Source organism: Parasphingorhabdus sp. SCSIO 66989 (assembly GCF_032852305.1).
Taxonomy (GTDB): domain Bacteria; phylum Pseudomonadota; class Alphaproteobacteria; order Sphingomonadales; family Sphingomonadaceae; genus Alterisphingorhabdus; species Alterisphingorhabdus coralli.
On the sequence record NZ_CP136594.1, the window covers coordinates 772844 to 1234216 of the forward strand.

Consider the following 461373-nt stretch of genomic DNA (forward strand, 5'->3'; position numbering starts at 1 on the left):
TGGGCTTTGGGTCTGGAGGTACAGCCGGGTGGCTGGATCGGCCATTCGGGCAATGCCTATGGATTGCGCGCCGGGCTTTGGGCCAACCGTCTCATCGGGGAAGTGCGGGTGCGGATCGTCACCATGGTTGATGAGGCCGTGCCTGAAGGACCCTGCCTTCATAGCTGCCCGTGAGCGACGATGATGCAGAACTGTGCTGGCTATGCGGTCGGCCTTTGGGCAGGCGCGTGGAATATCATCACCCCGTGCCCAAAAGCCGTGGCGGGCGCGAGACGCTGGCAGTGCACCCCATCTGCCACCGCACCATCCATGCGACCTTTACCAATGCCGAACTGGCGCGCAGCTATGCCACCGCCGAGGCGCTGTGCGGCCATCCCGATATAGCGCGCTTTATCGACTGGATTGCTGACAAACCGCCAGACTTCCATGCACCCACGCGGCGGGCCAAGCGCTAGATCTGTATGCTCATTCCCTGATGGTGGGCTAGGGACAAGCGTTTCATAAAAGCCAAAAAGGGAAGAAGCTTAAAAGGGTAATGGTTTCTGGGAATCTGCCAAAAATCCAGTATCGTGATTAAGTAGTCCTTCCGCCGCGTCGCGGCGGAAATGTTGAAGTGAAATCTGCGCGCTGAATTAGCCATTTGCGCCCTTTTTCTCTTTTTCCCTTTTTGGCTTTTATGAAACAAGGCATCTTGGTCCTATACCATCCACATGACTCCGTCGGTTATGGAGCAGCAGCGCAGCATGCGAAAATGTCAGCTACCGGCTTGCGGAGAAATTGAAATCCACCTGCACCGCATCGGCAATATCGCCATAGCTGCCATTGGCGATGCCAAAGGCGGCGCGATTGACGCTGGCATTGCCATTGGCGCTGGCGGTGGTTCCATCAATATCCAGGGTGAAGCGCAGCGTGACCGGCTGGCTTGACCCACGCAGGCTAAGGTTGCCGCGTGCCTCATAGCGGTTGCCGCCCAGAGAACGGATGTCATTGGAGCGAAAGCGCGCCCGTGGGTTGGCCGCGATGGCGAAAAAGTCCGCACCTGGTAGCGCCTCATCGACTTGCGCATTACCGGTGCGCGCAGAGGCAAGGCCGATGCTGACATCAATATTCGATTGGTCCAGCGCCTGCTCGCCAAAGCGAATGGTTGCGTTCCAGTCAGAGAATGACCCGCGCACCGTCTCGCCATTCCAGACAAAGGCAAAGCCGATGGGCTGTTTATTGGTGACACGCCAATCATAGGCGGTTGTTGCTGGCTCTTCCGGTTCCTCTTCCTGCTCTGCATTGTCTTCCGCTTCGTCTTCCGCGGCATCATCCTCTTCTTCGGCGTCTTCGGTTGCCTCAGTGGCCTCGGGCTCTTCGTCCTCTACGGCATCGGCCTGTAACTCATTTAGCTTCAAGGTCTGGGTCGCGGGCATGTCCTCCGCCGCCAATGGCGCTGGTGTCTCTGCCTTTCCGCCGCCCCAATTCTGCGCCCATAGGGTGAGGCTGACCGATGCAAGAGCGAATAGGCCAATCACCATGGCGCCACGATTGGGGCGCAGTCCAAAAGCACCAGGCAATATACGCCCCAATAGCGGCTCTCCGCGCAGCAGATGATGCCGCAGCGCGCCGACAACATGCAACGCAAACAGCGCGACACCAACCCAGCCGAGCGCACCATGGACCCATTCGGCTGCGCCGTTGAGCGCTTCTTTTGCCGACGCTTCCAGACCGCCCACCCATGGGATATCGGGCCAGGGAATGGTGCTAAAAAGCAGTGTGTCGATATCCAGCTTGGACGTAGACACCATCAACCAACCGCTCAGCGGTGCGCCAATCATAAAAGCGTAAAGGCCGATATGCACCGTCTTGGCAAGCACATGGTTGAGTGCGCTGTCGGGCAATGGCGCGGGTGGTGGATTGAGCAGACGCCAGCCAAGCCGCGCGATGGAGAGCAGCAGGATCGTGATACCGATGGACTTATGTAACTGAGTGACATCAAACAATCCGGTCGCAAGGGTCAGATGTTCAAGGCCGCGGCCGAGGCCAAGCTCGAATGCCAGCAGCGCTGCGATGATCCAGTGCAACAATATCGCAATAGCAGAGTAGCGCTGTTGCCGGTCGCTCAAGGCGTGCCTCCGGCAAACACATTGATCGCCTTGCCAAAGGGAAGCCTGTTTTCCGGATCATAGCCCGATTGCGCCGGAGTGTCTTCGCACCACAATATCTCTGCTTCAGGATAAGGCAGAAGATCGCGAACGGCTTGCTGATCATCCGATGATAGCGCCGCAAAGGCCTTGTGCAGTTTTTCCAGGCACCAGACGCGATAGCGCGATGTCGCAATGTCCTGATAGTTGCAGCCCTGAACCGTCATGGCAAAGCGGTCCTGACCGGCTGCATAGCCCTCAGCATTAGCAGCAAGCTGCACCAAGTGAGTCTCGCATATCTCTTTCAACATAGGTTCGGCGTCATCGGGTACGGTATCGACGAAGTTCTGCTGGGCCGCCGGTTTGGCATTCCACATGCGTGCGACCCATTCAAACACGGTGGGCGCGGTGGTGCGCATAATCTCCACCGGTGTCGGGTCTTGGCCAAAATGCCGGAACATTGGTCCCATCATGCCATAATCCGCCAGTGATGGTGCATCGCCCAGCAGGAAAGAACGTGTAGCCAGCATCTGGGTCATATTGGCGAGGGCGCGGTGATAGCCTTGCTCGACATGCGGGCGTGTCGAGGCGGTCACGCCATCGCGTTCAACATAGCTCTTTACCTGTCGCCGCTCTATTCTGCGTCGCTTCAGGAAACGCGGCGCAGGGACATCTTGTGTCACTTCATCGACCAGCACATTGGAAATAAGCATCCGGTCATAGGGATAGCTCCAGCGAAAATGCATCGCGGAACGCCACAGCCATTCATCGCCATAATCCTCGATCAATCGAGCGATGAAATTCACCACAGGATTGCCGGGCATGATCGTCGATCCGGGATGCTCTTTCTCCAACTGGAGCAATATCGGTGTCGTGTCGGACATCCAGCGCCCATCGCCGCATTCGACAATCGGCATCTGGATAACGCCGACATTGTCGATCAGCCGCTGCGGTTTGCCATAGGGCGTGGGCGCGGATTGATAGGCTATACCCTTATAGCGCAAATAGGCTTCGAGCTTGCCGGTATAATAGGAGACGCGGGAGCCATAGACGATCATATGGAGAGTTGTAACATCGCCCGCCAAATAAGCTAGGGCCGGAAGCTGTATGACAGCGTCCGGCCTTGGCCAGTGTTTCACATCTCAAATGTGCTCGAGATTAGAATTCGAACTGAATCTCTGCACCAAGCTGGCGACCACGTGCCAGCGGCGAGAATGTACCACCGGTCGGATTTTGCGCGAACGGCTGCGCTACGCCGGTAGATAGCGGTCCACCGAACAAGCCTTGGCTAAGCTGGGTATCGCCACCGGCTTGGACCTCGTCGAGCAAGTTCCGCCCATAGATTGAAAGGCTTAAGCCTTCGATTGGTGTATTCCAGGTAACATTGGCTTCAAGATTGGTGATGTCCTGAATCCAGCCCAGATTGTTATCGGTGTAAGCAAATTCATCACGATATTGCAGGTTGAATCGGCTGGTTATGGAGCTGCTACCAAGATCAAGCTCATGGATCGCGCCAACGCCCCAGGTATATGTCGGCACACGCGGAATACTGAGGGCAAAGTCCTCTTCATCAACCACACCGTTGACGCCTGTGACGCCCGAGATATCGAACAGAATCTCGTCATACTCATCATCAATCAGGCCGATATTGGCGGTGAACAACAGGTTATCGGAAACGCGCATCCGCGCTTCAGCTTCAAACCCCATAATGGTAGCATCTGCGGAGTTCAGGATGAATTGCGACACCCCGGCTGCGCCAGGCTGATTGATTTCGCGCTGCATATTGTTGATCTTGGTGACATAGGCTGCGGCATTCAGCGTAAAAGCACCATCTTCGGTTTGGAATTTACCGCCGATTTCAAACGTATCGACGCGCTCTTCATCAAAAAGGAATGAACCTGTCGCCGGGACGATTTGTGTAAGAAATGCAGCCGGATCAGTGATACGGAAATTGAAACCGCCCGAGCGGAAACCGCGGGTCCAGTGGCCATAGATTTGGCTATTGGCAAATTCATATTGGAAACCCAGCTTTGGTGACCAGTTGGTCCAGGTTTCGTTATCCGTAAACCCATCAGTACCCGTGGTTGGGCAGGTGCCAGCTACGACCGAGCATTCTTCTGCCCGTGGAATGATGTAGCTTACACTACCGTCTTTTTCTTCGCGTGACCAGCGGATGCCGCCAATCAGGCTGAGAGAATCGGTTACGTAAAACTGGCCTTGTGCAAACAGTCCGAGAACCTGGTGGTCCTGCTGGCCGCCGCCAGAAAATGTCGGTAAGCCGGTTGGTGGGAGGTCACGCAATTCATCATAGGCGATGGATTGATCAAAGAAGAAACTGCCGACCGTCAGTTCGATACCGTCAAAACTCATCGCATAGCGCAACTCGTTGGAAATTTGTTCCTGCTCGGTTAACGTATTTGAGTGGAAAATGAATTCTGGAAGCGCGTCGATGTCGCCCAATGTTGTGCCAGAAAACTCGCGATAGCCGAAGATGTTGGTCAAAACGCCTGGCCCAATCTCCCAATCGAGCTTGACGCTACCGGTGATAACCTCGGTGTCATAAAAGCCCGGCTCATCAATCGAGAAGTCAAAGCTATTGCGGTCAAAAGTGCCGCGGTTCTGGCCCGCCGGACCATCGCCCTCACTGTCAAAATAATCGAACTTGCCGAGGATGGTAAGATTGCTGGTTGGACGGAACTCCAAAGCCCCGCGCAAAATATAGGTTTCTGCCGCGCCAAAGTCCGAGCCGTCGAACAGGTTGCGGAAATAGCCTTCATCATTGTTGTAATAGGCACCCAATTTGAACAACAACACATCTTCGATGATTGGGCCGGAGACTACGCCGCTGACAAAATAGTTCTGGCCGCCGCGACCACTATCAACCGGCGTTTCCACCGCTGCACGGAACTTGCCCTGAAATTCTTCGGTTGGATTGCCGGTGTTGACCAGCACTGCACCGCCGGTGGTGTTGCGGCCAAAGAGAATGCCCTGAGGGCCGCGCAGAACCTCGACACTGTCAAGGTCGAACAAGTCAAACACTACGCCGCCATTAAAGCCGAGATAGACGCCGTCGACAAAAACGCCGACTGTCGGGTCAATAGACGGGATCGAGCTGTTGATACCGAGGCCGCGAATAGAGAAGTTGGCTGTGCCGCGGCTGGTGCCGATCTGGTCAAGCGATACGCTGGGTGCCTGAAAGCTAAGGCCCTGAATGTCGCGTATCTTGAGCGCTTCCAGCGTCTGGTCGTTAAACGCAGTAACCGCAACCGGAACATCCTGCACATCTTCCGGGTTGCGGGTTTTGGTCCCAGTTACGACGATCACGTCGTTGAAAATATCGACCGCATTGCCATCCTGTTGTGCAGTGTCGTCTTGTGCCTGCGGGGCTGTTGCACCGGTTTCTTGTGCGTCCGCTTCGGCGGCCGCTGCATCTTCTGCCTCCAATGCCATGGCCTGGGCGGGCGCCAGAGCGAGGCCAGCACCGCAAATAGCAAGCGCGCGCAAGGATACTGTAGAAAATTTCATGATTGTCCCTCTCTTTATGCTGTTGTAACAGCAGATTGTAATTATCTTCTAACACATTGAAAGGCCCTGCCGTCCTGGGGAGGGAATTGGCAATAATTTGCCAATGAACAGCCCTCATCCTTCGATGAGTTGCATTTTTTGCAGGTTAAGCCTCTCAACTATCACTATTTTATCGTTTGGCCACCAAAATGACCTCGTATTCATGAACGCCAGATGAACAAGTTGCGAATTGCTACCCATTGTGCTTTTGTGACAACAGATACGGAAAGCGGCCTATTGCGCTTATCGCATCAGCCCGCCCATAAGGTTGCGGGCAAAGCGGCCGAGCCCGGGCACTCCGATGGCCTTGCCGATCTCTGTGGCGATAGTGCCCGCGGCGGCGCTCGCGGCCCGAGCGGTCGGGTCTGAGCGTGATTTGCGGCCGCTGAGTTTGCCGGCCAATATCGTCCCTGCCGATGCCGCAGCAGCGCCCGCTGCGGCTTTGGCGGCCTTGCCCCAGATCGATGTGGTTCTGCGTGGGCGTTTGGCGACCTCTTCCTTGCCTTTGGCCTCGACTTCTGCAGCGGTTTCAGCCGCGTCCTCAATCTTCTTCAGCAGAACTTCCTCGGCGGACTCCCGGTCCACTTCCTCATCATATTTGCCTTCGACCGGCGATATGGAGCGGATGATCGCGCGTTCTTTCTTGGTTACCGGGCCAAGGCGCGAGCGGGGTGGTTTGATAAGGGTGCGTTGCACCACCGTCGGTGCGCCCTCTTCATCAAGGGTTGAGACCAGTGCTTCGCCGACGCGCAATTCGGTGATCGCCGCTTCGACATCGAGATCAGGGTTGATGCGAAAAGTCTCAGCCGCCGCCTTAATCGCGCGCTGGTCGCGCTTGGTGAAAGCACGTAAGGCATGTTGCACCCGGTTACCCAATTGCCCGGCGACCTCTTCGGGAATGTCCATCGGGTTCTGGGTGACGAAAAAGACGCCGACGCCTTTGGACCGGATCAGGCGGACTACTTGCTCAATCTTTTCCTGCAACGCCTTGGGCGCATCGTCGAACAGCAGATGCGCCTCATCAAAGAAGAACACCAATGTCGGTTTTTCCGGATCGCCCACCTCGGGCAGCGTCTCGAACAGTTCGGCCAGCAGCCATAACAGGAAGGTGGCATAAAGCTTGGGGCTGCGCATCAGCTTGTCAGCGGCGAGTACATTGATATAGCCGCGTCCCTGCTCATCGGTCTGCATAAAGTCGTCAATCTCTAGCGCCGGTTCGCCGAAAAACTGGTCTGCGCCCTCATTTTCCAATTGCAGCAATTGCCGCTGGATCGCGCCGACGCTTTGGCGCGAGACATTGCCATATTTGGCTGACAGCTCCTTGGCATGCTCGGCGGTATAGGCGAGCATCGATTGCAGGTCTTCCAGGTTAAGCAGCAACAGCCCTTCTTCATCGGCAAAGCGGAAGACGATATTGAGCACGCCCTCTTGCGTTTCATTGAGGTCCATCAGCCGTGCCAGAAGCATCGGCCCCATTTCGCTGATGGTGGTGCGGATCGGGTGCCCCTGTTCGCCATAGAGATCCCAGAAGATCGCCGGATTATCGGAATAGCCATAATCCTCCATGCCCAATTCTTTGGCGCGCTCTTCCAGCTTGTCGGCATGTTTGAAGGTCGAGGAACCGGCCATGGAGATGCCCGACAGATCGCCCTTCACATCGGCAACAAAGACCGGGACGCCATTGGCGGAAAAACTCTCGGCCAGACCCTGTAGCGTGACCGTCTTGCCGGTGCCAGTCGCGCCTGCGATCAGGCCGTGGCGATTGGCCTTTTCCAGCAACAACGCCTGCCGCTCGTCACCGCCGAGCCCAAGAAAAATATCGCTCACTTGATCCGTCCCCTGTGTTTGCAATCGACTTATCCCTGTCGGGCTGAGCGAACATGGTCAAGGGGGCGTGGCTGTTTTTCACGCAAAGAGCGTGAAGATTATTAAGCGGTTGTGGATGGTTGCTTTTCTTTCCTGACCTTGCGGTGTTTGTTGAGAGGTTGTCGGTTTCATAAAAGCCACAAAGGGAAAAAGAGAAAAAGGGCGCAACTAGACAAGAAAGTGCATGATTCTCGGAATTGTTTCCCACCCCTTTGGGGTGGGAGGAAAATGTTGGCACTGGGGTTAGCGATCCGCGGCGGCGGCGCATCAGGCAGTCTTTTATACTTTTTCCCTTTGTGGCTTTTATGAAACGCTAAAAACCACAACCTCTGTCAGAAAAGCGCAACCGTCCGCCCAAGACCAAAGCTCTTAAAAATCTTAGCGCTCTTTGCGCGAAAAAATCAGTCGAGCCATCCTGCCAGCTCTTGCCGCACCAGCTTTTCCAGCATGGTGATCGAGCGTTCGCTGTCATTGAGGCAGGGGATATAGGCAAATCGTTCGCCGCCTGCTTCGCGGAACTGTTCCTCGCCCTCAATTGCGATTTCTTCCAGCGTCTCGACACAATCCACGGCAAAGCCCGGCGCGACAACCGCGACTTTCTTGATGCCCTTTTGCGGTATCTGTTCCAGCGTGTCTTCTGTCGCCGGATCAAGCCACTTTGCTCGACCGAAACGCGATTGAAAGGAAACGATCAGCGGCTCGCTGATAACATCGCGCAACTTCTCCGAGACCAGCCGCGCCGTTTTGCGGCATTGGCAATGATAGGGATCACCATCATACAGCGTCTGCAACGGCATGCCGTGGAAACTGGTGATCACCGCATCGGGGGTGAAATCGATGCCCGTCAGTCCCTCGCGCACACTATCGGCGACCGCCTCAATATGCGCGTCATGGTCATAATAGGGTGCCAGATAACGCACTGTCGGCTGATGCCGCATCCGCTCAAGCGTTTCGCCGACCTTGTCGACCACTGTCGCCGTGGTCGCCCCGGAATATTGCGGATAGAGTGGCGCGATCAGGATTTTGTCGCAGCCGCTCAGTTTCAGATGGCGCAGGCGATCGGGAATATTGGGGTTGCCATAGCGCATGGCGAAATCGACCAGCACCTTACTGCCCATGCGTTTGCCAAGAGCCTCGGCCTGGCGCTTGGTATAGACCATCAGCGGCGAGCCTTCATCCATCCACACCTTGGCATAGGCTTTGGCGGATTGTTTCGGGCGGGTGTTGAGGATCACGCCGCGTAGCAGCGGCTGCCAGATCAGTTGCGGGATTTCCACCACACGGGGGTCGGAGAGAAATTCCCCGAGATAGCGCTTCAGCGCTGGTACATCGGGTGCTTCCGGTGTTCCAAGATTAACCAGCAACACCCCAATGCGCGGTTCAGTGACAGAAGGGTGGTCGGGCGGCGGTGCCATATCGGCAAATGACGGAATTGCGATATCTTCAGCCATAAATCCCCGTTAAAACTCGCAATTCCTGTAACCGGCCCCAGCCGGTAAATATCAGATCAGCGGCAACTGCCGAAAGCGCACGTTAGTAGCGGAAAACAGCGCATTGGCAATGGCCGGAGCAACAACAGGCACGGCAAGCGCATCTGCGTCTGTCGATGGCTGGTCATTGTCGACAAAGGATATGGTGATTTCAGGCGTATCGGCAAGGCGCGGCAGGGAAAGATCGGAAAGCCGCCGGGCATTGGCCAGTCCCTTGGCATGGCCGCTGCTTGCACCCAGCGCCTGTGCCATGCCGAAGATGATACCGCTTTCTATCTGTTGCCGGACAATATCTTCATTGATGATATGACCGATATCGACCGCAGCACTGATCTCGCGCACGCGCACGCCCTCAGCACCGCGTTGTACCCGCACGATCATGGCGATCATCGCGCCGTCCATGACATGACAGGCCAGACCCTGCCCGCTCCCGGCTGTGCCGCCGTCCCAGCCTGAGAGTGTCGCGACCATTGTGAGGCAGGCGGCGAGGCGCGGCGCATTGCCTAGCATCTGCATGCGATAGGATAGCGGTTCACGCTCGGCACGGTGCGCCAGCTCATCGATAAAGCTCTCGCGGAAAAAAGCATTGAGCGTATCGGCATGGCCGCGCAGCAGGCCGGTGGGATAGCCGATATCGGCGGGGTGATGGTCTACCGCAAAGGCCGGAATGCGATAAGGTGGTATCGCACCCGCTACCATTGATCGATCATGCATCGCTGCATTGTCCTGCCGCGCTTTATGGGCCGGGCTTTGCCACAATAACCGCGCCATCGCCTCGCGCCCGGTTGCTGGCGCGGCAATCTTGTGCTGCCAAGCCAATATGGTGCCATTCCTGTCGGTAGCAGCGCTCAATTGCGCCAGCGCTGCGGGGCGGGGATAGGTTTGGATCTGATCCTCACCGCGCGACCAGATGACCTGAACCGGCCGCTTGCTATGCCGCGCCAGAAGTGCCGCCTGCACCGCCGCCCGACTGTCAAACCGTGCGCCAAAGGAGCCGCCCGATGTCGGGGCATAAATGGTAACCGCGCTGGTGCTGATATCCAGTGCCCGGGCCACATCCTCAGCCACCTGATGCGGTGCTTGGGCGGCATACCAGATTTCCACCCGCTCGCCGCTCTCGTCTCCGGCCGCGCTCCATCGTGCAGTGGCCGATGTCGTCTCTATCGGCGCATGCAGCGCGGCGGCGGCACTATAGTCGGCGCGATAGACCTCGCCCTGTTCCAGTACTTCTTCAACGTCGCCCTGCTTTTCCAACCGAAAACCCGAAGTGTCGCGCAACGCCTTTTCCAGCGCTGCCTCGCTATCGGCATCATCCGCCATCGGGCCATAAGTGGCAAAGCGCGGGCGTATTGCCGCCAGCGCCTTGTTGGCGGCCCACCAATTGCTCGCTAATGTCGCGACCCATCTTTTATGCTTCACCACATCGACCAGCCCGGTGATGCCATTGGCACGTTTGCGCTGGATGCCGAGCAAACGGCTGTCGCCCGGCGGACCATGACGGACCGCGGCAAAGAGCATATCGGGCAGCCGAATATCTCCGGCGAAATTGGCTGAGCCGTCGACCTTGGTAGGCAGATCAAGGCGAGGGAAAGCTGTACGCGTGCCTTCCGCAATCATTGTATCATTTTCGCCCGGTGGTTCGGGACGCAGGGGCAATATATCAAGGGGAGCAATTGCAGCCGCTTCGCTCGCCAGCTCGGCAAAGCTAAGCCTTTGCTCCATGTCATTGACGGTTGCACCAAGATAGCGCACAAAGCCTTTGTCCACCGCGCATAGTTCCCAATCGGTCTCCCATCGCGCCGCTGCCGCCTGTGCCAGCATCACCCGCGCGGCGGCTCCAGCTTCGCGGCAGGGCTGGAGATAGCCAGCTAGAGCGCTGTTATCACCGGAGATCATAAATGGTGTGTTTTCTGCATAGCGCTGCACCAGATACTCGCTATCGGCCAGTGTTGCGCCGCTATCCATCGGCGCGATCACCGGGGCCCAGCGTCTGATCAGCGCCTTATTTCCATAAATGGCACCTGGCCGCGCCGGTTCGATGGCAACAGCGCGCCAGTCCGCGCCCAGTTCCTGAGCAACAATCTGTGCCAGAAGGGTGGAGACGCCATGGCCCATTTCAAGCTGCGGTATCGCGATGATCACTGCACCTGATGGGGCAATGCGCAGATAGGCGTTGAAAAGGCTTTCATCGCCATCGGCTTGCATTGGATTCGCTAGCTGAGTCGGCAGAGCGGCCCAGCCGACAACCAGCCCGGCAGCCACCCCGCCGCCAATCAATATCTGTCTGCGCGTAATTGAGGGCATAGGGGTCGCGCTTCTGACCTAGCCCTTGCCCAATAGCTTGGAAAAGGGCGAACCTTTCTTTTTCGCTTCTGGTACTGGCGGCGCGGCACTCGGATTGCTTGCATCCATCCAATCAATAATCTTCTGGGCAATCGCCATAAACGCCTGTGCCTGCGGGCTGTCCCCCGCCGCAATAGGCGTTCCCGCATCGCTGGTCTTGCGGATTTCCATATCCAGCGGCACCCGCCCGAGAAATGGAAGGTGCATTGTCTTGGCGGCCTCTTCGGCACCGCCAGCGCCAAAGGGGTCGCTGACCTCGCCACAATGCGGGCAGACATAGCCCGACATATTCTCTACCAAGCCGAGAACCGGGATTTTGCCCTGATCGAACAGATTGATAGCACGGGTGGCATCGAGCAGCGCAAGGTCCTGCGGCGTCGAGACGATCACCGCGCCATCGGGCTTGAAATGCTGCATCAGCGACATTTGCACATCGCCTGTACCCGGCGGCAAGTCGACGATCAGGTCGCTGGTCTCGCCCCATTGCGCATCGATCAACTGCGCCAGCGCCTTGCCCGCCATCGGCCCGCGCCAGGCAATGGCCTGTCCGGGCTTGGCAAGCTGGCCCATCGAAAGCAGCTTGATGCCCGCTCCGGTCATCATCGGGATCAGCTTCTGGTCAGAGACTTCAGGCTTGGTTTCCGGGCAATCGAGAAGGCGTGTCTGCGACGGGCCATATATATCGGCATCGACCATGCCGACCTTGCGGCCCAGTCGGTGCATGGCAATGGCGATATTGGTGGAAACGGTGGATTTGCCGACGCCACCCTTGCCGCTGCCAATGGCGATCATGCGGCGATTGACCTTCTCGCTTGTCATCGCAACGCGCACGTCGCTGACGCCGTCAATCTGGCGCAGCGTATCGCGCAGCGCGATGTCCATCTTGTCGCGTTGCAAGGGCTCCATGCCGGACACATCAAGCACGAGCGACACCGCACCCTCCTTGACTTTTATATTGCTGGCGCGATCCGAGGCTATTGTCTCCACCGCCTTGCTGACGGCTTGCATATCTGGCGACTGGTCGGTCATGGTTGAGAAGCGGCCTCCCTTACCCCGGAATTTTGATATTCTGACAGCTTCTGCCCTAAAGACACTATTTTTCTCAAAATCCAATACCTATAAAGACTCTATGACGATTTTCTCGAGCGCTTTTTCACGCATTGGTTCACTTATGGCAGCAGGCAATCCCTGGGGTGGCGGTTCTTCAGATGGGGGCAAACCCTCAGGCGGCGGCTCAAATGGAGGCGGCCCCAGCAATCCTTGGCAACCCTCTGGCAGCGGCGGTTCTGATGGCCGCAAGTCCGGATCTATAGAAGATTTGTTCCGCAAGGGTGGTAGCGGAGGCCCAGGCGGCGGTTTTTCCGGCTTGCCCAAGCGGCCCAATGGCAAAAGCTATATACCGTGGATCCTTGTTCTTGTGGTGCTGATCTGGATCGGAATGACGAGCATCTGGCGCGTGGATGCGCGCGAACAGGGTGTGGTCAAATTCCTTGGCAGTTATTCACGTACCGTTGGACCCGGGATCAACTTCACCTTGCCCTCGCCGATTGAGACAATGGAAAAGGTCGATACTCAGGCGATACGCGAAATGCCTATCGGGACACCGAGCGCGGACGATGAGAATTTCGTTCTGACCAGCGACCAGAATATCATCGATATGGCCTATGAGGTACGCTGGCAAATCCGTGATCCGGAGCAATATCTGTTTCAGCTCGACAGCCCGGAAGATGCCATCCGCGACGCCGCCGAGAGCGCCATGCGCGCGGTGATCGCCAACTTCTCGCTCGATGATGCTATTGGCCCCGGCCGTTCGGACATTGAGGCACAGGTGCGCACACGGATGCAGACTATCCTTGATGATTATGGCGCAGGCATCACGGTTCAGGGCATCGCTATCCGCCAGTCTGACCCGCCACAGGCGGTGAATGAAGCTTTCAAGGAAGTGAACGTGGCGCAGCAGGATGCGGAGACCGCCAAGAACAATGCGCGTGCCTATGCGCGTCAGATTATCGAGACCGCTGAAGGTCAAACATCGCGCTTTGATCAGGTCTATGAGCAGTATCGTCTCGCTCCCGAAGTGACGCGCCAGCGACTCTATTATGAGACGATGGAACGCGTGCTTGGCAAGGTGGACAAGACCATTGTCGAAACCGGCAATGTGACACCATATCTGCCGCTGCCTGAATTGCGCCGTCGTGCAGAGACCGCACCGGAGATAGTTGCGGACGAACCGCAGGTTGTGACAGGAGCCAGCCGATGAACGGTCGTTTAGCCAACCCCATGTTCCTTGGCGTCGCTGCCGTGGTGACGCTTATCTTGGTAGCGCTGTCGGTATCGGTGGTGCAGGAAACCGAACAGGCGCTGATCCTGCGCTATGGTGAGCCGGTGCGCAAAGTGAATGTCTATGAACCCAATGAGGCGTTCGGCACTACCGGGGCCGGCATTGCTTTCCGCATACCTTTTGTGGAGCAGATCCAGTATATCGACAAGCGGGTGTTGAATGTGCAGATGGAGCGGCAGGAAGTGCTTTCCACCGACAAGCTGCGTCTGCAGGTCGATGCTTTTGCCCGCTTCCGCATCACCAATCCGCTGCAAATGTATCGCTCGATCCGCACCGAGGATGCGCTGCGCACCCAGCTTCGCACCATTCTCGGTTCTTCGCTGCGTAACGAGCTTGGCAAGCGCTCTTTTGCCACTTTGCTTAGCCCGGAGCGTGGGCAGGTGATGGAGAATATCCAGACCGCACTGAATGTGCAGGCGCGCAAATATGGCGCGGAGATTATAGATGTGCGGATCAAGCGTGCTGACTTGCCCGAAGGCACGCCGCTGGAATCGGCCTTCTCGCGGATGCGTTCCGAGCGCCAGCAGGAAGCCACCGCCATTCGCGCCGAGGGTAACAAGGATGCCCAAGTGATCCGTGGTCAGGCCGAAGCTGAATCGGCGCGCATCTATGCCGAAAGCTATGGCAAGGATCCGGGCTTTTACGATTTCTACCGGGCGATGCAGAGCTATGAGCAGACATTTAATCGCGGCGATGGCGAGGCCTCGGTCGTTCTGTCACCCGATAGCGAATATCTGCGCCAATTCCGGGGGCGCTAGCGACTGACGCCAAGGCAAAGGTGCATTTTGTCGATGCATTTGCGCCTTTGGCGGAAAACCCCGGCCCGCCGATAAAGCTGAGCGTTGGTTTATTCAAACCGCGTTCAGCAAACCGGCGCAAAAGAAGTGATGACATTTGTAAACCATGCGCTTTTGCTGAACGCTTTTTGACAGGTTGGCCGGGCGCTGAAGAGAGGAAAACATATTGTGCGTTATGCTTATGGAGTGACAGCAGCCCTGCTCTTGACCGGGAGCACCGTGGTTCTGGCGACCGGGCAGCCTTTGGGAGCGCAGGTTGCGCAGAATGATGAACAGTCGATGCGGGCCATCGTCCCGGCGGCAGGTGCCCCGGGCAGTTTTGCCGACCTGACCGAGCAGCTACAGCCTGCGGTGGTCAATATCTCGACCAAGCAAAGCATCCGCGTGCGCAGCCGTAACCCCTTTGCCGGCACGCCTTTTGCCGATTTCTTCGGCAATCGTCGCGGTCGTGAAGGTGGCGGAGAACAGGTTCGTCCGGCTCAGTCACTGGGCTCCGGCTTTATTGTCTCGGCGGACGGCTATGTCGTTACCAACAACCATGTTGTTTCCAATGACCGGCGCAATGCCACGGTGGATTCGATCACTGTGACCATGCCCGACGGCACCGAATATGATGCCGAGCTGGTAGGTCGCGATCAGGAATCCGATCTCGCCGTTCTCAAGATTGAAGGCGATGATCCATTTCCGTTTGTGCAATTTGGTGACTCGACCCAGACGCGTGTTGGCGATTGGGTGATTGCCATTGGCAACCCCTTTGGCTTGGGCGGCACAGTCACTTCGGGGATTATCTCTGCGGTCTATCGCAACACCGGGCAGGGCGGTGCCTATGACCGCTATCTGCAGACTGATGCGTCGATTAACAGCGGTAACTCGGGTGGTCCGATGTTTGACCTTCAGGGCAATGTCATCGGCATCAACAATGCGATCATCTCACCCACCGGCGGCAATGTCGGCATTGGTTTTGCTATACCCGCGGAAGTGGCCAAGCCGATTGTCGATACGCTGAAGCGCGGCGAGGCCGTCGAGCGCGGCTTTATCGGGGTGCAGATCGCCCAGTTGAATGAGGACTTTGCCGATTCGCTTGGCCTGCCGAAGAATCGCGGCGAGTTTATCCAGAGCGTTCAGGAAGATGGCCCCGCGGACAAAGCGGGAATTGAGGCAGGCGATGTGGTGGTCAGCGTCGACGGCAAGGAAGTCAGCCCAGAGCAGACTTTGTCCTTCATTGTCGCCAATATCACTCCGGGAACAACCGTACCGATCGAGCTGATCCGCAATGGTAGCCGCAAGACAGTGCGCGCAACAGTGGGCGAGCGCCCGGCACCGGAAGATATGGCCGCTGCCTTTGGTGTCCCCGATGAGGATTTCACCGAGGAAGACCCGGAACAGGATGAAGCTGCAGCCGATGAGGCGCTGGGCATCGCTGTTGTCGAGCTGACACCGGGTATCAAGCGGCAAATTGGTGTCGCGCAGGACGTTGATGGCGTAGTGATCGCTGCGGTTGATCGTAACAGCGATGCAGCGCGCAAACGTCTGCGGCGCGGTGATGTGATCCTGTCGGCCAATGGCGCTGATACCAGATCACCAGAGGCCTTTACAGCAGCAGTAGACTCCGCGCGTTCAGAGGGACGCGACGCAGTTCTGTTGCGCGTGCAACGTCGTGGCGGGCAGCCTGCCTTTATCCCGGTGCGCTTCAGCGACAACTAAGTCAGCAGGCATTTAGTACCTAAGAGCAAAAAGGGTGGTCCCATGGGCCGCCCTTCTTGTTGTCTAATGCTTGGCCATGAATTGGTATAAAACTGCATCAACTTCCGTTCACGTCAACTTGTGACTCGGCGGCAGGATTTATAGTCTCCAGCAAAATTATCGGCAGCCCCCAAGGCAGCCATGCAGGAGAGAGAATTAATGAGCAGAGTAGCAATTGTAACCGGCGGCACACGCGGTATTGGCGAGGCGATCAGCGTCGCGCTGAAGAATCAGGGGCGCACGGTTGTCGCCAGCTATGGCGGCAATGATGCGGCTGCCGAGGCGTTTACTGATCGTACCGGCATTGCGACCCAGAAATGGGATGTCGGCGATTTTGACAGCTGCATGGACGCGGTGGAGAAAATCAACGCTGACCATGGTGACATTGATATTCTCGTCAACAATGCGGGTATCACCCGCGATGCAACGATGATGAAAATGTCATGGGAGCAATGGGACGAGGTGATCCGCGTTGACCTCACCGGTTGTTTCAACATGGCCAAGGGCGTGTTCCCCGGCATGCGCACCCGGGGCTGGGGCCGGATCGTCAATATCGGTTCGGTCAATGGCCAGGGTGGCCAGATCGGGCAGGTCAACTATGCCGCCGCCAAATCGGGCATTCACGGCTTCACCAAATCGCTGGCGATGGAAGGCGCACGCTATGGCGTCACCGCCAATGCGATTGCGCCCGGCTATATCGCCACCGAGATGCTCTCCAGCATCCCGGAAAAGGTGATGGAGAAGATTGTGGCGCAGATTCCTGTCGGGCGTCTCGGGCAGGCGGAAGAGATTGCCCGCGGGGTGACCTTCCTGACCTCGGATGATGCGGATTTTGTCACCGGATCGACCCTGTCGATCAATGGTGGCCAGCATATGTATTGACCCATAATTTCCGTTCGCCTCGAGCGAAGTCGAGAGGCCGGGGCTAGTGGCGAGCCGTGTCTCGACTACGCTCGACACAAATGGCATTAGGGAAAATGACTCAGACCCCCTATCACCCGCCAATCAAGCGCAGCATCACGCTTTCCGGCCATGCCACCTCGATCAGTCTGGAACCTATGTTCTGGGATAAGCTCAAAGCAGCGGCAGCGGCGCGTAAGGTTCCAGTCGCCGCACTGGTCGGAGAAATTGACCTGGAGCGGATGCAGGCCGAGACTCCGCCGGGGCTGGCGAGTGCCATTCGTATCTGGCTGATGGCCCAGGGAGATACCGCTATGTCGGGATCAGCGATCCAGTTCCGCATTGCCGGGCCAAAGGACTATGCCGCGCTCGGCCAGCTTGTATATGATGCGGTGCATGCGGAACCCAGCCCCTATAGTCCAGCGCAGCGGTTTGCCTGGATGCCTGAACCACGCAAGGGCAGCGACTGGGATGCGCGTCTCGCAAAGCAGCATATCGTCACTGCCGAGGATGAGACTGGTACGATCATCGGCTTTGTGAGCCTTGAGCCGCAGGACGACCCGCGGCACGGCTATATCGACTTTGCCTATATCCGCGGTGAAGCGCGTGGCATGGGACTTTTCCGCAGGCTCTACGATCGCATTGCCGCCTACGCTCTCGGCGCTGGGCAGACGCGGCTCACTGTCCATGCCAGCCTCGCCGCTCAACCCGCTTTCGCCGCTATGGGCTTTACGGTCACGGCTGAGGAAGAGGTGGCTATCGGCAGCGAAGCACTGCGGCGCTTCGCCATGGAGATGGAGTTAGCCTAATCGTGCACGCTATAGTACCCGCGCCTTTTGCTCGGGCGTTGGCAGCCAACAGCTATCCCGCTGGCCAAATAGACGATAACGGTTGCGGGCGATCAGGCGATATACAGGATCGCGTAATGCTCTCGGCACCAGACGGAAGAGTCCCATTATCTTCCATGGCCAACCAATCCGGGTATAGATTTCCAGAACCGCATCGCTGTTCCGCAGCACCTTATCGCCATCGACGACAATCAGCGTTTCCGGGTTATTCGGATCAATGCCATTGCGCCGGTACAGCGCCTCGCCCACGGCTTCCTGCATCGATGCCAGAAAGAAATACTGCTTCCTGTCATATTTCAGGATGAACTGCGCATTGGAGCTGCACAGCACACACATCGCATCAAACACGATTATCGGCGCATCGGGAATAACCGGTGTTTCGGGCTGTGCATTCATACCGCCATTATGACGCGGCCAGAACCGTCTGCCAATGGCGCTGTCGAAAGGCGTTCTGCTTATGCCTCCAGCTCAACATCCCAATAGAGCCAGTCGCGCCATGTTTCGTGGAGATAGTTGGGCGGGAAGGCGCGGCCGCGTTCCTGTAACTGCCAATTGGTTGGGCGGATCGGCGGCGACATCAGCCGCATATGCGCTTGTTCCGGGGTGCGTCCGCCCTTTTTCATATTGCAGGGCGAGCAGGCGGTGGCGACATTCTGCCAGGTTGTCTTGCCGCCGAGACGGCGTGGGACGACATGGTCAAAGGTGAGATTTTCCGTCGCGCCGCAATATTGGCAGGTAAATTTGTCGCGCAGGAACAGGTTGAACCGGGTAAAGGCCGGATATTCGGACGGCTTCACATATTGCTTCAGCGCAATCACCGACGGGATTTTCATGTCGAGATTGGGGCTGTGCACCTCGCGCTCATAGCTCGAAACGATGTCCACCCGGTCGAGAAACACCGCCTTGATCGCGGTTTGCCATGGCCACAGGCTGAGCGGATAATAGCTTAGCGGTGTATAATCCGCATTGAGCACCAGCGCCGGGCAACTGTCCGGGTGACGCGCAGCATCGCTGTGCTTCTCGGCAATGGCGCGGTCAATCAGGTCGCTGTAATACATAAATCTCTTATCCTCTGATGGTCGTTGTAAGGGGCAAAAAAAATGCCCGCAAGGCGGACATCATGGCGCGTTTCTTTACGCGGTATATAGGCTTGCGCTTGGCCATAGGCTCCATGCTGTGCTCGGGCCGTGGCAGCGCGGGACTACTGGGCGCAAGGCGATAGTCGAACGATATTCGCTCGGCTGATCTTACCCTGTTTTCAATCCGCTCCAGCATCATGGCTGCACTCTTAACCTCAAAATGATGACATGCTTATGACGTTGATATGGCCCAATGAATCGTGTTGCCGCGTTCAGGTCAACCCCTTATGTCACAAAATATGGGGACAAGACGGCGCATGACATACCGCAGGTTGAATCGCGAGCGATGACCATGCGCACCCGTTTTGCCCCCAGTCCAACCGGCCATCTGCATATTGGCCATGCCTATGCGGCGCTTGCGGTTGAGGCCGAGGCCAAGCGTCTTGGCGCGAGGGTTACGCTACGGATCGAGGATATTGATGCGACCCGGTGCAAGCCGGAGTTCACCGAAGCGATGCTCGATGATCTGCGCTGGCTCGGCTTTCATTGGGATAATCTGGTGGTGCAGTCGGATCGACTGGATCGCTATGCAGAGGTAATTGCGCAATTGGCGGCGGAGGGTCTGGCCTATCGCTGTTTCTGTACCCGCAAAGAGGTACAGGCGGCGGCTACCAAGATGGGACCGGAAGGGCCGATCTATCCAGGAACCTGCCGCGATCTTGACCCTGAAAAGGCGACGGCGCGCGCCGAGACCGAGCCTTTTGGCTGGCGCCTCAACCATCATGCAGCGATGGACCGCGTCGGACCTTTGACATGGCGGGATTTTTCCGGCGCTGAGTATCAGGCACAGCCGGAACTGCTTGGTGATATACTGCTTGCCAGCCGCGACCGTCCCGCAAGCTATCATCTCGCCGTGGTGGTCGACGATGCCGATGGCCACATCAGCCATATTGTACGCGGACAGGATTTGTGGCTGGCGACCCATGTGCACCGGCTGTTGCAGGCAGCTCTGGATTTGCCTGAACCGGTTTACCATCACCATGTGTTGTTGATCGATGAAACTGGGCGCAAGCTCTCCAAATCGCACGGCTCGCTAACGCTGCAAGCGCTACGGCAGGGCGGGATGAGCGCCGAGCAACTGCGCGATGATCTCACAAATCACCGTTTTCCCGCTGGCATTCGGCTGCAAAGTGCCTAAATAGTTCGGCATGACCTATGTGTTTATCATCGCTTTCATCATTCTGGCCGGTTTTGTCGTTTTCTCGCTGATCCGCGGCCTTGTCGCGTTTCTGCAGATGACCAAGGAAGATCTGGAAAATCCCGGCATCACCCGCAGCCATGAGATGCAGAATAAGATGATGTTTGCCCGCGTCAAATATCAGGCGATGGCGATTGGCGCGCTTGTGCTGTTGATGCTGTTCGCGCAATAAGCCATATCACGCGTTTCCCCTCCCCAAAGAAAGACGCGCAACATGGTCAAACTCAACAAAATTTATACCCGCACCGGCGATGATGGCACCACTGGTCTGGCCGATGGATCGCGCATCGGCAAATCCGAAGTGCGGGTGGAAGCGATTGGCGATGTCGACGAACTCAACAGCCTGATCGGGGTAGCATTGGTCGAGATCGGGCAAGCGGAAAGCTTTGATCCCGAGACGCTTAAAGCATTGCGGCGCATCCAGAATGACCTTTTTGACCTGGGTGCCGACATCGCCACGCCGGGCGACGATTTCGAGCCATCGGATATGGCGCTGCGCATGGTTTCGGCGCAGGTGCAATGGCTGGAGCAGGAGATTGACCGGATCAATGACCAGCTTGAGCCGCTGACCAGCTTCATCCTGCCGGGTGGCAGCCATGCGGCAGCGGCAAGCCATGTGGCTCGAGCAACCGCGCGACGGGCGGAGCGGAAGATCGTTGCGCTTGCCGATGAGCAGGCGGTGAATCCATTCGCCGCACAATATATCAACCGGCTTTCAGACTTTCTTTTCGTTCTGGCCCGCTATATCAATAAGGCCAGTGGCGGCGATCCGCTCTGGGTTCCCGGGGCATCGCGCTGACAATCGGGCGCTGACACAGATGGGCCAAAAGGCGTAAACAGCCTGGCCACGAAAGGGAAAGACCATGCCGGCGCAGAGTACGAAGCTGAAACTGGTGGCCGATAATGCGGCGCAGCAGACTGACCCTGTTGCCCAGTATCAGCGGGTCCGTCGTCTTACCAATGCCCTGACCGAACCGCTGAGCGATGCCGATGCCACGGTGCAGTCAATGGAAGATGCCTCGCCTGCCAAATGGCATTTGGCGCATACGAGCTGGTTCTTCGAGACCTTTTTGCTGCGCGATCATCTGCCCGGCTATCGTGCTTTTGATGATGATTTCGCCTTTCTGTTCAACAGCTATTATGAGGCTGAGGGGGCACGCCACGCCCGGCCCCAGCGTGGCATGATTACACGTCCGACGCTGGATCAGGTGCGCGACTATCGCGCGCATGTCGATACCGCGATGGAGACGGTGTTGGCATCGGATGATCCCGCGGTGCGCGATCTGGTGACGCTGGGCCTCAACCATGAGCAGCAGCATCAGGAGCTGCTGATCACCGATATCAAACATATGTTTGCGCAAAACCCGTGCTTCCCGGCAATGTGGGAAAATGACGGGCAAACCAGTATCCCGGCGCCGCTGCAGTGGTGCGAAGAGCAGGGCGGTCGCGTCGCTATCGGCCATGATGCCGAGCAGGATGGTTTCGCCTTTGATTGCGAAGGGCCGCAACATGGCCAGTTGCTTGCACCTTTTGCCATTGCCTCGCGCCCGGTTACTAATGGCGAATGGCGCGCCTTTATCGCCGATGGCGGCTATAGCGATCATCGCCACTGGCTCTCTGATGGCTGGGCCTGGGTAAAAGAGAATGAAATCGAAGCACCGCTTTATTGGCAGCACGCCGACAAGGATTGGCAGCATTTTACCCTGACCGGGCTTCAGCCTTTGGATGACGATGCGCCTGTTACCCATATCAGCCTGTATGAAGCCGATGCCTTTGCCAGCTGGGCGGCTGGTCAATGGGAAGGCGCGCGGCTGCCGACCGAGGGCGAGTGGGAATATGCCATGCGCGATCAGGATAGGAATGCGGGCCAGCAACTCGATGCTGCGGGACCAGTGCATGCCATCATGCCGGATAGCGACACCGAGATGACCGCGCCTTTCGGTTCGGTCTGGGAATGGACCGGCAGCGCCTATCGCCCCTATCCACGCTTCCGTTCGGCTGAAGGTGCGGTCGGCGAATATAATGGCAAGTTTATGAGCGGTCAGTTCGTACTCAAAGGCGGCAGTTGCGCCACGCCGCGTGGCCATATGCGGGCCAGCTATCGCAACTTCTTCTACCCGCATCAGCGCTGGCAATTTACCGGCCTCAGGCTCGCCCGCGATATCTGAGGTCGTTTTTCTCCCGCACGAATAATCCCCATATTCAGGAGCATTATGTCCATATCTTCCAGCGCTAGCGAAACCGCATCCTATGCTCTGCCTGACAATGTCGATCCGGGCTTTTACGAGGCGGTTATGGCCTGTTTCCGCACGCCCGAACGCCGCGCTATTCCGGCGCGCTGGCTTTATGATCAGGCAGGCTCAGAGCTGTTCGAGGCGATTACCGAACTGCCCGAATATTACCCCACCCGCACCGAGACCGCGCTGCTTGAACAACGCTGCCCCGATGTGGCGGAGATAACCGGCAAGGGCGGCTGTGTCGTCGAATTTGGTTCCGGCTCCTCCACCAAAACGCCGCATCTGCTGCGCGCGGTCGCGCCTGTGAGCTATGTGCCGATTGATATCAGCGGCGACTTTCTGCGCCAGTCTGCCGAGGCGCTGGCCAGCGATTTCCCTGCTATCAATGTGCTGCCGCTCGAAGGCGATTTTATGGGCGATCTGGTGCTGCCTGAAGGTGCTGCCGGGCAAAGACGGCTGGGCTTTTTCCCCGGCTCGACCATCGGCAATATGGTGCCACGCACCTCGGTCGATCTGCTGCGTTCGATGCGCAATACGCTGGGCACCGGGGCCTATCTGCTCATCGGTATTGATCGTATCAAGTCACCCGACGTTCTGGTCCCCGCTTATGACGACAGCGCTGGGGTGACGGCCGAATTCAACTATAATCTGCTGCGCCGGATCAATAGCGAGTTGGACGGCACTATTCCGGTGCAAAGCTTCCGCCATGAGGCGCGGTGGAATGATAATTATGCGCGGATCGAGATGCATCTTGAAGCGCTGAACGATATCGCATTTGAAGTCGCAGGTGAAGGGTTCACCATGGCCAAAGGCGAGACGATCCACACCGAGAACAGCCATAAATACGGCCCGCGCGATGCCCGGCTAATGCTACGCGCCGGTGGCTGGGTGACGGTGGCTGAATGGACTGATCCAAAGGACTGGTTTGCACTGATACTGGCCGAAGCCAAACCCTATCAAAGCGCGCCTTAGGACATAGTTATATAATGTCGGCCCCGCGCAGGCCGGGCCAAGGCTATAGTTTCGCACAAAGCCACAAAGGCACGAAGAGCTTCCGCAAGCGGAGACGCTTTGCGTCTTTGCGTGAGTCTTCAAAAGCCCTGGCCCCGTCTACGCGGGGCCGACGAAAAACGGGCAGGGCTTATAGTAAGGCTTCCGATAAGAATGGATCTCATCGCCGCTGCACATAGGCGCGCCAGATGGTGGGCCATTCCCAGACGCCGCGACATTCATCCATAGCGCTGGCCTCGAACAGACGGAACATCTGCCCGTCCCAGACATAGCTTTCGCCACTGCCGCAATCGCCTAGGCCCCGGCCTTTGGCAAAGCTTCCCAAAATCCCGTCTTCAGCGGCATAATAGCTGTTGACCAACAATGTGCGCTCCGGATTCTCGCTCCAGGCCGGATGATAGTCAAATTTCGCCAGTGCGAACCGCCACAAGTCATCGTCATCAGCATCCTTGGCGCGGCGGGCGATAAACGGCTTCTCGCTGGTATTATAGGCGCCATAGCCGCATGGCACGGTGACCAGCGCAATATATTCCGCATCGGTTTCCTGCAGGGGATGGGCTTGTTCGGTAAAGCCGGTATTCTCATTGCGCTGTTCAGTGCATCCAGACTCTTCGGCGAGGCGCGCCATTGCCTTTTTACTGGGCAGGTCTTCAAAATCCGCCGGGGCCATTTGTGGCACAATCGGCAGGCGCTCGGCTGTGCCGCGATAGCTACGCCGACCGCGTTCGGCAATCGCATCGCTGGTCCAGCTGCGGCCATGCTGCTTGTCCATCGCGCGCATTGCGGCGAAAGAGCCCTTCAGCGAAATCTCGGCAATCACCTTTTGCGGCGTTACCAGCGTCGTATCAATCACGCTGGCTCGCTTGCCTCTGGCCAATGCGCGGGCAATGGTCATGCTTTGGCCCGGTGGGACCACAAAGCGCCCGTCCTTGTCGACCTCCCCCTCAATGCGCTGGCGACCATCGACCAGCAGCGCGACGCGTTTTACCTCCGGGTCGCGCGCCAGCACCATGACGCGAAAATAGCCAACCTGTCCGGCCTGACGCTGGATGCGCAGGGTAGCGCCTTGTTCGAGTTGAAAGTCTGATGCGAGGCTGTTGGCCTCACAACTATAGACATTGTCACAGGCCAGATGCCAGTCACCATAGCCACGATGGAGACCCGGCTTGGGCGCGTCCGCCTCTTCCTGCGCTGCGGCCATATGCAGCGGCGCAAACAGGGCGCAAATCGCGGTCACAGCAAGAAAAGCCATCCTCATCATAGAGTCGTTCTAGCGCGGGGCAGAACAATCGGCTAGTCCCTGCGAAACAATTGTAACACTGGCCGTGACTCGCTTCCCCACACGGCAATAATGGAGACAGATATGAGCAGTATTGCGGTGATTGGTGCCGGGCAAATGGGCGCGGGCATAGCACAGGTAAGTGCCCAGGCAGGCTATCAGGTGCTGCTGTCTGATCGTGAGATCAGCATCGCCGAATGCGCCAAGGCCTATATTGGCAAAATGCTCGCGCGCGCGGTGGAAAAAGGCAAAATGGAAGAGCAGGCGGCGAGCGTTGCGATGGATCGTATCACGCCCGTTGGCAGCTATGAGCCGATGGCCTCTGCCGAGCTGATCATCGAAGCCGCCACAGAGCGCGAAGATGTAAAGCGCGCTATCTTTGATGAAGTTGGGAAGGTCCTCGGCCATAAGGCGGTGCTGGCGAGCAATACCTCCTCTATCCCGATCACCCGCATGGCGCAGGCAACACCCGATGCGGCGCGTTTTGTCGGGGTGCATTTCTTCAATCCGGTACCGGTCATGGGACTGATCGAGGTTATCCGTGGTCTTGCGACCTCGGACGAGACGGTGGAGAAAGTGGAAAGCTATGCCGCCGCCATCGGCAAAAAGGTGGTGCACGCCAATGATGCACCGGGCTTTATCGTCAACCGTATATTGCTGCCGATGCTCAATGAAGCGTGTTTCGCGCTGGGCGAGGGCGTCGCCAGCATCCCCGATATTGATGCCGCCATCACCATGGGCCTTAATCACCCTATGGGCCCATTGACGCTGGCGGACTTTATCGGGCTGGATACCTGTCTGCACATCACCAATGTGCTCTATTCCAGCACCGGCGACCCCAAATATCGCGCCGCGCCGCTGTTGGTGAAATATGTCGAGGCCGGCTGGCTCGGCCGCAAGACCAAGCGCGGCTTTTACGATTATTCCGGCGATGCTCCGGTGCCGACGCGCTAATTTTTTGATGCGGTGAGACGACAATCAGGCTGATATGGCGGATGAAGGATAATCCCACAGACAAGGCGCAAGGCCACGCCATTTCCGATATGCTCGATCAGGCGCTGAGTGCTGGCGGGGATAATGAGAAAATCTCTATTGGCGACCTGCTGGCTGTGTTTTCCAGTCGTGGTTTTGGGCCTTTGCTGCTATTATTTGCGCTGGTGGCTTTGCTGCCGCCTTTGGGGGGAGTGCCCTTGATCCCAACCACAATGGGGGCGCTGATCGGCCTCACCTCCGCGCAGATGCTATTCGGGGCGAAACATCCCTGGGTGCCGAAATGGCTGAAGAATAAGGGGGTGTCGCGCAAGCTGGTCGCGGCGACGCGTGAGCGTGGCGGCTCATGGCTGCGCAAGATTGACGCGCTGATCGGCCAGCGCTGGGACTGGGCGACGGGACCGGCCGGACGCAGGATCGCTGCGGGTATCTGCCTGCTGCTCGCTTTGTTGATGCCTCCGCTGGAATTGCTTCCTTTTGCCGTCGCTGTGCCTGCATCAGCGGTGGCGCTATTCGGTCTGGCGGTAATGGCGCGCGATGGCGTTTTGATGGTTATCGCGACATTGGCCTCAGGCGTGATCTTCTTCTTTCTGATGCCCGGCGCGCTGCGGGTTATTGTCGGCTTTTTCAGCTAGAGCCCGTTTGCGAAGCAGCAATGTCTGGGGTTTCTGTCTGTGTTGTCAGATTGAGGCCGATCGCGCCAATGGCGATCAGGGCGATGCACAGAATCTGCATCCCGCCGAGGTTCTGCTTAAAGGCGACAAAGCCAATCAGCGTGATTGCCAAAATCCCAACCCCGGACCAGATGGCATAGGAAATAGCGACAGGAATCTGGGTTAAGGTGATCGATAGCATCCAGGTGGAAACGCCGTACATCGCCACGGCGATGATCCCGATAAAGACACGGGTGAAACCATCGGACAGTTTGAGCAGGCTGGTGCCAATAATCTCAAACACAATAGCGATACCGAGCAACAGCCAGGGATTGATTTTCATGAGGTGTTTCTCCTTGTGATCTGCGCTGTACAGATTTTTTGCGTGACCTCACCTCAACCCTATTGCATCACTCCATCATGCTCCGCCTGATTGTCAATCGTGCTCTCACCGCTATCCCGACGCTGCTAAGTATTTTGTTGGTGTCGTTCCTGCTGATGCGTTTTGCGCCGGGTGGCCCATTTGATGGTGAGCGGCCGCTGGATGAGGCAACGCGCGCGGCGCTAGAGGCGAGCTATGGCCTCGATCAACCGCTCTGGCAGCAAATGACCGGCTGGTTTGGCCGGGTGTTGCAGGGCGATTTCGGTCCGAGCCTCGTCTATCGCGATTTCACCGTCACCGAGCTGGTGGCACAGGGGTTGCCGGTGTCGCTGATGCTTGGCGGCGCGGCGATCGTATTGGCGCTGGCATTGGGGCTCGCCATGGGGCTGCGCGCGGCGCTTAATCCCGGTGGCTGGGTGGATAATGTACTGATGCTCAGCGCTACTTTGCTGACAGCGCTGCCGACGTTCGTCACCGGGCCGCTGCTGGCTCTGATCTTCGGCGTCTGGCTGGCGCTGTTGCCCGTGGGCGGCAGTGGTGGCCTGACCCATTGGATATTGCCCGTCATTGCGCTGGCCTTACCCGTTGCCGGTGTCATAGCGCGTCTTGTGCGGGCCGCGCTCGCGGATATCTGGCAGCAGGACCATATCCGCACCGCCCGCGCCCGCGGCCTATCGCGCCTGCAGATGCTCACCCGCCATGCCCTACGCCCGGCGCTGATCCCGGTGGTCAGCTATCTTGGCCCCGCCGCTGCGGGCCTGCTCACCGGCGCGGTGGTGATCGAGACGGTGTTCGGCCTGCCCGGGCTGGGCCGATATTTCGTCCAGGGCGCGCTCAACCGTGACTATCCGCTGATAATGGCGGTGGTTCTGATCTATGCGGTGCTGATTATCGTGTTCAATCTGATTGCGGATATTCTGTACGCGGTGCTCGATCCGAGGGCTCGGGGATGAATTCTGTTTCATAAAAGCCACAAAGAGAAAAAGCATAAAAGGGTATATAGATGAGAGATCCTGAAGCACTTGCCGCCGTCGTGATTGATCAGGCGTATCATCTGCATCGCGATATTGGGCCCGGGCTTCTTGAACATGTTTATGAAGCGGTCCTAGCGGACCGCTTGAGGGCACAGAATCTTAAGGTGGAAACACAAAAACCAATCGCCGTCCTTCTGGACGGCAAGAAATATGACAACGCTTTCCGCGCCGATCTGATTGTCAATGATGCGTTATTGGTTGAGATCAAGTCACTTGAGAAATGGTCTCCCGTGCATATCAAGCAATGCCTGACCTATATACGACTGCTGAACATGCCTCTTGGCCTACTTATCAATTTCGGTGCTGCTACTTTCAAGGAAGGCATAAAGCGTATTATGAATGAAAGGGTGAGCCGCTAATGCGCCTCTTTTTTCCTTTTTCCCTTTGTGGCTTTTATGAAACGATGGAACGCGCAAACTGATGCGTATCGCGATCATCCTTGTTGCAATGATCGTCGTGTTCGCCGTTCTCGCGCCGATGCTTTCGCCATGGGACCATGCCAGTATTGACTGGGACCATGTCAGCGCCGTTGCCGGGGTGAACAGCCATATTCTTGGTACAGATGATGTCGGGCGCGATGTGTTGGCGCGGTTGGCGGTGGCGACGCGGATTACGCTCGCGGTAGCACTGACAGCCGCTCTGGTATCGCTGGTCATCGGCGTGGTCTGGGGTGCGCTGGCTGGATGGATTGGCGGGCGCACTGATGAGCTGATGATGCGGATAGTCGATGGCCTGTTTGCTTTACCGTTCATGTTTGTCGTCATCATTCTCATGGTTGTTTTTGGGCGCTCGATCATCCTTGTTTTTGTCGGCATCGGGCTGGTCGAGTGGCTGACCATGGCGCGGATTGTGCGTGGGCAGGTGCTGGCGCTCAAAAACCGACCCTATGTCCTCGCCGCACGTGCCGCCGGTGCTCCGGCGATCACTATATTGGCGCGGCACATATTGCCGAATATTGCCGGTATTGCCTTTGCCTATCTCGTGCTGACCCTGCCACAACTGGTGATGATAGAGAGCTTTCTGTCGTTCCTTGGCCTTGGGGTGCAGGAGCCGCTGGTGTCGCTCGGTATGTTGATCAAGGACGGTGCCGAGGTGATGGATATCCAGCCCATGGCGCTGTTGCTGCCCGGCGGCATCATGGTGACGCTGCTGGTGGCGCTGACCCTGATCGGCGACCGGCTGCGGGACCGGTTTGCATGACGCATCTGGTCTATGACAATTTCGGTGCGGATATTGGCGGTCACCGCTTTGTTGACGGCCTGAGTCTTTCGGTCGCACGCGGTGAATGTGTAGCGCTGATCGGAGAATCCGGCTCCGGCAAGACGCTGAGCGCGCTTACGCCTTTTGGTCTTGGTCCGGCTGAGATGACGGGCACGGTGAATTTGGACGGGCAGTCTTTGGCTGCACTGTCCGATAAGGAGCAGACAAAGCTGCGTGCCGAGCAGGTTGGCTTTGTATTTCAACAACCGCTAACAGCGCTGACCGCGCATCTCACGGTGCGGGCACATCTGGTTGAGTGCTTTTTGCAACGTCCCGGTGCAACGCCGCCCGATGATGCCACCATGCTGGAGCTGCTCGCAGAGGTTGGACTGGACGATGCCGCGCTTCTGGGGCGCTATCCGCATCAGCTTTCGGGTGGCCAGCGCCAGCGGCTGATGATCGCCTGTGCACTGGCGCATCGCCCGTCTTTGCTGGTCGCTGATGAGCCGACCTCTGCGCTGGATGCGCCATTGCGCGCTTCGATATTGTCGCTGCTCACTGCCCGCTGCCGCGAGCGCGATATGGCCTTGTTGCTGGTGACGCATGATCTGGCGATGCTCGAGGACCATGCGGACCGGATTGTGGTGCTGCAACATGGGCAGTGTGTCGAACAGGGCGAAGCAAGTGCTATATTGCATGCGCCAGAGCAGCCCTATGCGCAAAAGCTGATAGCCGCTGTGCCCCGGATCGGGGAGACCCAGCCGCCGCGCCCGGAGACAGGTGCACCGCTGCTGGAGGTGCGCGATCTGGATGTTCGTTTTCCAACACCCGGTCTTTTCAGCAAACCTTTTGACGCGGTCAAAGGTGCTAGCTTCACGCTTGCGCGCGGCGAAGCGCTGGCGCTGGTGGGTGGTTCGGGCTCGGGCAAATCGACCATTGCCCGCGCTGTGGCGGGCTTAGGACCAGTTCCGGGAGGCACGATGATATTGGAGGGCGCTGTGCTTAGTGCGAAGCGCAGCAAGGAACGGCGCCGCATTATCCAGCCAGTGTTTCAGGACCCGCTCGCCAGTCTCGATCCACGCTGGCCGATCAGCCGTACTATCGCCGAGCCGCTAACCCATTTGCGTCCAGATATCGAATATTGGGAGCGTATGGGCAGGGTGAAAAAAGCGATGCAAGCAGTGGAGCTAGACCCGGCACTCGTGGACCGGAAACCGCGTGAGCTGTCCGGCGGTCAGGCGCAGCGCGTCGGTATTGCCCGCGCTTTGGTGAGCGAGCCGGCCCTACTGGTGCTGGACGAAGCGACCTCGGCGCTCGATCCGGTGATTGCCGACCAGATTATGACCTTATTGGCAAAACTGCGCGATGAGCAGCAATTGGCGATGCTGTTTATTACCCATGATATCGCGCTGGCATGGCGGCTTTGCCATCGCATCGCGGTGCTCGATCAGGGGCGCATTGTCGAAAATGCCGCATCTGATGATCTGGTACGCCGCCCTTTGAGCGAGGCGGCGAAAGCGCTGGTTACGGCCAGCGCCTGACACCATTTGCCGCTTGCTATGTTCGATATTTGTTCTATTGTCGATTAATGACTGCTGTTCACTCGCTCGCTGATTCTGTTTCGCATAGTGGTGCTGCCGCTGTAGCGCGGGGAACGACCCGTTTCTTCGCCCGCAATGATATCTGGCTGGTGCCGGAAATTACTTTGCCCAATGGCCGCCGCTGCGATCTGATCGGGCTTGATCCCAAGGGTGCGGTGATCATTATCGAGATTAAAACCGCGCGCACCGATTTGCTGGGCGATAGCAAATGGCCGGAATATCTCGACTATAGCGACCGCTTCTACTGGGCATTGCCGCCTGAGTTCGAACATGCGCTCGTCGAACGCGAGGTCTTCCTTCCCGAACGCACCGGGCTGATCGTGGCCGACAGCTATGATGGCGAACTGGTGCGCGCCGCCGCACGTCATTCACTGGCAGCGGCGCGCAGAAGTGTGTTGGCGCGCGAAGTGGCGCGGATCACAATGCGACGACTGGCGCAAAATGGCGATCCGGAACTGGTCTCGGCCGGCTATGAGGCGGGGCGAGCAGGATAGGTTTGCGGCCCCTTGCCGCGTTACTGCCTGATGGTTGGGCCAAAAACTGCCGGTTTTTCTGCCTGATTAGCTCTGTCTTCGTCCGATTTTTCAATCGCGCTGAGTATTGGGGCTAACCGCACATTGTTGCTGGCATAATCGCGTGCGGACTGTCCTGCCAGACTATCAACCCGATCAGGGTCCGCACCATTTTTGAGCAACAGTCTGACCATTGCCAAATCGCCCAACTGCACGGCGCGGATCAATGGGGTCTCACCGGAACGGTTGGCCTTATCAACCGCCGCATTGCGCTTCAGCAGCGCCTCGGCACCGTCAACGAAACGCAAATTGGTGGCCAGCATAAGCGGGGTCAGTCCCTCTCGCGTTTCAATATTGGGATTGGCGCCTTTTTGCAGCATGAAGCGGGTCCACAACAGGTCGCGGCGCGCAATCGTAATATGGAGCGCGGTCTCACCACTTTTGATATCGCGTGAATTGATAACGGTGTTGCCTGGCCGGTCCAGCAGCTCATTGGCTTCGGTACCATCGCGGTCGCGCACGGCCTTTAGGAAGTTGTAGCTCTCAGAAAACTGCGCCGTTGCAGGTGTTATCAGAGACAGGACCGCGAAAGTGGCGATCAACGCTACAGCAAAATGGCGGAGCGATATTCGGGAAACTACTGAGGATATGGCCATCATGAGAGCTGTAATACCTTTTTCTCTAGTCTAAGCCTCGGATAAGCTGGACAGAGGCAATATAGCGCCAATATAGGACAGGGAAACCCCATGCGCCAGCTATGCGATATGCTATCGCTATTGGCACGGCTTTTATGGCAGTAATCTGAACGGACCCTATTTTATGCGATATCTCCTGCTTTCTGTCCTAGCCGCGACAGTGCTTGGCCTGTCGGCCTGTGGCGAAAATACAGGTGCCCCAGTGAATGCAGAGGCGCCCCTTGCCGGTGCCGATATTGGCGGCAGTTTCACGCTGACCAACCAGGATGGCGAGACAGTATCCGACAGCGATTTTGCCGGGCAGTATCGCATCATGTATTTTGGTTATACCTATTGTCCCGATGTCTGCCCGGTTGATCTGCAGAAAATGGTCAAGGGTTTTGCCGAGTTTGAAAAGGCGCACCCCGAACGTGCGGCGAAAATCCAGCCGATCTTCGTCACTATCGATCCGGCGCGTGATACGCCCGAGGTGTTGAAGAGCTATGTCAATGCTTTCCATCCGCGGCTAATCGGCCTGACCGGCAGCGAAACCGATATTGATGCAGTTCGCGAGAAATTTGCGGTTCATGCCGAGAAGGTCGAGGATGAAAGCGCGACCGAATATCTGGTTGATCATAGTCGGCAGGCCTATCTGCTTGATGCCGCTGGCAAGCCGCTGGCGCTGCTCTCGGTTGACAAGACGCCCGATGGTCAGGCCTCGGTACCGTCTGATATTGCTGCCGAGATTGACCGCTGGGGTCCGGCTGCGAGCTGATGACGGGCGAAGCGCCTTTCTGGGAAAAGCCGCTGCACAGCCTTGATCGTGCCGAATGGGAAGCCTTGTGCGATGGTTGCGGTAAATGCTGTCTGCACAAGGTGGAAGATGCCGATAGCGGCGAGATTTATCCGACCAATGTTGCCTGTCGCCTGCTCGATGTGACGACAGCACGCTGTTCCGATTATCGCCATCGCCGCGCCTTTGTGCCCGATTGCTTGCGGCTGACCAAAGGCAATGTTGATGATATCAACTGGCTGCCGTCGAGCTGTGCCTATAAGTTGCGCGCTGCGGGCCAACCGTTGCCGGAATGGCATTATCTGTTGACCGGCAGCTATCAGGCGATGATTGACGGCGGGCATAGCGTGGCTGGGCGGGTAGTCTCTGAAACTGAGGCAGGGCCGTTGGAGCATCACATATTGGAAGAGCCATTATGAGCCGCGCCGCGCTGACATTGGAGAGGCTATTGTCGCGCTCGGCAAGGGCGCAGGGTGGAGCGGGTAACGGTACCAGCGTCATCCTCGATGGCCTTGAGGTTCCGGTACGGATCAAACGGCATCCGCGCTCGCGCTCGCTGTCTATGCGGATTGATCCGAAAAACCGCGGTGTATCGCTGACCATTGCCCATGGTGTTCCGGTGTCCGAGGCGCTGGCCTTTGTGCATGAGCGCAAGGATTGGGTGACCGAACGGCTGGAGCGGCTCAGCGAGCAGCCAGTGGTGGGCGACGGGGCCGAACTGGCTTTTCGCGGTGAGCCCTATCAGGTGCAATGGCGCGCGGATGAAGGGCGCCAGCCGTGCATCATAGGCGACCAGATCATATTGGGTGGTGACAAGGACTTGATCGGGCGGCGGCTGGAACGCTGGCTACGCAATGAAGCGCTGGAAACGATCAAGGCCGATGCCGCGCTCTATTTTGATCGGGCCGGGATTGCCGACCCTCCGCGCGTCGGCCTTACCAATGCCCGGCGACGCTGGGGCAGTTGTTCGACCAATAGCGGGCTGCGTATCCATTGGCGGCTGATCATGGCACCGGATATGGTGCGGCAATCAGTGGTGGCGCATGAAGTCGCGCATTTGCGTCATATGGACCATAGCGCCGATTTTTATGCCTGGATGGATGCGATCTATCAGGATAATCGCATCGCTGCCGACCGCTGGCTAAAGCGCCATGGGCATGCGCTCAACCAATTGGATTTTGGCGAGGCTTAACCGCCATCCTGACGGACGGCATTGGGCAGCAGCGACTCCGGTTGACCACGATTGGGTGCATTATTGTCATTATCGCCGTCATTGTCTTGCGGCTCTGATGCGCTGGCACTGTCCTCACCATCTGTATCATTGCGCCGCCCGGTCGCGCGATCAATCCAGCGTTCATCCAGCGTCTGCGGCTGCGGGCGCGGTTCGTCCTCGACATATTCCGGCTCATCCAGATCGTAGAAATCGCCTTCGCCCAACGCGATTGGATTGCCATTTTCATCGACAAAATAGGTGTCCGAGGCATCTCCGAAATAGGCTTCTTCATCCGGCTCCAACTGCCAGTCGGGTAGTACCACCTCAGTATCGAATTCCTCCACCGGGCGACGCGCGACAGCCACGCGCATAAAGTCAGCAAAGGCGCGTGCCGGGGCACGGCCGCCTTGCAGCCCGCCAACCGCTTTGGCGTCATCGCGGCCCATCCACACGCCAGTGGTGAGACCACTCGAAAAGCCGAGGAACCAGCCATCCTTGTTGCTGTTGGTGGTGCCGGTCTTGCCCGCGACCGGGCGGCCAATCTGCGCTGCGCGACCGGTGCCGGTGTTGACGGCGGTCTGCAGCAGATCGGTGATCCCTGCGGCAACATATGGCGGGACCAGAACGGTCGGGTCGCTGCGCTTGCGCTGATATAAGACTTCACCATCAATGGTGGTAACTTTGGAGATGCCATAAGGCTCGATAGCAACCCCGCCCTGACTTACGCCGGCAAAGGCGCGGGTCATATCAATCACTCTGACTTCGGATGCGCCGAGCACCATGGAAGGCGTGGTCTTGATCGGCGTGGTGATGCCGAAGCGGCGGGCCATATTGGCGATGGTGCCATAGCCGACATCATCACCAAGCTGCGCTGCAACCGTGTTTTTGGAATAGGCGAAGGCGGTGCGCAGCGTGATGTCCCCGGCATAGCGTCCGCCGCTGTTGCGCGGGGTCCATCCGGCGATGGTCACCGGCTCATCGGTAACAATATCGCTATTGGTATAGCCCGCTTCCAGCGCCGCCATATAGACAAACAGCTTCCAGGCTGATCCCGGCTGGCGCATCGCCGTAGTGGCGCGGTTATAGTTTGAGGTGACATAGTCGGTGCCACCAACCATCGCACGCACCGCGCCGTCACGGTCTATCGAGACCAGTGCGCCCTGTGCTCCTCCCGGAGCGTGCGCTTTAATTGCATTGGTGCCCGCGCGCTGCATGGTAAGGTCAAGCGTGGTCCATACCTCAATCGGCGCATTGCCTTCATCAATCAGCATATCCAGCTGAGGCAGCGCCCAATCGGTGAAATAGCGCGCACTGTTCTGCCCACCTTCAGGGGCCAATGTGACTTCCGCCGGACGGGTTTCGGCGGCCTGTGCCGCGGTGATGGCCCCGGCGTCCTGCATCACCTCCAGCACCACCGAGGCGCGGTCAACCGCCGCCTGCGCATCAGCGGTGGGGGAATAGCGCGACGGGGCTTTCACAAGTCCTGCAATAATCGCCGCTTCGGCGAGCGAGATTTCATTGGCGCTGTGGTTAAAGAATTTGCGGCTGGCGGAATCAATGCCATAGGCACCGCCACCAAAATAGACCTTGTTGAGATAAAGCTCGAGGATCTGGTCTTTGGAGAATTTCGATTCCAGCGCCATCGCCAAGATCGCCTCGCGACCCTTGCGCGCGAGGGTATAGCTGTTGGAGAGGAAGATATTGCGCGCCAGCTGTTGAGTGATGGTCGAGGCACCCTGCATCCGTTTGCCGGTGCCGTAATTCTGGATCGCGACATAGCCGGCGCGGGTGAGACCCACCGGATCAATACCGAAATGGCTTTCAAAGCGCCGATCCTCAACCGCAATCATCGCATCTTTCATCACCTGCGGGATTTCATCATGCTCCAGCCAGTCGCCAAAGCTGGGGCCGATAGAGACGATCTCGGTGCCATCGGCGGCGAGGACACGGATCATCTGGCCATTGGGTGAGGCTTTGAGCTCTTCAAAGCTGGGCAGGTTGGAGGCGGCAGTCCACACCGCAACGCCAATCGCCACCGTGCCGACAAACATGGTGACCAGACCGACACGGAACAACCGCCAGAACCACCGGCTAAATGCTCCCTGTTTCTTGCTGTCTTTGCGCTTCTTCCTGCGCTTTTTGGCTTCTGCCATAAATTCGATCCCCTGACGGCCCGTCAGGCCACCCCCAAGCTAAGCCCATATCGGGTGTATGCGGGCTGAATAGATGGTTCAGCCAGCGCCTTAGCAATGGCATTCTAGCCGCTTCGCGACTCGGAGGGAATCCCCCAAAGATGTAAAGTCAGTCGCTGCTGTCTTTGGCGCGTGGCGCAAAGTCGAGCGCGGCAGAGTTCATGCAATAGCGCAGACCTTCCGGGCCTGGACCATCGGGGAAGACATGGCCAAGATGGCTGCCGCAATTGGCGCATTTCACCTCGGTTCGGATCATGCCATGGCTGTAATCGTTTTCTTCGTCGACCGCCTCGCCGCTTTCTGGCCGGGTGAAGCTGGGCCAACCCGAGCCGCTGTCATATTTGTCCTGCGAGTCAAACAAAGGCGCGCCACAGGCTCCGCAATGGAATATGCCGTCTTCCTTGAAGACGTTATACTTGCCGGTAAAGGCGCGTTCGGTCCCGGCCTGGCGCAGCACATGATATTGCTCAGGGGTCAGCTGCTCGCGCCATTCGGCATCGCTTTTCTCGATTTTGCTCATGGGTCAAAGATGGGTTGTCCAACCGCTGCGGTCAAGCACGACCTCTTGCCGGGCATGATTTCATCGCCCATGGTGGTGCGGATAACGGGCTGGTTCAGAAAGGCCGCGACATGAGCATCGTCACGCTTTCGGGCCGCAATGTGCAGCTGGTTGTTAATGCCAGATCGGGCCAGCCGCCCTTGATCCTTCATTGGGGCGCGCCGGTTGCTGGCGATGCTTTCCCGGAGATGCTGCGTCACCCGGTCCCGGGACGCGAAGATGTTGTGCTGCGCCCATCACTGGCGATGGAGCCGGGGCTCGGCCTCTCGGCGCAACCTGGTTTGCTGATCAGCCGCAACCGGCGCGACTGGGATGTGCTTTTGGGCGTTGAAGTGGTCGAGCGGCAGCCGAACAAAATACGACTGATTTGCGCGGATCAACATGCCGAAGTGCGACTGATCTATGATTTTATCAGCAGCGAGGGGCATAACGTCATCACCGCATCGGCACGGCTGGAGAATATCGGGCAATCATCTTTGGCGGTGCACCGGGCCCTAACCATGACCTTGCCCCTGCCGCCGCATATCAGCGATATCATCGGCTTTTCCGGGCTGTGGGCCGGCGAGTTCCAAACTGAACGGATAAAGCGCTTCGCCGGTGCCTGGGTTCGCGAAAATCGCCGAGGACGCGGCGGACATAATGACTGGCCAAGCATGATGCTGGCTGACGCTTCAACTGATGAGCATCAAGGCGATGCTTACGGACTGCATCTTGGCTGGAGTGGCAATAGCCGCCTTTCTGTGGAAACGCTCCCGGAAAACCGCATATTGGCATCAGCCGGTGCACTGTTCTTTCCGGGTGAAATCGTGCTTCAGGCTGGTGCCCATATCGATCTTCCGGCGCTGCATCTGGGATGGTCGAATATGGGACTGAATGGCCTCAGCCAGAGTTATCACGAGCATATCCGGCAAGATGTCATGCCGCAAAGATCCCTGCAGCCAGAGCGACCCGAACGGCCGGTGCACTATAACAGTTGGGAAGCGGTCTATTTTGATCATGACCTCGATACTCTTGCGCAATTGGCCGACCTAGCTGCCGAGGCCGGCGCAGAGCGGTTTGTTCTTGATGATGGCTGGTTCAAAGGACGACGCAGCGACCAGGCCGGGCTGGGCGATTGGCAGGTTGATACTCGGGTCTATCCTGATGGTCTGACGCCGCTCATCGACCATGTGCACAGCCTGGGCATGGAGTTTGGTCTGTGGGTCGAGCCGGAGATGGTCAATCCCGATAGTGATCTCTATCGCGCCCATCCAGATTGGATATTGCAATCAACGGCACGCGAGCCGATCCCGTTTCGCAATCAGCATTTGCTTGACCTGACCCGATCTGAGGTTTTTGACCATATCTATGATGCGCTCGACCGGCTTCTCTGCGAGAATCCCATTGGCTATCTCAAATGGGATATGAACCGGGACATCAACCATCCGGCCAATGCACTTGGCCTTGCCGTGGCCCATGAGCAGATAAGGGCTGTCTATGCTATGGTTGATCGTCTGCGTCAGGCGCATCCAGCAGTTGCTATTGAAGGCTGCTCTTCGGGCGGTGGTCGGGCCGATCTTGGTATCTTGCAGCGCACCGAGCGCATATGGGCATCAGACAATAATGATGCACTGGAACGTTTGGGCATACAGTGGGGTGCAAGCCATATGCTCCCGCTCTGTGCCACAGGTGCGCATGTGGGCCCGCGCATATGTCATATTACCGGGCGTATCTTGCCGATGGAGTTGCGCGTAGCAGTCGCGATGTTCGGCAACATGGGAATAGAGGCTGATCTGCGGCAAGAAAGCGACAAGGATCGCATGGCCCTAGCGCGAGCGATTGCCCTTTATAAACAGCATCGCGATCTGTTGCATCAAGGCGATTTCTATCGGCTTGAGCGCGAAACCGGCCATTTAGCGGTCGGGGTCGTGTCCAAAGCACGTGATGACGCGCTGTTCATGCGCGTCAATCTCGCTGAGTCTGCCTTTGCTATCCCCTCACCATTGCGATTGAAAGGCCTGGATGCCGAACAGCGCTATCAAATCAGCTTGGTATGGCCGGATGCATGGTGTGCTCCGAACCGGCATGCAAATAAGCTGGTGCAACAACTACAGGCCGGCGAGATCATTATGACGGGTGCTGATCTGATGCATAGCGGCTTGCAGCTTCCGGTCAGCCATCCGCAAACCGCGCTGATGTTGCATCTGCAAGCTATGGGTTGAGCCCGCATCTGTGAATATCAAAGAGAGGATAGTTTATGGACATAAAAGATAAAGTCATCGTTGTGACTGGCGCTGCCAGCGGCATTGGTAAGGCCATGGTTGAGGGGTTCGCGGCGGCTGGCGCACGTCATATTGTCTGCGCCGATATTGATGCTGAGGGAGTGACATCATTGGCCAACGGCTCGGATCGCCTGTCGGCACGCGGCTGCGATGTCAGCAAGGAAGCCGATATCATCGCCCTTATCGACGAGAACGAGGCAGAGCACGGTCCGATAGACCTGTTCTGCTCTAATGCCGGTATATTGATGATTGGCGGCGCTGAAGTCAGTGATGCCGAGTGGCAGCGCATTTGGGATATCAATGTCATGGCCCATGTCTGGGCGGCGCGGCATCTGGTCCCGCGCATGCTGGAGCGTGGAGGTGGCTATCTGCTCAACACCGCATCGGCGGCCGGTCTGTTGTCGCAAATCGGCTCTGCGCCCTATTCGGTGACCAAGCACGCCGCAGTGTCCTTTGCCGAATGGCTGGCCATCACCCATGGCGATGACGGGCTGAAGGTCTCGATATTGTGCCCGCAGGCTGTGCGTTCAGCGATGACTGCTGGGCATGAGGATGGCGTCGCCAGCGTTGATGGCCTGCTCGAAGCCGATGTCGTAGCGCAAGCCTGCATTGAGGCGATCGCCGCAGAGAAGCTCTATGTCCTGCCGCATCCCAAGGTGGCGGATTATAGTCTGATGCGAGCGGAAAACCCGGATCGCTGGATCGCAGGAATGCGCAAATTGCAGAGAAATTTCATTTAGAAGTCAATTGTATGACAAAATAATTACAATAATATTTCACTTCCGCGTCTTTTTCGCTACACTGCTCCCCTGAGAAAGAGGAGAAGAACTATGGCAAAACACGCAAAAAAGTGGATTTTCGGGTCTGCTTTGACGGCTCTGGCCGGGGTGATGGCGTTGCCTACGGCTGCGTCAGCACAAAACGAAGCGGCGCTGAACGATATTGAAGCAGAGCGCGTTCCGGGCAATGACGACCTGAAACAGGGCAAAGTCACTGAGGCAATTGCCGCGCTCGAGGCCGCTCGCCGCGCCGAGGGCAATGACCCTGCTATTCTGATCAACCTTGGCCAAGCCTATGCCCGCGCCGGTGATCATGGCAAGGCGCGTAAAATGCTGATCAAGGCGCGCGACAATCGCCGTGATTATGACATGATGCTGAGCAGCGGAGAGGTTATCAGTTCGCGCGATGCGGCTGTTGCTGCACTGCGCTGGCTTGATGCTCAGGTGCAGACAGCGCAGCTTGATGTGAGGCGCTGATCTTCAGCATATACTCAAAACAAGATGAAACGGGGAAAGGGCCTTTGGAAACAAGGGCCCTTTTCTTCGTGTCCGACCCAGCATCTGGCGAAGATTCATGGGCACCGCTCGCCCCTTTGAAAAGCGCATCCCTTTATAGGCGGCTGAGTAGGCAAGCAGATGTGACCAGAAAGACACTATCGTCGATCTTTTTGATGCATTTCTCCATGTAACTCTGTTTTATTCCCTCCCGGTGATCGCTTTTGCTGCCGCCATTGGCAGGTTGTGCCCTCTTTTCATCGTCACGCATATGGCGCAGTTTTCTTGCTCAAACGTCCGCGACGCGTTCGGATTGCAATATCCGCGTAACATTTGAAATATCACAGTCACAATTTCGTCTTTCCTACGTCACCAAAATCGCAAACCAGCGTCATGACCCGCTCCTAGATGCCCTTTCTGCAAGGCGGGGGCAGGGGATCCGACTCATCACCGCGTCGTCTGCACAAGCCTTTAGTGATTTAGCAAATATGCGGAGTTTTCAGACATGATGAACGCACGTTTTCGTTCGGTCCTGCTTGCCACGGCAGCGGCTGTAACTGTTACAGCCTGTGGCGCTGATGATGTAGCTTCTCCCGGTGAGGGCGTAATTGTTCTTCCGGCACCGACCCCGGCAGCACCGGCACCGACGCCTCCGGGTCCAACGCCGACCCCGCCGACCGGCGGCGTTGTTCCGGATACTTGCCCGGATAATACGGCCAATATCGGCACCATCACGCTCGCCAATGGCACTGAAGCCCGTAACTGTCAGCTTTCCGGTCGTCTAACCGGCAATACTCTGCTGCCCAATGCTGGTAACACCATCTACTCGCTTTCTGGCCGCGTTGACGTGGGCGAGGATGCAGGTGCTGATGGCACCGTTGCCAATCCTAACCCTGCGGTTCTGACGATCGAGCCTGGCGTTGTTATTTTCGGTTCTTCCGGTGCTGACTTCCTGCTGGTCAATCGTGGTTCGCAAATCTTTGCCAACGGTACCGCGACCTCACCGATCATCTTCACCTCGGCACAGAATGTGGCCGGCACCGCTGGCGTTGACTCCATCGGTGACTGGGGTGGTCTGGTTATTCTGGGCCAGGCACCAATTTCTGAGTGTTCTGAAGGTGGACCGAATAACCCCGATGGTGACCGTACCGATTGTCAGGCGCCAATCGAAGGAACGACCGGTGCATTTTACGGCGGTAATGACCCGGTTGATAACTCGGGCAGCCTGACCTTTGTTCAGGTCCGTTATCCCGGCTTCGCTATTACCTCGGGCAATGAGCTGAACGGTATCTCTCTCGGGGGCGTCGGTTCAGGCACGCGCTTTGAGAATGTTCAGGTCCACAACAGCTCTGACGATGGCATCGAATGGTTCGGTGGCAGCGTCAATGGCCGTAACCTGGCTCTGAGCGGCAATGACGATGACTCGATCGATACCGATGTCGGCTTCCGCGCCTTCCTGCAATATGTTCTGGTGGCACAGCGCGCTGGCGGCGGTGACCAGGGCTGGGAATCAGACTCTGAAACCGGTCAGGACATCCTGCCACGTCAGTTTACCCAAATCTCCAACTTCACCTTTGTTGGCAATGGCGGTTCGGGCGACAAGGGCGTTCAGGTCCGTGGCGGCGCCGATGGTTCGCTGTTCAACGGCACTATCGCTGGCTTCGATATCTGCATCGACATTGACGAAGCAGAAACTGTTCGGGATGCTGACGATTCGATCCAGGAAGCTGGCCCTATCCGCTATGACTCGGTCTTCCTGAGCTGTACCACAGCTTTTGACGATGACAGTGATGTCGGCGCGGCCGCAACGCGTGCATCTTTCGATGCTGGCACCAACAACACTGCTGATGGCACTTCGACACTCAGCGCGATCTTCATCAACGGCGCCAATGAAACCGCTGTTCCAGTGTTCGATGTGACCGCTATCGACGATTATTTCGAAGCCGTTGACTATATCGGCGCGGTTCGTGACGCCAATGACACGCGCTTCCAGGGTTGGACCTGTGGTCTCTATTCCACCGACCAGTCCTGTACTGATCTGACCATCACCATCGCAAGCTAAGGTCAGGCTCAGCAAATAACATGTCGGGGCGGCGGCCAGAGCGTCGCTGCCCCGCTATGTTTTGAAGACTATATTTAAGGGGACTCCGGGCTATGAAGAAGCCGCTTACCTTCACCGCCATGCTGCTGATGAGCTCGGCGCTTGTTACACCATCTGCCTTTGCACAAACAGCCCAGGAAAGCGCAGAGGACGCGGCCCAGGCTGCATCCGATGCTGCGCAATCTGCTGACCCTCAAGAGGAGGAGCAGGAGGAGGTTGAGGTTCTCGGCCCCGGTGCTGGCGGCGATCAGCCGATCACGGTTATCGGCCGCTTCATTCCCAATCCGATCCGTAACGAAGGCGAAGTTGTCTCGGTCCTCAGTGCCGAAGAAATCGCCCGTACTGCCGATGGCGATATTGCCGGTTCGCTGTCGCGCGTGACCGGCCTCAGCACGGTCGGCGGTCGCTTCGTCTTTGTCCGTGGTCTGGGTGACCGCTATTCCTCGGCTCTGCTCAATGGTATGCCCCTGCCATCGCCTGAGCCGCTGCGCCGTACTGTTCCGCTCGACCTGTTCCCCAGCAGCGTGATCGGGTCGGCCAAGGTAACCAAGAGTTATTCGGCCAGCTATCCCGGCGAGTTTGGTGGTGGCGTTATCAATCTGACAACCCGCTCAATTCCCGATGAACCCTTCTTCACTATCAGCGCAGGTCTTGGCTATAATACCGAAGCCACCGGCGAAGTTGGCTATACCTTCTTTGGCAGCGACACCGATTTCCTCGGCTTTGACAATGGTGCGCGCGACCTGCCTCCGGGTCTGCAAAATGCCTTTGACAACAATATTCCAGTATTCTCTGGCCCAGGCGGTCTCACCGATAACGAGCTTCAGAATATTACCAGAGGGCTCAATGACGCTGACCTGGTTCTCACCCAGCGCAATGATGATATTCCGCCCAATGGCGACATCAGCTTCTCTGCCGGCACCAACTTTTATGTCGGTGATGCCTATGTCGGCGTGATTGCACAGGGCGGATGGCGCAATGGCTGGCGGACACGTGGTGGTCGTCAGGAGCTGGCGGGTATCCCCAATGCCGAAGGCGAACTCGGCTTGCTCAACGGCTTTGACTATCTCACCACGCAAAACCGCGTTGTATTGAATGGTCTGTTGGGCCTGGCTGCAGAAGTGGGCGAGCACAAATTCCGCTGGACCAACTTCTATGTCCGCGACACCGCCAAAGAAGCGCGTATCCGTGAAGGCTTCCGCACTAGTATCGATACCGAAGGCCGTTTGCAGGAAGCGCGTAACACCACCTTTGAGCGGCAGCTCTTTGACACCCAGTTTATTGCCGAGTTTGATTTTGGCGATCTCGATGTCAATGTTCGCGCCAGCTACGCCAACGCACAGCGTAACTCGCCATTTGAGTTTAATACCGGCTATGCCTTTGACCCCAATATTCTGGGTTCCGGTCAAGGTGGCTTCGTCAACAGCCTTGGCCAAATCGCCAATGGCGAGTTTGCGACATTGGCATTCTCGGAGCTGGATGATGACAGCATCGGCGCGGGGATTGACCTCGCCTATGAAATTCCGTTTGAAATTCCGTTCACCTTCAAGGCGGGTTATGCGTTCAGTCGTAACACACGTGAATCGCTGCGTCGTGACTTTGAATTCGCACCTGCAGGAGCTGCGTTGCCGAGCCCAGTAACACAGCAGCGCCCGGACTTCCTGCTGTCAGATTTCAATGTCTCGGCATTTGATATCCAGATACAGGAGTTCTTTGGCGCTGCCGGTGCGCAATTCTATGAAGGCGAGTTGGAAGTCCATGGCCTTTATGCAGAGATTGATGCCGAACTGACCGACGGTCTGCGCGTGCAAGCGGGTGTCCGTTTTGAAGACGGTAGTCAGGAAGTTCTGCCGGAAGATATTTTTGATCTGGGCGGTATTCCGATTATCCCGACGCAGATCAATGAAAGCGATTTCTTGCCGGCTCTGACGGTAACCTGGAACTTTGCTGAAGATATGCAATTGCGTTTCGCCAGCTCGGTCACGCTGGCGCGTCCACAGTTCCGCGAATTGGCCAACCAGCAATATCTCGATTTTGAGACTGACCGTGTGTTCTTCGGTAACGAGTTTTTGCAGAACAGCCAGTTGCTCAACCTTGAGGCACGCTATGAATGGTATACCGGTCGCGATGAACGCCTGACCGCTGCCATCTTCTATAAGGATATCACCGATCCGATCGAGCTGATCGCCTTTGCGCAAGGTGACTCTGCGCGTTTCACCACCTTCGCCAACGCGCCAAGCGCTGAGCTTTACGGTATCGAGCTGGAAGCGGTGCAGTATTTTGATCTTTACGATCTGGGTGGTTCGTTCTGGGAAGAGCGGCGCCTGTTGGTTGCGGCCAACTATACCTATACTGATTCCTCGCTGAACATTGGTGATGATGACCTGATCCTGACGCCGTTTAATCCCGGTGTTCCGTCACCGGCCGCCGGCGTGTTCGATGATGGTGACCGTCTGGTCGGCCAGTCAGAGCATCTGGTCAACCTGCAGATTGGCCTTGAGAACAACGGCGACCGCCTGTCACAGCAGACCTTCATCCTGACGTATAACAGCGACCGCGTAACCAACCGGGGTACCCAAGGCCAGCCCGACCTGTTCGAGCGCCCCGGCCTGTTGCTCGACTTCGTCTGGCGCGAAGGGTTTGAGCTGTTTGACAAGGATCTGGAACTGCGTTTCGAGGCGCGTAACATTCTCGGTGAAGACTATATTGAGCTTCAGGAAAATGATGTCTCGCGCGTCATCACCAACAGCTATGATTATGGTACAACCTTCTCGATCACCGCGGAAGTGACGTTCTAAGCACGCCCGGGAAATGATGCAAAAAGGGCGGGCCGTTGTGCCTGCCCTTTTTGTTTCGGTGCACGCCTCTACCGGTGAAAAGATTTTACTCTCTTCTTGCTACCCAATTGTCGCTGTTGCTGAAATAGAACGTAATAAAAACGAAATATAAGAGTCACTTTGCTGTAAGCGGGGCCGAATAGCGCCTTTTGCAACCGGGAGGCCGATTCATGGATGGGCGCAATACTGCTCTTTTGCGACGTGTCGCTCCCCTATGGGAGAATTGGCGACAGCATAGCCTGTTCTGGCCCCTAGCGATCATTCTCGGCCTGCTCTTGCTGGTTCAATTGGTTCGTTTGATCCTGCTCTTGATCACACCGGTATCCCCGCTCGGCGACTGGCAGCCTAATCAGGCAAAGCCCATGCCTATGGCTGCGCGTTCTGCCATTCTCACCAGTTACAACCCTTTTGACGGCAGCAGCGCCGCCGGTAGCAGTGACAATCGCACCGAAGCGGTGACCGCGCTTGATCTGCAGCTTTATGGCATCCGCATCAACAATGCTTCAGGCGGCGGTTCGGCGATTATTGCTGGATCGGACGGGGTGCAGGAAAGCTATGCCATAGGCGATGAGATTATGTCGGGCGTATCATTGGCGGCGGTGGAGTTTGATCATGTCGTGCTCGACCGCAATGGCAAACGCGAATCGCTTTTTATCGACCAGTCGGGCGACACCAAACCAGTTTCGCCTCCAATGGCGATAACCGAGACCTCGGCGGGCAAGGTCATCTCGCGGCCTGCCGAAGGGGACAGCAACGCCGCGCCAGCGCAGGCACGGGCTGCCGCACTCAATGCCGGAATTGGTTTCACGCCGCGTTCTGAGGATGGCAAAGTCACCGGCATCGCGGTTGCCTCTCAAGGCGACGGCACCGCCTTCAAGCAATTTGGTTTCCAACCAGGCGATGTCATTGTCGAATATGATGGCCGCCCGGTGCGAAGCGCCGATGATGTAACCGCGATGATCGCCAAGAGCCGCCCCGGTGGCCGCTTCTCGGTGATGGTTGAGCGTGGCGGACAAATCCTTCCCATAGCCATAATAGTACCGGAACAGTGATCTCAAGAATTGCCCTTTTGGCCGCCAGCGCGGCCCTGTGTTTCAGCGCCCCTGCGCCCGTCTATGCGCAGCATGTGCTTAATGTCCGCGATGCCGATGTGCGCGCTTTTATCGCCGATGCCGCCGAAGTCACGGGCAGGACATTTGTTGTCGATTCCCGGGTTCAGGGCACGGTCTCCGTGGTTACAGACCGGCCTTTGTCACGCTCGGAATATTTTGAGATATTCCTGTCAACGCTGCGCGCTAACGGGCTGGTCGCGGTGCCTACCAGTGGCGGCGCCTATCGCATTCAGCCTGCCGATAGCGCCGCGAGCCAGCCGGGCCGCGTCGGCAGCGAGAATGCTGCGCGCAACCAGTTCGTTACAGAGGTTTTCCGGCTGAAATCGATTGATGCAACATCGGCGGTAGAGACGCTGAAGCCGCTGGTTAGCCGTGAAGGCTCTGTTACCGCCAATATCGCCGCCAACAGTCTGGTGGTTGCAGATTTTGCCGATAATGTCCGACGTATCCGTGCACTGATTGCCCGGATCGATAAGGACAATGCGACAACCCAGCTGATCAGTCTGGAAAATGCCGGTGCACGTGAAATTGCGCTGGCGCTGCAACAACTGGTCCCGGCCAGACAGGGCCAGGCACCTGCTGTCTCGGTAGTGCCGGTCGATAGCAGCAACTCCATCGCCATGCGCGGCGACCCGGCGACTCTGGGTCGGTTGACCGCGATTGCCAATGAGCTGGATGCCAAGGCCGCCAATGGCTCGGAAATCCGGGTAATCTGGCTTGACTATGCCGATGCCGAAACACTGGTGCCGGTGCTGGAGCGATTGGTCGGGCAACAGCCCAGCCTGGCCGCAGGCGATGATGGTCCGGTTGGCGCCGCTCCGGTCGCTGCTGCAGCAGGTCAGGCCGGTGACAATCGTGCGATCACCGGAACCCCGGGCCGCGGCCCCTCGATCATCACCCGCTATCCCGGCACCAATGCGATCATCATTTCCGCTCCGGTCGATGTGCAGCGCAATCTCGCCGCGCTGGTGCGCCAGCTGGATATCCGTCAAGAACAGGTTCTGGTCGAAGCGATCATTGTCGAAGTCTCGGAAAATGTCGCGCGTGAGCTGGGTGTACAGTTCCTCGTAGGCGGCGAGGATGTGCCGTTTCTCGCCACGCCATTCTCCAATGTGTCGCCCAATATCGTCGATCTGGCCGGTGGCTTGCTGGCGGATGAATTTGACGAGACGACCACGGTTATCAATGGCGATGTCGTCACCACTACCACCAACAGCCAGGCCAGCGACATCTTGCGCGCCAATGCGGTCAATTCGGTATTGGGTGCGCGGGGCGGTTTTGCCGGCTTTGCTGCCGATCTTGGCAGTGGTTCGATTCTCGGCCTGTTGATCAACGCGGTGCAGGAAGACACCGACTCCAACATCCTTTCGACGCCGCATATCGCGCTCGACAATAATGTTGAGGGCAGCGTGCTCTTCGGTCAGGAAATTCCGATCAGCACCGGCGAAGCGCTGTCGAACAATTTCGACAATGCCTTCCGTACCATTCAGCGTGAAAATGTCGGCATCGAACTGATCGTCACGCCGCAGATTACTGCCGGTAATGAAGTGCGGTTGCAGATCAAACAGGAGGTCAGCTCGATCTCCGGCCCGGTCAGCGATGATTTTCAGGAGCTGATCATCAACAAGCGCGAGATTTCCACGACGCTGACTGTGGGCGACCGCGAGATTGTCGCCCTGGGCGGTCTGCTCGATGACAATGAGCGCAAGACGCTGCAGCGCATCCCCATCCTCAGCGATATTCCGCTGATCGGCGAGCTGTTCAAATCGCGCGCCCGTTCGCGGGTGAAGACCAATTTGCTGGTGTTTATCCGCCCGACCATTTTGCGCACCACCGATGATGCACGGCGGATCGCGGCCCGCCGCTATGGTTATGTTCGGGAACAACAGTTGCGGCGCAATCCTGAAGTTGAACCATCAATAGATTCGCTGATCCGCGATTATCTTGGCACCACGCCGCCGCGTGTTGGCGTCAAGCCGGGTGATCTGGTGATCCAGCCGACAGGTATTGCGCCGGCGACACCGGTCGACACCACGCCACTGCCGGAAAGCGAACCGGGTCGTAACGAAAATCTGCCGCCGGTGAGCGGCACCAATAGTGAAGGGGTGAACCAGACAGGCGCGACGAGCAGCGCCGGAAGCGAGAAGGCCGATGCAGATACGTAAAGGTGAAGACACAGAGAGCAATGCCAATGCGGCGCTGGTGCTGGACGCGCCTGAGCCTCTGGAGGACGCCAGTTCGGGTAATCCGGTAATCGATATTCCCTATGCTTTCGCCAAGAAACACGGGATTGTGATTGTCGGTGAAGAGGAAGGCCGCATCCAGATTGCGTTGCGCGAAAATGCCGATCCGCTGGTGCTGATCGAGGTTCGTCGCTATCTCGCCCGGCCTTTCGATGTCGAATTTGCACCCAAGGCCGATTTCGACCGGCATCTATCCGACCGCTATGCCATGGATGGCGATGCCGCCGCCATGGCGCAGTCGATTGGTGCATCGGGGGAAAGCCTTGATGATCTGGCCGATACGCTTCCAACCGCGGAAGACCTGCTCGACAGCTCTGACGATGCGCCCGCCATTCGCCTGATCAACGGCATTATCGCCGACGCGGCGCGGCAGGGTGTCTCGGATATCCATGTCGAGCCTTATGAAACCGGCCTTGTCATCCGTATGCGCGTCGATGGCGTATTGACCGAAAAGCTACGTATGCCGCCGCATGTCGCGCCGGTGATTGTCAGTCGTATCAAGGTGATGGCGCGGCTTGATATTGCCGAACGGCGCATTCCGCAGGATGGCCGTATCGGTCTCACCATTGGCGGCAAGCTGATCGATGTCCGTGTTTCGACGCTGCCCAGCCGTGTCGGTGAGCGGGTGGTGATGCGTCTGCTCGACAAGGAAAACGCCAATATCAGCCTCGATCTGCTGGGCATGAGTCCGCGCGTGCACGAGATCATGACCGAGGCGCTGACCGAACCCAACGGCATTATCCTTGTGACCGGCCCCACCGGTTCGGGTAAAACCACCACACTTTATGCTTGTCTGAAACAGCTTAATGACGGCTCGCGCAATATGCTGACCGTTGAGGATCCGGTGGAATATGCGGTCGATGGTGTCGGCCAAACACAGGTCAATTCCAAGGTCGGTCTGACCTTCGCCGCTGGCCTGCGCGCCATATTGCGGCAGGACCCCGATGTGGTGATGATCGGCGAGATTCGTGACCGCGAAACCGCTGATATCGCGGTGCAGGCTTCGCTGACCGGGCATCTGGTGATGTCCACTGTGCACACCAATGACGCGATCGGTGCGATCACTCGGCTTCGCGATATGAAGATTGAGCCGTTTCTGCTCGCCTCAACCCTGCGCGCCGTGATTGCACAGCGACTGGTGCGCCGTCTCTGCCCACATTGCCGCGAGCCGGTGCAGTCCGATGGCAGCACCGCATCACTGCTCGGCTTTGATCAAGGTACGGTGGTATTCCGTCCCAAAGGCTGCCCCGAATGCAACCACACCGGCTATCAGGGGCGGATCGGCGTGTTCGAGGCGGTCAAGATTGACGACACCATCCGCAAGCTGATCAATAGCGGCGGCGATGAGACGCTGATCGCACGCCATGCCTTCCTCAATACGCCGAACCTCGGATCGGCGGCGCGGGCGCTGGTGCGCAGCGGCGAGACCACCGCTGAAGAAGCCATCCGCATTTCGCGCCGGGAAGGCGAAGATGGCTAAGTTCGCTTACGCCGCTGTCGATCCCGATGGCCGCGACAAAAAGGGCATATTGAAAGCCAGCGATATCGCCGAAGCGCGCGAGGCGCTGAAGGCGCGGGGGCTGTTGGTGACGCAGCTTGACGAGCAGGCAGCGGCGAAACCGAAGGAAAGCGCGGGCGGGCTGAGCCTGTCGCGCAAGCCGAAGCTCAAATCCAAGCAGCTGATGCTGTTCACCCGCCAGCTTTCTTCGCTGATGCAGGTCAGCCCATTGGAGGAAAGCCTAGCCACCATCAGCCGCCAGAGCGAGCGCGCCGAGGTGCGCACCGTGCTCGGCCATGTGCATGATGGCGTCGTCGAGGGGCAGACGCTGGCCGATGCCATGCGGCGTGAACCCAAAAGTTTCCCTCCCGTGTATCGCGCGATGATTTCTGCGGGAGAAAGCTCGGGCAGCCTTCCCGGTATTACTGAGCGTCTGTCTGACCTGCTGGAAAAACAGGCTGCCATTCGCGGCAAGATCATTTCCGCGCTGGCCTATCCCGCAGCGTTGGCAGTGGTGGCGATTGCAGTTGTCATTGGCCTGATGGTCTCGGTAGTGCCGCGCATCGTCGAACAGTTTCAGAGCGCCGGCGATGACCGGCTGCCGACCATCACCAAGATCGTGATCGCCATCTCCAACTTCCTTGCCAATTGGTGGTGGCTGCTTTTGGCGCTGATCGTGCTTGCTGGCCTGGCCTTATTTCAGGCGCTCAAAAATGAAGAGTTCCGCTATCGCTTTGATGGCATGTTGCTGAAGCTGCCCTTTATCGGCCGCCTGATCCGCGATGTGCATGCGGCACGGCTGGCGCGGACATTGGCGACCATGGTGGCGAGCCGGCTGCCGCTGCTTGATGGCCTGCAGCTCACCAGCCGCACTATCCGCAATACCGTGTTGCGCCGCTCGCTGGACGAGATTGTTGAACGGATCAGGGGCGGCGGCAGTCTGTCGGGCGCGCTGCGCCATGCCGGATATTTCCCGCCGCTGCTTGTCTATCTCACCGCCAGCGGCGAGGCATCGGGCCAGCTCGACCTGATGCTGGAGCGCGCGGCCGACTATCTTGAGCGTGAATTTGAAAACTTTACCAGCACCGTCCTGTCCTTGCTCGAACCGGCGATTATCGTGATAATGGGCGGACTGGTGGCGATAATCATTTTGTCGATTCTGCTGCCAATATTGCAGCTGCAGGATCTGGCGGGAATTTAGCGAGGAACAGGAACATGGCACAGACAGTCATTGATAATTCGGCGGTTGAAATCTCCGTTCGTGTCGAGCGCAGTCGAGACACAGCTTTCCATTCTCCAGAGCCTCTCGACTTCGCTCGAGGCGAACGGGAAGCAGGGACTGTGCAAAAGAAAAAGCGCAATGGCTTTTCACTGGTCGAGCTGATGGTGGTGATCTTCATCCTCGGCCTGTTGGCCACCATTGTGGCGATCAACGTTCTGCCGGCACAGGACACCGCATCGGTAACCTCGGCGCGGGCGAATATCAAACAGCTTGAACAGGCGATTGAGCTCTACCGGCTCGACACCAATCGCTATCCCGGAACCAATGAAGGGCTGGCCGCACTGAAAACGCCGCCTGCCTCGCTCGGCGCGAATACGCGTTTTCCTCCGGGCGGCTATTTCCGTGGCGATTTGCCCAATGATCCCTGGGGCAACCCCTATCAATATGTCACTCCCGGCCCCAATGGCCTGCCCTATGCGGTCTATTCGCTCGGTGCCGACGGTGCGCCCGGCGGAACCGAGTTGAACGCGGATATCTATGCCAACGAATAAATCCGCCCTTTCTCCAAGTTTGAAGCACGTCATTGCGAGCGAAGCGAAGCAATCCAGAGCCACAGGCGCTTTATGCTCTGGATTGCCGCGTCGCTTCGCTCCTCGCAATGACGTCTCAAGCAAAAAAGAGCATCACGTGGCAAAGGGTGAGCGCGGCTTTACCCTGATCGAATTGCTGGTGGTGGTTGCCATTATCGGCCTCGGGGTAACGGCTGTAATCTTCGCGCTGCCGGGTAATGATCGCACGCTCTATGCCGATGCCGACCGCTTTGCGGCGCGGGTTGCGGCGGCGCGTGATCTGGCCGTTGTCGGTGGTCAGCCGGTGGCGCTGTGGGTCAGCCCTTCGGGCTATGGCTTTGAGCAACGGATCGAGGGCCAATGGCAACCGATGAGCGCGCGCGGCATTGACCGCGCCGACTGGCGCGATGGCACTATGGCCATGCTGGGTGATGACGGGATGCAACGGCTTGCCTTTGATAATAACGGCCTGCCCAATGAAGGGATTGTGGTCGAGCTGCGCAATGGTGAAACCGCAGCGGCGATCAGCGTCAATGATCTGGGGGAGGTCAGTGTTGACCGATGACATCGCGACCCTGATTCTGCTGCCCTTGCCGCCATCCGCAGAGGACAGCGCACGCCGCTTCGCATGGTGGAAATGTGTTGCAGGCAAATGCGTGCAACAGGGTGAGGGCGATGATGTGCGCGATGCTGCAGGCCTGTCGCCCGAGCATGATGCTCCGACCATCATATTGCTTTTGCCTGCCGATATCTGCGTCGTTCGCAGCCACCAGATGGCCGATATGACTGCGCCACAGGCTCTGGTCGCGGCGCGCATGGCGGCGCTGGACAACAGCATCACCGACAATAGTGATCTGCATGTTGGAGCGGCTCTCACCGAGCATGTTGCAGCCGATGATGCCGATGAAAGTGCATTGGACCAGCGCGCGCATCATGTCGCAACCGCCATTGTCGCTCGCGCAGAGTTGCAGGCCTTGCTGGATGATTGTCGGGCCATGGATTGCGATCCTGACCATATCGTTCCTGCCGCTTTGATCATGCCGCTACAGGGTGAAGCAGCTTTGCGTTTCGGCCTTGGTCCATATGCCTTTTTGCGTACCCCCGATCTGGCTACAGAGGATGATCCGGCGCTGCGCGATATGCTGATCGGCGAAACCGATTGCATCGACATCTCCGATGACGAAGTGGTTGCCGCGCTTGGCGGTCTTTCGGCGCGATCGCTACCCGATCTGCGTCAGGGTGATTTCGCCAAGAAAAAAGAAAGCGCGGCGATGGAACCGCGCCAGAAGCAGTTGCTTTTCGGCCTGGTTGCAGCGCTGATCATAGTCACTCTACTGATCCCGACTCTGCGCATGTGGCGCTATCAGTCCGCTACCGAGACTATGACCAGCGAAACCATAGCCAAGGCTAAACCGCTGCTTCCTACAGTTACCGACCTCAACAGCGCCGAGCAGCAGGTCGATGCCGCCTTGCTGGCGCGGGGTGCGGGCGCGCGGATATTTACCGCGCCGACGGCGGCGCTGTTTTCGCTGATGCAGAAGGTGGACAATATCACGATACGCGATCTTGGTTATCGCGCTGACGGGACGCTGACCGCTGTCGTTGCAGCGCCTGACAATGCGACGATGAACCAGCTTCTCCTGCCGCTGCAGGAGCAAGGCTATGTTATCACCGCAACCCAGCGCGCCGAGGCGGGCGGGGCCTCGGTCATTGATCTGACGGTGCGCGGATAATGGCGGGGTTGCGTGACTGGTGGGCCGGGCTGTCGCAGCGCGAGCAGATTCTGATCGGGGTATTGGCCTTTTTGCTCGCGGCGGTGGCGCTTTTCTATGGCGTGGTGCGCCCCTTATGGGTCGGCAGTTGGGATGCGGAAACGCAATATCGCCAGACGGCGCTGCGAGCCACCGGGGTGCAGGCGCGGCTCGATATGCTGGCCAAGGCACCGCCGGCCAAAGCGCCGCCGACATCCGGGCCGCTCTCCACCTTGATCGGTGCCGATGCTGCAGAGCGCGGCTTCGCGCTGGAAAGCAATGTCGCCGCTGGCAATGATATGACCACCATTGCGCTCACCGGCGCTAACCCCACCGCGTTTATGCAATGGCTGCTAGCGCTGGAGGAGCAGGGCGTGGTGGTGCAACAGCTTTCCATGCAACCGGTGGCGCAGGGCAATGTCGCCGTGCGCGCTGATCTGATGCGGGTGCAGCCGCAATAGCGGTGCTGGCTTGGATGCCCCTTCTATGATCCGCTCGCTTGTCCTCTTTGCGGTGTTGGCTGGACTTGTGTTGCTGGTCGTCTTTCTACCAATGCGACTGGCGCTTGACTGGAGCGGCCTGGGCGAACGTGGTCTGGCGGCACGACGGGTTGAGGGCAGCGTCTGGTCCGGCACGCTTTATGATGCACGTTTTGGTGCGGTGCCGCTCGGTACATTAGAGGCCGGACTGCAACCCGCGTCGCTATTGGGCACGCCGATGGTAGCGGTGCGCCGCGCCGAGGCCAGCGCGACCGGACAGGATTTCTCCGCCAGTCTCGGCGGAGGCACCGGCAAGCTGGTGGTCGAAGCGGCCAATGGCGATGTGCCACTTGATCAGATTGCCGGCGACCTGCCGATCGCGGCGGCGCGGCTCAACAATGTCGCACTGCAATTGGACGATGGCCGCTGCCAATCTGCCTCGGGCGAGGTCCAGCTTATCCTGAGCAGCTGGCTTGGTCGTTTCGCAGCCCAAAATGGCCTGCGTGGCAAGCTGCAATGCGATGGTGATGCGGTTGCTCTGACCACAGCAGGCCAGTCGGGCCTGGAAAAGCTGAGCTTTCGTGTCGAACCGGATGGCCGCTACCGTGCTGAACTGACGATCCAAGGGTTGAGTAGGGAACTCGGCCTTGGCCTGCGTGCAATGGGCTTCAAGGCATCCGGCAACAGGCTGGTGCTGAGTACTGAAGGTGTTTTGCGGTGATGGAAATTACTCCCCTCCTCCTTTAGGGGAGGGGCAGTGAGACTTAGTGAGCGTAGCGAACTTAGTCGCAGCGGGGTGGGGGATATCCACTTGCGCTGTGACTTTTGAACGCCCCCACCCCAACCCCTCCCCTGAAGGGGAGGGGCTAAAAAGAAAAGAGGATGAAACATGCCCCAGAACAGCACCCCCATCATTATCGGCGTTGGCCAGACCATGCATCGTTGGGATGGCAGCGATGTCAGCGCCGCGCCATCGCCACAGGGGTTGATGGCAGAAGCGGCGCAGCTGGCGCTGGCTGATACAGGTGCAGCGGATGCGGTGCGTGAGGCTGTCGATGTGCTCACGGCGGTGCGGATATTTCCTGACTCCATGCCGGGTGACAATCACCCCTTCGGCAAATGCGCCTCTTTGCCGCATGCCGTCGCTGCGCGATGCGGTGTTACGCTCAAGCACGCCATCTATAGCGAGGCGGGCGGTAATGTGCCGCAGGCGCTGGTCAATGAATTTGCCGACAAGCTGTTTCAGGGTGAAGCGAAGGCCGTCATCCTCACCGGCGCCGAAGCCATTGCTGCGACCAAGACGGCATTGCGCAATGGTATCACGCTGGACTGGTCCGATGACCATGATGGCGAGACCGAAGATCGCGGCTGGGGTGCCATGCTGCTCGACGGTTTTGAGATTGCCAATGGGCTGGGCTTTCCGCCGATCACCTATCCGCATTTCGAACATGCTTTGCGGCATCGCCATGGCCGCACTCGGGCGGAGCATATGCAGGCGATGTCGGAGCTTTGGGCCGGTTTCGCCAACGTCGCCGAAACGCATCCGCAAAGCCAGTTCGGGCGCGCGTTTGATGCCGAATTTCTGGCGACACAATCGGCAGAGAATTATCCGATCGCCGATCCCTATCTCAAATGGCATGTAGCGCAGGATGCGGTCAATCAGAGTGCGGCAGTGGTGATGACCACGGTCGGCGAGGCAAATCGGCTCGGCATTGATCCGGCGAAGTGGGTGTATCTTCATGGGCATGCCCAGGCGACCGATTATCTTGTCACCGAGCGACCCGATCTGTCGCGCTCGGAAGCAATGGCGGCGGCGCTCGATGTCGCGCTGGATCGTGCCGAACTGGAACCGGATGCTGTCGCCCATTATGATCTTTACAGTTGTTTCCCCTGTGCGGTGAGCATCGCCGCCGAGGCTCTGGGCCTCGATACGCAGCAACGCCAGCCCACTATTACCGGCGGCCTGCCTTTCTTTGGTGGGGCGGGGAATAACTATTCGATGCACGCCATTGTCACCATGGTGGAGAAACTGCGCGATCATCGCGACAGCTATGGTCTGGTGCTCGCCAATGGTGGTTTTCTGAGCAAAGAAGCGGTGGGCGTTTATTCGGCACAGCCGGTTGAGCAATGGACGGTCTATGAAGACAATCCTGCTCAGGAGCGGGTTAATGCCCAGCCCAAAACGGCGCGTGTCAGCGAAAGTGGAACCGCCACCATTGAAAGCTACACCATCAGCTACAAAAAGGGGCAGCCCGTGCGCGCTGTTGTGATCGCGCGCATGGCTGAGGCGCGAGTGCTGGCCTCGACACCGCGCGATGATCGCGCGGATGGCGTATTTGCAGCTCTGGCGGACCAGCAGCATGAACCTTTGGGGCGCACTGCGACCATAGAGAGCGATGGCCAGACCAACTATGTGGTTCAAGTGGATTAAGGCAAACGCGCCGGGAGTCATTGTCCCGTCGCAATCGCTGCCTAAAGCCTGTCGCGGCAGATGAATCGCATCTTGGGAGAGAATGCATATGAACGGGATAATCGATCGGCGCTTTATTCTGAAAGCGGGTACAATGGGCCTGGGCGCGCTGGCGCTCCCAGGCATTGGCTCCGGCATTGCACGTGCGTTCGAGAATATGACCGGCTTTACCCATGGCGTTGCCAGCGGTGAGCCGAGTGCCTCGTCTGTGCTTCTGTGGACGCGCTATGTTGGCACCAGTGATTCCAAGCTCGATATCGAACTGTCCACAAGCCCGGACTTCACTGAAGCGCGGCAGGCTGGCACAGCCATGGCAAGCGCCGAGCGTGACTTTACCGCAAAGTCGGTAGTCAGTGGTCTGGAGCCCAATAGCTGGTATTTTTATCGTTTTGTCGCTCCCGATGGCAGTAAATCGGTCATAGGCCGCACTCGGACACTGCCGGTCGGCGATGTCTCCCGCTTCGCACTGGGTGTTTTCTCCTGCTCCAACCTGCCTTTCGGCCATTTCAATGCCTATGCCCATGCCGCAGCGCGCAACGATCTCGATCTGATGCTGCATCTTGGCGATTATATTTATGAATATGCTATCGGCACCTATCCTTCGGTGGAGCAGGCTCTACCCGGGCGCATATTGCAGCCCGATACCGAGATATTGACGCTGGCTGATTACCGGCTACGCTATGCCGCCTATCGCACCGATCCTGACCTCCAGCGTCTGCATCAGGCTTATCCTATGCTGGCGATGTGGGATGATCACGAGATCACCAATGATAGCTGGAAAAATGGTGCGCAGAACCATCAGCCGGACGAGGGCGATTATCAGACGCGCCGCCGCATTGCCGAGCGTGTCTATCGTGAATGGATGCCAGTGCGTGACTTGAATGATGGCGGCGATCTTTGGTCGTCTTATGACATTGGCCAGCTTGCCACCATCATTATGACCGAGAGCCGACTGGCCGGGCGCGATCAGCAGGTGGAGCTGGCCAGCGCCTTTAAGGGCGAGGGCGATATTGCGGCCAGACTCAAAACCTTCCGCGACGATGTATGGATGGACCCGAACCGCTCTGTGTTGGGCGAGAAGCAAAGTAAGTGGCTAGGCAAGGAATTTGCCAGATCTAAAGGCGGTGACACTGTTTGGCAGGTCTGGGGCCAGCAATGCGTTATGGGTTCGCTCAAATCGCCGCCCGAGACGGCTAACTGGATACCCGATAATGCCCCGGATTATGTCCGCACCCGTGCCTTGGGTGGCGTGATGGCAGCACAGGCGGGGTTACCGTTCAATATGGACAGTTGGGATGGCTATCCGGTGGCCCGCGCGGCGCATCTCAGCGCCGCTATGGAAGCAGATTCAGACCTTATCGTGCTGTCGGGTGACAGCCATAATGGCTGGGCTTTTGATCTTGATGTTGAGGGCCGTCCAGCGGGTGTCGAATTTGCGACGCATAGTGTGTCGTCACCCGGTTTTGAGGCTTATACCAAGGGCGTTGCACCCAATGACGTCAGCAACGCCTTGGTGCGTGCCAATGACCAGTTGAAATGGGCCGATACCAACCATCGTGGTTATATGACAGTGACGCTGAGCCCCGAAAGTGCCGAGGCGGAATGGCTTGGGCTTGATACCATAAGAGAGCGCTCGACCAAGATGACCATGACGCAGAAGCACCGCGTCATGGCCGGAGCGAAAACAATCAGCGCCTAATGTTTGGAACCCGGCACCTAGGCGGTGCCGGGCAGCGCTGCCTCCGGGTCAAGCCCTTGCACAAGAATGCTGTTGGCGGTGCTTGCCGCCACGCGATGTTTGGCAATCTCTTGATATTCGGGTGATGTCATCCAAGCCATGGCTTGCCCCTTGGAGGGGAATTCGATCAGTACCGACCGGGTGGCGGTAAACTCTCCATCGAGCACCATGGGTTCCTCATCGACGCTGAGCATGGTGCCATCAAATTTCTCGAACACCTCCATGAAACCGTCCTGATAACGATTATAACGATCACGGTCATGGATAGTGAGATGAGCGATGACATACACACTCATGCCTAGATGTCCTTGTGCGGCAACAGGAGATACTTCGTGCCCGTTGCCTTGGCGAAATAGCGCTGGGCCACATCCGCTTGCAGCGCCTCGACCATAGAAATCTCGTCGGTATAGCTGCTGGCAAAAGTGGTGGTCAGCTCATCGGCTACCCGGCCACGCAGACGAGCGGCGACTTCCATCCCGGCTTTGGCCAGGAAATTGGGCAGCAGGAACGCACCAATGCCCCAGGCAAAGCCATAGTTGCGGCTTAGAGTCGTCGGGCTAACGTCCAGACCGCCATAGATATAGACCTGTTTGTGCGTGGTGGAGCCGTAAATGCTGTACTCGCTCGGTGTGCGCGCTGCAGCCATTTCCATTGCGGTCAAGATATCGGAAGCCAATGTGCCGCCGCCCGTGGCATCAAAGGCGAGCGTTGCCGCGGTTTCGTGTACCGCATCGGTGAGCTGCGCCATAAAGTCGTCATCCGAGGAATTGACGACATATTTCGCGCCCATGCCTTTGAGCAGATCAACCTGTTCCTGTTTGCGGACGATATTGACCAGATCAACACCATCCGCCTGACAAATGCGATTGAGCATCTGGCCAAGATTGGAGGCGGCGGCGGTATGGACGAGCGCCTTATGGCCCTCCATTTTCATAACCTCGACCATCGATAGCGCGGTCAGTGGATTGACGAAGCTGGAGGCACCATCCTTGGCACTGTGCTCGTCTTTCAACGGCAGCGCCATCATCGACGGGACACAGCGATATTGGCCATACATGCCGCCGCCCATAATCGCGACGGTCTTGCCGATCAGGCTTTGCGAATAGTCATCATCGCCTGCAGCGACAACCGTACCCGCGCCCTCATTGCCGATGGCGAGACGCTGGTCGAGCCTTGCTTTCATAACCGCCATGCCTTGAGGCGGAACCGGCATGGAAAGCACACTCGACGTGCCTTCGCCTTCGGTCGTTGCTCCGCTGATATTGGCCCAGCCGAACATCACACCCAGGTCTGACGGATTGATCGGCGTCGCTTCGACCCGCACCACAATCTCGCCGGTTTTGGGCGCTGGCATGGCTTCCTCGGACATATCCATGGTCAGCGTGCCATTGGCGTGCAAGGTGGAGTGCATTTTCAGATAGGTGGAAGGGAGTGTCATCGGCGTCCTCTCTTTGTCGATTATGTCTTGTTGATGGCCGCTACGCTGGCTGTTTTGGTTGCAATTGGCAACGGGAATCTTGCGATTGTCGCTCGGTAAAATTGCACCTCTCTGTTGCGGATCACTGGCGCAGCGCGGGGTTTCGTGGCAAACTGAAAGAAAAACGGAGGAGAGAATGCATATTGAACCCGCTTCCGGGGCCGTAGGTGCGGTGGTCCAGGATATTGATGTCCGCACCATCGACGATAATGATTTCGCCAAGCTGCATCAGGCTTTTGCCGATCATGGCGCGCTGTTTATTCGCGACCAGCATCTTGAACCAGAGGACCATATCGCCTTTGCCGAGCGCTGGGGCGCTATCAATATCAACCGCTTTTTTGCCGCAGTGCCCGAGCATCCGCAAATCGCCCAAGTGCTGAAAGAGCCCGATCAGACGGTGAATATCGGCGGCGGCTGGCATACTGATCATAGCTATGATGAAGTCCCAGCCATGGGATCGATCCTTTATGCGCTGGAAACCCCGCCCAGCGGCGGCGACACATTGTTCGCCGGTATGGCGGCTGCTTATGATGCGCTTGATGATGAGATGAAGGAAAAGCTGGACGGGCTCGAGGCATTTCACAGCAACGCACATATCTTTGGCGAGGACTCAGAGTACGCCAAGGAGATTGGCGACCGTTTCGGCAACGCGAAAAGGGCGGTGCAGGAGGCTGTGCATCCCGTTGTGCTGCCGCACCCGGTGACGGGGCGCAAAGGGCTCTATGTCAATCCCGCCTTCACCATCCGCATACTCGGCATGGATGAGCAGGAAAGCGCTGATCTGCTGATGCAGCTCTATGCGCATATCATGCAGGAGCAGTTCCACTTTCGTTTCCACTGGGAGCCGGGATCCTTGGCGATGTGGGACAATCGCTCGACCTGGCATTATGCGATGAATGACTATCATGGGCATCGGCGGCTGATGCATCGGATCACGGTAGAAGGCGTGCCGCTGCATTAAACCGTCTTTTCTCGTCATTGCGAGGAGCGAAGCGACGCGGCAATCCAGAGCCAAGTGCGTGCTGCTCTGGATTGCTTCGCTACGCTCGCAATGACGAAGTTGGTATCGCGGTCAATTGTCATCTAAGAGCTAGAGTGGCTTGATTATCCGCTGACTGCACGCAACATTGTGCGGGTGCTTGATCTCGATCCTCCCTTACCCCAAGCCATAACCCAATGGTTTTCGGAACGCGGTTGGTCGCCGCGGCGGCACCAGCTGGAGATGGTCGATGTGGCGCGGCAGGGGCGCCATGCGTTGCTGGTGGCGTCCACCGGTGCGGGCAAGACCTTGGCCGGATTTCTGCCCTCGCTGGCGGAGCTGATCGAGACGCCTGTCCATGACGGCCTACACACCCTCTACGTCTCGCCGCTCAAAGCATTGGCCCATGATATTCAGCGCAACCTTACCATGCCGGTTGAGGAAATGGGCCTTGATATCCGTGTCGAGGCACGCAGCGGGGATACGCCTTCGGATCGCAAAAAACGCCAGCGCGAAAAGCCGCCGCAGATATTGCTGACGACGCCGGAATCGCTGAGCCTTTTGCTGAGCTATCCCGAGAGTGCGACGCTGTTTGCCAGCCTCAAACGCGTGATCGTTGATGAGGTCCATGCTTTTGCCACCGGTAAGCGCGGCGATCTGCTGGCATTATCGCTGGCGCGGTTGCGTACCCTTGCGCCAGACGCACAGCGCGTCGCCCTGTCCGCTACCGTGGCCGATCCCGATGGCTATCGCGCCTGGCTTGCGCCGCATGGTGATCTGGACAGTGTGGCGCTGGTTGAAGGTGAGGCGGGCGCCGATCCCGACCTCGATATCATGCTGCCTGAGGGCCGGGTGCCCTGGTCGGGCCATAGCGGCCATTATGCCATTCCGCAGGTCTTGGAAGAAATCACCCGCAACCGCACCACCATCGTCTTTTGCAATACGCGCTTTCTCGCAGAGTTTATCTTTCAGCGGCTTTGGGAGTTGAATGAGGACGCGCTACCCATTGGCTTGCACCATGGCTCGCTCTCGGTTGAGGCGCGGCGTAAGGTGGAAGGCGCGATGGCGCGTGGCGAATTGCGCGCTCTGGTGGCGACCGCCAGCCTCGATCTTGGCGTTGATTGGGGCGATGTCGATTGCGTCATCCAGATGGGTGCGCCCAAAGGCTCCTCGCGCCTGTTGCAACGTATCGGCCGCGCCAATCACCGGCTTGATGAACCGAGCAAGGCGGTATTGGTCCCGGGGAACCGCTTCGAATATCTCGAAGCCCAAGCCGCCTATGATGCGGTGGATGCGGGTCAGCGTGATGGCGAAGGCTTTCGCCCCGGCGGGCTCGATGTGCTGGCGCAGCATGTGATGGCAGTGGCCTGTGCCGGTCCGTTTCATGAGGAGGCCTTGCGCGATGAGGTGCGCTCGGCGCTGCCTTATTCTGGCTATGATGATGACGCCTTTGCCCGGGTGCTGAGCTTTGTGGAAAATGGCGGCTATGCGCTGCGTGCCTATGACAAGTTCAAGCGGCTACGGCGCGATAAGGATGGCGTCTGGCATCTGGCGCATCCGCGTTTCGCGGCGCAGCATCGGCTCAATGCGGGCACGATTGTCGATGTGCCAATGCTGGAAGTGCGGTTCAAAAATGGCCGCAAACTGGGCAAAGTCGAAGAGATGTTCGCCGCGCAACTGTCGCCGGGCGATACGTTTTTCTTTGCCGGTATGAGCCTCGAGGTCGAGCAGATCAAAGATCTCGACCTGATCGTCCGTGCCAGCAAGAACGCGGCGCAGATCCCCAGCTATATGGGCGCGCGGATGCCGCTGACCACGCATCTTGCTGATCGGGTGCGCGGGCTGCTGACCGACCGCACCGGCTGGGTGCGCTTCCCCGATGATGTGCGCGAATGGCTGGAGATGCAGGATTGGCGCTCAACCTTGCCCGAGCCGGGACAGCTATTGGTTGAGACCTTCCCGCACCGCCAGCGCCATTATATGGTGTGCTACCCCTTTGAAGGCTGGAACGCGCATCAATCGCTCGGCATGCTTATTACCCGCCGGATGGAGGATAAGGGCCTGCAGCCTTTGGGCTTTGTTGCCAATGATTATGCGCTGGCGGTCTATGGGCTGCAGCCGATCCGCGATCCGGGGGCGCTGTTTTCCGCAGATATCCTCACAGATGAATTCATCCAATGGGTCGAGAGCAGCTATTTGCTCAAACGCGCCTTTCGTGAGGTGGCGGTGATATCCGGTCTGGTAGAGCGTCAGCATCCGGGCAAACGCAAAACCGGTAAACAGGTGACCTTCTCGACCGACCTGATCTTCGATGTATTAGCCAAATATGAGCCCGATCATGTGCTGATGCAGGCGGCATGGGCCGATGCACGCGCGAAGATGACCGATGTCGGGAGGCTGGGTGACTTGCTCGATCGGGCGCAGGAGACGATCCTGCATATCGACCTTGACCGGGTGACGCCCATGGCGGTGCCGGTGCTGACGATGATCGGGCGTGAATCTGTGGCGCAGGGCGCGGCGGATGATGCTCTGCTGCTGGAGGCGGAAACACTGGCGGCAACCGCGATGCGTGGGGATGTACCAGAATAAGCCCCTCCTCTTCAGAGGAGGGGTTGGGGTGGTGGAGTCACTGGGCGCAAAGCGTGCCGCAGCACCACCCCGCTGCGACTAAACTCGCTGACGCTCATTAAGTCTCACTGCCCCTCCTCTAAAGAGGAGGGGAGGATCAGCGTTCATTGCGGTAGCGCAAATATTGCCGTTTTGGCGTATCTGAGGTAATGTCGGGACAATAGGAGCAGGACGTGAACAATAAAATATATGCCCTCGGCATGGCTCTATTGCTTGCCGGGAATAGCGCGGCACCGGTGCAGGAACAGGTGCAGAGCAATCAATCCGAAACTTCTGTGCCGAGCGATATCGACATTGTCGAAATAGAGATCGACCCGGTCTATCGCATGACCGTGCCGGTGCAGATTGATGGTGCGGGCCCCTATGATTTTCTGATCGATACCGGTTCGGAACGCACCGTGGTCTCAACCGATCTGGCCGGGAAGCTCGAGCTGGAATTTGTCGAACAGGCATTGTTGCAGAGCATTGCGGGCAGCAAGGTAGTGGATACCGCCTATGTTCCCGATTTGACGCTGGGCGACCAGAATTATGGCGGCGTTATTGCGCCATTGCTGCTGACGGAAGATATTGGTGCTGACGGCATTTTGGGTCTTGATGGCTTGCAAAACCAGCGCATTTTGTTTGATTTTCGCCGCGAGGTTATAGAGATTGAGGACATCGCCGACGCATCCAACAAGGGCTATGAGATAGTCGTTACAGGACGGCGCAAATCGGGCCAGCTGATCCTCACCAATGCCATGATTTCGGGTATTGATGTCACCGTGGTGATCGATACCGGGGCGCAATCGAGCATTGGCAATCGCGCTTTGCAAAGACGGCTGAGCGGTAAACGTGCCAAAGGTACAGATACTCAGTCGGAGTTACATGCGGTTACCGGCCATACGATTATGGCAGATTCCGGCATCGCAAAGGATTTCCGTATCGGTCGCGCGCAGTTCTCGCATATCGGCATTGCCTTTGCTGATGCGTTGCCGTTCAAGACGCTTGGTCTGGAGAACAAGCCGGCGCTGTTTCTGGGCATGTCGGTGCTCAGGAAATTTGATCGGGTGGCGATTGATTTCCGCAAACGCAGGGTTTTGTTCGACCTCCCACGCAATGCACGGCCGACACGGGATCGTCGCTTTCGGTCTTAAGCAGCAAGCGGGAACAGCGTTACTACATCACCCGGTGCCCAGGGTTTTTCCTTTTGCATGGCCGTGGCAAACAGGTCACTGGCAAGATGGCCCGCCAGCCACGCATGTATATGGGGCAAAGGCAGGACATCAAACCAGCCACGATCATGATTGGCGAATTGCCGCACAAAGGGGAAGATGGCGATATCCGCCATGCTCCGTTTTGCGCCGAATAGCTGGCTCTCGCCCGGTTGCAACTCATGACTGGCAAGTTGCGCTTCGAGCCGCTCAATAAAGGTCATCGCTTCGGCGCGATGCTCTATAGGATCAGCATTGTCATAGCGGGTGAAATATTTGTAGCGGTCGAGATGGTGTTTGAACGGCCCGTCATTGGCAGCGATCAAAGCATTGCGGGCGTCGCCATCGCCAGCGGAGAGCCACCCCTCCGGATCATTTTGCTCCAGCGCCCAGTGCATCACTGCCAGACTTTCCTCCAGCACATTGCCGTCATCCAGCACCACCACAGGGACCGTCGCCTTGGGTGAGGCGGCAACCATCGCTTCGGGCTTGGCCTTAAGGCTGACCTCGCGCAATTCGGCAGTGATGCCCGCAATCACCAAGGCCATCCGTCCGCGCATGGCATAGGGACAGCGGCGGAAACTGTAGAGAATGGGCAGGGCCCCGCTCATTCCTCGCCCGATCCCAATACTTCCCAAAGGTCATCAACAGGCTCGTTTTTCTGCTTCTGCTCCATTTCTTGCGCCAGATGCTGCGCATTGCGCCGTTCTGCCAATTCCATCTGCTTTTGCCGCTCGCGATAGCGGGCTTTTTGTTCTTCGGTCCGGCTATGCGCGCAATATTGGCATTGCTCGCCCTCGACATAATCGGGGTGTTTCAATTCATCAGGTGTTAGCGGTCGGCGGCAAGCGCGGCAGAGCGTATGCTCTCCCTGTTTTAGGCCGTGAGTCACGCTGACCCGCTCATCAAAAACGAAGCAGGAACCGTCAAACTGGCTCTCTGCTTCAGGCACATTTTCGAGATACTTCAATATCCCGCCCTTAAGGTGCACCACATCGTCAAAGCCCTGTTGGCGGACATAGGCGGTGGCCTTTTCGCATCTTATGCCGCCGGTGCAGAACATGGCGATGCGCGGGGCGTTGTCCTGCTCGCGCAGCTTTTGGGCAAAATCGTCAAACCATTGCGGAAAATCGCGAAAGCTGTGCGTATCCGGGTTAATCGCGCCGTCAAAACTGCCAATGGCGACCTCATAGGTGTTGCGGGTATCGATCACTATAGTATCCGGGTCGGCAATCGCAGCGTTCCATTCGGTTGGTGCGATATATTCGCCCTTGTCATGTGCCGCATCTACGCCGTCGACGCCCATGGTGACAATCTCGGATTTGAGCCGTACCTTCATCCGCAGAAACGGCGCTTCCTCGGCATATGAGTATTTCACTTCTAATCCCTCAAAGCCGGGATACTCACGGATATGCGCAATAACCGTTTCTACCGCTTCGTCATCGCCAGCAATGGTTCCGTTTACGCCTTCATCGGCGATCAGCACCGTTCCCTTCACGCCTTGCTCGACGCAAACCGTCTGCAGCGCCTGCTGCATCGCCTCGCGGTCGGCGACCGGGGCAAAATGATAGAGAGCGGCAACGCAATAAGGAGCGGGAGTTTTGGACATGCGCCGCCCTATATAGGCAGATGCGGCGCATATCCAGTCATGCGATCAGCTTTCAGTCCTGACGCTGTTGCACCAGCAGCAGTTCCAGCCGCCGCATCTCGCGCAATATGCGGTTGCTCTGCATCACTGGCATCAGCGACATTTTCAGCACCGCAGCCAATATTGCCAGCGTCACCGCAGGCAGACCCCAGCGCAATTGGGTGACGGTATCTTCGGCATTGAAAAATGCGATCCCCATCCAGACTGCGATAAGGAACATGGCCGCCTGTACCACCAGAACCACCCAGTTGACCCAGCTATTCTGGCCCTGCAGCATACCAAAAGCCTGCGCAAAATAGCCCGGTTCATGCCGCAGCTCTTCCATCAGCGCTTGTTCCTCACGGGTCAGCGTCTCGCTGATCATCGTATCAAACTGATTCATTTTCAGTCTCCTTTACATTGTCATCTTGCATAAATGTCTTCAACTGGTTGCGCGCATGCATCAGCCGGGTTTTGACGGTGCCTTCTGCCAGTTCCAGCGCCACCGCGATTTCGGCAACGCGAAATCCCTCACGGTAGAACAGCGTCAGCACGGCCTGATGCTCGGGCGTAAGCCGACCAATGGCACGGCCCAGATCAATATGGGCATCGGTTGTTGCACGCGGGTCATGGGCTGTCGTTTCTTGAGCAATGTCTGCATCACTATGACGGGCTTGTTTCGCCAAGGTTTTGACACAGCGGCGATGCACAATGCGAAAAGCCCATACGGCAAAGGCGCGATCATCTTTCAGCCTGGACAGACCGCGATATATGTCGACCCAGGCGGATTGTACCGCATCGCGGGCGGTCTCGTTGTCGCCGGTGCGACGGGCAGCAAAGCCCAGAAATCGCGGTTGCCAATAGCGATAAAGCTTGTCCCAACCTTCTTTCGCGCCAAGCCGCGCGTCCGCTACCAGCAGATTCTGCATCGCATGGCGCAGATTGGGGTGCGTGCGGTCCGGCATTTTCCCTCCTTGATTGACGTTAGTATAGAGAAGAGGGTGGCGACGCGAAAAAGGTTCAATCCAAAACCGAAAAAATCGGGGCTGGCCCGCCCACCTGCCATTGCCATTGAGGCAGCTGTCGCGCATAGCGGAGTGATGGTTCCCCATTCGTTCGCACCTTTGCTCTTTGCCGGTCAGCATTTTCATGCGCTGGCTGATGACGCGCTGTACTGGCCGCGACACAAGGCCTTGCTGGTCGCTGACCTGCATCTGGAAAAGGCGAGCTGGTATGCAAAGTCAGGCCAGATGCTGCCGCCCTATGACAGCCAGGCCACGCTCGAACGGCTGGGTCGTTTGATCGATGACTATGATGTTGAGCACGTCTATTCGCTTGGTGACAATTATCATGACAGTGCAGGCGAGGCGCGACTGGATGCAGCAGCGGGCCAGATGCTGCGGGCGCTGACGGCGCGTGTCGATTGGCACTGGATCACCGGCAATCATGATGAGCAGCTTGACGGGTGTTGGGGCGGTAATGTGGTCGCGCAATCTGCGGTGGACGGGCTGCTACTCTGCCATGAGCCGGACCCGGCACGGATGATCCCCCAGATTTGCGGCCATTTTCACCCCAAATTCCGCATCCAGAATCGGGGCCGCTTGGTATCGCGCCGCTGCTATATGATGAGTGACAGTCTATTGATTATGCCGGCATTTGGCGCACTGACCGGCGGACTGGATGCCAGTGATGCGGTCTATGGCGATGTCTTTGGGGCCGAGGGATATCAGGCGGTGGTACCGGTTAATGGCAAAGCCCTCTCCTTTCCCCCCGAGTGCCGCTCGGTCAAAGCCAAGGCTGTTTCATGAGCGGCTTGATCAGTCTGACAGAAGCGCGCCAGCATATATTGCAAGCCTGCGAGACTCTCTCCGCTGAACAATGTGCTGTGACAGAAGCGCTTGGGCGGACGCTGGCGCAAGATATCGTCGCGACCCATGATCAGCCTGCTGCCGATATGTCTGCCATGGATGGCTATGCGGTGCGATTGGAGGATTGCGCAGTTGGCCAAGCGCTAGATGTCATCGGTGAGGCAAAGGCAGGAGACCCATTTCAGGGCACAATAGATGTTGGACAGGCCGTACGGATTTCCACCGGAGCCTATGTGCCTGAAGGCGCAGACCATATCCTGATTCAGGAAGAGTCGGAGCGCAAAGGTGATAAGCTCACGCCCACCGTACAGCAATCAGCCAATGGCTTTATCCGCGCCAAAGGCCGCGATTTTGCCAGCGGGGACACATTGCTGAGCGCGCGGAAAACGCTGGCACCTGCATCGATTGCCCTATGCGCAGCCGCAGGTCTGGCGCAGCTTTCCGTCATCTGCAAACCGCGTGTAGCTGTCCTCACCAATGGCAACGAATTATGCGACCCCGGCGAGCCGCTATCCCCTGGCATGCTCTATGACAGCAATGGCCCTGCCCTTGTTGCGCAGATCACGAGTTGGGGCGCGAGTCCCGGCTGGCAGGGCCGAGGCGGAGATGATCTGCGGGCGATGAAAGCCTGTCTTGAGCAGGCGCTCGGCCATGACTTGTTGATCATTGCAGGCGGCGCATCGGTGGGCCCCCATGATATTGTTCGCGATGCCTTTGCCGAATTGGGTGGCGAATTGATCTTCAGCCGGATCGCACTCAAGCCGGGCAAGCCTGCATGGTGCGGTCGCTTGGGGTCGATGCTGGTGATCGGTCTGCCGGGCAATCCGGCCTCAGCCTTTGTCACGGCCGAGCTATTGGTGAAGCCGGCGATATTGGCCATGAGTGGTCAGAGAGTGGGTGCCGAAATACCTTTGCAAACAGCGCGTATCACCGATGCACTGCCCGCTAATGGTCCCCGCGAGAGTTTTTTGCGTGCTCGCGTGAGTGATGATGGGGCGGGTGAAATACTGATCACACCATTGGGCGATCAGGACAGCAGCTTGTTGCGACCATTGGCCGAATCGGATGCATTGTTGCGTCGTGCGCAGCATGACGAAGCATGTGAAGCAGGCGCAACCGTAGCGTACATGCCTTCGCGTTAGGAGAGTTTACATGGGAATGGCGGGTGTACATCAAAATGGATGTATCCCCATGTTCCTTATGTAGACATCTACGCTCTATACTTGGCAAATATTTAAAGGGAGCATGATATGTGGAAAAAAGGCGCAAGTATTGTAACTATGGCGGCGCTGCTGGCCTCTTGTGGCAGCAGTAACAATTCGAGCACGCCCGCGCCGCCGCCCATAGCATCGCCAGCGCCGTCACCCGCTCCGGCGCCTGCACCTGCCCCCACACCAACTCCGCCAGAAACCTGCTCGCTGCGTGATCGCCAGGATTGGGCCGGAGCTCTGATCGAGGAGGCCTATCTGTTTCCTGATCTTCTTGATCTCAGTGTGGATCCGGATGATTTCGACACGGTGCAGGGCTATATCGATGCACTTGTTGCCCCAGCCAGGGCGGCTGGGCGTGATGACTTCTTCACATTCATTACTTCAATCGAAGAAGAGAATGCCTTTTTTGCATCTGGAACATCGGCGGGATATGGTTTCCGCTTGGCGCTAGGGCCTGATGACACCCTGTTTATCCTTGACGCTTATGAGGGCGCGCCAGCATTGAATGCAGGCATTGATCGCGGTGCCGAGATTCTCGCCATCGGGACTACAGTTAACAATCTGCGAGATGTTCCTGAAATACTGGAGACAGACGGGATCGAAGGACTAATTGCCGCGCTTGGTCCGGCTGAAGCCGGCATTGAGAGAGTGATGCGGTTCCGCGATGCTGATGGCGAGACCGTCACCACCATCACAACTGCTGAGTATCAGCTACCGCCTATCTCGTCGCGCTTTGGCCTGCAGATACTGAACGACGGTGGCCGACAAGTCGGCTATGTCAATCTGCGGACATTCATCGATACCTCTGATGATGCCTTGCGTGATGCCTTTGCGCAATTCCAGGCCGAGGGCGTTACCGAGGTTATCCTGGATTTCCGCTATAATGGTGGCGGCCTTGTCTCGACCGCTGAATTGTTAGGCGATCTGCTCGGTGCCAACCGCTCCCCCAATGATATTTTCTCGATCACGGCTTTCAATGAGGCGCTGTCCGAGTTCAACGAAACGCGGTTCTTCCAGTCTCGGACGCAATCAATTGCACCGATGAGAATTGCTGTTATCGGCACGTCCTCTACGGCGTCAGCGAGTGAGTTGGTGACCAACAGCTTCCTGCCTTATCTGGGTGAGAATATTGCACTTGTGGGCAGCAATACCAGCGGCAAGCCAGTTGGTCAGATTGGTCTTGACCGCGAGGAGTGTGACGACCGACTGCGTGTGGTTGCGTTCCAGTCACAGAATGCTGATGGCGAGGGCGAATACTTCAATGGGCTCGCCAGTGTTATGGACAGAACCTGCCGTGCGGACGATGATATCTTTACGGCGCTGGGTGACCCAACAGAGGCTTCTATCGCTCAGTCGCTCAGTTTCCTACGCGGGGAAACTTGCACGCCAATTCCGGGGGCCAGCGGCTTCGACTTCTTCGGCAACACGGCGACGATAAATCAGCCAGGCTTCTTCTTTGGTGGCGATCGCAATCGCCGACAATTGCTGGTGCCGCGCAACGCAACACCGGCACAGCGCGAGGTTCCGGGGACCTTCTAGGTCGCACTGCCTTCTGGCAAAATACCGCCCGGCAATGGTCGCTTACCAGTGGCCGCTGCCGGGCGTTCCTTTTATCGGACCTTTGACCCGGTCGATGACCCAGCCGCCATAGTAACGGCCGGGCTGCGGGCGTACATGCTCCCAATGGCCTGAGGCATCGGCGATGAAACAGGCGAGCTTGGCCGGATAAAAGGCGAACCACCCTGCTATGGCGGCATAGCCTTCGGCCAGATCATCAAACGGATCGGGATAGGTCCATGCGGCGTCATCGATGCGCGCACCGTTGGGCAGGGTTAGATCATGACTGACCGCGACGCCCTTCCATTCGCAGACTGAAAGATTGTCATTGGGTGACAGCCATTCGCTGCGGATATCCTCGGGCGGCAGATACGGAACTGGTGCTCCCGCGGTTTCCTTGACGATCAGTGCCTGCTTGCTCTCGGCCACCATGCTGTCGCCATGCATCACCCGGATATGAGCATCCAACCCGCCAATGTGGCGCGCCATAATCGGCGGACGCGGATAGTCCCATACCGATTCCTCGCCGGTCGCGGCCACTTCCACACCCGCCGGGCGAAACGCCCGATCCCAATGGTCACGCCCGGCTTTAACCCGTGCCAACAGTGCGGCCTTGTCGGGAAGGGCGGGTTGCGGACTCATGGCGCTTCCGGTCCGGTAAAGGGCTGGCGCTCGGTCCAGGCACAGCCGAAAATTGTGCTGTCTTCGCTGAGCTGCATTGTCGCGACAAAGGGATAACCTCGATCTGACATACCGTCAGAGCAATCCCCCGGCGTTATCACCAGGGTGAACGGGCCAGAGCTGAGTTCGCCGCTATACGACAATCCGCCACGACCCGCGAAGCGCGTCACATCGACACGCTCGCCCGGCAGTTTATCCAATAGATCGTCCGGTGTCATTAACACCAGCTTCCCCTGAACATCCGGTGTACCGCCGCTGACTTCACCGCGCCAATTGGATCCGGCAAACTGGATGACCTCATCAGCGGCTATCCCATCATAAGGCCTCTTGTCATTGGTGTTGCCGGGTACATTGTCCGTGCCATTGGCACCCGAACAGGCCACAAGCAGCAAAGACAGGAAGAGAATAAAACTATGTTTCATGTCGCTTGCTCTATCAAAAGGCCGATTGTGCAGCAATAAAAGGTGCGCGCTTCACAGTAATGGCCTATATCATGTCCCAAAATGGTATGGAGGTCGCGATAGCCAAGGCAGCAGCAGATTTCACCGTTCCTGGTGAACCGCCTATGGGCTGGCTGGCGCGGATGGTGTTCCGCCTGTTGGTGTTTATCTACCGACAGCACAAATTCACGCCCATTGGCGAGGCACCGGAATTTCGCAAATTCATCATCATCGCGGTGCCGCATACCAGCAATTGGGATTTCCCCAACTATGTCGGCCTGACCCGCGAGATGGGCCTGCGCACCCAGTTTATGGCCAAGGCATCGCTGTTCAAATGGCCGATGGGCACCTTTATGCGCCAGGTGGGCGGGGTGCCGGTCGACCGTGATGCGGCCAAGGATATGGTGCAGCAAATGGCCGAGGAATTTGCCGCACGCGACGATTTTATCCTGACCATCGCGCCGGAAGGCACACGCAGCGCCGCCACCCGCTGGCGCACCGGTTTCTACCATATCGCCATGGCCGCCAAGGTGCCGATTGTCTGCGGTTTTATGGACTACAACACCCGCCGCGCCGGCCTTGGTCCGGTCATTCATGCGACTGGCGATTATGAGGCGGACATGGCCCCGGCCTTTGCCTTTTACGAAGGCATGATCGGCCGCCGTGGCGAGGGTCTGAAGGGTGATGCCGGTAAGGACATGCCCGGATGACCGCAGAAGACATTATTACCTCTCTGAACCTATCTCCGCACCCAGAGGGCGGCTGGTATCGCGAATTGTGGCGCAGCGATATCGCGCTGGGAGGCAACACCGCCTATGCCCCCGACCGCGCCAGCGCCACCGCGATCTATTATCTGCTCGAAACCGGCCAGCGCTCCGAATGGCACCGCGTTGATGCGCATGAGCTTTGGCTCTGGCATGCTGGCGACCCGCTCACCCTGTCGATCAAGGCCGAATGGGACGATGCGCCGCACCACCCGATACTCGGCACCGACCTCGCAGCGGGCCAGCAACCACAAATCCGCATCTCCACCAATTACTGGCAAGCGGCAGAACCCGTGCCGACAGAAGGCGGCGCGGGCTATACGCTGGTCAGCTGCATCGTCTCGCCGGGGTTCGAGTTTTCCGGTTTTGAAATGCGGTCAGATTGATAAACGCCGCCTTTTACGCAAAAGCCCTCAATCATCCGGCGCGGCGGCTATGATTTTTATCTCGACCTGCGCCTCGGGCAGATAGAGCCGGTCGATACCGATCACCGTCCAGGCCGGGAAGGGCGCTTTGACATAGCGGTTCTTGACCTCGGCCATCACCGGCAGGCTGGCATCGATATCAAGGTGGAAGCTGGTGATATCGAGCACATGCTCCCAGCCTGATCCGGCGCGCTCCAGCGTCCGGCCCATGGCCTCAAACGCCTTGACGAATTCCGCCTCCATATCATCGCTTTCGACAACGATCACGCCGGAGAGATAGACCTTCTCGTCATGCACCACCGCCGAGGCATAGCCGAACTGCTCCTGGAAAGCGCGCGATTGCGGGTTTTCCGGCATGATCGAGACTTTGGCCTCAACCTCCCCGGTTTCCTCTTCTTCTTCGACTTCGTTTTCCTGCACCTCAATCGCGTCCGCCGCATCCATGGCAACGTCTTCCTGTGCCAGCGCGGTGCCTGTGCCGAGCAACAGCGCGATTCCGGCGGTATAGAACACCCCTTTTTGCATTATTGCTTCTCCCTCATCCCATTTTTGCCGATTCTGTTTGCGGGAATATGCCAGAAAAGCGGCATAATCGCAGCACTTTCGGCAACTGTCCAATTAACTTTACAGTATAAAGTGTAATATATACTGGACATTGGCACCGTCTCGGCTACATTAATCATGCAGGGCTTGCGTCTTCCGCGCGAGTCATAGGGAGAGTTTAAGCACCCAGCGAATTTAATCGGCACGGCACTGCAACCGACACAGATAGGGATGATGGCGATGGCAAAGAACTGGCTGGCGGAAGTCCGCAAATATGATCCAAATCCTAACAAGGGCGTTGTTGCCGCGATTGTGCGGTTTTGCGGCACGGCATTGCGATCGCGCGATGGCTCGCTCCTGGCTTTTGCAGACAAGGCCGAGACCGACCATGTCCGCGAGAGCTTCCTCAAAGGCAAGCTGGGCCTGACCGATCCCGACAAGACTCTGGATGAAGGCATTGCCGCTGTCGGCACCCAGATGGCCGACGACAAGAACCGCGTCACCGCCTATTATCTGCTGACCAAGCATTTCGAGAAATTCGGCGCCTTTGGCTATCCCAACTGGACCGCCAATGTCGCCGCCACCTCTGCTGTCGCGGCTGCGGCGGCGTCCTACTATCACGGCGCGGGCAAGACCAACCGGGTGTATAATATCTTCTCCGAAGAGTTTTCGCCGGGCGATGATGGCGACCTTGTCGGCGCGGGCTTCCTCGCCGCGGTTGCAACATTCGGTGCTCTGGCTTTTGGCATGGCGGTCAGTGGTTGGCTGTTCCAGAAAGATGACGCACCCGTCGCCGCGCTGCCGCCAGCCGCGGTCGAAGCTCCGGCTGAAGAGGCGATGCCCGCTGCGGATGCTGCCGCTGCAGAGATACCCGATGGTGCAGGCGTGATTGCCGCTGAGGTGGAAGCCAAACCAATGCTCACCGTCTATTTCGACACCGGAGCCGCCGAAGTCAGCCCCGAATTTGAAGCCAAGGCCGCTGATCTGCTGGCGTATCTTGAGGCCAATCCCGAGGCCAGCGTGGCGATATCGGGCTTTAACGACCCCAGCGGCGATGCCGAGCTGAACGCCGAACTCTCCAAAAACCGCGCCGAAAGCGTGCAGGCGGCATTGGTGGCGCAGGGCGTGGATGAAGGGCGGACCGATCTGGTCAAACCCGATGACACCACCATCACCGAAATGACCGCCGACGAAGCGCGCCGCGTTGAGGTGACCATCGTCGAATAGGCGGTGGGGGCGTCTGGCAAAACAGCACCGCGTGGCGCAGGAGTGTCCGGATGCCGGGGAGGGTGACAGTGCCTTCCTCAAGGCCAAGCTGGTCACCACCCGCTATTATTGCGATCATATGGTGCCTGAAGCGCTGGGGTTGAAGGCGTCAGCTATGGGCGGTGCGGATTTGCTTTATGCGCTAAGCGCTGAGGAACTGGCTGCGTAAAATCCTCCCCGGCACGGGGAGGGGACCAGCCATAGCCTTGGCGAAGGCTGGTGGAGGGGCACCCGCCAATAGTGCTGCATTTGCAGAAAACTCATCGCGCTAATTCTGTTTCACGCGAAGAAGCGAAGGGCGTGAATATCTCACGCGCAACATCTATGCAAAGATTTTCTGAATTTCCTTGCGGAATAAATCGCCCAAAAAGAACTTCGCTAAAATCAAGGCGCGTCATCAGATTGAGAACTGGCTTGTCGAGATTCAATCTCAACCAAATCGTCTATTTTGTTGCAGCCTCGTTCATCTCCAGCATCACAGGCCTGTTGGTATAGCCGGACCGCGTTTGTATAGTTTTTCTCTACGCCTCTTCCACTTAGAAAGAGATCCGCTAGATTGAAATGGCACTCTTTTGTTTCTCCATTTGCTGCTCTCTGATAGAGATTTGCCGCTATTTCATAGTCTTGTTCTACGCTTTGCCCAAGCTCATATACGAGTCCTAAGAAACAACAATCACTTGAATTGCCGTTCTCACAGCCACGATCGAATAGTTCAATCGCTTTAGCGGGGTCTTTAGTAACCCCTTTTCCGTTAAGGTAACGTGCTGCAAGTAGGGAGCAGCCGTTTGAGTGTCCAAAGTCACAGGCCCGACGATATAGTTTTGCTGCTTCTGAGTGGTTTTGCTCTACACCTTGGCCATCAGAATAGAGCATGCCTAACATGTAACAGGTTTCGTAGTCTCCACCATCACAACCCTTGCGGAACAACTCAGCTGCACGTGTGTCACTTTTTTCAACACCCATTCCTTGCAAGTAAAGAACACCAAGGGTTGAGCAGCCCTTTGCATCATGCGCATCGCATCTCTCACGCAAAACGTTTATCGTATCCTGGGACACCTCTGCTGGTGGGGTTACATCTTGGGCGAGAACTGTGGTTTCCAAAGTGCCAGTCAGTAAACCAAAGCTCAGCAAGATGCTGAGAAAGGGTCTCATTTTTATAGTAACTATGATGTTTATCATTGGTGCTGGTAGCTCTCTTGTTCTCTGCGTGTTGAGAAATTGACTACTCCTCGTCAAACAGCTCTGCCAGCTGCTCGACCATTGTGCCGCCGAGCTGCTCGGCATCCATAATAGTCACCGCGCGGCGATAGTAACGCGTCACATCATGGCCAATACCGATAGCGATAAGTTGCACCGGTGAGCGGTTTTCGATCCAGTCGATCACCTGGCGCAGATGCTGTTCCAGATAGCCGCCATGATTGACTGAGAGCGTTGAGTCATCGACAGGCGCGCCGTCGGAAATCACCATCAGGATGCGGCGCTCCTCGGGCCGCGCCAGCAGGCGGGCATGCGCCCAGAGCAGTGCCTCGCCGTCGATATTCTCTTTTAGCAATCCCTCGCGCATCATCAGGCCGAGATTTTTGCGCGCCCGGCGCCAGGGCTCATCAGCCTGTTTATAGATGATATGCCTCAGATCATTGAGCCGCCCCGGATTGGCCGGGCGGTTATCGGCAAGCCATTCCTCGCGGCACTGGCCGCCCTTCCACGCCTTGGTGGTGAAGCCCAATATCTCGGTCTTGACGCCGCAGCGCTCCAGCGTCCGCGCCATGATATCGGCGCTTATCGCGGCGATCGAGATTGGCCGTCCGCGCATCGAGCCTGAATTGTCGATCAGCAGCGTCACCACCGTATCGCGAAAATCGGTATCGCGCTCAATCTTGTAGGACAGCGATTGCCCCGGTGCGACAACGACACGCGCCAGCCGAGCTGCATCGAGCAGGCCTTCTTCCTGGTCAAAATCCCAGCTGCGATTCTGCTGCGCCATCAAGCGGCGTTGCAACCGGTTGGCGAGTTTGGTCACCGCGCCCTGCAATGTCGTCAGCTGCTGATCAAGATAGGCACGCAGCCGCAGCAGCTCCTCCTCATCGCACAATTCAGGCGCGGGGATTTCCTCGTCATGGCGCTGGGTAAAGGCCTTATAGTCAAAATCATCGGGCAGATCGGTCCATGGCCGGTTGGGCCGCACCGGCATCATGCCATCATCGCCGGCATCCCCGGGATCGCCATCGCCATCCTCGTCAAATTCGCCCTCGGTCTGCTGGTCCTCGCCCTCTTCGCCTTCGCCCTGTTGCTGCTCGCCGCGGGTATCGGCCTGACCCTGATCGCCGGCGGCTTCCTCCTCGCCCTCATCGGGGGATTCGTCCTCCTGCTCGCCGTCTTCCTGATCCTCTTCCTCGTCCTCGCCTTCCTGTTCCTCCATTTGCGGATCGGCAAGGTCGAGATGCTCGAGCAGATTTGCCATGATTTCGGCAAAACCGCGCTGATTATCCAGCACATCGGAAAGCGCCGCGAGATCCTCGCCAGCGCGTTCCTCAATCCATCCGCGCACCAGATCAACGCCCGCCTGCGCCCGCTCTGGAATAGGCCGCCCGGTCAACCGCTCACGCGCGATCAGCGATACGGCGGTGGAAAGCGGCACATCATCCCGCTGCGCCGCGCGCGAAATCGGATCGGAACGCATCCGCATATCGAGCGCGGCATCGAGATTGTCGCCGACACCGGGCATGGCATTGCTGCCCAAAGCCTCAACCCGCACCTGCTCCAGTGCATCATAAACCGCGCGCGCCACAGCTTCTTTGGGCGCATTGCGGCTGTGTGCGGCGAGATCATGATGGCGCAGCTTCAGCGCATAAAGATCGGCATAGCCGCGCGCCTCGGCCACCTGATCGGCGGGCAAAGTACGCTGCGGCATCGGAACACGCAGCTTGTTGCCCGATTGCGATGGCGGATCGGCGGTAAAGGCCAGTTCGACCTCATCCTCCAGCGAAATAGCACGCGCCGCGCCGCCAAGCACGGATTTGAGATCATCTAAGGGAGTGCGTTCGGTCATGCATCTTACATATGCAGACTAGCCCTGTTCGCATAGTGATTATTTGCGGCTGAGTGCCGCCGCATATTCTTCACCCGAACATCGCGCGGCAAGCGGCCCTTCTATAGGCCGCGCTGCCAAAGGGGTCATGCTGTAGATATCATCATAGAGCTTTTGCAGCGCAGTAGGCGGCACCGAGAAGGGCGGTCCCTGTGTTTGTTGCTGATCATAGTCATAGCCGATGACCAGTTGCGGCGCATGATCGGTGATGCCCGCAAGATGGGCGACGTAGCGGGTGCGCATCTCGTCCGGCAAGGCAACAATCGAACCCCGGTCAAAAATGCCGTCAATCTGGCCCAGCATTGCTTGGTCGAGAGCAAAGAAGTCGCCAACATAAAGGGTGAGATGGCCATTATGATAGCGCTTTAAACCATGAGTTTCGCTCTTTTCAGGGACCAGACCGAGCCGTTCAAACACTTCCTCAACCGCCTCTTGATTGAATTCGATGCCGATGACGTGAAAGCCCTGACCCAATAGCCAATCCATATCCAGCGACTTGCCGCAGAGCGGAACCAATATTGTGTCGCCTGATGTGACCCCAATCGTGCCGAAATGGCTTTCAAGAAAAGGGTGCGGCTTGGCCTCATGAAACGCGATATTGTTTTGCTGCCAACGCGATTGCCAGAATTGCTCTTCCATAACCGTTCTTACTCCTCGTCATTCCCTAGCCGCAGCCGCACATTGCGTCCGTCTATCTTGCGGGAGATAACAAGGCCGTTTTCATCAAGGCGGATGCGGGTCTTTTCATCGCCGTCCTCATTGTCATTGGCGATGGATGGCAGGTCATCATTGGCGGCGTCACCGGGCTTCGGTTTTGCGGGCGGCTCTTTCGACGGCGCAGTCTTTTTCGCAGGTGCCTGGCGCTTCCCTGCCGGTGCCGACCCCTTCAGCGCCTGCGCCATAAACCGCTTCCATATGCGCGCGGGCAGGCCGCCGCCCTGTATGCCGGCGAGCGGGCTGTTGTCATCATTGCCGACCCAGACGCCGACGACCAGCCTGTCCGCGCCCTCACCGGCATAGCCGATAAACAGCGCATCGCGATTGTCCTGGCTGGTGCCGGTCTTGCCATAATTGGGGATCGCCAGTTGCGCCGCGCGGCCGGTGCCGCGATTGACCGCGGCGCGTAGCATCTGCTGCATATCGTCGCGCATCTGCCGGTCAAAGCTCTCCGGGCCGCTGAACAGCCAGTCGAACCAGCCCTGTTCGCCCTCGGCAAAGGCAGTGGGCGTGACCGGGTATTGGTTGCCCGCCAGCGCGGCATAAGCGGCGGTCATCTCGATCAAGCTGGTCGATGCGGTACCCAGCGCCTGGCTCGGATCGCCGTCGATGAAATTGGCGGTGACGCCCAAATTGCGCGCTTCACGGCTGACCGCCTCGCTGCCCAGCCGGTTATACAGCCGCACCGCGACGACATTGCTGGATTTGACAAACGCCTCTTCCAAGGTGGTGCGACCGATATATTTCTCACCGGCATTTTTCGGGCGATAGCTGCCGCTTTCAATCGGGCTGTCATCGACCACCGTATCGGGCCGCATGCCCGAGCGCAGCGCGGCGAGCCAGACGAACAGCTTGAAGGCAGAGCCGGATTGCCGCTCGGCCTGCACCGCACGGTTGAATTGCGATGTCTTGTAATCGCGTCCACCAACCATGGCGACGACCTCGCCATTGGGGCGCATCGCCACCAGCGCGACTTGCGTATCGCCGGTGACGCCGCGCTGCACCGCGCGCTGGGCGATCCTTTGCAGACGCGAGTCCAGGGTCGTTTCCAGCTCCAGCGTGGCATAGCTGGTTTCGGTCAGCTCGCGCGCCTGGGGCATCGCCCAATCGGCAAAATGGGTGCCCACCGGCACCGCCTTGCGCTTGTTGCGCACGTCCAGCACCGGCACGGGCAGGGCATCGACCTCGGCCTGGGTCATAAAGCCCGCCGCGACCATGGCCTTGCGCACCAGCTTGTCACGCTTGGTTGCCGCATCCCAATTGCGCGTTGGCGCATAGCGTGATGGCGCCTGCACCAGTCCGGCGAGCATAAGCGCCTGTTCGGGCTTCAGATTCTCCGGCTGGCGGTAAAAATAGTGCAGCGACGCGGCGCGCAACCCGTAAACATTATCACCAAAATAGGCGTTGGAGAGATAGCGTTCGAGGATTTCATCCTTGGTCAGCCAAGCCTCCATCCAAAAGGCGATCAGTGCCTCGCGCGCCTTGCGTGACAGGCTGCGCTCGGGGGTGAGAAAGCTGATTTTGGCCAGCTGTTGGGTGATGGTGGAACCACCCTGGGTCAGGCCGCTGCCCGCAACATTGGACCAGATAGCGCGGCCAACCCCGCGTGGATCGACACCCCAATGCTCATAAAAACGCCGGTCTTCAATCGCCAGAAATGCCTGTTTGACATAATCGGGCAGGTCCTCAGCGACCACCGGATCGCGGACAATCGCGCCATTGCGCGCGATTGGACGGCCATCGCTGGTGGTGAGCGTAATCTCCGGTGCGGCTATAGGCTCAAGCGATTTGGACAGCGGCGCGGTGATCGCCAGCCAGATGATGATGGCGAGAAACAGGCCGATGCCGAGACCCAAGCCACGCAATGTCCACCAGCGCCAGCCGCGTTTCTTCGGCGCTGCAATCTCTTCTTCGGGCGGCGCATAATCAGGCGTGTCTATCGGCGCGGTGGCGGGATGCTCTTGGCTATCTTTGCCGCCGAAGAAGTTGCGCACCGCATCCCATGGCCGCTTGCGCCGCGTCCATGGCTGGCGCTCGGCCAGCTCAGCCTCTCGCGCTCGGCGATATTCTTCCAGATAGGAATCGATATCCGACATATCGGGCTGTGTTAGCCAAGTATGACGGCTTTGGCGAGGGGGTTATGTGGCACCGATACGTCTATCGGAAAGCGAGCCGTTCTAAGGGCTCATAATATTTCGCCAACAAATTATTTATAGGCTGCTCATTCTTGAAAAATGCAGCGGAATCGCAACCACTCAAAAAGTCCAAGGCTGTTTCGGCACGTATCTTTTTGATGACAGGTTTAGCAACTTGTTTTGACATGCCGTGATATCCAACATTGCATACTCTATTATTACTTTCAGTATCAATGACATCTATAGTATTCGCATGTGGGTTCTTCAACTCATATCCAAAGCGCCTAAGTATAGTATTTAACTCTCTATAGGTAACTATGTAATCCCTCTTATCGGTCTGCCTGGTGACAAGCCGAAGATAGTGTGCGATGTATCTTACGTCAGAGTCTTCATGACCCTTAAAATCTTTAATATATTTTTCCATTTTTGTGAATGAATTGTCGGCAATTTTTACTGTAAAATCTTCGAATTGCTTTTCAGTTATCTTCAAGGTCAACTTATTTTGTTCTAAGAAAAGCAAAGTTGACAAAAATGCAGTCCTTTTATTTGCATCGTGGAAGGGGTGATTGCATATGATTCCATACATTAAAGTTGCAGCTACTTCTTCAGGTCTCGTCCATTTGTCGATTCCACCAAATGATACATCCTGTCTGCTGATTGCTGAAATTAACATATCTAATGATTTTGGGCCAATACCTCCGATACCTGACTTACGACCGTAGAACATATCTACTAAAACAAAATGCACAGTTAGAACTTGTTCATAAGAAAGACCAGTAAACTCCCTTGCCTCAGGTAGTTGCGCTTTCCAACGCAGAAATTCTTGTTCAACCGCAGCGTGTTTGAAGACCTTCATTTTACGGAATTAGCATAAAGTTGATTGCTTAGATAGTTCAACTCCCCACAACACTCTCCGGCAAATCCTCACCGAACACCCGTTGATAATATTCCGCGACCAGCATCCGCTCCGCCTCATCGCATTTGTTTAAGAAGGAGAGGCGGAAGGCGAAGCCGATATTGTGGAAGATCGCGGCGTTCTGGGCCCAGCTTATCACGGTGCGCGGGCTCATGACCGTCGAGATATCGCCATTGATAAAGCCCTGACGCGACAGATCGGCGACCTTGACCATTTTTTCGACCACGCTCGGATCGGTCTCGCCGACTTTGGAGAGGATCACTTTCGCCTCGGTTTCAGCGGGGAGATAGTTGAGGGTGCAGACAATGTTCCAGCGGTCCATCTGCCCCTGGTTGATCTGGTGCGTGCCGTGATACAGCCCGCTGGTATCGCCGAGACCCACCGTGTTGGCGGTGGCGAACAGACGGAAGAAGGGATTGGGGCGGATCACCCGGTTCTGGTCGAGCAATGTCAGCTTGCCCTCGGTCTCGAGAACGCGCTGTATGACGAACATCACATCGGGGCGGCCAGCATCATATTCATCGAACACAAGCGCGGTTGGTGTTTGCAACGCCCAAGGGAGCAGGCCCTCGCGGAATTCGGTGACCTGCTTGCCATCTTTCAGCACAATGGCATCGCGGCCGACCAAGTCGATACGGCTGATATGCGCGTCGAGATTGATGCGGATGCAGGGCCAGTTCAGTCGTGCGGCAATCTGCTCGATATGGGTGGATTTACCGGTGCCGTGATAGCCCTGGATCATCACCCGGCGGTTATGGGCAAAGCCCGCCAGTACCGCCAGCGTGGTGTCATGGTCAAAGACATAGGCCGGATCAAGATCGGGCACGCGCGGATCGGCTTCGGAAAAGGCCGGGATTTCCATGTCGATATCCAGCCCGAACAGCTCGCGCGCGGACACCATCTTGTCGGGCGCAGCCATCACGGTGTCGCCGGTGCCGGGGGGAATCTCATTGGGGATATCGCTCATGCCGCTTTCTGCCTGTATTTCCTGCTGTGCATTGCACATAGTCATGCTGCGCGGGGTAGTGCAAGACTGCTATGGGTGCAGCGCGTCGGTTTTTTCTGCGTCTTCGCCGTATTGCCATGGCAGCGATAAAAACAGGCGCTAACATGCCGTAGCGACAGGCGGGTTTCGACCCGGCTTAGAGAGAGGGGGTTTTCACTATGTCTTTTATTAATGGTTTTGTTCTGGCTGTGCCGAAAGAGAATAAGCAGGCCTTTATTGACCATGCCGCACTGATCAATCCGATCTTTATGGATTTTGGGCTTATTCGGGTGGTGGAAAGCTGGCAGTCGGACGTCCCCAAAGGCAAGAAAAACGATTTCTTCACCGCGGTGGAGGCGGGCGAGGACGAAGCGGTGGTCTTCACCTTTATGGAATGGCCCGACAAGGCCACGCGTGACAATGCGATGGCGAAGCTGCAGGACCTGGTAAAGGATGACCCGCGCTTCGACCGCGAGAAACATCCGGTACCCTTTGATGGCTCACGGATGATTATGGGCGGGTTTGAACCGGTCTATACGCTGCAGAAATAAGGCTTTTTTTAGAGAAGAGGGAGGATCACCATGGCGAACAATGTGCATGGCGAATTTACATGGTATGAGCTGGTGACCAGCGATCTGGCGGCGGCTGAGGATTTTTATGGCAAGGTGGTTGGCTGGAATTTCGCTGACTCCGGTATGCCCGATACCGAATATCATTTCTTTACCGCTGGCGATGCCGGGATTGGCGGCATGATGGCATTGACTGACGAAATGAAAAGCGGCGGCGCGTCGCCTTTCTGGATGGGCTATGTTGAGGTTGATGATGTCGATGCTAGCGCCGAGGCGATCGCCAAGGCGGGCGGCATGGTCCACATGGCGCCATGGGATTTGCCCAATGTCGGCCGCATGAGCCTGATCGCGGGGCCCGATGGGGCTATGATCTATATCATGAAAGGCGAACAGCCGAGCGACAGTCCGGCCTTTTCAAAGTACGAAAAGAAAGACGGCCATTGCGCCTGGAATGAGCTGATGTGCGATGATCCGGAAGCGGCTTCCGCCTTTTATGGCGAACAGTTCGACTGGAAACACGAAAAAGCCAGCGATATGGGCGAGATGGGTACTTATCATGAGATCAAACACGGCGATTATATGATCGCCGGCATGATGCAAAAGCCTGCCGAAGCGCCGATGCCAATGTGGAACTATTATTTCCGCGTTGCCGATATCGACAAGGCGGTAGAGACGATCACAGCTGAGGGTGGTCAGGTGATGATGGGCCCGATGGAAATTCCCGGCGGTGACTTCTCAGTCAATGCTGTTGACCCGCAGGGTGCTCCCTTTGCGCTGGTGGGTGCGCGAACCTAAAAGTCTCCCTCCCCTTCAGGGGAGGGATTAAGGGAGAGGGCTGTCAGCTAGACGCAGCGCTTGTGGAAAGCCCCCTCTCCCTTCGCCGCTTCGCGGCTCTTCCCTCTCCCCTGCAGGGGAGAGGGCTATCAGACAAAAACCGCCGACTTTCTCAGCCGCTGATAGGCCTCGACCACGGCCTGCAACTGCTTCTCATACGCCCGGTTCCCGCCATTGCGGTCGGGGTGATATTTGCGCACCAGTGCCGAATAGCGCCGCCGGATCGTCTGGCGGTCGGCATCGGTGGTCAGGCCCAGCGTTTCCAGTGCTTTTTGCTCGCTGCGGTTGAACGGGTGTATGTCGTCCAGCCCTGCGGCCTCTCTGGCAGCCTGTGAGCGTGATTGCAGATTTTCCTTGAACTTCGCGCCGATGGCATCGAGCGGATCGTGGAAATCGGCCCAGCGCGGTGCATCCACCGGGGCGCTTGCAAAGGCGCGGGTTTCGCTGTCCCAGCCGCTGGCCGGACGCTGCGCTTCGTAAATCTCGTCCATGCTCATGCCCGCAAAATAATTATACCCCTGATTGAAGGCGCGGATATGGTCGAGGCAGAACCAGCGCCATTCGCCCGGGCCATCATAGCGTGAAGCCCCGGCGCGCACGTCCTCAGGCGGCGCACGGAACTCGCCCGGCTTGTTGCAGCCGGGCCAGTCGCAGCGCCGTCCGCTACCTTCATAGCGGCCATGGAAGCGGTCAGTGCGCCTGGGCATGGGAGATTGAGCGAATGGGCATGAAGCATCAATATAGGTGCTGCTTTGCCCTTGTCGATATTGCGGCTTGGTCCTAACTTGTTGAACATGGAAAAAATCAGCGTTCAGCAGGAAATCACCCAGCTTCTGACCGAGGCCTTTGCGCCGCAAAAGCTGGAAGTTATCAACGACAGCGCCAGCCATCGCGGCCATATGGGCGATGATGGCAGCGGGGAATCGCATTTCACCGTCGTGATCGAGAGCGCGGCTTTTGAAGGCGTATCCCGCCTGCAGCGGCAGCGTATGGTCAACAAGGCGCTGGGCGATCTGCCCGGTGAGCGTGTCCATGCGCTGGCTATCAAAGCCAGCGCACCGGGCGGGGCTTGAGCGTTGGCGATTGAAAAGCTCAGCCTGGATGAGGCGTTCGCCACGATAGACGGCTATTGGCAGCCGAAAATCGCCGCCGATGTCAATGATGCACAGGTTAAGCTCGCCAAGTTCAAGGGCGCGTTTGACTGGCATCATCATGAAGCTGAGGATGAGCTGTTTCTGGTTATCGCGGGTCAGATGCGCATGGGTCTGCGCGATAGTGAGGGCGAGCGCTTTACCGATCTGGACGCGGGCGAAATGATCATGGTGCCGCATGGTGTGGAGCATCGACCCGAGGCGCTCAGCGAGGAATGCCATGTGCTGATGGTCGAGCCGAACAGCACGCTTAATACCGGCAATGTCACCAATGACCGCACGGTGACCGATCTGGAGCGGCTATGAGCGTAATCAGCGAGACCATATTGCCCGTCACCCATGATCTCGGTGCCTTTGCAGTGCGGCGGATATTGCCGTCGCGCAAACGGGCGATGGTCGGCCCCTTTATCTTTGTCGATGCATTTGGTCCCGCCGAGCTTGAGGTCGGCGCTGATATGGGTGTGCGGCCGCATCCCCATATCGGGCTTGCGACTGTCACCTATCTGTTTGCCGGTGCCGTCGACCATCGCGACAGTCTGGGCACGTTTCAGACGATTTATCCGGGTGAGGTCAATCTGATGACGGCGGGCAAGGGCATTGTTCATTCTGAGCGTTCACCGGAAAGTGAAATCGGCAAGATATCCCCCATGTTCGGCATGCAGACCTGGCTGGCGCTGCCCGATGGCAAGGAAGAGATTGACCCGGCATTTGAGAATGTCGGTGCTGATGCCTTGCCGCTGATTGAGGATGCTGGCACGAGCGCAAGGGTTATTATGGGCGACCTCTGGGGCCAGTCCGCACCCACCACCTGCCACAGCCCGACCATCTATGCCGATATTATGCTGGGAGCAGGCGGCACGATCCCGATTGACAGCGATGCCGATGAACGCGCGCTGGTGCTGGTCGAGGGCGATGTCGCGATTGCCGGCATGCCGATGGAGATGTTCACCCTCTACATTCTGGCGCCGGGTGAAAAACCCAAGCTGGAAAGCATCAGCGGCGGCCGCGCCATGCTGCTCGGCGGCGCGCCCATTGGCAGCAGCCGCCATATCTGGTGGAATTTTGTCTCCTCATCAAATGAACGCATCAAACAGGCGCAGGCGGATTGGAATGCCGGGCGCTTTCCCAAGGTTCCGGGGGATGAGGAGGAGTTTATTCCCATCCCGGATGTGCCATTGACTCGTGGGCAAAGTTAGCTTCTGCCGTTCGTCTCGAGCGTAGTCGAGAGACGGCGATGCGCACGGCGTCTCGACTTCGCTCGACGCGAACGGGGACTAAGGAATCTCCTTACTCTTCTTCAGATGTCCCCAAATCCGGTTCCCTATAACCATCGGGAAAGGGCACCGGCCAGCCAAAGGCCGCATCGGCTGAGAAGCGCAGTTCATAGCCCAGCGGGCGTCCGGCCTCGCCATTGCTGAGCGTTATAAAGCCATTGCCATGGGCGGGCTGTCCTTCGATCCAGCTTTGATAATGGTCATTAGCGCCGCCATGATGAAATGCCAGCATATCACCCTCGCCATTGATCCGCGGGCCGAGGCCATGCCAGCTCAGTGGTACGCGTGTCAGCATATCGGCGCGGAGTTCAGCGGTGAGGAAAGCCTCATCCTGCATCAGCGCGAGGACAAAGCGCGCCATATCGCTGGCACTGGTCCATAGCCCGGATGCGGCTATTTCCGGGAAGGATTCATAGCCACGGGGCAGGGCCTTGGGCCTGCCCTGCTTGTCATGCGCTTTGGCGATATTGCCATGGCTTTCTGGCAACGGGCTTGCAAAAGTGCTGCGCGTCATGCCCAGTGGTTCAAACACATATGCCCGCGCCGCTTCGGCATAGGACATTCCCGTCACATCTTCTACCAGTACTTGGCTGACGGTGATCCCGCCGCCGGAATATTTCATCTTGCTGCCTGGTGTGAACAGGATGCGCACCGGCTCATGCTTGGCAGGGGCTTCGCCATTCAGCGTCTGCAAGGCTGTGGGCAGCGCTTCTTCGGGCAGAAAATCCTCAAAGCCATGCTGACTGAACCCCGAAGTGTGCGACAGCAGCATGCGCAATGTAACCTTGTGGCCGCTGCTATGTTCGTTTTCCGGCACTTTCCATGATGTCAGATAGTCGTTGATATCGGTGTCGAGATCGAGCTTCCCCTCCTGCACCAGCCGCAAGATAAGCGCCGCATTGATGACCTTGCTGACAGAACCTGCAGAAAACACGGTATTTGCATCGACCGGCTCGTCAGAGTTGGCGGATTGCGTGCCATAGCCCTTGGCAAGGATAATCTTGCCATTGTTGATGATCGCCACGCCCATGCCGGGGACACCATAATTCTCCATGCGCTGCTCTATGGTCCAGCGCTTGGCATCAGGATCGTCGCGCTCGCGCAAATTTTTGAGCTGTGTTTCAAAACGCGCAATCCGCGCCGCGTCGCTTTGGGTTGTCGCTGCATCAGGCTGCGTCTGTGAATCCTGTGCAATTGCTGCAGGCGCACATGCGCTCATCAGAGAAAGGGCGATGATGGCTTTGGGGAAGGTTTTCAGAATGAATCATCTTTCGTTTACATCTGTAGTTGAATGGGTGTCTAGTGCTGATAAAACAGTAATGACAACACTGATTAGTTGATCCGGGTTTTGTGGTTTGCTCTTGGGCTTGCAAAAGATGAGGCAAAGGCTGATGATCCGTTTATGGCCGATCATATTCCCCCCTTTGACCTTACCCGCATAGCCCTATCAACCGGCGTAGAACTGGACGTCGCTTTGGCTGGCGCAGAGGATGCGCCGCCACTGATTCTGCTCCACGGTTTTCCCGAATCGCACCGCTCCTGGCGGCATCAGATCGTGCATTTTGCCAAGACGCATCGGGTGATTGCGCCCGATCAACGCGGCTATGCCGGATCGTCCAAGCCCGAGGGCGTGAGCGAATATACGGTGCAGAAGCTGGTCGGCGATGTGGTGGCGCTGGCCGATGCGCTGGGCGTCGACACATTCGCTCTGGCGGGGCATGATTGGGGCGGGGCCGGGGCATGGGCGACGGCGCTGACGCATCCGGACCGGGTAGAGAAGCTGATTATCGCCAATGCGCCGCATCCCTATACTTATCAAAAGGCCATCTATACCGACCCGGATCAGCGTGCGGCGACGCAATATATCACCGCTTTTCGTGGGCCAGAGTTTGAGGCCTATGTCGAGCGCAAGGGCTGGGATGCCTATTATAAAGAGAATTTCGCCGACCATGTGCAGACGCCGATCCCTGAAGAGGAGCGGCAAATCTATCTGCAGCAATGGCAGACGCCCGGTGCCTTTACCGCTATGATCAACTGGTATCGCGCGAGCGCTATCACCATCCCGCCGGTCGATTATGACGGCCCGCCGCCGCCTGCGGTGCAGGCGTTTCTCGACAAGCCTTTTCCGGTGCTGAAAATGCCGGTGCTGCTGATCTGGGCGATGGATGACCATGCGTTGCGGCCGTCATTGCTCGATGGCATCCATTCGCTCATCGCCAAGCTGATGCTGGTGAAGCTGCCCGGCGGTCATTTCGTCACCTGGGAGAATCATGAGGCGGTGACGGATGCTATGGACGAGTTTCTGAATGGCGATGTCACGCCGGTGACATAGAGCGGTGCCAATTCTCGGCCAAAGGAGAATGGCCATGTCTGATGATCGCGACGTTGAAAAAAGCTATCTGAAAAAAGAGCATATCGCCAAGCTGGAGCGGCTGGTGGAGAGCCTGAAAGCGGGCAAGGCCTATACCATTCAGGTTGATGGCGAGCGGCTTTATGTCCCCGCGCGCGCCGAGCTTTCGATTGAGCATGAGCGCAATGGCGATCAGGAAGAGCTGGAGTTTCAGCTGCGCTGGACGCGCTCCTGAATTAAAAAATCCTCCCCGTTCACGGAGAGGGGGACCGCCGAAGGTGGTGGAGGGGGCGGGCCGTCTGGCGCTGCGCAAGTGGAAATCCCCCTCCGTCAGCCGCCTTCGCTAAAGCTACGGCGCCTGCCACCTCCCCGCAAGCGGGGAGGATGATGTAGTTCACGCGTCCCATTCCACCCATTTGCCATGCGCATGCGATGTACCGAGCATTGTCCAATCAGCACCGCCGGGCCAGTAGCGAGCCTTGACTTCATGGCGTATCGTTTCGCGATTGGTTTCCACCTTGATCCAGGCAAGCGGTTGCTCCGCTGTGGCCTGAGCACCAGCGGCTTCCATAGCTTCAGTAATGCGCTGTTGCGTGGTTTCGGGCAGATATTGCCAGACGATAGAGTGCATGAGCACGCGGACGGTTCCTGCTGACTGTTCTTCGGCGAGCATGGCATCGACAAAATCGGCGGCATCTGCGTGGATCAGCTTGGGCGGCTGTTTATGCGCCTCGGCTATCGCCGCTTCCATTCGCTGAAACCGGTCGCGATTTTCCGGCCATATATAGGCTGTCAGTCGCGCCGCAGCAGCCTGATCAGTCAGGTCAATCGGATTTATATCCGCGCCCTGTGTTGAGACAATCTCTATATCGCATACAGGCGGCGGCGGGCCTCGCCAGTCGGGTTGTATTCTGATTGTGGCATTGTCCGGCCCAACCGTAACCCCGGCCAGATCAAAATGAAACCGGTCCATCATCAGGTTGATCCCGGCGCTGGAGCCGAGCTCATTCAGTGTAAAGCGTGGCGGTAGGCCTTGTTTCGCCAGCCACAGCAAAGCGGCGGCGAAATTGCTCGACCGGCCTGCCTCATTGGTCTGGGGCGGGGTATCGAGCCAGGGCAGCAGAAACGCCTCATGCCGTTCGAGTGCGTTCCCGATCAGCTTTTCCGCATCGGCCAGCGCTGTGGCCTCGCCAGCATAGAGCGGCGTGAGATCGGGTTCCATGTCGGTGAGATGCAGCGCATGAAAGCCCCCGGCACAACGCAACGGCAGTGCATCCTCCAGTGCATTGCCTGCCCAGCCGAGCACCCTGCGGCCAAAGGCGCTATCGGCTGCCTGCTCCTCCTCATGCAGTAGATTGGATATCGCCGCACAGATACGTGCGGTAATCGGCGCGTCCATTGCAACCAAGAAAGCATTTTGGGTGGCAAAGGCTTTGGCCACGCTCAGAATTTCTTGTGCTTTGTCTGGTGTGCCTTCCTCCATGTCCGTTATTGCCCTTTCTGCGCCCAGCGCCTACATCGCGGCTTCTATGACACAGCCGCTTATCTTTGCCATCCCCAAAGGCCGCATCCTTGATGATGCGCTGCCCTTGCTGGCACAAGCCGGGATCGAGCCGACAGCGAATTTCTTCGACAAGGCGGATCGCTCGTTGCGCTTTGGCTCCAATCGCAATGATATGGACCTGATCCGCGTGCGCGCCTTTGATGTCGCCACTTTTGTTGCCCATGGCGCGGCACATATCGGCATTGTTGGCTCGGATGTGATCGACGAATTTGACTATGCCGATCTTTATGCACCGGTGGACCTCAATTTCGGCCATTGCCGCTTGTCGGTGGCGGAACCCAAGGAGCGCGCTCAGGCGGATACGCTCAGCCATATGAGCCATGTCCGGGTGGCGACGAAGTACCCCAATCTCACACGTCGCTATTTTGCCTCGTTGGGTGTGCAGGCCGAGTGTGTCAAACTCAATGGCGCGATGGAACTGGCGCCGTCGCTGGGGCTGGCGCATCATATTGTCGATCTGGTGGAATCGGGCCGCACGCTGAAGCAGAACGGTCTGGAAGAAACCGCCGAGATTATGCCGGTATCGGCGCGGCTGATCGTAAACCGCACGGCTTTGAAAACCCGCCATGCCGCGCTTGCGCCCCTGATTGAGCGTTTCCGTGACCTTGCCGAGGCCGGGAAGGCAGCGGCATGAGCCTGCGGCTGAACAGCAGCGACCCGGACTTCGCGGCGCAATTTGACCGGCTGGTCAATGCCCGGCGTGACGGCGATGCGGATGTCCGCCGTGATGTCAGCGCGATTATCGATGCCGTGCGCGCGCGCGGCGATGCGGCGCTGGAAGAATATACCACGCGTTTTGATGACCATAGCCTGAGCAGCAAGGGTTGGCAGATCGACGCGGCGGAGATGCAGGCCGCGTTTGGCGGACTGGATGCAGAACTGCGCGAAGCACTGGAACTCGCCGCCAGTCGCATCCGTTCCTATCATGAAGCGCAACTGCCGCAGGATCGCGACTATACTGATGAGACCGGTGTCCGCCTTGGCGCGCGCTGGAGCGCAGTAGATGCCGCCGGACTCTATGTTCCCGGTGGGCGTGCAGCCTATCCGTCTTCATTGCTGATGAACGCGATCCCTGCCAAGGTTGCTGGCGTACAACGACTGGTGGTGGTTACGCCAACGCCGAAAAGCGAAGTTAATCCGTTGGTGTTGGCAGCGGCGCATCTCGCGGGTGTCGATGAGGTCTGGCGCATCGGCGGCGCGCAAGCCATTGCCGCGCTGGCCTATGGCACGGATAAAATCTCGCCGGTGGATGTGGTTACCGGCCCCGGCAATGCCTGGGTCGCAGAGGCCAAGCGCCAGCTTTATGGCGTGGTCGGCATTGATATGGTCGCCGGACCTTCCGAGATCGTTGTGGTTGCCGATGGCGACAATGATCCCAACTGGATCGCAGCCGATTTGCTCAGCCAAGCCGAGCATGATCCGACCAGCCAGTCCATCCTGTTCACCGATGACGCGGCTTTTGCCAATCATGTTGAGGATTGCCTCAATGTGCTTGTTGGCAAGCTGGCGACGCATAAAGTCGCGCGTGAAAGTTGGGATAGCAATGGCGCGATCATCACTGTGGGCTCGCTGGATGAGGCGATGCCGCTGGTCAATCGCTTGGCGGCGGAGCATCTGGAACTGGCGGTGTCCGATCCCGATGCGCTGTTCGCCAAGGTACGCCATGCCGGATCGGTCTTTCTCGGCCGCCATACGCCCGAGGCGATTGGAGACTATGTTGCCGGCCCCAACCACGTGCTGCCAACAGGACGCCGTGCGCGTTTTTCCTCGGGGCTGTCGGTGCTCGATTTTATGAAACGCACCAGCTTTATCGGTCTGGATGAATCCAGTCTTGGCAAGCTGGGCCCCGCAACCGCCGCGCTCGCCCATGCCGAGGGTCTGCCCGCCCATGCGCTGAGTGTTGAGAAAAGGCTTGTCAAATGACCACCGCACCCCGATCCCAATCCCGCTCAGCGGCGCGCCTTGCCGCAGTGCAGGCGCTGTATCAGCGGCAGATGGAAAATACCCATTTACCCAATTTGCTGCGAGAGTTTCACGAGCATCGCCTGGGCGCGGAGATTGAGGACGCGCAATATGCCGATGCCGAGCGCGCATTCTTCGATGATCTGGTGCTGGGTGTGGAAGAAAAGCGCGATGAGATTGACGCGCTGGTGGTTGAGCGGCTGGCCGATGGCTGGACATTGGCGCGGCTCGACAAAACCATGGTGCAGATTTTGCGCGCCGGCACCTATGAACTGATCGCGCGCCCGGAAATCACCACCGGAACGGTGATCAATGAATATCTCGATATCGCCCATGCCTTTTTTGACGAGCGCGAGGCGAAGTTCGTCAACGGTCTGCTCGACGCGATTGCCAAGGCCAAGCGCGGATAGGCGAGATGGGGCAAAACACAACCGTCAGCCCCGAGCCTGTCGGAGTCGGAGACGGTGCGCAGCACCAACGGCACTTCTCGGCTTGGTGCCCAATTGAGAGGCGGACTTCGACAAGCTCAGCCCTAACGGTATTGGTGCCAGCAAGTCTGTTGCAAGCTGACGTCATATGACCGGCGAGGCGGAGTTTATCGACCATCTGCGCCACATCGCCACGCACCCGGCGGCTCGTGGGTTGAACGACGATACCGCTGTTCTCCCGCTGGCCGATCAAACACTGATCATCACCCATGATATGATGGTTGAGGGCGTGCATTGGCTGCCCAATGCCGATCCGGCGGATGTTGCCTGGAAGTTGGTAGCGGTAAATCTCTCTGATCTGGCCGCCAAAGGGGCGGTGCCTCTGGGCGTTGTGCTGGGCTTTGCATTGGCGGGAGACAACGATTGGGATGCACGCTTTGCTGCCGGACTGGAAACGGTGTTGGCAGAATACGATGTACCTCTGCTCGGTGGTGATACGGTTTCTGTGCCTGCTGATAAGACTGCGCGGGCATTGGGCCTAACTGCTTTAGGCCGCGCCACCTGCGATACTGTGCCATCGCGCAGCGGAGCCAAAGCGGGCAATAAACTCTATGTCACCGGGGCAGTGGGCGATGCGCGTGCAGGCTTTCTGCTGGCACAATCGGGTGGGGCAGGTGATCCGGCGCTGCTTACGGCATTCCATCGCCCGGCGCCGCTACTTGAACAGGGGCAGACTCTGGCCGGACAGGTTCATGCGATGATGGATGTGTCCGATGGGCTGTTGCTGGATGCGGCGCGTATGACAGAGGCGAGCGGGCTCGCGCTGACTATAGATCTGCATGCTGTGCCGCTGTCACAAGCCTATATCGCTCAACATGGCGATGATGCCGAGGCGCGACTTGCAGCCGCCAGGTGGGGCGATGATTATCAGCTGCTTTTTGCTTTGCCGCAAAATGAGAAGCCCGCAATTGCCGCAACTCCCATAGGGCAATTCACCGATGGAAGCGAGCTGTCCTTACGCTACGGCAACAAGCCTTATCCGCTGCCGGAAAAGCTGGGTTACCTTCACCGCTGATCGCTGCGTCGCTGCCACTTTGTTCAGAGCCTCCGCATAAGACTTGCTAAATCCTGTAAAGCCACCCTATACCTCTCGCCAACCCCGCCATCAGAGCGGGGCATTTATTGTCTGAAAGAAGGGGAAAGCGGGACATGACCATTGTCTTGATCGCCATTATCTGTGGCGTGCTTGCTGTTGTTTATGGAATAGTCACTAGTCGCCAGGTGCTGGCCGCCTCAGCCGGAAATGACCGGATGCAGGAAATTGCCGGCGCCGTGCAGGAAGGTGCGCAAGCCTATCTGGGTCGCCAGTATCGCACCATTGCTATTGTCGGCGTTGTGGTTGCTATCATTGTAGGGATAACGCTGGGGCTGGTATCAGCTGTCGGCTTTTTGATCGGCGCGGTGCTGTCCGGTGTTGCCGGATATATCGGCATGAATATCTCGGTGCGTGCCAATGTTCGCACCGCACAGGCCGCCAGTGAAAGCCTGCAATCGGGTCTGACTGTGGCGTTCCGTGCTGGTGCTGTGACCGGCATGCTGGTCGCGGGCCTGGCACTGTTGGCGATTGCCGTTTTCTTCTATGTGCTTGTCGGCGTAATGGGCGATGCACCCAATAGCCGTGAAGTGATTGACGCGCTGGTCGCGCTCGCTTTCGGCGCTTCGCTGATCTCTATTTTTGCGCGTCTCGGTGGCGGTATCTTCACCAAGGCTGCTGACGTCGGCGCTGACCTTGTTGGTAAGGTTGAGGCTGGTATCCCCGAGGACGATCCGCGTAACCCGGCGACCATCGCGGACAATGTTGGTGACAATGTCGGCGACTGTGCCGGCATGGCTGCTGACCTTTTTGAGACCTATGTCGTGACCGTTGGTGCCACCATGGTGCTGATCGCGCTGCTGGTGTCGGGTATCGGAGACGAGCTGCTGCTCAACCTGATGGCGTTGCCGTTGATTGTCGGCGGTGTGTGCATCATCACCTCGATCATCGGCACCTATATGGTCCGCCTTGGCAGCTCGGAAAACATCATGGGCGCGCTTTATAAGGGCTTTATCACCACCGCGGTGCTGTCCATTCCGGCGATCTACTATGTCACCATGCGTTCGCTCGGCGATATGAACACCACCATTGGCGGCGGCATTACCGGTGAGGGCGGCTTTACCGGCATGGATCTGTTCCTGTCGATGATGGTTGGTCTGGCTGTGACCGGTTTGATCATCTGGATCACGGAATATTATACCGGCACCAATTATCGTCCGGTGCGCTCGATCGCCAAATCGTCCGAAACCGGCCATGGCACCAATGTCATTCAGGGTCTGGCGATTTCGCTTGAGGCGACCGCTTTGCCGACGGTGGTGATCGTCATCGGTATCATTATTGCCTATCAGCTGGCCGGGCTGATCGGTCTGGCCTTCGCCGCGACCTCGATGCTGGCGCTGGCCGGTATGGTGGTTGCACTCGATGCCTATGGTCCGGTGACGGACAATGCCGGCGGTATCGCCGAAATGTCAGAGCTCGATGAGAGCGTACGCGACAAGACCGATGCGCTTGATGCAGTAGGCAACACCACCAAGGCCGTGACCAAGGGCTATGCCATTGGCTCAGCGGGTCTCGCGGCTCTGGTGCTGTTCTCAGCCTATACCGCTGACCTGGGGGAATTCTTCCCGAACCTTGATGTCAGCTTCAGTCTGGAAAATCCCTATGTGATTGTCGGGCTGTTGCTCGGCGCATTGCTGCCCTATCTCTTCGGCGCCATGGGCATGACCGCTGTGGGTCGTGCTGCCGGTGACGTGGTGAAGGATGTCCGTGCACAATTTGCAGCGGACAAGGGCATTATGGACGGCACCAGCCGCCCCGACTATGCCCGCACCGTTGACTTGGTAACCAAGGCGGCGATCAAGGAAATGATCGTGCCGTCCTTGCTGCCGGTGCTGGCGCCGATTGTGGTCTATTTCGTGATTACCGCCGTCGCTGGACAGGCCAATGGCTTTGCTGCCCTCGGCGCATTGCTGCTCGGCGTGATTGTCGGCGGGTTGTTTGTCGCGCTGTCAATGACCGCAGGCGGTGGTGCTTGGGATAATGCTAAGAAATATATCGAAGACGGCAATCATGGCGGCAAGGGTTCGGAAGCCCATAAGGCGGCCGTCACCGGCGATACTGTGGGTGACCCTTATAAGGACACCGCTGGTCCTGCGGTGAACCCGATGATCAAGATCACCAATATTGTTGCCCTGCTAATGCTGGCTGCGCTGGCGGCTGGGTGATCACCTAAATGACCCCTCCTCTTCAGAGGAGGGGTTGGGGTGGTGGCGAGCGAAAGCGAGCACAATAAAAGTCTGAAAGAGCATCGGGCCCTTTCAGACTAATCCCACCCCTTGCCCCTCCCTTGAAAGGGAGGGGTTTGTCTTATTTCTCCGCGCCTTCGGGTCTCCGCGTGAAATCAAAACCGCTTACGAATATCAATCTCGATAAACCGCCCGAGCGGGTCAACAAATCCCGGCTGGAACCGTAATGGCACGTTCCCCAGCGCATCTCGGACATTCTGCTGTGCATCGAACAGATTGTTGATGCGCACTGATAGCCGTGCGCCTTTGAGGAACGGCATGTTCTCGGTCCATTTGGGGCGACTGTCGAAATTGATAAAGGCACGCAGATTGACCGTGGCGATGGGGTTGAAGTCGAGACTGTCATCGCCGCCGCCAACGCCATCGACGCGGGTGCCATCTTCAAAGTCAGCGGTCACGCGCGCGCCAACGCCATTGAAGAACCAGCCACCCTCCAGCTCGACACTATGCCGCGGCACACCGCCTGCGCCGCTGATTGAGGAGCCGTTGAGCAGATCAAATTCGGCGATGCCTGGCGCGGGCAACACGGTCTCGGTGAAGCGGATGCGGTGAAATATCGAGATATTCCAGCGCCCTATGCGTGGACGGAAGCGGCGACCACCGCCGCCGGGTCTGCCGCGTGGTGGCCCGCCTGCTTGCGTTGCAGGTCCGCCATTCTGGCCAGCAGCATTGGTCGGGCCACCTTGTGGAGGTCCTCCCGCGCCTTGACCCTGCTGCCTTCCCCGACCGCGACGGCCGCCACCAAAGCCGCCCTGTGGCAGTTTGCGCCAGCGTTTGCGGTAGTTGATGCCATAGCGGACGCTGTCGCTGGTAATACGTGCAAAGTTGACCGGGCGCTGATCGACGGCGGTCAGGTTCCCTGCCGCATCGCGAAACACCCGGTCGGGGAATGCCGCTTCCACCTCAGGCGTGAGCGTTGGAAAGGCGGCGGTGGTATCAAAGCTGCGATTGCGGAAGAATTCTGCCACGATGCTCAGGCCATCAATCGTCTCAGGCCGCCAGGTCAGGCCGATTTTCACATCGCGTTGCTCCTCGGCCAACAGGTCTGCATTGCCGCCGCTAATGCTGTCGACCAGAACCGTCTGGTTATTGGTAAAGTCAAATATCGGCACATTGGGGGTAACGATTAATGGATTGCCGAGCTGACCGACGGTGGGCGCAGTTTCGGTGCGGATAAAAGAGGCTTGTAGCGTCCAGCCGGGTGTGAATTCCCAGTTCAGGCCATAGCCAAAACTGGTAAGCGTGCCGAAATCGCTCAGCTCATTAACGCCGAGATTGCCGTTGATCGAAAGCCGACCCAGCGCGCTGTTGACGCCATTGCGGTCGGCCAGCGGGATTTCCAGATTGAGCGTCCCCGCACCGATAGTACGGCCAAGGTCACTACTGCTAAAGCCAAGAGCGGTGCGATCGCTCGCGGAAAGTGAGAGATCGGTAAACTCGCCATCGGCGGTAAGCTGGACATCGCCCGTGGGCAGCGTCAGCGGTCGCATGGTGGCGGTGCCTTTCATGGTAAAGGTCTGCTGGACGCTGCGGGCAATATCCAGTTCAGGTGGTAACAGCCCAGCACCAAGAACCGGGCTGAAAGGATCGAGCGTACCTGCATCAATCGCGGTTTGCAGACCAGTCGTATCGGCCAGCCTGTCAATACGTGTTTCGGTTTCAATGCGCTCATAATCGCCGGTCAGTGACCATAAAATGCCGGGGCGGCGGCCATTAAGACTGCTCGACAGTTGAAAGGTCTCGACGTCCTGTTGCTGCAACAGCGTGCGGGGTTCATTGAGCAGACGCAGCACCTCGAGATCGGTGCCGCTGGTGTTGAACGGATTGGTGGCATCCACATCAAATATGGGCGCATTAAGCCCATTCTGACCAATCGTATCTTCGGTGCCATATACGCCATTAACGGTCAGGCTCGTGCTCGGTGACAGCTCCCAGCCAAATGTCGCACTGCTTTCAAATCGTTGGCGCGTTGGCAGCAATGTGCGAAATTCGCTGGCATCATCCGGGTCGCTGTCCACGGTGGTCAGCGAAGGATCAAATTCCGGTTGGACAATATTGCGTTCGGATTCGCGCAGCGCCGTTGCGCCCTGATACTCAATATCCAGCACGATACGATCGCCGCCATCGATATTGGTATAGGTCGCGCCAATCTCGCCCTCACCGCGTCCGCCCTGGGTCGCGATGCCATATTCGCCATCCATGGCGAAGCTGGAGAAATCATCGACAAGGATGAAGTTGATCACGCGCTGATCGGGGCGGAAGCCGTATGACAATGCCAGTTCTTCGGGGAAAATCTGCACCCGCTTGATCGCCTCGGGCGGGAATTGGGCCAGCTCGCGAAAGCCGGAGATGCGACGGCCATTGAGCAACACCGCAGGACGTCCGGAGCCGCGCCCGCGCCCGCTATTGGTTTGCGGCGAGATGACCGCGAGCAACTCACCCAGCGAGGCGACGCCATAGCTTTCAATGTCCTGCGCATCCAGCTCCTCAATCGGCGGTACTTCGGTAACCACTGCCCCGCGCACTTGGGCGCCGGTGACGACGATGTCAGCTTGCTCGTCCTCATCATCTGGTGGCAGTGGGACGTTGACTGTGCTGTCCGACGCCACGGGTTCATCGCTCTGGGCCGGGTTTTCCTGAGCCACTGCCTGATGCGACAGCAAAGCTATGGCAATAGCTATCTGCGCTGCACAGTATCGCGGCAATAACTGTTTCATTGACATGGAGCTTTCTTTGATGACGCCAGGCTGCAAGTTCAACCAACGCTTTGTATCATTCGGTATGCGTCGATATTGTTCCTCATATGCTGGGTAATCATATTGTGCGCGAGGCCTTACGGCATGAAACTCGATGAACGTCGAAAACTATCTGGCCAATGTTTATAGAAGGCTGCTCAAATCCTGCTTCAAGAGGATAATTGCCAAAATGATTACGACGAATCAGACAATTGCGTCTTGCCGGTATTGACCAAGGCGGTGTTTGCTATTGGCACATTCTCTGTGCTTCCATTTTGGGTCAGAAGCGTTTAGAGAGCCTGCAAATCTCGTATTTAACAAGGCGAATTAGAGCTGAATGGCAAAAGAAGAACTATTGGAAATGCGCGGCACGGTGGTGGAGCTTCTGCCCAATGCCATGTTTCGCGTGAAGCTGGAAAATGATCATGAAATCCTCGGCCATACCGCAGGCAAGATGCGCAAGAACCGCATCCGCGTGCTGGTGGGTGACGAGGTGCTGGTCGAACTTACCCCCTATGACCTGACCAAGGGTCGCATCACCTATCGCTTCAAATAAGCGAGCGCCGGCGTGATGACCGGACCGGAAACCCGGCAGCTGATATTGGCATCGGCCAGCCCACGGCGGCGCGATTTGCTGGCGCGCATTGGCGTAACACCTACGGCAATCATTCCCGCTGATATTGATGAAACGCCGCACAAAGGCGAGCTTCCGGCGCGCTATGTCGCGCGCATGGCGCTGGAAAAGGCGCAAGCCGTTGCTGCCCAATCGCAGGGGAGCGACGCGCAGCGCTGGATATTATCTGGAGATACCGTAGTGGCTGCTGGAAGGCGCATCCTACCCAAAACCGAAGATGAAACGGCTGCGCGTGATTGCCTTAAACTGCTCTCCGGTCGCCGCCATCGCGTCCTCTCGGCAATATGCGTGCATTGCCCTGATGGCCGACAGCTGCAGCGCACCAGTGAGACCATTGTCCGCTTCAAGCGCCTGACCACCGGCGAGATCGACGCCTATATCGCCAGCGATGAGTGGCGGGGAAAGGCAGGCGGCTACGCCATACAGGGCTGTGCCGAAGCTTTTGTCGCCTGGCTGGGTGGCAGCCATAGCGGTGTTATCGGTTTACCCTTGCTGGAAACGCGCAATGCGTTAATCTCTTCGGGCTATCTCTCATAGCAGAGGGTAAGGAGACAAGGAGGGGTCATGAGCCGCTGGCTGGTCGAGCGGGGCATTGGAGAGACACGCGCCGCGCTGATCGAGGATGACAGACTGGTCGCCGCCAGAATATGGCGCGACAGCCTTGCGCCGCATGCAGGCCAGATCCTTGACGCCACGCTGGAAACCGCCAACCCGCCTCAGGCGAGGTTAAGCGATGACAGTGTGGTTGCGCTGACCAGAGTTGCAAAAGAGACCAGCGAGGGCGGCAATTTGCGGGTGCGCGTCCGTCGAGGCCCAATAGTCGAGCGCAGCGGCTTGCATGATCGTTTCAAACGCGCGCGTGCGGTGCCGGTCAGATCAGATACAGCGCAGATCACGGATGATTGGCCCGCCTTGTTGGGGGATAGCCATCACCCGGCGGAAATGGCTCCTTTGTCACCACCTCCCGCGCCTGATCCGCTGGCCCAATGTGGTTGGGAGGAACTGATGGGCGAGGCAATAAGCGGCGTGATAGCCTTCCCACAGGGTGAATTGCTGATCACGCCGACGCCAGCGATGACGGTCATTGATGTTGACGGTTCCGGTCCAACTCCAAGCCTTGCGTGCAATGCGGCGAAAACAATAGCGCTGGCGCTGCATCGCCTCGATATTGGCGGCGTGATCGCGATTGATTTCCCGACACTGGAACGGCGCGAAGACCGCCAGCGCGCCGCAGAAGCCTTTGACGCGGCGATGATCGGCCCATTTGAGCGCACCGCGATTAACGGCTTCGGCCTGATGCAGGTGGTGCGCAAAAGACTGGGTCCATCGCTGATCGAGCTCAGCCAATTGCGCCCGCTGGAAACCTCAGTGCTACAGCTGTTGCGTAAGGCCGAACGCTGGGAACAGCCGGGCGATATTGTGCTGGTGGTCGATAATGCCGGCGCTGATATGTTGAACAGGAATAATGTCTGGCTGGAGCAGCTTTCCAGACGCACTGGCCGTTCCGTCACCATGCAGCCCGATGCCCGCAGTCGCGAGGATTATCATATCGCCTCCATCGCCAGCGGCTTGAGCCAACAGGCCTGACCGACTAACTGTCATGGCATGACCAACACCCCAGCCTCGCCGCAAAGCGCGAAGCCGCGTGCGCCCAAATGCCCGTTGTGCAAGAAACCGACCGTCAGCGACTATGCCCCTTTCTGTTCGCGTGGCTGTCGCGATCGTGATCTGCTCGACTGGTTTGGCGAGAATTATCGCCTGCCGGGCAATGACAGCGACATGCCGTCCACAGAGCAGGGCGGCGAAGATGGCGACGGATTCGGGTGAAGCCACTTTTGGGCTGGACAAGCCCATATCAGGGTGCTTATAGGCGTCGCTCCAACCGCATGGGGGCTTTGGCCTTTGCCATGCCTTCCCAAATGCCCGGGTAGCTCAGTTGGTAGAGCAAGCGACTGAAAATCGCTGTGTCGGCAGTTCGATTCTGTCCCCGGGCACCATCTCCCAGCCTTTGTCAGCCGGTTAGATCGCCTTAGAGGTTGCAAATCCTGTCCCTGTGCCTTTTCGCGACTATTCCCGTATCTCCAGCCAGTGTGTGATTGTGGGGACAACAGTTTGGACGGCTCAACTACCTAGTTTACCACTATACGGTCTAAAGTTGCCAAAAAGCCTCTTTCAGGTCAGATAGCTCTTATGCGTCTACGGCAAATAGAGATATTCTACCATGTATATAAAGCCGGTTCCGTGAGTGGGGCTGCGCGCGATCTGCATGTTTCACAGCCATCGGTCAGCAAGGTTCTGAAGCATGCGGAAGATCAGCTTGGATTTGATCTTTTTGTGCGCGAGAAGGGTAGATTGGCTCCGACTCCTGCAGCTGATGAACTGTATGATGAGATAAAGGATATCTACAGAAAGATATCTTCCTTTAACCGTACCGCAAAAAACATTCTGCATCGCAAGGGGCGACACTTACGGATTGGGGTTTTGCCATCATTGGGATTGGCGATTGCGCCCGAAGCAATTGCCCGGATGCGGGCGCTGGATACGACTTTGAGTTTTGAGTTGACGACACTGCATTCGGAACAGTTACTGCAAGCGGTTCTTGAGAAGCGATGTGACCTGTGCATTGGCTTTGAGATGCCAAGAGATGAACGGGTAATCACCCGGCATCTCATTGATGGCCATTTTCATATTGTCAGCGCCGAGCCATTGGGCGAGTCCGGAGCCAAAGTTGATCCGCATGTTCTGGACGGGCAAGATTTTATAGGGATCAAAGGTAGCGGTCCGCTTGCTTCAATATTGACAGATATCTTTGACCAAAATGACGTTCATCCCAATGAAGTGGTGACCGTCCACACCTATCATGCCGCATTGTCGCTGGTCAGAAAGGGGATAGGCATTGCCGTTACTGACGAATTTACCGCCACATCTTCCTATGCTTCTGATCTACACGGTTATCCAATCGAGGGTGCGCCTTCCTTTCCGATAACGGCTTTTGCGCTTCGCAATCATCTGGAAATAAAGAGTATCCACCGAACAATCGCGCAAATCCATAATGTACTCATGGATGAGGCGACCTGATTCTCGCGTTCCTGAAATGAGACTTTATAACCTTGGGTTATACCTCTTGATCAAGATAGTAACGCAGACGGGATTGTCAAAACTCCTCCAATTTCGCAACAATATTGCGTGTGGGCATGCACGACGTGGTGTATGCCATTAATTCGGCGCACCTGCTGGGGAGCTTCGGGGCGTTGGATAAGTGGGAATGATGGGGGGCTATATGAGAGTAAACCGTAAACTGGCTGCATTGTTATGCACTACAGCTATGGTCGCAATGGGCAGCGCTGCGCAGGCGCAGGACGCACAGCAACCGCAGGGCAGTCAGCCGGGCGGTACTGTTGCTCCGGATACTGCCGTCGCAGATGATGATGTCATCGTTGTCACCGGGACGCAGATCCGTGGAGCACAGGTTGATGATGTTCTGCCGGTCACGGTGCTTGACGAAAAGCTGATCGAAGATATTGACCCGGCTTCGGGTGACGAGATTTTCCGCGCCATTCCCCAGGCTGGATCGGTCGAGTTTAATGAACAGAACACTGTGGGCGGGGTTAATGGTGCGCGCGGCGATATCGCCTCGATCAACCTGCGTGGTCTCGGCACCGGTAACACACTGACCCTGATCAACGGTCGGCGCATGGTCCTCAATCCGGGTTTCCAGACCGAGTTGTTCGTCCCGGTCGTATCCGCCGATGTCAACACCATAGCGCCGGCGAGTGTGCGCCGCGTCGAGGTTCTGCGTGACGGTGCTTCGGCGGTCTATGGTGCCGATGCTGTGGCGGGTGTGGTCAACACCATTTTGCGAAGCAATCGTGAGGGTGGTTTCCTTCAGGGCAACTATCGTGCATCAGATGGCACCGGTCTGTTCAGCTATCAGTTGAATGGTGGACTGGGCTTTGATTTTGCCGATGGCCGCGCCAATTTCACCGTCTATGGCGGCTATTTCTACGAAAATGGTCTGTCGACAAATGCCCGGGACTATTCCCGTTCGAGCGATCTCAGGCCGTTTGTAGAGGGCACCCCGTTTGAGGGCGACAACCAGTTTGACAACCGTTCACTCAATTCACCTTTCGGGGCATTTGATATTCAAGGCTCGCGGGCAACGTCGGGCGATACCACAGTGTTGCGTGATGATGATTTTCACATTCAGCCCTGCTCGCTATTCGGTGCTACTGGGGAACCGGGCGATGGCAGGTTTATCAATCTGGGTAACGGCCTATGCGCGGACAATGGCGGTTCGCTTGATCGCGAGGTTCGCTATGATATTGCGCGGGATCGTCAGCTTTTCTCCGAAAAGCAACGCATCAACGTCCAGACGCTGTTCAACTATGAACTGAGCGATAGTGTAGAATTCTATTTTGAAGGCTCCTATTATCGCACAGAAGCTTCGCGGCAGCGAGAACAGAATACCATGCTTTCTGCGGTCCCTATCGGTGTCGAGGCAACCGCTTTCTGGAATCCATTGGGGGCCGAAACGCTGGCTGATGGTTCGCCAAACCCCAATCGTGTGGATAATGGCCTTGGTGCAGGCGTAGGTCCGGAAGGCCGTGCGCTGCTGATGGAGGATTACCGCTTCATTGATGCCGGTCCACGCCAAGGCACGATTACCAAGGACGAGTTCCGCCTTGTAGCCGGTTTGCGCGGCAATATTGGCAATTGGGATTTTGATACCGGCCTGCTCTATGCGCAAGCCAATACCGATGACTTTACCGCCAATCGTATCTCCAACACATTGCTGCAGGATGCAATAAACCGGACCGATGCCAGCGCCTATAATCCGTTCAACGGCGGATGCCTGCCAGGGCAGGGACAGGGGCCGAGTGTCGGGGATTGTACTCCCAATCCGCAAGCGGTGATTGATGGTATCACAATTGATGTGCTTCGCCGAGGGGAAACCACTCTGGCGCTTGCAGACTTCAAACTTTCGCGGCCCGATTTGTTCGAACTGCCTGCCGGTGGCGTGGGCATTGCGACCGGCATTGAGTTTCGTCGTGAGACATTCAAGGATGATCGCGATCCGCGGCTCGATGGGACGATTACCTTCACCAATGCTGTTAATGGCGATTTCTTCGGCAGCGATGTTTTAGGCTCCAGCCCATCGCCAGATACCAGTGGTAACCGGGAAGTCTATTCGGCCTTTGCTGAGGCATTGGTGCCAATCGTCTCTGAGGATATGGGCATTCCGCTTATCAACGAGTTGGAATTGCAGATCGCGGCGCGATTTGAGGATTTCTCCGATTCATCAAGCGCCTTTGTGCCACGTGCTGCTCTGGCCTGGCGTCCGATCAGCGATGTATTGCTGCGCGGTGCCTGGTCGCAGGGTTTCCGTGCGCCCAACCTCATTCAGATTAATGACGCAGGCACATCGCGTTCCAATACAACACGTCTTGCGGTGGAATGTGTCGCAGAGATTATTCAAGGCGAGTCCGAGGATGTGCCAGATTGCGGGGGCCAGGGCGTGATAGACTTCCGTACTGGTGCACGTAACCTGGATCCGGAAGAGACGGAAAGCCTCAACTTTGGGCTTGTACTGACGCCCAGCTTCATTCCGGGCCTGACGATTACCGCCGACTACTGGCGGGTCGAGCAGGAAGGTATAATCGGCATTGTCGGCAATCAGAATGCCATATTACTCGACCTTTTCGAAAGGCTTCAGGGCGGCTCTAATCCCAATGTTGTGCGCGAAGCACCAACGCAGGAACAACTGGACCTTTATGCCGGCACCGGAATCAATCCGGCGGGTGATATTATCCAGATTCTCAATCCCTATCAGAATCTCGACGGACGCACCTCTGAAGGCCTTGATTTCGGCATTTTCTATGATTTCGACACCAGCTTTGGCGCATTCCAGTTGCAGTTTAATGCTGCCCGTCTGATCGGGTTCGAGCAGCGGGCCGGACCCGAGATCGATCCTCTGTTCACCGAATTGCCCGGCTTGCTGGCGGACATTCCTGAACTGGCGCCAGGCGATATTGCCGCGCTGCAACCCATCAACTTTGGCGAATTGCTCGAGATTGATGGTCGCCCGAAATGGCGCGTGACGGGCGCTATCCGTTGGGAAAGCGGGCCGGTACGGGTCAACCTGTTTGGACGCTACATCGACAGTGTGTTTGATCCGGGGGCGCAGCAAGATGATACGGCGGAGTTTTTCCGCGTCGATGACTGGTTCACGATGAACTTTGGTATCAGCTACCGCATCGAGAACGATACTGCGTTGAATGGAACCCGGTTCCGTTTTGGCATCAACAATATCTTCAACGAGGCACCGCCCATTGCTGATGAAAGCTTCGGCTTTTATGGCAGTTTGCACAATGCACGTGGACGCCAATTCTCATTCGATATACGTAAGGAATTCTGAGCTTAGAGGGCGGCTTGTTGCAGGCCGCCCTTTGCCAGATATAGCCCAAGGGAAAATGGCTGATGCTGCGCTACCTTAGCCTTGTTATCACCGGTCTCGCCGCCGCTTTGGTGTCTGCCGGGGTTACACCGGCTTATGCCGGGCAATGTGCTACCAGTCAGTTCCGTCTGGACTCTGATTTCCCTGCAGGTGCCATGGCGCAATGCGCGGTTATTGGCGAGGACCGGATCAGGGTCACCATCGCTCCAGAGGACGATCCGCCTATCAACCCCAGCCCTTGGTACGCTTTTCGGCTCAACCCGATCGCACCCAATGATGGCGGCATGGTTGCGGTCGAGATTGACTATCCGCAATATGCGCATCGCTATTGGCCCAAGGTCAGTACCGATACGGAAATCTGGGATCGGTTATCGCCTGAATCGGTGGTGCCGCTGATCAAGGATGATGAGGGCCGGACCAAGCGGGTGCTGCTGAAAGTTCAGCTGTCGGATATTCCGGTGTTTATCGCCGGGCAGGAGCTTTTGACGCCAGAACATTATGACGAGTGGTTCGCAAAGGTGGAGCAGCATGACGATGTACGCAAATGGCAGGTTGGTTTGTCAGCCGAACAGCGCGCAATTGATGCGATCACCATCTCGGCGAGGCCGGGTACGCAAAAGGAACAGGTGGTTTTGATCGGCCGACAGCATCCGCCCGAGCTTACCGGCGCGATTGCCCATCTGGTGTTTACCGAGACACTGTTAGCAGATACCGAACTGGCAAGACGCTATCGTGAGCGGTTTGAAACCATCGTTGTACCAATGGTCAATCCCGATGGTGTGGTGCACGGCCATTGGCGGCATAATACCGGCGGGGTCGATCTAAACCGCGATTGGGGACCGTTCACCCAGCCGGAAACGCGGCTTATGCGCGATTTGCTGGTTGGTATTGAGAATGATCCGAATAAGGACTTACGCCTGTTCCTCGATTTTCATTCTACCCAGAAGGACGTTGTCTACACCATTCCCGAGGAATTCGAGACCGATCCGGCCATGCTGGTGTCCAATTGGCTCAAGCGCTATCAGGATCGGATGCCGGGCTATGAAGTGGTGATCGAAGCAGGCCACAACGCCGATCGCCCGGTATCAAAGGCCTATATCCACGAAACCTTTGGTGCGCCCGCTGCGACGTTTGAACTGGGCGATGAGACTGATCGCAAGCGCGTTGACAGAATAGGCAAGGAAGCCGCCATCGCGATGATGGAAACACTGCTGCAGACCGAAGCCCCCTGATTATGGGAGCAAAGCCATTTGCCCTGAATGTCGGGCTATGCTGTCTTTTCCTGCCTCTGGTATCAGCCTGTGCCACTACACAAGAAGTTGTCCGTGCCTCACCCATTTTTGACATTCTGATAGAGAATGGGACGGTTTATGATGGCAGCGGTGCGCCCGGTGCAGCGGCCAGCATAGCCATTATTGGCGATAAGATCGTTTCAATTGAGTCAGATAATCCAGAGAATCCGCAGGCAAAACGCCGCATTGATGCCACTGGCCTGATCGTCGCGCCGGGCTTTATTGATCCGCATACCCATCTGGTTGAAGATTTGGGCAGTGAAGACAGGAAGCGCCGAAACAATGCGCCCTATCTCACCCAGGGCGTAACGACCGTGGTTCTGGGCAATGATGGCTATGGCGATTACTACATCAAGCCAATGGCCAGACTGCTGGCCGAATTGGGAACCGGCACCAATATGGCGTTCATGGTCGGCTTTGGTCCGGTGCGGCGCGAACTTCTTGCCGATACCAACCGCGCGCCGACAGATGACGAACTGGAGCAAATGAAAGGCTTTGTCGCGCGTGGCATGTGCGATGGCGCGGTCGGCTTTTCGACAGGCCTGTATTACACGCCGCAAAACTTCGCCGAGACCGATGAGGTGGTGGCGCTGGCCTCGGTTGCGGGCGATCTGGGCGGCATTTATGACAGCCATATCCGCGATGAAAGCAGCTACAATATTGGTCTGCGCGCAGCGGTTGAAGAAGCGCTCTATATCGGCCGCGAGGCGGATATGCCGGTGCATATTGCGCATATCAAGGCGCTGGGCCCGGCTGTTTGGGGCGCGAGTAGCGACATTGTCGCGATGGTCGAGAAAGCGCAGGCTGCGGGGCAGATTGTCACTGCAGACCAATATCCCTGGCAGGCAAGCGGCACCCGGATCAGCAATGCGCTCGTCCCGCGCTGGGCGCTGGACGGTGGACTGGATGGCCTGCGCGCACGCCTGACCAACGCCGAGGAACGCGCGCGGATTGTGGAGGGCATGGCCAAAGGCCTGAAGCGACGCGGTGGGGCGGATGCTTTGCTGTTCACCGGTGCGCTGGGCGAGGCGGATGTGCCTAAAGGCATAACCCTTGCCGAATATGCACAACAGAAGAATATCGATCCGCTCGATGCGGCGCTGGAGATATTGGCGGCGGGCGATAGCCGGGTAGCCTCTTTCAATATGGATGAAGCGGATATTGCCACCTTTGCCCGCCAGCCCTGGGTTGTCACCAGCTCGGATGGCAGCACTGGCCATCCGCGCAAATATGCGAGTTTCCCCAAGGCCTATCAGCGTTTTGTCAAACGGGATAGGCTGTTTGATATGGCGCGCTATATTCACCGCTCATCAGGGATGACTGCAGAGCTTTTGGGACTAGAGCGGCGCGGCTTTGTCCGCGCCGGATATTTTGCCGATATCGTTGTGTTTGATCCCGAGAGATTTGAAGCGGTGGCGGACTATCAAGACCCTGAAGAACTCTCTCAGGGGGTGCGCTATTTGCTCGTCAACGGTGAGCTGGCCATTGATGGTGGCGCGATATCCGGTGCATTAGCCGGCCGCCCGCTGTTGAAAGACACCAGCAAATATGCGGCGCAATGCCAACAGACAGACGGGTAATCGCAATGACATTCTGGTTCAAAATCCCCTTATGGCAACGTGTTGTCGGTGCCCTGATCCTTGGCATTGCGGTCGGCCTCTTATGGGGTGAGGGCGCAGAGAGCATCAAATGGATTGGCGATCTGTTTATCCGCGCTATCAAGATGCTGGTGGTACCGCTAATCTTCTTCTCGCTGGTCAGCGGTGTAGCAGCCATTGGTGATTTGAAGAAACTCGGCAATGTCGGTAGCCGCGCGCTGCTGTTGTTCGTCAGCACCGGTGTAATTTCGGTGACGCTGGGCATGACCATGGGCACCATTTTCAAGCCCGGTGAAAACCTCAATATAACCCTGCCCGAAGGGGCAGAGATACCCAAGCCGACAATCACCTCGCCGACCGAGATGATCCTGTCGCTGATCCCGGAAAACCCGATCATGACGATGGCGCAGGGGCAGATTTTGCCGCTGATCATCTTCGCGCTGCTGTTCGGCATCGCACTGCTGCGTGCGGGCGAGGATGCCGCGCCGACCATTCGCAATGTCGATGCCGCCGCCTCGATCATGCAGCAGATGACGATGCTGGTGATGGAACTGACGCCTTTCGGGGTGTTCGCGCTGATGGCCTGGGTGGCGGGAACCTTTGGCTGGGAGGCTTTGCTGCCACTCGCGCAGATGGTGCTGCTCAATTATGCCGGCTGCTTTATCATCATATTGATCGTCTATCCGATCATCATCCGCGGTATCGCCAGACTGCCGATCATCGACTTTTTCCGTGGCGTGATTGATGCGCAGGCCATTGCCTTCTCGACCGCCTCGTCCAATGCCGCGCTGCCGGTGACGCTACGTTGTGTGCAGCGCAATCTGGGTGTCTCCAAGAGCGTGTCCAGCTTCACCGTCGCGCTTGGGGCCACTATCAATATGAACGGCACCGCAATGTATCTCGGCCTGGTGGCGCTTTTTGGCGCACAGCTTTTCGGGGTGGAGCTGACATGGACATCCTATTTCCTCATCGGCCTGACCGCGACCCTGGGCTCGGTCGGTGCGGCGGGTATTCCAGGCTCGGGCCTGATTATGATGAGCCTGGTGCTGTCGTCCATAGGCGTGCCGCTGGAGACGATTGCCTTTGTCGCCGGGATCAACCACATCATGGACATGATGCGCACGATGACCAATGTGACAGGCGATGCGACGGTAGCGGTTGCGGTGGGCCGCATGGCGGGCGAGATCGATATTGAGGAATATGAGTCCGACGACGACATCTGATCGCAGCAGGAGAAATTGCTCAGACCAGCGCCGCCAATCGATTGGCCGCACCCATGGCCAGTGTCCAGCCCAACATGCCATGCCCGGCATTGATCGCCAGATTCTGCCGTGGCCGCGAGATAATCGGCTGCGAGTTGGGTGTCATGGGCCTATGCCCTGCCCAGAAATTGTCCGCCGTTTCATAATCCCCCGCTTCTGGCAGCGACATTTTGGCCGATTGGATCAGGCATTGGATGCGGTCTGAATCAACCTTGCGCGTGTCATCGCCCAGATCAGCCAGCCCGGCTATCCGGACCCGGTCTCCCAGATTGGTGAAAACGATCCGCCGCTTGCTGTCGGTAATGCTGATCTTGGGTGAGCGATTGCCGCTTCTAATATCGAAGGAATAGCCTTTCATTGGTTGAATAGACAGCCTGATCCCATTCGGGCGTAGCAGTGTAGAGGAGCCATGCCCGGCACATATGGTAATCAGCGATGCCGGTAACTCTTCGCCGCTATCCAGGGTCAGTCGCGCAGGGCCATTGTCCAGATCAAGCGCTTCGACACTCTCGCCGAACCTGAATTTGACACCATATTCCTGTTGCAGCAACGCCATCATGCCGGTGCAGAATTTACGGGCATCGCCGACCGCATCTTCGGGTGAATAGATCGCGCCTGCCAAATTGCTTAGCTGATATTCAACTGCAGGCTCTAGCGAAACCGCTTCTTCCGGGGTCAGAATCTTTTGCACGCCGCCATTTTGCTGTTTGAGTGCAACAAGCGACTGTGCCCGGTCAAAACCCTTTTCCGTATAGTGCAGATGGATTTTGCCCGCAGCCTGGAAGCCAAATTTCAGGTCATGCTCGTCGGTCAGCGCTTCCATCGCCGCTTTGGATTCCGCTGCCAGTTTCAGCACCGCAACAGTGTTGCTGAGAAACTGCTTCTCATTGCTCTCACCATGGAATTTCAGCAGCCAATGCACATAATCCAGTGATGGCTGCAGGTGCAGGCGAAACGCATCTTCCTGTCGCAACAACAATTTGGGGAAATCACGCCAGATGGACGCACTGGCAAGTGCATCGGTATAATTATAACTGAGCTGGGCGCCATTGGCGAAGGATGCGCCCTGTGCCGGGCCGTCTTCCTTGTCGATGAGCTCGACCTGCCAGCCCTTTCTGGCTAGGGCATAGGCGGAAGTCATGCCAATCACCCCCGCGCCAATAATGATTACGCGTTGGTTTTTGCTATGCGTTCCAACGCTATGCATGGCCGGTTAAGTCTCCCCCTGACTTCGCCTCATATAATTGGGGATGAGCGAAGGTTACTCCAATTCTAATGCCATTTGAGTATATAACCTGCGGCTATCGCCGGGGAAGAAACGCTTATAAGATTGCCTTGCCTTTATGCGCTAGTTTCCCATGGTCTGACGTTGGTGCAATAGGGGGACATATGAGACAATCATGGTTTGGAAGCATTGCCTGGATATCCCTTGTAAAACTGTCCATTTTTGGCCTTATCACTATCGTCGCTTCGCATAGCGCCTATGCACTTTCCTCGGCGCAGTCCAATGTCGACATTATCGGCAAAGTCGCCATTGCGGATGCCGGTGCTTCGCCAGATAAAATACGCATCACCATAAACGGAGTGCATACGCGTACCGGTGAGGAAGGAACGTTCCACATTACGGTGGCCGAGGCTCCAATCTATCAGATTGCGTTTCAAGGCGAGGCCATTTTCTCTTCGGTGCAGACCTTCGCTGCGGTCGAGCTGCAGCAAGATACTTCCGGCACTCTGACTGTCCCTGCGATCGAATTGGTGGCCAAGACAGAGGGACGTGTTGAGATGATATTCGGCGGCGATTTCATGGTCGGGCGGCGTTATCTCGATCCGCAATGGAACGAGCCTGTGCTTGTCCGGGAAGAGACGCGCGCTGATGATATGCGGGCGCTGACGCAGCATATGAAGCCCTATTTTGAGACTGCGGACTTTGCTTCGGTCAATCTGGAATCCATATTGGCAACCGCAGAGCCGCCAGAGCATGCTCCGAAATCGGTTGTTTTCTATACCCATCCCGATGCGCTTCTGGCGTTGGAGGATATGGGCGTGGACTATGTCTCGCTGGGGAATAACCATAGCTATGATTATCTTGATGACGGCCTGAAACAGACATTTGAGGCTCTGGAGCAATCACCCATCGGCCATTCCGGTGCCGGGTTGAATGCAACACAGGCCGAAGCGCCATGGCGCATATCGATGAACAATCACGACTATGCCATGCTCGGCTATGTCGGCTGGAAAGGCCGGGTGACACCCAATCAGGTGGCGGAAGCAGACAAGGGCGGTGCAGCGTTGGGGACGCAAGAGGTCATGCAGATGGCGGCGGCAGACGCAGACCGGAAAGGCGAGATCAGCGTCATCCAATATCATGGCAGCCGCGAATATAGCGAAGGACCGACCGAGCTAACCGAAACCCGGATCAAGGCGGCGGTCGATGCGGGCGCAGACCTGGTGATCGGCCATCACCCGCATGTGACGCACGGGTTGGAGCTCTATAACGGCAAGCTGATCGCCTGGTCGCTCGGCAATTTTCTGTTCGACCAGTTCTTTTATGAGACCCACGGCGCTATGGCGCTACGCGTCTGGATGGATGGCGACCAATTCTATCGCGCCGAGGTCATTCCGCTGCATATCAAGGATTATCGGCCGGTCCCGGCTGTGGCGGATGTGCGCAACTATGTCCTGCAAAGGGTGATGAGCCTCTCCTCTGAACGCAATACCCCTTTGCGTCTGTCGGGTGGCCATGCGGTGCTGTCAGCAGCCGATGATATGGCTGACCTAGGCATATCGGCCGTCACACACACGCAGTTAGAGGGCGGAAAGATCAAACGCCTGCCAACAGTCCTGTCGAGCGGCAGTGGTGAGGACATAGCCAAGGACACAGGTATACGCTTTGGTAAAGATCTGTTCTTCCGCGGCGGTTTTGAATCTCATAATGCATTTGGCTTGAACGACCGCAGTTGGCAGATCGACAATGCGCAAGCCGCTCTCAGTGATGTGTCCAAAGGTGGCGATTATGCACTCAATTTGGTTTCGGCAGGGCAGGAAGGTACGATCACTTTTGCACCCAAAACCTTTTTGCGAGTGTTCAATAAAGACAGCTACACACTCACCACCTGGATCAAGCCAAAATTCGCTCTTGAGGTAGAAGCTTTTACCCAATCGCGTCCAAGAGGCATGGACCGTTATCAGGCTTTGGAGACTTCGCCCCTGTCCCCGATTGGCAAAGCATCGCTAAAAGCCGGCGAATGGCAGCAAATCCATTTTGACTTTAGTGCTGCACGTGATGTGCGCGGCAGAGCTCTGCCGATGCGACCTGTATTAAAGTTCCAAGTTGCGGAGACTGGGGCAAACCCCGACATGATTCTGTTGGATGAGCTCGCCATTGTCGAATGGCAATAATATGCTCGATCTTACTCCGATATTGGCGAGTTAGTGACCCGCGAAGATGCGAACATTAGGCCTACCAGATTGCCCAACCCAATATTGGCCTCAAACACCATGATTGCTTTTTGCAAAGCACGCCCATAGCCTGTTTGGCGAAATGATATGAGGGGGTCATGGGGCGTTTGTCCGCCTATCTGGAACGCTTGGGTCCGGCGATGGTCGGATTTTTTGCTCTGGCACTGGTGCTGGGGCTCATGGCGTTTGACCCTGCACCGCTTCAGCGCGTGAGTATGCAAGTCTTTGATTCGCTGCAGCGCGCGGCGCCTTGGCGACTTAGCGAAAAACCGCATGTAGTGGTTGTCGATATTGATGAGGAATCCATTGCCCGTCTTGGTCAGTGGCCATGGCCACGCACGGACTTGGCCACACTGACACAGCGTCTCGGTGCAGCTGGTGCCAGTGCCGTTGCCTATGACATTGTTTTCTCTGAAGCTGATCGCACATCGCCCGAAGCATTGGCGGCACGATATGAGGCGCAAGACCTAAACGACGCCCTGGCAGGATTGCCCAGCCATGATGCCCTTTTAGCCAAGAGCTTTACCGATGTGCCGGTGGTGGCGGGCTATTTCTTTCTCGATGCCGAAGAGGGCGGACGCGATGTCGAGCCGCGCGCCAGCTTTACGCTTTCTGGAACACTGCCAAGTCGCGATGTAACCATCTATTCCGGCGCTTTGCTACCCCTACCTGCTATTGAGCAAACAGCGGCGGGGACCGGCTTTGTTACGTTGCAAAGCGATGCAGACGGGATTGTGCGGCGGGTACCGATGGTGGCGATCCAGAATGGCAATCTGGTCCCCGGCCTTGCTTTGGAGACTGTCCGCGTCGCGCTCGATACCGGATCGCCCAATCTCCTCGCCAGCGACGGGACCGGGGAAACTTTGTCGAGCCCCGGGGCTGCTGTTTCGGTACGGCTGGGTGATACTGACATACCGGTCAATGATGCGGCGGAGATGTGGGTCCATTTTCCCGATAAGGACACACGCATGATGGTGCCGGCGTGGCAGATCATCTCGGGGGCGATGTCGGACGATGATCTGGCCAAGACCGTTGCGGGCAAGGCCGTCTTTGTCGGCGGCAGCGCCGAGGGGCTGCAAGACCTTGTATCGACACCATTGAGCGGAAGCGCCGCTGGCGTCACCGTGCATGCGGCGGCGGCGGAGCAGATATTGAGCGGTCACTTTCTGGTGCGTCCCGATTGGGCGCGCGCGCTTGAGGGGGTTCTGGTTGTATTGCTCGGCGGAGTGCTTGCATTGCTCCTGCCGCGACTTGGTGCCGCCCTTGGTGCGCTTGCGGCCCTGATCGGGATTGTCGTGGTTGGTTTGATGACCTGGTTCGCCTTCACCGAAGCGCGCTATCTGCTCAACCCAACCTGGCCGATATTGGCTATCGGAGCTGTCTATGCAGTGCAGACGGTCGCCATATTTTATCGTGAAGAACGTCAGCGCAGCTATATCCACGCCGCTTTTGACCGCTATCTGTCGCCGGAAATGGTGCGCCAGATTGCTGATGATCCCGGCAAGCTCGAACTGGGTGGCGAAGAGCGCGACATGAGCGTGCTGATGTGCGACATTCGCGGCTTCAGTCGTATCTCGGAGCGCTATTCGCCAAGCGAGGTGATCGATTTTCTGATCAGCTTCCTTACGCCGATGAGCGAGATACTGCTCGCCCATAAAGCGACGCTCGACAAATATATTGGCGATGCGGTTCTCGCATTTTGGAATGCCCCTCTCGATGATCCGGACCATCCTTCCAACGCCGCCCATGCTGCATTGGACATGGTTGAGAAGATCAAGCAACTCAATGCGACGATGGACCTGCAATCGGGCACAAGCTGGCCGGGTAATGTCAGGATCGGCATTGGCCTAAATGCCGGGCTTTGCTGTGTCGGTAATATGGGATCGCGCGAGCGGCTTTCCTATACGCTTATTGGTGACACGGTGAACATGACCGCCCGGCTCGAGGGGCTGACCAAAGTCTATGGCGTGTCTATCGCTGTGGGCGAGGTGCTGGCCGAGCGGCTGGAAGATTTTGCCTTACTCGAACTGGACCAGGTGCGGGTGATCGGGCGCGAAAAGCCGGAGCGGATTTTTGCGTTGCTGGGGGATGCAAAACTGCTGTCGAGCGAGGCATTTAAAGGCTTGAGCGCGGCACATGGTCAGATGCTTAAGGCCTATCGCGCGCAACACTGGGATCGTTCGGAAAAAGCGCTTGAAGATAGTCGTGAGCTCTATGAGGAATTCGGCATGTCAGGTCTGTATAAGCTGTTTGCCGAGCGCATTGACGGATTGCGCAAGAAACCGCCGGGCCTCGCATGGGATGGCGTTTATCAGGCTATGACCAAGTGATCAGTTGATTCCAGGCGGACAGCGCACCGGCTCTCCATTGGCATTTTCACAATTGTCGTTGCCGTTCGGATCATTGCCCGTAGTTGGATTATTCGGGTTATTCGGAATGCCACCGGTGTTCGGACCAAGGCCATCGTCATCACCACCGGTCGTCCCCAGTATAGCGCCGATTATCGCCGCCGCGGCGGCTCCGCCGATGACCTCATCAAGGATGCCACCGTTCTTTAAGCTGCGTGCCCAGCGCGGCAATATCTGGTTCTGCACCCTTGCCAGCCCTCTATTGGAGATACGGAACGGCCCAATCGGTGCGGCTCCTTCGCGCGGAATATAGGCAGCAAGGCCAGGTTCATCGAGGACAACAGTCACACCCGCACCGGTTACATCTGCAAGGCCCAGCGTAAGGCCGGACTGTGTATTGGCACCCGGACCGCGCAACACCACTAAAGTCGCTTCGTCATCATCGCTGCGCACGCTGCCGACAAAACCTTCATCCTCAGCTATGTCCTCGGCCTTTTCACCCACAAGCATGTCAATCGCCGTGCCACGAATGCCAATGCGTCCAGACGGGGTGGAAATCTCGGCGCTGTTTTCCCCTTTGCTGGAGCCGGAAAAGAATCGCAATGCGCCTTTGATAAAGGTGGTAAATAGTGACCGTCCCTTGTTCGGGTCATAGACATATCTATCGATCCGCACACGGGAACGCTGACCAATGCCGAAGCTGGAACGATCCAACAGCAGAATCTGCATCTGCGAGTTTTTCTTGGTCCTGATCACATCGCCCCAGGCGATCCGTTGACGGCGCTTGACCTTGATCGGTTTTTCGAGCCGATTGTTCTCAAGGGTGACATTGCCCGCCACGCTTGCAGCATTGCCGACTTCGACGCGTTGCTGTGCTGTGGCAGATGGGCTTATGATGCTCGACAGGGCCAGCACGGCAATGGCCAGTAAGGCAATCCTGCAGGATGGACATGTCATCGCTGATTCTCCACCATGGCCTTGGCACACTCCGCTTCGGCCTGTTTCAGCGCACCCTTGGCGTAATCGTCCTTGTCCAGTCGTTCAAATTCAACAATCGCGCCTTGTGGATCACCTATCCAGCATAATAGCGTTGCGTGATTGAAACGGGCTTCGGCGGACTTCGGGAAGAGGGTAAGTACACGCTCCAGCGTTGCCAGTGCTTCTAACAACTCCCCGCGCTCTGTCTGCTGTCGCGCGGTTTCGATGCCTGTTTCCGCATCGACAGTCTGCTCGGACAATATGTCGAGATCGTCTATCGTCTGTGCCGCTAATGGATAGCTGGCCACGAAGATCATTGCCGCAAAGGCGGCACGAAAGGATGTGTGAGTCATAAGCCCCATCTTGATGCCAAAGTCATGCCATATCTACTCACTATACCACACTACGCTGCAATGCCGCTTCCGCCGGATTACGTACCTTTGCACTCCAACCAAAAGCTTGAACCCGACAATATTGCGCTATAGGGCTGCGCATATGATTAAGATCACATGGTGGCCGTTGGCTGCGGCGCTGGTTATGATGCCCGGAATGTCGCTCGCTGAAGAACAGGAACGCAAACCGCTCACTCTGGAGGCGGTCTATGGCAGCCCCAGCCTGTCGGGGTCCACACCGCGCGCGCTCAAGCTTTCGCCGGATGGGCGCTATGCGACGCTGTTGAAACCGCGTGCAGATGATCGGCAGCGCTATGACCTTTGGGCGATTGATACCACCACCGGCGAGGAGCGGATGCTGGTAGATAGTGAGGCACTTGGCGGGCGGGAGATTTCCGAAGAGGAAAAGATGCGTCGCGAGCGCATGCGGCTGGCCGGTACGCGCGGCATTGTCAGCTATGACTGGGGACCGGATGGCAAGGCGCTGTTGGTACCGGTCGACGGTGATTTGTGGATTGCCCCTTTAGATGGTGAACCCAGGCGGTTCACCGATACCGAGGCGACCGAGTTGGACGCCCAGCTATCCGAGACCGGCCGCTATGCCAGCTTTGTGCGCGGCGGTGAGCTTTATGTTACCGAGACTGCCACTGGCGAGGAGCGGCAACTGACTGAGGGCGCGAGCGATACCATCAGCTGGGGCTCAGCCGAATTTGTCGCACAAGAAGAGCTGGATCGCTCACGCGGCCATTGGTGGAGTCCTGATGATCAGTTACTCGCGGTGGCTCGTGTCGATGAAAGCGGTGTCGGCGTAGTGCAGCGGCTTGCCATTGGTGCGGAGGGCAGCGCGCTTATTGCCCAGCGCTATCCGCGTGCCGGGACCGATAATGCCGTTGTCGAACTGTTCGTTATGCGCCCCGATGGCAGCGACCCGGTCAAGATGGATTTGGGTGAAGACCCGGATTTCTATCTCGCCCGGGTCAACTGGTCTGCCGATGGCAAGACGCTCTGGGTGCAGCGCCTCAGCCGCGACCAGAAGCGGCTTGATCTGCTCGCCTTTGATCCAGCGACCGGAAGCGCCAGCCCGGTATTGGCCGAAACGGCAGAGACCTTCGTCAATCTGCCCTCTAGCGGTTTTGGGCAGGGCGGCGAGCAGGGGCTTATCCCGCTAAAGGATGGCGGCTTTCTCTGGCTGTCCGAACGCGACGGTTTCATGCATCTCTATCGCTGGCGCGATGGTGGCCTGAGCCAGATTACCAAGGGCGAATGGGTCATCAGCAGCGTCGCCGGGATCAATGAGCCTGGCAATGTCGCCTATATTGTCGGCAATCGCGAGACGCCGCTGGAGCGGCATGTCTATGCGGTTTCGCTGGATGGCAGCGGCGAACCGAAACGGCTGACCGAGCGCGGCTATTGGCATGGTGGGACCAGCGATGGCAAAGGCACGCGCCTGTTGCTGCAGCGCCAAAGCCCGATGCAGCCGCCACAGGTCTATCTCGCGGATACCGAGGGCAAGCGCCTGCGCTGGATGGAAGAGAACAGCATCGGCGCGGACCATCCCTTCGCGCCTTACACCCATGTGCAGCGTGCGCCGGAATATGGCATGATCAACGCCGCTGATGGGCAGGTGATGCATTGGGAGGTGCTGAAGCCTGAAGGCGAGGGGCCGTTCCCGGTGATTTTCAATGTCTATGGCGGGCCGCATGCGCAGCGTGTCGCGCGCGGCTGGGTCAGCCCGGCTGATCTGTGGTGGGTAGAGCAGGGCTATGCCATTTTCAGCCTCGACAATCGCGGTTCGGGCAATCGCGGCCGCGCCTTTGAAGAGCCTATCCATCTTGCTCTTGGCGGTGTTGAGGTGGAAGATCAGCTCGCGGGCCTAGCCTGGCTGAAAGAACAGCCTTGGGCCGATGGCGACCGGATCGTCGCCAATGGCTGGTCCTATGGCGGTTATATGGTGCTCAAGCTGCTACAGGCGGCACCCGGCGATTTTGCCGGAGGCATATCCGGTGCGCCTGTTACGCAATGGGATTTGTACGATACCGCTTATACCGAGCGCTATCTCGGCGATCCCCGTGTTGCCCCGGATGTCTATAAGCGCGCCGATGTGCTGGGCCGCGTCGATGCGATCAAGGATCCGCTGCTGGTGGTGCATGGCATGAGCGACGACAATGTCATCTTCGATAACAGCGTGCGTTTATTTGCCGAGCTACAGCAGGCGCGGGTGCCTTTTGAAACCGCGGTCTATCCCGGACAGGCGCATGGCTTTCAGAGTACGGATATATTGGTCCACCGGGCGCTGACGCTGCAGCGCTTTCTCGATAAGGTCGCTCCAACGGACGACGCACGGGTTGCGGAACAATAAGCCCAAGTAAACTACGTCGATAAAAGCGTTTTGGCTGAGGCCAACCGTTACTCCGCCGCGATCAGCATGATCGTGCCGACATCCTGCTTTTCCAGCGACAGATCGACAGGCTTGGGCTGCTGGGTGCGCCAGCGAATGGCGCCATCGGGACCGCGAATAATGCCGCGCACTTCATAGCTGTCACCGGGGATTACGCGATCATGGTCGATGGTCAGGCTGAACGGAACGGGCACTTGCTGGTCGGTAATCGGCACATTGGTTCCGGCAAACAGATTGGCGAGCGGATCATCAAAGCTGGAATCGAGCAGGACAACCGAAAGCTCTGAACCGGGCTGCAGGGCAATACGCTCGCGATAGGTTGCCATGCCGGTAACAATGGTCTTGCCGCTGGGGTTCTGCGCGGCAGCGCTGGTTGCCGCTTCGGTGCCGCTTTCCGATACCGTTGCGCAGCCGGACAATAGTACGGATATGGCCAGACCAGAAATTGCTATCGCTTTGAAAGAGCATGATTTGCGCATTTGCCGTTCCCCTTTGATTTTCGTGTAGTCCGCTATTGGTTACCGCAGTTTCTATGTCGAGTGATTCCCCGTTACAACCAATATCATGCTCGACAATGACAGCTAACAACGATATTCGCCGGGCTTGGCAATTTAGGGGAACAAGAGTGGATTACAGCTTTATTGATCTGCTGATTATCTTTGGCGTCGTCGCCGGACCGGCCAAGGCGATTGCGGTTTTTGCCAATGCGGGGAAGAATATGACCCGCGCGGAGCGGCGCCAGACCGTGCTGACCGCTGTAATGACATCCTCAATCATCCTGTTCGCCTTTGCACTGTTCGGGCAGGCGATCATTGGCATTTTTCATGTCTCTGTCCCGGCCCTCGAAGTAGCTGGCGGCATCATCCTGTTTGTTTTCGCGATCAATCTGGTTCTTGGCGAAAGCCATGACCATGATGATGAGGAGGGTGCGAGCGGTTCCCCCACCAGTATCGCGCTCTATCCTCTGGCTATGCCGTTGCTGGCGACGCCGCAGGCGATTGTGGCTCTGGTCGTGGTCAATGCCCGCTTGCCCACCCTGCAAGACAAGGTGTTGGCCTTATCCGCACTGGGCACCCAGATGGTTATCAACCTTGCGATATTGATGGCCATTGCCATGGCTATGAAGCCCGGTGGTGAGGGCGCGAAAAAAAGCGGTGGTGCCAGCGAGGTGGTCTTGCGGATCGTCGCCATATTGTTCTGCGGCTTTGCGGTGGAGTTGGTATTGCTGGGATTGCGTGATCTGGGCATCGTTCCGCAAATTGATCTGCCGCATGGCTGAACCCAAGAGCCGGTAACGACAATCCACAGGCCCGATTGGCCAGAATTTCAGGGAAGCGTGCAATGAATTACAGCATTTGGGACCTGATCGTTATTTTCGTAGTGGTTTGCGGCCCGACCAAGGCTATCGCGCTGTTTGCTGCCAAAGGCCAACAGATGACGAGTGGCGAGCGGCGTCAGACCGTGATTACGGCAATCATGACCTCGTCGATCATATTGTTCACCTTTATGTTTTTCGGCGAGCGCATTCTTGGCATTTTCCATGTTTCTGTGCCTGCGCTGGAGGTTGCTGGCGGTATCATCCTCTTTGTCTTCGCGCTCGATCTGGTGCTTGGCGAAAGCCATGACCATGCAGAAGACGATGCGGCCGCTTCGTCCTCAAAGGATATTGCTCTCTACCCGTTGGCGATGCCGATGCTGGCCACACCGCAGGCGATTGTCGCCATCGTTGTCGTCAATGCGCGCTTGCCTGATCTGGCGGCCAAGGCCAATGCCCTGATCGCGCTGGGCGCTGTCATGGTGTTTAACCTTGTGGTGCTGATGGGCATGGCCTTTGCGATGGATCGCGGTGGCGAGAGCAAGAAGAACGCCCGGTCCGAGGTGATTTTGCGCATTGTCGCCATCATGTTCTGCGGCTTTGCGGTCGAACTCGTGCTGTTGGGCTTGCGTGATCTGGGTATCGCGCCGCCGGTTGATCTGCCGCACGGCTGATCCGCTAGTTTCGGGCGCGCCTTGCCCTGATCATGCGGCGCACTTCATCGAGCAATGCGACCATCAGAACGGCATAGATGGACAGGGCAATAAACAGCCCGATGCGTATCATGAAAGCGGTATTGGCATCCTGCCCAAAGGTCGAATCTGAAACGCTGGGGCCGACGACGACGATCATCGTCACCACCGCTGCCTGCCAGAAAGTGAAAGGCTGGCGCGTCTTGGTGACGCCATAGAGATTACGCCCGATGATCAGCCCGACCGTCGCCATAAGCAGCGCGAAAACGAAAAGATCAGGCATGAGCCGCAGCCCGGTCCACAGCAGAAAGGCGATCAATCCGCCCATCAGGGTCGAACCGACCAACTCGCGCGCCTGATATCGCGCCGTCGTCGCTTCGGCCTGAACTGCCAGAAAAGAGCCTTTGATCAGCAGCGGCAAAAAGCCTGAATCCGTCAGCGCCAGCATGATCGGTGGCAGCATGATCATAATCCCGCGCAGGCCGACCCAGCCTATATCCCCGGTAAAGGCAGGCGGCACGGGCGGGGCAGCACGCTCGGGGAAAAAGGCTTGGACCAGCCAGCTGATCGAAACCGCAAAGATGGTGCCGCCTGCCATGATGAAGAAAAAAAGTGGGCCCATTGCCGGCGTCGGCCCCGAAAGGACGGGCACAAAAGTCTGGCCGATGATCAGCAAGGAGGCGACCGGAGCCATGGCCGGTTTGCTCACTTGCAGCATGAAGGTTGCAGAAAGACCAATGGCAAGCAGTAGCAGCCCCAATATCGGGATGCGGAACAGCAACTGCCCCAAAATCGCGCCCCAGGCTACCGCGACCAGTGCGATGATCAATAGTTGCACCACCTGTCCTGGCTTGGGGGCGGGCACGGGCGGCATCAACAGGATCAGCGTCGTCAGCACAAACATATAGCCGAACGCAGGGAAGCCGCCATAGCCGACCAGTGTCGCCAATCCGAACCCTGCCGCCAACCGCCAGCATCGCGCTTCTGCCTGCGGCAAGGCTCGGGTTCGGCGAACCGCTTTGGCCAATAGCGATGGGGACGCAACGGCCATGTTACAGCACGTAGGAGAGCAGGGCCATAAAGCCGATATAGAGCCGCCCGAAAAAGCCCATTATGCCGGCTTCGTCGGTATAGACCAGCACGCTGGCCTGCCCGCCCAACCGCAAATTGCGCACCAGATCAGGGTCAACATCGGTAAACTCGATGACCACCGGGAAACGCTGTTCGGGGCGCAGCCAGTCGCGGCTGTTGTTGACCGTCGGCAAGGAGCCCTGTGATGAGCGCGGTCCGGCAGCAACGCCGGAGCCGACGCTGCGGACCTTACCTTTGATAATGCTGCCCGGCATCGCTTCGAGCACAATATCCACCGGCTGGCCGACTTTGACATGGCCCAGATTATTCTCGGTGAGATCAGCATCAACCCAGACATCGCGCACGCTGATCAGTGTCAATGCTGGTTGCCCAGCCCCGGCAATGCGACCGGCGTCAATGCTGAGATCGGTGACCTTGCCGTCAGCAGGTGCGCGCACCACCGAGCGTTCAATATCGAGTTGCGCTTTTTCCAGCGCACTGCGCGCGGCACGGATACGGTCATTATCGCCGCCCAGACTGCCCCGGGCGATCTCGGCCTGACGCAATTGCGCTTCGGCGGCATCAACCCGGCTGCGGGCTTCGCTCAACGAGGCGCGGCTGGCATCGAGACGGCGCACTGAAACCGTGCCTTCATCGGCCGCACGCAACGCCTCATAGCGCGCGGTTTCCTTGCGGGTTTTGTTGAGCGCAGCTCTGGCGACCCCCAGATTGGCGCGCGCGACCTCGACCGCAGCGCTGGCAGCCTGCCGGTCGCGGCCAACCGCATCGAGATCAGCTTCCGCCTTTTGCTGCGCCAACTCATAATTGGCGGTATCAATCTCGAACAGCGGATCGCCTTTTTTGACGAGCTGATTGTCGACAACGTCGAGCTTGATGATCTCGCCTGCGACTTGCGGCGCGATGGGCACGACATTGGCGCCGATACGTGCCTGGCTGGTATAAGGCGTTACCCGGTCGCCGACAAAATGCAGGAGATAGATGACCGCGATGATACCCAGCAGCACCATCGCGCCGCGCCCGGTGCGCTTGGCGGTCTTTTCCGCCTCGCTCGGCTCGCTCGCTGTCGACTCTTCGGCCTCGGTCACGGTTGCTTCCTCCGCTTCATCCTTGGGCGTGTCCTCGGCCTGTTGCTTGTCATCGCTCATGGCGTGTTTTCCCCTGCCACATTCTCGATAATATCATCGCCCCAATTGGTGCGTTGCTGCATCCGGTCCAGCGTTCTGGCCGGGATAATCTCCTCCGGTGCGCGCATATCCCAGCCACCGGCAATAACCCGGTACAGCCCAATCAACGCCACCGCCTCGCGGCCGCGTGCGGCGGTTAGGCTGTCCTCCTGGCGCAGCAACAGCGCCTGTGCGTCCAGCACCCGATCAAACGGAGACAAGCCTTCACGATAGCGTGTATTGGCAATCTCCAGCCCGCGCCGGGCAATCGCAGCGGATTCGGTGAGCAGGGCAATCTCTTCGCGGATACGCAGCAGATTGATCGCAACCTCATCGGTTTCGCGCGCAGCATCCAGCACCGTTTGCTCATAGCGCGCCACCGCCTGTTCCAGCCGCGCATCCTGCGCCCGGATCGCGTTGCGGATGCGGCCAAAGTCGAAGATCGGGAAGCTGAGGCTTGCCGCCAGCGATTCTGTCACCGCATCGGTCAGGCCGCCAGCCGTGGTGCGGGTGATGCCAAAGGCTCCGGCTAGGACAAAGGCGGGTTGAAGCTGTGCCTTGGTCAGATCAAGCTGCGCTGCCTGTACCTCAATCCCCTGCACCGCGCCGCGCACATCGGGTCGCCGCATCAGCATCTCGGCAGGAATGGCATAGAGTGGCAGGTTTGCGACCGGGAAATCCGCTCGGTCATCGAGCGCAATGTCACCCGGCAAGCGCCCGGTCAGCACCGCCAGTGCGGCGCGCTCCTGCTCCATGGTCGCCATCAGGCCGGGGATAGCAGTCTCGGTCGCCACCAATTGGGAGCGCGCCTGTTGCGCATCGAGCTCACTGTCTTCGCCATATTCATAGCGCAGATTGGCAATATCGGCGCTGCGCTGTTGCAGGGCCGCATTGCCGCGCAAAATGGCAAGGCGCGCCTCGGCGGTGCGATAATTGTAATAGCGCCGGGCGACCTCTGCCGAGATCAGTATCTCGACATCGCGGGCGCTGGCTTCAACACCGCTCAGCACCGCCTCGCCCTGTTCGATAGAGCGCCGTATCCGGCCAAAGATATCAAGCTCCCATGCTGCCGAAACCCCGGCATCGACAAACAGGAAGTCATTATCAACAATCCGACCCCCGGCGAGCGCATTGGCGGCATAGCCTCCATTCAGCGTGCCGGTAACGCTTTGCGGCAGCAAATTGGCGCGCAGCCCCTGTGCCTGCGCCCGCGCTTCGATAATCCGCAATGCGGCGATGCGGATTTCGCGGTTTTCGTTACGCGCCGCATCAATCAGATCGAGCAGCAATGGATCATCAAATTGCGACCACCATTGGCGCTCGGTGCCGGGCAGCGCGGGCGCACCGTCTCCGGACCGTCGCGCCAACTCGCTGGTCGCAGGCGTTTGCCAATCGGCAACATCCACCCCGTCAATCGGCGCTTCGGTGCGGTTGATGGTGCAGCCGGACATCACTAACGCCAGACTTAAAACCCAGGCAGGCAAAACCATCTGCCGCCCAGTGTGTGCGGTGGGGCCAGAGGTGTGCGACAGACTGTCGGGAAAAGCGCGTGAAGCCATGGAAGTCCGAATATCCCGTTACACAGGAAAAGAAAAGGATTTCGCAGCGCCGAGCAATGCCCTTTGGCCAAGGGAGATGCAGCGCGAGCGTGATAGCATGGAATCCCAATACCATGCCTATTAACGCGTCTAAAGCCTTTAAATCATTAATTATGCGTTAAGTATAATTCTGAATCACTAGCGGTTATTCATAATTAATATCAGAAAAATGCAAATAAAAAGGCGAGGCCGTGGCCTCGCCCTTATTTGGTGCAGTCAAGCTACTTGTTAACCGCTAGCCCATTTGTTTCTGAACACTTAAAGGAATATTCGTTTCGGATTTTAAGTCAATTGACATTCGCACCGATATTGGTTGCAATTTACCCTGGCTTTTTTGGGCTGCCAGTAATTTCGCAAAGTCTGACAGGGGACATGATGCCGACGCGCTTGGGTCTGGATATAGGCACACATTCCATTGGCTGGTGCCTCATCGGCTTTCAGCCGGATAAGCCGCTTGGCGATCGGATAATCGCCTCTGGTGTGCGGATTTTTGCCGATGGCCGTGACCCAAAATCCGGTGCGCCGCTTGCGGTTGAACGCCGGATCGCGCGCGCAGCGAGGCGACGGCGTGATCGCTATCTTGGCCGCCGTGATGCTTTGCTGAATATTCTTGTCCAAAATGGATTAATGTCGCCAGACAAGGATGAGGCCAAAGCGCTGGCGGACTTCGACCCCTATGTGTTGCGGCGTAGAGCGCTGGATGAGAGGCTTGAGCCTTATGAAGTCGGTCGTGCGCTGTTTCACCTCAACCAGCGACGTGGTTTTCGTTCAAACCGCAAGGCAGAACGCGCGCAGGACGATGATGGCAAGATTCATATTGGCGCAGTCAGGCTGGATGAAGCGATGGCAAAGGCCGGTGCGCGCACATTGGGCGAGTATCTGGCGATGCGCCGGGCCCTCGGCCAGCCAGTGCGCGTGCGCTTGCATGATGACAAGGATGATGGCAGCGGGCATGCGTTGAAGGGGTATGAGTTTTATCCGCAACGGCATCATATCGCCGAGGAGTTTGATGCCATCTGGTCAAGTCAGGCGCGTTACCATCCGCAAATGCGCAAAGATAGCTTGCGTGATGCGCTGCAAAGGGTGCTGCTTTTCCAGCGTCCACTCAAGTCTGAAATGGGTGGTGCATGCGAGTTTGTTGCTGAGGAGATGCGGCTCGCCAAGGCGCATCCCACCTATCAGCAACTGCAGTTATTTGCTGCCGTCAACAGGCTGCGCGTTTCAGCGCCGGGGCAATCACCGCGAAGACTATCTATACAGGAACGAGACCAGATCATTGCGAGGCTGAAGACAGTAAAGTCTTCCAGCTTTACCGCACTGGCCAAACTGATTGGTCTGGAACCGGGCCAGTCTTTTGACCGTGCGCCTGATAGTCGGTCGAAGATGGCTGGCGATGCGCTGCATGCCGCCATGAGCCATTCAAGTCTGTTTGCCGATGGGTGGATTGCATTTGATCATGATAAGCGATGGACGCTGATCGAAAGGTTGTTGCGCGAAGAAGACCCGCACAAGCTGCGCCAGTTTCTGCAGCAGCAATATGGTTTTGACGACAACCAGATTAGCCGCATTGAAAAAGCAGCGCGGCTTTTGCCTCAAGGCTATGGCCGCACTGGTCCAAGCGCAACCGCTCAGATCCTCACAGCGCTGAAGCGTGATGTTATTGGCTATGATGAGGCGGTGACACAGCTAGGCTGGGAAAGGGCGATTGATGCACAAGGCGATAGTCGACCGCATCTGCCTTATTATGGTGACATATTAGCGCATCATATACCGCCTGGAACGCATGATCATGCTGATCCGCCTGAAAAACGCTGGGGCAGGATTAACAATCCGACGATCCATATCAGCCTGCGCCAGCTTGAGAAACTGATTAACCAGATCATCGCTGTCCATGGACGGCCGGATAGCATAACCGTTGAACTGGCGCGCGAGCTCAAACTCAGCGAGCGTGAGCGCGACGCCTATCGCGGCAAGTTGCGCAACAAGAGCGTTACAGCGCGCAAGCAGGCGGCGATACTGCGGCAAAATGGCGCCGATGATACGGCCCGTAACCGCATGCTCTTGCGGCTTTGGGAGCGACTTAAACCGGGCGAAAACGGTGCCCGCTATTGTCCCTATTGCGGCAATATGATCACCATGAAGATGCTGTTCAACGGTACTGCGGTGGTGGATCATATTTTGCCCTATAGCCGAACGCTTGATGACAGCAGCGCGAATATGACGGTCGTGCATCGTGATTGTGATGACGAGAAAGCGCGGCGTAGCCCATGGGAAGCATGGGGCAATAGCGAGCGCTGGGAACGGATTACCAAGCAGATTGAGCAACTGCCCGCGGCCCAGCAATGGCGTTTCGCCCCGGATGCCATGGATCGGATCGAGGCACAGGGCGGATTTGTACGTCGCCAACTGTACGATACTCACCATCTGGCAGAGGCAGTCCGTACCTATCTCGGCAGCCTTTATGCCAAGGAGGAGAAGGATCTGGCTGCGGATACACACTCTGTTGCTAAGCAGGTAATGCCGCCGGTCAGCGTGATTCCGGGTTATCTCACCGGCACATTGCGTAAGGCATGGAAACTCTGCGACCTTCTGCCGGGTTGTAAAGAGACGGATATCGGCGACAATAGCCCGATTGAATCTACCGACCATCGGCATCATGCCATCAATGCTGCTATCGTGTCGGTAACGACCCCCGCAATGCTATATGAAATGGTCAATTGTGCGGCGGCACGGCAGACAAATGATGTGACTCAGATGTTTGATAGGCTGCCGCTGCCATGGATGGAATTCCGCGATCATCTTTCAGCAACGCTGGCGACCATGGTGATTAGCCACAAGCCCGATCATGCCGGTAAGAAGCGCGGTAATGCACGGTCAGGCTCAACCTCGGGCCAGTTGCACAATGACACCGCCTATGGCTTTACCGGGCGTCATAGCGAAGACGGCAAAACACCCATTATGGTGCACCGTATCCCACTAACGCAGCTGCGACCAGCCGATTTAGTCAATAGCCAGCGTATCGCCGATCCGATGTTGCTTGAAGCTTTACGCGATGTCGCCGGCGGCCTGGATGGCAAGGCTTTCGACGCTGCATTACAGGAATTGTCCGCCAAAGGATGGTGCCGTGATGAGCGCGAACCTTTGTTGTTCAAGGGCCTTAAGCATATCCGCGTGCATGAGCCGTTAAAGGTCATCCCTGTCTCCGACCGTCAGGGCCGGATCTATAAAGGATTTAAGGGCAACTCCAATGCGCGCTATGATGTCTGGCGATTGCCTAATGGCCGCTGGGTCACAAAATGGAAGGACCGCAAGGGCGAGCAGCAAAGCAGTATTATCAGTACCTTCAACCTGCATCAGTCTGATTATGAACCGCCGCGTCCACATCCTGCAGCAAAGAAGATGCTCAGCCTACAGCAAAATGATCTGTTGGCGATTGAGCGCGATGATGGCCCGGTCGAGATTGTTCGCGTGGTAAAATTCACCGCCAATGGCGCGATCACGTTGGCCCATCATAACGAGGCAGGGCCGCTAAAGGCGCGCGATGCCAAGCCCGAAGGTGTGGACCCATTCAAATATATCAATGCCTCGGCAATGGCGTGCAAGAAAATGCGCGCGCGTCAGGTGCGGATCGATCCTTTGGGCCGGGTGTTTGATCCCGGCCCTAGGGAAGAGGTGTGAGCAGATCGGGCAGGATTATGCGTCCGAATCTAGCTTGTTTCTCGCTATCAAGCCGCGATCTGATAAGGCTGAATTTCGCCGTTGAGATAAAGGTTGCGTGCCTTTGCTCGGCTCAGTTTGCCTGATGACGTGCGCGGCAGGGTGCGTGGTGGCACCAGTTCGACGACGCAATTCATGCCGGTGATCGAACGCACCTTTTCGCGGATTTCCTCACGCAGGCGGGCGCGCTCATTGTCGTCCGAGGTGCGGCATTGGACCAGCACCGCCGGGGTTTCTTCACCGCCCGGTGTGGTAACAGCAAAGGCTGCGATATCGCCAGCCTTGAATCCGGGAAGCTGTTCCACTGCCCATTCAATATCCTGTGGCCAGTGGTTCTTGCCGTTGATGATGATCATGTCCTTGGCGCGGCCGACAACATAGAGATATCCGTCCGACATATAGCCCATATCGCCGGTATCGAGCCAGCCATCGACGAGACAGGCGGCGGTCGCTTCCGGATCGCGGAAATAGCTGTGCATGATGCTGGGGCCAGCGCACCAGATTTTGCCAATGGCTTTTTCCGGAAGAACCGCGCCGTTCTCCTCGCGGATTTCGACGGTCATATCCTTGGCCGGTTTGCCGCAATTGACGATCGAGCGATAGCGCACCGGATTGTCGTCATTATCTGCAGGCGCGCCGGAGAGGCGGGTTTCCTCGACCAGCTCGACGACAATGCCTTCGCCTGGCGGCATCAGTGTTACCGCCAGCGTCGCTTCGGCCAGGCCATAGCTCGGCAGGAAGGCTTTTGCGTCAAACCCGGCAGGGGCAAAGGCATCGACAAAATGCTGCATCACATCGGGACGGATCATATCCGCACCATTGCCGGCAAGCCGCCAGCGTGAGAAGTCAAAGCGCTCGGCAACCTTGGACTGGCTGCCGATGCGGCGGGCGCAGATATCATATCCGAAGGTCGGTGAATAGCTGATCGTTGTGCCCTGATTGCGGCTGACCATATCGAGCCATGCCAGCGGGCGGCGGGCGAAATGCTCGGTCTTAAGATAGTCGGTCGAAACCTGATTGGCGATCGGCGACAGGAAGCAGCCGACCAGCCCCATATCATGATACCAGGGCAGCCAGGACACACAGCGGTCGGTCTCGACCAGTTCCATGCCGTTGGAATGGGCCGAAAGATTGTTGAGAAGGGCATGATGCGTCACCGCGACGCCATGCGGGAAACGGGTTGAGCCGCTGGAATATTGCAGATAGCAAATGTCCTGCGGGTCGGCCTTGGGCAGTTTTGCCTCGGGCGCTTCACGGGTGGCGAAGTCTTCCCAGCTTATGCCGGTAACATTGCACTGTTTCGCCGCTTCTCCGGCCATCTCATCCAGTTCCACCGGGAAGAACAGCATCTTCGGGTCACAGCTTTTGAGCTGCACCGCTAGCTGGTCGACATAAGATTCCTTGCCGCCAAAGCTGGTCGGCAGCGGCAGCGGTACTGGCCAGCCACCGGCATAGACCACGCCGAAGAAAAGAGCGGCAAATTCCGCACCGGTCTCGGCGATCAGGGCGATACGATCCTGCGGTTTGATACCTGCGGCGATCAGCCGGTGCGCCATGGCAAGCGCATCAGTGCGCAGCTCGGAGAAAGGATAGGGGCGCTCCAACGTGCCGCGCATATCGTGGAAATTGAGACCGCGATTGCCCCTTGCGGCATAATCCAGCGCATCACCCAGCGTATCGAATTCCGCCAGAATACGCGGAAGATCGTCCTGGGTCGGCGTTGGCAGCAATGTTTCTATGGCATCAGACATAGGGTTTTAGCTCACATCATTTCTTTGTTTGCATGACCATTATACCAACGGATTCATGCTAAAAAATCATTTGTTTGCAATATTCTGTGTACGGTCGCGCCTGATAACAGTCGTGGCAGATAGCCTCAACATTGCGTCCCCATCTCCCCTTTTTGGATCGATTGCGATCCTGCTATCAACACAGCTATACACAAAAATGTCGCATTTGAAATGTGCTGTAAACAGCAACAGCCGACAGAAATTGGACGCGACTGTGGCATAATGATGGCGAGACGGGCTTTCCGGTATCATGAGGTCCAAAGATAAACAGCGTTCGGGGTGTGGATAACCCTGTCGATTAAGGGTGGGAAAACAGGTAAAACCAGTGCACTGATAGGTATTGATGGCAGATGACCATATTGAAAATCGACGGCGCGGCGCGATGAAGAAACGCGCTCCGCGGCCGCTCAATGCGCAGAAACTGCGCGATATGGCGCTGCGTTATGTCGCCCGCTATGCCACCTCCAGCCATAAATTGCGGCAATATCTGCTGCGCAAGGTGAAAGAGCGCGGCTGGGCCGATGATATGCCTGCCGATGTTGATGCTCTGGTTGATTATTGTGTGGCGCAGCGCTTTATCAATGATGCGCTTTATGCGGAGACCAAGGCGGCCAGTCTGTCGCGGCGCGGCTATGGCAAGCGGCGGGTTGACGATAGTTTGCGGGCATCCGGCATTGATGAGGAGGATGCCCAGGGCGCCCGAGATCATGCTGAAGCAATGCGCTGGAAATCGGCATTGTTGCTGGCCAAGCGTCGGCGGATCGGGCCGTTTGCGGCCTATAGCGAGGATGCAGCCGAGCGCGAGACCGAGGCGGATGCGCAGCAGCGCCAGAAATTGCGGCAGAAGCAGATACAGATGATGGTGCGCGCAGGGCATGATTTTATGGTCGCGGCGACATTGGTGGATGCGCGCAATCTTGAGAGGTTACGGGAAATTGGCGATGAACAACTGGATATCGCGCTGGACGGTTTGATTGCGTCGGAATAGACAGCCCACGGGGAACAGGACAAAAGGCCAGTCACAAGGATCATAATATGAATCGATTTTTCACGCTGATGCTGGGCGCGCTTATCGCGCTTTCGTCCTGTGCTGCTCCGACTGATGCGCGTCAGAGTGATGCGGGAGCGGAAAGCACTGGCGAAACCGCCAGCCCAGCAAAGGCTCCGTCAGGTCTTGATCTGGTGCCGCTGACAATCACCAGCAATGGCAAGACGCATGAGTTTACCGTCGAGGTTGCCCGCACATCGCGCGAACAGGCGCGCGGCCTGATGTTCCGCACCGAGCTTGCCCCCGATGCGGGCATGATCTTCCCGTTTGACCGGGTGCGTCCGGCGAGCTTCTGGATGAAGGACACACCGACATCGCTCGACATCATCTTTGTCCGCGCCGATGGCACGATTGAGAGCATTGCCGCCAACACCACGCCCTATTCGCTGGAAAGCGTGCAATCAGGTGAGCCGGTGGCCGGGGTGCTGGAAATCTTGGCCGGGCGTTCGGCAGAGCTGGGCATAAGCCCTGGTGACAGAGTTTCCTGGACAGAATCCTGGGACCCGGCAAAACGGCGCGGGCAATAACCCGTCGCTTTTCTATTGCCTCCATGGGGCAGGTGCGGGTAAGCGAGCGCGCATGGGACTATTGAGCAAGATATTCACCTGGTGGGATGGCGCCACAATCGGCACCAGCCTGCACACTATGCGCAAGGGCGAGCGGGTCGGCGAGGACACGTTCGGCAATGTCTATTATCGCAGCAAGAAGGTGCGTGATGGCGAGCGCGAACGACGGTGGGTTATCTATAATGGTGCCAATGATGCCAGCCGGGTTCCGGCGGAATGGCACGGTTGGTTGCATCAGAGCTATGATGAAGTGCCCGAGAGCCATTTGCCGCCGCCGCGCATATGGGAGCGTGATTATGAGCCTAACCGCACAGGGACAGTCGAGGCCTATCGGCCCGGCGGTGCGCTGGAGCGTGGTGCAAAACGGGCATCGGCAACCGGAGATTATGAAGCATGGTCACCGGGCGATTGATTCGCGCGCGGCGCCATGGACTGTGTATTGCTAGCCTCAGCCTACTGGTCCTCAGCGGCTGTGGCGAGCAGGCTGGTGACAGCCCTGACAATCCTGAAGATGCTGTGCCTGAAACCGAGGCAGAAGTCTCGCAGACAGAAGCTGACGAAGAGGTAACGCCAGATATTGAGCGTCCCGACAGCTATGGCACGCCCATGGCGGAGCGGGTTGCTACGCTGGGTTTCCTCAACAAGCGTAACAACCAGACGCGCGATCTGGAAATGAAACCGGGTGAATCGCGACGCATCGGCAATGTCCTGGTGAAGATGGAAGCCTGTGAGCGCACCGCGCCTTGGGAGTCACCCGCAGAGACCGGTGCCTTTGTGCAGGTTACCGTGCAGGAACGCAAAAAGCGCGGCGAAGACCCGAAATGGCGCCGCGTATTTTCCGGCTGGCTGTTCAAGAATTCGCCTTCTGTCAGTGTTGTCGAACATCCGGTCTATGATGTCTGGGTCAAGGACTGCGCGATGAGCTTCCCCGGTGAGGAAGAACCGGTCGCCGGATCAAGCGCATCGCAATCGTCTGAATCAGCGCCTGCCCGGCGTTCATCCGCTCCGGCGGCGGAAAGCAACTCGGAAAATGCGTCCGGCAATGAAGCTTCTGCCTCCGCGCCGGCCGGGCCTGCGCCGGCAGCGCCTCCGACACCGGCGGAAACCGTGCCAGCGGAGGATCCTCCGCCGCCGGCCGTGCCATAAAGCCGGGGTCTGCGTGCTGCAGGGCGCTCATAGGCGCTGCCCTGCAAAGCTTCATCCAGTCGCTCCAGATACTCGTCTTGCGATATTTCGATCGCGCCCATGCTGGCGAGATGATCGGTCATAAACTGGCAATCGAGCAGGGTGAAACCACCGTACCGCATTGCCGCGACCAATGCACACAGTGCCACTTTGGATGCATCACGCTGACGGCTGAACATGCTTTCGCCGCAAAAGACGCGGCCCAGCGAGACGCCATAAAGCCCGCCGACTAGCGCAGCATTCTGCCAACACTCAATACTGTGTGCATGGCCCAGCTGATGCAGTAATTGGTAGCTTTCGCGGATGGTCGGGTTGATCCAGCTTTCCCGGCGATCCGGTGCTGCCTCAGCACATAGATCAACCACCTCGGCAAACGCGCTGTTGCAGCTTATGGTGAACACGTCGCGGCGCAGTGTCTTGCGCAGCGAGCGCGACAGGTGAAACCCATCAAGCGGCAAGATCGCCCGGTCTTTGGGCTCGACCCAGAACACCTCTTCGTCTTCGCGCGAATCGGCCATGGGGAACAGGCCGACAGCATAGGCACGCAGCAGGACTTCCGGGTCTATGATCATATTTATATGTCTAACGCCGTCGAAAGCCGGGTCAAAGGATGATTGTGCTCTTGCCAGTTGGCGAGCGAGCCGGTAAGGGCGTCATCCGGCCAATAAGCGCCATGCAGGGGTGTAGCTCAGTTGGTAGAGCATCGGTCTCCAAAACCGAGGGCCACGGGTTCGAATCCTGTCACCCCTGCCATTTCTTCCCGCTTGCGTTTTTGGTGACATGGGTTTATCGCCCTCGCAATTCCCTGACATCGGACATATATTACAGTCTCCGCAAGCGAAGCGGAGGGAAATCTGTGTCCCCTGACAGGGCCGTTAAAGCGAAATGCGAGTGAAGAGAAATGGCAAAAACGTCTCCCGGTGAATTTGTCCGTCAGGTGCGGGCCGAAACCTCCAAGGTGGTCTGGCCAACGCGCCAGGAAACGCTGGTCACGGCGGTGATGGTGTTCATCATGATGACCATATTGGCGCTGTTTTTCCTGGGCGTAGATACCTTCTTCAACTGGATCGTCCAGTCGCTGCTCTCGCTCGCTGCATAAGCAATTTTTGAAGCCCTCTTTGTAGATAGAAATCCCGATCTTATGGCACGCTGGTATATCATTCACGCCTATTCAGGCTTTGAAAACAAGGTCAAGGAAGCGATTCTGGCCGATGCGGAGCGTCTGGAGCTGACGCAGCTGGTTGAGGAAATCGAGGTTCCGACCGAGACTGTCACCGAAGTGCGTCGCGGCAAAAAGGTGCAGTCAGAGCGCAAATTCTTCCCCGGCTATGTCCTTGCCAAGCTGCAGATGACCGATGATGTCTATCACTTGGTCAAGGATCAGCCCAAAGTGACCGGTTTTCTCGGTTCCAGCGGCAAGCCGCAGCCGATCAGCGAAGCCGAAGCTGCGCGCATCCTCAACACCAAGGAAGAAGCCGCCAACGCACCGCGCGTCAAGGTCGATGTCGAATATGAGATCGGCGATCAGGTCAAGGTTCTTGAAGGCCCATTTGCCAGCTTTAACGGCGTGGTCGAAGAGCTTGATTTCGACAAGGGCAAGGTCAAGGTGTCGGTGTCGATCTTTGGCCGGGCTACGCCGGTTGAGCTGGACTTTGAGCAGGTTGAGCTGGCGAAATAAGTGAGCCGCATTCCGCGGAGTTTAAGTAGGCCATATAGGCTGCCCTGCCAGAGCCTGATAAAACAGGGCGAGACATAAAGCGATTTGCAGCGCCGTCACACCCAGAACTACAGGGATAGCAGGCCATCTGAAACGATTCGCCAAATAACCGGCTAGCGGCACCGTCTGCATCAGATGCAGGGCGACAAAATGCGAGGGCCGTAAATCACCATATTCGCGAGACCAGCCGAAAAAGGGGAACACTTCGCCGCCGCCGGAAAGCGGCGCGCCGACATAGCGGCTGGTGCTCGACATGGTGCTGGCGACCAACAGGGTTAGCGCAAAGCCGGTGGAAAGGCCGATAATCGAACCGAGCCAAAGCCCCTTGCGGCTGCGGTCACCCTTGCGCCAGATTTGCACCGCCAGCACCATCGCGACGAAAACCAGCAGCACCGCGCCGACGCCCATCAGCGCATAGGCCGTGGATTCAGCCGGGGTGTCATAGTTGAAATGCGAGCGGCCGCCTTGCGCTGCTTTCAGGCCAATATAAGCGAATTCATAGATCATCGAGATGGCAGCGAGATAGCCAAAGATGATCATCAAGGGACCTGTGCGGAAGTCGCGCGGCAACAGTTGCGCCAGCACCGCCAATGTCGCGAAATGCAATGCCAGCGAGATGTGGAATTTTTGCGGCTTGGTCCAGATCGCGGCGCTGTCAAGGATGCGCGTATCCAGCAGCCAGGCAGGGATGAACACGACAAAGCAGGCCAGTTGGAACAGAGCCAGCGCCAGGAATAAACGCGTCAGATGATCGTCATCCAGCGCGGGTATCAGTGGCATGTGGATAGATGGCGTAGCTGTGGCGTTGCTGCTCATGCTGCTGCCCTCTCTTTGGCGAAATAGCCTGCGCGCATGGTTAGGAACAGCGCCAGGCCAAGCGGACCCAGCATGAAGGTGGCGACCAGTATCGGTGCCTGTATCAGCCGCGCCAGCCCGAGTTTGTCCGCCTCGACCGCGATCCAGCCGCCGATGAACAGGTCAAAGGCGAGATAATGCACCCACCCAGCGAGCAGTACCTCCTTCTTGGTAAACAGCTTCGCCACCTCATCCAGCGAGCCAAAACCGCCGCCCTCGACAGTGAAGATATGCGCCAGCGCCAGCCCGGCATAGAGAAGCGACAGGCCGAAGGGGATCAGATAGCGCGGGACAAAGAGTAGCGCCGGCCAACGCCGGGGAAGAAAGATCAGGATCAGCCAACCGAGCATCGCCGAGGTGCTGGCCCAACTGAATAGCTGTTCGGGAGTTATTGCCATTATGCAGCCTGTCTCTTGCTTCGCCTTTGCTACCTTTGGCTATAGGCACAACTGTATTAGTGAAGCAATACAATAATCACCGAATCGCTTGCAAATCCTGAATTGCGCGCTATGTGCGCTTCTTCTCTCGCTTTGTGCTCCTGGCGCAGTGAAGAGAAACCCGCGCGGGAGGTGAGGGCAATCCCACCGTCTGTACCGCTTAATTTGATGGGCCGTCGCGTAAAGCTATGGCCCAGACAGAAAGAAAAGGAGGCCTTGTCATGGCCAAGAAAATTGACGGCTATATCAGCCTGCAGGTGCCCGCTGGCACTGCAAACCCCTCACCGCCCATCGGCCCGGCTCTGGGTCAGCGCGGTGTCAACATCATGGAATTCTGTAAGGCGTTTAACGCGGCGACCCAGGATATGGAAAAGGGCGCGCCCATTCCAACCAAGATCACCGTCTATGCTGATCGCAGCTTCACCTTTGAAACCAAGACGCCGCCGGCCAGCTATCTGATCAAGAAAGCGATCAAGCTGAAATCGGGTTCCAAGGCGCCGGGCAAGGAAGTTGCCGGCACCATCAAGCGCTCGCAGCTGTCACAGATTGCCGAAGCCAAGATGAAAGACCTCAACGCCAATGACATTGAGGCGGCAACCCGGATTATCGAAGGCTCGGCACGCGCCATGGGCCTCGAAGTGGTGGAGGGCTGATCTGATGACAAAACTCTCCAAGAAGCAGAAAATGCTGGCTGAAAAGCTGGACGCCGACAAGCTGTACAGCATTGATGAGGCGATCAAGACCGTTAAGGAACTGGCGACCTCGAAATTTGACGAGACCATCGAAATCGCGATGAACCTCGGCGTAGACCCGCGCCATGCTGACCAGAATGTCCGCGGCGTGGTATCGCTGCCTTCGGGCACCGGTAAGGACGTCAAGGTTGCGGTGTTCGCCCGCGGCGACAATGCCGACAAGGCGACTGCTGCCGGTGCTGACAAGGTTGGCGCTGAAGACCTGATGGAAGATATGCAGGCTGGCAATCTCGACTATGACCGCGTGATCGCAACGCCGGACATGATGGGTGTTGTCGGTCGTCTGGGTAAGGTTCTCGGTCCCAAAGGCCTGATGCCTAACCCGAAGCTGGGCACCGTGACCCCCAATGTCGAACAGGCGATCAAGGACGCCAAGGGCGGCCAGGTGGAATATCGCGCGGAAAAAGCCGGTATCATCCACAGTGGTATCGGCAAGGCAAGCTTCAGCGAAGACGCACTGCGTGCCAATTTCGACACGCTGGTCAATGCGGTCGTCAAAGCCAAGCCATCAGGCGCCAAGGGCAAATATGTCCGCAAGGTCGCGATCAGCTCGACCATGGGCCCGGGCCTGAAAATCGATCTCGGTGAAATCGAAGGCGCGTAATTTGCTCTCACGGCTATACCATTGGATTTCATCCAATGGTGCCTCCGAGGGGGCGGCCTAACGGCCGACGCGCAGTCGCGCTTGCGGATGCTCCGCATCCGTTACATCGATAATGAGAATAGAAAAGCCGGGGAGGGTGACCTCTCCGGCTTTTTCTGTGCTGTTGCGCGCTGTCCAGTAACGCACCATATTGGCGGAAATATTCCGTTACATAAGGACTGCGCCCGATGGATTCGCTTGCTGATGATCTGCGCCAGATGCGCCGTACCCCGTTGCATGAAAGCCATGTAGCAGCCTTGCGCACTATAGCGGTAGAGCGCGAATATCCGGCTGGCGAATATCTTATCCGCAACGGTGATCGCTATGATCGCTTTGTCTATGTGCTCGAAGGCGAGATTGAGGTGGTCAATGCGTTCACCGGTGAACGCCATCTGGAATCCGGGCTGGGCCCGACCCAGTTTATGGGCGAGATCTCTTTTTTGAGCGGCGGCACGGCGACCATGCCGCTGCGTACCGCCAAGCCAACGCGAACATTGGAAGCACCGCGTCAGGCCATGCTCGAGCTGATGGCCAAGACACCGGAAATGTCGGACATTATCATTTCGGTTCTCGCCGCGCGTCGTCGTCGGCAGCTGGAAGATGATGACAGCTCGCTGACCCTGATCGGGCCGGAGGCTGATCCCGATATTGCCCGCATCGCCATATTCGCAAGCCGCAACAAAATCCCGTTCAAGGCTATGCCGCTACAGACACAGGAGGCCGAAGCCGAGGCCAAAGCCTGCTCCATCGCGCATGACAGGCCTGCGGTGATCTTCGGCAAGGACCGGGTGATTGACGATCCCACTCCGCTAAAGGTCGCGCGGCTTCTCGGCATGGATGAGGATGTCGGCGATGGCGACATCTTTGATGTGTTGATCGTTGGCGGCGGCCCGGCGGGTGTAGCGGCGGCGGTTTATGCCGGGGCCGAAGGGCTGAGCGCGCTTGTGGTTGATGATGCCGCGATTGGCGGGCAGGCGGGAACGTCGAGCCGGATCGAGAATTATATGGGCTTCCCCACCGGCATATCGGGCGCTGATCTGGTGTGGCGCGGCCATATTCAGGCGCTGAAATTCGGCACCCGCTTTGCCGTGCCGCGCCGGGTCACCGGCATCGCGCGACAGGAAGACGGTCTGTTCCGTGTCCGGTTGGACTGCGACAGCTATGTATGCGCCCGCGCGGTGCTGGTCGCCACCGGGGTACAATATCGCCGGCTGCCGCTCGACCGGCTGGAAGAATTTGAGGGCGCAGGCGTTTATTATGCTGCCACCGATATGGAAGCCCGCTTCTGCGCCAATACTGAGGTTGCGATTATCGGCGGCGGCAATTCGGCCGGGCAGGCGGCGATGTTCCTCAGCCGCTATGCCAAACATGTGCATCTATTGGTACGCCGGGATTCACTCGCGGCCTCGATGTCCAACTATCTCTCCAGCCGGTTGGAGGCGGAGCCGGGTATCACTATTCACTATAATACCCAGGTGACGGCGCTGCATGGCGACGATCATCTCGACCATATCGAGGTCAAAACCGGTGGCACAGTGCGGCGCATGAATACGCCGTCACTCTTCATCATGGTCGGCGCTGCGCCCAATACCGACTGGCTCGGCGATCTTGTCAAAAAGGATGATAAGGGCTTTATGCTCTGCGGCGAAGCGGCAGGCGCGGATTCCCAATTCGCCACATCGCATCCCGGCATATTCGCCGTCGGCGATGTCCGCGCCGGATCGGTCAAACGCGTCGCCTCAGCAGTGGGCGAGGGCTCGGTGGTGATCTCGAGAATTTGGGATTATGTGAATCAGAGCGAGATGGCGTGAATAGAAACTGAGGGCATTTTGCGCTCGGTCCAGATGGCTGGTTTCGACCCTGTTGCGGAAATCCAAGCAGATACCTAGTTCTTGTTTATGGCGTACAAGATAGGCAAGAAGCGTGCACTGGGCTGCACCGTATTGGTGACAGCACTATCTATCGCTGCCGTTACGCTTACGCCAATCGGTCCACTGTTCGTTTACGGTTGGCTGGTTCCAATCATTAGTCCTGTAATCCCGAAACCCGATGACGTGCCCGCTAGAGCAAAGGCAGAATATCATTGGAAGGGGTTCGGTTTGACCTGGTATTGGGAGGATCGCGTCTCAGGCGGCTGTGCACGTTGGTGGGCTGCAGAGAGCTACGGCGGCGAACCTGTTCGTGGGCTAAGTGTTTTCGAAGGCGGAGCCAGCTGTGAGGATGGAAAGGCAACAATTTACCGCCTCTCTTTTTTGGACCACGCGGCATTTGGAAGTGGCGAAAACCGCTGGCCGTACGAAAAATGCCCCTTCGACCTTAGTGAGGTTTCCGTAAGAAGACTCCTGACTCAAATTGAGGAACTGATTGACGTTAGCTCAGGACCAATTCAGACGAAAATGCTCGAAGATACGCGATCAGAGATAAAGCAAATCGGACAATTGGGATTGCGTGCGCAACAATTCGGTTGCCGGGTCAACAGCGAATAACGGCTCGTCTGCTTTCACCCCCAAAAGCCGAAAAGCTACCTAACACATCGCTTGGAAACATCACGAGGGACTGCAAAACTTCGACGCAAAGCCCGCCATTCCTGCTTGACTCTCCGCCCCATCGCTGTATGTGCGCTCCCGGAACGGTTGCGCGAGTAACCGGTCACCGTCCGAGACAGTTGGTGAGGGGAATTGGCCTCTCTTAATTTCCAGCCTAGACGGGGATAGCATTTTCAGTGATGAACCCTGGTGTTCCTCACCTTGTCCTATTTGCGGTCACACTGCTCCGCATCACAGGCAAAGTCTTCCCCCAAACGGACATTCACTGCTGTGATCAGGCCATGGGTCTGGTTCGGCGTTTGTAATGCGGTTGCATCGTGCCAATTCATGCGGTGTGGCCAGACAAGGAGAATGGCATGGATCGTTCGCAAAAAGAACAGGCCGTTGCCGAGCTGAACGCGGTATTTGCAGGCGAGACCGGGGTTGTTGTGGTGACACGCAATCTGGGCCTCACGGTTGCTGAGTCATCCGATCTGCGTACCAAGATGCGTGAAGCTGGTGCTGCCTATAAAGTTGCGAAGAACCGTCTTGCCAAGCGCGCTGCCGAAGGCACGCCCTATGCTGGAATTTCCGATCTGCTGAGCGGCCCGACCGCTCTGGCCAGCTCGGATGACCCGGTTGCGGCGGCCAAGGTGGTCGTCGAGTTCGCCAAGGGTAACGACAAGCTCGAGATCGTTGGTGGCTCTATGGGTGAAACCGTGCTCGATGTTGCTGGCGTCAAGTCGCTGGCCTCGATGCCGTCGCTCGACGAACTGCGTGGCAAAATTGTCGGCCTCCTCAACGCACCGGCGACCAAGCTCGCCCAGGTGGCGCAGGCTCCGGCCGGCCAGCTGGCGCGCGTTTTCGGCGCCTATGCCGCGAAAGAGGACGCATAAGGTTCTTCGGAAAAAGACATCCGAAACACGAAACATCACTGAATTTTGAAGGAATATGAAAAATGGCTGATATTGAAAAACTCGTCGAACAGCTTTCCGAGCTGACCGTTCTTGAAGCTGCTGAGCTGTCCAAGGCTCTGGAAGAAAAGTGGGGCGTTTCTGCTTCTGCTGCTGTGGCTGTTGCTGCGGCTCCGGGTGCTGGCGGCGGTGACGCTGGCGGCGCTGCTGAAGAAAAGGACGAATTCGAAGTCGTTCTGACCGGCGACGGTGGCAAGAAGATCCAGGTGATCAAGGAAGTTCGTGCGATCACCGGTCTGGGTCTGGGCGAAGCCAAGGCTCTGGTCGAAGGCGCTCCGAAGACCGTCAAGGAAGGCGCGACCAAGGACGAAGCCGAAGAAATCAAGAGCAAGATCGAAGCTGCTGGCGGTACCGTCGAGCTCAAATAAGTCTTGCGATACTTTCGCTTGCAAAAAAGGCGGTGCCCCAAGGGGCGCCGCCTTTTTTCTGTTTAGCCCCCTCCTCCTTTAGGGGAGGGGCATTGAGACTTAGCGCCGTAGCTTTAGCGAAGGCGGTTAGTCGCAGCGGGGTGGGGGATAACCGCTTGCGCTGCGCCCGTGGAACGCCCCCACCCCAACCCCTCCCCTGAAGGGGAGGGGCTTTACGTCGTCAAAACCATCGCCGGACGGCGCAGCATATGTACGCCTAGCCCTGTAAACCACAGAATCTGACCTAGTCCAAATATCGCCGCCAGATCACCCATGCCTGGAATGAACGTGCAGATACCCGCGATGGCGATAAGGATGCCCGGCCAGTTAAGCCATGCTGGCAGCAGCTTGTCACGGATTGCGGCGACACAGATCAGCAGCATCCACAGCCCACCCACCAACTCTATCCCGCCACCCAGAGCGGACTGGACTATGCCAATGCTCGACCAGATGGTCGCTGCGGCTTGTGGTTCTTCCAGCGCCATCCTTGCTACACTTTGCAGCCCGACCAGGCCGGTCATGCCGCTGGCCAGCACCAGTCCGACCCAAACAAGGCCGAAGCTGGTGGCGATCTGCAGGGTAAAGTCGTTATCCGATGCCATGCGGCGATGAAGCGCGATAACGAGAACAGCCAGTGCGACACCAAAGGCGAGGTACAATATGATCATCGCCATCACCATTGCGGCCTGATTGTCGAGGGCAAAGGCGAGATCGCCCGACAGGCCATCATAACCGCTGCGGTCGAGCACGCCGAGAAACAGGCCAAAGCCGAAGATATAGCTGAGTGCACAGAACAGGGCAGCAAGACCGCCTGCGCGGTTTTCCGAAAGACTATTGCTCATCATCACCTTCCTTATAACCGAGCAGATCACCCGGCTGGCACTCGAGCACCGCACAGATTGCTTCCAGTGTTGAAAAGCGGATCGCTTTGGCTTTGCCGGTTTTGAGGATGGACAGATTGGCCATGGTGAGGCCGACTTCTTCTGACAATTCGGTCAGTGTCATGCGCTTGTCGTGCAGCAGATCGTCGAGCTTTACGGTAATCGGCATCAGACCGTTCCTTCCAGATCAGAGCGCATCGCCGCGCCGTGATCAAACACACGGGCTAGTACGATCAGCAGCAGGCCGAGCAAAATGCCCTGAAGTGGTATTTCGGCATTGATTTCAAAATCGACATCGGCCGATGCCTGCACGCCGCCATAAGCAGCAATCACGCCCGCGAAGATGAATTGGCCGAAAAAGCTGAGCGCCTGTATCGCCAATATCGCCAGCCCCATGCCGCGCAACCGCACCGCATTCACCGGGATAAACGGGTCGCCCTCGCTGACGGATTCCACGATCATTCTAAGGCGTTGAATAAAGAAGTAGGCCAGGATGAGAGTAAACACGCCGGCGGCCATGAAGCCAGCAATAGCCGAGATCAGCAGGATATCCGGCTTATTGACAAAGACTTCGGCCAAGCCCTCAAGCATGGGGCCAGAAAAAATAAACAGAAAGGGGATAGCCAGCACGATGGCGATCCCGGCGAATATGGTCACCCATTGCGCGAAAATGATAATGACGCGCGCGATCTTCAGCACCGCGTCATTCTTGATTATCTCATGTTCTGATATCGACATATCATGATTCTCCGTTCCATATTGATAATCAATAAGGATATATCGAAAAACGTCAAGATATTTATTGAAAAACAATAAACTTTGCACCCTTTCGGCTTAGATGGCCGCTGAGGGAGCGCCTGCTTATGGAGTTTACCGCCCACCTCTTGACGCGAATCCAACAGATGCCTATATCCCCGAGACTTCCGAAAATTCGAGACATGGGCAGCTTGTGCGCGGGGCTGTTCACAGGAATGAACTTCGGGAACTTTAACGACGCAAAGCTGCGATTTTCTCTCAAGCCATAGGCTTGCTGGAAACACGCGGCTTTTGTCGTTTTCACGCCGCAGAAAATCATAAAAGCCGTTCCGCCAGCATCTGCTGTCCGGTGCGGTGACACTCTTCCGGCGCGCAGATATGCGCGCCGATGCAAATAAGGGCGAATGCATCCATGGCAAGTAAGGCGAAGAATCCCGCGGAACGGCTTATCCCGACCGCGAAAAAGCGTATCCGCAAGATTTTCGGTGACATCCACGAAGTGATCCGCATGCCGAACCTGATCGAGGTTCAGCGCGAGAGCTATGAGCAGTTTCTGCGCTCCGATCCTTCAATCGGCTATGTCTCCGGCCTGGAAAAAACGCTGCGCAGCGTTTTCCCGATCCGCGATTTCGCCGGCACCGCCGAGCTCGATTTCGTGCATTATGAGCTCGAAGATCCGAAATATGACATGGAAGAATGTCGCCAGCGCGGCATCACCTATGCCGCCCCGATGAAGGTAACGTTGCGCCTTATCGTGTTCGAGGTCGACACCGAAACCGAAAGCCGCTCCGTGCTCGATATCAAGGAGCAGGACGTTTATATGGGCGACATGCCGCTGATGACGCATAATGGCACGTTCATCGTCAACGGCACCGAGCGCGTTATTGTCAGCCAGATGCACCGTTCGCCTGGCGTGCTGTTTGATCATGACCGCGGCAAGACCCATGCTTCGGGCAAGTTCTTGTTCGCCGCGCGCGTCATTCCTTATCGTGGTTCCTGGCTCGACTTTGAGTTTGATGCCAAGGATATCGTCAATGTCCGTATCGACCGTAAGCGTAAGCTGCCGGTTACCGCGCTGCTGTTCGCGCTCGGCGATGCTGTCCTCAAGCTCACCGACCAGAAGGGCAAGTTCAAGGTTGGTGACGAAGTTCGCGTTTCCGGCGTCCGCAAGCCGCTCGAAGTGGTTGCGGTTGAAGGCGATCTGCTGACCGTGAAAGACCCTGTTGGCGCCATCGAAATTGGCGGCACCGTCGATATTCCGGAAAGCAGCAACAGCGCGACCATCTCGCGCATCGTCAAGCAGGGCATGGATCAGGAGGATATCCTCCACTATTTCTATGACACTGTGACCTATGAGCGCGGCTCGAAAAAGGCAGGCGATGGCTGGAAAATCCCGTTCGCTGCCGAAGCATGGCGCGGCCAGAAGCCGACTTTCGACATTGTTGATGCCAAGTCCGGCGAAGTTGTCTTCGCGGCTGGCCAGAAGATCACCCCGCGCGCTGCCAACAAGGCGGAGAAGGACGGCCTTAAAGAGCTGTTGATCCCGACCGAAGAGATTTATGGCCGCTATTCCGCGCGTGACCTGATCAACGAAAAGACCGGCGAGATTTATATTGAGGCGGGTGACGAAGTCAGCGTCGAAAATCTCGAAAAGCTGGAAGCGGCGGGCATTGAAAGCCTCGAGCTTCTCGACATTGACCATGTCACCACCGGCGCATGGATCCGCAACACCATGAAAGCTGACAAGTCGGAAAATCGTGATATGGGCCTTGACGCGATCTACCGCGTGATGCGCCCCGGCGAACCGCCGACGCGCGAAACTGCGGAATCGCTGTTTGAAGGCCTGTTCTTCGACGGTGAGCGTTATGATCTGTCGGCTGTTGGCCGCGTCAAACTCAATATGCGCCTCGATCTTGATGCGCCGGATACCCACACTACGCTGCGTAAGGAAGATATCCTTGCCGTGGTCAAGACGCTGGTCGATCTCAAGGACGGCAAGGGTGAGGTTGACGATATCGATAACCTCGGCAACCGCCGTGTCCGCTCGGTCGGTGAGCTGCTGGAAAACCAGTATCGCGTTGGCCTGCTGCGCATGGAGCGTGCGGTCAAGGAGCGTATGAGCTCGGTTGATGTGTCCACCGTGATGCCGAACGACCTGATCAACGCCAAGCCTGCAGTTGCCGCGGTGCGTGAGTTCTTCGGCTCTTCGCAGCTGTCGCAATTTATGGACCAGACCAACCCGCTGTCGGAAGTCACGCACAAGCGCCGCGTTTCGGCCCTCGGTCCCGGCGGTCTGACGCGTGAACGTGCCGGCTTTGAAGTCCGCGACGTTCACCCGACGCACTATGGCCGTATGTGCCCGATTGAAACGCCTGAAGGCCCGAATATCGGTCTGATCAACTCGCTGGCGTCGTTCAGCCGGGTCAACAAATACGGCTTTATCGAAACGCCGTACCGCAAGGTTGTCGATGGCAAGGTCACCAGCGAGGTGGTCTATCTCTCGGCGATGGAAGAGCAGAAACACACGGTTGCGCAGGCCAATGCGGACCTGAATGATGATGGCTCTTTTGCCGATGAGTTTGTCTCGGCACGTGAAGCCGGCGAATTCCTGATCGCGCCGCGCGATGCCATCACCCTGATGGACGTTTCGCCGAAACAGCTGGTTTCGGTTGCGGCCTCGCTCATTCCGTTTCTGGAAAATGATGACGCCAACCGCGCATTGATGGGATCGAACATGCAACGTCAGGCGGTGCCGCTGGTGAAAGCCGAAGCGCCGTTCGTCGGCACCGGTATGGAAGCCACTGTCGCCAGCGACTCTGGTGCGGCGATTGCGGCCAAGCGTGCCGGTATTGTCGACCAGGTCGATGCAACGCGTATCGTGATCCGTGCCACCGGCGCGGTCGATGCCGGCAAGTCGGGCGTCGATATCTACCGTCTGCAGAAATTCCAGCGTTCCAACCAGAACACCTGCATCAACCAGCGCCCGCTGGTGAAGGTGGGTGATGTGATCGAGGAAGGCGATATTCTTGCTGACGGTCCATCCACCGATATGGGCGAACTGGCGCTCGGCAAGAACAGCCTCGTCGCGTTCATGCCGTGGAATGGCTATAACTATGAGGACTCGATCCTGATCTCCGAGCGGATTGTGAAGGATGACGTCTTCACCTCGATCCATATCGAGGAATTTGAGGTCATGGCCCGCGACACCAAGCTGGGCCCAGAAGACATCACCCGCGACATTCCGAATGTCGGCGAGGAAGCGCTGCGCAACCTCGACGAGGCGGGCATTGTCTATATCGGTGCCGAAGTGCATCCGGGTGATATTCTTGTCGGCAAGATCACGCCAAAGGGCGAAAGCCCGATGACGCCCGAAGAGAAGCTGCTGCGCGCTATCTTTGGTGAAAAGGCTTCGGACGTTCGCGATACCTCGCTGCGTCTGCCTCCGGGTGTTGCCGGTACCGTGGTTGAGGTCCGCGTGTTCAACCGTCACGGCATCGACAAGGATGACCGCGCAATGGCGATTGAGCGTGAAGAAATCGAGCGTCTCGCCAAGGACCGCGAGGACGAACGCTCGATCCTCAACCGTGCGACCTATAACCGTCTGCGCGACATGCTGGTCGGTCAGACCGCCACCGGCGCGCCAAAGGGCTTCAAGAAGGGCAGCGAGATCACCGCTGATAACCTCGAAGAAGTCGAAAAGCATGAATGGTGGAAGTTCGCGGTTGCCGATGATGCGCGTCAGGCAGACTTGGAAGCCGTCAAGCAGCAATATGACGATGCCGTCACGCTGATTAACGAGAAGTTCGAGGACCGCCGTGACAAGCTGGAGCGTGGTGACGAGCTGGCTCCGGGCGTGCTGAAAATGGTCAAGGTGTTCGTCGCGGTGAAGCGCAAGCTGCAGCCTGGCGACAAAATGGCCGGTCGTCACGGCAACAAGGGTGTGATTTCGCGCATCCTGCCACAGGAAGACATGCCGTTCCTTGAGGATGGCACGCCGGTGGACATCGTGCTCAACCCACTGGGTGTTCCGAGCCGTATGAATGTTGGTCAAATCTTCGAGACCCATCTCGGCTGGGCCGCGCGTGGTCTCGGCCAGCAGGTGACCCAGGCGCTCGAAGACTGGCGCCATGCCAACCCTGATCCAGAAGCGGCGAGCCCGCCCGATGCGGTGAAGGAGCGGCTCAAGATCGTCTATGGTGATGACTATCATGACGAGATTGAGAAGCGTTCGGACGCTGAGATTGTCGAGCTTGCCGGCTACCTCAAAAACGGTGTCCCCATGGGCACGCCGGTATTTGACGGTGCACGCGAGGGCGATGTCTCGACCATGCTGGAACGTGCCGATCTCGATGCGTCGGGACAGGTTGATCTGTTCGATGGCCGTACCGGTGATCGCTTCGATCGTAAGGTGACCGTGGGCTATATCTATATGCTCAAGCTGCACCATCTGGTTGATGACAAGATCCACGCCCGTTCGATTGGCCCCTACAGCCTCGTCACCCAGCAGCCGCTGGGCGGTAAGGCGCAATTTGGCGGCCAGCGCTTCGGTGAGATGGAAGTCTGGGCGTTGCAGGCCTATGGCGCCGCCTATACGCTGCAGGAAATGCTGACGGTGAAATCGGACGATGTTGTCGGCCGCACCAAGGTTTATGAGTCGATCGTCAAGGGTGACGACAGCTTTGAAACCGGCATTCCCGAAAGCTTTAACGTTCTGGTCAAGGAGATGCGCTCGCTCGGTCTCAATGTCGAACTCAAATCATTTGATGATGCCGAGGACGACGAAGATGGCGACAGCGCAGGCGAATTGCCCGAGGCTGCGGAATAAGGGGTCGGGCGGCGCTGGCCGCCCCGCCACCTGAACCCAAGAATTTTATGGGGCGAGAAGCCCTGATGAGGACAGCAACATGAATGACCTGACGAAATTCAATAATCCGACGCAGAAGCCCGAAACTTTTGACCAGATCCAGATCGGCCTCACCAGCCCGGAGAAAATCCGCAGCTGGTCCTATGGTGAGATCAAAAAGCCGGAAACCATCAACTACCGTACCTTCAAGCCGGAGCGTGACGGCCTGTTCTGTGCCCGTATCTTCGGCCCGGTGAAGGACTATGAGTGTCTGTGCGGCAAATATAAGCGGATGAAGTATAAAGGCGTAGTCTGTGAGAAGTGCGGCGTTGAAGTCACCGTGACCAAGGTGCGCCGTGAGCGTATGGGCCATATTGAGCTGGCCGCTCCGGTGGCGCATATCTGGTTCCTGAAATCGCTGCCATCGCGCATCGGCCTGCTGCTCGATATGCAGCTGAAACAGCTTGAGCGCGTGCTCTATTTTGAGAGCTATGTGGTCATCGAGCCGGGCCTCACCGCGCTGGAGAAATTCCAGCTGCTGACCGAGGACGAGCTGCTTGAAGCGCAAGACGAATATGGCGAAGACGCTTTCTCTGCCGGTATCGGCGCCGAAGCGGTCAAGATCATGCTGCAGGACCTGGACCTGGAGCAGGAGCGCGAAGACCTGCTGCGCGAGCTGGAAGAAACCAAGTCCACGCTGAAGCCGAAGAAGATCATCAAGCGCCTCAAGGTGGTTGAGAGCTTTATCGAATCTGGCAACAAGCCTGAATGGATGATCCTGGAAGTCATTCCGGTGATCCCGCCTGAGCTGCGCCCGCTGGTGCCGCTAGATGGTGGCCGTTTCGCGACGTCCGATCTTAACGACCTCTATCGCCGCGTGATCAACCGGAACAACCGTCTGAAGCGCCTGATGGAACTGCGCGCACCAGACATCATTGTCCGTAACGAGAAGCGCATGCTGCAGGAAGCAGTTGACGCGCTGTTCGACAATGGTCGCCGTGGCCGCACCATCACCGGTGCCAATAAGCGTCCGCTGAAGTCGCTCTCTGACATGCTCAAGGGCAAGCAGGGCCGCTTCCGTCAGAACCTGCTCGGTAAGCGTGTCGACTATTCGGGCCGTTCGGTCATCGTGACCGGTCCGGAACTGAAGCTGCACCAGTGCGGCCTGCCGAAGAAGATGGCGCTCGAACTGTTCAAGCCGTTCATCTATGCCCGTCTTGACGCCAAGGGCCTCTCCATGACGCTGAAACAGGCGAAGAAATGGGTGGAGAAAGAGCGCAAGGAAGTCTGGGATATCCTTGATGAGGTGATCCGCGAGCATCCGGTGATGCTCAACCGCGCGCCGACTTTGCACCGCTTGGGCATTCAGGCATTTGAGCCGGTTCTGATCGAAGGTAAAGCGATCCAGCTTCACCCGCTGGTCTGTTCCGCGTTCAACGCCGACTTTGACGGTGACCAAATGGCTGTCCATGTGCCGCTGAGCCTTGAGGCGCAGCTCGAAGCGCGCGTCCTGATGATGTCGACCAACAACATCCTGTCGCCCGCCAATGGTAAGCCGATCATCGTGCCGTCACAGGATATGGTTCTCGGCCTCTACTATCTCTCCATGGATCGTGAAGGCGAGCCGGGCGAGGGCATGTTGCTGTCCGATATGGCCGAAGTGCATCAGGCGCTCGAAGTAGGCGCAGTGACGCTGCACTCCAAGGTCCATACCCGCGTGCCGCAGACCGATGAGGACGGCAACACCGTCATGCAGCGGTTTGAGACCACGCCGGGCCGTATGCTGATCGGTGAGTGCCTGCCGAAATCGCACAAGGTGCCGTTCGATGTCGTCAATCGCCTTCTCACCAAGAAGGAAATCGGCGACGTTATCGACCAGGTGTATCGTCACACCGGCCAGAAGGACACGGTGCTGTTCGCTGATGCCATCATGGTTCTCGGCTTCCGCCACGCATTCAAGGCGGGCATCTCCTTCGGTAAGGATGACATGATCATTCCGGACTCGAAGGATCAGATGGTCGAGGAAACCAAGACTCTGGTCTCCGACTATGAGCAGCAATATCAGGATGGTCTGATCACCCAGCAGGAAAAATACAACAAGGTGATCGACGCCTGGAGCCGCTGTGGTGACCAGGTAGCCGCCGCCATGATGGAAGAGATCAAGGCGACGCCGAAGGACGAGAATGGCCGCGAGAAAGAGATCAACTCGATCTATATGATGAGCCATTCGGGTGCGCGTGGTTCGCCAGCGCAGATGAAGCAGCTTGCCGGTATGCGTGGCCTGATGGCCAAGCCGTCGGGCGAGATCATCGAGACCCCGATTATCTCGAACTTCAAGGAAGGTCTGACCGTTCTTGAATATTTCAACTCCACCCATGGCGCGCGTAAGGGCCTTGCCGATACCGCGCTGAAGACCGCGAACTCGGGTTATCTGACCCGCCGTCTGGTCGACGTTTCACAGGACTGCACCATTGTTGAGCAGGATTGCGGCACCGAAAATGCGCTGGAGATGAAGGCGATCGTTCAGGGCGGCAGCACCATTGCTTCGCTCGGCGAGCGTATCCTGGGCCGCACTCTGGCCGAAGATATTGTCGACAGCGCCAGCGGTGATGTCGCGTTCAAGAAGGGCACATTGCTCGACGAGGCGGCTGTGGCCAAGATCGAAGAACTGGGCATTCAGGCAGCGCGCATTCGCTCACCGCTCATCTGTGAGAGCAAGCAGGGCGTTTGCGCCAAATGCTATGGCCGTGATCTCGCTCGCGGTACGCCGGTGAATATCGGTGAGGCTGTTGGCGTTATCGCTGCCCAGTCGATCGGTGAGCCGGGCACACAGCTGACCATGCGGACCTTCCACATTGGTGGTGCTGCGCAGCTCAATGAGCAGTCCAACCTTGAAGCGGTTGCCGATGGTAAGATGGAATATCGCGATATTCCGACCATCACCGACAAGAAGGGCCGTCGCCTGTCGCTGGCCCGTAATGGTGAAATTGCTATCATCGACAAGGAAGGCCGTGAGCGTGCGGTGCACAAGCTGCCTTATGGTACCAACCTGCTGGTTGGCGATGGCGAAGAGGTGAAACAGGGCGACAAGCTGGCTGAATGGGATCCGTTCACCATGCCGTTGATCACCGAGAAGCCGGGTGTTGTGAAGTATCAGGACATTGTCGAAGGCAAGACGCTGACCGAGCAGACCGACGAAGCCACCGGCATCGCCCAGCGCGTGATCAGCGAGTATCGCGCAACGGGTCGCGGCAAGGCCAAGGAAGACTTGCGTCCACGCCTGACCCTGCTCGATGATGAGAGTGGTGAAGCAGCGAAGTATATGCTCGCTGTAGGCACCACCCTATCGGTTGAAGATGGCCAGACGGTTGAAGCCGGTGACGTGGTTGCACGTGCCAGCCGCGAAGCCGCCAAGACACGCGACATCACCGGCGGTCTGCCGCGTGTTGCCGAGCTGTTCGAGGCGCGTGTGCCGAAGGATCATTCGGTGATCGCCAAGATTTCGGGCCGGATCGAATTTGTGCGTGACTATAAAGCCAAGCGCAAAATCGCTATCCATCCGGAAGAAGGGGATTCGGTTGAATATCTCATTCCGAAGGCGAAGGTTATCGACGTTCAGGAAGGCGACTATGTCAAGAAGGGCGATGCGCTGGTCTCCGGCTCACCTGACCCGCATGACATTCTCGAAGTCATGGGCGTTGAGGCGCTGGCCGAATTCCTGGTCGCCGAGATTCAGGAAGTCTATCGTCTGCAAGGCGTGAAGATCAACGATAAGCATATCGAAGTGATCGTGCGCCAGATGCTGCAGAAAGTGGAAATCACCAATGGCGGTGATACCACGTTGCTGCCGGGCGAACAGGTCGACCATGAAGAGATGGACGAGATCAACGCCAAGCTGCCCAAGGGCAAGGAACCGGCGACCGGTAATCCGGTGCTGCTGGGCATTACCAAAGCCTCGCTGCAGACGCGTTCCTTCATTTCTGCCGCATCCTTCCAGGAAACCACCCGCGTCCTCACCCAGGCCGCAGTGGAAGGCAAGAAGGATACGCTGGTCGGCCTGAAGGAAAACGTCATCGTTGGCCGCCTGATCCCGGCGGGTACCGGTGCCGGCATGAACCGCAAACGCATCGCCGCCTCAGGCCGCGACGCTGCGCTGCGGGCACAGCAAAAGGCACTCGCCGATGCGATGGCAGCCGCCAACGCTCCCGACGAGGAAGCCGCACCAGCAACCGAAGACGCAGCGGAGTAATATCGCTGCGTCGGCGGCGGCTGGTACGCTGATACAAACGAGAAGGCCCCGCCGGAGCGATCCGGCGGGGCTTTTTGTTTGTACAGTTATTCTGCTGAGGGTTGTTCTGACCCAACCTCTGGTAAGGTGCCGGGTGGAGCATCGCCGTCCTGCTTGCCTTCAATCGAAGCGAGCAGAAGCTGGGCTGCCTCCGCGGAACCGGTCTGATGTGGATCCAGCAGCATGGGTTGCAGGACATTACGGGCATAAGCGTATTGCCCATCACTAATGAGTTGCAGGGCAACATTTGCGCGCAATGCCTTGTCATAAGGCGCAAGTCCAAGCGCTTGTATCAGAGCATCCTTGGCGAGTTTGGTTGGCTGCTTTCCGCGGCCTTCGTAACTGCGATAATAGTATATCAGCGGTATAGGGTTGTCCGGTTCCAGCTTATTGGCAGTGCTGATCGCTTTCATCGCTTTTTTCCAAAGCGCTGCCGTCTCTTCCCCTTCAGAGTTTTGAGCGATGCGGAAGGTAGCGAGTATCCTTTGCTTATGCGCGTCCATGTTTTCCGGATCGACAGCCAGGGCACGATCTGCCGCTATGAGCGCTTCTGCATCATTACCTGCGTCATATTCCGCTTCTGCTAAAGCTGCGTTGACGAAGGGGTCATCGGGATACTTTGTGGCAACTGCCCGTACTTTAGGCAGTAGTTCTGCAGCCTGTTCTGTATCAACCCCGCGTCTCGACTGAGCGAGCAATGGCATAACCTTGGAGGCGCCTTCACTTAGCCTGCGTGTTTGAATATCGCCAATTGAGAATTTGTCCGCTGAAATTTCGAAAGCATTCATGCGCCGCTTGGCAAGATATTTGTCTAGATCTTTCTCCAATATTTCCAGATCACCAAAGGCTTGGGTCGCAGCATCTATCGGTTCCTTGCCTGCAATCATGTTGTTTAGATATGCAACGAGCTGCCCCTTGCGCTTCGACTCTGGCGATAAGCCGTCCATGGTCAGATAATGGAACAGCAGCCAGCTACGACCGTAAAATGAATCCCCTCGTCTTCTACCTTTACGGCTTCTGTTATAAGCTCCGGTATCAAGTAATAACTCGACAGGAACTTCACTCATCCGAAATAGCTGATACGCACGATGCTGGGCTGGACGACCAAGCCAGACCGAACCGTCACGTTTAAACGCTGCTGAGGAATAGAATTCTGCAAAACCTTCACTATACCAACGGGGGAAGGAAAAGGAGTAATAGCTGTACATGAAGTGATGTGCATATTCATGGAGCAGCGTAATTTCGCTATAAGATAGTTCCTCGCCATTGCCCTCCCGAACTTTTGGTACGAAAGCGACAGAAGCTCCAGCGCGCGATACATAGAAACCGCCCACACGGCGAGATGAGTCTCCCAATAGGCGCTGTACGGTTTTCGTGTTGCGAACAACGAATATCGTTACCCGATTGGACGGGGAGACGGGTTCCGTACCTTTTCGCGTTAGATAGGACATCGCTCCGTGATATTTTTCAAGCTGCTCGGCAAATTCCCGGATATCGTTTTCCGATTGATCGGCATAAATCAGAAAATGCTCACTGCTCGCTTCATGCCATGCTGCATGAGCTGGAACGATTATGATCAGACTCAAAATCGCAAATAGGGCTGTACGTAGTGCCATAATTACGGAGACTGTCGTAAAGCCAGGTGATCGTCAACTGCAGTAAGTTCCAGTTTTACATCTGACACAAAGAAAAAGCCCCGCCAGATCGTCTCTGGCGGGGCTTTCTATTGTAATGGAATAAAAAGCAACGATCAGTTACTCGCCTTCTCTTCAATCGGCTTGGCAGCTGCGAGGCGCAAGGTATCGCTGCCGATCAGCTCCTTGGCGCGGATGATGGCGGCGGCAGTTTCCATTTCGCCTTTATGGATCTTGGTGCCCATTTCTAGCAGCTCGCCGGAAATCACCGTGCCGGTCGGGCCATATTCGGTGACCGCGATCTTGCCCTTGTTGCTGAGCAGCTTGTCCCATTCGGCGCGGACGACTTCCCAGTAATCGGCAGTCGATTTCCAGTAATCATCGGCTGCCGCAGTGTCGTAATCGTCGAACTTGGTATAGGTGTTCAGCACATATTCCTGCACGATCGGCTTCAGCTCGCCATCGACCATGCCCATTTTGGTATTGTCCTGAAAATGGATCCAGCCGCCGGGCATTTGCGAGTGGCGGTTGATGCCGACATAGCGGTCATAGGGGGTTTCGCGAATGGCGTCGCGACGTGCCTGGGGGCGCCAGGTCCAGTTAGAGGCCCAGCGACGGACACCGGCTTCCTCTTTCCATTCGCCAATACCGGCATAGCGCGGGCTGTCATCGACCTGATAGACAGTCTGTGACCATTTGCCCTTGCGGTCTTCTTCGCTGATCGCTTCGTTCGACCATTCGCCGGTGTCGGAATAGACCAGCATCGCTTCGGGCTGATATTCCCAATCCTGACGCCAGTGCTTGACGATGAAGTTTTCGCCATCGGGCGTTTCGACGACGAGAAGGTGTTGCAGCACGATCTTGGTGCCGGTGTCTTCAATGATGCGGACCGACTCATGGCCGCCGGAAATCTTGCGATCAAGCGGCTCATAACCTTCGACCCATGCGGTCGATTCCTGCATGTCAAAGCGCACTTTATAGTCGCCTGCCATCGCCAATATGTCGGCACGGTCGGCTTCAAAAGCGGCCATCATTGTCTCGTCAATAGCCGACATTACAGGCTCAGCGCCTTGCGCCCAAGCGACAGAAGCCGGTGCCGACGCAGCAAGCGCGGCGGCGCAGGCCAGCAGGGCTGGACGCTGGCGGAGAAGGGAAGTGAAGCTGATCATTGAAGGTCTTCCTTGGTCTGTCCTTTGCGCACCGGAATAGGCGCACAGAGTCGTTGTGAATTTCCCGAAAACCAATATCCGACAAAAATAGCTAATGCAAACAATTCTTAGTTGCAAACTGCATTTGGCGAGGTATAGGAGCTTTTGATAACGACTCTCATTATAGTTTTAGAAAGTGCCCTATGCCCCCCCATATTGCATCTGTTGATTTACCTCTACGTACATCGCTGCGGAGCTGGAAAATAGCCGCTGTTTCCGGCTTCTCGCTGGCTATCGCGCTGGCGTCTCCGGCGCAGGCTGCTGACGCGTCGGCAATGGCAGAAACTGCAAGCGAATCAACAGTCAAAGCACCTTCGGTTGCCGATGATGACCAGCGTCGCGGCATTGGTGCCCGCAATGATCCAGATGATCCTGATTCCGATGACGATATCGAGCAGCCGGAGCCGCGCACCGGACTTAACACTATCACCGTCACAGCGACGCGTAATGAGTCGACGGCATTTGATTATCCCGGCTCGGTCAGCGTTGTGGATCGCGACATTATCGATGATTTCAACCCGTCGAGTCTCGCAGAGATTTTCCAGGCAATTCCCGGTGCGCGTTTTGATGGCGGTCCGCGTCGCTCCGGTTCGGTGCCAACTGTTCGCGGCCTTGGCGGCGATGGTGTGTTGATCTTTATCGATGGCGCGCGGCAAAGCTTCACATCCGGTCATGATGGTCGCTTGTTCCTTGACCCGGAACTGTTGCAGGCGGTTGAGGTTGTCCGTGGCCCGACTTCGGCGCTTTACGGTTCGGGTGCATTGGGCGGCGTTATCTCGCTGCGCACCATCACCGCACAGGACTATCTTGGCGAGGGCGAGCAGGTTGGTGGTCGCGTTGTTGCCGGTTATCAGGGCGTCAATGACGAATGGCGCTGGGGCGGTACGGCCGCGATGCAGTCGAGCGATGGTGAATTTGACTTTGTCGGAAATGTCACCTTCCGCAATTCCTCGGATATTGAGCTCGGCAGCGGTCTCACGCTTCCGGATCGCAGTGACAGCTTCAATTCGCTCGCCAAATTCACCTGGCGACCCAGTGACTCGCTGACGCTTTCAACACAATGGGTGCATAACAGCAGCGACACGCTCGACCCGAATAACCCGCAGGGCAATAATGTCGGCGGGCCAGGCAATCTCAACGTCAACCGCAGCATCCGTAGCAACACGCTGCAGACCTCGCTCAATTTCAATCCGGTCAGTGATCTGGTCAATGCCGATGTCATCTTCTTCTATGCCAATAACCGTGTTGGCGAGCAGGAAGTAGGGACATCGCGGCGCATATCGCGTGAGGTGGAGACCTATGGCATAACGCTGGTCAATCGTTCCGAATTTGCCCTGGGCGACAATGCCAGCCTCCGCTTCACCTATGGCGGTGAATATTATCAGGATGAGCAGACCGGCACCGATAACACGACCGCAGATGGCACGCGTGGTGGTGTGCCCGATGCGACCCGTCGTTTCTATGGTGCGTTCGTTCAGGCGGAACTCGGCATTGAAACCGGTATCGGTGAATTCAACATCATCCCGGGTATCCGCTTTGACCGCTTTGAGAACGAGGCTGTCGGTGAACAGGACGTCAATGACGATGCTTTTGCACCCAAGGTGGGCGTATCATGGAAACCCGTTCCCGAACTGATCCTGTTTGCCAATTGGGCCGAAGCCTTCCGTGCGCCTTCCTATAACGAGATTTTCGCCGATGGCGTGCACTTCCAGATTCCCAATCTCGGAGGCCCTCCGGGGCCGCCGCAATTTGTCTCCAATCTGTTCGTCCCCAATCGCGATCTGCAGCCTGAAGAGTCCGAGACCATCGAATTTGGCGCCGGCGTCGATTTCAGCAATGTCATCTGGGGCAATGACCGGTTTACGCTCAAGGGCAGCTATTATGAGTCTGACGTCGATAATCTGATCGGTCTGGATGTCGATATTCCGGCTGGCTGTTTCGGCGCGCCATTCCCGCCCTGCGGCTCCGGCGCGCCCTTTGGCAATATCAGCCGTAATGTGAATTTTGCCCAGGCAGAGGTCAGCGGTTTCGAGATCGAGGGTAGCTATGACAGCGACTATTTTTATGTGCGCGCCAATTTTGCCACGATTGACGGTGTTGACCGCGCTACCGGTGAATTTGTCGGCGTCCTGACGCCGGACCTGTTGTTCGTCGATACCGGTTTCAAATTCGCGCCGTTCGATCTGCGTGTTGGTGCCCGGTTGACCGTGGCGGGTGATTTTACCGAGGTGGATGATCCGCTGCAGTTCCGCGATGGCTATGAGACCGCTGATGTCTACGCGATATGGCAGCCGCTATCCGGCGCTCTTGAAGGTTTTCGCCTCGATCTTGGTATCGACAATGTCACCGATAATGATTTTGAAGTGGTCGCCGCTGGTGTCAGCCAGCCAGGCCGCAACTACAAGGCAACGCTGAGCTGGCGGGGGGCATTTTAGGGGTAAAACGCCCAATTCCGTCAGTTCAGCTTGTGGCTCCACCCAGCGCTTACATACATATCTATGTATTCTCTCCATCGCTGCGCTGGGTGGAGCTTCTCTAATGTGAAGCACATTATCCGCTTACATTGCAGCGATATTCTCCATTGCCTGCTTCAGCGGCTCTTCGCCCAGCATCATTTGTTGCGCCGCGGTAACGATGGTGACATCCTCAATGCCGAGAAACGCCATGATGTGCTTTAGATAGCTGCTATTATAGTCAATAGCGCTACCGATTTCCGTGCCGCCTGAGGAAATGGCGATATAGGCTTTCTTGCCTTTCAACAGACCTTCTGGACCGGTCTCGGTATAGCGGAAGGTTTTGCGTGCACGTGCGATCAAGTCGATCCACGCTTTGAGCGATGCGGCGATGCCGAAATTATACATCGGGGCGCCGATGACGATGGTGTCCGCACGCTCCAGTTCATCGATCAGGCTATCGGAGAGTGCCAATACCTCTTTCTGCGCCTCGCTGCGATCTGCATCATCAGTGAAGTTGGCGCCTACCCAGTCTTCGGTAACAAAAGGCAGGCCTTTAGCAACATCGCGGTAGATCACTTCGTGATGCGCTAGTTGATCAACGATGGCGCGGGTCATTTTCCGGCTTGAGGAACCATCGGTCAGGGCGCTTGAATCGATATGTAATATGGTCATGGTTTTTCTCCTTGGGGCTTAGTCGGGGTAGTAGAAACAGTTCAGGGCCAGACTTCCGCCTGACCCTGAGCGTGGTTAGTGCATGGTAATATTGTCCGCGGTTTCGACGAGAACGATCTCGGTCTCACCTTGGGCGGTGAAGGTGACAGGGGCATTACCGCCAATGGCTATCCCATCGCGGGTATCCACCGTCACATCATTGGCCAGCAACGTGCCTTTGGACGGAACTGCATAAGCCAATTGTCCTTCGGGTGCGGCATAGGTGACGCTCTCGCCATCCTGCAATGTCGCGGCATAGAGCCGGGCATCAGCGCGGATTTCGAGCGCGCCCTCGGCAACATCGTCAGCATAGCCGCTGGCGAGCACTTCGAGCTTGCCCGATCGGTCACCGCGCGGAAATTCACGGGCGTCCCAGCGCGGTTCACCGCCGCGCTCACGCGGGATGATCCAGATCTGGAACAGACGGGTTTCCTCATCTTCCAGATTGAACTCGCTATGCTGAATACCGCTGCCGGCGCTCATTACCTGAACATCGCCGGCTTCGGTGCGGCCTTCATTGCCGACAGAATCGCGGTGGGTGATCGCGCCCTGGCGGACATAGGTGATAATCTCCATGTCCTGATGCGGATGGGTGGGGAAACCGCTTTTGGCGGCGATTTCATCATCATTCCATACGCGCAGCGCCCCCCAGTTCATGCGATCCCGGTCAAAATAGGACCCAAAGGAAAAGTGATGCCGGGCATTGAGCCAGCCATGATTGGCGTGACCAAGCGTGTCAAATGGGCGTTTCTCCAACATAATATGTCTCCTTCGGTTGGTGGGTTGATAAAAGGGGTGGGTGCCGACTGGAGGGGAAGCCGACACCCGGGGGAAAGGGGTTTATGCAGCTTGGGCTTGCAGCGAGCCCTGACCATCGCGCATGCTGTCCAGTGCGAAGGCACCTCGGCCCAGCAGAGCCTGTACGACCAGCGCGACAGCCCAGAATACCGGGAACTCCCAGCCGCCATTGGGGTTTGAGAAAACCCAGCCATTGGCAGCATGCGGGATGGTTGCACCGATCAGCAGCGGAACCAGAGCCAGCGATACCATGCGGGTCTTGAAGCCGAGGATCAGGGCCGCGCCGCCGATGACTTCTGCAGCTATGACCGGATATGCCAGGAAGCCGGCAAAGCCGATGCTCTCAAAGAAAGCGGCGGTGCCCGCAGGTGTGAAGACCAGCAGCTTGAGCAGGCCATGTGCGGCCAGCATGGTGCCGAGTGAAACACGCAGTAAAGCGGTGCCATAAGCGGTTAGGTCGGTGTCGTCTGAAATTGTCTGTGTCATTGTCTGTCTCCCTAATGCGGTGAAGCGATGCACAGGAGATAGGCCTGATTGCTAACGTATGGAATTGACGAAAATTCTATACTGACTATACGTTTTTGCATGGTCAAAGAGATGAACAGTCTGGACTGGAATGACCTGCAGACCTTTTTGGCGATTGCCGAAACGGGCAGTCTTTCCGCCGCCGCACGTCAGCTCGGCGTAACCCAGCCGACCATGGGCCGTCGCCTGAAAGCGCTGGAACAGCGCGCCGGCGCACGACTGCTGCAATCCATGCCTCGTGGTTTTGTGCTGACCCCATTGGGTGAACAGATACTGGGCCATGCACAAATCATGCGCGAACAGATGGACTCAGCCGAGCGCGCCATTAGCGGCGGCGATATGCGGCTGGAAGGAGTGGTGCGCATTACCACAGTGGAAATGCTGGCCGGTGAAATTGTTGTGCCCGCGATGGCCGCCCTGTGTCAGGAGCATCCGGGCATCAGTCTCGAACTGGTGCCGGGTTCGCGCTCTTTCAATCTCTCCAAGCGCGAAGCCGATATTGCGCTCAGGGTAGCGCCGTTTGAAGGACAGAGCCTGATCAGCCGCAGGGTCGGCTATCTGCGTCATCGCCTCTATGCGTCTGTGGATCGCGCCGCACGACAACCGAGGCTGTCAGATTGGCCGGATGATGCGCCGCTATTGACGGTGATGGAAGATCAGATGCACCTGCCACAGATACGCTGGCTGCATCAGAAACTGCCCAATGCGCAAATCTGCTTCCGCAGCAATGCCCGCCATCTGCAGGCCCAGGCGGCAGCACAGGGGCTGGGCCTGGCTTTGCTGCCTGAATTGGTCGAGCAGATCGTGCCAGGGCTGGCGCGGATTGAGAGCGATGACCTGCCCGATCACCCGCCAGTGCATCTCGGTGTCCATCGCGACCTGCGCGATACCCCCCGTATTCGCGCCGCCATGGACGCGATTATTGCGCGAGCTGCAGCGATTTTGGGTTAAGATAATACACCCGAAAGGGACTGATTTGCCTGCCACGGCGGAGTGAATATTTACGTTTTCGAGGCGGGATGCGGTAAAAACAAGCGGCGACGAAGGTTTCAGAGAAAAGTTTTTTGCACTGGCTGAGGTGCGCATAACTGACTCATTTCTGCGGGTTTCCGGGCCATTTGAGTCGTCGCGACTCGTGGAGTTAAGCGGTTTAACCCGAAATTAACCTTTAATCTTCAGAAACATTATGGTTAATACGAAGCGGAGAACAGCACGAGGCCGTATTCGCTTACCGTCGAAACAGTAGATACAAGGGGCTGCCTGATGCGCGTACTGTTGATTGAAGATGAACCGACTACGGCAAAAGCTATTGAGCTGATGCTGACCACCGAAGGCTTTAATGTCTACACCACTGATCTTGGCGAAGAAGGCCTCGATCTTGGCAAGCTTTATGATTATGACATTATTCTTCTCGATCTCAATCTGCCGGATATGCACGGCTATGATGTGCTGAAGAAACTGCGTGTCGCCAAGGTGCAGACGCCAGTACTGATCCTGTCCGGTGTGTCGGAGATGGACAGCAAGGTGCGCTCTTTCGGCTTTGGTGCTGATGATTATGTCACCAAGCCTTTCCATCGTGAAGAGCTGGTGGCGCGTATTCAGGCGGTTGTTCGGCGTTCCAAGGGCCATTCGCAATCGGTTATCCGTACTGGCAAGCTGGCGGTCAATCTCGATGCCAAGACGGTTGAGGTTGATGGCGCGCGGGTTCACCTGACCGGCAAAGAATATGCCATGTTGGAGTTGCTCAGCCTGCGCAAAGGCACGACGCTCACCAAGGAAATGTTCCTCAATCACCTCTATGGCGGCATGGACGAGCCGGAACTCAAGATTATCGACGTTTTCATCTGCAAGCTGCGCAAGAAGCTGGCACTGGCCTGTGATGGTGAAAACTATATCGAAACCGTATGGGGCCGCGGCTATGTACTGCGCGATCCGCAATCCGATGCCGAGACCCAAGCAGCCTAAACGGCGAAACCAATAACCAATTTCGGGGTATTACCCGGGGGCAAGCAATGGGCTGGCTGTTCATGCGAACGGTCAGCCCATTGTCAATCCAGCGTCTGCTTGCGGGTTACTCCGCACTGCTGGTCTGCAGGAACCAGCGTTCGCCGCCTTCCAGACCGATAGCGGTCAACTGATCGGTGATATAGGCACCTGTATCAATGCCGATTCGGTTGCGCTGCTGGTCGACACTGTCCGAAATGGTATGACCATGGATGACGAATTTCTCGTGCCGCCTTTTGTCGCCGATGAAATCCTCGCGGATCCAGCGCATGTCTTTCGCGGACTGCTCGCTCAACGGCACATCGGGCCGCACGCCGGCATGGACAAAAACATAATCACCAATGATAATCTGGTCCTGGAAATCGGACAGAAAGACGATGTGCTCAGCCGGGAATAGCTCGGAAAGCGTTTCCGCCAATTCTTCCAGATCAAGCTCGCGATACTGCTTTTCCGGCAGGCCATAGCTTAATATCGTCTCGCGTCCGCCGATACGGTTGAAGAAGCGCACCATTTTCGGATCGCCGGTCGAAGCGCCGAGCATCACTTCCTCATGGTTGCCCATCAGGAAGCTGGCTTTGTCATAGCGGCTGGATAGTGTCATTGCCCGTTCGATGACCGCGCGGCTATCGGGTCCACGATCGACCAGATCGCCCATCAAAATTACATGGTTATGGGCTTCGCCGCGCTTCGCGATATCGCCATCAATCATATCGAGCAGCTGGTCCAGCAGATCGGCGCGGCCATGAATGTCGCCAATGGCATAGATACGTTGTCCAACCGGAACGGCCAGTCCACGGGAATTGCTCTGATTGCGGCGAAAAAGGGTCTTCAACATGGCTCGTGTCAATATGATCGGTTGGCGCTCTGGCTAAAGTGGTCAGAGCAATATGGCCGATTGCGCTCCTATTTTATCCTTCTACGGCGAAGCTGAGACCCGCATTGGCCTCTAGCCGGGCTACCAGTTTGTCACCGAGCAAAGCGGCAGGGGTGTAGATACCGCCATCGCTCTCGGTCACATCGCGGACCAGACACATGGCGGTCTCGGCGATCATCTTCGAGGTCGAGCCATAGCCCGGATCCTTGTCACCCTTGACGCCATAGGTCGCGGTCGCGCCATCATTCATCTCGGCGATGAACATGATGTCGTAAAAGCCGTTTTCGCGCTCGTCCTTGCTTGGGCCTTCGCCAGGCTTGGGCGCATCATCGCCGCCCATCATATCGGTGGTGGCGAGGTGGTTGGCGATGGCTTCACCTTGCTCACCCGGGCCGGTCAGCATCATCTCGTCATAGCGGAAATCCTCGCCATAGGGATGGCCGAGCAGAGCGTTGGTGCGGTGAACATTCTTGGTGTTGATCGGCGCCATGATAAACGGCGCGGCCCAGCTTTGCAGCGCTTCATCATATTCCGGCTTGTTTCCCTTGGGCTGATCGGGCCCGGCAAAACCGCCTGCAAGGCTGAACGGATCGGTGAGATAGCCGATCACCTTCGGGTCTTTGGCAGCAGCGGCCATCGTGGCTTTCAGGCTGGCCGCAGTGCCGCCAGAGAAGGTGCCCTGCATGGCGCGGACACGGCCTTTGATGCGTGGCGCAGGCTGGCCAAAACGCTCCTTGCATTCCTGCTGCAGCTTATAGACGCCGAGATCAAAGGGGATCGAGTCAAAGCCGGTCGAAAAGACAATGCGCGCGCCGCTTTGCTTGGCGGTGTCTTCCAACGCATCAATCTTCTGGCGCATCCAGGCCGGTTCGCCAGAAAGGTCGCAATAATCGGTACCATGCTCGGCGCAGGCAGCGACCAGATCATTGCCATAAAGCTGGTAAGGACCAACGGTCGTGACAACTGCCTTAGTCCGCTGCACCATATCGGCAAGCGAGGCAGGATCATTGGCATCGGCGGTCACAAATGGCGTGTCGGCAGGTGCGCCAATCTCGTCGCGCACAGCGGCCAGCTTCTCTTCGGAACGGCCTGCCATCGCCCATTTTGGCGCATCGCCCCCCGCTCCATATTGCTTGGCGAGATACTCCGCGACCAATCGCCCGGTAAAGCCAGTTGCGCCATAGACGATGATATCAAATTCGCGCGAAGAACGGTCGGTCATGAAGATACTCCTCTCAAAAGAGATTTCTGAAGAATGGCCTATGCCGTCTGATTGCTGAACCGCGGATTTAAGGCCCTGGCTCCCCTATGGAGCAGTCGCGGCGTCTATGGACAATATTGCCGCATTTGTCACGCGCGGATTGCCGCAAATGCGTAGCTGTTACACCCCGCAATATACGCGCTTAAATGCCATATTGCCGACTGGCCAGATCGAACATGATCTCCTCTGAACCGCCGCCAATGGCCATCACCCGCACCTCGCGATAAATCCGCTCAACCCGGTTGCCGCGTACATAGCTGGCACCGCCCAGTATCTGGCACGCTTCGCGGGCGCAGAATTCCATAGTGCGCGTCGCCTGTACCTTGAGCAGCGCAAAATCGCCGGGCGCGGCATTACCCTGCTGCACCGTCCAGGCACAACGGTCGATCATCGCCTGTGTCGCCTGAATCTGGCGCAGCATATCGGCGAGCTTATGGCGGATGGTTTGCCGCTGCGACAAGGGTTTGCCAAAGGTCTCGCGCTGCTGCGCCCATTCCAGCGCGTCTTCATAGCAAATCCGCGAAAACGCCGCTGCCTGCTGCGCCATGCCCAGCCGCTCGCCATTGAAATTCTGCATAATCCCGGCAAAGCCCTGATTTTCGGGGCCGATCAGATTCTCCACTGGTACTTCAACATCATCAAAATGGATCGTCGCCGTGTCTGAAGCATGCCAGCCCATTTTAGGCAGAGCGGTACGCGAGACGCCGGGTCTCTCGGTTTCTACCAGCAACAGCGAGATGCCACCAAAGCCGGTATCGCCGGTGCGCACGGCAAGCGTGATATAATCGGCGCGCATGCCCGATGTGATCAGCGTCTTGCCGCCATTGACGCGATAGACATTGCCATCGCGCACGGCCCGGGTTTTGAGATTGGCAACATCAGAACCGCCCGACGGCTCGGTAATGCCCAATGCGATAATCGCATTACCCGCCAAGACCTTGGGTGCAATGCGCTGCTGCAATTCCGGGCTACCCAAGGCCAGTATCGGCGGCAGGCCAATGCCATGTGTCATTAAGGAGGCGACAATCCCGCCAGCGCCGGCACGGCACAGCTCTTCGCTTTGCACAAGTCCGTGAAAGATATCGAATTCGGTCCCGCTGCCGCCCAGTTCTTCTGGATAGCCAAGTCCAATGACGCCGGCATCGGCCGCCTTGCGGTGTAGGTCGCGCGGTAACTCTCCGGCTGCTTCCCAATCATCGACATGGGGGAGGATTTCGCGGGTGACAAAGGCACGTACACTATCGGCAACCGCGTCATGGGTTTCATCATAAAAGGGCGAACGGCTGCGCCACTCATCAAAAAGATAGGATGTCATGCAGCTTTGTTAGAATGCCGGAGTTTCGAAGTCACCCTTCTTTCGCGCCAAGCAAGATCACGCTTGGCAGCAATGTTCCTGTTCGTTGCTCTCTGCGGCAATCTTTTCAGCATCGATGCGCGTGCCATAATGGGTAACTTCGCCAGTGGTACTGAAGGTTTCCCAGATCACCCCATCCGGGTCTCTGGTCCAGTTCTTCTCGGATTGCGCATAGCAGCAAGTTGTCTGGCCTTCTTCATAGATATCGCCACCGGCATCACGGATCCGGCCATAGACCTCAGCAAGCTCGTCCATATTCTCGGCCTCTATGCCGATATGCTCAATGCCCCGCTCGGTGCCTTCGTGGCTGGACATCGCGAAATTGACGCGCGGATTTTCAAGCATCCACTTGGCATAATCGTCTTTTTGGACCGTTGGTGGCGAACCGAAGAGACGAGAATAATAGGCAACAGATTTTTCAATGCTGTCGACCGAGAGGTGAATATGCATCCGTTTCATGGACATGCTCCTTTGCTGTTAAGAAGATCGACTGCTGTCGCATCGCCCGCGCAGCAATTCTGCAGCATGAATGCGATCAGCCGATTCATCATGGGATAGTTGGCGCGGTAGATGAGCGTGCGTGACTGACGTTCCTGTGTCAGCAACTCTGCGCGCTTGAGATGCGCCAGATGGAAGGAAAGAGAGCTGGGCGGGACACCCAGCCTATCGGCAATGGCACCAGCCGAAAGCCCGCTTTGGCCAGCTTCGACAGCTAGGCGGAAGATCTTCAACCTGTGTTCCTGTGCCAGCGAGGCCAGCGCTTCGACCGCTTGCTTGGTATCCATAACCAGTTCCTTGATTCGATATTTCCAAATATATCGAAATAATAAGCTGCGTCAAATCATTTCGAGAATACTCGAAATGTTAGCAACGGCTGTTTTGGGAAGCTGCTTGCGGCTGGCTTTCAAAGCTTCGGGAGTGTCACCCCGCGCTGGCCCATATATTTTCCCGCCCGGTCGGCATAGCTGGTTTCGCATGGCTCATTGCCCTGAAGGAAAAGGAACTGGCACGCGCCTTCATTGGCGTAAATCTTCGCCGGAAGCGGCGTGGTGTTGGAGAATTCCAGCGTCACATGGCCTTCCCAACCCGGTTCCAGCGGCGTCACATTGACGATGATCCCGCACCGGGCATAGGTCGATTTGCCGAGGCAGATAACCAGTACGTCCTTGGGTACACGAAAATACTCAACCGTCCGTGCAAGCGCGAAGCTGTTGGGCGGGATGATGCAGACATCGGTCTCGCGATCGACAAAGCTTTTCGGATCAAACTCTTTGGGATCGACGACTGAGCTGTCGACATTGGTGAAAATTTTGAACTCGGGCGCTACCCGCGCATCATAGCCATAGGATGACAGGCCATAGCTGATACAGCCATCGCGCCGCTGCGCTTCGACAAAGGGTTCGATCATGCCCCTTTCCTGCGCCTGGGTGCGGATCCATTTGTCGGACAGAATGGCCATGGGGGTATTGCTCCGGAAAGGATTTTGGGGCGCGGATGTGCGCTGGCTATCAGGTCAGATTGGCGGGGCCGAAAGCCTCTGGCAAGAGGTGCGACAGGCGATGCTGTGTATAACCTGTTGCGTGGGCGCAATAGACAATCGGATCGGTGCCGCCCAGTTGGGCCACCTCATTCAGCGTCTGGCGACAGCGGCCACACGGCGTTACCGGCACCTGATTGCCGGTCACTGTTCCATCCTCCGCAGGGGTACCACCGACAATAGCAACCGCCACCAGCCCGGTACGGATGCCATGATTATTGGCGTCCAGCAAAGCCGCTGTCTCGGCACAGATGGACAGGCCATAGCTGGCATTCTCGAAATTCGCCCCGCGGATCACGGTGCCCTCGATGCTGCCATCATCAAACAGCAAGGCCGCACCGACATGAAAGCCTGAATACGGCGCATAAGCGCGTGTTGCGGCCTTATGGGCCTCGGCTATCAGGGCATCTGGATCAATCTGCATCGGGGACACTGTCCTTGGTCGTCTCGCTTTGTGGGTCGGTGCCGGATGCTGGCTGCACCACGTTCCAGCCTATTGGCCCGCTGGCACCATCCATGGAATAGTGATCATTGGCTGTCCATAGGGTCCATGGTCGGCTGGCATATTCCGGCGCGAAATAATTGCCGGTCAGCCATATCTCGCGGCTGATCGCGGCGCTGATCTGATACTCCGATTCAAATTCGGGCGAGATGCGCAAAACCGCGCGCTTTCCCATATGGCCCTCAATCTGGTTGAGAAAGGTAATCATCTCGCTGATCACCAGAGCCTCTGTCGGGCGGGTGGTGCAGTCTTCGCTGAAGTCCAGCGCAATGGCGGCGGGCATTGCCTTGTCATTGCGCGGCACCGTGGTGACAAAATTCTGCGCCTGATCGCTGGCAAGGCTGCACAGATCATAATGGTGCAGGGGTGCAAAGCCGATATCGCTGGTCCTGGCTTTGCGGTAATTTTCGATAAAGCGCGGGTCGCGCTGGTTCGCACCGCGCGTCGCTTCAATATAACCAAAGCCCACACCCTGCGCCGCCAGTGCACGCCAGCTTATCGTGCCGCTTTCAGCGCTCACAGTAACGCCTTGCAGTGGGTAGTCTTCGCGTGATGGCGTCCAGCTGCGTGCCATGCTGAATCCGGTCCAGATCAGGCCGGTGAGCGCCAGCAGCACAGATATAATGATGATCAGCCAGTTTCGCACCGACTTGCGTCCCTGCACCATTGTTGATTGTCCATTACCCCTGAAAGGCCAGTAACAGGCTCTGGCCCTAGCCCTTGATATGCAAGACGCAGATCAGGGTAAAGAGGCGTCTTGCGGTGGGGAAGTCGACCTCGATCTTGCCTTCGAGTCTTTCCATCAGCAATTCCGCCGCCTGATTGTGAATACCACGCCGGGCCATATCGATGGTTTCAATTTCCTGCGCGCTCGCCTGACGGATCGCCTGATAATAGCTGTCGCAAATGGCGAAATATTCGCGGATCGGCCGGCGGAAGCGGCCCAGCGCCAATATGATGGTTTCCAGCGGCGTCTCGTCCTTGCGGGCAATATCCATCACTAGCCGACCTTCCGAAACCGAAAGGCTAAGCCGATAAGGCCCCTCATAATCACCACCGCGCCCGGACAGCGGCTTGAAGCTGTTCTCTTCAATCAGATCGAAGATCGCAATGCGCCGCTCCTGCTCAATATCGGCATTGCGCCACAATATCGTCTGCTCGTCGAGCGCAATATGGCAAATACGGTGGTTGCTCATCGACTCATGGATAGCCGGGACTGACACAGGGGCAAGAGGAAACTTATCATCGCTATCCACAGTGGCTCTGTCGCCATTCCTCTTGATCGCGAGTCCGCGCCGCCGCATAGCGGACCGATGGCCACAGCATTTCCAGATAACAGCAACGGACAAAATGACGCGTCCGCACCCGACGAGGCGACCAGCCTGCCGCACAATATCGAGGCGGAGGCGGCATTTCTCGGCGCGCTTCTGATCGACAATCGGGTGTCGGAAGACATCACGATTCCGCTGACGGCGGAGCATTTTTTTGAGCCGCTACATGGCCGCATCTATGACCGGATATTGAAACTGCTCGACCGCAATCTGGTGGTGACACCGGTAACACTGAAACCGTTTTTCGAGAATGATGAAGCGCTGAAAAGCCTTGGCGGTCTGGGCTATCTGGCGCGGCTGACGGGTGATAGCGCCGGGTTAATCGGTGCGCGCGATTTTGCCCAGCAGATTTATGACCTCGCCTTGCTGCGCGAGTTGATTCGGGTTGGCCGTACTTTGGTGACCGAAGCTATGGACACCAGCGAGAGCGTTGACCCCAAAGGACAGGTCGAAAATGCCGAGGCCTCGCTCTATCAGGTGATGGAAGGCGATGCCGATAGCAGCGGCGCGATTGAGTTCGGCAAGGCGACCCTGGTTGCGGTCGAGATGGCGCAAAAGGCGTTTAACAGCGGCGGGCATTTGTCGGGCGTCACCACCGGCCTCAGCTCGGTCAATGAGAAAATCGGCGGGATGCATGATAGCGACCTGATGATTCTCGCCGGCCGCCCCGGCATGGGCAAAACCTCGCTCGCAACCAACTTCGCCTTTAACGCGGCGCAGCGTTGGCAGCAGGAAGAGTTGGACGGTATCGAGGACAATAAGCGGGTCGGCGCCAAGGTCGCCTTTTTCAGCCTGGAAATGTCCGCCGACCAGCTGGCCACGCGTATCCTGGCGCAGGAATCGGGGATTTCCTCTGAAGCGCTGCGCATGGGCAAGATCAGCCGCGATGATTTCCAGAATCTCTCACGCGCCAGTCAGGAATTACAGGAATTGCCGCTGTTTATCGACGACACGCCCGCGCTCACCATCGCCGCGCTGCGCACCCGTGCGCGGCGACTGAAACGGCGGCATGGGATCGGGCTGATTGTGGTGGACTATCTGCAACTGCTGCAGGGCACCGGCCGCGCCAATGACAACCGCGTCAACGAGATTTCCGAGATCAGCCGTGGCCTCAAAACGCTGGCCAAGGAGCTGCAAGTGCCGGTGCTGGCGCTGTCCCAGCTCAGCCGCGCGGTCGAGCAGCGCGAGGACAAGACACCGCAGCTTTCCGATCTGCGCGAATCCGGCTCGATCGAGCAGGACGCGGATATGGTGCTGTTCGTCTATCGCGAGGATTATTACGTTCAGTCAAAAGAACCGAAAACGCCGCAGGAAGGCGATGATCAGGACATCCATGACGCGCATGCCAAATGGGCCGCGGATATGGAGCGGGTCTTTGGTCTGGCGGAACTGGTGGTGGCCAAATCCCGCCATGGCTCGACCGGCAAGGTGAAGATGAAGTTTGAGTCGAAGATCACCAAATTTAGTGACCTGGCTGACGATTATTATGATGGGCCGGATTATTGATGAGATTACCCCTCCTCTTCAGAGGAGGGGCAGTGAGACTTAGGGCCGTTAGGCCCTTAGTCGCAGCGGGGTGGTGCCGCCACAGGCGCTGTGGTTTGTTTGAGTCCACCACCCCAACCCCTCCTCTGAAGAGGAGGGGCTTTATTGCTCAAAACACCGGATCATTCGCGCCGTCATCGGCGTCATTAGCGCCGCCGACCGGCGAGTGAATGCCGCACTCCGTCTTGTCCCAGCCTTTCCAGCGGCCTGAGCGTGGGTCTTCGCCGGGGGCGACTTTGCTGGTGCAGGGCGCGCAACCGATAGAGGGATAGCCTTGCTCCACCAGCGGGTGGCGCGGCAGGGCATATTCCTCGAAATAGGCTTCGATATCCTCGGCGGACATATTGGCCAGTGGGTTTATCTTGAGCCGGCCTTGCGCGTCCGAGCTATCAATCTCGAAGCGCGGCAGTCCGGCACGGGTTTCCGACTGGAAGCCTTTGCGGCCGGTGATTGAGGCATCATAGCCTGCCAGCGCTTTGGCCAGCGGCTTGACCTTGCGGATTTCGCAGCAGCCATCGGGATCATAGGACCAGCGCAATTCGGTTTCGTCCTTGGCGGCCAGCTCCTCGGCATCCGGGGTAAGGATGATCAGATTGGTCAGCCCCAGATGCGCCACCAGTTCGTCGCGATAAGCGAGCGTTTCGGGGAAATGCTTGAAAGTATCGAGGAACAGCACCGGTGTCGCCGGATCGACCTCAGCAATCATATGCAACAGCACCGCGCTTTCCGCGCCGAAGGATGACACCACCGCTAAGTCACCGACCAGATTGTCGCGGATCACCGAGGCCAGCATATCCTGTGTCTCGGTGCCACGGAAAAGCCGGTTGAGGCGGATCGCATCGCTCTCGCTAAAACGCGGGCCGATATCAAGCCGGTCGGGCGTATGCGCGCCCGTCTTTGAGGTTTTCTGTTCAGCCATGACGCAGCTCCCAAATGGGTGAACGGCCATCGACCGTCTTCTGATAGACATTATCCCAGGTAGCGAAGGCGCGTTGCGCCGCGGCTTCATTGAGCGGCTTATCGGGCGCAAAGCTGTCAAAGCCGCAGCGGCGCATATGGCTGAGCTGGTCAATCAGCACATCGCCCACTGCGCGTAGCTCGCCCGCATACCCGGCCTCGCGCAATATCCGTGCGGCGGAATAGCCGCGGCCATCGGCAAAGCTGGGGAAGTTGACCTCAATCAGCGCCAGCCGGTCGAGAAAAGGTAGCAGCACCCGGGCATCATCGCCCGGCTCAATTCGCACAGCGGTGGCGTTGGTCTGATCGCAACAGGCGTCGACCGTGACCGTGCCATGGTCGGCAGGTTCGTCATCGCGGAAACGGAATTGCACTTCGTCGGGCGAGGTGCCGAGATCATTGGTATCAGCCATAAAGCGTGTCCTTGATGTTAGCAAAGGGATCGCTGAAACGTTCGCTAGTTTCCCGGCGATTGAGATAAAGATTGGCCACTATTAGCCCCTCCTCTTCAGAGGAGGGGTTGGGGTGGTGGCGAGGCGGAGCCGAGCTCGCGCCAGCGAATTCTTTACTTGTTGCGGCACCACCCCGCTGCGACTAAATTCGCTGCGCTCATTAAGTCTCACTGCCCCTCCTCTGAAGAGGAGGGGAGAAATCATACTACCCATAAAGCGCCTCCTTGAACGGCTCCATACCGATGCGGCGATAGGTGTCGACGAAGCGCTCGCCATCTTCGCGGCGTTCGAGATAGAGGTTGGTCACCGTCTCAATCGCGTCGATAACGCCATCTTCGGTGAAGCCCGGGCCGGTGATCTTGGCGAGGCTGACATCCTCCGCGCCCGATCCGCCGAGAGAGAGCTGGTAATTTTCGACGCCTTTCTTGTCGACGCCCAAGATACCGATATGCCCAGCATGGTGATGGCCACAGGCGTTGATGCAGCCGGAGATTTTGAGCTTCAACTCGCCGAGATCACGCTGCCGGTCGAGATCGGCAAAGCGCTCGGAAATCTTTTGCGCCAGCGGGATGGAGCGCGCATTGGCAAGGCTGCAATAATCGAGACCCGGACAAGCGATCATATCACTGATCAGGTCAAGATTGGCGGGCGCGAGTCCCGCCGCATCGAGCTTCCGCCAAACGCTATAGAGATCGGCTTTGCGGATATGCGGCAACACGATGTTCTGCGCATGGGTGACGCGCAGCTCGTCAAAGCTGTATTCACGCGCCAGTTCAGCCATAAGCTCCATCTGCTCGGCTGTCGCATCGCCGGGGATGCCGCCGGTCGGCTTGAGACTGATCGTGGCGATAGCATAGCCCGGCTGTTTGTGCGGATGGGTGTTCTGCTCGACCCAGATGCGGAAATCAGGGTCGCTGAGGTCGAGATCATCGCTGGCGTCCTGGTCGAAGGCCGGATCGGCAAAATAGCCGCTGATCCGCTCCAGTTCGGCCAGAGGCGGGTTCAGCCCCAGCGTCTTCATATGGGCGAATTCTTCCTCGACCTGACGGGTATATTCGTCCGCACCAAGCTCATGGACGAGGATCTTGATCCGCGCTTTATATTTATTGTCGCGACGGCCATAGCGGTTATAGACGCGCAGGCAGGCCTCGGCATAATGCACCAGCTCATCGGCGGGTACGAAATCGCGGATTTCCGGCCCAATCATGGGCGTCCGGCCCATACCACCGCCAACGAAGAATTTCGCGCCGAGCTCACCCGCCTCATTGCGCACCAGCTGGATGCCGATGTCATGCAGGCGCATTGCCGCGCGGTCCTCGTCTGCGGCAATCACGCAGATTTTGAACTTGCGCGGCAGATAGCTGAATTCCGGGTGGAAGCTTGACCATTGGCGCAGCAATTCTGCCCAGGGGCGCGGATCGGTAATCTCATCCGCCGCGGCTCCGGCATATTGGTCGGAAGAGATATTACGGATACAATTGCCGCTGGTCTGGATGGCGTGCATCTCGACCGTCGCCAGCTCTTCGAGAATATCGGCGGCATCCTCCAGCTTGATCCAGTTATACTGGATGTTCTGGCGGGTGGTAAAATGGCCATAGCCCTTGTCATATTTGCGCGCGATATGGCCCAGCATGTTCATCTGCTTGGAATTGAGCGTGCCATAAGGGATGGCGACGCGCAGCATATAGGCATGGAGCTGGAGATAAAGCCCGTTCATCAGCCGCAGCGGCTTGAACTGATCTTCGGTCAATTCGCCCTTAAGGCGGCGCTCGCACTGGTCACGAAACTCGGCGACGCGGGCGTCCACCATGGCCTGATCATATTGGTCATACTGATACATTGGGGCGTGCTCCTAGATGATCCACTCGAGCGCTTCGGGGTCTTTGGGTTTCAATGTGAGGTCTGGCCGCACCGTGGGGCCGAGCGCGCGCACCCGATCCTTGATATGCGCCGGGCGGATGCTGCCATCCGCGTCCTGTATGGCCTCGATCAGATAGGGCACATTGACCCGGCGCGCGGCTTCCTCTCGGGCAAGGATTTCCTCGCCATGATCGCCAACATCCGCGGCATCATCGACATAGCGCGACCAGTCAGAGCCGGTCCACCAGATCACATCGCCGGTTTTGAGATCATTTCCGGTCAGGATTTTCATGCGTTTTGTTCCTTGTCTCCAACCAAAACCGTCAGGGCTGAGCTTGTCGAAGCCCGTTTCTCAGTATCGTGCAAAGTCGACAAACGTCCTTCGACAAGCTCAGGACTTACGGTGTGTTTGGTAAGCTGGGCCAAAGCATCCTCTGCATCGGATTGCTGCACCACATCGCCGATCACAATCAGCGCCGGGCTGACCACTGCATGCCGCGCAATCATATCGGGCAGATCGGTGAGCAGAGTGCGGAGCGCCCGGCTGTCATTGCGGGTGCCTTTTTCCAGCACCACGACCGGCATATCGGGCGATACGCCATCGGTGATCAGCTTCTCGGTAATGTCGCGCGCGGTGTGGACGCCCATATAGATCACCAAGGTGCGGCCTTTACCAGCAAGGCCGGACCAGTCCTGATCGCTAAGGCCTTTGCACTGACCGGCGACAAAGGTCACTGCGCTGCTATGATCGCGATGGGTCAGCGGCAGCCGGGCTTCGGCGGCGGCACCATTGGCGGCGCTGATGCCGGGGATGACTTCAACCGGCACATTGGCGGCGCGGCAGTCATCGACTTCCTCACCGCCTCGGCCGAAGATAAACGGATCACCGCCCTTCAAACGCACGACATCATGGCCCTTGCGCGCCTCGTCGATCAGCAGCTGATTGATATCGGGCTGCGGCAATGTGTGGCGGGCGCGGCGCTTGGCGACGCTGATCAGCCGCGCATCATCGCGCGCCATGGCGAGGATTGCCGGGTCGACCAGCCCGTCATGCACGATCAAGGACGCGCTGGCGATCAGCCGCGCCGCCTTGATGGTCAGGAGATCGGGATCGCCTGGACCGGCGCCGACCAGATAAACGGTTCCTGTTGTCTGCGACATATCCATCCTCGCTGACATCCGTGGGGTACGGACAGCTATGCGATGCTATGTGGGCTTTTGGGCCGTTTCAGGCAAAACAGTATCTTTATGCGTGCTTGAAGATAATCTTTGGACTTTTCAGCGGAACCCGTTGGTGCCGGCTTAGTTTGTTTCTCGCTCGGTCAGCTCGCCCTGAATGTCTTTCAGGCCGACACCGATGCTGGCGCGCGGCTGTTCGGTTTCCGCCGATGTTACCGGGAAGGCGCAATAATCGGCGGCATAATAGGCGCTGGGGCGGTGATTGCCCGAAAGGCCGATGCCGCCAAAAGGTGCTGCAGAGGAGGCACCATTGGTCGGGCGGTTCCAGTTGACGATGCCGGCGCGGCTATTGGCCCAGAACTGGTTATATTGATCCGGCGAACCGCCGAGCAAGGACGCGGAAAGGCCAAATCGCGTGGCGTTGGCCTCGACAATGGCATCCTCAAAACTCTCTACCCGTATCACCTGTAGCAATGGCCCGAATAGCTCAACATCGGGGCGCTCGGGCATATCCGTCACATCGATAATCGCAGGCGTAAGGAAGGGCAGATCAGCTTTGGGGCGCGCCATATGCTTGATCGCTTTGCCGCCATTGCTCATCAAGGTGAGGAAGCTCTCGGTCAGGCCATCAGCGGTCTCATTGTCGATCACCGGGCCCATATAGGGCGCTGGATTGGCAAAAGGTTCATCGATAATCAGTCGGTCCGTCAGTTTCTTCGTCGCAGCAATCACATTGTCATACATATCCGCCTTGATAATCAGTCGCCCCGCAGCTGTGCAGCGTTGTCCTGCCGAGGTGAAGGCCGATTGTACGATCAGTGTCGCGACATCATCATATTTGGGCGTGTCCCAGACTATCAGTGGATTATTGCCCCCCATTTCCAGTGCGACAATCTTGTCCGGCCGGGTCGCAAGCGAGCGGTTAATCGCGATGCCGGTTTGTGCTGACCCGGTGAACAAGATGCCGTTTACATCTTCGTGCGCGGTCAGCGCCTTGCCTTCATCCGGCCCACCAATAACCAGCCGCACAGCGTTTGTGGGAATACCCGCAGCGTGATAAAGCTCGACCAGCATCGCCGCCGTAGCAGGGGTTTTTTCCGATGGCTTGAATACGATCGTATTGCCGGCAATCAATGCCGGGATGATATGACCATTGGGCAGATGCGCCGGGAAGTTATAGGGGCCGAGTACGGCCATTACGCCGTGCGGCTTGTGGCGCAGTGCCATTTTGGCCCCGACCGCGCCGTCCAATGTGCGCTGCGGTGTCCTTTCGGCATAGGCTTTGACCGAGATGTCGACCTTGTTAATCACCGTGGTGACTTCAGTGCGCGCTTCCCAAAGCGGCTTGCCGGTCTCAGAAGCGATACATCTGGCAAGCTTATCCTCGCGCGCACGCACTTCATTGACGAAACGGCGGCAAAGCTCGATGCGTGTGGTTACGGGTGTGCTGGCCCATTGCGGCCAGGCTTCGCGCGCGGCAGCAACTTCTGCATCAACATCGCTGATATCGCCCCGCCAATATTCTTCACCTGTGGCCGGGGCGTAGGATATGATTTCACTCACATTCACGCTCCATAGCCGCCACGCCCCCCTCAAGGCAGCAACAGCCCATTACATCGTCTTTAATTTTCCTAGAGCGAATATGGTGCCGACTCAACCACCTGTATCCGGTCTATTCATAGTGTTATGTGACTTTATGCGCCGCAGCCATTTCACGCAGCGCCGTCACCTTGGCCATAAGCGGTTCCCAATCATCGCGCTCGGCGATATGTTCCCACAGCGCTTCGACTTCCTCAATCGCCATCCCTTGTGGAGCCTCGCCCTGCCAATATTCATGGTCACAGCCATTGGCGACAGCCTGATATGGTTCGAGACAGGCGATCCAATTCGCCAGCGCATCGTCGTGTTTTTCATCGCCATTGGGCTTGAGCATATCGGGCGCAGTGCCGGTGGAGACCATCTTGCGGCTATGGAAGAAAAACTCATCTATGGTGTGCCGTTCGGCGAGCAGTAGTTTTTCGCCTGCCTGCACCAGTTCCCTGTCCTCATCATCGCCGCGTGAGGTCACGCCGAGTCGCCAGCAAAATTGCCGCATCATCGCCTGTTGATAGCGCAGGCCAAAGCCGTCCAGCGTCTCGATCAGCGGTTCGGCCTCACACAACATGCGCAGACAGGTGGCAAGCTGGCCGAGATTCCAGTGGAATGCTTCGGGCTGGCGGGCAAAGCAATACAGACCCTGATGGTCGAAATAAGCAGCTGTAAAGCCCGGCTGCCAATATTGTGCGAAGCGCCACGGGCCATAGTCAAAGCTCTCGCCGGAGATATTCATATTGTCGGTATTGAGCACGCCATGGACAAAGCCTGCGACCATATAGCTGGCGACCAGCGTGGCCATATGCTGCGCCACCAGGTCGAACAGATGTGCCGCATTTTCTGCGTCGGAGCGGCTGCCTGTATCGCTGTCGTCATAATAGTGCGTCAGGCAATAGCGCACCAAAGCCGCCATGGTCTCGCTATCGCTCTCATAGGCAAGCCGCTGAAAGCTGCCGAAACGGATATGGCCATGGCTGAGGCGGACCATCACCGCTGAGCGTGTTGGCGATGGCTCATCGCTGCGCCACAATTCCTCATGCGTTTCGACGATCGAGAAGGTTTTGCTGGTATTGACACCGAGTGCTTCGAGCATTTCGGTCGCGAGCAGTTCGCGCGCCGCGCCTTTCATCGTCAGCCGCCCGTCGCCTGCGCGGCTCCAAGGTGTGGTGCCTGATCCCTTGGTGCCCAGATCCATCAACCGCCGGCCACCATCGCGCATCTGGGCGAAGAGAAAGCCGCGGCCATCACCGATTTCCGGGTTATAGACGCGAAACTGATGCCCATGATAGCGCAGCGCCAACGGGCTGTTCAGATTATCCGGCAAAGGCTCGAAACGACCGAAATGCTGGACCCATTGGTCATCATCCAGACCATCAAGCCCGATAGAAGCTGCGGCGCGGTCATTGCGGAAGCGCAAAGTCGCTTTGGGGAATTGCGCCGCATCCACCGGATCGCCCATTTTTGCGGCGATGGAGAGAATCGGCGTTTCGGGCTGATAGCTTGGTGCTTGCGATTGCGAGGTCATATCGGCATTAGTGGGGATATTACGGCAAGGGTGCAAGCATCATGGCAGCAACAAAATCAGCACAGGCAGATTCAGCGCAGGCGGAATGGGAAGACGGCTATTGGTGGTCCAATGACGGACTCAGGCTGCATTTCCGCGATTATGCTGGCCCCGATGACCGCCCGCCGGTGATCTGTATGCCGGGTCTGACCCGCAATGCACGCGATTTTGAAGCGGTGGCGGCGCGGCTTGCTGGCGATTGGCGGGTCATCTGCGTTGAACAGCGCGGTCGCGGTGAGAGTGCCTATGCCAAAGACCCGATGACCTATAATCCGCTCACCTATGTGCAGGATATGGAAGCCCTGCTGGCGCAGGAGAAGATTGAGCAATTCATCAGTATCGGTACCTCTCTGGGTGGCCTGATGACAATGCTTCTGGCTTCTATGCGACCGGGACGGGTTGTTGGCGCGCTGCTGAATGATGTCGGCCCCGATATTTCCCCCGAAGGTCTGGAACGGATTCGCGAATATGTCGGCCAGGGGCGTAGTTTCCCGACATGGATGCATGCGGCGCGCTGGTTGAGCGAGTTGCAGGGGCCGGTATTTCCCGATTTTGAACTGGATGACTGGCTGGTTATGGCCAAACGCACCATGAAGCTCAGCGGCAGCGGGCGTATTGTGCTAGATTATGATATGAAGATTGCCGAGCCGTTTCAGGTGCCCGGTGGTGAAGCCGGTGTCGATCTCTGGCCAACCTTGGCGGCGCTGGCCCAGACCCCGACTCTGGTCGTGCGCGGTGAGACTTCGGATATCTTTGCGCCAGAAACCGCGGATAAGATGCTGACCGTGCTGAAGCGAGGACGGTTGGTGACAGTTCCTAATCGCGGTCATGCGCCGACATTGGAGGAGCCGGAGGTAGAGCACGCGATTGATGCTCTGCTGCAAGATGCTCTCGCCGTTTCCGAGGCCGAGGCACCGCATAGCATCGATTCATAATGCCCAAAAAGGCGCGTATTCTCCATTTACACAGCACCTTTGACCATGGCGGCAAGGAAGACCGCGCCGTGCGGCTGATGAACGCCATGGGCAAAAGGGCCGATCATGTGGTGGTCAGCGCCGTTCCCGGCGCCTTGGGCGCGCGTAAGGCGATTGCCAAAAGCGTCTCTGTTGATTTTCCCGATGATTTCCCATCGCTCAGCGGACGGCCCGGTCTTGGTCGATATTACAAGTTGGCGCAGGCGATGAAGCCCTTTGATTTGGTTCTGACCTATAACTGGGGTGCCATGGACGCGGTTATGGCGCACACATTGTTCGCCGGTCATTTCAAGCTGCCGCAACTGGTGCATCATGAGGACGGCTTTAATGCGGATGAAGCGCATGGTCTGAAACGCAGCCGCAATTGGTTCCGCATGATTGCTCTCGGGCGGACCAATGCGCTGGTGGTGCCGTCTCGGCGGCTGGAGAGCATTGCCTATAACGAGTGGAGTCAGCCTTCCTCTCGGGTGCATCGCATCCCCAATGGTATTGATGTCAAAGCCTATGCCAAACGCCCCGGTGCGCGAGCGATACCTGGTCTGGTAAAAGAGAAACATGATCTTGTTATCGGGACGCTAGCGGGCTTGCGTCCTGTGAAAAACCTGCCTTTGCTGGTGCGTGTGGTGAGTCGATCAAAGCATCGGGATCGGTTGAAACTGGTCATTGTTGGCGATGGTCCAGAAAAGGACAAAATCAAAGCAGAAGCCGAAAAACAGGGTATTGCCGATCGCCTCATAATGCCTGGGTTTCTGAGCAATCCAGAGCGCTATGTCGGGCTGTTTGATATTTTCGCGCTGACGTCGGACAGCGAACAATTTCCGATATCACTGGTCGAGGCCATGGCCGCTGGCAAGCCTGCTCTGGCCACCAATGTCGGCGATGTGCGTAGTATCGTCGCCGAACCCAATCAGCATTTTCTCAGCGATGCGGGTGATGAGAAGGGGTTGGCTGTCGCGCTCGACCAGATGCTCGATGACAGCTCATTGCGCGCGGAAATCGGCGCGGCCAATATGGCGCGGGCGCGAGAGGATTATGATCGGGCCGAGATGATTGCGCGCTATGGCGAGGTCTATAACCGCGCATCGGGCCGGTCTTTGCTGCCGGTGAATGTCTAGATTCGGGACCTAGTTAAATCCGGTAAATCCCTTTTCTAAATACAGTCCCAGCTATCTCGTCGACCCCGCGCTGGCGGGGCCAGGGCTATGGTTGCACGCAAAGACGCAAAGACACGAAGAGGTCGTGCAAATAGGAACCCTCTTTGCGTCTTCGCGTCTTTGCGTGAGTCTAAACAAGCCTAGGCCCCGCCTGCGCGGGGCCGACGAGTACAGATATAGCGATTTAATAAGTTCGAATCTAAAATGAGTTCACGCTCTCAGCGAAAGAGTAGGTTTGGCTTTCTGGCTTTTATAGCGTTCAGCCTGCGCTAGCCCATATTCCTCTATACCATAGAGAAATATCTCCAGCAGATCGTTCTTCGCCGCCTGCGAAAACTCAATTACCACGGCGCATTTGTGCCCGCTCTTTTGCCTCGGCCCAAATGTCGTTTAGAGTCTTGTCGCTGACACCGCGTTCAAACGCTTCATCCACGAGTTTTTGCATTGCCGCTATCTTCGACGCGCGGTCTTGGTCATGGCGGATCAGATCGCGGACATATTCGCTAGCATTGTCATAGCGCCCGGAACTGGTCTGTGATTCAACCCAGTCTTTCATTGGACTTGGAAGCGATATGTTCATGGTTGCCATTGAGATGTCTCCTGAGAGCAAAAAATTGCATAAAATGGCAATATCTGTCAATCGCGAGCAGTGATGATCGTCCTGTATGTGTTTCAATTCTTCTTAGGGCTTTGGCTGGCAGGCAGGTCGCAACAATCCTTCATTTTACGTTCACTAGGGACCTCTAAATTCCGTCCGCTTGTTGCTCTGCGGCGCTGATCAGAAAAATTCTCATGGAAAGCTGGTCATTCGCCAGCTAAAGGACCGATTGCATGGCGAAACTGCCTTTTGGATATGAGAGCCTTTCAGGCGATTTCGCAGGGGTAATGATGGTGCTGGCAGGTGGCCGCATCAGCAGAATGAGAAGGATTTTCAGTGGCGCGTAAACCGGAGACGCCGCAGCCGGACAATGCTCCTGGCGGCGCAGCATCAGCGCAAAGCGATGTCTTTATGCGTGAAGTCGATGATGCGCTTCGCGGCGATGAGCTTGCCATGTTCTGGCAGCGCTATGGCCGCTGGCTGATTCTGGCGATTGTGTTGGGGCTGGCGGCTTTGGCGGGCTGGCTGTTTTATCAGAACAGTGTAGAAGAGGCTGCAGGCATAAAAAGCGAGCAGTTTCTTAAGGCAGTTGATGCTGCAAAGCGTAGCAATTTTGATGGCTCGCTTAATGGTCTGGATCCTGTACTGGATGCAGATCAACCTGGCTATAAGGCGGCTGCAACGCTGACTAAGGCGGGTGTCTTGGCCGAGCAGGGCAAGAAAAAAGAAGCTGCAGCGGCTTTGTCAGAACTGGCTGCGGATACTACTGCCCCCCAAACCTATCGCGATCTGGCGCTGATCCGCCAGACAGCGATTGAGTTTGATACCATAAAGCCGGAGACAGTGATCAGCCGCCTGACACCGTTGGCGAACGCTGATAGTGCCTGGTTTGGGAGTGCCGGAGAAATGGTCGCCTTGGCGCATATCAAGCTGGAACAGCCGGAAAAGGCCGGGCCGCTTTTTGCGGATATGGCCAAGAATGAGAATATTCCCGGCACCATAAGAGAGCGCGCGCGCCAGATGGCGGGTGTGCTGGGCATCGATGCGGTTGTGGAAATTGAGGAGTCCGAAACCGGACAGGCTCAAGAGGAAGAATAATGGTGATCCAATCCTTTAAGGCAGCTCTCCCGGCGGCCATGGCGCTGATTCTCGCAGGCTGTGGTGTATTGGGCGGCGAAGACAAACCAAAACAGACGCCGACGATCGGCAATCGTACGGCCATTTTGACGAATACCGAGTCAGGCGCCGAGGTGGACCCCTCGATTAGCGGCCTTTCAGTGCTGCTGCCTGCCCCGGTCCGTAATCCCAACTGGGCCCAGCCCGGTGGCAATGCCTCTAAGTCCGTTGGCCATGTTGCTTTGGGTGACAGCCTTTCCGAGGCATGGACCGCACAAGTGGCTGGTTCCAGCACCCGCGAACGTCTCGCCTCGGCTCCAGTTTCCGCCAATGGCAAAGTCTATGTCGAAGATACGGAAGGCCAGATTCACGCCTTTGATCTCGCTACCGGGAGCCGGTTGTGGCAATCCGATCTTTCGATTGAAGGTGATGGTCGGCAGTCGGTTTTTGGCGGTGGTGTCACGGTTGACGGCAACCGGGTCTATGCCACTACGGGATTTGGTGAGGTTGCTGTTCTCAATGCCGATAATGGCGAAGTGCTGTGGCGGGTAAAGCCAGCCGGTCCGCTCCGCGGGTCGCCAACTGTGGCATTTAACTCGGTCTATGTCATGACCCAGGACAATCAGCTTTATTCGCTGTCTGCGACAGACGGCTCTGTACAGTGGAGCCGTCAGGGCACGGCAGGACAGGCGGGTGTGTTTGGCGTTGCGGCACCAGCAGCAGGTCAGGGCACGGTTATCGCGGGCTATTCTTCAGGCGAATTGAACGCTTATCGCTATGAAAATGGCCGCGAACTCTGGTCAGACGCGCTGGCACGCACGCGCATGTCGACGTCAGTCGCGACACTGTCCGATATTGACGCCGACCCGATTATTGATCGCGGCCGCGTCTACGCGCTGGGTGAGGGTGGCCGGATGGCAGCCTATGAGCTGTCCATCGGCCAACGTATCTGGGAGATCAATATTGCGGGTATTTCCACACCGGCCATCGCCGGGGAATGGCTGTTCGTGATGACCGATGATGCGCGTATGCTGTGTGTTGCCCGTTCGACAGGCAAGGTCCGCTGGATTGCGCAGTTGCAGAAATGGCGCGATGAAAAGGACAAAAAGGGCGCGATTAGCTGGATTGGTCCGGTGCTCGCAGGCAATCGCCTGATTGCTGCGTCTTCCGAAGGCGAGATCGCCGCGATCTCGCCCAGCGAGGGTGCGATCAACATATTGTTCGATCTGAAAAAGCCGGTCACTGTGCCGCCGATCGTTGTCGATAATACGCTTATTCTTCTGGATGACAGCGGCCGCGTCAGCGCCTATCGCTGATTGACTTGGGCATGATGGTCATGCCCGTGCATGACTGGGAATAGACCATGTTGCCCGAGATAGTGATCATTGGCCGTCCCAATGTCGGCAAATCGACGCTGTTCAACCGGCTGGTTGGCAAGCGGCTGGCGCTGGTCGATGATCAGCCCGGGGTAACGCGCGACCGGCGCATGGGCGAAGTGGAACTGCTGGGCCTCAAATTCCAGATTGTCGATACGGCAGGCTATGAGGATGAAGACCCGGAAACATTGCCCGGAAGAATGCGTCAGCAGACCGAAGCGGCGGTTGCCGGGGCTGCCGTAACTCTATTCGTCGTTGATGCCCGCGCCGGAATCACCCCGCTGGATGAAGAAATCGCCCGCTGGCTGCGTACGGTGAAGACGCCGATTGTGCTTGTGGCCAACAAGGCGGAAGGCAAGGCAGGCGAGGGCGGCGTGTTGGAAAGCTATGCGCTGGGCTTTGGTGATCCGGTCGCGATGAGCGCGGAACATGGCGAAGGGCTGGCGGACCTTTTTGCTGCTATCCGTGAACCGGTGGAAACGGCAATGGCCGCGCAGGACGTGGATGCGGTCGATAATGCGCTTAACAAGCCCGTAATGGACGTGGCTGTTGATGAAGATGCGCCCGATGAGGAATTTGTACCGAGCGAGGAAGAACTGGGTGCGCTGCAACTGGCGATTGTCGGGCGGCCCAATGCCGGCAAATCGACGCTGATTAATCGTATGCTCGGTGAGGATCGGCTGATTACCGGCCCCGAAGCGGGGATCACCCGCGACAGCATCGCGGTGGACTGGCAATGGACCAACCGTGAAGGGCAGGAGCGCCAGGTGCGGCTGATCGATACGGCCGGAATGCGCAAACGGGCCAAAGTGACAGAAAAGCTGGAGAAAATGTCGGTCGCTGATGCCCGCCGCGCGATTGATTTTGCCGAGGTGGTGGTGCTGCTACTCGATGCCACCAAAGGACTGGAGGCGCAGGACCTGAAAATTGCGGACAATGTGCTGCAGGAAGGCCGGGCGCTGATCATCGCGATCAACAAATGGGATGTCGCAGAAAATGCCAGTTCACTGTTCAACGGCATCAGGGGGGCGCTGGACGAAGGGCTGGCACAGGTGCGCGGCGTCCCGGTGATTACCGTCTCGGCGATGACTGGCAAGGGCATTGACCAGTTAATGTCCGCAGCGTTTGAGGTGCGGCGCAGCTGGTCCCGGCGTATCCCCACCTCTTTGCTCAACCGCTGGTTTGACGATGCGCTGGAAGCCAATCCTCCACCGGCGCCTGGCGGCAAGCGGATCAAGCTGCGTTTTATCACCCAGGCGAAAATCCGCCCGCCCGGTTTTGTGCTGTTTGGCACCCGGCTTGATGCATTGCCGGAAAGCTACAAACGCTATCTGATCAATGGGATTCGACGCGATCTCGGTTTTGACGCGGTGCCGATCCGGCTGTCGTTGCGCAGCCCGAAAAACCCTTATCATGTCCGCCAACAGGACCGCTGATCGCTTCAACACTCTTTTTACCTCTCATACCTATGATTTTAGCCGATGAGCGTTTTGCGGCTCTAGGCGAGAGAGGAAAGATGGTGACTCAGCCTGAGACAGTCCTGATCAACTGGTCCAGCTATGCCGATACGCGTGCTGGTCTGGGGGCGGATTTTGCCCGCATATTGGGCTATTTCCGTGAAGACGGCACCAAATCAGTCGCGGCCATTGAAGAGGCCATGCGCGCCAGCGATGCGGCCAAGCTGGTGATTCCGGCGCATACGCTCAAGGGCGATTCGGCACAATTCGGGGCCGACCGGCTTTCGGCTTTGGCCGAGCAGATTGAGATGACCGCACGGCGATGTGTAGAGCTGCGGCAACAGCCTGATGAGTTGCTGCAATCGGTGGTGATGTTGCGTCAGGTGTTTGAACAATCGCTGGATGCGCTGGAAAAAGAAACAAATCCCCTGGTACAGCGACGCAGCTTTGGCCGCCGGAATGAGCCAGCTGATACCAGCTTCGGGCGAATTTGATCGCCAGCATATGACTAGATACCCGACATAAAAGCTTATGCCGGTTATCCTGCCTGAATGTGTTTCGCTTTTGGCTTAACCTTCTTCTTCAACCGGCTTCGATTGCAGCAGGGTATAATTCTCAATACCCGTGCGCGAGATCAGGTCGAGCTGGGTCTCGATCATGTCGATATGATCTTCCTCGCTGTTGAGAATGGCCGCGAACAGATCACGCGAGACATAATCGCGCACGCTCTCACAATATTCGACTGCGTCTTTGAGCAGGGCCACCGCTTCAAATTCCAGTGCGAGGTCTGCCTTCAAGATTTCCTCAACCGATTCTCCGATTTTGAGGCGGCCGAGCAGCTGGAAATTGGGCAGGCCTTCAAGCATCAGGATGCGCTCGGCCAGCTGGTCGGCATGCTTCATCTCGTCAATCGACTCGCCGCGTTCAAACTCGGCCAGCTTGGTGACACCCCAGTCATGGAGCAGCCGATAGTGCAGCCAGTACTGGTTGACCGCGGTCAGCTCATTCTTGAGTGCTTCGTTGAGAAATTCGATTACTTTTTCGTCGCCACGCATAGATGCAATTCCCTTATTGTTTGCGCACTATATAGCGCCAGACAGTCAGGAATAAAAGGGTGTAAACCGCAGAAAAGCGTGGTTTTTTAAGGCGATAATGCTAAGCGGTCGCAGCTTCTGTATTGATAATGCTTTGCGCAAATTTCAGGCACTGACCGCATTTGGGTCGACGGCCCATCCGGGCATAGACATCAGCAGGACGTCCGGGGCCTTCCTCAATCAGTGCGGCCTTGAGGTCTTTTTCCTTAATCGCATTGCAAACGCAGACGACCATATTTCGACTCCTTACAGCTATAGAAGTAGCGATAATGAGAATGGCTTGCAAGAGCTATTGCGAGACTTTTGCAATAAAATGTGGATATTGGAATCTCTGAGGATATCTGCGATCCTAAAGATTAGAACATCAAACAGAGTGGAAAGCCGAGATATGAGAGATGCTCTCTTAAAGATGCTTATCCTTGTTCCAGTAGCCTTGTGCTATGCCTCTGTGGCTCACGGCCAAGGCACCGATGGTGTGAGTGCTGTTAATGAGCAAAGCCCGGATGAGATCTCATCTACAAATAAAGTATCACAGTTTTGGTCAGATTATCGCGCCCAGGGCGAGGAAGCTGCAGAGACTATATTCAACATCAGCAAGCCCGATCCTGCGACGCGGTTATTGGAAACCGGTCCAGTAGACCCCGACTGGAACAGCCGTGGATTTGATATTGAGGGTTATCTAAACGGACTCCCTGGCGGGGTGGCTGCCAACGCGGTGTATGACGTCGACGAAGCTTCCCCCGGCCTCACTTTTTTTGACGGTTTGCCCGATGTACTGCTTTCTGGCTGGGAAATGCTGCAGAAAGGGCCTCTCTACGACCCAGAAGGAAACAGCGTTGCTCTGTCGCCTATATCCAAAAACCATATCGTTGCCATCTCTGGTTCCGATTCTCAGGACAATGGGACAGCGAAATGCACCAACTTTAGAATCAATAATCTCTCAAAAAGGGTCGCGGTCTTTCGTAATCAGAGTACATTGTTCGATAGTAATGACCGCGATAGCGTCATTAAAGAAACTGAGGCGATCGTGATGGCCAATTTGGTTGTCAAAACAATGCAGAGTCTTGGAAGCGTTATATGCGAAGTGCATAGACGCAAGAACGATGGAACAATATTCTCGAGAGTTTATAATCTGGAGGGAGAATTGTTTGTTAATCAAGGCGTAGATGAAAAACGCGTCATATCGGTGAGTGACATAGATGTAAGCGAGCTCCTCACTCAGAATTTTGTGTCCCCTATCGAAGGCTTTATTACTGCTAGCGCTATTACCCCTAGCCAAGACTGAGTCTCTGCACCTTTCCCCGCGCCAAGGATCGCCACAGCCATTCCAGCGGGCCATAGCGGAAGCGCATTAGCCAGGGTTGTGACCAGAGCAGCATCAGCGCCCACATGGCAAAGACGAAGAGATAGAGCGCCGCGCGGTTGATCTCGCCATAGAGGTTGAGGCCATAGCCATAGAAGACCAGCGTCATCACGATGCTGGTGCCGAGATAGTTGGTGAAGGCTGCGCGCCCGACGCAGGCAACGCGGCGGATCAGAGTGCTGTCAGGGTTGCTTTTTATCCAGATAATCAGCAGTGCCGCCCAGCCTATCGCCATGATAACATCAAAGGGCATCGATAAGACCAGCGATGAAGCAAACACGCTGACTCCCGAGAAACCCAGCGCATATTGCAGCCAGGCAATGGCGATCAGCGGCGGAATCGCGATGGCGAAACACCGCACTGCCCAGCGGCGATAGCGCGCCATTTCCCATTGTCCGGTAAGCATCCCCGACTTGTAGAGTGCCATGCCGATCAGCATCAGGCCGAGCGTTTCCAGCCCGGCGTTAAACGCAGCGATAAAGGGCACGACCGCAAGCTCTCCGGTTCGATGGCTGACTATTTCAGCATATCCGCCCTTATAGAGCTGCAGGTCTGTATTGGCGTCTTCCGGGGTATTGCCAAAGTCGGCGTTGATCTCGGCTAGTGCCTGTAGCTGTTCTGCATCGGCGGTGCCGCTATCTGCCATGCCCTGAAACAGAAAAAACATAGCCGAGAACAGGCCGAAAAGGAGGAATTGGGCGGAGAAGAGTCCAATCGCCCATTTGCGCAACGATGGAATTGACAGATTCCGGAAGAAAAAGAGCACCAGCCCGCATTGCGCATAGAGCGCCAATATGTCGCCCTCCCAGATGAAATAGAAGTGGATCATGCCGAAGACGAGTAACCACAGCATCCGTGCATAATGGACTCGCGCCGGTGATTGGCCGCTGGCCGCTGCGCGCTCGATAACCAGTGCCGCACTGGCGCCGAACAATATGGAAAAGAGCCCGCGCATCTTGGAATCGACAAACACAAAGTTGAAGAGCCACGCCGCGCCGTCCACCAGGCTTTCATAGCCATAGGCAAGCGGGTTGAAATAACTGCCGCCGGGCAGGGCCATCATGATGATATTCATCGCCAATATGCCCATCACGGCAAAGCCGCGCACCGCATCAAGCTCAAGATAGCGCGCAGATGTTTGTGCGGTTGTCGCCACTGACTCTATTCCCTCATTTTACCATAGATAAGTCTGATTAAAAGACTAAAGCCAAGAACTGATCTGGTCCAGCGGCTTTTTCAATGTTGCATGGACCGGGATGGTGGCATCGGGCGCGGGCTTACCGACGACCAGCACCATCATAGGTTTCTCGGTGGCCGGGCGATCACATAGCTCGTTGAGAAATTTCATCGGATTGGGCGTATGCGTCAGCGTCGCCAGTCCGGCATCATGCAGCGCGGTGATCAACATGCCGGTGGCGATGCCGACGCTCTCATTGACATAATAATTCTGCTTGGCATCGCCCGGTTCAATGCCGCCCTTGCGCTGGGCAAAGATGACGATGAGATAGGGCGCGATTTCAAGGAAGGGCTTGTCGGCATCGGTCCCCAGAGGATCAAGCGCGTCAAGCCATTCATCGCTGGCTTTGCCGTCATAAAAGGCGCGTTCTTCTTCCTCGGCGGCGACCCGCAGCGCGGCCTTTTTCTCGGCTGAGGTGATAACCGCGAAATGCCATGGCTGATGATTGGCACCATTTGGTGCAGTACCCGCCGCCAGCAGCGCCTGCTCAATCACCTCACGCGGTACCGGGTCAGGAGCAAAATAGCGGCAGGAGCGCCGCGTCTTTATCGTTTCGTAAAAATCATGCGCCCGGGCGATGCGCTCAGCATCACTATAATCGGGCAGTTGGGTATAGGGCAGGGTGTCATGCGGTTTCATGGCGGCATCCATTATGTCTTTACCAAACCTGCATAGCGCAGTCGCCCCAATCGGTCACCAGATGCCATAGACACCCCAGCCCGATAGCCCGCACCCACCAGCGCGGCACCAGCAACAGTGCGGCATAGACCAAGGCGGCCCAGATGGTGTGCAACGGATGAAAGCCGATGGAGCAGCGATTGGGATCGAAAATCGGATCAGCGAGCAGATGGTCGAGATCAATGGCGATGGTGGCGAGCATGATAAGCGCAGCCCACCACCAGCGGCGCGAGTCATCGGCATTGCGCCAGAGGAGCCATGCGATGAGGAAGGGCGCGAGGAAGTGACCGGAATAATGGAGGATGGGTTGGAGCATTGGGATAACGCAACCGTCTCTAAAACTCGTCATGCTGAACTTGTTTCACCTGCGGTGACTACGTTCCAGCATCTCCTGCGTCTGCGCTGAATGGCCTGAGATCCCGAAACAAGTTCGGGATGACGAAGAGGTCTAATCCTCCATCCAGTCCCTAAAAAAGCTCTCATGCGCGGCGCGAAGGTCGGCTAGAGAAATTTGTGCTAGTATGCTTTTTCCGTAGTCTTTTATTTCGATGGTATCTCCCACGACGATACCAAATCGTTCCGGATGCGCATTCATTTCATGCAGCTTGTTTTCCAGCGTATCAGCATCTTCCTGCTTGCACGTAACCAGATATCGTCCTTGGTTTTCACCGAACCAGAAGGTCGGCTTTGTGTTCCCGTAGAACTGGCAGCCTATGCCGCTAGCCAGTGCCATCTCACTGGCTGCAACCAGCACTCCGCCATCGGAAACATCGTGCACAGACGTTAAGATGCCATCTGCAATCAAGCCGGTGACGATGTCACCGAGATGCCGATCAAAATCGAGGTCGGTTTTTGGTGTTATTCCCTTACCTTGCCCTATCATTTTCTCAGTCCAGAGCGACTGATCCAATGTTACCTCTTCCTTGTGGCCGATGAGGAATATTACATCACCCTCATCCTTAAACCCCATAGTTATCATCCGGTCGAGGTCTTCAATCAATCCAATCGCACCAATCGCTGGCGTCGGCAGGATCGCGCGCGGCACGCCGTCCGGGCCGGTCGTCTCGTTATACAGCGACACATTGCCGCTCACGATCGGCATATCGAGTGCCTTGCAGGCTTCGCTCATGCCCTGCAGTGCGCCGACAAATTGGCCCATAATCTCCGGGCGTTCGGGGTTACCAAAATTGAGGCAGTTGGTCACCGCCAGCGGTTTCGCGCCGACGGCGATCAGGTTGCGATAGGCTTCGGCAATGGCTTGTTTGCCGCCCTCATAGGGGGCGGCATGCACATAGCGCGGGGTGCAGTCGGTGGTGATGGCGAGGCCGCGATTGGTACCGTGGATGCGCACCACCGCCGCGTCGCCGCCTGGTTTCTGCACCGTGTCGGCCATCACCTGATGGTCATATTGCTCCCATATCCAGCGGCGGCTGGCGAGGTTGGGGCTGGCCATCAGTTTCAACAGGTCTGCTCCGATATCGGTGCTTTCGGGGATGTCCCCGGGCTTGAGCGGCTCGGCGGGTTTGGTCGGCACATGCGGGCGATCATAAAGCGGCGCATCATCGGCCAGCGGTGCGAGCGGGATATCGCACACCACTTCGCCCAGATGCTCCAGCACCATATGGCCGGTATCGGTGACCTCACCGATAACCGCAAAATCAAGCTCCCATTTTTCAAAAATCGTCTTGGCCTCGTCCTCGCGGCCGGGCTTGAGCACCATCAGCATCCGCTCCTGCGACTCAGAGAGCATCATCTCATAGGCGGTCATATGGGTTTCGCGCTGGGGCACATGGTCGAGATTGAGGCGGATACCGACGCCGCCATTGCTCGCCATTTCAACGCTGGAGGAGGTCAGCCCCGCCGCGCCCATATCCTGAATCGCAACAATCGCATCGGTCGCCATCAGCTCGAGACAGGCCTCGATCAGCAGCTTTTCGGTGAACGGATCGCCGACCTGCACCGTCGGGCGCTTTTCCTCGCTGTCCTCGTCAAACTCGGCGCTGGCCATGGTCGCGCCATGAATGCCATCGCGGCCGGTTTTGGAGCCGACATAGACGATGGAGTTGCCAACGCCCGAGGCGGCGGAATAGAAAATCTTGTCCTGCTCGGCGATACCCACCGCCATGGCGTTGACCAGGATATTGCCGTCATAGGCCGGGTCAAAATTGGTCTCGCCGCCGACAGTCGGCACGCCGACGCAATTGCCATAGCCGCCAATGCCCGCGACCACGCCTTTGACCAGATGCTTCATCTTGGGATGATCGGGCGAGCCGAAACGCAGCGCATTCATCAGCGCCACCGGCCGCGCGCCCATGGTGAAGACATCGCGCAAAATGCCGCCCACACCGGTCGCCGCGCCCTGATAGGGCTCGATATAGCTCGGGTGGTTATGGCTCTCCATCTTGAAGATCGCCGCCAGCGGTTTGCCATCGGGCCCGGGGCCGATATCGACGACACCGGCATTTTCGCCCGGTCCGCAAATCACTTGGGGCCCTTCAGTCGGCAGTTTTTTCAGGTGAATCCGCGAGGATTTGTAAGAGCAATGCTCCGACCACATCACCGAGAAGATACCCAGTTCAACCAGATTGGGCGCGCGGCCCAATGCGTTCAATATGCGATCATATTCTTCCGGTTTCAGGCCATGTTCGGCGACAATGTCCGGGGTGATTTCAGGCGACGGTGCAGGCTGAGTCTGGGTCATGCAAAGCGCTCTAGCGAGTCACGCTGGCAAGGGCCAGAGGGGATGATCGCTGCAGGCGCGGTAATCCCCGATTATCTGACCGTTCGCCCTCGTGCAGCCCACAATGCGAGCGCAGTGAGCAGGGTATAGGCGAACAGCGAAGTAACCGCGATTGCGGGGTCATAGGCTTCAGGTTGCGGGCCGAACCAGTTGTAGAGCTGCAACGCCAGCAGCGTGACTGCCAGGACCAGTGGCGCGATCCAGGCGCTTTTCGCGCTGGCCTGATCGGGCCGTGTTGCCATGATATAATAGAGAAACGCACCAAAGCAGAGCGCCAATTCGAGCGGAATTTCAATTGCCGGGTGATTCCACAAACCCAACCCCAATGTAGGATCATGGCCATGCAGAGTGAGGTCAGGCACATGCACAACTAGGTCGAGGAACCAATGCGATACCACCACCAAGGCCGCCAATAGCGCGCCGCGACGATTTCCACCAAATAGCATGACCAACAGCCCAAAACCTGCTGCCCATAGCGACGTCCCAACCAGGCTGTGCGTATACGGATAATGGTACAGGTCCATCGCATTCATCACCGCAATACCCGGTGAAATGCGCATCTTTTCAATCCCGGCAAGCGCCAGTCCGAAGAAGCCATAATCCACAAGCTGGGCAGCGATAAACATGGTGCCGAGGCCGATGCGGCGTTTTGCTCCCTGATCTTCGCGAGCCGCAATTGCCGCTGCGACAAAAGCAGGCGCGTAATGGCCAATAAACATCCATGCTCCCCCTGCATTTGTGGTTTGATGCATTCTATGCATGCAATGCCGGTTAAGGCAAATTACATGGCGCCATTTGCCAGCCCTTGACCCGGACCCGCGCGCCCGTCAAAGCATAGGTCTATGACAGAGAATGATTTGCAGATGGATGATGCGGCGATTGCGGCGCTGAGTTTCGAGGATGCTCTGGGCAGGCTGGAGCATGTGGTGCGCCAGCTGGAAAGCGGCGAAGCGTCGCTGGACAGTTCGATCACGCTCTACACGCTGGGTGAAAAGCTGCGAACCCATTGCCAGCAGCGTTTGGATGATGCCAAAAGCCGGATCGAGAAGATCACCGTCGGTGCCGATGGCAAGTTGGGTACTGAGCCGCTGGATTAATGAAGGAAATTAATTAACACCGTTAGGGCTGAGCTTGTCGAAGCCCGTTTCTCAGGTAAAGCGCGAAACTGAGAGGCGCCCTTCGACAGGCTCAGGGCTAACGGTTTTAGGTTGCTAGAGATTTTGCGGGGTATGAGAAGCGGGGACATATGACGGATCAACCATCATCACTATCGCCTGATTCATCACCATTGCCCGACGCTTTTCGCGCTATTGCTGAAGATATTGATGCGGTTTTCGACCGGATATTGCCGGTCCCCGATGATGCCCGTGCGCCTTTGTTCGAGGCGATGCGTCATGCGGCTATTGGTGGCGGAAAGCGGGTGCGGCCCTTGCTGCTGACCGAAACCGCATCGCTTTTCGGGGTGGATCGCGATGCGGCTTTGCTGGCTTCTACTGCGGTGGAGGCAATCCATGTCTATTCGCTGATCCATGATGACTTGCCCTGCATGGATGATGATGATCTTCGCCGCGGCAAGCCGACGGTTCACAAGGCCTTTGGCGAAGATGTAGCGGTTCTGGCCGGGGATTCGCTGCATGATCTGGCGTTTGAGCTGTTGGTTTCACCCGATGTGCATAGCGACCCGTTTGTTGGTGTAGAGCTGGTCACTGCGCTGGCCACCGCCTCTGGCCCCTCAGGCATGGCGGGTGGACAGATGATGGATCTGGCTGCGGATGGGGAAGATTTTGACCTCGCCACCGTCACCCGCTTGCAGCAATTGAAGACTGGCGCATTGATCGGCGTATCGGTTGAAATGGGCGCGATACTCGGCCGTTTGCCCGATGAGGGTCGCAGTCCGTTGCGCGCTTATGCCCGTGATATCGGTCTGGCGTTTCAGATTGCCGATGATCTGCTTGATGTCGAGGGCGATGAGGAACTCGCGGGCAAGGCACTGGGTAAGGATGAGGCGGCAGGCAAGGCCACATTCCTGTCGCTGCTCGGTGTCGAACGCGCGCGCGAACAGGCATTTTTCCTGGTCGACCAGGCAGAGGGCCATTTGCAGGACTTCGGGCAAGAGGCCGATGTTCTGCGCGCGCTGGCGCGGTTTATTGTGGAGAGGGATCGCTAAGAATGACTGAACGCATAGGCGTCTATCCGGGGACTTTTGACCCGATCACCCTGGGCCATATGGATATCATCCAACGTGGCGCAAAGCTGGTCGATAAGCTGATTATCGGGGTCACCACCAATATCAGCAAATCGCCGATGTTTTCCGATGATGAACGCATGGATATGGTGCGGCGCGAAGTCGCGGCGCTGGACAATGCCAATATTGAGGTGGTCGGCTTCAACTCGCTGTTGATGGACTTTGCCGATGATCAGGGCGCATCGGTGGTTATTCGTGGCATCCGTGGCGTCACCGATTTCGAATATGAATATCAGCTTACGGGCATGAACCGCCAGTTAAATGACCGGATCGACACGGTTTTCCTGATGGCTGATGTATCACTGCAGCCCATTGCCTCGCGGCTGGTGAAGGAAATCGCGCTTTATGGCGGTGAGATCGACAAATTTGTCACCCCCGCTGTGCGCGCGCAGGTGGAAGCACGGGTTGCGGAATTGGGTCTGAAAGGCAGTTAACGCTCGCACAACTTATTCAGAGAGTTGACAGCATTGCCGCCTTATCGCATCGCGTGCGGCGATTATGCCGCCATGCTATTTGGCGCAAACAGATGATTTGGAGATAAGGGCAATGTTGCGGACGTCCGCATTAGTGCATTCTGTATGGGTTATGATTTTCGCGGTTCTGGCCGTAGCGGCGGTTCAGACAAGCCCTGCCTTGGCGCAAGATTCCGAGGCAGAAGCCGAGACGGCGGCAGAGGTTGAAGTCGCACCTGTGCTGACCCCGGAAGAACGCAAGGAAATGCGCGATAATCCTGCGAATACGCTGCATCTTGACCTATCCACAGGTGGCCGGGTGACGATCCAACTCTACCCGGATGTTGCACCTAAGCATGTTGAGCGGATTCAGACTCTGGTACAGCAGGGTTTTTATGACGGCATCGTTTTTCACCGCGTGATTGACGGCTTTATGGCACAAACCGGTGACCCAACTGGTACCGGGCAGGGCGGTTCTAGCATGCCCGATCTGGAAGAAGAGTTTAACCGCATCCCGCATCTGCGCGGCAGTGTCTCGATGGCGCGGACCAATGATCCGAACAGCGCCAACAGCCAGTTCTTTATTGTGTTCTATCCGCGTTTTTCGCTCGACAACAAATATACCAATTTCGGTCGGGTGAAGGCTGGCATGCAATATGTTGACCTGATCAATCGCGGCGAGCCGCCTGCTCAGCCTTCGCGGATTATTCAGGCGTCCCTGGCTTCACAGAACAAGCCGATGCCCAATTTTGCACAGCCTGTGGATGACGAACCGGTTATCACCGTGGATGATCTCAACGCGCCTATCGGCTAAGGCATGAACGCGAACAGCATTGGGGGCGGCATATGCGGGTTGACCTGTTTGATTTTGAGCTGCCCGAAGAACTGATCGCACTGCGCCCGGCAGAACCTCGGGAATCGGCGAACTTTCTCGTTGTCAGCCGGGATAGCACGCTGAGCGATCGCAAGGTCGTCGATCTGCCGAGCCAATTGCGCGCGGGCGATGTGTTGGTGTTTAACGATACCAAGGTTATTCAGGCGCAGCTTGAGGGCCGTCGCGGCAATGCCAAAATCGGCGCAACACTGCACAAGCGGATTGATGACCGGCGCTGGGAAGCCTTTATCCGCAACGCCAAAAGGCTGCGTATCGGTGAGCAGGTCGATTTTGGCCAAGGTGTGACCGCGACTGCCGAAGCGCGGTATGATAATGGTAGCTTTACGCTCGCCTTTGACGGTAATGAGCCGGTGGAAATTCTGCTGGAACGTGCAGGCTCGATGCCGCTGCCGCCCTATATCGCCAGCAAGCGCGCCATCGATGAGAAGGACAAGGATGATTATCAGACCATCTTTGCCGAGCGTGAAGGCGCGGTGGCGGCACCAACCGCCTCGCTGCATTTTACCCCGGGTTTGATGCAGGCGCTCAGTGACCATGATATCCAGACTGAAACGGTAACCCTGCATGTTGGTGCGGGCACATTCCTGCCGGTCAAGGCCGATGATACCGATGATCATGAGATGCACAGCGAATGGGGCGAGATTGCGCCCGATGTCGCTGAGCGCCTATCCAGAGCAAAGGCCGAAGGACGACGCATTATCGCGGTCGGCACCACCAGCCTCAGGGTTTTGGAAAGTGCGGCGGATGACAATGGTCATATCGCGGCATGGAGCGGCGACACCGATATCTTCATCACGCCGGGCTATCGCTTCCGCATGATTGATGCGCTTATGACCAACTTCCATCTGCCGCGTTCAACCCTGTTCATGCTGGTCAGCGCGGTTGCCGGGCTGGAAACAATGAAAGCGGCTTATGCCCATGCCATTGCCCAGAAATATCGCTTCTACAGCTATGGGGATTCTTCGCTGCTATGGGTGAACCCGGCGGCCAATGAAAGTTAAGCTGGTAGCAATAAAAAAAGGCGACCGATTGGGCCGCCTTTTCTTTAATCATATGGTCTGCGAATTACGCAGGAACACCCGGATCATCATTGTCCTGAGGCTCCAGCGTACCGCCTTCATCGGCACAAGTGCCGGCATCAGTATATTTCCAGGCATTGCCTTGATAGTCGACCTTAGAGGTACCAGCGCATGACGTACCCGGACCCGCTGCGCAGTCATTCTTGCCTGCGAGCGAAATGCCATAGCATTTCTCTTTTTCGGCTTTGGCCACTTCAGCGGATTCCGCTTCACCCGAAGCCGCTTCCTCTTCGCCACTTGGCGCACCGCCAGAGCAAGCGGCCAGTGATGCAGCTGCAAGCATTGAAGCTGCGATTGATCCCATATGGGTGGTCTTCGTCATTCTCGTCTCCCAGGGTGTTACTCACCATCTCATATGCAGACTCGCATTATAGCCAGAATGCTGAATGTAAATTTGCAGAATTGCGAGTTCAGGTCAATTATCGTTACGGTACCGACATCTTCTCGTTCATGTGCCGAGATTGACCCGCGGTCATGGGCGTTCTAGGGGCCTGCTCATCATGCAACCGCGATTTTCTTTTTCCATCCAAGCCCGCGATGGCAAGGCGCGTCAGGGCACGCTGACCATGCGCCGCGGTGCCATCCGCACGCCTGCCTTTATGCCGGTCGGCACCGCCGCCACGGTCAAGGCGATGACGATCGATGATGTGCGCGCCGCAGGGGCGGATATCATTCTCGGCAATACCTATCATCTGATGCTGCGCCCCGGTGCGGAGCGCATGGCGCGATTAGGCGGACTGCATAGTTTTATGAACTGGGACCGGCCAATATTGACCGATAGCGGCGGCTATCAGGTGATGAGCCTGTCCGATCTCACCAAAGTGACCGAGGAAGGCGTATCCTTTAAAAGCCATTTGGATGGCTCGCGCCATATGCTCAGCCCGGAACGGTCGATGGAGATACAACGGTTGCTGGGTTCGGATATTGTTATGGCGTTTGATGAATGCACAGCCAATGGCGCTGACCATACAGAAGCCGCGCGGTCTATGGCGATGTCGATGCGCTGGGCCAAGCGGTCGCGCGACGGCTTTGATGCGGGCGAGGAGCATGCGGAACGCGCCGCACTGTTCGGCATCCAGCAGGGCGCGCTGTTTGAGGATTTGCGCCAGCAATCGGCCGAGCAGCTTATCGAGATCGGCTTTGACGGCTATGCCATTGGCGGCCTGGCAGTAGGTGAGGGGCAGGAGGCGATGTTCGGTGTGCTCGATTATGCCCCCGAGCAATTGCCCGATGACCGTCCCCGCTATCTTATGGGCGTCGGCAAGCCTGATGACATTATCGGCGCGGTGGCGCGCGGGGTTGATATGTTTGATTGCGTATTGCCGACGCGGTCGGGCCGCAATGGACAGGCCTTTACCAGCACCGGACCGCTCAATATCCGCAATGCCCGTTATGCCGAGGATCTTGGTCCGCTGGATGCAAATTGCGATTGCCCTGTCTGCCAGAATTACAGCCGTGCCTATCTACACCATCTCATCCGTTCCAAAGAGATCTTGGGCGCGATGCTGATGACCCAGCATAATATCTGCTTCTATCAGAATATGATGCAGCAAATCCGCGATGCCATTGCCGAAGGGCGCTTTGCCGCTTTCCACAAGGCGTTTCTCGACCGCTATTTGTCAGCAGATTGACCGGCACGTGCGGCGGCAACCGAGGCAGAGATATCGCTGTGACGCTCGGTTGCCGGTGTGCCGAACAGGCGGATCGGCAGGCTGAAACGGCCTGTTTCCCGGTCCTGCTCCAGCCGGGCACGCAACTGGCGTGACAGGCCTTGGAGAATCTTCGCAACCCCGCCCTCGAGCATCGCATCAAGCATCGGGTTCTCGCCCAGCGTAGGCGAGGCAATGGTCAGATGAGCAAAGCCGTCATCCGCGCCCTCGCTGTTTACCGTGATGGTAATGTCGCCATCGGCATCGCTATTCTGGATTAGTTCGAGAATCTCGGTGAGCAAAAAGGCGATCGGCATGGCAACATCCTGATCCACCTGCGCCGGTTCAACTTTCAGGCTGGTGCGTGCATCAAGATTGTCCTTGCTGCTATGCGCCCGAAAGCTGGTGACCACCTCGCAAATCAAATCGCGCAGTGCGATGCCATGGCTAGCCTCGGTATCGGCAAAATGGTGGCGATGCACCACGCCCAGCGCATTCACCCGACGCTGGATCGAGGCATAGATGCGGGCAATCTCGTCGTTCTGCGCGCCCCGCGCATGTAGGCTGAGCAAGCTAGCGACAATCTGGAGATTGTTTTTGACCCGGTGATGCACCTCGCGGGTCAGTTTCACCTGCTCATCCAGACCATCAGCCAGCGCCTGTTTGTCGGTGCGTACTTTGGTAGCGAGGCGACTGAATACGTCGTCGAGTTCAAGGATTTCATGTGCTATCATCGATTCAGAACGCATCGGCGTAACCTCGCTGCCGGGGGCAAAGCTGCGCATCTTGTTGCGCAAGTGCCGGATCGGTCGCACCAGCATGCGGGTCACCACCAGCCAGCCGATCACAGCAGCCGCCAAAATCATCATAAACGGGATGATGCGGATAAGATATTGCGACGAACTTTTGCGCTCACGCGGCAGCCTGACGGTGAGATCAAGCCCGGCAATTTGCGGCTGTGCCTTGATATGGTCGCCGAGATGCGCCTTGTTGCGCATCGGCAGTTCGCTAAGCGTCAGGCTCTTATTATCCTGATGCAGTTCGACATGCACCAGCGGCATGGTGCCCGCCGGATCGGCAATATCGACCAGATCGTCATTGCTGTAAAAGGCAATCGCCCGGCTCTCGGCGCTGCGTCCCTGCCAGGCGACAAGTAGCCCGCCATGATCGGGCAAAAAGGTCACGCCATTGCTGTTATTGGACAGCATGGCCTGGCGAATATCGCCCTCCGGTCCGTTCAGGCCACATAGAGGCTCGCCGCTGCCATCAGCAAAGATCATGACTCTGTCGCGGGCATCGACGCTGAGTTCCTGCTTCAGATCGGCACAGATCAGGTCCGGGTCGCCATCCATGGCGATGAGATTGGCCGCACGCAGCAGAATTGCGCGCTGGCTATCGAGCGCGCTGTTAACCCGAAGCGCGCCCAGATTGGCGGCGCTGGCCGCAGCGTCACGACGTGTCGCTTCCTCGGAGCTTTCTATCTGTTCGGATGCCAGATAGGCGATAAGCGCCAACGGTGCGAGCGCGACCAGCAGGATGACAAACAGCTTCCACCCAGTCGACCGGGTGGGCGATTCATCGCTGGAAACCCATCCGGATTCGGGGGATTGTGTCATCAAAAACTATCGTCCTGTCAGGGTGTTACTCCGATATGCGGTGATGCGCTGCAGGAATATCAGTTCAGCTTGTCGAGCAAATCCTGAAACTCGCTGGGAAGTGCTTCCTCGACAGTCTGGCGATAAACGGACTTTAGTGCCTCACCGATCAATTCATCATTGTCGGAAGAATATTCGGCCTGACAGCCCATGCTGCCCATGGCGATGGCGTCATTATCCGGGGTCACGCCGCCAACGGCATCATGCGTGCCATTGTCGACGCCGGTCTTACCGTTTTTCCCTGTTTTGCGCGCCATATTATTGCTCAAATTCAACCGAAAAGGCGATATAGTCCGTGTTTCCCGTTACGCAACACTCCACCTTTTTTATATCATAAATTTCCACAGCCGGAACCGTATAGTCTCCACTATACATATTTCGCGGTAACATATGGGTTAAACACACCGTTCTACAGAAGGTTCCCTTTGCGAACAGAAGCCTCAGGGGGACTTGCAAAATCGCCTTTGGCATACCATTCAAAGGGAAGAATTGGCCCGATTGGGCATAGTGAGAGGTTTATTGTTTTATGTCCCTTGGCCAAGAGCTTGCACCGCATCTTCCCTTTCTGCGCCGCTATGCGCGGGCACTGGCCGGGGAACAGCAGGCGGGCGATGCCTATGTCAAATCGACTCTGGAAACGATTGTCGAAGCGCCCCAGCAGTTTCCGCGCGATATGGGGGTGAAGCTCGGCCTCTACCGCACATTTCAGGCGATATGGGCCTCGACCAGTGAAGACGGCGCGCAGGATAACAAGGAGCCGAGCAGCGATCTGCGCGAACATGTGACACGTAAGCGGCTGGTCGCCATTCCGTCAGAAGCCCGTCAGGCGTTGTTGCTGACGGCGATGGAGGGCTTCTCCCATGCTGATACAGCGCTGCTGATGGAACGTGATGAGACCGAGATTTCCGGTTTGGTGGATGAGGCGCTGGCCGAGATTGACAAACAGATCAGCACGCGCGTTCTGATCATTGAAGATGAGCCGATAATCGCGATGGATATTGAGACGATTGTCGAGGATATGGGCCATGATGTGACGGGCATTGCCGTAACTCGCGATGAGGCGGTTGCGCTGGCTGAAAAGGATGAGCCGGGGCTTATTTTGGCGGATATTCAACTGGCCGATAACAGTTCGGGCATTGATGCGGTGGCCGATATATTGGGCTCCACCAATGTTCCGGTGGTGTTTATCACCGCATTCCCGGAGCGGCTGCTTACCGGGGAGAAGTTGGAACCGGCCTTCCTAATCACCAAACCATTTCAGCGCGATACGGTCCGCGCCGCGATTTCGCAGGCGCTGTTCTTCCATCAGGTCTGAGTTTTTAAATGCTTAAATCGTCATTGCGATGAGCGCAGCGACGCGGCAATCCAGAGCAGCACGGGACGCTCTGGATTGCTTCGCTGTGCTCGCAATGACGCGCTAGATGATAACGATCCCCAAACAAAAAGGGCGGCCCTTGGAGCCGCCCTTTTTTGTTTGTCTGATGGAATGGATCAGCGCGAATAGAATTCGACGACCAGATTGGGTTCCATCTTCACCGGATAAGGCACCTCATCCAGCGTCGGGATGCGGTTGAAGGTCACCTTGTCGGTGCCATCGGGAACGACATAATCAGGAATGTCACGCTCGGCGAGGCCCTGTGCTTCGATAACCAGCGCCATTTCCTGTGCTTTTTTGCTCAGGCCAATAACTTCGCCGACCTTGATGCGACGCGACGGGATGTTGCACTTCTCGCCATTGACGAGGATGTGACCGTGGTTGACGATCTGGCGCGCGGCAAAGATCGTCGGTGCGAATTTGGCGCGATAGACGATCATGTCGAGACGCTGCTCAAGAATGCCGATCAGATTCTGGCTGGTATCGCCTTTCATTTTGGCAGCTTCACCATAGGCGCGGCGGAACTGCTTCTCGGTCACGTCGCCATAATAGCCTTTCAGCTTCTGCTTGGCGCGCAGCTGCAGGCCAAAGTCGGACAGCTTGCTCTTGCGACGCTGACCATGCTGGCCGGGGCCATATTCACGACGGTTAACCGGGGATTTGGGGCGACCCCAAATGTTCTCGCCCATGCGGCGATCAAGTTTATATTTAGCGGACGTGCGCTTTGACATGCTTCATGCTCCAATTTGCTACTATGTTCCCGGAACGCACCGCCAGATCAGGGCTTTTCGGGCCTATATCTGGCGCGGCTGCCGCTTCACCGGGGTGCGGAGCCAATTGCGAAGCGCGGCCTATGACCGAGAATAAGGGCAATGTCAATGTTGCTCTGGGCTAAATATAGGCTGGCCATGCCCTGCGATTATCGTTAGCGCTGCCACGCAACGGAATGACCACACTACAAGAAATCCGCCGGAAGATTTATGAGCAAAGACATCCGCGATCCCGAACAGTGCGAAACCATGGCCGATGTGCGCGCCGGGGTGGATGCGCTTGATGCCGAGCTGGTTGATTTGCTGACCCGGCGTTTTGGCTATATGTCTGCTGCAGCGCGGATCAAAACCGACCGCGAAACCGTGCGCGATGAGACGCGCAAGGCGGAGGTGATCGCCAATGCCAAGGCACGTGCATTGGAAAACGGTGTTCCGGTGGCGCTGATAGAAGATTTCTGGGAGCGGCTGGTCGAGGCGTCGATCGCCTATGAATTTGAGAAATGGGATAAACTGCGAAGCTAAATAGTCCTCCCCGCTTGCGGGGAGGTGGCAGCGCGAAGCGCTGACGGAGGGGGATATCCGCTTGCGTTTTGCCAGATGGCCCACCCCCTCCACCAGCTTCGCTGGTCCCCCTCCCCGTAAACGGGGAGGAAGGGGTCAATCCCTCGGCACACGCTCCAGATGCTTCAATACACCGCGCATGGTCCGCACCTGTCCGCTATTCCATCCGGGCTGGGTGAGCAGCGTGCGGAGCGTTCTTTGTGTTGCCGGAATACGGTCCTCCGGGAAGAAATAGCCGCGCTTGTCGAGCATTTCGAACAGATGCTCTATCATGCCTTCCAGCTCTTCTTGCGGTGCCGGTGTCATGCTCTCAGCTTCATCATCGCCGCGTGTTGGCTGTGCCAGAGTCCGGGTTCCCGGCTCAGTGCGTGACCAGGCATAGGCGACCAAGATCACCGCCTGTGCCAGATTGAGCGAGCCGAATTCGGGATTGATCGGAATGGTGATGATCGAGCGCGAGAGGGCGACATCATCGGTTTCCAGCCCCGAGCGTTCTGGTCCGAACAACACCGCACTGCGCCCCGTTTCGCTAGCCATAGCTGCGGCGGCCTGTTCCGCGTCGAGCACCGGCTTGGTAACGCCGCGCTTGCGTACCGTAGTGGCGAAGACATGCGAACAATCGGCGACCGCATCGGCGACGGTTTCATGCACCGTTGCATCGGCCAATATCTGATCCGCGCCCGAAGCCGCCGGGCCGGCGTCGGGATTGGGCCAGCCATCGCGCGGCGCGACAAGTCGCATTTCGGTCAGACCGAAGTTGAGCATGGCGCGCGCGGCCTTGCCGATATTCTCGCCCAATTGCGGCCGAACAAGCACCATGATCGGGGCATTTTTACCCGCACTCACGTCCATATCGCTCATGCCTGACCGACATCTTTCACATTGGCGGCAAATTCTTCAAAATCGCGTGCTTCATTGAAATCGCGATAGACGCTGGCAAAGCGGATATAGGCAACGCTGTCGAGCTGGCGCAGGCCGTCCATCACCATCTCGCCAATTTTCTGTGACGGGATTTCGGATTCGCCGCTGGTTTCCAACTGGCGCTGAATGCTCGAAACCAGCTGGTCAATACGCTCCGGACCGACATCGCGTTTGCGGCAGGCCAGGGTGATGGAATTCTCCAGCTTGGTGCGATCAAATGGTTCGCGCCGCTCGGCGCTTTTGACGATCATGATCTCGCGCAGCTGGATGCGCTCAAAGGTGGTAAAGCGCGCGCCGCAATTCTCGCACTGGCGGCGGCGACGCGTCGCATTGCCATCTTCTGTGGGACGGCTGTCCTTTACTTGGCTGTTTTCATGACCGCAAAAAGGACAGCGCATAGAGGCGGGCTACTTCTTCTTGGCGGTGCTTCCAGAAGTCTTGCGGGTACCGGTTGATTTTGCCGCTTTGGGCTTTTCCTCAACAGGCTTTTTCGCAGGCGCTTTGGGTGTGTCACCGCCGGATGACAATTTCTGTGCCTGCCGATAGGCGACAATGCCCGCGCCTGCAATAGCCCCGGTGGCAAGGCCGACAACTGGCAGCACCGCGCCTGCAACCGCGCCGATAGCGGCGCCGCTGGCGATCTTCTTGCCATTGGCGCTTTTGACGCCTTCCCAGGCATCCTTGCCCGCGCCGAGCAATTCATCGGCGGCTTCAGAGAAATAATGCTTGCTCTGCTCAAAAAAGCCGTCATCCGCCGCCGCGCTCATCGGTGCGCCGCAATTGGTGCAATATTTGATGCCGGCTTCCACGGTCGCACCACATGCGGTGCATTGTTCAAAATCCATCTGTCTATCCTTGTGGCTATCCCTTGCCCAAAAGATATGAAGGTGAGAAGCTTATTTTTTCTTTTTCTCTTCTTCCTCTTCCTGTTTTTTCGATATGTGGCGATAGGCGACGACGCCGGCGCCGATCGCGGCACCTGCGGCCACGCCCACCGGCGCAATCAAACCAGCCGCCGCGCCCAATGCCGCGCCGCCGGCCAGCTTCTTGGCCGAATCCATATCGGTAATGTGTTTGCCGTGCTTATAGGTTTCCTTGGCCGCATCTTTGGTTGCGCCCCAAAGTTCCTCGGCCGCTTCACCGACATAATGTTTGGTCTGCTCGACAATACTTTCGGCGTGGATCTGCTCCGGCGTCTTCGCGCCGCAATGCGGGCAGAATTTCATGCCGTCTTCCAGCTCCGCGCTGCAATTGTTGCAGGTCTGTGCCATGTTTACGCTCCTTCACTGTGTATTATCGTGATAATACGCTGAAAAGTCAACTCCGTCTGTCGAAGCGGGAAGGGGGTATGTCGTGCCAAGTCCCTTTCTCTTCGGCAGAATATTCTCGCGCAAAGGCGCTAAGGCACCAAGGTATAGCACCAAGTTCTTAACGTCTTCGTGCCTTAGCGCCTTTGTGCGAGATAATTCGCCCCTCCCGTTGAGCTTCGCTCGCCTGCGGCCCCAGGGGAGGGGTTGGGGTGGGGGCTATCCATAAACACAGCGCAAGTGGAGGACCCCCACCCCGCTGCGACTAAGCTCCCCTTCGACAAGCTCAGTGTCACTAAGTCTCACTGCCCCTCCCCTAAAGGAGGAGGGGAGCGATAGCGGACAAACCCAACAAAAGGTGACACAAGTGACAGCCTGTCACCCTGGCCAATCAGCGGATACGTTCCCGCTATAGCATTGAGAAAGAGCCATTTTGTCTCGGAAATACCTCCGCCAGCATAGGGTGACAGTTTTCATCAATCCGCGCCAAAATCGCCGCATCAGATTAACAGATAAGAAATAGCCGGAGCGAGTTTAGCAGCGATTGAGCGCGTAGGACACATTGCCGGTTATGAGGGCCGAGTAGATTGCCATCTCAATCTCACTCCATCCCCTCCAACCGCCGCTTGGCCTCGGTTAAACCCACTTGTTTCGGCCCGGTATCCAGCGGGATAACGCGCCCTTGGGTACCATTGCCGACAGGTGGTGAGTAGACCCATATAAGCCCGCCAGTATCTCTCGCCGCCTGAGAATAGAGCTTGCGCGCGGTTTTGCGGTTCTGGCGCACGCCGCGGCCCTCTTCAAAGCGTATGCCCAGATCAAGCTGCGCCTTCTTGTCGCCTGCCTTAGCTCGACTGGCGAGCGACTGGATAGTGCGCTCTTCATCGGTGAGTGTCGGGGCGGTGAGGTCTATGCCGTAATACTCCCCGGGTGCGGCGCAGGCCGTGGCGGTGATCAACGCCAGCAATGCCGTAATGCGGCTGGCCTTGGGGAAGGGATGGGCCATGGGGCGAGGACAGGGGCTGTGTGCGGGTGCGGCAATGTGGGTGGGGGTTTGTTTACATTTACTCTGAACCTTCGGCGTGACAGGCCCACCCCTAACCTCTCCCGTAAACGGGAGGGGAATATTCTCGCGCAAAGGCGCAAAGGCGCGAAGGGGGACGGCACTCGGTGCGATCTCTTTGTGCCCTAGCGTCTTTGCGCGAGTCATTATTGGCCCCTCCCCTCAAGGGGGAGGGGGAATAGTTAGCTATAAATCGGGAACCGATCGCACAATGCCTCGACGCGTGCGCGGACATCGGCTTCGACTGACGGATCGCCATCTTCGCCCTTTTCGCGCAGGCCATCGAGGACATCGGCAATCATATCGGCGATGGCGCGGAATTCTGCCGGGCCAAAGCCGCGGGTGGTGCCTGCAGGCGAACCGATGCGGATACCGCTGGTTTTGAGCGGAGGCAGGGGATCGAAAGGCACGCCATTTTTGTTGCAGGTTATGCCCGCACGCTCCAGCGCTTCATCAGCATCCTTGCCGGTGATACCCAGTGGGCGCAGGTCAACCAACGCCAGATGCGTGTCCGTGCCGCCAGCAACCAGTGCCGCGCCGCGTTCTTCCAGCCGCGCCGCCATCACCTTGGCGTTTTCGATGACGGCTGCGGAATAGCTTTTGAATTCGGGGCGTAGTGCTTCGCCAAAGGCCACGGCTTTCGCAGCGATAACATGCATAAGCGGACCGCCCTGCAGGCCGGGGAAGACGGCGCTGTTGAACTTCTTGCCCAGTGCTTCGTCATTGGTGAGGATCATGCCGCCGCGCGGGCCGCGCAGTGTTTTGTGCGTGGTGGTGGTGACGACATGCGCATGCGGCATTGGTGACGGATGATGCCCGCTGGCGACCAGACCGGCAAAGTGGGCCATATCGACCTGGAAATAGGCGTCGACCTTATCGGCGATTTCGCGGAAACGGGCAAAATCAATCTGGCGCGGATAGGCGGAACCACCGGCGATAATCAGCTGCGGCTTATGCTCCAGCGCCAGCCGCTCGACCTCGTCATAATCGATCAGATGCGTGTCCTCGCGCACGCCATATTGCACCGCGTTGAACCATTTGCCCGATTGCGCCGGTTTGGCGCCATGGGTGAGGTGGCCACCAGCATCCAGGGACATGCCGAGAATGGTATCGCCCGGCTTGATCAGCGCCAGCAGCACCGCGCCATTGGCCTGCGCGCCGGAATGCGGCTGGACATTGGCATAGGCGCAATCAAAGAGTTGCTTTGCGCGGTCGATCGCCAGCTGCTCGACACTGTCGGATGGTGCACAGCCCTGATAATAGCGGCGACCGGGATAGCCTTCGGCATATTTGTTGGTGAAGACCGAGCCTTGCGCCTCGAGGACTGCCTTGGAAACGATATTCTCCGAGGCGATCAGTTCGATCTGTTTCTGCTGGCGGGTCAGCTCTGATGCAATCGCGGCGGCGACATCCCTATCGCTGGTGCTGACACCGGATTCAAAAAATCCGTCAGGGCGGAAATCGGTTTCGGGCTGGCTGGTCATGATGGTGCTCCTTCGGGTGGTGACCCTAATTTGTCTACGCGGCGCTGGTGGCGGCCTCCGGCAAAGTCCGTGTTCAGAAAAGCGGTGAGGCAGGCCTTGGCCTGCTCTATGCCGATCAATCTTGCGCCCATGGCGATCACATTGGCGTCATTATGTTCGCGTGAGAGGCTGGCCGAGAGCGGTTCGCTCACCAATGCGCAGCGGCAGGCGGGGTTGCGGTTAACTGACATGGATATGCCAATGCCCGATCCGCACAGGGCGATGCCGAATTCCGCGTCTCCTGAAGCCACCGCATCGGCAAGTGTATAGCCATAATCGGGATAATCGACGCTGCTGTCATCGGGCGGGCCGAGATCGCTGACCTCATGCCCCTGTTCACTCAGCCAGGCGCACAATTCGGCGCGCATCGCATTGGCGGCATGGTCAGAAGAAATCGCAAGACGCATGGGGCTGGCTCCCTTGTTCAGCGGTGATGTAGTGCATCGCGCTCTGCTTCGCCAGATGCAAGCGACCGCCTGTCCACATTTATGGCGGTTAAGAGTTTGTTAGCAATTTCGCGGCTAGTTTGGGAGCATGTTAGCGATGAAGAACACGATGCTGAATGCGATAGCGCCCGAGTCTATAGCCGACGGGGTGCGGATTGCTCTGTGCATGCTGTTTTCATTAGCGCTGATTGCTGCCGGGCAAGCGCTGCCTTTCTGACCCTTGCTTAAACCAACCACGTCACCCCGGCGCAGGCCGGGGTCTAACCCGGCGTGCAAGGTAACGCGGATTTTAGATATTCTCGATAAGCGGGCTGGACCCCGGCCTGCGCCGGGGTGACGGAACCAATATTAAGCCGTGCTAGAGCGTCGCGATCTTGCGCTCGATACCCTGCCATAGTTCCCGAAATGCCAAGCTCGCCGGGTTGGATGGGGCAAAGGCACCCATGGGTGCGCGGTGTTTGGCCATTTGCTCGACCGCGCTAGTGCTGGGAATGACCGGCCAGCCGGGATGATCCTCCAGCGCTTTCAAATGCATGGCGCGGCGGCGGTCGACCATGGAATGCACCGGTAGCATCGGCGCATGTTTGCTGCCCTGCCGATCAAGATAATCGCGCACCGCCATAAAGGCGCGATAGGAGAGCGGCGAGGGAATCACCGGCACGATGATCAGATCAGCGGCGCGCAGCACCTGATCGCTGGTCTCGGTCAGGCCCGGCGGGCAATCGAGGATGATGCGGTCATAGTCTTTGGAAAGGTCGCTGATCAGTTTTTTGAGGCGCTTCTTTTTGCCGAGATCAAAAAACATCCGGTCCAGACCGCGTAGCGAGGCGTCCGCGGCCAATAAGTCGAGGCGTTTGACCGTGGATTTGCGGATCAGCTTGTCGGCATCGACGCGCTTGGAGAGGACCGCCTGCGCCTCGTCCTTAAGCTGCTTGTCCTTGCCGATCAGCCAGGTAGCCGCAGCCTGCGGATCGAGATCCCACAGCAAAGTGCGCCGTGAACTCATCTGCGCCGAGCACCAGGCAAGATTGACGGCGGTGCTGGTCTTGCCGACACCGCCTTTCAGATTATAGACCGCAATCGTGGTCATGAATGTCCTTTTCCGTGAATGTGATAAGCAAACAGCTTCTTGTAATTAATCTGTAATAATACAAAATTTGCTTAATTTCACGGCCTATTGATTGGCGGTGGTGTTTTCTATCGCATCTTCGCTCGCTGCTGCATTGTCTTCGGCATCGTCATCGGCGTTGTTTCTTCCGGTCCATGCTTCACGCGCGGTTTCTGCGGCACCGCCCATAATCCCCGCCGGTGTTCGCGATGGCGGCATGATGTCCAGACCCTTGGCGATCAGCCATTCGCGGACATCGCCAGCGGTGCGCGCCGGGTCTTCCTCCATCGGGATATGGCCAAGATCGGAATAGATGACGAGGGTGCTGTCGGGCAGCTTCTCGTCAAACCATTGCGCCGACTCCACCGGGATCAGCGTGTCCTGCGCGCCCCAAAGGACCAGCGACGGCGCGGTGATATTGGCAATCTGGTCTGAATCGCGCTTGCGTGCCGGATCGCCGGTGCCGGGGTTGAACATCGCCTCGCGGTTGCCGGGATAGCGGAGCAGGTGCCAATAGCGGTCAATCTGTTCATCGGTAATCGCGTCCGGTTCGGCGACCGATCCTTTGAGCGTTTCGGCGATAATGCTGCGCGGGGTCATCACACCCAATATCGGCTTGAGCGCATCGCTCTGTACCAGGCGGAAGCCTATGGGCAGGGTGGCATCATCCGGCTGCGGCGCGCCAGAAGGGTCAACCAAGATCAACGCGCGTACCGCTTCGGGATGATCAAGCGTGTGATGCCAAGCAATGCGGCCACCCATCGAATTCCCGGCGACAATATAGCTCTCGACACCAAGATTCTGCATCAGCATATGCACCATATCCGACTGCGCGGCGGCGCTATAGTCGTTGGCGACATGCGGGCCGGTCAGGCCATGGCCGGCATGGTCGTAACGGATAACCCGGTAATCGCCCTCCAGCGCTTCGGCCCAGCCGTCCCATGTGTGCAGCGATGCGCCCGAGCCGTGCATCAGCAGCAGCACCGGCGCGTCACGCGGCCCGGTATCGCGCACATGCACCGTCTGGCCATTGGGCAGCGCGATGAACTGCGATGGCTCACCGCCATATTCGGCGCGCAGCTCGGCCACATCGCGATCCGGCGCATAGGCCCATATGCCGACGCCGATAATTGCAACGATAAGGAGCAGGGCCAGCCATTTGAGAATTCTGAGCATGGTATTTTCTCGTTCCCCATCTTGTCGCCCCCGCGCAGGCGGGGGCAGGGCTGAATTTTTTATCGCACAAAGCCACAAAGGCACGAAGGTGGATTTTTTCTTTAAGACTCTTTGTGTCTTTGTGGCTTAGTGTGCACTAAAAAGCCGTGGCCCCGCCTTCGCTGGGCCGACGTGGTTGGTATCTCTTAGAGTATCTCGAGAACGACATCCTGTGGCCTGCACAAGCGAACACCTTTTTCGGTCTCGACCAGAGGGCGCTCTATCAGGATCGGTTCTTTGGCCATGGCGTCCAGTATCGCATCTCCCGATACACCCTCCGCAGTCAGGCCCAGCTCTTCCGCCGGAGAGCCACGCACCCGCAAGCCCTCGCGCGGTGTGATTCCGGCGTCTGTGTAAAGCTGCGCCAACTTCTCGCGTGTCGGTGGGTCTTTCAGATATTGTACGACCGTCAGCTCAACATCCGGCTGTTCCTCCAGAATAGCCAATGTCTTGCGCGATGTACCGCATTTCGGATTGTGCCAGATCGTGGCTTTCATATCTTGCTCCCCTATATCCATTCTGGGCTTTGTTTATGCTGCCACGGCAGGCCATGCAACGGGGGAATCGGTTATTCGGTCGGTTCGTTCTGTGTGGGCGCTGGTGCGGTGAGGGAAGGCACGGCTTCAGCCGCATCTGCAGGCGAGATTCCCGGCGGCGGCGCGGCGGAGATGCGCTCCTCGCGCCGTGCGACACGCGCAGCGCGCTTGATCGCCTCGCGCAGCCGCGGATAGACGCCGCAGCGGCAGATATTCTGAATCGCCTCGTCAATATCTGCGTCCGATGGCCGGTCATTGCGCCGGAGCAGCGCCGATGCAGCCATAACGATGCCAGGGGTGCAGAAGCCGCATTGAATCGCCTGTTCCGCGACCATCGCCTGCTGCACCGGATGACTGCGATCGCGGCTCAAGGCCTCAATGGTGGTAACAAACCGCCCCTCGACTTCGGCCAAAGTCACCAGACAGGAACGGATTGCGGTGCCGTCAATATCGACGATGCACGCGCCGCAATCGCCATTGCCACAGCCATATTTGGTGCCGGTCAGATTGGACGCATCGCGAAGCGCCCAGAGCAACGGCGTCTCCGGGTCCATGCGATATTCGACCGGGCGGTCATTGACGGTGAGTTTGGTCATTGATGCACTTACTTTACCGTTAGGGCTGAGCTTGTCGAAGCCCGCCTCTCAAGTGGAGAAACGCCCTTCGACAGGCTCAGGGCTAACGGTGTAGTAGCCAGTAATTGCGAAGATCAATCCCGCCAGCTGGTATCGATCTTGTCCACCAGCCGTACCATCGCCGCGAAATCGGGCGCGCCCGGGCCGCCGGGGAGCTGCACCTGGCTGAGGTCGCGTTGGTGCACGTCGATGACGTCCTGCGGCACCGTGATCGGCTTGCCCATGCTCAAAGTGGCAAGCTGGATTTCGCAGGCGCGTTGCAGCGCCCAATAGGTGATAAACGCCTCGGGCAGGGTGCGGCCCAGCACGACAGGCCCGTGGTTCTTCAGCATCAATATCCGTTTGTCGCCCAGCGCTGCGGCGAGGCGTGGTCCTTCTTCTTCGCGCACCGTCACGCCCTCAAAATCATGATAGGCAATCTGGCCAATAAAGTTGCAGGCATAGAAGTTCACCGGCTGCAATCCGCCTTCCAAAGCGCTGACCGCCATGGTCTCGGTGGTGTGGGTGTGGATGATGCAGTGCATATCGGGCAGTTCCTTGTGGAACATGCTGTGCTGGACAAAGCCCGCCTTGTTGACCGGATAGAGCGAGCCATCCAGCGTCTCACCTTCGGAATTGATCTTGACCAGATTGGAGGCACAAACTTCCGAGAAGTGCAGGCCATAGGGATTGATCAGAAAGGCATCATCCTCGCCCGGCACTTTCAGCGTGATATGGTTATAGATCATCTCCGACCACCCCATCATGTCAAAGACGCGGTAGCAGGAGGCGAGCAGTTTGCGCGCCTCGCGCTCATCGGTGGACATTTCGGTGGTGGGCTTGATTGCTGTGGCCATGGCGAACTCTCCATTATCGCGTGTGCTGGTAAATTATTGCGGCGGACTCTAGAACAAGCATCAGAGCGCGGCAACCATATCCAGCCTTACGATAGGCGCTAAATCCAGCGACTTTCCGGCACTCAGGGTGGAAAAGGCTTGAAAAATGCCTATATTGCTGTAAGCCGCGCCGCTTACGGACCGCTGCTCGTCATGCGGGCTGTTTGTGATTCGCTTAATCCAATGCCGCTTTTTGGCGATATACAGCGAATTGCGCACAAACATGATTTTGATTTTGCCATCGCCGAGGTGCATCGCCCCGGCATAAAGATATTTTGACCGGAGTTGATTGAGCTTATGCAAATTACTGTTCGCGATAACAATGTTGACCAGGCGCTGCGCGCGCTGAAAAAGAAGCTGCAGCGTGAAGGCGTGTATCGCGAGATGAAGCTCCGTCGCCATTATGAAAAACCCTCGGAAAAGCGTGCGCGCGAAAAAGCCGCCGCTGTCCGCCGCGCCCGCAAGATGGAGCGCAAGCGCATGGAGCGTGACGGTACGAAATAAGGGCGATGGCGCCTTGAAGTTTGAGAGAGGGCGGCTTTTGCCGCCCTTTTTCGTGCGCGCTGCAATCCTCCTCTGCTATTTTTGTCTTGATTGCCACGCCCGCCTGCCCGAAAAGGCGCGCGCAATATCCATCTGAGTGAAAGACATCGCCCATGTCGGTAACCCGTGTACCCCTTCAACCGATCGCCAAAGGCTCGCTGACCAAATTATGGGTCGGTGTGATTATTGTCTTGCTGCTTGGCGCTGGTCTGGCTTGGGCTGGCACGGCGTCGGTGCGCAATATGATCAACACCACCGAAAATGGCGTGAAGATCATTACCCTGGCCGATGGTGAAGCGGGCGTTTCTCCATCCAGCGGTGATATTGCCGCAGTCAGCTATGTCGGCCAGTTGCTCGATGGAACAGTGTTTGATGCCAATGAGCAGGCGGCATTCTCGCTCGCGGGCCCGAATGATCCACCGACGCCGCCAATGTTCCCGACGATTATTCCCGGCCTGCGCGAAGCTATGCTGACCATGGAAAAAGGTGGCCGCTACCGGGTGATTATCCCGTCTGATCAGGCCTATGGCGACCAGCCAAAGGGCGATATCCCGGCCAATTCTGACCTGCAGTTCGAGATTGAGCTGCGCGATTTTCGCTCGATGGCCGAGCTTGAAGCCGAGTTCCGCGCGATGCAGCAGCAACAGCAGCAATTGCCTCCGGGCGTCGGTGGCCCGCCTCCTGGTGCCGGTGGCCCGGTTCAGCCGCTTCCGGGACAGTAAGGGCTATTTTGACTGAACAAGACCGTTAGCCCTGAGCTTGTCGGAGTCGGAGACGGTGCGCAGCACCAACGGCGTTTCTCTACTTGAGAAGCGGGCTTCGACGGGCTCAGCCCTAGCGGTTTGGTTTTGATCATAATTGTGACGTGTCTTAATGCCTAACCCAAAGCGCGCTCTATCGCTTCTGCCAGCATTTCCGGTTCTGTTACGCTGGGCCAGTGCGATGCACCTTTCAGCAGGATGCGCTTCATATCGCTCTTATCAAGCCAGTCTAATGTGGCTGTTGGGCAGTTATCGGGATTGTAGACATAGGTCACATCAGCCGAAGCCATAAGCGCGTCTCCGGGATGGTTGTGTTTTGAGAATGCCTTGGCATCGCACCCCAATTGCCACAGCGCATCAGGGTCGGCTTTTGCAACCTCATCACGATAGCGCGCGATGACGGGCCGGGTTTGCGCCAAGCCGTCAAGCTTGGCTGCTATAGCGACCTGGACCTCTTCGGGAGAATCATAATCCGCAGCCAGGCCGGAGAAATAGGCATCTTCTGCGGTGAGATTGCCCTCAAGCGAGATAATATTCTCAAGCGGGCAGTCTGGTGTGCGCGCGGCGAGCGAGGCGATGATGGAGGCGACCGAATGGGCAATGATGGTATCCGCGCTGGTCTCCCGAGCCTTTTGAGCGACAAAACCGGCCAGCGCAGCCAGGCTTGTCTCTTCCGCCAATGGCGGTGCGCCAAAACCCGGCAGATCGAGCGGGATCAGCTTATGATCCTGTGCCAAGGCTGTTCCGGCAAGGCCGTCATACATGCTGGCATTATCGCCAAATCCGGCAATGGCGAGTATGGTGTGGCGCTGGCTTTTGTTGTTCACCCGGTTTCTTCCGAGCCTCTATTATAGACTCCGCGTTCAAGCGCGATTTTGATGATGGCGACAATTGGATCGGCCAGCGCCAGCCCGACAATGCCGAACAGCGCGCCGAACAGAAGCTGCGCGCCGAGCACCAGCGCCGGGGCGAGATCGACGGTCTTTTTGGCGACCATTGGCACGATGACATAGCCGTCAATCACCTGCACAAAGATATAGACGCCAACGGCAAACAGCCCGGTCTCAAATCCGGCTGAAAAACCGACGAGAATAATCAAGCCGCCCGAGACAATCGCGCCGATATTGGGCAGGAATGCGAGGAGGCCGGTGAGCAGGCCGAGCAGGCCCGCCATTGGTACGCCGCCCATCCACAGCAATATCCAGGTGCCAAAGCCTTCGACCGCCATGCCGAGCAGACGCCCGGCCAGCAGGCGGCGCATGGTAAAACCGATGGCATCGAGCGTGCCATAGAAATGGTCGCGGCTTTTCAGTGGGATCATCCATGCCAATCCGCGCTCATACAGCTTGGGCTCAATCGCAATAAAGATGCCGAGCACACACATCAGTACGAAGCTGGCGATAGCGCCAAAGACCGAGGTGACGGCGGCGGTAAACTGGCCGATGCGACTGGCAATCTCGCTGCCCAGTTCTTTCAGGTCTTCCGGCGTTGCGGTGATGCCGACACTGGTCGCCCATCTGCCCAGTTCGTCAAGCTGCTGCTCGACAATAGCCTGCAGGCTCGCCGCCTGCTGTATCAATTGCGAGCCAGTGAAATAGAATGTCCAGCCGATAAAGCCGGTAACCAGCAGCAGCACGATGGTCAGGCGCAGGCTCCTGGCAATCGGCAGAACCCGGCCCAGCAGCCGGGTGCCACCATCAAGCATGATCGCGACGATCAGGCCGCCGACAATCAGCAGCAGCGGCGAGGCAAGAATGACGATCAGCGCCAACAGCGCCGCCATTCCCAGCCAGACAGCGGCTTTCTTGACCTCATTGCGTGCGACTGGATCGCTGAAATCGGTAGGGCCGGGTTTTTCTATCCTGTCATTCTGGCTGTCTGCCATTTTCTGCTCTATCTATTTTCATCGTCGGCCCCGCGCAGGCGGGGCCAGGGCTAGTCTTAAATCTCGCACAAAGGCACGAAGGCACAAAGAACACTGTTCTATGAGACTGGAACTTTGCGCATTTGTAGCTTTGTGTGCACTAAATTTAGCCTTGGCCCCGCCTGCGCGGGGCCGACGAAATACAAGGTTCCGATTATAGATAAACGAAAAATCTTGGCAAGTTGAGCCTATTCCGCCTTGCGTTGCGGGCGCAGGCTTTTGCCGGCGCGATCACCGCGCAGCGCGCCATACCATGTTAGGGGGCTATAGGTTGCTTTGCCATCGAGCGAGTACATGATGAACTCGGCGCGGCCGCCAACATTTTCCAGCGGCACCGGACCGCCCAGCCCCTGGCCAACGATCGGGAAGCGGCTGTCAGCGCTATTGTCGCGATTGTCACCCATGAGGAAGACATGGCCTTCGGGAATGGTAACCGGACCGAAAAAGTCCGCGCCCTGATCCGGTGCGGCATCAATAATCACATATTGCGCCCCATTGGGCAGGGTTTCCTGCTTGATCGGCAGGTCGCAATATTCCTTGCCATCGGCACCGCGCATCTTGGCACCGGGATAGCTCAATTCGCTGCAGGGCAGGGTGCTATCCACCGGCAGCACCAGATTGGGCTGCACTTCCTGCGGCACAGGCACATCATTGAGGATGATCTGGCCATCGCGCACCGCCAATGTGTCGCCGGGCAGGCCGACGACGCGTTTGATATAGTCCTGCTTCACCCCCGGTGGCGCGACAATGACGATATCGCCATATTCCGGATCGCGGCCAAAAAGCTTGCCGGGAAATTCGGGTAGTATGTGGAAAGAGGCCGAGACCCAGGACCAGCCATAGGGATATTTGCTGACGATCAGCCGGTCACCGACGAGCAGATTGGGGATCATCGATCCGGTGGGGATATAGAACGGTTTGGCAATAATGCTGTGCACCGTCAGCACCGCGAGCAACAGCACCAACAGCCCGCGAATTTCCTGCCACCAGTTGATCGGCTCTTTGCTTTTCTCTTTCGCCATAGTGCTTTGCAACTGTTCCTGCATAATGTCCCGGCTCACCAGATCCTCACCTTAGGCGGCGCTGATCGGCAGCGCCTCAATAATCACAAATGCCTGTGCCCATGGGTGATCATCGGTGAGCGTGAGATGAATGGCGGCGCTATAGCCTGCGGGAATCATGCTGTCGAGCCGCTGTTTCGCGCCTCCGGTGAGCGCCAGTGTCGGCGCGCCGGAACGGGCATTGATGACCCCGATATCGCGCATATAGACGCCGCGTTTAAAGCCGGTGCCGACGGCTTTGGAAAAAGCCTCTTTGGCGGCGAAGCGCTTGGCATAAGTGCCCGCCCGCGTATAGGGCCGCCGCGCCGCCTTGGCGCGCTCGACCTCGGTGAAAACACGGGTTTCAAAGCGCTCGCCAAAACGGTCGAGTGAGCTTTGGATGCGATCGATATTGCAGAGGTCAGAGCCAAGGCCGATGATCATGAAAATATCCTCCCCGGCACGGGGAGGGGAACCGTCGAAGACGGTGGAGGGGCACAGGCCGCATATTGCGATGTTTCCTGATTGACCCCGTTACCATACTCGCCACAGCGGATTGCGCTTTGCCGCATAACCTTGCTCCATGCCGAGGGTGCCCCTCCACCATGTTGCGCATGGTCCCCCTCCCCGTGCCGGGGAGGATATTTGGGGCCAATACTCATAACGCCTTCCTCACCAAGGCAATCAATAGGAACATCACCAGCCAGTGCAGCGCAATCTGTGTCGTGACCAGCTGGTGCGAAAAGCGCCATTCTGCGGATTGTAGCATCATCCAATAGCCAACAATCTGGATCACCGGCCAGGCTATGCCAAAGGTCACCAGCACCTGATTGCTCAGCGCCAAGCCGAGTACGAATATGCTGACGAGAAACGGGATCGCCGCCAGCGCCATCATCAGCCTATCGCGTGTTGTCGGTTTGGGCGGCGTCTCGCTCACCGCGCTTCGTCCATCAAAGCGCGCATGCGGCGGATGCTTTCTTCAAGGCCGATAAATATCGCCTCGCTGACCAGATAATGGCCGATATTGAGCTCGGCGATCTGGGGAATGGCGGCGATAGGCTGGACATTGTCAAAGGTCAGGCCATGGCCGGCATGGGGTTCAATGCCGTTTTTCGCGGCCAGCGCGGCGGCATCGCTGATGCGGCGCAATTCTTCGGTTGCCAGCGCATCTTCACCATCAAGCATATGATGTGCATAACGCCCGGTATGAAACTCGACCACCGGGGCCTTGAGCTGGATGGCCGCCTCAATCTGGCGTGGATCAGGTTCGATAAACAGGCTGACCCGGATGCCCGCCTCGCTTAGACGCGAGACTATCGGAGCGAGGTGGTTATGCTGTCCGGCAGCATCCAGACCGCCTTCGGTGGTCCGCTCCTCGCGCTTTTCCGGGACTATACAGGCGGCATGCGGCTCATGGCGCAGCGCGATTTCCAGCATCTCGTCGGTGGCCGCCATCTCCAGATTGAGCGGCAGGTCGGTGGCGTCCATGATCCGCTGCAAATCACCATCGCGGATATGGCGGCGGTCCTCACGCAAATGCGCGGTAATGCCGTCACCGCCGACACGCGAAACGATTTCCGCCGCGCGCACCGGATCGGGATGATCTCCACCGCGCGCATTGCGGATGGTGGCGACATGGTCGATATTTACGCCGAGACGGAGGGGGTTAGCCATTAATTCTTCCGGCTACCCGGCTTGATCGCTTCAATTTCTGCCAGTTCGGCAGGCAATTCATCCTCGGCATAGCTGGGGAAGTTGAAGCCGATCAGCGGGAAGAACGGCACGTCAAAGCTGACTTCGCCGCCCGAACGATCCACCAGAGAGGCCGCTGCAATGGTTTCGCCGCCTTCTTCGGCAATCGCTTTCATCGCCTCGCGTGAGGATTGGCCGGTGGTCACTACATCCTCGACCATCAGCACCTTTTGTCCCGGCTCCAGCGCAAAGCCGCGGCGTAGATGGAAGGTGCCTTCCGGGCGTTCGAGAAACATCGCCACTTTGTCCAGCGCGCGCCCGGCTTCATGGCCGATAATCACGCCGCCCATGGCCGGGGACACCACCACATCAATCGCATTGCGAAGCTCGCGCGGAATTTTTGCAACCATTGCGGTGGCAAGTCTTCCGGCGCGCATCGGGTCCATCAAAACGCGCGCGCATTGCAGATAATGTGCGCTGTGCCGCCCTGATGAGAGAAGAAAATGGCCTTCCAGCAATGCTTTGCTGGCACGAAACTCGGCCAGAATTTCCTCTTCGGTCATAAAAATATCATCCTTTACGTAGCGTATTTTGGTCGTGGCGCGTCATTTGGGGAGGCGACGCAATCACGCAAGTGCAAAAATATCCCTAGATTGGCTTGAGACTGGCGGCAACCCTGCGTATAAGCCGCGCCATATTCCCGGCTGGTGTGACCCTATATTGCGCCCGCTAAGGCCGGAATCTAGTACAGAGGAATACATGCAGTTTGTCACGAACACGCTTCGCAAAGCATCGGCTCCAGCCGCTGTTGCGGGCCTCATACCGGTAACCGCTCTGGCCCAGGAGGCCGCCCCTGAAACCGCAGATGGTGTAACCCCGCCCGCAGCAGAAGCGCCTGCAGCGGCTGATTCGGCAGCACCAGTTGCCGAGGCTGGAACCGAAGCCGCGACCGAAGCGGCTGGCTCATATACCCCGATGGCCCCGACTGAGGGTGTTGGCATGCCGGTTGATGGCGGTATCGATTTCCAGCAGCAGTTCAGCGAAATTGGTGAAAGAGCCTATTTCCTTGATACCTATATCCTGTTGCCGGTGATTACGGTTATCTCGCTGTTCGTTCTCGGGCTGCTGCTCTGGGTGATTGTGCGTTACCGCGCTGCGGCCAATCCCAATCCGTCCAAAACCAGCCATAACACCACGATTGAGGTGGTGTGGACGCTGGTTCCGGCGCTGATACTGATCGGCATTGCCTTCCCGTCGCTCAGCCTGTTGGCCAAGCAATATGAGACTGCGCCTGCCGATGCCGTCACCGTCAAAGTGACCGGCTATCAATGGTATTGGGGGTACACCTATCCCGATAATGGCGGTTTTGAGGTTATCTCCAACATGATGGACGAGGACACGGCCAAAGAGCGTGGCGAGCCTTATCAGCTCGCTGTGGACAATCGCATGGTCATTCCTGCCGGTGAACCGGTCAAGGTCATCACCACCGCTGCCGATGTGATTCACAGCTTCGCCGTCCCGTCCGTCTGGTTCAAGCTCGACGCGGTTCCGGGCCGTCTCAATGAGAAGGTGATGCAGATTGACAAGCCTGGCGTATATTATGGCCAGTGTTCGGAACTTTGTGGGGCCCGGCATGGTTTCATGCCTATAGCCGTTGAGGCGCTGCCGCGTGATGAGTGGGAGCAATGGGTATTGTCGCAGGGCGGCACGGTTGGCGAAGAAGAAGTTGCCGACGCGCCCGCTGCCGAGCCGGAAGCGCCCGCTGAGGGTGAAGAAGCAGCAGAAGCGGTAGAGACCGCTGCGCTGACCAATTGAGTTTGCCAAGTTTGAGTTTGATCAAGGGTATTTGAGTTATGACAACGATTGCAGCCGATGCTGGCGTAATGGACGCGCATGATGATCATGCTGATCACAAGCCGGGCTTCTTTGCCCGCTGGTTCCTTTCGACAAACCACAAAGATATTGGCACGCTCTATCTGATCTTCGCGATTGTCGCGGGTATCATTGGCGGCGCGATTTCCGGCCTGATGCGGATGGAACTGGCGTCTCCAGGAATCGATTATCTCGGCGATTGGGCCACTGCTTTGCAAGGCGCGGAGGCCACACGCGATGAGGCTTTGCACCTGTGGAACGTGCTGATCACCGCGCACGGCCTGATCATGGTGTTCTTCATGGTGATGCCGGCGATGATTGGCGGCTTTGGTAACTGGTTCGTGCCGATCATGATCGGCGCACCGGACATGGCCTTCCCCCGCATGAACAATATCAGCTTCTGGCTGCTGATCCCTGCTTTCCTGCTGCTGCTCGGGTCAACCTTCGTTCCCGGCGGTACCGGGCTGGGCGCGGGCACGGGCTGGACGGTCTATGCACCGCTCTCGACCAGCGGCTCGGTTGGTCCGGCTGTGGATATGGCGATCCTGTCACTCCACCTTGCGGGTGCATCGTCGATCCTCGGCGCGATTAACTTTATCACCACCATCTTCAACATGCGTGCACCGGGCATGACGCTCACCAAAATGCCGCTGTTCGTATGGTCGGTGCTGATCACTGCATTCCTGCTATTGCTGGCGCTGCCGGTTCTTGCGGCGGCGATTACCATGCTGCTGACCGACCGTAACTTCGGCACCGCGTTCTTTAACGCTGCCGGTGGTGGTGATCCGGTACTGTATCAGCATCTGTTCTGGTTCTTCGGTCACCCTGAAGTGTACATCATGATCCTGCCTGGTTTCGGCATGATCAGCCACATCGTCTCGACCTTTTCCAACAAGCCGGTCTTTGGCTATCTGGGTATGGCCTATGCCATGGTCATCATCGGTGTTGTCGGCTTTATCGTCTGGGCGCACCACATGTTCACCGTTGGTCTCACCGTGAACATGAAGATGTACTTCACCGCTGCGACCATGGTGATCGCGGTGCCGACCGGCATCAAGATTTTCAGCTGGATCGCCACCATGTGGGGCGGCTCGCTGAGCTTCAAGACACCGATGGTCTGGGCGCTGGGCTTTATCTTCCTGTTCACCGTTGGCGGTGTGACCGGTGTTGTCCTCGCCAATGGCGGCGTCGATGATAACTTGCACGACACCTATTATGTTGTCGCTCACTTCCACTATGTGTTGTCGCTGGGTGCGGTGTTCGCCATCTTTGCCGGTTTCTATTACTGGTTCCCGAAGATGAGCGGTCGTCATTATAGCGAGTTGCTTGGCCACCTTCATTTCTGGGTGTTCTTTATCGGGGTGAACATCATCTTCTTCCCGCAGCACTTCCTCGGCCGTCAGGGTATGCCGCGTCGCTATCCCGATTATCCGGAAGCCTATAGCTATTGGAATGAAATCTCGTCCTATGGCTATGCGATCATGGCCGCTGGCACGCTGATCTTCTTCGTCAATATCGGCTATGCGCTGATGGCGGGTCGTCGGGCCGAAGGCAATTACTGGGGCGAAGGCGCGACCACGCTGGAATGGACACTCTCCAGCCCACCGCCTTTCCACCAGTTCGAGACTTTGCCGAAAATTAAATAAGGCAGGTCGCGATTTGAAAAACCGGCTTTTGGCTCGTCTGTCATGCAGGCGGGCCGAAAGCGTAAAATGAATGCAAAAAATTACCGTTAGGGCTGAGCTTGTCGAAGCCCGTCTATCGTAACGAGAAGCGCCCTTCGACAGGCTCAGGGCTAACGGTAAAGATGCAGGAATGAGCAAAGAGCCGTCATATTGACGGACAAACGAGAAACCGGATGAACACAACAACCGCCTCGACCGAAACCACCACCACACCGATTACGGCAGAGTGGCGCGATTTTTATGCGCTGACCAAGCCGGGCGTGATGAAGCTGGTGGTGTTCACCGGCCTATGCGGTCTGTTGGCGGCTCCGGGCAGCATCCATCCGATTCTCGGCCTTACCGCGATCCTCTGCATCGCCCTGGGTTCCGGCGGCGCGGCGGCGCTCAACCAATGGTATGAAGCCGATGTCGATGCCGCGATGAAGCGCACATCCAAACGGCCATTGCCCGCCGGACGGATGGAACGCGATTCGGCGCTGCATTTCGGCCTTGGGCTTTCCGGTCTCTCGGTGTTCCTGATGGGCGTGGGCGTCAATTGGGTCGCAGCAGCGATCCTCGCTTTCTGCATCTTCTTCTATGCCGTCATCTACACCATGTGGCTGAAACCCAGCACACCGCAAAATATCGTGATTGGCGGCGCTGCCGGGGCCTTCCCGCCGATGATCGGCTGGGCCGCCGTGACCGGCGATATCACGCTGATGCCGATCCTGCTGTTTACACTCATTTTTATCTGGACCCCGCCGCATTTCTGGGCGCTCGCGCTGTTTGTGAAGTCAGACTATGCCAATGCCGGTATCCCGATGATGCCAGTGGTTGCGGGCCGCGAATCGACCCGCAAGCAGATCCTCGCCTATTCGGTTGTGCTCGCCGCCATAGCGATTGCGCCGACGCTTCTGGGTCTGGCCGACTGGATTTATGGCGTTCCGGCAACGGCGCTGTCGCTGATGTTTGTCTGGCTGGCCTATCGCGTTTATCGCAACACGGCGACCGAGCCATCCGAAATGAAGCCGGAAAAACGGCTCTTTGCGTTCTCGATCGTCTATCTCTTCGTGCTGTTCGGCGCAGTTGTCGCTGACCGCTATCTGGTAGGCTGGATCATATGAGCCAACCGCAGGATAATATCGCTGAGAACATAGCACCCCGCCCGCCGGGCGAGGGACGCTTTACCGGCGAGAATGTCACGCTTGAGGAAACCCAGGCGATCCAGAAGCGCCAGCGCGAGCGTTCCAAGCTCATGGCCATCGGTCTGGTGGCGCTGTGCGTATTGTTCTTCCTGATCACCATCGTCAAAATCGGGGTCTGGGGATGAACGCTTCCACCGCCCTTTCCGAGGATATCCAGCGCCGCAATCTGCGCTCCGCCCTGATGGCGGGTGCTTTGGTTGCCGGCATGGTGTCGCTCGGATTTGTGGCGGTTCCGCTCTATAATCTGTTCTGCCGCGTCACCGGATTTGGCGGCACGACGCAGGTGGTTGATGCTGGTCAGGCGGCAACTGTGCAAACCGGCAGCAAGACCATCTCGGTGCGCTTTGATGCCAATATCGAGCCGGGCATGCCCTGGGAATTTCAACCGGAGCGCACCAAGGACAGCATGACCGTCGGCGCGCGCGATATGGCAATCTATACCGCCGAAAACCTGTCATCAGAACCGATTACCGGCACCGCGGGCTATAATGTGACGCCGGTGCAGGCGGGCAAATATTTCAACAAGATTCAATGCTTCTGCTTCACCGAGCAGACGCTGCAGCCGGGCGAGAAGGTGCGGATGCCCGTCATCTATTATGTCGACCCGGCGATCTTTGAAGATGAAGACACCAAACATATTGAGGAAATAACGCTGAGCTACACCTTTTATCCGGTGGACCCGGAAAATGAAGGCAGCTAAGGCATAACCAAACAGAAGGATCATCTTGGCTGCGGCTGAACCGTGGCGAGGAAATAGGGACTTAAAAATGGCTGGAACCAAAAACCACGATTATCATATTTTGCCGCCCAGCGCCTGGCCGCTGATCGGCTCCATGGCCGCTCTGGTTATGGCTGCTGGTGCAATCATGTGGATGCATGGCGCCAATGTCTCTGACGAGAATGCCAATGGCGGCGGCTGGGTGTTCTTCGCCGGTGTCGCGGGCGTGCTGTTCACCATGTTTGGCTGGTGGCGCGATGTCGTGCGTGAGGCGCATGCCGGTGACCATACCCCGGTTGTTCAGCTTCACCTGCGCTATGGCATGATCCTGTTTATCGCTTCGGAAGTGATGTTCTTTGTCGGCTGGTTCTGGGCGTGGTTTGATTTCTCGCTGTTCCCGCAGCCGCTGGAGTTTATCGAAGGCATTACCGAGAACAAGATTGGTGCAGAAGGCGCTGAGGCGCTGGTGCAATGGCCGCCAAAGGGTGTCGAGGTTCTCAACGCTTTTGAACTGCCGCTGCTCAATACGCTGATCCTGCTGCTTTCGGGCACCACCGTCACCTGGGCGCACCATTCGCTGCTCAATGGCGACCGCGATGGCCTGATCAAGGGCCTGTGGGTCACGGTTATCCTCGGCGCATTGTTCTCTTTCGTTCAGGCTTATGAGTATAGCGTTGCGCCATTCCCGTTTGCCGGCCTCAACTATAGCTCGGCCTTCTACATGGCGACCGGCTTCCACGGCTTCCACGTTCTGGTCGGAACGATCTTCCTGATCGTCTGTCTGGTCCGCGCTTATCTTGGCCACTTCACCCCTAAGCAGCATTTCGGCTTTGAAGCCGCAGCCTGGTATTGGCATTTTGTTGATGTCGTCTGGCTGTTCCTCTTCGCCGTCGTCTATGTCTGGGGCGGCTGGGGCGCACCGATCCATTGATCAGACGCGTAATGAAAACCACAAAGGGCGGCCGGACGTTGGTTTGGCTGCCCTTTTTGTTGGAGAATGTTGGATTTCACCAAGGGTCTCATAGGTGTGAACTTAGTGTGAACTTAGATTCAGGACCTATTAAATACCTATATCTGTTTTCGTCGGCCCCGCGCAGGCGGGGCCAAGGCTTTTTTAGACTCGCGCAAAGGCGCAAAGGCGCAAAGAAGGTTCCTGTTTGTACAATCTCTTCGTGTCTTAGCGTCTTTGCGTGAAACCATAGCCCTGGCCCCGCCTGCGCGGGGCCGACGAGATAGCGCGGACTGTAACTAGAGCAGAGATCTTCCGGATTTAATATGTCCCAAGTATAATCTTTCCGGAATCGCGGCTTAAGCGGATGCAATTTCCCGTCATTGCGATAGAATGACAAGATGACCCGCATTCCGATCATCCCCACCATCATTGTCGCCGCTGCGATGATTACCATGATGGCGCTCGGCATCTGGCAATGGGGCAGGGCGGATGAAAAAGCGGCCCTGATCGCGCGCTATGAAGCCGCATCAGAGCAACCCGCTTTGAACTGGCCGCAGACGCTGGATGCCGATGATCTGCCGCTCTACCGGCGCTCAGGTTTCACCTGTGCAGAGGTGCTCGGCTGGCGCTCCACCAGCGGTCGCAATAAGGCGGACAGGGCAGGCTGGAGCCATATCGCTACCTGCCGTCTCGATAATAGCGGCGAGGCCCAGCTTCAGGCGGGATGGTCTCTACAACCGGGAACGCCCGAATGGACGGGCGGCGCAGTCACCGGGATGATTGCCCCCGATGGCAAGGCGATGATCCGCCTCGTGGCCGATCCGGCAGTTGGTGGATTGGAACCTTTGGCAACTCCGACGCCCGCCGATCTGCCCAACAACCATATCTCCTATGCGGTGCAATGGTTCCTCTTCGCCCTGATCGCCGGAGTGATTTACGCACTTGCGGTGCGCCAGCGTCTCTTGCGCCGCGCCTGATCCGCCGCTAACCGCTTTCCCATGCAATATATCAGCACCAGAGGAGCCGCAGCGGCTCAGGATTTTCGAGGCGCAACGCTTGCTGGCTTGGCGAGCGATGGCGGGCTTTATCTGCCGGAAAGCTGGCCGCAATTCAGCAAAGCCGAGATCGCCGCTATGGCGGGGCTCGATTATGCTTCGCTTGCGGTGCGTATCATGCGGCCCTTTGTTACGGGCAGCCTGAGCGATGAAGAGCTGACCGAACTGTGCCAACAGGCCTATGGCGGCTTTGCGCATAAGGCGGTCACGCCTCTGGCGCAGTTGGACGAGCGCCATTGGCTGCTCGAACTGTTCCACGGCCCGACACTGGCGTTCAAGGATGTGGCGCTGCAATTTCTGGGGCAAAGCTTCGCGCATTTCCTCGAAGGCCATGACAGGGCGCTGACCATTGTTGGCGCGACTTCGGGCGACACTGGCTCCGCCGCCATCCATGCGGTCGCGGGGCGTGAGGGGATAGAGATCTTCATGCTCCACCCGCATGGCCGCATCTCCGATGTCCAGCGGCGGCAGATGACGACGGTGCTTTCGCCCAATGTCCACAATATCGCGATTGAGGGCAATTTTGATGATGCCCAGGCGATGGTCAAACGCATGTTCGGCGATAGCGCGCTGACCGATACGCTCGACCTGTCGGCGGTGAACTCGATCAACTGGGCGCGGCTGATGGCGCAGATCGTCTATTATTTCGCCGCCGCGTTGCAACTGGGTGCGCCGCATCGCCCGGTCGCATTCTCGGTGCCGACGGGCAATTTCGGCGATGTCTTTGCCGGCTATGTCGCCTCGCGTATGGGGCTGCCGGTCGAGCGGCTGATCGTCGCCACCAATATCAACGATATCCTGCATCGGGCATTGAGCAGCGGCGATTATTCGCGCGCCGAACTGTCGCCCACCGCAACGCCATCAATGGATATTCAGGTGTCATCCAATTTTGAGCGGCTTCTGTTCGACCTTGGCGGGCGCGATGGCGCGGCGATGGCCGAGACGATGCGTAGCTTTGATGCCAGCGGCGCGTTGCAGATTGATGAGACGCTGCGCGCCGCCATTGGGGAGCGCTTTGTCAGCGAAAGAGTGGATGGGGACGCGATGTCGCGTGCGATCCGTTGGGCCTATGAAGAGGCGCGACAAGTGATTGATCCGCACACCGCAATCGGTCTTGCTGCAGCGCATCGCTATGATGGCGACCCGGCGGTGCCGGTGGTGACCTTGGCCACCGCCCACCCTGCCAAATTCGATGATGCGGTCGAGCGTGCCTGCGGTATTCGCCCAGCACTGCCAACGCGCGTCGGTGATCTGTTCGACCGGCAGGAGCAGTCGACGGTGCTGCCCAATGATTATGAGGCGGTACGCCAATTTGTGATCGAAAATGCCATGGCCAAAGCCAACGCATGACCGCTGGTGCTGTGCCTGACCTGACGCTGATGACCAGCCAGCCGCGCAGCGATTATACGCTGGTCGATAGTGGCGATGGCCGCAAATATGAGCGCTATGGCGACTTTCACTTCATCCGCCCCGAGCCGCAGGCCATGTGGTCTCCGCGGCTGGATGACTGGCCCGCCGATGCTGAATTTATCCCGGCCTCGGATGAGGATGGCGGCGGGCGGTGGCATTATGCCAATCCGGCGGTGCGCGATGGCTGGGAGCTGACATGGAATGACAAGGTGCGCTTTCATGCCTCTTGCACCCCCTTCCGTCATCTCGGCTTCTTCCCCGATATGGACCCGGTGTGGCGCTGGATGCGCGCGCAGATTGTTGGGCTGGACATGCCGCAGGTGATGAATCTCTTCGGCTATACCGGGGTCGGCACGCTGGCGCTGTCGGCAGCGGGGGCACATATGGTCCATGTCGACGCCTCGAAGAAATCCGTGGCACAGGCGCGCGATAATGCGGCATTGTCGGGTATGGCCGACCGTCCGATCCGTTGGCTGGTCGAAGATGCGGCCAAGTTCACCGCGCGCGAAGTGCGGCGCGGGCGGCGTTATGATGGTATCTTGCTCGACCCGCCCAAATTCGGTCGCGGCCCCAATGGCGAAACCTGGCGGATCGAGATGAATCTGCCCGACCTGATTGCCGATTGCCGCCAGCTGGTGGATGCGGATTCGCGCTTTGTCTTTCTCACCGTCTATGCCGTGCGTATGTCGCCGCTGGCGCTCGAAGCCTTGATGCAGCAGCATTTTAGCGATCTGCCCGGCAAGGTCGAAGCGGGTGAGCTGGCGGTCGCGGAAGAGGGCGGTCGCCTGATGCTCCCCACGGCATTATTTGCACGCTGGTCCGCCGCGTAATAAAGGAAGCCCATGACGCTTAACCCGACAGACCAGCTGATACTGGAAGTGGCCGATTTTGAGGTGCCGGTGCTGACCGGCATTTATTCAGAAGAGACCAAGCTGCCCCAGCCGCTGCGCATCACCATCCGCGCCGAGCTGGTGATGCAGGACCATTATGATCCCGACACGCCCTTGAGCGCATCGAAAAACTATATGGACCTGAAGCACGCTGCCTCGACCGCTTTGCCCGAGGGCGTGCACTTCACCCTGATTGAAGGTGTAGCGGACCATATTATCGATACGCTTTTTCTGCAGGACAAACGGGTCAAGGCGGTTGAGGTCAAGATCGTCAAGCTGGCCATTGCCGAGGCGGATGAGGCCATCGGCATCACCATGACGCGGCGCAGATAATGAGCGGGTCGCGACCGGCAAAGCTGGCGCTGGTGACCGGAGGCTGCCGCCGTGTCGGCGCGGCGATTTCGGCGCATTTGGCGGAGCAGGGCTATGCGCTGGCGCTGCATGGGCATAGCGATGCAGAGCCGGATGAGGCGCTGGCGGCAGTGCTGAAGCGGCAGGGCATGGAATGGCATGGCTTTCTCGCGGACCTGACCGAAGAGGAAGCGCCGGCAACGCTGATGCAGCAAGTTGCTGCGCATTTTGGCCGCTCCCCGGACCTGCTGGTCAACAATGCCTCGCTGTTTGGTGATGACCGGATCGACACGCTTGATGCGGCCTCGCTCGAACGGCATTGGCGCATCCATCTCACCGCGCCGACATTGCTGACACAGGCGCTTTATAAACATACAGGCGAGGATGACCGTGCCTCGGTGGTCAACATTGTCGATCAGCGGGTGCGCAATCCGCATGCAGATCAGCTTTCCTATACCCTGTCCAAACAGGCGCTGGCGGAATCCATCCGCACCTTGGCAAAAGCATGCGCGCCGCGCCTTCGCATCAATGGCGTCGCGCCGGGGATGACGCTGGAAACCGAGGATTATGCTGAAGGCCAGATGGAGAGCATCGCCGCGGTGATGCCGCTGCAGCGTAACTCAAACCCGCAAGATATTGCCGCTGCTGTGGCTTATTTTGCTGCATCAGAGGCGGTTACCGGGCAATTGCTCTATGTCGATGGCGGGGCGCATATGGTGCCTTATGACCGCGATTTTCTCCATCTCGCAAAATAGCCTCATATCGCCGAAAATATGCTTTGCTTTATGGGAACCGTTTGCAACAAGCGGCGTTTCTGAAGCTTGGATAACAGTATATCATGAGGGAAGCATTTATGCGTAATTCAATCTCCAAACTATTTGCCGCCGGTGCGGCGCTTTCACTGGCCGCTTGTGCCGCTCCGGAAGAAGCTGCTGAGGGCGAAGAAACCGCCGCTGAAGGCGAGGGCACCGAAGCTGAGGCTGCTGGCACCATCGTCGATGTTGCGTCGGGCAATGAGGATTTCTCGACACTGGTAACCGCTGTTACCGCTGCCGAGCTTGGCGAAACCCTGTCGGGCGAAGGTCCGTTCACCGTATTCGCGCCGACCAATGCTGCGTTTGAGAAGCTGGGTGATCAGGTCGCCGAGCTGACCAAGCCGGAGAATAAGGAAACGCTGGCCGCCGTGCTGACCTATCATGTGGTCCCGGGCAAGGTTGTCGCTGCCGATGTCGCCAAGCTGATCGAAGAAGGCGAGGGCGAAGCCACAGTCGAGACGGTTCAGGGCGATGCGCTGAGCATCAAGATGGAAGGTGATCAGGTCGTACTGACCGACGCCAAGGGCGGCACCTCGACTGTCACCGCCACCGATGTGGAAGCTTCAAACGGCGTTATCCATGTCATTGACACCGTGATTATGCCCGCTGGCTAAGCGCTGTTGATCAAGGTTTTGGGAAAGGCGGTGCGAAACCATTCGCGCCGCCTTTTTCGCTATCTTGTCGTCCTTTTTCGTCATTCCGGCGAAGGCCGGAATCCATCCCGCCTCCAATGCTAAAGTCGATTCCATTTACACTGAGTCGTCATTGCGAGGAGCGAAGCGACGCGGCAATCCAGAGCAGGTGCGTGTTGCCCTGGATTGCTTCGCTACGCTCGCAATGACGTGTTTCAAGCTAAGAGAAAAACAGTCTAGAACGACAGTCGGTATAGACCCCGGCCTTCGCCGGGGTGACGTGCGTGCACTATGCCTTAATCAACCCAATCTCCACCAGCCGCTCATGCAGATAGTCATCCGCCAGCATCGGTTCAGGATAGCGATTGGGGTTATCCTCGCTGATACACTGGTCCAGCGTCTTGATCGGGAAGTCGGAACGCAGATGCAGGAAATAAGGCATGGAATAGCGGCTATGCGCGGCGCGGTCTGAGGCCGGGTTGATCACCCGATGCGTTGTCGATGGCAGCACATGGTTGGTCAGCCGCTGCAGCATATCGCCGACATTGATCACCAGCGCGCCCTCGGGCGGATTGGCGGGGATCCAGTTGCCCTCGCGTGTCAGCAGTTGCAGCCCGGCCTCTTCTGCGCCCAGCAACAGGGTGATCAGATTAATATCCTCATGCGCCCCGGCGCGGATCGCGCCCGGCTCGGCATCGGCAACCGGGGGATAGTGCAGTAGGCGCAGGATTGAGTTGCCGTCTTCCACCGTCGGCGCGAACCAGTCTTCCGGCAGGCCTAAGTGCAGCGCAATGCGTGACAGGATGATATTGCCGACCCGGTCAAACTCGGCATAGAGCGGCTCGAATATCTCCCGGAAATCGGCGGGTTGATCGGGCCAGACATTGGCAGGCATTGAGTCTTTTAAGGGACTATCAGAGGCCAGTTCGCGACCGACATGCCAGAATTCTTTCAGATCATGCAGCTTGGCATCTTTGGCGATCTCGGTACCGAAAGCGGTATAGCCGCGCTGGCCGCCGCCTGCCGAACTGTCATAGCGCAGTTTCTCTTCCACCGGCAGGGCAAAGAACTCGCGCGTCTTGTCCCACGCCTTGGCCACCAGATCCGCATCCAGCCCATGGTCACGCACCAGCGCAAAGCCATGTTTGCGAAAGCTTGCGCCAATTGCATCTGCGAAACTGTGCTTGTCATCATTGAGCGAAAGAACGGGCAGCTTGTCCATGGGTCTTGTCCTGATAAAGATAGTCGCCACGTCTCTAACGACAGAAGAAGGGCATGAAAAGCATGAGCGCACACTATTGGCTGATGAAATCCGAACCCGATGAATATGGTTGGGATGATCTGGTTGCCGAAAAGGAAGGCATTTGGGATGGTGTGAAAAACGCCCAGGCCAGCAACAATATGAAGGCGATGAAGACCGGCGAGCAGGTATTTTTCTACCATTCGCGCCAGGGGCTGGAGATTGTCGGCATCATGGTGGTAAGCGAAGAGGCTTTTCCTGACCCGACCGACGAGACGGGCCGCTGGATCGCGGTGAAGGTCAAGCCGGAGCGCAAGCTGGATAACCCGGTCAGTCTCAAGGCGATGAAGCAGAACCCGAAGCTCTCAGAGCTCGCAATCATCCGCCAGTCGCGCCTCTCGGTTGCATCTGTTACTGAGGATCAGTGGCAAGAAATACTTGCGATGTCCCAAGCAGAATAAGGCGGCGTAATTAAAGCGTCATGCCAATATGCTGATTTGCAAATTGAAGCCGCAAAAATGCGGCAAATAAGGAAGGAAAAACATGGCACGTTTTGACGGCAAGAAAGTCCTGATCACAGGCGGCACCAGCGGCATTGGTCTGGCGGGTGCGAAAATCATCGCTCAAGAAGGCGGTACGGTGGCGATTACCGGTACCAATCAGGGACGGCTCGACGCTGCGCTGGCCGCGCTGCCAGAAGGCACAATCGGCTTTACCAATGATGCCGGTGACCCGCAGGCTGCCAAGGTGCTGGCCGAGACGGTGAAGGAGAAGATGGGCGGTGTCGATGGCATCTGGCTGAATGCCGGCTTTGGCACTTTCCGCGCCAACACCGATGAAGCGGTGGAGAGCTTTGACGCGATGACCAATGTCAACGTGCGCGGCCCGGTCTTGCAGATGGCTGAGCTGATCCCGGCGATCAATGAAGGCGGTTCGGTCGTCGTCACTGCATCGGTCGCGCCCTATCTGGGGCAGGCGCAGGGTGCGGTATATTCCGCCACCAAAGGCGCTGTGACGGCGTTGACCCGCTCATGGGCCTCGGATCTGGCACCGCGCAATATCCGCGTCAATTCAGTCGCACCCGGGCCGATTGAAACCAACTTCTTTGATGGCATGGGCCTCACCGATGAGCAGGTTGAAAAGTTCACACAAAACATCGCCAGTCAGGTTCCACTTGGCCGTTTTGGTACTTCGGAAGAGGCAGCTGAAGTCGCGTTGTTCCTGCTCTCTGATCAGGCAAGCTATGTCACCGGATCGCAGTTCATGGTCGATGGCGGTATGACGTTGCGTTAAAATCTCCCTCCCCTTCAGGAGTGGCCGGATCGTTTCGGGTCGAAATTGCCCCCGGCAATTTCTAAAACATGCCGGGAGCATGTTTTACCCGAACCGAGCCAGCCACTGGATTAAGGGAGGGGGGTTATCCGCTTGCACGGCGCTTAAATGACAGCCCCCTCTCCCAACCCTCTCCCCTGAAGGGGAGAGGGCTATATGATCTTCGCGCTCTTCGCTTATTCGCTATCTTCGCGAGAAACCGATTTAAGCGCTAAGCCTTCCGCAACGCACTCACCCGAACCCCGCCAGCAGTCAGATGCTCAATATCAGTCTTCAGGTGCAACAAGCGGATACCATCGCGCGCCATCGCCTGCTCCAGCGCCGGAGCAAAATCGGCTGTTTTCTCGACCGTCGCGGTCCACGCACCGAATGCCGCGCCAAAAGCTGCAAAATCAGGATTGTGTAACTCGGTGCCGCTCACCCGCGCCGGATAATCGCGCTCCTGATGCATGCGTATCGTGCCATAGCCGCCATTGTCGACCACCAGCACCAACAGGTTCGCGCCATGCTGTGCGGCGGTCGCCAGTTCCTGCCCGTTCATCAGAAAATCGCCATCGCCAGCCACCGCGACAACACAGCGCTCAGGGAAGCGTAGTGCTGCGGCGACTGCGGCGGGAACGCCATAGCCCATGGCACCGGCAGTAGGGGCCAACTGGCTCGGCATATCGCCATAGGGCCAATAGCGATGCCACCAGCCGGAGAAATTACCCGCGCCATTGCAGATTATGCTGTCCGCCGGGCAGTGTTCGCGCATCGCGGCGACGCATTGACCAAGGTCCAGCGCCGCATCGCTCGGTTGCAGCGTGGACCATTGCAGCCATTCATCATGCGCCTTGGCACCGGCGTCGAAGCTGAGCAGATCATGGTCCCAAAGCGCCGCGGTCTCGGCAAATTCCGACATATCGGCGCAGATCGGCAGATCGGTGCGATAGACACGGTTGAGTTCATTGGGATCGGGATGAACATGCACCAAAGTCTGATCAGTATGGTCCGGGGTAATCAGCGTATAGCCATCGGTGGTGGCCTCGCCCAGCCGCGCACCGACCGCAAGGATCAGGTCCGCCTTTTTGACTCGTTCAACCAGCTTGGGATTGGGCCCATAGCCGAGATTGCCGGCATAGACCGCGCTGTCATTTGGGAAAGCATCCTGCCGCCGAAAAGCGCAGGCGACGGGCAGACCGATACGCTCGGCAAAGACCCGGAAATTGGCGCGGGTTTCCGCATCCCAATCCGCGCCGCCGACAATCGCAATCGGATCGGTGGCATCGCGCAGCAAATCCTCTAGCGCCGTCATCGCATCAGGGCAGAGCGGTTGGGCAGGACGGATCACCTTGGGGCGATCGACTGCCTCCACCTCATCGCGCAGCATATCCTCAGGCAGGGCCAGCACCACCGGTCCGGGTCTTCCGGACAGCGCCGTGGCATAAGCGCGCGCAGCATATTCCGGGATGCGCGCCGCATCATCAATCCGCGCTGCCCATTTCGCCAGCGGCGTAAACATCGCGGTGAAATCAACTTCCTGAAAACCCTCGCGGTCGCGATCACCGCGTGCGACATCGCCGATAAACAGGATCATCGGCTGCGAATCCTGCATCGCCACATGCACGCCGATACTGGCATTGGTCGCGCCGGGTCCGCGGGTGACAAAGGCGATACCCGGCTGCCCGGTCATCGCGCCATCGGCACACGCCATGAAGGTGACGCCCGCCTCCTGTCGGCACACCACGGTGTCGATATCGGCACTGCGATCATGCAGCGCGTCGAGCACCGCAAGGAAGCTCTCTCCGGGCACGGTGAACAGCCGGTCGCAACCTTGGATGATCAGCTGATCGGCAAGTATTTCGCCGCCGGTGCGTTTGGTCATATTGGCCCTTTCTTTATCCTGCCTCTTCGCCATTCCGGCGAAGGCCGGAATCTATCCCATGTCTCGAGTTTTGTGGATAGACGGGCTGGACCCCGGCCTTCGCCGGGGTGACGAGTTGGTTTATCACCTATTCCTATGCCTGATGGATCGCCTTGGTGACCATATAGGCCTTCAACCCATCAGGCCCGTCCTCCGAACCATGGCCCGAATGCTTGACCCCGCCAAAGGGCGCATCGCCGGGCGATACGGTGAGGTTGTTGATCGCCACCATGCCCGATTCAATCGCATCGCCGACCAGATTGGCGGTGCGCAAATGGGTGGTGAAGGCATAGGCAGCAAGACCCAGCGGCAGGCGGTTGGCCTGTTCAATCGCTTCATCCAGCGTCGCAAAGGGCTGCATCGCCGCGACCGGACCGAAAGGCTCCTCATTCATGATCATCGCCTCGGTCGGCACATTGGTCAGCACGGTGGGCTGATAGAAAAAGCCGCCATTCGCCTCGCCCCGCTCACCGCCCAGCGCTACGTCGGCCCCGGCGGATTTGGCATCGCTTATCAATCGCGCCATGGCATCGGGCCGACGCGGATTGGCGAGCGGGCCCATATCAACGCCTCCCTCGCTGCCATCGCCGACCGAGACTTTGGCCGCGCGCTCGGCAAAGCCCCTGGTGAAGGCGTCATAAATCCCTTGCTGCACATAAAAGCGTGTCGGCGAGACACAGACCTGCCCGGCATTGCGGAACTTGCCGGTGGTGACCATGTCGAGCGTTTTTTCCAGATCGCAGTCATCGAAAATCAGCACTGGAGCATGACCGCCCAGCTCCATGGTGGTGCGCTTCAGGCCCTCGGCGGCGAGCTTCATCAGATGCTTGCCCACCGGCACTGATCCGGTGAAGCTGATCTTCTGGATCACGTTCGAGGCAATCAGATGTTCCGACACCTGCGCAGGGTCACCATAGACCGTCTGCATCACGCCAGCAGGAAGTCCCGCATCGACCAGACAGCGCTGCATTTCCAGCGGGCTGGCCGGAGTTTCTTCGGCGGGTTTCAGGATGATCGGGCACCCGGCTGCAAGTGCCGGAGCGACCTTGCGGATCGCAGTGAAGACCGGGAAGTTCCACGGGCTGAATGCCGCGACCGGACCCACCGGCTGATATTTCACAAAGCTGTTCTCGCCTGGCTGGCGTACCAGCACCCGGCCATAACAACGCTTGGCCTCCTCGGCCATCACGTCAAGCTGACCCGCCGCGCCCATCACTTCACCCACCGCCTGCGCCAGCGGCTTGCCCTGCTCCAGCGTCATCAGCGCGCCAATCGCCTTGGCCCGCTCGCGCATCAGATCGGCCGCCTTGTGCAATATCGCCGCGCGCTGCGCCACCGGCGTATCGCGCCAGACCGACCAAGCCTGCGCCGCCGCATCGAGCGCGCGGTCGAGATCGCTGGCCCCGGCCTTGGGAAGAATAGAGATGGTCGCGCCGGTCGCAGGATTGACGACATCAATCCCGGCGCGATTGCCGATATCGACCCATTCGCCATCAATATGGAGCTGCAATTTTTCGGGGTAAGCTGTGGTCATGCGGTGACCGTCCTTTCTTCTTGCCGTCATTGCGAGGAGCGAAGCGACGCGGCTATCCAGAGCCGCACGAGACACTCTGGATTGCTTCGCTACGCTCGCAATGACGTGGCTAAAACTGTTTGACATTTATCTAGACAGTTGATGATGGCGCGGCAATGTTCATGCGCAAAGAAAAGAGAGGATGAACCATGGAAATAATCGCGGAAGGTTTGCGCTTCCCTGAAGGGCCGGTGGTGATGCCCGATGGCTCGGTGATTGTTGTCGAGATTGAGGCTGGGCAGATTACTCGGATTGCCCCTGATGGCACCAAATCCACAGTTGCGGAGACTGGCGGTGGGCCCAATGGTGCGGCGGTTGGCCCGGATGGCAAGCTCTATATCTGTAACAATGGCGGCTTTCATTATGTCAATGGCGGCACCGATGAGGCGCCTTTCCTCGTACCCCATGGGCAGGCTGAGAATTATTCAGGCGGCCGCATCGAGCGGGTGGATATCGCGACCGGCGAAGTCGAGATACTGTACAAGGATGGCGACTTTGGCTGTGTGTTGCGCGGGCCGAATGATATTGTCTTTGATGACGCTGGCGGCTTCTGGTTCACCGACCATGGCAAGACCCGCCCGCGCGAGCGCGATGTCACCGGCGTGTTCTACGCCAAGGCCGATGGCAGCCTGCTCAAAGAGGTAATCTTCCCGTCGGAAAACCCCAATGGCATTGGCCTGTCACCCGATGGCAAGCGGCTTTATGTCGCGGAAACCTATACCTGCAAGCTCTGGGCCTATAATATCGCTGCACCGGGAGAGATCGCGTTTGATGAGGGGCTGTTGGGGCCGCAGGGAGAATTTCTCTACAGCCCGGCGGGATATAAATATTTCGACTCACTCGGTGTCGAAGCGAACGGCAATATCTGCGTCGCTACCATCGGCGAATGCGGCATCAGCGTGATTTCACCCGAAGGCGAATTGGTCGAGTTTGTGCCGACCGTCGATCCCTTCACCACCAATATCGCCTTTGGCGGCGAGGACATGCAGGCCGCTTATATCTGCTTGTCGGCCACTGGGCAGTTGCTGAAAATGGACTGGAAGCGTCCTGGGCTGAAGCTGAACTACTAATGCCGATAACCACCATCATTTTCGATTTTGGCGGGGTGATTACGTCTTCGCCGTTTGAAGCCTTCAACCGGCTAGAGACAGAGCGCGGTGTCTCGAAGGATAGTGTCCGCCGGGTCAACAGCACCAATCCCAACAGCAATGCCTGGGCGCGGTTTGAGCGGGCGGAGATTGATGCCGCTGAGTTTGACCGCCTGTTTACGCAAGAGGCGCAGGCGTTGGGCATAAACGGGCTGACCGGCAGCGATGTGTTGGCCTGTCTGGCAGGCGATGTCCGCCCAGCGATGGTCGCGGCGCTGGATGAACTCAAGGGCCGCGGCTTCACGCTCGGCTGCATCACCAACAATGTGCCTTCGGGGAAAGGTGCCGGGATGGCGCTAACCGATGACCGCGCCGCCGAGATTGCCGCGATTATGGAGCGTTTCGACCATGTGATCGAGAGCAGCAAGGTCGGCGTGCGCAAACCCGACCCGCGCATCTACCAGATGATGTGTGAGGCGCTTTGCATGGAACTGGAACAATGCGTCTATCTTGATGACCTGGGCATCAACTGCAAGCCAGCAGCGGCATTGGGGATGCAGGCGATCAAGGTCACCAGCGGCGAGCAGGCGCTGGAGGATTTGGAGCGGGTGCTTGATCTGCCAAAGCATAGCCTCGGGCAGGTCAGCTAATCTGATTCAACTTTGTTGTTGCAGCATCTTCGCGCAACTCTCTGGCGGCGCATCTGGCGGACAGAGAATCATTTCGCGCTCAAGTTCCACCTGTGTTGGCCGGTTCAGCACCGCATAGAGCAGAATAACGATACACATCAGCCCAACGCCGACTGCTATGCCCTGATAGAAGCTGCGATTGCTCTTCGATTGCTTTTCCAAAGCGCCATTGCTTTGATTGGTATCCGGGACACTCTGCACCATCTCGACGTGCGCTAAATTGATGGCTTTGCCATCAAGCGCATAGCCAAATTTGGGTATGGTCCGAATAATCCGATAGGGTCGCTGTTCGTCACCCAGATGCCGGCGCAATTTCGAAATGGCCTGAGTCAGAGCCTCATCTGATCCCTCATCGCCCCAGACCGCATTGAGCAATTCATCGCGCGCAACCTTGCCCTGCGCGGTGACAAGATAGGATAGCAGATCGGCCAGACGCGGTTCCAGCACCACCTTGCTGTCCGCCAATACTAGCTCTCGCGCTTCCGGCAAAAACGTCGCGTCGCCGATCGCAACAGGCAGTGCGTTCATCGACGTTATTTGCGGAACGTCTGACATTTATCGCTATCTCTCAACATCTCGATATATTTCCTCAGGACTTTTGCCGCTGCCTTTCGCCAAAAGCCATGGCGAATCGCAATAGAGGAAGGACGAGCAAATGAAAAATCCAGCGGCCAGGCGCAATCCATCACGAACGGCAAAGCACTATGGTTATGCGCTGTGTTCTGCTTTGGCTTTTGCGTTGTTGCCCTTGGGGCAGCCAGTGATGGCATCACAGGCGCAGACGGAATTTCAACCGGCGACAGCGCCACAGGCCTTGCCGCAAACCGGCAAAACCGAATTTCTGGAACGGCTTAGTGCCGATGACATCAGCGAAGCCGTAGAGACATTGCAGGCAGACGGATATAAGGGTGTCATTGCTGTGGCACGCGATATGGGCCCGCCGATTATCCATGGTTTCGGCGATCAGGTGTCAGCGTCCGGCTTGCCCGATGGCATGACACAGGTCGATATACTCTCAATAACCAAGACCATTACCGCTGCCGCCGCGATGAAGCTGGTGGACGGCGGCAAGCTTTCCACTGCCGAACGGTTGGGCGATATCTTCCCCAATGTTCCTGCCGACAAGGCGGGCATCACCGTGCATCAATTGCTGACTCATTCGGCAGGCTTGCAAGGCTCTGCTGGAGACGACCTGATCCATTTGAACAAAGACAAGTTTTTCCAGACTGTGATGGCCGAGCCGCTACGCTTCAAACCGGGCACCGACTATTATTATTCCAATATCGGCTATTCGCTGGTCGCAGCTATCATCGAGGCGCGTACCGGGATGGCCTATGAAGACTATTTGCGCACTGTGTTGTTTGCGGACCAGAACATCACGCATATTGGCTATGGCGGGGTCTTTGACCCGCGCCACTCATTGCTCACCGCAAAAGGTGAGGTGATTGATAAGGCCAGTTGGGGCGGAAGCGCGCATTGGGCCTTGATCGGAAATGGCGGCTTGGTCGCGACAGCGCCTGACATGATCCGCCTGTTGCAAAGCTATATGGGCCGCACGCTGGTTTCTGCCGCCGCCACCGAATTGGCGCGTACGCCGATGCAAAGAGAGGGGAAAAACGCCCCGACCCATTATGGCTATGGCCTGGTGGTGGAGGATCATGCTGAGCTGGGACGCATCTACTGGCACAATGGCGGCAACCCCTGGTTCAGCTCCAACTGGACCTATTTCGCTGACCATCATTTGCTGGTCTTTACCGCTTCGCAGGGGCATCGACCCAATGCCGACAAAGCGGCCATGGTGATCGCACGATCCCTTATTCTATCAGACTGACATTTTCCCGTTCGCCTCGAGCGAAGTCGAGAGGCTGGTGCCGGTAGAGAGCAGTGTCTCGACTGCGCTCGACACGAACGGGGCGGGCTTTAATGCGCCAGCAATAGCGGTACCTTGCTCTCGCTCAGGAAATGCCGGGTCGTGCCGCCAAGCAGCGTCTGGCGCAGCCGGCTATGGCCCCATGCGCCCATAACCATCCATTCCGCGCCAAGCGATTTTACCTGGCTTTCAATCGCTTCTTCAATCGAGAGCGATCCCGCAGGGACGTCATGCACTTCGGCATTGATATCATGCCGCGAGAGGTAGCGCGCCAGCGCGGTGGAGGGGTAGTTCTCCGGCTCCTTGTCGGCGGTGATGATGTGCACCGTCTTGGCCATTTGCAGCATCGGGATGGCGCTGCGCACCGCATTGGCGGCCTCGTGACTGCCATTCCAGGCAATCGCGGCGGTGCCCAGTGCGGCAAAGCGTGTCTGGTCATGTGGGATGGCGAGGATCGGGCAGCCACTATGCTCGGCAAGGTCAGCCACTTCGAGCAAGCTGTGCGGTTTGGGATTATCGGGATCATGACCAAGCGAAACGACGATCATATCGGCAAGTCGCGCGGCGCTCAGCACGCAGTCGACCGCGTCGCCATCATAATGCAGCACTTCCCAGCTGACATCCTCATTCGCCATTTCTTTCTTGATCATATCGTCAAGCCGGGTCTCTTCCTCGCGGATACTCTCCAAAGCCGCATTGGCGACGAATACGCCGCCCATGGGATCGAGCGCGACATAGCTGGAATAGGGGGTGACCACGACAAAGGTGATATGCGCCTTATGCGCCCGCGCCAGATCGAGCGCGGCCTCGGTGCGCGATGTCATGGACGGGCTGGTATCGGCATAGACGACGATGGATTTCATGGTTTTCCTCCCAAATTCTCAGCGGCATGAGACGCGCGGTAAAGACAGGGGCAAGAGCGCGACTCGTCTTGATTGGTTCTTACCATGGCTTTGGCGGAAGTCATGCACATTGATCGGTGTCAAAACCCATAGCCGTATCGCGGTGCTAAGCACTTGGCTCAAAAGCGTTATCATGAAGCGCATTTTACGCCCGGTTCGGCTGGAAAAGCCGCGCTAACAGCGCTAGGGAGCGCAGGGTAAGTTTGATATTCGGCCCTGTCCGCCAACAGCCGGACACGCTTCCAGACAAGGACACGCTTTATGCAGAAAATCTTCCCCGATGCCGCCTCCGCGCTGGATGGCCTGTTGTTTGACGGCATGCATATCTGTGCCGGCGGCTTTGGCCTGTGCGGTATACCGGAGCGGCTGATCGATGCGATTGAGGCCAGCGGGGTCAAGGACCTCACTATTGCCTCGAACAATGCCGGGATTGACGGCGAAGGGCTGGGCAAGCTTCTGCGCACGCGGCAGGTGAAGAAGATGATCTCCTCCTATGTCGGCGAGAATAAGGAATTTGAACGGCAATATCTGGCGGGCGAGTTGGAGGTCGAATTCTGCCCTCAGGGTACACTCGCCGAACGCTGTCGCGCCGGTGGTGCGGGTATTCCGGGCTTCTATACCAAGACCGGCGTTGGCACCCAGGTTGCCGAAGGCAAAGAGCATAAGGAATTTGACGGTGAAACCTATATCCTTGAGCGCGGTATCTTTGCCGATCTGTGCGTCGTCAAAGGCTGGAAGGCGGACAAGGCGGGCAATTTGATGTTCCGCAAAACCGCACGAAACTTCAACGCACCGATGGCGACTGCTGGCAAGATTTGCGTTGCCGAGGTGGAGGAGATTGTCGAGGTTGGCGAGCTCGATCCCGACGCAATCCATCTGCCGAGCATCTATGTGAAGCGCCTGATCGACGGTGCGCCCTATGACAAGAAAATCGAATTCCGCACTGTGCGGGAGGCGGCGTAATGGCTAGCACCGGGTCACCAGCAGGGGCCATCAATCTGGATGGCCTCGATATTCTCGACAATTCCGCCGAGGTGGCTCGGCTATGGGTGGAGAATAACGGACCAGCCACGTGCATCATCAATCCCACATTGCTTGAGCAACCGGAAATGTTTGGGTTACTTATGGTCGATTGCGTTCGTCATGCTGCAAGAGCCTATGCCCAGGCGGCCGGCATGACCGAGGTCGAGGCATTGGCGCGGATATGGAACGGTGTTGATATGGAGCGGGAGAGTCACACCACCGGGCTAACAACGCTTGAGGATGGCAGCGATTGACCTTTCCACTCGCCCTCCGTTTGTGCGCTCTCGCAATGGCCAGCCTGTCCCTATCAGGCTGTGTCGCGGCGCTGCTGCCATTGGCGGCGGCAGGGGCTATCGGCAAGAGCGAGATTGATCGGCGGCGCGAAGCGGGTTTGATCGCGGCCGGGGTGGACTTAGCTCCCACGGCTCCGAACATGGTATCCGCTAGTGCTGCTGCCGTGACCAATGATGAATCTGGCGTCGGCGGCGGTCCTGATGCGCTGGACAGCTTTGGTGACAAAGCGCAATTGGTAGATACCCCGAGCGGGAATGACGAGGCGCTCAAGTCACTGTCCGCACAATATGATGCGGCAACGCAGCGTGGTTCGGCTTTCACGGTTGGCGCCTACGCCCCATGGGCGCGCTATGCGCTGGATACGCAAAATCGGTTTCAGGCAGGAGAGGCGGTTACGTCGGCTGTCTTGGTGCCGCGCGTTTCGTTGAGCAGCCCACAAAGCGTGGATTGTGAGGACAACCCTTCTGCGGTGGTGATTGATATCGATAGTGGTTCGCCCAAGCCTAATGCGGGCGGGGTTATGGCTACGCTCGACAATACGGCAATATTGGCAGAGCAGCTTGATGCTTTGCGCGCGGCGGAAATCACCATAATCTGGCTGTCCGGTCGCGATGCCAGCGATGCTGAAGCGATGCAAAGTGAATTGCGTGGCCATGGCCTGCTGCCATCGGGCGCGGGCGATTATCTTTCGCTCAATCGCGGGCCCGATGATCGCAAGCAAATCCGCCGCTGGGAAACAGCAGGACTGTTCTGCATATTGGCCGTTGCAGGTGATTCCCGCGGCGATTTCGATGAGCTTTATGATTACCTGTTGAAACCGGAATATGCCTTTACGCTGGAACGCAAATTTGGTGCGGGCTGGTTTACGCTACCACCGCCTAAAACTGTTGCTGCCGACGCGCCAAGTCCTGTTGCGACGGCGCCTGAAACACCCCCCTATTCTCAAGACCAAGAGGAAAACTGATGTCTCAAGAAACAACCGGTTGGGATCGCAACCAGATGGCAGCACGCGCCGCGCAGGAGCTGGAAGATGGCTATTATGTCAATCTCGGCATCGGCATCCCGACTTTGGTCGCCAACCATATCCCTGATGGAGTGGAGGTGACGCTGCAATCGGAGAACGGCATGCTGGGCATCGGGCCGTTTCCGCTCGAGGATGAGGTTGACCCGGACCTGATCAATGCCGGTAAACAGACCATCAGCGAGCTGCCGCAATCGGTCTATTTCAGCTCGTCCGACAGCTTCGCCATGATCCGTGGCGGGCATATTGATCTGACCGTGCTCGGCGCTATGGAAGTAGCGGAAAATGGCGACATCGCCAACTGGATGATCCCCGGCAAGATGATCAAAGGCATGGGCGGGGCGATGGATCTGGTCGCAGGCGTTAAAAAGATCATCGTGGTGATGGACCATAATGCCAAAAATGGCAGCGCGAAATTCATCCCCGAATGTACCTTGCCGCTGACCGGACAGAATGTTGTCGATATGATCATCACCAATCTCGGCGTTTTTCACCGGCCCGATCATGACAGTGCCTTCCGTCTGATCGAACTGGCACCGGGCGTCACGGTCGAGGAAGTCGCCGAAAAGACGACCGCCAAATATGAGGTGGCAGTCTGACCGATACGCGTCAGGTCGGCAGCGGTGCCTTCTGGCTGACGCTGGGAGCGGTGCTTAGCTTCCTCGCAGCGCTGCTGCATATTGGCTGTATAGCGCTTGGGCCAGACTGGTTTCGCTTTTTCGGGGCACCGGAAGATCTGATCCTTGCCTATGAAAATGGCGATAACCGGCTCATCTGGGTAACGCTTTTCATAACGCTCATCTTAAGTATCTGGGGCCTGTATGCGCTTTCCGGTGCAGGGCGTATCGTGCGGCTGCCCTTATTGGGGCTTGGCCTTGTAACTATTGCGGGCATCTATCTTTTGCGCGGGCTGCTGCTGATACCGGCCATGCTTTATGTGCCCTATCCGGAAGGTGCATTTGACTATTGGTCATCGGCTATCGTGCTCATCTATGCAATTGTGCATATCATTGGCATCTGGAAAAGCTGGCCGCGCTGGAGCAGGGAAAAGCCATGAAAATCCTGCTCACTGGATCATCAGGTTGGCTGGGGCGGTATCTAGCGCCGTTGCTGATGCAGCATGGGCATCAGGTGATTGGTCTCGACGTTGCACCGGGCGAGCATACACAGATTATCGCCACAGTGGCGGATCGCGCCGCAGTTGATCGCGCCTTTGCTGATAATGGCATTGAGGCGGTGATCCATGGCGGGGCGCTGCATAAGCCGGATATTGCGCGCTATCCGGCGAAGGCCTTTGTCGATGTCAATGTGGCCGGGACACTTAATCTGCTTGAAGCAGCGATTGCGGCGGGACATGACCGCTTTATCTTCACCTCGACCACCTCATTGATGATCCGCGCCGATGTGCGTGCGGGTAAGGCGGGTGGAGCAACTAAGGCCTTCTGGCTCGATGAAGATTTCGGGCCGCTGAAGCCGCGCAATATCTACGGCGTCACCAAACGCGCTGCCGAGCATCTGTGCCGCCTCTATCATGAGTTGCATGGCATCAATGTCGCGATACTGCGCACCGGGCGCTTCTTTCCCGAAGAGGATGACACGCATCGCGATCTTTCCGGCCCCAATCGCAAGGCGAATGAGTTTCTTAATCGCCGCCTGACCGTGGAAGATGCGGCGATGGCGCATCTGCAGGCGCTGGATAAGGGTCCGGGGCTGGGATGTGAGACTTTTATCCTCTCTGCGCCCCCGCCGTTCAAGCCGGATGAGGCGGTGGAGCTTATAAACGACGCACAAGCGGTGATCGCGCGCTATTTCCCTGATGCAGCAGAGCTTTACGCCGCGCGCGGCTGGCAGCTGCCGAACTATATCGACCGGGTCTATGATCCCGCCAAGGCGCAGGCGATGTTGGGCTGGCAGCCGGATACGGATTTCGCTGCGATACTGTCGGCGTTACGCGATGATACGCCATTGCCCTTTGCCCATGATGCCAGCTATGTTTCGCCCAAGGAGCGCGGCGCGGCATAGGCCTCATGACAAGCTATTATATCTTCAAATACCTGCATATTTTCGGCGTGGTTCTGCTGCTCGGCAATGTCACTGTGACTGCAGTATGGAAGGTGTTTGCTGACCGCTCCAAGGACTGGCGCATTATCGCCTTTGGCCAGGCTATGGTGACTGGCACCGATTTCGGCCTCACCATCCCCGGCATCATTCTCACCATGGTCGGCGGCTATGGCTTAATCTGGGTCGCGGAATTTAGTCTGTTGGAGCCGGACTGGCTGTTGTGGAGCCAGTTAATGTTTATCGCCGCGGGGGTGATCTGGCTCGGCATATTGGTGCCGGTGCAGATCAAACAGGCGCGGCTGGCCAGGGCATTTGCGGGCGAAGAGTCGCTAACCCCCGAATATCGCCGCCTCTCGCGCATCTGGATCACCTGGGGCCTGATCAGTTTTGTGCCACTGATGATCGCGATGTATCTGATGATCGCCAAGCCGGGCTAAAGGTGACGGAGCGTCTTTGAAAAATAGTGTCGTCATTGCGAGGAGCGAAGCGACGCGGCAATCCAGTGCAAGTGCGTGTTGCCCTGGATTGCTTCGCTACGCTCGCAATGACGAGATGCTTAGGTCTTAAATATCCTCCACCAGCCGGCCATATAGCTCGGGCCGGCGGTCGCGGAAGAAGCCCATGCCGGCGCGGAACAGGCGGGCGGCTTTCAGGTCGATACTGGCGACCAATATGCCTTCCTCATCCGCGCCATATTCGGCGATTTTGTCGCCCTTTTCGTTGGTGATAAAACTGTGGCCATAATAGCTTTGGCTGTTGCCGCTGGCGTCTGTTTCGCTGCCGATGCGGTTGCTGGCGATCACCGGCATGGCGTTGGCGGCGGCATGGCCCTGCATCACCCGTTGCCACATATCGGCGGTGTTGAGCGCGGCATCATAGGGCTCTGAACCGATGGCGGTGGGGTAGAAAAGCAGCTCGGCCCCCATCAATGCCATAGCGCGAGCACATTCCGGGTACCATTGGTCCCAACAGATGCCAACACCGATTTTGGTGCCGAACACATCCCAGACTTTGAAGCCGGTATTGCCGGGGCGGAAATAGAATTTTTCCTCATAGCCCGGGCCATCGGGGATATGGCTTTTGCGATAGACACCCATGATCTCGCCATCGGCGCCGATCATCGCCAGCGAGTTGTAATGATGCTGGCCATCGCGCTCAAAAAAGCTGGTCGGGATCGCGACCTTTTTGTCTTTCGCCAGCTTCTGCATCGCCTTGACCGAGGGGTGCTCGCTCACTGGATGGGCGAGGGCGAACAGGGCTTCATCCTCCAAGGTGCAGAAATAGGGGCCGCTGAACAATTCGGGCGGCAGGATGATCTCCGCGCCCTTGTCCACGGCGGCCACTACCATATCGCTGACAGCCGCGATATTCTGCACTTCGCCACCGGCAAGCGGCAATTGCATCGCGGCTATGGTGATGGCCTCCATGAGACTGTGCTCCTTAACTATGAACTGTCATTGCGAGGAGCGAAGCGACGAAGCAATCCAGAGCCGCACGAGACGCTCTGGATTGCTTCGCTACGCTCGCAATGACGCAGTTGGGATTTAGCTTTCGGTTTCACCATCACCGGCATCGGCGAGCTTGAACAGCAGCGTCATGCGATCGCTTTCACCGATAGCATCATATTTTTTCTTGGACTCTTCACCCTCGGCATAGCTGGGCGGCAGGGTCCAGACGCCTTTCTCATAATCGGCGGTGTCATTGGGGTTTGCGTTGACCTCGGATTCAGCGGCCAGTTCAAAGCCGTGCTTCTCCATAAACGCCACCAGATCAGCCTGTTTGAGATAGCCCTTATTGCCATCGGCATAGTCGGCGGGCGCATCGGCCTTGGCACGGTGCTGTACAATACCGATCATGCCATCGGGCTTGAGCGTGGCTTTCAGCGCTTCAATCTCGCCATCGGCAATCCCCCAGCGCATCAGATTGTGCATCATGCGGAAGATCAGCACCCGGTCGACCTGGCCATTGAGGTCAGCCGGAATAGCGTTGCCGAAATGGAACGGCAGTTTTTCCGCATCGATACCCAGGCTCTCGCTCTGCTTCGCTGCGAACGTCTCTCCGCCTTCACGCACACGCGCCATAAAGTCTTCTCCCAGACTTTCGGCGGCCTCTGGTGCGAAGCCAACCGCGACATAGCTACCATTTTCGGTGACATAGGGCGCAAGAATGCGGGTGTACCAGCCACCGCCCGGTGCATATTCGATCACGGTATCATCGGCCTCTACGCCAAAGAAAGCCAGCGTTTCCGCCGGGTTGCGATATTCGTCGCGGGCTTTGTCATCGGCGCGCAGATCGGCAGCCAGAACAGCATCAAGCGCGGCATTGGCCTCTGCTTCTGCGCCTTGTTCTGTGGGTTCGGCCTCTGTTCCTGCCTGTTCACAGGCGGTGAGGGCAAGAAGTGGCAGGGCCATCAGGGCGAGATAATTGCGCATGGTTTTGTCCTTAGTATGTAGGGTTTTGGGGTTATTTGGCTTTGCGGAACAACAGGGTCATCCGGTCAGACTCGCCAATGGCGAGATAGCGTTCGCGATCTTCATCGCCATAGCGCAGGATCGGCGGCAACGTCCAAACGCCACCCTCCCAATCGGCAGGGTCGTTCGGATTGGCATTGATCTCGGAACTGTCGACCAGTTCAAAGCCATTCAGCTCGAACAGTTTGACGACATAGTTTTGCTTCACATAGCCGCGCGTGCCGCTGGACACATCATAAGGCGCATCAGCCTTGGCGCGATGCTGCACCACACCGACCATGCCATCGTCCTTGAGCAAGGTGCGCAGTGCGCGCAACTCAGCATCGGCCCTGTTGCCGTTGAGCAGGCCGTGGATGGAGCGGAAAATCAAAACCCGGTCAACCGTGCCGACTATGTCTTCAGGCGCCTCATCGCTTTCAAAGGCGAGCACCTTTTCAGCGTCAATGCCGGTCCATTCGGCGACAATGTCCGGGAAGCGCTCGGGCCAGCTTTTGCTGCGCGCCTCACGCGCACGGTCGCTGAAAGTGCGTCCGTCTGTATCGCCATTGACCGCAATATAACGGCCTGAGGCGCTGATATAGGGCGCCAGTAAGCGCGTGTACCAACCGCCGCCCGGGGCATATTCCACCACTGTCTGGTCCGGCTTTACCTGAAAAAAGGCGAGCGTTTCTGCCGGATGGCGATAGGTGTCTCGGGCGCGGTCATCATCGCGGGCAGGTGCGGCCAGCGCAGCCTCCAGCGCGGTATCATCTGCGCTTTCTTGTGCAACAAGCGGTGCAGTGGTTGCAGCTATTGCCAGCGGGGCAACGGCAAGCGGCAGGGCGTAAAGGGCTTTCATGGCATTCTCCCGGGGACTGTAGTTTTTCTGAGCTGTTCTATAGGCCTATGGTGCGCTGGTCTCAATTGGCATTTGCATATTGCGGCAAGGGTTCCGGGCGCGGATAGAGCTCGTCCATCGGTCTGGATTTGCCATCATCCTGCACCACCCGCACATGCATCCGCCGCAGCCCTCGCGGTTCGCCCACACCGCAGCTATGCGCAATGACTTCAACTTCATGCACCAGATTATGATGGTAGCTCGCAACCTTGGCCTTTTTATCCTCCGGGTTGAGGCCGCGCTGCAGTCGCGGATTATGGGTGGTGATCCCGGTGGGGCAGGTATTCTTGTTGCACTTCAGCGCCTGGATACAGCCGAGTGAGAACATGAAACCACGCGCGGTGTTGATGAAATCGGCACCTGCTGCCAGCGCCAGCGCGACACCGGCGGGCGTAATCATCTTGCCCGATGCAATGATGCGGATACGGTCACGCAGGCCATAGCGATGGAAAATGTCGGACAGCATCGGCAGGCTTTCCTTGATCAGCAAGCCGACATTGTCGATCAGCGGCATCGGTGCCGCGCCCGTACCACCATCGCCGCTGTCGAGGGTGAAGAAGTCGGGCGCGCTTTCTATACCGCGTTCATGAATTGCCTCGCATAGTTCTTCGACCCAGCCATAGGCGCCGAGCACGGCCTTGATGCCGACGGGCTTGCCAGTGACATCACGGACATGATTGATGAAATCGAGCAGGTCATCGATCGAATTAATCTCCGGGTGGCGATTGGGTGATATCGAGGCTTCGCCGATCGGGATGCCGCGTGTCTCGGCAATCACCTCGGTAACCTTGGCACCCGGCAAGATGCCGCCCTTGCCGGGCTTCGCGCCCTGGCTGAGCTTGATCTCGAACATCCGCACCTGCTCATGCGCGGCGACTTTGCGCAGTTTGTCATCATTGAGCGAGCCGTCATCATTGCGCACGCCATATTTGGCGGTGCCGATCTGGAACACCAGATCACAGCCACCTTCCAGGTGATAAGGCGAGATCGCGCCTTCACCGGTATTGAGCCAGCAGCCAGCGATTTTCGCACCATGGCTGAGCGCGCGGACGGCCGGCACCGACAGCGCGCCAAAGCTCATCGCCGAGATATTGAAAAAGGACGGAGCGTCATAGGGAATGGCGCAATAAGGGCCGATCCGCAGTGGCTTTGTTTCGGCACGGTCCTGATCGAGCACAGGGAAGGGGCAATTGACAAAGATTGCGGTCCCCGGAGGCGCGAGGCTTTTGGTTGAGCCAAAGGCGACGGTATTGCCTTCGCCCTTGGCCGCGCGGCCAACCCATTCGCGCTCGGCACGATTGAACGGCAGTTCCTCGCGATCCATGGCGAAGAAATATTGCCGGAAAAACTCGCCCAAAGAACTGAAAAGATAGCGGAAGCGGCCAATAACCGGATAGTTACGCCGCACCGCGTCCTTGGTCTGGGTGATGTCGATAACGAACATCACCACAATTGCTGCCAGGATCAGGCCGATGATAAAAACCAATATGGAAGTCATGCGGCCGAGCGTTTCCAGCGCGTCCAGATTGCCAATCACGTTCATGATATCTTGTTCCATCGGCCTATCTCCCGTTCAGGCAAAAAGCGGCTGGCTGGCGCAATGCAGGCTGCCTCCGCCGCTTAATATCGCCGAAGCGGGCAGCGGTAAAATGCTTTTATCGGGCCATATGGCCTGTAACGCGTCCACTATCGCCTGATCATATGGTGTGCCGTAAACCGGGACAAAGACGGCCCGATTACCGACTACAAAATTCATATGCGATGCGGGCTGGACGATGCCTTCACTCTCCACCCGCCCGGGCGAGGGCAGCCGGATAGTCTCTAGACCAAATGCCGCGGCGCGGTCAGCGGCATCAGCATAGATATCGGCATTGGGATCATCGCCGCCAGATGCTTCAGGAACTGCCAGCACACCGGGTGCAACAAAGCGGGCAAGATTATCAACATGGCCGTCAGTATGGTCATTGATCAACCCGTCACCAAGCCAGAGAAGCCGCTCTATGCCCAAGGCTGCGCGCAACGCATCTTCTATATCCTCGCGCCGCATTTGCGGGTTGCGATTGGGGTTGAGCAGGCATTGTTCGGTGGTCACGCCCAATCCCCTGCCATCGACATCAATCGCGCCGCCCTCCAATATCCAGCCATGATGGTTGGTTGGAAGACCTGCGTCTTTGGCCAGATCGACGCCAATGGTCTCGTCCCCAGCAATCCGATATTTGCCACCCCAGCCATTGAAACGGAATATCTGCGCCCGCCGACTGCCATCGGGAGCGCGCGTCACTAAAGGTCCGGTATCCCGCAGCCAGATGTCGCCATATTCTGCCGGGCTACATTGCACGACAGGATCAACCAGCGATTGGGCAAGGGCCAGGTTACTTGCATTACGGCAGATCAAAGATACAGCCTCACCGCTGGCCGCAACGGCATTGGCAAAACCTGCAACCTCGCGCTGCGCCGCCTCCAATTGGCCCGGCCATTCAGTCGCATCATGGGGAAACCCGATCCACAGCTTCTCATGAGGCTCCCATTCGGCGGGTAGGCGGTTGGGCATGGGAATGGGTATCCTGAATACTTTTTTGGGATAGAACGATATGCCAGCCGCTTGCCAGATGCTCTGGTTGGAGACAAGCAGGCATTGCTATCCAAGCATTTGCAGCACATATTGCCCCGTAGCGTTGTTGATGGCCATATAGCTGCCCGTAATGGCGCAACAGACAACAGGGATCTCAGTGACCGCAAAAAAAGCCAGCCTTTCTGATAGCGAGTTCAAGGCTGCGCTGGCGGAGACTGTGCCGCATTTGCGGGCCTATGGACGCTCGCTTTCGGGTAATCGCGATGTTGCTGATGATCTGGTGCAGGAGGCGCTGCTCCGCGCCTGGAGTGCGCGCGAGCGGTTTGAGGCGGGGACCAATATCCGCGCCTGGACCTTTATCATTTTGCGCAATGTGTTCCTGTCGCAGATGCGGCGGAACAAATTTGTCGGCGAATGGGATGAGCTCGCCAGCGACCGGATATTGTCGGCCTCGGGGCAGCAGGATGCGCAGCTTAATCTGGCGGATGTGCAACGGGCTTTGGGGCTGTTGCCCGAGAGCCAGAGAGAGGCTTTGATATTGGTCGGCGCTGGTGGCTTTTCTTATGAGGAAGCGGCCGAGATTTGCGATGTAGCACTCGGTACGATCAAGAGCCGGGTCGCGCGTGGTCGGGCGGCGCTGGCGACGATTTTGGATGGTGATAATCTGGAGCGATTGGCCGAGGCCGGGAAGCGTGGTGATAATCCGTTGCGCGAGATTATGGCCGAGCTCGATCTGTTGAGCGGTGGCCGCTCTGATGTGAATGGTCAATCGGATACAGGCATCCAAGAGGAATAGCGCTGTTGGCGGATGATCTAACAGTTTCATGGTCTGATGCCATTGCCCGCGCTGAAGCGCATGCACCGTTTTTACGACGGATGATGGAGATGCGCCCCGATCTGGTCAGCGATATTCGCGCCGGGAAACTGGATGCTGCGATGCAACGCGCCTTGGCACTTCAGCCATCCACCATAGACGAAGCGGGCATGGCAAATCTGGTTATCGCGCGGCAATTGCGGCTGGCGCGCGGTGATATGATGCTGGCTCTTGCTTTAGGTGATCTGGCGGGGGCGCTGTCATTTCAACAGGTGGCTCGGGCGCTCTCCGATTTTGCCGATGTCTGCCTGCAATCCGCGCTGGAGAGCATTTTTGCCCGTCGATATGACTGTGCGCCAACGGGATTTGCAGTGATCGCGCTGGGTAAGCTTGGTGGGCATGAGCTCAACTATTCGAGCGATATTGATCCGATCTTCCTGTTTGACCCGGAAACCATGCCATCGCGGCGCAAGGAGACACCGCATGATGCAGCGCAGCGTGTCGGGCGCGAGCTGATCGCACTGCTCTCGGAGCGGGACGGCGATGGCCATGTCTTTCGTGTTGATATGCGCTTGCGACCGGAATCAGAAGTCAGCCCGATGGTGCTGCCGATCCGCAGCGCCATCAGCCATTATGAATCGCGGGCGCTGACTTGGGAGCGCGCGGCGTTCATTCGCTCGCGTCAGGCGGCAGGGTGTGAAACGCTGGGCCAGTATTTTCTGCAAGAGATACAGCCCTTTGTCTGGCGGCGCAGTCTCGACTTTGGCACCATTGATGCGATTGGCGAGCTGACCCGGCGCATCCGCGCGCATCACAAGGGTGAGCAACTGCCAGCGCCCGGCTTTAACCTGAAAACCGGGCGCGGCGGTATCAGAGAGATTGAGTTTTTCGCGCAATCGCAGCAGCTTGTCCACGGCGGGCGTAACCCTGAACTGCGCTCGGGCAATACGCTCGAAGCATTGGCCGCATTAGCGACAGAGCAGATCATTGCTGGCGATCAGGCGGAGGCACTGTCGCAAAGCTATGTGAAGCTACGCACCATCGAGCATCGGCTGCAAATGGTGGAAGACCGGCAAACCCATAGCCTGCCTGAGGATATGCCTGCGTTAAACAACGTAGCACAGTTGCACGGTCTGGCTGATAGTGAAGTGCTAATCCAGCAGCTGCGTTCGGTCTGTTCTATGGCCAGTACGCATTATGATGATTTGCTGGTGCGACAGGGCGTCGCAACAGGCGCAGACCCGGATGAAGATGAGGGAGTGTCATTGTTTTCCGATGAGGAGCCGGTTCTGATTGCAGAGTTGAGCGATATGGGGTTCGCCGATCCGAAATCTATTGCCGGGCGTCTTGCCGACTGGCGCTCGGGCAAAGTCAAGGCGCTGCGCACGCCGCAAAGCCGTGCGGCTTTTGAGAACCAGATCGGTGCGCTTTTTGCCGCGATCCGAGAAGAACAGGGCGATGTGGATGCCATCAATCGGCTTGATTCCATGCTGCAGCAATTGCCGAGCGTGTTGGACCTGTTCCACCTGCTGGCTGCACGTCCTGCGCTGATCGGTATATTGGCGCGGCTATTGTGCCATGCGCCTGCGCTTTCCAAGGCGCTGGCGATGCGCGCCAGCCTGATTGACGGTATTGTCGATGCCAGCATATTTGACCGACAGGATGACTTGGCAGCGATCATTGCCGAGCTTGAGCAGCGCGATGGTTGCGATGATCTCGGCCTGATGCTCGAACGGGTGGCGACCGATATCGCCGAGCGCCGCTTTGCCATAGGCGTGCAACTGATCGAGGGACGCACCGATCCGCTGGATGCGGCGCTGGACTATAGCCGCATCGCCGAAGCGACGATTGCGGTGGTGACGGATCGGGTAACGCAGGAGTTTGTGCAACAACATGGCCAAGTGCCGGGGGGCGAGCTGGTGATATTGGCGATGGGGCGGTTGGGCGGCGAGGCGCTGACCCATGCGTCCGATCTTGATCTCGTCTATCTCTTTACCGGCGCGCATGATGCACGATCCGATGGTCCCAAACCGCTGAGCGGTACGCAATATTTCAATCGCCTGGCTCAGCGAGTCAGCGCGGGGCTGTCGCTGCCGACGGCAACCGGGCCGCTTTACGAGGTCGATACCCGCCTGCGGCCATCGGGGATGCAGGGCTTGCTTGCTGCTTCGATGGAGAGTTTTTGGGACTATCAGCGCAAAAAGGCATGGACCTGGGAGCATATGGCGCTGTGTCGGGCGCGGCCGGTCTATGGCTCACAACAGGCGCGCAATGGCTTGTCACACGGTATCGCTGGTCTGTTGGGCAGTGGCCGGGTAGCCGAGGCTATCGCTAAGGATGCACTGGCGATGCGTGGCGATATGGCCAAAGCCAAGCCACCCAAAGGACCATGGGATGCCAAGCTGGCAGGCGGGGCTCTGGTCGATCTCGAATTCTGCATCCACACCCAGCAGCTTATTCATGGCCAGGGCCTGTCGCCGCATCTGGGACAAGCGCTGGCGATGCTGGTCGATCACAAGCTGCTTTCGCCTGATTTGATCGAAGCACATAATTTTCTCACCCGGCTATTGGTGATGTCGCGGCTGGTGACGCCACAGGATAACAGCCCTGCCGAAGCTTCCCGGCCTTTGGTGGCGCAGGCCTGCGGGATGACCCAGTGGGACGAGGTGACCGAACATTATCAGTACTACACGGATATTGTTCGCGCCGCGCGCATTGCCATATTGGGCGCGATACCCACATTGGACCACGGCTAGATTTTGAGGGAGCAGAATATGAGCGAAGATCAGACAGGACAGGCCATTCCAGACGTCACCATGGTGCGGCCGGACGGTTCAGAAGTGTCGGCATCGGACTATAAGGGCAAGCCATGGGTGCTGTATTTCTACCCCAAAGACGATACCCCGGGCTGCACCAAGGAAGCCTTGCAATTCACCGAGCTCAAGCCTGAATTCGACAAGCTGGGTGTGAGCATTCTCGGCGTGTCCAAAGACCCGCCGAAAAAGCATACCAAGTTTATCGACAAGCATGATCTTGCCATTGAACTCGCCTCGGATGAGGAAGTGGAAATGGCGGAAGCCATGGGCGTGTGGGTTGAGAAAAGCATGTATGGCAAGACCTATATGGGTCTTGAGCGTTCGACTTTTCTGATCGATGCCGAGGGCAAGATCGCCAAGGCTTGGCGCAAGGTGAAGGTCAAGGAGCATGGCGCGGCGGTGCTGGAAGCCGCGCGCGAGTTGGTTGCTTGAATGCACTAAGCCCCTCCCTTTTAGGGGAGGGGTTGGGGTGGGGGCGTTCAACAAGCGCTGCGCAAGTGGATATCCCCCACCCCGCTGCGACTAAACTCGCTGCGCTCATTAAGTCTCGCTGCCCCTCCCCTAAAGGAGGAGGGGCTTAAAGGAGCCTGATATGCAATCCGTAGGTGAAGCCTGTCGCTCGGTTCTGGCTGCTGCAGACCCGCGTGATAAGGTGATGGCAGCGCGTTTTGCGGCGCGCCAATGGCGATTGGGTCGGTTGAGCGCTGAATGTTCGGTCGCCATGCCTGATTATCCGGCACGACCAGATCAGCCCGAATTGCTGCCGCCCAATAAAATGCCGAAACGCGGTAAGGGCGGATCGGAACGGGGGCGGATCGCGCTGTTGCACGCACTGGCGCATATTGAGTTTTCCGCCATCGACCTCGCCTTCGACCTGATCGGCCGTTTTGGCGGGCTATTCCCCGAGGAGTTTATCTCCGACTGGATGCGCGTCGGGGCCGATGAGGCGATGCATTTCGCGCTGCTCGACCGGCGGTTGAAACAGATGGGCAGCCATTATGGCGCATTGCCCGCGCATGATGGCCTGTGGGAGGCTGCACATGCCACGCGGCATGATGTTCAGGCGCGGCTCGCCGTGGTGCCGATGGTGCTTGAAGCGCGGGGTCTGGATATCACTCCGGCAACGGTTACTCGATTCGAAAATCAGGGTGATATGGCCTCGGCCAAGATTCTGAATCGCATCTATCATGATGAAATTCGGCATGTTTGGGCCGGAACGCGCTGGTTTGAATATGGCTGTCAAGCACAGAATCTCGACCCGGCAAAAAGCTGGCAAAATTTGGTTTCTGTTTACTTTCGTGGTTCGCTGAAACCGCCATTTAACGACTCAGCGCGTGAGTCAGCCGGTTTAACGCGAGAATATTACGCGCCCCTTGCGCAGGACTGAAATATAATTTTACCTCTACGTCATAGAGATAATGAAAAGCGCACGGATTTAACGCTGCTGTGTTCTGAATCAAAAAGCGGTTCGAGCCACAGTCAGATTAAGAGATAAAAATAAACCCTTAAGAGGTCGTATGACAGAATTTTCGCAAGTTACTTTGACCTATATCAAGAAAGCGGTAGTTTCTGCTGCTTCTCTCATGATTCTGGTCTCTGCGCCAGCAATGGCAACCGGTCCGGCAGCGCCGACCGACATTGCTGACAAGGTTGCAGAGAAGAACAGCGATGTCACACCGCTCGGCGCAGCAGACGAAGATTTTCGGGCGCTTTTTGCCAATTGGCAGAAGCGTGATGACCAGAATATGGGTAAAGTCGCCATCCCGTCGCGCCTGCCGGTTGATAAATTTCGCCTTACCAGCCGCTATGGCTATCGCGAAGACCCCTTCCGCGGCCGCCGCAAGCGCCATAAAGGCATTGATATGGCAGCGCCGATTGGCACGCCTATCTATGCCACTGCCGATGGTGTTGTCGGTCGTGCCCAATGGGTAAGCGGCTATGGCAAATATATCGAGATTGAGCATGGCGGCGATATTCAGACCCGCTATGGCCATATGTCGCGCCTCAATGTCGCTCCTAACCAAAAGGTGAAACGCGGCGATTTGATCGGCTTTATGGGTTCCACAGGTCGCTCGACAGGTAGCCATTTGCATTATGAAGTGCGGATCAATGGCGAGCCGGTTAACCCGGAACCGTTTCTGCGTTCTTCCACCTATCTGCTGGCGATGCAGGATCGTCTGAATCAGGGCCAGGGTGGTCCAGAGGAAAACGAGGCTGAATAAGCCGTTACGTGATGCGAACAGAATTTAAGGGGGCTTCGGCCCCCTTTTTCGTGTCTGTACCCGAGTGAAAGCGCAGAACGGCATTGATTTAATCGTCTGATTAAACAATGATCGCAGTTAGCAAAAAGCACAAGAATCGGCAAAAAGCCGAACGACATATAGGAGAAGCCTATGCATCCTTCGGTGCACGCCGAAGCGCAGGGGGACAAGCCTGCGCTGATTATGGCGGGGAGCGGTGAGACCGTGACCTATAGCCAGCTTGATCGCCGTTCCAATCGCGCCGCGCATCTGTTCCGTTCGCGCGGCCTGGAGATTGGCGACACCATTGCCATCTGCATGGAAAACCAGCTGCATTATTTTGATATGGTCTGGGGCGCGCAACGGGCGGGGCTGGTTTATGTCGCTATCTCCAATCGCCTGACCGCGCCGGAGATCGCCTATATCCTGAAAGACAGCGGCGCAAAGCTGCTGGTAACCTCCACCTCCATGGCGCATCTGCTGGACGAGCTGCAGCAACAGGCGCCTGATGTTGAGCAACTTGTCTTCGGCAGGGATGGTGACGACGATGCCGATGCGATTTTCCGCACCATGCCCGATACCCCGATTGCCGATGAGCGTGGCGGGGTGGATATGCTCTATTCCTCCGGCACTACGGGCAAGCCGAAGGGCATCCGCCTGCCGCTGCCCGAAGACCCGGATATCGCCGCGACCAACGCGCTGTTGATGCTGTGTGTCGGCGCTTTTGGGCTTAATGGCGATGCTGTCTATCTCTCGCCTGCGCCTCTTTATCACGCCGCGCCGTTACGCTGGTGCATGGCGATTCATAAGCTGGGCGGCACGGTGATTGTGATGGAGAAATTCGACCCGGAACATGCACTGCAACTGATCGAAAAGTACAAGGTCACCGACAGCCAATGGGTGCCGACACATTTTGTCCGCATGCTTAAGCTGCCTGAAGAGGTGCGCGCCAAATATGATGTGTCGAGCCTGAAATGCGCGGTCCATGCCGCTGCGCCTTGCCCGATCCCGATCAAAGAGGCGATGATCGATTGGTGGGGACCGGTAATTTACGAATATTATGCCGGCACCGAGGGCAATGGCTTTACCTTCCTGAAAAGCGAAGAGTGGCTCGCGCATAAAGGCTCGGTCGGCAAATCGCTGCTCGGCACCATCCGCATCTGTGACGAGGAAGGCGATGAAGTGCCAGTCGGCGAGGAAGGCCAGATCTTCTTCGAGGGCGGCGGTGCCTTCACCTATCATAATGACCCGGAGAAGACGAAAAGCGCCGCCAACAAGCATGGTTGGACCTCGCTTGGCGATGTCGGCAAGGTTGATGAAGAGGGCTATCTCTACCTCACCGACCGCAAGAGCTTTATGATCATTTCCGGCGGGGTGAATATCTATCCGCAAGAGATCGAAAATCTGCTGGTAACGCATGAAAAAGTCGCTGATGCCGCCGTAATCGGCGCACCCGACCCGGACTTTGGCGAAAAGGTGGTCGCCGTGGTGCAACCACTCAATCCGGCGCATGCGGGCGAGGCACTGGCCGACGAACTGCACGCCTTTATGGAGCAGAGCCTGTCGCGGGTGAAAATGCCGAAACAGATCGATTTCCGCGAAGAACTGCCGCGTCATGCCACCGGCAAGCTCTACAAGCGGCTGTTGCGCGATGAATATTGGGGCAAGTCGGACAGCAAGATCGTCGCATGAGCATGGCAACCGCCCTTGACCTAAATCTCCGCGCCGAGGAGCCGGAGGATCAGGCGGCGATCCATGATCTCACCAAACGCGCTTTTGCCCCCATGCCCTATGCTGATGGCGATGAGCAGGATCTGGTAGACGCGTTGCGCGCAGCCGGGGCTTTGGCGATCTCGCTGGTTGCCGAGAGCGAAGGCCGCGTTGTCGGGCATGTGGCTTTCTCTCCGGCCGTTGCTGCGGATGGTGCATCCGGCTGGTATGCCCTCGGCCCGGTCTCGGTTGAACCGGAGGTGCAGAAGACGGGCATTGGCAGCGCGCTGATCAATTCCGGTCTGGATATGCTGCGCCATCGCAATGCGGCTGGGTGCGTGCTGGTTGGGAACCCTGATTATTATCACCGTTTCGGCTTCCGGCCTGCGCCGCAATGCTGCCCGGGCGGCGAACCGGCAGAATATTATCAGCTATTGCCCATGGGTCAGCCGAGACCCGATGGCATTATCGGCTTTCATCCCTTGTTTCATGCCGCACAGAGTTGATGGGGAGAATGCTATGATAACCGAAAGCCCCCACATTCCGCAGGAGCGCGCCGAGGCTGTGCTGGACCCTGCAACCTATAGCGACTGGGACGGCGCGCTGGATCAGTTTGACTGGCTGCGCGATCATATGCCTGTCGGCCGCATGGTTGCCAGCGATGACAGCTTTGAGCCGTTCTGGCTGGTGACGCGCTATGAGGATGTCATGCGCATTTCCAAGGACAATGCCGGTTTCCTCAACAATCCGCGCCCCGTGGTCTTTGCCAGCAAGAAGATGACCGAGTTTTCGCTGGCCGCAACCGGCAGCAATATGCTGGTCGACTCGCTGGTGGTGTTCGATGCGCCGGTGCATATGAAATATCGCAAGCTGACACAGGAATGGTTCATGCCCAAGAACCTGAAACAGCTTGAGGCCGAGATTACTGCGCTGGCCGAAAAGACGGTGGATCGACTGATCGCCAATGGCCCCGAGGTCGATTTCGTGCAGCAAGTTGCCGCGCCCTATCCGCTGCATGTGGTGATGCAGATATTGGGCGTGCCCGAAGAGGATGAGGAGCGAATGCTGTTTCTCACCCAGCAGATGTTCGGTGGGCAGGATGAAGATTTGTCGGGCAGCGGCATGGCCGATATGACCGAGGAGCAGATTATCCAGATCGTCTCCGGCTCGGTGACCGCGTTTGAAACCTATTTTGCTCAGGTCACCGCCGAGAAACGTGCCAACCCGACTAACGATGTCGCCAGCGTCATCGCCAATGCCAAAGTCGACGGCGCGCCGCTGGGCGACCGCGAAATGGCGGGCTATTACATCATCGTCGCCACCGCCGGGCACGACACCACTTCCGCCTCAACCGCCGGGGCGATGCAGGCGCTGGCACAAGACCCGGAGCAATGGGCGCGGGTGCGGGAAGACCGTTCACTGCTCCCTGGCATTGTCGAGGAAGCGATCCGCTGGACCACACCGGTGCAGCATTTTATGCGCACCGCGGCAGAAGATTGCGAGATTGGCGGCGTGCCGATAGCCAAAGGTGACTGGCTGATGATCAACTATGTTGCCGCCAATCATGACCCGGCAATATTCGACAATCCGCGCAGCTTTGATGCGGCGCGCTCACCCAATCGCCATCTGGCCTTTGGGGCGGGTGCGCATCAGTGTCTTGGCCTGCATCTGGCACGGCTCGAGATGCGGATATTGTTTAACGCCCTGCTGGACCGTATAGAGAGTCTGGAACTGGCAGGTGAACCGCAACGGGCCAAGTCGATCTTTGTCGGCGGCCTCAAGACATTACCGCTCAAAATTACCGCAAGTTAAAATTCCCCACCCAAGGAGAGAGACAATGACAACACTCTATAAAAATCTGATCAATGGCGAGATGGTCACCACCGATACCACGCTCGAAGTGCTCAACCCGGCCAATGAGGAAGTGATCGGGCTGGTGCCCAGCTGTGGCGCCGCAGAGCTCGACCAGGCCGTCGCCGCCGCGCGCGCCGCGTTCAAGAGCTGGTCGAAAACCCCGATTGAGGAGCGCCAGAAGGTGGTGCAGGGCATTTCCAAGGCGATCAGCGACAATATGGACGAGCTTTTCCGCCTGCTGACCAGCGAGCAGGGCAAGCCACATGCTCAGGCGCAGCAGGAAATTGGCGGCGCCGCGGCCATGTCCGGCGCGCAGGCGACGCTGACGCTCGAAGATGAAGTCAATGAGGACAGCGACACCCGTTTGTCGCGCACCCGCCGCGTGCCGGTCGGCGTGGTCGGCGGTATCGTGCCGTGGAACTTCCCGGTGATGATGGCAGTGCAAAAGATTGCCCCGGCGCTGGTTTCAGGCTGTACCATCGTGCTCAAACCATCGCCGTTTACCCCGCTGGCGACGCTGCGTCTGGCCGAGCTTATCAAGGATGTGGTGCCTGCTGGCGTGGTCAACATCATTACCGGTGAGGACAATCTCGGCCCGCTGATCACCGAGCATCCCGATATCGACAAGATCACCTTCACCGGCTCCACCGCTACGGGCAAGAAGATCATGGAAGGCGCGTCGAAAGACCTCAAACGCATCACGCTGGAGCTGGGCGGCAATGACGCCTCGATCGTGCTCCCCGATGCCGATGTTGAAAAGGTCGCCGAACAGCTGTTCTGGTCAAGCTTCACCAATGCCGGTCAGGTGTGCATCGCCGCCAAGCGCATCTATATCCATGAGGACATCTACGATGACCTCTCCGCTGCGATTGCCGAATATGCCAAGCATGTGAAGGTCGGCGACGGCGCACAACAGGGCACCGCGGTCGGCCCGATCCAGAACAAAAAGCAATATGAGCGCGTGCTCGAGCTGATCCAGGACGCCAAGGACAATGGCTATCAGTTCCTTGTCGGTGGTGACGAGGGCGACCCGTCAGGCACCGGCTATTATGTGCCGATCACCATCCTCGACAACCCGCCAGAGGACGCGCGTATCGTCGCCGAGGAACAGTTCGGCCCGGTCATGCCTCTGATGAAATTCTCCACCGTCGATGAAGCCATCGAACGCGCCAATGCGTCCGAATATGGCCTTGCCGGTGCGGTCTGGACCTCGGATGTCGACAAGGGCGTCGAAGTCGCCGAGCAGATGGAAACCGGTACTGTCTGGGTGAATGAATTTATGCACCTGTCGCCCTTCGTACCGTTCGGCGGCCACAAGCAATCCGGCTTTGGCGCCGAATATGGCAAGGAAGGCCTGCTCGAATTCACCTATCCGCAGGTGATTACGGTGAAGCGGGAAGCTGCTGCTTAAATAAAAAGCCAGAACCAAGATAAGAAAGGGAGGCCATTGTGCCTCCCTTTCTTTTCTTGTGTTCCTGCGTGTTTCAGCGGGCAACAAAACCTCCATTGATAAACAGCGTTTGTGCGGTCACCCAGCGGCTTTCTTCGGACGCAAGGAAGTCGATAAGCGGGACAATATCCTCGATCTCGCCAAGCCTACCCAGTGGCGACATGCTTTTAAGAAGGGCTGTCGAATGCTCATTTTCCTCGCCATGGAAAAAGGGTGTATCAATCGGGCCTGGCGAAACCGTGTTGACCGTAATGCCGCGGTCGCCAATCTCTTTAGCCAAGGCCCGGGTAAAGTCCTCCAGCGGTGCTTTTGATCCGGCATAAAGGCCATAAAGGCCCGTCGTTGCGCCGAGCAGGCTGGTGCCGATATTGATGATGCGGCCATTATCGGAAATCACTTTTGCGGCTTCCTGCATGACAAAAAACGGTGCCTTGGTATTGATTCCGAATAGCGTGTCGAATTCTTCTTCACTGACGTCCGCGACAGGTTTTTTGAGTACGACACCAGCATTGTTGATTACGATATCAATGCGACCAAAGGCATCCATTGCGGCGACAAATATCGCTCTGACGGCGGGTGTTTGACTCAGATCACCTGATACGATAAGCGCTTTACTGCCCTGTTGTTGCACCAGCTGTGCGGTCTCTTCTGCATCACTGGCTGAACTGTCGCTATTGTGATGCACGACCACATCGGCACCGCGGCTTGCCAGTGCCACGGCAAAGGCACGGCCCATATTGCGGGCTGAGCCGGTAACCAAAGCGACTTTGCCTTTGAGGTCATTTGCTGCTGAATTTTCCATTGTCTGTCTCCTTCATTTTGCTGTTGCGCCGAACCATCTCGGCTACGATAAGAGACATAAGTCGTGCAGATACATGCATGTAGAGATAGATTTTTCATCTTATACATGCAAAAATCACATTTATGGATCGAGCAAGCGAACAACTCTTTCTCCGTGTAGTGGAGACAGGCAGTCTTAAAGCTGCGGCTGAGCAGATCGGGGCAGACCCATCGGCGGTGAGCCGCAAAATTGCAGGGCTAGAGCAGCGCTTGGGCGTAAAGCTGTTGCAACGCTCGACCAAACGGTCGACGCCAACCGAGGCCGGCGAGCAATACTATCGCGGTATGCGGCAGCTCGTGGATGCACAGGCAAGTCTTGAAGCAGAAGTGACCGGTATGGTGGATACGCCGACCGGGTTGCTGCGTGTCACAGCCCCGGTTGATTTTGGTGCGCGCTTTGTCACTCCAGTGTTGAGTGATTTGCAAGAGGATTATCCCGATTTGTGTGTAGAGTTGCTGTTGGGCAGCAGTTTTTCCGATTTGCGTGAGCAGGGCATAGATGTTGCGGTGCGTATTGGCCAATTGCCCGACTCCAGCCTGATAGCGCGCAGATTGGGTGCGGTACCACGGGTGCTTGTAGCTTCACCAGATTATCTGAGTAGGCATGGCGCTCCGAGCGATCCCGAAGAACTGTCAGACCATAGGTTTGTCTTTTACCGCCCTGGCCAGCGCGACGAGAAAATCACTTTGCAGCAAGGCGATGCGACAAAATCCATAACCGTTTCGGGCAGTTTCAGTGCAAACAGCATAACCGCGATACGCGCGCTGGTTGTGGCAGGGCGGGGTATCCATCTTGGGCCGCATTGGGCGTTTGAGAAAGAGATCGCGAGCGGCGAGGTGGTCTGTCTCTTTGAGAATTTTCAGCTCCCGGCCTATCCTCTGCATACGCTATATATTGCTGGTGGTTTTGTTCCGGCAAAGGTGCGGACTTTTATTGATCGCATGGCAAAAGCGGTCCGACAGAGTTTGGTGTTGGACTAATCTGGCGCTGGACAAAGCTTCCCCATTGACCCCTTCCAGCGCAGAGTTTAATCAATCGATTAAACAAGACAATCACATAGGAGAATCATGATGGCGGAAGCGTATATTGTTGATGCTGTGCGCACGGCGGGTGGTCGGCGCGGCGGGCGTTTGGCCGGGGTGCATCCGGTGGATCTGGGTGCAGCGGTGTTTGATGCGATTGGTGAGCGCAACGACTTTGACACCAAGGCGATTGACGATGTTATCACCGGCTGTGTGATGCAGGGCGGGCAGCAGACCATGGATGTCGGCCGCAATGCGGTGCTGGCTTCCAATCTGCCCGATTCCATCCCCGCCGTGACGATTGACCGGCAATGTGGTTCTTCGCAACAGTCTATCCAGTTTGCCGCACAGGCGGTGATGTCCGGCACCCAGGATGTAGTGTTGGCCAGCGGTATCGAAAGCATGACCCGCGTGCCCATGGGTTCCACTGCGGCGCTGTTTATGAAAGAGGGCCTCGGCAATTATAAGTCGGAGCGTCTGGAAGAGGCTTATCCCGGCGTGATGTTCAGCCAGTTTGATGGTGCAGAGATGATCGTCGAGAAATATGGCCAGACCAAGGATGACCTCAACGAATACTCGCTGGAAAGCCACAAGCGCGCGGCCAAGGCGGTTGAAAGTGGGGCGTTTGACAATGAGATCGTGCCGGTAAAGGTCGAGACTCCCGAAGGCGAGGAGATGCACAAGGTCGATGAAGGCATCCGCTTTGATGCTTCGCTCGAAGGCATATCCGGGGTGAAAACGGTCAAGGAAGGTGGCTATATCTCGGCGGCCAATGCCAGCCAGATTTGCGACGGCGCGTCGGCGGTGCTGGTGGTCAGCGAACAGGCGCTGAAAGACCATGGCCTGACCCCGCGTGCGCGCATCCACAACCTCACCGTTACCGGCGGCGATCCCGTGATCATGCTTGAAGAGCCGCTATTCGCCACCGATCGCGCGCTGGAGCGGGCGGGGATGAATATCGACGATATTGATCTGTATGAGGTCAATGAAGCCTTTGCTCCCGTGCCGCTCGCCTGGATGAAGCATACCGGCGGCAGCCATGACAAGCTCAACGTCAATGGCGGCGCGATTGCGCTCGGCCACCCGCTCGGTGCCTCGGGAACCAAGCTGATGGCGACCCTGCTCAATGCACTGGAAGCCCGAGGCGGCAAATATGGTCTGCAAACCATGTGCGAAGGCGGTGGCCAGGCCAATGTCACGATTATCGAGCGGCTGGGGTGATTCCTTACCTCTCCCTTCAAGGGAGAGGTCGCGAGACTTGGCGGCTTGTCCGCCTAGTCGCAGCGGGAGAGGGCCCCTCTCCAATTCCGACTAACCAGCCCGTTCGGGGCTGCTAAGTCTTCATATCCTCTCCCTTGAAGGGAGAGGAAAACACGGAGCAAGAAAGAATATGGAACTCAACAATAGCATTTCAGCCGTTATCACCGGTGGCGCATCGGGTCTCGGCGCAGCCACCGCAAAACGCCTTGCCGAAAAGGGCGTCAAAGTTGCCCTGTTCGATCTCAACGAAGAAAAAGGCGAAGCACTCGCGGCTGAACTTGGCGGCACCTTCTGCAAGGTGAATGTCACCGAGGAAGAAAGCGTTGATGCCGGTTTTGAAAAGGCGCGCGCCGCCAATGGGCAGGAGCGTATCCTCGTCAATTGCGCCGGTATCGGCAATGCGATCAAGACCGCCAGCCGGTCCAAGGAAGATGGTTCGATCAAGCATTTCCCGCTCGATGCGTTCAACTTTGTTATTCAGGTTAATCTTGTCGGCACTTTCCGCTGTATCGCCAAATCGGCAGCGGGCATGCTGACGCTTGATCCGCTGGAAAATGGTGACCGCGGCGCAATGGTCAACACCGCATCGGTCGCGGCCGAAGATGGCCAGATCGGCCAGGCGGCCTATTCCGCTTCCAAGGGTGGCGTGGTTGGCATGACCTTGCCGATTGCCCGTGATCTGTCGCGCGAAGGCATCCGGGTTAACACCATTTTGCCGGGTATTTTCGATACGCCGCTGCTCGCCGGTGCGCCGCAAAATGTGCGTGATGCGCTGGGCGCGATGGTGCCGCATCCGCCGCGTCTGGGTATCCCCGATGAGTATGCCAAGCTTGCCTTGTGCATGATTGAGACCGGCTATTTCAACGGCGAAGATGTCCGCCTCGATGGCGGCATCCGCATGGCGCCACGGTGACTTTAAAGCCCCTCCTCTTCAGAGGAGGGGTTGGGGTGGTGGCGAGACGAAGTCGAGCTCGCGACAGCGAATTCTTACCCAGCCGCGGCACCACCCCGCTGCGACTAAGGGCCTTACGGCCCTAAGTCTCACTGCCCCTCCTCTGAAGAGGAGGGGAGAGGAGATCGACATGACCGACTACACCCAAATCCGCTATGCTATTGCTGATGGTATAGCCACCATCACCCTCAACCGCCCGGACAAGATGAACGCCTTTACCGGCATCATGCAGCAGGAAATGTGCGCCGCCTTTGATGCTATCGACGCGGATGATGCGGTGCGGGCGGTTATTGTCACTGGCGAGGGCAAAGCTTTTTGCGCCGGGGCTGACTTGACCCCTGATGATGGCCGTCAAGTCTTTGCCAGTGAGGATGAGGTACCCGATCTGGCGGATGAACGCGTCCGCGATAGTGGCGGGCGGCTGACCTTGCGGATATTCCAGTGCACAAAGCCGGTGATCGCAGCGGTCAATGGCGCGGCGGTTGGCATTGGCGCGACGATGCAGCTGGCGATGGATTTCCGTCTCGCCAGTGAGAAGGCGAAATACGGTTTCGTCTTTGCCCGCCGCGGCATTGTTCCCGAGGCCGCCTCAAGCTGGTTCCTGCCACGCCTTGTCGGCATGCAGCAAGCAATGGAATGGTGCATGACCGGTCGGGTTTTCCCCGCAGAGGAAGCATTGGCCGGTGGTCTGATCCGTTCGATCCACGCGCCTGATGATCTGTTGCCAGCGGCGACCGCATTGGCGCGCGAGATTGCCGACAATACCGCGCCGGTCTCGGTGGCAATGACCCGGGCAATGTTGTGGCGCCTGTCTGCCGAGGAGCATCCCATGATGGCGCACCGTATAGACAGTCGTGCCATCTTCACCCGGGCGCGCTCGGCAGATGCCAAAGAAGGTATCGCCAGCTTCCTGGAAAAACGTGAGGCTGCCTATCCCGACAAGGTGTCGACAGATTTGCCCGACTTCTTCCCTTGGTGGGATGAACCTGACTATAAATAACATGTATCTATGACCAAGAATGCAACCAGAGCCGATCCAGCCAATAGTGATTTGGCGCAGAATGATGCGGGCAATGCACGCGAGCAGTTGCTTGATGCCGCCAGCGCGATCATGCGCGAGGGCGACACCGTGGATATTTCACTGAGTGAGCTCTCTTTGCGTTCGGGGCTGAACAGTGCGCTGGTCAAATATTATTTTGGCAACAAACAAGGGCTGATGCTGGCGCTGCTGGATCGCAATATGCGGCGTATTCTGACCAGCGTAGAAACCTTGCTGGCCAAGGATATGTCGCCTGATGACAAGATGCGTCGACATATCCGCGCGGCGATTTCGACCTATTTTGATTATCCCTATCTCAATCGGCTGTTGATGCGGCTGGTGCGCGATTCTTCACCTGAAGATGCAGGCAAGATCGCCGATGATTATCTGCGTCCGCTTTCCGAAGCCTATAATCGGTTGATCAAGGATGGTGTCGAACAGGGCGTGTTCCGCGATATTGATCCGCAGCTTTTCTATTTCACGGTAACAGGCGCGGCGGACCGCTTTTTCTCCGCGCGCCTGGTGCTGCGACATTGCTTCAGTCAGGACAATCTGAACGAGGGGATGCGCGATTCCTATGCCGATCAGACGGTGGATATCATCATGCGCGGGATCATGGTCTGAAACTTGCCCTTTTGCACGACGTCGCCAATTATCCAACATCCATAAAAGTTCTTAATCGCACCGTCCCCTGACCGTTAGCGCGTATATGGATTGGTGTTTCCCGGCTTTACCTAGTCGGCAGAAACGCCGCTATGGCAGGAAAGGTACCCCTATGGGTGTTGCGGAATCCTTTGGGTTCGCGGTGGCTGGATGTTAGCCGCAGCGACGGCATTGGACAGGTCGGTTGCAAGGTTGCGGCTTGCGCTGCAGGCTGAAGATATTGGCGATGTCCGGGACATGCATGCCGAGGTGCGGCGGCAATTCACGGCGTTGCGTGAACAGCCGGAATGGCTCTCCAGTGATCGCTATGGCGTGCAATTGCGCCTGCTGGTAAAGTCGCTGAGCGAGGCCGATAGGGTTCTGGCCCATGCCAATGATATCAATGACAGCACTACCGCCCATGAATCAGTCGTGCATTGGCCTTCGCCGGAGCCAGAGCCGGTCAATGATGATCGCTCAACGGCCAGCATGTTGACGACACGGACCAAGGCGCTGGAGGATATACGCCGCAAGATGCAGGCCTTTCGGGTGGCGCATCTGGATGGCGACACGGAAACTCAATAGCCATCCAAAGAGTCCGGCGTGAGCCTGTGAGAGCAGTCTTAGCTGGCCCGTGTCCAATATTGCGATTGGCAAAATATGGCGACACAGCCCTGAACCTTGAGCTTACCATTCTTCAGCAGAGTGATGTTGGTGGTGTAGGTACGGCCTGTCTTCGGATCATATGCCTTGCCGTTCCACTTTGTATCATCGGGGCGAAAGTTCAGCAGCACCGGCAAGCCCAATACCGGACGCGAGCGTAACTTGGGGTTGGGATTGTTGACATCCTTCTGATTGGCGTCAGGTGTTTGCACCAAAATCCGCTCAATCTTGCCGCAGACCGTGGAGCCGCATTGGCTGATGGTGATGATCGAATCCTTCTCTTCGGTGAGCCAGCGACCATTGATGCTGGCCGGTCGCGCAAGAGCGGGTGCAAGGACTGCGCTGGCCAGGGTTAGCGCCAGCAAGAACCTGATCATTTTCATCATCGAATAATTCTCCCTTGCCAGCGCGATTGCACCGGTTGACAGCATTGCATCTGCGCGAAAAGTGCGCGAAGACTATCATGACATTCGGCGATAAAACAGCCGAGATTACACCGGGAGGATGCAATATATGAAAAAAGGAAATCGGGTCGCTATGCTGGGTGCCATAACCCTGGCATTGACCGCAGCGCCAGCCATTGCCGAGACGCATAATATCGCCGCGGGAGCGGATGCGCAGGAGAAGCTGCAGGAAGCTATGATCCTCGCCGAACCGGGTGATGAAATTGTGCTGGCAGAAGGCACCTATGCGCTGACTGATGGCCTGTCGCTCGATGTTGACAATGTCACCGTGCGCGGAGCCGGGGCCGATAAGACGATCCTTGATTTTGCAAACCAGCAAGGCAGCGGCGAGGGATTGTTGGTCACCTCGGATAATGTGGTTCTGCGCGATTTCACCGTGCGCGACAGCAAAGGCGATGGCATCAAATCCAAGGGTGCCGATAATATCGTCTATTATCGCCTCACCGTAGAATGGAGCGGGGGCCCAAAGGAAACCAATGGTGCCTATGGCATCTATCCGGTGGAATCGGAAAATGTGCTGGTTGATGCGACTACGGTTACCGGCGCATCCGATGCGGGCATTTATGTCGGCCAGTCGCGCAATATCATCGTGCGCAACAATCATGTGACCTATAATGTTGCCGGGATTGAGATTGAGAACAGCTTCAATGCCGATGTCTATGGCAATCTGACAGAGAATAACACCGGCGGGATATTGGTGTTTGACCTGCCCAACCTGCCGCAACAGGGCGGCCATGATGTACGGATTTTCGGCAACACATTGCGCGATAACAACACGCCAAATTTCGCGCCTGAGGGCAATATTGTCGCCAGCGTACCGGCAGGCTCGGGCGTCATGATCATGGCCAATCGTGATGTCGAGGTCTTTGGCAATGTGTTTGAAGATCATGGTACGGCTAACGTGATCATTGTCGGTTATCAGCAGCCTTTTGAGGACGACAATTATCAGCCGCTCGCCAACCGCATCCGGGTTGGAAATAACAGCCATGGCAAGGCAGGCTATAAGCCGGGTTTCCCCGAAGGCGCATTGCTGGCTGCGGCGATGGGCGGGTCTTTGCCGCCGATCATCTGGGATGGCACCGGTGAGGGCGTGGTCTCGAAGGATAGCGCACCCGCGCTTAGCCTGAACCTTTCCAAGCCTGACCAGTCACTGACAGAGGCACAGCCAGCCATGGCGGACTTTGGCGATGCAAATGCCGATATGACGGTGCCTGCCGTTGTCATGCCTGAAGCTATGGAGGCGATTGTCAAAAGATGATCCGCGCATTTCTTGCTGTTTCTGCCCTACTGCTGGTCGGTGCCTTTGCGCCGGCCGCGCTTGCCCCTGTTCAGGATGCCGCGATTACCGAAAAGGGCTTCCCGAAAAAGCTCTCTGATTATGGTTTTTTCGCGGTTCTGCCTGAACAGGTTCCAGCGGATGGGGTGCAGCCTTATGTCCTGAATGCAGCGCTTTTCTCTGACAAGGCAGAGAAGCGGCGCTTTATGTATGTCCCTGCCGGGCAGGAGGTTAGCTTTGCCTCACGTGACGGGCTTTTGCAGCTTCCTGTGGGCAGCGCACTGATCAAGACATTCGGCTATGAGAATGAAGCGGGCGTGTTTGAGCCGATTGAAACACGGCTGCTGCTCCACCGCGCCAATGGCTGGCTTGCCTTGCCCTATATTTGGGACGAGGATGGCCAGGATGCGACGCTGAAGGTCACAGGCGGACGATTAGAGATTGAGGCGCCTGTTGGCCCCGACGGCGCGCGGCAGATGTTTACCTATTCTGTGCCGAACAAGAACCAGTGCAAGGGGTGTCATGCCCTTGGCGGTGAAGTCACTCCCATCGGACCCAAGCTGCGCAATCTCAACAATGGTGCGAGCGATAGCAGCAACCAGATTATCGCCTGGCGCGAAGCGGGCATTTTGCCGAACCGCTTTCCCGATCATCCGATCATGCCGCGCTTTGACACCAAAGATGCGCCGATAGGCGAGCGGGCGCGTGCCTATCTCGATATCAACTGCGCCCATTGCCACAATCGTCAAGGGCCAGCGAGCAATTCAGGTCTGTATCTTACATATCAGGAAAGCAATGACACGGCGCTTGGCTTGTACAAACGCCCGGTTGCTGCGGGACGCGGCAGCGGCAATCGTGAATTTGCCATCCATCCCGGCCAGCCAGAGGCCTCGATCATGCTCTATCGCATGGACTCGACTGATCCCGGTATCGCTATGCCGGAGCTCGGCCGTAGTCTGATTGATGACCAGGGCGTAGCACTGGTGCGCGAATGGATTGCCAGCCTGGAAGGCCAGAGCGACGACAAGAAAGACAGTTTATGAGCGAATGGACAATCGGGGTCATTGGCGGCTCCGGGCTTTACGCTGTTGATGGCCTGGAAAATGTGCAGGAAATCGCGGTCGAAAGCCCCTTTGGCGAACCATCAGCCCCGCTGGTCATGGGTGAAATGGCCGGGCATCGCTTCGTCTTTCTACCGCGCCATGGCAAAGGGCACCGCCTCACGCCAACCGAAGTCAATGCGCGGGCTAATATCGATGCCCTGAAGCGCGCTGGCTGTACCGATATTGTCGCGATATCGGCGATCGGGTCATTGCAAGAAGAATTGCCTCCCGGACAATTCGTGATTGTCGATCAGTTTATCGACCGCACCCGCCAGCGCGCCTCTACTTTCTTCACCAGCGGCATGGTGGCGCATGTCTCCATGGCCGACCCAGTGTGTCCGCGGCTGTCCGATATGGTAGCCGGTGCCTCAGAAGAGGCGGGCGCCAATGTTGCCAAAGGCGGAACCTATCTGGCGATGGAAGGGCCGCAATTCTCATCACGTGCCGAGAGCCATCTCTATCGCAGCTGGGGCGCCGATGTCATCGGTATGACCGCCATGCCCGAAGCCAAGCTGGCGCGCGAGGCGGAGCTGCCCTATGCACTGGTCGGCATGGTCACCGACTATGACTGCTGGCGCGAACATGAAGCGCCAGTCGAGGTTGAAGCGGTAATCGCCCAGATGAACGCCAACGCCACCAAGGCGCGCGCCATGCTGCAAGCACTGGCAGCCTCTTTGCCAGACAAGCGCGATGCTAGTCCTATCGATACATGCCTTGACTATGCGCTGATTACTTCACCAGAAGCCCGGGACCCAGCTCTATTGGCCAAGTTGGATGCGGTGATGGGCCGCATCCACAAAAAAGGTTGAATTCTCTGGGAACAATTCTGCCGTTGCTGCATTATTTCGGGTTTGGCGAAGTGTAAAAATCCTCAGGGGTTTGGAGAGGAAACAGCGGGCTGATGAAAAGATGCTCTTAGCTGATTTTCAGGTCTGCATTGAGCGAAGCACAGGAATAAGCTTGTGCATAAGCTATATTCGGACTTCGTGTTGTATCTCTTGGGCTACAAATATATATTAACATATGTGTAAATAAACCTAAACATTGAGGTTTCGTCTCTCAATATTCAGGCCATCGGGAGCAATTTCGAGAAAATAATACCCGGCACAAAGACCTTCTCTGGCGTCTGAATGATTCGGCATTCAGGCATTTATGTAACAAAGTATCATCAAATAACCGCAAAACCGGCGGGATTTTGCGCGGTTTTACGTAAAATCTGCTGCTTTATACTATAAATGCACTTGATCTTGCCGGGGTCATTCCATAGCTAAAAGCTATGGCAATGGTGGAAATCAGACAGTTTGATCGAAGCTTTACGGCTGCACTGACGGATATCACGCTTCGGTCATTAGAGGCCATGCACGATGGCACCCGTGCAGAGGTGTTCGATAATATCTACAAGCCATTCTACCTTCATGACGAAGACCCTGGCAATACAGATACTCTGCTCGCAATCATTGAGGCCCAGCCCGAGGCGATATGGGTTGCTTCCATAGCAGATGATGTGGTCGGGTTTATCGCTGTTCGCATGAACAACGTCGATGCGCTAGGCGAAGTGTTTATGCTCACCGTATCCCCAGCTCACCAAGGGAAAGGTGTAGGCCAGAGCCTTTTGTCACATGTTGAGACGGTGCTACGCAACAAAGGCATGAAAATTGTAACCGTCGAAACAATAACACAGGATTTTGCGCCGCCAGCCAAACGCATTTACGAGAATTTGGGCTATGATCCATGGCCGGTAGAGCGCTTCTTCAAGATACTCTGATCTTGTCTTCGCCGATATCTCGACACTGATAATCAGGTGGCGAGCGCTACAGCTTCTTGAAATAGCGCGCGACTGGCCATGTTTTATAGCCCATGGCTTCATAGGTTTTCCGTGCAGGCATGTGGCCGGAATCCCCGACAGTCTCCAGCATTACCATTTTCATTCCTGCCGACCTGATCCGGTCTTCTGCAAAGGCCATCAGCTGCCGTCCGATTGATTGCCGCTGCAGTTCTGGTTCGACTGCAATCAAGTGGATCTCCCCCATATTGTCTTCGGGATGCATGCGCATGCCCAGGAAACCGGCTAGGGACCCACTGTGCAGCGCCAGCCAGAAATTCTCCGGTTCAGAATGCAACAGCGCGCGTATGTCGGCGGCCTGGCGCATTTGCCAGCCAGCGGGGTAGAAATTGTCGTAGACAAGGCTCGGCACCTCATCTCTGGTCTTCCCAAATACCGGCATCCATGACCTGATCGCAAGCGCAATGACCCTGTCACAATAATCTTGTGTGTATGGGATAATCGATATCTCGGTCATAACGTCTTCCGGCGGGTCGTGGCGCGCCCGGCAGGACTCGAACCTGCTGCCTCAAGATTAGAAGTCTCGCGCTCTATCCAGATGAGCTACGGGCGCGCGTGATGCCATTGCATCGCGCCGCTTCATAGCCATGTTTGCGCCTTAGGCAAACTAGGATATGGCGCATTTATGAATCACGGCAGTTTCGGGCAGCAATCCATGCAACAAGAGCGCATTGATGGCGCAGCGCTCGCCAGCCATCAGTTCCGCTATTATGATTTTGTTATGGCGGCCTTTGTCGCCATCTTGTTGCTTTCCAATATCATCGGCGCGGCCAAGCTGACCTATGTCGACATCGCCTTTTGGCCGCAAGGCTGGTGGCCTGCCCCGGATGGCGTGTTTATTTACGGCGCGGGGATTTTGTTCTTCCCTCTAGGCTATGTCATCGGCGATGTCCTGACCGAGATATATGGCTTTGCCCGCGCGCGCCGGGTTATCTGGACCGGCTTCGCGGCGATGCTGTTCCTCGCCTTTATGAGCTGGGTCGTAGTCGGCTTACCAGCCTTTGACGGCTGGTCATGCCTTGCCAGCGGTTTTGATGGCGATCCCGGTAGCTTGGCCCTTACCGATCCGGCAGGAGGGCCGACAGGTGCGATCTGTCAGCAGACCTATGAGTCTGTTTTTGGCAGCACGTGGCGCATTGTGCTGGCTTCGATCACCGCATTCTGGGCGGGTGAGTTTGTGAACAGCTATGTCATGGCGCGGATGAAGATATGGACTCAGGGCAAGGCGCTATGGACCCGTACAATCGGCTCAACCATTGTCGGGCAGGGCGTTGACAGCCTGATTTTCTATCCGGTCGCCTTTTGGGGAATCTGGAATACGGACGCGGTGCTGACCGTGATGGTTACCAACTGGGGCTTGAAAGTGCTTTGGGAAGCTCTATTGACCCCGGTGACATATTGGGTCGTTGGCAAATTGAAGCAGGCTGAAGGTGTCGATGTCTATGATGCTGATACCGACTTCACGCCGTTCAGCACCGATGTTTGAAGGTTTCACATAAGGGTTGCGATTTTATTATGTTTTCATCCCTTATGGCTGGCCAGCCGGACTTGTTTCAAGCTTGGAAGCAATGGATGGAGGCGGAAACCGGGTTAGACAGGGACTCGTTGCATGTCTGTGTTGGTCTAGCCGTCTTTGTTCTAACCATGCTGTTGTTGCGCCGCGGGCCGCATCGCTGGTTGCCATTACTGGCGGTTTTTGCAGCGGCGCTGACTGGCGAGATACTGGATGTCTGGGCATTGTTAACGCATTGGGAGTATAGGTGGAGTGCGATCCGCTGGTCCTACAACTGGCATGACCTAGTCTTCACTTCGATAATACCAGCGGTGATCTTCCTTATGGCCCGCGCCTGGTATCTGATGACAACTGATGACTTTGATCACGCTTAGGAATCGTCAAAAAACAATAAAGCATCGGTGACAATTACATCATCGCGCTCGCCAAGTCGGCGCAGAATTTGATATTTGTGAAACGCGCCATAGGTGATCAGTACCCGCTGCTCTTCGCCTGAGACGGCATTCAGTTCAGAGGCGATATTGTGCCAATGCGCCTTATTGATCGCCTCCCATCCTCCCGTGCCTAGATCCGTATCAAAATAGCGGACATAGGGTGCAAAGCGCGCCGCTATAGCTGCATCATATTCAGGCGAATGGATATATTCGGGGCCGGAGCCCCTTTGTTTCACAGACTCGCGAAAACTCTGCTGCGCCTTTTCCCATTGGCGCCATTGATTGTACCGTTCAGGATCGGACTCGATGGCTGCGAGCATGGACCTGCGGTTAGAGGCGATTTCAGGAGTCCACCCTGCGGTGCCCTTGACGGTAAACCCCATTTCCGCCTGAAGCGGGATAATGACCTCGGTATATTCAGGAAAGGCGCGGGTGCGCTTTTCGGTGACCATGCCGGTCTCGCGATAAGAAGCGAGTGCTGCGTCGATGCGGTCGGGCGGAATCTCTGTCAGCACGGTGTCGGGCTTGATGGTCCGTATGGCGGTTTCGATCCGGCTCAGCGGATAGGTGCGCGAGCTCAGATGGCCGCTATGCAGCATGCCCATGACAATGACTTCGGTTTTGCCATCGCGTTTGTCGGCAGGGACGCCGGGGGATGCTTGGGATGAGGTGTGGCCGTTTGGTTCGGCCTGGCAGGCGCTGATGGTCAGGGAGATTATCAGCGCCGCAAATAATCGCATCATGGTGCGATAGGGGACGGAAATGTTGACCTTTGGCGTCATGTATCGGGCTCTTGTGGCAGCAACCGATCAGCTGACGCGCCCCTTGGCAAGTCTGTGATCGGTCGCCTTATTCTGCCACAAGGCCGATGATCAGGTAAATCAATATTGGAGATCCAACACCGAATAGTGCGGCGAGAACCCAGAGGATGCGGATGATATTGACATCAATCTCGGCCCAGTTTGCAATGCCGCCGCAGACACCCATCAATTTGGCATTCTGCTTGTCGAGGCGGAATTTGTTTTTCATTTCAATGTCCTTGCTAATGCGGTTGATAATTTATGGCTATTTTAGAACCAGTCGTCGAGGGTTAGAGGGTGGCTGCGAACAGTGCCGTTGTGAAAACAACGAAGCTTACCAGCGCGGTGAATGCGATGTTGGTTACGTCGGTTGTCATGATGCTATCTCCTTTCCTGTCTAGAGTTGAACGGGTTGATGAAACGCGTTTCAGACAACAGCGGCGAAAGAAGCGAATACGGCGACTATGCTGGCTGCGACAGAAACAAATGCGGCCTGGGAAACTACGGGGCTCATTATCTTAACTCCTTGAATGGGCAGGTTGGTTAGTGGTTCAGATTGCGGCAGCGAATGATGCGAACAGGGCAACGATGCTGGCGGTAACGGAAATGAATGCGGTATTTGAAACGATCGGGCTCATGATTTATTCCTTCTGGTCTTGATGGTGATTAGATGACGGTAGCGAACGAAACGAACAGGGCAGCAACGCCGGTGATGATCGAAACGAAAGCGGCTTGTGAAAAATCGATGGTCATTGTGTATTCCTTTATCTGGTCAGTATCTCCGAGAACCATTTCCCGGTTGTCCCTTACTAAGCATTAGGCGTGCCAGTTTTATAAAACCTATATAGAACAATACTTTGAGTAATCCCGGCAAGTGCGCCGTCAATGTAAAATCCTATATATTGGGAAAATTTCCCGAACATTAGGATTTCATGAATGCCAAATGAATGGCGCTGAAAGAAAAGACACTGTCCGCTCCACGCGCTTTGTCCTAAAGCCGTCCGACCATGAGCATTTCCAGCCTGACGCTGACCGATTTTCGTAATCACAAAGAGAGCCGCCTCGACGACCTGGCGAAGATGGTTGTGCTCACCGGGGAGAATGGCGCGGGCAAGACCAATATATTGGAAGCCCTGTCGTTATTTGCACCGGGTCGGGGTTTGCGCGCTGCGCCGCCGGCGCAGATGGTGCGCCAGGATGGAGCGGGTGGCTTTGCCATTGCCGCACGGTTAAACGATGCGACCGGCCAGACCAGCCTGGGCACCGGGGTAAAGCCTAACCAGCCTTCGCGACGCCTCGTCCGGATCAATGGCCAGTCGGCCAGCCATGGCGATTTCCTCAATGTGCTCGCGATCAGCTGGCTCACCCCGGCGCAGGACCGGCTGTTCGTCGATACCGTAGGTACTCGCCGCCGCTATTTTGACCGTATGGTCGCGGCGGTGCGGCCTGCCCATGCGCATCATTGCCAACAATATGAAAGCGCGATGCGGGAGCGCAATCGGCTTTTGGCGGCCGAAGAGCCGACGGATCCGCTTTGGCTCGATGCGCTGGAAACCCGCATGGCGAGCCATGCCGAAGCGATTATCGCGGCGCGCGCGGCGATGATTGACCAGTTAGACGGCTTTCTCGATGCCTCGGAAACCGGCATCTTCGCCAAGCCTGCACTGGCACTGGCACGCAATCTGGATGCGTCAGATGACCTAATCACCGCATGGAAGTCAGGCCGCAATCGCGATCAGGCTGCTGGGCGCACTTTGGCCGGGCCGCATGGTGATGATCTGGTGGTCACCATGCGCCAGACCGGTGCTGCGGCCAGCCAATGCTCCACCGGGGAGCAAAAGGCGATGCTGATCGCGCTGATGCTAACCCATAGCGATCTGGTCGCCGAAACTCGAGCCAATGTGCCCGCTATTGTCTTGCTAGACGAGATTGCTGCGCATATTGATGCCCGCCGCCGGACCGCGCTCTATGAGCAGCTCGCCGCGCGGCCGGCGCAGATCTGGATGACCGGCACCGACCGTGAGCTGTTCAGCGCCATCACCCGCGATTGCCGCTTCTTCCGTGTCACGGACGGCGCAGTTGAGGGCGAATAAGCACTTAGGCTTTCTTCGGATTTTCCATAATTCTGCTTGCACCGTTCGCCTCGAGCGAAGTCGAGAGGCCCTGGCAAGTGGAAAGCCGTGTCTCGACTACGCTCGACACCAACGGGGTGCTGCATGATGGAGCAGGTATGGCATGAAAGCCCTAGAGTCGATTTCATTTACATTTAATCGTCATTGCGAGGAGCGAAGCGACGCGGCAATCCAGAGCAGGTGCGTGTTGCTCTGGATTGCTTCGCTACGCTCGCAATGACGTGTTTCAGGCTAAGTGAAAAGCAGCCTAGTTAATAGCACCCGAGACGCATCCGCATTGCAGTTGCGCCACCATCCGGCGGACATCGCGCCAATGGCAGAAATGGATATGGTTGCCTTTGTTGCGGGCATTGTTGGCATTGCGTTCGGCCTGCTCAGCCGCGGCATCGCCCAGCAGGTCAATCATATTCATCGCCTCATCACAGGCGCTGCGGCTTGTAGAGACCGTAACCGTCACACCGCCCCCGAACCGCGCATTATGGGGAAGGGGGCAGGCGGGGCTGTTGATCTGGTGCATATGGGCGGCCTTTTTGGGGGAGAGGAAAGTCAGGACGCGCAATAGTCGGGCGCGGTGGATATTGCTTTCACATAATTGGTAAATGCCGCGTTATCCGCAATCGCGCTGGACATTGATCGCAAACATCGCCACCTCAGCAGCATGAGCGACAACACAGACCTCGAACCCGCTTCGCCCCAAACGCCGCAAAAGCGCCCCACTGCCGCTGGCGGCGTGTTTATCGCGCTGGGTACAATGGGCGGCGCCATCGCAGGCGGTGCGCTGTTCGGCGAGCCGGTGATTGGCCTGCTGATCGGCTTTGGCCTCGGCGTAGCGGCGGCGATTGTGGTTGCAATGCTGGATAGCAAATAAGCGCTTGCTACGCCGCCCAACTGTCAAGCGCGCTTGACGAAGGTTACAAAGGTTCCGCTCAAACGGCGCAGAAATAGGTGCTTGCGTTGGATATATCCAACAGGTGTTTGAGCGGTGGTTGGGTCTTGGGCAGAGCAGAGGCTGAGAAAGAACCGATAAAAGTATAGCACTTGGCCTGCGTGTAGGACATGGGGTGGTGCATCTTGGGCCTAGATATTGGCCTCCAACAGGGCAATTTCATCTTGTGTCAGGTCGAACAGGGCGTAGACCTGTGTGTTGATTTCCGCTTCCAGCCGCGTGATTTCTGCGGTGAGGGCGGTGATTTCGGATCGGGTCTGACTAATCCAGTCCTCCCATTCGCTGCGCTCTTTCAGCGGAATGTCGGCTTTCAGTGTTTTCTTCACCTCTTTCTGGAAAGCGGCAAAGTCGGGCAACAGCCACCATTGTTTCAGCCTGGTGGAGAGCTTGGCAGCGGCGGGATCATCAGCAAGATCGGGGATACGCCGGGTGATGGATTGTTCGAGCCGGTAGCGCTCTTCGGCGGCATTTTGCGCGGCTTCTGCGAGTTTGCCGAGGGCGGTTTCGGCTTCAGCGGTAGTGAGGGGTAATGGAGTCTGTTCCATAAACTGGGAGTGCATCTGAACAAACCCACCTCGGACTGCAACGCCTTGCGATAGGGCGAAGGTCCAGAATACTCGAGAGTTTAAGTATGCAAGTAAGGCAGAGCTGTCAGAGGCTATGAAATAGCATTTGTTATTGAAGTATGTTTCTGCTGAGGCATGGAAAAGATTAGTAGATGAAAACTCTCCATAAATGATCTTTGGGGCTTCAATCTGCTGATAATAGGAACAGGCTCTTAGCTCCCACCAGAACTCCCCTTTGTCGGTACGTTTCCGGCAGGCTTGGGCATGAGGTTCCAGCCAAGCTGCAATGGCTGGGTAATGCGCTTGCAATCGCTCCCATTGCAGATCCTCATCCGCAGTACCGAAAGTCTCATTTGTCCAGCCGCGTTCAAAAAGGATTAGCCATAAATCGCGACTTTCTGCACGCCATCTCTTAATGTCTTTGCCTTCAAGCCATGGCTTCAAAACCTCTGCCGATTTCGGGTCTTCAGCAACCAGCCTGTCACGCGTTGCGCGGTCGATTACAAACGCCTCATTACGCCCGGTCTTAATGCCATAAAGCGGCGATCCATAAACCTCTTTCAGCGTTTTGCGGCCTTGAACAATCTTGGTCCTGAGCGCGCGCAATTCCGGCGCTTCCAATTGCCATGACGCACCCGGCAATGTGCTTTGCGGATAGGGTGCTTTGGCGGCTCTATAGCCGTCATCAAAACTGCCCTTGGGTAAAGCCTCTATGTTCCAGAATTGTAGGTGGTGATCCGGCTCCGGCGCGCCCGCGCGCATGGTCAGGATTGCCGGATACGTCGTCACCCCTTCAAATATCTGATTGTCGCCAAAATCAACAATGGTCTCCAACGTCGCCTGTGTGCGCAAAAATTCGCGCAACGGTTTGCCGTAAGCTGTCTTAAAGAAAGTCGCAGAGCTGATATAGCCGAGCCGCCCACCCGGTTTCAGCAGGCGCAGGCCGCGCTCAAAGAAATAGGCGTAAAGGTCTGCCACCCCATGATAGACGGCAAAGCGGCTTTTTAGATAGGGTTTTAGCGCTTTGAGCAATTCCTGGCGCACATAGGGCGGATTGCCGAGGACAATATCAAAGCCGCCTTGGGCAAAAACATCCGGAAAGGCTTCCTTCCAGACAAAGCCCTCTTCACGATAGGCATAGGAGCTGTCTTCGATCAGGCTGTCGCCGACGCGCAGATTGCCGTCCAGACTGTCCAGCACCTTGCCGCGCCGCGCGGTTTTGATCCACAGGCTCAGCTTGGCAATCTCGACACTTTCATGGTTCACATCGACGCCAAACAGATTGTTGGTGAGAATTTCACTGTCCGGATCAAACAGATCACCGGCATGGGCGCCATCCAGACTGGCCAAACGCTCATTCACCCGTTCCAGCTCGGCCTTCATCCAGTCAAAAGCAATCACCAGAAACACGCCAGAGCCGCAGGCCGGGTCAACAATGCGCAAAGATGTCAGCCGCTCACGATAGGCGGCCCATGCTTCTTTCTCTGCACCCTTGCGCTTCCACTTGATCTCTTCATCATCGGCCCCCGCGCCCTTGGCGGCATATTCGGCCAGAATGCCGTCAAATATCTCGCGGCAATGGGTGCCCAATGTCTGTTCGACAATGAACCGCGCGATATAATCCGGAGTATAGACGACGCCATCGCGCTTTTGCCGGCCGCTGGTGCCTTTGCTCTTTTTCTCCGCAACCGCTTCACCGCGCGCCTGTTTCTGCAGTGTCTCAATATCGGAAATCGATTGTTCGAAAATCCTGCCGAGGATGGTGACCGGTACTTCGCTGGCAAAGTCATATTCCGCCAGCCGCTTGAACCCCTCGCAGATATGATCGGGTATTGCGAGCGAGCGGATCACCGGATCGCGGACAAACAGGCCGCCATTATAGCGCGGAATGTTGAGCTGCTCTGACCCCTGGTCAATGGCGGCAAACAACCCCCTGAAATTCTCCCAGACAGGGCGCGGATTATAGGGGTCATTATGCGCAAACGCCTTTAATAGGCTGTTATCGGGCAGCAGGCCGTTATCTTCTGCAAAGGCGATAAACAGCACCCGGTCCAATATGGTTTGGCCGACGCTGATCGCTTCGAGCGGGTCAATGTCCGGCTTGGCCTGTTGCACCGCACCGATCAGATTGGCGCGCAGTTCTTTATAATCGGAATAGAGCGCATTGGTGATGTCGCGGTCTTCGGCGCGGCTTTCTTCGAGCAATTGCGCGCTGCCGCCGGACAACAAGCTGTCCGCGGAGAGCAGCAGCATGAAGCGCTTATACTCCTGTGGCTGGTGCAGTTTGGCCAGATCGAATGTTTCGTGAAACTGTCTGCCATCGGCATAGCTGTAGAGCCTGATTTCCAGATAGTTGGACACCAGTACCCATTTGCTGCCGACATTGTTGCTGGCATATTCCCATGCCTGATCGACGGGACTTTTCGCCCGGCCCGGCATGATCGCGTCGAGGTTTTTGGTCTTGGCGCCTTTCAGCTCAAACGGGGCAATGATATCCTTGGCCTCGGCGGTGAAATGGCCGAGCGCAAGATCAACCGAGCCAGCGCCGATATTGGTCTCAACGTCCACGCTCCATTCGCCGCTTTCATTGAAATCGGTATAGCCCAGCACATCACAGACTATGCGCTGTTTGAAGCTGCCATGCAGCGCGGTTTCCTTCAGGTCATTGATCGAGCCATCTTCGATTGTCGCGGCCCATTGTCGCAGGATTTCCAGCTTGCTCTCATCGGCGGGTGCGGCTCTTTCCACATGTCTGGAAACCGTTTTTTGATTGAAGAGCTGCATTATGCGCGCGGTTCCAATTCTTTGGCCATGGAATGGATTTGGTTAGGCAGAGACAGTATCGACGTAAACCTTGGTAACGCCTTAGCTAACTCTGTGTAAAGCTGCGCGTCACTCCGCCAACGCCCCCGTCACAACCGGCGCGATCTTCTCGACCACCAGATCAACGCCTTCCGCATTGGGATGGATACCATCTTCCAGCATGAGCTCAGAATCGGTCACCACGCCGTCGAGAAAGAAGGGATACAGCGCCGCATCATATTGTTTGGCGAGGTCGGGGAAGATCGGGTTGAACGCATCGGCATATTCCGGCCCGAGATTGGGGGCGGCGAGCATGCCGGTCAGCACCACCTTGATCTTGCGGTCGCTCAGCGTTTTCAGCATCGCGTCGAGATTGGCGCGGGTTTGTTCAGGCTCTATGCCGCGTAGCATGTCATTGCCGCCAAGGCCCAGCACCACCAGATCGGGATTGCGCGGCAGGCCTTCCAGCGCATAGTCGAGCCGCTGCCGCCCGGCGGCGCTGGTGTCGCCCGAGACGCCGGCATTGACGACAAACACATTCATGCCATCGGCGACCAGCGCATTTTGCAATTCCTCGGGGAACCCTTCGCCGCGATCAAGGTTGTAACCGGCATAAAGGCTGTCGCCCAATGCGAGGATCAGCGTATCTGCGGCTTCGGGCGATTGCGGGCCGGTGAGCGGTTTGCCGCTGGTGCTGGCGTCTTCTGCTGACGCGCCGGGGCGGTTGGCGCTGTCATTTGTCGAAGCAGATGGACCACAGGCCGAGAGCAATAGCAGCGATAGCTGGCATAGCAGCAGAGGAACGCTATATGGTTTCAAAGTGCTACTTTTCATTTCTTGTCCTTATCTGAAAGCATCTCTCTAAATGGCCCGATCTTCCGACCAGACTTCTCATGCTGCCGAAATAGTGCTCGAGGCGCGCAATGTCACGCTGACTTTGGGCGCGGCCGATGCGCCGGTGGAGATATTGAAGGGCATTGACCTTAGTATCACCAAGGGCGAGAGCGTTGCTATTCTCGGGCCATCGGGTTCGGGCAAATCCTCGATGATGGCGCTGCTGACCGGCCTGGAAAAGCCGACATCGGGCGAGATTATCGTCAGCGGCACACCGATTGCCAATATGGATGAGGACGGTCTGGCGCGGGCGCGGCGCGGGACCATCGGGATCATATTGCAGGCGTTCCACCTTTTACCGACCATGACTGCGATGGAAAATGTCATGGTGCCGTTGGAGCTGGACTCCGGCGATGATATTCGCGACCGGGCGCAGGATGCGCTGGAGAAGGTCGGGCTGGGCCATCGCCTCGGCCATTATCCGGCGCAGCTTTCCGGCGGCGAGCAACAGCGTGTGGCGATTGCCCGCGCGATTGTCGGTCAGCCGGATATTCTTTTCGCCGATGAGCCGACGGGCAATCTCGATGGCGAGACCGGCAGCGAGATTATCGACATATTGTTCGAGCGCCACCGCCATAGCGCCGCGACCCTGGTGATCATCACCCATGACCGCGGTCTTGCTGAGCGCTGCGGGCGGATTATCACCATGGGCGATGGCCGCATTGTCGAGGATACCGGCATCCGTGAGGGCATGACCGAAGCTGTGGCGGGGCAGGACGCAGCATGAGCTGGAGCCAGATCTGGGCGATTGCCCGGCGAGACCTCAATGGCCGTTTTCGCGGGCTGCGGCTGTTGTTTATCTGCCTGTTTCTCGGCGTCGCGACGCTGGCGACGATTGGCAGCCTGACCAGTTCGATCACCAGCGAGATTAGCGAGCGCGGGCAGGAGATATTGGGCGGCGATATCGAGATCGCTCTGTCACAGCGCGAAGCGACCGAGGAAGAACGCGCCGCCTTTGCCGAAGTCGGCACGGTATCAGAGACTAACCGCATGCGCGCCATGGCGCGGCGGGTTGCCAATGGCCCCGATCCGTCGCGGGTGCTGGTTGAGCTGAAAGGTGTTGATGCCGTTTATCCGCATTATGGTGATCTGACCTTTGCCGGTGGCGGCAGGCTGGATACGCCGCTGGATGCGCAGTCGGTTGTGGTTGCCCCAGCACTGTTAGAGCGGCTGCAAATGAAGGTCGGTGACACGGTGCAATTCGGCACGGCGCAATTCACCATTACCGCCGAGATTCTCGAAGAGCCCGATCGGATCGGTGAGGGCTTCACCCTGGGGCCGGTGGCTTTGGTCTCGCTCGAAGGCCTGGAGCGCACCGGGCTGGTCCAGCCCGGTAGCTTGTATGAGACCAAATACCGCATCAAAACTTCGGCAGGCGCCAATCCTGCAGAACTGGCAGACAGCCTGCAGGAGCGTTTCCCGACCGCCGGCTGGGAAGTCAAAGACCGCGAAGAGGGCGCGCCGGGCACGACCCGCTTTATTGAGCGGCTGGGCCAGTTTCTTGGATTGGTCGGCCTGACTGCACTGATTGTTGCCGGGATTGGGGTTGGCAATGGCGTCTCCTCCTATCTTTCGGGCAAGCGCAGCAGCATCGCGACCTTTAAGGTCCTGGGCGCTGAGACCAGTGACATTGCCCGCATCTACCTGCTGCAACTGGCGGCGGTGGCGGCGCTGGCGATTGTTACCGGGCTGATATTGGGCGCGATGATGCCACCGCTGATTATCGCAGCTTTGGGCGATGTGCTGCCGGTGCAGCCGGGGATCAGCATCCATCCGATCCCGCTGCTCGCCGCCGCGCTTTACGGTATATTGATCGCGATTATCTTCGCACTGCCGCCCCTGGCACAGGCGCGCTATGTCCCTGCTGCCGGGCTGTTCCGCGATATGGTGGAGCGTAATGCGCGGATTGATCGGTTGACGCTGATCCTTGTCTCGATTGCGTTCGGCGCGATTGTCACCCTGGCGATGGTCACGGCGCGCGAGCCATGGTTCTCGGCGGGTTTCCTTGGCGCTTCGCTTGGCGTCTTGTTCCTGCTGGCGCTGCTCGGCGGAGCGATCCGCTGGACAGCCTCGCGCCTGCCGCGCCCGCGCCAACCTCTGGTGCGGCTGGCGGTTGCCGGGCTTCACCGCCCCGGCGCCCAGACCGGTGCGCTGGTTGTAGCTTTGGGACTGGGGCTTACACTGTTCGTCATTCTCGCGGCGATCCAGACCAGCCTGACCGGCGAGATTACCCGCTCGGTACCTGAACGCGCACCCAGCCTGTTCGCTATCGACATACCGGTGGATCAGGAGAAGCAGCTGCGCGCCAGCATTGCCGAGATCGACCCGGATGCGGAAGTCGCCACCGTACCGACCATGCGTGGCTCGATCACCGGCTATGGTGATACCCGCGTCGCCGATCTGGAGGAATTGCCCGAAGGCGCATGGATGCTGCGCGGCGACCGGGCGCTGACTTACGCGGCCACTGTTCCCGAAGGCAGCGAGCTGGTGGAAGGACAATGGTGGCCGCTGCTCTATAATGGCCCGCCCCAGGTCTCGATTGACGCCGAGATGGCGCAGGTGCTTGACCTTGAGATTGGCGATACGCTGACGGTCAGCTTTTTGGGGCGCGAGATTACCGCGACGATAACATCGCTGCGTCAGATTAACTGGCAGAGTCTCGGGTTCAACTATCTGATGGTGTTTTCACCCAACACGCTGCGCGATGCGCCGCATAATCTGGCCGCCAGTGTCAGCCTGTCCGATGCCGGGAATGTCGAGCAGGAGCAGCAGGCCTCCAATGCGATTCTGGGCGCGTTTCCTTCGGCGACGGTTGTAGCGGTGAGCGAGATTATCGGCGAGGTGCGGACCTTGCTTAACCAGATGGCGACCGCGATTACGGCAGCGGCAGCGATCACCATTTTGTCTGGTCTGGCCGTGCTGATCGGCGCGATAGCCGCATCACGGCAGGCGCGCACCTATGACAGCGTTATCCTCAAAACGCTGGGCGCGACGCGGCGGCAGATATTGCTGGTGCAGGCGATGGAATATGGCCTGTTGGCACTGCTGTTGGCGCTGGTCGCGCTGGCGCTGGGCTATGCCGCTTCATGGTATGTGATGACGCAGATTTTCCAGTTCGGGTTTGCGCCTGACTGGACGATTGTGCTGCTGACATTGGGCGGCGGTGCATTGCTGACGTTGGTGGTCGGCTTGGTCGGCGCGCTGCCTGTGCTATCGGCCAAACCTGCGCAAGCATTGCGGCATTTGTAAGGATTTAAGCCCCTCCTCTTCAGAGGAGGGGTTGGGGTGGTGGCGAACCGCAGGTGAGCTCGCGCTAGCGAATTCAAGACGTGCCGCAGTACCACCCCGCTGCGACTAAGCTCGCTTCGCTCACTAAGTCTCACTGCCCCTCCTCTGAAGAGGAGGGGTTATGTCGCACTCCGCAAAACCGGCCGTTGCAGCCGGTTTGCCAATGGTGCCGAGATAATCAGCTGTATCTGATGATAGATCAACGCTGGCAGGATCACCATACCGGCTTCGGGTCCGGCAAAGATCAATGCCGCCATCGGCGCGCCGGTGGCGATGCTTTTGTGCGATCCGGAGAACATCATCGATATGCGGTCCTTGCGCGCCAATTTCAGCGCGCCGCCGAGCAGCCAACTGCCGCCAAAGGCCAATAGCAACATCACCATGACCACGCCGCACAACAGCGCCAGTTCCGTGGCACTGACAGTCTGCCACAACCCACCCGCGACGGCGCTACTAAAGGCGACATAAACCGCAGTGGCGATCGCGCTCTTGTCCATAAAGCCGAGCAGCGTCTTGCGCTCTTTCGCCCATGCACCGAACCAGCCCTGCAATAGCTGGCCGAGGCAAAAGGGCAGCAACAGGATCAGCATGATCTTGCCGACCAGCGCGCCACCATTTGCTGCGCCGCTGTCACCACTGCCAAGGCCTATGGTCAAGATCACCAGCAGCGGCGTGATGATGATCGCCGCCAGATTAAGCAATGCCGAAGCGACAACCGAGGCGGCGATATTGCCGCCGGCAAGCGAGGAATAGCTGATCGCCGATTGCACTGTGCTGGGCAGCAGGCCGACAAAGATCAGACCGGTAACCAGTCCGGCGGGCAATTGTCCCTGCATAGTCCACGAAGCGCTGAGCCCAACCAAAGGCATAAACGCAAAGACAAACAATGCGATAATGGCTTGCAGCCGCCAATCGCGGATCGCCTGCACCACTTCTGCGCGCGGTAACCGCAGGCCATGCAGCAGGAACAGCAGAAAGATCGCCGCTGCTGAGACGGTGCTGCCAATCTCCGCCGCTTGCCCCCTTAGTGGCACAAAGCTGGCAAAGATGATCGTGCCGAAAAGCACCATCACAAAGCGGTCAGGAATAAGCGCGGCCCAGTTCATGGGGCCCTCCTGCATTTTCGCTGACATTATCGCAATGATTTCCTATCGATTGGATTAGTAGATTCGATACTAAATGGTTTGAGCATCTTTTCTCCCTCTCCCCGCCGGGGAGAGGGTTGGGGTGAGGGGGAGCGAGGCGCAGCCGAGCGTCCAAGCCATCAGCATCGTACACCCCCATCCAACCTTCCCCCTCAAGGGGGAAGGCTCAGACAGTGCTATACCTGTTGGGAGAACCTAAGTGGATTATGACTGGTCGACAATTCTCGCCACGATTGAACAGACGGTTCAGCCGCATATCGGTAGCGGTAAGGTGGCGGATTATATCCCGGCGCTGGCGGCGGTTGATCCTAATCAGTTTGGCATGGCCGTCGCGCTCAAGGATGGCAGCGTGCATTGTCTCGGCGATGCGGCCAAGCCTTTCTCGATCCAGAGCATTTCGAAGGTGTTCACCCTGTCGATGACCCTGCGGCTCATGGGCGCGGAGCTGTGGAAGCGGGTCGGGCGGGAACCTTCGGGCAGTGGCTTTAACTCTATCGTCCAGCTCGAATATGAATGCGGCATTCCGCGCAATCCGCTGATCAATGCCGGAGCGATTGTGGTGACTGACCATCTGGTGAACGATGGCGATTGCGACACCATGATCGACCAGCTTGTCGCGCGGCTGCGGCATCTGGCGCAGGATGAGGCGATAGCGATTGATGATGAGGTTGCCCGGTCAGAGGCGGCAGCAGGCGCACGCAACCGAGCGCTGGCCAATTTTATGGCGTCCTATGGCAATATGACCAATCCGGTGGAAGACACGCTTTCCGCCTATTTCCGCCATTGCGCTATAGCGATGTCGTGTCGCCAATTGGCACGCGCCGCGCTCTATCTCGCTTTTGATGGCTGTGATCCGGTGACCGGCGAGCAGATTATCACCTCGTCCAACTGTCGCCGCATCAATGCGGTGATGATGACCTGCGGCCATTATGACAATAGTGGTGATTTTGCCTTTCGTATCGGCCTGCCGGGCAAAAGTGGCGTCGGCGGCGGCATATTGGTGATTGCTCCGACCTTTGGTGCGATTGCGGTATGGTCGCCGGGACTGAATGACGCTGGAACCTCAACCGTCGGCAGCATCGCACTGGAATCGCTGGTGGAGCAGACAGGCTGGTCGGTGTTTGTGTGAAAAATAGCCCTCTCCCCTTCAGGGGAGAGGGTTGGGAGAGAGGGCGTTCAACAAGCGCATCGCAAGCGGATGGCCCCCACCCCTAACCCCTCCCCTGAAGGGGAGGGGAACATTTTATGCAGCCCGATAAGCCTTTGCGCGCTCGGGGCCAGCGAAAACCGCGATAATATCGCCCGGATTCTTGCCAATCGCAACCAGCAGATAGATGGTCAGAAACGGAATGCCGAAGGATGCCGCCAGCAGCGCCAGTCCGAGACCGGCGGCGCTGAAATGATGGCGCCATGCGGTCCATAGCCCTGACAGCACAAGGAAACCGGCAAAGTCGAGGTTAAACTGCCCCTGCCAGTCCATAACGCCAATCGCACCGAAAAAGGGAGGCATAAGGTTCATGCCATGATTGGCGATAACTGGAACGGTATAGGCGACAACGGTCACCAGAAGCACGATAAGAAGAATGCGAAAAGCGGCCATGACATGTTCCCTGATAGCGTGACGGGGCCAGCCCGTTGATCACGCTATAGAGAAATGTAGCGATCGCTACAATAACAAAATTATGCTTTTTACATTCGCGGCTTCGGCGCCGGTGTTTCGGAGAAGCGTGGGGCAGGGGCGGGCTGCACCATACCGTCCACCTTGATATAGGTCTGCCGTTCAGCATTGTGTGGATGGTTCGGCGCTTCGCTCAGGCTCAATACAGGGGCGAAACAGGCGTCGGAATGCTCCAGCAATGCGCACCATTCATCGCGTGTCTTGCTCTTGAAGATGGTGGTTAGCTTTTCTTTCAGCTTCGGCCATTCCGCCGGGTTCATCTGTGGATCGAAGTCCGCGTCTTCAGCCAGACCAGCGCGCTTCCGCAGTTCGGCATAAAACTGCGCCTCAATCGAACCGATAGAGACATATTTGCCGTCCGCAGTTTCATAGGTGTCATAGAAATGCGCCCCGGTGTCGAGCAGATTGACACCGCGCTCATCGCGCCACTGGCCATTGCCGAGAAAGGTATAGGTCATCGCGGACAGGACGGCGGAACCATCGGTCATGGCGCAGTCAATAACTTGCCCCTTGCCGGTCTGGCGCGCCGATAAGATACCCGCCACCATGCCAAAAGCCATCATCATGCCGCCGCCGCCAAAATCGCCGACGGCGTTGATCGGCGGCGTTGGTTTGTCACCCGCACGGCCATAGCCATGCAGCGCGCCAGAGAGTGCGATATAGTTGATATCATGCCCGGCAAAAGGCGCATAAGGCCCGGTCTGCCCCCAACCGGTCATGCGGCCATAGACCAAGGCCGGATTGTCGGCGTGCAGCAAATCGGGTCCAAGGCCGAGCCTTTCCATCACACCGGGCCGAAAACCCTCGATAAGGCCATCAGCCTCGCGCGCGAGATCGCGCACCTTGGCAACGCCTTCCTCGCTCTTCAGGTCTGCTGTAACCAGCTCGCGCGAGCGGTTCAGAATGTCCTTTGTTTGCTGCGCACCGGGACGCTCTACCCGGATCACACGTGCACCATGGTCGGCCAGCATCATACCCGCAAAAGGGCCGGGGCCTATGCCTGCCAGTTCGATAATTGTCACGCCATCCAATACGCCAGGCATAAACTCTCTCCTATTGCTGTTGCGGTCCATTATGGTCCGTCATTTTGCGGGCAAAGCTATCGCGGATTGCCTGAATTGCAACATTGCTGTGTGCTAGGCTTGTTGCACAAACGCATCATTTGTCCGGATTGGCGCAATCGGCGGTTGGCCTGTGTTTTGATTGTCCTTGCTCCAAGCCACTATGCCGTAACGGCAATTATGTTTGTGTAATCACAAGCCAGAGTTTCCAGAAAAAAAATTGCATCGCGGGCCTATCTGTGACAACTTTATTGCAGGTGTCACTTGACGAAACAAAAGTTCGCAATGGCTCCTGCTACATAGCAATCTTTCATGGGAGATGAGGATGCGTAAGGTTTGGAAGCCCCTTATGGGGCTGTGTTGTTCTGCGTCTATGGCGACGCTGGCCTGCGGAACAGCCTATGCTCAGGATACACTGCCTGCAGATGGTCAAGCGGCTCAAGATGAAGATGATGACTTTTTTGACGACGACAATGTTGTCATCGTGACCGCTACTTTGCGGGCGCAGGATATTCAGGACATTCCCATCGCCGTGACTGCCGTCAGTCAGGCGGAACTGGATCGACAGGGCATCGTTGATATCCGAAACCTGGGTTCGCTTTCCTCAAGCTTTAACCTTCAGTCTTCACAAACGGAATCACAGGGCACGTCGATCCGTATTCGCGGCATCGGTACCACGGGTAACAACACCGGTCTGGAAAGCTCGGTCGGTGTATTTATCGATGGCGTGTATCAGTCGCGTCCCGGTGTTGCATTGGGTGATCTGGTCGATCTGGAACGGCTGGAAGTATTGCGCGGACCGCAAGGTACGCTGTTTGGGCGTAACACTTCTGCCGGTGCTCTCAACATCACCACCAAACGCCCAAGCCTCACTGATGTCGAAGGCTTTGCAAACGCGACCTATGGCAATTTCAACCAGATCAATGTACAGGGCGGCATTAGCGTTCCTGTTGTGACGGATAGCCTGGGTATTCGTGTATCGGGCGCTTATCGCCATCGTGACGGTATCGTCACCAGTGCTGTGACCGGCGCGGAAAGCGGCACGCGTGACCGCATTTTGCTGCGTGGCCAGATGCTTTGGGAGCCCGCTCCCGAGGTCAGCCTGCGTATCATTGGTGACTATATTGATGCCAATGATGAATGCTGTGACGCGATCATCCTGCGTGAGACCGGGCTGGTGAATGCAGGGGCTTTCGCTGCGGCTGGATTGACAGCCAATGGTGGCGTCGTCACATCCGGAAGAGCCGCCTTTGAAGGCCGTGATTCCAATTCCCAGCAGTTTGAGAACCCCAATGACCAATGGGGCGTGTCCGGTGAGCTGAAATGGGATCTTGGTGGTGCCCAAGCAACCGCTATCGTCGCCTATCGCGACTTTAATGCCCAATCGCGCCAGGAATCAGACTTTGTTGGGCTCGACATCTTTACCTCGGGTGCCGGATCAAACTTTAACCCGGCAGGTTCTCAACCCAATGATACCAACATCCAGACCTTTACCGCAGAGTTGCGGTTTCAGGGATCTTTGTTTGATGACAAAATCGACTGGTTGATCGGTGGGTTTTACTCGAACGAGGATATTCGTGAGTTGCAATCGCTGACACTCGGCGATGATTACCAGGCGGCGGTAGGCACAGCCTTGTTTGGCGCTGCACCACCGGCCTTGGGTCCGAACCCATTATTGGCACTAGCAAATGGTATCGATGCCAGCGGCTCTTTCGCCAACAACCTGTTTACCCAGGACGCGCAAAGCTGGTCGATCTTTACCCATAATGTGTTCCACATCACTGATACGCTCAGCTTCACCGCTGGTGCGCGCTATGTCGAAGAGCGCAAGGATGGGGCATTTAACCAGGTTGCCGCAAGCAGCGATGCCTGCCTTGCTACCGCGCTTAATGCGCTTAATGACCCAACCACGGATCCTTTGGCACCTCTTCGGGGCGCCGCACTGGGCTTAACCTGTTTCCCGTTTACGGTTGAAGCCAATCCGATTGCTGATCTGCCGTTCGGTCCGGGCGGCGCGCTGGTGCCGGTCGACCTTTCGACAATTCTGCCTTTGCCAAGACAGTTTGACGACCGGTTTGAAGACGATCAGTTGACCTGGACCCTGCAACTGGCATGGGAACCCAGCGATGATTATCTGATCTATGGCGGTGTGTCGCGCGGCTTCAAAGCCGGTGGTTTCAACCTTGACCCGACCGCCGCTGCTTCCGGTGGTGATCCGCGCTTTAATTCAGAAGTTGTTGATGCCTATGAGCTGGGTATCAAATCAACCCTGTTTGACGGTCGCGTCCGCGCCAATCTGGCGCTGTTTCACACCGAAATTTCGGACTTTCAGGTGCTGGAATTTACTGGGGTGCAGTTCCAGACGTTCAACGTCAATGACGTAACATCCACGGGCGCCGAACTGGAAATCCTTGCGCAGTGGAGTGACTATATCTCCACCAATGTCGCCATCACCTACGCTGATGCGCAATTTGGCGACGATTGCGCCGTCGGGCTGACCGGCGCGGCTGCGGGCTTTGCCCAAGGCCTGTGCGGTTTCCCGCTGGTCAACGCGCCTCAGTTCACCGGTATCTTCGGCATGACCTATGATGGTCCGATCAGCAGCGGCACCGAATGGACGATGCTGGCCAATTTCACCATGCGCTACGAGTCATCGCGCCGGACCAGCACCAACCCGATCGATCCGGGTCTGTTTGATCCTGCTGATCCGATGAATCCGGCCGCGCTCATACCGTTCGATGTGCAGGAAGCCAATATTCGTGCCAATGCGCGTCTTGGTTTCACATCGCCGAATGAGCGCTATACGATCGAATTCTGGGGCACCAATATCTTTGATGAGCGTACTCGCGGCATCACCTTCAATACGCCGTTGCGCGGTGGTACCGGTGATCGTTCGCGCGGTGCCTTTATCGAGGACCCGGCCTTTTACGGGGTAACTGTCCGTACCAAATTCTAGAATAAAGCAGGAGAGGACCTGACCGCAAAAGCGGCAACTCTTAACGGGCCGTCCCTCGGGGCGGCCCTTTTTTTGCCCGTCCGCGGCGTATGCTCGGCAAGGCTTTAGACAAAGAAAAGGGGGCGCTGTCTCCAGCGCCCCCTCATATTGGGTCTGTTGAAATGATCAGAACCGATAGCGGACCAGACCGCCAAAGGTGCGAGGTGCACTCGGGTAGCCGGAGACTGTGCCAGACTGCGCAACGCCGTCAAACACTGTCAGGATCCAGCGATCATCGAACAGGTTCCGGACAAAGCCACCAATCTCGAAGCCATTATCCATCTGGAAAGTTATCGAGCCATTGACCAGATTAACCGCACGGCGGAAAATCTGTGTGTTACCGAGCGCTGCGTTGAAGGTTGGCAGGCCGTTATTCACATTGACCGCACTCTCATGCTGATAGTCGACGCGTGTAACAAGGCGGTTGCCTGACGCGCCAAACTCATGCGTGTAAGTACCTGAGGCTGCGATATTCCACTCTGGAACACCGCCGACAGGCTGGCCGGAAAGATCGCCAACCGGGCTTTCCAGGAACTCGTCATAGACAGCATCCAGATAGGTTGTGGCGAAGGTGAAGACCAAGCCGTCGGTCGGGACGATTGTCGCATCAAACTCGAAGCCGCGAACCGACTGCTGACCAGCATTGTTCAGCTGGAAGCCGGTGCCGGTAAACAGGAAGGACTGGAAGCCTTCAATTGTCTGGTCAAACAAGGCTAGGTTGAAACCGATACCTTCAAACTGCCCTTTCAGGCCAACTTCCCAAACTTCCGCGTCTTCCGGGCCAGCAACGCGAGAACCGGTTCCCAAATTGGGGACCGCCAGTCCTGCGTTGAGGATCGGCGATGCCGGTGCCAAGATGGTGCTGTTGCCCGGACCCGGTATAAAGTCACCAAAGGCAGGACGGCTATCACGCGACAGGTTGACCGAACTCGCCTTGAAGCCAGTTGCATAAGATGCGTAAACATTGATCTCATCCGCAACGTCATAGGCGACGCGGAAGGTATAGGTCAGCTGATCATCGCGGGTGCGGCCATCCTCAACGCTGTTGGGGATGTTGAGGAATGGCGGCTGGAACTGGAACGCGGACAGGCCAAGCAATTGGTTCTGGCCGGGGTCCAGGGCTGCCGCTGCGATTGCGGCGAAAGCATCTGGCTGCGCGGTCTGGAAGGCCGCAATCTCAGCCGGGCCAATCTGATTAGGCGGCGTCATTGTAGCGCCGGCAATGCCGCCGACAATGAATGCGTCGACCAGATTAACTGCGCCCAATTCGTCAAACGAGGTCTGGCTAAGCGCAAAATCCTTGGCATCATCGGTGTAGTTAAACCCGGCGGTGAATACGAGGCCATCAACCGGCTCGAAATCGACCGTGCCGAAAATCGACCAGGACGTATTTTCCATACGATACTGCTCGGTTGTCAGCGGTCCGGGCGAGAAGATGCTGTTCGCAGGCAGACCCAACCCGGCCTCGACGCCCAGGAATGTCCCCGGACCAGTTGGCGTCAGCAACTCGAAGAACTCCCGGCCAACGGCGCCGGTAGTCAGATCGCTGTTCTGATCAATCGTCTCGTCGAAGAAGAAGCCGCCGAGGAGGAAGTTGAGCGGTCCGTCAAAATCCGATGCGATCCGCAGTTCCTGAGTGAAGGTCTGGACGTCTTGGTTGCGAATCTCACTCACAATATCGGCACTGGTGAAATCGACATCCTGATCGAAGAAGTTGCTAAGCTCACGATAGGCGGTGATCGATGTAATGGTGATCGGACCGGTTTCATAGTCGACCTGAATCGAGCCGCCATAATTGTCGACTTCGTTCCGCGGCACCTGATTGAGGAAGGTGGAGTCACCAAAGAAGTCCGTCGTCAACTGGCCGCCGACGCCGAAGACCGCTGGAGCCGTTGGGCCTGCGACCAGCGTGTTTGCCAGACAGCAGGACTCGTCAATCCGGCCATAATCGGCTTGGGCGCGGATGCTCAGATTGTCGGTTGGCTCCCAGAGCAACTGACCGCGGACATTCCAGCGATTACGATCGTTGATATCTTCGTTGAGATTTTCGATCTCGAAGAAACCATCGCGACGGTTGTAGCTGCCATCGACCGAGAAGGCGAGGGTATCGGTAATCGGACCGGTGATATCGCCTTTGACGATGAACTGGTTGAAATTGCCATAGGCAACTTCAAAATTGCCGCCAAAATCAAATTGCGGTGCCCGGGTAACAATCGAGATCACACCGGCAGAGGCGTTCTTGCCGAACAGTGTCGATTGCGGCCCGCGCAGAACCTCGACACGCTCAAGATTGGCCAAATCGCCCAGGCCACCAATTGAGCGCGAACGGAACACGCCATCGACAAACACGCCGACAGAAGGCTCGATGCCGAAGTTGTTATCGCCATTGCCAAAACCACGAATGATGAAGGTGGTGTTGGAGGAGTTCTGCAACTGGCTAACACGCAGTGACGGGGTGACGGTCTGCAGATCGAGAACGTCACGGATGACCGCGTTGTCGAGTGTCTCACCTGAGGTCACCGAGACAGAGATCGGGGTTTCCTGCAGCGTGGTCTCACGCTTACTGGCGGTCACGATAATAACATTATCGTCAAAATCATCGTCAAACTCGTCCTGCGCCTCCTCCTGAGGGGCAGCAGTTTCTGGCTGAGCCTGTTCTTCGGCCTGAGCGGCGACGGTAAAGCCCAGCGATCCGATGCCGACACCGGACAGCAGCAAGGCTTTAGTAATAGTTGGGGTTCTTCTCATTCGGTCTCTCCCTGAGATGCGACGCGCAATTGCAAATACGGGCTATTCCATGCCCTTTCGGACCTCGCTGATAGGATTCTGAGGGGAATCCGACAATTGAAAAACGCTGCTGTCATAAGACTTGCGCAGAAGGCGTGGCAAAAATGCAACGGAATTTGTTACGCTGTACAGCGCAGTTCCATGCTGCACTGCACAATATACTGCGTTGCAGCAATCGAATGAGCACGAATACTGTAGCGTTAGTTTGGACAGGAAGTGGATTTGGGCGAGTTTCCCCGCCTTCACGCAAGTATATTGTTCGCAAATGCAGCAAAGTGCAATAAATGCAACATGCAGCCGCACAGTTTTGTAAATTTATGTCAATAGTGGGGTTGAGGTGGTGCCGAATGTCCGACTCGAACGGACGACCTACCGCTTACAAGGCGGTTGCTCTACCAGCTGAGCTAATTCGGCCCATGATCATGAAGCTGATTCCACGCGCTCTATAGCTATGTTACGCCAAAGGTCCAGCCCTCGGTTTCAGCAATCTGCGCACTGAGCGCTTCTGGCTGCCAATAACGATGCTGTGGGGCGGTCTGCCGCAACCAGGCCGCGGTGATGATCGCATCGGTACGGTGGTCGCTATAATCGGGCAGGCGTGTCGGCGGTAGGCAGGCCATCCGATCCAGCGCGCCAATCAATGTGGCGCGGTCGCGGATCTTGGTCTGCCCCTTGCGCAGGCCTGCATCCATGGCGGCAATGCTGGTGTAAATCTCGACAAGCATCGGGCCGGTTTCGGGGATTGGGTCAAACGGCCAGATCGGCATACGCCCGTCAAGCTGATGAAACAGCCGCATGCCCGTCAGGCTGGATTTGCCAACCTGTGCCGCGCCGACCAGATTGAAGCAACTGGCGCTTGCCGCCTGTCCGGTCTGGCGCTGGACATGTTCGACCACGCGTAACCGCCCGGTGCCAAGATCGCCGAAGCGGTCGCCGACATCGCCCTTGCCATGGCGGAAATAGCGGCGGATTTCGGGATGGTCGCGGACCATCTGCGATGCGGCCATATGCGGTTCGTCAGCAGCCAGCCCGTCAATCATCGCCCAAAGCTGGCGGGCATTGCCCGGGCTCTGCTCCCAGCCGGGGAAATAGGCACCATCATCGCAAAAGGGCAGGGCAGGGGAGAGATCGAAGCCGATCAGCATATCGCTGCCCTGCTCGGCCTGTTGCAACAGCCAGTACTTGACCGCTTCCCGGCTCCAGCCTTGGGCCGGGGCTGTGGATTTGGGTTTCGCGTCTGCATGCGCGTCCAGCACCGCCAGCGATATGCCAGCCGGATAGGCGACCGCCTGACCGGACCAGTCAAAACAGGCGAAAGAGGAGAAGTGGCGCATCATCAGGATATAGTCGTAATGGCACACAAAGAAAAAGGGTGGCCGCCTTTCGGCAGCCACCCTTTCGCAAGTTTGTGTCCGAGGACAATCAGTCTTCAGATGCAGCCTTTTTCGCCGGAGCGCGGCGGGTTGTTTTCTTTGGTGCTGGATCACCCTGCATTTTCTCCAGCTGGCGCGCCGCGGCGTCGCGGCCACCCATGCCAAAGGCGATGGCAGCGGCGACACCAATGGTGGCGACCAGTGCAGTGAACGCAGTCTGGACGATCTCGTTACCGACGCCCATGAACTGCAGACCCATAAAGGCGAACAGGATCAGCGCGGCATAGCGCACGACCGAGGCTGCCAGCGGGTTCTGTGCCCCCATGAAGCTGGCCAGCAGATTGGCGATAAAGAAGCCAACCGCAATAACCAGACCGCCAAACAATACACGGCCACCCAGTTCCAGGATATTGTCCAAGATCGCTGTCAGCTCAGGGAAGTTGAGCAGGCGCGTTGCCGCGATGGCAGCGAACAGCATGATTGCAACCATGACAATCTTCGACACGATGCCGGATACCGAAGTGCCTTCTGGCAGGATACCCAGCGCACCGACAGAACGGTCAACACCCAGACCCGGCAGCAGGTCTTCCAGCACACCGGAAACCCAGCGCGCGATCAGATAGGCAATACCGAGTACCAGCGCGGCGCCGATGATCAGCGGGATGGCGCCAAGGATCATTTCCAATACGGTTACCGCCGGGTCGCTGATCGAAGAGATTTTCAACGCCTGCAAAGCAGCAATCGAAACCGGCACGATGATCAGCACATAGACGATATTCGCCAGCGTGCTGGTGATCGCGCTGTTGCCAGTGACTTCATCGCCACCGGCGCGGGTGAACCATTTATCGAGGTTCACTGTCTGCAGGAAGGTGGTGACCAGATCGCGGACGATCCGCGCGACGATCATGCCGATGAAGAAGATAATGCCAGCCCCGACAATATTGGGGATAAAGCCCATCACCGTGTCGAGCAGCTCTTTGAGTGGCCCGGTTACTTCGTTGAGCTGGAATACGTTAAGGATCGCAATCCAGCCGAGTAGCCAGACCAGCAGGCCGACAATGGTGCCGAGTGACTCTCCAATGCTGCTACCTGAACCGGTATCGCGCTGGAGGAATTCGATGCGATTGATCAGCTTGGCAAAGGCCCATTTGCAGGCCGATGCGATGATCTTGGTCGCGAAATAGATGAGAATGGCGAAAAGGATCTTTGATCCCCAGTCCATCAGGACTGCGAGATCGAGCGTATAGCCCATAAAATTGAGATTTTCCACGATAGATTCCCCTGGTTGAAGAGCCACAAATACTTATGTGAATATGCCGTCTCACAGGCGTAAACCCGCGTAACGGCAACTTGCCGACATTATCACGCTGGCTAGGACCTCAACAAGGGCACGCTGGTCCATTACGGAAGGGCAGCCACCAATTCTCGTGTAAACTCTTGTATATCGAAGCGATCCTCGCGGGTATCATAGCCACGGCGGACAATAATCAGATCGCGTGACGGGATAATGACAAGAAACTGCCCCCGATTCCCTATGGCGGCGAAGGTGTCTTTGGGGATGCCTTCTGACGTATTCATCAGCCAGAATGTCGCGCCATAGCCGAGTTCGAAATCGGGCTGTGGTCCCGATGGCGTGCTGACATAATCACGCCAGCCTTTGGGCAGCAGGCGCTTTCTGATGCCATCCTCATAGACCCATTCGCCGTCATTCAGATACAGCGTACCAAGCCGCGCCAGATCACGCGCGGTGGTCCACATCTGGCTGGAAAGCACATAATTACCCTGCCAGTCATGCTCGGCCCAGCTTCGGGTCATGCCGATCTTGAAAAAGAAGTCATAGGGATCGAAGAGATATTGCTGTGTGATGCCGCGGCTGACCTTGTTCACTTCAGCGTTCATCTGCCGCCGCTCCTCTACCGCCGCCAGCACTGCAAGGAGCGTATCATTATTGGCATAGCGGAAACGGGTTCCGGGCGGGTGGAGCAACGGCCAGGCGGATGTCCGCTGGACGACGCTGGCGCCGCCCATATAGATGGGGTCAGTGCGGTTGCCCGCAGTATCGGATTGCAGCCCGCTAGCCATGCGCAGCAGGTCGTCATAGCTTATGGCTGCGCGCGGATCTCCGGGCATTTGCCAGGCGGGTACCGGCGCGGTTTTGCTGGTATCGCTAACATAATACCCCACCAAGGTGCCCGCGACTGATTTGGCGACCGACCATGTCCGCTGCGCCGTATGCTTGTCTTGGCCCGGCTTATAGCCCTCCCAGATGATGCCGTTTGAGTTGGCGATCAGCACCGCGCTTGTCTTGCCGCCAAAGCGTTTCTCGCCGCCCTTATGGTCACCCTCGCGAAAGGCGCTCGCGGCGATGGTATCCATGGCGTCATAGCTTGCGATGCGCGGCAATTGCGCTCCGCGATCACCCCGTGGCCAGCTTCTGTCATCCAGATCGGGCCGCCTCTGACCCATGAAGTAAGGACCGAACTCGGTTGCGCCGATGGGCGCAGAGATGCAGCCGCGCATCCGGTCCCATCGCGCCATACGCGGCGGCATATCATCGGCAAAGCGGACGCTGACAATATGGTCCTGCTCGTTGATAACCGGCTCCAGCGTCGGCACAATATCGGCGATGCGGTCATAAATGCCGGTCAGCTCATCGGCTTCAATATCCTCCAGCGATTTGCCGCCATTCCACAGACCAGAGCAGATAAATTGGGCCTTGTAACCAGCAGCATAAGCGCGGTCGGTGCGGCTGGGTTCAGTCTGTTCTTGGGCTGTCGCCGGTATTGCCAGTATAGCGATAACCGCTATGATCAGCCTAACAATATCGCGCATGGCATTTCCTTCCACATGGTGCTTACCTTAGGACTGCTCGGTTGTAAGATAGTCTGACCGGCTTTTTCCTAATTCTTCAAGCAGTCGATCCAGATAAACGGGATCATAATCAGCAAAAAACGCAACCGCATCGGCAGGCTTGTAATGATGGAAACCGGTATCATCCGAAACCATGGCTCTGAGATAGGATTTTAGCTCTGCGTCAAATTGCGTGTAGTTTCTCCGCTTTATCCAGCGCAGAAGAGGAAACTCAAAAGGCTGCGTTTCGCACAGGTTCAGTATCACCTTAAACCAGCGTTCAAGCTCTCCGATCTTGCTGTCAAACTCGGCATAGCTTGATCTGAACGTAGCGAAGGCGATCATTGCATTGGCTACCCACTCATATGTCGTATCATAACCGCGCAGGCGATGCGGCTCACCATTGCCCCATTTGTCCGGGCGTAGCGCGATTACATATTCAAGGTAGCTAAGCCCCTCTTCATCGCCCCAGGATGCCAGCACCAATGCCGCCTCGAACGGAATATGAAGCTCGGTCCAGTTTTTGATCGGCTTGATCAGAAGCTCTCTGATCTTTGGGATACGATCAAAGTCAATATCCTCATCATCCAGTTCGAGCTTGTCGACTGCATAATCGGTTTCCCAATACCAGCGACCGTCTTTGGTTGTGTAAAGAAGCTTCTGAATATCCTGATCCATGGCGTTTTCCGGTTTAGCTTGAGCTTGTTGGGGAACTGATCAATGATACTGCTTTACCTTTGTGCACGCAGCTTGTTCCAATAGGCCAGTCGCTTGTTAATCTCGCGCTCAAAGCCGCGTTCCACCGGTTGGTAATAGGTTTCCGGCTGCATCTCTTCGGGCCAGTAATTGTCGCCGGAAAAGCCCTCATCGCTGTCATGATCATAGCTATAGCCCTTGCCATAGCCGACATCTTTCATGAGTTTTGTCGGTGCGTTGAGGATGTTCTTCGGCGGCATCAGCGATCCGGTGGCCTTGGCCGATTTCCAGGCGGCTTTCTGCGCTGCATAGGCGGCATTGGATTTGGGCGCAGTGGCGAGATAGAGACAGGCCTGCGCAATCGCCAGTTCGCCTTCGGGACTGCCAAGAAACTCATAGGCGTCCTTGGCCGCGAGGCACTGATGCAGCGCTTCGGGATCAGCCAAGCCGATATCCTCGCTGGCAAAACGGGTCATGCGGCGCAGTACATAGAGCGGTTCCTCACCCGCCACCAACATGCGTGCCAGATAGTAAAGCGCCGCCTGCGGGTCGGAACCACGCAGCGATTTGTGCAGCGCCGAGATGAGATTGTAATGCCCCTCACGATCTTTGTCATAAACCGGTACGCGACGATGGAGAAAATCGGCAAGACCTGCCGGGTCTAGCGGTTCGGAGAGATTGACGGCGAACAACGTCTCTGCCTGATTGAGCAGAAAGCGACCATCGCCGTCAGCGGAGGCAATTAACGCATCGCGGGCATCATCGGTGACGGGCAGGGGCTTTTCCATCAGCGCTTCGGCCCGTTCAAGCAGTTGCGCAAGCGCCGCATGGTCAAGCCGGTTGAGGATCAGCACCTGTGTCCGGCTGAGAAGCGCGGAGTTAAGCGCAAAGCTCGGGTTCTCAGTGGTCGCGCCGACCAGCACCACCGTGCCACGCTCTACAAAGGGAAGAAAGCCATCCTGCTGCGCCCGATTGAAGCGGTGTATCTCGTCGACAAATAACAACGTGTGTTGGCCCGCCGTCGCCATTTTGTCGGCATCGGCAAAAGCTTTTTTGAGGTCTGCCACACCAGAGAATACCGCCGATATTGCCTGAAAGCGCATCCCCACGGCATCGGCGAGCAGGCGCGAGATTGTGGTTTTGCCCGTACCCGGCGGACCCCAGAAGATTATCGAGGACAGCTTGCCCGCCGCCACCATTCGGCCAATAGCGCCTTCTGCTCCGGTGAGATGATCCTGACCTACGACTTCGCTGAGCGCCCGCGGGCGCAAACGATCGGCCAGCGGCGCATTATCTGGCGTCTGCGTTGCCGCTCCGGCTTCAGCGGGTTCATCTGGGAAAAGATCAGCCATAGCGCTGACGCTAAACCGCCGAAGAGGCAGTGCAAAGGTAAAAAACGACTAAGCAATCTTGAATGCGATATAAAAAGATATATCTTAAACTATCGCAAGGGTAATAACTGGAGGCTTTATGCGTCCGCTTGTGATTGAGGCGTCATTGCGAGGAGCCGAAGGCGACGCGGCAATCCAGAGCAGGTGCGTGTTGCTCTGGATTGCTTCGCTATGCTCGCAATGACGGGCTGAGGTTAAGCCGGGCTGTCTCCAATATTGAGGAGAGTGTAATGACAAAACGCTATACATACGGATTTGACCCGGACGAATTTGCCGAGGAAATGGCTGCGATCCCCGAAGCCATTATGGCGGCCTTTGGCGGTCGCTGGGGTGGTACCGGTCGACGCGCGAGAAAGCGTCAGCAATGGTCTGGTGGCTGGGACAATGGTGCCAGCGGCAATCGCGGACGGCGCAAACGGCGTATGTTTGATAGTGGCGAGTTACGGCTGGTGCTGTTGAAACTGATCGCCGATGAGCCGCGCCATGGCTATGACCTGATCCGCGCTATTGAGGATATGACCGAGGGCAGCTATGCGCCGAGCCCGGGGGTGATCTATCCAACGCTCAACCTGCTCGAAGACAGCGGCCTGATCGCGCAAGAAGAGGCCGAAGGTTCACGCAAGATATTCACTATTACCGATGACGGGCGGGCCGAGATCGAAAAGAATGAAGACAGTATCGCAGGCCTGATGGACCGGCTTGATAGCACTGGCGAAAGCAAGCGCGCACGCTCGCGCAAGGCGGGTGCGCCGGTGGGGCGGGCGATTGGCAATTTGATGTCCGCCTTGGGCAACCGCGTCGCGCGCAGCGATATGGATGACGATATGCGCCATTCGATTGCCGAGATACTCGACGAAGCCGCGCAGAAGATTGAGCGGCTTTAGGCATTCTCGCTATTGATAGAAGTGTATCTTCTCGTCGGCCCCGCCCTTCGACTGCCTGCAAGGCAGGCGCTCAGGATAAACTCGGCTTTACCGAGGCGGGGCCTAGGCTTTTTAGACTCACGCAAAGACGCGAAGGCGCAAAGAAGGTTCCTATCTGAACGACCTCTTCGTGTCTTTGTGCCTTTGTGCGAACTTAAGCCCTGGCCCCGCCTGCGCGGGGCCGACGAGATCAGGAACCCTACCGCAAAGCCTCATAGGGCAGATGCTTGGTCCCCTCGGCGCGTTGGCGCACCAGGCGGACATAGGTTTCGGCGAGGCCATGGTTAATCCGGTCCCAGCTATAGCGCTCTGCACGTTTGGCTCCAGCCGCGCCATGTTCACGCGCCAGTTCCGGGTTCTCGCAATAGTCCTGCAGCGCATCGGCATAATTCTGCACCGCGCCGGGGCGGATCAATCGACCGGAGATGCCATCAGCGACAAGGCTCAGGCTCCCCGTAGCCCGCGCTGCGACCACCGGGATACCGCAGGCCATTGCTTCCAGCGTCACATTGCCGAAAGTCTCGGTCACCGAGGGGTTCAACAGCATATCCATGCTGGCGACGGCGCGGCCCAAATCGGGCCCGCTCTGGAAACCGGCGAAAATCGCATTGGGCAGGCGAGACTCAAACCATTGCCGCGCCGGACCTTCACCGACAATCAGCACCTTGTGCGGCACTCCGCGGCGTTCGAGACGGTCAATCGTGTCGGAAAAGACATCGAGCCCCTTTTCCATCACCAGCCGCCCGACAAAGCCGACCACCTGATCTTCATCATCAATGCCGAAAGAGCGTCGCCATTCCACATCGCGCTTGCTCGGGTGGAAAATGTCGCGATCGACACCGCGTGACCAGATGCCGACATCATAGTTCATCCGCTGGTCGCGCAGCACCTGTGCCATGGAGTCCGACGGTGCAACGATGGCATCACAGCGACGATAAAAACGCCTGAGCCCGGCCACCAGAATCGGCTCGAGAAACGCCATATTGTAATAGCGCGGATAGGTCTCGAACCGGGTATGCACCGAGGCGAGCATCGGGATATCATGCTTCTTCGCCCAGCGTGTGGCGCTGTGCGCGGCAATGTCGGGGCTGGAAAGGTGGACGATATTGGGCGCGTAGGCCTTGAGATCTTTCTTGACCCCGGGACTGAGCATCATCGGCACGCGATATTCCGGGCGATTGGGAATGGCAAAGCTGGGGACGCTGATCAGATCGCCGGTCGGTTCAAAAGCGGGTGTATCTGTGGTCGGCGAATAGACGCGCACCTGGGCATTCTGGCGCAGCAGATAGCCGACCAGACGGTTCAGCGCCTGATTGGCACCGTCGCGCACATAATTATAATTGCCGCTAAACAGGGCAATGCGAAGATCGGAAATGTCCATGATCGAAGCGCTTTGGCACAAGGCGGCGCGATTGTCCAAAGTGAAAATTTTGTGACTGGGGTGGGTGGTTTTTGCGGAACAATTGTGTGTTTTTAGAGGCTGTTTTTATCAAATTGTTTCTCGCGAAGGCCGCGAAGAAACAAAGAGCGCGAAGAGGATGGTGCATTGTTGGCTGTTTTGCACAAATGGTCTCCCTCCCCTTCAGGAGAGGGATTAAGGGAGGGGGTTACCCACTTGCGCGGCGCCTGAGGAACGCCCCCGCTCCCAACCCTCTCCCCTGAAGGGGAGAGGGCTATTATTTCGCCCCGCTAACGGCATGATGCTTATCTGCCGGAGCTTCCTGCTTAGCCAAGTAACGCAAATTCAACCGGCTCACCCGCCGCCCATCGCTTTCCAGCACATGGATGGTCCAGCCGCTCGGATGCTCCAGCGTCTGCCCGGCAGAAGGTACTTCTCCAGCCAGAACAAAGGCGAGACCGCCGAGTGTATCAACATCCTCGTCAATCTCGGCCAACCGGGGATCAATCTGCGTGGCGACATCGTCGAGCTCGGTGCGTGCATCGGCGTCCCAGCTGCCATCGTCCTGCCGGATCAGCATATCCTCCGGCTCTTCGTCATGCTCATCTTCAATCTCGCCGACAATTTCCTCGACCAGATCCTCAATCGTGACGATGCCGTCAGTGCCTGAATACTCATCCAGCACAATCGCCAAATGGGTGCGGTGTTTGCGCATATCGGCGAGCATATCGAGCGCGCCCATGGATTGCGGCACAAAGCGCGGCTGGCGGATGAGGTCGGACCAATCATCAGGATAGTCACACCCCTTGGCGAGGATCGCGAACACATCCTTGATGTGGATCATGCCAATAATGTCGTCGAGCGACTCTTTATAGACCGGGATACGGCTATGTCCGTGCTCGGAAAAGGTATCCACGACCTCCTGAAAGCTAGCGCTGGTGGGAATGGCCACAACTTCACTGCGCGGTACCGCAACATCATCGGCGTCATGCTCGCTGAAATGCAGCAGATTGCGCAGCATCTCGCGCTCCAGCGGCGATAAGTCGCCATTGGGCTGAGACGGCGCAGCGCCGCCATTATCCTCATGTTCGTCTATCGCTTCCTCAAGCTGCTGGCGCAGCGATTGATCGCGATCCTGTCCGGTGAAGAAAGATTTTATCGAGCGCCATAATTGGCCGCTACTGTCTTCCTCATCTTGCGCAGTCTGGCTGCGGCTACTGTCTGCCTCTGGCATTTTAGGCGGATTCTTAACCTCTATAGTGGCTGTTGGTGTTCGGAATATGGATCAGGATACCCAAGTCCGGCAAGAGCTTTTGTTTCCAAAGCCTCCATATTCGCGGCCTGTGCCTCATCCTGATGGTCATAATTGAGCAAATGCAGCGTCCCATGGACGATCAGATGCATGACATGTTGTTCGATATCGATGCCTTTTTCCTGTGCCTCGCGGGCGCAGGTCTCATGTGCCAGGATGATATCGCCCAGCAGTACCTCGCCATCATCGGTATTGGAGAGCGATCCCAGAAGGTCAGGCTGCACCATCGGGAAAGACAGCACATTGGTTGGCTTGTCCTTGCCGCGATATTGCGCGTTCAGCTTCTGCACCTCTGCATCATCGGAGAAGACAACGCTGATCGATAGGGTAGCTCCGGACTCGCCCAGTAACGCATAAGGCGAGTTGGAAATGGCGGCATTGGTCGCATCCTCGGCCATCGCTTCCCAGTCATAATCATCGGTCCAGACATCCAGATAATCGACATCTACGCTTAGCATGGATGCCATCCGATCAGCGCGGGGCGGTTATCTATGGGCATCTGGCCCCTCATAGGCATCAACGATGCGGCTGACGATCGGGTGGCGCACCACATCGCCCGAGTTGAAGCGGATCGCGCTGATGCCCTCGACACCATCCAAGCGGTCCACCGCATCCTGCAGCCCGGAAATCTGGCTGCGCGGCAGGTCGACCTGTTTCGGGTCGCCACAAATCACCATGCGGCTGTTAAGGCCAAAGCGGGTGAGGAACATCTTGATCTGCGCCTGTGTCGTGTTTTGCGCTTCATCGAGAATAACAAAGGCATTGGCGAGCGTGCGCCCGCGCATAAAGGCGAGCGGAGCAATCTCAATCTCGCCACTGGCGATGCGCCGCTCCACCTGTTCCGCAGGCAGCGTGTCATAGAGCGCATCATAAAGCGGGCGAAGATAGGGATCGACCTTGTCCTTCATATCACCGGGCAGGAAGCCGAGATTTTCTCCTGCCTCAACCGCTGGACGTGACAAGATCAGCCGGTCAACCGAGCCGGTAATCAGCTGGGCCACCGCCTGCGCCACCGCCAGATAGGTCTTGCCAGTACCCGCCGGACCAAGCGCAAAGATGATATCGTCGCGCGCCAGTGCCTGCATATAGGGCAATTGCGTTGCGGAGCGCGGCACAATGGTCTTTTTGCGGGTGCGGATCATCACCGTCGGCGCCTCGGAGACTTCCTTGCGGATAATACCGTCCAGCGTCGGTTCCGATGACATGGAGATCAATGCCTCAACCGCACCGGCATCAATTTCCTGGCCTTTTTCGAGGCGGTTGTAGAGGCCGGTCAGCACGTCACGGGCGCGGGCAATCGCCTCGCTGTCACCCTCAATCTTGATATGATTACCCCGCGCCGAGATATAGACGCCGAGCCGGTTCTCAATCGCGACAAGGTTCTGGTCAAACTGCCCAAAAAGGGGGCCCAAAAGGTGTGAGTCGTTAAAGGTGGCTTCGATATGGGCTCTACTGGTCGCCTCACCCGAAACCGGTTCATTAGCGAGGTCAGCAGGGTGCGGTTCGCGATTCTGTCTTTTGGCCATAGAGTTCCTTCGTTTCGTTACCACTAGCGCTTGTAGAGAAATAGGCAATCTCTGACTCGATCAGGCCCGTAAAGCCATTTGGTGTCTTTATCATGTCAGTCTGTCGAAACCCTGGTCACATATTCGCCCCACGTTACTAATCAGCAAACTAGATTAAGTAATAAGCCGAAGTGGCAGATGATGCTGAAATATCTATCCATCCTGACAATGATTTGCTTTCCGGCAGCGAGTTTTGCTTTTCAATCTAGTGAAAGTCAGTTCGAGGAAGCACAGACGGCTCGCGAAGATGATGAAATCGTCGTAACCGGTCGGCGAGTGGAGATTGAGAAGGCAGCGCGTCAATTGGCTGAGAAGGTTGCTTTGAAGCCCCGTAGCCGCAAAGCAATGCCGCGATTCTCGGATCCAATCTGTCTTGCGATAATTGGTCTTGATAAGCAGCAAAGCGATGCGTTTCGAAAGCGCATGTACCAGAACCTGTCCTATGCACGCCTCAATGTCTCGAAGAAAAAGTGCGTCCCCAACATGGTGGTCGGATTCTCGAACGATATTTCAGAAGAGCTGGACAGACTTGTAAAGGAACAGCCTTGGCTTTTGGGACGAAAACAATCCTCTGAAAGAAGAACTACCTTAAGGCGCCTGGCAGATGCAGAAGGGGCTAGCAGGGCATGGCGTGTCACGGTTCCAGGGGACCGATTTGGTAATAAGCTAAAAAGAACTGACATCGTCAAGGGGCTGCCCGGGGTCGAACTACCTGAGATATATGATAACCCGGAAAGCACGAGTGGGAGGATTGATGCGGCGACAAGCGAGATTGTTGCGGTTTCTGTTGTGTTGCTGGATTGGGATGACATAGGCCAGGCCACAATTGGCCAGCTTGCGGATTTTGTGACCATGCGGGCGCTTCTACCGGTCACTGGAACACCGGATGATGAAGTCCCAACGACCGATACGATTTTATCCCTATTTTCTGACTATGGGGGTCCCGAAGGGTTAACAGAATTTGATCGCGCGTTCCTATCTGGCTATTATCGCCAGAATATGTGGACGGCGCGTTACGGAGCGACACTCAGCCTAGTAGCAGATCAATATGCTGATGCCGTAGAAGATGCCGAAAAGGCGGCCGAGTAAGGCGGTTTTTGGTAAAGGGCAGAAGGTTTAAACCTAAACTAGCGCGCCGGAGAGACTGTTCGGGCCGGCGCTGATGATATCGACCGTCACCATATCGCCAATTTCATGATTTGCACCATCAATATGCACCGATTGCAGCCAGGGTGATTTGCCGACAAGCTGGCCCGGTTTCTTGCCCTTGCGTTCAAGCAGAATTTGGGTGCGTTTGCCGAGGGTTGCGGCGTTGAAATCAGACTGTTGCCGGTTGAGCAGGGCTTGCAGGCGTTGCAGCCGCTCGTCCATCACTTCGCGAGGGATTTGCTGCTCCATGGTGGCTGCTGGTGTGCCGGGGCGCGGGCTGTACTTGAAGCTGAAGGCCTGCGAATAATTGGCGGCTTCTACGATCGCCATGGTTGCTTCGAAATCCTCATCGCTCTCGCCTGGGAAGCCGACGATAAAGTCGCCGGAAATGGCGATTCCGGGGCGCGCATCACGTACCTTTTCCAATATCGCCAGATAGCTTTCAGCGCTGTGGCTGCGATTCATCGCCTGCAATATCGGGTTGCTGCCCGATTGCACCGGCAGATGCAGATAGGGCATCAGGCTTTCGACCTCGCCATGGGCGTCGATCAGACCTTGCGTCATGTCATTAGGGTGGCTGGTGGTGTAACGGATGCGCTCCAGACCGGCGATTTTATCGAGTTCGCGGATCAGGCCATCCAGACCCTGTTCGCGGCCTTTGTCATCCTCGCCCATCCAGGCGTTTACATTCTGGCCGAGCAAGGTGATTTCCTTCACCCCGCCATCGACCAGCGCCTTGGCTTCATCAACAATCGCGCCCCATTTGCGCGAGATTTCCGCGCCGCGCGTATAGGGCACAACGCAATAGGTGCAGAATTTGTCGCAGCCTTCCTGGACCGTCAGAAACGCTGTCGGGCGTGGCTGTTTCGGGCGTGATGGCAGGACGCCGAATTTAGAGTTGGGCGGCATATCGGTATCGATTGCGCGTTCGCCCTTTGCTGCGGTCTCGAGCATGGAGGGCAGGCGGTGATAGGCTTGCGGGCCGACGACCACGTCAACACTGGGCGCGCGGCGGGTGATTTCCGCGCCTTCAGCCTGTGCCACGCATCCGGCGACGGCAATGGTCGGGCTGGAGCCATCGGAGCGACGCAAGCGGCCGATATCGGAATAGACCTTCTCCGCTGCTTTTTCGCGGATATGGCAGGTGTTAAGCACGACGACATCGGCATCATCGGGGTTGCTGGTCGCGACCATGCCTTCGGCGTCGAGCATTTCGCCCATACGCTCGCCATCATAGACATTCATCTGGCAGCCAAAGGATTTGACGAAATAGCGCTTTTTGTCGCTATCCGTTTTGCTGCTCGCGTCGTGCTCTCGAATCTGTGCTGTTTCCGACATGGCGCAGGCCTATACTGCGCCCTTGTCCTTGAGGGAAGCCGAAAGCGCTTCCTGTATGCGGTTGCGTGCTTCCGCCGCGATCATTTTGCGGCCCTTATAGTCCTGTGGGTCAAAAGGTTCGAGGAAGTGCAGTTCAACTCTGTAGTTTCCGGGGCGTGTGAATAGACGCCATGCATTGTTTGGCGCGCTTTCTTCACCGATCCAGGCAATATCGCGCGCGGCCTCACCAAAATCGATAAATACCGGCTGTACCAGAATGCCCGGCGGCGGCGGATCAAGTACCGCCAGCAAAGGTGCCTTGAACGGCAGCAGAAGCGAGCCATCGGTAGTAGTGCCTTCGGGGAACACCGTGACCGCCCATGTCTCTTCTAGCGCATCGCGTAGCTGATTGATCTGCTTGGCCACGCCCATACGGTCTGCGCGCGATACAAAAATGGTGTTATTCAGCGTGCACAGCCAGCCGATAAACGGCCAGGAGGCAATGCCATCCTGCGCTACGAACGCGCTGCCATTATAGCCGCCCAATATCGGGATATCGACCCAGGAAAGGTGATTGGCGACAAAGAACACATCGCGCTTGATCGGTGTGCCGACGACGCGCACCCGCGCGCCACAGGCGAAGGCAACGCTTCTTAGGAACAATAGGGGCCAAGGATTGGAAAGGCGCAATATTCGCCAAATATAATAAAGCGGCACGCAAAGAATAAGCGCTACAACCATAGTGAGGACGCGCAAGGCAAAGCGGATATAGCCTAGAGGGGAAGCACCCTTCCACTCCTGATAGGCCATTGGCTCGCTGTCCCATTCACGGGCAGCCGATTGGGATGGTGTGTTCTGTGCTGCCTCATTTGGGACAGGCGGATCACTTTTCTCGGTTAAGGGCAACGCCGTACAATTCCATGCGGTGGTCAACCAGCCGATAGCCGAGCTTTTCGGCAATCACCTTTTGCAGCGCTTCAAGCTCGGGATCGACAAATTCGACAACCTTACCGGTTTCAACATCAATCAGATGGTCATGATGCGCTTCTGGAGAGGCTTCATAGCGCGCGCGTCCGTCACCAAAATCATGCCGATCCAATATGCCTGCTTCTTCAAAAAGGCGCACGGTGCGGTAGACAGTCGCGATTGAGATGCGGGAATCAATAGCGACAGCGCGCTCATGCACCTTTTCCACATCCGGGTGATCATCGCTGTCGGAAAGCACCCGGGCAATCACTTTGCGTTGATCAGTGATCCGCAGTCCGCGTTCGGCGCATAGCGCCTCAAGATCGATTCTTTGCCTCATAAAGTCACATTAGCCGATATCGTTAGCGGGGCTCAATTCCCATTATTCGCTGAAGAGATTTAGTGCTGTCTCTATGCCTAAACAAAAATCCGGCTCTTGCCAAATCTGGCAGGAACCGGATCCTCGACTTAGCCCTTAGATAAGGGTTAGCCTTATGCCTTGTTGCGGCTGCCGGGCTTGCGGCCAAGACCGATCTGCTTCGCCAGTTCGCGACGCTTCTCGGCATAGTTGGGAGCAACCATGGGATAATCTGCGGGAAGGTTCCAACGGGCGCGATAATCTTCCGGAGTCATATTATAGTGCGTCATCAGGTGACGTTTCAGCATTTTCAGCTTCTTGCCGTCTTCCAGGCAAACAATATAATCGGGTTTGATAGAAGCACGCACAGATACAGCCGGTTCCGGACGTACCTCTTCTGCCTCTTTCTCTGCACCGCTAAGGCCGGACAGTGCTTCATGGACATTACTGATCAGTACAGGCAGATCAGAAACTGCCACGCTGTTATTGCTGACATGCGCTGCTACAATGTCAGAGGTAAGCGTTATTAGTGTCTCTTGCAGGATTTGATTATCCTCGCTCATTAGTATTTCTCCCCGTTTTCCGGAAAATTTTGACGACCCTTGTGCACGCGTATAATTATGCGCTGTGCGCGAGTTGGTTACAGCGTGTGTTTATTCAGCGCAAGATGATTGTGATAGAAATCAACTATGAAATAGCCTTGACCATCGTAATTGCGTCAAGTTTTTGACCGTGAGTACCAGTATAGTAGTTTTTCCGGCGGCCAATGCGGGTAAAGCCTAAGCTGTCATAAAATGAAGATGCGATGTTGTTGTGCCGCATTTCGACAAACAACTTCACCACGCCCGCTTTTCGCGCGTCTTGGAAGATCGCGTGCAATAGCGTCTGTCCAATTCCGCGTGATCGCCATTCGGGCATAATGGCGACCAGCATAAGCTCCAGCTCATCGCCATGTCCCGAAGTAATCGCAAAGCCGATACTATTTGGATCCAAGCCCTCGTTGCAGGAGGCGGGCTTGTCACATTGCACCAGCCATAAAATCGTCTTGGGCAGCATCAGCATCGATTGGGTCTGTGCGCGATTCCAGGCCTCGCCATATGCGGGGTCAAAGGCAGCGATCATGATATCCATGACTTCGTCGAGCGCCGCGATACGGTCTGCACATTCTATCACCTTGACCGTGACTTTAGCTTGGGCATTGCTCTCAACCATTTGCAGCCCCGGTCAGGCCTGTTTTGGCCTTGAAAGGCTTGGCGTCGGGTGCACGGACATAAATCGGCTTGGGAGCAAGCGCTGCGAAATCGGGCTGGCTTGCCGGAAAAGCGCGGGCATCAGGCAGCAGCGAATGCGTTTCGTTTGGGCGCATCGCCTCAGGCAGAAGGGAAAGGCCACTGCCAAAGACGGGATTGCCGCCGATCATCCCGGCAGCAACTTGTGGTGTCACCGAAACGATATCGGTGTCAGGCGCGGCGCTGGCGCATTGGTCGACAATCTGGAAATCCTGCACAAACAGCTCCCCATGGCCAGCTTGCATCGCAATGCTGATGGTGCGGCTGTCGATGGCCCGCGCTGCCATATGGGCGACCAGTGCAAGCGAGGAATAGCCGCTGACGGGGACATCCCAGGCGATCCCCAATGCCATGGCGGCGGACAGGCCGACGCGGATGCCGGTGAAACTGCCCGGACCGCAATTCACCGCAATGGCATCTGCACGGCCCTTATCCGGCAGCGTGGCAATCATCGGCACCAGCCTTTCGGCATGGCCGCGGCCCAGATCGACATAGTCGCTGGCGATTAGAGCTTCATTGTCGAACAGCGCCACTGAACAGGCAGGGGTCGCCGTATCAATGACCAGCAATCTTGCCACGCCTTCTGCCCTTTACCCGAAAGTTGCTTTGCTTGGCGTTGTTTTACAGGATGCTGTTGAAACGGTCAAAATCGGGGCGCGGGCCGCGGGCATAGATGGTTTCCGGGTCGCCATAGCCCAATGTCGAGATGAAGTTTGATTTCACTGTGGGCGTATCGCTGAAAAACTCCGCGTCGACATCATCATTGTTGAAGCCCGACATCGGGCCGGTATCGAGACCCAAAGCCCGCGCGGCGAGGATGAAATAGCCGCCCTGCAGCGAGCTGTTGCGCAGCGCGTGAACCTTGCGGCCTTCCGGATCGCCTGCAAACCAGCTCTTGGCGTCCGTATGCGGGAAGAATTCGGGCAGATGCTCGTGGAAATCGGTATCCATGCCGACCACTACGCTCACCGGGGCCTTGCGGATTTTGTCGGCATTGCTGTCCAGCGCATGTTTTGCCAGCCGCTCCTTGGCCTCATCACTGGTGCACCAGACCAGGCGGGCGGGCAGCATATTGGCCGAAGTCGGACCCATTTTCATCAAATCCCAGATCGCCGCAAGCTGTTCATTGCTCACCGGCTTGTCATGATAGCCATTATAGGTGCGGGCGGTGCGGAAAAGCTGATCAAGCGCGTCATCGGAAAGAGGATTGCCCATTGCAGGTGCCTTCCATGTCTGAGGATAGAATATGTGAAGTTCAGAAACGCTTTATGGGATAAAGCGCGCCAAGGGAAGGTTGTGCGTGCCCGGCTCTGCCGACAATCTGATCAGGCGGCGCGTACTTCGAGCACTTCGGGGACATAGTGCTTGAGCAGCGATTCAATGCCTTGTTTCAGCGTTGCTGTGGAGGAGGGGCAGCCGGAACACGCACCCTGCAGCTGCAGGAAAACCGTACCCTTGTTGAAGCCCCGATAGATAATGTCGCCGCCATCCTCGGCCACCGCCGGGCGGACGCGGGTGTCGATCAATTCCTTGATCTGGACGACAATATCTTTGTCTTCGGGGTCTTCGGGGAACTCCTCAACTTCCGGGGGAACCGAGATGCCAGAGGCATCGCCGCCGGAGAAGAGCGGCATATCGGCGGAATAATGGTCGAGGAGAACGGACAGCACATCGGGCTTAAGATGTGCCCAGTCAACGCCGGGAGCGGCGGTGACCGATATGAAATTATAGCCGTAGAAGACGCCGGTAACATCACCCAGGTCAAACAATGCCTGCGCCAGAGGTGATGCACCCGCTTCTTCCGGCGTCGCAAAATCCTTGGTGCCGCTGGGCATTACGGTGCGGCCAGGCATGAATTTCAGGGTGGCCGGATTGGGCGTCTGTTCGGTTTCTATCAGCATGATTCGTAATTTGGAGTAATTTGGTCCGATTTGCAAGGCTGGAGTGTCAAATATTTGCTTTATCCCGCTGTTAAGATGATTGGACTATTCTGAAAATGAAGCAATGGTGGTGGTAGGGCAAAGTGCGGGCATCCCTGGACTCCAGTTTTGCTAATCATTTGACAGGAGCATTGACGTGACAAGGCGACTGATCGGTTTACCCTGGCTCTTCCTCGCTCTCGTGCTGCTTTCTGGTTGTGAGCAGCGCAGCGAGAGCCTGCGTTACCGTTTGACGGTTGAGGTTGATACGCCCGACGGCGTGAAGCGCGGGTCCAGTGTGGTTGCGGTAAATGTAAGTCAGACCGGGGATGATGCCTGGTTTGTGTCACCACAGGCCAGGGGTGTGCGTGCCACAATGCGCGGTGAGGCGGCGGCGGTGGACCTGCCGGGAGGCCAGGTGCTGTTTGCTCTGCTGCGCAATCAGCAGAGTGTGGATGCGGGTAAATGGTATGCCCATAATGCCGTTTATGCGCCGCAGTTCCGAGGCGAATATTCAGGCATTCATCGCACACAATATCTCAAGCACCGTCCCGGGTCGTCTGGCGAACTGACCGATGATGCGCGCCCAATGCTGGTAACCTTTGGCGATCTGTCTGATCCAACCAGTGTGATGCTGGTCGATCCGGATGATCTCCCTGCCAGCTTTGGTGAGGGTGTGGCGCTTAAGCAGATCACTGTGGCGATTACCAAAGACCCGGTGACTACCGGCATTGAAGAGCGATTGGGGTGGATGGATGAATTTAGAAAAGCCCACTTTGATGGAACTTCAACGTTATCTGAGGATCTCACAACTTCTGATATTCGCGCCCATCTTTCTAGCGGAAACTTTAGCACGGAGTTTGCCAAATGAAACGTGATGTTTTCTTGTCGCTTTTAGCATTGGATTCGTACAACCGTGGTTACGGGCAAGGTTTGGCAGGATTGGATGTTAGTGGCGCCATCGGCAATGCAACCATCAATACAGACGCATTGCTACGATTGGATCAGCAGAGGGTCATCGACACCGGTTTCTACGCGATAGCCTATGAATGGAATGGCGAGACGGTTATCTCCTATCGCGGCACCAACTTCCCTTCGTCCATCAGTCCGGCTGAGTTGCAGAGTGGCTGGGATGATATCTGGGGCGGCTGGTCGCTGTTTACCGGCATCGGCTCCAACAGCCATGCCGCGCTGGCCCGCGATTTCTACACCAGCGTAACCGGATCACAGCCCAGCATGCCCGTTATTCACTAGCCAGTCAGCTATAGCATCCATATAGGATGGTTATGACATTACATCCCCTCACTCGCGCTTTTCTGCTTCCCCTCGCGCTGTTTGCCGCGCTGTTTACCAATCCCGCATTGGCGCAGCGGGAGAATCCGCTGCCGCCGCCAGAGGGCGTTGATAATGACAGCCTGCCCTGGATTTACCAGAACTCCACTGTGCCCGTGGATACCAGCTGGACTTGGGGTGAGCTGGACAATGGTGTGCGCTATGCAGTGCGCAACAATGGGGTGCCGCCGGGGCAGGCGACGATCCGCATCCGCATTGATGCTGGCTCGCTGATGGAGGAAGAGCATGAGCGCGGCTATGCCCATCTGCTCGAGCATCTGACCTTTCGCGGCTCCAAATATGTGCCCGATGGCGAGGCGGTGCGGATATGGCAGCGTTTCGGCGTCACTTTTGGCAGCGACAGCAATGCCGAGACCTCACCAACGCACACGGTGTACAAGCTCGATATACCGAGCTTCACCATCGACAGTCTTGATGAGAGCATGAAAATCCTTTCCGGTATGATCCGTGAACCTGCACTGACACAACAGGGGCTAGATGCGGAACTTCCTATTGTGCTGGCGGAGATGCGCGACAATGCCGGTATTCAGCAGCGTATCGCCGACACTTCGCGGACTTTGTTCTTTTCCGGGCAACGCTATGCCGAGCGTTCGCCCATCGGCAAGGTGGAGACGCTCAATGCGGCGAACAGCAAAACGGTCAAAGCATTTCATCAGAAATGGTATCGCCCCGAAAATACAGTGATCGTCATTGCTGGCGACGCTGATCCGGGCCTGTTTGAGGAATTGCTGACCAAGTATTTTGCCGATTGGGATGTGCCCGGTGAAACACCGGAGCATCCCGATTTTGGTGAGCCGGATCCTAATGCACCGACCACCGCGATTGTCGCTGAACCAACTCTGCCTTTCGTTATCAATCAGGCGATCATTCGGCCGTGGAATTATGTCAATGATACGATTGAGTATAATGAGGGCCTGCTGACCGATTTGCTGGCGTTGCAGATTATCAACCGCGAGCTTGAACGGCGGGCAAGGGCAGGCGGGTCATTCCTGCAGGCTTCGGTCAGTCAGGATGATATTGGCCGGTCCGTTGATGGCACCTTTGTGTCCATCGTGCCGATTGGCGAGGATTGGGAGGCGGCGCTGGCCGATGTCCGCGCGGTGATTGAGCGCGCCAAGACCATCGATTTTGCAGAACGGGACATTGCCAGAGAGATAGCGGAATTTGACGCGGCGCTGCAGATCGGGGTGGAAACCTATGAGACCGAGGCGGCGACTAAACAGGCGGATAATATCATTAGCGCGGTCGATATTCGTGAGGCCACAGCTACGCCGCAGGTCGCGCTCGATGTCTTTGCCGGGATCCGCGATACACTGACCCCTCAACGCATCCGCCAGTCGGTGAATAGCCTGTTCTCTGGCACCGTGACCCGTGCATTCATGATCGCGCCGCGCGAGATACCCGGTGTCGAGCAGGAACTGGCCAGCGCCCTGGTGCGACCGATTGATGGCAGTGCTCTTGCCGAGCGCCGCGCCAATGTCAGCTTTGACGATCTGCCCGACCTTGGCGCGCCGGGTATGGTGGCAACACGCGAGGATTTGCGGTTGCTCGGCATGGAGATGGTGACCTTCTCCAATGGCGTGCGCGCGCTGATCTATCCTAATGATGCAGAGGCTAACAAAGTTTCTGTCCGGGTACGTTTCGGCAATGGCTATCAGGCGTTTCGCAATGACGAGCCCAGCCTGTTATGGTCGGGTGAGGCGGCGCTGGTCAGCAGCGGCATTGGCGATTTGGGACAGGAGGAACTGGACCAGATCACCACAGGGCGCCGCATCGGTTTTGACTTTGGTGTCGATGATGATGCGTTTGAATTCGATGCCGATACGCGTGCTGAGGATTTGCTCGATCAGTTGAAGCTATTTGCCGCCAAACTTGCCGAGCCGGGCTGGGACGAGGCTCCGATTGTTCGCGCCAAGGCAGGTAGCAAATTGAGCTATCAGAGCTATCTGGGATCACCGGCCTCGATGATAGACCGCGATCTGAGTTGGCTGCTGCACGGGCGCGACCCACGATACAAGACGCCGGACCCTGACGAGATTGATGTTCTCAACCCGGAAAGCTTCCGCAAAACCTGGGAACCGATTCTCAAACAGGGGCCGATTGAGGTCATGCTGTTCGGTGATTTCGACCGAGAGACCGCGATTGGCTATCTTGCGCAAACCCTTGGTGCGTTGGAACCCCGCAAATCAGCCACTCCAGGCCCGGATAACGGCATTCCAGCCATGGGGGTTGATAGGGGCAAGCCGGTTGTGACCCGCCATAGCGGGGATGCCGATCAGGCTGCAGCCGTAATTGCATGGCCGACATCTGGCGGGTTGGACGATGTGAGGGAATCGCGCCAGTTGGAGATTTTGGCCGCCATGTTCAACAATCGTCTGTTTGAACAATTGCGCGAAAAATCCGGCACCAGCTATGCGCCGCAGGTGTTTAGCAACTGGCCTTATGGCCATGACAATGGCGGTTACGTTGCGGCAATCACTCAGCTTGCGCCATCGGGTATCGCTTTGTTTGAAGAGATTGCAAAGTCTATAGCAAGTGATCTGGCGCAAAACCCGGTCGATCTTGACGAACTAAGCCGCGCTGTCGAACCGCTGAGCCAACGGATCAGACGTGCAGCGACAGGCAATCAATTCTGGATGTGGCAATTGGAAGGTGCCACCCGCGACCGGCGTCGGATCAGGGCTGTGCGTACCTTGTTGAGCGATTATACCGACACCTCGCCCTTGGAAATGCAATTGCTGGCGCAGAAATACCTTGCTGACGCGCCTGCACTGCGCTGGCATGTGCTGCCCGGTGCTAATGGTAATATCGGAGACTAGAAGCTCGGATTTTACTACGAAATCGCTTGGTTTTCCTCTGCAGATTGCATTAGAGGCGAATCCACCGCATATTGGCGGGGCGGCCAAAGCCGCAGAAAACATCAATTTGAGGTAGTGACGTGACACAGTGGCAAAGCGATAGTTGGCGCAAATTTGAAGCGCGGCATATTCCGGAATATCGCGACGTCGATGCTCTTGCTGCTGCGGAGTCGACGCTACATAGCTATCCGCCGCTGGTATTTGCCGGTGAAGCGCGCAATCTGCAGGACGATCTTGCCAAAGTGGCCGAAGGCAAAGCGTTTCTGCTGCAAGGCGGCGATTGTGCCGAGAGTTTTGCCGAATTCCACCCGAACAATATCCGCGATACCTTTCGTGTTATCCTGCAAATGGCGGTGGTGCTGACCTTTGCTTCCAAGCTGCCAGTGGTCAAGCTGGGCCGGATGGCGGGGCAATTTGCCAAGCCGCGGTCCTCACCGGTTGAACGCAAGGGTGAGCAGGAGCTGCCGAGCTATCGCGGCGACATCATCAACGGCATTGATTTCGACGCGGCCAAGCGTGAGCCGGACCCGGACCGGATGCTGCGCGCCTATAGCCAGGCGGCGGCGACGCTCAACCTGCTGCGCGCTTTTGCCAGTGGCGGCTACGCCAATCTGCGCCAGGTGCATGGCTGGACGCATGACTTTATGGCCCGCAGCCCTTGGGCGGAAAAATATGGCGCCATGGCCGATCGCATTGGCGAGGCGCTGGAGTTTATGGAAGCCTGCGGGATCAATCCTGACACCGTGCCTCAGCTTAAGGCCACGCAATTCTACACCAGCCATGAGGCGCTTCTGCTGCCCTATGAGCAGGCGATGACGCGGCAGGACTCGCTGACCGGGCAATGGTATGACACCTCGGCGCACTTCCTGTGGATTGGCGACCGCACCCGCTTTGAAGGCTCTGCGCATGTCGAGTTTATGCGCGGTATCGGCAATCCCATCGGCATGAAATGCGGCCCCTCGCTGGAGCCTGATGCGCTGCTGAAGATGCTTGATACGCTCAATCCGCAACGCATCCCCGGGCGCATCACCCTGATCTCGCGCTTTGGCCATGACAAGGTCGAGAAGGGCCTGCCGCCGCTGGTGCGTGCGGTGAAGGCGGAAGGGCATCCGGTGATCTGGTCGTGCGATCCGATGCACGGCAATGTCATCAAGTCAGACAGCGGCTACAAGACCCGTCCGTTCGAGCGGATCATGGCCGAGGTGCGCGGCTTCTTCGCGGTGCATCGTGCGGAGGGCACCAATGCTGGCGGCATCCATATCGAGATGACCGGTCAGAATGTGACCGAATGCACCGGTGGCGCTGTCGCGATAACCGATGAGGCGTTGGGTGATCGCTACCATACCCATTGCGATCCGCGTCTCAATGCCGCGCAGTCGCTCGAACTGGCCTTTACCCTGGCAGAAATGCTCAATGATGAGATGCATGTGCGCACCCGCGAGGCGGCGTAGCCTCTGAGTACCGCATGCGGGATTGCAACTGACAGCGCGCAGTATTTGCCTCGCTGAATACCTATTCGTTTCATCCGTTCTCTGAAAAACCGGATTTTTCAGGACATTACGCGCGTTGTTCATCTGCCATAAAGCCGCACCATGTGCATGAACGGCTCATGCCATAAATTAATTCTATCGATTTATCGGATTTGGATATATCAATCCTTCCATTCCGCATCTTTTTATATAGCCGGTTTTACACTTTTCTCATTTTGGTTACATGATTCCCTTTATGCTACGCGTTCTTGTTCTGATTATCTCCGCTTTGGCGCTTTATGTCCCGCCAGCCATAGCGCAAGACAATGCGCGCGCACGTTCTGCATTGGCGCAGGACTATGATGCCATAGTTGCGGACATCATCACCATTACCGAGATTCCAGCGCCACCTTTTGGAGAGGAACGCAGGGCAGCACATTTTGCAGACGCCTTTCGAAGCCAGGGTCTAAAGCAAGTAACGACTGACCCAGTCGGTAATGTCATCGGCGTCTATCCTGATCGCGATGGTGAAATGGATGGTCCCTTCCTGGTGGTATCGGCGCATCTTGATACCGTGTTTCCCGAAGAGACTGATGTGACCGTCAAGCGCGATGGCGACAGGCTTTTGGCGCCGGGTATAGGCGATGACAGCCTGGGACTGGCGGCGTTGCTGGCTTGGCATCGCGCAATGGTGGCAGGCAATGTGCAGATAGACAGGCCTATTTTGTTCGTCGGCACGGTGGGCGAAGAAGGCTTGGGCGATTTGCGCGGTGTTCGCTATTTGATGACCAAGGGAGCATATGCCGGCCGGATCGCCGGGTTCATATCTGTCGATGGATCGCACCCGGAGCGACTGGTCCATGCTGCTGTTGGCTCCAAGCGATATGAGATCGTATTCAACGGGCCGGGCGGCCACAGCTATGGTGCCTTTGGGATCGTCAATCCCATGGCGGCAATGGCAGAAGCCGTGCGCCAACTCTATGCCATTGATCTGCCTGCCGATCCGCGCGCCACCTATTCCGCCAGCGTGGTTTCGGGCGGGCGTTCGGTGAACACCATTCCTGATCGGATCGCATTACAGGTCGATATGCGCTCTGAAGATTCTGAAGCGCTGGACAGCCTGGAGAGCCGTTTTCTGACTATCGTTGACAATGCTGTCGCCAATGAAAATGAAGCACGATCAACCAGTGCCGGACAAATCAGCGCCGAGAAAAACCGTATCGGCGATCGTCCGGCAGGAACGACGCCTGTCGAGCATCCTCTGGTGCAAAGCGCCGGAACTATCCTTACCGAGGCCGGTTATACGGTGATGCTGGCTGCGTCCTCCACCGACTCCAATATTGCCATGAGCATGGGCATACCCGCGATCACTATCGGAACCGGCGGCGGCGGTGGCCGGGCGCATGCGCTTGATGAGTATTTGAATGTCGAGCGATCCAGCTTTATGACTGGTCTTGATGCAGGCTTGCAGATTGTCATTGCCGCAGCGGGGGTTGCCTTGTGACTGTGCCGATGCAATCATTTCTTACTGTAGCTCTGGTGCTTGCCGTGTCCGCTTGCTCTGGACCGATAGCGACCCGGATAACCGGACAAAGCGCACAACAATTGCCCGACCAGGGGCGGTTTGCACTGGCCGTATCGCCAGACGTGCAGTTACCATTGCTCGATCAGGCGCACCAGGTCGCCATTACCAATCTCGCAGCGCGTGGATGGCAGCGGTCCAATAATGCCGATTATCATTTGATTGTGACTTTGTCCGAACGTCCGGCGAACATCGGTCTTGCGCTGGAACGAGACGCGCAAAGCGAGATAATCGCCAGACCGAAGAATAAGCGCCTGTTGCAGTCATGCGATGATGTTGAGCATCGGGTGACGGTGACTATGCTCGATCGGGTACATGGCAAGAATGTCTATCGAGGCAGCGCTGCGGAATTTCATTGCAAGGCAGCGCTGGCGGACAATTTGTCGCTGCTGGTTAATGCTGCGCTGGAAGACTTTGGCCGCCCCGGCAGTGAACGGGTTGTGAAGCGGAGAGGCCGGGAATGAGTCTCACTCTTCCTCCAACAGTTCTTCGTCGAGCATAGGCAGCAGCAGTGTAAAGCACGCGCCGCCGCTCTCAGCATTATCAGCTGATATCTCGCCGCCATGGCGCAGAATAACGGTTTGCACATAATGCAGCCCCAGGCCAACGCCGCTCACTTTGCTTGCCTTGTTCTTTTCCTGAGTGCTGGCGAAAGCGGTAAACAGCCGTTCCATGATGGGCTTGTCTATGCCTTTGCCCTCATCCTCAATCACACATCGAACATAAGCGACCTTGTCGATCACAATGCGGTCCAGCCTGACGCGGATTGTGCCGCCATCAGGGCTGTATTTGACGGCATTGTCGAACAGGTTGACGAATGTCCTTGAGAGGCTGGCGCGCTCACCGGCGACAAACGCCGCATCGCTGCGATCATCGACCTCGAAACGGATATTGCGCGCTGACGCCATAGGCCAGAGATCCTCGCTGGCTTCAGCGACCAGATCACCGAACAGCACGTCTTCCGGGGTGAATGGTTGCGCCGTCATCCGGGCGATGTCTACAAAGTTATCCGCCAGCGAGAGCGTGCGCCGCGCCTGTCGGACAATGCGATTGCGCAGAGCTTCCGGGGTGTTGGCGCGATTCTGGTCAAGCAACGCCAAAATTGCCGCCTGTGGGCCACGCATATCGTGTGAGAGGAGTTGCAGCACTTCCTCACGTTCCCTGTCGGCGCGCCGGATATCGGTAATGTCCGCAAAGTAGAAGATCGTCCCCAGCCTTTCGCTGGTGGATGAAAGCACTGCGCTGCGCCGCATGGCAAAATGCTGGTCCTGCCGGGTGCGAAACTCGAAGATACTCTCTTCATCTTCTGACTTGGCATCAGAGTTGAGATACTCAATCAACGGCTCCTGACTGTCGGCGCGTGTCAGTATCCGCAACCGCTCGCGCAGATCGGCATCATTAAGGTCGCTGCCCAGCATATCCTCGGCATCCTGATTGGCCATCACGATATGCCGATCCTCATCCACCACCACCATGGGGTCGGGCAAGCTGGCCACGGTGTTGCTAACGAAGCGCCGCATATCGCGCAGCCGGGCAATGGCCGAGGCGAGTTTCTCCGCCTGTTCGGTGACAATATCTGCAGGGCGGAACTGGCGGTCGATAATCGGCACCTCTGCTGCACCATCGTCCATACGATCGAGCTCCCGGCCCATATAGTCGCTCGCCGCCTGTAACCGACGCCAACCCCATAAGGGATAGACCAGAATAAGCGCGATGATAGTGGCCACCGGTGCGAACCATAGCTGTAGCTGCAATAGCGCAAGAGACAGAAACAGGGTCAACGCCAGCAATATCAGCGCCGCAACAAAAACGGTCCTTGGCCGCGCGCGCCATAGCAATGCGAGTAACAGCCATAAGGGCAGCAAGGCCATTACGAGCTGCGCCCAGGTCGGCGCAGGGGTGATGAAACGATCCTGAATCAGGGCATTGAGCGCATTGGCCATGACGATAATGCCCGGCGATGCTTCGCCTTGCACCGCGGGCACGCGGTGCTGGTCACCCAGTCCCGCAGCCGTTGCCCCGACCAGGACAATCTTGTCGCGGAAAAAGCTCGCGGGAATCTCGCCATTGGCGGCGCTGCTGAAAGAGGTGGTGCGAAAGGCGGCGGCAGGCAGAAATGGCATGGCATAGGGCATATCGCAATGCGGATTGGACGCTGTCTCGCCCTTGCTCCTGCGAGAATGATTAAGCGCGGCGACCATTAGATGCGGCGTCTCGCGGTCCGCTGTCTTGTCCAGGCACAAGGCAACGCGTCGTACCACCGTATCATTATCGGTAATCAGCTCAACATGCCCGGTAGCGGCGGCGGCCTGGGCAATGGGGCTGACTGGCGACAAGCGGTCCTGTTCCTGGCCATTGCTGCCGGGGCGCAAAAACTGCATTGCGGCGACAACATTGCCATTGCGTGCCATGGCCTCCGCCAGCGCGGCATCGGCATTGACGACGCCCGTCCCCGCAGGATCACCGCGTAGCGATTCATTCTGCGGTTCAGTGAATAAGATATCGAAAGCAACCGCACCGGCACCGGCTTTGCCCAGATTATCGAGAAGCGGTACATAGGCTTCGCGCGACCAGGGCCAGCTTCCCTGGGCATCTAGGCTAGGTTCGTCAATCGCGATGACGATAATCTCGTCAGATGGCGCGATACTCTGGAACGACAGGCCGACATCATAGACCAGATTGTCCAGTCTCTGGGTAAATCCGCCGAGCAGCAAAATAATGACAAGCACGCTGGAGAAAAGCGCGATGATCAGCCATTCGGCGGCAAGGCGGGCCCGCAATGTCATGGGCCCACCTTTATCCTGCTGCGCAGAAAAGATCATCACAGCATTTTTGCCACTAATTTGACCCTGAGGCTTGGCCTATTCGTCGTCCATTCGGATTGTCTGGAACTCGGTCCAGTTCTCTTCCTGTTTGCCATCGAAGAAGATGGTTGAACCTACACGCCAGCGATAGCTGCCGGGCACCAGGTCAGAAAGAGTCAGCGATGTCTCGGTCAGTCCAGCCTCATCGACGATAGGCGGTTGTCCTGGAGCATCATCCTTGAATATCTGAAGGCGATAGACTTTCTTGCCGGTGCCTGAGCCAACCCAGCGGAATACAAAACCGCTATTGGTTTCCTCAACGGTCGCGCTGAGGCTGTTTAGTCGGCGGCGGAACGCGACTTGTGAAGGCATTCCTTCCAGGCCGTTGTCGGAAAGTGCGCTCATTCTGGCAAAGTAATCACCATCGGCGAGCTCTTGCAGCGTGAAGCGGTTATCCTCCCCGCGTACATCTTCGACAACCTCGATAAACCCGCTGTCACGCGAGACTATGAGCCGATAACCAACCGCCTCAGCGACAGGCTCAACCGAGAAATTCAGGCGCATGTCTTGCTGATTTCCCGACCCTTCAACAAAATTGGGAGCAGGCAGCAGCTCCAGTTTGCTAAGCGCCTTGCCCGAAACAATAGCACCAAAACCAGGAGTCAAATTCGCATTGCCGCGATTCTTGCCGCTAATGTCCAGGCTACCTTCGACCAGTTCGACATAGGACGTATTGCTGGCGTCGTCATAGCGTGTGCGGAATTCCGTGCCGCGCACAGCAGAAACCGCAGATGGTGTCCGCACCCGGTAGCGGTCATCATCGTTGCGAGCTGGATTGAACTTGGTGCGCACCGCGCCTTCTTCCAAGGCATAGTCAAAGTCGAGGCTATCGGTCAGTAACCAGCGTCTCAGCCGCACAATCCGCATCACACTGTTTGAAGGCATGGTGAGCGTCGAGCCATCGCTGACTGCAAGCGAGAGCGAGGACGCGGCTCCTGTCGCCAGCCCGACACCTTCGTTCAGCGTTTCATTCAGTACCGGTGCGCGCGCGCCTTTGCCTTTTGCCGAGATACGGGCGGTGCCTCGGAAGGCCGCCACGCGAGCCGACTCATCACGAAATTTGAGCAGGGAGTACGGAACTTTCAGGACTGTGCCGACAGGGATTCGACGCGGATCGCTTATCCGGTTGATGCGCTGTACGGTGCGATAGTCCTGTTGGCGGCGGAAATATTTTGCAGCCAAGTCGAACAGATTGTCGCCACGTTTTACCGTGTAGCGCGCGGTTTCAGAATCCCCTCTGTTTGTCTGGGCTTGTGCCATAGAGACAGGCAGGCACGCGACAAGCAGCGCCATGAATATCAGAGCAAAATGGGGGATCCGTAAAGACATCAGGCTTCTTTCATAGTCTCCAGTCTGTAACCATAGCCGAAAACCGTGAAAATGCGGAAACCGTTCTCTGGTGACAGGGACAGTTTGGAGCGCAGACGCGATACATGCATATCGAGCGTTCGGGTAGCGAGATCAGCATTGGTACGCCAAACTGTTTCCATAATATAGGCTCGCGACAAAGTACGGTCGCGATTGCGGAAGAGCAGCTCGGATAGGTCAAACTCCTTTGACGTAAGCTTAACCGTTTTGCCATCAAAGGAGACGGCCTGATCCATGCGATCAAATTCGTAACGGCCATAGGCGACCGTTTTCGTCATCGCATGTGGTGGCGCGGAACGGCGCAGTATTGCGCCTATACGTGCTGCAATGACTGTCTCGTCCTCGGGCTTGGTGATGTAATCATCCGCGCCCGCATTCAGCGCCTCGGAGATATCCTGCTTGGCGGAACGACTGGTCATCATGATGATGGCGGGGGCTTCATCAAGCGACTCCTTAACCCAGTGGATAATCTCCAAACCGGACTTTCCGGGCATATTCCAGTCAACCAGGATAAGGTCGAATGTATCACGCAGCAAAGCTGAAGCGAGCTTGTCGCCATCAGAAAAAGATACGCAGACATGCTCCATATCTTCGATAATATTCTGCAGAAAAGAGATGATCTCTGGATCATCATCGGCAATAGCAATACGCATACTCAAGGCTTCCACTTAAAACATCCAAATAATATTCGTTTGCACGTGGCAAATATCCGTTTGCATTTGGCAATAGCCTGTAACATGGACGGGAATCCAGCGACTAGAGCCGCTAGTTACCAGCATTTACAGTTGTGACTTAGGATTTTGCATCCATTTTGGATTTTACTATCGTATACATGGTTGAGTTTGCTCTGAAAACCTGTGTGTAGCCGGACGTTGCAAATGCGATGAGCGCTTTTGGGAAACACGGCTCTTGACGCCGACGACACTGCTCGGCATCGCCGAGGCCATGGCTCAATTTGGAATCGACCCCGCACCTTTTACCCTTACCGGCACCGATATTCCCGTCAGCCCCATGGCTTGGGGCATGTGGCGTTTTGCCGGGCAGGGCGTGGAGAAGGCGCAGCATCTGGTCGAAACCGCGCTCGACAATGGCATTACCCTGTTCGACACCGCCGATATTTATGGTTTTGGCGAGGAAGGCTTTGGCAAGGCCGAGGAATTGCTTGGCCAGGTGCTGGGGCTCAATCCTTCGCTGCGCGAGAATATGGTGCTGGCGAGCAAGGGGGGCATAACCCCGCCTGTGCCTTATGATAGTTCGCGTGATTATCTAATGCGCGCTCTGGATGCTTCGCTGCAACGGCTACAGGTCGATCATATTGACCTCTACCAGATCCACCGGCCTGATATTCTGACTCATCCGCAGGAACTGGCGATGACGCTGGATTCGATGGTCGCTAGTGGCCGGGTGCGCGCGGTTGGTGTGTCCAACTTCACCATGGCGCAGATTGCGGCATTGAAGGAATATCTCAATGCCCCATTGGTGACGACGCAGCCGGAATTCTCGCCTCTGCATCTACACCCTATCGAAGATGGGCAGCTTGATCAGGCGATGCAGCATCGTATCGCGGTGCTGGCATGGTCCCCCTTGGGCGGCGGACGGCTGATAAAGCCGGAGACCGAGCGTGAAAAGTCCGTCGCCGAGGCATTGCAAGCCATTGCCGACGAACAGAGCGTGTCACTGGCCGCCGCAGCCATGGGCTGGCTAATGGCGCATCCGGCCAGGGTCATCCCGATTATCGGCTCGCAAAACCCGAAGCGCATCGCCGACGCGACCAAGGCGCTGACGATGCAATGGACCCGCGACCAATGGTATGATGTGCTGGTCGCCAGTCGTGGCGAACCACTGCCGTAATGCAAAGCGCAGGCTTGGCTGTGCCTAGAATATTTATCATCGCTTTTGGCGGCAATCGCACTATATGCAGCAGCCAATCAGGCAATTTCAGACAGACACGTGCAGGTAAAAGTAATGGATATGGAAACCCGGACACCGATGATCATCCCAGAGTCCAAGGCGTTTGAAACCGTCGAGGTGCTTTGGGTCAAGCACTGGAATGACCGGTTGTTCAGCTTCGCCGTTACCCGTCCGCGCAGCTTCCGCTTCCGCTCAGGCGAATTCATTATGATCGGCATGCCGGTCGACGGCAAGCCGCTGGTGCGCGCCTATTCAGTCTGCAGCCCGGCCTATGCCGAGGAGCTGGAATTCCTCTCGATCAAGGTCGAAGACGGCCCGCTCACCTCACGTCTGCAGAATATTCAGGTCGGTGATCAGCTCTATCTCGGCCGCAAGCCGACCGGCACCTTGGTGTCCGAAGCACTGCGCCCCGGCAAGCGGCTGTTCCTGCTCTCCACCGGCACCGGCCTTGCGCCCTTCCTATCGATCATCCGCGACCCGGATATTTATGAGCGCTTTGACGACATCATCCTGACCCATAGTGTGCGGCAGGTCAGCGATCTGGCCTTTTATGACGAGTTGCTGGCCCGTCTGAAAGACGATCCGCTGGTCGAGGAAGAGGCGGCGAAGCAGTTTCACTATGTCCCCACTGTCACCCGCGAGGATTTTCACAACAATGTCCGCATCGATAAGCTGATCGAGAACGGCACGCTGTTTGTGGAAGGAACAAAGGAATTTGATCCCGAAAATGATCGTATCATGATGTGCGGCAGCATGGATATGATCAAACAGTTCTCCGACTATTTTGAGGGCCTGAACTTCGAGGAAGGCTCTAACGCCAAGCCCGGTGATTTCGTTATTGAACGGGCTTTTGTCGGCTAAAAATCCTCCCCGTTTGCGGGGAGGTGGCAGACGCGAAGCGGCTGACGGAGGGGGATTTCCACTTGCGCAGCGCCTAACGGCTCGCCCCCTCCACCACCTTCGGCGGTCCCCCTCCCCATGAATGGGGAGGATATAATGCGAGAAAAATGGCTGGGGTGGCAGGGATCGAACCTGCGAATGGCGATACCAAAAACCGCTGCCTTACCACTTGGCTACACCCCAGTAGCTGACCGCTTTTTGGTCAGCAGATGGTCCGGTGCAAAGGGTTGCTGAACCATCGGTGACGGCGCTCTTATCGGCTTTGATCGGACAGGGCAAGACCCCGAAGCCATGAAATTGTCACTTAACCGATATGCTTGACCCAGCCATGCGGGTCGGGTGCCTCGCCGCGCTGGATATTGACCAGACGATCGCGCATTTTCCGGGTGATCTGGCCGGGTCCGCCAGTGCCGATGGTGAAGTCTCCATCTGCGGATTTCACAGTGCCGACTGCTGTCACCACCGCCGCTGTGCCACAGGCCATAGTCTCGAGCAGGCGGCCGGATTCGCTGTCCTTGCGCCAGTCTTCAAAAGCATAAGGTTCTTCGCGCACCGTCAGCCCTTCATCGCGCAATAGCTGGATCAGCGAGGCGCGGGTGATGCCGGGCAGGATGGTGCCGGTCAGCGGCGGGGTTACCACCTCGCCATTGTCGAACACGAAGAACAGGTTCATGCCGCCCAGTTCCTCGACCCAGCGCTTTTCCGCTGCATCAAGGAACACCACCTGATCGCATCCCGCTTCGATCGCCTCGGCCTGAGCGGGCAGGCTGGCGGCATAATTGCCGCCGCATTTCGCCGCGCCGGTGCCGCCGGGGGCAGCGCGTGAATAGTTTTGCGAGGCCCAGATGGTGACCGCAGGGGCATCGGCCTTGAAATAGGAGCCGACCGAACAGGCGATTACCAGATAGAGATACTCCTTTGCCGGCCGCACGCCGAGAAAGGCCTCGCTGGCGAACATAAACGGCCGTAAATAGAGCGCGCCCCCTTCCTGTGGCGGGATCCAGTCGCGCTCGACCTCGGTCAGTCTGGTGATCGAGTCGAGAAAAATCTGTTCGGGCAACTCGGGCATCGCCATACGTTCAGCCGAACGTTGGAAACGACGCGCATTCTCTTCCGGGCGGAACAGGGCAATCGCGCCATCGGCCTGTTTATAGGCCTTCATGCCCTCGAAAATCTCCTGCGCATAATGCAGCACCGCCGCCGCCGGATCGAGCGACAAAGCCCGCCGCGCGCTGATCTCGGCATCATGCCAGCCCTTGCCCTCGGTATAGCGCACCATCGCCATATGGTCGGTAAACAGCGTGCCAAAGCCCGGGTCTTTCAACCGCTCTGCGCGCTCATCCGCCGGCATCGGATCGGGGTTGGGATGAAAGCCAAAATCGAGCGTGTCGGCCATATTGTCCTGCTCCTGCTGCCCTTTGCTATGCCGGGATGTACGTCCGGCTAGGGTCTGTCTTTGCAATAGTTGCTAATGGTTGCAATCCTCTATTCGCGCTGGCAGATTACGTCAATATGACTGACCCATCTGAGCGCACCGTTTCATCCAGAACACCCACTGCGTCGCCCATGTTCCTGCGCGAGGAAGAGGTGCGGCGCGGTATGGAGCTGCTATATTTTGGCTATACCAGACTGACCAAGGCGATTGACGAAGGCCTGGCGCGGCAGGGGCTGGGCCGTGCGCATCACCGCGCGCTGTATTTCATCGCGCGCGAGCCGGACCTGACGGTGAGTCATCTTTTGCGGCTGCTCGCGATCACCAAGCAGTCTTTGGGGCGCGTCCTGACCGAGCTGCATAAACGCGGCCTCATCGAAACCCGCCCCGGCACCGTCGACCGCCGCCAGAAACTGCTGCGGCTCACCGAAGAGGGGCGGGCATTGGAAGGCGAGCTGTTCGACGCCCTGCGCGTCCGCCTGTCCAGCGCCTATGCCGCTGCCGGTCAGGAAGATGTCACCGGCTTCTGGCGGGTGCTTGAGGGACTGGTGCCCGAGGAGGACCGCGAGCTGGTGAGCGACCTCGGGGAGCGACTGCGCGAGCGGTAAATCCTGCACTTACCCTATATTGAAATATGCACATATGGAGAAATCTATGAAGCCGCTTCTGCGTATTCTGGCGCCTGCTCTTAGCCTCTTGCTTGTATCTCCCGCAGTCGCTCAGGGCGATGTGCAAGAATCGGCTGCTGAATTTGTGGCTTGCGCAGATGCCGACAAGCACATGGCGCTGAACGGAACGCTTTGTGCGCAGATTCCGGCGCCTCTGGACCATCAAGGCGAGGCTGCGCGCTATATTGATCTTTTTGTCCGTAAATTCCCTGCTTCCGGCGAGTCCCAGGGCCAGCTCTGGCTAGTTGCCGGAGGGCCGGGCGAAGCGGGAGTGTCGTTTTATCCGTTTATCGATACCATCCGAGCCAGCGTACCTGGCTTTGACCTTTATATTCCCGATCATCGCGGCACCGGTTTCTCCACCCGATTATGTGTTGTTGAAGAAAGCCCGGAAAGTGACGGTGGAGCAGCGCTGGAAGGGGCGGAATGGGGCAGTTGTTTTGGTGCGCTCAACGCCGATCCCAAACGCACAAAAGCCTTCACCATTTCCAACGCGGCGCATGACCTTAACCTGCTGATGACGCGTTTCGACAATGGCCAGAAGCGCTATCTCTATGGTGTTTCCTATGGCACGCAGTTGGTTTTGCGGACGCTGGCCATAGCGCCGCCTGACAATGTGGATGGGGTAATACTGGACTCCATCATTCCGCCGGAAACCAACGCCCAATGGGATCTGAGCCGCCGCTCGGCAGTCACCGATATTGTCGGCCGACAGGTGCTTCGCGATTGTGATCAGGACCCGGATTGCAGCAAGCTGTTTGTTAGGCCTTTAGAGGAGGAACTGCAGACGCTGCTCGCCGATCCGGCGGCGCAGGAAATGCTCGGGCCAAAGCCCAAATATACCCTCTCCGGCTTGCTCGACCTGCCCGAAACACGCGCCATGCTTCCCAATGTCATCGCCGGATTGCGCGCCGGTGATCCGGCCTGGCTGGACCATGCCAAGGCGCGGCTTGCCGGACTGGGCAAGATGTTCGCGCCCTATGCGCAGGGTTTTTCCTCGGTGCCGCTGGTCAGCCTGATCAGTCGCTCAGAGAATAACCCGCGCCCGGACCTCACAGCAGAACAGATCGCTGCAGAGGAAGAGGGGTTGCTCTTTGCCAGCCCTCTGCCTTCACTGCTGTTGATGGGTGGCATTCCGGATTATGAACGCGATGAGCATTTCGGGACATTGCCCAAAGTGATGCCGCCAACGCTTTTGCTGCATGGCGATCTTGACCCCAAAACCGCTTACGCTGGGGCGCAAGAGCATGTGGAGCTGCTGGAAGCTGCCGAAAGGGAGGTGCGGCTAGTAACCATCAAAGACGCGCCGCACTATATCCTCATGACAGCGCCGCAGTGCTTTGTCCTCAGCGTGCGGACCTTTTTGGCCGATGGCCTGCCGCCCGCATCGACACTGTGCGATCTGGATGCCGACTAGTCTTCGTCCATTGCATAGGCCTGTTGGCAAGCGTCAAGCTGACTGGACGAAGGTTACGAAGTTTACACTAAAATCTATCCTTACTTTCCAACAAATAATCATGGAACAGGGATTGACTGACTAGTCACTCCAATCTATCAGCCGCCGCATGAGCGAGCGAAAGACTCAGATTATACACGCTGCGACCAGCCTGTTCCTGGCAGAGGGCGTTGGCGTATCAACCGCCAGCATTGCCAAAGCGGCGGGGGTCTCCAATGGCACGCTGTTCAACGCTTTTGCGACCAAGCAAGCGCTGATCGATGCCATCTATCTCGCCGCAAAGAGCGCCATGTTCGCCGCTGTCCCGCATTCAGGGTCCGACAGTTTCACTCGCGCGCACCTGCTCGAAAACTGGCGCGGCTATCTCGCATGGGCGCGTGCCAATCCCGAAGAGCGCGCCATCATGCATTTGCTGCTCGAAGCCGGGCTAACCAGCGCCGAAACACAGGCGCAGGTTGACCAATTGGCCAAGCCTTCTGCCGATTGGATTCAAACCGCGCTCGACACCGGTGTAATCCGCGGGCCCAATGCGGGCTTTGTCGGCAAGTTGATCTTCTTCCAACTCGATCTCGTCATTACCGAAAACCTGCACAGCGAGGAGGCCGATCTGGCCTTTGACATGCTGTGTACATCCATAGGACTGAAATCATGACCAAAGTTTTCCTCACCGGTGCCTCCGGTTTCATCGCCAAGCATATTCTGCGCGAGCTGCTCGAAAAGGGCTATGACGTTCGCGCCTCGGTGCGCTCGGAAAAGCGCAAGGCCGAGCTGGAAGGGCTGTTTCCCGACGCGACACTGGAATTTGCCTTTCTTGACCTGAATGAAGATGCCGGTTGGGTCGATGCGATGCAGGGTTGTGATGTGCTGATGCACACCGCCTCGCCGTTTCCAATGAGCGAACCCAAAGACCCGCAAGAGCTGATCAAGCCAGCGGTGCAGGGCACGCTGCGCGCCATGAACGCGGCCAAGGCAGCGGGGATCAAGCGGGTGATCCTGACCTCTTCCTGCGCCGCGATCTACAAGCAATCGGACAAGCCGAAAATGGCGCCCTCGGACGAGACCTATTGGACCTCTCCCGATGATCCTTCGGTCGGCGCTTATGAAGCCTCAAAGACTTTGGCCGAAAAGGCAGCCTGGGATTTTGTCGCCGAGAACCCCGAGATTGCGCTGACCACCATCAATCCCGGTGCCGTCTTCGGCCCCGCCATGGATGACCGCTTTGGCACCTCGCTTGAGCTGGTGGAGCAGCTAATGACCGGCAAAATCCCCATGGCGCCGCCGATCAACATGGTGGCGGTCGATGTGCGCGATGTGGCGCATATGCATGTCGCGGCGATTGATATGGAAGCCACCAAGGGCGAGCGCTTCGCCGCCGCTAGCGGCACGCATCGCTTTCTTGAATTGGGGCAGATGCTGAAGACTTGGGACGATACCCTCAAAACACCCAAGTCCGAAGCGCCCGCTTGGCTGCTGCGCATCATGAGCCTGTTTTCCGCCGATGCCAAAGCGATTGCGCCCAATATAGGCCGCAATCTCGCGGTCTCCGGTGCCAAGGCCGAGAAGACCTTCGGCTTCAGCTTTATCCCGGTCAAAGATGCGATCATCGCCTCGGCAGAATCGGTGCAACGGCAATAGCGCTTGGGGTCGGGTTAGAGCGTCCGGATATTCTCGCGGTTTACGGCGCAACCCGCATAATTCGCACGCCAGTCGTAGGGTTGGGTTATCGCACGCGGAGGCGCGAAGCCGCGGAGACACGGAGGCGTAGAGAAAATGTCTCCCCTCCCCTTGAGGGAGGGGCAGTGAGACTTAGCGTCATAAGGCGGTTAGTCGCAGCGGGGTGGGGTATGCCACTTGCGCAAGAGCTTTTGGCAAGCCCTCCCTTCGGCCTCAGTTTTTCACCATGATCCGCCTGCGAAGCAGGCCTACAGCAAAGCTCGGCTTGGCCAAGGCAGGGCCAGGAATTCTTAGTGCACACAAAGCCACAAAGGCACAAAAGCACTGCTCTTTTCGGCTCAATTTGCTTGTGGCTTGGTGGGGGTAATTCGGGGACAGTTTTTGATAGCTTCGGTCTCGTTTGAGCGCATTGCCCATGAAACTGTCCCCGAATTACCCCTGCGCCTTCCTCTCCACCGTAATTGTACCTCGGTGATTCAAACCCAACAAAAAGTGACACAAGGTGACACCGTGTCACCCTGTTGGACCTCCCGATATCGCCCATTAAGCCATTGAATAGATAGACATATGCGACAGCCACTACGCATCAGGACAAGGTGACACATATACGCCAAAATCAAAACACAGGATCAACAGATAAGAAAGAGCCGCAGCGATGATAGCAGGCGGATGGGATGTAGGACATCGCCATGGAGCTGATGTTTTTGACCCGGATCGGATGGCGGCGCTTGGCGATGGTCGGGGCCGTTTGGTCAGGTGTTGGGTTCGCACCAAGCCAAATATTTCACGCGAAGGTCGCGAAGATTATGAAGCGCGCGAAGAGGTCAGGAGCAGGTCTTCCGGGGTAATTCAGGGACAGTTTTTGATAGTTCCGGTCGTGTTTGAGTACATTGCACATGAAACTGTCCCCGAATTACCCTGCGCCTTCCTCTAGATATTTTAGGGATTTAGTAAACTGTCACCGTAATTCCACCGTAATTCCTAGTAAACTGTCACCGTAATTCCGTAATTCCACCGTAATTCCCTAAGGGCAAAGTGACACATATACGCCAAAATCAAAACACAGGATCAACAGATAAGAAGGAGCCGCAGCGATGATAGCAGGCGGATGGGATGTAGGACATCGACATGGAGCCAGTGTTTTTGATCCCTATGGCTGTGCGTGGCGATCGTCAGGGCCGCTTGGTCAGGTGTTGCGGTTACACCAGGCCACATGTTTCACGCGAAGGTCGCGAAGATTATGAAGCGCGCGAAGGGGGAAGCCGCAGGCCTTTCGGGGTAATTTGGGGACAGTTTTTGATAGCTCCGATCACGATTGAGCGCATTGCCCATGAAACTGTCCCCAAATTACCCCTGCGCCTTCCTCTTGATAATTTAGAGGTTTAGTAAACTGTAATCGTAATTGATCGTAATTGCTGTCACCGTAATTCCGTACGGTGGAATTTAATTTGACAATTAATGGCAAGACGCTAACGCAGCCACTCAATAATGAGGCAGCATAAAAATGATCAACTACATTGAAAAGCAGTCAAAACTATTGGAGAAACTGGCAAATATATTGTTCAATACGACTGATGTTGAATATGACGCCTTATGGTGTGAATATGAATGCGACGATGAATTCAATACGATTGACACTGCCTTGTTCTACAAGACAGATGGAAAAGTTGTAAACTTTGCTGCGCCGGTCGGAGTTTCGAGTAAAAACCTTGACCTCTGTCAAGAACTACGTGCTGTAATGAAGGCCCACACAGGCGGCGAATGGTCCTCCTTTACGCTGACGCTCGGCAAGGACGGCAAAGCGCATACGAAGTTTGAATATCCCAGCTAAGAGAGCTGAGGGTCTTGTTAGAAGAAACGCACCCAATTGAATTTGGATGTGAATTTTTTAATACAAGTGACAGTTTACTAAATCCCTAAATTCTTCGATTGAGAGGGTTGCGCAAGGGCAATTCGGGGACAGTTTTTGTGCCCATGGTCCTATTTGGAATCGAGGCGCTGGCAAACTTTCCCCGAATTTCCCCGAAATACCCCTTCGCGCTCTTCGCTCCTTCGCGTGCTTCGCGAGAAACCGAGGCCGAAGGAAGAGCCTGCCACAGGCACCGCGCAAGTGGTATACCCCACCCCGCTGCGACTAACCGCCTTAGAGCCTGATCCGAAAGTTATTGAACAATACCAGCCATTTGTGATTCACACCTGCTTTGCGAAGAGTAGGAGTGAAGCATGGCATGGACTGGTATTGCCCGGGCTGAGCATAGCCGGGAAGGTTTGCGATATCCATCGGATATGACGGATAGGGAGTGGATGTTGCTGGAGCCGTTCATTCCCCCGGCGAGGCGTGGTGGTCGGCCGCGGACGGCGGATATGCGCGAGGTGGTCAATGCGCTGCTCTATATTGCCTCTGCCGGATGTGCATGGAGGTTGCTGCCCAAGTGTTTTCCGCCAGTGTCGACGGTACGGCGCTATTTCTACGCATGGCGGGACACTGGCCTGTTCGATACGCTCAACATGGTGCTGGTGATGAACCTGCGCGAGATCGAGGGGCGCGAAGCCTCGCCCAGTGCTGGCGTGATCGACAGCCAGAGCGTGAAAACCACCGAGAGCGGTGGAATATCGGGTTATGACGCGGGCAAGAAGGTGAAAGGCAGGAAGCGGCACATCATAACCGACACATGCGGGTTCCTGATCTTCGTCCTCGTCCACAGTGCCGATATTCAAGACCGTGACGGGGCTGTCGATGTGCTGGCGGCAACTCGCCACCGCTTCCCCTGGTTGCGACACGTCTTTGCTGACGGAGGATATGCAGGGCAAAAACTGGGGGTTACGTTGGCTGGCATGGGGGCGTGGACCATGGAAATCATCAAGCGCTCCGATCACACCAAGGGCTTTCAAGCCCTGCCACGCCGATGGGTCGTCGAACGCACCTTCGCATGGCTAGGGCGATGCCGACGCCTCGCCAAAGACTGGGAAACATCCATCGAAAGCTCAACCGCATGGGCGCTCATCGCTTCCATCCGTATGATTATACGAAGAACCGCAAAATACTGTTATGCTTGAGATACTTTCGAATCAGGCTCTTACGGCGCTAAGTCTCACTGCCCCCCCCCTCAAGGGGAGGGGTGAGGTCGAGTGCAATCTCTTCGCGCTCTTGATAATCTTCGCGTGCTTCGCGTGAAACATCTGGCTTGGCTCGGCCCTGCCACTCAGCGCGCGACTGGCGACCATCACAAGTCTGGCCCACAGCGCCGCACCCCTTCACCAGTTTTCCCATACCCAAAAATGAGAGGGGCCGCGGCTTGTCCCTTGGGAGCAAGCGCACGGCCCATCGCATGGTCAGCGGCCGGAAGTGCCGCCTTCGTGACTATGCCTTTGATTTTAACAGATCACGAACCCGTTAAAAGGCATCTCCACGAATGGACTGCTCCGACCTCTTTGCTGAACCATGAGACATCGGATCACCTCCTTTCGCTTGTATGAAAACCATTGCCTTGCCCTCGCTATAATCGTCCGAGTTGGACTGCTCCTGCCTGACAAGACTCAAGGTGAATCATTGTGACTCTGACAACAAGACTTGATTTAATTTTTTTTCCGAACAATAATTAAGGTTCGCGCTGCAAACAGGCTTCGCGGACCTTCACACATCACCATAGACCCGCCCGAAGACAGGGTTTTCCTGTGTCTGTAATGGCTTGGGCTGGACTGTTAAGAACGGCAATCTTCGACGACGAGGGCAATTTCCGGCGGGTTGGGGATGCGGTGGCCTGTTGTGTCGCTCAGGCGCAGCGCGAAGGAGCCGCGGCTATAGACAATCTCGTCCCAGATCACATCGCGCGCCGGGGCAGAGAAGGTGATGCGTTTGTCCTCATAGGCGCTGCCTTGCGGGTCGCTATAGCTGCTGTTGATCTGCCGCTCACCGAAACTGGTGATTACCGTTGTCGGGAAGGCTTTGATCGGTTCGCGCATCTTGCTGGTGCGATAGGCAAAGGTGATCGGGCCACCATTCGCCTCGCAAGAGATGCTGGCCCAGCGCCATGGCTGTTGCTTCGCATGATGCGGTTTTGGTTTGACAAAATAATAGGCCGCTGGTCCTGGCTGGGCTTCCTGAATATCCTTGGCATGCATCCAATAGCCGTCCAGCTTTGGCCAGTCGCGCCAATCGGCGGGGAGCGGCGCGGCCCTGCGTTCCGGGGCGGGCGCCGGTGCGGGCTGCGCGGCCGGTGCGGACGCGGTTTCCGGCGCAGCGGGGGCCGCCGGTGTGGCACCGGAGCTGGGGATGCAGCCGCTGCACAGCAACAGACAGGTGGCGAGGGCCAATGGGGCTTGGGGAATGCGGATCATGGCGCAGACAATGGCGCTATATGCTGGCCGCCTCAAGCCCGGACCGCTCTGAAACTGTTGAAGTTTTGCAAAATCTATGCCCATGACGGATGCAATGTCTGCCAACTCTGCAAAACCCACAAAGGCCAAGCCCAAGAAACAGCGTGTTGACCAGCTTCTGGTGGCGCGCGAACTGGCCGAGAGCCGCAGCCGGGCGCAGGCACTGCTGCTCGCCGGGCTGGTGTTTTCCGGTGAACAGCGGATTGACAAGCCGGGGCAACAGCTACCTGAAGACGCGCCGCTGGAGGTGCGCGGGCGTGACCATCCCTGGGTCTCGCGCGGCGGGTTGAAGCTCGATCATGCGCTGGAGCATTTCGGCATTGATGTCCGTGGCATGACCGCGATTGATATCGGCTCGTCAACCGGCGGCTTTACCGATGTATTGCTGTCGCGCGGTGCGGTCAGGGTTTATGCGGTTGATAGCGGCACCAACCAGCTGGCGTGGAAGCTGCGTCAGGATGAGCGGGTGGTGGTGCATGAACAGACCAGCGCGCGGATATTGACCGACGAGCATATCCCCGAGCCGCTGGATATCGCGGTGTGCGATGCCAGCTTCATTTCACTGGCGAAGATATTGCCGGTGCCGATCAGCTTTGTCCGCCCCGGCGGCTGGCTGGTGGCGCTGATCAAACCGCAGTTCGAAGTGGAACGGCATCAGGTCGGCAAAGGCGGTGTGGTGCGCGATTCGGCTTTGCATAAAGCGGTATGTGACAGGGTGTGCGACTGGCTGGAAGAAACCGGGTGGCGCGTCTCCGGCGTCACCACCAGTCCAATCACCGGACCGAGCGGCAATGTCGAATTTCTGGTCGCGGCGCAGCGGATTGGCGAAAAGGCGTAATTGGCAGATTTATCAAGTCGTTTGCTAATTCTCGTCGGCCCCGCCCTTCGACTGCCTGTAAGGCAGGCGCTCAGGATAAACTCGGCTATGCCGAGGCGGGGCCAGGGCTAGTTTTTTCTCACGCAAAGACGCGAAGGCGCTAAGGGCCTGCATAAATAGGGAATCTTCTTTGCGTCTTTGCGTCTTTGCGTGATTCTCATAAGAAAAGCCTAGGCCCCGCCTGCGCGGGGCCGACGTGATTACCTGCCTTAAAAATGGCGATGGAAAAGATGGTTAGCTGTCTGGCCCTGATCGCGCTGACGGCTTAAGAAGCATCCAAAAGGGAGCAAAGAGGGACGAACATGAACCAGTTGGCATCACCCGGGCAATTGCGCATGGCGTTCTGGCGCTGGGCGTTGTTTATCGTGCCATTGACCGTATTGCTTGGCTTTGCCTCGGCGCAATTTGCCGGTACCGGCGAGGAAAATCCCTGGTTTGCCGCACTGATCAAGCCGGATGCACAACCACCCGGATGGGCCTTTCCTCTCGCTTGGGCGGTGCTGTATGTGATGATCGGTTTCGCCGTTTCCTTGGTGTTGAACGCCCGCAATGCGCCAGGGCGCTGGCTTGCGGTGGGCTTCTGGGTGGCGCAGCTCGCGCTCAACCTGTTCTGGTCGATCCTGTTCTTCGGGATGCATCAGGTCGGTGCAGCCTTTTATCTGCTCGTGGCCATTTTCATGCTGGCGACGATCACCACTTTGCTGTTCGGCAAAATCCGCGCCTTGGCGGCTTGGCTGATGGTGCCTTATCTGGTCTGGCTGTGTTTTGCCTCAATCCTCAACAAGCAGATTGATACGCTCAACCCTGATGCGGCGACGCTGATCGTACCTACGGCGCAGAGCGGTGGCGCGCTGCCGCCCTCTCAATGATTTGGCTTGTTTCAGCCGCCTCTATGTCCATATAGGGCATAGTCAGATTTTAGATAGGAAACCCCGACCCATGCAGAGTGATAACAAGCTGTTTGCTGATCTTGCCCGTGTTGTGAATGGCGCGGCGGGGACTTTTGCCGGCATGGGTCGCGAGGCGAGTGATGGCGCGCGCGAGCGGGCCAAGCAGTGGTTTGCCGGTATGGATTTCGTTAGTCGCGAAGAGTTTGACGCGGTCAAACAGATGGCTGCGACCGCGCGCGAAGAGGCGGAAGCGCTGAAGGCGCGGGTGGCCGAGCTGGAAGCCGCAATGGCTGCAAAACCGGCTGCCAAGCGCACGACGCGGGCAAAAAAATCCGATAGTTAAAGGGTTTAGGCCGCAAGGCCATCACCAGCTTATCAACAGCCTTTCAACAGGCTTTTACAGTTGTCCCCTGCCAATTTAGCTGATGGCTTGCCTTTGACTGATCTCCCGGCGCATGGTCAGGACATGAACAACGCCTCGTGCCTTTCCCCTGTCGGAACGAAGCTGTGATGCTGACCGATCCTGTAGAGCTTGATAGCCAGGAAGCGCCGCCCATGGATATGCTGGCGGCGCTGTTTGAGGCGCGCGGCTGGCCGATTGAGCGCGATGGCGAGGATGAGCTGGCTGCCGAAATCAAGGGCGACTGGACCCGCTATTCGCTGCGCGCCATCTGGCGTGAAGAAGACAATGTGCTGCAAATGCTGCTGCTGCCCGAGCTGAAGATCGCCGAGGACAAGCGCCTGCCGATTTATGAGGCTCTGGGCCTGATCAATGAGCAGCTTTGGCTCGGCCATTTTGATCTGTGGTCAAATAACGGCATGCTGCTCTATCGCCATGGCCTGATGCTCGGCGATGATGGTCTGTTGGAACTGGACCAGGCACAAACGCTGGTCGAGACCGCATTGAGCGAGTTTGACCGCTTCTACCCGGTATTCCAGTTCATTCTTTGGGGTGACAAAAACCCCCAGGAAGCTCTGGCCAGCGCGCTGATCGATACCATGGGCGAGGCCTGACGGGCAGAGGAGCGCCTATGCCTGATCGGATAGAATTTCCAAAATCGATCGGCTTTATCGGCTGCGGCAATATGGCCGGAGCCATGCTGAGTGGCTGGCTCGATGCTGGATTGCCTAAGGATCGGGTGACGATTATCAGCCCGAACAGCAAGACTGGTCCCGGAGATATCGCGGTGGAGCGAAACTGGCCCGAAGGACGGCCCTTGCCAGAATGGCTGGTCCTTGGTGTCAAACCGCAAAAGCTGGCGGAAGTCGCCGATTGGGTGCGGCCTTTGGTTAGGCCAGATACGGTGGTGATGTCGATCCTCGCCGGGGTTACCCATGGCTCGCTGAAAGCACGTTTTCCTGAAGCGAAAGCTATCGTCCGGGTGATGCCCAATATGGCGGTGAGCATCGGAAAATCGGTCAGCACCGGATATATGCCGCAAGGAAGCGATGCGGACATACAAGCGCAGACAACCGCGTTGATGGAGCAACTCGGACAGTTTTACTGGCTGGATAGTGAAAGCGATATGCACGCGGCGACCGCGCTGGCGGGCTCTGGCCCGGCCTTTCTGTTCCGCTTTATCGATGCGCTCAGCAAGGGTGCAGAAGCTAACGGCATCGCGCCGGAACAGGCCCGGCAAATGGCGCTGGCCATGGTGGAAGGTGCGGCGCAACTGGCGGCGATGTCGGAATTTGATCCCGGCACCTTGGCCGATAAGGTCGCCAGCCCGGGCGGTGTAACCCGCGCTGGCCTCAATGTACTCGATCAGGATGAAGCGCTTGCACAGCTGCTGACAGAGACGCTTCGCGCCGCGACCGAGCGCGATGCGGAAATGGCGCAGGAATTCAGCTAGCCTCTAGTCACAATCCAGATCGTAGAAATCGCGGATAATCGCCCAGCCTTCTTCGGCGGTTTCCACCATATGGAAAAGGTCGAGATCGCGATGCGAGATTGTGCCTTCCTCGGCCAGTGCCTCGAAATTGACGATCCGGTTCCAGAAGTCCTTGCCGTAAAGCAGGATCGGAATCGGCTCCATCTTGCCGGTCTGGATCAGTGTCAGCAGCTCGAAAAACTCATCCAGCGTTCCAAAACCGCCGGGGAAGGCCGCAACCGCGCGGGCGCGCAGCAGGAAGTGCATCTTGCGCAGCGCGAAATAGTGGAACTGGAAGGAGAGGTGCGGCGTCACATAGCCATTGGGTGCCTGTTCATGCGGCAACACGATATTGAGGCCGATGGACTCCTTGCCAACATCATCCGCGCCGCGATTGGCGGCTTCCATGATTGACGGACCACCGCCGGAGCAAACGACGAACTGGCGCTTGCCATCTTCGGTCTGTTCGCATTCGCTGGCGAGCCGGGCAAGATTGCGCGCCTCGTCATAATATTTCGCTTTTTCCGCCAGCTTTTCGGCAACGCGCTTTTCCTGCGGCGTGCGCGCAGCGTCAAGCTGCGCCTGCGCCTTGGCTGGTTCGGGAATGCGCGCCGAGCCGTAAATTACCAATGTCGAGCCGATATTGGCTTCATCGAGCAGCATCTCCGGCTTGAGCAGTTCTAGCTGAAAGCGCACCGGGCGCAATTCTTCGCGCAGCAGAAACTCGGTATCGCGAAACGCCAGCAGATAGGCGGGGTCGCTGGTCTGCGGGGTGACCAGTACATCTTCAGCGGTGCGGGCGTCTTCGGAAGCGCGGCGGAAGCGGCGTTCCTGTAAATCCTTTTTTGTCATGCCGCATCAATTAGGCGCGCATGGCGCTGACGGCAATGATCGATTGCGGCTGACAGTGCAAAATCTTAGCGGCAATATCCGTTATTCTGCGCCATATCGAGATGGAAATGGTCCTTGTGCGCGGCATTGAATTCCGGGCCGAGTACGGTGCCAAAGCGTTTGCAGGCGCTTTTGTGCACTGTGCGCAAGAATTCGCGTTCCTTGCGCGAACCCTTCCAGCCCTGTTTCACCGATATCCGCCGACCATCGGCCAGGACGAAGGCCGACACATCAATCGCATTGGCATGGGCATGTTGCGACAGGCGCAGGCTCCCGGCAATTCTGCGGCAGCTATAGCTGCCCATGGTCTCGATGCGCACCAAATCGCTGCCGAGTATCTGCCGAGCCGCGCGGGCCGCTCCATATTGCGCCCAACCGGCAAAGCGCTCCGCCATCGGGCAGGTTACCGGGCCCAGATTGGCGACGGCCAACTCGCCGCCGCCGCGCAAGAAGCGACTGAGATTCAAACTGGCCATCCGCACCGCGCCCAATTGGGTGCAGCCACCGTCCATATAGCGGTCGGGCAGAGGGGTGAATTTCACATCCGCTTTTTTCAGGGCACTATGGCATTGGCGCGTCGGCGCGTTTGTGGCGATACGGCTGGCAGGCGCGGATGATGCCGAAGCGCTGCCCGGGCGTGCCGGGGCATCGTTGCTTCGGCCACCGACTATTGGGATCGCGCTGCAACCACTGAGCAGAGCCGCCCCAACTAGGACGAGTGCCAAGTGACGCGCCTTTATAATTGCTGAGCGATGATCCGACATGCCCGGAATAATAGTGAATCAATGGTTAACCTTGTCCGAGCAAAAATGGTTAACAAAATATGAAATGGTCCGTTTTCGAACCGCTGCGAGATCAAGCAGTAGCGTATGGAACTGCCCTAAATGCCGCGCACCTGCCGCATATAGGGGTCTTTGACATCGACGCCCAGATCATTGGTCACCGGCTGCTGCTCACGACCAAGCTGGCTGAAATCCAGTTTCGCCTGAAATTCCATGCCGGTGTGGATGCCCTCGCACCAACGTACCTCGGCATCGAGCATCAGCGTTTCGTCAAACATGACGGTTACCACATCACCAGCCTGCAATACCGGGCCGCCATCCATCATGATGCCGTGTTCGGAGATATTGCGCGCCAGTGCCGGATACTCAAAGCCGTCATGCCAGACTCGGATATTGCGATAGGTGCGGTGCCGCTTTTCGCGGTTGGTGCGGAAACCCTGTGCCTCGACTTTGCGGCCCTTGCTTTCCAGCAAGGCGCTGGCTTGGTCGCCGGGCATTGGCTTGCCATAGATATAGCCCTGAATATGCGAGCATCCGAGCTGCCGTACCAGATCAAGTTCATCCAGCGTTTCGGCACCTTCTGCGGTGGTATCCATCTTCAGCGCATTGGCGAGTGAGACGATCGAGGCGATGATGGCTGAATTCATACTGCCGCGCTGGGTCGCGCCGCGCACAAAGCTCTGGTCTATCTTGATTTTGTCGAACGGCACTTTTTTGAGATAACCAAGCGCGGAATAGCCGGTGCCGAAATCATCAAGCGCCAGACGGACACCAAGGCGCTTGATCCGGTTGAAGGTCTCAATATTGCTTTCGCTTTCATCGAGAAACACGCTTTCAGTAATTTCCAGCTCCAACTGGCTGGGCTTCACCTTGTTCGCAGCGAGCGCATTGGTCAGCACCAGCGGCAAATTGCCGGTTGCAAATTGCACCGTAGAGACATTGACTGCGACGCGGATATCGCTTGGCCATTGCGCCAACTGGGTACAGGCGGAACGAAGAATCCATTCGCCAATCTGCGTGATAAGGCCGGCTTCCTCGGCAATACCGATAAACAGCTCCGGGCTGATCATCCCATGCACGGGATGCTTCCAACGCACCAGCGCTTCAAAGCCGCTGATGGTCTCGCTGGCGACATTGATTACAGGTTGGTAGACAAGAAACAGCTCGTTGCGATTAAGCGCCTCGCGCAGATCATTTTCCAGCGCTTGCCGCTCGGATGCGCGGCTGTGCATATCGGCTTCATAGAAACGATAAGCACCGCGCCCGCCATCCTTTGCGGCATAGAGCGCCAGATCGGCATTGCGCACCAATGCGGCGGTGGTGTCCGCTTTTTCATCCGACATGGCAATGCCGATGGACGCGCCAATGCGCACTTGCGAGCCGGAAATGGCATAAGGCTGTGACAACCGTTCGATGATCGCATGGGCATAGTGCGCTAGCTCTTCGCGGTTGCGATATTTGGGCAGCACGACCTGAAACTCGTCACCACCCAGTCGCCCGACCTGGCCATGATTGCCCATCACCTTGACCAATCGCTTGGCCACCTGCTGCAACAGTGCGTCACCCACCGGGTGGCCCATAGTATCATTGACCTGCTTGAAGCGGTCGAGGTCCATCTGGAACAGGGCGCAGGATGCGGTCTTGCCCATAGGGCCGCGCAGGGCCTTTTCGAGTGAGTGATTGATCTCGAGGCGATTGGGCAGGCCGGTCAACGTGTCATAACGCGCCAGCTTCTGAATCTCATTTTGTGACTCGCGCATCCCCGTCAGATCAGTGCCGCTGCCGCGAAAGCCGCGGAAATTGCCATAGCGATCGATAATCGGGTTCCCCGATATCGACCACCAGCGCTCCTCATCAGCAGCCACTTTCAGGGAGAGGTCGCTAAACGCGGTGCGGGATGACAGGTGAAAGCCCAATGTGCGTTCCTCCCGATCATCATCGGGTGTCACATCTTTGGCAATCAGGTCCTTAATCGGCGTGCCCACCAGTTCATCGGCGCTTTTGGCGATTTTTTCAGCAACCGGCGGAGAGATATAGCTGATATTGCCGTGCCGGTCGGTTTCCCAGAACCAGCCCAGCCCTTTCTCCTCAAAATCCTTGATAAGATTGACCGCACGAATAGCTTGGGCATTGTCGCGTTTACGGCGAAACCTCTCGGATATATGGCGACGTTGAATGATCGCAATCACAAGTGTCGCCAGCGCGATATAGCCCGATTGGATGAGTATAGCATTGTCCAGACTGCCGCGCATGACCGGCAGAACAGCGGCTGGTATGATCACTATCCAATAGCTGCATATTTCGCTGATCAGTCGTTTCATGCGCTTTATCTTGCCCCGTCGATACTGTGCACGCTCCGGGCGGATGGCCGGATTCAGTTTGTTTGAGATTCTGAATGTGGCAATATCTCATTGTAGTGACCAAATGGTTTAGCCGTTGGTAAACTCCTGATAACCATGATCTTGTTTGCTTATTCTTTCAGGCGAGCAAATTTCTCTCTTGCTCCGGGTGCAGTGCATCCCTAAAGCCGTCGACGGGCCACGCGGTCCCAACGCCGCGCGTGCTCTCTGCAAGGAGAGAATATTATGAGTAATACTGTACCGGCGGAGCCGACGCTCCGTCCTGAACGTCCGTTTTTTTCGTCCGGACCCACTTCCAAATTTCCCGGCTGGTCGCTCGACCTTCTCAAAACTGAATCGCTCGGGCGCTCGCACCGTTCCAAGACCGGTAAGGGAAGGCTGAAATATGCCATTGACCTGAGCCGCAAAATCCTCGGCATTCCCGATGATTATCTGATCGGCATTTTGCCGGGCTCCGATACAGGCGCGCTGGAATGTGCGATGTGGTCCATGCTCGGCGCGCGTCCGGCAACGGTCGCCGCATGGGAGAGCTTTGGCAATGTCTGGATTCAGGATGCGGTCAAACAGCTGAAGCTGAAAGAGTTGACCGTCCTCAACGCCGATTATGGCGAGATTCCCGATCTTACCCAGGTTGATAAGGGCGATGATGTCGTCTTCACCTGGAACGGCACGACATCAGGCGCGAAAATCCCGAATACTGACTGGATCGCCGATGATCGCGAGGGCGTGACCATAAACGACGCCACCAGCGCTGTGTTTGCCCAGCCGATGGATTGGCCGAAACTCGATGCCACCACCTATAGCTGGCAGAAGGTCATGGGATCCGAAGCCGCGCATGGCATGCTGATCCTTTCCCCCCGCGCTATCGAGCGGATCGAGAGCTATGATCCCGAATGGCCGCTGCCCAAGCTGTTCCGCCTGAAAAAAGGTGACAAGCTGAACCGCGCGATCTTTGAGGGCGCGACGATCAACACCCCGTCGCTGTTGGCGACCGAGGATTATATCGCCTCGCTAGAATGGGCAGAATCAATTGGCGGGTTGGATGCACTGCATGCGCGGGCGGATGCCAATGCGCAGCTGGTGTGCGACTGGATCGAGGCAACGCCTTGGCTGCGCAATATGGTGGCTGATCCTGCCAAGCGCACCAATACCGGCGTCTGTATGGTGTTTCAGGGCGACTGGTATGACAGTCTGTCCGAGGAAGACCAGAAAGCGGTGCCGAAGAAGATCGTATCCATGCTCGAAGAGATGCATATCGGCTATGATTTCAACGGCTATCGGGATGCACCGCCAAGCCTGCGTATCTGGTGCGGTGCGACCGTGGATCATGAGAGCGTCAAACGTCTGCTGCCATGGATCGAATGGGCCTATGCCAAGGTCCAGAGCGAATTTTCTGCCTAATTCCCATTATATCGTCATTCCGACGAAGGTCGGAATCTCAGGCGACAATATGCTGTGGTTAAGCCAAGACGCCCGAGATCCTGAAACGCGTTCAGGATGACGAAATCCGAGAAAGGATTTCATCATGCCTAAAGTGCTTATTTCTGACAAAATGAACCCCAAAGCCGCCGATATCTTTCGGGACAATGGCTGCGAAGTGGATGTTATCACCGGCCAGACTCCGGAAGAATTGAAGGAAATCATCGGCAATTATGACGGCCTTGCGGTGCGTTCTGCCACCAAGGTCACGCCGGAGATTCTGGAAGCTGCGACCAACCTCAAAGTCATTGGCCGTGCCGGTATCGGTGTCGACAATATCGACATCCCCACTGCTTCGACCAAAGGCGTGGTGGTGATGAACACGCCATTCGGCAATTCCATCACCACCGCCGAACACGCCATTGCGATGATGTTCGCACTGGCACGCCAACTGCCTCAGGCTGATGCCTCGACCCAAGAGGGCAAATGGGAAAAGTCGAAATTTATGGGCGTCGAGCTGACCAGCAAGACCCTCGGCCTGATCGGTGCCGGCAATATCGGCTCAATCGTCGCCGAGCGTGCTCTCGGCCTCAAGATGAAGGTCATCGCCTATGACCCGTTCCTGACGCCCGAACGTGCGGTGGAACTGGGTATCGAGAAAGTCACGCTTGATGAACTGCTTGAGCGTGCGGACTTTATCACGCTGCATACGCCACTGACTGACCAGACCCGCGGTATCTTGAACGCCGAGGCGCTGGCCAAGACCAAGAAAGGTGTGCGGATTATCAACTGCGCGCGCGGTGGCCTGATTGATGAGGCGGCACTTAAAGAGGCGCTGGAATCAGGCCATGTCGCAGGCGCGGCGCTGGATGTGTTCGCCGAGGAACCGGCCAAGGAAAACCCGCTTTTCGGCACCGAAGGCCTGATCTGCACCCCGCATCTGGGTGCTTCGACCAGCGAGGCGCAGGTCAATGTGGCGCTGCAGGTGGCCGAGCAGATGGCCGATTATCTGGTCAAGGGCGGCGTTACTAATGCGCTCAACATGCCCAGCTTGTCGGCAGAACAGGCACCGAAGCTAAAGCCCTATATGGAATTGGCGACAGGCTTGGGTACGCTTGCGGGGCAGTTACTTGGCGATAAGGTGCAGGGTGTCTCGATCGAGGTCGAAGGCGCGGCGGCCGAGCTCGACCAAAAGCCAATCACAGCCGCTGTTCTTTCGGGCCTGATGCGCGCTTATTCGAGCACCGTCAACATGGTCAACGCGCCGTTCCTCGCCAAGGATCGCGGGCTCGATGTCCGCGAGGTACGCCATGACCGCGAAGGCGATTATCACACGCTGGTGCGTGTCAGCGTAACTACGGACGAAGGCGTCAAATCGGTCGCAGGCACATTGTTTGGCAATGGCCGCCCGCGTCTGGTGGAGATTTTCGGTGTGACGGTAGAGGCCGATCTGACCGGTGATATGCTCTATATCGTCAACCGCGATGAACCGGGCTTTATCGGACGGCTGGGGACCACATTGGGCGAGGCTAATGTCAATATCGGCACCTTCCACCTCGGCCGCCGCGATGCCGCGCCGGGTGGCGATGCCGCGCTGTTGCTCTCCATCGATAATCGCGTTGAAGAGCCGGTGCTGTGGAATGTCTGCCAGATTCCGGGCGTGAAAGAGGTCAAAGCGCTAAGCTTTGGGTGATGGTGAGTTCATAGCCCTCTCCCCTTCAGGGGAGAGGGTTGGGAGAGGGGGCTACCCATTTGGCACTGCTCAAGTGGATATCCCCCACCCCGCTGCGACTAACCGCCTTCGCTAAAGCTACGGCGCTAAGTCTCACTGCCCCTCCCCTAAAGGAGGAGGGGAGACAGGTTTTGCCGATTGCTTTTATCGACCGGAGAAAGCTAAGGACCATCACATGAATCCCGATCTACTCCCCGAGGGCCTGCGCGACAGGTTGATGCCCGATGCCGAGGCCGCGGCGCTGTTGACGCAGCGCTATCTCGGTGTGCTGGCCTCGCATGGTTATGAGCGGGTTGCCCCGCCGTTGATGGAATATGAGCGCTCGCTGGCTTTCCGCACCGATGGCTATGCCAAGGACCGGATGGTCCGCGCAGTTGACCCGCAATCGCTGCGCACATTGGCGCTGCGCTCGGATATGACGGTGCAGATCGGGCGCATCGCCACCACCAGACTGGCCGATAAAGCGCGGCCGCTGCGTCTCTCCTATGCCGGACCGGTGATGACGCTGGCTGCCGGGCAGCTTCGCCCCGAGCGTGAGCGATTCCAGATCGGTGCGGAGTTGATCGGGCGCGACACCGTTGCGGCAGCGGTGGAGATTGTCAGCCTCGCTGTGGAAGCACTGAAAGCTGTTGGCCTGACCGGGATTACGGTTGATTTCACCCTGCCTGATCTGGTTCCGACATTAGCCAATAAGGCTTTTCCGCTTGCTGATGAGGCAATGATCGCAGCGGTCGAGCGCGAGCTGGATACCAAGGATGCCGGTGGCTTAGCCGCTATCGGCGCGGACGCCTATATCCCGCTGCTCTATGCCATGGGTCCACTCGACGAGGCGCTGGCCAAGCTGAACGCGATTGACGCCGGTGGCGCGCTGGCGAGCCGGATTGAGGCGCTGCGACAAATTGCCGCGCCGCTTGAGGATGATGTGACGCTGATGCTCGACCCGAGCGAGCGCCATGGCTTTGAATATCAGAGCTGGTTCGGCTTTACCCTTTATGCCGAGGGCTTCCCTTCGGCGGTCGGTCGTGGCGGCACCTATGCCATCCGCTCACAGGCCAATTCGGTCAGCCATGGCGAGGATGAGGTCGCGACTGGCTTCTCGCTCTATCCTGACCCGCTGGTTGCAGCCGGCATCGGCCACGCGCAAGCGAAGCGGATATTCCTGCCTTTGGGCTATGAGCCTGCGGCGGCAGCGACGTTACGCGGGGAGGGATGGCGCACCGTCGCTGCGCTGGATGAAAGCGATGACGCCCGGGCCCTTGGCTGCGCCTATATATTGGGCACGGATGGCCCGGAGAAAATCGCCTAATCCTGGTCTTCGCGCTGTTGCTGCTGCTCCATGCGCGCCAGCAACTCATTCTGGCAGTCCACCGACAGGTCTTCAAAATTCTCCTGTATACAGGCACGGACGCCGTCGCGTCCGCTGCCGCGGCACATTTTCATAATTTCACCGCGACAGTTTTTGGTGATGCCTTGGCCGCCGCCATTGTTCTGCATCGCATGGGCATTGACCGTGGTGAGGGCCAGCATCACCGCCAGCGCTTTGGAAATTTGGGGAAGGGGGTTCATTGTGTCTGTCCTTGTCATCATTGCCATCACAAGGTGTGCGACGCAGGCGCCAAGGTAAAGTCGCAGAGTGTCGCAATTTGTATTGGCTATAAGCTGCAGTTTGAGAAGCCTTACATCCGCTCCAAAAACTGCGAGATCAGGTCATCTGCAATCAGTTGCCCAGTGCCCAGTCGCCGGTTCAGCTCGCCATGATCAGTGTCCGGCACGGCGGCAAGCTGCACAATTGCTTCAGAAGCTTCCAGTGCATCAGCCAGCGCTTCAGACTGCATCCTAGAGCGTCTGCGCTCCTCAACATAAAGGATAAGCCAGTTCTTTGCATTGGGGGCGGCGACATGGGTTATCGGTGACAGGGTCTTCTGCCGCTCTCGGTCACTGCCAAAGGCCTGAACATAAAAGTTCTGCGCCTCTGGTGGCGGGCTCCGCATGATCTCTGGCAGATCATAACCCGCGCCGTCGAGCAGAATAACGCCTTTTATCGCGGCGATATCTTTGCCGAGATATTGTGGATCAGTGGCGATCAGCGCCGCGAGATGCGCCCCGGCGCTATGGCCGATCACTATGATCTGGTCGGGATCGAGATTGAAGTTCTTCGCATTAGCACGCAGTGCGAAAATCGCCTTGCTGATATCCTGCATCTGCTCTTCAACAGTCACTTGCGGCACCAGTTGATAGCCGATGGAGGCAAAGGCATAGCCCTGATCATGGAACCATTGCGGCTTTTGCTGCACCCGGCGACGATCGCCCATCGTCCAGCCGCCGCCATGAATAAAGACCACCGTCGGCAGCCGTCTGTCCGAGCCATCGGCAGGGATATAGAGGTCAATCGTCTGTCTCGGTTCATTGCCATAAGCGATCTGGCTATCGGGCGCGATAAGCTGTGGCGCTGGGCCTTCACGCGCTTCCCATTGCGCTATCCGCTCGCGCAGGTCCTGCTGGCATTCTTCGGAGAGTTGCGCATAGTTTTCCTGCAAACACTGCCGCATCGCCGCTTGGTCCACAGGGCCGCAAAGCCGGAGTATCTCGGCGCGACAGCTATTGTCGCCGCCACGCGCCCGTTCCGAACGCGATTGCATCGCATCGGCACCCACGGCAACCAGTGCCAGCAGTGCGGCCATGGCCATAAAGACAGAATTACGCGTGATGGGAGGTGACCGCATGATTGCTATATAGGCAGATTGCCGGTGCATAGGCACGGATTAAAACAGGCTTTTGTTGCGCTTGTCCGTCCTGATGCCTTGCGCTGTTACAGATAGCAAAAAACCATACTGGACCTTGTCCCTTACGCAGCGTAGGAACGCGCGGTTTGTGGCGTGTGTGCAAAGGATAGCAAATGGCCAATGTGACGGTGATCGGGGCCCAATGGGGCGATGAAGGCAAGGGCAAGATTGTCGACTGGCTGGCCGAGCGCGCCGATGCTGTGGTGCGCTTTCAGGGCGGCCATAATGCCGGGCATACGCTGGTGATTGATGGCACGACTTACAAGCTGTCCTTGCTCCCCTCGGGTATCGTCAGCGGCACCTTGTCGGTCATCGGCAATGGCGTTGTGCTCGACCCCTGGGCGCTGAAAGCCGAGGTCGAAAAGCTGCAAGGGCAGGGGGTAAAAGTTGACCCGGAAACGCTGATCATTGCCGATAACTGCGCATTGATCCTGCCGCTGCACCGCGATCTTGATGCACTGCGCGAGGATGCCAGCGGCAAGGGCAAGATTGGCACCACAAGGCGTGGTATTGGCCCTGCTTATGAGGACAAGGTAGGTCGCCGCGCGATCCGGGTGTGCGATCTGGCGCATCTCGATAAACTGACACCGCAACTGGACCGGCTATGCGCGCATCATGATGCACTGCGTGCCGGGTTTGGCGAACCGCCAGTGGACCGCGAGGCGCTGCTCGAAGAATTGCGCGGCATTGCCGATTTTGTGTTGGCCTTTGCCTATCCGGCATGGCGCAAACTCAAAAAAGTGCGCAAGGCGGGGGCGCGGATATTGTTTGAAGGCGCGCAAGGGGTTTTGCTCGATGTCGATCACGGCACCTATCCCTTTGTCACCTCGTCCAACACCATTTCGGGCACCGCGGCAGGCGGTTCCGGCCTTGGTCCTAAAGCAACCGGTTTCGTTCTGGGTATCGTCAAAGCCTATACCACCCGCGTCGGCTCAGGGCCTTTCCCGACCGAGCTGGATGACGCCGATGGTCAACGCCTTGGAGAGCGCGGTCATGAATTCGGTACCGTCACTGGACGACAGCGCCGTTGCGGCTGGTTTGATGCAGTTCTGGTGCGCCAGAGCTGCGCGGTATCGGGCGTCACCGGCATTGCGCTGACCAAGGTCGATGTGCTGGACGGCTTTGATACGATCCGCATCTGCACCGGCTATCGTCTTGATGGCAAGGTGCTCGACTATCTCCCCGCCCATGCCGCCGATCAGGCGCGGGTCGAACCGATTTATGAGGAAATGGAGGGCTGGCAGGAAACGACTGCCGGTGCGCGATCCTGGGTCGATCTGCCAGCACAGGCGATCAAATATATCCGCCGTATCGAGGAGCTGATCGAATGCCCGGTGGCGCTGGTGTCGACCTCGCCCGAGCGTGATGACACGATATTGGTGCGCGATCCGTTTAGTGATTGAAGCAGTGTTCTTTGATACATCTGCTTCACAATAGTAAATAAGCAATTCCCATAAAAAGGCTTGATTTTCTAACGATCAAGGCGTTTCTATTCTTGATATTCAAGAGGCATTAATATCTCGGAAAATGATATTCAGCCGTGATCTTTTGTCAGACAACGCCGCATTTTACAACTTTTTATCAGTAAAATACCATTATAATTCAGATCACTAATGGATTTAGTCCATAGTGGAATAGTTCTGTGCTGACTCCCTTCCTGACTTGCGCGAATTTCGGCTGAAAACTGTGATTTTTACAGTTTTATTGCAGTTTTACTTTTCGCTTATCATGGAACGGATGTCTATAATGCTTAAATCCCCTTTTGCTGCTGAATCCCATACCCCTTTTCATCAGGCTCGCGGTGGTCGCGTCGTCAAGACGGATCGCGGCGCGGGAAGCTATGCGCCAAGCGAGCGACGCCTTCTTGGTGGTATATCAGTGATGGCTCTGGGCATGGCGCTATTTGCCGCTCCGACAGCATTGCCGACATGGATGACCGGTGGCGAAGGTATTGCGCTTGCTGCCGATGAATGCGGGGCGGCCAATCCCGGCGACACGATTGTATGTGATGGTGCGACCTATGATCCGGCGGATGGCGATATTCAGTACCGCCTTGATGGGCTGGATCTTACGCTTGACGGTATTACAATCACCAGCACGGGCCGTAATGAGCAGGGTGCACGCGTGCGCGCTGACCTGGGTAGCGTAAATGATGTCTCGGTTACGTCCAATGGTACGACGATTACGACCGGAGATCCTGCAAATATTGGTCTTTCATCCACAATCGATACCGGGCGCAATTCTGACGGCATTCGCGCAGAACAGCGTGGTACGGGGACAGCGACTGCCGTTGCGGACGCCAGTTCAATAACCACTTATGGCCACAATGCGGTAGGTGTTTACGCATGGCAGCGTAACAACAATCCTGGCAACGCATCGCTTGTTACGGCGGAGCTGACGGGTGGTTCTACAGTCGAGACATCGGGTAGCTTTAGCCACGGCCTTTATGGTCGCACGGATACCGGCCTTGGCGACGTTGAGGTGACTGCGACGGGGTCAACGATTACGACAAATGGCCCGGATGCGAGTGGCATACGCGGTTTGAATCTTGGTAATGAGGCTGGCGCAGGTGGCAATGTTACCATCGATGCCAGCGATATGACAGTTCGCGTTTTGGGTACGAGCAACGGCAATCAATCCGTCGGCATAATGGGAGAGAACTACTCTGCAACGGGAAGTGTAACCATTAATGTTGCCAATACCGAGATTGAAACAACCTCGCTGGGAACCGATTTTACGCGGCGTCAAGGCCATGCTGTATACGCCATAGCTGGCGGAAGTGGCGATGCGATAATCACCTCCGATAATGGGACCTACTCGACGCAGGGTGATGCCGCCCATGGTGTTTTCGCTATCGCACAGAATGATGGAGCTGCCACTGTAGAGCTTGCCGGTGGCGGCTCTGTCACCACAAATGGCGCTGACGCTTTTGGTGGCTTTGCTCGGGCGGAAGGTGCAGGCTTAGCTCGTACCGAGCAAAGTGGGAATGGCACCATATCTACAAGCGGGGACAATGCATTCGGCCTCACGGCTGAAGCATCAGGCTCCGGTGAGGCCATCGCGATACAGTCGGGCGATGGCACCATTCAGACGCTCAATGACTCCACACCCGGCATTATAGGCTCAGGGTCAGCAGCCGTTCAGGCAAGGGGAGAAGGCTCGGCCAATGCAACCGCTCAGCAGTCAGGCGCTGGGCTGATCTCTACTGCAGGCGTTGCCGCTGATGGTGTTATCGCTTTCACCGTTGGCCAGGGTGATGCACTGGCAGAGCAGACCGGAGCAGGCACGATCACGCTTCAGAGCGAAGGTTCTTCCGGTGTTGTTGCCAGAGCGGTTGACGAAGGGAATGCGACGGCGGTCCAATCGGGCGCTGGCGTGATTACGGCGTCAGGTATCAGTGGTGCCGGTGTCTATGCCGAGACTGATTTTGGTGGTGATGCAAACGCAACTCAGTCTGGTGATGAAGCTTCGATAACGATCAATGGAGTGGGAGGATATGGTGTTCGTGCTCAGTCTCTCGCTTCGACTGCCGGCGCTGCTGTCGCCACGCAAACCGGGGCCGGAGAGATCAACACATCAGCTGAACGCGCAGTCGGTATAACCGCCTTCACGCGAAGCGTAAGTGGTAATGCTGTCGCGTCTCAGCAGGGTAGCGGGACTGTCACGACCACTGGGCAAGAAGCGTATGCAGTATATGCGTGGTCGGATGCAAACGCGCCGCTTGCAAGCGGCGGCAATGCGATAGCCGAGCAATCGGGAGATGGCGAGATATCCACAACGGGTGATCTTGCGCACGGTTTATTTGCTCTTACGCAAACCGATGGAGATGCATCAGCTCTGCAATCGGGTGCCGGTACAATTGAAACAACCGGTGACAGTGCAGCTGGCGTCTTTGCGCAGGCCGAAGGAAGCGGAAACGCTACCGCCAATGCTACGGGCGGAGGAACAATCTCTACCACCGGCACGCGTGCTGGGGGTGAAGCTGGCGCTCATGGTGTTTTTGCTCTTGCCGAGGGTGCGGGAGCCGCATCATCTGATATCTCTGGCGGCACAACCATCTCCACGACCGGCGATGACAGCGAGGGCGTTTTTGCCTTGAGTACGGGTTCCGGCGGTTCGGCAACAATCACCTTTGCTGACTCCACTGTAACCACGTCTGGTGCAAATGGTGAAGGCCTTGTCGCACAGATCGACAATCAGGGTCAGGGCGGCATTGCCGAAATCACCATGACCAGCGGCAGCGTAACCACTTCCGGTGATGGCGGTGCCGGGGTGTTGGTGCAGTCGGCGATAGTGCCGGGTGAGACCAATGCCAATGGGGATTCTGTAACCAATCTGACAATTGGCGCTGACGCAGTGGTTATGACCAGCGGCAACACGCCGACGGATCCTTCTGCGCTGCCCGTTTCCAATAGTCCGGATGCTCTGCAGCTTGTGAATGTTGTTGAGGTGCCGCAAGCGCTGAACAATGTAACCTTTCTGCCTGATGCAGATAATCCCGAGATTTCCCTTAACGCCGATGTGTCTGGAACGGCTATGGCGAGCGGAACGGGTGCGAGCGCGCTCTCGGCGGCAGGCGTTGTTTTGTTGCCGACAACCGCTGTTCCCGCAGCTGGTGCTAACCCGATCGGTGGGGCCGTTGATATTGATATCGCCATTCAGCAAGGTGCAGTTCTTCAGGCAAGCGGCCAAGGCGGAATGGGCATCAAGGTGGATGCGATCAGCATCTGGAGCGGAAACTCCTTTTTTGGGCCCGAGAACTGGAATTGCACCCCGAATTCGCCTTTCGATTTCAGAGATCAATGTGGTGGCACGGGCCGCGCAGATATTGAGGTCGCGATAGACGGCGACGTTTCTGGTGGCTGGGGCTCTACCTCAGATGATTCGATAGCTGCAGGTCTTCGGATCAATGAGCTTGCTGATTCCAACGGGATCAGTGTCACTGTGGGCACCAATGGTACATTGGGCGCATTGTCGGATGTTGCGTTTGACATCTCCGGTAACGGCTTCAATGATCGGAATATCGAACCTGGTGTACAGCCACTGATTTCAGGTGACTTTGGCTATGAATCGGACGCGCTGGTTCTGGATAATCAGGGCGAAATTAATGGCTCAGGCTTTTTTGGCTATAACAGCATCCAGTCCACCGATGCTCTGGAACACATTGCAGGCAATGGCGGCACTGATGGCTCGACTGAGGCAGACCGCACAAATGCCATCAATGTGGTAGGGTTTGTTGACGCCACTACACCGGTAGAACGTGGGGACACCCTCAACAATCAGGCGGGCGCAACAATCAATGTGTCGCGTTTTGCAGATAGTGATGGCGATGGCACCCGCGACACCGAATATGTCGGCGTTATTGATTTTGATAATGTCGTCAATAATGAGAGCGTTATCCTGGACACAGGAGGCGGGTCCCTAGCTGGCGTGCCAGGTGGAGGGCTATCGCGTGCCAGCGCGCTGGCTTCGACCACCAGTAGCCCGGTGGCAAGCAGCCTCACGCGCAGCACAGGAACGACGCTGGAGGTTCAGCCCGGTGAGCCTGATAACGCGTTGAAGGACAGCAACGATCTGTTTGTTAATGATGGCACACTGGCCCTGACTACGGTCATTGGCGCAACAACTACCGTAACCGAAACCGGTGGTCTCAATCCGGACAATGCGGATTTTGTTTCGACAGCCCAATATGTACCGCAGGGTTCACTGCCCGGTATCGATGCAACGGTCTATGATATCAGCCGCGAAGGCGTGGAGCAGGCGCATATTCGCGATCTGGAGACATTTGAGCATTCCGGTGTGATCACCATGCAAGATCTGCAGACTGGAGGCACTGAGGCGGTTGCAGGTGACGTTCTGGTAATCACCGGAAATGACCTGATTGGCGATATCACCGATGAGAATGACACCACTGATACGCCTTTGGGTGGCGGCGCAGGGACCTTTGTTTCCAATGGCGGCTCACTGTACATCGACACCCTACTCAACGAAGGCGGAGCTGCATCGCAATCCGATGTCCTTGTCGTCGATCAAGTGACTTTGGGCACGGGCGCAACGCAGATATTTGTTGAGCAGGTCGCTGGTAGCCGCGGGGTCAGCACCGATGCCAATGACAATGGCGTTATTGATGAGGGTGAGGGTATCCTCGTCGTTGAAGTTCTGGGGGGAGCGGCTGCTTCGGATGAGAACGCCTTTACTCTGGGCGGCACGGTCATCAACAGCGGTGTCGAATACTTCCTCAACTGGGGCTCGGTTGGCGGTGACTGGTATCTCGCAAATGTAGCGGCTTCTGACGAGGTTCTGATCTGTGGCGGATCAGCTACGGTTACCGATACGGATGTTACAGACGTTCTTGGTTGTATTCAGGACGACATCATTACGATTGACGGTAGCAGCACCGTAGCCGGACTGCTCCAAGGTGCCGGTGGTTCTGACACCATCTCTATCCTGGGTGACGCCAGTATAACCGGTGTAGTCAACGGCGCAGGCCCGGGTCAGGATGACTCGGCCGATGCGGATACTGGGGATATCATTCTCGTTGACACCACGGGCACGGTTGGTTCCATCGATGGTGCGCTGGGCGATGACACGATCACTCTGGCCAATGGCACTGTGACAGGGGATATCCTCGGCGGTGTTGGCGATGATACGATCTCTGTGTCTGGTGGTTCCGTTGGACGCTGGATTCGCGCTGGCGAAGGTGAGGATACCATCAACTTTACCGGCGGTAATGTTGTTCTCAATATTGATGGTGGAGCAGGTAATGATGCGATCACCATTGATGGTGGCACTGCAGGAAGAAACGTCTTTGGCGCGGCAGGCGATGACGTCATTTCCCTGCTGTCGGGTTCGGTTGCGAATAATGTCGCCGCAGATACCCCTGGAGACGGAGGCAATGATACTGTCATTCTTGATGGCGCGGATGTTGTTAATTTCATTTCAAGCAGCGACGGTGAAGACAATATCCAGCTGCTCAGCGGCAGCGTTGGCGGCGTCCGTGCCGGTCCAGATGATGACATTGTCAACCTGGACGGTGCGACGGTTGCCAGGGATCTTTTTGGCGGCGCGGGCGATGACATAATCAGTCTTACCTCAGGTTCCGTAGGTACCATCGTCTTTGCCGGCCAAGACGATGATGTCATTACGCTTAATGGCGCAACCATTTCTGAGGCTGTTCAAGGCGGTGATGGCGACGATAGGTTCGATTGGACGTCTGGCGTAACCCCCAATTTTAATGGCGGTACAGGCTCAGACACGGCGACTGTATCGGCAACCGAATATGACGGTTCGCAACTGCTTGACGGTGGTGATGATACGTCGGTTGCCGATGGCTGGATTGATGGCCTTACGCTGCAAGGCTTGACAGTGACTGCCAATAGCGACGCCATTGTCAATTGGGAGACGCTTACCCTTGATGGCACCCAGTTCACCACCGGTGACGGTGCGCTGACCGTGGGTTCCGATGAAGGTACGGGCCTGTTCCTCACCAATGGTTCGACACTGGATGCCGAGGCAGCCTTTGCGCTTACCGGCAATATGAACCTTGGCGCAGGCACCGTCTTCCTCGCAGAGGGCGCTGGTGCGGGCGCCTATTCAGTATCGGGCAGTGTTAACAACGCCGGCCTGATCGATATGGCGGATGGCACAACCGGGGATACGCTTAGCATTGGTGGCAATTATGCCGGAACCGGAACGCTGGCGCTTGACTTTGATGCCGCTACGGATAGCGCTGATACAGTTGCCATTGCCGGTTCGGTGACTGGCGGCACGACGCTGATTGATGGCAATAACGTCACCAGCGGTCTTTCCACTGGTAATGACATAGTGCTGGTGAGCGTCGATGGAACCACAGTCGAAGGTGATTTTGCTCTTGCAGGTGGGCCGTTCCAGGAAGGTGCCTATCAATATGATCTGGTGCTCGACAATAGCGACTGGTTGTTGCGTGCCGGCCTGAATGCGGCAACGCCGACGCTGAACAGCTATCTCGACGTGCTGCGCGGTATGAATCAGGTACCAACATTGCAGCAGCGTGTCGGCAACCGTCATTATGCCAATCGTGGTCAGGCCGCGCCGGTGCGTGGTGACAGCTCAAATGGCATGCGCGGCATTTCTCCGGGCGAGGAGCATATCCAGCAAAGCGGCCTTTGGGGTCGGGTCAATGTCGACCGTGAGTGGATGACACCCGCCAATGCGACAGCGGCCTATGACAGCAACACCAACCGGTTTGAGTTCCAGTTGGGCGCTGACTTTGCGTTAAGCGATGATGATGGTGATGATACCTTCATCGCGGGCATCAACGCGCATTACATCACTTCCAATACCGACATCGACTCGTCGATCGGAGGCGGTGATATCGATACCCAGGGCTATGGCCTCGGCGCAACGCTGACCTGGTATGACCAACAGGGCTTCTATGCCGATGCGCAGGGTCGCTACACCTGGTATGAAAGCGATCTGGACAGCGATGTTCTGGGCAATCTGGTCAACAATAATGACGCTGACGGCTATGTGTTGTCGCTAGAACTGGGTCAGAAACTCCAGCTTGACCAGGGTGAGGACGGACAGGGTACCAGCGGCTCTGGTGACAGCGTCACGCCGCAGGTTCAACTGATCTATTCAGATGTCTCATTTGATGAATTTGGCAATCTGAATGGTGGCGGTGTCATCAACCAGCTTGATGGCGAAAGCCTGAGACTGCGTGCCGGTCTGGCGATTGATGGTCAGCGTTCATGGAAGAATGATGACGGCAAAACCAACCGCCGCCACATCTATGGCATCGTCAACCTGCATCACGAGTTCCTTGATCCGGGCGCAGTCGTCTTCGCCAACACACCGCTGGCGGCCTATAACGCCAATTGGTTCGGTGAGTTCGGCCTTGGCGGTAGCTTCTCGGCCAATGATGGCGCAATCGACGTCTTTGCCGAATTCAACGTTACCACCAATCTTGATGGCGGCGATGTCGGTGACTTCATGAACCAGGGCGTGATGGCGGGTATCCGCATCAACTGGTAAGCTTGAAAGACGGCGGCGCTGCCGTGATGGCAGCGCTGCCGCTTTGTCTCGGGCTTAGTCAAAGACACATAAAAAAGGCCGGTGGATCGATCCACCGGCCTTTTTATCTGTCCTCTTATCGGAGCGTTTAGCTCGAATAATAGAGATCAAACTCAACCGGGCATGGCGTGGTTTCCATGCGCAGCACTTCTTCCCATTTGAGTTCAGCATAGCCTTCCAGCTGGTCCTGGGTGAAGACATCGCCTTTAAGCAGGAATTCGTGATCTTCTTCCAGGGCTTCCAGCGCCTCACGCAGCGAACCTGCTACCGTGGGCACTTCGGCCAGCTCTGCCGGGGGCAGGTCGTAAAGGTTCTTGTCCATCGCCTCGCCCGGATCGATGCGGTTTTCGATGCCGTCGAGACCGGCCATCAGCAGTGCCGAGCTGGAGAGATATGGGTTGGCCAGTGCATCGGGGAAGCGGAATTCAACGCGCTTCGCCTTGTCGCCTGTGCCATAAGGAATACGGCAAGAGGCCGAGCGGTTGCGGCTTGAATAGGCGAGCAGAACCGGTGCCTCAAAGCCCGGCACAAGACGCTTATAGCTGTTGGTGGTCGAATTGGTGAACGCATTGCATGCCTTGGCGTGCTTGATCACGCCGCCGATGAAATGCAGGCAAGTCTCTGACAGGCCAGCATAGCCATTGCCGGCAAAGAGCGGCTTGCCCTCTTTCCAGATCGACATATGGGTGTGCATGCCCGAGCCATTATCGTCCTTGATCGGCTTGGGCATAAAGGTCGCGGTCTTGCCATAGGCATGGGCAACCTGCTGTACGACATATTTATAGATCTGGATGCGGTCACAGGTCTCGGTGAGCTCGCCAAAGGTGAGGCCCAGCTCATGCTGGGCAGCGGCGACCTCATGGTGATGCTTGTCCATCGGCAGGCCCATGGCCTTCAGCACAGAAACCATCTCGCCGCGAATATCCATGCAGCTGTCGACCGGCGCGACCGGGAAATAGCCACCCTTTGCCGTCGGGCGGTGGCCCATATTGCCTGTCTCATATTCCCGGCCGGTATTGGTCGGCAGCTCGATATCATCGATACGGAAGCCGGAACCGGCATAGCCATCTTCATAACGAACATCGTCGAACAGGAAGAATTCCGGTTCAGGGCCGACATAGACAGTGTCGCCAATGCCGGTGGATTTAAGATAGGCCTCGGCGCGCTTGGTGGTCGAGCGCGGGTCGCGGGCGTAGAGCGAACCATCGCCCGGCTCGACAATATCGCAGAACAGCACCATCATCGGCGTCGCCGAGAAGGGATCAATATAGGCGGCTTCCGGATCGGGGCGCAGCACCATGTCGGATTCGTTGATGCTCTTCCAGCCAGCGATGGACGAGCCATCGAACATCAGGCCATCTTCGAGCGCATCCTCGTCAATCACATCGGCGCACATGGAAAGATGCTGCCATTTGCCGCGTGGATCGGTGAAGCGCAGGTCAACCCATTCGATCTCATTCTCTTCAATCTGTTTCAAAATATCGTCAGCTTTATCGGCCATGTTGGGTCTTCCTCAAATTTGCGATTGCGTGGATTATGGATTGGATTTGGGATTGATAGGCACAGGATGTGCAGAATTTGTGACGGTCATACCGCTTTAGAGCGCATCGGCATCTCGCTCGCCGGTGCGGATGCGCAAGACGGTTTCAATCGGCGTGACGAAAATCTTGCCATCGCCGATGCGCCCGGTCTGCGCCGCATTGGCGATGGCTTCAACGGTGCGGTCGGCCAGGCCATCCTCGACGACCACCTCCAGCTTCACCTTGGGCAGAAAATCAACAATGTATTCGGCGCCGCGATAGAGCTCGGTATGGCCCTTTTGGCGGCCAAAGCCCTTGGCTTCGGTGACGGTGATGCCGGACACGCCGACCTCATGCAACGCCTCTTTGACCTCATCGAGCTTGAACGGCTTAATGATTGCTTCGATCTTTTTCATGGGCAAGCTTTCATCTTGTCTTTGATCTGACGTGTACGGATGTTGCGCGAAAACGCGAGTCCCTGACAGGAATGACAAACAATTACCGTGCCAAGTGACAAAGTGCCACAATTGCTTTGCATTAAAAGAGGGTAGCAGTCGGGGATTGCCTATATTTTAGGCAGCGGCCTGTGGCTCTGGCTGCATATTGGGCATCTTGACAGAGCTAATCAGGTGACTTTGCCAATTTCGTCGGCCCCGCCCTTCGACTGCCTGCAAGGCAGGTGTTCAGGATAAACCCGGCTTTGCCGAGCCGGGGCCAGGGCTTTGACTCACGCGGAGACGCGGAGGCGCGGAGAGGTTTGTGCCAAGGATAAAGTCCTCCGCGCCTCCGCGTCTCCGCGTGAATCTAAAACAAACAAGCCTTATCCCCGCCTACGCGGGGATGACGATGGGGAGTAGCGGAAAAGTATGGATGCGCTGGTTCCGCCCTTAATTTCCTGCGCTGTTCTCCTCTGCGCTTTCCGCTTCGGCCACAGTCCGCCCCCATTCAGCACGGTTGATGACATAGCCGCGGATCGTTTCGATCTCGTCCTTGCTCATCACCGGTTCAAAGGCGACCATACCATTTTGGCTGAGCGCACCGTCATGGACGATGGATTGCCATGTCTCTTTATCGCCCAGCACGCCGGAGCGGCGCAGATCGGGCAGGACCCCGCCGCCCACAGCATTGTCGCCATGGCAGACCAGGCAATAGCGCAGATAAAGCTGACGCCCCTCGGCAATTTGTGGTTCGGTGGCGAATTGCTCGGGGATTTTGCTCCAGTCAGGCGTATCGGCTGGCGGCAAGTCGGGTAGGGTGGATTTGCCGCCCAGCTTCATCACGATCAGCCGCGGGATATTGGGCACCGGATTGGCCGCGCCACCGGCAGGTCCGGCGACCAGCGGAAATGCGCCGCCCTTGCTGGTGAGAAAGGCGATATGCTGCTCGCCATCGACCAAAAACGTCGATGCACCGCCAAGTATGCCCGACTGGCTGTCCCAGGACCAGAGCTGCTCGCCGGTCTTGGCGTCATAGGCACGCATTTCGCCCAATGATGTCCCCTGAAACACCAGTCCGCCCGCGGTGGTCATCGTGCCGCCATTCCATGGCGTCTGATGGTCGACAGTCCAGGCGACCTCGCCCTTGGCGGGATCATAGGCCACCAACTGTCCGGTCGTAGCGGCAATCGCGGCTTTCATAAAATTGATGTCATCGGGCATCGAGATGGCTTCATTGCTGCCGCCGGTATTGAAGCCGAGTGACTTGCGCTGGCCGTCCAACTCGGTCAGCGGCGCGAGATAGCCCGATGCGATCTTCTGCGCCGGGATATAGACCAGCCCGGCCTCGGGATTATAGCTCATCGGATGCCAATTATGCGCACCGAGCGCCGAGGGCAGCGAGACAAACAGCTCACCGGTCTTGTAGAAACGTGCCGCCGGATTCTCGATCGGGCGGCCGGTCTCCATGTCATAGCCCTCGGCCCAGTTAATCCCCTCGATAAACGGATTGGCCGAGATCAGCGAACCATCGGTGCGGTCGATGACGAAGAAAAAGCCGTTTTTCGGCGCCTGCATCAGCACCTTGCGTTCCTCGCCCTCGATAGTCAGATCAGCGAGAATGATCGGCTGGGTCGCGGTAAAGTCCCATGTCTCGGCTGGCGTCTCCTGATAGTGCCAGAGATATTCGCCGCTATCGGGTTTTAGCGCCACGACCGAGGACAGGAACAGATTATCGCCTTCGCCATTGGAGCGCAGGCCATGGTTCCACGGATTGCCATTGCCGACGCCGATATAGAGCTGGTCGAGCTCATGGTCATAGACAATCGCGTCCCATACGGTGCCGCCACCGCCCGATTCCTTCCATTCACCGGCATCGGACCAGGTGCGTGCGGCTGCCTGCTGCATCACCTCATCACTCGCCGCGCCATCGGGTTCGCCATCGGGGTTGGGCACGGTGTAGAAGCGCCATTTCATATTGCCGTTTTCGATATCGTAAGCGCTGATATAGCCGCGCACGCCAAATTCGGCGCCGCCATTGCCGATCAGCACCATATCCTTCACCACACGCGGCGCGCCGGTGATGGTATAGGGCTTGGATTGATCGGTGGTCTGCTTCGACCACAGCCGCGCGCCGGTGCCAGCATCGAGCGCGATCAACCGCCCGTCGAGCGTGCCGACAAATACCTTGCCCTGATAGACCGCAACACCGCGATTGACGACATCGCAACAGGCATTCACCGCGACCTTTTTGTCGACCTCGGGATCAAAGCTCCACAATGTTTCGCCATTGCGGGCATCAACCGCCATCACCTTGGACCATGCGGTGGAGATGTAGATAATGCCATCGACCACCACCGGCGTGGCTTCCTGGCCACGCGCATCGGGCAGGTCGACATGGAATATCAGTCCCAGTTCGCTGACATTCTCGGTATTGATCTGTTTCAGCGGGCTATAGCGCTGCTCATCATAGCTAAAGCCGATAGCGGCCCAGTTGCTGCCATCGCCACCGGTCTTGAGATATTCGCCATCGACCATGGTGCTGCCGACGGTTTTTTCCGTGCCACCGCCGTCACTGTTGAGCTGTTCGCAAGCGCCCAATGTAAGGGGCAGCGCTATTGCTGCGGCCACCATACCGATCTGGTTCCAGCCTCTTATGGCCATCGCATTCTCTCCCAATATCTTTTTACAAAGATTAGGCACAGTTGCGGGCTTGGGTCCAGTGGAAATAATAGCCCTCTCCCCTTCAGGGGAGAGGGTTGGGAGAGGGGGCTATCCAAATGGCACTGCGCCTGGACGACAGCCCCCTCCCTTAATCCCTCCCCTGAAGGGGAGGGAGACATGATTGTCATCAATAAGGCGGCTTATGCAATCCGGCAGGACTTTGCGTGAATATCTCGCAGCCATCTTCGGTGATGCCGATGCTATGCTCAAACTGGGCCGAGAGCGACTTGTCACGCGTCACCGCGGTCCAGCCATCGCTGAGAATCTTACCCGCCGGTTTACCGATATTGATCATCGGCTCGATGGTGAAGAACATCCCCGGACGCAATTCCGGTCCGGTGCCCGGTGTGCCGAGATGGACGACCTCAGGCTCGTCATGAAATACGCGCCCCAAACCATGGCCGCAAAAATCACGCACCACGCCATAGCGGTGCTTTTGCGCATGGCTCTGGATCGCATGGCCGATATCGCCGAGATGATTGCCCGGTTTCGCCTGTTCGATGCCCAGCATCAGGCACTCATAGGTCACATCAACCAGCTTGCGCGCCTTTAGCGGCACATCGCCGACGAGAAACATGCGGCTGGTGTCGCCATGCCAGCCATCAACAATCGGCGTCACGTCGATATTGACGATATCGCCGCTCTTCAGCTTCTTGTCGCCGGGGATGCCATGGCAGATGACATGGTTGATCGAGGTACAGCAGCTATGGGTATAGCCACGATAGCCGAGAGTCGCCGGAATACCGCCCTCGCGCAACATATGCTCGCGCACCAGATCGTCCAGTTCGCCGGTGGTGACACCGGGCACAACATGCGGCGCCAATGCGTCGAGTATTTCCGCCGCCAGTCGCCCGGCTTTGCGCATACCGTCGAAACCGGCTGCATCGTGCAATTTGATCGTGCCATCGCGGACCGGCATCGGGCCGTCCGCAGCCAAGGGTGCATATTCAGTCATGCTGGCCGATATAGAGGATGTTATCCCACTTTGCGAGTGCCATTGTCTCCGCTATGAGACGGGCATGACGAGCACAAAAATCTGGACCGCCGGGATGGTGGTTATCGGCGATGAAATCCTTTCCGGACGAACGCAGGACAAGAATGTCGCGCAACTGGCCAAATGGCTGAATGTGCAAGGCATTCGTCTCGCCGAAGTGCGAGTGGTCTCGGATGACGAGGCGGCGATTGTCGAGGCGGTCAACACGCTGCGCGCGCGCAATGATTATCTGTTTACTACCGGCGGTATCGGCCCGACGCATGATGATATCACTGTGGATGCAATCTCCGTGGCGCTCGGCGTTGATGTGGTGGTGCATCCCAAGGCCAAGGCGGTGCTGGAGGCCTATTATGCCGATAAGGGCGGGGTGACCGAGGCGCGATTGCGCATGGCGCGGGTGCCCGATGGCGCGGAGCTGATCGAGAATCGCATGTCCGGCGCGCCGGGGATTCGCCGTGGCAATATCTTTATCATGGCCGGGGTGCCGCATATCATGGCGGGGATGCTCGATGCGCTCACCGGCACATTGGAAGGCGGCGCGCCGTTGATATCCGAGACGCTGGGCTGCTGGACGGCGGAAAGCGAAGTCGCCAATCTGCTCGGCGAAGTGGTGAAGGCCTATCCCGACTGCCAGATTGGCAGCTATCCCTTTTTCCGCGAGGGCCGGGTGGGTGCAAATTTTGTCATACGCTGCACCGATGCCGAGCAACTGGCGCGCTGTGTAGGGGAGCTAAGCACAAAGCTGGACGCAGCGGGCTACCCGGTGACGCCCGGTGGGATTGCTTTGCGGTAAGACATTATAGCCCTCTCTCCTTTAGGGAGAGACATAGTTACTAAGCCAAGCGAAGGCGCTTAGACTTGGGATCTATTAAATCTGATGAGTCGCTTTTCCAATGCAGGTTCCTATTAATTCGTCGGCCCCGCGCAGGCGGGGCCAGGGCTATGGTTTCACGCAACGACGCAAAGACGCAAAGACGCGAAGAGGTCGTGCAAATAGGAACCTTCTTTGCGCCTTCGCGTCTTTGCGTGAGTCTAAAAAAGCCTAGGCCCCGCCTGCGCGGGGCCGACGATAACAGATATCACTGGATAATAGATCCTGAGCCCGGTCGCAGCGGGATGGGCAAGTTTGTGAGATCAATCCTCAGGCGCAATTGCCACTTTCAGACCCGCCAGATCATCTGTCATCGTAATCTGACAGCTCAACCGCGATTGGTCATTGCGGTGGTCGGAGCTTTCCAGAAGATCGTCCTCATCCTCGTCCATTGCGGGCAGCTTGTCGATAAAGGCCTCGTCAACATGGACATGGCAGGTGGCGCAAGAGCAGCAGCCACCACAGAGCGCCAGCAGTTCGTCAAAGCCATTGTCGCGAATGGCTTCCATAACCGACAGTCCGGCTTCGGCCTCAACGGCTTTTTCATTTCCGGCGCGGTCGACAACAATCAATTCTGGCATAATCTGGTTACCCCGTTATCACATTGGCAAAAGAATGGCCGCCCGATGACGAGCGGCTTTGGCGTGGATATGTCGTTCCATGCCGCTTTTTGCAAGGGTGTTTGGCAGCGCCACCAGCGCGCATGATGCAGAGAATAGACGAGACGATATGGGATTAAGCACCGAGCAGTTACGTAATGGCATTGACAGCATCGCCGCTGTCGAGCCGGGAATTGCCCGCGCGCTTGATCTGGTGGGCTATCCCGAACCGCGTCTGCGCCCCACCGGCTATGCAACGCTGCTGCGCACCATAGTCGGCCAGCAAGTCAGCGTCGCCGCTGCCGCATCAGTGTGGAACAAGCTGGAAGGCTTGCTGGGTGAGGACTGCCCGCCCGATGCGCTGATTGCGCAGGATTTTGATGCCCTGCGCGGCTGCGGCCTGTCACGGCAGAAACAGGGCTATGCCCGATCGCTGGCAGAATTGGTGATGTCGGGTGCGGTCAACCTCGATGCTCTGCCCGATGATGACGAAACCGCGATTGCTGAACTCACCCAGATCAAAGGCATTGGCCGCTGGTCGGCAGAGATTTATCTGCTGTTTGCGGTTGGGCGACCCGATATCTGGCCTGCGGGCGATCTGGCGGTGCAGGCCGGGATTGGCAAGATACTGGGATTGGATGAGCGCCCGTCGGAGAAAGAAACCCGCGCGCTGGCTGATCCCTGGTCACCCCATCGCGGCAGCATCGCGATTTTGACTTGGCATTGCTATAATAATGCGGCGTTGTAGGGACCTAATTTTCATTTCGTCGGCCCCGCGCAGGCGGGGCCTAGGTTTTTTTAGAGTCGATTTCATTTACAATTGATCGTCATTGCGAGGAGCGAAGCGACGCGGCAATCCAGAGCAGGCGCGTGTTGCCCTGGATTGCTTCGCTACGCTCGCAATGACGTGTTTCAAGCTAAGTGAAAAACAGTCTAGAATTTCACACAAAGCCACAAAGCCACAAAGCCACTAAGATGTTCTAACGCCTTCGTGCCTTTGTGGCTTTGTGTGAGTCAATTAAGCCCTGGCCCCGCCTGCGCGGGGCCGACGGAATGATAGCATAGCTCTAATCCGGCGCATTCGCCGCGACCCGCACACCTGGGTTTAATCGCCGTACCTCACGCAAAAAGCTTTTCGGCTTTTTCCAGTAATTGGTTTTCGGGTTGGTCTTCAGTCCCAATGTCTGCGCTACCTCGGCGACGAAATGCACGCAATTATGCTTGTTGAGATTATAGCTTTTCTGCGGCCAGTCGCGCCATTCGACCATTTTGGCGATTACCGCATAATATTGCCGGTCGCTCAGCACCATGGAGAAATGCGCATCGCTATTGGCGACATATTTGGGCTTGCTGGTCTCGATCTTGCCCTTGACGGAGCCGAACAGGATGTTGGGCGAGACATTGACGGCGGTAAAGCCGTAATTGATGTCCACTTTGTCTCCGGTGGAATCGAGCGTGCCTTTCAGCACCACAAAGGCGTGCGGGAAGCTGCTACCAAAGTCATGGCTGTAAAAGGTGATGGTGACGGCGGCCTGCGCCGCGCTGGCCCAGAACAGCAGCGGCGCGATGAGAATGACGCAAAAGGCGCGAATGGAAAGCATCTATAACCCCAGTTCCTGTCTTAACCAGCGCGCGGCCTCTGACGGGCTTTGCTTGTCCTCATCCCGGTCAACGCGATAATTGGCGGCGCGCATTTTCTCAACCGGAATTGCGCCGATCAGAGGCTTCAGCGCCGCCACCAGTTTCGCATCCTCGCGGCGCTTGCCGGTCAGCATCAGCATCGCATCATAGCTGGGTACCGCGCCTTCGGGATCGCTCAAAACCACGAAGTTATAGGCGGCAACCCGACCATCGGAAGAAAAGGCGGAAATAACGTCTGCCTGACCGCTGGAGAGCGCGCGATACATAAAGGTCGGTTCAAAGGCGCGCTCTTCCTTGAACCGCAAGGGATAGGCGGCTTTGACCGCCTTCCATTCAGGCCTTTCAAGGAACTCCAGATCGGTGCCGAAGGTGAATTGTGGTGACACGCGCGCCAGATCATCAAGGCTCTCCAGCCCCAGACGCTCGGCATCCTCAGGGCGCACGGCAAAGGCATAGGTGTTCTCAAAACCCAGCGCGCCGACCAGCAGCGTGCCATGCTCGCTATCGACCCAGCTGGTGATTTCTTCCAGCATTTCGCCGCGTGGCTTGCGGTCGGTGCGCTCCATCTCATTGGTCCAGATGGTTCCGGCATAATCGACCGAAATATCGACATCGCCATTGGCCACCGCCTGGAACAGCACCGCCGATCCAAGCCCCTCACGATATTCCACCGCATAGCCGGCTTCTTCCAGCCTCTGACCGACAACGCGGGCGAGAATATATTGCTCGGAAAAACGCTTTGTACCGATAACAATAGTATTGGCATCATCGCCGCCGCCACGCGGCAGCAGCGCCACGACCAGCCCAAGCGCCAACAGACCCAGTCCGGTCCATATCCGCCAGCGGCTGCGATGAGCGATGCCATATTCGACCATGCCGAGCAGGGTGTCGACAAGAATGGCCAACGCCGCCGAAGACAGGCATCCGGCAAGCACCAGCGACCAGTTTTGCGTTTGCAACCCGGCAAAGATCAGATCGCCCAGGCTCGGTTGGCCAACCGTGGTGGAGAGGGTTGCTGCGCCGATGGTCCAGACTGATGCAGTGCGGATACCGGCCATAATGGTGGGGGCAGCGAGCGGTGCCTCGACCAGCCGCAGTTTCTGCGCCGAGGTCATACCGATGCCGTCAGCGGCTTCGGTGAGCGCAGGGTCCACCGCATGCAGCCCGGTCACCGCATTTCTCAGGATCGGCAGCAATGCATAGAGGATCAGCGCCAGTAGTGAGGGCAGAAACCCAAGCGGTGTGATGATATCGCCGAGCAGTGTATTGAGCACCAACAGCAGCGGATAGAAGAGCGCCAGCAAAGCCAGCGCCGGGATCGTCTGGATCAGGCTGGCAAAGCTGAGCGCTATACGCGCCACCACCGGACTGCGCGCGGCCCAGACGGCGAGCGGCAGCGCAATAACCAGCCCCAGCGCCAGCGCGGAAAATGCCAGTTGGATATGCTCGGCAAGCAATTCGGGCACGCGGCCAAAGCTCTCAATAAAAGCCTCGCCAAACAGATCGCTCATGATGCGGCCTGTCCATTGGCCAGCGCCGCACGCCGCGCTTCAACCAGCTTTTCCGCCTGACCGCGCGGCACCGCAACCAGTTCTTCGGCTTCCGGCCCGCAACCACCCGCCAGCAATTCCCCCGGCGTCGCATCGGCGGCGATGCGCCCGCCCGCCATCACCCAGATGCGGTCGGCGACCAGCAGGGCCTCGGCCATATCATGCGTCACCATGATGGTGGTCAGCCCCATATCATCATGCAACCGACGATATTCATGCGCCAGCAGTTCCCGCGTCACAGGGTCGAGGGCGCCAAAGGGTTCATCCATCAGCATCAGCCCCGGCTTGCCCGCCAGCGCCCTCGCGACACCGACACGTTGTTGCTGACCACCGGAAAGCTGATCGGGCATCCGGCTGGCAAAGTCTGTGGGCAGATCAACAAGGGTCAGCAATTCGGCAATATCCTGTGCCGACAAAGGCTCATCGCCCGCCAGCTTCGGCCCGATGCCGATATTCTGGGCGATGGTCATATGCGGGAACAGGCCGATATTCTGAAACACATAGCCAATGGCGCGGCGCAATGTGTGCGCGTCCTGCGTAGTGATATCTTCACCGCCAATGTGCACATTGCCCTTGCTCGGTTCGATCAGGCGGTTGGTCATCTTCAGCAGCGTCGACTTGCCCGACCCCGACGCGCCGACCAGCGCCACTAATGTCCCCGGCGCAATGTCTATGTCCAACGGCGCGACAGCGGTGGTTTCGCCATAATATTTGGCAAGTCCCTGATAAGCGATAGCGGGGCCGCGCGCCGTAGCGGCAGTGTCGGTGTTCATGCTGATGGTGTTGGCCCCCGGCAAGTCATGGTCCAGCTATAGCCATTGCGAGCGCGGTTTGGCCAGCCTATAGCGGGCAGAAGCTATTGACACAGATGTAAAGACTGTGACGGTCAGGAGAGGAAACCGAACATGGCGCAGAAATCGATTTTTATTACCGGCGGTGCATCGGGATTGGGACGTGAGGTAGGCCGTTATTTCGGTGAGCGCGGATGGTTTGTCGGTCTGGCGGACATCAATGCTGAAGGACTGGCCGAAAGTGCTGCGCTGATCCCCGAAGGACAGAGTTCAACCCATATGCTCGACGTCACCAATCGCGAGCAGTGGAAGAGTGTAGTTGCCGAGTTCGCCGAGAAAACCGGCGGCACCATGCATGTGCTGTTCAACAATGCCGGTATTGGCAGCGGCGGGCCGATTCAGGATATGCTCGACGAGGACATTGACAAGCAGATTGCCGTCAATTTCACCGGTGTTCTCAATGGCACCCGCGCCTGTTTTGAGATGCTGAAGAATACAGAAGATAGCTGCATTCTCTACACTGCATCTGCGGCGGGCATTTATGGCGTGGCGGACCTAAGTGTCTATAGCGCAACCAAATTTGCGGTGCGTGGCCTGGCCGAGGCGCATGATATTGAGCTGCGCAAACATGGCATTCGCTCGCGCTCGCTGATGCCTGGCTTTATCGACACCGCGATTATCGGAGAGGTGATTGAGGGCACCAATCAGACTGGCAAGCAACGGCTGGAATCAGCGGGTGTCGAGGTCAGCCCGATCGAGATTATCGGACCCGCCGCCTGGGAAGCGGTGCATGGCGACAAGGTGCACACCCCGGTCAACAAAATGGCGAAACAACTATGGTTCGCCTCGCGCTGGATGCGCGGCCGCCTGCGCAAGCAACAGGTCGAACTGGCGAATATCGGCGATGTTGTCGGCGGAAATTTATAACCCTAGATCAACGCATCAATCTGCTTCGCCAGTGCGATATCCCGCTCGGATAAACCACCGGCATCATGCGTCGTCAGCAAAATTTCCACCCGGTTATAGACGTTTGACCATTCCGGATGATGGTCCGCCTTTTCCGCCAGCAGCGCCACCGAGGACATAAAGCCGAACGCCTCGACAAAATTGCCAAAGGCGAAGCTGCGGGCGATGCCTTTATTGTCCTTGTCATAGGTCCATTGCGGCAGATCCTGGAGCGCGGCGCTGCGCTCGGCTTCGCTTAGGGGGCTGATGGCGGCCATATCGGTGCTGTCCTTTCCTGTCTTTTCGGGGCGAATCATCGCCTTTGTGCATGACAGTAAACCGCTTTTTGGCGCGCCGCTATGTGCAACATGCTTGAGCTTTTGGGCACATTCCGCCATGCCCCGCCAGATTATGGCGGATACACATTCCATCTCTGGTGAACAGGCCCGGCTTTCGGCAAAGTCTTTAGGTTGTCGGCGCGGTGACCGGCTGCTGTTTCGCGGGCTGGATATAGAGCTTGCGCCCGGTGATGCGCTTACCTTGGTTGGGCCCAATGGCATCGGCAAGTCGAGCTTGCTGAGGATAGTTGCCGGACTGTTGCCTATCTTTACCGGATCGCTTGAGGTGACGGGCAATATTGCTCTGTGTGATGACCGCCTGCCGCTCGAAAGCGACCAGACGCTCGCCAAAGCGCTGCGCTTCTGGCAGGCGATTGATGGCATTTCCGATGCCCGCCGTGACGCCGCTTTGGAGGCACTCGATCTGACAGCCCTGGCCGATATTCCGGTGCGGATATTCTCCACCGGTCAGCGCAAGCGTGCGGCACTGGCGCTGATGGCGACGGGCGACGCGCCGATCTGGCTGGTGGATGAGCCTGCCAATGGTCTCGATCAGGCAGCGCTCGAACTGTTGGGTGAACTGTTCAGCGCGCATCGCAATGCTGGCGGGGTCATCCTTGCGGCGTCGCATCTGCCCTTGCCCGGGCTGGGTGATGCCACGCTGGACATTGCCCATTATCAGCCCGATGCAGAGGATGCGCTGTGAGCCGTCCGGGCCTCCCCGCCATATTGCTGCGGCTGATCCGCCGTGATGTGGCCCGCGCCTATGGTCTGGGCGGGGGAGATAGTGGGCAAGGCGGTTTTCTGCTGCCGGTGTTGTTCTTTCTCACCGTCGCCATTCTCTACCCCTTTGCCGTCGGCCCCGATATGCCGCTGCTCTCCCGCACTGGCGGCGGAGTCATCTGGGTCGCGGCGCTGCTGGCGGCGATCCTGCCTATTGATCGGCTGGTGCTCCCCGACCAGCAGACGGGCCATTATGATTTCTACGCGGTGCGCGGAATAGCCGAGGAATGGATAATGGCGGCCAAGATTATCGCCCATTGGCTCAGTTTCGCGCCACCGCTGCTGCTCGCCACGATCATCGCTTCGGCGCTGTTGGGGCAGGATAGCGAACAACTTACCGTGCTGATGACCGGCCTATTGCTGGCCACACCGGGACTGGCGGCGCTGGCGGTATTGATCGCGGCGATCATGGCGGGCCTGCGCTCGGGCACGGCGCTGGGTGGGCTGCTTTTCCTGCCATTGGCCGTACCGATGCTGATCTTTGGCGCAGGCAGTAATGTGCAAGGCGGGCAAAATGGCTTTATGCTGTTGGCGGCGGTTAGCCTGTTTCTAGTGGCCATATCGCCAATCGCGGCTGGTGCCGCAATCCGCGCGGCGCGGGATTGAGCGCGATGGCCGAGAACACTCTCTACGACCTTGCGATCATCGGCGGTGGTATCAACGGCGCGGCGATTGCGCGTGATGCTTCAGGGCGCGGCCTAAAAGTGCTGCTCCTGGAAAAGGGCGATCTGGCGTGCGAGACCAGCAGCGCCTCGAGCAAATTGGTGCATGGCGGCTTGCGCTATCTCGAGCATCTGGAGTTCCGGCTGGTGCGTGAGGCTTTGCTGGAGCGTGAGGTGCTGTTGCAATCGGCGCCGCATATTATCTGGCCGCTACGGATCGTACTGCCGCATAACACAAACCTGCGTCCTGCCTGGATGCTGCGGCTGGGATTGTTTCTCTATGACAATCTTGGCGCGCGCAAAATCCTGCCCGGCACAGAGACTGTCGATCTGCATCAGCCGCCCTATGCCGGGATATTGCAGGAGCACTTGCAAAAGGGGTTCTCCTTTGCCGATTGCTGGACCGATGATGCGCGCATGGTGGTGTTGAACGCGCTCGATGCGGCGGAGCGCGGTGCCGATATCCGGGTACGCACCCGTTGTAGCGGGTTGAAGCGCGAAGATGCGCATTGGCATATCACCGCCGAGACAGCGGAAGGTGAGAAACAGTTTCAAGCACGCGCTGTGGTCAATGCGGCGGGCATGGCGGTGGACGATATCTTGAACCGCGCCTATCCCGGCAGCAACCGACAGAATCTGCGCCTTGTGAAGGGCAGTCATATCGTCGTGCGGCGGCTCTATCTGGGGGAGCATCTCTATATGTTCCAGAATAGCGACAAGCGTATCGTGTTCGCCATCCCCTATGAGCGCGATTTCACCCTGATCGGGACTACCGACACCCCCTATGATCCTGCCGATGGGCCGCCGGAGATATCAGAGGCAGAGACGGAATATCTGCTCTCTATAGCGAATGAGTATTTCGCCACGCCGGTGACGCGGCAGGATATTGTCTGGACCTATTCCGGCGTGCGGCCGCTTTATGATGACAAGGCGGACAATGCCTCGACGGTGACGCGCGACTATGTGTTTGATCTCGATGCGCCGGAGGATGGTGCGGCCTTGCTCTCCATCTTTGGCGGCAAGATCACCACCTGTCGTAAGCTCGCCGAACATGCGATGGAAAAGCTGGCTGACCCATTGGGGCTGAGCGAAGATAGCGGACCGGAAAAACCGGGCTGGACGGCACATAAGGCGCTGCCGGGCGGCGATATCGCCGATGCGGATTTTGATGCGTTCTTTGCCGAGTTGGAGGCTAGTTATCTTTGGATGCCTCAGGATATGCTGTGGCGCATGGGCCGCTGCTATGGCACGCGTATTCATAATATCATCGGCAATTGTGATCGGATGGAGCAACTCGGCGCTCAGTTTGGTGGCGGCCTCAGCGAAGCCGAGGTGCGTTATCTTGTCGATCAGGAATGGGCGCGGGAAGCCGAGGACATCCTCTGGCGTCGCACCAAATGCGGCTTGCATATGAGCGAGGCGGAGCAGGCGGACTTCCACGAATGGTTTGCAAAGAGTTTCACGCGGAGACGCGAAGACGCGGAGAGCTAAAAGCCCTCTCCCCTTCAGGGGAGAGGGTTGGGAGAGGGGGCGTTCCAAAGGCGCAACGCAAGTGGATAACCCCCTCCCTTAATCCCTCCCCTGAAGGGGAGGGAGACCAATCTCTCCGCGGCTCCGCGCCTCCGCGTGAACTATAACACCCCAAAGCCTAACTTTCTTGCCGTTCCCGCCATGGCGGACTATGTGAAAGGGCATGAACACGATGATACCGCCTATGGCTACAGGCTCGACCCTTGATCTGATCGGTGACACCCCATTGGTCCGCCTCAAAGGCCCCAGCGATGAAGCCGGCTGTGAGATTTACGGCAAGTGCGAATATGCCAATCCCGGATCCTCGGTGAAGGATCGGGCGGCGCTTTACATGATCCGCGATGCCGAAGCACGCGGCGAGTTAAAGCCGGGTGGCACGGTTATCGAAGGTACGGCGGGCAATACCGGCATCGGCATCGCGCTGGTGGCCAATGCGCTGGGGTATAAAACTGTTATTGTCATGCCCGACAATCAGTCAAAAGAGAAAATGGATACGCTGCGGGCCTTGGGGGCCAAACTTGTGCTGGTCCCACCGACCAAATATGCGGACCCGGCCCATTTCCAGCATGTTTCGCGTCGGATGGCCGAAGAAACCGAAGGCGCGGTTTGGGCCGGGCAGTTTGACAATATTGCTAATCGCCGTGCGCATATTGAGGGCACCAGCAAGGAAATCTGGGAACAGTTGGAGGGCAGGGTTGACGGCTTCACCTGTGCGGCGGGAACTGGCGGAACTATATCCGGGGTTGGCATGGGGCTGAAGGAAAAAGACCAGAATGTCTGCATCGCACTGACCGACCCGCATGGTGCAGCACTGTATAATTATTATGCGCATGGTGAGTTGAAATCCGAAGGGTCGTCGGTAGCCGAAGGGATAGGGCAGGGCCGCATCACCGCCAATCTGGAAGGCGCACCGATTGATACTCAATTCCGCATTTCCGATGAGGAAGGGCTGGTCTGGGTCCGTCGTTTGCTGGCCGAGGAAGGGCTGTGCCTTGGCCTTTCATCGGGCATCAATGTTGCCGGCGCTATCGAATTGGGCAAACAACTGGCCAAGGAGCGCGGCAGCGATACGCGGGTGGTGACGATATTGTGCGATACCGGTTTCCGTTACCTTTCGACGCTGTACAATCCGGAATGGCTGCGCAAGAAGGAACTGCCGGTCTTTCCGTGGCTTGATGAAGAAGGAACAAGCGCATGAACCAGCAGCCGCTTGGCACCCGCAATGACAGCCATGTGCTGCAGCGCCTGCAAATCGGCTCGGTCGGGGTGATTGCGGTTTTGCTGATGGTGGCGATGGCGAGTCTGGTATTGGAAGGCGCGAGCGATGAGCCTTCGGTTGATCCGCTGGCCGCGCAGGAACCGGCGGAACAATCAGCAGAAGCGCCACCTGCCGAAGATCAGCCTAATGAACCTTTGGTGGATCTCGGGGTTGTGCCGGATATAGCACCCGATGAAAGCCTGGGTGATCCGGAAGAGGTGCTGAACGAGGACGAGGTGCCGGATCTCCCCAACGCACCCGGCGACGCGGAACCGGCAGCGCAAGGGCAGACCCAGCAATAGCGCGCATGGCGAACAAGAAGCGTAAGGCGAAGGCAGCGGTGATGGCAGTGACGACCGCATTGACAGTGGCAATCGGCACGGTACTCGGCCTGTCCGCCAGCATGACAGGCGGCGCCGATATGCGCGCCAGTCTTGATATTGCGCCGAGCCCCTTCAAGGACCGGAAGGTCGCAATGCTCACCAGCCTGCCGCTGTTTACACCGGAAGCTTATGACATTGCCGATCAGCTGGCGGCGACTAACTATCACCCGCTGGGTGAAACGCTTAACCAGCGCTATGCATTGGGCGTGCATGATGTTCTGGAGGCCGGGCTGGCTGACGATCCGGAACTGCTCATATTGGCGCAGGCACGTCCTTTTACTCCGGATGAACTGGTGCAGTTTGACGATTGGCTACGCGCGGGCGGTGAGGCTTTGGTGTTTGCCGATCCCATGCTGCACTGGCCCAGCATCTTCCATTATGGTGATCCCCGGCGGCCCGAAGGCGTCACCTTGCTCTCGCCGCTGTTTGCGCATTGGGGGCTGGAACAGCGTATTGACGAGAATCAACCGGAGGAAACGTGGCTGGTTCGTGTCGACAGCGATATCGTGCCCGTTATGCAGGCGGGACATTTTGTCATTCAACCGACCGACACCGATGACTCATGCACAGTGCGCGCTAGCGGCCTGATCGCTGATTGCCGTGTCGGCAAGGGCAGGGTGCAGGTGATCGCCGATGCCGAAATGCTGCAACCGCAGTATTTCGGCATCGACTCTGACCATGCGGACCCTGGTCATACTCATAGCAGCGCAGAACTGCACGGTACCGGTGCAGTGGTCATCGACTGGATTGACGCGATGCTATCGCGTTAATTAGCTGATATCCTTAGTCTCCATGCTGCTGCCAATCTGTCTCGAGGCATAGCGATTTGCGCCCTATTTCAGAGCCGAGGCCCATTTCTCGATGACCTCAATGCCTTTATGCGTCATATGGATGTAGACGACACGCTTGTCGGACGTGTCTTCAATACGCTCGATATAGCCTTCATTTTGCAACGCCGATATGTGCCTTAGCGCTGTCGTGGGCGGTGCTCCTGATGCGATGCAGGCGCTGGTTATGCTGATGGCTTTACCGGCATGGTGTGCGGAATAAAGGTCAAGCAGTATATTCCAGGAGGGCTCCCCAAAAAGGTCCTTTTGGAATATTTCATCGCGGACATTGCGGGCGGCAAGATGTGCGCGGACAAGCGGCTCGACCTCTAAAGGCGACTTTGGCTTGCTGTCCTGTCTCTCTGCAGGTTCCGAGATGTGCTCTATGCGAGAAAGCGCATTGCAGTCCGATAGGACATCGTGCCGCTGTTGCTCACCTTCAATCTCAATCAACCTCTGGACAATGCTCTCGGTGGCTTCGAGCATGATGTAGAGCGATTCAGCGGTCGAGAGGAACTCGTGCTTTTGATGAGAGTCTATTTTCATAACCGGACGCTCCTCTTGAGCGGGTAAGCCATATGCCAATCACCATTGAGAGGAGTGTTGGAATGGCCCAGAATCCCTGAATCATCTGATATACTTCCGGCAGGAAGCTGGGAGCAATCAGCGATGCCATGTGCGTGATGACTGCTACGGAATGGATGCCGCAAGCCCATAACGGCCAAAAATACCTGCTTGATAAGGCCAGCCAATAGAGTCCGGCGAGCAGGATCACATCGACCAGGAAGATGCCGAATACCAGACTGACCCATGGGCTCAGCGTATCTGCAAAGTACGAGGCTACCGTTGCTGCTACAAACAGCAGCGCCGCTATCCTCCCGTCTCTTTCGCCCGCTATGATACCATATATGCAGGCGAAAAAGGCGAGGGCGATAAAAAGAATACCGATAATCATATGGGTTAACGGCAACCATTTCTAATTCCTGATCGCAAGAACAATCGTGCAGGCGATCTTCAGCTATCCGCCAGATCGGCGTTTGCTTGATCTTCGATCGCGCTGCCGGTGACCTGATGTATTCCGTTCGGGCAACCAAAGCTGACCGTCCGCAGATTGCTCTCTGCCTGGATTTTGGAGAGCTGCTTGATCGTTCGCGCCATTTGCTCACGCCCTTCAACAAAGCCGTTAAGCGCGGCAGTGGTCGAACGCAAAAGACCCTGACTTGTGCTGACCGGAAGCGCAGATGCTTCAGAGACCTGCAAAATGGAATTGGTCAGGGTAAGATTATCGGTGATGGCAGCATCAATTGAGCGCAATCCCTTTTGCACATCTGAGGCAACAATTTGACCATTATTATCTTCGATTTTATGCATGACTTCTCCCCTGCGCAAAAGCGCATGATCCTTGTCCAGTTTTTGAATGGATCAGATGATGACCGTCATCACAGTGGCAATGATAAGCATGATTGCCGTTCCGATTGATGCTGCGACAATGGCGATCTGCAAGATGTGCAGTGTTCGTCGTTGCCAACTCAGATCATTAGTCTGTCCCTCCAGCGGTGGCATGCTTACCAGTGATCGCCAAAATGAGTGACCAGCAGTCTGCGGTGCCTGAACATCAAGCTCATCCGATTCCGAAGAATTTTCAATCGCTGCCGGTTGACTAGGCATTTTTTGCCTAGTGTTTTCCCGGTCCAGCATTCGCGATGCAACGAAGCGATCGCTTGCACCGAGCTTCTCAACCGCAGCATGGATATGGTTGTCTACCGTTGACGGGGCGAGGCCCAATTCCAATGCGATTTCTTTTGACCGCATACCTTTGCCAACCAGCCGCAAGCAATCAATCTGGCGTGGGGTTAAAGCTGTTTCGACATTCTGAGGCAATGCTGACCCTACTTCCTCACTTTTTACGACATGTTTTTCATTGGACTATCCGTGTGGTCAGATTTTGCAATAAGTTGCATGTGTAAAATATTTCGGTGCGCGTCCCTAAGCTGCAGTCGCGTTAGCTTCTAAAAACGAAAGCAAAAGGCTTGTAAAATATTGAACAAAAGGTGAATTTTTGTGAGAATGCAATTCAACTGAGCCCTAGGGCGAAAAAATATTCAATAAAAACAGTGCTTAATTTTATATTCCCGTAAAATCCCGTGAATTCCCCTTTTCTCCCGTGATTAAGGCTGATAAACCCGCTCTAACCATAGGGTGGACTGTTTCCAGTTGCTGATTCTCAGCACCGCTGGCGCATAGCGCTTGTCGGAACGGGAGCGCTTTGCCCTGACCAAATGGGTCAAGACCGGGGTGGAGGAACGTGAGCGAGCAGCCGAAATATCGGTATAGAGGGACATTTTTCGCCGCCCGTGGCGAAAAAGATCGCTTCGTGCTGCCTGCAGAATTTCGCAAAACCGTTACTGAAAGCAGCGACAAGCGCCTGCTGTGCCTGTCGCGCGACACCCGTTTTCCCTGCCTTGTTGGCTATGGTTTGAGCCGTCAGGACGAGATTGACGCCGAGATTGATCGCCAGGAAGCGCTCGCCACCCAGCGCGGAGAGGTGTTTGATCGTGAAGAGGCTGAGCTGTCGAGTTCGGCGATGGTGTTTGAGACCGGCTTTGACGCGTCAGGCCGGTTTATCTTCCCGCCGCATGCGCGCATCCTCGCCAGGATTGAAGGGCAGGCGCTGTTTATCGGCGGCGGCAGCCAGTTCCAGATTTGGGATCCTGATGCGCTGCTGGCTTATGAGACTGATGTTCCACGGCTGATCGACGCCAAGACGCTGATCCCCTATTTCCGCGAAGAGCTGGAGGCGCGCCAATGACCGCTGACAGTGTCTTGATGGACAACCCTCCGCATATTCCGGTTCTGCTTGATGAGGTCATCACTGCGCTCGCCATCCACCCGGGCGAGCGGCATGTCGATGCCACATTCGGTGCGGGCGGATATACGCGCGCGATGCTGGCTAAAGGCGCGATGGTGCATGGCTTTGATCGTGATCCCGATGCACGGCCTTATGCTGAGGCTGTGCTGAGCGAGCATGGCGAGATGTTCCGCTTCCACCCGGCGGAGTTCTCGCAACTGGACAGTGTATTGCGTGAGGCGGGGATCGAGGCGGTTGACGGTATCGTCTTCGATATTGGTGTCTCGTCGATGCAGTTGGACAGGCCGGAGCGAGGCTTTTCTTTCCGTGAGGATGGTCCGCTCGACATGCGCATGGCCCAGAGCGGTGAGAGCGCTGCGGATTTTCTCAACTCCGCCGAAGCCGATGCGATTGCGGATGTGCTGTATCTTTATGGTGAGGAGCGCCAATCGCGCCGCGTGGCCCGTGCGATCTGTGCTGCCCGCCCGCTGCAGACCACGGCAGAGCTGGCAGCGATCATCCGCAAGGCACTCGGCCATCATCCCGGCATGAAGAAAGATCCGGCGACGCGCAGCTTTCAGGCGATCCGCATCCATGTGAATGGCGAAATGGACGAACTGCGCGCAGGTCTGACGGCAGCGGAAGCGATGCTGAAGCCGGGTGGCCGTCTCGCGGTCGTGACTTTTCACAGTCTGGAAGACCGGATTGTGAAGCAGTTTTTCCGTACCCGGTCCGGGAGGCAGGGGGGTGGTTCGCGCCATCTGCCCGTTACCGATGCCGGGCCGCAACCCAGCTTTGGCAAGCCGGCCAAAGCCATTCGCGCGGGCGACGAAGAATGCGCCCGCAATCCCCGCGCCCGCTCGGCGACCCTTCGGGCCGCCATTCGCACTGACGCACCGACATGGAAGGAAGCGGCATGAAACTCGCTGCACGCAGACTGAAAAATCTAGGCTGGCTGGCGCTGGTGTTGGTGGTTGCAATCTCGCTCTATCCGCTCTCGCTCAGCGTTGCTTCTATCCGCAGCGACCTGTCGCGGACCGAGGCAAGGATTGTCGCGGCCAAAGAGCGGTTGCGTTATCTGGAAACCGAGTTTGCTACGCGCGCCAGCATGCGTCAGCTCGAGCTGTGGAATGCGGTCGATTATGGCTATGTAGCGCCTGAAGCGGCGCAATATATCAGCGGTGAGCGTGAACTGGCCAATCTCGGCAAAGGGCGCGACCATATGCATGACATTGTTGAAGTGGCAATGGTTGGCGTCCAAGATGCGGCGGGCACTGTCGGTTCGCCTTTTGGCGATGGCATCGCCATTCCCAAGGCAGAGGCCGAAGAAAATGGCGATGCGGTTGCGCCAGGCGGGGCAGCGGGCATGGCTGATGCCGCGCCAAGTGTAGCTGCGGCTGCGGCATCCGGTTCAGCTACGGTTGCGATTGATCTGCCTAAGAATGCGCCAACGATTGAGGATTTGCTCGAAGCGAACAGCGTGTCGTCGAGCAGTGATGCTACCGCTTCTGATTCCGGGAAGGATGCGCCGCAACTATGATGGCAATTGCCCAGGGCAAGGAACGCGTCCGCCTGGCCAGTGTCTCGGCCCAAGCCCTGTCCGTCGCACATATGCGCGCGTTGGTGGTGCTGTTGCTGCTCGCGTTCACCGTTTTGGTGATGATTGCCCGGTTGTTTTATATCGGTGTTTTTGAAGAGCATCGTGTCGCGCGTGATACCGGCACGCTCTATATCCCGCCGCGTGCTGATCTGGTCGATCGCAATGGCGTACCCTTGGCGCGGACCATTCCCGCCTTCGCCATTCGTGTCGAGCCGGAAAAGGTCATTGGTGATCGTAAAGAACTGGCGCGCCAGCTTGCCGAGATTTTCCCCGACACCAGCGCGGACAGCTTCTTCAAGAAACTGAACGGCACGCGCCCGACCTATTTGCGCCGTCGTGTTGTGCCGGAAGTGGCCAATCGAGTGCATGCGCTTGGCGAGGTTGGGTTCGACTTCCCGCAGGAAAATGAACGTTTCTATCCGCAACATGGGCTGGGCGCGCATTTGCTTGGTTATGTTAATGCCGATGGCAAGGGCGTCATGGGCATGGAGCGGGTGCTCAATGATCGGCTGGTGGATGATGTTCGTCGCGCCGAGCCGGTGCGGCTGGCCATGGATGTGCGGGTGCAGGCTGCCTTGGAGCATGAGCTGGGCAATGCGATGCTCGACCTACAGGCCAAGGGTGCGGCGGGGATTGTGCTTAATGCCAATACTGGCGAGGTTGTGGCGCTGGCCTCTTTGCCTGAGTTTAACCCCAATAAGATCGGCAAGGGTGATATCGCGCGCCAGACCAATGATGTGACGTTCAATGTCTATGAGCTGGGTTCGACCTTCAAGCCACTGACCGTTGCAGCGGCGCTGGATACCGGTACTGTGACCAATCTGGCTACCCGCTATGACGCTACACAGCCGCTCCAGGTCGGCCGCTTCAAGATCAGCGATGATCACCCACAGGCGCGCTACCTCAATGTGCCAGAAACGCTGGTGCATAGCTCGAATATTGTGACCGCTCGGTTGGCGGATAATCTTGGGCGCGATCGCATGGAGGCTATGCTGCGTTCGCTCGGTTTTGATGCACCACCCGAAGTTGAGCTGACAGAACGCGGTCATCCGCTCTGGCCCCAAAGCTGGGGTCGGGTAACCAATATGACCATCGCCTATGGCCACGGCATTGCGGTGACGCCGATGCACCTGGCTTCGGCCTATGCGGCTCTGGTGAATGGTGGTATCTGGCGTCCGGCCAGTGTGCGCAAGCTCAATGCTGATGAAGTGCCGCAGGGCCGCCGCGTGTTCAAAGCGGCGACAAGCGCGCGGATGCGTCAGTTGCTGCGGATGATTGTGGTCCACGGCACCGGACGCAAGGCCGACGCGCCGGGTTTCCGCATTGGCGGTAAGACCGGATCAGCAGAAAAGCCGCATAAGGGTGGCTATAAGAAAAGCTCGCTGGTCTCGACCTTTGCCGCCGCCTTCCCGATGGACAATCCCAAATATGTTGTCGTGACCATGCTCGATGAACCCAAGGGTAGCGCGGCCTCGGCCTATCAACGCACCGCTGGCTGGACCGCGGCGCCGGTGGTTGGCCGGTTGGTGCCGCGCATTGGCCCGATGCTGGGCGTCGTCCCTGATGACCGGCGCGATGTCGATATTACCGAGCTGACTCCGTTGCTCTGGAAAGCGAGGCATTCCGGCTGATGCGTCTCGGTTCCATCTTTTCTGCAGTGCCCGCCACCTTGGCCGATCAGCCGGTGACAGGTTTCGCGATTGACCACCGCAAGGTTGCTCCCGGCACGGTATTCGGCGCCTTTCGCGGTGCGCGCTTCAATGGCGAGGATTTTATTGCGGATGCGGTAGAAGCAGGCGCGATTGCTGTGGTTGCTTCCGATCAGGCCGATGTCCCGTCCAGCGTCGCCCATATTGTCGATGACGAACCCCGCCGCGCCTTCGCGCAAGGGGCCGCGCGCTATTTCCGCCCGGTGCCTTCGACTGTTGCTGCGGTGACGGGAACCAATGGCAAGACCTCGACTGCCGAGATGACCCGCCAGCTCTGGCATATGGCGGGCTTTGGCGCGGCGTCGATTGGTACGCTGGGGGTCACCACCTCTTTTGACCAGAACCGCACCGGTCTTACCACGCCGGATATTGTTACTTTCCTCAACAATATGAGTGGCATGGCGCGTCAAGGGATCAGCCATGTGATCTTTGAGGCGTCCAGTCACGGCCTGTCGCAATTCCGCACTGAAGGTCTGCCGGTAAAGATCGCTGCCTTCACCAATTTCAGCCGCGACCATCTCGACTATCATGGCACGATGGAGGCTTATTTCGCGGCCAAGATGCGGTTGTTTGACGAGGTAGTGGATAGCGATGGCACCGCCGTCATCTGGGCCGATGATCCCAAATCGCTCGAAGTTCAGGAGCGCTGTGAGACGCGTGGTCTCAAGACGCTGAGCGTGGGTGAGGCGGGTGATGATATCGTGCTGGTCTCACGCACACCAACGCCACTGGGGCAGGTGCTGATGGTCGAGCATCAGGGCAAAACCTATCGTATCTCACTGCCGTTGATCGGCGCGTATCAGGCGGCCAACGCGCTCACCTCTGCAGGCATAGCGATCGCCGCGGGCGACGAAGCTGATCAGGTCTTTGACCACGTCGCGCGGCTGCAACCGGTGCGCGGACGTCTTGAGCGCGCCGTGATCGCCAGCAATGGCGCACCGGTCTATGTGGATTATGCTCATACGCCCGATGCGCTGGCCTCGGCGATATCGGCGCTGCGTCCGCATGTTACCGGAAAGCTGATCTGTGTTTTTGGCGCAGGTGGGGATCGTGATAGCGGCAAGCGTCCGGAAATGGGCAAGATCGCACAGGCCCATGCCGATCATGTGATCGTCACCGATGACAATCCGCGCGGCGAAGATCCGTCAGCGATCCGCGCCGAGATACTCGCAGCAGCGCCAGATGCAGAGGATATTGGCGACCGCCGTTCAGCGATTGCCCATGCGCTTTCCATGGCGGGTTCTGAGGATATCGTGCTGCTTGCCGGCAAGGGCCATGAGCAGGGCCAGATTATCGGACGTGGTGAAGATCAGCGGGTGCTGCCCTTTGATGATGTCGAGGTTGCGCGGCAAGTCGCCGGGGAGGCGGTGGCATGAACACCATCTGGACCGCCGCAGAAATTGCCGAAGCGACCGGCGGCACAGCGCATGGCGACTTTGCCATTTCCGGCGTTGCTTTTGACTCACGCGAAGTGGGCACCGGCGACCTATTTATAGCGATGCGCGGCGAACAAGCCGATGGCCATGGCTATATTGACGGCGCATTGGAAAATGGCGCGGCGGGCGTCATCAGCGAAAAACCGCTGGGCGATGCGCCGTATGTGCTGGTTGAGGACAGCTTTGCCGCATTGAATGCGCTCGGCCATGCCGCCCGTGCGCGCACCGATGCGACCATTATCGGCGTTACCGGATCGGCGGGCAAAACCGGCACCAAGGAAGCGCTTTATCTCTCGCTCAGCCGCACCCCGGCGCGCAATGCGCATCGCTCGGTCAAAAGCTATAACAACCATGTCGGCGTGCCGCTCAGCCTCGCGCGGATGGACCCGGCGGTGGATTATGGCGTGTTTGAGATGGGCATGAACCATGCCGCCGAGCTCAGCGCCCTGACCCGGATTGTCCGACCCCATATCGCTATCATCACCACCATCGGTCCTGCACATATCGAGAATTTCGACGATGAAAGCGGTATTGCCCATGCCAAGGCGGAGATTTTCGAAGGGCTGGAACCTGAAGGCACTGCGATTATTCCGATCGACAACCCGCATTACCCGATCCTGCGCGCTAAGGCCGAGACTTGTGCTAGCCATATCCTCACCTTTGGCAGCCATGAAGATGCGGATATCCGGCTGATTGATGCCGTCCCAGCCATGGAAGGCGGCACATTGGTGACGGCGCGGATGCTTGACCGCATGCTGGTCTATCGCGTCGCCGAGCAGGGCGAGCATTGGGTGATGAATTCGCTGGCGGTGATGGCCGCTGTTCATGCTGCCGGCGGTGATCTGGCGCTGGCTGGATTGGCGATGTCTGAACTGCCGGGTCTCGCCGGGCGTGGTGCCACGCATGATCTGACGCTGCAGGGTGGTGCCAAAGTCCATCTGATCGACGAGAGCTACAATGCCAACCCCGCCTCCATGGCGGTGACACTCAAGACTTTCTCTGAGAATGCGGCTGGCCGAAAGGTCGCTGTTCTGGGCGCGATGAAGGAGTTGGGGGAGCGAAGCGAGCATTATCATGCCGAGCTGGTCCATCCGATTATCGCCGCCGAGGTCGACCATTGCATCTTGGTCGGTGAAGAGTTGCAAATTCTGGGTAAAAAGCTCGCAGAAGCGGTTGAGTATCAGGGCGGTTTCGACCATGTGGCCGATGCGTCTGCAGCGCTTGATCAGCTCCGGGCCATCATGGCCGATGGCGATACCGTTCTGGTCAAGGGGTCCAACAGTGTCAATCTGGGGTCGGTGGTCCGGGCGCTCACCGACGGGGAAACATAATGCTCCTGCTTCTCGCCGAAATGATGGGCTTTGAGGGCGTCTTCAACCTAATCCGCTATCTCAGCTTCCGTTCTGGCGCTGCCATTGTCACCGCGCTGTTTATCGGCATGGCGATCGGGCCGCGTTTCATCATGATGCTGCGGATGCGTCAGGGCAAAGGACAGCCGATCCGTGAGGATGGCCCGCAAAGCCATCTCGCCAAGCGAGGCACGCCGACCATGGGCGGGCTCATGATCCTGATCTCGCTGACGATCTCGCTGCTGATCTGGATGGATCTCAGCAATGTCTTTGTCTGGGCCTGTCTGTTTGTGACCTTGGGTTTCGGCACCATCGGTTTCCTCGATGATTATGACAAGGTGCGAAAGGCCAGTCACAAGGGCGTATCCGGCAAGGTGCGGCTCTTGGCTGAATTTGCCGTTGCAGGCGGTGCAAGCTGGCTAATCCTCAATCAGACCGGGACCTTCCTCTATGTCCCGTTCTTCAGCAATCTCGCCTTTGAGTTGGGGCTATTCTATTATCCCTTCGCCGCCTTTGTGATTGTCGGCGCGGGTAATGCGGTCAACCTGACAGACGGGCTGGATGGTCTCGCTACCATGCCTGTAGTGATTGCCAGCGGCACCTTCCTGCTGATCGTTTACTTGGTCGGTAATACTGTCTTCTCTGGCTATCTCGGCATTCCCTATGTTGAAGGTGTCGGCGAGCTGGCGATTTTCTGCGGTGCGATTATCGGCGCATGTCTGGCGTTCCTCTGGTTCAACGCGCCACCGGCAGCGGTGTTTATGGGCGATACCGGATCGCTCGCTCTTGGCGGAGCATTAGGGGCGATTGCCGTTGCCTCGCATCACGAGATTGTGCTGGCCATTGTCGGCGGCCTGTTTGTGCTCGAAGCGGTATCCGTCATCATCCAGGTGTTCTGGTTTAAACGCACCGGTCGCCGCGTCTTCCGCATGGCACCGATCCATCACCATTTTGAACAGCTTGGCTGGCCTGAATCCACCGTGGTGGTCCGTTTCTGGATCATCTCGCTTGTGCTTTCGCTGGCTGGATTGGCGACGCTGAAACTCAGATGATTACCGCACGCGCCTTTGACCGGAAACGCTATGCCGTGCTTGGCCTTGCCCGCTCCGGCAAAGCTGTGGTCGAGGCGCTGGTTGCTTCCGGCGCGCATGTGCTCGCCTGGGACAATAGCGAGGCCGCGCGCGATGGTTTGCCCGAGGGCGTTGAGCTGGGCGATCCGTTGGTTGCGGATTTGACCGGCTATGATGGCATTGTCGTCTCCCCCGGCGTGCCGATCAATCGCCATCCTATCGCCGATAGAGCCCGCGCATTCGATCTGCCGCTGATCGGCGATATCGAACTATTCGCCATGGCGCGCCCCGAATTGCCGGAGCATAAGGTGGTCGGCATCACCGGCACCAATGGCAAATCGACCACCACTGCCCTGGTGCACCATATGCTCAAACAGATGGGCTATAGCAGTTTGATGGGGGGGAATATCGGCCTGCCGATCATGAGCCAGATGCCGCTGCAGCCCAATGCTAAAGGCCCGGCAGTCTATGTGCTGGAGCTGTCGAGCTTTCAGATTGATCTGACCTACTCGCTGGCATGCGATGTCGCGGTGCTGCTTAACATCACCCCGGATCATCTTGATCGCTATGCCGATTACCCCGCTTATGCAGCTGCCAAGGCGAGACTGTTCGGGATGCAAAGGGCCGGGCAGGCGGCAGTGGTCAATCGGGAGACCGAGAAGGAATTTGCCGTTCTTGGCCAGCGCGATGATTTGACGGTGCAGTTTCTCGATGAGGTGGCTGTAGAGGGCCAAGATGATTGGCCGGCGCTGGCCGGACCGCATAACCGCGAAAACGCTGCTGCCGCTCTGGGCGTTGCTGCAGGGCTGGGGCTTGATCCAGCGGAGGCGGCGCGCAGCTTTGCCAGCTTTGGCGGGCTGTCTCACCGCATGGAGGTTATCACCCAGCATCAGGGTGTTGCCTATGTCAATGACAGCAAGGCCACCAATCCGGCGGCAACCGCCCCGGCACTGGCGGCTTATCGCAATATCCACTGGATTGCCGGCGGTCTGGCCAAGGAGAAAGGGCTGGATGAATGCGCGCCCTATTTCGACCGGATCAAACATGCTTACACCATCGGTGAGGCAGGCCCGGATTATGCCGAACTGCTGGGCACGCACATGCCGGTGAGCAAATCGGAAATGCTGTGCACCGCGGTGCGTGAGGCTTTTGAAACCGCAGTGCCGGGTGATGTGGTCCTGCTGTCTCCTGCCTGTGCCTCGTTCGACCAGTTTCGCGATTTTGAGGCGCGCGGGGATTGTTTTCGCAACATGGTGGAAAAGCTGATTGCCGATGAGGAGGCCGGGTGTGACCGATAACGTCATGAACGAGAATAATGCTTCGGTCGCCGACGCGCCCGCCATTGTCGCGCGCGGTATCTCCAAGCGCTTCAAGAGTCGGTTGGGCCGGTCGGACAAGTCGCAACTGGCGATCTGGTTCTGGGAACTTGACCGTGTCACATTGACACTGATCGGCATTTTGATGGGGCTTGGATTGATCGCCGTCGCCGCCGCATCGCCTGCTTCTGCGGCACGGCTTTCTACGGCGAGTGTCACGCTCGATCCGCTCTACTTCTTTTATCGTCAATTACGCTGGCTCGCTGTGGGTGTGCCGATGATGATCGTCATCTCAATGCTCCCCAAAACCCAGGCGCGCCGATTGGCGATTGCTGCGGCGCTGTTCTTTGGCTTGCTGCTTATGCTGGTTCCGATCCTGGGGGAAACCAAAAATGGCGCGCAGCGCTGGATTGGCTATGGTTTGACTATCCAGCCATCGGAGTTTCTCAAGCCCGCCTTTGCGGTCGCAACGGCCTGGATTTTGTCGCTCAAGGCGCGTGATCCTGACCTGCCGGTCCTGGCGGTGACCTTTGCCATTACCTGCGCAATTGGCTTTTTCCTGATGATGCAGCCCAATCTCGGCGCGACGATTATCTTCTTTGGCATCTGGTTTGTGCTGGCGCTGCTTGCTGGGCTCTCCTTCCAGATTATCGCGGTATCGATTGTTGCCGGTATCGGCGGCCTGACCACTGCCTATCTTTTCTATCCGGTGGCGACGCAGCGGATTAATGCGTGGCTCTTCGGTGGTGATCAGTTTGACCAGGTCAGCTTTGCCCATAACACGCTGACCAGCAGCGGCTTTATCGGCGCAGGCCCAGGACTGGGCACGGCGAAGTTTCGCCTGCCTGAAGCGCATACCGACTATATCTTCTCGGTGATTGGTGAGGAATTTGGTCTGCTGGCCTGTGCCGCAATTGCGATATTCTATCTGGTGTTTATGGGCCGGGTGCTTTTGCGGCTACAAGAGGAGAAAGACCTTTTCCTAACCCTGGCAGTCAGCGGTCTGGCGGCGCAGATTGTTGGTCAGGCGATGATCAATATCGCCGTCAACCTCCAGCTCTTCCCGTCCAAAGGGATGACCTTGCCGTTTATCAGCTATGGTGGGTCATCGATGCTGGCATTGTGTTTTGCCGCTGGTTTGCTGCTCGCCTTGAGCCGCAGAAACCCCTATCTTGACCGCTCCTCATTTGACAGGAGTTGGCAGCAGTGACTAAAGTTTCCCGCCATTATGTTCTCGCCGCCGGAGGGACGGGCGGCCATATGATTCCCGCCTATTCACTGGGCGAGGAATTGATGAAGCGCGGCCATCGCGTTGCCCTGCTCACCGATGAGCGCGGCGCGAAGATTCCCGGTATCTTTGAAGAAGGTCAGGTACATATCCTGCCGACCGGCAGGCTGTCCGGTGGACCGCTGGCCAAGCTGAAAGGCCTTCGCAGCATCTGGACCGCGCGCAAAATGGCGCTGGAGCTGATAAAGACTTTTCAACCCACAGCGGTTGTTGGCTTTGGCGGCTATCCTGCATTGCCAACCTTGTTGGCCGCACACCGCTCCAAGCTACCGACCATTGTGCATGAGCAGAATGCGGTCTTTGGGCGCGTCAACCGGCTGATGGCGCGCAAGGTCGGGGCGATTGCCACCGCCTATAAAAAGGTCGAGCGGCTCGACAGCAAATATGCCCATAAGGTGCATGTCGTCGGCAATCCGGTGCGGCAGGCGATCCTCGATATCCGCACCCAGGATTTTCCGCCCTTCCTACCCGATGGCATTTTCCGGGTGCTGGTAACCGGCGGTAGTCAGGGCGCGAGCATTCTCTCCGACGTGGTACCCGACGGTCTGGCGATGTTGCCGACGCATCTGCGCCGTCGCCTGCAGGTGACGCAGCAATGCCGTGAGGAGGATATCGACAAGGTGCGCGAGCGCTATGCCGCGCATGAGATTCCGGCGGAGCTTGCGACCTATCTCAATGATCTGCCTGATCGCCTTGCCTGGTCGCACCTGTTTATCGGCCGTGCCGGTGCTTCGACCATTGCCGAACTAACTGTAGCCGGACGTCCCGCGATTTTGGTGCCACTGCCAATCGCGACCGACAATCACCAGACCTTCAATGTCAAGGATATGGTTGAGGCGGGCGGCGCACGCTCGATCCAGCAGCCGCAATTTACCGCCAAGGAATTGGCCAAGCAGATTCAGAAAATGGCGATGGACCCGGCGTCGCTCGAAAATGCAGCGCTGGCGGCGCATAAATGCGGCTACCCCAATGCGACGCAGGACCTTGCCGATCTGGTGGAAAGCGCTGGCGGCGATCCGCTGACCGATACCATCCGCATTCGTCCCTCCGAACAGGGTCTCGCCACTGCCAAGGAATCCTTGGCGCGCACCAGTGACCAGAAAGAGAGCGTCTGATGCCGGGTGTTGGTACCGATATTGGCACCATCCACTTTGTCGGCATTGGCGGCATTGGCATGTCCGGAATAGCCGAGGTAATGCACAATCTGGGCTATAATGTGCAGGGCAGCGATATCGCCGAAAGCCCGACGGTCGAGCGGCTGCGCGGCAAGGGCATGACGGTGCATATCGGCCATGATCCCGAGCATGTCGCTGATGCCGCAGTGCTGGTCACCTCAACCGCAGTACGGCGAACCAACCCCGAAGTGGCGCATGCGCTGGAACACCGTATCCCGGTGGTGCGCCGCGCCGAGATGCTGGCCGAGCTGATGCGGCTAAAATCCACCATCGCCATAGCCGGGACCCATGGCAAGACGACCACCACCTCGATGGTCGCGGCGATGCTCGATGCTGGCGGTATCGACCCTACAGTGATCAATGGCGGCATTATCAATCAATACGGCTCCAATGCGCGGCTGGGTGACAGCGACTGGATGGTGGTTGAGGCCGATGAAAGCGATGGCAGCTTCTTGCGGCTCGACGGTACTTTGGCCGTGGTCACCAATATCGATCCTGAACATCTCGATCATTATGGCAGCTTTGATGCGATCAAATCCGCCTTTGTCGAGTTTATCGAGAATGTGCCTTTTTACGGCGCGGCGATTTTGTGCATCGATCACCCGGAAGTGCAGGCGCTGCTGCCACGGGTGAAGGACCGGCGGCTGATTTCCTATGGTTTTTCCGCGCAAGCCGATATTCGCGGCGACAATGTCACGCCGTTTCCAGGCGGCAACCGCTTTGATGTGGTGGTGCGCGACCGTGATGGCGAGACGCGCACGATAGAGGGCGTGACCCTGCCGATGCCGGGACGGCATAATGTCCAAAATGCACTGGCGGCGGTCGCGGTTGGCCTGCAAATGGGCATGAGCGATGAAGCGGTCCGCACCGGTTTTGACAGCTTTGGCGGTGTGAAACGGCGCTTTACCCGGGTCGGCACCATCACAGTGGATGGTGGCGAGGCCGCGATTATCGACGATTACGGCCATCATCCCGTTGAGATACAGGCGGTGCTTTCAGCCGCACGCGAGGGCGCCAAGGGCCGCGTGATCGCGGTGTGTCAACCGCATCGCTATACCCGGCTGCGCGATCATATGGACGCGTTTCAGGGCTGCTTTAACGATGCCGATATTGTGCTGGTCACGCCGGTGTTCAAAGCGGGTGAAGAGCCGATTGAGGGCGTCGACAGTGATGCACTGGTCGCGGGCTTGAAACAGCGTGGTCATCGCGAGGCGGCGTTGGTTTCGGATGGGGATGATCTGGCTCGGGTTTTGGCCGGGATCGTGCGCGCGGATGATATGGTCGTATGCCTGGGCGCGGGCGATATAACCAAATGGGCTGCGGGCCTGGCTGACGCGGTGATGGAGGCGCGTAAATGAACGCGGCGCAATCACCCACTCCGTTCGCCTCGAGCGAAGTCGAGAGGCAGGCAGCAGGCACGGTGTCTCGACTGCGCTCGACACGAACGGGTGAAGAGATTGTTGTTCGTGGTAAGCTCAAATCCCAAGCACCACTCGCACCATTGGTTTGGTTCAAATCGGGCGGCCATGCCGACTGGCTGTTCGAGCCCAAGGATGCAAACGACCTCGCCGATTTTCTGAAGCAGCTTGATGGCACTCTGCCCGTATGGCCGCTTGGCCTTGGCTCCAACTGCATCATTCGCGATGGCGGCATACGCGGCGTGGTAGTGCGGCTCGGCAAGCCCTTTGCCAAAGTCGAAGAAGCAGGCGAAAACCGCATGCGCTGCGGCGGGGGAGCTTCGGGCATATTGGTATCGTCCAAGGCACGAGATGCCGGCCTTGGCGGGCTGGAGTTTCTGCGCGGTATTCCCGGCACGGTCGGCGGTTTTGTCCGCATGAATGGCGGTGCCTATGGCCGCGAAGTTAGCGATGTACTGATCAGCTGCGATGTGGTTCTGCCCTCAGGCGAGACACAGACATTGGATGCGGCGGAACTCAACTATAGCTATCGCCACAGCGAATTGCCCGAGGGTGCGATTGTTGTCAGTGCCTTGTTTCAGGGAACGCCCGCCGACAGGGACGCCATTCAGGCGGAGATGGACCGCATCGCCCAGGCGCGCGAAGACTCCCAGCCTCTCCGTTCCAAAACCGGCGGTTCGACTTTCAAAAATCCCGATGGCCATAAGGCATGGCAGCTTGTCGATGCGGCAGGTTGTCGAGGCCTCAAAGTCGGCGGCGCGCAGGTGAGTGAGAAGCACACCAATTTCCTGATCAACACCGGCGATGCCAGCAGTGCGGATATTGAAGCGCTGGGTGAAGAGGTACGCCGCCGCGTCAGGGACGATTCAGGTGTCGAGCTGCAATGGGAAATCCAGCGCGTGGGGGAAAAGGGATGAGAGATATTCTGCATCTTTTTCCGTTCGTGTCGAGCGTAGTCGAGACACGGCTCTCCACTTGCACCAGCCTCTCGACTTCGCTCGAGGCGAACGGATTTTTTGAACTTATTGGATCTAAAACATGACCCTCGCCAAACTCCATATCGCGGTTTTGATGGGTGGCTGGTCATCCGAGCGCGAGGTTTCGCTGATGTCCGGTGAGGGCATTGCCGAGGCACTTGAAAGCCGTGGGCACAAGGTGACCCGCATCGATATGGATCGCAACATTGCTTCGGTGATGGAAGGCGTGCGGCCCGATGTTGTGTTTAATGCACTGCATGGCACGCCCGGGGAAGATGGCCGGGTGCAGGGTATGCTCGATCTGATGCAGATACCCTATACCCATAGCGGCATGGCGGCTTCGGTCATCGCGATTGACAAGCAGCTGACCAAGAATGAGCTTGTTCCGCATGGCATCCCGATGCCGGACGGTGAGATCATACAGAGCGAGAGCCTTTACAGCGCCGACCCGATGCCGCGCCCCTATGTGTTGAAGCCGGTCAATGAAGGCTCGTCCGTCGGCGTCGCTATCGTCAAAGAGGACGGTAATTACGGCAGCCCTATTGCACGAGATAGCGAAGGCCCGTGGCAGGAATTTGATGAGCTACTCGCCGAACCCTTTATCCGTGGGCGCGAACTGACCACCGCTGTGATTGGTGATAAGCCGCTGACCGTCACCGAGCTGCGGGCTAAATCGGGCTTTTATGATTATGATGCCAAATATACCGAAGGCCTGACCGAGCATATTTGCCCAGCGGACATCCCCCAGGACATTCATGATCTGTGCCTCAAATATGCGCTGGAGGCGCATCGTCTGCTCGGCTGCAAGGGTGTTTCGCGCAGCGACTATCGCTGGGATGACAGCAAGGGTGCAGACGGCCTGTTCCTGCTTGAGGTCAACACCCAGCCGGGGATGACACCTTATAGCCTGGTGCCCGAACAGGCGGCGCATATCGGCATGGATTATCCGACACTGGTCGAGGCAATCGTGGAGGCGGCCTTATGACAGCAGCAAAAACCAAACGCGGCAAACCGCAAAAGGCACGAAAATCGCCGCAGCGAAAGCGGACGGTAAAACGCACAAGCATAATGGACCGGCTGCTCAAGGTTCTGCCGTTTACCCCGGAACAGGTACAGCGGGCGATGACCTTTGCGATTGTCGCCGGGGTCGTGCTTGGTGTTCTGGCGGTCGCCAAGATTGCGGGGGTTACTGATCGCGCCGGCACGCAACTGGCTGAGATCGCAGGCGATGCCGGATTTGAGGTCAAGCATGTTGAAGTGCGGGGCCTTGAAAATGTCAACGAGCTGAAAGTCTATGAGATTGTCCTCGCCGAAAAAGACCGGGCCATGCCGCTGGTTGATCTCGACCGGCTGCGCAATGAGCTGATGCAATTTGGCTGGATTGGTGATGCACGCGTGTCGCGTCAGCTTCCCGATACGCTGATCGTCGACATTGTCGAGCGCGAGCCGCATGCCGTCTGGAATGATGGCAAGCAATTGGCGATCATCGATGATGAGGGTCGCCTGCTTGAGGTGATTAAGGATGCGCGTGAGGTCGATCTGCCGCTGATCAGCGGCAAGAATGCGAATACCAAAGCCGCAGCGCTCGATGCGCTGATGGATCAAGCTCCGGCACTGGAACCGATGGTGACCGAGGCCAAATGGGTCGGCAATCGCCGCTGGGACTTGGTGTTTCAATCCGGCGAGACACTGGCCTTGCCCGAAGGCGAGGAAGCATCGAAGGCTGCCTTTGTGACCTTTGCCCGGATGGAAGGCGTTAACCGGCTGCTCGGCACCGGGGTTACCCATTTTGATCTGCGCGACCCGGATCGAGCCTATTTCCGTCTGCCGCAAGAGGGTAGCTCCGCAGGTGGGGAGGCACAGCCATGAGCAGTTCGCCGATCACCAAAGTCTATACCGCGCTCGATATCGGTTCCTCCAAAGTCAGCGCGTTGATTGCCGGGCGCAATGAAGAGGGCAATCTGGTTGCACTTGGCACCGGGCAGCATGCCAGCGAAGGCGTAAAGCGCGGCTATGTCACCGATGTTGAGCGCACCGAACATGCGGTACGCAATGCGGTGGAACAGGCCGAACGGATGGCGGGCATCAATGTCGAGCAGATCTGGGTCGGCTGCACCTCGGGCGGGTTGGTCAGCCGCATCACCACCGTCGAGACTGAATTGCATGGCGAGCGGATCGAGCAGGATGATATTGACTATCTGCTCGGTCATGGCCGTGATGCGATTGAGCCCGATGGCCGTATGGTGCTGCATGCCGAACCGGCGCTCTACACCCTCGATGGTCAGGCCAAGGTGAAGGAGCCCAAGGGGCTTCACGCTGACCGGCTTGGTGTCGATATCCATGTGGTGCTTGCTGATGGAGCACCGGTCCGCAATATCGATATGTGCGTGCGTGCTGCGCATCTCGATGTGCGAGCAGTCGTGGCCGCGCCGATTGCTTGTGGTCTGGCCTGTCTCAGCGAAGAGGAGCGCGAACTGGGCGTTGCTCTGGTTGAGCTGGGCGCAGCGGTGACCAATATCTCGCTTTATGCCGGAGGTATGCTGGTCGGGCTGCACAGCATCCCCTATGGCGCGTCGGATATGACCGATGCCATCGCCTCGGCTTTCGGTATCCGGCGCAATGAGGCGGAGCGGCTCAAATGCTTTTATGGTTCGGCCATTGCCAGCCCTGCCGATCATCGTGAAATGATCCCGATCAAGCGGTCGGTTGACGGTATTGTCGGCAGCAAGCAGGATGAGGAAGGGGGCAGCGACGACAGGATTGCCCGGGCCGAACTGGTCAGCGTGATTGTCCAGCAGCTTGATTATCTGCTGAGTGAAGTCTCCACCGGCCTTAAACAGCTTGGCTTTGCCGGACCACGCGGCAAGATGGTGGTGCTCACAGGCGGTGGTGCAGAGCTCAAAGGCATTGCCGACTATGCTCAGGGTGTATTTGGCCAGACGGTGCGCATTGGTGCGCCGATCAAGATGCAAGGCCTGCCAGAGGCGCATAGCGGCCCGGCCTTTTCCACATTGGCCGGTCTGGTGCGTTATGCCGACCAGAATCCGCGCGATATCCGCTTGATGCTGCCTCAAAAACAGGTGGTCCATGGCTATTCCGGTCTGGCCGCATTTCGGCGGCTTTGGCAGACGTTGAAAGAGGAATATTGAACCTTCTCGAGACGCGCCGGGAGCGTCGGCTGAAGAGTTCTGGGGAAAGGTAAAGTTTTTACGTGATTCGGCGATTCATTCTGTGCAATGACTATGGTTAATCAACTACAGAACCGTCGCAGGACATAACGGGTATTTGTGGGTCGCGTGAGAGGCGATCAGGGAGTGAAGATTATGAGTATCGATATTGGTCCCCCGGCAATGGATGAGCTTCGGCCCCGCATTGCGGTTATCGGTGTTGGCGGCGCCGGAGGCAATGCCATTGCGAATATGATTGCCGCCAGCGTTGAGGGCGTCGATTTCATTATCGCCAATACAGACGCGCAGGCGTTGAACAGCTCGGTCGCCGAACAGCGCATCCAGCTTGGCCCTGATATTACGCAGGGTCTGGGTGCCGGATCGCGCCCTGAAGTTGGTCGCGCTGCGGCGGAAGAGACCATGGCGGAAATAGACAAGACGCTGGATGGCGCACATATGTGCTTTATCGCCGCCGGCATGGGCGGCGGCACTGGCACTGGCGCCGCTCCGGTCATCGCCAAGATTGCGCGTGACAAGGGCATATTAACGGTCGGCGTTGTGACCAAGCCGTTCACCTTTGAAGGCTCACGCCGCATGCGCGCGGCAGAGGCGGGGATTGAGGAACTGCAGAAAAATGTCGATACGCTGATCGTCATTCCCAATCAGAACCTGTTCCTGATCGCCAATGCCGACACCACTTTCAAAGAAGCCTTCACCATGGCGGATGAAGTGCTGCAACAGGGTGTCCGCTCGATTACCGACCTGATGGTCATGCCCGGCCTGATCAATCTTGATTTTGCCGATGTCCGTTCCGTCATGCGTGAGATGGGCAAGGCGATGATGGGCACAGGCGAAGCCGAAGGTGATGGTCGTGCGCTGGAAGCTGCCGAGAAGGCCATCGCCAATCCGCTGCTTGACGGTGTTTCGATGCAGGGTGCCAAAGGGGTTATCATCTCCATCACCGGCGGCGATGATATGCGCCTGATGGAGGTCGATGAGGCTGCGAATCATATCCGTGAGCTGGTTGATGCCGATGCCAATATCATTTGGGGTTCTGCCTTTAACGATGATCTGTCCGGCAAAATCCGTGTTTCCGTGGTCGCTACTGGTATCGATAGCGATGGCGCGGTCAGCGAAGATAATGCGCGGCCTTTCTCGTTCGCACGCAACGCTGCCCCAGCGGCAGCGCCAGTGCAGGAAACACCTGTGGTGGAAGAAGAGGCACCTGCTGAAGAGGCTACTGCGCCTGAAGTTGAAGACAGCGGTGCTGAAGCAGAACAGCGTATGCCATTGGTCACGCCGACCGGCGGTGACAGCCTGACCGACACATCGTCAACCCCGCTCAATTTGCGGGTGGCTGCTGAACCAGCGGCGGAGTCACCCGTGGCAGCAGCAGCTGCGCCGGTTGAAGATGCACCAATTGCGGAAAATGAGGCAGAGGATGAGCTGCTGCTTGACACTGAATCGATGGAAGAGCAGCCGGAAGCCGATGAACCGCCAGTATTACAGCCGCCCGAGCCAGCCAACAGCGATGAAATAGAGCCAAGCAAGCCCGCACCGCGTATCGCCAATGGCGGCGGCACTCTGTTTGAACGCATGGCCAATCTCTCGCGTAACGAACGTGGCGAAGAGGATAAAGATCAGCCAGAGGATGGCGGCTCGCTGAACATCCCGCGTTTTCTGAACCGGCAGAACAACCAGTAAACGATCATTTTGGGTTTAGTATATCTAGCAAAGGGCGGGCACAGCAATGTGTCCGCCCTCTTGCTATTACGGCTCTTGCGGCCTGCTAGCTGTGCAGAAATTGCGATTAAAATCATGACTTTTGCTCGCTGGACCGGACATATTCCGATAGGGTTCCGTCAATGATATATTATCTTAAAGGCATGGCTTCCCATTTTCCTTTGATACAATCTGCACGGTTCTGGCCGCTCTGTATTGCCGGAACGGCAATGATGGTGCCGTTTACCCATGGTGGCATATCGCTGGCACAGCAGTCCGGGGCGCAGTCCTCGCTTGATGTGCGATCCCCTGAAGGCACGCGCGAATTGGGGAATGCGTTGCAACGGCTGGCGCGTAATTCGCGTGACCTTAACGCGCTCATAGACGCGGGGAATGCGGCACTCACACTGGGTGATCCGACGGCGGCGATCGGCTTTTTTGCTCGTGCCGAGGAGATTGACCCGCGCAATGGCCGGATCAAGGCAGGGCTGGGCAAGGCTGTGTTGGGCACCGAAAACCCCTATGAAGCGCTGCGGCTGTTTGATGAGGCGAGTGCACTGGGCATTCCCGCCAGCTCGTTCGCTGCTGATCGCGGGCTAGCTTATGATCTGGTTGGAAAACAGGAACTCGCACAGCAGGATTACCAGATTGCGATGCGGCGCGAAAACAGTGATGAGCTGACGCGGCGCTATGCATTATCGCTCGGCATATCGGGTCGTAAGGACGAGGCTGAGGCAGTATTGACGCCCCTGCTGCGCGAACAGGACGTGGCTGCCTGGCGGATGCGCGCTTTCATATTGGCGATCAATGACGATATGGACGGGGCCATCGCGATTTCCGATGCGACCATGCGCCCGCGCGGAGCGCGTGCTATTCGCCCGTTCCTGCGCTACTTTCCCAAACTGACGCCAAGCCAACAGGCAGCCGCCGCGCATTTTGGTCATTTTCCACAAGAGGCCAATATTGGACGCGATAATCCACGCAATGCGGAGTTTGCGGACCGCAGTTCGTCCGGTTCCTCGCGGCGCATCTTTCGCGGCAGCCGTGCCGATGCAGGCTTAATACCGGTTGGTGAGCCTCTGGGGGCACAATCGGGTGATGGTAAGCCCGAACGGGTTGTGGATCGCTCGCCACGGCGCAGGCCTGGCAATTCGAGTGAAACAGCGCCTTCGTCACCGGCACCTGCGCCTGCGCCGGTCGAGACGGTAGTGACACAGCAGACCGAGCAGGTTGCGGTAGCCGAAGCTATTCAGGATTTAGAAAGCGGTGCTCAACCCGCAAATACAGATAGCGGATCAGAGACCGCTCGCCCGCCAGCGGGCCCGGAGTCGACTGAGTCGGCAGCGCTAGAGGTAGAGCAAGCGGCAGCGAATCCACCGGAATCTCTTTTGGCGCAGACGGGCAGTCCCAGTGGTGAAGCGGCGCAGAATATAGCATCCGCTGCACCTGACTCCACCATTGCAGCGGCAGAAACCCAGCCTGTTGCGCCGCAATCGACAGTGCCTATGCCGGGGTTTGAAAGCCTTGGCGATCCCGCCACGAGCAGCTTTGACCTTGCCAATACAGGCAGCGCGGCTGCAGAGGGTGGCGATGCGGCGCAACCGCCGAAAGAAGAGCCTGCCGACTTTGCTTCTCTGATGGCCGATCTATCGGTACCTAAGGAGGAGTTAGCCAGAGATCAGGGTGCGGTCGATATTACCGCTATCACCCCGGCCAAACCCAAGCCCAAGCCTGCTCCTGAACCGGCTGAACCCAAGCATCCCAGCCGTCACTGGGTTCAGGTAGCAATAGGCGCGGATGCGGCAGCGCTGAGTCGCGAATGGCGGCGCTTGTCGCGCAAGGCTCCCGATGCTTTTGCGGGAAAGAAAGGCTGGTACACCCCGCTCAATCAGACCAACCGCGTTCTGGCTGGCCCGTTTGGCAGCAGGCGCGAGGCACAGGCCTTTGTCAACACTCTGGCGGAATCAGAGTTTTCGGCCTTTACCTTCACCAGCGATGAAGGACAGGTGATTACGCCACTGAAGTAAGCAGTGATCGCTTACTCAGTGTCTGCCTTGGTCACTATTGCAACTGTCAGTCGCGCCAATGCTTGTGGTGACCTGTCTTCGATCACATCATCGGCGAGCCGGTCATCCGCGAGCAAAGAGCCGAGGCCATGGACCAGCGCCCAGGCGGCCAGGGTCCGCTTGTCACTCTGGTCCGCGCTGTCCTCAACATATGTCATGCGGATTGCGGCGCGCAGCACGTCATAAGCAGCACGTGATGCAGTGTAGAGTTTGGCGTCGGACTCAAGCTGGACACCGGTGTTGAACATCAGGCGGTACAGCCCGACATTCTCGACACAAAATTGCAGGTAGCGCTCTGCGAGAATTGTAAGGTCTGACGGTGCTGCATCCTCGCCTGCGTACAGCGATTGCTGCAGTTTCGAAAAACCATCTGCAGCGACGGCCGCCAACAGGTCGGTCTTTGTCTTGAAATGGGCATGTGGGGCGGTTGCGCTGACGCCGATTTTGCCCGCTAGGCCTCTGATACTCAGCGCGCAATTGGGGTCTGCCTGCAGTTCCTCTTCTGCCGCTTCCAGCAGAGCCTGCCGCAAATCGCCATGATGATATGTCTTCTCTACCATTTCTTCAATCTAAGCGTTGCAAAGTTAGCAGTGCATAGTTATATGGATCGTACGATATTCTTTAGCATGAAAGGGACATTTCAATGGGTGCTGCGGCATTGAGGAAGACACTGCGCTGGCTGCATATTATCGGCGGCTTGATATTGGGCACCTATCTCTATTCTCCCTGGGGTTCTGACCCCGTATTTACCTTTGCTACGCTCTACATCATTATACCGGCAATGGCGATTAGCGGCATATGGATGTGGCAACAGGCTGCTATTTCACGGCTTTTCCGGCGACAGGCAAAAAGCTAAGTCCTCACGCCCCCGGCACCGAAAGTGCCGCCGCCGCTTCGCGCACTTTGCGCAGTTTGTCGCCATCATTGCGGAAGGCAGTGCTCGCATCCTGCAGGGCCTTGGCGGCTTTGCCGGTTTCGCCCAGCTGCATACGGCTGCGCATCAGCATGATCCAGCCATCAGGATTGTCGGGATTGGCGGCCAGCTTGTCGGCCAGACCATCGACCATGCCCCGGATCATCTCTTCCTGCTGCCCTTGCGGCAAGGCAGAAGCAGCCTGCATCTGGTCGCGACTAGGTCCGGGAATCGCCGATGAAGCGACCGCTACACCATCGGTTTTCAGGCCGCCTGTAGGTGGTGCAAATTGCGTGCTGGCCAGCCGCTGTTCGACTTCTATGCCGCGCTCTTTACCGACATTGCGGATCACATTGCGCACGTCTTCCGCCCATGGCGCATCTGCCGGTGTATCGGCGAGCAGCGCGAACCAGCTATTGATCGCTGCTTCATGCTGACCGTCCATATCCATGGCTGCAGCCTGAAAATAGCGCGCGCGCGGGTCTTTCGGGTCAAGCTCCAGCGCCCGGTTAAAAGCGGCGCGGGCATCGGCGGGGATGGCACCTGCATCACTTGCCAGCACCAAAGCCTCGCCCAGCATCGAATGATATTCGGCATTGTCCGGGTCGAGATTGGTGGCGCGCTTCATCGCAGTGGCGGCTTCGGCAAAACGCGAGGTTTCAAAGAAGGACCAGCCGAGCATGCGCCAGCCTTCGGCATCATCCGGGTTTTCCTGCAGCTTCTTTTCCAGCGCCGCGATAACCTCGCCCACCGGCGGGGCCTGCTCGCTGCTATTCGCGGCTATCGGCGCTGTATTGGTGTCACTGCTATCGGGCCGAAACACGGCTATACCCACTGCCGCCAGCGCGATGACTCCCGCACCCACCATGATCCAGCGGCTGATATTGGTGCCTTTGTCCTGCTCCGTATCTTCGCTCATACGTCCATGTCCCTCATATGCTGCGATATGGCACAATCGTGGCTGCCGCAACCATATGCAGGCTAAAACGCCAAAAGCCGCCCAGAACCATTAAGCACAGAATTTGCCAAAAGCCTGTGGCAATCATCACAGATATTGCGTAAAGTCTCTGGCAGGGTTCGCGAAAATATGCGGCAATCAAGGCCGTAGCTGCGCATTTCGGCGCGTGACGCGACAGAGTGAGGGCAAGCGATAGCCTATCGCCACCTCGCATTTTTCTCGCGAAACACGTCGGCTTTTGGGGGAAGCGGACCGGTGAGCGAGACGTTCAAGGTAGCGATAATCGGATCAGGGCCAGCGGGCATGAGCGCGGCGGGTCGTGCGGCGGAACTGGGCCTGTCCCATGTGTTGCTGGAAAAGACCGACCACCTTTCAGATACCATCTATAAATATCAAAAGGGCAAGCATGTGATGGCGACGCCATCGCAGCTTATCCTGCGCTCCGACATGGATTTCGACGCGGGTAAGCGTGAGGCTATACTCGGCACATGGAATGACCAAACCGAGGCGCTTAAGGTCAATGTGAAATATAATGCCGAGGTCAAGGCGATCAAAGGTACCGGCCCGGCCATTTCGGGCAGCGTGCATGTCATCGAAATCCGCAAGCGCGATGGCACCAAAGAGACCAAAGAAGTCCAGCGTCATGAGCCGCCTTATGAGCTGACGCTCACCAATGGCGAGACGATTATCGCGGAAAATGTCGTGCTGGCCATCGGTACCCAAGGCAACCCCAATCGCATGCGCTGCGAAGGGGCCGACCTGCCGCATGTGCAATATCAGTTGGATGACCCGACCGAATATATTGACGAGCATATCGTTATTGTTGGTACCGGGGATGCGGGGATTGAGAATGCGCGTGGCCTTGCTGAAGACCCGGCGCAGCGCAATACCGTCAGCATTCTCAACCGCAAGGTTGATTTCGCCACCGCAAAGGACGCCAATGTCAAGGCGCTGCAGGCCGACCACGAGGCGGGCAAACTGACGATACGGCTGGAGACTGAGACGGCGAAGATTGAAGAAGGTTTCATTGCTCTCAACACCCGTGATGGCGAGGAGCGTATTCCATGCAATCGCGTGATTGCCCGCATCGGCTCGGCACCGCCGCGCATGTTCGTCGAGGAATGTGGTATCGCTTTTACCGGCCCGGACCGGACGGCTTTTCCCGAATTGTCGCCGGTTTTTGAGTCGACCGCGCCCAATATCTTCGTCATCGGCGCGCTGGCGGGCTATCCGCTGATCAAGCACTGTATGAATCAGGGCCATGATGTTATCGAATTCATCAACGGCAATACCGAGCTGAAACCGGCAGATGAGCCGATCCTCGAAGCCAAATTTTCCGATCTGCCAGGCAATAACAGCGTTGCCGAATGGCTCGAATTTCTGCGCGCCAATGTCCGCATATTGAATGGCCTCAACCCACTGCAGATGCGCGAGTTTATGCTCGACAGCGATGCGAAATATTATCGCAAGGGCGAGGTGATTTTTGAACGCAATGCGCCGGGGTCATCGCTGTTCGCCATTGCCGATGGCTCGGTGGCGGTGCAGGTCGATCCCGATGATCCGCGCATCACGGTGCCGATTGAGAGCGGCTCGATCTTTGGTGAGGTTGGCCTGATCTCCGGGCGCAAACGCGGTGCCACGATTACCGCCGCCGAGGACACTATCTGTGTCGAGATTTCGCGGCTGGCAGCGCTCAAACTGCAATCGCAATCCGAGGCGGCCAAACAGCGCATTGAGCGTATTTCAACAGAGCGACAATTGCTGCAGATGTTCGGCTCGGGCCTGACGTCGGAAGACATCGAAGAGGCTGTCGAGACCAGCGAGATACTGTCGGTTCGCGCTGGAGAGTCGATCATCACCGAGGGCGATGAGGGCAATGACATCTACGTCATCCGCGTCGGCTCGATGGTGGTGGAGAAGATGATTGGCGGCAAGCCGGTGTTCCTCTCCTATCTGCCCGCCGGCTCCTATGTCGGTGAGATGGCGCTGATCGCCGGTGGTCAGCGCACCGCGACAGTAAAGGCGGCGATCAAATCGGAAGTCATCAAGATCAACGGTGATGCTTTTGCCAAGGTGCTGGCTGAGCATCCTGAGCTGATGGCCAAGGCCAAGCGCGATATGGCTTCGCGGCAGGATATCAATGCCTTTGTCGAGGCCAAGAAGGACAGCTTTTCGGGCGTTGTCGATATGTATTCCGAGGTTGCCAGCTTCCTCGTCGATCAGGGCATTGGCGAGGCGACCGATGTGCTGCTGATCGATGAAAATCTCTGTATAGGCTGCGATAACTGCGAAAAAGCCTGTGCCGACAGCCATGAGGGGTTGTCGCGGCTCGACCGTGAGGCGGGCAAGACCTATGCGCATCTGCACGTGCCGACCAGCTGCCGCCATTGCGAGCATCCGCATTGCATGGCTGACTGCCCGCCCAATGCCATCCATCGTGGTCCCGACGGTGAGGTCTTTATTGATGATACCTGTATCGGCTGCGGCAATTGCCAGCGCAACTGCCCCTATGGCGTGATCCGCATGGACAAGGTGCCGCCGAAAAAGCCCAATCTGCTGAGCTGGCTGTTTCTTGGCTGGGGGCCGGGTCCGGGCGAGCCGGACAAAGGCTGGGCCAATGAGAATAGCGATCCGGATGTCGAGAAACCGAAAAAGGCGATCAAATGCGATATGTGCGCCGGGATCAATGGTGGGCCAGCCTGTGTCCGTGCCTGCCCCACCGGGGCGGCGATCCGGGTTGCTCCCGATGAGTTTCTGACCGTCGCGCGGTTTGAAGGGGAGGATGCGTGATGGCCATTTTCCCCCTATCCACCCCGTTCGTGTCGAGCGAAGTCGAGACACAATGCTGCGACTGCCTGTCTCTCGACTACGCTCGAGACGAACGGAGCATGTTTGCCGGGGGACAAATCTAATGGCCAGTGCAGCCAAACCCGCCGGGGCCACCCATGGGTCACGCAGACGCCAGAGTCAGCATGTCGGTTTTCTCGGGCATAATGGCTTCAAATGGCTCAAGATTGCGGTGTTTCTGTCACTGGTCTGTCTGGTCAGCTATTTCCTGATCGATGTCGAGCCGCGGCATAATGGCGGTAGCTGGTATGGCTATACGCTAGGTACAATCGGCGCGCTGCTGATCCTGTGGTTGACCATGCTGGGCTTACGCAAAAGGACGATGACGCCGGGCGGTTGGTCTTTAAAAGCGTGGACCAGCGCGCATGTCTATCTCGGCCTGTCGCTAATCGTGATTGGCACGCTACACACCGGTTTTCAGCTTGGTTGGAATGTCCATACACTTGCTTGGGCGCTGATGATGATTGTCATCATATCCGGCATTTTCGGCATCTATGCTTATGCGACGCTGCCGCAATCGCTGTCGAATAACCGAGATGAAATGACCGAGACGCAGATGATCGAGGCGCTGCGCTCTCTGGATCGACAATTGCATGATGCGGCGCAGCCTTTGGAGCCAGAACAAGCTGCCTTGGTGCAATCATCGCTCGAACAGGATCCCTTTGCCGGCGGCCTGATCCAGCGACTGAGCAATAGCTATCCCGGCTGCGCTACCCGCAAGGCACAGGCCGAATTGCGCCGATCACGCGCCTATCAGCCGCGTATGGGCGATGATCCGCTCGACAAGATCGACAATCTGCTCGAGCGCAAGGAGGCGACATTGGCGCGGGTGCGGCGGCATTTGCAGATCAAGGGCCTGTTGCAGATATGGCTTTATGTTCATGTGCCGATGACCTTCGCGCTGCTCGCGGCGCTGTCGGCACATATTGTCAGCGTGTTTTTCTACTGGTGAGGCGGGGGCAGATGTCATGACATTCATCGTCCGCCAGATCGCGCTCAAGGCTGATGGCAGTGAGATTGTCCGCGAAACCACGCCCGAGGGTGCCGAGATGACCATCGGCCGTAATAGCGATAATGCCATCCATCTACCCGACCTTGCGGTTAATCCGGTGCATGCGAGCATCCGCCGCAATGGCGACGATAGCATTATTGTGGAAGCGGTTTCCGGCCAGCCATTTCAGGTCGATGGCATTGATGTCACGACCGCGACCGTCAAGCTGGCGCGTGGTGCAGAGCTCGGCTTTGGCGGCCATCGCATAGCTGTTGGCCTTGATGCCGATGGCGCAGCGGTAACGCTGACGGTCCGCCGCACCGATGCGGTTGCGGATAGCGAGGAAGAGAAGGACGAACGCGAGATTTACTCGCTTATCGGCAAGCTGCCCGGAAAACGCGGCAGTGCCTGGGGTTTTGTCGCGTTGGTGGTGATCGCCTGTCTCGCCTGGCCGGTCTATACCTGGGCGACCTATCGCGACCTTGCCTATAATGAAGATGTGAAACGCCCCGATGGCGTGCATGGCGACGGCTTTTGGAGTTCAGGCAGCCTGAGTCTCGCGCATAACAGCCTCAAAGATGACTGTCAGGCCTGCCATGTCGATGCTTTTGTCTCGGTCCGCGACAAGGCGTGCATGACCTGTCATGATGATGATGCGCATGATCATGCACCCAAACCGCGTCTCGCCAGTGCGCGCGGAGAGCTGCAGGGCTTTGCCGCCTTTCGCCGCGCGGTGGCCAGCGCGTTCAACAAACCGCAGGGCAGGTGTGTGGAATGTCACACCGAACATGAGAGCGCAGGTGCTATGCAACCCACTGTGCAGCGATTCTGTGCTGAATGTCACGATGGACTGGATAGCAGGCTGACCGATACGACGCTCCTCAATGCCGCCGATTTCGGCAAGGCGCATCCGCAGTTCCGCCCGGCGGTGCTGATCAATGCGGTGGAGGGCGATGACCCGGAGAAGGCACCAAGGCGGCGTATCTCGCTGGACCGCAAGCCGAGCGAGGATAATGGCCTCAAATTCCCGCATGACCTGCATCTCGATCGGACCGGCGGTGTCGCGCAAATGGGGCGGCGACTGTCTGCAAAATATGGCTTTGGCGATGCGCTGGATTGTGCCGATTGCCATACGCCCGATCCCAATGGCGTGCGCTTTGAGCCAGTCGATATGGAAGAGAATTGTGCCATGTGCCACAGCCTTTCCTATGACGAGATTGATGGCACTTTCCGCCAGTTGCCACATGGCAAGCCCGATCTGGTGAAGGCTGATCTGCGCGCCTATTACCGCTCAACCGGGCCGAACCGCCCGATCAATCTTGGAAGCTTACCGCGCCAGCGCCCAGGGACCGTCAACCGCCAGCGCACCGCAGCGGATTATGCCCGTGCGGTGCGTTTCCGCCCGACCCGTGCCAATCAGGCGATCCGCGCGGTCTTCTCCGAGGGCGGGGCCTGTTATGATTGTCACAGCGTCAATGCGCTGGGTGGATTGAACTACAGTATCGACCCGGTGACGCAGACTGACCGCTATATGCACAAAGGCTGGTTCAGCCATGCCGCGCATGAAGAAGAGGATTGCACCGATTGCCATAAGGCAACCACATCAAAACAGGCGACCGATCTGTTGCTGCCGGGCATTGCGACGTGTCGCGAATGCCATGGCGGTGAGGCGTCGGACACCGATGTGCCCTCGACATGTGCGCTCTGTCATGAATATCATGCTGATGGCGGCGCGCCCTGGCTGGTGCGTCAGCAGAATAAGGACAAACAGCGCCGCGAGAAGCGCAAACAATCGGAAAAGCCGAAGATCGTGGCGCGGCGGTGATCCGCTATCGAGACGCATATAGGATGGGCCTGATAGGGAGGGTGATATGTCATCACAGCAGATGCTGATCGCACAGGTCACCGATATTCATCTCGGCTTTGACCCGGATAATCCGGCCGAATTCAACCGCAAACGGCTAGACCGCATCATCGAGGACATGCTGTCGCTCGACACCCCACCGGATATGCTATTGGCGACAGGTGATTTGATCGACCGTGGCGATGCCGAAAGCTATCGCCGTCTCGCCAATGCTTTTTCGGTCTGCCCGTTTCCGGTGCTTATGGCGCTGGGCAATCATGACATGCGCGCTACCTATATTGCCGAATTTCCCGATCCGCCTTTCGACAATGGCTTTCTGCAATATGTTGTCGATGCGGGTCCATTGCGGCTTATCGTGCTTGATACGCTGGAGGAAGGCCGCCATGGCGGCGCGTTTTGCGAGGCGCGCGCAAACTGGCTCAAGGCGCGGCTGGATGAGGACAGCGAAACGCCGACAGTGATCGTCCAGCATCATCCGCCTGTCGAAGTCGGCATTGCCTGGATGAACACCCATCCGGAAGAACCATGGGTGGCGCGGCTGGGCGAATGTCTCGAAGGCCGCACCAACATCGTCGCCATGCTGTGCGGTCATGTCCATCGCACCATCCAATCCTCCTGGCGCGGCATCCCCATCGCCGTTTGCCCTTCCAGCGCGCCACAGGTGGCACTGAACCTGTCCGACATCGATCCCGAGGCCCCTGATGGTCGCGATATGATTATCGCCGATCCGCCTGCCTATGCCCTGCACTGGTGGAATGGCCGCCAGCTGGTCAGCCATATCCAAACCGCCGAAGAGCATGTCATGCTGGCGCGCTATGATGAGAAGATGCAGCCATTGGTGCGCAGCCTGCTGGCCGAAAGACCGACGGAGTAAGCGCGCTTTATCAGCCGGTTGCGATCAGTTTTCACGTTCCTCAATCGTCATTGCGAGGAGCGAAGCGACGCGGCAATCCAGAGCAGGTGCGTGTTGCACTGGATTGCTTCGCTACGCTCGCAATGACGAGAAAAAAGTGATCGAATCGACCAATGGCATAGAGCTTTCGACTGGCAGAGCTATGGGCTTTGCTTTACCAGTATTTAGCGATTACACCTCGCTCCATACAACCTCCGCACCAGACCGTGCGGCGGCATGGGGAGAGACGAAAATGCCAAAAACATCCTTGAAAATCAGCGCGTCGTTATTGGCACTGGTTATGACGGTGCCGACCGCGCACGCTATGGAGGCAGACAGCATGGAAGCAGCACAACAGGAAAGCGCTACCGCAACCACTGCCAGCGCCGCAATCATTACCGAGGCCTGGCCGGGTCCCTTTGAAGGGGTGCCGCAATGGGACAAGGTGACGCCCGATATGTTCCCTGCTGCATTCACCGATGCGATGGAAACGCTGCGCACGGAATTTGAAGCGGTCGCTTCAAATCCTGAAACACCGAATTTTGAGAATACCAACAAGGCTTTGGAGCTGGCTGGTGAGCAGATCAATCGCACCTATTCGATGTGGGGTGTGCATCTCAGCAACCTTTCCAATCCCGAAGTACGGGCGTTACAGGGCGAATGGGGGCCCAAGCTCTCGGCCTTTTTTGGCGAGCTGCAACTCGATCCGCGCATCCTGAAGCGCTATAAAGCGGTCTACGATAATCGTGAAAATCTCGGGCTTAACCAACAAGAATTGCGGCTTGTTGAACGCGATTATGACAATCTGGTGCGTAATGGTGCCTTGCTCAGCGACGAGGACAAGGCGCGGCTGATCGCAATCAATACCGAATTGTCGAAACTCTACAGCAACTTCTCCAACAAAGTCTTGGCCGATGAAGAGACCTTTATCTATCTCGACAGCGAGGATGATCTGGCTGGGCTTCCCGACAGTTTCATCGCCTCAATCCGCAGCGCCGCCGAGGCACAGGACAAAGAGGGCTGGGCGCTGAAAAACACCCGCTCGGTGATGCAGCCTTTCCTGGCAAACTCGACCCGCCGTGATCTGCGTGAACAGGTCTATATGGCCTATATCAATCGTGGCGATAATGGCGATGATAATGACACCAATGCCACCATTGCCGAAATCCTGAAATATCGAGTCGAGCGGGCCAAGCTGCTCGGATTTGAAACCCATGCCCATTATCGCATGGCCGATACCATGGCGAAGGACCCCGAACGCGCCATGGATCTGATGATGCAGGTCTGGCCCGCTGCGGTTGCACGGGTGAAGGAAGAGGTCGCCGATATGCAGGCGATTGCTGATGCAGAAGGTGCGGGCATCACTATCGCACCATGGGATTATCGTTTCTATGCCGAAAAGGTACGCAAGGCGAAATATGATCTCGATGCGGCGGAGCTTAAACCCTATTTCCAGCTCGACAAGCTGATCGACGGTATGTTTGATGCTGCCGGGCGGCTCTATGATCTGGAGTTCAAGGAGAATACCGGCGACATTCCGGTGTTCCACCCCGATGTGCGCACCTTCATCGTCACCGACAAGCGCGATGGCAGCAATGTTGGCGTGTTCTACATGGATAATTATGCCCGAGACGGAAAACGCTCGGGTGCATGGGCCACCACCTATCGCTCGCAGCAATCCTTAGGTGGCGAGCGCAATGTGCTGTCATCCAACAACAATAATTTCGTTAAAGGCGGTGACGGCGAGCCGACACTGATCAGTGTCGATGACGCGACGACCCTGTTCCACGAGTTCGGCCATGCGCTGCACAGCCTGCTCACCGATGTTACCTATCCGGGCTTGCGCGGCACGCCGAGGGACTTTGTTGAATATCCCTCACAGGTGAACGAGAATTGGCTGTTAACACCTTATATTCTCAACAAATATGCGGTGCACTATCAGACGGGTGAGCCGATCCCACAGGAATTGGTCGACAAGGTGGAGGCCTCATCCAAGTTCAATGAAGGCTTTGCCACTGTCGAATATCTCTCCAGCGCGATTGTCGATATGATGCTGCACAATCGTGATGAGGCAGTAACCGATGTGGATGCGTTTGAGCGCGAGACACTGGCGGAAATTGGCATGCCTGACGAGATTGTGATGCGCCACCGCCTGCCGCAGTTTAACCACCTTTTCTCCTCTGATTCCTATTCAGCCGGCTATTACAGCTATCTCTGGTCGGAGACGATGGACGCCGACACCTGGGCCGCCTTTGAACAGGCCGCGGATGGCGTCTGGGACAAGGGCGTGGCGGATAATTTCCGCAAATTCCTGCTCTCCACCGGCAATGAGACCGAGCGCGTCGATGCCTATCGCCAATTCCGTGGCCGTGATCCGGATGTACGCTATATCATGAAAAAGCGCGGGTTCCCGGTGAGTGAGGACAGTTCGGCGGATTGACCAATGGTCTCCCTCCCCTTTAGGGGAGGGATTAAGGGAGGGGACTGTCCATAAGCACTGCATAATTTGGATAGCCCCCTCTCCCAACCCTCTCCCCTGAAGGGGAGAGGGCTATGTTAAAAGAGAGGATTCGCCCGATGACCATAAAAGCCCTGCGTACCCCCGAAGAGCGTTTCGCCAATATCCCCGATTTCGACTACCCGGTCAGCTATGTCGATGACCTTCCGGGTTATGAGGGGTTACGCATCGCCTATGTGCATGATGGCCCGGAGGATGCGGAGCACACCTTTCTCTGCCTGCACGGCGAGCCAAGCTGGTCGTTCCTCTATCGCCGCATGATCCCGGTCTTTCTGGAAAGCGGCGCGCGGATTGTCGCGCCTGATCTGCTCGGCTTTGGTCGCTCTGATAAGCCAGCGGAACAATCGAACTATAGCTTCCACTTCCATCGCAACTATCTGCTGGCGCTGGTCGAGCGGTTGGACCTTAAAAACATCACTTTGGTGGTGCAGGATTGGGGGGGCTTGCTGGGTCTAACACTGCCGGTTGATGAAAAATTCCGTGCCCGCTTCTCGCGGCTGATCGTGATGAATACCGGCCTCGGCCTCGGACGCGGCATGACCGAGGGTTTCAAGGCGTGGAAGAACTATGCACTGTCGACTCCTGACCTTCCTATCGGTCCTTTGATCGCGCGCGGCACGCCGCATCTCACACCCGAAGAAATCGCCGCTTATGATGCGCCTTTCCCCGATCCCAGCTATAAGGCCGGGGCGCAGGTTTTCCCGGCGCTGGTTCCGGTTGAGGCCGATATGGAAGGCGTTGATGTCTCCAAACAGGCTGCTGCCTATTGGTCAGAGACGTTTGACGGCCCGAGTTTTATGGCCATTGGCGCTGCAGACCCAGTGCTGGGCACCGAAGCCATGACGGGCTTACGCAAATTGATCAAAGGCTGCCCTGAACCGATGATCATCGAAGATGGCGGCCATTTCGTGCAGGAATGGGGCGAACCCATTGCCCGCGCGGCGTTGAAGCATTTCGGCGATCTCTAACCGCCGCGCCGCGCTTAATTGCGCAATCAGGCGGCCAAAATAGTCGCTGATTCAGTGACGTGGAACAGCGGCTGCATCGGCTGCGCCGCGACATGCGCCAAGGGTATAGCAGTACCACAATGCGCACATTCGGCGCTCATTCGGCCCACATGCCATTGCGTCTGACCACAGCCGGGGCAGTGATTGACGCTGCCTGCACGATAAAGCGGCCGAAAGCCGCGCGCTGCCAAACCCATTGTTCGTGATTGACTCTGAATATCGCTCTGTAACTGCATCTTTTTTCCCTTCGCTGCCGGTATTGTTCTTTCATCTGTCGGCATGTTGTGCCTGAGATGCGGTGAACGGACATGGAATCGTGCGTTCAGATTCCGGCCAGCTTTGCAAAATCGTGAATCATGGCGCGGAGATGGCGGTTTTCCTCGCTTTCGACACGCACAAGCACGTCTGACTTGATTTTTATTTAAAATAATATAAATATGATATCATAATTAATTCGCAGATGAGGAGATTCGCATGACAGAGACGCGGGATACGGGATTGAATGAAACAACCGAAACGGTTGCTAACACGAGTAACGGCTACGCCATGTTGATGGTTTGCCTCGTCCTTTTCGTGGTAGCATTGCTTTGCCTGTTCAACCTTAAGAGCGGCGGCATTCTCTTTGTTATCGGTCTGGCCGTTTCCGCCTTTCTGCTGCTTTTTGTTTCCGCAGGTTTTTATCTGCTCAACCCCAATCAGGCCGCCGCTATTCAGCTATTCGGTGAATATCGTGGCAGTGACCGCAACACCGGATTGCGCTGGGTTCTCCCTTGGCTGACGCGCAAGCGTATCTCGGTCAGGGTGCATAATGTCACCTCTTCGACGGTGAAGGTGAATGACCTGCGTGGCAACCCGATCGAGATTGCGACTAATGTGGTCTGGCGTGTGACCGATACTGCAAAGGCGCTGTTCGACGTCGAGGACTATCACGAATTTGTCGATATTCAGATTGAAAGCGCGGTGCGCGTGATTGGCGCACGTTACCCTTATGATGATCTTGAGCATAAGGAAGTCACGCTGCGCGGCGATGCGGAAGAGGTCAGCGAGGAGCTGGAGAAGCAGTTGCAGGAGCGCGTAGCCCAAGCGGGTGTCATCATAGATGAGTGCCGCCTGACGCATCTCGCCTATGCCCCGGAAATCGCGCAGGCCATGCTGCGTCGCCAACAGGCCGAAGCCGTCGTTGCCGCACGCACCCGTCTGGTCGATGGTGCGGTTGGCATGGTCGAGATGGCACTGGAGAAGCTGAACGAGAAGGATGTTGTTGACCTAGATGACGAGCGTCGGGCAGCGATGGTTTCCAACCTGATGGTGGTGCTATGCGGTGAGCGCGACACCCAGCCGGTCGTGAATACCGGATCGCTCTATCAATGATGTAATCAGCTAATACGGTCGGGGCGGTCGCTCCGGCCGGGAGGCTCTAATGCCCGACAATTCCAAGCCAGCAGCTAAAAAGGCATTCGCTCTACGCGTCGATCCGGCGTTGCATGATGCGATTGAACGGCTGGCCGCCAGTGAGCTGCGCAGCGTGAATGCGCAGATTGAGGTCTTGCTTCGCGATGCTCTGGCGCGACGCGGTGTTAAGCTTGCGCCGCCAGTCAGAGCAAAACGCGGGCGTCCGCCAAAGCGGGAGAAGAAGTGATTCTTCACATGTTTCTCAATGAGCACCAATGTTTCTTCAAAAGCGTTTTGGATATGGCGCGGGATGGCCGTTAAAATAGCAGGGATGGGCGCTGCTGCTGACCTATTTTTTTTACCGTTCTAGGCATCGCAAAAAACATCGTGCACGTCGATGGCTTTAAGCGCATATCAGGCATTATCTGTATTTCCGTTGTGACTGCTGTCACCATTTGAATCGCCGGTCGAAAGACGCAGCGCGGTTGGCGATGGCGATGGCGCAGGGGTGACTGGCACCACGCTCACCCCGCCAATGCCCGGTCAATCAATATCGCTATTCGCAACCCGGCCTTGCGCACCTGTTCCCGGGCTAAGGGTGCGAGATCAGTGATTTCCTCATTGTCGATAATCGCGCGTTGATTGCGGTCCAGTGGTTCGGAGCAGGCTTCGCGTTCCTGTGCAGCGGGATAGACATAGCTGCGCGACAGGTCGAAGGCTTCCTTCTGCCAGTCGGCTATAGAGCCTTGTTCCGCAGCAGCACGCTCGTTGTCGCTGTAGCGGCGGGCGATATCGGCTTCTTCGCTTATAGCGCGTTCGGCAAGCGGGCCATCCCATAGCCAATGCAGGTTCATTCTTCCGCCGACAATGCCATAGGCTGCACGGACATCATTGCCGCCACGATCAGCGCGACTGCCGGAGTGTAGCGGCATATGCATATCGCCGGTAAAATGGACCAACCATGCCAATGCCTCGAGCCGGACATGGGCAGGAAGCGATTTATCTGCTAACAAGGCCGCATTGCGCTCCACCTGGGCGCTGACGCAATTACCGTTGCGGCAGGCATTGGCCGGGTCCCAGGGACGACAGATATCGTGGCTCTGATAATGCCAGGCGGCGGTATAGCCCCAGCGCAAGCGGTCGCGGCGCACACAATCGGCCCATACACTGGCCTCGCGCATATTGCCCAGCGGGCAATCAGGCGTACCGATCAACTTTTCGGCTTTGAACAATTGCCGTATTTGGGCGCGAGATGATGCGCTGAGATTGGCCTCGGCGATTTCGGCCGTCTTCTTATGTGCGTAAAAGCCCCAGGCAAAGGCCGGTTGGGCGGTGAATGTCAGAGCGAGAGCGACCAGCGTCAACAGTGTTTTGTGCATGGATCGAAGGCCTATGCGTTCGCCATGACAGGAGCAAGACGAAACATTGCGTAAACTCGCCCGGGATTATCCAAAGTCGAGGACAAAGCGCTTGCCGCTTATGGCTGATTTTGCAACAGACGCCATGTGAGTGAGAATGGCGAAATGTCAGGGGTTTCCAATCAAAAGGCAATAACAGCCTGGGAGAAGGTGCGCGCTGACGACTCTATTCAATTTGAGCTTCCGCCGCCACCAGAACCCCCCGAACCGCCCAAGCCGCCGCCCCAATGGCAGGTTGAACTGCAGGAGTGGTTGAGCAGTGTTTTCTCGCCCATAAGCGAGTTCCTGCTCCGTATATGGCCAGTGCTGAGCTATGTGCTGCTGGGACTGCTGATCCTCGGCATTGTGGTGTTGATTGCCTATATCGCCCGCGAAGCTGTTGCTGGCAGACGCAAGGTCGATGGCGCGGCCGAGGAAGAAATTGGCTGGAAGCCAGAGCTGGGGGCAGCACGTGCCCTCCTACAAGAGGCTGATATGCTGGCTTCTGATGGCCGCTTTGCCGAAGCTATCAGGCTTATTCTTTGGCGCTCTATTGAGGACATTCAAAAGGCTGAGCCGCGGGCTGTGGTCCCTTCCAACACAGCGCGCGAAATTGGTCGGTTCACTATCTTGTCCGATCATGCGCGGCAGGTCTTCACCATGATTGCAGGGCATGTAGAACGTGGAATCTTTGCCGGGCAACCCTTGACAGAGGGCGCCTGGCAGGAAGCACGCAGCGCTTATGATGGTTTTGCGATCCGGGATGATAAACAATCTCGGCGCGGTTGGGGAGGGCGTTAATGGCTACATCCCTGACATCGTCAGCCTCTGCCGCTCCGGCCAAACCCGATGGCAATGCGGCGCCGTTCTCGCGTGTCGGCGTGTTGGTGCTTATTCTGGTTGGGTTTCTTGCCTTTCTCGCAATGCTCTATGGCATGGGTAGTGGCGAGGGATTGATTAATCAGACCAACGGCCGCTCGCATGCAGCATCCAAAAGCCTGGTTGGCTATAAGGCATTGAGCGATGTGCTGCGCGGAACGGGAAAATCAGTTGAACTGTCACGTACTCCGGGCAGCGCCAGCAACCCCGGCATACTGATCATTACCCCCGATTTTGGCAGCAATTGGGAAGACATTAACGCGCTGATCGATGCTCATCGTTATTACGGCCCGACACTAGTTATCCTCCCCAAATGGGTGGCGGTGCCTGCTCAGAGCTTGGGTGACAATTGGGTACGCCTGCTAAATCCGATGCCGGTTGAATTTGAGCTGGCGGGATCGAATTTTGGTACCGAGCTTGGCGATAACGAAGGTGCTACATCGGCTTTGCAGACAGGGTTTGGCACAGCGCCGAAAACTCCGGATCAGCTGATAACCATGGGGCCTGACGGGCTTTACCCCATGGTGAGAGATGAAACGAGTGGCCGGACCGCTATCGGCTATCTTGATGATGATTATTATCCATGGCTCGAGCGCCTGCCACTGGACGAGAACGAGCAGATTATCGAAGACGCGGATAATCAGGACTTTAGTGATTCCATCCATCCTGTGATCCTTGTCGCAGATCCCGATTTGTTCAATAATAAGGGTTTGGCCGACAAGCAGACTGCACTGCACGCGCTCACTATCATTGATGCGATTGATGACGGTGGTGATTATCCGATTATCTTCGACCTTACCGCCAATGGCCTGGGCAAGTCGGACAATCTGCTGACGCTTGCCTTTCGCCCGCCATTCCTGGCGGCGACGATTTGTTTCCTGGTTGCTGCGGTCATGGTCGGCTGGGTCGCCTTTACCCGTTTTGCTCCGCCGATCATGGCAGCGCGGGTTATCGATTTCGGCAAAGAAACGCTGGTGCATAACAGCGCTGCGACAATGCGGCTATTGCGGCGCGAGCATTTGTTGCGTGAGCCCTATGCCCGGTTGATCCGGCGGATAGCGATGCGGCGGCTGAACCTGCCGCCAAGCCTAGACGAAGAGGCGATTGACGTGCGGCTTGATGCACAGACGCCGGATGACGTGATGCCCTTTACCGCGCGGCGGGCCAAGTTGCTCGCGGCGCAGAAACCTGAAGATATTGCCGCTGCATCCGCGGCGCTGCATGAATGGAAGAAGGACTATTTATGACCGATATAGCCTCGGTACAGTCACTGGCGGAGCAGATCCGCGCCGAGATCGCCAAGGCGGTGGTCGGGCAGGAAGAGGTGGTCGACCACCTGCTGATCGCACTGTTTTCCGGCGGGCATATCCTGCTCGAAGGGCCTCCTGGGACGGCGAAGACGTTTCTGGCGCAATGCTTTGCTGCAACACTATCGCTCGACTATGGCCGTATCCAGTTCACCCCGGACCTGATGCCGGGCGATATTCTTGGCTCCAACCTGTTCAATTTCCAGACCAGCCAGTTCACACTGACGCGCGGACCTATTTTCTGCGAGCTGTTGCTGGCGGACGAGATCAACCGCACCCCGCCCAAGACACAGGCGGCGCTGCTGGAAGCAATGCAGGAGCGCGCCGTGACGATTGACGGCGAGCGTCATATGCTGCTTGATCAATTCATGGTGGTGGCAACGCAGAACCCGATTGAGCAACAGGGCGTCTATCCGCTGCCCGAGGCGCAGCTTGACCGTTTTCTGTTCAAGGTAATCGTCGATTATCCGAGCCATGAGGAAGAGCGTAATATCGTTGCCACCTATGGCCAGCGGCCGCGGGTGCAGCGCCCCGGTGATCTGGAGGTCAAGGGTGTGGTAGATAAACCCAAGCTGGCCGAGGCGCTGGATGTGGTGCGGCAAGTCAAGCTGGTCGATGACATTGTCGACTATATCGTCCGGCTGGTGCGTGCGACGCGCGATAATAGCGCGCTGGAAAGCGGCGCCAGCCCGCGTGCGGCGGTGATGCTGGCTAATGCAGCACGTGCGCGTGCGGTGCTGCATGGCCGCGACTATGCCATTCCCGATGATGTCAAAGCGCTGGCGGGTTCAGTGCTGCGTCACCGCATCATGCTGTCGCCAACGGCAGAGATTGAGGGGCGTCAGGTTGAGGATATTGTCGACAGCCTGATCGAGCAAACCGAGGCACCGCGTTGATAGCACCTACCCAGAGAGCCGTGCTTCTTGTTGCCGCCGGCGCGCCCATTGCGCTGGTGATTGCGGCGGTGGCACCGGCTGCCTGGGCGTTGGGTATTGCCTGGTCGGGGCTCATCATTCTGATGATGCTGTTTGATGCCTTAATGGCACCAAGAGTGGACAGTGTGCGCTTTTCAATTGCGCACTTTGGAGAGGTTGGCCAGCCACTTGCAGCGCAGATGCAGGTCATGCTGAAATCGAGACTGTTTCAACGCAGCATGGAAGGCTATGCAGCGGTGGACAGCCGTCTCGACAATAGCGGGCGGAGCCTGTTCAAGCTTCGCCGTGACGAACAGGCGATCTTTGAGCGCGATGACCCGCAGGACAAACGGGATATCTGGTCGGCAGAAATCGTCTTCACCCCCCATCGCCGCGGTCCGGCTATGATTGAGCGTTGCGGCGTGCGCTGGTCTGGTCCGCTGGGCCTGGTCTGGCGGCAGCAAGAACGGACTTGCGACCATGAAGTACGCATACTGCCCGATGTTTCGCCCATTCGCAGCCCTACGGTGCAGCTATTCCTGCGCGATGCGCTATACGGCATTGTCGCGCGTAAATTTCGCGGTGAAGGCACCGAATTTGATGCCTTAGCCGATTACCAGCCTGGGATGGACCGACGCAGCATCGACTGGAAAGGGTCAGCCCGCCACACCAAGCTCCTGGCCAAGGAATATGATACTGAGCGCAATAACCAGATCGTCTTTGCCGTCGATTGCGGCAAGGCGATGTGCGAGCCGATTGACAACCTGCCACGGGTTGATCGGGCGGTGCAGGCGGCGCTGCTTACCGGATTTGCTGCGCTGAAATCGGGTGACAGGGCCTCCATTATGGCGTTTGCCGCGCAGCCGGAGATATTCTCGCCCTTTGTCACAGGAACCCGCGAATTTCATCGCTTTCAAAGCGAGGCCGGAGCGATTGATTATCGCCACCAGGAAACCAACTTCACCCTTGCCATGGCGACGCTGGCGGCGCGATTGAAACGCCGTTCGTTGATCGTAGTGCTGACAGACTTTGCCGACACCACCAGCGCGGAGCTGATGCTGGAGTCCGTCGGGCGGTTGGTTGATCGGCATCTGGTGCTGTTCGTTGTTATGAAAGATGCGGTACTGGAAGACATTGCCGAACAGGCCCCGCGGCATATTGATGGCGTCGCCGAAAGCGTCACTGCGGATGCGCTCATCACCGAGAAGCAATTGGTAATCAGCCGCCTGCAGCATATGGGTGTCAGCGTAATCGAAGCACCGCATCAGGATATCGGCACGCAGCTGCTCAATGCCTATCTCAGGATCAAGAAGCGGGGGACGCTATAATGGCAGAGCAACAGACGGCATCCCATATGGTCGCAGAAGCGCAGGCGGCGCTGGATGATATGGCGGTTTTGCGCTCTGACCGCTTTCGTCTGGAGCGCGAAGGCGATTGGTCTCGGCTGGACAGCATTATCACTATGCTGGAAAAGGGCAGGCGTTCGCGCATCAGCGATGAGGATTCACTGGCGCTTCCCACATTGTATCGCAAGACTGTGTCGGCGCTGTCCATCGCGCGCGAGAGCTCACTCGACGCCGGTTTGATTGGGTATCTCGAAGCCCTTACATCGCGCGCTTATTATCAGGTCTATGGTCCCCGCACCGGATTTGCTGCATGGTTTGTCGGCTTTTTTGGCGGCGGCTGGAGCCGGGCAGTTCGGGCGATTTGGCTGGACCTTCTGATCATCATATTGGTGATGATCGCAGGCGGTGTGGTTGGCTATATTCTGGTCGATCAGAATACGGACTGGTATTACTCGCTGGTTGATGCTCAGATGGCCAGCGGTCGTGTACCCGGCGCTGATCCGGAACTTCTCAAGCAGTCGCTGGGCGGGGGCAGTGGTGACGATGGCCTCTCGGTTTTCGCTGCTTTTCTGTTCAGCAATAATGCGCAAGTCGCGATCTTGGCCTTTGCGCTGGGCTTTGCGCTCGGCATCCCTTCGATATTGCTGGTTGTGCACAATCTTGCTCTGCTGGGCGCTATGTTGTGGGTTTTTGTCGATGCCGGGCTGGGCGCGGAGTTTGTTGGTTGGCTGTCCATTCACGGCACTACCGAGATATTGGCCATTGCTTTGGCGGGCGCAGCGGGCCTGCATATTGGCCGGTCAATCGCGTTTCCGGGTAAGCAGTCGCATATGGCGGCGCTGCGATCAGCGGGCCTTACCAGTGCCATTGTGATGACCGGTGTTGTTCTGATGCTTGTGCTGGCGGGCCTGCTGGAAGGCTATGCCCGGCAGCTGATCACCCAGACCCCTATCCGCTATGCCATTGGCTATACGTTGCTGGCGCTATGGGCGGGCTATTTCGCCTTTGCCGGACGTCGCAAAGAGGCTTTGATGGTGCAGGCCGAACAGGGTCACGAACTGGGGAATGATGATGGCCGGTAAAGCTGCCCCCGCTTTGCGTCAGTCTGGATTGCGCAAATTTGATCGCATGCTGGTCACCCCAGAGGGGGTCGGCCTGAATATCTCGGTCGCCAGCGCCAGCACGCGCTTTGGCGCTCTGATGCTGGATATGGTTTTTATCAATCTGATATATATCGCCTATTTCCTGGTTCTTACTCTTCTGTTCTCCTTGTTGGGGCTAAACTCGGCGCTGATGTTTGAGGGCAAGGCAGAGGCGCTTAACGGAATTGTCAGCTTCCTGTTTGTCGTCTCAATCATCTTCGTGTTTCTGGTGCGCAACGGCTATTTTCTCTATTTTGAACTGAGCCCGCAAGGTGCCACTTGGGGCAAGCGTATATTGGGTATCCGGGTTGCCTCGCGTGATGGGGGTAGGCTTGCGCCGGAGGCGGTGGTGGCGCGCAATTTGCTGCGTGAAGTCGAACTGTTTTTGCCGATACAGTTTATCGTGCTTTTGATGGTGCAGGGTAATAGCAGCACACTCACATTATGGGCTGGCGTCATCTGGGTTTTGATCTTTGCTTTTTTCCTGCTGTTCAACAAGGACCGGATGCGTTGCGGTGATTTGATCGCGGGAACTTGGGTGGTGCACGCGCCCAAGCAACAACTCACCGAGGTCGTCGCGCCGCAGGACAGCATGGCCTCCGCCGCTCGCCATGGCGCGGATTATCGCTTCAGTGATGCCGAGCTGGCCATCTATGGCGAATATGAATTGCAGACGCTGGAACGGGTATTGCGTGATCGTTCGGAAGAGAGCGAGCGCACCGTCTATGTTGCGATCTGCAACAAGCTGGGCTGGGAACCGGGTTCAGGTGATGAGCGCGCTTTTTTGGAGAATTACTATACCCAGCTCAGACAAAAGCTGGAAAGCGGTATGCGCTTCGGCAAAAGGCGCGCGAACAAATATGAGCGCGAAGGGTAGGGCGTTTTTGCTTCAACTTACGCATTTAGGCCGTTCGCCTCGAGCGAAGTCGAGAGGCCGGTGCAAGTGGAGAGCGGTGTCTCGACTTCGTTGCGTGGCAACGAAGTTTGCCCTGAGCGCCTGCCTTGCAGGCAGTCGAAGGGCTCGACACGAACGGCATAATGCTGAAGTACTTCTGACCCTGTAAAGGAGGCTTAGGATCAGTATCTACTCCGCCGCAATAGCAGGCGCTGCTTCCTCCGCCATTTTCGGGCTGCCATTGACAATGGCATCCGGCACATCAAAATCCTTCGCCACTTCGCGCGCCGTCATTTTTGCCGACATCATCACCGAAGGGGTGCCACCGCCGGGCTGGGTGCCCTGACCGACCAGATAGAGGTTGGTGATGTCTTCGCTGCGGTTGTGCGGGCGGAAGAATGCCGTCTGAGTCAGCACCGGCTCGACGCCAAAGCCGTTGCCCATATGCGAGTTCAAAGTCTGCTGGAAATAATTGGGCGTGACGAAGCTCTTATAGACCAGCCGCTCGCGCAAATTGGGGATATGGCCGCGTTCATCAAGGAAGCGCAGCACCGTCTCGCAGAATTCCTCGCCAATTGCATCCCAGTCGAGGTCGCTCTGATTATTCGGCACCGGCACCAGCGTATAGGCGGCATGATGGCCTTCGGGCGCGAGGCTGGGGTCGGTCAATGTCGGGATATGCAGATATTGCGAGAAATCGGGGCCGAGGATTTTGCGGTCGAAAATATCGGTCAGCAATTCCTCATAGCGTGGCCCCAAAATGATATTATGGTGCCGCAAATCCGGGTCGCCATCGGCTTTCTTGTAGCCGAAATAGATGACCATGATCGACATGCTCTGCTTGCGGAATTTGACCAGCGCATCGCGGTTGATCTTGCGGTGCTTTTTGTCGACGAGATTGAGATAGGTGCTGGCATAATCGCCATTCGAGACCACCAGATCGGCATTGAGGGTATCGCCCGATTTCAGCGTCACACCGGTGGCGGTGCGCTTGCCATTGATCTTCTCAACATCAATGCGCTCGACCTCGGCATTGAGCCGCAGCGTGCCGCCCATCTCCTCGAACTTGCGGATCAGTCCGTTGACCAGTGCGCCGGTGCCGCCCATGGCGAAATGCACACCCCAGGTGCGCTCGACAAAATGGATCATCGCATAGATGGCGGGGACTTTGAGCGGGTTGCCGCCGACCAGCAGCGGCTCGAAGCTGAACACCTGACGCATCTTGTCGGATTTGAAATATTTTTTCACCAGCCCGAAAAGCGGTCGCACGGCATCCAGCCGGAGCAGATCGGGTACGACCTTCAGCATCGCGCCGATATTGCCGAAATAGGTATAGCCCAGTTCCAAAAAGCCGCGATCGAATATAGCCCGCGCCGCCTTGTGGAACTGCTCATAACCCTCCAGATCCTCTGGTGCGAGTTTCTGAATCTGGGTGCGGATATTCTCCGGGTCGGCATCATAGTCGAAATAGGTGCCGTCATCGAAATAGACGCGGTAAAAGGGCAGGATCGGGATGATCTCGACATATTTGCTGGTATTCGGCCCGCCGCTCACACCGCTGGTGATGCGTTGATTGTCGCCCAAAATCTCGTCCGGAAAGTCGGGCTGGCCCAGCATGGCGCAATCGCGCTCGAGCGAAAACAGCTCTTCAATAAAATGTGGCACGGTCAGCACCGTTGGTCCCATATCGAAGGTAAAGCCATCCGCCTTTCGGACATAGGCGCGACCGCCAGGAGCATCCAGCTTCTCGACAACGGTCGTATCAAAACCGAGGCTCTGCAGCCGCATTGCACAGGCAATACCGCCAATGCCCGAGCCGATGACGATGGCCTTTTTGCGCTCGCTGGTGTTGCTGGTTGTCATTGTGCTCACGCTTTGCCTTTTCTTTTCGCTATTGGCCCGGTTTCAGGGCGTTCCCAATGTCGCAAATAACGCAAGCTGACGGGCTTTGTTCCGGCTCAGGCACCCAATTTGCGCCAGGCCAGATCGGCAAATTCGCACAACAACGGCCGGGTATCGCGTGGGTCGATAATGTCCTCGACCGCGAATTTCTCGGCAGTGCGGAAGGGGGAGGTGACGGCATCAAGCCGCGCTTTGATTTCCTGTAATCGCGCCTCCGGGTCTTCGGCGGATTCCAGCTCTGCCTTATAAGCAACCTCCAGCCCGCCCGAAATCGGCAGCGAGCCCCAATCGCCCGAAGGCCAGGCAAAGCGGTACTGGAAGCTCTCCGCATTGCTCATCGCGCTGCCGGCAATGCCATAGGCACGGCGGATAATGACACAGGCGAGCGGCACCTTGGCGCGATAGACCGCGTTCATCGCGTTGACGCCATAGCGGATGGTGCCGGCTTTCTCGGCCTCGCTGCCAATCATAAAGCCGGGATTATCGACCAGATGCACAATCGGCAGGCGGAATTGGTCAGCGAGTTTGACGAAGCGCTCGGCCTTTTCGGAAGTCTTTGCTTCCCATGAGCCACCGAGATAGCTCGGGTCACTGGCGAGCACCGCCACAGGCCAGCCATCCAACCGGGCAAAGGCGGTAATCACCGCACGGCCCCAGCGTTTACCCATCTCGAACACGCTGCCGCTATCGCACACGCTTTCGATAATCCGGCGCATGGAATAGACCTGATCGCCCTCGCGCGGCACGGCGGAGAGCAGCGCCTCGTCGCGTCGGTCGGTCGGGTCGCTGTTGTCCACGCGTGCGGCCAGACTGTCGATGGAGGAGGGCAGATAGGAAAGGAACCGCCGCGCCACAGCAAAGGCCTCGGCCTCGCTGGCGACTTCCTCATCGACCACGCCATTGCGGGTATGGATATCCGATCCGCCCAGTTCTTCCTTGTTGACCGTTTCGCCAATCGCGGCGGCGACTGCCGGGCCAGCGGCGAAGAGCTGTGACAGCCCCTTGACCATCACCGAATAATGGCTGGCCACCGTTCGCGCTGCGCCTAGACCTGCCGTCGGCCCCAAAGCCAGCGCCACCACCGGCACGGTCTCCAGATTGCGGATGACATCATCCCAGCCAGGGACATAGGGCACATAGGTATAGCCCATATCCTCAAGCATCTTGACCGATCCGCCGCCGCCAGTGCCGTCAATCATCCGGATCAGCGGCAGCCGCATCTCATGCGCCATCGCCTCGCACTGAACGAATTTGCGATGCAGCGCCGCATCGGCGGCACCGCCGCGCACGGTAAAATCATCGGCGCTGGCAACAACCGGGCGGCCCTCAATATCGGCGCGGCCGAAGATGAAATTGGAAGGCGAGGCATCGACCAACTGCCCCTTGTCATCATATTCCCCGCGCCCGGCAATCTTGCCAATCTCGCGAAAGCTGTCGGCATCGACCAAAGCCGCCAGCCGCGCCCGCGCATCCATTTTGCCGCGATCATGCTGGCGCTTCACCTTATCCGCGCCGCCCATTTTCTCCGCTGCATCCTGACGAAAACGCAGCTCTTCCAGTTCTTTTTCCCAACTCATGCAAATGTCATTGCGCGTCTGTAGGGAAGTGTCCAGTTCTATTGACGAAGGTTACAATAGTTACACATAAATGCCCCGGAAAAGTTGGATTTGGATATCGCCAACAAAGCTTCCACGTACATGGTAGAGGGCTAAGCGCCGCGCGCTATTGCCACGCCGCTTTCCACCCAGCCCAATATGCGTGGAGTTTTCGGCATATATTCGCCGGTTGGGTTTTCGACATGGAAGCCTTGGGCGCGTACCGCATCGGCGATCGGGCGGGTGAGGTGACAGCCACCGGCGATGCGTTTCCATATTGGCTCAACTCGGCGTTGCCACAGATGCACACCGGGGTCGGGGGCGGCACCATGTTCGAGGAACAGCAACTGCCCATCGGGCTTGAGTACGCGGCGCGCCTCTTTCAATGCCTGCGCCTGATCCTGCACCGAGCACAGGGTGAAGGTGATCAGCACGGTATCGAAACTGTCGTTCTCAAAGGGCAGGGCTTCGGCCACACCGCCGACAAGATCCATCGGGAGTTGTGCCGCCGCGACATTGTCGCGGGCGCGGTCGAGCAATTCTGCCGAGGGATCGATACCGGTGATATGCTCAATCCGCTCGGGATTATAGAATTGTGCGTTTATGCCGCCGCCCGCGCCAAATTCCAGGACCTTGCCCCGCGCCTGCGGCACAATCTGGCTGCGCCGCTTCATAATCTGCGGCTGGCCACAGGCACAGCAGATCAGGCGCGGGACCACATGGCGGTCCCAGAAATTGGGTTGCGGGATTTGGGGCGGGGTCATGCGGCCAGCATAACCGTTCGGGCTGAGCTTGTCGAAGGGCAGTTGTTACCAGTGATCGTCATTCCGGCGAAGGCCGGAATCTATCCCATATCTCCGAAATGGTCGACAGACGGGCTGGACCCCCTAGACTCACGGAACAAGTGCAACACCTGCTAGAGGTGTTGATGCGATGGGAAGAAGGTACAGCCAGCTCAGCTTAGAGGAGCGTAGTGTGATCGACCACCTGCATGCAGGTGGTCGATCAATCCGTCAGATAGCGCATGAGATTGGGCGCAGTGCAGCGACGATCAGCCGCGAGTTGCGGCGTAATGCCAAGCCAACAAAGTCATGGTCTGGTGGCTATGATGCCACCCGTGCCAACAGCTTGCGCTTAAACGCAGGCTATGGCTGGGCAATCGACGTTTCAAACTGGTGCGCCAGCCAGACCTGCAAGCTCGCGTCCATGATTACCTTGCGATGGGACAATCACCTGAACAAGTCGCTGGCCGACTGGCGCTGGAACATGGTCACAAGGTTATCAGTCATGAGTCAATATATCGCTTCATCTATTATCGCAGCGCCCAGAAAGAATATTGGCATCGTCTGCTGCCGCGCGGTAAATATCGCCGCGGACGCTATGCCATGCAGGGTGGCTCGCCAGCCCACTTCATCAGGCATCGCCGCTCTATCCATGACAGGCCTGCCAGTGCTGCTGATCGACAACAGGCCGGGCACTGGGAAGCAGACCTGATGAACTTCTCAAAACCAGGCGAGGCCATACTCATCTTGCATGAACGCGCCTCGCGCCTCATCTTGATGACCAAGCTCACCAGCAAACATGCCGATAAGGTCAGCGATCATCTGTATCACTGGCTCGACCAGTTCCCGCCACAGCTGCGCCATACCCTCACCATGGATAATGGCACCGAGTTTGCCCGACACTATCGCCTGCAAAAAGACACTCAAACCTTCTTTTGCGATGTCCGCTCACCATGGCAAAAGGGGGGCATCGAAAACGCCATCGGACGACTAAGACGCGACCTGCCGCGCAAAACCAAACTGGCCAACATCTCGCAGGACCAGATTGACGCCATCAACCGAAAACACAATAATATACCAAGAAAATGCCTCGGCTATCTCAATCCCGCCGAAGCATTCCATAAACAACTGTTGCACTTCAATCGTGAATCCACACCCCGGCCTGCGCCGGGGCGACGGAGAGCTATCCCTCGTCCTTCAGCTTCTCCACCGCCTCAAAGGTCAGGCGTACATGGTCGCGATAGTCCATCTCGCTGTGCACCATGGCGATATTACCATCCTGGGCGATAACATAGCTGGTGCGGCTGGCGGTGGTGAGGTTGGCCGGATCGAGCGCGACGCCATAGCCGGAAAGGATTTCCGGCGTTGCCTGCGCCACGGCGAATTCATCGCGACAGGCTTCGGTGGAGAAGCGCGACAGCGTCTCGACATCATCGCCTGACAAGCCGAAGACCTTGGCGCCCATGGCTTCGAAATCATCATTGCGGTCAGCAAATTCCTTGGATTCCATGGTGCAGCCGGATGTGAAGGCAGCGGGGAAGAAGTAGAGCACGACTGGGCCGTTTTTCAGCTCTTCTTCGAGATTGAGCGTAAAGGGCTCCCCTGCGAGTGCGCCATCGGTGGTGAACATGGGAGCAGCAGCGCCAACGGCAAGCGGTGTGCCCGGGTCTTGCTGCGCTTCTTCCGTGGTTGCCGCGGTTGCGCTGGTTGGTGCAGCCGTTTCGCCGCCGGTGGCATCGCCGCACGCTGCCAAGGCGGTGGTGGATGCAAGCAGAAGAAGGGCTTCGCGGAAAGTCGTCATCGGGTTGGCTCCGTCATGGCGGGATCGAGTGTCTTTAGGCTATGTAGGGCGGTGTGGGGCTTTGTGAAGGCCGATTATTCCTCATCGCCATAGATCGCGACGCTCTTCATGCCATCGCTGCTGGCCTTGCCGCGATACATTCCCGGCGTGTCAAAGCTGTAGCCGATATGCCTCCAGGGCGTGACATATATGATACCGCCAGAACCGCCGAGCGAGCCCATATCGCCGATTACCGTGTCGGCAATGCCCTGCACCTCGTCAGCCGTGAGCGGATTGCGTTGCAGCGCCGCTAGTTCTTCGGCATCGGGTTCCTGCTTGCTGTCCACCGCCTGGTTGAGCAAGGTCAGCACATTGGATTCTGCGGCAAAGCGCAGTTTGGTGCAGATCGCCTGGGCTACGCCGACGCGGATAAAATATTCGCCCGCGCCCGTCGCCGAGACGCCGCAGGAGCGATTATCGGCATAGGTGCCGGCGCCAATGATCGGGCTGTCGCCGATGCGGTCATAGCGTTTGCCGGTCATCCCGCCGGTGCTGGTTCCGGCGACAATATTGCCCTCCATATCCATCGCTACAGCGCCGACCGTGCCGAATTTGGTGTCGATATCCAGCGCGCTGACCGGGGTGCCGGCGGCTTTGCGCGCCTTGAATGTGCGCAGCTGTTCGAGGCGGCGCGGTGTCGCGAAATAGCTGGGGTCCACCTGAGTCAGACCCTGTTCGCGCGAAAATTCGTCCGCGCCTGCGCCTGCGAGCATGACATGCGGGCTTTCCAGCATCACTTCGCGCGCCAGCAAGATCGGGTTTTTGGTGCTGCTGACCCCGGCCACAGCCCCGGCATTGCGGTCCGCGCCATTCATGATTGATGCGTCGAGGCGGTTGGTCTCATCCCAGGTAAAGACAGCGCCATAGCCGGCGTTGAACTCGGGGGAATTTTCCAGAACGGTGATCGCGGTGGTCACTGCCAGCATCGCGGTGCCGCCGTCAGCTAGCACGGCTGAGCCTTCGCTGAGCGCCTTGTCCAAAGCCGAGCGGATGCGGGCATCCTCTTCAGGCGTAATCTTGTCGCGCGCAATGGTGCCCGCGCCACCATGGATCACCAGCGACCAGAGTTGCTCTTGCTCAGGAGCGGGGCTTTCCGCCTCTTGCGCCAGTGCCGGAGAACACAAGCCGATACAGGCGAGCAGAATGATCAGATATGTGCGCATAACCACGACTCCCTTTTGTCGGAGACAGGTCTAGCATTGATTGGCGTACAGGCAATAAGCGCTACAAATTAGGTCGAATCAGGTTAAATTAACTTCGTCATTGCGAGCGAAGCGAAGCAATCCAGAGCGTTTCGCGTGAGACTCTGGATTGCCGCGTCGCTGCGCTCCTCGCAATGACGGCACCCTTACGATGTTGAATTACCACGGCAGAGCCTTGCCGGTGTAGTCCTTGAATGCGCCGGTCTCATCGAATGTCAGCGCATCAATCACCTGTATCAGACCACTCGCGCTTTCGGGCGTCGTAATGCTCGCATTGGGGCCGCCCATATCGGTCTGCACCCAGCCGGGGTGGAGCGTCGCAACGGTGATACCATCATCGCGCATATCGATGGCGAGCGACTGCCACGCGGCATTGAGCGCGGCTTTGGAGGAACGATAACGCATCATCCCGCCGCTATCATTCATCGCAATGCTGCCCAGGGTGGAGCTCATCGCGATCAGCTTTTTCTGCTCGCTGGACGCGACATTGGCTTTCAGCGCTTGCGCCAACATGGAGGGGGCGACGGTGTTGACCATCAGCGTGTTCAGCCAGCCCTCGGGATCATCGCCCTCTGCGCCGCCGATACCGGCATTGTTGATAAACACATCAATCGGCTGATCGCCAATCGCTGCGACAAAGGCATCGCGGCTGGCATCGTCCGCAACATTGAGCGGCAGCAGCTTCGCACCCGTCGCCGCCAGCTCATCCGCAGCATCCACATTACGCGCCGTGGCGATAACCTCATGCCCTGCTGCCGCATATTGCTTTGCCAGCTCCAGACCGATGCCGCGATTGGCGCCTGTGATCAAAACTGTCGCCATGATAGTCTCCTTCAATATCGTAAATCAGACCGCTTTAGTCTCGAATATCCGTTTGTGATCCGCTATATGGGTGGAAACGCGTAACAATGAACAAAGGTTGCCTTTAATGTCTGCTGGAAATCCTTCATTGCGTCCATGGCGCGATATTGAGCGCCGCCAATGCCGCCAGATCATGGTCGGCGATGTCGCCGTGGGTGGCGATGCGCCGGTCTCGGTGCAGACCATGACCAACACCCCGACCGATGATGTCAAAGCCACGGTCGACCAGATCCGTCGCTGCGAAGAGGCGGGCGTCGATATTATCCGCGTCTCCTGCCCCGATGTGGAATCAACCGCGGCGATGAAGCAGATCACCCGCGCCGCGCGGGTGCCGGTGGTGGCGGATATCCATTTCCACTATAAGCGCGCTCTGGAAGCGGCTGACAATGGCGCTGCGTGTCTGCGTATCAATCCCGGCAATATTGGTGGCGATGATCGGGTTAAAGAGGTGGTCAATGCCGCCAAGGCCAATGGTTGTGCCATCCGCATCGGCGTCAACGCCGGGTCTCTGGAAAAGCATCTGCTGGAAAAATATGGCGAGCCTTGCCCCGAAGCACTGGTCGAAAGCGCGCTTGATCATATCAAGCTGCTGCAAGACCATGATTTCCATGAATATAAGGTCGCGGTGAAAGCATCGGATGTGTTCCTCGCTGTGGCGTCTTATAGTCAGCTGGCCGATGCAGTGGATTGCCCGCTGCATGTCGGCATTACCGAGGCGGGTGGCCTGATCGGTGGCTCGGTGAAATCGGCTATTGGCATGGGTAATCTGCTCTGGGCGGGTATCGGCGACACCATCCGCGTCTCGCTCTCGGCCGAGCCGGAAGATGAAGTCCGCGTCGGCTATGAAATCTTGAAATCGCTCGGCATCCGCACCCGGGGTGTCAAAATCATCTCCTGCCCGTCATGTGCGCGCCAGGGTTTCGATGTGATCCGCACGGTACAGACTCTGGAAGAGCGGTTGCAGCATATCAACACGCCCATGTCGCTTTCGGTCCTAGGCTGTGTCGTCAACGGGCCCGGCGAGGCGCGCGAGACCGACATCGGTCTTACCGGAGGCGGCAAGGGCAAGCATATGGTCTACCTCTCTGGCATCACCGACCATACGGTCGAGGATGGCGATATGCTCGACCATATCGTCAAACTGGTCGAACAAAAAGCCGCCGCTATCGAGGCAGGCGAAGCCGTGGCATTTGACCCGCATGCCGAGCCGCAGAAACAGGTCGAAGCGGCGGAGTGAGGAGTGTCAAGAAAGAGATTGACCCAAGACGATTATGACCGTTTTGCTCTTGAAGATGAGCTGTGGGATGTTCTTGATGAGGCTTGGGAAACCAATGACGATCTCAAAAGAGCCAAGCTAGCGCGCGATATCCTGACCTTGAACCCAAAGGTCATCGACGCTTATTACCTTCTAGCCCTATCCAGCGGAAACACAGCGGAACGCTTAGCTTTGCTTTTTGAAGCTACACGTAGGGGACGGTTGCAGTGGAAGGATGCAATAAAGCGCCCTCGGCAGCATGACTTTTGGTTAGATATTAATACGCGTCCATTTATGCGCGCATTGCATTTCTTGGCTCTTACGCTTTGGGAAATGGATGAACGAGAAGCTGCTATATCGGAGGCAAAACTGCTTCTGAAACTAAACCCAAATGACAATCAAGGCGTACGCTTCATACTAATGACTTGGTATCCTTTGATGGGCGACTGGGAGAGTCTTGAGAAGCTTTTGAGAAAGTATGGGGACGAGTATCGTATCTACAGCGCATACAGTAGGTGGCTGCTGAATTTTCATATGGCAGAACCTACGGCTAAAGCGCTCAAAAGAGCGATTAATATTAATCCATATGTTCCTTCGCTCCTCGCCAAACTCTTAACAGGAGTGGAAATGAGGCAGGACGAGTCGAAGTCAGAAGAATTTGTGCCGGCTGGGTCACAAGAAGAGGCTTGGGAATATATCCAGTTTAGCAGCGAGCTTTGGGAAAATACTGATGGTGCGATGCTTGCCATTACCAGTGCCGCAGAAGCTATAGCGTTGGATTAATTGGCTTGTTTCGGCCCGCTTTTACGGAACAGTAATCTTCTGGTCAGCTTTGCGGCGCTACATCGGATGGCCATACATATTGTTTTTATGAGGTTTTTATGCGTTCACTCTGCGCGCTAACCGCGTTCTTGCTGCTCTGCCAGTCGCCAACGGCTCTGTCCGCACAACAAGCGGAGTCCGAGGCTGAGAGCAACAACACCGCCGCGCAATGTCGCTTTAACACAAAAATCACCTTCTATACGGTTAATGATTTTGACGACAGCAAGGTCAATAAGCAGGCGGTCACGACGGCCATCCGCGCCGCGCTGGTCGAGGCCTGTGGCGAGCAGGATGTCATCGAGCCGGAATTTCTGCAGGATTATGACAGCTTCTCGGTCGTAACCGGCTCAGAACCCGGGCGCACGGTGGTCTGGCCATGCGATGAGTTCAACAGCGATGACAAGAAATGCTATAATCTGATCCCGGAAAACAGCTTCGTCTTCGAGCTGTCGCCGTCAAACGGCTATAGCCCGAGCTCGGACGACCTGCTCTTCGCCCTACGCTGCGGCTTTGCGCCGGAGACAGTGGAAGAGGAAGACGAGACGGCCTGCCTGGTAGATTGACCAACAAAGCTTGCTTTGCTACTTTTTCCTACCATGGGAAAAGTGGAAAAAATCTCCATCGCGCTCACTGACGAATTGCTGGCCACGGTAAAGGAAGCCGTCGCATCGGGCGATTATGCGTCGAACAGCGAAGTGCTGCGCGAAGCGTTGCGCGAATGGCGTGACAGGCAGCGCGAAAAGCAGGCGATTGCCAAGGTCAGGGCGCTTGTCGCTGAGGCTGATGCCAGCGGCTATCGGCCATTTCCAGGGGTTGAAGACATTAAAGAGCGCGGTCGTGCGAGACTGCGCAAGGACAATAGCAACTGATGCCATTTGACCTGATGTGGTCGCGGGTCGCCGAAAATGATCTCGACGAAATCTGGTATTCCATCGCAGTTGATGATCCCGATGCCGCAGACCGCCAGCTTGATCGTATCCTGTCAGTGCTTTTGAAACTGCAAGACTATCCCGAAATGGGGCGAGCGCGAGACGATATCGCTCCTGATTTGCGCGGTATCGCTAAAGACAATTACCTTATACTCTATTGGGCAAACAGAAAAATGGAGCAGGTCAAGATCATGCGTATCCTCCATGCCAAGCGCGATATTGCCGGTCTGTTCCAGTAATTGCAAACGGGCTTCGACAAGCCAGATGGCAATGGTTATGACATAGCCACAACTATATGGAATCAGCCGCTATGACCCAACTCGAAACCGACTATCTGATCATCGGCGCCGGTGCCGTTGGCCTTGCTTTTGCTGATACGCTGATAGAACAAGACCCGGACTGTGATGTCATCATCGTCGACCGTCATGGCGCGCCCGGCGGGCATTGGAATGATGCCTATGGCTTTGTCGCGCTGCATCAGCCTTCTGCCTTTTATGGCGTCAATTCGCTCGAGCTGGGCAGTCGCCGGATTGATGAGGCGGGGCACAATAAAGGCTTTTATGAGCTGGCGAGCGGGCCGGAGGTCAGCGGCTATTTTCACAAGGTGATGCACCAGCAGCTCCTGCCTTCTGGCCGCGTGCGTTACTTCCCGATGAGTGAATATCATTGGCCAGATGGGGAAGGGGAGGAGCACCGCTTTACCCATTTGCTTTCCGGCGAAGAACAGACGGTTACCGTCCGCAAAAGGCTGGTCGATGCGACCTATTATGGCACCTCGGTGCCCTCCACCCATAAACGCAAATATGCCGTCGCCGATGATGTGCACTGTGTGCCGCCCAATGATCTGCCGCAGCTTTGGAAAGACCCGGATGCGGTGCCGCCGCACTTCTGTATCTTGGGCGCGGGTAAGACGGCGATGGATGTCGGTGTGTGGCTGTTACAGGCCGGAGCCTCGCCGGATAGTATTAGCTGGGTCGTTCCGCGCGACAGCTGGCTGCTCAACCGCGCCTGCACGCAGCCGGGCATCGAGTTTTTTGAGCATTCCATAGGTGGCCAGGCGGCATTGATGCAGGCGTTGGCCGAGGCGGAGAATGTCACCGATTTATTCCACCGTTTGGAAGATGCCGACTTTATGCTCCGCATCGATCCAGAGGTTGAGCCGGGGATGTTCCACTATGCTACCATCTCCAAAGGCGAAGTGGAGATTCTGCAGCAAATCACCGATGTTATCCGCGAAGGTCGGGTAGAGAGCATTGATGCGGCAGGCATCACTTTTGCCAATGGCGAGAAGCGCGCCATGCCGGGTGATACGCTCTATGTCGATTGCACCGCCACCGCGGTCGAGTTTCGCGAGCCGGAACCGATGTACCAGCCGGGCAAAATCGTGCTGCAAATCGCGCGTATTCCGCAACCAGCATTCAGCGCGGCCTTATGTGCCTTTATCGAAGCCAATTATGACGATGACAAAGAGCGCAACCGCCTGACGATGCCGGTGCCGTTGCCTGATACACTGGATCAATATCCCGCCGCCTGTATGGGCAATCTGGTCAACCAGATGAACTGGACCAGTGACGGCAAGCTGCGCGACTGGTTGCTCAAGAGCCGGCTAGACGGTTTCAGCGCCACCATTGCCAGCATTGGCCCGGATGATCACGACAAGATCGCGACCATGCAGCGCTTCCGCAAATATGGCGGACTTGCGGCGCAGAACATCCCCAAGCTGATTATGCAGGCACAGGCGGCGAAGACCGGCTAAGTCTTAGACAACCTTGTTCTGGCACCTTTTCTATACTATATAGAAAAAGGAAAGTTGCTGGGGCGATCTGGGTTATGGCATTGAGTATCAAGGATAAGGAAACCGACACTCTGGTGCGGCGTCTGGCGCGGGTGCGCGGTATTAGCTTTACTGCGGCTATTCGGCTTGCAGTAAGCAACGAGTTGCAGCGTCAGGCGCATAGAGTCGATGATGACTGGGACAAGCGTTGGGCCGCTATTCGCGCTGTTCAGCAAAAGACCGCAGCTTTGCCGGTGCTAGATGATCGCGCTGACGATGCCTTCCTTGGCTATGACGACCATGGTCTGCCACAGTGATCGCAGTGGATACCTCGGCCCTGATCGCTATTCAACAGGGCGAGCCGGAAGCAGAGCAATTTGGCAGTATTTTGCAAGCTGAGGAAGCGGTTATCGCATCCCCCAATCTGCTGGAATATTATATGGTGATTACAGCGCGCTATGGTGAGGCGGGGGCAGAGCAGGCGCGTGCCATGATCGCGCACCTGGATGCGACGATATTCCCTTGGCCGGAAGAGTGCGTTGCGCTCGCGCTTGCGGCGTTTGAGACCTATGGCAAAGGGCGGCATCGGGCAGCTCTGAATTTCGGCGATTGCATCGCCTATGCTCTGGCAAAATATCTGGGCATTGCGCTCTTGTTCAAAGGCGATGATTTCCGCCACACGGATATCCGTCCTGCATGGCAGGGGTAAGCTTGTGCTCCACGTCGTTCACCATGCCGATTATATGGCTCCTGCGCCTGAGCGCGGGACGTTCAAGTTCGACAAATATTATCTGGTGATGGACGAGCTGCGCCGCAGCGGCGCGCCGGTGACCGAACATGCGCCACAGCCGATGCCGCGTGACTGGCTGGCCGCGGTGCATAGCCCGGATTATGTCGATGAGGTGCTGCGCGCCGAGGTTCCGCATGAGAAGGAACGGCGTATTGGTTTCCCGGTAACGCCGCATATTTCCTCACGGGTGCAGCATACCAATGGCGGCACATGGCTGGCGGCACAATTGGCGATGCAGCATGGCTATGCCGCCAATAGTGCGGCGGGCAGCCATCATGCGCTGCATGATACTGGTGCGGGTTATTGCGTGTTCAATGATCTGGCGGTGGCGAGCAATCGGCTGATCGCCGAGGGCGATGCGCGGCGGATATTGATCATCGATCTCGACGTGCATCAGGGTGACGGCACCGCGTCTTTATTGGCGGGGCGTGAGGATGTGTTCACCCTGTCGGTGCATGCGGAGAAGAACTTCCCCGTGCGCAAGGCGCGTTCCAGCCATGATATTGGCCTGGCCGATGGCATAGGTGATAGCGATTATCTTACTATGCTGGAGCGCGAACTACCGCCGATTATGGAGAGCTTTCGGCCCGATTTCATCTTCTACCAAGCCGGCGTCGATCCGCATAAGGAGGATCGGCTTGGACGGCTGGCGCTGACCGACGACGGGCTGGCGGCGCGGGATCGCTTTGTGGTGCATCAGGCGCGGCGGCGTGGCCTGCCGGTCGCCAGTGCGCTGGGCGGCGGCTATGGCCATGATCAGCGCGCCGTAGCGGCGCGCCATGCGGCCTCAATGCTGGCCATGGCAGAGGAAAATGCGCGCCATAAAGGTGGTTGACCTTCGCCAAGGCAATCACCATAGAATGTGACATCATTACATTTGTGCTTTTCTCATCCGCCATGCAAGGAGTGCATCGCAATGCAGCCTGATAACCGCCTTCCTGTCACCGTTCTGTCCGGTTTTCTTGGAGCAGGGAAAACGACCTTGCTGAACCGCATTCTCGCCAATCGCGAAGGCCGCAAGGTCGCGGTGATCGTCAATGATATGTCGGAAGTGAATATCGATGCCGAGCTGGTGCGTGGCGGTGAAGCGGCGCTGTCGCGCTCTGAGGAAACTCTGGTCGAAATGACCAATGGTTGCATCTGCTGCACTTTGCGTGATGATCTGCTTCAGGAAGTGCGTGGCCTCGCCGAAGAAGGCCGGTTTGACTATCTGGTGATCGAAAGTACCGGCATTTCCGAGCCGCTGCCGGTGGCGGCGACCTTCTCTTTTCGCGATGAGGATGGCGATTGTCTCGGCGATGTTTCGCGTATCGATACCATGGTGACAGTGGTGGATGCGGTTAATCTGCTTAAGGATTATTCGAGCCAGGATTTCCTCGCTGATCGCGGGGAATCGCTCGGCGATGATGATGAGCGTTCGCTGGTCGGTCTGCTGGTTGAGCAGATCGAATTTGCCGATATTGTCATCATCAATAAAGCCAGCGAGGTGTCGCCGGAACAGCTCAAGGTGGTGAAGCAATTGGTGGCCTCGCTCAATGCAGGCGCCAAGATCGTCACAACTGATTATGGTGATGTTGATCTTTCGCTGATCCTCGACACCGGTCTGTTCGATGAGGAGAAAGCGCAGGAGCATCCGCTCTGGTTCAAGGAGCTGTATGGATTTGCCGACCATGCGCCCGAGAGCGAGGAATTCGGCATTGAGAGCTTTGTCTATCGTGCCCGCCGTCCTTTCGATCCGGGCAAGTTCCATTTCTTTCTGACCCAAGGCGGCATGGACAATGTCGTCCGCGCCAAGGGCCTGTTCTGGCTCGCCACACGCCCCTGGTGGGTTGGCGATCTGGCGGTCGCAGGCAGCCAGACGGTAACCTCGCGCCTTGGCCGCTGGTGGGCCGCAGTGCCCAAAAACCAATGGCCGCATGATGGCAGCTTTGAAGAGCATGTCGCCGGGCATTGGGACGAGACATGGGGTGATCGCCGCCAGTCACTGGTGTTTATCGGCATTGGCATGGACGAAGAGAAAATCCGCAAGCGGCTGGATGCCTGCCTTGTTGATGCGGACGAATATGATCCCGAGAAATGGGTCAGTCTCGATGACCCGTTCCCCGATTGGGGCCCGCAGACCCACGCAATGGAAGCGGCATAACGCCTATATCGTCGACTCGGCTATTGTGTGAACGAGGCCGGATAGTCATAGAAGCGGCATGTCAAACCAGAGCCTCGTCATCGCGACCGCACTTCTCTCTGCGTTTTTTGCCACATCGCTTGGCATAGCGTCGGCGAATCCGGCGCAACCGGAGTCTGCAGCGCAGCATTCCGACAATAGCCATTTAGTAGCGGTTGAAAGCGACGATGCGCCGACCGATCCTTCGCGGCCCTATGATGAAACGCGTTATGCGTTAGCAGATGTGGAGGCCGCGCTATTTCGGGCCAGAGCACGGAGGGTCAATACCATCATCGTCATGGGCGCTAATTGGTGTCATGACAGTCGTGGCCTTGCGACCCATCTTTCCAGCAAGCGGTTCGCGCCAATGATCGCGCAGAAATATGAACTGGTTTATGTCGATATCGGCAGCCCACAAGCAGGAGCGGGGCGCAATCTGGATTTGGCTGAGCGATTTGGGGTCACAGGCATTAGCGGCACGCCCAATGTTCTGATTGTCTCGCCCAATGGCATGTTGCTCAACAGCCCAAAAGACGCCAAAAGCTGGCGCAACGCGGATAGCCGCGACGCCGATGATATTTATGCCTATTTTGAAGGCTATAGCCAAGAATAGGTTCACGCGGAGGCGCGGAGACGCAGAGTTATTCCTCTTTGCGTCTCCGCGCCTCCGCGTGCAATATTTTCCGTTGCTGCTTTTTATCCTGACAGTATTACCGGAAGCAGTATGAATTCCCTCGCATCCAATCGTCTCCTCCCTTTCCTCGCCTGTGCGGGCGGGATCATGACCTTTGGCGCGATGGATGCGGTGATGAAGGCGCTGTCGCTCGATATCGGCACCTATAATGCGCTGCTCTGGCGCTGCATGATTGGCGCTTTGATGGCGCTGCTGCTTTTCCTGTTGCGACCCGGGCGTATGCCGCATGGTGAGGCATTGCGGCTTCATATCATCCGCGCCAGTGTGACGGCGGTTATGGCTTTCACCTTTTTCTGGGGGCTGGCACGTACGCCGATGGCTGAGGCGATTGCGATCAGCTTTATCGCGCCGCTGATCGCGCTCTATCTGGCGGCGGTTTTGCTCGGTGAGAAGATCAGCCGTTATGCGATTATTGCCTCGCTGCTGGGGCTGGCTGGCGTGGTGGTGATTGTTATCGGCAAGCTGGGTGAGGATTTCTCCAGCGAGGCGCAATTGGGCATCGCCGCAATCCTTGTTTCCGCGTGTCTTTATGCCTGGAACCTGATCTTACAGCGTCAACAGGCGCAGATTGCGCGGCCAGAAGAGATCGCGCTTTTCCAGAATGGCATCGTTACCTTCTGGCTCGCACTGTTTGCGCCATGGTTTGCGGTTTTTCCGGTGCAAAGCGTGATGCCGCTGATTGGGCTGGGCGCATTATTGTCGATCGTCTCGGTGCTGCTGCTCAGCTGGGCCTATGCCCGCGCCGAGACACAGGCGCTGGTGCCCATTGAATATAGCATGTTCCTGTGGGCCGCGCTTTTTGGCTGGCTGTTCTTCAACGAGCCGCTTAGCGAAACGGTAATTATCGGCACCGTGCTGATCGTCGCGGGGTGCCTTTTGGCCACACGCAACCAGCCGCATGAACATGAATCGCCGGAGACACTGGACGGGCAGGTCTCCGGTTAGCGCATGATCCACGTCGATTGAAACGATTGCGTCATTGCGAGCGACCGAAGGGAGCGCGGCAATCCAGAGCCACTAAGCACGGCCCTGGATTGCTTCGTCGCTGCGCTCCTCGCAATGACGACTCAATCAGGATGAACTGGACTCTAGCAACGATCCCTTAACGCACCACGGCGCGGAAGGTCAGCTTGCCTTTTTCGCCCGGTGCGATCGGTTTGGGGAACGTCCAGCGAATATGGGTGACATCGGCGGGCGCTGCCGAGCGGGTTACCGTAGTGGTCGCGGCGGCATCTTCATCGCTGCGGTCTGCGGCGACGGTCAGCTCATTCAGCTTGCCCCAGGTCTTGCCATCATCGACCGATACTTCGGCCCAGTCTTCGTCGACAGAGACAAAGGCGAGGGCAGGGTGGATCGGGTTGGTGGTGACAAAATTGGACGCGGCCTGGCTTCCGGTGTTCTGGTAGCTGTTGACAATAACCACGCGATCACCCGGTACAACCGGAGCCGAATTGGGATCGCTCAATACCGTTTTTTGTTGGCCGTTGGCGTCGGTCTCGACACGCTCTACCTTGATTTCGCTGGTGGTGCTGACATTGCTGTTCGCGCTTTGCGCCTTTGCTTCGCTGGTGCCAACAAGGCTGCCGCCAAAACTGGCCGCGCTGAAAGCCAGCGCATAGAAAAACCCATTTGCGAGCCGCGAGTACAGGCGGCTATTGTGGATGGCTGACATGTTTCTATCCCTTTAATGCAGGCCGGATCGGCCACTTTCATAGCAGATTTAGCTGCACTATAGTTAACCAAAGGTAAACCGGATTGTAAAATGGCGCATGCAATCTGCAGCTTTTGTATCATGCCAAGGCGGCTTGCCATTGCCTCACCCAGACCCTTGGGCTAAAGCGCGCGCAAGATTTCACGATTCCGGCCTTTCGTTATCGCTATGCGCCTTGCTTAGCATCCCCTTGCGAGCGGCCCTTCAGATGGAGAAACCCCTATGACCGCAGTTGGAAATGATACCCTTGGCACCCGCAAGACGATGTCCGTCGCTGGCAAGGAAATTGCCTATTATTCGCTGGCTGCGGCGGCGGAAAAGCTGGGGGATGTTTCCCGATTGCCGATGACGCTGAAAGTGCTGCTGGAGAATATGCTGCGCTTTGAAGATGGCGTAACGGTCATGGCCGAGGATGCGCAGGCAGTCGTCGACTGGCAGAAACACGCCAAATCCACTGCCGAGATTCAGTATCGTCCGGCCCGCGTTCTGATGCAGGACTTTACCGGCGTTCCGGCTGTTGTGGACCTTGCCGCGATGCGTGATGGCATCAAGGCGCTGGGTGGCGATCCGCAGAAGATCAACCCGCAGGTTCCGGTGCATCTGGTGATTGATCACTCGGTGATGGTCGATGAATTCGGCACGCCGCAGGCATTTGAGAACAATGTCGCGCTCGAATATCAGCGCAATATGGAGCGCTATGAATTCCTCAAATGGGGTTCCAAGGCGTTTGACAATTTCGCGGTTGTTCCTCCGGGCACCGGTATCTGCCACCAGGTGAATCTGGAGCATATTGCGCGCGGCGTATGGTCAAGCAAGGATGGCGACGGTGCGGAAGTTGCTTATCCTGATACCTGTGTCGGCACCGATAGCCACACCACCATGATCAACGGCCTCGGCGTTCTCGGCTGGGGCGTGGGCGGTATTGAGGCGGAAGCCGCGATGCTGGGTCAGCCGGTTTCGATGCTGATCCCTGAAGTGGTCGGCTTCAAACTGACTGGTGAGCTGGCCGAAGGCATTACCGCCACCGACTTGGTGCTGACCTGTGTGCAGATGCTGCGCGAAGTCGGCGTTGTCGGTCGTTTTGTCGAGTTTTACGGCCCCGGCGTTGCGGCACTGTCGCTCGCCGATCGTGCCACCATCGCCAATATGGCACCTGAATATGGCGCCACTTGCGGCTTCTTCCCGATTGATGACAAGACGCTCGACTATCTGCGCCTCACCGGCCGTGGCGAAGACGAGATCGCCATCACCGAAGCCTATGCCAAGGAGCAGGGTTTCTGGCGCTTCGACGATGCGCCCGAGGCGATCTATACCGCCACACTCGAGCTCGATATGGCCAGCGTTGTGCCGTCGCTTTCCGGCCCGAAACTGCCGCAGCAGCGCGTTTCGATGAAGGATCTCGACGAAGGCTTTAACAATGACATTACCGAAGTGTTCGATTCCTCCGATCCCGACAAGCGCGTCGCGGTTGAGGGCGAGGACTTTGATCTCGGACATGGTGATGTCACCATCGCCGCAATTACCAGCTGCACCAACACCTCCAACCCCAATGTGCTGATCGCCGCCGGTCTGGTGGCGCGCAAGGCGCGTGAAAAGGGTCTGCAGCGCAAGCCTTGGGTCAAATCTTCGCTGGCACCCGGCTCGCAGGTTGTGACCGATTATCTTGATAAGGCCGGCCTGTCGGATGATCTCGATTATCTCGGCTTCAATCTTGTCGGCTATGGCTGCACTACCTGTATCGGCAATTCCGGCCCGCTGCCCGCCCCGATTTCCAAAGCGATTAACGACAATGATCTGGTCGCCGCTTCGGTGCTGTCGGGCAATCGTAACTTTGAAGGCCGTGTGTCCCAAGACGTGCGCGCCAACTATCTCGCATCGCCGCCGCTGGTGGTTGCCTATGCGCTCAAAGGCACGGTGCGTGAGGACATGTATGAAACTCCGCTGGGCACCGGAACCGATGGTGAACCAGTGTTCCTGAAGGACATCTGGCCGTCAAATGACGAAATCACCCTCGCAATGCAGGGCGCGGTCAGCCGCGAAATGTTTGAGGCGCGCTACGCCAATGTCTATGATGGCGATGACGCATGGCGCGCGATCGACGTCACCGGCTCCGACACCTATCAGTGGCGCGCCGGTTCCACCTATGTCGCCAACCCGCCTTATTTTGAGGGCATGGAAATGACCCCGGCACCGGTGAGCGATATTAACGACGCCAAGGTGCTGGCGCTGCTCGGCGACAGCATCACCACCGACCATATCTCGCCCGCAGGCGCGATCAAGGCGGATAGCCCGGCCGGCGAATATCTCTCCAGCCACCAGGTCGCGCGTCAGGACTTCAACTCCTACGGCTCACGCCGCGGCAATCATGAAGTGATGATGCGCGGCACTTTCGCCAATATCCGCATCAAGAACCAGATGGCTGACGGCAAGGAAGGCGGCTACACCAAATATGATGGCGAGATCATGCCGATCTATGACGCCGCAATGCGCCATAAGGACAATGGCACGCCGCTGGTGGTTATCGGTGGTGAGCAGTACGGCACCGGCTCCTCACGCGACTGGGCGGCCAAGGGCACCAATCTGCTTGGCGTTAAAGCGGTGATCGTGGAGAGCTATGAGCGTATCCACCGCTCCAATCTGGTCGGCATGGGCGTTCTGCCGCTGCAATTTGCCGAAGGCGTGAACCGCAATACGCTTAACCTCAATGGTACAGAGAGCTTCACCATCACAGGCGTTGCTGATCTGGAACCGCGTCAGACGGTCACCGTCGAAATGACCCGCGCCGATGGCAGCACCGAGACTTTCGAGACGCTGTGCCGCATCGATACCGCCAATGAGATGGAATATTTCCGCAATGGCGGCATCCTGCATTACGTGCTGCGTAAGCTGGCGGGGTAATGATCGGCCTAGTCGCAGCTTTATCCGCAGCGCTCGCCGTCGCCGCCGGTGCCTTTGGCGCACACGGCGCGGCGGGTGAGCAGGAAGCGGAATGGCTGCGTACCGGCGGTTTCTATCAACTGATCCACGCGGTCGCTGCGCTGGTGCTCATGGGCGTGGCGCGTGGTCCGGCGATTATGTTGCTTGTCGGCGCCGCGATTTTCTCGCTGACGCTATACGCCATGGCCCTCGGCGCGCCGACATGGCTCGGCGCGATCACGCCGATTGGCGGCACGCTGATTATCATTGGGTGGCTATGGGCGGCGTGGGTGTATTCGCGTCGCGATTAGGCTGAGAGTTTTCGCTTTTAAACTCGTCGGCAACACCCTTCGACTGCCTGCAAGGCAGGCGCTCATGATAAACTCGGCGTTACCGATCCGGGGCGAAGTCTGTTAAATGACTCACACAAAGACACAAAGTCATAAAGATACCAAGATAGCGAAACTGGTCGTCTCCTTGTGCCTTAGTGGCTTAGTGTGAAACAAAGCCTTGGCCCCGCCTGCGCGGGGCCGACGATAGGGAACTATTATTTCACAAGCTGTTGAATTTTCCTGAAAATCAGAACGGACAAACACCTAATCAACCGGATAAGGGCTAACCTCCGGCCCGTCCAAGGTTCGCTCCTTGCGGCCATAGCGCTGCGGCGTGTAGTTTAGCCGTCCGGTCTCGCGTATCCGGCCACCTTTGAGTTCACCCTCGACCAGCTCATAGCCCATCAGTGCGAAAATGCGGTCGCCCATGAAGATCGGGCGGGCATTGCCATACCAGTCGACACAGCTTGCCTGACAGCCATCATCGACCCATTTACCGGGGTCTGCATTGAGCTCGCCCGCTAGCGAGAATTGGCGGTTGTCCCGGCGCAGGAACAGCATGGCCGCCGATGACCCGAGTTGCTGCTGGAAGCGGCGTTCGACCTGACGCGCAATTGGCAGGCCCAAAGTCCCCGAAGCGCCATCGCGCGATCCTCTGTCTGGGCGGAAGAAATAGGCATGGCTGCGTGACTCGCCCTGTCCGGCGGCAGGCATGGTGAAGACGTTGGTGATACGCGGCATTTCCCCGTGCAGCGTAACCGCGCTGAACCCCAGGGTATTCTCTTCACCGCTGCCGATAATCACCGCGTCGCTGCCCAGCTTCTCAATCCGCTCGACACCATGTTTCACCGGGATAGGCACCGCATCGCCGCCGCTTAATGACGCGGCATAGGCGGTGGGCTTGGTCTCACTGCCATAGCCGCGCTGGCGGCCATGGCCATAGACGATATGGTTGCCGACAAAGCGGTTTTCCATCTCCCAATAAGACCCTTCGGCATCGCTCAACGCGCGGTAATGATCGGCGGCGATGCTGTCCGAGCCATCGCCCAGCGCATCCAGCGGTAGCTGGATCAGGCTGACAATACCGCCCGATCCGCGCGAAATTTCGATTGCGGGATCGGTGCTCTCGCCGGTAACCAGCACATTGATGCGCTGCTTGTCCGGCTCTTCAAGGAAAGAGAACTGGTTGATCGGCATTCCCATCGCCCGGATCGCCTGTGGCCGCGAGCCATCAAGCGGCAGGCGATAGAGATGGGCGTTGGTTTTGGCCTTGTCGCCGCTCTTTTGTTCGCGGCGGCTATTGTCCACCATCCAGAGATAGACCGCATCGCCTGAGACATAGAATTCGCGCGACCATCCGGCGATAACTGCGGTGGCATCGCAATCAAAATCATCGCTGGCGACATCACAGCGGGTGACGCTGTGCAGGGTGGAGACATTATCATCGGGGTCATCGAACAGATCCCCGGCGATAAACACCTGTTTCGGCCCGGCGATGCGGCTAAAGGCGCGCTCGCCATTGTCACCATTCCAGCGGCGCACGCCGGGCAGGGCATCAAGCGGCTGCTCGCCATAATAGAGATTGAGCGGCGAGTAGAAAATCAGCTCGGTGCCGATCAGGCGTGAGGCGTAGTTTTCCGCTGAATAATAGTCATTGGAGCGCAGATGATAGGCGTCTTCATAGCTCAGCTTGCCTTCATCGCTCAGCGTAAAGCGGGTAATCTCGGTGCCGCCCCGGGCATAGCTATAGCCGATCACAATCACCCGGTTGCCGGAAATCAGCATTTCATCATACCAGGAACCGCGGCCATTGGCATCGGGCGGGAAGGCATCGATATGGTCAATTGCGCGCATGTCGCCATTGGCGGTGGAGATGGTGAACACCCGCCCGCGGCGCAGCACGACCATGATATCGCCCTTGCGTTTTACGATACCGCCTTCGTCTACGCCTGCGGTCTGGTTATTGGTGATGCTGTCTTCTTCGGGGGCAGGGGTGGCGGGTTCGGGCACAGCTTCAGCCATGGCCAATTCTGGCTCACCACCGTCATACTCCCCCCATTGGTCCTTCGCCTTTTGCCGTTGCTTCTTCAGAAAGTCAGTCAGCTCCTTTTCCGACTCAAAAGCGCGCAGGCCATCATTGGAGGCAGAGGCAACGGGCTCTGCCTGCCCGGTACACGCCATGAGCAGCATCAATGCTCCGCCTATGGCCAACGCAATGGGCCTCTTATTGCTATAAATACCAGTGCTGAAAGTGAGAGATTCTGACGTTTCACGCATTTACGTTTCCTCCCCAAGAAAGCCATAAATTACAATATTGTGCATGCTTGTTACGGCAATCACTGGCCTTCGCTTGGGCGCTGGTCTATTCTTGCCGCATGAAGCGCATTTCTGTTCCTCAGCGATCCGCAATTTGCGATGAATACAGGCTGAAGCCCGGCCAGAGGCTGGTCCATGGCTGAGCAAGATCTGCAAGTCCCTTCGTCAGAGCCAACCCGGTCAGCGGTCAAACCAGCCGAGAACGAGGACAAATCGCCCGAGGCGCTGCGCGAGGCCTGGCATTGGCTGTTGCACTGGTGGAAAGACGTTGTTGATGAGGTCGATCATATCGGCGTGATCAACAAGGTGCAGGGCGAATCCGGCCTGACCGCGCGCTATGTATTTATGACCTGCATGTCGGCGGGTATCGCTATTCTCGGCCTGTTGCTGTCTTCACCTGCAGTGGTCATTGGCGCGATGCTGTTGTCGCCACTTATGAGCCCGATTATCGGCGCAGGGTTTGCGCTGGCGATTGGCGATGTGCGCTGGCTGCGTGAATGTTGCTGGGCGCTTGCGGTGGGGATACTCGTCTCGATCGGTTTTTGCGCGCTGATCGTTTTGGCCAGCCCGCTGGACACCGTGACTGACGAAATCGCGGCGCGTACCCGGCCCAATTTGTTTGATCTGGGGGTTGCCTTTTTCTCGGCGCTTGCCGGGGCCTATGCCATGATCAAGGGGCGTGAAGGCACGATTGTCGGCGTTGCCATCGCTACCGCTTTGATGCCGCCACTCGCGGTGGTCGGCTTTGGTGCGGCGACCGCCAATGGCGTAGTGCTTGGCGGCTCGCTGCTGCTGTTTTTCACCAACCTGATGACGATTGCGCTGACAGCGGCGATTATTGCCCGGCTCTACGGTTTTCGCTCGTCGCTATCGTCGCAACAGACGCTGTGGCAGTCGATACTGGTGGTCGGCGTGTTTCTGGCGCTGGCGGTGCCTTTGGCGATTTCGCTGCAGCGCATTGCCTGGGAAGCCAATGCCTATCGCCGCGCCAATGCTGTGGTTGCGGACCAATTTGGGGACAAGGCACGGGTGAGCCAATTGGACCTGGATTTTCTGAGCGATCCAACCCGGATCAATGCGACGGTCCTCACGCCCGATCTGCAACCGGATGTCAGCGAGCGTGTGCAGCGCTTGTTGGTGAATGAGCTCAACCAGCCTTTTGAGGTGATCATCAACCAATATCGTGTCGGCGTCGCCGATAGCGATGTGGAAGCCGCCGAATTGGCAGCGGCCCGCCTGCAGGCGCAAAATATTGAGGAGGACAGGCGCGTTTCCGGCCTTGTTACCTCGATGGCGATGGTCGCCGGGGTGCCGCCGGAGAATGTTGTCGTTGATCGCACCGCCAAACGCGCCATGGTTAAGGCCAAGCCATTGCCCGGAGCGGGCTTGGGCAGCTATTATGTGCTGGAGCAGCGGCTGGCCGAGATGAAGCCCGACTGGACCGTGATTATCGAGCCCCCGGCAACCGCTTTGCCTGAGCTGGAGCTTATGAAAGATGACCCGTTGCTGCCTGATAAGGCAGACTATCAGCTGGCGCTATGGGCGATCCGTCGCATTGACGCGCCGGTGGCTGTGTCAGGCGATGGCCTGGCCGGTCGCGCTTTGGTCAAACGGCTGGAGGACGCCGGAGTGACCGCGCGTTATGCTGGACAGGGTAATGCGACGCGCGGTCGGCTAAGGCTTGAATGGCTTGCCCCGGATGCCTTGGCGGACGGCGATTAAGACGCGATCCGCAAATCGGGTGCAACGTCCAGTTTTACCGGAGACTTGCCTTTCAGTCCGATGAAAATCGTATCCAGAACGATGCGCAGATTATCGTCAGTAGAGGTCGGCCACATATTCATCATGATATCGGGGTTGCAGAAGGGCTGCACCATCAGATTGATCAGCGACACGGTATGGTCAATTTCCATGTCCTCAAAATGGCCCTCTGCCATTGCTTCGGCGACGATCACCGCAAGATAATGATCGGCCAGATCAATATAGCCGCGAACGACTTCAAAATGCTGATGGCCGATTTCCATATAGCTTTCGAACAGCTTGGGATCATCCTCAAAACGCGCACGTTTGATCGCCAAGCGGTTTGCGAAAAAGGCAAACATCTTCTCTTTGGCGGGCAGCTCGGAGGCGATAGTCTCCTCCATCAGCGTGTTCAGCTCTTCAAACCAGCGACCGGCCATCGCCTCATAAAAGGCCTCTTTCGATTCAAAATAGCGATAGAGGTTCGACTGCGACATGCCGCAGGCTGTGGCAATTTCGGATACGCTGAAGTCAACTGCACCGCGCTGGCGGATAAGCTCTTCGGCGGTTTCCATGATGCTGTTGCGGATTTCATCCGCATCTAGCTGTGGACGTGGCATTTCTATACTCCCTTGGCGCTAGGCTGTTCGCGCATTCCCCTCACGATCAGCATCGCGCGCTATGCCCCCTTCAGGAACAAATCCGACAGGCATTGGGCCTGACGGCGCTTATGCGTTATATATAATTAGCACGGTAATATGATAAATGAAGAAATTTATCAATTATCATTTTTGCAACAGGGTATGCACATTTGTGCAACTGCGAAGAGATTGCTGCTCTTAGGCCGAGGTTTTGCCGGTCTCCGGCTTCTGCTCATGCGCGATAATCGCTTCTTTCTGCCATTCCGGAAGCGGCAAGTCTTCGCTGCCTTCGACGCGGATATGGACCACGGCGAGGCCATGATCCTCATGCGTATGGCGCAATCGTTTCTCATCAGCGGTATCGACCGGCACGATCGCCAGGCGGCGATTGATGCGTGAGCGATAATGCATCCGCGCGGTGTTTTCCTGGCCGATAAAGCAGCCCTTGTCATAGGCGACGCCGTTCAGCTCCTCGGCATTGCATTCGAGCCATAGCGTCTTGTCATCGCCAAGTTCGGTGCGGCCCTCGGTTACGCCGAGGGACAGGCGATGGGCATGCCATGCGGCATCTGCCGTCTGGTCCACATTCTCTCCTGCAGGCGCCAGCCAGCGCCAGCCCAATTCGGCCATGCGCGGGTCAGCCACCGCGCCGTCTCGCGGCTCCAGGCTCCAATGCACATTGCGGTCATCATCGGGTTCGATGGTAATGTCCCGACGCAGGCGGTAGATGGTGAGACGACGGATCAGATCATCGCGCGCCTCAACCTCGCAATCAATCAGCACATCATCGCCATCAGCCCAAAGGATGAAATCAAACAGCGCTTTGCCCTGTGCGGTCAAAAGACCCGACCATAAGGGATTATCAGGGCCCAGCTTTGAGACATCCTGTGTCACCAGCCCCTGAAGAAAATCTACCACATTATCATCCTCGCCCTGAGCGGTAAGGCGGATAAGTGCGCGGTCAGAGAGATAAGTTGCGGTCATGTATCGATAGGTAATTCTTATGAGCGTCAATGCAAGTTGACTTTCGCTTGGGGCATGTCAATTCATATCGCCATGACCGAGACATTGACGATTACCCGCCCCGATGACTGGCATGTGCACCTGCGCGATGGCGAGATGTTGCAAGCCGTTGCCCGCTATACCGCGCGCCAATTTACCCGTGCGATTGTGATGCCCAATCTGACCCCGCCGGTGACCACCAGTGCCATGGCAGCCGCCTATCGCGAGCGGATATTGGCGGCGCTTGATGAGGGGCAGGATTTCACCCCGCTGATGACCTGTTACCTCACCGATAATGCCGATCCCGATGATATGGCACATGGCTTTGAGGCAGGCATTTACACCGCAGCCAAGTTGTATCCCGCCGGAGCCACCACCAATTCAGATTCAGGCGTCACCGATGTCGCCAATATCAAGGGCGCATTGGCGCGAATGGCAGATATCGGCATGCCGCTGCTGGTACATGGTGAGGTCACCGATGCCGAGATCGACATATTCGACCGCGAGAAGGTGTTTATCGAACGCATCTTGCAGCCGCTGATTGAGGAACTGCCGCATCTGAGAGTCGTGTTTGAGCATATCACCACCGAAAATGCGGTGGGATTTGTCAAAAGCGCCGGCCCCAATGTCGCCGCGACCATTACCGCGCACCATCTGCATATCAACCGCAACGCCATGTTTGAGGGCGGGATCAGGCCACATGCCTATTGCCTGCCTATCGCCAAGCGCGAACATCATCGCCAAGCCTTGCGCAAGGCGGCGACTTCGGGCTCGCCCAAATTCTTCCTCGGTACCGATAGCGCGCCGCATGAGGTGGAAGCCAAGGAGTCGGCCTGTGGCTGCGCCGGTATCTTCAGCGCGCCGCATGCACTGGAAAGCTATTTGAAGGTGTTTGAGGAAGAAGACGCAATCGACAAATTTGAAGGCTTTGCTTCTTTCCATGGCCCTGATTTTTATCGCCTGCCACGCAACAGCGACACCATAACCCTGACGCGAAAGCCCAATCAGGTTGTCGAAGGGCTAGCGGCCGCAGGCACGGTGGTGGTGCCCTTCCATGCCGGTGACACGATAAACTGGGAATTTGCGGCGTAATTAATCCTCCCCATTAATGGGGAGGGGGACCGCGAAGCGGTGGAGGGGGCGTGCCGCTAGCACAGCGCAAGTGGTAATCCCCCTCCGTCAGCGCTACGCGCTGCCACCTCCCCGTAAACGGGGAGGAAATAATGCTAAGCCTTCGCCGTACTCGATTTGCGTGCTGAAACCAGCGCATCACCGGAATATAGGACTAGCGCCGCCCAGATCAGACCGAAGCAGATCATATGCGATACGGTCAGCGGCTCATTATAAAGAAAGACACCGAGCAGAAACTGAATGGTTGGACCGATGTATTGGACGAAGCCCAGTGTCGCCAGCGACAATCGCTTTGCCGCCGAAGCGAAGAACAGCAACGGTGTCGCGGTAATCGCACCGCCCAGGATCAGATAGATATCGGTACGCAGCGAATAGCCGAGGCCCGGGCTGGCATCGTAGAGAAAGGCCCATCCGGCAAAGGCCGCGGCAATCGGAAAGAGCAGGGTGGTTTCTGCGGTCAGGCCGGGGACAGATTTGACCGGTGCGACTTTGCGCACCATGCCATACAGGCCAAAACTTGCTGCCAAGGCCAGGCTGATCCAGATTGTCGCCAGTGTCTCTATCGCCAATACCGCGACGCCTGCTGCCGCCATCGCCACCGCAAGCCATTGCACTGGTTTTAGCCGCTCGGAGAGGAAGAAATAGCCCAGCACCACATTGAGCAGCGGGTTGAGATAATAGCCAAGGCTCGCCGCCAAAATCTGGTTCTGGTAAATCGCCCAAATATAGATCAGCCAGTTGGTCGCGATCAGCGCGGAACTGATCAGCATCAGCCGCAGCGTCTTGCTATCACGCATCACGCCGAAGAATTCGCCGAGACGCTTGCGCTGCCACAATATCACCAACAGCAATGGCACTGACCAGACTATGCGGTGCGCCACCACTTCCAGCGCGGATATCTCCACCAACTGTTTGAAAAACAGCGGCATGAAGCCCCAGATAGTATAGGCGCACAGCGCATGGATCAGCCCGGTACGTGCCGGATTGTCCTCGGTCTCAACTACCGTCTGAATAGGGAGGTCGCCGCGCGCCATAAGCGCCATCTAGGCGCTGCTGTTCGCTATTGCACGGCAATAATCGCGACATTTGAAAATCGGCATTCTGAACTTGTTTCAGAATCTCATGCCGCTTGGCCAGTTCCGTGTGAATGGAGACCCTGAAACACGTTCAGGGTGACGAAGATGTTAGAAAACACCGCCGCCTAGAAACAGCCGGACCACACAGAAGCCGGCGACAATCAGGCAGAAATTCCGACCGCCATTATGCCGCGATAGCGCGCCCACCAAGGCGCCGAACAATGCGAGTGGGACGATCAGCCAGTTTAACGCTCCGAGGAATGGGATAAAGGCCGGAATAGCCAGAATCAGGGCGATGATGCCGATGATGAAAGAGAGTATGTTTAGCATTACTGTATTATATCAGTGATACACAAAAATACAAGGGTCAAAATCATGTTTAACGCTGTTCCTGTCGCTTATCGCTGGCTATGGCATATGTCCAACGCAGGAGAGGGAAAATGATCAACGGACCGATATTGGTAACCGAAAGACTGATCCTGCGCCCGCCTGCAGCAGAGGATTTTGAGGCCTTTGCGGCTTTCTCCTCAGATGAAGAAATGACACGCTTTATCGGTGGCGTGATGCAGCGCGGCGCGGCATGGCGCGCTTGGGCGACACTGGCCGGTGCATGGCATCTGCGTGGATTTTCCATGTTTTCCGTGGTTTTGCGTGAGAGTGGCGACTGGATCGGTCGTATCGGCCCATGGGAGCCCGAAGGCTGGCCTGACAAGGAAATCGGCTGGGGCATTGCGCCGGAATATGCGGGCAAGGGCTATGCCTGCGAGGCAGCGGTGGCGTGTATGGATTATGCCTTTGACCTGCTCGGCTGGGAGAAGGTGATCCACACCATTGATCCGGAGAATATCGCTTCGATCAAGCTCGCCGAACGGCTCGGATCGACCAATAAAGGCCCGACACAATTGCCGCCGCCATTGCATGAATTTCGCGTCGACAGCTATGAACAGACGCGCGAAGAATGGCAGGAAAACCGCAAGCAATTCAAAGGAGGATGATGATGGCAGATGAGAACTATGTTGATCCAAGCCCGGAGCTGTTCGAAGCGTTCAAGGCTTTGCCGCGTGATAAGCCGATCAATATGATCAACATGCTGCGCTTCTATGAAAAGGCAGCCTATCCCGATGATCATCCGCTTGCCGAAAAGGGCCTGACCGGTGCGGAAGCCTATGCTGAATATGGCAAGACCAGCGGCCCGATTTTTCAGCGCGTCGGCGGCGAGATTATCTGGCGCGGCGCTTTTGAAACGGTGCTGATCGGCCCGACTGACGAATATTGGGACGCGGTGTTTGTCGCACGCTACCCGCATGCCGGCGCGTTTCTGGAGATGGTCACCGACCCGGAATATCGTAAAGCGGTGGTCAATCGACAGGCGGCGGTGAAGACTTCCCGACTGATCCGGTGCGGTGATCTCGGCTCCCAAAATGGCACATTCTCTGGCTGAGACTTGCCAATTTGTCCCTTTTGCATAATCGGTTGGCAAGATTTTCATGGCATTAGGCGTAATGACCATGAACAAGCCAGCAAGAGCGGAGCAGGGCAATGGACCTCAGTGAAAACAGCACAGGCGCGCAGCGGCTGATCAGGCAGGGTGGCACCTTTGTGCGTCTCGCGACTCTGGCCGGTGCGACCGCTTTGCTGCTATCTGCTTGCGGCGTTGGCAGCGAGAGCGAAGAGGAAATCGATGCGGCCACCGATCCGGCGATAGCAGGGGCTTTGGAAGAAGAATTGCTGGTCGATCCCGACCTTGTTGAGCAGGCCAATCGCAACAATGCGCTTGACCCTCAGGGTGCAAATACAGGTGCGGTGCCTGCCCCCAAGCCTGCTGACGTGAAAGCATCGCGCGAAGCCGCAGTGAAGCAATTTGGCAGCAAGGGCATAATGAATGCCCCCGAACCCAAGACGGTGAGTGCCGAAGAATGCCCCGGATGCGAGGGCGATCGCACTGGCGTGACGCTGGGGGCCAAGGCCGATATTCAAGCCGGAAAGCGAGGCAAGGCCAAGTGCAATGCCAAGATCAACTATGATGCCAAATGGGCGGCGCGCATGCCGCCCGAATTACCCGTCTATCCCAAGGGTAATGTCACCGAGGCTGCGGGTGTTGATGGCGATTCATGCAATTTGCGCGCGGTGACGTTCACCACGGGCAACAGCATCAAGGAAGTCGTCGATTATTATTATACCAAGGCGCGGCGTGCGCGTTATTCTGCTGAATATCTCATCCGTGAGGGCGAGCATACGCTAGGCGGCGTGCGCCAGTCCGATGATGCAGCCTATGTGATTTTCCTGCGCAAACGCGGCAAGGATCTGACCGAGGTGGATATCGTCGCCAATAACGGGCGTTAGAGTTTTGCCCAGCTAGATAGAAACACGTCATTGCGAGGAGCGAAGCGACGCGGCAATCCAGAGCCGCAAGTGATGGCGTTTGCGGCTCTGGATTGCTTCGCTACGCTCGCAATGACGATTCAACTAAAAGGAATCATGGTCTAAGGCGCGTTACTCGGCGTCATTTTCCTGTTCTATCGCGGCGTCTCGCGCAGACATAAGCATATTGGCCGCGCTTTCATCGATAGAGCGTAAGTGCAGATCGCGCTGCGGGAATGGGATTTCGACGTCATTTTCCTTAAGCAGATCCCAGACCCGCATCATGATGTCGCCGCGGACGTTACCGACGCCTTTATGCGGGTCGTTGATCCAGGCGCGTATCTCAAAATTGACGCTATTGTCGCCAAATTCGAGCAACCAAGCCACCGGCTTGGGGTTCTTGAGAACCCGGGGTGACTCATTCACTGCCTTGAGCAACAGCTTCTGCACCAACTTCATATCGCTGCCATAGCTGACGCCGACAGGGATTTTCATCCGCACATTAGGGTCGGAATAGGACCAGTTCTCCACCTCGGTGGTCATCAGATTTTCGTTTGGAATCAGATGTTCTTTGCCATCGCGCGTAAGCACCGAAACCGCGCGTACACCGATCTTGTTGACCCAGCCAAAGCTGTCGCCGACAACGATAATGTCGCCCGGCTTGATCGACCGGTCCATCAGCAGGATGATACCGGCAATCAAATTACCCACGGTCTTCTGCATGCCGAAGCCGATGGCCAGACCAAAGGCGCCCGAAAAGACGGCCAGTGCCGTCAGGTCGATGCCCAAAATGTCGAGGCCGAGGACAAAGGCGATGGCCAGAATCGCGACTGTGGCCAGTTTCTGGGCCAGCACTTTCTGCGAACTGTCGAGATTGCCCATATTGTTGATGATATGGCTGGCAACTTTGATCACCACCCGCGCTATGGCGAAGAATATCACTGCTGTGACGATAATGGTGGCGACCCACCACAGAGTGATCCGTCGCGTGCCAAAATTGATGCCGACGCTTTCCAGCGCGATATAGATCGCTTCAATCTCGTTCACCAGGCCAATAACCGTGCCCGCCGCCATCAAAAGGCCTATAACGGTGCCCAGCCAGCCCGGCATACGCACACCCCGGATCAGGTTGTTGGAGAACAGTCCTACCGTAATCGCAATGGTCAGCGCGAAGATGACATGCGCGATGACTTCCCAGCGATAAACCGACAGGAATATGCTGCACAGGATGAAGATAACCGCCTGACGGCACATATTGCGGATGCGCCGTTGCGCCAGCTCGCTCTCATAGCCTGCGCGGTTTTCCCACATTCTGGCCAGAAACGGACCGAGTGAGCGGCCGACGTACCAGCCAATGGTAATAGCCAGCACCACGAGCGCCATCGCGATAACGCCCTGGACATAGATGAGGTCGCCCGGGGAATCGATAATCGCCGATTGGATCCGGTTGGAAACCTGTTCGATCATTGTGCCAGTCTAAACGCCTCAAGGCCGGTGGCAAGGTCGGCGATCAGATCGTCCGCGTCTTCCAGCCCGATCTGCAGGCGCACGACATATTTGTCAGCCGGGTCATAATCGGCTGGCGGCCAGGGCGTTGCGCTGCGATTGGGGGCGGGATCGGCGGGAATAGCAAGGCTCTCATAGCCGCCCCAGCTATAGCCGATGCCGAACAGACTGAGCGCATCGACCAGTGCATCGCGTGCCTCGCCGCTGCCGCCTTTGAGGACGAAGGAAAACAGACCGCTGCTGCCAGTAAAGTCGCGCGCCCAGATGTCATGGCCGGGGCAGGAGGGCAGCGCCGGGTGCAGCACATGTGCGACTTCGGGTTGCTCGGTCAGCCAATGCGCGACGGTCAGCGCGCTTTGCTGATGCCGTTCCAGCCGGACATCAAGCGTGCGCAGGCCGCGTGCGGCGAGATAGGCATCATCGGGCGAGACAATATGGCCGAGCGATTGCGCGGTGCGCCGCAGTCGCCACCAATGCCTCTCATTAGCGGTCACCGCGCCCATCATCACATCGGAATGGCCGACAATATATTTGGTCGCCGCGTTCATCACCAGATCGACGCCTTTCTCAATCGCGGTGAAGAAATGCGATGTCGCCCAGGTGTTGTCGAGCAAGGTGGCGATTTTCGGGTTGACCTGTTTGGCCGCAGCGCAGATGGCGGGAATATCGCTGACCTCAAAGGTCAGGCTGCCCGGGCTTTCCATCCAGATGGCGCGGGTCTTGTCACAGATCAGGTCGCTGATCCCTGCGCCGATCAGCGGATCGAAATAGCGGGTTTGGACGCCTAAGCGCTTCAACAGCGTGTCCGCCATGCCGCGGCTGGGATCATAACTGTTATCGCTCATCAGCAGCACATCGCCGGGTGAGAGGTCCGCAAGCAATGACCCAGCAATGGCGGCGACACCCGACGGATAAAGCATGGTACCGTGCGCCCCCGGTTCCATGGCGGTCAGCGCATCGGCCAGCGACCATTGGGTCGGCGATCCGCGACGGCCATAGAAGAAGCGGCCATCCTCATTGGCCTTGGGCCCAGCGCGAAGAGCGGCGACATTATCATAAAGATGGGTGCTGGCCCGCCAAACCGGCGGATTGACCACCGGACCCGTCCACTCCTCGCGCCGCCCGGCGGTGACGGCGCGGGTCGCGGGTTTTTGGTCGGATGGGTCTTTTTGGGACAAATTGTCTACCGCTAAACTCAATACTGTCTATGTCGTCAGCCCCGCGAAGGCGGGGCTAGGACTTTATTAGGTCTCGCACAAAGACACTAAGTCACAAAGGACTACTTTTTCCGCATAACGTGTTTGTGTCTTTGTGGCTTTGTGTGAACTAAGCCTTGGCCCCGGCTCGGCTAAGCCGAGTTTATCCTGAGCGCCTGCCTTGCAGGCAGTCGAAGGGCGGGGCCGACAAACTCTTCAATGTGCGCTAAGGCCAGGTCTCAACCCGTCGCCTTGGGCGTATCGGCATCCGCGCCCCATTCGGCCCAGCTGCCGTCATACAGCGCGACATCATTCTTGCCGAGCAAGGTCGCACCAAAGGCGAGAACCGAGGCTGTCATGCCCGAGCCACAGGTGGTGACAATCGGCTTGTCGAGATCAACACCGGCATCGGCAAAGGCCGCGCGCAGAGCGTCATCGGTCTTCCAGGTACCATCGCTGTTGAACAGCGCCATATGCGGCACATTGACAGAACCGGGGATATGGCCGCTGGCAATACCGGGACGCGGGTCTTCTTCCGCGCCGCTGAACCGGGCTGGCGGGCGCGCATCGACAACCTGCTCGTCCTTGCTGTGCAGATTGGCGAGCATCGCGGCCTTGTCGCGCAGATTCTTGTCATCCTGCCACACGGTGAAATGGCGGTGACGCAGCTGCTGCTTGCCATTCTCCAGTGCGCGGCCTTCCGCCTTCCATTTGGCAATTCCGCCATCAAGGATCGCGACTTCATGCGCGCCGAACATGGTCAGCATAAACCAGGCACGTGCCGAGGACTTCAATGGGCTGTCATCATAAAGAACGATGCGGCTGCCATCGCCAAGGCCGAGCGATTGCATGCGGCTGGCAAATTTTTCCGGGCGGGGCAGGGTGTTTTCAACCGGAGCATTGCTATCGACCAACTCGCCAAGGTCCATAAACACCGCACCGGGGATATGGCCCGCTTCATATTCTGCCGCTGCATTGCGTCCGCTGTCCGGCAGGAATTTTGTGGCATCGACGATACGCAGATCAGTAGCGCCAAGCTCTTCGGCGAGCCATTCGGTGGATACGAGCAAGTCCATGATGTTCCCCATAATATTTTCGCGATGTGTCATGACTCATCGCTTCTTAAGCCGAGATGAAATATCTGCCTTTGATCACTAATGAGTCGAAACCGGGCCGTCGAGCAAGAAATGGATCATAGTGAAAGAACCGGATCGGCGTTGCATTTATGATGCAATTGGCGTGAACAGGCGGCCCTATTCCAACCTTTGCAGAAACCGCTGCGCCTGATCGCGCAGGGTCTGTTTCTCCACATCATCTTTTCGCGCCCAGTTGCGATAGGGCATGGCAAGACGGTTATTGCCTTTGAGTATCTCTTCATTGCGCGCCAGAAAATCCCAGTAGAGCGCATTGAAAGGGCAGGCTTTTTCGCCTGTCTTGGTTTTTACATCATAGCGGCAGTGCTGGCAGTAATCCGACATTTTGTGAATGTAATTGCCGCTCGCCGCATAGGGTTTGCTCGTCAGCAATCCGCCATCGGCATATTGGCTCATACCCAGCGTATTGGGCAGTTCGACCCACTCATAGGCATCGGCATAAACCTCCAGATACCAGCGATGCACTTGCTCAGGATCAACGCCTGCCAGCATGGCGAAGTTGCCGGTGATCATCAGCCGCTGAATGTGGTGCGCATAGGCGTGGTCGAGCGTCTGGCCGATGGCTTGTGACAGGCACTGCATATCAGTGTCGCCAGTGTAGTAGAAGCTCGGCAAGTCGCGGCTCGCGTTGAGATGGTTGCGCGTGACATAATCCGGTCCCTCGCGCCAATAGATACCCCGCACATATTCGCGCCAGCCGATGATCTGGCGGATGAAGCCTTCAGCCGCATTTAACGGCACTTTGCCCTGATGATAGCGCTGCTCAACCTCATGGCAGAGCTGTACCGGATCAAGCAGGCCGATGTTAATATAGGGCGAGAGAAGCGAGTGCCAGAGAAATGGCTCGTGGGTCAGCATCGCATCCTGATAATTGCCAAATTGCGGCAGCGCATGATCGAGGAAATTGCGTTGTTGCCGCATCGCCTCTTCCTGCGTGACGGCAAAGTGGAAATGGTCGAGACTGCCCGGATGATCGGCGAAGCGCGTCGCCACCATATCCAGCACTTCGCGGGTGATGGCATCCGGTTGAAACCGGATCGGTTGCGGCATCATCAAATCGCCGCCTGGAGCCGGTTTGCGATTCTCCGCGTCATAATTCCACTTGCCGCCCTCGGGCTGGCCATTGTCATCGAGCAATAGGCCGGTCTTTCGCCGCATCTCGCGATAGAAAAACTCCATACGCAATTGCTTCTTACCCTCGGCCCAGTCGTCAAACTCCTGATGCGTCGCAAGGAAACGGTCATCGGGGCAGATGGTGACGGGCAGACCGAACTGATCCTGCCAGTTGTCCATCATCTCACGCACCCGCCATTCGCCCGGTTCGGTTACACGGATGGTATTCGGTTTATGGCGCTCAATCGCGCGCGTGACTTCACCGGAGAAGCTGCCGCGATTATCGGGATCGTCGAGCGTCACGTAATCCAAGTTCCAGCCGCGTTCGCGCAAAGCCTCAGCATGATGCCGCATCGCGGAGAGGATGAAAGCGATCTTCGCCTTGTGGTGTTTGACGTAATGAGTCTCGTCACTGACTTCCATCATCAGGATGATGCTGGATTGCAGGTCCGCATCTTTCAGGCTGGAAAGGCCATGACTGAGTTGATCGCCGAGCACCGGGATAAGCACTTTATCGGTCATGTAGAGCCTAACGCACTAAGGACAAAAGGGCTCCATTGTGTCAAAGGATACTCCGTTCAAGGATGACAGCCTTTGAACCGCGCGCTAAAGGCTCTGCATCATGACCGACAGCCAAAAACCGCAATTTCTCGGCAAGGAAACGCCGCTGCCCGCTTCACCCGATGAGGCGGTGCTGGATTATGTCCCCAACCCGCGCCGTGAGCGGCCTTATATGGTGCGCTTTACCGCGCCGGAATTTACCTCGCTCTGCCCGGTCACGGCGCAACCCGATTTTGCCCATCTGGTGATCGACTATGTGCCCGATGAGACCATCGTTGAGTCGAAATCGCTCAAGCTGTTTCTCGGCAGCTTCCGCAATCATCAGGGCTTTCATGAAGACTGCACCGTCGGCATAGGCGAGCGGCTGACACGTGAAATGCAGCCGCATTGGCTGCGCATTGGCGGCTATTGGTATCCGCGTGGCGGTATTCCTATCGATGTATTCTGGCAGTCGGGGCCAGAGCCAGAGGGTATCTGGCTACCTCCTCAGGATGTGCCGGGATATCGCGGCAGAGGCTAATTGCTGGGGCAGGCTAAGTCCCATTGCTTCTGTGCCCGGACCTTAAACCCCGAGTCTCTAAACATTTCCTTCTTTATATTGATCCCCATTTGTTCTGGTGTTAAGAAACAGTCAACCATAGGTTGAACCGGAGTAATGCATGCCATCCCTTATGACCTCTACCCGCGGTACTTGGCGTGGCTTTCCGA

At 57.4% G+C, this 461373-nt stretch carries 432 protein-coding genes, 5 tRNA genes and 2 pseudogenes (2 of these 439 only partly in view); 253 read left to right on the forward strand and 186 right to left on the reverse strand.

What is annotated here, in order from left to right; translation table 11 throughout:
* Window positions 1-174 carry the final stretch of a serine hydrolase domain-containing protein gene (locus RB602_RS03540; protein ID WP_317083008.1) on the forward strand. 936 nt of this gene lie to the left of the window's left edge, so only the last 174 of its 1110 coding nucleotides appear in the window; its start codon lies beyond the left edge, outside the window; its stop codon occupies window positions 172-174.
* The gene (locus tag RB602_RS03545; RefSeq protein WP_317084405.1) at window positions 165-455 is read left to right on the forward strand and encodes an HNH endonuclease; all 291 of its coding nucleotides are present in this window, start codon (window positions 165-167) and stop codon (window positions 453-455) included. The genes RB602_RS03540 and RB602_RS03545 overlap by 10 nt, the downstream gene beginning before the upstream one ends.
* Window positions 456-758: 303 nt before the next feature.
* Here RB602_RS03545 and RB602_RS03550 read toward each other — a convergent pair whose 3' ends face one another.
* The 7 genes from RB602_RS03550 to RB602_RS03580 form a co-directional block, all read right to left on the reverse strand.
* Entirely contained in the window at window positions 759-2108 is a 1350-nt protein-coding gene (locus RB602_RS03550; protein ID WP_317083010.1) for a YceI family protein, read from the reverse strand.
* The gene (locus tag RB602_RS03555) at window positions 2105-3184 is read right to left on the reverse strand and encodes a glutathione S-transferase N-terminal domain-containing protein (RefSeq protein WP_317083012.1); all 1080 of its coding nucleotides are present in this window, start codon (window positions 3182-3184) and stop codon (window positions 2105-2107) included. Before RB602_RS03555 ends, RB602_RS03550 begins: the two co-directional genes overlap by 4 nt.
* A 100-nt stretch (window positions 3185-3284) precedes the next feature.
* Complete coding sequence (locus RB602_RS03560; RefSeq protein ID WP_317083013.1) at window positions 3285-5651, reverse strand: TonB-dependent receptor; 2367 nt, start codon at window positions 5649-5651, stop codon at window positions 3285-3287.
* A 282-nt stretch (window positions 5652-5933) separates the two neighbouring features.
* On the reverse strand, window positions 5934-7517 hold the full coding sequence (locus tag RB602_RS03565) for a helicase HerA-like domain-containing protein (RefSeq protein WP_317083015.1): 1584 nt from the start codon (window positions 7515-7517) through the stop codon (window positions 5934-5936).
* A gap of 440 nt (window positions 7518-7957) precedes the next feature.
* Window positions 7958-8971 carry a ferrochelatase gene (hemH, locus tag RB602_RS03570; protein WP_317084407.1) on the reverse strand — a complete coding sequence of 338 codons (1014 nt, stop codon included), beginning with the start codon at window positions 8969-8971 and terminating at the stop codon, window positions 7958-7960.
* A gap of 87 nt (window positions 8972-9058) precedes the next feature.
* The gene (locus tag RB602_RS03575) at window positions 9059-11350 is read right to left on the reverse strand and encodes a xanthine dehydrogenase family protein molybdopterin-binding subunit (protein ID WP_317083016.1); all 2292 of its coding nucleotides are present in this window, start codon (window positions 11348-11350) and stop codon (window positions 9059-9061) included.
* 18 nt (window positions 11351-11368) lie between these two features.
* On the reverse strand, window positions 11369-12418 hold the full coding sequence (locus RB602_RS03580; RefSeq protein ID WP_317083018.1) for an Mrp/NBP35 family ATP-binding protein: 1050 nt from the start codon (window positions 12416-12418) through the stop codon (window positions 11369-11371).
* A gap of 100 nt (window positions 12419-12518) precedes the next feature.
* Here RB602_RS03580 and hflK point away from each other — a divergent pair, with 100 nt between their 5' ends.
* The 5 genes from hflK (at window position 12519) to RB602_RS03605 (ending at window position 17979) form a co-directional block, all read left to right on the forward strand.
* Window positions 12519-13649, forward strand: a complete 1131-nt coding sequence (hflK, locus tag RB602_RS03585) for an FtsH protease activity modulator HflK (protein ID WP_317083020.1) — start codon at window positions 12519-12521, stop codon at window positions 13647-13649.
* A complete protein-coding gene (gene hflC / locus RB602_RS03590; protein ID WP_317083022.1) occupies window positions 13646-14488 on the forward strand; it encodes a protease modulator HflC in 843 nt (280 codons plus the stop codon). Before hflK ends, hflC begins: the two co-directional genes overlap by 4 nt.
* A gap of 207 nt (window positions 14489-14695) precedes the next feature.
* Entirely contained in the window at window positions 14696-16231 is a 1536-nt protein-coding gene (locus RB602_RS03595; RefSeq protein WP_317083024.1) for a Do family serine endopeptidase, read from the forward strand.
* Window positions 16232-16429: 198 nt separating this feature from the next.
* Window positions 16430-17152 carry an acetoacetyl-CoA reductase gene (phbB, locus tag RB602_RS03600; protein WP_317083026.1) on the forward strand — a complete coding sequence of 241 codons (723 nt, stop codon included), beginning with the start codon at window positions 16430-16432 and terminating at the stop codon, window positions 17150-17152.
* A 95-nt stretch (window positions 17153-17247) separates the two neighbouring features.
* Window positions 17248-17979, forward strand: coding sequence for a GNAT family N-acetyltransferase (locus tag RB602_RS03605; RefSeq protein ID WP_317083028.1), 732 nt, complete (start codon window positions 17248-17250; stop codon window positions 17977-17979).
* Window positions 17980-17988: 9 nt separating this feature from the next.
* Here the strand turns inward: RB602_RS03605 and RB602_RS03610 are convergent, their stop codons facing one another.
* Complete coding sequence (locus RB602_RS03610; protein WP_317083029.1) at window positions 17989-18414, reverse strand: thiol-disulfide oxidoreductase DCC family protein; 426 nt, start codon at window positions 18412-18414, stop codon at window positions 17989-17991.
* Between the two features lie 59 nt (window positions 18415-18473).
* On the reverse strand, window positions 18474-19076 hold the full coding sequence (locus tag RB602_RS03615; protein ID WP_317083031.1) for an HNH endonuclease: 603 nt from the start codon (window positions 19074-19076) through the stop codon (window positions 18474-18476).
* Between the two features lie 274 nt (window positions 19077-19350).
* On the opposite strand from RB602_RS03615, the gene gluQRS reads away from it, so the two are divergent.
* The 5 genes from gluQRS to egtD all read left to right on the forward strand — a co-directional run bounded on the left by gluQRS (window position 19351) and on the right by egtD (window position 23564).
* Window positions 19351-20295, forward strand: a complete 945-nt coding sequence (gluQRS, locus tag RB602_RS03620; protein ID WP_317083033.1) for a tRNA glutamyl-Q(34) synthetase GluQRS — start codon at window positions 19351-19353, stop codon at window positions 20293-20295.
* Between the two features lie 10 nt (window positions 20296-20305).
* The gene (locus RB602_RS03625; protein ID WP_317083035.1) at window positions 20306-20527 is read left to right on the forward strand and encodes an HIG1 domain-containing protein; all 222 of its coding nucleotides are present in this window, start codon (window positions 20306-20308) and stop codon (window positions 20525-20527) included.
* A gap of 42 nt (window positions 20528-20569) precedes the next feature.
* Window positions 20570-21154, forward strand: coding sequence for a cob(I)yrinic acid a,c-diamide adenosyltransferase (locus RB602_RS03630; RefSeq protein ID WP_317083037.1), 585 nt, complete (start codon window positions 20570-20572; stop codon window positions 21152-21154).
* A gap of 64 nt (window positions 21155-21218) precedes the next feature.
* On the forward strand, window positions 21219-22523 hold the full coding sequence (gene egtB, locus RB602_RS03635; protein WP_317083039.1) for an ergothioneine biosynthesis protein EgtB: 1305 nt from the start codon (window positions 21219-21221) through the stop codon (window positions 22521-22523).
* Window positions 22524-22568: 45 nt separating this feature from the next.
* The gene (gene egtD / locus RB602_RS03640) at window positions 22569-23564 is read left to right on the forward strand and encodes an L-histidine N(alpha)-methyltransferase (protein WP_406568389.1); all 996 of its coding nucleotides are present in this window, start codon (window positions 22569-22571) and stop codon (window positions 23562-23564) included.
* A 199-nt stretch (window positions 23565-23763) separates the two neighbouring features.
* Here egtD and RB602_RS03645 read toward each other — a convergent pair whose 3' ends face one another.
* Window positions 23764-24864: a DUF1176 domain-containing protein gene (locus RB602_RS03645; protein WP_317083041.1), complete on the reverse strand. Its 1101-nt coding sequence runs from the start codon at window positions 24862-24864 to the stop codon at window positions 23764-23766.
* Window positions 24865-24966: 102 nt separating this feature from the next.
* On the opposite strand from RB602_RS03645, the gene RB602_RS03650 reads away from it, so the two are divergent.
* Entirely contained in the window at window positions 24967-25836 is an 870-nt protein-coding gene (locus tag RB602_RS03650; RefSeq protein WP_317083043.1) for a 3-hydroxyacyl-CoA dehydrogenase NAD-binding domain-containing protein, read from the forward strand.
* Between the two features lie 41 nt (window positions 25837-25877).
* Complete coding sequence (locus tag RB602_RS03655) at window positions 25878-26507, forward strand: exopolysaccharide biosynthesis protein (RefSeq protein WP_317083045.1); 630 nt, start codon at window positions 25878-25880, stop codon at window positions 26505-26507.
* Here RB602_RS03655 and RB602_RS03660 read toward each other — a convergent pair.
* The gene (locus RB602_RS03660; protein ID WP_317083047.1) at window positions 26500-26868 is read right to left on the reverse strand and encodes a DMT family transporter; all 369 of its coding nucleotides are present in this window, start codon (window positions 26866-26868) and stop codon (window positions 26500-26502) included. The two genes, RB602_RS03655 and RB602_RS03660, sit on opposite strands and share 8 nt — an antisense overlap.
* A 77-nt stretch (window positions 26869-26945) precedes the next feature.
* Here RB602_RS03660 and RB602_RS03665 point away from each other — a divergent pair, with 77 nt between their 5' ends.
* From RB602_RS03665 to RB602_RS03685, 5 genes are all read left to right on the forward strand, one after another.
* On the forward strand, window positions 26946-27860 hold the full coding sequence (locus RB602_RS03665; RefSeq protein WP_317083049.1) for an ABC transporter permease: 915 nt from the start codon (window positions 26946-26948) through the stop codon (window positions 27858-27860).
* Window positions 27861-27910: 50 nt separating this feature from the next.
* Entirely contained in the window at window positions 27911-28300 is a 390-nt protein-coding gene (locus RB602_RS03670; protein WP_317083051.1) for a GxxExxY protein, read from the forward strand.
* 61 nt (window positions 28301-28361) lie between these two features.
* Complete coding sequence (locus RB602_RS03675) at window positions 28362-29141, forward strand: ABC transporter permease (RefSeq protein ID WP_317083053.1); 780 nt, start codon at window positions 28362-28364, stop codon at window positions 29139-29141.
* Window positions 29138-30682 carry a nickel ABC transporter ATP-binding protein NikE gene (nikE, locus tag RB602_RS03680; RefSeq protein WP_317083054.1) on the forward strand — a complete coding sequence of 515 codons (1545 nt, stop codon included), beginning with the start codon at window positions 29138-29140 and terminating at the stop codon, window positions 30680-30682. Before RB602_RS03675 ends, nikE begins: the two co-directional genes overlap by 4 nt.
* 47 nt (window positions 30683-30729) lie before the next feature.
* Window positions 30730-31236: an MmcB family DNA repair protein gene (locus tag RB602_RS03685; RefSeq protein ID WP_317083056.1), complete on the forward strand. Its 507-nt coding sequence runs from the start codon at window positions 30730-30732 to the stop codon at window positions 31234-31236.
* Between the two features lie 20 nt (window positions 31237-31256).
* On the opposite strand, the gene RB602_RS03690 is transcribed toward RB602_RS03685, so the two are convergent.
* Window positions 31257-31913, reverse strand: coding sequence for an ankyrin repeat domain-containing protein (locus RB602_RS03690; RefSeq protein ID WP_317083058.1), 657 nt, complete (start codon window positions 31911-31913; stop codon window positions 31257-31259).
* A 238-nt stretch (window positions 31914-32151) separates the two neighbouring features.
* Here RB602_RS03690 and RB602_RS03695 point away from each other — a divergent pair, with 238 nt between their 5' ends.
* Genes RB602_RS03695 through RB602_RS03705 form a run of 3 tightly spaced genes read left to right on the forward strand, consistent with a single transcriptional unit; the run spans window position 32152 to window position 33913 of the window.
* A complete protein-coding gene (locus RB602_RS03695; RefSeq protein WP_317083060.1) occupies window positions 32152-32703 on the forward strand; it encodes an SCO family protein in 552 nt (183 codons plus the stop codon).
* Window positions 32703-33140 (forward strand): YcgN family cysteine cluster protein, encoded by a 438-nt coding sequence (locus tag RB602_RS03700; RefSeq protein ID WP_317083062.1) that lies wholly within the window; start codon window positions 32703-32705, stop codon window positions 33138-33140. Before RB602_RS03695 ends, RB602_RS03700 begins: the two co-directional genes overlap by 1 nt.
* Window positions 33137-33913, forward strand: coding sequence for a M48 family metallopeptidase (locus RB602_RS03705; RefSeq protein ID WP_317083064.1), 777 nt, complete (start codon window positions 33137-33139; stop codon window positions 33911-33913). Before RB602_RS03700 ends, RB602_RS03705 begins: the two co-directional genes overlap by 4 nt.
* Here RB602_RS03705 and RB602_RS03710 read toward each other — a convergent pair.
* Together RB602_RS03710 and msrB are read right to left on the reverse strand one after the other, a co-directional pair.
* Window positions 33910-36087 (reverse strand): transglycosylase domain-containing protein, encoded by a 2178-nt coding sequence (locus tag RB602_RS03710; protein ID WP_406568390.1) that lies wholly within the window; start codon window positions 36085-36087, stop codon window positions 33910-33912. The genes RB602_RS03705 and RB602_RS03710 overlap by 4 nt on opposite strands.
* A 148-nt stretch (window positions 36088-36235) precedes the next feature.
* Window positions 36236-36646: a peptide-methionine (R)-S-oxide reductase MsrB gene (gene msrB, locus RB602_RS03715; protein ID WP_317083065.1), complete on the reverse strand. Its 411-nt coding sequence runs from the start codon at window positions 36644-36646 to the stop codon at window positions 36236-36238.
* A 14-nt stretch (window positions 36647-36660) separates the two neighbouring features.
* On the opposite strand from msrB, the gene RB602_RS03720 reads away from it, so the two are divergent.
* The 16 genes from RB602_RS03720 (at window position 36661) to RB602_RS03795 (ending at window position 58201) form a co-directional block, all read left to right on the forward strand.
* Window positions 36661-38886: an alpha-galactosidase gene (locus RB602_RS03720; RefSeq protein ID WP_317083067.1), complete on the forward strand. Its 2226-nt coding sequence runs from the start codon at window positions 36661-36663 to the stop codon at window positions 38884-38886.
* Window positions 38887-38921: 35 nt separating this feature from the next.
* Entirely contained in the window at window positions 38922-39686 is a 765-nt protein-coding gene (locus tag RB602_RS03725; RefSeq protein WP_317083069.1) for an SDR family NAD(P)-dependent oxidoreductase, read from the forward strand.
* A gap of 90 nt (window positions 39687-39776) precedes the next feature.
* Window positions 39777-40202: a tetratricopeptide repeat protein gene (locus tag RB602_RS03730; protein WP_317083071.1), complete on the forward strand. Its 426-nt coding sequence runs from the start codon at window positions 39777-39779 to the stop codon at window positions 40200-40202.
* Between the two features lie 523 nt (window positions 40203-40725).
* Entirely contained in the window at window positions 40726-42282 is a 1557-nt protein-coding gene (locus tag RB602_RS03735; protein ID WP_317083073.1) for a hypothetical protein, read from the forward strand.
* A gap of 92 nt (window positions 42283-42374) precedes the next feature.
* Window positions 42375-45119, forward strand: a complete 2745-nt coding sequence (locus RB602_RS03740; RefSeq protein WP_317083075.1) for a TonB-dependent receptor domain-containing protein — start codon at window positions 42375-42377, stop codon at window positions 45117-45119.
* Window positions 45120-45328: 209 nt separating this feature from the next.
* Entirely contained in the window at window positions 45329-46210 is an 882-nt protein-coding gene (locus RB602_RS03745; RefSeq protein WP_317083076.1) for a type II secretion system protein N, read from the forward strand.
* Between the two features lie 8 nt (window positions 46211-46218).
* On the forward strand, window positions 46219-48435 hold the full coding sequence (gene gspD, locus RB602_RS03750; RefSeq protein WP_406568404.1) for a type II secretion system secretin GspD: 2217 nt from the start codon (window positions 46219-46221) through the stop codon (window positions 48433-48435).
* Window positions 48422-49993, forward strand: a complete 1572-nt coding sequence (gene gspE, locus RB602_RS03755; protein WP_317083078.1) for a type II secretion system ATPase GspE — start codon at window positions 48422-48424, stop codon at window positions 49991-49993. Before gspD ends, gspE begins: the two co-directional genes overlap by 14 nt.
* A complete protein-coding gene (gene gspF, locus RB602_RS03760) occupies window positions 49986-51212 on the forward strand; it encodes a type II secretion system inner membrane protein GspF (protein ID WP_317083080.1) in 1227 nt (408 codons plus the stop codon). Before gspE ends, gspF begins: the two co-directional genes overlap by 8 nt.
* Window positions 51213-51352: 140 nt before the next feature.
* Window positions 51353-51784, forward strand: a complete 432-nt coding sequence (gene gspG / locus RB602_RS03765; RefSeq protein ID WP_317083082.1) for a type II secretion system major pseudopilin GspG — start codon at window positions 51353-51355, stop codon at window positions 51782-51784.
* Between the two features lie 136 nt (window positions 51785-51920).
* A complete protein-coding gene (locus tag RB602_RS03770) occupies window positions 51921-52367 on the forward strand; it encodes a GspH/FimT family pseudopilin (protein ID WP_317083084.1) in 447 nt (148 codons plus the stop codon).
* Window positions 52357-53535, forward strand: a complete 1179-nt coding sequence (gene gspL / locus RB602_RS03775) for a type II secretion system protein GspL (RefSeq protein ID WP_317083086.1) — start codon at window positions 52357-52359, stop codon at window positions 53533-53535. Before RB602_RS03770 ends, gspL begins: the two co-directional genes overlap by 11 nt.
* Window positions 53535-54014, forward strand: a complete 480-nt coding sequence (gspM, locus tag RB602_RS03780; protein WP_317083088.1) for a type II secretion system protein GspM — start codon at window positions 53535-53537, stop codon at window positions 54012-54014. Before gspL ends, gspM begins: the two co-directional genes overlap by 1 nt.
* Before the next feature lie 25 nt (window positions 54015-54039).
* Window positions 54040-54753: a type II secretion system protein N gene (gene gspN / locus RB602_RS03785; RefSeq protein WP_317083090.1), complete on the forward strand. Its 714-nt coding sequence runs from the start codon at window positions 54040-54042 to the stop codon at window positions 54751-54753.
* 168 nt (window positions 54754-54921) lie between these two features.
* Window positions 54922-56463 (forward strand): hypothetical protein, encoded by a 1542-nt coding sequence (locus tag RB602_RS03790; RefSeq protein ID WP_317083092.1) that lies wholly within the window; start codon window positions 54922-54924, stop codon window positions 56461-56463.
* Window positions 56464-56551: 88 nt separating this feature from the next.
* A complete protein-coding gene (locus RB602_RS03795) occupies window positions 56552-58201 on the forward strand; it encodes an alkaline phosphatase D family protein (protein WP_317083094.1) in 1650 nt (549 codons plus the stop codon).
* A 17-nt stretch (window positions 58202-58218) separates the two neighbouring features.
* Here RB602_RS03795 and RB602_RS03800 read toward each other — a convergent pair whose 3' ends face one another.
* Both RB602_RS03800 and RB602_RS03805 read right to left on the reverse strand, forming a co-directional pair.
* Window positions 58219-58536 carry a DUF1330 domain-containing protein gene (locus RB602_RS03800; RefSeq protein ID WP_317083096.1) on the reverse strand — a complete coding sequence of 106 codons (318 nt, stop codon included), beginning with the start codon at window positions 58534-58536 and terminating at the stop codon, window positions 58219-58221.
* A gap of 2 nt (window positions 58537-58538) precedes the next feature.
* Entirely contained in the window at window positions 58539-59678 is a 1140-nt protein-coding gene (locus RB602_RS03805; protein ID WP_317083098.1) for a zinc-binding dehydrogenase, read from the reverse strand.
* A gap of 175 nt (window positions 59679-59853) precedes the next feature.
* Between RB602_RS03805 and RB602_RS03810 the strand changes: the two genes are divergently transcribed.
* The 3 genes from RB602_RS03810 to RB602_RS03820 all read left to right on the forward strand — a co-directional run bounded on the left by RB602_RS03810 (window position 59854) and on the right by RB602_RS03820 (window position 64457).
* A complete protein-coding gene (locus RB602_RS03810; protein WP_317083099.1) occupies window positions 59854-60678 on the forward strand; it encodes a TauD/TfdA dioxygenase family protein in 825 nt (274 codons plus the stop codon).
* A gap of 165 nt (window positions 60679-60843) precedes the next feature.
* Entirely contained in the window at window positions 60844-63285 is a 2442-nt protein-coding gene (locus tag RB602_RS03815; protein WP_406568405.1) for a ligase-associated DNA damage response DEXH box helicase, read from the forward strand.
* Window positions 63286-63497: 212 nt separating this feature from the next.
* The gene (locus tag RB602_RS03820; RefSeq protein WP_317083102.1) at window positions 63498-64457 is read left to right on the forward strand and encodes an aspartyl protease family protein; all 960 of its coding nucleotides are present in this window, start codon (window positions 63498-63500) and stop codon (window positions 64455-64457) included.
* On the opposite strand, the gene RB602_RS03825 is transcribed toward RB602_RS03820, so the two are convergent.
* From RB602_RS03825 to RB602_RS03840, 4 genes are read right to left on the reverse strand one after another with little or no spacing between them, the layout of a single operon-like run.
* Window positions 64454-65125, reverse strand: coding sequence for a glutathione S-transferase (locus RB602_RS03825; RefSeq protein ID WP_317083104.1), 672 nt, complete (start codon window positions 65123-65125; stop codon window positions 64454-64456). The genes RB602_RS03820 and RB602_RS03825 overlap by 4 nt on opposite strands.
* Window positions 65122-66123: an oxygen-dependent tRNA uridine(34) hydroxylase TrhO gene (gene trhO, locus RB602_RS03830; protein ID WP_317083106.1), complete on the reverse strand. Its 1002-nt coding sequence runs from the start codon at window positions 66121-66123 to the stop codon at window positions 65122-65124. Before trhO ends, RB602_RS03825 begins: the two co-directional genes overlap by 4 nt.
* Before the next feature lie 52 nt (window positions 66124-66175).
* Complete coding sequence (locus tag RB602_RS03835; protein WP_317083108.1) at window positions 66176-66544, reverse strand: DUF6768 family protein; 369 nt, start codon at window positions 66542-66544, stop codon at window positions 66176-66178.
* Entirely contained in the window at window positions 66531-67106 is a 576-nt protein-coding gene (locus RB602_RS03840; RefSeq protein ID WP_317083109.1) for an RNA polymerase sigma factor, read from the reverse strand. Before RB602_RS03840 ends, RB602_RS03835 begins: the two co-directional genes overlap by 14 nt.
* Before the next feature lie 36 nt (window positions 67107-67142).
* Between RB602_RS03840 and pdeM the strand changes: the two genes are divergently transcribed.
* The 3 genes from pdeM to RB602_RS03855 all read left to right on the forward strand — a co-directional run bounded on the left by pdeM (window position 67143) and on the right by RB602_RS03855 (window position 70759).
* On the forward strand, window positions 67143-67949 hold the full coding sequence (gene pdeM, locus RB602_RS03845; protein WP_317083111.1) for a ligase-associated DNA damage response endonuclease PdeM: 807 nt from the start codon (window positions 67143-67145) through the stop codon (window positions 67947-67949).
* A complete protein-coding gene (locus RB602_RS03850; protein WP_317083112.1) occupies window positions 67946-69151 on the forward strand; it encodes a molybdopterin molybdotransferase MoeA in 1206 nt (401 codons plus the stop codon). Before pdeM ends, RB602_RS03850 begins: the two co-directional genes overlap by 4 nt.
* 108 nt (window positions 69152-69259) lie before the next feature.
* The gene (locus RB602_RS03855; RefSeq protein ID WP_317083114.1) at window positions 69260-70759 is read left to right on the forward strand and encodes a S41 family peptidase; all 1500 of its coding nucleotides are present in this window, start codon (window positions 69260-69262) and stop codon (window positions 70757-70759) included.
* Between the two features lie 42 nt (window positions 70760-70801).
* Here RB602_RS03855 and RB602_RS03860 read toward each other — a convergent pair whose 3' ends face one another.
* Together RB602_RS03860 and RB602_RS03865 are read right to left on the reverse strand one after the other, a co-directional pair.
* Window positions 70802-71419: a DUF427 domain-containing protein gene (locus RB602_RS03860; RefSeq protein ID WP_317083116.1), complete on the reverse strand. Its 618-nt coding sequence runs from the start codon at window positions 71417-71419 to the stop codon at window positions 70802-70804.
* Window positions 71416-71880, reverse strand: a complete 465-nt coding sequence (locus tag RB602_RS03865) for a hypothetical protein (protein WP_317083117.1) — start codon at window positions 71878-71880, stop codon at window positions 71416-71418. The genes RB602_RS03860 and RB602_RS03865 overlap by 4 nt, the downstream gene beginning before the upstream one ends.
* A gap of 71 nt (window positions 71881-71951) precedes the next feature.
* Between RB602_RS03865 and RB602_RS03870 the strand changes: the two genes are divergently transcribed.
* Window positions 71952-72608 (forward strand): 1-acyl-sn-glycerol-3-phosphate acyltransferase, encoded by a 657-nt coding sequence (locus RB602_RS03870; protein ID WP_317083119.1) that lies wholly within the window; start codon window positions 71952-71954, stop codon window positions 72606-72608.
* Entirely contained in the window at window positions 72605-73048 is a 444-nt protein-coding gene (locus RB602_RS03875; protein WP_317083121.1) for a cupin domain-containing protein, read from the forward strand. Before RB602_RS03870 ends, RB602_RS03875 begins: the two co-directional genes overlap by 4 nt.
* A gap of 27 nt (window positions 73049-73075) precedes the next feature.
* Here RB602_RS03875 and RB602_RS03880 read toward each other — a convergent pair whose 3' ends face one another.
* Window positions 73076-73612: a Rid family hydrolase gene (locus tag RB602_RS03880; RefSeq protein WP_317083122.1), complete on the reverse strand. Its 537-nt coding sequence runs from the start codon at window positions 73610-73612 to the stop codon at window positions 73076-73078.
* A gap of 258 nt (window positions 73613-73870) precedes the next feature.
* On the opposite strand from RB602_RS03880, the gene RB602_RS03885 reads away from it, so the two are divergent.
* Window positions 73871-74857, forward strand: coding sequence for a DUF2853 family protein (locus RB602_RS03885; protein ID WP_317083124.1), 987 nt, complete (start codon window positions 73871-73873; stop codon window positions 74855-74857).
* Window positions 74858-74888: 31 nt separating this feature from the next.
* Entirely contained in the window at window positions 74889-75065 is a 177-nt protein-coding gene (locus RB602_RS03890) for an acyl-CoA dehydrogenase C-terminal domain-containing protein (protein ID WP_317083126.1), read from the forward strand.
* A 215-nt stretch (window positions 75066-75280) separates the two neighbouring features.
* On the opposite strand, the gene RB602_RS03895 is transcribed toward RB602_RS03890, so the two are convergent.
* The 6 genes from RB602_RS03895 to cobS all read right to left on the reverse strand — a co-directional run bounded on the left by RB602_RS03895 (window position 75281) and on the right by cobS (window position 82719).
* Window positions 75281-76075: a tetratricopeptide repeat protein gene (locus tag RB602_RS03895; RefSeq protein WP_317083128.1), complete on the reverse strand. Its 795-nt coding sequence runs from the start codon at window positions 76073-76075 to the stop codon at window positions 75281-75283.
* A 43-nt stretch (window positions 76076-76118) separates the two neighbouring features.
* Window positions 76119-77945, reverse strand: coding sequence for a cobaltochelatase subunit CobT (gene cobT / locus RB602_RS03900; RefSeq protein WP_317083130.1), 1827 nt, complete (start codon window positions 77943-77945; stop codon window positions 76119-76121).
* A 39-nt stretch (window positions 77946-77984) separates the two neighbouring features.
* Complete coding sequence (gene tmpT, locus RB602_RS03905) at window positions 77985-78623, reverse strand: thiopurine S-methyltransferase (protein WP_317083131.1); 639 nt, start codon at window positions 78621-78623, stop codon at window positions 77985-77987.
* Between the two features lie 8 nt (window positions 78624-78631).
* Window positions 78632-80797: a transglycosylase domain-containing protein gene (locus RB602_RS03910; RefSeq protein ID WP_317083133.1), complete on the reverse strand. Its 2166-nt coding sequence runs from the start codon at window positions 80795-80797 to the stop codon at window positions 78632-78634.
* A 61-nt stretch (window positions 80798-80858) separates the two neighbouring features.
* Window positions 80859-81692, reverse strand: a complete 834-nt coding sequence (locus RB602_RS03915) for a type II toxin-antitoxin system death-on-curing family toxin (RefSeq protein ID WP_317083135.1) — start codon at window positions 81690-81692, stop codon at window positions 80859-80861.
* 37 nt (window positions 81693-81729) lie between these two features.
* On the reverse strand, window positions 81730-82719 hold the full coding sequence (gene cobS, locus RB602_RS03920; RefSeq protein ID WP_317083137.1) for a cobaltochelatase subunit CobS: 990 nt from the start codon (window positions 82717-82719) through the stop codon (window positions 81730-81732).
* A 197-nt stretch (window positions 82720-82916) separates the two neighbouring features.
* Here cobS and RB602_RS03925 point away from each other — a divergent pair, with 197 nt between their 5' ends.
* Both RB602_RS03925 and RB602_RS03930 read left to right on the forward strand, forming a co-directional pair.
* Window positions 82917-83288 carry a DUF1428 domain-containing protein gene (locus RB602_RS03925; RefSeq protein WP_317083139.1) on the forward strand — a complete coding sequence of 124 codons (372 nt, stop codon included), beginning with the start codon at window positions 82917-82919 and terminating at the stop codon, window positions 83286-83288.
* A 30-nt stretch (window positions 83289-83318) separates the two neighbouring features.
* Window positions 83319-84101, forward strand: a complete 783-nt coding sequence (locus tag RB602_RS03930) for a VOC family protein (RefSeq protein ID WP_317083141.1) — start codon at window positions 83319-83321, stop codon at window positions 84099-84101.
* Between the two features lie 128 nt (window positions 84102-84229).
* Here the strand turns inward: RB602_RS03930 and RB602_RS03935 are convergent, their stop codons facing one another.
* Window positions 84230-84847 carry a J domain-containing protein gene (locus RB602_RS03935; protein WP_317083142.1) on the reverse strand — a complete coding sequence of 206 codons (618 nt, stop codon included), beginning with the start codon at window positions 84845-84847 and terminating at the stop codon, window positions 84230-84232.
* A gap of 87 nt (window positions 84848-84934) precedes the next feature.
* Here RB602_RS03935 and RB602_RS03940 point away from each other — a divergent pair, with 87 nt between their 5' ends.
* Genes RB602_RS03940 through RB602_RS03950 form a run of 3 tightly spaced genes read left to right on the forward strand, consistent with a single transcriptional unit; the run spans window position 84935 to window position 86487 of the window.
* Window positions 84935-85213 carry a BolA family protein gene (locus RB602_RS03940; protein ID WP_317083144.1) on the forward strand — a complete coding sequence of 93 codons (279 nt, stop codon included), beginning with the start codon at window positions 84935-84937 and terminating at the stop codon, window positions 85211-85213.
* 3 nt (window positions 85214-85216) lie between these two features.
* The gene (locus RB602_RS03945) at window positions 85217-85597 is read left to right on the forward strand and encodes a cupin domain-containing protein (protein WP_317083146.1); all 381 of its coding nucleotides are present in this window, start codon (window positions 85217-85219) and stop codon (window positions 85595-85597) included.
* Entirely contained in the window at window positions 85594-86487 is an 894-nt protein-coding gene (locus tag RB602_RS03950) for a pirin family protein (protein WP_317083148.1), read from the forward strand. The genes RB602_RS03945 and RB602_RS03950 overlap by 4 nt, the downstream gene beginning before the upstream one ends.
* Window positions 86488-86578: 91 nt before the next feature.
* On the opposite strand, the gene RB602_RS03955 is transcribed toward RB602_RS03950, so the two are convergent.
* Window positions 86579-87784 carry a serine hydrolase domain-containing protein gene (locus RB602_RS03955; RefSeq protein WP_317083150.1) on the reverse strand — a complete coding sequence of 402 codons (1206 nt, stop codon included), beginning with the start codon at window positions 87782-87784 and terminating at the stop codon, window positions 86579-86581.
* A gap of 183 nt (window positions 87785-87967) precedes the next feature.
* Here RB602_RS03955 and RB602_RS03960 point away from each other — a divergent pair, with 183 nt between their 5' ends.
* On the forward strand, window positions 87968-88897 hold the full coding sequence (locus RB602_RS03960; protein WP_317083151.1) for an alpha/beta fold hydrolase: 930 nt from the start codon (window positions 87968-87970) through the stop codon (window positions 88895-88897).
* A gap of 34 nt (window positions 88898-88931) precedes the next feature.
* Window positions 88932-89150, forward strand: a complete 219-nt coding sequence (locus RB602_RS03965; RefSeq protein WP_317083153.1) for an amphi-Trp domain-containing protein — start codon at window positions 88932-88934, stop codon at window positions 89148-89150.
* 159 nt (window positions 89151-89309) lie between these two features.
* On the opposite strand, the gene RB602_RS03970 is transcribed toward RB602_RS03965, so the two are convergent.
* Entirely contained in the window at window positions 89310-90356 is a 1047-nt protein-coding gene (locus tag RB602_RS03970; protein ID WP_317083154.1) for a DUF2332 domain-containing protein, read from the reverse strand.
* 88 nt (window positions 90357-90444) lie between these two features.
* Here RB602_RS03970 and hisG point away from each other — a divergent pair, with 88 nt between their 5' ends.
* The 5 genes from hisG to RB602_RS03995 all read left to right on the forward strand — a co-directional run bounded on the left by hisG (window position 90445) and on the right by RB602_RS03995 (window position 96187).
* Window positions 90445-91113, forward strand: coding sequence for an ATP phosphoribosyltransferase (gene hisG / locus RB602_RS03975; protein ID WP_317083155.1), 669 nt, complete (start codon window positions 90445-90447; stop codon window positions 91111-91113).
* On the forward strand, window positions 91110-92402 hold the full coding sequence (gene hisD, locus RB602_RS03980) for a histidinol dehydrogenase (protein ID WP_317083157.1): 1293 nt from the start codon (window positions 91110-91112) through the stop codon (window positions 92400-92402). The genes hisG and hisD overlap by 4 nt, the downstream gene beginning before the upstream one ends.
* Window positions 92399-92851, forward strand: a complete 453-nt coding sequence (gene nusB / locus RB602_RS03985) for a transcription antitermination factor NusB (protein ID WP_317083159.1) — start codon at window positions 92399-92401, stop codon at window positions 92849-92851. The genes hisD and nusB overlap by 4 nt, the downstream gene beginning before the upstream one ends.
* Window positions 92852-93017: 166 nt before the next feature.
* Window positions 93018-93944, forward strand: coding sequence for a thiamine-phosphate kinase (gene thiL, locus RB602_RS03990; RefSeq protein WP_317083161.1), 927 nt, complete (start codon window positions 93018-93020; stop codon window positions 93942-93944).
* A 134-nt stretch (window positions 93945-94078) separates the two neighbouring features.
* Window positions 94079-96187, forward strand: coding sequence for a sodium-translocating pyrophosphatase (locus tag RB602_RS03995; protein WP_317083163.1), 2109 nt, complete (start codon window positions 94079-94081; stop codon window positions 96185-96187).
* 176 nt (window positions 96188-96363) lie between these two features.
* Here RB602_RS03995 and RB602_RS04000 read toward each other — a convergent pair whose 3' ends face one another.
* Window positions 96364-98985 carry a TonB-dependent receptor domain-containing protein gene (locus RB602_RS04000; protein WP_317083165.1) on the reverse strand — a complete coding sequence of 874 codons (2622 nt, stop codon included), beginning with the start codon at window positions 98983-98985 and terminating at the stop codon, window positions 96364-96366.
* Between the two features lie 355 nt (window positions 98986-99340).
* Between RB602_RS04000 and infA the strand changes: the two genes are divergently transcribed.
* From infA to RB602_RS04050, 10 genes are all read left to right on the forward strand, one after another.
* A complete protein-coding gene (gene infA, locus RB602_RS04005) occupies window positions 99341-99559 on the forward strand; it encodes a translation initiation factor IF-1 (RefSeq protein ID WP_317083167.1) in 219 nt (72 codons plus the stop codon).
* 15 nt (window positions 99560-99574) lie between these two features.
* Entirely contained in the window at window positions 99575-100174 is a 600-nt protein-coding gene (locus RB602_RS04010; RefSeq protein ID WP_317084413.1) for a Maf family protein, read from the forward strand.
* 27 nt (window positions 100175-100201) lie between these two features.
* A complete protein-coding gene (locus tag RB602_RS04015) occupies window positions 100202-101224 on the forward strand; it encodes a ribonuclease E/G (RefSeq protein WP_317083169.1) in 1023 nt (340 codons plus the stop codon).
* A gap of 18 nt (window positions 101225-101242) precedes the next feature.
* Entirely contained in the window at window positions 101243-101464 is a 222-nt protein-coding gene (locus tag RB602_RS04020; RefSeq protein ID WP_317083171.1) for a DNA gyrase inhibitor YacG, read from the forward strand.
* A 94-nt stretch (window positions 101465-101558) separates the two neighbouring features.
* A tRNA-Phe gene (locus RB602_RS04025) sits at window positions 101559-101634 on the forward strand.
* A 244-nt stretch (window positions 101635-101878) separates the two neighbouring features.
* Window positions 101879-102715 carry a LysR family transcriptional regulator gene (locus tag RB602_RS04030; RefSeq protein ID WP_317083173.1) on the forward strand — a complete coding sequence of 279 codons (837 nt, stop codon included), beginning with the start codon at window positions 101879-101881 and terminating at the stop codon, window positions 102713-102715.
* A 202-nt stretch (window positions 102716-102917) separates the two neighbouring features.
* Window positions 102918-106052, forward strand: coding sequence for a TonB-dependent receptor domain-containing protein (locus tag RB602_RS04035; RefSeq protein ID WP_317083176.1), 3135 nt, complete (start codon window positions 102918-102920; stop codon window positions 106050-106052).
* Between the two features lie 62 nt (window positions 106053-106114).
* Window positions 106115-107323, forward strand: a complete 1209-nt coding sequence (locus RB602_RS04040) for a M14 family metallopeptidase (RefSeq protein WP_317083178.1) — start codon at window positions 106115-106117, stop codon at window positions 107321-107323.
* Window positions 107324-107325: 2 nt separating this feature from the next.
* Window positions 107326-108963, forward strand: a complete 1638-nt coding sequence (locus tag RB602_RS04045; protein ID WP_317083179.1) for an N-acyl-D-amino-acid deacylase family protein — start codon at window positions 107326-107328, stop codon at window positions 108961-108963.
* Window positions 108964-108968: 5 nt separating this feature from the next.
* Window positions 108969-110204 (forward strand): dicarboxylate/amino acid:cation symporter, encoded by a 1236-nt coding sequence (locus tag RB602_RS04050; RefSeq protein WP_317083181.1) that lies wholly within the window; start codon window positions 108969-108971, stop codon window positions 110202-110204.
* Window positions 110205-110223: 19 nt separating this feature from the next.
* Here the strand turns inward: RB602_RS04050 and RB602_RS04055 are convergent, their stop codons facing one another.
* Complete coding sequence (locus RB602_RS04055) at window positions 110224-111384, reverse strand: FAD-dependent oxidoreductase (RefSeq protein WP_317083183.1); 1161 nt, start codon at window positions 111382-111384, stop codon at window positions 110224-110226.
* Window positions 111385-111632: 248 nt separating this feature from the next.
* Here RB602_RS04055 and RB602_RS04060 point away from each other — a divergent pair, with 248 nt between their 5' ends.
* Together RB602_RS04060 and RB602_RS04065 are read left to right on the forward strand one after the other, a co-directional pair.
* Window positions 111633-113642 carry a CapA family protein gene (locus tag RB602_RS04060; protein ID WP_317083185.1) on the forward strand — a complete coding sequence of 670 codons (2010 nt, stop codon included), beginning with the start codon at window positions 111633-111635 and terminating at the stop codon, window positions 113640-113642.
* Between the two features lie 158 nt (window positions 113643-113800).
* Complete coding sequence (locus RB602_RS04065) at window positions 113801-116032, forward strand: CHASE2 domain-containing protein (RefSeq protein WP_317083187.1); 2232 nt, start codon at window positions 113801-113803, stop codon at window positions 116030-116032.
* Here RB602_RS04065 and RB602_RS04070 read toward each other — a convergent pair whose 3' ends face one another.
* Entirely contained in the window at window positions 116033-117007 is a 975-nt protein-coding gene (locus RB602_RS04070; protein ID WP_317083189.1) for a FecR family protein, read from the reverse strand.
* A complete protein-coding gene (locus tag RB602_RS04075; protein WP_317083191.1) occupies window positions 117004-117381 on the reverse strand; it encodes a tetratricopeptide repeat protein in 378 nt (125 codons plus the stop codon). Before RB602_RS04075 ends, RB602_RS04070 begins: the two co-directional genes overlap by 4 nt.
* A 142-nt stretch (window positions 117382-117523) precedes the next feature.
* Between RB602_RS04075 and RB602_RS04080 the strand changes: the two genes are divergently transcribed.
* Window positions 117524-119779, forward strand: coding sequence for a S9 family peptidase (locus tag RB602_RS04080; RefSeq protein WP_317083193.1), 2256 nt, complete (start codon window positions 117524-117526; stop codon window positions 119777-119779).
* A 47-nt stretch (window positions 119780-119826) separates the two neighbouring features.
* Here the strand turns inward: RB602_RS04080 and RB602_RS04085 are convergent, their stop codons facing one another.
* Window positions 119827-120297 carry a YbaY family lipoprotein gene (locus tag RB602_RS04085; protein ID WP_317083195.1) on the reverse strand — a complete coding sequence of 157 codons (471 nt, stop codon included), beginning with the start codon at window positions 120295-120297 and terminating at the stop codon, window positions 119827-119829.
* A gap of 146 nt (window positions 120298-120443) precedes the next feature.
* Between RB602_RS04085 and RB602_RS04090 the strand changes: the two genes are divergently transcribed.
* Window positions 120444-121097 carry a MarC family protein gene (locus tag RB602_RS04090; RefSeq protein ID WP_317083196.1) on the forward strand — a complete coding sequence of 218 codons (654 nt, stop codon included), beginning with the start codon at window positions 120444-120446 and terminating at the stop codon, window positions 121095-121097.
* A 62-nt stretch (window positions 121098-121159) separates the two neighbouring features.
* Complete coding sequence (locus RB602_RS04095) at window positions 121160-121807, forward strand: MarC family protein (protein WP_317083198.1); 648 nt, start codon at window positions 121160-121162, stop codon at window positions 121805-121807.
* Between the two features lie 4 nt (window positions 121808-121811).
* Here RB602_RS04095 and RB602_RS04100 read toward each other — a convergent pair whose 3' ends face one another.
* The 3 genes from RB602_RS04100 to RB602_RS04110 are packed head-to-tail and all read right to left on the reverse strand — an operon-like array spanning window position 121812 to window position 125531.
* Window positions 121812-122876, reverse strand: coding sequence for a hypothetical protein (locus RB602_RS04100; protein ID WP_317083200.1), 1065 nt, complete (start codon window positions 122874-122876; stop codon window positions 121812-121814).
* A 1-nt stretch (window position 122877) separates the two neighbouring features.
* The gene (locus RB602_RS04105; protein WP_317083201.1) at window positions 122878-124062 is read right to left on the reverse strand and encodes an HlyD family secretion protein; all 1185 of its coding nucleotides are present in this window, start codon (window positions 124060-124062) and stop codon (window positions 122878-122880) included.
* Window positions 124059-125531 (reverse strand): TolC family protein, encoded by a 1473-nt coding sequence (locus tag RB602_RS04110; RefSeq protein WP_317083202.1) that lies wholly within the window; start codon window positions 125529-125531, stop codon window positions 124059-124061. The genes RB602_RS04105 and RB602_RS04110 overlap by 4 nt, the downstream gene beginning before the upstream one ends.
* A 519-nt stretch (window positions 125532-126050) precedes the next feature.
* Here RB602_RS04110 and cas9 point away from each other — a divergent pair.
* A complete protein-coding gene (gene cas9 / locus RB602_RS04115) occupies window positions 126051-129356 on the forward strand; it encodes a type II CRISPR RNA-guided endonuclease Cas9 (protein WP_317083204.1) in 3306 nt (1101 codons plus the stop codon).
* A 47-nt stretch (window positions 129357-129403) separates the two neighbouring features.
* On the opposite strand, the gene RB602_RS04120 is transcribed toward cas9, so the two are convergent.
* Entirely contained in the window at window positions 129404-131146 is a 1743-nt protein-coding gene (locus RB602_RS04120; RefSeq protein ID WP_317083206.1) for a fatty acyl-AMP ligase, read from the reverse strand.
* Window positions 131147-131528: 382 nt separating this feature from the next.
* On the opposite strand from RB602_RS04120, the gene RB602_RS04125 reads away from it, so the two are divergent.
* The 4 genes and pseudogenes from RB602_RS04125 to RB602_RS04140 form a co-directional block, all read left to right on the forward strand.
* On the forward strand, window positions 131529-132173 hold the full coding sequence (locus RB602_RS04125; protein ID WP_317083208.1) for a regulatory protein RecX: 645 nt from the start codon (window positions 131529-131531) through the stop codon (window positions 132171-132173).
* A 47-nt stretch (window positions 132174-132220) separates the two neighbouring features.
* Complete coding sequence (locus RB602_RS04130) at window positions 132221-132760, forward strand: DUF192 domain-containing protein (protein ID WP_317083210.1); 540 nt, start codon at window positions 132221-132223, stop codon at window positions 132758-132760.
* A 52-nt stretch (window positions 132761-132812) separates the two neighbouring features.
* Window positions 132813-133211 (forward strand): NADH:ubiquinone oxidoreductase subunit NDUFA12, encoded by a 399-nt coding sequence (locus tag RB602_RS04135; protein WP_317083212.1) that lies wholly within the window; start codon window positions 132813-132815, stop codon window positions 133209-133211.
* A 260-nt stretch (window positions 133212-133471) separates the two neighbouring features.
* Window positions 133472-133654 (forward strand): annotated as a pseudogene (locus tag RB602_RS04140) (DUF2155 domain-containing protein); the annotation flags it as partial.
* Between the two features lie 35 nt (window positions 133655-133689).
* Here the strand turns inward: RB602_RS04140 and aat are convergent.
* A complete protein-coding gene (gene aat, locus RB602_RS04145; protein ID WP_317083213.1) occupies window positions 133690-134556 on the reverse strand; it encodes a leucyl/phenylalanyl-tRNA--protein transferase in 867 nt (288 codons plus the stop codon).
* A 105-nt stretch (window positions 134557-134661) separates the two neighbouring features.
* Here aat and RB602_RS04150 point away from each other — a divergent pair.
* The 3 genes from RB602_RS04150 to nusG all read left to right on the forward strand — a co-directional run bounded on the left by RB602_RS04150 (window position 134662) and on the right by nusG (window position 135662).
* A tRNA-Trp gene (locus tag RB602_RS04150) sits at window positions 134662-134737 on the forward strand.
* Between the two features lie 148 nt (window positions 134738-134885).
* Entirely contained in the window at window positions 134886-135083 is a 198-nt protein-coding gene (gene secE / locus RB602_RS04155) for a preprotein translocase subunit SecE (protein ID WP_317083214.1), read from the forward strand.
* Between the two features lie 42 nt (window positions 135084-135125).
* On the forward strand, window positions 135126-135662 hold the full coding sequence (nusG, locus tag RB602_RS04160) for a transcription termination/antitermination protein NusG (protein ID WP_317083216.1): 537 nt from the start codon (window positions 135126-135128) through the stop codon (window positions 135660-135662).
* 21 nt (window positions 135663-135683) lie between these two features.
* Here nusG and RB602_RS04165 read toward each other — a convergent pair whose 3' ends face one another.
* Window positions 135684-136517, reverse strand: a complete 834-nt coding sequence (locus tag RB602_RS04165; RefSeq protein WP_317083218.1) for a hypothetical protein — start codon at window positions 136515-136517, stop codon at window positions 135684-135686.
* Entirely contained in the window at window positions 136514-136954 is a 441-nt protein-coding gene (locus tag RB602_RS04170; RefSeq protein ID WP_317083220.1) for an ABA4-like family protein, read from the reverse strand. Before RB602_RS04170 ends, RB602_RS04165 begins: the two co-directional genes overlap by 4 nt.
* Window positions 136955-137214: 260 nt before the next feature.
* Between RB602_RS04170 and rplK the strand changes: the two genes are divergently transcribed.
* The 4 genes from rplK to RB602_RS04190 all read left to right on the forward strand — a co-directional run bounded on the left by rplK (window position 137215) and on the right by RB602_RS04190 (window position 140874).
* Entirely contained in the window at window positions 137215-137646 is a 432-nt protein-coding gene (rplK, locus tag RB602_RS04175; RefSeq protein ID WP_317083222.1) for a 50S ribosomal protein L11, read from the forward strand.
* Window positions 137647-137650: 4 nt separating this feature from the next.
* Window positions 137651-138349 (forward strand): 50S ribosomal protein L1, encoded by a 699-nt coding sequence (gene rplA / locus RB602_RS04180; protein ID WP_317083224.1) that lies wholly within the window; start codon window positions 137651-137653, stop codon window positions 138347-138349.
* A gap of 227 nt (window positions 138350-138576) precedes the next feature.
* Window positions 138577-140199 carry an FAD-dependent oxidoreductase gene (locus tag RB602_RS04185; protein WP_317083226.1) on the forward strand — a complete coding sequence of 541 codons (1623 nt, stop codon included), beginning with the start codon at window positions 138577-138579 and terminating at the stop codon, window positions 140197-140199.
* Between the two features lie 87 nt (window positions 140200-140286).
* Complete coding sequence (locus RB602_RS04190; protein WP_317083228.1) at window positions 140287-140874, forward strand: hypothetical protein; 588 nt, start codon at window positions 140287-140289, stop codon at window positions 140872-140874.
* Between the two features lie 266 nt (window positions 140875-141140).
* On the opposite strand, the gene RB602_RS04195 is transcribed toward RB602_RS04190, so the two are convergent.
* Entirely contained in the window at window positions 141141-141263 is a 123-nt protein-coding gene (locus tag RB602_RS04195; protein WP_317083230.1) for a hypothetical protein, read from the reverse strand.
* A 27-nt stretch (window positions 141264-141290) separates the two neighbouring features.
* Here RB602_RS04195 and rplJ point away from each other — a divergent pair, with 27 nt between their 5' ends.
* Window positions 141291-141809, forward strand: coding sequence for a 50S ribosomal protein L10 (gene rplJ / locus RB602_RS04200; RefSeq protein ID WP_317083232.1), 519 nt, complete (start codon window positions 141291-141293; stop codon window positions 141807-141809).
* A gap of 62 nt (window positions 141810-141871) precedes the next feature.
* A complete protein-coding gene (gene rplL / locus RB602_RS04205; RefSeq protein WP_317083234.1) occupies window positions 141872-142255 on the forward strand; it encodes a 50S ribosomal protein L7/L12 in 384 nt (127 codons plus the stop codon).
* A gap of 212 nt (window positions 142256-142467) precedes the next feature.
* Here the strand turns inward: rplL and RB602_RS04210 are convergent, their stop codons facing one another.
* From RB602_RS04210 to RB602_RS04220, 3 genes are read right to left on the reverse strand one after another with little or no spacing between them, the layout of a single operon-like run.
* Window positions 142468-143139 carry a DUF4386 family protein gene (locus tag RB602_RS04210; protein WP_317083236.1) on the reverse strand — a complete coding sequence of 224 codons (672 nt, stop codon included), beginning with the start codon at window positions 143137-143139 and terminating at the stop codon, window positions 142468-142470.
* Window positions 143126-143344, reverse strand: a complete 219-nt coding sequence (locus RB602_RS04215) for a helix-turn-helix domain-containing protein (RefSeq protein WP_317083238.1) — start codon at window positions 143342-143344, stop codon at window positions 143126-143128. The genes RB602_RS04210 and RB602_RS04215 overlap by 14 nt, the downstream gene beginning before the upstream one ends.
* On the reverse strand, window positions 143344-143913 hold the full coding sequence (locus RB602_RS04220) for a DUF2975 domain-containing protein (RefSeq protein WP_317083239.1): 570 nt from the start codon (window positions 143911-143913) through the stop codon (window positions 143344-143346). Before RB602_RS04220 ends, RB602_RS04215 begins: the two co-directional genes overlap by 1 nt.
* Window positions 143914-144343: 430 nt before the next feature.
* On the opposite strand from RB602_RS04220, the gene rpoB reads away from it, so the two are divergent.
* A complete protein-coding gene (gene rpoB, locus RB602_RS04225; protein WP_317083241.1) occupies window positions 144344-148756 on the forward strand; it encodes a DNA-directed RNA polymerase subunit beta in 4413 nt (1470 codons plus the stop codon).
* Window positions 148757-148835: 79 nt separating this feature from the next.
* Window positions 148836-153023 carry a DNA-directed RNA polymerase subunit beta' gene (gene rpoC, locus RB602_RS04230; protein ID WP_317083242.1) on the forward strand — a complete coding sequence of 1396 codons (4188 nt, stop codon included), beginning with the start codon at window positions 148836-148838 and terminating at the stop codon, window positions 153021-153023.
* An 86-nt stretch (window positions 153024-153109) separates the two neighbouring features.
* On the opposite strand, the gene RB602_RS04235 is transcribed toward rpoC, so the two are convergent.
* Window positions 153110-154678 (reverse strand): hypothetical protein, encoded by a 1569-nt coding sequence (locus RB602_RS04235; RefSeq protein WP_317083244.1) that lies wholly within the window; start codon window positions 154676-154678, stop codon window positions 153110-153112.
* 134 nt (window positions 154679-154812) lie between these two features.
* Window positions 154813-155865: a DUF6607 family protein gene (locus RB602_RS04240; protein ID WP_317083246.1), complete on the reverse strand. Its 1053-nt coding sequence runs from the start codon at window positions 155863-155865 to the stop codon at window positions 154813-154815.
* 182 nt (window positions 155866-156047) lie between these two features.
* Here RB602_RS04240 and RB602_RS04245 point away from each other — a divergent pair, with 182 nt between their 5' ends.
* Window positions 156048-158339 (forward strand): TonB-dependent receptor domain-containing protein, encoded by a 2292-nt coding sequence (locus tag RB602_RS04245; RefSeq protein WP_317083248.1) that lies wholly within the window; start codon window positions 156048-156050, stop codon window positions 158337-158339.
* 123 nt (window positions 158340-158462) lie between these two features.
* Here RB602_RS04245 and RB602_RS04250 read toward each other — a convergent pair whose 3' ends face one another.
* The 3 genes from RB602_RS04250 to RB602_RS04260 form a co-directional block, all read right to left on the reverse strand.
* Window positions 158463-159032 (reverse strand): FMN-dependent NADH-azoreductase, encoded by a 570-nt coding sequence (locus tag RB602_RS04250; protein ID WP_317083250.1) that lies wholly within the window; start codon window positions 159030-159032, stop codon window positions 158463-158465.
* Between the two features lie 75 nt (window positions 159033-159107).
* On the reverse strand, window positions 159108-159830 hold the full coding sequence (locus RB602_RS04255) for a pirin family protein (RefSeq protein WP_317083252.1): 723 nt from the start codon (window positions 159828-159830) through the stop codon (window positions 159108-159110).
* 81 nt (window positions 159831-159911) lie between these two features.
* Window positions 159912-160355 carry a DoxX family protein gene (locus tag RB602_RS04260; RefSeq protein WP_317083254.1) on the reverse strand — a complete coding sequence of 148 codons (444 nt, stop codon included), beginning with the start codon at window positions 160353-160355 and terminating at the stop codon, window positions 159912-159914.
* A 111-nt stretch (window positions 160356-160466) separates the two neighbouring features.
* Here RB602_RS04260 and RB602_RS04265 point away from each other — a divergent pair, with 111 nt between their 5' ends.
* A complete protein-coding gene (locus RB602_RS04265) occupies window positions 160467-161345 on the forward strand; it encodes a LysR family transcriptional regulator (protein ID WP_317083256.1) in 879 nt (292 codons plus the stop codon).
* A 312-nt stretch (window positions 161346-161657) separates the two neighbouring features.
* Window positions 161658-162359: a response regulator transcription factor CtrA gene (gene ctrA, locus RB602_RS04270; RefSeq protein ID WP_317083258.1), complete on the forward strand. Its 702-nt coding sequence runs from the start codon at window positions 161658-161660 to the stop codon at window positions 162357-162359.
* Window positions 162360-162465: 106 nt separating this feature from the next.
* Here ctrA and RB602_RS04275 read toward each other — a convergent pair whose 3' ends face one another.
* The 9 genes from RB602_RS04275 to RB602_RS04315 form a co-directional block, all read right to left on the reverse strand.
* Window positions 162466-163233, reverse strand: coding sequence for a metallophosphoesterase family protein (locus RB602_RS04275; RefSeq protein WP_317083260.1), 768 nt, complete (start codon window positions 163231-163233; stop codon window positions 162466-162468).
* 73 nt (window positions 163234-163306) lie between these two features.
* Entirely contained in the window at window positions 163307-164494 is a 1188-nt protein-coding gene (locus RB602_RS04280) for a saccharopine dehydrogenase family protein (protein WP_317083262.1), read from the reverse strand.
* A gap of 181 nt (window positions 164495-164675) precedes the next feature.
* On the reverse strand, window positions 164676-165848 hold the full coding sequence (locus tag RB602_RS04285; RefSeq protein WP_317083264.1) for an acyl-CoA dehydrogenase family protein: 1173 nt from the start codon (window positions 165846-165848) through the stop codon (window positions 164676-164678).
* A gap of 57 nt (window positions 165849-165905) precedes the next feature.
* A complete protein-coding gene (locus tag RB602_RS04290) occupies window positions 165906-166346 on the reverse strand; it encodes an ArsI/CadI family heavy metal resistance metalloenzyme (RefSeq protein ID WP_317083265.1) in 441 nt (146 codons plus the stop codon).
* The gene (locus tag RB602_RS04295) at window positions 166343-166672 is read right to left on the reverse strand and encodes an ArsR/SmtB family transcription factor (RefSeq protein WP_317083267.1); all 330 of its coding nucleotides are present in this window, start codon (window positions 166670-166672) and stop codon (window positions 166343-166345) included. The genes RB602_RS04290 and RB602_RS04295 overlap by 4 nt, the downstream gene beginning before the upstream one ends.
* Window positions 166673-166791: 119 nt before the next feature.
* On the reverse strand, window positions 166792-167346 hold the full coding sequence (gene dcd, locus RB602_RS04300; RefSeq protein ID WP_317083269.1) for a dCTP deaminase: 555 nt from the start codon (window positions 167344-167346) through the stop codon (window positions 166792-166794).
* Between the two features lie 49 nt (window positions 167347-167395).
* The gene (locus RB602_RS04305; protein ID WP_317083271.1) at window positions 167396-167848 is read right to left on the reverse strand and encodes a cytidine deaminase; all 453 of its coding nucleotides are present in this window, start codon (window positions 167846-167848) and stop codon (window positions 167396-167398) included.
* Entirely contained in the window at window positions 167838-168593 is a 756-nt protein-coding gene (locus RB602_RS04310; RefSeq protein WP_317083273.1) for a GH25 family lysozyme, read from the reverse strand. The genes RB602_RS04305 and RB602_RS04310 overlap by 11 nt, the downstream gene beginning before the upstream one ends.
* Before the next feature lie 46 nt (window positions 168594-168639).
* A complete protein-coding gene (locus RB602_RS04315) occupies window positions 168640-169122 on the reverse strand; it encodes a UPF0262 family protein (RefSeq protein WP_317083275.1) in 483 nt (160 codons plus the stop codon).
* Between the two features lie 117 nt (window positions 169123-169239).
* Here RB602_RS04315 and RB602_RS04320 point away from each other — a divergent pair, with 117 nt between their 5' ends.
* Complete coding sequence (locus RB602_RS04320; protein WP_317083277.1) at window positions 169240-170763, forward strand: replicative DNA helicase; 1524 nt, start codon at window positions 169240-169242, stop codon at window positions 170761-170763.
* A gap of 148 nt (window positions 170764-170911) precedes the next feature.
* On the opposite strand, the gene RB602_RS04325 is transcribed toward RB602_RS04320, so the two are convergent.
* The 7 genes from RB602_RS04325 to RB602_RS04355 form a co-directional block, all read right to left on the reverse strand.
* Window positions 170912-171721: a phosphoadenylyl-sulfate reductase gene (locus RB602_RS04325; protein WP_317083279.1), complete on the reverse strand. Its 810-nt coding sequence runs from the start codon at window positions 171719-171721 to the stop codon at window positions 170912-170914.
* Entirely contained in the window at window positions 171714-172172 is a 459-nt protein-coding gene (locus RB602_RS04330; RefSeq protein WP_317083281.1) for a DUF934 domain-containing protein, read from the reverse strand. Before RB602_RS04330 ends, RB602_RS04325 begins: the two co-directional genes overlap by 8 nt.
* A gap of 244 nt (window positions 172173-172416) precedes the next feature.
* On the reverse strand, window positions 172417-174051 hold the full coding sequence (locus RB602_RS04335; RefSeq protein WP_317083283.1) for a nitrite/sulfite reductase: 1635 nt from the start codon (window positions 174049-174051) through the stop codon (window positions 172417-172419).
* 12 nt (window positions 174052-174063) lie between these two features.
* A complete protein-coding gene (locus RB602_RS04340; protein WP_317083285.1) occupies window positions 174064-174363 on the reverse strand; it encodes a DUF2849 domain-containing protein in 300 nt (99 codons plus the stop codon).
* Complete coding sequence (gene cobA, locus RB602_RS04345; protein ID WP_317083287.1) at window positions 174360-175232, reverse strand: uroporphyrinogen-III C-methyltransferase; 873 nt, start codon at window positions 175230-175232, stop codon at window positions 174360-174362. The genes RB602_RS04340 and cobA overlap by 4 nt, the downstream gene beginning before the upstream one ends.
* A 141-nt stretch (window positions 175233-175373) precedes the next feature.
* Window positions 175374-176846, reverse strand: a complete 1473-nt coding sequence (astD, locus tag RB602_RS04350; protein ID WP_317083289.1) for a succinylglutamate-semialdehyde dehydrogenase — start codon at window positions 176844-176846, stop codon at window positions 175374-175376.
* 88 nt (window positions 176847-176934) lie between these two features.
* Entirely contained in the window at window positions 176935-178368 is a 1434-nt protein-coding gene (locus RB602_RS04355; RefSeq protein ID WP_317083291.1) for a protein adenylyltransferase SelO family protein, read from the reverse strand.
* Between the two features lie 41 nt (window positions 178369-178409).
* Here RB602_RS04355 and RB602_RS04360 point away from each other — a divergent pair, with 41 nt between their 5' ends.
* Together RB602_RS04360 and RB602_RS04365 are read left to right on the forward strand one after the other, a co-directional pair.
* A complete protein-coding gene (locus RB602_RS04360) occupies window positions 178410-179342 on the forward strand; it encodes an alpha/beta fold hydrolase (protein WP_317083293.1) in 933 nt (310 codons plus the stop codon).
* A complete protein-coding gene (locus RB602_RS04365) occupies window positions 179342-180496 on the forward strand; it encodes a glycosyltransferase family 4 protein (protein ID WP_317083295.1) in 1155 nt (384 codons plus the stop codon). Before RB602_RS04360 ends, RB602_RS04365 begins: the two co-directional genes overlap by 1 nt.
* Before the next feature lie 376 nt (window positions 180497-180872).
* Here the strand turns inward: RB602_RS04365 and RB602_RS04370 are convergent, their stop codons facing one another.
* A complete protein-coding gene (locus RB602_RS04370; RefSeq protein ID WP_317083297.1) occupies window positions 180873-181124 on the reverse strand; it encodes a type II toxin-antitoxin system ParD family antitoxin in 252 nt (83 codons plus the stop codon).
* A 345-nt stretch (window positions 181125-181469) separates the two neighbouring features.
* Here RB602_RS04370 and RB602_RS04375 point away from each other — a divergent pair, with 345 nt between their 5' ends.
* From RB602_RS04375 to RB602_RS04390, 4 genes are all read left to right on the forward strand, one after another.
* On the forward strand, window positions 181470-182231 hold the full coding sequence (locus RB602_RS04375) for a tetratricopeptide repeat protein (RefSeq protein ID WP_317083299.1): 762 nt from the start codon (window positions 181470-181472) through the stop codon (window positions 182229-182231).
* Window positions 182231-183565, forward strand: a complete 1335-nt coding sequence (locus RB602_RS04380) for an outer membrane protein assembly factor BamB family protein (RefSeq protein WP_317083301.1) — start codon at window positions 182231-182233, stop codon at window positions 183563-183565. Before RB602_RS04375 ends, RB602_RS04380 begins: the two co-directional genes overlap by 1 nt.
* A 47-nt stretch (window positions 183566-183612) precedes the next feature.
* The gene (der, locus tag RB602_RS04385; protein WP_317083303.1) at window positions 183613-185061 is read left to right on the forward strand and encodes a ribosome biogenesis GTPase Der; all 1449 of its coding nucleotides are present in this window, start codon (window positions 183613-183615) and stop codon (window positions 185059-185061) included.
* Window positions 185062-185141: 80 nt separating this feature from the next.
* Window positions 185142-185576, forward strand: coding sequence for an Hpt domain-containing protein (locus tag RB602_RS04390; RefSeq protein WP_317083305.1), 435 nt, complete (start codon window positions 185142-185144; stop codon window positions 185574-185576).
* 75 nt (window positions 185577-185651) lie between these two features.
* On the opposite strand, the gene bfr is transcribed toward RB602_RS04390, so the two are convergent.
* Both bfr and RB602_RS04400 read right to left on the reverse strand, forming a co-directional pair.
* Window positions 185652-186137, reverse strand: coding sequence for a bacterioferritin (gene bfr, locus RB602_RS04395; RefSeq protein ID WP_317083307.1), 486 nt, complete (start codon window positions 186135-186137; stop codon window positions 185652-185654).
* A gap of 100 nt (window positions 186138-186237) precedes the next feature.
* A complete protein-coding gene (locus RB602_RS04400) occupies window positions 186238-186411 on the reverse strand; it encodes a (2Fe-2S)-binding protein (protein ID WP_317083309.1) in 174 nt (57 codons plus the stop codon).
* 153 nt (window positions 186412-186564) lie between these two features.
* Between RB602_RS04400 and RB602_RS04405 the strand changes: the two genes are divergently transcribed.
* Window positions 186565-187461 carry a hypothetical protein gene (locus RB602_RS04405; RefSeq protein WP_317083311.1) on the forward strand — a complete coding sequence of 299 codons (897 nt, stop codon included), beginning with the start codon at window positions 186565-186567 and terminating at the stop codon, window positions 187459-187461.
* On the opposite strand, the gene RB602_RS04410 is transcribed toward RB602_RS04405, so the two are convergent.
* The 5 genes from RB602_RS04410 to RB602_RS04430 form a co-directional block, all read right to left on the reverse strand.
* Entirely contained in the window at window positions 187448-188695 is a 1248-nt protein-coding gene (locus tag RB602_RS04410) for a DUF418 domain-containing protein (RefSeq protein ID WP_317083312.1), read from the reverse strand. The genes RB602_RS04405 and RB602_RS04410 overlap by 14 nt on opposite strands.
* A gap of 45 nt (window positions 188696-188740) precedes the next feature.
* Complete coding sequence (locus RB602_RS04415) at window positions 188741-189415, reverse strand: nitroreductase family protein (protein ID WP_317083314.1); 675 nt, start codon at window positions 189413-189415, stop codon at window positions 188741-188743.
* A gap of 19 nt (window positions 189416-189434) precedes the next feature.
* Window positions 189435-189770 carry a DUF6122 family protein gene (locus tag RB602_RS04420; protein WP_317083316.1) on the reverse strand — a complete coding sequence of 112 codons (336 nt, stop codon included), beginning with the start codon at window positions 189768-189770 and terminating at the stop codon, window positions 189435-189437.
* A gap of 132 nt (window positions 189771-189902) precedes the next feature.
* Window positions 189903-192155: a phosphoribosylformylglycinamidine synthase subunit PurL gene (purL, locus tag RB602_RS04425; protein WP_317083318.1), complete on the reverse strand. Its 2253-nt coding sequence runs from the start codon at window positions 192153-192155 to the stop codon at window positions 189903-189905.
* 71 nt (window positions 192156-192226) lie between these two features.
* Complete coding sequence (locus RB602_RS04430) at window positions 192227-192913, reverse strand: hypothetical protein (protein ID WP_317083320.1); 687 nt, start codon at window positions 192911-192913, stop codon at window positions 192227-192229.
* A 123-nt stretch (window positions 192914-193036) separates the two neighbouring features.
* Between RB602_RS04430 and RB602_RS04435 the strand changes: the two genes are divergently transcribed.
* The 5 genes from RB602_RS04435 (at window position 193037) to queA (ending at window position 196787) form a co-directional block, all read left to right on the forward strand.
* On the forward strand, window positions 193037-193291 hold the full coding sequence (locus tag RB602_RS04435; RefSeq protein ID WP_317083322.1) for an exodeoxyribonuclease VII small subunit: 255 nt from the start codon (window positions 193037-193039) through the stop codon (window positions 193289-193291).
* Between the two features lie 149 nt (window positions 193292-193440).
* Window positions 193441-194361, forward strand: a complete 921-nt coding sequence (locus RB602_RS04440) for a polyprenyl synthetase family protein (RefSeq protein WP_317083324.1) — start codon at window positions 193441-193443, stop codon at window positions 194359-194361.
* Window positions 194362-194363: 2 nt separating this feature from the next.
* A complete protein-coding gene (gene coaD / locus RB602_RS04445; protein WP_317083326.1) occupies window positions 194364-194873 on the forward strand; it encodes a pantetheine-phosphate adenylyltransferase in 510 nt (169 codons plus the stop codon).
* Window positions 194874-194985: 112 nt separating this feature from the next.
* Complete coding sequence (locus tag RB602_RS04450) at window positions 194986-195705, forward strand: peptidylprolyl isomerase (protein WP_317083328.1); 720 nt, start codon at window positions 194986-194988, stop codon at window positions 195703-195705.
* A 32-nt stretch (window positions 195706-195737) separates the two neighbouring features.
* Entirely contained in the window at window positions 195738-196787 is a 1050-nt protein-coding gene (gene queA, locus RB602_RS04455) for a tRNA preQ1(34) S-adenosylmethionine ribosyltransferase-isomerase QueA (protein WP_317083330.1), read from the forward strand.
* 64 nt (window positions 196788-196851) lie between these two features.
* On the opposite strand, the gene RB602_RS04460 is transcribed toward queA, so the two are convergent.
* Window positions 196852-197187, reverse strand: coding sequence for a BufA1 family periplasmic bufferin-type metallophore (locus RB602_RS04460; protein ID WP_317083332.1), 336 nt, complete (start codon window positions 197185-197187; stop codon window positions 196852-196854).
* A gap of 175 nt (window positions 197188-197362) precedes the next feature.
* On the opposite strand from RB602_RS04460, the gene tgt reads away from it, so the two are divergent.
* On the forward strand, window positions 197363-198496 hold the full coding sequence (gene tgt, locus RB602_RS04465) for a tRNA guanosine(34) transglycosylase Tgt (protein ID WP_317084415.1): 1134 nt from the start codon (window positions 197363-197365) through the stop codon (window positions 198494-198496).
* Here the strand turns inward: tgt and RB602_RS04470 are convergent.
* Both RB602_RS04470 and RB602_RS04475 read right to left on the reverse strand, forming a co-directional pair.
* Window positions 198478-200130 carry a sensor histidine kinase gene (locus tag RB602_RS04470; protein WP_317083334.1) on the reverse strand — a complete coding sequence of 551 codons (1653 nt, stop codon included), beginning with the start codon at window positions 200128-200130 and terminating at the stop codon, window positions 198478-198480. The genes tgt and RB602_RS04470 overlap by 19 nt on opposite strands.
* Window positions 200131-200189: 59 nt before the next feature.
* On the reverse strand, window positions 200190-200426 hold the full coding sequence (locus RB602_RS04475; RefSeq protein ID WP_317083335.1) for a NepR family anti-sigma factor: 237 nt from the start codon (window positions 200424-200426) through the stop codon (window positions 200190-200192).
* A 269-nt stretch (window positions 200427-200695) separates the two neighbouring features.
* Here RB602_RS04475 and RB602_RS04480 point away from each other — a divergent pair, with 269 nt between their 5' ends.
* A complete protein-coding gene (locus RB602_RS04480) occupies window positions 200696-201484 on the forward strand; it encodes a response regulator (RefSeq protein WP_317083337.1) in 789 nt (262 codons plus the stop codon).
* A gap of 176 nt (window positions 201485-201660) precedes the next feature.
* Here the strand turns inward: RB602_RS04480 and rpsD are convergent, their stop codons facing one another.
* Window positions 201661-202275, reverse strand: a complete 615-nt coding sequence (gene rpsD, locus RB602_RS04485; protein WP_317083339.1) for a 30S ribosomal protein S4 — start codon at window positions 202273-202275, stop codon at window positions 201661-201663.
* 249 nt (window positions 202276-202524) lie between these two features.
* Here rpsD and RB602_RS04490 point away from each other — a divergent pair, with 249 nt between their 5' ends.
* Window positions 202525-202836, forward strand: coding sequence for a chorismate mutase (locus RB602_RS04490; protein ID WP_317083341.1), 312 nt, complete (start codon window positions 202525-202527; stop codon window positions 202834-202836).
* 135 nt (window positions 202837-202971) lie between these two features.
* On the opposite strand, the gene RB602_RS04495 is transcribed toward RB602_RS04490, so the two are convergent.
* The 12 genes from RB602_RS04495 to RB602_RS04550 all read right to left on the reverse strand — a co-directional run bounded on the left by RB602_RS04495 (window position 202972) and on the right by RB602_RS04550 (window position 212465).
* Window positions 202972-203736: an RNA methyltransferase gene (locus RB602_RS04495; RefSeq protein WP_317083343.1), complete on the reverse strand. Its 765-nt coding sequence runs from the start codon at window positions 203734-203736 to the stop codon at window positions 202972-202974.
* Window positions 203733-204194, reverse strand: coding sequence for a transcriptional regulator NrdR (nrdR, locus tag RB602_RS04500; RefSeq protein ID WP_317083345.1), 462 nt, complete (start codon window positions 204192-204194; stop codon window positions 203733-203735). The genes RB602_RS04495 and nrdR overlap by 4 nt, the downstream gene beginning before the upstream one ends.
* A gap of 9 nt (window positions 204195-204203) precedes the next feature.
* A complete protein-coding gene (locus tag RB602_RS04505; RefSeq protein WP_317083347.1) occupies window positions 204204-204641 on the reverse strand; it encodes a zinc-ribbon domain-containing protein in 438 nt (145 codons plus the stop codon).
* Between the two features lie 51 nt (window positions 204642-204692).
* Window positions 204693-205067, reverse strand: a complete 375-nt coding sequence (locus RB602_RS04510) for a zinc ribbon domain-containing protein (protein ID WP_317083349.1) — start codon at window positions 205065-205067, stop codon at window positions 204693-204695.
* Between the two features lie 637 nt (window positions 205068-205704).
* Window positions 205705-206109, reverse strand: a complete 405-nt coding sequence (locus tag RB602_RS04515; RefSeq protein WP_317083351.1) for an SEL1-like repeat protein — start codon at window positions 206107-206109, stop codon at window positions 205705-205707.
* Between the two features lie 239 nt (window positions 206110-206348).
* A complete protein-coding gene (glyA, locus tag RB602_RS04520) occupies window positions 206349-207650 on the reverse strand; it encodes a serine hydroxymethyltransferase (protein ID WP_317083352.1) in 1302 nt (433 codons plus the stop codon).
* A complete protein-coding gene (rpiB, locus tag RB602_RS04525) occupies window positions 207647-208096 on the reverse strand; it encodes a ribose 5-phosphate isomerase B (RefSeq protein ID WP_317083354.1) in 450 nt (149 codons plus the stop codon). The genes glyA and rpiB overlap by 4 nt, the downstream gene beginning before the upstream one ends.
* 397 nt (window positions 208097-208493) lie before the next feature.
* The gene (locus RB602_RS04530) at window positions 208494-209225 is read right to left on the reverse strand and encodes a ParA family protein (protein ID WP_317083356.1); all 732 of its coding nucleotides are present in this window, start codon (window positions 209223-209225) and stop codon (window positions 208494-208496) included.
* Between the two features lie 84 nt (window positions 209226-209309).
* The gene (locus RB602_RS04535) at window positions 209310-210419 is read right to left on the reverse strand and encodes an alpha/beta fold hydrolase (RefSeq protein ID WP_317083359.1); all 1110 of its coding nucleotides are present in this window, start codon (window positions 210417-210419) and stop codon (window positions 209310-209312) included.
* A gap of 185 nt (window positions 210420-210604) precedes the next feature.
* Entirely contained in the window at window positions 210605-210955 is a 351-nt protein-coding gene (gene arsC, locus RB602_RS04540; protein ID WP_317083361.1) for an arsenate reductase (glutaredoxin), read from the reverse strand.
* Between the two features lie 71 nt (window positions 210956-211026).
* The gene (locus RB602_RS04545; RefSeq protein ID WP_317083363.1) at window positions 211027-211590 is read right to left on the reverse strand and encodes a (2Fe-2S)-binding protein; all 564 of its coding nucleotides are present in this window, start codon (window positions 211588-211590) and stop codon (window positions 211027-211029) included.
* 113 nt (window positions 211591-211703) lie between these two features.
* Window positions 211704-212465 (reverse strand): class II aldolase/adducin family protein, encoded by a 762-nt coding sequence (locus RB602_RS04550; protein WP_317083365.1) that lies wholly within the window; start codon window positions 212463-212465, stop codon window positions 211704-211706.
* Between the two features lie 138 nt (window positions 212466-212603).
* On the opposite strand from RB602_RS04550, the gene RB602_RS04555 reads away from it, so the two are divergent.
* The 3 genes from RB602_RS04555 to RB602_RS04565 all read left to right on the forward strand — a co-directional run bounded on the left by RB602_RS04555 (window position 212604) and on the right by RB602_RS04565 (window position 213769).
* Window positions 212604-212783 (forward strand): hypothetical protein, encoded by a 180-nt coding sequence (locus tag RB602_RS04555; protein WP_317083367.1) that lies wholly within the window; start codon window positions 212604-212606, stop codon window positions 212781-212783.
* 18 nt (window positions 212784-212801) lie between these two features.
* Window positions 212802-213008, forward strand: a complete 207-nt coding sequence (gene rpsU / locus RB602_RS04560; RefSeq protein ID WP_317083369.1) for a 30S ribosomal protein S21 — start codon at window positions 212802-212804, stop codon at window positions 213006-213008.
* 152 nt (window positions 213009-213160) lie between these two features.
* Entirely contained in the window at window positions 213161-213769 is a 609-nt protein-coding gene (locus RB602_RS04565; RefSeq protein WP_317083372.1) for an FKBP-type peptidyl-prolyl cis-trans isomerase, read from the forward strand.
* Between the two features lie 155 nt (window positions 213770-213924).
* Here the strand turns inward: RB602_RS04565 and RB602_RS04570 are convergent, their stop codons facing one another.
* The 7 genes from RB602_RS04570 to pyrE form a co-directional block, all read right to left on the reverse strand.
* Window positions 213925-214635, reverse strand: coding sequence for an alpha/beta fold hydrolase (locus RB602_RS04570; protein WP_317083373.1), 711 nt, complete (start codon window positions 214633-214635; stop codon window positions 213925-213927).
* Window positions 214632-215693 carry an AI-2E family transporter gene (locus tag RB602_RS04575; protein ID WP_317083375.1) on the reverse strand — a complete coding sequence of 354 codons (1062 nt, stop codon included), beginning with the start codon at window positions 215691-215693 and terminating at the stop codon, window positions 214632-214634. The genes RB602_RS04570 and RB602_RS04575 overlap by 4 nt, the downstream gene beginning before the upstream one ends.
* A gap of 227 nt (window positions 215694-215920) precedes the next feature.
* Complete coding sequence (gene lepB, locus RB602_RS04580; protein WP_406568406.1) at window positions 215921-216778, reverse strand: signal peptidase I; 858 nt, start codon at window positions 216776-216778, stop codon at window positions 215921-215923.
* A gap of 27 nt (window positions 216779-216805) precedes the next feature.
* Entirely contained in the window at window positions 216806-217216 is a 411-nt protein-coding gene (acpS, locus tag RB602_RS04585; RefSeq protein ID WP_317083378.1) for a holo-ACP synthase, read from the reverse strand.
* A 214-nt stretch (window positions 217217-217430) separates the two neighbouring features.
* Window positions 217431-217709, reverse strand: a complete 279-nt coding sequence (locus RB602_RS04590) for a hypothetical protein (RefSeq protein WP_317083380.1) — start codon at window positions 217707-217709, stop codon at window positions 217431-217433.
* Window positions 217706-218446 carry a pyridoxine 5'-phosphate synthase gene (locus RB602_RS04595; protein ID WP_317083382.1) on the reverse strand — a complete coding sequence of 247 codons (741 nt, stop codon included), beginning with the start codon at window positions 218444-218446 and terminating at the stop codon, window positions 217706-217708. The genes RB602_RS04590 and RB602_RS04595 overlap by 4 nt, the downstream gene beginning before the upstream one ends.
* The gene (pyrE, locus tag RB602_RS04600; RefSeq protein ID WP_317083384.1) at window positions 218446-219027 is read right to left on the reverse strand and encodes an orotate phosphoribosyltransferase; all 582 of its coding nucleotides are present in this window, start codon (window positions 219025-219027) and stop codon (window positions 218446-218448) included. Before pyrE ends, RB602_RS04595 begins: the two co-directional genes overlap by 1 nt.
* Window positions 219028-219223: 196 nt before the next feature.
* On the opposite strand from pyrE, the gene coxB reads away from it, so the two are divergent.
* The 12 genes from coxB to RB602_RS04660 all read left to right on the forward strand — a co-directional run bounded on the left by coxB (window position 219224) and on the right by RB602_RS04660 (window position 230010).
* Window positions 219224-220279, forward strand: coding sequence for a cytochrome c oxidase subunit II (gene coxB / locus RB602_RS04605; protein ID WP_317083386.1), 1056 nt, complete (start codon window positions 219224-219226; stop codon window positions 220277-220279).
* 38 nt (window positions 220280-220317) lie between these two features.
* Window positions 220318-221982: a cytochrome c oxidase subunit I gene (gene ctaD, locus RB602_RS04610; protein WP_317083388.1), complete on the forward strand. Its 1665-nt coding sequence runs from the start codon at window positions 220318-220320 to the stop codon at window positions 221980-221982.
* A gap of 212 nt (window positions 221983-222194) precedes the next feature.
* Window positions 222195-223124, forward strand: a complete 930-nt coding sequence (locus RB602_RS04615) for a heme o synthase (protein WP_317083390.1) — start codon at window positions 222195-222197, stop codon at window positions 223122-223124.
* Window positions 223121-223330 carry a hypothetical protein gene (locus tag RB602_RS04620; RefSeq protein ID WP_317083392.1) on the forward strand — a complete coding sequence of 70 codons (210 nt, stop codon included), beginning with the start codon at window positions 223121-223123 and terminating at the stop codon, window positions 223328-223330. Before RB602_RS04615 ends, RB602_RS04620 begins: the two co-directional genes overlap by 4 nt.
* Entirely contained in the window at window positions 223327-223905 is a 579-nt protein-coding gene (locus RB602_RS04625; protein WP_317083394.1) for a cytochrome c oxidase assembly protein, read from the forward strand. The genes RB602_RS04620 and RB602_RS04625 overlap by 4 nt, the downstream gene beginning before the upstream one ends.
* A gap of 67 nt (window positions 223906-223972) precedes the next feature.
* The gene (locus tag RB602_RS04630; protein ID WP_317083396.1) at window positions 223973-224854 is read left to right on the forward strand and encodes a cytochrome c oxidase subunit 3; all 882 of its coding nucleotides are present in this window, start codon (window positions 223973-223975) and stop codon (window positions 224852-224854) included.
* Window positions 224855-225273: 419 nt separating this feature from the next.
* Window positions 225274-225852 carry an SURF1 family protein gene (locus RB602_RS04635; protein WP_317083398.1) on the forward strand — a complete coding sequence of 193 codons (579 nt, stop codon included), beginning with the start codon at window positions 225274-225276 and terminating at the stop codon, window positions 225850-225852.
* A 21-nt stretch (window positions 225853-225873) separates the two neighbouring features.
* Entirely contained in the window at window positions 225874-227280 is a 1407-nt protein-coding gene (gene thrC / locus RB602_RS04640) for a threonine synthase (protein WP_317083400.1), read from the forward strand.
* Entirely contained in the window at window positions 227277-228170 is an 894-nt protein-coding gene (locus RB602_RS04645) for a class I SAM-dependent methyltransferase (RefSeq protein ID WP_317083401.1), read from the forward strand. Before thrC ends, RB602_RS04645 begins: the two co-directional genes overlap by 4 nt.
* A gap of 12 nt (window positions 228171-228182) precedes the next feature.
* Complete coding sequence (locus RB602_RS04650; RefSeq protein ID WP_317083403.1) at window positions 228183-228563, forward strand: dihydroneopterin aldolase; 381 nt, start codon at window positions 228183-228185, stop codon at window positions 228561-228563.
* Window positions 228563-229336 carry an SDR family oxidoreductase gene (locus RB602_RS04655; protein WP_317083405.1) on the forward strand — a complete coding sequence of 258 codons (774 nt, stop codon included), beginning with the start codon at window positions 228563-228565 and terminating at the stop codon, window positions 229334-229336. Before RB602_RS04650 ends, RB602_RS04655 begins: the two co-directional genes overlap by 1 nt.
* Window positions 229337-229434: 98 nt before the next feature.
* Window positions 229435-230010 (forward strand): fasciclin domain-containing protein, encoded by a 576-nt coding sequence (locus RB602_RS04660; RefSeq protein ID WP_317083407.1) that lies wholly within the window; start codon window positions 229435-229437, stop codon window positions 230008-230010.
* A gap of 307 nt (window positions 230011-230317) precedes the next feature.
* Here the strand turns inward: RB602_RS04660 and RB602_RS04665 are convergent, their stop codons facing one another.
* Window positions 230318-231250: an isopenicillin N synthase family dioxygenase gene (locus tag RB602_RS04665; protein WP_317083409.1), complete on the reverse strand. Its 933-nt coding sequence runs from the start codon at window positions 231248-231250 to the stop codon at window positions 230318-230320.
* 53 nt (window positions 231251-231303) lie between these two features.
* On the opposite strand from RB602_RS04665, the gene RB602_RS04670 reads away from it, so the two are divergent.
* Both RB602_RS04670 and RB602_RS04675 read left to right on the forward strand, forming a co-directional pair.
* Window positions 231304-231729, forward strand: coding sequence for an EVE domain-containing protein (locus RB602_RS04670; protein WP_317083411.1), 426 nt, complete (start codon window positions 231304-231306; stop codon window positions 231727-231729).
* A gap of 82 nt (window positions 231730-231811) precedes the next feature.
* Window positions 231812-232561 carry an SDR family oxidoreductase gene (locus RB602_RS04675; protein WP_317083413.1) on the forward strand — a complete coding sequence of 250 codons (750 nt, stop codon included), beginning with the start codon at window positions 231812-231814 and terminating at the stop codon, window positions 232559-232561.
* A gap of 250 nt (window positions 232562-232811) precedes the next feature.
* Here RB602_RS04675 and RB602_RS04680 read toward each other — a convergent pair whose 3' ends face one another.
* On the reverse strand, window positions 232812-234464 hold the full coding sequence (locus tag RB602_RS04680) for a thiamine pyrophosphate-binding protein (RefSeq protein WP_317083416.1): 1653 nt from the start codon (window positions 234462-234464) through the stop codon (window positions 232812-232814).
* 133 nt (window positions 234465-234597) lie between these two features.
* A complete protein-coding gene (locus RB602_RS04685) occupies window positions 234598-236037 on the reverse strand; it encodes an NAD-dependent succinate-semialdehyde dehydrogenase (RefSeq protein ID WP_317083418.1) in 1440 nt (479 codons plus the stop codon).
* Window positions 236038-236225: 188 nt separating this feature from the next.
* Here RB602_RS04685 and RB602_RS04690 point away from each other — a divergent pair, with 188 nt between their 5' ends.
* Entirely contained in the window at window positions 236226-237146 is a 921-nt protein-coding gene (locus RB602_RS04690) for an SMP-30/gluconolactonase/LRE family protein (protein WP_317083420.1), read from the forward strand.
* Window positions 237146-237814 carry an HAD-IA family hydrolase gene (locus tag RB602_RS04695; RefSeq protein WP_317083422.1) on the forward strand — a complete coding sequence of 223 codons (669 nt, stop codon included), beginning with the start codon at window positions 237146-237148 and terminating at the stop codon, window positions 237812-237814. Before RB602_RS04690 ends, RB602_RS04695 begins: the two co-directional genes overlap by 1 nt.
* Before the next feature lie 6 nt (window positions 237815-237820).
* On the opposite strand, the gene RB602_RS04700 is transcribed toward RB602_RS04695, so the two are convergent.
* Complete coding sequence (locus RB602_RS04700) at window positions 237821-238408, reverse strand: winged helix-turn-helix domain-containing protein (RefSeq protein WP_317083424.1); 588 nt, start codon at window positions 238406-238408, stop codon at window positions 237821-237823.
* A 100-nt stretch (window positions 238409-238508) separates the two neighbouring features.
* On the opposite strand from RB602_RS04700, the gene RB602_RS04705 reads away from it, so the two are divergent.
* A complete protein-coding gene (locus RB602_RS04705; RefSeq protein ID WP_317083426.1) occupies window positions 238509-239684 on the forward strand; it encodes a serine hydrolase domain-containing protein in 1176 nt (391 codons plus the stop codon).
* An 89-nt stretch (window positions 239685-239773) separates the two neighbouring features.
* Here the strand turns inward: RB602_RS04705 and RB602_RS04710 are convergent, their stop codons facing one another.
* Window positions 239774-240586, reverse strand: coding sequence for a universal stress protein (locus RB602_RS04710; protein WP_317083428.1), 813 nt, complete (start codon window positions 240584-240586; stop codon window positions 239774-239776).
* Between the two features lie 300 nt (window positions 240587-240886).
* On the opposite strand from RB602_RS04710, the gene RB602_RS04715 reads away from it, so the two are divergent.
* From RB602_RS04715 to RB602_RS04745, 7 genes are read left to right on the forward strand one after another with little or no spacing between them, the layout of a single operon-like run.
* Window positions 240887-241588 carry a CoA transferase subunit A gene (locus RB602_RS04715; protein ID WP_317083429.1) on the forward strand — a complete coding sequence of 234 codons (702 nt, stop codon included), beginning with the start codon at window positions 240887-240889 and terminating at the stop codon, window positions 241586-241588.
* Window positions 241588-241902, forward strand: a complete 315-nt coding sequence (locus RB602_RS04720) for a DUF5076 domain-containing protein (RefSeq protein ID WP_317083432.1) — start codon at window positions 241588-241590, stop codon at window positions 241900-241902. Before RB602_RS04715 ends, RB602_RS04720 begins: the two co-directional genes overlap by 1 nt.
* Window positions 241903-241937: 35 nt before the next feature.
* Window positions 241938-242906, forward strand: a complete 969-nt coding sequence (locus tag RB602_RS04725; RefSeq protein WP_317083434.1) for a hypothetical protein — start codon at window positions 241938-241940, stop codon at window positions 242904-242906.
* Window positions 242906-243562 (forward strand): CoA transferase subunit B, encoded by a 657-nt coding sequence (locus tag RB602_RS04730; protein WP_317083436.1) that lies wholly within the window; start codon window positions 242906-242908, stop codon window positions 243560-243562. The genes RB602_RS04725 and RB602_RS04730 overlap by 1 nt, the downstream gene beginning before the upstream one ends.
* 50 nt (window positions 243563-243612) lie before the next feature.
* Complete coding sequence (locus tag RB602_RS04735; protein WP_317083438.1) at window positions 243613-244020, forward strand: hypothetical protein; 408 nt, start codon at window positions 243613-243615, stop codon at window positions 244018-244020.
* Complete coding sequence (locus RB602_RS04740) at window positions 244017-244985, forward strand: NAD-dependent epimerase/dehydratase family protein (protein WP_317083440.1); 969 nt, start codon at window positions 244017-244019, stop codon at window positions 244983-244985. Before RB602_RS04735 ends, RB602_RS04740 begins: the two co-directional genes overlap by 4 nt.
* 5 nt (window positions 244986-244990) lie before the next feature.
* Window positions 244991-245461, forward strand: coding sequence for a DUF2269 family protein (locus RB602_RS04745; RefSeq protein WP_317083442.1), 471 nt, complete (start codon window positions 244991-244993; stop codon window positions 245459-245461).
* 126 nt (window positions 245462-245587) lie between these two features.
* Here RB602_RS04745 and aguB read toward each other — a convergent pair whose 3' ends face one another.
* The 5 genes from aguB to RB602_RS04770 form a co-directional block, all read right to left on the reverse strand.
* Window positions 245588-246451, reverse strand: coding sequence for an N-carbamoylputrescine amidase (gene aguB / locus RB602_RS04750; RefSeq protein WP_317083444.1), 864 nt, complete (start codon window positions 246449-246451; stop codon window positions 245588-245590).
* 117 nt (window positions 246452-246568) lie between these two features.
* Window positions 246569-247456: a class I SAM-dependent methyltransferase gene (locus RB602_RS04755; RefSeq protein ID WP_317083446.1), complete on the reverse strand. Its 888-nt coding sequence runs from the start codon at window positions 247454-247456 to the stop codon at window positions 246569-246571.
* A 31-nt stretch (window positions 247457-247487) separates the two neighbouring features.
* Window positions 247488-248333, reverse strand: coding sequence for a class I SAM-dependent methyltransferase (locus RB602_RS04760; RefSeq protein WP_317083448.1), 846 nt, complete (start codon window positions 248331-248333; stop codon window positions 247488-247490).
* A gap of 61 nt (window positions 248334-248394) precedes the next feature.
* Window positions 248395-249930, reverse strand: coding sequence for an FMN-binding glutamate synthase family protein (locus RB602_RS04765; protein WP_317083450.1), 1536 nt, complete (start codon window positions 249928-249930; stop codon window positions 248395-248397).
* Between the two features lie 15 nt (window positions 249931-249945).
* The gene (locus tag RB602_RS04770; RefSeq protein ID WP_317083451.1) at window positions 249946-250923 is read right to left on the reverse strand and encodes an agmatine deiminase family protein; all 978 of its coding nucleotides are present in this window, start codon (window positions 250921-250923) and stop codon (window positions 249946-249948) included.
* Window positions 250924-251074: 151 nt separating this feature from the next.
* On the opposite strand from RB602_RS04770, the gene RB602_RS04775 reads away from it, so the two are divergent.
* The 9 genes from RB602_RS04775 to RB602_RS04815 all read left to right on the forward strand — a co-directional run bounded on the left by RB602_RS04775 (window position 251075) and on the right by RB602_RS04815 (window position 261789).
* A complete protein-coding gene (locus tag RB602_RS04775) occupies window positions 251075-251740 on the forward strand; it encodes a sigma-70 family RNA polymerase sigma factor (RefSeq protein ID WP_406568391.1) in 666 nt (221 codons plus the stop codon).
* A gap of 5 nt (window positions 251741-251745) precedes the next feature.
* Window positions 251746-254514: a bifunctional [glutamine synthetase] adenylyltransferase/[glutamine synthetase]-adenylyl-L-tyrosine phosphorylase gene (locus RB602_RS04780; RefSeq protein ID WP_317083454.1), complete on the forward strand. Its 2769-nt coding sequence runs from the start codon at window positions 251746-251748 to the stop codon at window positions 254512-254514.
* Window positions 254515-254532: 18 nt separating this feature from the next.
* Window positions 254533-255006: a thioredoxin-dependent thiol peroxidase gene (gene bcp, locus RB602_RS04785; RefSeq protein ID WP_317083455.1), complete on the forward strand. Its 474-nt coding sequence runs from the start codon at window positions 254533-254535 to the stop codon at window positions 255004-255006.
* A 160-nt stretch (window positions 255007-255166) separates the two neighbouring features.
* Window positions 255167-255961, forward strand: coding sequence for a ferritin-like domain-containing protein (locus RB602_RS04790; protein ID WP_317083456.1), 795 nt, complete (start codon window positions 255167-255169; stop codon window positions 255959-255961).
* 130 nt (window positions 255962-256091) lie between these two features.
* The gene (locus RB602_RS04795; protein WP_317083458.1) at window positions 256092-256796 is read left to right on the forward strand and encodes a M23 family metallopeptidase; all 705 of its coding nucleotides are present in this window, start codon (window positions 256092-256094) and stop codon (window positions 256794-256796) included.
* A 171-nt stretch (window positions 256797-256967) separates the two neighbouring features.
* Window positions 256968-258506 (forward strand): acyl-CoA synthetase, encoded by a 1539-nt coding sequence (locus RB602_RS04800; protein WP_317083459.1) that lies wholly within the window; start codon window positions 256968-256970, stop codon window positions 258504-258506.
* Window positions 258503-259030, forward strand: a complete 528-nt coding sequence (locus tag RB602_RS04805; protein WP_317083461.1) for a GNAT family N-acetyltransferase — start codon at window positions 258503-258505, stop codon at window positions 259028-259030. Before RB602_RS04800 ends, RB602_RS04805 begins: the two co-directional genes overlap by 4 nt.
* A 13-nt stretch (window positions 259031-259043) precedes the next feature.
* Window positions 259044-260336 carry a cytochrome P450 gene (locus RB602_RS04810; protein ID WP_317083463.1) on the forward strand — a complete coding sequence of 431 codons (1293 nt, stop codon included), beginning with the start codon at window positions 259044-259046 and terminating at the stop codon, window positions 260334-260336.
* 25 nt (window positions 260337-260361) lie between these two features.
* Window positions 260362-261789 carry an aldehyde dehydrogenase family protein gene (locus RB602_RS04815; RefSeq protein WP_317083464.1) on the forward strand — a complete coding sequence of 476 codons (1428 nt, stop codon included), beginning with the start codon at window positions 260362-260364 and terminating at the stop codon, window positions 261787-261789.
* 73 nt (window positions 261790-261862) lie between these two features.
* Here RB602_RS04815 and RB602_RS04820 read toward each other — a convergent pair whose 3' ends face one another.
* The gene (locus tag RB602_RS04820; RefSeq protein ID WP_317083466.1) at window positions 261863-262630 is read right to left on the reverse strand and encodes an SDR family oxidoreductase; all 768 of its coding nucleotides are present in this window, start codon (window positions 262628-262630) and stop codon (window positions 261863-261865) included.
* Window positions 262631-262752: 122 nt separating this feature from the next.
* Between RB602_RS04820 and RB602_RS04825 the strand changes: the two genes are divergently transcribed.
* The 6 genes from RB602_RS04825 (at window position 262753) to RB602_RS04850 (ending at window position 268169) form a co-directional block, all read left to right on the forward strand.
* Window positions 262753-263649 (forward strand): LysR family transcriptional regulator, encoded by an 897-nt coding sequence (locus RB602_RS04825; RefSeq protein ID WP_317083468.1) that lies wholly within the window; start codon window positions 262753-262755, stop codon window positions 263647-263649.
* 90 nt (window positions 263650-263739) lie between these two features.
* Window positions 263740-264912 (forward strand): acetyl-CoA C-acetyltransferase, encoded by a 1173-nt coding sequence (locus RB602_RS04830; RefSeq protein WP_317084417.1) that lies wholly within the window; start codon window positions 263740-263742, stop codon window positions 264910-264912.
* Window positions 264913-265081: 169 nt separating this feature from the next.
* Window positions 265082-265864, forward strand: coding sequence for an SDR family NAD(P)-dependent oxidoreductase (locus RB602_RS04835; protein ID WP_317083470.1), 783 nt, complete (start codon window positions 265082-265084; stop codon window positions 265862-265864).
* Window positions 265865-266033: 169 nt separating this feature from the next.
* Window positions 266034-266903, forward strand: coding sequence for a crotonase/enoyl-CoA hydratase family protein (locus RB602_RS04840; RefSeq protein WP_317083472.1), 870 nt, complete (start codon window positions 266034-266036; stop codon window positions 266901-266903).
* 9 nt (window positions 266904-266912) lie between these two features.
* Window positions 266913-267566, forward strand: coding sequence for a TetR-type transcription factor C-terminal domain-containing protein (locus RB602_RS04845; protein ID WP_317083474.1), 654 nt, complete (start codon window positions 266913-266915; stop codon window positions 267564-267566).
* Between the two features lie 189 nt (window positions 267567-267755).
* Window positions 267756-268169 carry a hypothetical protein gene (locus RB602_RS04850; protein WP_317083476.1) on the forward strand — a complete coding sequence of 138 codons (414 nt, stop codon included), beginning with the start codon at window positions 267756-267758 and terminating at the stop codon, window positions 268167-268169.
* 38 nt (window positions 268170-268207) lie between these two features.
* Here the strand turns inward: RB602_RS04850 and RB602_RS04855 are convergent, their stop codons facing one another.
* On the reverse strand, window positions 268208-268633 hold the full coding sequence (locus RB602_RS04855) for a DUF2147 domain-containing protein (protein ID WP_317083478.1): 426 nt from the start codon (window positions 268631-268633) through the stop codon (window positions 268208-268210).
* Between the two features lie 127 nt (window positions 268634-268760).
* Between RB602_RS04855 and RB602_RS04860 the strand changes: the two genes are divergently transcribed.
* The 4 genes from RB602_RS04860 (at window position 268761) to RB602_RS04875 (ending at window position 272855) form a co-directional block, all read left to right on the forward strand.
* Window positions 268761-269969 (forward strand): parallel beta-helix domain-containing protein, encoded by a 1209-nt coding sequence (locus RB602_RS04860; protein WP_317083480.1) that lies wholly within the window; start codon window positions 268761-268763, stop codon window positions 269967-269969.
* Window positions 269966-271030, forward strand: a complete 1065-nt coding sequence (locus RB602_RS04865; RefSeq protein WP_317083481.1) for an SO2930 family diheme c-type cytochrome — start codon at window positions 269966-269968, stop codon at window positions 271028-271030. The genes RB602_RS04860 and RB602_RS04865 overlap by 4 nt, the downstream gene beginning before the upstream one ends.
* Window positions 271027-271899 carry an S-methyl-5'-thioadenosine phosphorylase gene (locus RB602_RS04870; protein WP_317083483.1) on the forward strand — a complete coding sequence of 291 codons (873 nt, stop codon included), beginning with the start codon at window positions 271027-271029 and terminating at the stop codon, window positions 271897-271899. Before RB602_RS04865 ends, RB602_RS04870 begins: the two co-directional genes overlap by 4 nt.
* Before the next feature lie 467 nt (window positions 271900-272366).
* A complete protein-coding gene (locus RB602_RS04875; RefSeq protein WP_317083485.1) occupies window positions 272367-272855 on the forward strand; it encodes a GNAT family N-acetyltransferase in 489 nt (162 codons plus the stop codon).
* A 46-nt stretch (window positions 272856-272901) separates the two neighbouring features.
* On the opposite strand, the gene RB602_RS04880 is transcribed toward RB602_RS04875, so the two are convergent.
* Both RB602_RS04880 and RB602_RS04885 read right to left on the reverse strand, forming a co-directional pair.
* Entirely contained in the window at window positions 272902-273390 is a 489-nt protein-coding gene (locus tag RB602_RS04880; protein WP_317083486.1) for a GNAT family N-acetyltransferase, read from the reverse strand.
* Window positions 273391-273409: 19 nt separating this feature from the next.
* Window positions 273410-273486 (reverse strand) — tRNA-Arg (locus RB602_RS04885).
* 72 nt (window positions 273487-273558) lie between these two features.
* On the opposite strand from RB602_RS04885, the gene RB602_RS04890 reads away from it, so the two are divergent.
* Window positions 273559-274419: a queuosine precursor transporter gene (locus RB602_RS04890; RefSeq protein ID WP_406568392.1), complete on the forward strand. Its 861-nt coding sequence runs from the start codon at window positions 273559-273561 to the stop codon at window positions 274417-274419.
* Window positions 274420-274448: 29 nt separating this feature from the next.
* Window positions 274449-274820, forward strand: coding sequence for a hypothetical protein (locus RB602_RS04895; protein WP_317083488.1), 372 nt, complete (start codon window positions 274449-274451; stop codon window positions 274818-274820).
* Here the strand turns inward: RB602_RS04895 and RB602_RS04900 are convergent.
* The 3 genes from RB602_RS04900 to RB602_RS04910 all read right to left on the reverse strand — a co-directional run bounded on the left by RB602_RS04900 (window position 274817) and on the right by RB602_RS04910 (window position 276472).
* On the reverse strand, window positions 274817-275662 hold the full coding sequence (locus RB602_RS04900; RefSeq protein WP_317083490.1) for a TraB/GumN family protein: 846 nt from the start codon (window positions 275660-275662) through the stop codon (window positions 274817-274819). The genes RB602_RS04895 and RB602_RS04900 overlap by 4 nt on opposite strands.
* A gap of 67 nt (window positions 275663-275729) precedes the next feature.
* Entirely contained in the window at window positions 275730-275909 is a 180-nt protein-coding gene (locus tag RB602_RS04905) for a PspC domain-containing protein (protein ID WP_317083491.1), read from the reverse strand.
* 437 nt (window positions 275910-276346) lie between these two features.
* Window positions 276347-276472, reverse strand: a complete 126-nt coding sequence (locus tag RB602_RS04910) for a hypothetical protein (protein WP_317083493.1) — start codon at window positions 276470-276472, stop codon at window positions 276347-276349.
* A 215-nt stretch (window positions 276473-276687) separates the two neighbouring features.
* Between RB602_RS04910 and recF the strand changes: the two genes are divergently transcribed.
* On the forward strand, window positions 276688-277773 hold the full coding sequence (recF, locus tag RB602_RS04915) for a DNA replication/repair protein RecF (protein ID WP_317083494.1): 1086 nt from the start codon (window positions 276688-276690) through the stop codon (window positions 277771-277773).
* A 286-nt stretch (window positions 277774-278059) separates the two neighbouring features.
* Here recF and RB602_RS04920 read toward each other — a convergent pair whose 3' ends face one another.
* Window positions 278060-278329 (reverse strand): hypothetical protein, encoded by a 270-nt coding sequence (locus tag RB602_RS04920; protein WP_317083495.1) that lies wholly within the window; start codon window positions 278327-278329, stop codon window positions 278060-278062.
* 141 nt (window positions 278330-278470) lie between these two features.
* On the opposite strand from RB602_RS04920, the gene RB602_RS04925 reads away from it, so the two are divergent.
* Entirely contained in the window at window positions 278471-278680 is a 210-nt protein-coding gene (locus RB602_RS04925; RefSeq protein ID WP_317083496.1) for a hypothetical protein, read from the forward strand.
* A 209-nt stretch (window positions 278681-278889) separates the two neighbouring features.
* Here RB602_RS04925 and RB602_RS04930 read toward each other — a convergent pair whose 3' ends face one another.
* Both RB602_RS04930 and RB602_RS04935 read right to left on the reverse strand, forming a co-directional pair.
* Window positions 278890-282072, reverse strand: a complete 3183-nt coding sequence (locus RB602_RS04930) for an Eco57I restriction-modification methylase domain-containing protein (RefSeq protein ID WP_317083498.1) — start codon at window positions 282070-282072, stop codon at window positions 278890-278892.
* Between the two features lie 144 nt (window positions 282073-282216).
* Window positions 282217-282960 (reverse strand): arylesterase, encoded by a 744-nt coding sequence (locus RB602_RS04935; protein WP_317083500.1) that lies wholly within the window; start codon window positions 282958-282960, stop codon window positions 282217-282219.
* A gap of 31 nt (window positions 282961-282991) precedes the next feature.
* Between RB602_RS04935 and RB602_RS04940 the strand changes: the two genes are divergently transcribed.
* Window positions 282992-283747, forward strand: a complete 756-nt coding sequence (locus RB602_RS04940; protein WP_317083502.1) for an ABC transporter ATP-binding protein — start codon at window positions 282992-282994, stop codon at window positions 283745-283747.
* Window positions 283744-286269: an ABC transporter permease gene (locus RB602_RS04945; RefSeq protein WP_317083504.1), complete on the forward strand. Its 2526-nt coding sequence runs from the start codon at window positions 283744-283746 to the stop codon at window positions 286267-286269. Before RB602_RS04940 ends, RB602_RS04945 begins: the two co-directional genes overlap by 4 nt.
* Before the next feature lie 158 nt (window positions 286270-286427).
* Here RB602_RS04945 and RB602_RS04950 read toward each other — a convergent pair whose 3' ends face one another.
* A complete protein-coding gene (locus tag RB602_RS04950) occupies window positions 286428-287414 on the reverse strand; it encodes a bile acid:sodium symporter family protein (protein WP_317083506.1) in 987 nt (328 codons plus the stop codon).
* 259 nt (window positions 287415-287673) lie between these two features.
* Here RB602_RS04950 and RB602_RS04955 point away from each other — a divergent pair, with 259 nt between their 5' ends.
* The gene (locus RB602_RS04955) at window positions 287674-288582 is read left to right on the forward strand and encodes a glutaminase (RefSeq protein WP_317084420.1); all 909 of its coding nucleotides are present in this window, start codon (window positions 287674-287676) and stop codon (window positions 288580-288582) included.
* Window positions 288583-288696: 114 nt separating this feature from the next.
* Here RB602_RS04955 and RB602_RS04960 read toward each other — a convergent pair whose 3' ends face one another.
* Both RB602_RS04960 and RB602_RS04965 read right to left on the reverse strand, forming a co-directional pair.
* Window positions 288697-289053: a hypothetical protein gene (locus tag RB602_RS04960; protein WP_317083507.1), complete on the reverse strand. Its 357-nt coding sequence runs from the start codon at window positions 289051-289053 to the stop codon at window positions 288697-288699.
* Window positions 289054-289142: 89 nt separating this feature from the next.
* On the reverse strand, window positions 289143-290174 hold the full coding sequence (locus tag RB602_RS04965; protein ID WP_317083509.1) for a CaiB/BaiF CoA transferase family protein: 1032 nt from the start codon (window positions 290172-290174) through the stop codon (window positions 289143-289145).
* A 343-nt stretch (window positions 290175-290517) separates the two neighbouring features.
* Between RB602_RS04965 and RB602_RS04970 the strand changes: the two genes are divergently transcribed.
* On the forward strand, window positions 290518-293148 hold the full coding sequence (locus RB602_RS04970) for a TonB-dependent receptor (RefSeq protein ID WP_317083511.1): 2631 nt from the start codon (window positions 290518-290520) through the stop codon (window positions 293146-293148).
* 165 nt (window positions 293149-293313) lie between these two features.
* Here the strand turns inward: RB602_RS04970 and RB602_RS04975 are convergent, their stop codons facing one another.
* The 7 genes from RB602_RS04975 to RB602_RS05005 all read right to left on the reverse strand — a co-directional run bounded on the left by RB602_RS04975 (window position 293314) and on the right by RB602_RS05005 (window position 302245).
* The gene (locus RB602_RS04975; protein WP_317083512.1) at window positions 293314-295935 is read right to left on the reverse strand and encodes a TonB-dependent receptor; all 2622 of its coding nucleotides are present in this window, start codon (window positions 295933-295935) and stop codon (window positions 293314-293316) included.
* Window positions 295936-296312: 377 nt separating this feature from the next.
* Window positions 296313-296388, reverse strand: a tRNA-Thr gene (locus RB602_RS04980).
* Between the two features lie 35 nt (window positions 296389-296423).
* Window positions 296424-297368, reverse strand: coding sequence for a hypothetical protein (locus tag RB602_RS04985; protein WP_317083514.1), 945 nt, complete (start codon window positions 297366-297368; stop codon window positions 296424-296426).
* Between the two features lie 28 nt (window positions 297369-297396).
* Entirely contained in the window at window positions 297397-298617 is a 1221-nt protein-coding gene (locus tag RB602_RS04990; RefSeq protein ID WP_317083516.1) for a mechanosensitive ion channel, read from the reverse strand.
* A gap of 131 nt (window positions 298618-298748) precedes the next feature.
* On the reverse strand, window positions 298749-300179 hold the full coding sequence (locus RB602_RS04995; protein ID WP_317083518.1) for a serine hydrolase domain-containing protein: 1431 nt from the start codon (window positions 300177-300179) through the stop codon (window positions 298749-298751).
* A gap of 27 nt (window positions 300180-300206) precedes the next feature.
* Window positions 300207-300875 carry a hypothetical protein gene (locus RB602_RS05000; RefSeq protein WP_317083520.1) on the reverse strand — a complete coding sequence of 223 codons (669 nt, stop codon included), beginning with the start codon at window positions 300873-300875 and terminating at the stop codon, window positions 300207-300209.
* A gap of 53 nt (window positions 300876-300928) precedes the next feature.
* On the reverse strand, window positions 300929-302245 hold the full coding sequence (locus RB602_RS05005; RefSeq protein WP_317083522.1) for a replication-associated recombination protein A: 1317 nt from the start codon (window positions 302243-302245) through the stop codon (window positions 300929-300931).
* Window positions 302246-302514: 269 nt separating this feature from the next.
* Here RB602_RS05005 and RB602_RS05010 point away from each other — a divergent pair, with 269 nt between their 5' ends.
* Window positions 302515-303168, forward strand: coding sequence for a PadR family transcriptional regulator (locus RB602_RS05010; RefSeq protein ID WP_317083523.1), 654 nt, complete (start codon window positions 302515-302517; stop codon window positions 303166-303168).
* A gap of 238 nt (window positions 303169-303406) precedes the next feature.
* Here the strand turns inward: RB602_RS05010 and RB602_RS05015 are convergent, their stop codons facing one another.
* The 4 genes from RB602_RS05015 to RB602_RS05030 all read right to left on the reverse strand — a co-directional run bounded on the left by RB602_RS05015 (window position 303407) and on the right by RB602_RS05030 (window position 307444).
* A complete protein-coding gene (locus RB602_RS05015) occupies window positions 303407-304588 on the reverse strand; it encodes a glycosyltransferase family 4 protein (RefSeq protein ID WP_317083525.1) in 1182 nt (393 codons plus the stop codon).
* A 295-nt stretch (window positions 304589-304883) separates the two neighbouring features.
* The gene (locus RB602_RS05020) at window positions 304884-305840 is read right to left on the reverse strand and encodes a hemolysin family protein (RefSeq protein WP_317083527.1); all 957 of its coding nucleotides are present in this window, start codon (window positions 305838-305840) and stop codon (window positions 304884-304886) included.
* A gap of 20 nt (window positions 305841-305860) precedes the next feature.
* A complete protein-coding gene (gene ybeY, locus RB602_RS05025; RefSeq protein ID WP_317083529.1) occupies window positions 305861-306376 on the reverse strand; it encodes an rRNA maturation RNase YbeY in 516 nt (171 codons plus the stop codon).
* Between the two features lie 27 nt (window positions 306377-306403).
* A complete protein-coding gene (locus RB602_RS05030; protein WP_317083531.1) occupies window positions 306404-307444 on the reverse strand; it encodes a PhoH family protein in 1041 nt (346 codons plus the stop codon).
* Between the two features lie 177 nt (window positions 307445-307621).
* Here RB602_RS05030 and RB602_RS05035 point away from each other — a divergent pair, with 177 nt between their 5' ends.
* Complete coding sequence (locus RB602_RS05035) at window positions 307622-308572, forward strand: hypothetical protein (RefSeq protein ID WP_317083532.1); 951 nt, start codon at window positions 307622-307624, stop codon at window positions 308570-308572.
* A gap of 33 nt (window positions 308573-308605) precedes the next feature.
* Here the strand turns inward: RB602_RS05035 and miaB are convergent, their stop codons facing one another.
* The 8 genes from miaB to RB602_RS05075 form a co-directional block, all read right to left on the reverse strand.
* On the reverse strand, window positions 308606-309877 hold the full coding sequence (gene miaB, locus RB602_RS05040; RefSeq protein WP_317084421.1) for a tRNA (N6-isopentenyl adenosine(37)-C2)-methylthiotransferase MiaB: 1272 nt from the start codon (window positions 309875-309877) through the stop codon (window positions 308606-308608).
* Between the two features lie 102 nt (window positions 309878-309979).
* Complete coding sequence (locus RB602_RS05045) at window positions 309980-310612, reverse strand: lysophospholipid acyltransferase family protein (RefSeq protein ID WP_317083534.1); 633 nt, start codon at window positions 310610-310612, stop codon at window positions 309980-309982.
* A gap of 220 nt (window positions 310613-310832) precedes the next feature.
* The gene (locus RB602_RS05050) at window positions 310833-311255 is read right to left on the reverse strand and encodes a Fur family transcriptional regulator (RefSeq protein ID WP_317083536.1); all 423 of its coding nucleotides are present in this window, start codon (window positions 311253-311255) and stop codon (window positions 310833-310835) included.
* Window positions 311256-311407: 152 nt separating this feature from the next.
* Entirely contained in the window at window positions 311408-311836 is a 429-nt protein-coding gene (locus RB602_RS05055) for a Ros/MucR family transcriptional regulator (RefSeq protein WP_317083537.1), read from the reverse strand.
* 124 nt (window positions 311837-311960) lie between these two features.
* Window positions 311961-312485: a GNAT family N-acetyltransferase gene (locus tag RB602_RS05060; protein WP_317083539.1), complete on the reverse strand. Its 525-nt coding sequence runs from the start codon at window positions 312483-312485 to the stop codon at window positions 311961-311963.
* Window positions 312478-313140, reverse strand: coding sequence for a tRNA (adenosine(37)-N6)-threonylcarbamoyltransferase complex dimerization subunit type 1 TsaB (gene tsaB, locus RB602_RS05065; RefSeq protein WP_317083540.1), 663 nt, complete (start codon window positions 313138-313140; stop codon window positions 312478-312480). The genes RB602_RS05060 and tsaB overlap by 8 nt, the downstream gene beginning before the upstream one ends.
* 43 nt (window positions 313141-313183) lie before the next feature.
* Window positions 313184-313777: a malonic semialdehyde reductase gene (locus tag RB602_RS05070; RefSeq protein ID WP_317083541.1), complete on the reverse strand. Its 594-nt coding sequence runs from the start codon at window positions 313775-313777 to the stop codon at window positions 313184-313186.
* 110 nt (window positions 313778-313887) lie between these two features.
* Window positions 313888-314463 carry a NifU family protein gene (locus RB602_RS05075; protein WP_317083542.1) on the reverse strand — a complete coding sequence of 192 codons (576 nt, stop codon included), beginning with the start codon at window positions 314461-314463 and terminating at the stop codon, window positions 313888-313890.
* A 175-nt stretch (window positions 314464-314638) separates the two neighbouring features.
* Here RB602_RS05075 and RB602_RS05080 point away from each other — a divergent pair, with 175 nt between their 5' ends.
* From RB602_RS05080 to RB602_RS05105, 6 genes are all read left to right on the forward strand, one after another.
* Window positions 314639-315352 carry a hypothetical protein gene (locus tag RB602_RS05080; protein WP_317083544.1) on the forward strand — a complete coding sequence of 238 codons (714 nt, stop codon included), beginning with the start codon at window positions 314639-314641 and terminating at the stop codon, window positions 315350-315352.
* Window positions 315353-315414: 62 nt separating this feature from the next.
* Window positions 315415-315735: a hypothetical protein gene (locus RB602_RS05085; RefSeq protein WP_317083546.1), complete on the forward strand. Its 321-nt coding sequence runs from the start codon at window positions 315415-315417 to the stop codon at window positions 315733-315735.
* Between the two features lie 32 nt (window positions 315736-315767).
* Window positions 315768-318653, forward strand: a complete 2886-nt coding sequence (locus RB602_RS05090) for a M16 family metallopeptidase (RefSeq protein ID WP_317083548.1) — start codon at window positions 315768-315770, stop codon at window positions 318651-318653.
* 119 nt (window positions 318654-318772) lie between these two features.
* The gene (locus RB602_RS05095) at window positions 318773-320143 is read left to right on the forward strand and encodes a class II 3-deoxy-7-phosphoheptulonate synthase (protein ID WP_317083550.1); all 1371 of its coding nucleotides are present in this window, start codon (window positions 318773-318775) and stop codon (window positions 320141-320143) included.
* Between the two features lie 274 nt (window positions 320144-320417).
* Window positions 320418-321665, forward strand: coding sequence for a M20/M25/M40 family metallo-hydrolase (locus RB602_RS05100; RefSeq protein ID WP_317083551.1), 1248 nt, complete (start codon window positions 320418-320420; stop codon window positions 321663-321665).
* 8 nt (window positions 321666-321673) lie between these two features.
* Entirely contained in the window at window positions 321674-322207 is a 534-nt protein-coding gene (locus RB602_RS05105; protein ID WP_317083553.1) for a hypothetical protein, read from the forward strand.
* Between the two features lie 3 nt (window positions 322208-322210).
* Here the strand turns inward: RB602_RS05105 and RB602_RS05110 are convergent, their stop codons facing one another.
* The 3 genes from RB602_RS05110 to RB602_RS05120 form a co-directional block, all read right to left on the reverse strand.
* A complete protein-coding gene (locus RB602_RS05110; RefSeq protein ID WP_317083555.1) occupies window positions 322211-324529 on the reverse strand; it encodes a CHASE2 domain-containing protein in 2319 nt (772 codons plus the stop codon).
* Between the two features lie 75 nt (window positions 324530-324604).
* Window positions 324605-325936: a FecR family protein gene (locus RB602_RS05115; protein WP_317083557.1), complete on the reverse strand. Its 1332-nt coding sequence runs from the start codon at window positions 325934-325936 to the stop codon at window positions 324605-324607.
* On the reverse strand, window positions 325936-326628 hold the full coding sequence (locus tag RB602_RS05120) for a response regulator transcription factor (RefSeq protein WP_317084422.1): 693 nt from the start codon (window positions 326626-326628) through the stop codon (window positions 325936-325938). The genes RB602_RS05115 and RB602_RS05120 overlap by 1 nt, the downstream gene beginning before the upstream one ends.
* Before the next feature lie 292 nt (window positions 326629-326920).
* On the opposite strand from RB602_RS05120, the gene RB602_RS05125 reads away from it, so the two are divergent.
* Entirely contained in the window at window positions 326921-327826 is a 906-nt protein-coding gene (locus RB602_RS05125) for an aldo/keto reductase (RefSeq protein ID WP_317084424.1), read from the forward strand.
* 120 nt (window positions 327827-327946) lie between these two features.
* Complete coding sequence (locus RB602_RS05130) at window positions 327947-328747, forward strand: ferredoxin--NADP reductase (protein WP_317084426.1); 801 nt, start codon at window positions 327947-327949, stop codon at window positions 328745-328747.
* A gap of 147 nt (window positions 328748-328894) precedes the next feature.
* On the opposite strand, the gene RB602_RS05135 is transcribed toward RB602_RS05130, so the two are convergent.
* Together RB602_RS05135 and RB602_RS05140 are read right to left on the reverse strand one after the other, a co-directional pair.
* Window positions 328895-328969, reverse strand: a tRNA-Gln gene (locus tag RB602_RS05135).
* A gap of 121 nt (window positions 328970-329090) precedes the next feature.
* Window positions 329091-330182 carry a branched-chain amino acid aminotransferase gene (locus tag RB602_RS05140; protein ID WP_317083559.1) on the reverse strand — a complete coding sequence of 364 codons (1092 nt, stop codon included), beginning with the start codon at window positions 330180-330182 and terminating at the stop codon, window positions 329091-329093.
* Between the two features lie 116 nt (window positions 330183-330298).
* Between RB602_RS05140 and RB602_RS05145 the strand changes: the two genes are divergently transcribed.
* From RB602_RS05145 to RB602_RS05170, 6 genes are all read left to right on the forward strand, one after another.
* Window positions 330299-330826 (forward strand): MarR family winged helix-turn-helix transcriptional regulator, encoded by a 528-nt coding sequence (locus RB602_RS05145; RefSeq protein ID WP_317083560.1) that lies wholly within the window; start codon window positions 330299-330301, stop codon window positions 330824-330826.
* A 46-nt stretch (window positions 330827-330872) separates the two neighbouring features.
* Entirely contained in the window at window positions 330873-332303 is a 1431-nt protein-coding gene (locus tag RB602_RS05150) for an alpha/beta hydrolase (RefSeq protein WP_317083562.1), read from the forward strand.
* Between the two features lie 148 nt (window positions 332304-332451).
* Window positions 332452-332994 carry a TetR/AcrR family transcriptional regulator gene (locus RB602_RS05155; protein ID WP_317083564.1) on the forward strand — a complete coding sequence of 181 codons (543 nt, stop codon included), beginning with the start codon at window positions 332452-332454 and terminating at the stop codon, window positions 332992-332994.
* Window positions 332991-333977, forward strand: coding sequence for an SDR family oxidoreductase (locus RB602_RS05160; protein WP_317083566.1), 987 nt, complete (start codon window positions 332991-332993; stop codon window positions 333975-333977). The genes RB602_RS05155 and RB602_RS05160 overlap by 4 nt, the downstream gene beginning before the upstream one ends.
* A gap of 1543 nt (window positions 333978-335520) precedes the next feature.
* The gene (locus RB602_RS05165) at window positions 335521-335847 is read left to right on the forward strand and encodes a hypothetical protein (RefSeq protein ID WP_317083567.1); all 327 of its coding nucleotides are present in this window, start codon (window positions 335521-335523) and stop codon (window positions 335845-335847) included.
* Window positions 335848-336239: 392 nt separating this feature from the next.
* Complete coding sequence (locus RB602_RS05170; RefSeq protein ID WP_317080037.1) at window positions 336240-337073, forward strand: IS5 family transposase; 834 nt, start codon at window positions 336240-336242, stop codon at window positions 337071-337073.
* Window positions 337074-337718: 645 nt separating this feature from the next.
* On the opposite strand, the gene RB602_RS05175 is transcribed toward RB602_RS05170, so the two are convergent.
* Window positions 337719-338390, reverse strand: coding sequence for a hypothetical protein (locus RB602_RS05175; protein WP_317083568.1), 672 nt, complete (start codon window positions 338388-338390; stop codon window positions 337719-337721).
* 58 nt (window positions 338391-338448) lie between these two features.
* On the opposite strand from RB602_RS05175, the gene RB602_RS05180 reads away from it, so the two are divergent.
* The 5 genes from RB602_RS05180 to proC all read left to right on the forward strand — a co-directional run bounded on the left by RB602_RS05180 (window position 338449) and on the right by proC (window position 342013).
* Window positions 338449-339231, forward strand: a complete 783-nt coding sequence (locus RB602_RS05180; protein WP_317083570.1) for a TlyA family RNA methyltransferase — start codon at window positions 338449-338451, stop codon at window positions 339229-339231.
* A gap of 341 nt (window positions 339232-339572) precedes the next feature.
* Entirely contained in the window at window positions 339573-340139 is a 567-nt protein-coding gene (locus RB602_RS05185; protein WP_317083572.1) for a TspO/MBR family protein, read from the forward strand.
* Window positions 340140-340209: 70 nt separating this feature from the next.
* Entirely contained in the window at window positions 340210-340503 is a 294-nt protein-coding gene (locus RB602_RS05190) for an accessory factor UbiK family protein (protein ID WP_317083574.1), read from the forward strand.
* Window positions 340504-340667: 164 nt separating this feature from the next.
* The gene (locus RB602_RS05195; RefSeq protein WP_406568393.1) at window positions 340668-341174 is read left to right on the forward strand and encodes a type III secretion system chaperone family protein; all 507 of its coding nucleotides are present in this window, start codon (window positions 340668-340670) and stop codon (window positions 341172-341174) included.
* A gap of 17 nt (window positions 341175-341191) precedes the next feature.
* On the forward strand, window positions 341192-342013 hold the full coding sequence (gene proC, locus RB602_RS05200) for a pyrroline-5-carboxylate reductase (protein ID WP_317083578.1): 822 nt from the start codon (window positions 341192-341194) through the stop codon (window positions 342011-342013).
* Between the two features lie 3 nt (window positions 342014-342016).
* Here the strand turns inward: proC and RB602_RS05205 are convergent, their stop codons facing one another.
* The 3 genes from RB602_RS05205 to RB602_RS05215 all read right to left on the reverse strand — a co-directional run bounded on the left by RB602_RS05205 (window position 342017) and on the right by RB602_RS05215 (window position 346025).
* Complete coding sequence (locus tag RB602_RS05205; protein ID WP_317083580.1) at window positions 342017-342883, reverse strand: LOG family protein; 867 nt, start codon at window positions 342881-342883, stop codon at window positions 342017-342019.
* 65 nt (window positions 342884-342948) lie between these two features.
* A complete protein-coding gene (locus tag RB602_RS05210; RefSeq protein WP_317083582.1) occupies window positions 342949-343647 on the reverse strand; it encodes an extensin family protein in 699 nt (232 codons plus the stop codon).
* A 155-nt stretch (window positions 343648-343802) separates the two neighbouring features.
* Window positions 343803-346025 carry an EAL domain-containing protein gene (locus RB602_RS05215; protein WP_317083584.1) on the reverse strand — a complete coding sequence of 741 codons (2223 nt, stop codon included), beginning with the start codon at window positions 346023-346025 and terminating at the stop codon, window positions 343803-343805.
* 264 nt (window positions 346026-346289) lie between these two features.
* Between RB602_RS05215 and RB602_RS05220 the strand changes: the two genes are divergently transcribed.
* The 3 genes from RB602_RS05220 (at window position 346290) to RB602_RS05230 (ending at window position 350521) form a co-directional block, all read left to right on the forward strand.
* The gene (locus RB602_RS05220; RefSeq protein ID WP_317083586.1) at window positions 346290-347465 is read left to right on the forward strand and encodes a phosphoserine transaminase; all 1176 of its coding nucleotides are present in this window, start codon (window positions 346290-346292) and stop codon (window positions 347463-347465) included.
* A 124-nt stretch (window positions 347466-347589) separates the two neighbouring features.
* On the forward strand, window positions 347590-349176 hold the full coding sequence (gene serA, locus RB602_RS05225; RefSeq protein ID WP_317083588.1) for a phosphoglycerate dehydrogenase: 1587 nt from the start codon (window positions 347590-347592) through the stop codon (window positions 349174-349176).
* 214 nt (window positions 349177-349390) lie between these two features.
* Window positions 349391-350521 (forward strand): ATP phosphoribosyltransferase regulatory subunit, encoded by a 1131-nt coding sequence (locus tag RB602_RS05230; protein WP_317083589.1) that lies wholly within the window; start codon window positions 349391-349393, stop codon window positions 350519-350521.
* On the opposite strand, the gene RB602_RS05235 is transcribed toward RB602_RS05230, so the two are convergent.
* On the reverse strand, window positions 350518-350781 hold the full coding sequence (locus tag RB602_RS05235) for a hypothetical protein (RefSeq protein ID WP_317083591.1): 264 nt from the start codon (window positions 350779-350781) through the stop codon (window positions 350518-350520). The two genes, RB602_RS05230 and RB602_RS05235, sit on opposite strands and share 4 nt — an antisense overlap.
* A gap of 110 nt (window positions 350782-350891) precedes the next feature.
* Window positions 350892-351938, reverse strand: a complete 1047-nt coding sequence (locus RB602_RS05240; protein ID WP_317083593.1) for an alpha/beta hydrolase — start codon at window positions 351936-351938, stop codon at window positions 350892-350894.
* Window positions 351939-352111: 173 nt separating this feature from the next.
* Between RB602_RS05240 and RB602_RS05245 the strand changes: the two genes are divergently transcribed.
* Together RB602_RS05245 and RB602_RS05250 are read left to right on the forward strand one after the other, a co-directional pair.
* Complete coding sequence (locus RB602_RS05245) at window positions 352112-353401, forward strand: adenylosuccinate synthase (protein ID WP_317083595.1); 1290 nt, start codon at window positions 352112-352114, stop codon at window positions 353399-353401.
* Window positions 353402-353744: 343 nt separating this feature from the next.
* On the forward strand, window positions 353745-361010 hold the full coding sequence (locus tag RB602_RS05250; protein ID WP_317083597.1) for an autotransporter outer membrane beta-barrel domain-containing protein: 7266 nt from the start codon (window positions 353745-353747) through the stop codon (window positions 361008-361010).
* Between the two features lie 127 nt (window positions 361011-361137).
* Here RB602_RS05250 and glnA read toward each other — a convergent pair whose 3' ends face one another.
* The 4 genes from glnA to map all read right to left on the reverse strand — a co-directional run bounded on the left by glnA (window position 361138) and on the right by map (window position 366682).
* Window positions 361138-362550 (reverse strand): type I glutamate--ammonia ligase, encoded by a 1413-nt coding sequence (gene glnA, locus RB602_RS05255; RefSeq protein ID WP_317083599.1) that lies wholly within the window; start codon window positions 362548-362550, stop codon window positions 361138-361140.
* A gap of 96 nt (window positions 362551-362646) precedes the next feature.
* Window positions 362647-362985 (reverse strand): P-II family nitrogen regulator, encoded by a 339-nt coding sequence (locus RB602_RS05260; protein WP_317083601.1) that lies wholly within the window; start codon window positions 362983-362985, stop codon window positions 362647-362649.
* Between the two features lie 471 nt (window positions 362986-363456).
* The gene (locus RB602_RS05265) at window positions 363457-365667 is read right to left on the reverse strand and encodes a PQQ-dependent dehydrogenase, methanol/ethanol family (RefSeq protein ID WP_317083602.1); all 2211 of its coding nucleotides are present in this window, start codon (window positions 365665-365667) and stop codon (window positions 363457-363459) included.
* Between the two features lie 187 nt (window positions 365668-365854).
* Window positions 365855-366682 carry a type I methionyl aminopeptidase gene (gene map / locus RB602_RS05270; RefSeq protein WP_317083604.1) on the reverse strand — a complete coding sequence of 276 codons (828 nt, stop codon included), beginning with the start codon at window positions 366680-366682 and terminating at the stop codon, window positions 365855-365857.
* A gap of 64 nt (window positions 366683-366746) precedes the next feature.
* Here map and RB602_RS05275 point away from each other — a divergent pair, with 64 nt between their 5' ends.
* Window positions 366747-367514 (forward strand): competence/damage-inducible protein A, encoded by a 768-nt coding sequence (locus RB602_RS05275; RefSeq protein ID WP_317083606.1) that lies wholly within the window; start codon window positions 366747-366749, stop codon window positions 367512-367514.
* Between the two features lie 341 nt (window positions 367515-367855).
* Here the strand turns inward: RB602_RS05275 and RB602_RS05280 are convergent, their stop codons facing one another.
* On the reverse strand, window positions 367856-368173 hold the full coding sequence (locus RB602_RS05280; protein WP_317083608.1) for a 2Fe-2S iron-sulfur cluster-binding protein: 318 nt from the start codon (window positions 368171-368173) through the stop codon (window positions 367856-367858).
* 148 nt (window positions 368174-368321) lie between these two features.
* Here RB602_RS05280 and RB602_RS05285 point away from each other — a divergent pair, with 148 nt between their 5' ends.
* On the forward strand, window positions 368322-368939 hold the full coding sequence (locus tag RB602_RS05285; RefSeq protein ID WP_317084427.1) for a DNA-3-methyladenine glycosylase family protein: 618 nt from the start codon (window positions 368322-368324) through the stop codon (window positions 368937-368939).
* A 319-nt stretch (window positions 368940-369258) separates the two neighbouring features.
* On the opposite strand, the gene RB602_RS05290 is transcribed toward RB602_RS05285, so the two are convergent.
* From RB602_RS05290 to RB602_RS05300, 3 genes are read right to left on the reverse strand one after another with little or no spacing between them, the layout of a single operon-like run.
* Window positions 369259-369792, reverse strand: coding sequence for a hypothetical protein (locus RB602_RS05290; protein ID WP_317083610.1), 534 nt, complete (start codon window positions 369790-369792; stop codon window positions 369259-369261).
* On the reverse strand, window positions 369793-371343 hold the full coding sequence (locus RB602_RS05295; protein ID WP_317083611.1) for an ABC transporter permease/substrate-binding protein: 1551 nt from the start codon (window positions 371341-371343) through the stop codon (window positions 369793-369795).
* Window positions 371340-372155 (reverse strand): ATP-binding cassette domain-containing protein, encoded by an 816-nt coding sequence (locus RB602_RS05300; protein ID WP_317083614.1) that lies wholly within the window; start codon window positions 372153-372155, stop codon window positions 371340-371342. The genes RB602_RS05295 and RB602_RS05300 overlap by 4 nt, the downstream gene beginning before the upstream one ends.
* Window positions 372156-372287: 132 nt before the next feature.
* On the opposite strand from RB602_RS05300, the gene RB602_RS05305 reads away from it, so the two are divergent.
* Complete coding sequence (locus RB602_RS05305) at window positions 372288-373100, forward strand: SDR family oxidoreductase (protein WP_317083615.1); 813 nt, start codon at window positions 372288-372290, stop codon at window positions 373098-373100.
* Window positions 373101-373102: 2 nt separating this feature from the next.
* Here RB602_RS05305 and RB602_RS05310 read toward each other — a convergent pair whose 3' ends face one another.
* Complete coding sequence (locus tag RB602_RS05310; RefSeq protein WP_317083617.1) at window positions 373103-373396, reverse strand: 4a-hydroxytetrahydrobiopterin dehydratase; 294 nt, start codon at window positions 373394-373396, stop codon at window positions 373103-373105.
* A gap of 118 nt (window positions 373397-373514) precedes the next feature.
* Here RB602_RS05310 and ccmA point away from each other — a divergent pair, with 118 nt between their 5' ends.
* The 6 genes from ccmA (at window position 373515) to RB602_RS05340 (ending at window position 378842) form a co-directional block, all read left to right on the forward strand.
* A complete protein-coding gene (gene ccmA, locus RB602_RS05315; protein WP_317083618.1) occupies window positions 373515-374162 on the forward strand; it encodes a heme ABC exporter ATP-binding protein CcmA in 648 nt (215 codons plus the stop codon).
* The gene (locus RB602_RS05320) at window positions 374159-374845 is read left to right on the forward strand and encodes a heme exporter protein CcmB (protein WP_317083619.1); all 687 of its coding nucleotides are present in this window, start codon (window positions 374159-374161) and stop codon (window positions 374843-374845) included. The genes ccmA and RB602_RS05320 overlap by 4 nt, the downstream gene beginning before the upstream one ends.
* A 5-nt stretch (window positions 374846-374850) precedes the next feature.
* Window positions 374851-376392 carry a glycerol-3-phosphate dehydrogenase gene (gene glpD / locus RB602_RS05325; RefSeq protein WP_317083620.1) on the forward strand — a complete coding sequence of 514 codons (1542 nt, stop codon included), beginning with the start codon at window positions 374851-374853 and terminating at the stop codon, window positions 376390-376392.
* A 211-nt stretch (window positions 376393-376603) separates the two neighbouring features.
* Window positions 376604-377629, forward strand: coding sequence for a cysteine synthase A (locus RB602_RS05330; RefSeq protein WP_317084428.1), 1026 nt, complete (start codon window positions 376604-376606; stop codon window positions 377627-377629).
* Window positions 377626-377991, forward strand: coding sequence for a hypothetical protein (locus RB602_RS05335; RefSeq protein WP_317083621.1), 366 nt, complete (start codon window positions 377626-377628; stop codon window positions 377989-377991). The genes RB602_RS05330 and RB602_RS05335 overlap by 4 nt, the downstream gene beginning before the upstream one ends.
* A gap of 5 nt (window positions 377992-377996) precedes the next feature.
* The gene (locus tag RB602_RS05340; RefSeq protein WP_317083623.1) at window positions 377997-378842 is read left to right on the forward strand and encodes a Gldg family protein; all 846 of its coding nucleotides are present in this window, start codon (window positions 377997-377999) and stop codon (window positions 378840-378842) included.
* 63 nt (window positions 378843-378905) lie between these two features.
* Here RB602_RS05340 and RB602_RS05345 read toward each other — a convergent pair whose 3' ends face one another.
* Genes RB602_RS05345 through RB602_RS05360 form a run of 4 tightly spaced genes read right to left on the reverse strand, consistent with a single transcriptional unit; the run spans window position 378906 to window position 380780 of the window.
* A complete protein-coding gene (locus tag RB602_RS05345; protein WP_317083625.1) occupies window positions 378906-379445 on the reverse strand; it encodes a hypothetical protein in 540 nt (179 codons plus the stop codon).
* Window positions 379399-379854 carry a hypothetical protein gene (locus RB602_RS05350; RefSeq protein ID WP_317083627.1) on the reverse strand — a complete coding sequence of 152 codons (456 nt, stop codon included), beginning with the start codon at window positions 379852-379854 and terminating at the stop codon, window positions 379399-379401. The genes RB602_RS05345 and RB602_RS05350 overlap by 47 nt, the downstream gene beginning before the upstream one ends.
* 59 nt (window positions 379855-379913) lie before the next feature.
* Window positions 379914-380270 carry a hypothetical protein gene (locus RB602_RS05355; protein WP_317083629.1) on the reverse strand — a complete coding sequence of 119 codons (357 nt, stop codon included), beginning with the start codon at window positions 380268-380270 and terminating at the stop codon, window positions 379914-379916.
* A gap of 51 nt (window positions 380271-380321) precedes the next feature.
* Window positions 380322-380780 (reverse strand): helix-turn-helix domain-containing protein, encoded by a 459-nt coding sequence (locus RB602_RS05360; protein ID WP_317083631.1) that lies wholly within the window; start codon window positions 380778-380780, stop codon window positions 380322-380324.
* Between the two features lie 493 nt (window positions 380781-381273).
* Between RB602_RS05360 and RB602_RS05365 the strand changes: the two genes are divergently transcribed.
* From RB602_RS05365 to RB602_RS05445, 17 genes are all read left to right on the forward strand, one after another.
* A complete protein-coding gene (locus RB602_RS05365; protein ID WP_317083633.1) occupies window positions 381274-381708 on the forward strand; it encodes a division/cell wall cluster transcriptional repressor MraZ in 435 nt (144 codons plus the stop codon).
* Entirely contained in the window at window positions 381705-382667 is a 963-nt protein-coding gene (gene rsmH, locus RB602_RS05370; protein ID WP_317083635.1) for a 16S rRNA (cytosine(1402)-N(4))-methyltransferase RsmH, read from the forward strand. The genes RB602_RS05365 and rsmH overlap by 4 nt, the downstream gene beginning before the upstream one ends.
* Entirely contained in the window at window positions 382664-383287 is a 624-nt protein-coding gene (locus RB602_RS05375; RefSeq protein WP_317083637.1) for a hypothetical protein, read from the forward strand. The genes rsmH and RB602_RS05375 overlap by 4 nt, the downstream gene beginning before the upstream one ends.
* On the forward strand, window positions 383284-384978 hold the full coding sequence (locus RB602_RS05380; protein ID WP_317083639.1) for a peptidoglycan D,D-transpeptidase FtsI family protein: 1695 nt from the start codon (window positions 383284-383286) through the stop codon (window positions 384976-384978). Before RB602_RS05375 ends, RB602_RS05380 begins: the two co-directional genes overlap by 4 nt.
* Window positions 384978-386432 (forward strand): UDP-N-acetylmuramoyl-L-alanyl-D-glutamate--2,6-diaminopimelate ligase, encoded by a 1455-nt coding sequence (locus tag RB602_RS05385; protein WP_317083641.1) that lies wholly within the window; start codon window positions 384978-384980, stop codon window positions 386430-386432. The genes RB602_RS05380 and RB602_RS05385 overlap by 1 nt, the downstream gene beginning before the upstream one ends.
* Window positions 386429-387823: a UDP-N-acetylmuramoyl-tripeptide--D-alanyl-D-alanine ligase gene (locus tag RB602_RS05390; RefSeq protein ID WP_317083643.1), complete on the forward strand. Its 1395-nt coding sequence runs from the start codon at window positions 386429-386431 to the stop codon at window positions 387821-387823. Before RB602_RS05385 ends, RB602_RS05390 begins: the two co-directional genes overlap by 4 nt.
* Window positions 387823-388893, forward strand: a complete 1071-nt coding sequence (gene mraY, locus RB602_RS05395) for a phospho-N-acetylmuramoyl-pentapeptide-transferase (RefSeq protein WP_317083645.1) — start codon at window positions 387823-387825, stop codon at window positions 388891-388893. Before RB602_RS05390 ends, mraY begins: the two co-directional genes overlap by 1 nt.
* Window positions 388890-390209 (forward strand): UDP-N-acetylmuramoyl-L-alanine--D-glutamate ligase, encoded by a 1320-nt coding sequence (gene murD / locus RB602_RS05400; protein WP_317083647.1) that lies wholly within the window; start codon window positions 388890-388892, stop codon window positions 390207-390209. Before mraY ends, murD begins: the two co-directional genes overlap by 4 nt.
* A 4-nt stretch (window positions 390210-390213) precedes the next feature.
* Window positions 390214-391437, forward strand: a complete 1224-nt coding sequence (locus RB602_RS05405; protein WP_406568407.1) for an FtsW/RodA/SpoVE family cell cycle protein — start codon at window positions 390214-390216, stop codon at window positions 391435-391437.
* A 50-nt stretch (window positions 391438-391487) separates the two neighbouring features.
* A complete protein-coding gene (murG, locus tag RB602_RS05410; protein WP_317084430.1) occupies window positions 391488-392630 on the forward strand; it encodes an undecaprenyldiphospho-muramoylpentapeptide beta-N-acetylglucosaminyltransferase in 1143 nt (380 codons plus the stop codon).
* Complete coding sequence (gene murC / locus RB602_RS05415; protein ID WP_317083651.1) at window positions 392630-394048, forward strand: UDP-N-acetylmuramate--L-alanine ligase; 1419 nt, start codon at window positions 392630-392632, stop codon at window positions 394046-394048. Before murG ends, murC begins: the two co-directional genes overlap by 1 nt.
* 62 nt (window positions 394049-394110) lie before the next feature.
* The gene (gene murB / locus RB602_RS05420; RefSeq protein ID WP_406568408.1) at window positions 394111-395025 is read left to right on the forward strand and encodes a UDP-N-acetylmuramate dehydrogenase; all 915 of its coding nucleotides are present in this window, start codon (window positions 394111-394113) and stop codon (window positions 395023-395025) included.
* Window positions 395026-395146: 121 nt separating this feature from the next.
* Window positions 395147-396070: a D-alanine--D-alanine ligase gene (locus RB602_RS05425; protein WP_317083654.1), complete on the forward strand. Its 924-nt coding sequence runs from the start codon at window positions 395147-395149 to the stop codon at window positions 396068-396070.
* Window positions 396067-396954 carry a cell division protein FtsQ/DivIB gene (locus RB602_RS05430; RefSeq protein ID WP_317083656.1) on the forward strand — a complete coding sequence of 296 codons (888 nt, stop codon included), beginning with the start codon at window positions 396067-396069 and terminating at the stop codon, window positions 396952-396954. The genes RB602_RS05425 and RB602_RS05430 overlap by 4 nt, the downstream gene beginning before the upstream one ends.
* Window positions 396951-398234 (forward strand): cell division protein FtsA, encoded by a 1284-nt coding sequence (ftsA, locus tag RB602_RS05435; protein WP_317083658.1) that lies wholly within the window; start codon window positions 396951-396953, stop codon window positions 398232-398234. The genes RB602_RS05430 and ftsA overlap by 4 nt, the downstream gene beginning before the upstream one ends.
* Window positions 398235-398408: 174 nt before the next feature.
* The gene (gene ftsZ, locus RB602_RS05440; RefSeq protein WP_317083660.1) at window positions 398409-399956 is read left to right on the forward strand and encodes a cell division protein FtsZ; all 1548 of its coding nucleotides are present in this window, start codon (window positions 398409-398411) and stop codon (window positions 399954-399956) included.
* Window positions 399957-400138: 182 nt separating this feature from the next.
* Window positions 400139-402001: an SPOR domain-containing protein gene (locus RB602_RS05445; RefSeq protein ID WP_317083662.1), complete on the forward strand. Its 1863-nt coding sequence runs from the start codon at window positions 400139-400141 to the stop codon at window positions 401999-402001.
* Window positions 402002-402012: 11 nt separating this feature from the next.
* Here the strand turns inward: RB602_RS05445 and RB602_RS05450 are convergent, their stop codons facing one another.
* Window positions 402013-402600 carry a TetR/AcrR family transcriptional regulator gene (locus RB602_RS05450; protein WP_317083664.1) on the reverse strand — a complete coding sequence of 196 codons (588 nt, stop codon included), beginning with the start codon at window positions 402598-402600 and terminating at the stop codon, window positions 402013-402015.
* 83 nt (window positions 402601-402683) lie between these two features.
* Between RB602_RS05450 and RB602_RS05455 the strand changes: the two genes are divergently transcribed.
* Window positions 402684-402896 (forward strand): hypothetical protein, encoded by a 213-nt coding sequence (locus tag RB602_RS05455; RefSeq protein ID WP_317083665.1) that lies wholly within the window; start codon window positions 402684-402686, stop codon window positions 402894-402896.
* A 4-nt stretch (window positions 402897-402900) separates the two neighbouring features.
* On the opposite strand, the gene RB602_RS05460 is transcribed toward RB602_RS05455, so the two are convergent.
* On the reverse strand, window positions 402901-403872 hold the full coding sequence (locus tag RB602_RS05460) for a tetratricopeptide repeat protein (RefSeq protein WP_317083667.1): 972 nt from the start codon (window positions 403870-403872) through the stop codon (window positions 402901-402903).
* A gap of 342 nt (window positions 403873-404214) precedes the next feature.
* On the opposite strand from RB602_RS05460, the gene RB602_RS05465 reads away from it, so the two are divergent.
* From RB602_RS05465 to RB602_RS05490, 6 genes are all read left to right on the forward strand, one after another.
* Entirely contained in the window at window positions 404215-406701 is a 2487-nt protein-coding gene (locus RB602_RS05465) for a cyclic nucleotide-binding domain-containing protein (protein ID WP_317084432.1), read from the forward strand.
* Between the two features lie 121 nt (window positions 406702-406822).
* Window positions 406823-407710, forward strand: a complete 888-nt coding sequence (locus RB602_RS05470; RefSeq protein WP_317083669.1) for a hypothetical protein — start codon at window positions 406823-406825, stop codon at window positions 407708-407710.
* Between the two features lie 16 nt (window positions 407711-407726).
* Window positions 407727-409574 carry a cytochrome c3 family protein gene (locus RB602_RS05475; RefSeq protein WP_317083671.1) on the forward strand — a complete coding sequence of 616 codons (1848 nt, stop codon included), beginning with the start codon at window positions 407727-407729 and terminating at the stop codon, window positions 409572-409574.
* A 61-nt stretch (window positions 409575-409635) separates the two neighbouring features.
* Window positions 409636-410487, forward strand: coding sequence for a phosphodiesterase (locus RB602_RS05480; RefSeq protein WP_317084434.1), 852 nt, complete (start codon window positions 409636-409638; stop codon window positions 410485-410487).
* Between the two features lie 271 nt (window positions 410488-410758).
* Window positions 410759-412945 carry a M3 family metallopeptidase gene (locus RB602_RS05485; protein ID WP_317083673.1) on the forward strand — a complete coding sequence of 729 codons (2187 nt, stop codon included), beginning with the start codon at window positions 410759-410761 and terminating at the stop codon, window positions 412943-412945.
* A gap of 137 nt (window positions 412946-413082) precedes the next feature.
* Entirely contained in the window at window positions 413083-413991 is a 909-nt protein-coding gene (locus tag RB602_RS05490; RefSeq protein ID WP_317083675.1) for a haloalkane dehalogenase, read from the forward strand.
* A gap of 26 nt (window positions 413992-414017) precedes the next feature.
* Here RB602_RS05490 and RB602_RS05495 read toward each other — a convergent pair whose 3' ends face one another.
* Window positions 414018-414266 carry a hypothetical protein gene (locus RB602_RS05495; protein WP_317083677.1) on the reverse strand — a complete coding sequence of 83 codons (249 nt, stop codon included), beginning with the start codon at window positions 414264-414266 and terminating at the stop codon, window positions 414018-414020.
* A 238-nt stretch (window positions 414267-414504) separates the two neighbouring features.
* Between RB602_RS05495 and RB602_RS05500 the strand changes: the two genes are divergently transcribed.
* A complete protein-coding gene (locus tag RB602_RS05500) occupies window positions 414505-415401 on the forward strand; it encodes an SPFH domain-containing protein (RefSeq protein WP_317083679.1) in 897 nt (298 codons plus the stop codon).
* Window positions 415402-415450: 49 nt separating this feature from the next.
* Window positions 415451-415669 (forward strand): type II toxin-antitoxin system antitoxin, encoded by a 219-nt coding sequence (locus RB602_RS05505; RefSeq protein ID WP_317083680.1) that lies wholly within the window; start codon window positions 415451-415453, stop codon window positions 415667-415669.
* 277 nt (window positions 415670-415946) lie between these two features.
* On the opposite strand, the gene RB602_RS05510 is transcribed toward RB602_RS05505, so the two are convergent.
* Window positions 415947-416801, reverse strand: coding sequence for a S1/P1 nuclease (locus RB602_RS05510; RefSeq protein WP_317083682.1), 855 nt, complete (start codon window positions 416799-416801; stop codon window positions 415947-415949).
* Between the two features lie 126 nt (window positions 416802-416927).
* Here RB602_RS05510 and RB602_RS05515 point away from each other — a divergent pair, with 126 nt between their 5' ends.
* Genes RB602_RS05515 through RB602_RS05540 form a run of 6 tightly spaced genes read left to right on the forward strand, consistent with a single transcriptional unit; the run spans window position 416928 to window position 423284 of the window.
* Window positions 416928-417620: a hypothetical protein gene (locus RB602_RS05515; RefSeq protein WP_317083684.1), complete on the forward strand. Its 693-nt coding sequence runs from the start codon at window positions 416928-416930 to the stop codon at window positions 417618-417620.
* Entirely contained in the window at window positions 417620-418945 is a 1326-nt protein-coding gene (locus RB602_RS05520; RefSeq protein ID WP_317083686.1) for a DUF4350 domain-containing protein, read from the forward strand. The genes RB602_RS05515 and RB602_RS05520 overlap by 1 nt, the downstream gene beginning before the upstream one ends.
* On the forward strand, window positions 418942-419901 hold the full coding sequence (locus RB602_RS05525) for an AAA family ATPase (RefSeq protein WP_317083688.1): 960 nt from the start codon (window positions 418942-418944) through the stop codon (window positions 419899-419901). The genes RB602_RS05520 and RB602_RS05525 overlap by 4 nt, the downstream gene beginning before the upstream one ends.
* Window positions 419902-419921: 20 nt before the next feature.
* Window positions 419922-421247 carry a DUF58 domain-containing protein gene (locus RB602_RS05530; protein WP_317083689.1) on the forward strand — a complete coding sequence of 442 codons (1326 nt, stop codon included), beginning with the start codon at window positions 419922-419924 and terminating at the stop codon, window positions 421245-421247.
* Window positions 421247-422347 (forward strand): stage II sporulation protein M, encoded by a 1101-nt coding sequence (locus RB602_RS05535; protein WP_317083691.1) that lies wholly within the window; start codon window positions 421247-421249, stop codon window positions 422345-422347. Before RB602_RS05530 ends, RB602_RS05535 begins: the two co-directional genes overlap by 1 nt.
* Window positions 422331-423284 (forward strand): RDD family protein, encoded by a 954-nt coding sequence (locus RB602_RS05540; RefSeq protein WP_317083693.1) that lies wholly within the window; start codon window positions 422331-422333, stop codon window positions 423282-423284. Before RB602_RS05535 ends, RB602_RS05540 begins: the two co-directional genes overlap by 17 nt.
* A gap of 207 nt (window positions 423285-423491) precedes the next feature.
* Here the strand turns inward: RB602_RS05540 and crtI are convergent, their stop codons facing one another.
* From crtI to RB602_RS05555, 3 genes are all read right to left on the reverse strand, one after another.
* Entirely contained in the window at window positions 423492-425165 is a 1674-nt protein-coding gene (gene crtI / locus RB602_RS05545) for a phytoene desaturase family protein (RefSeq protein ID WP_317084436.1), read from the reverse strand.
* 95 nt (window positions 425166-425260) lie between these two features.
* On the reverse strand, window positions 425261-426781 hold the full coding sequence (locus tag RB602_RS05550) for an acyl-CoA carboxylase subunit beta (protein WP_317083695.1): 1521 nt from the start codon (window positions 426779-426781) through the stop codon (window positions 425261-425263).
* Window positions 426782-426912: 131 nt separating this feature from the next.
* Complete coding sequence (locus RB602_RS05555) at window positions 426913-427563, reverse strand: class I SAM-dependent methyltransferase (RefSeq protein ID WP_317083697.1); 651 nt, start codon at window positions 427561-427563, stop codon at window positions 426913-426915.
* Window positions 427564-427732: 169 nt separating this feature from the next.
* Here RB602_RS05555 and RB602_RS15385 point away from each other — a divergent pair.
* Window positions 427733-428712: pseudogene (locus RB602_RS15385) on the forward strand (IS30 family transposase); the annotation flags it as partial.
* 52 nt (window positions 428713-428764) lie between these two features.
* On the opposite strand, the gene RB602_RS05570 reads toward RB602_RS15385, so the two are convergent.
* The 3 genes from RB602_RS05570 to RB602_RS05580 form a co-directional block, all read right to left on the reverse strand.
* On the reverse strand, window positions 428765-429382 hold the full coding sequence (locus RB602_RS05570; protein ID WP_317083702.1) for a peroxiredoxin: 618 nt from the start codon (window positions 429380-429382) through the stop codon (window positions 428765-428767).
* Window positions 429383-429456: 74 nt separating this feature from the next.
* Window positions 429457-430584: an isoaspartyl peptidase/L-asparaginase family protein gene (locus RB602_RS05575; protein ID WP_317083704.1), complete on the reverse strand. Its 1128-nt coding sequence runs from the start codon at window positions 430582-430584 to the stop codon at window positions 429457-429459.
* A gap of 198 nt (window positions 430585-430782) precedes the next feature.
* A complete protein-coding gene (locus tag RB602_RS05580) occupies window positions 430783-431445 on the reverse strand; it encodes an SDR family oxidoreductase (protein WP_317083706.1) in 663 nt (220 codons plus the stop codon).
* A gap of 106 nt (window positions 431446-431551) precedes the next feature.
* On the opposite strand from RB602_RS05580, the gene ispG reads away from it, so the two are divergent.
* The 12 genes from ispG to RB602_RS05640 all read left to right on the forward strand — a co-directional run bounded on the left by ispG (window position 431552) and on the right by RB602_RS05640 (window position 440854).
* Entirely contained in the window at window positions 431552-432721 is a 1170-nt protein-coding gene (ispG, locus tag RB602_RS05585; RefSeq protein WP_317083708.1) for a flavodoxin-dependent (E)-4-hydroxy-3-methylbut-2-enyl-diphosphate synthase, read from the forward strand.
* Between the two features lie 18 nt (window positions 432722-432739).
* Window positions 432740-433522 (forward strand): hypothetical protein, encoded by a 783-nt coding sequence (locus RB602_RS05590; protein ID WP_317083709.1) that lies wholly within the window; start codon window positions 432740-432742, stop codon window positions 433520-433522.
* Between the two features lie 98 nt (window positions 433523-433620).
* Window positions 433621-434124 carry a hypothetical protein gene (locus RB602_RS05595; protein ID WP_317083710.1) on the forward strand — a complete coding sequence of 168 codons (504 nt, stop codon included), beginning with the start codon at window positions 433621-433623 and terminating at the stop codon, window positions 434122-434124.
* A 33-nt stretch (window positions 434125-434157) separates the two neighbouring features.
* Window positions 434158-434430 carry a ribbon-helix-helix domain-containing protein gene (locus RB602_RS05600; RefSeq protein ID WP_317084438.1) on the forward strand — a complete coding sequence of 91 codons (273 nt, stop codon included), beginning with the start codon at window positions 434158-434160 and terminating at the stop codon, window positions 434428-434430.
* Window positions 434430-434729: a type II toxin-antitoxin system RelE/ParE family toxin gene (locus tag RB602_RS05605; protein WP_317083711.1), complete on the forward strand. Its 300-nt coding sequence runs from the start codon at window positions 434430-434432 to the stop codon at window positions 434727-434729. Before RB602_RS05600 ends, RB602_RS05605 begins: the two co-directional genes overlap by 1 nt.
* Window positions 434730-434800: 71 nt before the next feature.
* Window positions 434801-436246: an NAD(P)-binding protein gene (locus RB602_RS05610; protein ID WP_317083713.1), complete on the forward strand. Its 1446-nt coding sequence runs from the start codon at window positions 434801-434803 to the stop codon at window positions 436244-436246.
* A gap of 74 nt (window positions 436247-436320) precedes the next feature.
* Window positions 436321-436581 carry a type II toxin-antitoxin system VapB family antitoxin gene (locus tag RB602_RS05615; protein ID WP_317083715.1) on the forward strand — a complete coding sequence of 87 codons (261 nt, stop codon included), beginning with the start codon at window positions 436321-436323 and terminating at the stop codon, window positions 436579-436581.
* Window positions 436578-436973: a type II toxin-antitoxin system VapC family toxin gene (locus RB602_RS05620; protein WP_317083717.1), complete on the forward strand. Its 396-nt coding sequence runs from the start codon at window positions 436578-436580 to the stop codon at window positions 436971-436973. Before RB602_RS05615 ends, RB602_RS05620 begins: the two co-directional genes overlap by 4 nt.
* Window positions 436974-436977: 4 nt before the next feature.
* A complete protein-coding gene (locus tag RB602_RS05625) occupies window positions 436978-437889 on the forward strand; it encodes a histone deacetylase family protein (protein WP_317083718.1) in 912 nt (303 codons plus the stop codon).
* Between the two features lie 81 nt (window positions 437890-437970).
* A complete protein-coding gene (locus tag RB602_RS05630) occupies window positions 437971-439197 on the forward strand; it encodes a GTP-binding protein (protein ID WP_317083720.1) in 1227 nt (408 codons plus the stop codon).
* Window positions 439198-439255: 58 nt separating this feature from the next.
* The gene (locus RB602_RS05635; RefSeq protein WP_317083722.1) at window positions 439256-439828 is read left to right on the forward strand and encodes a thioredoxin family protein; all 573 of its coding nucleotides are present in this window, start codon (window positions 439256-439258) and stop codon (window positions 439826-439828) included.
* 111 nt (window positions 439829-439939) lie between these two features.
* The gene (locus RB602_RS05640) at window positions 439940-440854 is read left to right on the forward strand and encodes a DMT family transporter (protein WP_317083724.1); all 915 of its coding nucleotides are present in this window, start codon (window positions 439940-439942) and stop codon (window positions 440852-440854) included.
* Window positions 440855-441011: 157 nt separating this feature from the next.
* On the opposite strand, the gene RB602_RS05645 is transcribed toward RB602_RS05640, so the two are convergent.
* On the reverse strand, window positions 441012-441581 hold the full coding sequence (locus tag RB602_RS05645; RefSeq protein ID WP_317083726.1) for a hypothetical protein: 570 nt from the start codon (window positions 441579-441581) through the stop codon (window positions 441012-441014).
* Window positions 441582-441842: 261 nt separating this feature from the next.
* Between RB602_RS05645 and acnA the strand changes: the two genes are divergently transcribed.
* The gene (gene acnA / locus RB602_RS05650; RefSeq protein ID WP_317083728.1) at window positions 441843-444518 is read left to right on the forward strand and encodes an aconitate hydratase AcnA; all 2676 of its coding nucleotides are present in this window, start codon (window positions 441843-441845) and stop codon (window positions 444516-444518) included.
* Window positions 444518-444847, forward strand: a complete 330-nt coding sequence (locus tag RB602_RS05655) for a DUF423 domain-containing protein (protein ID WP_317083730.1) — start codon at window positions 444518-444520, stop codon at window positions 444845-444847. Before acnA ends, RB602_RS05655 begins: the two co-directional genes overlap by 1 nt.
* 285 nt (window positions 444848-445132) lie before the next feature.
* Here the strand turns inward: RB602_RS05655 and RB602_RS05660 are convergent, their stop codons facing one another.
* On the reverse strand, window positions 445133-447058 hold the full coding sequence (locus tag RB602_RS05660) for a beta-propeller domain-containing protein (RefSeq protein ID WP_317083731.1): 1926 nt from the start codon (window positions 447056-447058) through the stop codon (window positions 445133-445135).
* Between the two features lie 261 nt (window positions 447059-447319).
* Between RB602_RS05660 and RB602_RS05665 the strand changes: the two genes are divergently transcribed.
* A complete protein-coding gene (locus RB602_RS05665) occupies window positions 447320-448906 on the forward strand; it encodes a DUF389 domain-containing protein (RefSeq protein ID WP_317083733.1) in 1587 nt (528 codons plus the stop codon).
* Here RB602_RS05665 and RB602_RS05670 read toward each other — a convergent pair.
* Both RB602_RS05670 and ygfZ read right to left on the reverse strand, forming a co-directional pair.
* Window positions 448903-449544 (reverse strand): TetR/AcrR family transcriptional regulator, encoded by a 642-nt coding sequence (locus RB602_RS05670; RefSeq protein WP_317083735.1) that lies wholly within the window; start codon window positions 449542-449544, stop codon window positions 448903-448905. The genes RB602_RS05665 and RB602_RS05670 overlap by 4 nt on opposite strands.
* A 219-nt stretch (window positions 449545-449763) precedes the next feature.
* The gene (gene ygfZ, locus RB602_RS05675; protein WP_317083737.1) at window positions 449764-450549 is read right to left on the reverse strand and encodes a CAF17-like 4Fe-4S cluster assembly/insertion protein YgfZ; all 786 of its coding nucleotides are present in this window, start codon (window positions 450547-450549) and stop codon (window positions 449764-449766) included.
* 72 nt (window positions 450550-450621) lie between these two features.
* Between ygfZ and pyrC the strand changes: the two genes are divergently transcribed.
* Window positions 450622-451659: a dihydroorotase gene (pyrC, locus tag RB602_RS05680; RefSeq protein WP_317083739.1), complete on the forward strand. Its 1038-nt coding sequence runs from the start codon at window positions 450622-450624 to the stop codon at window positions 451657-451659.
* 134 nt (window positions 451660-451793) lie between these two features.
* Here the strand turns inward: pyrC and rarD are convergent, their stop codons facing one another.
* Entirely contained in the window at window positions 451794-452741 is a 948-nt protein-coding gene (gene rarD, locus RB602_RS05685; RefSeq protein ID WP_317083740.1) for an EamA family transporter RarD, read from the reverse strand.
* 141 nt (window positions 452742-452882) lie between these two features.
* A complete protein-coding gene (locus RB602_RS05690) occupies window positions 452883-453104 on the reverse strand; it encodes a hypothetical protein (RefSeq protein ID WP_317083742.1) in 222 nt (73 codons plus the stop codon).
* Window positions 453105-453214: 110 nt separating this feature from the next.
* Between RB602_RS05690 and RB602_RS05695 the strand changes: the two genes are divergently transcribed.
* From RB602_RS05695 to RB602_RS05705, 3 genes are all read left to right on the forward strand, one after another.
* The gene (locus tag RB602_RS05695) at window positions 453215-453769 is read left to right on the forward strand and encodes a GNAT family N-acetyltransferase (RefSeq protein WP_317083744.1); all 555 of its coding nucleotides are present in this window, start codon (window positions 453215-453217) and stop codon (window positions 453767-453769) included.
* On the forward strand, window positions 453766-454215 hold the full coding sequence (locus RB602_RS05700; RefSeq protein WP_317083746.1) for a DUF1330 domain-containing protein: 450 nt from the start codon (window positions 453766-453768) through the stop codon (window positions 454213-454215). Before RB602_RS05695 ends, RB602_RS05700 begins: the two co-directional genes overlap by 4 nt.
* A gap of 98 nt (window positions 454216-454313) precedes the next feature.
* Complete coding sequence (locus RB602_RS05705; RefSeq protein WP_317083747.1) at window positions 454314-455117, forward strand: hypothetical protein; 804 nt, start codon at window positions 454314-454316, stop codon at window positions 455115-455117.
* A 150-nt stretch (window positions 455118-455267) separates the two neighbouring features.
* Here RB602_RS05705 and RB602_RS05710 read toward each other — a convergent pair whose 3' ends face one another.
* The 4 genes from RB602_RS05710 to RB602_RS05725 form a co-directional block, all read right to left on the reverse strand.
* Window positions 455268-456602 carry a mechanosensitive ion channel family protein gene (locus tag RB602_RS05710; RefSeq protein ID WP_317083749.1) on the reverse strand — a complete coding sequence of 445 codons (1335 nt, stop codon included), beginning with the start codon at window positions 456600-456602 and terminating at the stop codon, window positions 455268-455270.
* Complete coding sequence (metC, locus tag RB602_RS05715) at window positions 456599-457819, reverse strand: cystathionine beta-lyase (RefSeq protein ID WP_317083751.1); 1221 nt, start codon at window positions 457817-457819, stop codon at window positions 456599-456601. Before metC ends, RB602_RS05710 begins: the two co-directional genes overlap by 4 nt.
* A gap of 257 nt (window positions 457820-458076) precedes the next feature.
* The gene (gene sseA, locus RB602_RS05720; protein ID WP_317083753.1) at window positions 458077-458913 is read right to left on the reverse strand and encodes a 3-mercaptopyruvate sulfurtransferase; all 837 of its coding nucleotides are present in this window, start codon (window positions 458911-458913) and stop codon (window positions 458077-458079) included.
* A gap of 177 nt (window positions 458914-459090) precedes the next feature.
* Window positions 459091-460626 (reverse strand): cryptochrome/photolyase family protein, encoded by a 1536-nt coding sequence (locus RB602_RS05725; RefSeq protein ID WP_317083755.1) that lies wholly within the window; start codon window positions 460624-460626, stop codon window positions 459091-459093.
* Between the two features lie 100 nt (window positions 460627-460726).
* On the opposite strand from RB602_RS05725, the gene queF reads away from it, so the two are divergent.
* Both queF and RB602_RS05735 read left to right on the forward strand, forming a co-directional pair.
* Window positions 460727-461185, forward strand: coding sequence for a preQ(1) synthase (gene queF / locus RB602_RS05730; protein WP_317083757.1), 459 nt, complete (start codon window positions 460727-460729; stop codon window positions 461183-461185).
* A gap of 151 nt (window positions 461186-461336) precedes the next feature.
* On the forward strand, window positions 461337-461373 hold the 5' end (the start) of the coding sequence (locus tag RB602_RS05735) for a hypothetical protein (RefSeq protein ID WP_317083759.1). It continues 953 nt past the right edge of the window; the window shows 37 of its 990 coding nt (coding positions 1-37); its start codon is at window positions 461337-461339; its stop codon lies beyond the right edge, outside the window.

Bases quoted from the DNA above. Each gene is read 5' to 3' on its own strand.
- RB602_RS05290 (WP_317083610.1), bottom strand. From the start codon at position 369,792: ATGCTTTCCATTCGCGCCTTTTGCGTCATTCTCATCGCGCCGCTGCTG.
- RB602_RS04890 (WP_406568392.1), top strand. From the start codon at position 273,559: ATGAATCACGGCAGTTTCGGGCAGCAATCCATGCAACAAGAGCGCATT.
- RB602_RS05180 (WP_317083570.1), top strand. From the start codon at position 338,449: ATGTCTGCCAACTCTGCAAAACCCACAAAGGCCAAGCCCAAGAAACAG.
- RB602_RS05375 (WP_317083637.1), top strand. From the start codon at position 382,664: ATGAAACTCGCTGCACGCAGACTGAAAAATCTAGGCTGGCTGGCGCTG.
- rsmH (WP_317083635.1), top strand. From the start codon at position 381,705: ATGACCGCTGACAGTGTCTTGATGGACAACCCTCCGCATATTCCGGTT.
- map (WP_317083604.1), bottom strand. From the start codon at position 366,682: ATGACTGAATATGCACCCTTGGCTGCGGACGGCCCGATGCCGGTCCGC.
- RB602_RS04480 (WP_317083337.1), top strand. From the start codon at position 200,696: ATGTCCCTTGGCCAAGAGCTTGCACCGCATCTTCCCTTTCTGCGCCGC.
- RB602_RS05455 (WP_317083665.1), top strand. From the start codon at position 402,684: ATGGGTGCTGCGGCATTGAGGAAGACACTGCGCTGGCTGCATATTATC.
- RB602_RS04215 (WP_317083238.1), bottom strand. From the start codon at position 143,344: ATGCCGATTACCGTAAAGCTCGACGATCTGCTGCACGACAAGCGCATG.
- gspE (WP_317083078.1), top strand. From the start codon at position 48,422: ATGCAGATACGTAAAGGTGAAGACACAGAGAGCAATGCCAATGCGGCG.
- rplJ (WP_317083232.1), top strand. From the start codon at position 141,291: ATGGATCGTTCGCAAAAAGAACAGGCCGTTGCCGAGCTGAACGCGGTA.
- RB602_RS04170 (WP_317083220.1), bottom strand. From the start codon at position 136,954: ATGGCAATAACTCCCGAACAGCTATTCAGTTGGGCCAGCACCTCGGCG.
- RB602_RS03850 (WP_317083112.1), top strand. From the start codon at position 67,946: ATGAGCGGCTTGATCAGTCTGACAGAAGCGCGCCAGCATATATTGCAA.
- hemH (WP_317084407.1), bottom strand. From the start codon at position 8,971: ATGGCACCGCCGCCCGACCACCCTTCTGTCACTGAACCGCGCATTGGG.
- RB602_RS03605 (WP_317083028.1), top strand. From the start codon at position 17,248: ATGACTCAGACCCCCTATCACCCGCCAATCAAGCGCAGCATCACGCTT.
- RB602_RS05345 (WP_317083625.1), bottom strand. From the start codon at position 379,445: ATGAAAATAGACTCTCATCAAAAGCACGAGTTCCTCTCGACCGCTGAA.
- RB602_RS04515 (WP_317083351.1), bottom strand. From the start codon at position 206,109: ATGGCCCATCCCTTCCCCAAGGCCAGCCGCATTACGGCATTGCTGGCG.
- purL (WP_317083318.1), bottom strand. From the start codon at position 192,155: ATGACCCAGACTCAGCCTGCACCGTCGCCTGAAATCACCCCGGACATT.
- RB602_RS05655 (WP_317083730.1), top strand. From the start codon at position 444,518: ATGATCGGCCTAGTCGCAGCTTTATCCGCAGCGCTCGCCGTCGCCGCC.
- RB602_RS04070 (WP_317083189.1), bottom strand. From the start codon at position 117,007: ATGACATGTCCATCCTGCAGGATTGCCTTACTGGCCATTGCCGTGCTG.
- phbB (WP_317083026.1), top strand. From the start codon at position 16,430: ATGAGCAGAGTAGCAATTGTAACCGGCGGCACACGCGGTATTGGCGAG.
- RB602_RS05245 (WP_317083595.1), top strand. From the start codon at position 352,112: ATGGCCAATGTGACGGTGATCGGGGCCCAATGGGGCGATGAAGGCAAG.
- RB602_RS04040 (WP_317083178.1), top strand. From the start codon at position 106,115: ATGCTGCGCTACCTTAGCCTTGTTATCACCGGTCTCGCCGCCGCTTTG.
- RB602_RS04815 (WP_317083464.1), top strand. From the start codon at position 260,362: ATGACAACACTCTATAAAAATCTGATCAATGGCGAGATGGTCACCACC.
- RB602_RS03710 (WP_406568390.1), bottom strand. From the start codon at position 36,087: ATGGCAGAAGCCAAAAAGCGCAGGAAGAAGCGCAAAGACAGCAAGAAA.
- RB602_RS05510 (WP_317083682.1), bottom strand. From the start codon at position 416,801: ATGCACAAAACACTGTTGACGCTGGTCGCTCTCGCTCTGACATTCACC.
- nikE (WP_317083054.1), top strand. From the start codon at position 29,138: ATGACGCATCTGGTCTATGACAATTTCGGTGCGGATATTGGCGGTCAC.
- RB602_RS04770 (WP_317083451.1), bottom strand. From the start codon at position 250,923: ATGCCCAACCGCCTACCCGCCGAATGGGAGCCTCATGAGAAGCTGTGG.
- RB602_RS04460 (WP_317083332.1), bottom strand. From the start codon at position 197,187: ATGACGAAGACCACCCATATGGGATCAATCGCAGCTTCAATGCTTGCA.
- RB602_RS04615 (WP_317083390.1), top strand. From the start codon at position 222,195: ATGAACACAACAACCGCCTCGACCGAAACCACCACCACACCGATTACG.
- RB602_RS04100 (WP_317083200.1), bottom strand. From the start codon at position 122,876: ATGGCCGTTGCGTCCCCATCGCTATTGGCCAAAGCGGTTCGCCGAACC.
- RB602_RS05260 (WP_317083601.1), bottom strand. From the start codon at position 362,985: ATGAAAAAGATCGAAGCAATCATTAAGCCGTTCAAGCTCGATGAGGTC.
- RB602_RS04450 (WP_317083328.1), top strand. From the start codon at position 194,986: ATGTTGCGGACGTCCGCATTAGTGCATTCTGTATGGGTTATGATTTTC.
- RB602_RS04745 (WP_317083442.1), top strand. From the start codon at position 244,991: ATGACAAGCTATTATATCTTCAAATACCTGCATATTTTCGGCGTGGTT.
- RB602_RS04135 (WP_317083212.1), top strand. From the start codon at position 132,813: ATGGGACTATTGAGCAAGATATTCACCTGGTGGGATGGCGCCACAATC.
- RB602_RS04965 (WP_317083509.1), bottom strand. From the start codon at position 290,174: ATGCCTGGCGTATTGGATGGCGTGACAATTATCGAACTGGCAGGCATA.
- RB602_RS04855 (WP_317083478.1), bottom strand. From the start codon at position 268,633: ATGATGAAAATGATCAGGTTCTTGCTGGCGCTAACCCTGGCCAGCGCA.
- pyrC (WP_317083739.1), top strand. From the start codon at position 450,622: ATGACCGAGACATTGACGATTACCCGCCCCGATGACTGGCATGTGCAC.
- RB602_RS04355 (WP_317083291.1), bottom strand. From the start codon at position 178,368: ATGACCTCGCAATCGCAAGCACCAAGCTATCAGCCCGAAACGCCGATT.
- RB602_RS05465 (WP_317084432.1), top strand. From the start codon at position 404,215: ATGAGCGCGGCGGGTCGTGCGGCGGAACTGGGCCTGTCCCATGTGTTG.
- RB602_RS04360 (WP_317083293.1), top strand. From the start codon at position 178,410: ATGGCAGCAACAAAATCAGCACAGGCAGATTCAGCGCAGGCGGAATGG.
- RB602_RS03705 (WP_317083064.1), top strand. From the start codon at position 33,137: ATGAGCCGCGCCGCGCTGACATTGGAGAGGCTATTGTCGCGCTCGGCA.
- RB602_RS05470 (WP_317083669.1), top strand. From the start codon at position 406,823: ATGGCCAGTGCAGCCAAACCCGCCGGGGCCACCCATGGGTCACGCAGA.
- RB602_RS04715 (WP_317083429.1), top strand. From the start codon at position 240,887: ATGCAGAAAATCTTCCCCGATGCCGCCTCCGCGCTGGATGGCCTGTTG.
- rpoB (WP_317083241.1), top strand. From the start codon at position 144,344: ATGGCAAGTAAGGCGAAGAATCCCGCGGAACGGCTTATCCCGACCGCG.
- queF (WP_317083757.1), top strand. From the start codon at position 460,727: ATGACCGACAGCCAAAAACCGCAATTTCTCGGCAAGGAAACGCCGCTG.
- miaB (WP_317084421.1), bottom strand. From the start codon at position 309,877: ATGAATGTCTATGATGGCGAGCGTATGGGCGAAATGCTCGACGCCGAA.
- RB602_RS04095 (WP_317083198.1), top strand. From the start codon at position 121,160: ATGAATTACAGCATTTGGGACCTGATCGTTATTTTCGTAGTGGTTTGC.
- ispG (WP_317083708.1), top strand. From the start codon at position 431,552: ATGTCTGCTGGAAATCCTTCATTGCGTCCATGGCGCGATATTGAGCGC.
- RB602_RS04045 (WP_317083179.1), top strand. From the start codon at position 107,326: ATGGGAGCAAAGCCATTTGCCCTGAATGTCGGGCTATGCTGTCTTTTC.
- RB602_RS05105 (WP_317083553.1), top strand. From the start codon at position 321,674: ATGCAATCATTTCTTACTGTAGCTCTGGTGCTTGCCGTGTCCGCTTGC.
- rpsU (WP_317083369.1), top strand. From the start codon at position 212,802: ATGCAAATTACTGTTCGCGATAACAATGTTGACCAGGCGCTGCGCGCG.
- RB602_RS04010 (WP_317084413.1), top strand. From the start codon at position 99,575: ATGACCGGACCGGAAACCCGGCAGCTGATATTGGCATCGGCCAGCCCA.
- RB602_RS03835 (WP_317083108.1), bottom strand. From the start codon at position 66,544: ATGAATCAGTTTGATACGATGATCAGCGAGACGCTGACCCGTGAGGAA.
- RB602_RS04280 (WP_317083262.1), bottom strand. From the start codon at position 164,494: ATGACCGACCGTTCTTCGCGCGAATTTGATATCATCGTCTATGGCGCA.
- dcd (WP_317083269.1), bottom strand. From the start codon at position 167,346: ATGGCCATTCTGTCCGACAAATGGATCCGCACCCAGGCGCAGGAAAGG.
- ccmA (WP_317083618.1), top strand. From the start codon at position 373,515: ATGCCCCGCCAGATTATGGCGGATACACATTCCATCTCTGGTGAACAG.
- RB602_RS05030 (WP_317083531.1), bottom strand. From the start codon at position 307,444: ATGGCCAAAAGACAGAATCGCGAACCGCACCCTGCTGACCTCGCTAAT.
- RB602_RS04255 (WP_317083252.1), bottom strand. From the start codon at position 159,830: ATGTTGGAGAAACGCCCATTTGACACGCTTGGTCACGCCAATCATGGC.
- RB602_RS03860 (WP_317083116.1), bottom strand. From the start codon at position 71,419: ATGAGTCCGCAACCCGCCCTTCCCGACAAGGCCGCACTGTTGGCACGG.
- RB602_RS04725 (WP_317083434.1), top strand. From the start codon at position 241,938: ATGGCCAGCCTGTCCCTATCAGGCTGTGTCGCGGCGCTGCTGCCATTG.
- gspF (WP_317083080.1), top strand. From the start codon at position 49,986: ATGGCTAAGTTCGCTTACGCCGCTGTCGATCCCGATGGCCGCGACAAA.
- RB602_RS04800 (WP_317083459.1), top strand. From the start codon at position 256,968: ATGCATCCTTCGGTGCACGCCGAAGCGCAGGGGGACAAGCCTGCGCTG.
- RB602_RS05480 (WP_317084434.1), top strand. From the start codon at position 409,636: ATGCTGATCGCACAGGTCACCGATATTCATCTCGGCTTTGACCCGGAT.
- RB602_RS04755 (WP_317083446.1), bottom strand. From the start codon at position 247,456: ATGCGCAATTATCTCGCCCTGATGGCCCTGCCACTTCTTGCCCTCACC.
- RB602_RS05660 (WP_317083731.1), bottom strand. From the start codon at position 447,058: ATGCTGCTCATGGCGTGTACCGGGCAGGCAGAGCCCGTTGCCTCTGCC.
- RB602_RS04505 (WP_317083347.1), bottom strand. From the start codon at position 204,641: ATGGATTTTGAACAATGCACCGCATGTGGTGCGACCGTGGAAGCCGGC.
- RB602_RS04830 (WP_317084417.1), top strand. From the start codon at position 263,740: ATGGCGGAAGCGTATATTGTTGATGCTGTGCGCACGGCGGGTGGTCGG.
- RB602_RS04235 (WP_317083244.1), bottom strand. From the start codon at position 154,678: ATGGCACTACGTACAGCCCTATTTGCGATTTTGAGTCTGATCATAATC.
- RB602_RS04330 (WP_317083281.1), bottom strand. From the start codon at position 172,172: ATGGCTGATACCAATGATCTCGGCACCTCGCCCGACGAAGTGCAATTC.
- RB602_RS05355 (WP_317083629.1), bottom strand. From the start codon at position 380,270: ATGCATAAAATCGAAGATAATAATGGTCAAATTGTTGCCTCAGATGTG.
- RB602_RS03745 (WP_317083076.1), top strand. From the start codon at position 45,329: ATGGATGGGCGCAATACTGCTCTTTTGCGACGTGTCGCTCCCCTATGG.
- RB602_RS04190 (WP_317083228.1), top strand. From the start codon at position 140,287: ATGGCGTACAAGATAGGCAAGAAGCGTGCACTGGGCTGCACCGTATTG.
- RB602_RS04860 (WP_317083480.1), top strand. From the start codon at position 268,761: ATGAAAAAAGGAAATCGGGTCGCTATGCTGGGTGCCATAACCCTGGCA.
- RB602_RS05630 (WP_317083720.1), top strand. From the start codon at position 437,971: ATGCAGCCTGATAACCGCCTTCCTGTCACCGTTCTGTCCGGTTTTCTT.
- tmpT (WP_317083131.1), bottom strand. From the start codon at position 78,623: ATGGAAGAGCAATTCTGGCAATCGCGTTGGCAGCAAAACAATATCGCG.
- RB602_RS04645 (WP_317083401.1), top strand. From the start codon at position 227,277: ATGACCGCTGGTGCTGTGCCTGACCTGACGCTGATGACCAGCCAGCCG.
- RB602_RS04655 (WP_317083405.1), top strand. From the start codon at position 228,563: ATGAGCGGGTCGCGACCGGCAAAGCTGGCGCTGGTGACCGGAGGCTGC.
- rarD (WP_317083740.1), bottom strand. From the start codon at position 452,741: ATGGCGCTTATGGCGCGCGGCGACCTCCCTATTCAGACGGTAGTTGAG.
- RB602_RS03960 (WP_317083151.1), top strand. From the start codon at position 87,968: ATGGCCGATCATATTCCCCCCTTTGACCTTACCCGCATAGCCCTATCA.
- RB602_RS04075 (WP_317083191.1), bottom strand. From the start codon at position 117,381: ATGACTCACACATCCTTTCGTGCCGCCTTTGCGGCAATGATCTTCGTG.
- RB602_RS05090 (WP_317083548.1), top strand. From the start codon at position 315,768: ATGACATTACATCCCCTCACTCGCGCTTTTCTGCTTCCCCTCGCGCTG.
- RB602_RS05265 (WP_317083602.1), bottom strand. From the start codon at position 365,667: ATGGCCATAAGAGGCTGGAACCAGATCGGTATGGTGGCCGCAGCAATA.
- RB602_RS03995 (WP_317083163.1), top strand. From the start codon at position 94,079: ATGACCATTGTCTTGATCGCCATTATCTGTGGCGTGCTTGCTGTTGTT.
- secE (WP_317083214.1), top strand. From the start codon at position 134,886: ATGGCAAAAACGTCTCCCGGTGAATTTGTCCGTCAGGTGCGGGCCGAA.
- RB602_RS04195 (WP_317083230.1), bottom strand. From the start codon at position 141,263: ATGAATTGGCACGATGCAACCGCATTACAAACGCCGAACCAGACCCAT.
- RB602_RS03910 (WP_317083133.1), bottom strand. From the start codon at position 80,797: ATGTCGGATATCGATTCCTATCTGGAAGAATATCGCCGAGCGCGAGAG.
- RB602_RS04275 (WP_317083260.1), bottom strand. From the start codon at position 163,233: ATGTTGAAGACCCTTTTTCGCCGCAATCAGAGCAATTCCCGTGGACTG.
- RB602_RS05710 (WP_317083749.1), bottom strand. From the start codon at position 456,602: ATGATCGAACAGGTTTCCAACCGGATCCAATCGGCGATTATCGATTCC.
- RB602_RS03795 (WP_317083094.1), top strand. From the start codon at position 56,552: ATGAACGGGATAATCGATCGGCGCTTTATTCTGAAAGCGGGTACAATG.
- acpS (WP_317083378.1), bottom strand. From the start codon at position 217,216: ATGATCATCGGCCTTGGCTCTGACCTCTGCAATATCGATCGCATCCAA.
- RB602_RS04530 (WP_317083356.1), bottom strand. From the start codon at position 209,225: ATGACCACGATTGCGGTCTATAATCTGAAAGGCGGTGTCGGCAAGACC.
- RB602_RS05665 (WP_317083733.1), top strand. From the start codon at position 447,320: ATGGCTGAGCAAGATCTGCAAGTCCCTTCGTCAGAGCCAACCCGGTCA.
- RB602_RS03930 (WP_317083141.1), top strand. From the start codon at position 83,319: ATGGCGAACAATGTGCATGGCGAATTTACATGGTATGAGCTGGTGACC.
- RB602_RS04935 (WP_317083500.1), bottom strand. From the start codon at position 282,960: ATGAAAAGTAGCACTTTGAAACCATATAGCGTTCCTCTGCTGCTATGC.
- RB602_RS05330 (WP_317084428.1), top strand. From the start codon at position 376,604: ATGATACCGCCTATGGCTACAGGCTCGACCCTTGATCTGATCGGTGAC.
- RB602_RS05055 (WP_317083537.1), bottom strand. From the start codon at position 311,836: ATGAGCGAGGATAATCAAATCCTGCAAGAGACACTAATAACGCTTACC.
- RB602_RS05035 (WP_317083532.1), top strand. From the start codon at position 307,622: ATGATGCTGAAATATCTATCCATCCTGACAATGATTTGCTTTCCGGCA.
- acnA (WP_317083728.1), top strand. From the start codon at position 441,843: ATGACCGCAGTTGGAAATGATACCCTTGGCACCCGCAAGACGATGTCC.
- RB602_RS05700 (WP_317083746.1), top strand. From the start codon at position 453,766: ATGATGATGGCAGATGAGAACTATGTTGATCCAAGCCCGGAGCTGTTC.
- RB602_RS05275 (WP_317083606.1), top strand. From the start codon at position 366,747: ATGACGAGCACAAAAATCTGGACCGCCGGGATGGTGGTTATCGGCGAT.
- RB602_RS04035 (WP_317083176.1), top strand. From the start codon at position 102,918: ATGAGAGTAAACCGTAAACTGGCTGCATTGTTATGCACTACAGCTATG.
- RB602_RS04695 (WP_317083422.1), top strand. From the start codon at position 237,146: ATGCCGATAACCACCATCATTTTCGATTTTGGCGGGGTGATTACGTCT.
- RB602_RS05595 (WP_317083710.1), top strand. From the start codon at position 433,621: ATGCGTTCACTCTGCGCGCTAACCGCGTTCTTGCTGCTCTGCCAGTCG.
- RB602_RS03650 (WP_317083043.1), top strand. From the start codon at position 24,967: ATGAGCAGTATTGCGGTGATTGGTGCCGGGCAAATGGGCGCGGGCATA.
- RB602_RS05215 (WP_317083584.1), bottom strand. From the start codon at position 346,025: ATGAAACGACTGATCAGCGAAATATGCAGCTATTGGATAGTGATCATA.
- RB602_RS03690 (WP_317083058.1), bottom strand. From the start codon at position 31,913: ATGATGGCCATATCCTCAGTAGTTTCCCGAATATCGCTCCGCCATTTT.
- RB602_RS05640 (WP_317083724.1), top strand. From the start codon at position 439,940: ATGAATTCCCTCGCATCCAATCGTCTCCTCCCTTTCCTCGCCTGTGCG.
- RB602_RS05240 (WP_317083593.1), bottom strand. From the start codon at position 351,938: ATGCGGTCACCTCCCATCACGCGTAATTCTGTCTTTATGGCCATGGCC.
- RB602_RS05380 (WP_317083639.1), top strand. From the start codon at position 383,284: ATGATGGCAATTGCCCAGGGCAAGGAACGCGTCCGCCTGGCCAGTGTC.
- RB602_RS04430 (WP_317083320.1), bottom strand. From the start codon at position 192,913: ATGTTTATTGGCCATTACGCGCCTGCTTTTGTCGCAGCGGCAATTGCG.
- RB602_RS04335 (WP_317083283.1), bottom strand. From the start codon at position 174,051: ATGTATCAGTATGACCAATATGATCAGGCCATGGTGGACGCCCGCGTC.
- coaD (WP_317083326.1), top strand. From the start codon at position 194,364: ATGACTGAACGCATAGGCGTCTATCCGGGGACTTTTGACCCGATCACC.
- RB602_RS03800 (WP_317083096.1), bottom strand. From the start codon at position 58,536: ATGAGTGTGTATGTCATCGCTCATCTCACTATCCATGACCGTGATCGT.
- RB602_RS04870 (WP_317083483.1), top strand. From the start codon at position 271,027: ATGAGCGAATGGACAATCGGGGTCATTGGCGGCTCCGGGCTTTACGCT.
- RB602_RS05295 (WP_317083611.1), bottom strand. From the start codon at position 371,343: ATGAGCGATCTGTTTGGCGAGGCTTTTATTGAGAGCTTTGGCCGCGTG.
- RB602_RS05485 (WP_317083673.1), top strand. From the start codon at position 410,759: ATGCCAAAAACATCCTTGAAAATCAGCGCGTCGTTATTGGCACTGGTT.
- RB602_RS03655 (WP_317083045.1), top strand. From the start codon at position 25,878: ATGAAGGATAATCCCACAGACAAGGCGCAAGGCCACGCCATTTCCGAT.
- RB602_RS04550 (WP_317083365.1), bottom strand. From the start codon at position 212,465: ATGGCCACAGCAATCAAGCCCACCACCGAAATGTCCACCGATGAGCGC.
- RB602_RS05705 (WP_317083747.1), top strand. From the start codon at position 454,314: ATGGACCTCAGTGAAAACAGCACAGGCGCGCAGCGGCTGATCAGGCAG.
- rpiB (WP_317083354.1), bottom strand. From the start codon at position 208,096: ATGCGTCTTGCGATTTCTTCTGACCATGCCGCCAATGCGATGCGCGCC.
- RB602_RS03840 (WP_317083109.1), bottom strand. From the start codon at position 67,106: ATGCCGGACCGCACGCACCCCAATCTGCGCCATGCGATGCAGAATCTG.
- RB602_RS05060 (WP_317083539.1), bottom strand. From the start codon at position 312,485: ATGGTTGAGAGCAATGCCCAAGCTAAAGTCACGGTCAAGGTGATAGAA.
- glpD (WP_317083620.1), top strand. From the start codon at position 374,851: ATGGCCGAGAACACTCTCTACGACCTTGCGATCATCGGCGGTGGTATC.
- RB602_RS05535 (WP_317083691.1), top strand. From the start codon at position 421,247: ATGGCAGAGCAACAGACGGCATCCCATATGGTCGCAGAAGCGCAGGCG.
- RB602_RS03895 (WP_317083128.1), bottom strand. From the start codon at position 76,075: ATGATAAACATCATAGTTACTATAAAAATGAGACCCTTTCTCAGCATC.
- RB602_RS04905 (WP_317083491.1), bottom strand. From the start codon at position 275,909: ATGAAAAACAAATTCCGCCTCGACAAGCAGAATGCCAAATTGATGGGT.
- RB602_RS03670 (WP_317083051.1), top strand. From the start codon at position 27,911: ATGAGAGATCCTGAAGCACTTGCCGCCGTCGTGATTGATCAGGCGTAT.
- RB602_RS05285 (WP_317084427.1), top strand. From the start codon at position 368,322: ATGGGATTAAGCACCGAGCAGTTACGTAATGGCATTGACAGCATCGCC.
- RB602_RS05050 (WP_317083536.1), bottom strand. From the start codon at position 311,255: ATGAGGCAAAGAATCGATCTTGAGGCGCTATGCGCCGAACGCGGACTG.
- RB602_RS04690 (WP_317083420.1), top strand. From the start codon at position 236,226: ATGGAAATAATCGCGGAAGGTTTGCGCTTCCCTGAAGGGCCGGTGGTG.
- RB602_RS05070 (WP_317083541.1), bottom strand. From the start codon at position 313,777: ATGGGCAATCCTCTTTCCGATGACGCGCTTGATCAGCTTTTCCGCACC.
- recF (WP_317083494.1), top strand. From the start codon at position 276,688: ATGAGCATTTCCAGCCTGACGCTGACCGATTTTCGTAATCACAAAGAG.
- RB602_RS04365 (WP_317083295.1), top strand. From the start codon at position 179,342: ATGCCCAAAAAGGCGCGTATTCTCCATTTACACAGCACCTTTGACCAT.
- RB602_RS05220 (WP_317083586.1), top strand. From the start codon at position 346,290: ATGAGTAATACTGTACCGGCGGAGCCGACGCTCCGTCCTGAACGTCCG.
- RB602_RS04685 (WP_317083418.1), bottom strand. From the start codon at position 236,037: ATGACCACAGCTTACCCCGAAAAATTGCAGCTCCATATTGATGGCGAA.
- RB602_RS05005 (WP_317083522.1), bottom strand. From the start codon at position 302,245: ATGGCTGATCTTTTCCCAGATGAACCCGCTGAAGCCGGAGCGGCAACG.
- RB602_RS04900 (WP_317083490.1), bottom strand. From the start codon at position 275,662: ATGACGCCAAAGGTCAACATTTCCGTCCCCTATCGCACCATGATGCGA.
- RB602_RS05150 (WP_317083562.1), top strand. From the start codon at position 330,873: ATGAAGCCGCTTCTGCGTATTCTGGCGCCTGCTCTTAGCCTCTTGCTT.
- gspN (WP_317083090.1), top strand. From the start codon at position 54,040: ATGATCCGCTCGCTTGTCCTCTTTGCGGTGTTGGCTGGACTTGTGTTG.
- RB602_RS05170 (WP_317080037.1), top strand. From the start codon at position 336,240: ATGGCATGGACTGGTATTGCCCGGGCTGAGCATAGCCGGGAAGGTTTG.
- RB602_RS05575 (WP_317083704.1), bottom strand. From the start codon at position 430,584: ATGCGCACATATCTGATCATTCTGCTCGCCTGTATCGGCTTGTGTTCT.
- ctrA (WP_317083258.1), top strand. From the start codon at position 161,658: ATGCGCGTACTGTTGATTGAAGATGAACCGACTACGGCAAAAGCTATT.
- RB602_RS05155 (WP_317083564.1), top strand. From the start codon at position 332,452: ATGAGCGAGCGAAAGACTCAGATTATACACGCTGCGACCAGCCTGTTC.
- RB602_RS04285 (WP_317083264.1), bottom strand. From the start codon at position 165,848: ATGACATCCTATCTTTTTGATGAGTGGCGCAGCCGTTCGCCCTTTTAT.
- RB602_RS03660 (WP_317083047.1), bottom strand. From the start codon at position 26,868: ATGAAAATCAATCCCTGGCTGTTGCTCGGTATCGCTATTGTGTTTGAG.
- RB602_RS04925 (WP_317083496.1), top strand. From the start codon at position 278,471: ATGAGCGACAACACAGACCTCGAACCCGCTTCGCCCCAAACGCCGCAA.
- infA (WP_317083167.1), top strand. From the start codon at position 99,341: ATGGCAAAAGAAGAACTATTGGAAATGCGCGGCACGGTGGTGGAGCTT.
- RB602_RS05500 (WP_317083679.1), top strand. From the start codon at position 414,505: ATGACAGAGACGCGGGATACGGGATTGAATGAAACAACCGAAACGGTT.
- RB602_RS04435 (WP_317083322.1), top strand. From the start codon at position 193,037: ATGACAGAGAATGATTTGCAGATGGATGATGCGGCGATTGCGGCGCTG.
- RB602_RS05430 (WP_317083656.1), top strand. From the start codon at position 396,067: ATGACAGCAGCAAAAACCAAACGCGGCAAACCGCAAAAGGCACGAAAA.
- RB602_RS04050 (WP_317083181.1), top strand. From the start codon at position 108,969: ATGACATTCTGGTTCAAAATCCCCTTATGGCAACGTGTTGTCGGTGCC.
- RB602_RS04405 (WP_317083311.1), top strand. From the start codon at position 186,565: ATGAGAGATGCTCTCTTAAAGATGCTTATCCTTGTTCCAGTAGCCTTG.
- RB602_RS05350 (WP_317083627.1), bottom strand. From the start codon at position 379,854: ATGATTATCGGTATTCTTTTTATCGCCCTCGCCTTTTTCGCCTGCATA.
- RB602_RS03875 (WP_317083121.1), top strand. From the start codon at position 72,605: ATGACCGCAGAAGACATTATTACCTCTCTGAACCTATCTCCGCACCCA.
- RB602_RS04000 (WP_317083165.1), bottom strand. From the start codon at position 98,985: ATGAAACAGTTATTGCCGCGATACTGTGCAGCGCAGATAGCTATTGCC.
- RB602_RS04975 (WP_317083512.1), bottom strand. From the start codon at position 295,935: ATGAGAAGAACCCCAACTATTACTAAAGCCTTGCTGCTGTCCGGTGTC.
- RB602_RS04440 (WP_317083324.1), top strand. From the start codon at position 193,441: ATGACGGATCAACCATCATCACTATCGCCTGATTCATCACCATTGCCC.
- RB602_RS04675 (WP_317083413.1), top strand. From the start codon at position 231,812: ATGGCACGTTTTGACGGCAAGAAAGTCCTGATCACAGGCGGCACCAGC.
- RB602_RS03665 (WP_317083049.1), top strand. From the start codon at position 26,946: ATGCTCCGCCTGATTGTCAATCGTGCTCTCACCGCTATCCCGACGCTG.
- RB602_RS04620 (WP_317083392.1), top strand. From the start codon at position 223,121: ATGAGCCAACCGCAGGATAATATCGCTGAGAACATAGCACCCCGCCCG.
- bcp (WP_317083455.1), top strand. From the start codon at position 254,533: ATGAGCGAAGATCAGACAGGACAGGCCATTCCAGACGTCACCATGGTG.
- RB602_RS05475 (WP_317083671.1), top strand. From the start codon at position 407,727: ATGACATTCATCGTCCGCCAGATCGCGCTCAAGGCTGATGGCAGTGAG.
- RB602_RS04625 (WP_317083394.1), top strand. From the start codon at position 223,327: ATGAACGCTTCCACCGCCCTTTCCGAGGATATCCAGCGCCGCAATCTG.
- RB602_RS04305 (WP_317083271.1), bottom strand. From the start codon at position 167,848: ATGCAGATTGATCCAGATGCCCTGATAGCCGAGGCCCATAAGGCCGCA.
- RB602_RS05490 (WP_317083675.1), top strand. From the start codon at position 413,083: ATGACCATAAAAGCCCTGCGTACCCCCGAAGAGCGTTTCGCCAATATC.
- RB602_RS04760 (WP_317083448.1), bottom strand. From the start codon at position 248,333: ATGAAAGCCCTTTACGCCCTGCCGCTTGCCGTTGCCCCGCTGGCAATA.
- RB602_RS04185 (WP_317083226.1), top strand. From the start codon at position 138,577: ATGGATTCGCTTGCTGATGATCTGCGCCAGATGCGCCGTACCCCGTTG.
- rplA (WP_317083224.1), top strand. From the start codon at position 137,651: ATGACAAAACTCTCCAAGAAGCAGAAAATGCTGGCTGAAAAGCTGGAC.
- RB602_RS03735 (WP_317083073.1), top strand. From the start codon at position 40,726: ATGATGAACGCACGTTTTCGTTCGGTCCTGCTTGCCACGGCAGCGGCT.
- RB602_RS04820 (WP_317083466.1), bottom strand. From the start codon at position 262,630: ATGGAAAATTCAGCAGCAAATGACCTCAAAGGCAAAGTCGCTTTGGTT.
- RB602_RS04245 (WP_317083248.1), top strand. From the start codon at position 156,048: ATGCCCCCCCATATTGCATCTGTTGATTTACCTCTACGTACATCGCTG.
- trhO (WP_317083106.1), bottom strand. From the start codon at position 66,123: ATGTCCAAAACTCCCGCTCCTTATTGCGTTGCCGCTCTCTATCATTTT.
- arsC (WP_317083361.1), bottom strand. From the start codon at position 210,955: ATGAAAGCCACGATCTGGCACAATCCGAAATGCGGTACATCGCGCAAG.
- RB602_RS05010 (WP_317083523.1), top strand. From the start codon at position 302,515: ATGACAAAACGCTATACATACGGATTTGACCCGGACGAATTTGCCGAG.
- RB602_RS03940 (WP_317083144.1), top strand. From the start codon at position 84,935: ATGGAAAAAATCAGCGTTCAGCAGGAAATCACCCAGCTTCTGACCGAG.
- RB602_RS04370 (WP_317083297.1), bottom strand. From the start codon at position 181,124: ATGGCAACCATGAACATATCGCTTCCAAGTCCAATGAAAGACTGGGTT.
- RB602_RS04340 (WP_317083285.1), bottom strand. From the start codon at position 174,363: ATGAAAATCCTGACCGGAAATGATCTCAAAACCGGCGATGTGATCTGG.
- RB602_RS03575 (WP_317083016.1), bottom strand. From the start codon at position 11,350: ATGCCCTCAATTACGCGCAGACAGATATTGATTGGCGGCGGGGTGGCT.
- RB602_RS05125 (WP_317084424.1), top strand. From the start codon at position 326,921: ATGGCTCAATTTGGAATCGACCCCGCACCTTTTACCCTTACCGGCACC.
- RB602_RS04165 (WP_317083218.1), bottom strand. From the start codon at position 136,517: ATGAGCAGCAACGCCACAGCTACGCCATCTATCCACATGCCACTGATA.
- crtI (WP_317084436.1), bottom strand. From the start codon at position 425,165: ATGACAACCAGCAACACCAGCGAGCGCAAAAAGGCCATCGTCATCGGC.
- der (WP_317083303.1), top strand. From the start codon at position 183,613: ATGTTGCCCGAGATAGTGATCATTGGCCGTCCCAATGTCGGCAAATCG.
- RB602_RS05020 (WP_317083527.1), bottom strand. From the start codon at position 305,840: ATGCCAGAGGCAGACAGTAGCCGCAGCCAGACTGCGCAAGATGAGGAA.
- RB602_RS03625 (WP_317083035.1), top strand. From the start codon at position 20,306: ATGACCTATGTGTTTATCATCGCTTTCATCATTCTGGCCGGTTTTGTC.
- RB602_RS04565 (WP_317083372.1), top strand. From the start codon at position 213,161: ATGTCGGTAACCCGTGTACCCCTTCAACCGATCGCCAAAGGCTCGCTG.
- murC (WP_317083651.1), top strand. From the start codon at position 392,630: ATGCCGGGTGTTGGTACCGATATTGGCACCATCCACTTTGTCGGCATT.
- RB602_RS05555 (WP_317083697.1), bottom strand. From the start codon at position 427,563: ATGACCCCGCCCCAAATCCCGCAACCCAATTTCTGGGACCGCCATGTG.
- RB602_RS04120 (WP_317083206.1), bottom strand. From the start codon at position 131,146: ATGTCTGATGCCATAGAAACATTGCTGCCAACGCCGACCCAGGACGAT.
- nusB (WP_317083159.1), top strand. From the start codon at position 92,399: ATGACCACCGCACCCCGATCCCAATCCCGCTCAGCGGCGCGCCTTGCC.
- RB602_RS04575 (WP_317083375.1), bottom strand. From the start codon at position 215,693: ATGGCAGACAGCCAGAATGACAGGATAGAAAAACCCGGCCCTACCGAT.
- RB602_RS03555 (WP_317083012.1), bottom strand. From the start codon at position 3,184: ATGATCGTCTATGGCTCCCGCGTCTCCTATTATACCGGCAAGCTCGAA.
- RB602_RS03810 (WP_317083099.1), top strand. From the start codon at position 59,854: ATGCATATTGAACCCGCTTCCGGGGCCGTAGGTGCGGTGGTCCAGGAT.
- RB602_RS05100 (WP_317083551.1), top strand. From the start codon at position 320,418: ATGCTACGCGTTCTTGTTCTGATTATCTCCGCTTTGGCGCTTTATGTC.
- queA (WP_317083330.1), top strand. From the start codon at position 195,738: ATGCGGGTTGACCTGTTTGATTTTGAGCTGCCCGAAGAACTGATCGCA.
- RB602_RS05525 (WP_317083688.1), top strand. From the start codon at position 418,942: ATGACCGATATAGCCTCGGTACAGTCACTGGCGGAGCAGATCCGCGCC.
- RB602_RS04545 (WP_317083363.1), bottom strand. From the start codon at position 211,590: ATGACCAAACTCACCGTCAATGACCGCCCGGTCGAATATCGCATGGAC.
- RB602_RS05445 (WP_317083662.1), top strand. From the start codon at position 400,139: ATGGCTTCCCATTTTCCTTTGATACAATCTGCACGGTTCTGGCCGCTC.
- RB602_RS05425 (WP_317083654.1), top strand. From the start codon at position 395,147: ATGACCCTCGCCAAACTCCATATCGCGGTTTTGATGGGTGGCTGGTCA.
- RB602_RS03560 (WP_317083013.1), bottom strand. From the start codon at position 5,651: ATGAAATTTTCTACAGTATCCTTGCGCGCGCTTGCTATTTGCGGTGCT.
- pyrE (WP_317083384.1), bottom strand. From the start codon at position 219,027: ATGACCGAAGAGGAAATTCTGGCCGAGTTTCGTGCCAGCAAAGCATTG.
- RB602_RS04845 (WP_317083474.1), top strand. From the start codon at position 266,913: ATGACCAAGAATGCAACCAGAGCCGATCCAGCCAATAGTGATTTGGCG.
- rpsD (WP_317083339.1), bottom strand. From the start codon at position 202,275: ATGTCAAAGCGCACGTCCGCTAAATATAAACTTGATCGCCGCATGGGC.
- RB602_RS05015 (WP_317083525.1), bottom strand. From the start codon at position 304,588: ATGGACATTTCCGATCTTCGCATTGCCCTGTTTAGCGGCAATTATAAT.
- RB602_RS03880 (WP_317083122.1), bottom strand. From the start codon at position 73,612: ATGCAAAAAGGGGTGTTCTATACCGCCGGAATCGCGCTGTTGCTCGGC.
- glyA (WP_317083352.1), bottom strand. From the start codon at position 207,650: ATGACCAGCCAGCCCGAAACCGATTTCCGCCCTGACGGATTTTTTGAA.
- rplK (WP_317083222.1), top strand. From the start codon at position 137,215: ATGGCCAAGAAAATTGACGGCTATATCAGCCTGCAGGTGCCCGCTGGC.
- RB602_RS03630 (WP_317083037.1), top strand. From the start codon at position 20,570: ATGGTCAAACTCAACAAAATTTATACCCGCACCGGCGATGATGGCACC.
- RB602_RS04795 (WP_317083458.1), top strand. From the start codon at position 256,092: ATGACAGAATTTTCGCAAGTTACTTTGACCTATATCAAGAAAGCGGTA.
- RB602_RS04415 (WP_317083314.1), bottom strand. From the start codon at position 189,415: ATGAAACCGCATGACACCCTGCCCTATACCCAACTGCCCGATTATAGT.
- RB602_RS03700 (WP_317083062.1), top strand. From the start codon at position 32,703: ATGACGGGCGAAGCGCCTTTCTGGGAAAAGCCGCTGCACAGCCTTGAT.
- hflK (WP_317083020.1), top strand. From the start codon at position 12,519: ATGACGATTTTCTCGAGCGCTTTTTCACGCATTGGTTCACTTATGGCA.
- RB602_RS03610 (WP_317083029.1), bottom strand. From the start codon at position 18,414: ATGAATGCACAGCCCGAAACACCGGTTATTCCCGATGCGCCGATAATC.
- RB602_RS03740 (WP_317083075.1), top strand. From the start codon at position 42,375: ATGAAGAAGCCGCTTACCTTCACCGCCATGCTGCTGATGAGCTCGGCG.
- RB602_RS04730 (WP_317083436.1), top strand. From the start codon at position 242,906: ATGTCTCAAGAAACAACCGGTTGGGATCGCAACCAGATGGCAGCACGC.
- RB602_RS04310 (WP_317083273.1), bottom strand. From the start codon at position 168,593: ATGGTGCAGGGACGCAAGTCGGTGCGAAACTGGCTGATCATCATTATA.
- RB602_RS05130 (WP_317084426.1), top strand. From the start codon at position 327,947: ATGGAAACCCGGACACCGATGATCATCCCAGAGTCCAAGGCGTTTGAA.
- RB602_RS05460 (WP_317083667.1), bottom strand. From the start codon at position 403,872: ATGAGCGAAGATACGGAGCAGGACAAAGGCACCAATATCAGCCGCTGG.
- RB602_RS05190 (WP_317083574.1), top strand. From the start codon at position 340,210: ATGCAGAGTGATAACAAGCTGTTTGCTGATCTTGCCCGTGTTGTGAAT.
- RB602_RS03855 (WP_317083114.1), top strand. From the start codon at position 69,260: ATGTGGAAAAAAGGCGCAAGTATTGTAACTATGGCGGCGCTGCTGGCC.
- RB602_RS04995 (WP_317083518.1), bottom strand. From the start codon at position 300,179: ATGCGCGATATTGTTAGGCTGATCATAGCGGTTATCGCTATACTGGCA.
- RB602_RS03965 (WP_317083153.1), top strand. From the start codon at position 88,932: ATGTCTGATGATCGCGACGTTGAAAAAAGCTATCTGAAAAAAGAGCAT.
- RB602_RS03730 (WP_317083071.1), top strand. From the start codon at position 39,777: ATGGCAAAACACGCAAAAAAGTGGATTTTCGGGTCTGCTTTGACGGCT.
- RB602_RS05670 (WP_317083735.1), bottom strand. From the start codon at position 449,544: ATGCCACGTCCACAGCTAGATGCGGATGAAATCCGCAACAGCATCATG.
- RB602_RS05250 (WP_317083597.1), top strand. From the start codon at position 353,745: ATGCTTAAATCCCCTTTTGCTGCTGAATCCCATACCCCTTTTCATCAG.
- RB602_RS04835 (WP_317083470.1), top strand. From the start codon at position 265,082: ATGGAACTCAACAATAGCATTTCAGCCGTTATCACCGGTGGCGCATCG.
- egtB (WP_317083039.1), top strand. From the start codon at position 21,219: ATGCCGGCGCAGAGTACGAAGCTGAAACTGGTGGCCGATAATGCGGCG.
- glnA (WP_317083599.1), bottom strand. From the start codon at position 362,550: ATGGCCGATAAAGCTGACGATATTTTGAAACAGATTGAAGAGAATGAG.
- RB602_RS03645 (WP_317083041.1), bottom strand. From the start codon at position 24,864: ATGATGAGGATGGCTTTTCTTGCTGTGACCGCGATTTGCGCCCTGTTT.
- RB602_RS04700 (WP_317083424.1), bottom strand. From the start codon at position 238,408: ATGTCAGACGTTCCGCAAATAACGTCGATGAACGCACTGCCTGTTGCG.
- msrB (WP_317083065.1), bottom strand. From the start codon at position 36,646: ATGAGCAAAATCGAGAAAAGCGATGCCGAATGGCGCGAGCAGCTGACC.
- RB602_RS04130 (WP_317083210.1), top strand. From the start codon at position 132,221: ATGAATCGATTTTTCACGCTGATGCTGGGCGCGCTTATCGCGCTTTCG.
- RB602_RS04660 (WP_317083407.1), top strand. From the start codon at position 229,435: ATGCGTAATTCAATCTCCAAACTATTTGCCGCCGGTGCGGCGCTTTCA.
- RB602_RS05340 (WP_317083623.1), top strand. From the start codon at position 377,997: ATGGCGAACAAGAAGCGTAAGGCGAAGGCAGCGGTGATGGCAGTGACG.
- RB602_RS04960 (WP_317083507.1), bottom strand. From the start codon at position 289,053: ATGGCCGCTTTTCGCATTCTTCTTATCGTGCTTCTGGTGACCGTTGTC.
- RB602_RS05165 (WP_317083567.1), top strand. From the start codon at position 335,521: ATGATCAACTACATTGAAAAGCAGTCAAAACTATTGGAGAAACTGGCA.
- cobS (WP_317083137.1), bottom strand. From the start codon at position 82,719: ATGAGCGATATCCCCAATGAGATTCCCCCCGGCACCGGCGACACCGTG.
- RB602_RS05690 (WP_317083742.1), bottom strand. From the start codon at position 453,104: ATGCTAAACATACTCTCTTTCATCATCGGCATCATCGCCCTGATTCTG.
- RB602_RS05605 (WP_317083711.1), top strand. From the start codon at position 434,430: ATGCCATTTGACCTGATGTGGTCGCGGGTCGCCGAAAATGATCTCGAC.
- RB602_RS05280 (WP_317083608.1), bottom strand. From the start codon at position 368,173: ATGCCAGAATTGATTGTTGTCGACCGCGCCGGAAATGAAAAAGCCGTT.
- RB602_RS05635 (WP_317083722.1), top strand. From the start codon at position 439,256: ATGTCAAACCAGAGCCTCGTCATCGCGACCGCACTTCTCTCTGCGTTT.
- RB602_RS04490 (WP_317083341.1), top strand. From the start codon at position 202,525: ATGAGCAAAGACATCCGCGATCCCGAACAGTGCGAAACCATGGCCGAT.
- ctaD (WP_317083388.1), top strand. From the start codon at position 220,318: ATGACAACGATTGCAGCCGATGCTGGCGTAATGGACGCGCATGATGAT.
- proC (WP_317083578.1), top strand. From the start codon at position 341,192: ATGCCTGATCGGATAGAATTTCCAAAATCGATCGGCTTTATCGGCTGC.
- RB602_RS04220 (WP_317083239.1), bottom strand. From the start codon at position 143,913: ATGTCGATATCAGAACATGAGATAATCAAGAATGACGCGGTGCTGAAG.
- RB602_RS05540 (WP_317083693.1), top strand. From the start codon at position 422,331: ATGATGATGGCCGGTAAAGCTGCCCCCGCTTTGCGTCAGTCTGGATTG.
- RB602_RS04790 (WP_317083456.1), top strand. From the start codon at position 255,167: ATGCAATCCGTAGGTGAAGCCTGTCGCTCGGTTCTGGCTGCTGCAGAC.
- RB602_RS04290 (WP_317083265.1), bottom strand. From the start codon at position 166,346: ATGAAACGGATGCATATTCACCTCTCGGTCGACAGCATTGAAAAATCT.
- thiL (WP_317083161.1), top strand. From the start codon at position 93,018: ATGACCGGCGAGGCGGAGTTTATCGACCATCTGCGCCACATCGCCACG.
- RB602_RS04630 (WP_317083396.1), top strand. From the start codon at position 223,973: ATGGCTGGAACCAAAAACCACGATTATCATATTTTGCCGCCCAGCGCC.
- RB602_RS03915 (WP_317083135.1), bottom strand. From the start codon at position 81,692: ATGAAGGTCTTCAAACACGCTGCGGTTGAACAAGAATTTCTGCGTTGG.
- RB602_RS04020 (WP_317083171.1), top strand. From the start codon at position 101,243: ATGACCAACACCCCAGCCTCGCCGCAAAGCGCGAAGCCGCGTGCGCCC.
- RB602_RS04510 (WP_317083349.1), bottom strand. From the start codon at position 205,067: ATGGCACAGACCTGCAACAATTGCAGCGCGGAGCTGGAAGACGGCATG.
- RB602_RS05300 (WP_317083614.1), bottom strand. From the start codon at position 372,155: ATGAACACCGACACTGCCGCTACGGCGCGCGGCCCCGCTATCGCTTAT.
- RB602_RS04775 (WP_406568391.1), top strand. From the start codon at position 251,075: ATGGCGCAACAGACAACAGGGATCTCAGTGACCGCAAAAAAAGCCAGC.
- RB602_RS03870 (WP_317083119.1), top strand. From the start codon at position 71,952: ATGTCCCAAAATGGTATGGAGGTCGCGATAGCCAAGGCAGCAGCAGAT.
- egtD (WP_406568389.1), top strand. From the start codon at position 22,569: ATGTCCATATCTTCCAGCGCTAGCGAAACCGCATCCTATGCTCTGCCT.
- RB602_RS04850 (WP_317083476.1), top strand. From the start codon at position 267,756: ATGTTAGCCGCAGCGACGGCATTGGACAGGTCGGTTGCAAGGTTGCGG.
- RB602_RS04865 (WP_317083481.1), top strand. From the start codon at position 269,966: ATGATCCGCGCATTTCTTGCTGTTTCTGCCCTACTGCTGGTCGGTGCC.
- RB602_RS03865 (WP_317083117.1), bottom strand. From the start codon at position 71,880: ATGAAACATAGTTTTATTCTCTTCCTGTCTTTGCTGCTTGTGGCCTGT.
- rpoC (WP_317083242.1), top strand. From the start codon at position 148,836: ATGAATGACCTGACGAAATTCAATAATCCGACGCAGAAGCCCGAAACT.
- RB602_RS05235 (WP_317083591.1), bottom strand. From the start codon at position 350,781: ATGAACCCCCTTCCCCAAATTTCCAAAGCGCTGGCGGTGATGCTGGCC.
- RB602_RS04635 (WP_317083398.1), top strand. From the start codon at position 225,274: ATGACCCGCATTCCGATCATCCCCACCATCATTGTCGCCGCTGCGATG.
- RB602_RS04085 (WP_317083195.1), bottom strand. From the start codon at position 120,297: ATGCGCAAATCATGCTCTTTCAAAGCGATAGCAATTTCTGGTCTGGCC.
- RB602_RS04710 (WP_317083428.1), bottom strand. From the start codon at position 240,586: ATGAAATCCATCGTCGTCTATGCCGATACCAGCCCGTCCATGACATCG.
- RB602_RS05335 (WP_317083621.1), top strand. From the start codon at position 377,626: ATGAACCAGCAGCCGCTTGGCACCCGCAATGACAGCCATGTGCTGCAG.
- cas9 (WP_317083204.1), top strand. From the start codon at position 126,051: ATGATGCCGACGCGCTTGGGTCTGGATATAGGCACACATTCCATTGGC.
- RB602_RS04240 (WP_317083246.1), bottom strand. From the start codon at position 155,865: ATGATCAGCTTCACTTCCCTTCTCCGCCAGCGTCCAGCCCTGCTGGCC.
- RB602_RS04080 (WP_317083193.1), top strand. From the start codon at position 117,524: ATGATTAAGATCACATGGTGGCCGTTGGCTGCGGCGCTGGTTATGATG.
- RB602_RS05580 (WP_317083706.1), bottom strand. From the start codon at position 431,445: ATGGCGACAGTTTTGATCACAGGCGCCAATCGCGGCATCGGTCTGGAG.
- RB602_RS05450 (WP_317083664.1), bottom strand. From the start codon at position 402,600: ATGGTAGAGAAGACATATCATCATGGCGATTTGCGGCAGGCTCTGCTG.
- hflC (WP_317083022.1), top strand. From the start codon at position 13,646: ATGAACGGTCGTTTAGCCAACCCCATGTTCCTTGGCGTCGCTGCCGTG.
- RB602_RS05495 (WP_317083677.1), bottom strand. From the start codon at position 414,266: ATGCAGTTACAGAGCGATATTCAGAGTCAATCACGAACAATGGGTTTG.
- RB602_RS04295 (WP_317083267.1), bottom strand. From the start codon at position 166,672: ATGGATACCAAGCAAGCGGTCGAAGCGCTGGCCTCGCTGGCACAGGAA.
- coxB (WP_317083386.1), top strand. From the start codon at position 219,224: ATGCAGTTTGTCACGAACACGCTTCGCAAAGCATCGGCTCCAGCCGCT.
- RB602_RS05405 (WP_406568407.1), top strand. From the start codon at position 390,214: ATGAACGAGAATAATGCTTCGGTCGCCGACGCGCCCGCCATTGTCGCG.
- RB602_RS04950 (WP_317083506.1), bottom strand. From the start codon at position 287,414: ATGAACTGGGCCGCGCTTATTCCTGACCGCTTTGTGATGGTGCTTTTC.
- RB602_RS04880 (WP_317083486.1), bottom strand. From the start codon at position 273,390: ATGACCGAGATATCGATTATCCCATACACACAAGATTATTGTGACAGG.
- RB602_RS04705 (WP_317083426.1), top strand. From the start codon at position 238,509: ATGAAAAATCCAGCGGCCAGGCGCAATCCATCACGAACGGCAAAGCAC.
- RB602_RS05520 (WP_317083686.1), top strand. From the start codon at position 417,620: ATGGCTACATCCCTGACATCGTCAGCCTCTGCCGCTCCGGCCAAACCC.
- RB602_RS04910 (WP_317083493.1), bottom strand. From the start codon at position 276,472: ATGGTTCTCGGAGATACTGACCAGATAAAGGAATACACAATGACCATC.
- RB602_RS04470 (WP_317083334.1), bottom strand. From the start codon at position 200,130: ATGACACAATCCCCCGAATCCGGATGGGTTTCCAGCGATGAATCGCCC.
- RB602_RS05205 (WP_317083580.1), bottom strand. From the start codon at position 342,883: ATGACAAAAAAGGATTTACAGGAACGCCGCTTCCGCCGCGCTTCCGAA.
- RB602_RS05550 (WP_317083695.1), bottom strand. From the start codon at position 426,781: ATGAGTTGGGAAAAAGAACTGGAAGAGCTGCGTTTTCGTCAGGATGCA.
- RB602_RS04320 (WP_317083277.1), top strand. From the start codon at position 169,240: ATGGCCACAGCATTTCCAGATAACAGCAACGGACAAAATGACGCGTCC.
- nusG (WP_317083216.1), top strand. From the start codon at position 135,126: ATGGCACGCTGGTATATCATTCACGCCTATTCAGGCTTTGAAAACAAG.
- RB602_RS04825 (WP_317083468.1), top strand. From the start codon at position 262,753: ATGGATCGAGCAAGCGAACAACTCTTTCTCCGTGTAGTGGAGACAGGC.
- RB602_RS04665 (WP_317083409.1), bottom strand. From the start codon at position 231,250: ATGGACAAGCTGCCCGTTCTTTCGCTCAATGATGACAAGCACAGTTTC.
- RB602_RS05725 (WP_317083755.1), bottom strand. From the start codon at position 460,626: ATGACCGATAAAGTGCTTATCCCGGTGCTCGGCGATCAACTCAGTCAT.
- aguB (WP_317083444.1), bottom strand. From the start codon at position 246,451: ATGGAGGCCATCACCATAGCCGCGATGCAATTGCCGCTTGCCGGTGGC.
- RB602_RS03825 (WP_317083104.1), bottom strand. From the start codon at position 65,125: ATGAGCGGGGCCCTGCCCATTCTCTACAGTTTCCGCCGCTGTCCCTAT.
- RB602_RS03580 (WP_317083018.1), bottom strand. From the start codon at position 12,418: ATGACCGACCAGTCGCCAGATATGCAAGCCGTCAGCAAGGCGGTGGAG.
- RB602_RS03675 (WP_317083053.1), top strand. From the start codon at position 28,362: ATGCGTATCGCGATCATCCTTGTTGCAATGATCGTCGTGTTCGCCGTT.
- RB602_RS03790 (WP_317083092.1), top strand. From the start codon at position 54,922: ATGCCCCAGAACAGCACCCCCATCATTATCGGCGTTGGCCAGACCATG.
- RB602_RS05000 (WP_317083520.1), bottom strand. From the start codon at position 300,875: ATGGATCAGGATATTCAGAAGCTTCTTTACACAACCAAAGACGGTCGC.
- RB602_RS04475 (WP_317083335.1), bottom strand. From the start codon at position 200,426: ATGGCGCGCAAAACAGGGAAAAACGGTAAGACCGGCGTCGACAATGGC.
- RB602_RS04210 (WP_317083236.1), bottom strand. From the start codon at position 143,139: ATGATGAGCAATAGTCTTTCGGAAAACCGCGCAGGCGGTCTTGCTGCC.
- RB602_RS03935 (WP_317083142.1), bottom strand. From the start codon at position 84,847: ATGCCCAGGCGCACTGACCGCTTCCATGGCCGCTATGAAGGTAGCGGA.
- RB602_RS03955 (WP_317083150.1), bottom strand. From the start codon at position 87,784: ATGAGCGCATGTGCGCCTGCAGCAATTGCACAGGATTCACAGACGCAG.
- hisG (WP_317083155.1), top strand. From the start codon at position 90,445: ATGACACAGCCGCTTATCTTTGCCATCCCCAAAGGCCGCATCCTTGAT.
- RB602_RS04650 (WP_317083403.1), top strand. From the start codon at position 228,183: ATGACGCTTAACCCGACAGACCAGCTGATACTGGAAGTGGCCGATTTT.
- RB602_RS03725 (WP_317083069.1), top strand. From the start codon at position 38,922: ATGGACATAAAAGATAAAGTCATCGTTGTGACTGGCGCTGCCAGCGGC.
- RB602_RS04315 (WP_317083275.1), bottom strand. From the start codon at position 169,122: ATGAGCAACCACCGTATTTGCCATATTGCGCTCGACGAGCAGACGATA.
- RB602_RS04740 (WP_317083440.1), top strand. From the start codon at position 244,017: ATGAAAATCCTGCTCACTGGATCATCAGGTTGGCTGGGGCGGTATCTA.
- lepB (WP_406568406.1), bottom strand. From the start codon at position 216,778: ATGCAGGAACAGTTGCAAAGCACTATGGCGAAAGAGAAAAGCAAAGAG.
- RB602_RS05075 (WP_317083542.1), bottom strand. From the start codon at position 314,463: ATGCTGATAGAAACCGAACAGACGCCCAATCCGGCCACCCTGAAATTC.
- RB602_RS04260 (WP_317083254.1), bottom strand. From the start codon at position 160,355: ATGACACAGACAATTTCAGACGACACCGACCTAACCGCTTATGGCACC.
- RB602_RS05600 (WP_317084438.1), top strand. From the start codon at position 434,158: ATGGGAAAAGTGGAAAAAATCTCCATCGCGCTCACTGACGAATTGCTG.
- RB602_RS05310 (WP_317083617.1), bottom strand. From the start codon at position 373,396: ATGGCCGCCATCAGCCCCCTAAGCGAAGCCGAGCGCAGCGCCGCGCTC.
- rplL (WP_317083234.1), top strand. From the start codon at position 141,872: ATGGCTGATATTGAAAAACTCGTCGAACAGCTTTCCGAGCTGACCGTT.
- RB602_RS05305 (WP_317083615.1), top strand. From the start codon at position 372,288: ATGGCGCAGAAATCGATTTTTATTACCGGCGGTGCATCGGGATTGGGA.
- RB602_RS04250 (WP_317083250.1), bottom strand. From the start codon at position 159,032: ATGACCATATTACATATCGATTCAAGCGCCCTGACCGATGGTTCCTCA.
- hisD (WP_317083157.1), top strand. From the start codon at position 91,110: ATGAGCCTGCGGCTGAACAGCAGCGACCCGGACTTCGCGGCGCAATTT.
- RB602_RS05505 (WP_317083680.1), top strand. From the start codon at position 415,451: ATGCCCGACAATTCCAAGCCAGCAGCTAAAAAGGCATTCGCTCTACGC.
- RB602_RS05115 (WP_317083557.1), bottom strand. From the start codon at position 325,936: ATGTCTTTACGGATCCCCCATTTTGCTCTGATATTCATGGCGCTGCTT.
- mraY (WP_317083645.1), top strand. From the start codon at position 387,823: ATGCTCCTGCTTCTCGCCGAAATGATGGGCTTTGAGGGCGTCTTCAAC.
- RB602_RS04060 (WP_317083185.1), top strand. From the start codon at position 111,633: ATGAGACAATCATGGTTTGGAAGCATTGCCTGGATATCCCTTGTAAAA.
- RB602_RS03685 (WP_317083056.1), top strand. From the start codon at position 30,730: ATGACTGCTGTTCACTCGCTCGCTGATTCTGTTTCGCATAGTGGTGCT.
- RB602_RS04110 (WP_317083202.1), bottom strand. From the start codon at position 125,531: ATGTCCGGCTGCACCATCAACCGCACCGAAGCGCCGATTGACGGGGTG.
- RB602_RS05645 (WP_317083726.1), bottom strand. From the start codon at position 441,581: ATGTCAGCCATCCACAATAGCCGCCTGTACTCGCGGCTCGCAAATGGG.
- ftsZ (WP_317083660.1), top strand. From the start codon at position 398,409: ATGAGTATCGATATTGGTCCCCCGGCAATGGATGAGCTTCGGCCCCGC.
- RB602_RS05110 (WP_317083555.1), bottom strand. From the start codon at position 324,529: ATGACATTGCGGGCCCGCCTTGCCGCCGAATGGCTGATCATCGCGCTT.
- RB602_RS04055 (WP_317083183.1), bottom strand. From the start codon at position 111,384: ATGACTTCCGCCTATGCCCTAGCCAGAAAGGGCTGGCAGGTCGAGCTC.
- RB602_RS04535 (WP_317083359.1), bottom strand. From the start codon at position 210,419: ATGCTCAGAATTCTCAAATGGCTGGCCCTGCTCCTTATCGTTGCAATT.
- RB602_RS03805 (WP_317083098.1), bottom strand. From the start codon at position 59,678: ATGACACTCCCTTCCACCTATCTGAAAATGCACTCCACCTTGCACGCC.
- RB602_RS05695 (WP_317083744.1), top strand. From the start codon at position 453,215: ATGATCAACGGACCGATATTGGTAACCGAAAGACTGATCCTGCGCCCG.
- RB602_RS03950 (WP_317083148.1), top strand. From the start codon at position 85,594: ATGAGCGTAATCAGCGAGACCATATTGCCCGTCACCCATGATCTCGGT.
- RB602_RS04940 (WP_317083502.1), top strand. From the start codon at position 282,992: ATGGCCCGATCTTCCGACCAGACTTCTCATGCTGCCGAAATAGTGCTC.
- RB602_RS05230 (WP_317083589.1), top strand. From the start codon at position 349,391: ATGAATCCCGATCTACTCCCCGAGGGCCTGCGCGACAGGTTGATGCCC.
- RB602_RS04720 (WP_317083432.1), top strand. From the start codon at position 241,588: ATGGCTAGCACCGGGTCACCAGCAGGGGCCATCAATCTGGATGGCCTC.
- RB602_RS04595 (WP_317083382.1), bottom strand. From the start codon at position 218,446: ATGGCTAACCCCCTCCGTCTCGGCGTAAATATCGACCATGTCGCCACC.
- RB602_RS04805 (WP_317083461.1), top strand. From the start codon at position 258,503: ATGAGCATGGCAACCGCCCTTGACCTAAATCTCCGCGCCGAGGAGCCG.
- bfr (WP_317083307.1), bottom strand. From the start codon at position 186,137: ATGCGTGGCGACGAAAAAGTAATCGAATTTCTCAACGAAGCACTCAAG.
- RB602_RS05140 (WP_317083559.1), bottom strand. From the start codon at position 330,182: ATGGCCGACACGCTCGATTTTGGCTTTCATCCCAACCCCGATCCGATG.
- gluQRS (WP_317083033.1), top strand. From the start codon at position 19,351: ATGAATCGTGTTGCCGCGTTCAGGTCAACCCCTTATGTCACAAAATAT.
- RB602_RS04920 (WP_317083495.1), bottom strand. From the start codon at position 278,329: ATGCACCAGATCAACAGCCCCGCCTGCCCCCTTCCCCATAATGCGCGG.
- RB602_RS04125 (WP_317083208.1), top strand. From the start codon at position 131,529: ATGGCAGATGACCATATTGAAAATCGACGGCGCGGCGCGATGAAGAAA.
- cobT (WP_317083130.1), bottom strand. From the start codon at position 77,945: ATGACCGAACGCACTCCCTTAGATGATCTCAAATCCGTGCTTGGCGGC.
- RB602_RS05615 (WP_317083715.1), top strand. From the start codon at position 436,321: ATGGCATTGAGTATCAAGGATAAGGAAACCGACACTCTGGTGCGGCGT.
- RB602_RS03885 (WP_317083124.1), top strand. From the start codon at position 73,871: ATGGCAAAGAACTGGCTGGCGGAAGTCCGCAAATATGATCCAAATCCT.
- serA (WP_317083588.1), top strand. From the start codon at position 347,590: ATGCCTAAAGTGCTTATTTCTGACAAAATGAACCCCAAAGCCGCCGAT.
- RB602_RS04810 (WP_317083463.1), top strand. From the start codon at position 259,044: ATGATAACCGAAAGCCCCCACATTCCGCAGGAGCGCGCCGAGGCTGTG.
- RB602_RS04325 (WP_317083279.1), bottom strand. From the start codon at position 171,721: ATGGCTGAACAGAAAACCTCAAAGACGGGCGCGCATACGCCCGACCGG.
- RB602_RS05570 (WP_317083702.1), bottom strand. From the start codon at position 429,382: ATGACGACTTTCCGCGAAGCCCTTCTTCTGCTTGCATCCACCACCGCC.
- RB602_RS04420 (WP_317083316.1), bottom strand. From the start codon at position 189,770: ATGCTCCAACCCATCCTCCATTATTCCGGTCACTTCCTCGCGCCCTTC.
- ygfZ (WP_317083737.1), bottom strand. From the start codon at position 450,549: ATGACCGCAACTTATCTCTCTGACCGCGCACTTATCCGCCTTACCGCT.
- RB602_RS05385 (WP_317083641.1), top strand. From the start codon at position 384,978: ATGCGTCTCGGTTCCATCTTTTCTGCAGTGCCCGCCACCTTGGCCGAT.
- RB602_RS04065 (WP_317083187.1), top strand. From the start codon at position 113,801: ATGGGGCGTTTGTCCGCCTATCTGGAACGCTTGGGTCCGGCGATGGTC.
- RB602_RS05390 (WP_317083643.1), top strand. From the start codon at position 386,429: ATGAACACCATCTGGACCGCCGCAGAAATTGCCGAAGCGACCGGCGGC.
- RB602_RS04495 (WP_317083343.1), bottom strand. From the start codon at position 203,736: ATGAGCGATATGGACGTGAGTGCGGGTAAAAATGCCCCGATCATGGTG.
- RB602_RS05160 (WP_317083566.1), top strand. From the start codon at position 332,991: ATGACCAAAGTTTTCCTCACCGGTGCCTCCGGTTTCATCGCCAAGCAT.
- RB602_RS04265 (WP_317083256.1), top strand. From the start codon at position 160,467: ATGAACAGTCTGGACTGGAATGACCTGCAGACCTTTTTGGCGATTGCC.
- murG (WP_317084430.1), top strand. From the start codon at position 391,488: ATGATTCCCGCCTATTCACTGGGCGAGGAATTGATGAAGCGCGGCCAT.
- RB602_RS05610 (WP_317083713.1), top strand. From the start codon at position 434,801: ATGACCCAACTCGAAACCGACTATCTGATCATCGGCGCCGGTGCCGTT.
- ybeY (WP_317083529.1), bottom strand. From the start codon at position 306,376: ATGCTAAGCGTAGATGTCGATTATCTGGATGTCTGGACCGATGATTAT.
- murD (WP_317083647.1), top strand. From the start codon at position 388,890: ATGATTACCGCACGCGCCTTTGACCGGAAACGCTATGCCGTGCTTGGC.
- RB602_RS03925 (WP_317083139.1), top strand. From the start codon at position 82,917: ATGTCTTTTATTAATGGTTTTGTTCTGGCTGTGCCGAAAGAGAATAAG.
- RB602_RS04765 (WP_317083450.1), bottom strand. From the start codon at position 249,930: ATGGAACAAGATATCATGAACGTGATTGGCAATCTGGACGCGCTGGAA.
- RB602_RS04390 (WP_317083305.1), top strand. From the start codon at position 185,142: ATGGTGACTCAGCCTGAGACAGTCCTGATCAACTGGTCCAGCTATGCC.
- RB602_RS05145 (WP_317083560.1), top strand. From the start codon at position 330,299: ATGACTGACCCATCTGAGCGCACCGTTTCATCCAGAACACCCACTGCG.
- sseA (WP_317083753.1), bottom strand. From the start codon at position 458,913: ATGGACTTGCTCGTATCCACCGAATGGCTCGCCGAAGAGCTTGGCGCT.
- RB602_RS04680 (WP_317083416.1), bottom strand. From the start codon at position 234,464: ATGACCAAACGCACCGGCGGCGAAATACTTGCCGATCAGCTGATCATC.
- RB602_RS04105 (WP_317083201.1), bottom strand. From the start codon at position 124,062: ATGAGCGATGACAAGCAACAGGCCGAGGACACGCCCAAGGATGAAGCG.
- RB602_RS04875 (WP_317083485.1), top strand. From the start codon at position 272,367: ATGGCAATGGTGGAAATCAGACAGTTTGATCGAAGCTTTACGGCTGCA.
- gspM (WP_317083088.1), top strand. From the start codon at position 53,535: ATGGCGGGGTTGCGTGACTGGTGGGCCGGGCTGTCGCAGCGCGAGCAG.
- RB602_RS03615 (WP_317083031.1), bottom strand. From the start codon at position 19,076: ATGTATTACAGCGACCTGATTGACCGCGCCATTGCCGAGAAGCACAGC.
- RB602_RS05185 (WP_317083572.1), top strand. From the start codon at position 339,573: ATGAACCAGTTGGCATCACCCGGGCAATTGCGCATGGCGTTCTGGCGC.
- RB602_RS04945 (WP_317083504.1), top strand. From the start codon at position 283,744: ATGAGCTGGAGCCAGATCTGGGCGATTGCCCGGCGAGACCTCAATGGC.
- RB602_RS04670 (WP_317083411.1), top strand. From the start codon at position 231,304: ATGAAAAGCATGAGCGCACACTATTGGCTGATGAAATCCGAACCCGAT.
- RB602_RS04400 (WP_317083309.1), bottom strand. From the start codon at position 186,411: ATGGTCGTCTGCGTTTGCAATGCGATTAAGGAAAAAGACCTCAAGGCC.
- RB602_RS04380 (WP_317083301.1), top strand. From the start codon at position 182,231: ATGGTGATCCAATCCTTTAAGGCAGCTCTCCCGGCGGCCATGGCGCTG.
- RB602_RS05120 (WP_317084422.1), bottom strand. From the start codon at position 326,628: ATGCGTATTGCTATTGCCGATGATGATCCAGAGATCATCTCTTTTCTG.
- RB602_RS04970 (WP_317083511.1), top strand. From the start codon at position 290,518: ATGCGTAAGGTTTGGAAGCCCCTTATGGGGCTGTGTTGTTCTGCGTCT.
- nrdR (WP_317083345.1), bottom strand. From the start codon at position 204,194: ATGCGCTGTCCTTTTTGCGGTCATGAAAACAGCCAAGTAAAGGACAGC.
- cobA (WP_317083287.1), bottom strand. From the start codon at position 175,232: ATGTCGCAGACAACAGGAACCGTTTATCTGGTCGGCGCCGGTCCAGGC.
- aat (WP_317083213.1), bottom strand. From the start codon at position 134,556: ATGATCATAGACCCGGAAGTCCTGCTGCGTGCCTATGCTGTCGGCCTG.
- ftsA (WP_317083658.1), top strand. From the start codon at position 396,951: ATGAGCAGTTCGCCGATCACCAAAGTCTATACCGCGCTCGATATCGGT.
- RB602_RS04840 (WP_317083472.1), top strand. From the start codon at position 266,034: ATGACCGACTACACCCAAATCCGCTATGCTATTGCTGATGGTATAGCC.
- thrC (WP_317083400.1), top strand. From the start codon at position 225,874: ATGCAATATATCAGCACCAGAGGAGCCGCAGCGGCTCAGGATTTTCGA.
- RB602_RS04895 (WP_317083488.1), top strand. From the start codon at position 274,449: ATGTTTTCATCCCTTATGGCTGGCCAGCCGGACTTGTTTCAAGCTTGG.
- RB602_RS04015 (WP_317083169.1), top strand. From the start codon at position 100,202: ATGAGCCGCTGGCTGGTCGAGCGGGGCATTGGAGAGACACGCGCCGCG.